We start from the raw sequence: 453,593 nt of genomic DNA on the forward strand, positions 1-453,593 counted from the left end.
CGTTACCCGACGCCCAGCCCGTCCAGGACGGTGGCGCCGGGAAGTTCGGCCAGGGCCTTGCCCGGCACGATGAGCTTGCCGCGGCGGCTGCCGCTGCCGATCAGCGCGTAGGGGATGTCGGCGACGGCGGCGTCCACCAGCACCGGCCAGGCGGCGGGCAGGCCGAGCGGGGTGATGCCGCCGTACTCCATCCCGCTGTCGCCGACCGCGGTGTCCATCGGCACGGGCATAACGCCAAGCTAACAGGCACGGACCGCCCGGCGACGGCCCGTCTCACCAGGCCGGCGCCCCTGGTTCGGGCCGGCGTCCCCGGTACGGGTCGGCGTCCCCGGTACGGGTCGGCGTCCCCGGTACGGGTCAGCGTCCGAGCGGGATGATCACCGACATGGTCATCTCGACCGGGTCCGCCCCGTCGTTGCGGTAGTCGTGCGCCACCTTGGCCTCGAAGGTCACCGAGGACCCCGCGGCCACCTTGTACTCCTCGCCGTCCACGACGAGCGTCAGCGTGCCGGCCCGGACATGCAGCAGCTCGACGGTGCCGGGCGGATGCGGATCCGAGGTGCTGCGGTCGCCGGGCATCAGCCGCCAGTCCCACATCTCGAAGGGGCCGGGCGCCTCGGTGCCCACCAGGAGCGTGGTGTGACTGCCGGCGTCGGTGGACCACATCCGGACGGCCTCGCCCGGCGCCACGATCCGCACCTGCGGGCCCTGTTCGTAATCCAGGAGCGTGGTGATGCTGACGCCCAGCGCGTCGGCGATCTTGACGGTGGTGCCCACGCTCGGGTTCGTACGGGCCTGCTCGATCTGGATGATCATGCCGCGGCTGACCCCGGCCCGCGCCGCCAACGCGTCGAGGGTGTAGCCGCGTTCGGTGCGCCAGTGCTTGAGGTTGCGGGCAAGCGACTGCGTGAGCTGGTCGAGGTCCGTCACGGTCCGTCCAAGTCGAGGGCGATCGAGGTCAAATATATTGAATTTCGCAGTCCAGTTTAATGAACTACTCTGTAGTGCACTTCAGCGTCCACGTCACTGTACTGCGAGGTTTTCCCATGACAGCGGTCTTCGCCCTGGCCACCAGCCTGCTCTTCGGGCTCGCCGACTTCGGCGGAGGACTGCTCACCCGACGTCTGCACCCGCTGACCGTGGTGGTCGTCTCCCAGACCCTGGCCTCGCTCGTACTGGGCGTCGTCGTGCTGGCCACCGGCGGCTGGCGGGAGGCCGGTCCGCAGCTGTGGTTCGCGGTCGCGGCCGGCCTCATCGGACCCGCCGCCATGCTCTGCTTCTACCGCGCCCTGGCCCTCGGCCCGATGGGCGTGGTCTCCCCGCTCGGCTCCCTCGGCACCGTCCTGGTCCCGCTGGGCGTCGGCATCGTCGCGGGCGAACGGCCGGGGCTCATCCAGGTCGCGGGCATGATCGTGGCCGTGATCGGTGTTCTGCTGGCCGGCGGACCGCGGCTCAGCGGGACATCGGTGGCGCGCCAGACCATTGTGCTCACCCTGCTCTCGGCGTTCGGCTTCGGCGCGTCGATGACACTGATCGCCCAGGCGTCCACGACCGTGACCGGCCTGTTCCTCGCCCTGTTCGTCCAGCGCGTGTGCAATGTCGCGGTGGGCGGCGCCGCGCTGTACGCCACGGCCGGGCGCGGCACCCCCGCGCTGCCCGAGGGCGGGTTCACGGCGCTGCGCGGCTCGCTTCCCGCGCTCGCCTTCATAGGCATCGCCGATGTCGCCGGCAACGGCACCTACGCGCTGGCCGCCCAGAGCGGCCCGGTCACCGTCGCGGCCGTACTCGCCTCGCTCTACCCCGTCGTCACCGCGCTCGCCGCGCTCGGCCTCCTCAAGGAGCGGATGCGCGCGATGCAGACGGCGGGCGCCTCGCTCGCCCTGGTCGGCACCGTCCTGCTCGCCTCGGGCGGCTGACGGCGGTGGGCCGACGGCGGTGGGTGACGGCGGTGGGTGACGCGGCCTCAGGAAGGCTCGTACGCCTCGTCGGCCTCAGGAAGGCTCGTACGCCTCGTCGGCCTCAGGAAGGCTCGTACGCCTCGTCGGCCGCCTCCGCCGCCGCGCTCTCCCACCCCTTCAGCGCGAGCAGCTGCTCCGGGGTGACGCCCTCGGGAATCGGCACCGGCGCGGGCGTACGCAGCGGCGGCTGCCAGCCCGCCTCGGGGTCCCAGCTGCGGACGACCTTGGCGGGCGCCCCCGCCACCACCGCATGGTCGGGCACCTCGCCGCGGACCACCGCACCGGCCGCCACCACTACGTTCCTGCCCAGCCGCGCGCCGGGCAGGATGACCGCCCCGGTGCCGATCCAGCTGCCGGAGCCGATGCTGACCGGGTCGGTGCGCGGCCACTGCTTCCCGACCGGCACCTCGGGGTCGTCGTAGCTGTGATTGGTGGTGGTGACGTAGACCCCGGGACCGAAGAAGCAGTCATCGCCGATCGTCAGCCGGACATCCGCGATCACGTGGCTGCCGCGGCCCAGTACGACGCCGTTGCCCAGGGTGAGGATGGGTTCCGGGCCGAGATCGAGGTCCGGCATCATGCCCGCCGTCAAGGTCACGTCCTGGGCGATGATGCAGTAGTCGCCGATCTCGATCCACGGGTCGCCGAAGACCGTGCCCTGTGGGAAGGCGAGCCGGGCGCCGGCGCCGATACGGCGGAAGCGGTATGGGCCGGGGCGCTCGGCCGTGACGGCCGCGGCCCGCCTCACCCAGCGCACGCCCCGGTGGACGGCGCGCGATACGGCCCGGCGCCGCCAGGCCGCGAGGGATGAGAACACGTTCTGGTTTGTCGGCACCCGCACACCGTACTCAGCCCGCCGGGCCGCCGACCGCGCACCGCGCTGTGATCTTCGCCCCACCGGCCCTCGCCCCCGCCCGCCGGTGCGCCCGTCGTCTACGGTGCTGTTGGCGCGGCACAGCACTGGCGAGGAGAGACGCAGATGGCAGGACGGGCAGTGATTTCAGGGGTGGCCGGCGAGGAGCCGACGATCGATCCGGCGGCGTTCACCGCTCCCACGTCCGTCGTGCTCGGCGATGTCACGATGGCGTCGGGCGCGAGCGTCTGGTACCACGCGGTGCTGCGCGCCGACTGCGGCCCGATCGTGCTCGGCACCGACAGCAACATCCAGGACAACTGCACGGTGCACGTGGACCCCGGCTTCCCGGTGACGATCGGCGAGCGGGTCTCCGTAGGCCACAACGCCGTCCTGCACGGCTGCACCGTCGAGGACGACGTCCTGGTCGGCATGGGCGCCACGGTCCTCAACGGCGCGCACATCGGCGCCGGCTCACTCGTCGCCGCGCAGGCGCTGGTCCCGCAGGGCATGCGGGTGCCGCCCGGTTCGCTGGTCGCCGGCGTCCCGGCCAAGGTCAAGCGGGAGCTGACCGACGAGGAGCGCGAGACGATAAAGCTGAACGCCGCGATGTACCTGGAACTGGCCGCCCGGCACCGGGAATCCGTCGCGGACGCCGAGGGCTGAGCGCACCGGGGCGCGCCCGTCACGTCAAATACCCCCGTCGCGTTTCCCCCGATAGATAAGGGTACTTGCCTGTTTACCGGGCGGTCGGTTCTGGCATCGTTGGTCGTCCATAGGACGGCGCGGGGCTGTGCCGTGGACGGGGATGACGGATGAGCGCGTGGGCCGATCACCGGCCACTGCCCGAGGTGGTGGGACGGGCCGTTGAGCACGAGCGGGTGTCCGGGCTGCTGGACGGCTCGCCACTGGTGACGCTCACCGGGGCCGCGGGGGTGGGCAAGAGCGTCCTGGCCCGCTCCGTGCTGGACGAGCACCTCGCACGGCACGGCGGCACGGTCATCCGGGTCGGCTGCTGGGACGGTCTGGCCGAGGGCGGTCTGACGGACGCTCTGTTCCGGGCCGCGGGCCTGACCGGCAGCGCACGCCACCGCGCCGCACAGGCCGTCGTCCGCGGCAGCGCGCCACCCCTCCCGCACGACGCGGTGCGCGACGCGGCCGAGCCGGCCGAGCTGACCGGCCGCTCGTGCCTCGCGGAGCTCGCGGAGCTCGCGGAGCACTGTGTCGACCACCGGGCAACGCTGCTGCTGGACGACTGCGACCCGGTGCTGGAGGAATGCGCGCAGCTGGTGCGGCGGCTGCTGCGGACCGAGCCGGAGCTGCGGATCATGACGACGTCCCGCCGCGTGCTGGGGCTGCCCGGAGAGCGGGTCGTCGAGGTCGGGCCGCTCCCGGTGACGTTGGGCGAGGGGATCGCGGGACCGGCCGTCGCATTGCTGACCGCGCGGGCCGAGGCGGCCGTGCCGGAGCTGCTCGTGGCCGTCTGCGAGGCGCTGGAGGGCTCACCGCTGGCGATCGAGCTGGCCGCCCGGCAGCTGGACCGGCTGACGCTGCCGCAGCTCGCGGCGCAGGTGGATGCGGACGGCCCGCTCTTCTACTCGGGCCCGGCGCCGACCGCGCGCCACACCTCGCTCTACGCGGCACACGCCGCCGGCTACGCGCTCTGCTCGCCCACCGACCGGCGGGTGTGGGCGCGGCTCTCGGTGCTTCCCGGGGACTTCGATCCCTGGCTCGCGGGGTGTGTCTGTGCCAGCAGTGACGTTCCTGCTCCGGAGATCGACGCGGCGCTGGAACGGCTGCGGCTGGCGTCCGTACTGGAGCGCGTACGAGAGGGGGGCGGCGCCCCGCCGGACACCGGGGCCGCGCTGCCGCCGCGTTACCGACTCCCGCGCGGCGCACGGGACTTCGGGCGGACCCAGCTGCGCGAGGCGGGCGAGGAATCAGCGGCGCTGCGCCGGTTCCGGCAGGCCTGCGCGGCGCTCGCGGCCGAGGCGCAGATCGCCTGGCAGGGACCCGACCAGCAGATCGCCGTCCGGCTGGTCGAGGACGAACAGCACCATCTCGACGCGGCGCTCACCCGCCCGCCGCAGGACGCGGACGACGCGCTCAGCGCCCTGGAGATCGCGGTCTCGCTGTGGTTCCAGTGGGCGGCCTGCGGCTTCCGCCGCGAAGGGCGGGCCCACCTGGACCGGCTGCTGCTGCTCTCCCGGGACGACACCCCGCTGCGCGCGCGGGCGCTGTGGCTGGCCGGCTGGCTCGCGGCGCAGGAGCACGCGCTCACCGCCGCGGAGGCGCTGCTGGACCAGGCGTGGACGTCGGCGGTGATGCACGCGGACTCCGACGGGCTGGCCCGTATCGCGCATGCACACGGCGTACTGGCGCTGTACCGGGAGGACACCGGGACGGCGGTGGCGTGCCTGGAGGAGGCGGCCCGGCACCGGTCCAAGGACCCGTGGTTCGGCCCCGGCCCCGCCCACAGCTGGGCGCTGCTCGCCATCGCGCTGTCGGCGCCGGACGCGGAGGGGGCGGAGGCGGCCGCCCACCGCGCCTGGGAATCGCGGCACTCCGACGGCGACTTCTGGCTGTACTCCACCGTCCTGTACGCCCGCGCCCTGACCGAACGGGCCCATGGACGGCCGGAGGCGGCGCTGCGCGCCTGCCGCAGGGCGCTGTCGGCAAAGAAGCTCGTCGGGGATCCGCTGTTCATCGCGGGAGCCCGCGCCATGCTGGCCGGTCTGCGCCGCGAGGTGCGCGAGGGGGCACCGGCGTCGCCGAACGCGGGCGAGGGTGCCCGGTGGTGGCAGCGCGGCGGCGGAGTACGGCCGGTGCCGTTCTTCTCCCGGCTGCGTACGGGCTCCTGAACGGGCCGGTTCCCGTACGGAGAGCGGCTTCACCTCCGGCCGCTCACCACGCAGCGTGACCGATCGGACGCGTTCGGGATGCGAAAGCGCCGGGTCGGCTCCATCCTGAAGGGCATGAAGCGTGCCCCCGTGATCGTGCATCCGCCCTGCACCGGCGGCCGCCGCGTCACGCTCTACGGACAGGACCTGGGCCGCGCGCTGCGCCCCGGCGATGTGGCCGCGTATCTGCGCCGGGCCGGCTTTTCGACGACGGAGTTCGCCTGGGACGACACCGGCCTCATCGAATGGCGCGACGGTGGCCCCGAGGTCTGGTCAACACCCTGAGAGATCACACGCACCGCGCACACCACCCCCACCCCTCAAACGCTCAAAACAATCAATCGAGTTGACCTCTTGAGCGTTTGACGGCCCGTGTGTACAAACCGTTCAACACCTTCGCTTCCAACCGAAGGGAACGGCAATGCGCAAGCGCACGGGTGTCCTGGGCGCCCTTCCCGTCATCGGCTCGGCGCTGACTCTCGTCCTGGCCTCCCCCGCCGGCGCCTCGGTCATCTGGAACGGTGACGCCGCCGACGGGACGGCGGTGTTCTCCTCGATCCTGTGTGACGCGCCCGGCAGCGTCACGGCCCAGGACAACCACGACGGCCGGGGCAAGGTCTTCAAGTTCAACAAGCCGCTGGGGCTCAAACGCTGCGAGGCGCACGGCCTCACGGTGGGCGGCTCGCGCTACACCTTCCGTAACGACCACACCTATTACCTGGGCTGGGACACCTCCACCAACACCCCCGACGCGGCGACCGTCTTCCAGTGGAAGTCGTACGGCACCGCCGATCAGCAGCACCAGAACTACCCGGTCCTGATGAAGGTCGAGGGTGGCGTCCTGAAGCTGTTCCATGTCGAGGCCGGGGAGAAGTGGACCCTGAAGTGGAGCACTCCGGTGGCGACCGGCACGTACAAGCGCATCGTGCTCGGGATCCATGCCTCCGACGACGCGGCCACCGGCTGGGTTCAGGCGTACTACAACGGCGCCGAGGTGGCGTCGTTCTCCGGGCGGACCTGGGACGACCTGGGCAATGACACCCGGTGGGGCACATACGGCACCGAGGTGACAAACAAGCGGGTCATCAACTGGATCGACGGGCTGAAGGTCGGCACGAGGTACGCGGATGTCGCGTAGGCGGGAGGCCGCACGGCACCGGCCCGGCAGCGCGTGTTCGCTGCCGGGCCGGTGACCATCAATGCCTGAGGGCCCGTCAGTCGACCGCCGCCGGAACCTGCGCCTGAGCCTTGGCTTCCCGCTCCGCCGCCGCCTTCTTCGCGCGGTTCTTCATGACCAGGAAGGAGCCGACGCCGAAGCACAGGGCGGCGACCAGGCCGAGCCACTGGAAACGCCGCAGCCAGGACTCGGCGACGATTCCGAGGCTGTAGATGAGCGCCGTGGTACCGCCGGCCCAGACGATGCCGCCCAGGACGTTGGCGATCAGGAACTTCCAGTACGGCATCTTCAGCACGCCGGCGAGCGGGCCCGCAAAGATCCGCAGCAGGGCGATGAAACGGCCGATGAAGACGGCCCACATGCCCCACTTCTCGAACTTCTCCTCGGCCATCGCGACATGGTCGGGCCCGAAGTGCTTGGGGAATTTCCGGCCGGCCCAGTTCAGCAGCGGCTGGCCCCCCTTGCGTCCGATCATGTACCCGATGGAGTCACCGATGATCGCGCCGCCGGACGCGCAGGCGCCCAGCACGAACGGGTTGATGTGGTCCTGGGTCGCGGCGAGGATCGCCGCACTGACGAGGACGATCTCACCGGGCAGCGGAATGCCCAGGCTCTCCACTCCGATGACCACCCCCACCAGGAGGTAGACGCTCACGGCCGGTACGGTCTCGAGCCACTCCTGGATGTGCAAAGCCACTTCCTCCACTTGATGTAGGGCCCCCGTGGGCCGCTGCCCGGCCGCCTGTGCCACCGGACCGGTCGATACCCGGGCGCGCCGTAACAGCGCGCCCGGGAAGCGTACTCGATCGCCCGGCCCGGACGCGGATCGACGACGGCCCGCCGTGCAGTGCACGACGGGCCGGGCAACGGTCTTTGCCTAGTGGCTCACTTGTTGGGACGCAGCGTCCACACAATGGTCATCTCGCCGGTGACCGCGCCGTCCTCGCGGGTGATCGTGACCTTCACCGGGAACTCCGGACGCTCACCGGCATCCAGGTCGGCGACCACCTCGGCCACCGAACGGCCGAGCTCGGCGGTCGCGGTGACCGGTCCCATGGCGAGCTTCTTGTAGCCGATCTCGGCGCGTACGGCCAGCGGCACCGCGCGGCCGAGCTGGTCGCCGAAGGCCGTCATCACGATCGCGCCGCTCGCGGACTCGGCGAGCGTGAACATCGCTCCGGCGTGCGGTCCGCCGACGTGGTTGTGGAAGTCGGACTGGTCCGGCATACGGACCACGGCGCGCTCGGCGGTGGTCTCGGTGAACTCGAGGTTCAGGGTGCGGACCATCGGCACGGATGCCGCCATCATTTCGCCGATCGACGGCAGGGTCTCGGAGGACATGGCGGCATGTTACCTGTCGGTAGCTTGGCTTGGGAAGAGCACGCGCCCGCCCCCGGACCACAGCCCCCCTCACAGCCCTCCCCCTCCCCCGTATCTCCCCCACACCCCCCACACCCCCCACACCCCCTGCGCTCCCCCTCAGCGCCCCGCACTCCCCCGCAGGCCCGAAACCGGCGTGCCCCCGCCATCCGGCCCCGCATATCGTTGACGCCCATGTGGCCAGGACGACATCGACATCGACATCGACGCAGCACGCATGAGCCGATTCCGGTACGACGCCGGCCGGTGCGGTCTTGGTGACAGCCCGCCCCGCATGGGCGGGGCGCAACTTCCTGCTGCTCACCGGCGCCACCGTGATAGCCAACCTCGGCAGCTCGGGCGCCCTGATCGCGTCCGCCTTCGCGGTGCTCGCAGCGGGCGGCTCGGCCACCGACGTCGGCCTGGTCGCGGCCGCCCGTACGATCCCGCTCGTCCTGTTCCTGCTGATCGGCGGCGCGCTCGCCGACCGACTCCCCCGCCATCGCGTCATGGTCGCCGCCAACGCCCTCAACTGCGTCTCCCAGGGCCTGTTCGCGCTGCTCGTACTGGCCGGGGAACCGCAGTTGTGGCAGATGGCGCTGCTGGCCGCGCTCGGCGGCACCGGGCTGGCGTTCTTCGCCCCGGCCTCCGAGGGCATGGTGCTCGCCAGCGTCTCCGGCGAGCATGCCGGACGCGCCTTCGCCGTGTTCCGGATGGGCATGAACGGCGCGAACATCGGCGGTGCGGCGCTCGGCGGAGCGCTGGTCGCCGCGGTCGGCCCCGGCTGGGTGCTGGCGATCGACTCCGCCTCCTTCGCCCTGGCCGGCGCGCTCCGCGCGTTCCTGAACGTCAAGGGGGTCGCCGAGCGCGCCCCCGGCGGCGGGATGCTGCACGACCTGCGGGACGGCTGGCGCGAGGTCGCCTCCCGGCCCTGGCTGTGGTCCGTGGTGCTGCAGTTCTCGATCGTCAACGCAGTGATCATGGCGGCCGAGGCCGTCTACGGACCGCTGGTAGCCGAGGAGCATCTGGGCGGCGCCGGACCGTGGGGGCTGGCGCTGGCGGCGTTCGGTGCAGGCACGGTGGGCGGCGCGCTGCTGATGACCCGCATCAAACCCCGCCGCATCCTGCTGACCGGCACGCTCTGCATCTTCCCGCTCGCACTGCCCTCCGCCGCGCTCGCCGTGCCACTGCCGGCCGCCGGACTGACCGTGATCATGTTCGGCACCGGTATCGCGGTCGAGGTCTTTTCGGTGACGTGGATGATGGCGCTCCACCAGGAGATTCCCGAGGAGAAATTTTCCCGGGTCTCCTCCTACGACTGGTTCGGCTCCCTGGCCGGCGTCCCCGTGGCCACCGCACTGGCCGGCCCCGTACAGGACCTCATCGGCCGGACGGCCGCACTGTGGAGCTGCTCCGCACTGATCGCCCTGCTGACGGCGGCGGTGCTGTGCGTACGCAACGTACGGGAACTCGTGCGACGCGACACGACGACCAGCAGCCCACCGACCACCACCCCATCCACCACCACGCCCGCCACCCCTTCCCCCCTCGCCACGCCCGCCCCGCTCACCGCCTCCACCACCGCTTCCGCCCCGCTCACCGATTCCGCCTCCTCCACCCCTCCCACCAATCACTCAACGTAATACAATGAGGGGAACTCGCCACTCTCTGTAGTCGTTGCCGGGATAGGGAAGGAGGCGCACAAGGCTCGCAGGGCTCACCGTCGCTCGCAGGGCTCACCGTCGCCCGTCGGCGGAGCCGCACAGGGCACACCTTCCGTGGCTCACGTCAGCTGATGCTGAAGGCCCCTTCCGGCGGCACCGGGGACGCCACCGCTTCCGTGTCCGCAACGGGGGCGGCGCCCGCGATCAGCCGTCGTAGCGCAGCGCCGTGCTCGACCCGCGCCGGGAACGCGTCGCCGGCCGCCCGCCGGGCCAGCGCGGCGAGCGGCAGTTCCGCCCGCGAGGCGAGCAGTATCGCGTTGCCGAAGCGGCGGCCGCGCAGCACCGACGGCTCGGCGATCAGCGCCAGGTGCTCGAAGACCGTGGCGAAATTGGCGAGTTGACCGCGCAGGAAGCCGAAGGGCGCGCTGTCGGCGAGGTTGGCGGCGTAGCAGCCGTGCGGTCGCAGTACCCGGGCGGCGGCCCGCGCGTACTCGACCGACGTGAGGTGGGCCGGCACCCGCGAGCCGCCGAAGACGTCCGCCACGATGACGTCGGCGCTGCGTTCCGGCGCCTCCTCCAGCGCCGTACGAGCATCCTGGGCGCGCACCTCGATGCCGGAGCCGGCGGCCAGCGGAAGGTGTTCGGCCACCATGGAGAGCAGGCCGCGGTCGGCGTCGATCACGTTCTGCCGGGAGCGCGGGCGGGTGGCGGCCAGGTAGCGGGGCAGGGTCAGCGCGCCGCCGCCCAGGTGGAGCGCGTCGAGCGGCTGCCCCGGGGGCGCGGTTTCGTCCAGGACGTGGGCCAGTCTGCGGACGTACTCGAATTCCAGGTGCGTGGGCGCGTCCAGGTCGACGTACGACTGCGGCGCACCGTCCACCGTCAGCAACCAGGCGCGGGGGCGGTCGACGTCCGGCATCAGCTTGGCGGTGCCGTAGTCCACGGTCTGGGTGACGGGTATGGGCTCAGGCGCGGGTATCGGGTCAGGCGCGGGGCTCGGCTCAGGCGGTTCATCCACCGTCCCATTGTGCCGGGGTCCACCGCCTCTTTGTGCTGGGCGGGACGGGACCCGGATGGGATGGGGGGGCAGGCCACGGTCAGCGCCGGGAGAGATGGGAGCCGGGTGGGAGCGGGGGCCAGGGCGGAGGCCGGGTCGGGTCGGGTCGGGTCGGCGGCCGGATCGGATCGGGTCGGGTCGGCGGTCGGATCGGGTCGGGTCGGCGGCCGGATCGGGTCGGCGGCCACGTAAGGGTGGGAGACCGGTTTGGGGTGGGTTGTGGTTAGTTTGGCCAGATCTGGCGGAGGTCCTCGGCGTGGGCGGCCGACTGGCGGCGGCCCTCGCGGGCTGCGTCCGCGCGCTTGGCGGGGTCCAGGACGTTGCGCCCGAACGCCGACCTGGCCGCGCGGTCGGGTGTGATGACGCGGACCCGGGCCCCCTGGCGGGTCAGCGTCTCGCCCTGGGTGCGCGGGGCGGCGATCGGCCCGCCGCTGACGGCCATCGGCGCGATGACCACGACGCGGCTGTATCCGGCGGCCAGATCGGCGTTGGCGCTGGAGTGCACTCCGCCGTCGATCCACCGCTTACCGTCGATGGTGACCGGCGGGAACACACCGGGTACGGCGCAGCTGGCGGTGACCGCGTCGACCAGTGACACGCCGCTGGTGTCGTCGAAAGCGGTCCGCTCCCCCGTCGCCGAGTCCACCGCCGTGATCACCAACCGCCGCGCGGGCCAGTCGTCGCAGCCCAGGGTCCGGGCGATCACCGCGCGCTGTTCCGCCTCCGGGACGGTACGGGCGGCCACCGCGAGCCGCCCCATCCGCGCGCCGAAGGACGCCGCGTCCCGCGAGCGCAGCGCGATGGCCGCGAAGCGTGCCATCGCCGCCGGGCCCATCCGTGCGCCCGACCGGCCTTCGGGGGCGCCCAGTTGGCGCTCGTACATCTCTTCCAGAGTGAGCCGCTCCGAGGTGATGTGGGCGCCGACGATCGATCCGGCGGAGGTCCCGATGACGACCTCGGCGCCGACGAGGTCGATGCCCGCTTCCGCGAGACCGGCCAGCATGCCGATCTCCCAGCCGATGCCGGTGAGCCCGCCGCCGCCCAGGACCAGTGCCGTTCCCGCCATGAGACGTCCCTCCCTGTCCCGTTCGCCCGTGCACGGTTCCGTCACCGGTGCACCGTTCATCCGGCGGGCGAGCGGTCTCGCTCTCCGGTTCGTCCGGGCGAGCAGTCTCGCACTCCGCCCGTGTATCGGGACAGCGGGCCACTGCGCCCCGCACCGGAAGAGGTGCGGGGCGCGGTGTCACGTCCGGTGGTGCCTCATTCCGTCACGGAGCGCACCGTGCCCGCTCCGACGGTCCGGCCGCCCTCGCGGATGGCGAAGCCGAGGCCTCGCTCCAGTGGCACCGCACGGCCCAGTTCGACCGATACCGTCACCGTCTCCCCGGGGCGGGCGATACCGCGCTCTCCGAGGTCGAGGTCGCCGACCACGTCCGCCGTACGGATGTAGAACTGCGGCCGGTAGCCCGTGGACAGCGGCGTACGGCGGCCGCCTTCCTCCGTCGACAGCACGTAGACCTCGGCGGTGAAGTGGCGTCGCGGAGTGACGCTGCCCGGTGCGGCGACGACATGTCCGCGGCGTACCTGGTCGCGGTGCAGGCCGCGGAGCAGCAGCGCGACGTTGTCCCCGGCCTCGGCCGAGTCCATGGGCTTGCCGAAGGTCTCCAGCCCGGTGACGACCGTCTCGGCCTCCGCGCCGAGCACCGCCACCCGGTCGCCGACCTTTACGGTGCCGCGCTCGACGGCTCCGGTGACGACCGTGCCGCGTCCCGTGATGGTCAGCACGTTCTCCACCGGCAACAGGAACGGCGCGTCGACATACCGCTCGGGCATCGGGACATAGGTGTCCACGGCGTCCAGCAGGGCGCCGATCGCCTCCGTCCAGCGTGGGTCGCCCTCCAGGGCGCGCAGTCCCGAGACCCGTACGACGGGTACGTGGTCCCCGTCGTAGCCGTGCGCGCCGAGCAGTTCGCGTGCCTCCAGCTCCACCAGGTCGGTCAGCTCGGGGTCACCGGCGTCGGCCTTGTTGAGGGCGACGACGATGTGCCGTACGCCGACTTGCTTGGCGAGCAGTACGTGTTCGGCGGTCTGCGGCATGATCCCGTCGAGCGCGGAGACGACGAGGATCGCGCCGTCCAGCTGCGCCGCGCCGGTGACCATGTTCTTGATGAAGTCGGCGTGGCCGGGCATGTCCACATGGGCGTAGTGCCGGGTGTCGGTCTCGTACTCGACGTGCGAGATGTTGATGGTGATGCCGCGGGCGGCCTCCTCCGGGGCCCGGTCGATCCGGTCGAACGGGACGAAGGTGCCACTGCCGCGGTCGCTGAGGACTTTGGTGATGGCCGCGGTCAGGGTGGTCTTGCCGTGGTCGACGTGGCCCATGGTGCCGATGTTCAGGTGCGGCTTGGTGCGCACGTATGCCGTCTTGGGCATGGTGTTCTTCCTCGCAACGATGCGGTGAGAACGGCGACTTGGCGCCGTGGGGACCCCTGAGCCACTCCGACCCTCCCCCTGTGGGGTCCGCCGGACGATCCGGAGAGGGTCAGCTTCGTGCGCCGCCGGTGACTGCGGCGGCCGCGGCCTGGAGAACGTCGACGGCAGCCTTCGGCGCGTCCGCGACTGCGGACGGCAGGAAGAGGAAGGCGTGCCGGAACATGCGTCATATGCTGCCGGGCGCCGGCCGCGGCGTCGAACGATTTACGGCGGGGGCTGGTGGCGTACGCGGCCGTCTTGAGGTGTGCGGTGCTCTCGAGGTGTGCGGTTGCCTTGAGGTGTGCGGCTGTGCGCTCGACCCGTACGGGATTCCCGGCCTGCGGAGAGGCGTTGATCAGCCGGGACAGGGTGGTGTCCGCCGGGGCGCACCGACGGACCGGAAGCCTGGTTCACGTCCATGCGGGCCGGGGCACGGGCCGGGCTGCGGGCCGGGTCACAGGCCGCGGCTCCGTGGTCGGTTACGCTCCCGGAATGCTTGAATCCGCCGCGACGCCCGACGGTCTCGCCGCGCGCTGTACGCGCGTGCTGTTCTCGCCTTGGGCCCGGTTGAGTCTGCTGCTCGTCCTGCTGGCGTGCGCCGCGGCCGCGATGCTGGTGTGGCGGCCGCAGCATCTCCTGGCGGACGGCTGGCCGGGGCAGTTGTCCGGCCCGTCGGCCGTGGCGGCCTTTGCCCTGGCGTACGGCGTGTGCACGACCGCGTTCGTCCCGCGCCCGCTTCTCAACGTCGCCGCGGGCGCCGTCTTCGGCAGTCAGGCCGGTCTCTTCTCCGCGCTCGCCGGTACGGTGCTGGGTGCGGGGCTGGCCTTCGGGCTCGGCCGGATGCTCGGTCAGGACGCGCTGCGCCCGTTGCTGCGCGCCCGCTGGCTGACCGCCGCCGACCGGCAGTTGAGCGAGCACGGGTTCCGTTCGATGCTGGCGATCCGGCTCTTCCCCGGGCTCCCGTTCTGCGCCATGAACTACTGCGCCGCGGTGTCCCGTATGGGCTGGTCCCCGTATCTCCTCGCGACCGCGCTCGGCAGCGTCCCGAACACCGCGGCGTACGTCATCGCGGGCGCGCGGGCCTCGGCGCCCACCTCTCCGGTGTTCCTCCTGGCCCTGGGGTTCATCGCGGTCAGCGGTCTCGGCGCGCTGGCGGTGGCCTGGTACAAGCGCAAGGCGCTGCGCGGCCGCTGAGCGGGCGTCGAGTTGGCGTTGAGTTGGCGTTGAGTTGGCGTTGAGCCGGCGTTGAGCGGACGTGTTTGGCCGGAGGCCGAGCGGCCGCTGCGTACGTCCCGATATGTCCGGGGCTGTTGGCAGCCCGGTCAGCTTCGGACGTTACGCTGCCACCGTCCCCCTTGTCCCCGCGCGCCTGGCAAGCGCTTGATCACCCCTGGATACGTCGTTCCCATGACTTGGTTTGAATCTTTCGTCCTCGGACTCGTCCAAGGGTTGACGGAGTTTCTGCCCATCTCTTCCAGCGCGCATCTCCGCCTGACCGCGGCGTTCGCCGGCTGGAACGACCCTGGTGCGGCCTTCACCGCGATCACCCAGATCGGTACCGAAGCCGCCGTCATCATCTATTTCCGCAAGGACATTGCGCGGATCATCTCGACCTGGGCACGTTCCCTCGTCAACCGGGAGCTGCGCCATGACCACGACGCCCAGATGGGCTGGCTAGTGATCGTCGGTTCCGTTCCGATCGGCGTGCTGGGCATCACGCTCAAGGACGCGATCGAGGGCCCGTTCCGCGATCTGCGGCTGATCGCCACGACGTTGATCGTGATGGGCGTCGTACTCGGCATCGCCGACCGGCTGGCCGCCCGCGACGAGGCCGGCGGTCGCCACCGCGCCGCCAAGCAGCGCAAGGACCTCGCCGACCTCTCCGTCAAGGACGGTCTGCTGTACGGCATCTGTCAGGCCATGGCGCTGATCCCCGGTGTCTCCCGTTCCGGCGCCACCATCTCCGGCGGCCTTCTGATGGGCTACACCCGCGAATCCGCCGCCCGCTATTCCTTCCTGCTGGCCATCCCGGCCGTACTGGCCTCCGGCGTCTTCGAGTTGAAGGACGCCGGCGAAGGTCATACGGCTTGGGGCCCCACCCTCTTCGCCACGGTCATCGCGTTCGTCGTCGGCTACGCAGTGATCGCGTGGTTCATGAAGTTCATCTCCAACAGGAGCTTCATGCCGTTCGTCGTCTACCGGATTCTGCTGGGGATTGCGCTGTTCGCCCTGGTCGCGGCCGACGTGCTGGCGCCGAGTGCGGGGCAGACGGCAGGCTGAGAGGGAGCACGGAGGCCTTCAAGAGGAGCGGAAGGCAGCCCGCAATGCCAGAGCCCAATGTCGGCCACCAAAGGCGATTCGCCAAGATCATCTCCCACTCCTCTCCCACTCCTCTCTGACCCCTCTCTCATTCGTCTCCCACTCGTCGACTCGGGGGACGGGTAGGTGCACACGCAAACCGGGTCCGGCGCCTCACAGGGAAATGCGGCGCCGGCCGGTGGGACGGTAGCTACGCAGGCGCGCAGAAGAAGGTGTACGACCGGGCCCAGAGCGGCTGATGCAGGCGGGTGCACGAGGCCGTGTTCGTCGTAGTGGCGCTGGAGTCGGAGCCGGTCGACCCCCGGCTGTGACGGGGGTGTTCACGGTCTGCGGGGAGTTCTGCGGGGAGTGCTGTCAGTGGCTCCTAGTAGGTTGTGATCGCCTGCTCGGGGAAGTGCGGGCACCGATGCACCACGGGGGTACACACGATGAGTTCGACCACTGCCTGGAGGGCTGCCGGGGACTATGAGCTGGCACTCGATCCCTGGGCCGTGCCGAAGCCGGTGCTCCGCTGCCGCACCGCGGCGGGGCGCGAGCTGAAGAAGGTGCCGCCCGCGCTCAAGGCCGAGCCGCTGGTGCGGGAGCTGACCGCGCTGGCTGAGTGGATCGGCGACCATGCCGCCCAGGCGCTGACGAGTGTCGAGCGGTGGATGACGCAATCCCTGCCGGTGCCCGCCGCGTTGATACGGCAGGTGTGGCCCGACCCGTACTGGCAGTGCGCTCTGCGGTACGCGGTGATCGCGCCGTGCGGCGGGGCGGGGGACGGGGCGGGCGGGCCGGACGTGCGGCGGGCCGGGGTGCTCACGGGCGTCGCGCCCCGCCCGGACGGTGCGCTGATGGTGACGGGACTCGACGGGGACCACGAGCTGGACGACGCCGTCGTAGTGATCCCGCATCCGGTGCTCCTCGACCCGCGCGGCACCGGACTGCTGGAGCGCTGGCGGAAGCTGCTGGATCCGCTGGGCGGGGAGCAGGGGATCGAGCAGCTGAACCGCGCGGTGTACGTACGGCCGGACTGCTCACCGGCGCCGGGGGCACGGAGCGCACGGGAGGGGATCACGGTCTTCCACGGCGCCACGTACGAGTCCGGTGCCCGCTTCGAGCACCTGGTGGCGCGGTTCGGCGGACGTATCGGCGGGGAGCGTGCCGGTTTCACCTTCGGGCACCAGGGGCGCGCGTACGGCATGGCGGCCGACCTGCGCTATCAGGGACCTGCGGCGCCGGTGAGCCTGCATGACTTCTGGTTCACCAACGTCCGGGGGCGGCAGGGGTCAGGGACGTACGACGCGGTGCCCCGGACCGTCTGGTCCGAGGGGATCAGAGCGATGGCAGCCCTCTACGACGAGCGGGAGGCCTCTGCGGGGCACTCGTTCGGGACCATGCCGGCCGACTCGGCCTCCGGGTATCAGTCCTTTCTCGTCGCGTGCGCGGAGTACGCCGCGGCGGGCGCACCGGAGGCCGGATCCCCGAAGCCGCGGCAGCCTGCCGACGCACGTCAGCTTCTCGACGCGGGCGCGGTGCTGGCGGGCGATCCTGCCGGTCCGGACGAGGAGCTGCTGACCGCGCGCCGCTACGGATCGCCGTTGCTGGAGGACGGCGGGTGTTTTGTACGGCTGGTCGTGGCGCGGGCGGTCGAGGCGCAGGACGCGGTGGCGCGGGCGCTGGGCCTGGAGCCGGACGCGGGCGAGGCCGCGCCGGTCGGCAGGGCGCCGGTACGGCCCCTGGACTTCCTGTCCCGGGTCTGCCGGGTGCACCCGGAGCTGGCACGGCAGGCGATGGGGCTGCTCGCTCCGTTGCGTACCTGCGCGAAGACGGCTGAGACCAAGCCGGGCCGGGCCGCGACCCAGCTCCAGGCGAGTCTGAAGAAGCTGACCGCACCTCACCCCGAGCTCCTGCCGTACGCCCTGGACGAGGGCGCGCGGATCGTGGCCGCGGCGGGCAGTGTCGCGATGGCCCGGCCGCTCTACACCGAGGCAAGGGCCGCCGAGATGCGGCTGGGCGGCATCGACGAGAGTGTTCTGCGGGAGCTCGTCTCGGAGTTCGGCGTGCTCGGCATCGTCGACGAGAAGTTGCTCAGGCAGTACCGGGACGCCATCGCCGCGCGCTCGTCGGCGAGCGAAGCGTACGAGAGCTACCGCCGGCTCGTGCTCGAGTGGTGCCGCAGGGAGAGCGAGACCCCCACGTCCATCGTCCGGGACGGGGTCACGCAGTACCGGCGGCGGGACATCCCCACGTCCTTCGCCGACGAGCTGGCGGAGGGAACCGGCGGCCCACCGGCCGCCGACGACACCAACACCGAGATCTTCCACCTTCTGCTGCGCAACGGCGGACTGGAGAAGGCGACGGCGCCCGTGTGGGAGGCATGGGCGGCGCCTCTGGAGCGGGACCTGGCGGAGCACCCCGACACGGCCGGACACCTGGGGACCCACTTGCCGGAGCCCCGAGGCTCCTCGGCCGCGGCGAAGACCAGGGCCGCCGAGACATGGCTCGCCCTGATGGCACGCGTCGGCCTGCTGGAACAGCTCACCGGGGAGGCGGAGCCCGCCTCCGCCGAGTCGGCGAAGGGCGCGAACGCCTGGCTGACGAAGTTCCTCCGCCGGTACGCGGGACTACGGCAGCCCGTCGCCGGCCTGGAGCCGGTGGTGGCGTCGATCGCGGCACGGATGCGCGAGGCGGGCGAGACCCGTGAGCCCCTGCTCGGGCTGCAGAGCAAAACGCTGGGGGGCGACTTCTGGGGCGTCGGTGTCGACCTCGGGCTGCTCGCCCTGATGACGCGGGTGGGAATGCCGCTCGGTGAGCCGGCGGACGAGCAGCGCGTCTTCGCCCTGCAGTGGATACAGCGGCGGGGCACCGATGGTGTCGAATCCGTACTGGCCGACTCCGCGTACCGGGAGCCGATCCGCACCGAACTGACCGACGCCGTGCGGGGGAGCCTGGGATACACCGTCACACGGCACTGCCTGACGCCGTTCCCGAAAGTCACGAAACGGGTGGCCGCGCTGGAACCACTGCGGGAGCTGATGGCCGGGATCCTCGACGAGCGTGCGCGGCGCGTGCGGGAGGGCGGCGCGGACGGGCTGTTCGCTCTCCAGGACTTGCTGCTCCATGTGGAGCCCTTCGTCGTTGCCGGGGCGGCGAAGCACTTCGATGAGTACGTACAGGAGGCACTGGCCGCCGAACCGGCCGCACTGCTGGCGGACACCCTGCGTGCCCGCTGCCTCGCCCACGGGCATGACGGCGACCGGACGGCCGCATGCGGACTGCGGGAGGTGACCGTTGACCACGCGCGGGAACTGCTGGAGTCGACGGACGCGGCCACACGGCACCGTCATGCGCAGATGTTCGCCGTGGAGCCGGCCACCCGCAGGAGCAGGTACCTCGACTTCCGTCCGGGGGCCGCGTTCGCGCAGGATCTGCTGCCCGTGATCGAAGAGGCGCTGCCGGCGATCACGGACGACTCCTGCCGGTCTCGGGCCCTGGGGGTTGTGCAGGGCGTGCTGTGGTGCGAGATGTGGCAGGCAACGCTTCGGCGGTTCGTGCGCTGACGCCGGTTTCGGCGGCCTTGGTGGCCTACCTGGTCGAGGAAGCGATCAGGTAGCCCGTCCGGTGACACTCCTCCGCGCACGCTCCTCAAGGCCGCAGAGGCCGCAGAGGCCGCAGAGGCCGCCAAGCGCTCAGTGGGCGGGGCGCTCCGTGGCGCCGCCCGTGCGCTGTGCCAGGTGCGGGGGCGGGGTGATGGCGGCGGCCAGGTGAGGGTCCGGCTGGAGGGCGCCCCATGTGGTGTGCAGCGGCAGGACCCCGGCCCATAGGCCCAGTTCGGCGTCCGGGGTGTCGCCGTCGTCGGGCGGTCCGGTACGGATCTTCAGCGACGCCTCGTCGAGGGAGAGTGCGAGCAGCGCGGTGGCGGCCAGTTCCTTGCGGCTGGGGCGGCGGGCGTAGTCCCACTGGCCCGGTGCGGACTGTTCCGTCAGACAGCGCAGGCCTGCGAGCTTCTCCTCCTCGTCGGTGACCAGGCGGGGCACTCCGTAGATCATCGCGCTGCGGTAGTTGACGCCGTGCTCGAACACGGAGCGGGCCAGGACGAGCCCGTCGACATGGGTGACCGTCACACACACCGCTGCTCCGGGTGACGCGACGAGGCTGCGGCCGGCCACCGAGCCGTGGAAGTAGAGCGTGCTGCCGTCCGCGCCGTAGACGGTGGGGACGACCATCACCGTGCCGTCCACGGTCACCCCGAGGTGACAGACAAATCCGGCCGCGAGTACGGCGTCCAGCTCGGCCCGGTCCAGGCTGCCCTGTTCCCGCAGGCGTCGGTGGCGAGTGCGTTCCGTCGGCGACAGTGGCCGGTCGGAGGACGGGGCGGTCATCGGGGTCCTTGGGTGTGGTGGCTGCTACGCGACGACGGTGGGACTGAGGCTGAGCCTCAGACCGAATCCTACTGATTCCACACCGCTTCGGCCATGCATTCCACTGAATTAGTCGTCGCCAGCCCTATCCGTAACTGATTTCGCACATTCCGTCGCTTCTCCCCTCGCTCTCGCCTCCTGCTCCCTTCGCCCTCGGCTCCCTCCCCTCCTGCTCCCTCCCCTCGCCCTTTCCTCCTCAGCGATATCCGCTGTCGCCGGCGGGAAGGCCGGCGTCCTGGACCTCCACGACATAGCGCCAGCAGTCCGGTTGGGTGCCGTCGGTGTCGGTGAAGCCGTAGAGAGGGGCCAGTTGTCCGCTGGAGACGACCTTGCCCGTCCAGCGGGCGACGTCCGGGTCGGCGGCGAGCGCGGTCACGGCGCGGGCGACGTACGTCGGGGACTCCGAGATGCAGAAGTGCGGCACGCGGGTCGTGGCGTCGCGCCAGTTCGCCTCGGCCACACAGAAGGCCTCCAGCATCTTCTCCGAGCGCAGCCAGCCGGGAGTCACGGCGACGGCCGCGCAGCGATACGGGGCGAGTTCATGGCTCTGGGCGAGGGTCATACGCTGGACGGCGGCTTTGACCAGGTCGTAGAAGAAGCCCTCGTGATGGCGGTAGGCCGCGTTGTATTCCGCGGTGCCGTCGGTCATCTCGATGACCAGCCCGCCAGGGCGCCGGATGAGCAGCGACAGCGCGTGATGGCTGGTGATCGCGTGGGTGTCGATGCCCATCCGCAGCATCCGCAGTCCATCGGCGAGGGTGTGCTCCCACAGGGTGGCGCCGAACTGGGCATAGGTGTCGCCGCCGAAGATGTCGTTGACCAGCACATCGAGTCGGCCCTGGTCGTGGTCGATGCGCTGGACGAGGTCGCGTACCTGATCGCCGTCGAGGTGATCCACCCGCAGGGCCGTGCCGGTGCCCCCGGCGGCGGCGATGAGCTCGCCGGTCTCTTCGATTGTCTCCGGCCGGTTGATCTCCGAGCGGCCACCCGTCCGGCTGCTGCGTCCAGTGGCATAGACGGTGGCGCCCGCACGGGCCAGTTCCACCGCGATCGCGCGCCCGGCGCCGCGAGTGGCGCCGGCCACCAGCGCCACCTTGCCTTCCAGCGGCCCCGCAGGGACTCCCCTGCCGGCCCTGTCAACCCCGTCAGCCGTGCCAGCCCTGTCAGCCATGGTTTTCCCTTCTTCCCTTCCTCCCCCTTCTGTCTTTCCTTCCGCCTTTCCTTCCGCCCCCTGTCCGCCTCCCCTCCCTCAGATCCCCCTCAGCCCGCCAATCGCTCCGACGATCGCCGCGCCTGCGGGCCCGACAAAGCCCCGCCGGTCGGTCACCGAGGCGGGGCGGGGGTACGTAGCAAGGCAGGGTGCGTCAGGAGCTGAGGTGGTACTGGGTCCAGGGCTGGTGGGACGGCTCTGGCTCCTCGTGCGACTGCGCGATGGTGCCCCACGGGGCGAGGGCGCTGTCCCAGTCCGGGGCGAGGGTGGCCATGTCCGCCACGGTCTCGGCCGATTGCGTCGTACCCGTGTGCCAGGCGGATCCCATGGCGTGCCCGGAAGGGGCGGCGTTCCAGGCAGCGGTCTGCTGTGCGGGAATGGTGCACTCGGCGTCGCGCAGATCGCCGGGGCCCCGGCGGTGGCGTCCCCCATAGGTCTCGCCGGTGTGACCGTGGCCATGCGGGAACCGGCCCTGGGACGCCAGCTGTTGGGCGCGGGCGAGCAGCCGGCTGAAGTCGAGTCCAAATTCGGTGGCCAGTTCGCGCAGGTCCACGCCGGTCTGCCAGCTGCCGACGAGCACCGCATCCAGCGCCGCCGACCAGGAAGGCTCCGGCGCGGCGCCTGGGCTCTCGCGATTCTCGCGAGGCGTGGCTGTCGACCGGGTACCTGAGGAAATCGATGACGAGCCGGAGTCGGAAGGGATTTCGGCAGAGGTATCGGCGACCGGTCCGGCGCTGTCCGGCTCCCGGGCCGGCGCGTTGGGAGCCGCGGAGAGCAGCTGCTCGGCAACCGCGCGGGCGTCGTCCTTGCCCACCGTGCGCCGGGCGATGCGCACTTCGCGCTCGTTCAGTCCGAACAGTCCCGCGACCGCGCCTGTGCTGCCCACGGTCACCGCAAACGCCGCCAGGACCCGCGACCGGTCGGCCTGTGCCTCATCCAGCCTCGCCTGCGCCTCGCGCACTCGCTCGTCCCCAAGACAAAACGCTTCTGCCAGTACGGCGTTGCGGTCCCACAACTCTCTAGGCTCCATACCCAGACAACGCCGCACCTCCGCAGGTGATCCGATCTTGTCTAACAAAGCACCCCAAAGCAGGCATCCACACACCAACTGAAAATATCCTTGCAACCGCCCGCCCCAGTTCTCCCCCGGGTGCGACGCGCGGGCATCGCAGGTCCTCTGAACTGCGGCTCCGCTCACTTGACCAGGAAGAAGCAGAACACGGGTTGTCAGTGCGGTGGGTTACTGTCTCCATCAGACATGCATTCGACTGTTCGCCGATCCGCGCTTCGTGTTCCCTTCAGCGTGATCCACGCTGCATGTTGCGCAGTTCCTGTCCGTACCCCATCCGTACCCCATCCACACTTGATCCGTACTCCATCCGCACTGCATCCGCACTTCATGGGGGGGCCATGACTCACCATCCTTCGCTTTCACCGTCGCTCTCGGTTTCCCGTTCTTCGGTCCGGGTCCTCGGTGCGCTGCTCGCCGGCGTGATGCTGTGCGGTACGGCGGCGTGTTCGTCTCCCGACGGCGCGCCGCGCGATCGGTCGGCCGCGTCGGAGAAGTTCCGGGCCGCGCCGGTCGCCGCGGTACGCAAGGCCGTCGACAAGGGCGCCAAGCTCAACTCGGTGTCGTACCGCATCAATGGCAAGATCGGCGGCCAAGGGGCCGTCGAGGGCAAGGTGTCCTTCAGCCTCCGTCCGCGGGTCATGGATATGCGGATGAAGGCGTCGGGCGGCCGGCAGGAGGGCGAATTCTCGGTCCGGCTCATCGACGGCGCGGTGTATATCGGTGGCGGCGAGCGCGCGGCCGCCGCCCTGCACGGCAAGCACTGGCTGAAGTTCCCGATGAAGGGCAAGGGCGTCGGCGGCGGGGGCGGCTTCGGGGGCATGGAGCAGCAGGCCGACCAGGACCCGGCGGCGCAGGCGTCGTTGCTGGCCCAGGCCGGTGACGTCAAGAAGGTCGGCGCGGAGACCGTCGACGGCGTGCGGACGACGCACTACGCCGGGACGGTCTCGGTGGACGAGCTGCTCAAGCGGCCGAACGCCAAGGACGCGCTGAGTGCCAAGCGCCGCGAGAAGGCGATCGAGCGGTACAAGCAGCTCGGGGTGGACGCGCTGAAGCTCGACCTGTGGGTCGGGCCCGACGACCGTACGGTGAAGTTCCGCGAGCGTGCGAAGACCGACCGCGGCCCGCTGGACCTCGCCGTCCACTTCTTCGACGTCAATAAGCCGGTCACCGTCCAGGCGCCGTCGGCGTCCGACACGGTTGATCTGGCGCAGAGGCTCAAGGGGCGCGAGGGCGCCCGTATATGAACCGGGTTCCGGCGGGCGGCGGGAGCGCCGAGGCCCGGGGCCTGGGGCCTGGGCCCGCTGGTGCTGGGACCCGCTAGTTCCGGGACCCGCTGGTTCCGGGACGGTTTCCGGCCCCGGCCTTGTGGGGGTGCGGCAGGCCGATCGGGTTGGGGAACGGCAGTACATCCGCGGCCAAGATGCGCCGTACGACGCCTTCCAGTCCCTCCAGGAGCCGGTCGGTCTCCGGTCCGGGGAACGGGCGGAGCAGGTGTGCCGCCAGGCGGTCGGTCGCCTCCTCGATGCGGGTCCGCTCCTGCCTGCCGCGCTCGGTTGCGTCACCCCGCTGGTCCACCAGCCCGCGGGAGCGCAACCGGTCGGCGGCCGCCGCCCATTCCTCCTCGCTCCAGCCGCGGTCCTGCCGCATGGTGTCCTTGGGGACGCGGCCCGAGGCGGCGGCGAGGACCAGGGCTTCGCAGCCGTCGAGTCCTTCGTCGGCGAGTACGGCAAGGTGCGCGTCGCCTCTGAACTCGCGTAGCGCGGTGCTCAGTTGCCACAGCCGTTCGACCGGGTCGGCGTGGTCGCAGAGCGCGCGGTTCGCGGCGAAGAGCGGCCGCGCGACGGCTGGTGCGGCCTCGACGATCGCCAGGAGGGGGTCCGACAGCTCGGCGGCCGTCCCGTCCAGGCCGGGGTGGATCCTGCGCAGGGCGTCGGCGGCGCGGCGGGCGCGCTCGTCGAGGACATGTGCCGGGCTGACGATCCCCCAAGCGGCGGGCAGCGCACGGGCGATCATGCCCGGCGCGAACACCCCGAGCACGGCGGTGGCGAGGGCGGGTTCCACGGCGCCCAGCGGTGCGGTGCGCGAGGCGAAGTAGCCCATCCAAAAGCCCTTGAGGCCAAGGGCTTTGCCCAGGTCGCGGCATTCCTCGTCGAAGTACGTGACGGCGTGCAGCGGTTCGGTCAACAGCCAAAGCGATCGCGCGCGCAGCTCCATGCCTTGCACGCTACCAGCCCTATGATCACCAGCTATGGCTACCAACGCGCACACAGTCGGCGGCGCCCTCGATCGCATCGTGGCCGGCTATGTCTTCCCTGACCGGGCCGCCGAGATCGACAAGGCGCTCCGGTTCCGCCTCGCCGCCGGGGAGTACGACGGGCTGAGTGGTCCCGGTTTCTGCGAGATGGTGACCGCGCATCTGCAAGAGGTCTGCCCGGACAAGCACCTTCGGTTGCTGTGGCGGGACGAGCCGCAGTCCACCGCACCGGCGGACGAGGACGAAGGCCGGGCGGCGTTCCTTGCGCTCCTGCGGGCCGAGAACCAGGGCATCCGCCGCGTCGAGCAGCTCGACGGCAATATCGGCTACGTCGACATCCGGCGGATCGCCGACGCCGGGGAAGGCGCCCGCGCGATCGGCGCGGCGATGGAACTGGTCGCCCACACCGGCGCGCTGATTCTCGATCTGCGGGAGTGTCCTGGCGGTGCGCCCACCGGCGCCGCCATGTGGTGCAGCTACTTCTTCCCCGACGATCAGGTGCACCTCAACGACATCTACGAGCGCTCCACGGACTCCACCCGGCAGTACTGGACCGCCGCACAGCTGCCCGCGCCGCGCTATCTCGACCGTCCGTTGTACGTGCTGACCAGCGCCATCACGTTCTCGGGCGGCGAGGACGTGGCGTACACCCTGCAGGCGCACGGGCGCGCGGTGATCGTCGGGGAGACGACCCTGGGCGGGGCGCATCCGACCGCCCGCCATCCGGTGACCGAGCACATCACCGTTACCGTGCCGACCGCCCGGACGATCAACACCGTCACCGGGACCAACTGGGAGGGTGTCGGTGTGGTGCCGGACCTCGCGGCGCCCGCCGGGCAAGCGCTCGAGGTTGCTCTGCAGGATGCGAAACGGCGCGCCGCGTAGCAGGCTCAGCGGGCGGTACGGCCGGCGTCGCCCGCCCCGAAGCCCGACTGCCAGGCCCACAGGTGGGTGCAGTTGGGGCACTGGAGGTGCAGCAGGCTGCCCTTGTTCGACAGAAGGTAGCGCCAGTGATCGGCGCAGGTCCGCCCGTCGAGGCAGGTGGCACAGTCCCGGCCGTCCTGGCATCCAGGACACGGGACCCAGGCCCGGCGGCCGATGTCGGCGGTGGGATCGAGCGGCAGCATGCTCACTCCCGCCCGGGGGCCGGCAGGACGTTCGCGGCGACCAGCATGTCGTAGGTGGCCTGCTGCTCGGCGTCCAGACCGGAGTAGAGGAGCCGCTGGGCTTCCGCCTCGGCCTCCATCACCTCGATGGGATTCCAGCTGTCACCCAGCGCCGCGAGGACTTCGGTACGGCGCCGCGTTTCGTGCTCGGCAAGGTCGAACTCGAATATGTGGTGGTCCGAGGTGTTGCGGTCGATCATGGTGCGCGTCCCATGCCACTTGGGGATGATTCGGACGTGTTTATCAAGTGGGGCGGCACTGAGGAAGCGTCAGGTGGGGGCGGAGGGGGTCGGCGGGAGGCCGTGCGCGGAGTAAGGAGGAGGGGTAAATGCCTTGGTGGCGCCCATTCCAGACATTCCACCCCAGTTTTTTGTAGCGATTTGCCCGTAATAAGCATCTGGAGTGGGCGTGACGCATTTCATCGGCTCCAACTGGAACGCAGCGGACGGCCAGGATGACCAGGACGGCCGGGCTCGTCGAGCGGGAGCCCGTAGTCCGCAACCCGCCGCCCGCATGCCGTCGCCCGTACGCCATCGCCCGTACGCCATCGCCAGCAACTCCCGCCCCCCGAGGCACAGTTGACGCTCCCGGCGCCGCCGGGCCACGCTCGAGCCCTTGCCCTTCCCGTCCAGGAGGTCTCCATGCTCCGACGTACGGCCGCGACCGGCTCCGGCATTGTCATGCTCGCGACGGCAGCTTTGGTGGGCGGCGCCGCCACCGCCTACGCCGCCACTCCGGTGCTGCTCGCCAAGCTCAGCCATGCGTAGGCCACCGGCAAGTTCCGCACGGCCGGTATCAGCTGGTCCTCCAGCGGCGGCTGCTCGGACCGGAACAACGCCACCTGCACCTCGTTCGACCAGATCGCCTCCATCGGCGGCTCCAAGTGGAAGTCCGGCAGCGGCAACATCTACTACAAGGAGGGCAACCACTGGGATGTGACGTACTACAACTGTGGTGGTTGCCTGGCGGCTCGGCGCCCCTAGGGTCCGGTACCTGACGGACGGCTGGGCAGGCGCCGTACCGCGACCGCCGCGGCGTCGTCGCCCAGCCGGCCGTCCGTATGCGTCAGCAGCTCTTCGCGCAGGCAGCGCAGCAGCAGCTGCGGACTGGTCGCGCTCCAGGCGGCGGCGCGCTCGGCGAGCGGATAGAAAGCACCTCTGCTGTCACGGGCCTCGATCACCCCGTCCGTGTACAGCAGCAACAGGTCTCCGGGCTCGAAGGGGAAGGTCTCGACCTCGTACTCGGGCGCCCCGGCCAGACCGCCGAGCCCGATCGGCAGGGCGGGCCGCTGGGCATGCAGGGTGATGGTCTCGCCACCGCGCAGCAGGAGGGCGGGCGGATGACCGCAGGTGATGGTGCGGAGCACGGGCCAGTGGTCGGGGATATCGAAGAGCGAGGCGGTCGCGAAGGCCTCGTCGGTGTCGATGGCGGTACTGGTGCCGGTGCCGGTGCCAGTTACGGCGTGGGTGCCGGTTGCGGCGTGGGTGTCGCTGTCGCCGTCGACTCCGTCCGCGGCCGCTTTCCCCTCGTCCGTGTCCCCCTCCCGCGCCGCGGCCGCACCCCCGGGGCCCGGAGCGGCGCGCCACTGGCCGCTGTCCCAGCGGACGGCGCCGTCGAGATGAATGGCGAGATTGACCAGCGTGGCCTGCCGGTGGGCAGCGGCCCGGAAAGCTCCGAGGATGAGCGCGGCTTGACCATAGGCGGGCAGCCCCTTGCCCCGCACATCGCCGATGATCAGCCGAGTGCTCAGCGCGGTGCGCGCCGCCGCGAAGAGGTCGCCCCCCATCTCCGCCTCCTCTTCCGCCGCCAGGTACAGCGAGGCGATCTCCAGCGTGCCGCTGTACCGGGGCAGCGGTCGCAGCAGGACCTGCTGGGCGACGCCGGCCACCGAACGGCTCTGGGTGAGCCGCCGCTCGTTGCGGTCCCGTACGGCGGTGAAGAGCACGACCAGTGCGGAGACGACCACCAGCGCGACGATCTGCGCCTGGATGTTCTCGGTGAGCAGGACGCCCCGTGTGATGCCGATGCACACCTGGGCGGCGACCGCCAGCACGCCGATCGCGGCGGTCCAGCGGGGGCCGGCGAATGCCGCCGTGATGGCGGGCGCGGCGACCAGCAGCGGCCCGAGATGGACGTTGGGCGGGGAGAGCACGTCGATCACCACGACCGCGACGATGAGACCGATCGGGATCAGGATCAGCCCAGGGCCCAGATCTGGCCGTCCGCGTCGTAGTCCAGGCATGTGCACCCGCCGTCGAAAGGGCATGCACCATGTTTGCACCCATTTGAGGGAAATGCCGGGATCGATAGCCAATCTGTCGGTTTCCCTGCCTGATCTGTCGCCCACCTGCCTGCCGCCCGCCCGCCTGCGGCTTCCGGGGCAGGCCGCCTCCCGGGCCACGGGCAGCCGGACAGGCGGCCAGACAGGCGGCCGGATGGGCAGCCGTACAGGCGGCCGGATGGGCAGCCGGACAGGCGCGTCGATTCCGGCGACGGCTACGCACTCCGGCCCACCGGTGCCCCCGCCGACAACCCCGCCGGCACCCCCGCCGACGCCGCCACAGCGAGGGAACCCAGCAACGGCGGCAGCGCCAACTCCCCCCACGATGAGATGAGTTGGCGCTAGCTGTCACCAGATGCGCGAAGCGCGGCGATCAGCAGATCAAGTGCCGCCTCGACCGCCGTGCCCGACATGAGGGGAAGGTGGTCCCGTACGCGGTGCACGCTCGGGTACTCGTCCGCGGGCAGGTTGCCGTACGCGGCCTGCCAGGCTTGTTCGTCGGCCGCGCGCTGGGCGGGGGCCAGCCGCAGAAAGCCGGCGTCGAGGGCCGCGTGGCCGAGGACCGTGTCGACGAGCACGTGATAGTGGCGCACGGCGGTGGCCTCGTCGAAGCCGGCCTCCAGGAGCAGGCTGAGGCCGGTGTCGACGGCGCGCTGTTCGTGCGGGCGGCCGGTGACGCGGACGGTGCTGAAAACGGCGATCTGCGGATGGCGCAGCGCCGAGCGGTAGGCGCGCAGGCCGAAGTCGCGCAGGTCAGCGGCCCAGTCGCCGGTGCGCTCGAACCCGTCCATGGACTCGCCGATCAGCCGGTCGGCCAGCGCCAGCAGCAGGTCCTCGGTGTTGCGGAAGTAGCGGTAGACGGCGGAGGGATCGGCGCCGAGGGCCGCGCCGAGTTTCCGTACGGTGAAGGCCTGTGCGCCCTGTGCGTCGATCAGCCGGCACGCCGCGTCGACGATGAGATCGGCGGTCAGCACCACACCGGAACTCGTCGGCCGGCGCCGCTTGCGCTCGGCCGGCACGCGTACGCGCTCGCTCTCCGCCACGCCCATCCCCTCCGCTCCGACCGCCCGCTTCAGGGCCGTCATCTCGACCGTTCCCCGGCCACCGGCCGCGCCACAAGCCACGCCACCCACCGGTCGCGCCACAAGCCATGCCGCCCACCGGTCGCGCACCACGCTATGCCACCGACCAGTCACGCATCACGCCATGCCAGCAGCCCGGCCAGTTAATCATCAGGTTACGTCAACACCGTTGACACAAGGGTTCAGGGACTGTTTCATCGGCGGACACCCGCCCGGCCGAGACCGGCCCCGCCCCGTCCAAGGAGTGCGTGCGATGCCCCCCTCCGTAGTGCAGCAGGACCCCGGACCAGCGAAAATGCGTCGCGCACTGGGGGTGAAGGACGGGGTGGCGATCGCCGCGTCGAGTACCGCCGCGACCACGAGCATCGGCATCGGGATGGGGACGCTGGCCGCGTATGCGGGCCGCCAGACCCCCGCCCTCCTCCTGCTCGCCTTCCTCCCGATCCTCGGCATCGCGCTCTCCTACGCCCGCCTCAACCGCACCGAGCCGAACTGCGGCAGCGGCTACACCTGGGTGGGCCGGTCCATCGGCCCCTGGCCCGGTTTTCTGACGGGGTGGGTGATACTCGTCGGCAACGTGATCTTCATGGCCTACACGGGCGCGGTCACCGGCTCCGTCGTGCTGCAGTTCCTGAACAAGCTCGGCATCCGCAGTCTGCTGGGGCTGCGACTGGATCCGACGTCGACGGGCATCAGCACCGCGGTCGGTCTGATAGCACTCGTCCTGGTCACGGTCACCGCCATCGCGGGTGTCCGTTCCGCGACCCGGATGCAACTGGGCCTGCTGATCTTCGAGTACGTGGTTCTCCTGGGCTTCTGCGGCTACGCCCTGGTTGTCGGCGACCAGCCCTTCTCGCTTTCGTGGCTCGACCCGTTCGAGATCGGCTCACCGCAGGCTCTCGCCCAGGGGATGGTGATCGCGGTGTTCATCTACTGGGGGTGGGACGCCGCGTTCAGCGTGAACGAGGAGACGCGCAGCGCGTCCGATGCCGCGCGCGGCGGCCTGATCGCGCTGGTCGCCATGCTCGGGCTGTTCCTCGTCGGTGCGCTCGCCTTCCAGCGGGTGATGAGCACCGGCGAACTCATCCACAACGGGCCGCAGGCACTCACCTTCCTCGGCAGCCGCCTGGCTCCGGAGCCCTGGGCCTCCCTGCCGCTGGCCGCCCTGATGTGCTCCGCGTTCGCCTCCCTCCAGTCCAGCGTCATCCCCACCGCCCGTGCCGCGCTGGCCATGGGCCGGGACCGGACTCTCGGCTCGGTGTGGCAGCGCGTGCATCCGCGGTACGGGTCCCCCGCCGTGGGCACGCTGCTGATCATGGCCATCGCCGCGCTGCTCTCCGTACTCGCCGTCGGCATCCCCAAGCTCAACGACATGATTCTCACCGCGGTCAACTCCATCGGCCTGACGGTGGCCCTCTATTACGGACTCACCGCGCTCGCCTGCGCGGTGCGCTTCCGGGCCGCTGTGCGCGAAGGCCTGGTCCGCGCGCTGCGGGATGTGGTCGTCCCGGCGGCGAGCGCGCTGGCGCTGTTCGGGCTCGGCGGATACCTGGTGTGGGACTACGCGACGATGAGCGACCACTTCGAGGCGCGGCCCGACAACGGCTGGTTCATGCTCCTGCTGCCCACGCTCTTCGTGCTGACGGGGCTCGCGGTCGCCGCGTGGGCCAAGTGGGTGCGCCGCGCCCCGTACTTCCGTACCGGCCGCGGGACGGATGCGGACGCGATCACCTTGCCGATGGACAGGGCGACGGACGAAGCGCATGACGAACCGATTGACGGGCTGATGGACGGCCCGGCCGACGGGCCGAAGAACGGGGAGGGCGGGCAACTGCCCAGCCCCTCCGGGGGGTGATCATCCCCGCCCGCCGGCCCCCGAGTCCCTCCTCCCCCTCACCTCACCTCACCTCCCCTCCCCTCACCTCCCCTCCGACTCCGTTCTCCCGTCACCGACCGACCCAACTCACCTGGAGCGACCGCCATATGGACACCAGCACCACCGCCGACCTCGTCTTCCTCTCCGGTCCCGTACACACCGTCGACCCCGCGCGGAGCCGGGCGAGCGCGGTGGCCGTACGCGGGGACCGCATCGTCGCCGTCGGGCACGACGGGGAGAAGGGCGCGACGGGGGGCATACACGACCTGATCGGGCCCGGTACGGAGGTCGTTGACCTGCGGGGCAAGCTGCTCATCCCGGGGTTCCAGGACGCCCATGTCCATCCGGTGGGAGGCGGGCTGGAGCTGGGGCAGTGCGACCTCAGCTCGGCGGTGACGGCCGAGGCGTACCGCGGGCTGATCGCCTCCTACGCGGCCGCGCATCCGGACGCGCCATGGATCACGGGTGGCGGCTGGTCGCTCGAAGCGTTCCCCGGTGGCATGCCGACACGGGAATTCCTCGACGGCATCGTTGCCGACCGCCCGGTGTTCCTGGTCAACCGCGATCACCACGGCGGCTGGGCCAACTCCCGTGCCCTGGAACTGGCCGGGCTCACCTCCCGCACGCCCGACCCGGCCGACGGCCGTATCGAGCGCGACGACGCCGGCGAACCGACCGGCATGCTGCAGGAAGGCGCGATGCGGCTGGTGGGCGACCTGATCCCGGAGCCGACCCTCGCCGAACAGACCGAAGGGCTGCTGCGGGCGCAGCGTCTCCTCCACGGCTACGGGGTGACCGCCTGGCAAGACGCCATGCTGGGCCGCGGCCCCGGCACGGCCGACTGCATCCCGGCCTATCTGGCGGCCCGCAGCGACGGGAAGCTGACCGCGCGGGTGACCGGGGCGCTGTGGTGGGACCGCTCCCGTGGTGCCGAGCAGATTCCCGAACTTCTCGCGCGCCGTGAGGAGTTGACCGGTGGGCTGCTGCGCGCGACCAGCGTGAAGATCATGCAGGACGGGATCGCCGAGAACCACACGGCGGCCATGCTCAGCCCGTACCTGACCGCGTGCGGCTGCGCGTCCGACAACAGCGGCATCTCGTTCATCGATCCCGGGGACCTGCGCAGGTATGTCACCGCACTGGACGCCGAGGGGTTCCAGGTCCACTTCCATGCCCTCGGTGACCGTGCCGTCCGGGAGGCGCTGAACGCCGTCGAGGCCGCCCGGAATGCCAACGGCCGGCGGGACACCCGGCCCCACCTCGCCCACCTTCAGGTCGTCCACCCCGATGACATCCCGCGCTTCCGCAAGCTCGGCGCGACGGCGAACATCCAGGCGCTGTGGGCCGCCCACGAGCCGCAGATGGACGAGCTGACCATTCCCTTCCTGGGATCCCAGCGGGCCTCCTGGCAGTACCCGTTCGGCGATCTGCTCCGGTCGGGTGCCACCCTCGCGGCGGGCAGTGACTGGCCGGTCAGCTCTCCCGACCCGATCGCCGCCTTGCATGTCGCGGTCAACCGCCGCACGCCGGAGGCCCCGCCGTCGGCCCCGGTCTTCCTGCCGGAGCAGCGCATCGACCTCGGCTCGGCGCTCGCCGCGTACACCGCGGGCAGCGCCTACGCCAACCACCTCGACGACGCGGGCACCATCCAGCCCGGGAAGCTGGCGGATCTGGTGGTTCTGGACCGCGATCCCTTCGACGGCCCGAGCGAGGCGATCGCGGAGACGCGGGTTCTGCAGACGTTTGTGGGCGGTCGGCGGGTGTATGCGGCCGATGATGCGTGAGGGTGGGAGGGGTAGGGGGAGGGAGCCAGGGCCGGGCTGCCGGGCGGCCGCTGCTGTTTCTGCACGGCTGGGGCACCCGGGTTTCGCCACCTACGACCCCCGGCCGATGCCGGCCGGGCTGCGGGTCCCGATCCACTACCTCCATGGCGCGCTCGACTCCGAGATACCGCTGGAGGTGGCGCGGACGTGCGCCGCGCTCACCCCGGGCGCCGGCGTGACCGTCATCGCGGACGCGGGCCATATGCCGCATCAGGAACAGCCGGCCGCCTTCAATGAGGCGCTGCGCGGGGTGCTCGGGAAGATGGCGGCGCCGGCCGGCTGACCGCCGGGCCGTCTCGGGGGGGGCGGACTGACCGTCGGGCAGTGTCGGGGCGCGGTGGCGGCCGGGCCGTCTGGTTGCACCCCGCCCCACAGGCCTCAGCGAACGTCCGCCCCTCGCCCCTCCAGTACCGCCCGCCACCCGGGCAGCGCCACCGGCTCCCGTGGCCCACCGCCCGTCCCGTCCCGCCGCCCGCCCTTGGCGAAGAAGTCCGCGAGGGGCAGCGTCGCCGCGCCGACCGTGACGGCGTCGGGGCCGAGCTTGCCGAGGTCGATGCTGACGCGGCCGGCGGGGTGGGCGAGGGAGTAGCCGGTGGCGTAGTCGCGTACGGCGGGCAGGATGTGCGGGCCGAGCTGGAGACCGGCCCAGCCGCCGATGAGGATGCGTTCGGGGCTGAAGAGGTTGATCAGGTCGGAGATGCCGGCGCCGAGGTATTCGGCGGTCTCGTCGAGGACGGCGAGCGCGACCGGGTCGGGGGCGGTGCCCTCGTCCTGGGGGTGGGCGGCGGCGACCAGGGCGGTGAGGGCCGTCTCCTCGTCGGCATCGGCGGGGAGTTGGCCGCCCGCTTCCCGCCAGCGCTCCAGCAGCGCCTCGGATCCGGTGTACGCCTCCAGGCAGCCCCGGGCGCCGCAGCGGCAGCGCCGGCCGCGCACGCTGACCGTCAGGTGGCCCCATTCCCCGGCGCTGTCGCGTGCGCCGCCATGGATGACGCCGTCGGTGACGATGCAGGCCCCGACGCCGGAGCCGAACAGCACGATGACCGCGTCCCGCGCGCCCCGCCCGCCGCCGAACCACATCTCGGCCTGGCCGAGCGCCTTGGCGCCATTGTCGAGGAAGAAGCGTACGTGGGGCGGGAGTTCGACGGCCTGGTGCAGCAGATCCTCCAGGGGTACGGCGTGCCAGCCGATGGTCTGGCCGTACACCACCGCGCCGCCGGGGCCGCTCCGGTCGAGGATTCCGGGGACGCCGACGCCGACGCCCAGCAGCCGGCCGGGGTCGAGACGGCTCTGTCGCAGGACTGTGGCGATGCCGTGCGCGATGTGCCGGACGATCACCTCGACGTCGTAAGCCTGGTGCGTCAACCGGAGTTCCACCCGGGCGAGTTCGGCGAAGGCCAGGTCGAACAGCTCGACCCGTACGCGGGTTTCGCCGACGTCCACGCCGATCAGTGCGCCGCTCGTCGGAGCGACCCGTAGCAGGGTGCGCGGGCGGCCGCCGTCGGATGCGACGACGCCGGCCTCCTCCAGCAGTCCGTCCGCGGCGAGTTCGGCGACGACGTTGCTGACGGAGCCCGAACTGAGGCCCGTTACGGGGCCGAGCTCCTGCCGGCTCATCGGGCCGTCGAAATAAAGCCGTTGCAGTACCGCGGCGCGGTTGGCGCGCCGCAGGTCACGCACGGTACGCCGGTGGTGTTCGGCCATCTGGATCCCTCCCCTGGCCACAAGATACCGCCGCGCGATCCCTTGACGCGCCCTTCTCTCGGGCTTTAACTCACGTCCTAAGTTAAGCCATGAGGCCGTTCAGGAAGTGAACTCGGCCGTTCCCCGGGCCCTCAACGAGAGGCGTATCCGTCATGCGCATACTCCGAGCCGCGACCGTCACCGCCGTTGTCACCGCGCTCGCCGCCACGGCGTCGGGATGCGGCGGCGGTACGAGCCCGAGCGGTGCGGGCAGCAACGACTCCCCCAGGACGCTGACGTATTGGGCCTCCAACCAGGGGCCGGACATCGAGGCGGACAAGAAGATCCTCGGGCCCGAGCTGCGGAAGTTCGAGAAACAGACCGGGATCAAGGTCAAGCTGGAGGTGATCCCGTGGTCCGATCTGCTCAACCGGATTCTTGCCGCGGCCACTTCGGGACAGGGGCCGGACGTCCTGAACATCGGCAACACCTGGTCCGCGTCGCTGCAGGCCACGGGCGCGCTACTGCCCTGGGACGAGAAGAACTTCGCCACGATCGGCGGCCGCGGCCGGTTCACGGCGCCCGCGCTCGGCGCCACCGGGGCGCCCGGCAAGGCTCCGGCCGCGGTGCCGCTGTACTCGCTCACCTACGCCCTCTACTACAACAAGCGGATGTTCCGGGATGCCGGGATCGGTCAACCACCCACAACCTGGGCTGAGTTGGTCGCGGACGGCAAGAAGATCTCGAAGGACGGAAAGTGGGGCCTGGGAGCCGAGGGCGGGAATCTGGTCAACAACATCCACCAGGCGTTCGCGCTCGGCAAGCAGCACGGTGCCGACTTCTTCGATGCGTCCGGCAAGCCCACCTTCACCTCGGCCGGGGCGGTGGCGGCGGTGAAGCAGTACGTCGGCTTCATGGCCAAGGACAAGATCATCGCGCCGGGCAACGCCGAGTACGGCCAGAACCAGTCACTGCAGGACTTCGCCAAGGGCCGGACCGCGATGGTCCTGTGGCAGGCCGCGGCCACCAGCTTCGCGGCGCACGGGATGAAGCCGAAGGACTGGGGCGTGGTGCCGGTGCCCGTACCGTCCGGCGCCCCGGGGACCGGCCGGCAGACCAATTCCATGATCGCGGGCATCAATATCGCGGTCTTCCGCAACACCCACAATCTCAAGGGGGCGCGGACGTTCGTGAAGTTCATGACGAGCGACGCCGAGCAGAAGCTGCTCAATGCGACGTACGGTGCGATCCCGCCCGTCAAGGCCGCCCAGCGGGACCGGGCGTTCGCCCGCCCGGACACCACCGTCCTGCGCCAGACCCTCACCACGAGCGCCGCGCCGCTTCCGCAGATCGCCGACGAGTCGCAGTTCGAGACGTCCGTCGGCACCGCCATCAAGGACCTGTTCGCGGATGCGGCGGCCGGGCATCCGGTGACCACCGCGTCGGTCAAGGCGCGGCTGGCCAAGGCCGAACAGCAGATGGCCGAGTGAGCGGCGCCCGCGATGGCCATTCCCGCCCGGCTGCGCCGCATCGGCCTGCCGTATCTGCTGCTGCTGCCCGCGCTGCTGGTGGAGCTGCTGGTCCATCTCGCGCCGATGGTGATCGGCATCGTGATGAGCTTCAAGGAGCTGACCCGGCTCTACATCGGCAACTGGAACGCCGCCCCGTGGCAGGCGCTGGACAACTACCGGATCAGCGTTGACCTCGACGCCCCGGTGGGCGCCGCGCTGCTGCACTCGTTCCTGGTCACCTGTGCGTTCAGCGTGCTGTCGGTCGCGCTGTGCTGGCTCCTCGGCACCGCCGCCGCGATCTTCCTCCAGGAGAACTTCCGGGGCCGCGGCCTGCTGCGGGCGCTCTTCCTCACCCCGTACGCGCTGCCGGTCTACGCCGCCGTGATCACCTGGGCGTTCATGTTCCAAAGGGACAACGGGCTGGTCAATCACGTCCTGCACGACCAGCTGCACCTCACCGACGGCCGCCCCTTCTGGCTGCTGGGCGACAACAGCTTTGCCGCGCTGGTCGTCGTCGCGGTCTGGAAGACCTGGCCGTTCGCCTTCCTGATCGTGATGGCCGCGCTGCAGAACATCCCCCGGGATCTCTACGAGGCCGCCGCCCTCGACGGCGCGGGCATCCGCCAGCAGATCCGGCGGATCACTCTGCCCGCGCTGCGGCCCGTCAACCAGGTCCTGGTGCTGGTGCTGTTCCTGTGGACGTTCAACGACTTCAACACGCCGTACGTGCTGTTCGCCAAGGCCGCCCCGGAGGCCGCCGACCTCATCTCGATCCACATCTACCAGTCCTCGTTCGTCACCTGGAACTTCGGCACCGGCTCGGCCATGTCCGTACTGCTGCTGCTCTTTCTGCTCGTGGTGACGGCCGGCTATCTGATCGCCACCGCACGCGGAAGGAAATCTGCCGATGGCTAGCGCCGCCTCCGCCGCCAGGACCGGCCGCCGACGCTCCCCCACCGCCCCGCCGCCCTCCTTCCTCTGGATCCGCCGGATCTTCCTCACCGCGCTGACCGGCTTCGTCCTGCTGCCGGTGTACGTCATGCTCAGCAGCTCCCTCAAACCGCTGGATGACGTCTCGGGCGCCTTCCACTGGCTGCCGAGCAAGCTGACGATCCGCCCGTACCTCGACATCTGGACCACCGTCCCGCTGGCCCACTACTTCACCAACTCGCTCATCGTGGCGGGCTCCGCCACCGTCTGCTCCGTGGTGATAGCGGTCTTCGCCGCATACGCCGTCAGCCGCTACCGCTTCCGCGGCAAACGGGTCTTCACGGTGACGGTCCTGTCCACCCAGATGTTCCCGGGCATCCTCTTCCTGCTGCCGCTCTTCCTGATCTTCGTCAACATCGGGAACTCCACCGGCCTCGCCCTCTACGGCTCCCGGGGCGGCCTCATCCTCACCTATCTGACGTTCTCCCTGCCCTTTTCCATCTGGATGCTCATCGGGTACTTCGAGTCGGTGCCGCGCGAGCTGGACGAGGCCGCGTACGTGGACGGCTGCGGGGCGCTCGGCGCGCTCTTTCGGATCGTGGTGCCGGCCGCGGTCCCCGGGATCGTGGCGGTCGCGGTGTACGCCTTCATGACCGCCTGGGGCGAGGTGCTGTTCGCCTCCGTGATGACCAACGACACCACCCGCACCCTGTCGGTCGGCCTGCAGGGGTACGCCACGCAGAACGACGTCTACTGGAACCAGGTCATGGCCGCATCCCTGGTCGTCAGCGTGCCGGTGGTCGCCGGGTTTCTGCTGCTGCAGCGCTATCTGGTCGCCGGGCTCACCGCTGGGGCCGTCAAATGATCCCCGCCGAAAGGCCTCCCGCAGAAAGGAACGCCGTGACCGACCGGATCGACTTCGCCGCCCTGCCGGACGACTTCACCTGGGGCGTGGCCACCTCCGCGTACCAGATCGAGGGAGCCGTCGCCGAGGACGGGCGCGCCCCCTCCATCTGGGACACCTTCGCGCACACCCCGGGCAAGACCGACAACGGCGACACTGGCGATACGGCCTGCGACCACTACCACCGCTGGCGCGAGGACATCGGCTTGATGCGCCGGCTGGGCGTCGGTGCCTACCGCTTCTCGCTCGCCTGGCCGCGGATCGTCCCGGGCGGCGAGGGCCCGGTCAACGCCAAGGGCCTGGCCTTCTACGACCGGCTGGTCGACGGCCTCCTGGAAGCGGGCATCACCCCGTCCGTCACCCTCTATCACTGGGATCTGCCGCAGGCCCTCCAGGACCGCGGCGGCTGGCCGCGGCGGGAGACCGCCGAGCATCTCGCGGCGTACGCCTCGATCGCGGCCGGCACGCTCGGCGACCGCGTCCACCACTGGGCAACCCTCAACGAACCCCTGTGCTCCGCCTGGATCGGCCACCTCGAAGGCCGGATGGCACCGGGGCTCACGGACCTCACGGCCGCCGTCCGCGCCTCGTACCATCTCCTGCTCGGCCACGGCCTGGCCGTTCAGGCGATCCGGGCCGCGGCCCCGCATGCCGAGGTCGGCATCGTCAACAACCTCAGCACCATCGCGCCCGCCACCGGCTCCGCGTCCGACGCCGCGGCGGCACGACGGATGGACGGACACACCAACCGCTGGTGGCTCGACCCCGTGCACGGCCGCGGCTTTCCCGCGGATATGCGGGAGGTGTACGGAGTGGATCTGCCCGAGCGCGACGGCGATCAGGCGATCATCGCGCAGCCGCTGGACTGGCTCGGCCTGAACTACTACTTCCCGTCCGTGGTCACCGCCGACCCGGCCGGACCACCGCCGTTCGCCCACCCGGTACGCCGGCTGCACGTGCCCCGGACGGGCATGGACTGGGAAATCGACCCGGCCGGCATCGAGACCCTGCTCCTGCGGCTGACCGACGAATACGCCCCGCGCAAGATCTACGTCACCGAGAACGGCTCCGCCTACCCCGACGTCGTCCGCCCCGAGGGCACCGTCGAGGACCCCGAGCGCACCGAGTACCTCCACCGTCATGTCGCCGCCTGCGCCCGCGCGGCCCGGAAGGGCGCCCCGCTGGCCGGATACTTCGCCTGGTCCCTGATGGACAACTTCGAGTGGGCGTACGGCTACGACAAGCGATTTGGCCTGTGCCATGTCGACTACGCGACCCAGCGGCGCACCCTCAAGGACAGCGGCCGGCACTACGCGGGGCTGATCCGCCGTGGCTCCAGGCCTGCCCGTCCTATTCGATGACGAGCTCGACGTCGATGTTGCCGCGGGTGGCCTTGGAGTACGGGCAGTACTGGTGGGTCGCCTCGACCAGCTGACGGCCGGTCTCACCCGCGAGGGTGTCCGGCAGCTCCACCCGCATGATCACGCCCAGCCCGAAGCCGGTGTCGTCCTTGCCGATGGAGACCTCGGCGGTCACCGAGACATCCTTGGTGTCGATCTTCATCTGACGCCCGACATTGCCCATCGCGCTGGCGAAGCAGGCCGCGTATCCGGCGGCGAAGAGCTGCTCGGGGTTGGTGCCCGCGCCGCTGCCCCCGAGCGCCGGCGGCATCGCGAGGGCGAGGTCGATCTGTCCGTCGGAGCTGACGGCCCGGCCCTCGCGGCCATTGGCGGTGGCGACAGCGGTGTACAGCGCGTCCATCGGAATCCCCTTTGTTCTGGTGAGTTCTCGTGTGTGGCGTGGCCTTCGTCGGCCCGGCGGCCGTTTCCCCGGCCGCCGACACCGCAACCATTGCACACATCTAAGTTGCATGCAACTAAGTTGCACACAACTGAATAGTCCGACGAGCTAACCTGGACCCATGACCACGCTCCCGGTGCCCGAATCCGAACTGCTCCGCCTCGACCACCAGGTCTGCTTCCAGCTGCACGCCGCATCGCGCGCCTTCGGCAGCGTCTACCGGGACGCCCTCAAGGATCTCGGCCTGACCTACCCCCAATACCTGGCCATGCTGGTCCTCTGGGAGCACGGCCCGCAGCCCGTCAAGGCCATCGGCGAGCAGCTGCGGCTGGACTCCGGCACCCTCTCCCCGCTCCTCAAACGGCTGGAGGCCGCCGGCCTGGTGCGCCGCGAGCGCAGCGCCGAGGACGAGCGGTCGGTCACCGTCCATCTGACGACGGCGGGCGAGGACCTGCGGACCCAGGCCCTGCCGGTCCCCCGCCGGATGCTGGCCGCGACCGGCCTGACCGTCGAGGAACTTCGTACGCTGCGGGGCCTGTTGGGACGGGTCACCGACGCCCTCGACGAGGCCTGACCGGGCGCTGCGGGCGGACCCGGGCGCAGCCGCGGCCGAGTCCGGCGGCGTTCGCCCCGTACCCTCCGTCGGCCCGTGCCGTTAGGAGAGACAGGTGCCATCCGGGGTGCGCGGCACCGGGCCGCACACTTCCTCGCATCACCTGGTTCGCTCATCACTCCATTGAGCTACCGAGGTTGGGGAGTTTTCCTGACAAAGGCGTATAAATGGTGGCCGAACCAGCCGGAGCCGCCGGCGAGCACCCGCCAGGACGCGGTTGGCAGCACGCCTACGAACAGCGGAGGAGCGCCACGTGAATGCGGCAGAAGTTGTCAAAGACCTGCTGGTCCAACGATTCGGTGTCGTCAAGGCCGACATCAGCCACGAGACCCCGCTGCGCACCCTGCGGATGGACTCCCTGGCGCTGGAGGAACTCCGCGTGCTCATCGAGGACCGGCTGGACATCGACCTCGACGAGGTGGCGCTGACCTCGCGGGACACGGTGGGTGCGCTGGTGGCGGCCGTCGACGGCAAAGTCGCCGCATGACGGCCCGGCAGCAGCCGTTCTCCGCGGCGGTGACGGGGCTGGGACTGGTGACCGCGGCGGGCGTCGGGGCGAAGGCCACCTGGCATTCCGTCACTCAGGACCGTGTGCCGAGCGGAGTGTCCCGGCAGGAGGAACTGACGGATCTGCCCTGCGACTTCATGTACACCGTCGCGGACCTGGATCCCGCCGCGGTGCTCGGCGTGGCCACCCAGCGGCTGATGGACCGCTTCTCGCAGCTCGCGGTGATCGCCGCCCGGGAAGCGATCGCGGATGCCGGGCTGGAGCCGGACACCTGGGACAGCAGCCGGGTCGCGGTGGTCATCGGCTCCGCACACGGCGGGCTGCCCTTCTACGACGAGCAGCACGTCGCCATGTCGCAGCGCGGCGCGCGGCGGGTCTCCCCCAAGCTCGCCCCGCTGACCGTCATCAACAGCGCGGCCAGCAGCGTCTGCACGGACCTCGGTGTGCACGGTCCCAGCTTCGGCGTGGCGACCGCCTGTTCCTCCGGCACGGTCGCCCTGGGCACGGCGCACCAGCTGCTGCGTGCCGGGGTCTGCGATATCGCCATCGCCGGCGGCGCGGAGTCGACCGTCTCCCGGCTGCTGATCGCCAGCGCATGCCAGATGAAGGCGGTCTCCACCCGGCGGGAGAACCCGGCCGCGGCCTGCCGGCCCTTCGACGCGGAGCGGGACGGCTTCGTGGTCGGCGAGGGCTCCGGTCTGCTCGTACTGGAGCGGCCCGAGCATGCCCGCGCCCGCGGGGCCACGGTCCGCGCCCGGATCGCCGGCTACGGCGCGTCCAGCGATGCGTACGGCGCGGTCGCTCCGGATCCTGACGGCAAGGGCGTCGAGCGGGCGCTGCGGACGGCGATGGCGGACGCGGATATCGCGGCGGGCGATGTCGGGTACGTCAATGCGCACGGCACCTCGACGGTCGTCAACGACCTGATCGAGGCCACGATGCTGGAGCGGGTGCTCGGCGGTCATCCCCTTGTCTCGTCCACCAAGGCCATGACCGGGCACACTCTGGGCGCCGCCGGCGGCATCGAGGCGGCCCTCACCGTGCTGGCCCTGGAGCATCAGCTGGTGCCGCCGACCGCCAATCTCGACGTACCGGATCCGCGGATCCCGATCGAGATCGTGCGCGAGGAGGCCCGGCCCGCGACGTTCGGCTGTGCGGTCAAGACGTCGCTCGGCTTCGGCGGGCACAATGCCGCGCTCGTGCTGACTCGCGCTTAGCCCATCCGCACCCCACCGACTGCGACCACCGGGAGCGGGCGTGCCACGTCGGCGCAGCCCGTTCCCGTCGGTCTTCCCGAGAAGGAATCCGCCATGCCCGAGGAATCGATCCGCTCTTTGTCGGTGAGCGGGGTGTCCTATTCGTACCGGGTGCTCCGACAGCCGGACCGGATCACCGAACCCGTCATGGTCCTGGGGGGTGCGCTGCAGGGGATGTTCGGCTGGCCGCAGATGGAGGACGAGGTGGGGCCGGTGGCGGACGTCGTGACCGCCGACCTGCCCGGGATGGGAAGCGCCGACCCGCTGCCCCCGGGGCCCAGCATCGGCATGGTGTGCGCGGCGATCGAGCGGGTCATCGACGACCTGGACGTCGCGCAGATCAACCTCTTCGGCTTCTCCTACGGCGCGGGCCTCGCCTACGAGTGCGCCCAGCGCTTCCCGCGCCGTATCGCGCGGCTGGTGCTCGGCGGGGTACCGGCACACATCACCACCGCCCAGCTCGATCACTGGAGGCGGGCGGCCGACCATCTCGCGCAGGGCGAATTGGAGTCCTTCGCCACACTGGTCACCGAGGGTCTGATGTGTCTTGACGAGCGCCGGCATGTCACCAAGCGGCGGCTGGCCTACCGCTATGTCCGGCGCTCGATGCTGCAAGCCGCCCGGCACTCGCCGCATGCCGTCGACTCGCTGCGCCGCGCGCTGATGGACCGCCCGGACTTCTCCTGCGGTCTGACCGGCGTACCGACGCTCGTTTTCAGTGGCGAGCACGACACGGTGACTCCGCCGGCCCTACAGCGGGACTTCGCGTCCACCATCCTCGGCAGCCGCTTTCTGACGATTCCCGACGCCGACCACTGGGTGGTGCTCGAGCGCCCGCAGGAGGTCGCGGACCTGGTCGCCCGGTTTTTCACCGACGCACCCCTGAGTTCGGCGACGTGTCTGATCCCGGCGGTGCGCGAGGAGCTGACACTGGTCGACCCGGCGTATGCATAGGGGCCGCCGATGGGCGGATCCTGTGCTCTGGACGGTCTGAGCTGCGAGAATTTACATTCCCTTGCGGTTATATAGCCGACTGGTGATACTTAGATGTATGCCCATACCGTTCGACGTACTCGCGGAACCGAGCCGGCGCAAGATCCTCGATCTGCTCCTGGAGCGGCCCCATCTGGTCGGTGAGCTCACGGAGCGGGTCGGGCTGAGCCAGCCCGGCACCTCCAAGCATCTGCGGGTGCTGCGCGAGGCCGGTCTCGTACAGGTCCGGCAGGACGCCCAGCGCCGCTGGTACGAACTGCGGCCCGAGCCGCTTGCGGAGCTCGACGCCTGGCTCGCGCACTACCGGCACCTGTGGACCGGCAGCCTCGACGCCCTCGAACGGCATCTCGACGCCATGGAGGACGACCCCCGATGAACAACCCCCACTCCGACTCCCTCACCACCGCCGATGGCCGCACCGCGCTGCGTATGGAACGCCGGCTGTCCCATCCGCCCGAGAAGGTCTGGGCCGCGATCACGGACCCGGCCCGGATCGGGCAGTGGTTCCCGTCCGAGGTCACGGTGGAGCTCCGGCCCGGCGGGGCGATGAGCTTCTCCATGCCCGGAGTGACCGGCATCGCCATGACCGGCACGGTCACCGATGCCGACGAGCCCCGCCTCTTCGCCTTCACCTGGGGCGAGGACCATCTGAGCTGGGAGATCACCCCCGACGGGGACGGCTCGCTGCTGACCTTGGTGCACACCTTCGGCGACCGTTTCGGCGCCGCGAGCTTCGCCTCCGGCTGGCATCTGTGCATCACCGCGCTGTCGCAGCTGCTCGACGGTGAATCGACGGCGGTGTATCCCGACTCGGGCGCGCTGCACGAGGCGTACCTCGAGCAATTCGATCTCGGCCACGGCACCGTCGAGGAGACCGCGGACGGCCCGCGGATCCGCTTCGAGCGGCAGCTCGTCCGGCCTGCCGACGCCGTCTGGGCCGCGCTGACCGCGGGCGATGAGCCGTCGCCGGGCGCGCCCGCCCCGGAGGGCTTCACGGCGGAGAAGGTCCCGGGCGGGCCCGTCACCGAGGTCCGGGCGCCCGAGGTCCTCGCGTACCGCTGGCATCCGGAGGGCACGGTCCGCTGGGAGCTGCGGCCGGGCACCGGCCACGGTCCCCGTCTCGTGCTCACCCAGACCGGGCCGCGGGGGTTCGATACGGCGGCGGCGCTGGCCGCATGGCACTCGCGTATCGAGCATCTGGCGGCTCGGCTGCTGGAGGACTGACCGGCGAGCGGCACCGGCTTGTGCGCCCCCTGCGTTGCGGCACGCAGGGGGCGCCGTCGCGTTTCGGGAGAAAGACGTCCGAAACGCCCATCGGCCGTGTGAGCCAGACAACTTTGAGGGCTTCCGGAAGCCAGGTTTTCGCGCCCGCCAAGTGATGCCGGGCACAGGGCGTACGTCACGTACGAGCTTCCCTAGTCGATGCCATTGCGGCGCAGGGCGCCAGACACGGGCTCCATACCGGACATTTCGCCGCATCTCACGAACATAGGTAGTACAAGGCACCATTGCCACCATCCAGGGCGCTGGCTAAACATATTTCCGGCAGCACCGAGAACGAGCCGGCGACTTCAGCCAGAACGGCGAGCGCGGCACAGACCCTCGGTTCTCACAAACGCCACCGAAGGCCACCCGCCACCCCCTGGAAGAGGTCACTCCGTATGCCCAGCATCACCATGCCCCGCACCGCCCGCATCGGCCGCACGCACAAGTTCTCCGCGGCGCTGGTGGCCACCGCGAGCTGCGCAGCGGCCGTTGCACTGGCGACGCCGAGCCAGGCCGCTACGCCGGCCGACCACGCGGTCACCGCGTCGGTCGCCGACCACATGACGGTCACCGCGGTCGCCAAGCAGGCGCACACCGCGAAGCAGACCGCGTCCAAGGCGGAGAGCAAGCAGAACGGGAACAACCTGGACGGCTGGATCCGCCAGTCCCTGGACATCATGAAGGCCAAGGGCATCCCCGGCTCCTACGAGGGTCTGAAGCGCAACATCATGCGTGAGTCCAGCGGCAACCCCAACGCCGTCAACGGCTATGACGTCAACGCCGTCAACGGCGTCCCGTCCAAGGGTCTGCTGCAGGTGATCCAGCCCACCTTCGACAGCTACCACGTCAAGGGCACCGCCAATAACCTCACCGACCCGGTCGCCAACATCACCGCCGCGGCCAACTACGCGGCCGACCGCTACGGCTCCATCGACAAGGTCAACTCCGCCTACTGAGCGGCGGAGCACCGCAACACCACAGCTGCACCACGGCAGCAGCAACGGCAGCAGCAACGGCAGCAGCAACGGCAGCAGCAACGGCAGTGGCAACGGCAGTGGCAACGGCAGTGGCCCTGCCCGCATCTCGCGGGCAGGGCCACTGCCGTTTTGCGTCACTGACCAGGCATCAGTACCTGCGGTCGCCCAGCAGTCCGCCGCCGAGCAGGGCGTGGAGCAGGCGGCCGACGAGGAACAGGCCTTCCCGGTCCCGCTCGTCGCGGTGGTTGCGGCGCTTCTTGCCGCTCTCGCGACGGGCGCCGTCGAGGCGGTCGTCGAAGCGGTTGTGGCGGTGGTCACCGTCGTAGCGCATGTGCTGACCCTGGCTGTGGTGCATGCGCTGGCCCTGGTCGGGGGCGGGCGCCGCAGCGGCGCCCCCGGTGGCGATGACGCCCGCCACAAGGGCCCCGGTGAGAACGGTGGATACACGACGAAGCATGAGCTCTTCCCTACGCTGAGTGAGTGGGGGACTACTGCTTGCAGTCTCACCATCAGGCACACGCGGGTCCGCGGCCACACGACAGCTCCGGATGGTGCTGCGAACGGCCCATCAGCACCGCCGTTTCGCCGTAGCGACGTTCCCTGACGGCCTAGTGCCGCGACGGCGACGGACGAGGGCGACGAACGAGGGTGACGTGGCGCACGCTTTCACCGCACCCGCGACGCGAATTCCCGTTCTGCAAAGGGCCGGGCGGAGTGCCCTGGGCCACAATTGCGGATTCCCGGACGGTCCTTTCGCGGATTACTCCTCATTCCCCTCCCCGCTTTCGGCGTGCGGGGCGGCCCGGGAAAGCCCAATTCGCATGTGAGCCAGGCAACTTTGGCAGGGTCCAGGAAAGCGGCTAAGGCCCCCGCGAGGTGATGCCGGGCACAGGGCGTACGTCACGTACGAGCTTCCCTAGTGGGCGAAATGCGGGGCCACCGGCGAGAAATGGACCCGGTTCCGGAGATCGCAGCGGTTCTCACGAAGGTGCCTAGTACAAGCCATCATTGCCAGCGGCTGGGGCGATCGCTAACTATGGATTTGCGCCGGGAACGAGCCAGCGAATTCCGCCCCCAAGGGCGAGCGCAGCGAATAACTCCCGGACGCCTTTCGCGCCAACGAAGGCCGACTCCCCGTCCCCAGCACCTGGAAGAGGTCACTCCGCATGCCTAGCTTCACCCTGCCCCGCACTGCCCGCATTACCCGCATTACCCGTACTCACAAGGTCGCCACCGCCGTCCTGGTCGCCGCCGGCGCCACCACGGCCCTCGCCGTCACCGCCGAGCCGAGCACCGCGCACGCCGAGGCCGCGCACGCCCCGGCCGCGGTCAAGCCGGTCAGCGTCAACGGCCTGCCGGCCGCCGTGAACGCCAAGGGCGACGCCCCGAAGGCCCAGCACCCGGCGATCGAGGCCGTCGCCGCCCAGGTCAAGGTCAAGGCCGCCCCCAAGGCCGCCCCCAAGGCCGTCAAGAAGGCCGAGCCGAAGCGCTACGCAGACAACCTGGACGGCTGGATCCGCCAGTCCCTGGACATCATGAAGAGCAAGGGCATCCCCGGTTCCTACGAGGGCCTGCACCGCAACATCATGCGTGAGTCCAGCGGCAACCCCAACGCCGTCAACGACTGGGACATCAACGCCATCAACGGCATCCCGTCCAAGGGTCTGCTGCAGGTGATCCAGCCCACCTTCGACACCTACCACGTCAAGGGCACCGCCGATAGGCTCACCGACCCGGTCGCCAACATCACCGCCGCGGCCAACTACGCGGCCGACCGCTACGGCTCCATCGACAACGTCAACTCCGCCTACTGAGCCACGGGAAACTGGCCGCGCATAACCGGCAGTGACCGGCAGTGCGTACGACGCGAGACATCGTGAATAAGCCGACCGGGTGGTCGGTGTAGGCAGTGCGAAGCGGCGGAATGGCGCGTTCGCCGCTGCGCAGCAAAGCGGGTCCTGGCAATTGCCGGGACCCGCTTCTCGTTGTGGCAGGGCGGCCAGTCGGGTGAGATGCCCCGGCCGGTCGGCGGACGGAGGGCCTGTTGGGCCTTAGCCGCAGTCAGTTCAGCGTATGAGTATTTTATCGGCAGGATTCTGCTCAATTTCCGCCGTACTGACCCAACCGAAGGACTTCGGAGGCACGCGATGCCCTTGCGCAGATCCGGTCCGGCCCCCCGCACACGCCATATCGCGGCCGGAACTCTCGTCTCTCTCTTCTCCGTGCTCGTGCTGCCCCTCACGCTGCCCGGTACCGCTGGGGCATCGGATGCGGGAAAGAGACCCGCCCACCCCGAGCAGGACTGGATGGGCTCCACCATCGCCGCCCACGAGGGGGGTAACCGGGCCGGGGGCTCCGAACCGCGGTCGACCAGGCCCACCGTGTCCGGCGTGGATGTCTCCAGTCACAACGGCAATGTCAAATGGTCGACGCTGCGCGAAAGCGGAGTGCGCTTCGCGTACGTCAAAGCCACGGAAGGCACCAACTACCGGAACCCCTACTTCCTGCAGCAGTACAAGGGCGCGTACGACGCCCGCATCATCCATGGCGCGTATCACTTCGCGCTGCCGGACCACTCCAGCGGTGTCGTGCAGGCGAATTACTTCGCAACCCACGGCGGCGCCTGGTCCAAGGACGGCAAGACGCTGCCGGGGGCGCTCGACATGGAGTACAACCCCTACGGTTCGACCTGCTACGGCAAGAGTCCCGCGGAGATGGTCGGCTGGATCGCGGAATTCGCCAAGACCTACCGGGCGAAGACCGGCCGCGATGCGGTGATCTACACCTCCACCAACTGGTGGAAGCGGTGCACCGGCAACTCCTCGCGGTTCGGCACCACCAACCCGCTGTGGATCCCGCGCTACGGCGGCTCCGTCGGCGCGCTGCCGGCCGGCTGGCGGTTCCACAGCATCTGGCAGCACACGTCCTCGGCCCCGAACATCGGCGACCGCAACCGCTTCAACGGCTCGGTCATCCGTCTCAAGGTTCTCGCAAACGGCGGCTGAACCAGCAGCTCCCGCGCAACAACGGCCGGTCCCCGACGCCCTCTTCGGCGCCGGGGACCGGCCGTTGTGCCCAACTTCATACGAACTTCGGAGAGTTATCGACGTACCGCACAACCATCCCGGTACGTCCGGTGTCCAACACTGCGAACTGACCACGCGACGCATACACCCGACGGGGGTATTCCCATGAAGCGTTCACGTGCCATCGCAGGATCAGCGGTGCTGGCCGTGGCAGGAATTGCCACGATGGCGACCGCCACCACCGCATCGGCCGCCACAACTGCCGCCTCCTACAACGGAGCCTGCGGGAGCGGCTACAGCGTAGTGAATTCCGTACCGGTCACCGGAAAGGGGACCGTGTACCTCACGTACAGCGCGAAGACCGGAAAGAACTGTGTCGTCACGGTGCGGAACAGTCCCGGTAAGCCCGTCTACATGTACACCTATCTCGCACCGAGCGACGGAAGTGCGGACACGGTTTACGACAGCGGCGAATACACCACCTACGCCGGCCCGGTGTATCTGCCGGCGAAGGGCCGGTGCGTCGACTGGGGCGGCACGATCGAGACCGTCAGCGTCAGTGTCGCCGGCTCCAACTGCGGCCGGATGGCGGCGGGAGTCGTCACACATCACTGAGTGAGTGCTTTTCGGGGAGCGGGCCACGGCGGCCCGCTCCCCTTCCCGTTACCTCAAGCCTTTACCGAACGGCTCACGATGCGAGGTTGCCGTACGGCTGGGTGATGATCTCCATGGCGTGGCCGGCGGGGTCCAGGAAGTACACGCCGCGTCCGCCGTGGTGGTGGTTGATCTCGCCCGGCTGCTTCTGGTGGGGATCGGCCCAATACGTGAGCCCGGCCTCCTGGATACGCGCGAACGCCGCGTCGAACTCTTCCTTCGATACGAGGAAGGCGTAGTGCTGCATCGTGATCAACTCAGGGTCCACGGTGGCGAAGTCCAGCGTGACTCCGTTGCTGGTGTCGACCGGAATGAACGGGCCCCATTCCGTTCCGACCTGCAGATCAAGGATGTGCGCCAGAAATTCGGCGGAAGCCCGGTTGTCCCGGGCGGAAATGATGGTGTGGTTCAACTCGACTGACACGGTGGAATGCCTCCAACGGGCATCTCCCGGGCACCTCCACGCCTCACCCGGCCGGTGACCGACGCGCGATGCCGTGCGGCAATCCTAAGCACGTTCGGGCGACGCTGTCACGGTGCTCCGGTGCTCTCCCGGGCTTCCAGGTGCGGCAGTTCGCCCTGCACGGTGCGCACCGGCCCGCCGTCGAGAACCGCCAGGAGTTCCTGGGCGGCCAGCCTGCCGAAGCCGGCGGTGTCGCGTACGAGCGCGGTCAGCCGGGGGTGGGTGACGCGGCACAGCGCGGAGTCGTCCCAGGCCACGATCGACAGCCCGCCCGGTACCGGAATCCCGCGTTCCGCGGCGACCGAGGCGCCGGCCACGGCCATCACATCGTTGTCGTAGATGATCGCCGTGGGCGGTTCGGCCGCGTCGAGGATGCGGCGGGTGGCCTCGGCCCCTTCGGCGTCGGAGTAGTCGGTGGTCACGGAGCGGACGTGCCGTTCGTCGAGGCCTCGCCGGTCCGCTTCGGTGCGCAGTGAGCGGATCCGGCGTTCGGTGTGCGCCAGGCCCGGCATGCCGGCCACATGCACGATGCGGCGGTGCCCGAGGCCGTGGAGGTGATCGAGGATCCGGGCCATGGCCTTGGAGTCGTCGGCCCAGACCGTGGGCAGCGGCGGGTGTGCGGCGGCCGGTTCCGTAGGGGCCGTTTCGGTACTGGCCGTTCCCTGAGTGGCCGGTTCCGTAGGGGCCGGTTGCGGGGTGGCGAGGCCGCCGACGACGACCGCGGGGAGGCCGAGCGAGGTCAGGAGCTGCGGCCGCGGGTCCTGGGTGCGCGGGTCGACGACCAGGACGCCATCCACGCGGCGCTCGGCCCACCAGCGGCGATAGAGCGCGCATTCGGTCTCCAGGTCCTCCACGACCTGGAAGAGCAGCGCGGTCCTGTGCGCGGAGAACACTTCCTGGATGCCGGAGACGAGCTGGAGGAAGAACGACTCCACGCCGAGGGTCCGGGCGGGGCGCGCGAGCACCAGGCCCACGCAGCCCGCGCGTTCGCCGGACAGCGCGCGGGCGGCGCTGTTGGCCTGCCAGCCCAGCTCCTCCGCCACCCGCCGGACCCGGGCGCGGGTGTCCTGGGAGACGCCCGGCCGGTCGTTGAGCGCGAAGGAGACGGCGCTCTCCGACACCCCCGCCCGACGGGCGATGTCCTTGATCGTCGGCCGGCGTGCGGGCTTACGGCGGGCGGCCTCACCGGGCGCTGTCATGGCGGGCTCTCCTTGTGACCTAAACCGCATTAGTGCGGCCAGTCTGATCAGCTCGGCGAGGTGTGTCAAACGAGCCTTCAGGCGTGGCAGGACGGACGTTCCGGTCGTGGGTATTGACACCTACTAAATCGCATTAGTACGGTCTGCCGCGTCGTTACCCGAGGGCGCCTCTCGCGCAGTATTTCGACTCGGTTCTGGTAAGGGAAAGTCAGAGCGAAGGGGTCAGTCCGTCATGCGTATTTCCCACCGAACGGCCGTCATCGGTGCGGCTGTGATCGCATCGGCACTGGCGCTGACCGCATGCGGGGCGTCGGGTGGATCCGATGGGTCCGGCAGCGCCTCGGGGAAGGTCGAGGGGCAGGTCACATTCCAGACCTGGAACCTCAAGGCAAATTTCAAGGATTACTTCGAGGGTATTGTCGCGGACTTCGAGAAGAAGTATCCGGACGCCAAGGTGAAGTGGATCGACCAGCCGGCCGAGGGATATCCGGAGAAGCTCAGCGCGGATGCGGCGGGCGGTACGCTGCCCGATGTCGTCAATGTATCGCCCGATCTCGCGTATCCGCTGGCCAAGGCCGGGCTGGCGCTCGATCTGGAGAAGGCTGCCGGGAAGTACCGCGGAGAGTATCTCGCCGGGGCGTGGAAGAGTCATGAGATGCCGGGGCAGCAGGGGGTCTACGCCTTCCCCTGGTACCTGAACACCGGGCCGATGTTCTACAACAAGGCGCTTTTCCGGCGGGCCGGTCTCGATCCGGACAAGCCGCCGACGACATACGACCAGCTCTTCAAGGACGCCCTTTCGATGGCGAAGAGGAGCGACCGGAAGATAGCGATGCTGGCGAGTACGCCGTCCATCGAGGATTTCGGGCGCTATGGCGTACGGCTGATGAATACACAGGGCACGGAGTTCACGTTCAACGAGCCCAAGGGCGTCGAGCTGCTGCAGCATTACAAGGAGCTGTATGCGGTCGGGGCGCTGGACTCGCAGGCGCTCACCGCGCAGGCCGAATCCTCGGGACGGAAGTTTCAGCAGCAGTCCGTGGCCATGAATCCGGGCAGCGCGCTTGACCTGCAGAATTTCAAGAAAGAGACGCCGAGTCTCTACCGGAACATCGGGATCACGGACACGGTCAACAACACCGGTAAGGCCAATATGTATGTCCAGGGCCTGATGGTGAACGCGCAGAGCAAGGTCAAACCGGCGGCCGTCGCGTTCGCGCACTTCGTCACGGACAAGAAGAACCAGATGGCCTTCGCGAGGAAGGTCACGATCTTCCCGAGCACCAAGGGATCGCTGGACGACCCGTACTTCACCAAGGAGGACGGCACCGACGCCACCCGGGTGCGGGTGGCATCCGCCAAGTCGCTGAGAACCGCGGTGAATTACACGCCGGTGCTGATCAGCGATCAGATGAAGACCGTGCTGCGCAATGCGGTCGCCAAGGCGGTGCAGGGCAAGCAGACCCCCAAGGCGGCGCTGGACGGCGCGGTCGCCGAGTGCAACCGACTGCTCAAGACGGGCTGAGGCCCGTGATGCACACCGCGCATACGGCGATGCCCGGCCGGGCCCGGCACGATCAGGGGACGCGGCGGGCCCGGCGCACCGGCCGGGCCCACGGAATCCGTACGCATCTGCCGTCCAGTCCCTGGCTGTTCCTGGCGCCCGGCCTGCTGATCGTCGCCGCGTTCAGCCTGTATCCGTTTCTGAGCACCGTGGCGAATTCCTTTACCGACGCTCGCACACTCACCGCGGGGCAGTACGTCGGCGGCGCCAATTATCGGGAGCTGATCCATGACGCGATGTTCTGGACGGGGCTGCGCAACAGTCTGCTGTACGTCATGGGGGTCGTACCGCTGCTGGTGATCCTGCCGCTGCTGCTGGCCCTGCTCGTACGGCGGCACCTCCCCGGGATCACCTTCTTCCGGGCCGCGTTCTACACCCCCGTAGTGGCCTCCGTCGTCGTGGTCGGGCTGATCTGGGTCTGGCTGCTGGACGACCGAGGGCTGATCAACGCGCTGCTGGAGAACGTCGGCTTCGGCCGGGTCGGCTTTCTCAGCGACCCCTGGCTGCTGCTGCTCAGCGCGATGGCGGTGACGGTGTGGAAGGGCCTCGGCTACTACATGATCATTTATCTGGCGGCGCTGGCCAACGTCCCCGAGGAGCTGCATGAGGCCTGCGCGGTCGACGGTGCGGGGGCGGTGCGCCGCTTCCTGACCGTGACCGTGCCCGCGGTGCGGTCGACGATGGTCCTGGTGGGTGCGCTGTCCGCGGTGGGCGCGTTCAAGGTGTTCTCCGAGGTCTATCTGATGGCCGGTCCGACCGGCGGCCCCGGCGGCGAGGACACCACCTTGGTGATGCTCGTCCAGCAGACCGGCACCGGCCTCAGCGGCCGGGTCGGCTATGCCTCGGCACTGTCCGTCGTCGTCTTCGTGATCACGCTCGGACTGATGCTGCTGGTGTTGCGTGCCAACCGGAAGGAAGACGCGGCATGAGCCGGGAACGGAGCCGGGAGCGCAGGGCGCGATCCGGCGCGCGGCGGATGCCCGGATGGCAGCTGACGCTGCGCTATGTGCTGCTGCTGGCCGTCCTGGCGCTGACGGTCGGGCCGTTTCTGTGGCAGCTGTCCACGTCCCTCAAGGGCCCCGGCGAGGACATCTACCGCTACCCGCCGAGCCTGATTCCGCGGGAGCCCACCCTCGGCAACTACGCCGGCGTCGCAAAGATCATTCCCGTCTGGGACTTCGCCCTGAACTCACTCAAGGTCGCCGCCGCGAATGTGCTCACCAACTGCGCGGGCGCGGCGCTGGCGGGCTACGCCCTGGCCCGGCTGCGCTTCCGGGGCCGTAGAACCGCACTGGTCGTCTTCATCATGGCGATGCTGGTGCCGGTCGAGAGCATCATGATCGCCCAGTTCGTGACGATGCGGGAGCTGCAGCTCAACAACACCTTGACCGGGGTGCTGCTGCCCGGCTGTATCGGGGCGATGAATGTGCTGCTGATGCGCAATGCCTTTGCGGGGCTGCCGTACGAGGTCGAGGAGGCGGCGTTCGTCGACGGCGCCAACGCCTGGCAGCGGTTCGTACGGATAGCGCTGCCGTCGGTCAAGGGCACCCTCGCCGTCGTCGCGGTCTTCGCCTTCATGGGTGCCTGGGACGACTTCCTGTGGCCGTTGATCGTGCTCAGCGACCAGTCGAAGTTCACCCTGACCATCGGCCTGAACTTTCTGCACGGCACCTTCGCGGACAATCAGCGGCTGGTCGCGGCGGGCACCGTCATTGCCGTTCTCCCGCTGATCGTGATGTTCGCCTGTCTGCAGCGTTATTTCTTCCGTGGTGTCGGCGAGGGGGCCGTCAAGGGCTGACGTCGTCCCCGCACTCCCTCGCCCCGCACTCCCGCACCGCGTCCTCCTGCACCGCGTACTCCCCCACTGCGTACTCCTAGGAGCCCCATGCGATTCGGCGCCAACTACACGCCCGCCCAAGGGTGGTTCCACCACTGGCTGGACTTCGATCCGGACGCCGTACGCGCCGACCTCGACTCCCTCGCCGGCCTCGGCCTGGACCACATCCGGGTCTTCCCGCTCTGGCCGCTCTTCCAGCCCAACCGCACCCTGATCCGCCCCCGCGCCGTGGAACAGCTCGTCCAGCTGACGGACGCCGCCGCCGAACGCGGCCTGGACGTGAACGTCGACGGCCTCCAGGGCCACCTCTCGAGCTTCGACTTCCTGCCCGCCTGGACGCAGACCTGGCACCGGCGCAATCTCTTCACCGACCCCGAGGTGCTGACCGGCCAGGAGGAGTATCTGCGCACGCTCGCCGCCGCGCTCGCCGACCGTCCCAATTTCCTCGGGATGACGCTCGGCAACGAGATCAACCAGTTCTCCGACGGCCCGCACCCGGACCCGGACCGCATCACCGGCGCACAGGCCACGGCCTGGCTGGAGCGGATGCTGGCGGCGTGCGAGCGGGGCGCCCCGGGGCGGATGCATCTGCATGCCGAGTACGACGCCGCCTGGTACCGCGACGGGCATCCCTTCACGCCCGCCCAGGCCGCCCGCCTCGGCGCCGCGACCGCCGTGCACTCCTGGGTGTTCAACGGCACCGCGCAGCGGCACGGCCCGACGGGCACCGCCACCGAACACCACGCCGCGTATCTGATCGAGCTGTCCAAGGCCTGGGCGGTGGATCCGCACCGCCCCGTATGGCTCCAGGAAGTCGGCGCCCCCGCCCCGCACATCCCCGGGGACCGGGCGGCGCGCTTCACGGAGGCCACCGTCGTCAATGCGCTGGACTGCCCGGATCTCTGGGGCGTCACCTGGTGGTGCTCGCACGACGTATCGCGGTCGCTGGCGGACTTTCCCGAGCTGGAGTACGGGCTGGGGCTGCTCGGCAACGACGGTGCGGTCAAGCCGGCGGGCAAGGCGATCGCCGCGCTGGTCGAGGAGTGGCGGGGCCGGGCGCACCGTCCCCCGGTGCGCCATACCGCGCTGGTCGTCGATGCCGGCGGGGCCGAGGCCGCGCCCCACCGTTCGGTGTGTGCCCCCGGCGGCGCCGTCTTCGAGGCCTGGGCGAAGCTCACCGCCCAAGGTGCCCGCCCCTGCCTGGTGTTGGCCGAACTCGCGTCGGATTCCGCGCACTTGATGTCCCGTCAGATCACCGAGGTCTGCACACCCGACGAGGTTGGCTGAGGCCGCAAGCCCACCGGAGGAGCACGCATGCCCCAGCACCCCGTCCCGCTGTCCCGCCGCCGCTTCCTCGGCAGGACCTGCGGCACGGCGTTCTCTGTGCCGGGCCTGCGCCATGAGCAGAACGAACCGGCGCTGCGGCTCGACGTACGCGCCGCATCCGAACTGTTCACCGGCTCGGATACGGCCGAGACCACGCACCCCTGGTAGCCCCCGTCCGCCTCCTCCCCGACTCTCTCCACTCTCTCTCCACGGAGCCGCCGCCATGCATGACGATCGTGCCCTGACCGAAGCCCGCCTCCAGCGCGTACTGAACGAGCGCATCCGGCCCGCGCTGTATCCGGAATCCGTCCCGTTGGATGTCGCGGCCTGGGTCGCGCCGGGCGTGGGGGTCTCCCCTGCTCGAGCGGAGTCGAGAGCTTGGGGAACGGTGCCCGTGGCCGAGGGCCTGGCCGCCCCGCACACACCGGTCGCGGTGGGTGATGCCTGGGGCGCGCCCTGGGGCACCACCTGGTTCAAGGTCAGCGGCGAGGTGCCTGTGGAGTGGGCAGGACGCACCGTCGAGGCGGTGCTTGACCTCGGCTTCGACGAGCGGATGCCGGGCTTCCAGTGCGAGGCGCTGGTGTATCTGCCCGACGGCACTCCGGTGAAGGCGATCAACCCGCGCAACCAGTGGGTGCGGGTGGGGGCACCGGTGCGCGGCGGCGAGCGCCTCGAGTGGCACCTGGAGGCCGCTTCCAACCCCGTCATCCTCGACGTCCATCCCTTCCTGCCCACCCCGCTGGGCGACCGCGAGACGGCGGGCAGCGAGCCGCAGTACCGGCTGGCACGGCTGGATCTGGCGGTGTTCGACACCGCGGTGTGGGAGCTGATCCAGGATCTCGAGGTGCTCGGCGAGCTGATGGCGGAGCTTGCGGTGGACGGTCACCGGCGCTGGGAGGTGCTGCGGGCGGTGGGCCGGGCGCTGGACGCCGTCGATCTGCAGGACGTGGGCGGGACGGCCCAGGCCGCCCGTGCGGAGCTGCGGGAGGTACTGGCGGCGCCCGCGGCGGCCTCCGCACACCGGATCAGCGCGGTGGGGCATGCGCATATCGACTCCGCCTGGCTGTGGCCGCTGCGGGAGACCGTCCGCAAGGTGGCCCGTACGACATCGAACATGACGGCGCTCCTGGAGGACGAGCCGGAGTTCATCTTCGCCATGTCGCAGGCGCAGCAGTACGCCTGGATCAAGGAGCACCGCCCGGAGGTGTACGCCAAGGTCAAGAAGGCGGTGACGGAAGGGCGGTTCGTACCGGCGGGCGGGATGTGGGTGGAGTCGGACACCAATATGCCGGGGTCGGAGGCGATGGCCCGTCAGTTCGTGCACGGCAAGCGGTTCTTCCTGGAGGAGTTCGGCGTCGAGAACGAGGAGGCGTGGCTGCCGGACACCTTCGGATTCGCCGCCGGGCTGCCGGGGATCATCAAGGCGGCGGGGTCGAAATGGCTGCTGACGCAGAAGATCTCCTGGAGCCGGGTCAACGCCTTCCCGCATCACACCTTCCGCTGGGAGGGCATCGACGGCACCCGGATCTTCACCCACTTCCCGCCGGTGGACACCTATAACTGCCAGATGGCGGGCAGCGAAATCGCCCATGCGGCGCGGAACTTCAAGGACAAGGGCGTGGCCCGGCACTCGCTCGCACCCACCGGCTGGGGCGACGGCGGTGGCGGCACCACCCGCGAGATGATCGCCAAGGCCCGCAGGCTGCGCGATCTGGACGGGTCGGCCGTGGTGGAGTGGGAGAAGCCCGCCGACTTCTTCACCAAGGCGGAGGCCGAGTATCCCCAAGCCCCGGTATGGGTGGGCGAGTTGTATCTGGAACTGCATCGCGCGACGCTCACCAGCCAGGCGCGGACGAAACGCGGCAACCGCCGCAGCGAACAGCTCCTGCGCGAGGCCGAACTCTGGGCGGCGACCGCGGCCGTCACGGTGGGGTATCCCTACCCTTACCAGGACCTGGACCGCATCTGGAAAACGGTCCTGCTGCACCAGTTCCATGACATCCTGCCGGGCTCGTCCATCGCCTGGGTGCATCGCGAGGCGGAGCAGACGTACGTGGCGGTCGCCGCCGAGCTCGAGGGGATCATCGGGGCTGCGCTCGCGGCACTGGCCGGCGCCGGCCGCGACGAGCTGGTGGTGAACGCGGCGCCGCACGGCCGCGGCGGGGTGGCGGCCGGGGCCATCGGCCGGGCGGTGAAGGAGGGGCCGGAGGTAGGCGCGACGGCCCGCCCGGCCGGCGGATTCCGCCTCGACAACGGTCTGTTGCGCATCGAGATCGACGACCGCGGCCTGGTCGTCTCCGCGTACGATCTCGCCGCCGACCGCGAGACCGTCGCGCCCGGCGGCGCCGCGAACCTGCTGCAGATCCACCCCGACTTCCCGAACATGTGGGACGCCTGGGACGTGGACTCCTTCTACCGCAATGTCGTCACCGACCTCACCGAGGCGGACGAGATGGCGCTGAGCGCGGTGTCGCGGGATGCCGCGACGGTACGCGTCACCCGCTCCTTCGGCGCTTCACGGGTGGTGCAGGAGCTGACCCTCGCCCGGGGTCAGCGGCGCCTGGACGTTGCCACCGAGGTCGACTGGCACGAGACGGAGAAGTTCCTCAAGGCTGCCTTCCCTCTGGATCTGCACGCCGAACGCTACGCCGCGGAAACCCAGTTCGGGCATCTGTACCGGCCCACCCACACCAACACCAGCTGGGAGGCCGCCAAGTTCGAGGCCTGCGCACACCGTTTCGTCCATGCCGAGGAGCCGGGCTGGGGCGTGGCGCTGGTCAACGACTGCCTCTACGGGCATGACGTCACCCGCACCGTCCGGGAGGACGGCGACCACGGCACGACCACGACCGTACGGCTCTCCCTCCTGCGCGCCCCACGCTTCCCCGACCCGGAGACCGACCAGGGCCTGCACCGCTTCCGCTATGCGCTCGCGCCCGGCGCCACCGTCGGCGACGCGGTGCGCGAGGGCCACCGCATCAATCTCCCCGAACGCCGGATCGCCGGCGCCGGCCCGGTATCGCCGCTGGTCGCGGTCGACAACGACGCCACGGTCGTCACGGCGGTCAAGCTCGCCGACGACACCGGCGGCGATGTGATCGTCCGCCTCCACGAGGCCCACGGCGGCCGGGCCAAGGCCACCCTGACCACCGTCTTCGCCCTGGCCGACGCTTACACCACCGACCTTCTGGAACGGCCGACGGACGACGGCCCGGCGGTGGAACGGGAGGGGAACACCGTTCGGATGGTGCTACGGCCGTTCCAGATCGTGACGTTGCGGTTGGTGCGGGAGGCCTAGAACGCATCCAGGTCGACGGCGACGGCCAGTGTCCGCGGCGGCGGGTCTGGGCGGGCCGGGGCGGCCGGTGGCGTTACCGGCGGGCCGGCCGCCCTTACCCGGGGTCGGCCGAGCGCGAGCGCGCGTCGGCGCAGGTATCGCGGCGGGTGCCGGGCCGCCGCTCGTGTCCGGTCCCGCGTTCGGTCCCGCGTTCGGCCGGTGGGCCGTGCTCCGCCCCCTGGCCATGGGCCGCGTCGTGGCATCGGTCGCCGGCCGGGTCCAGGCCCAGCATGTCCATCAGCAAGGCCAGATCGTCCGCGTCCCGCGCGCGGCCGGCCAGCGCCTTTCGGGCGAGCCGCCGTTGCTCGTGGGACGGCATGCGCCGCGGCGTGGTGCCGTCGGCAGTGCAGTGTTCATCGGTCACCGCTGCATTCTCGGCCGGGCTGCGGCGTCGTGCCCGTCGAGCGGGCCGTTGGGCTGTCGTAGGGAATTCCCGGGCCGGTCTGGCCCGTACGAGTGATCCCGGTGTGGCCCGCCCGGCTTCGGCGCGCGGATGCAGATCGCGGGCCAGGGGGTGATGCTGGAGTCGTGGGGGACCGTGGTGAGGAGGATGTCCCATGTCCATGATGGACAAGATCAAAAAGATGCTGAAGGGCCACGAATCGCAGGCCGACCAGGGCATCGACAAGGCCGGGGACTTCATCGACAGCAAGACCCAGGGCAAGTACCAGGGTCAGGTCGACACGGCCCAGGACAGGCTCAAGGAGCAGTACGGCAAGCCGGGGGACCAGGACCGGCCGCCGCAGTCCTGACCACGACGAGTCGCGCCGTCGCGCCGCGGCTCACCATGTCATCCGTCGCGGGCGTGCCTCGGGCACGCCCGCGTGTCGGCGTGCTCGTACGCTGAGCGGATGATCACCGCGTCCGTGCGCCTCACTCCCGATGTCGTCATGCGGCCCGCCACACCGGACGACGCCGCCGCCCTCTCCCGCGCGTACCGGCGCAGTCGCGACCATCTGCGGCCCTGGGAGCCGGACCGCGACGAGGCGTTCTTCACGCCGGCCGGGCAGGCGGAGCGGCTGCGCGGGATGCTGGCCGAGCGGGACGCCGGGCGTGGGATGCCCTGGGTACTGGTGGCGGACGACGCCGCCGCGGAGCCCGTCATCGTAGGTTCGATCTCGCTCTCCGGCATCGTGCTGGGCCCGCTGCGCAGCGCAAATGTCGGCTACTGGATCGGCGCGGACCAGGTGGGCCGCGGGCTGGCGTCCGCGGCACTGACCCGGGTCTGCGCGGCGGCCGATACGGAGCTGGGGCTGCACCGGCTGGCGGCCGGCACGCTGCTCGACAACGTCGCCTCGCAGCGGGTGCTGGCCAAGTGCGGCTTCACCCAGTACGGCATCGCAGAGAAGTACCTGCACATCAATGGCGCCTGGCGCGACCATCGTCTGTTCCAGAAGATCCTCAACGACCGGCGCCCCTGAGCAGCCGGCCCCCGCACGCCATGGCGCCCGCTCCCGGCACGGGAACGGGCGCCATGGCGATGAGCGGCGATCAGACCGGGCGGATCATTTCGGCCTGGGGGCCCTTCTGGCCCTGGGTGACCTCGAAGGTCACCTTCTGGCCTTCCTGGAGCTCACGAAAGCCCTGCGCGTCGATGTTCGAATAGTGCGCGAATACATCGGCGCCGCCGCCGTCCTGCGCGATGAACCCGAAACCCTTTTCCGAGTTGAACCACTTCACCGTGCCGCTGGCCATATTCCAGTCTCCTTCGTCAAAAACGGGCTCTGAATCGGCTTCCGCGACCTGCGGAACCCGGAGGTGATCGCCCTGGTCCGGAGACGCACTGCACAGCAAGAACGCCCGTGAATGCGACACGGGCGTCCGGCACTTCGGAACCACGACAGCTGATCAGGACGCTACACCGACCAACGCCCAGCCGTCACGATCACCGTGGCAGACGCGTCGTCCTTCACCGGGCAAGGGCAGTCCGCATCCTCCGGATCCACGAACAACCGGACGAATGTGCGATGAAATCCGGCCTGTCGTGCCCCGAATATCGGCCGGGAATGCCACCCTCGCGTTACGGGGCGGTGGCCCGCCGCTTACCGCGCCGCAACGCTCCGATGCCGACGGTACGCAGAGGGGCCGGGCCCGGCAGGGTCGCCGGGCCCGGCGGTGCGCCAGGTGCCGGTTACCAGATCTCGTTGACCCACTCCGGGTGGTCGATGAACGGGTTCCGGTTGTGCTGGTACTTGTCGAATATCACCTGGTTGCGGTGCTGTTCGAAGGTGTCCGGCGGGTCCTGCTCGCTCCACTGCTTCAGGACGGAGATCCGTCCGATGCTCGGCGCGGAGCCGTTGTCCACCTTGTCGTTGGGCTCCAGGTCGGGGAACCCGTCCCCGCCGTCGTACCGGACGGCCATGTAGAGGATCATCCGCGCCACATCGCCCTTGTCGGCCTTGCGGGGCTCGAAGGAATCGCCGTCGGTGTAATTGCCCGGCGCCTCGCCAACCTCCGTACCGCCGTTGTCGAAGTCCTTGTTGCCGCGCGTGCTGTTGACGGACACGTCCGCCGGGCGAAGGTGGTGAATATCGGTACCGGGGCCGGTGGCCGTACCGAAATCGCCATGGGACTTGGCCCAGACGTGCTCACGGTTCCAGTCGTCCGGATTGCTGCCGTTGGAGTTCTTGCTCTGAGAGCGCCCGGAATACAGCAGAATGACATTCGCGCTGTTGGCCGGGTCCTCGTCGGTGTCCTTGAGGGCGTCCCAGACCTGAGAATAGGTCAATTTCCCGGTCTGGGTGCTGCTGATGATCTGGTGCAGCGAATCCTTGAGGGCCTGGCCGGTCTTTCCTATCGCGTCCTTGTAGTACGTGTCGTCGTACTGTGTGATGTCGTGGCGCGTGGTGTCGTAGCGCGTCCGGTCGTGGTGCGGTGCGGCGTTCGCGGCTATGGATCTGCCGTGCGCCGCCTGGGCCGCCGTACCGGCCGTGGCGGTGGACGGGATCTGTACGGCCACCGCCACCAACGCGGTTCCGGCGGCCACGGTCAGCGCGGTTCGGCCGCGACGGGACAAGCGGGTGTGGTCCACGGATGGTGTCCTCTCCCCGAAATGTGGCACCGAGCCGTGAAATGTGGGGGCACGGCCGGCACCGGCCGTTGGGTATACGGCCGCAGGCAGCTTTCCATCGCCGTATTCACCACGGTGTGAACGGAGGGAGAGAGTTGTGTGATTACCCGGTGACGAACAGTCAACTACGGCTATGGGGAGGTAAAGACGGTAAGACGGTGAATTGCTGTTTCGTCGTCAGGAATGTGCCGCCGCCACCCGGCCCACCTCACCGCAGACCGGGCGGACTCCGCAACTCCCCGATCTTTTAGATGTTCTGGGCGTAGGAGTGGGCGGCGCATCCCCCACCGACGGTGGGGAGTTGCTGGTCCGCGACGTTGGCGAAGTGCGTGACGACAACCATCACGACGAGGTTGGCGAGCACGAACAGCAGGGCTCAGGACGAGGGTGACCAGCCGCTGTTCGACGGCCCGCCCGCCGTCCGCGTGCTCGGCCCGTGCCCGTACGAGCTGGGGCACCAGCACCGAGTTCAGGGCGCATGGTGATCAATCCATGCCGCGGCGCACGGTCACCCGGGCTCTTTGGGGAGCGGGCGGGACCGGTCCGGGTCGAGGAGCGGGGCGAGCAGATCGCCGTCGCGGGCGAGGCGGGGCGCGATGTCGCTGAAGAGGAAGGTGAGTTGGTCCGGGTCGGTACAGGTGGCGATCTCCTCCCAGGTGACGGGGGCCGAGACGGTGGGGGCCGCGCGGGCACGGAGGGTGTAGGCGACCGCGGTGGTCTTGGCGGCGGCATTCTGGGAGAAGTCGATGAAGACCTTGCCGGGACGCAGCGCCTTGGTCATTTTGTGGACGACGAGGTCCGGGAGGGCCGCCTGCGCTTCGACGGCGAGGGATCTGGCGTAGGCCGTGGCCCGTTCCGAGGGGGTCGGCTCGATGGGCACGATGAGGTGCAGTCCCTTGGAACCGCTGGTCTTGGCGTAGACGTTGAGGCCGTCGGCCGCCAGTCGGCCGCGCAGCCACCGGGCCGCGGTGCAGCATTCCACGATGGTGGCCGGGTCGCCGGGGTCGAGGTCGAGGACGAGGCGGTCGGCGGTGCCCGGTGCCTGGCTGGTCCATTGGGGTGCGTGCAGCTCGACGACCAGGTTGGCGGCCCAGACCAGCGAGGAGAGGTCCTGCAGCAGGACCTGACGGGTGGGCCCGGAGGTCGTGTGGGGCACCTCGCAGGTCTGCACCCAGGAGGGGGTGCCGGGCGGCACGTTCTTGGTGAAGAAGCGCTGGCCGTCGGGTCCGTCGGGGTAGCGCAGAAAGGAGAGCGGGCGGTCGCGGAGATGCGCGAGAAGCGGGTCCGCGGTGACGGTGCAGTAGTGCACCACCTCGCCCTTGGTCGTACCGGTCCCGGGATAGATGACCTTGTCCAGGTTGGTCAGCGAGAGGCGCCGCCCCTCCACGACGGTGATCGGCGACATACGATGAGAATCCCACAGATTCGCATATAAGGGATGAAGCATGCGTTCCATCTGGAATGGGTCCATCTCCTTCGGTCTGGTCACCATCCCCGTGAAGATGTACAGCGCGACCGACCGCACCCCGTCGGTCTCCTTCGTGCGCATTCACGAAAAGGACGGCGCGCAGATCCAGTACCGCAAGGTCTGCGAGCTGGACGGGGAAGAGGTGCCGAACGAAGAGGTCGGCAAGGGCTATCAGGCGCCGGACGAGGACGCGATCGTGCAGATCACCGACGAGGACCTGTCCCGGCTGCCGCTGCCGACGGCCAAGACGCTGGCGATCCTGGCGTTCGTCGACCCCGCCGAGATCGACCCGCTCCAGCTGGACAAGGCCTACTACCTGGGCCCGAACGGATCCTCCGCCACCAAGCCGTACGCGGTGCTGCGCGAGGCGCTGGAGCACCAGCGCAAGGTCGCGATCGGGAAGGTGGCGATCCGCGGGCGGGAGTCGCTGGCGATGCTGCGGGCGCACGACGGGGCGATCGTGATGCATTCGCTGCTGTGGCCCGACCAGGTACGGCCGGCGGCCGGGCTCGGCCCCGGAGCCGACATCAAGATCCGCGAGAACGAGCTGAAGCTGGCCGAGACGCTGATGGATGCCCTGGGCGAGCTCGACCCCGACGAACTCCACGACGACTACCGCGAGGCCCTCGAGCGGCTGGTCGCCCAGAAGCTGGAGGGCGGGGCACCGCTCGCCCCCGATACGTCCGGCGCCGGCGGCCAGGTGATCGATCTGATGGCTGCGCTGGAGAAGAGCGTCGCCGCGGCCCAGGGGGGCGGCGGGGCGGAGTCCGGGCGGTCGGCGTCCGTCACACCGATCCGGGGGCGGAAGGCGGCGAAGAAGGCCGAGCCGGCGCCGGCGGAGAAGAAGAGCGGCACGAAGAAGGCCGCGGCCAAGAAGACGGCCACGAAGAAGTCGGCGGCGAAGAAGACGGCGACGGCCGGGAAGAGCACCGCCAAGGCCGCCGCGAGCTCCTCGAAGAACACGAAGTCCGCGGCCGCCAAGAAGACCCCGGCGAAGAGGGCGAGCAAGAAGGCATCCGCTTAATCCGCGCCTGCCCGCCCCCGCTCGGCCTAGAGTCGTGTCATGGCTTCAGACGAGGGGACGACCACCCGCATCGACAGCTGGATCTGGTCGGTACGGCTGACGAAGACGCGTTCGCAGGCCACCGCCGCCTGCCGCGCGGGGCACGTCCGCGTCAACGGCGACCGGGTGAAGCCGGCCCATGCCGTGCGCAGCGGCGACGAGGTGCGGCTGCGGTTCGCCGGCCGGGACCGGATCGTGGTCGTCTCCAAGCTGGTACGCAAGCGGGTGGGCGCGCCGGTCGCCGCCGAGTGCTTCGTCGACAACAGCCCGGCGCCCGCGCCGCGCGAGGAGGTGCCCGTCGCCCCGACGCGTGACCGTGGAGCGGGTCGGCCCACCAAGCGTGACCGCCGCGAGATCGAGCAGCTGATGTTGCGCGGGCGGTAGGCCGGAGTCAGGCGGGCGGGTCAGGCGGGCGGTAGGGCGTCCAGGTAGACCCACAGGCCGTTCTCACGGACGAAGCGGCTGTTCTCGTACTGACTGTCGCTCTCGCCCTGCAGCGTGTAGTGCGCGCGGAATTCCACCGTGCCCTCGGTGTGGAAGGCGCTGCCCCCGGTGGTGCCGAGGATCTCCAGCCGGGTCCACCGCTGCCCCGAGACGAATTCCAGGCCGGCGGGCCGGGTCGTCGGGTGCCAGGTGCGCAGCAGATATCCGGCGTCACCGACGACGAAGGCGCTGTAGCGCGAGCGCATCAGCCGCTCCGCGGTGGGGGCGGCGGTGTGCCCGACGTGGCAGGCGCCGCAGCATGCGCGGTAGGTCTCCTCGCGTCCGCAGGGGCAGGGCGAGGCGGGGTCCATGGCGGCCGGGCGGCGCGGCTTCTTCTTCGACACCCCCCGATTGTGCCGGAGGTCCCGGGGGCGCCGGGTGGCGGGATCCGGGCGGGACACGCGAAGCACAGTTCCAGGCAACACGCTCTACGGACGAGGCCCGTTTGGGGGGTTTCAACGATAAATCACCCATTCGCAGCTTTTGATGGCTTGATACTTGCTGTGAGGCTGGAAGAACTCATGGTGATCGTCCCCACCACCCAGGAGAGAACCCCCATGATTCTGTCCATTTCCGGCGTCATTCTGCTCGGTGTCATCGTCTTCCTCTTCTTCCGCAAAGACGGCCTCAAGTTGTCCCACGCGCTGGTCTGTGCGCTCTTCGGGTTCTACCTCGCGGGCTCCGCCATCGCGCCCAGCATCAGGGCGGGCGGCGCGAGCCTCGCGAGCCTCCTGGGAGGACTCAAGATCTAGCCCCTGCCACCCGGCTCGCCTCCCACGTCGAGCCCGTCACGACCACCGCACGAACAACAGGAGACAGATGTGGCACGGCGCCCCCTGCCCCGCATCCTGACCGACAGCGCTTCCCTCGCGCGCAGCAGAGACATCGCGCGCACCGCCGCCGACAGCGCCACCGACGTGTTCCATCCGCTGATCACCATCAGCCGTGGACTGCGCCGGCTGGCCGCCACCGGCAGACAGCGCTGGGATGCGACGCCCAAGGATCGCCGTGGCTCGCTGTTCTTCTTCGTTGCCGCATGTGTGGTGGCCGTGGCACTGGTGCCGTACGGGCCGCTGCTCGCAGCCATCTCGGTGATGGGGGCGGCGGCCTGGGCGGGGCGGGACGGTACGCCCGCAGACTCCGGGCCCAGCGAGGCCGAGGCGGAGCGGCTGCAGGCGCTGTACGAAGCCCTGGTGCCGTACTTCTGCGCCGAAGGTGACCCCAGCCCCCTCTATGCCCACGGCGGCGACTGGGACCAGGCCTTCACGGAGTTCAGCTTCGACGAGAGCGGGCGGCTGGAGCGCCTGCAGCTGAAGTACCCGGCGTACTTCACCGATGGCGAGGACCTGTCCCGGGCCCGCATCGAGCAGGTGCTGCACGCCAAGTCCGGCCGCGGCCGGGAGTATCACTTCGCCTGGGACGAGGCGGCGAATCAGCTGGTGCTGAGCGTCCTTGGCGCCCTGCCCACGGACATCACGGCGCAGGAATTCATCGTCTCCCCCGGCGAGACGGTCCTCGGGTTCACCGACCCGGAGTCGGTCCACCGGACCCTGCCGGTCATCCAGGGTGACGAGACACAGGATGCGCCGCCGGTGGTCTGGCGTACCGGCCTGCGGTCCACCGAGCCGCATCTGCTCGTGGTGGGGGAACCGGGGACGGGCGGTACGACGCTGTTGCGGTCGATCGCACTGCAGGCGCTGGCCGACGGCGATGTGCTGGTCATCGACGGCAGCGGTACCGGAGAGTTCGCGTGCCTGGCCGGGCGCTGCGGTGTGCTGGGGGTGGAGAGCGGGCTCGCGGGGGCGCAGGCGACGCTGGAGTGGGCCGCGCACGAGACCGAGCGGCGGCTGATCTCGGCGAACCGGGCGCGGCAGGCGGGTATGTCCGCGCCGGAGGACACCCGGCGGCCGCTGTGGGTCATCGCGGACCGTCCGACGTCGCTGGCCCACCTCGCGGCCGCGGAGGGCCGGGACGATCCGCAGCGGCTGCTTCAGGTGCCGCTGCGGCACGGCGGGGCGGCCAATGTCACCGTCGTCGTGGCCGATCAGTTCGAGTGCGCCGAGCTGCTCAGCGACGCCGTGCGGGCGTACACGAGGGCGCGGGTCGTGCTCGGGCCGGCGTCGGCGGAGGCGGTGCGGTCGGTGCTCGGGGCGCCGCCGCACACCACGCCGACGGCCGATGTGCCGCCCGGCCGCGGCTATGTACGGCTGGGGAGCGGTCCGGTGCTGCGGCTCCAGGTGCCGGCCACCCCCGATCCGTTCGACGAGGCCACCAGCGAGGCGCAGCGGATGGCCATGATGGCGCTGCTGCCGGAGCGGACCGTTCCGATGGCCGCGTCGACGTCGTTCGCCAAGTCCGCGCCCGCCGCGGACGAGGCCGCCCCGCTGGGTGCGAGCGGGCGGATGCCGACCGTCAACGGCGGCGGGGCCATCGCGGTCAACGGGTCGGAGGCCGCGCACATCGAGGGCTGAGGCCCCCGATGTGCTGATGGATCGTCAGGCGACAAAGGCGTGGCGCGCTTCGGTCGCGATGGGGGCGCCGCTGGCAACCAGCCGCGCGGCGCCCGCGAGCCGTACGGCGGCCTCCTCGGCGACCGCGCCACTGACCGTGAACGGGAGCCGTACAAAGCCCTCGAAGGCGCCGTCGACCCCGAAGCGCGGGCCGGAGGGGACGCGCACCCCCAGCCGCTCCCCCGCCTCGGCGATACGGGACCCGGAGAGGCCACCCGTACGGGCCCAGAGGGTCAGGCCGCCGTGCGGGACGCTGAACTCCCAGTCGGGCAGGTGCTGGTGCACGGCGGCGACGATCGCGTCGCGGTTCTCGCGGGCCTGCTCCCGGCGGATCTCGATGGCGGATTCCCACCCGCCGGTCTCCAGGAGCGAGGCGATGGCGAGCTGCTCGAGGACGGGTGAGCCGAGGTCGGAGTAGGCGCGGGCGGCGACCAGGCTGCGGATGATGTCGGGCGCGGCGCGTACCCAGCCGATCCGCATACCGGCCCAGAACGCCTTGCTGGCCGAGCCGACCGTGATCACGGCGCTGCCCGCGGGGTCGAATGCGCAGACCGGGCGGGGCGGTTCGGCGTCCGCGTCCAGCTGGAGCTCGGCCATGGTCTCGTCGACGACGAGCAGCGTGCCGGCCGACCGCGCGGCATCGACGAGCCGGCGGCGCTGGTCGTCGGTGGCGAGGGTGCCGGTGGGGTTGTGGTAGTCGGCGACGACGTATGCCATACGGGGTGCCGCGTCGCGCATCACCTGGCGCCAGACGGGGATGTCCCAGCCGGCCAGCCGCTCCCCGAGCGCGACGGGGACGAGCCGGGCGCCGGCGTCGCGCATCAGCTGAAGGATGTTGGCGTACGACGGGGAGTCGACGGCCACCCGCTCGCCGGGGCTCGTACACAGGCGGCAGATTGCGGCGACGGCGCCCATTGCGCCCGTCGTCACCATGATCTGCTCGGGCATGGTGGGGATGCCGCGGGCGGTGTAGCGGTCGGCGAGGGCCTGGCGCAGGACGGGGAGGCCGGCTGGGTAGTCGCCGTGGGTGTGGGCGTAGAGCGGAAGGTCGGCCATGGCACCCTGGACGGCGCGGGTCAGCCATGGCTCGGGGGCCGGGAGGGCGGCGCAGCCGAGGTCGATCATCGAGCCGGCGGCCTCCGGCGGCAGCGGCTCCAGACCACGGGTGGGCAGCGGGTTGCCGGCCGGGACGGCGGTCCAACTGCCGGAGCCGCGGCGGGATTCCAGGAAGCCTTCGGCACGCAGCGCTTCGTAGGCGGCGGCGACGGTGGTGCGGCTGACGCCGAACGCGGCGGCCAGCTCCCGCTCGGCGGGCAGCCGGGCGGCAACCGGCACCCGGCCCTCCAGCACGAGGAGGCGTACGCCGTCGGCGAGGGTGCGATAGGCGGGCAACCGGCGCCCGGCGGCGGTCAGTTCGGCGTCGCGCGGGTCCTGCGACCGGAGCAGCCGGGCGAGTTGGGGCGCACCTACCGCCGAAGTCCACTGCGCCATGGAAATCAGTCCACCTTCCCGGAATTGGCTCTACTTCACGAGTCCGTACCCGCCACATCGTGGCATGCGTCAGTCCAATTCTGCCAGGAGGGGGAAGAGTCGTGTCCATCACCAGGGAATCCGGCATACCGAGGGCGCTGCTGCCGCGGCGGCTGGTGCAGCTCTACGTGGGGCTGGTGCTGTACGGCGTCAGCATGGGCCTGATGCTGCGCGCCGACCTCGGCCTGGAGCCGTGGAGCGTGCTCAACCAGGGCATATCCCGTCATACGGGGCTGACGATCGGCACCGTCACCATCGTCTCCGGTGCGCTGATCCTGCTGCTGTGGATCCCGCTGCGCCAGCGTCCCGGCCTGGGCACGGTGTCGAATGTGGTGATCCTCGGGGTGGTGATGGACGCGACGATGGCGCTGGTGCCCGAGCTCCACGCGTTCGCCGCCCGGATCCCGCTGCTGGCCTTTGCCGTGGTCCTCAACGGCGCCGCGACCGGCCTGTACATCTCCGCCCGCTTCGGCCCCGGCCCGCGCGACGGCCTGATGACCGGGCTGCAGCTGCGGACCGGCCGTCCGGTGCGGCTGGTGCGGACCGGCATCGAGGTGACCGTCCTGGTGGCGGGCTTCGCGCTCGGCGGGTCCATCGGGGCCGGCACGGTGGTCTACGCACTGGCCATCGGGCCGCTGGCCCAGTTCTTCCTCCGGCACTTCGCGATCAAGGGAATGCCGCAGCAGCAGTCGCAGGTGGTGGCCCGCGCAGAGGCTTCACCCGAGCGCGCAATACTGCGGAAGTGACCTCAGCGATACGCCTCCGCCACGCCTATCTCGACCACCCCGCCCCGCTCCCCTTCGCCCACCGGGGCGGGGCGGCGGACGGCCTGGAGAACACCGCCGTCGCCTTCCGGCGCGCGGTGGACCTCGGTTACCGCTATCTGGAGACCGACGTCCACGCCACCTCCGACGGACACCTCGTCGCCTTCCACGACGCGACCCTCGACCGCGTCACCGACATCGGCGGGAAGATCGAACGGCTCCCCTGGCGGGCGGTACGCCAGGCCCGGGTCGGCGGCCGGGAGCCGCTGCCGCTGTTCGAAGAGCTGCTGGAGGAGTTCCCCGAGGCCCGCTGGAACGTCGATCTCAAGGCGGAGGCCGCCCTGACGCCGCTCCTGGACCTGCTGCGCCGGACCCGCGCGTGGGACCGGGTGTGCGTGGGCTCGTTCTCCGAGGCCCGGGTCGCGCGGGCGCAGCGGCTGGCGGGTCCGCGGCTGGCGACCTCGCTCGGCACCCGTGGCGTGGCCGGGCTGCGGATGCGTTCGTACGGGCGGGGAGCGGTGCCGCTGGACCGGCTGCTGGGCGCGGCGGTGCGGCGTAGCGCGGTCTGCGTCCAGGTCCCCGAGCGGCAGTCCGGCATCCCCGTCGTCGATCCGCTGTTCCTGCGCGCGGCGCATGCGCTCGGTATGCAGGTCCATGTCTGGACGATCAATGACGCGAATCGGATGGCGGCGCTGTTGGACCTTGGCGTGGATGGCATCATGACCGACCACATCGACACACTGCGCACGGTGCTGACCGAGCGGGGCTCCTGGGTCTGACTGCCCGGTGCCGGTCCGCCACGGCGACTACGGGGACAGGAAGACGGGGGTGGGCGCGGTGAGCGCACAGGCCGTGATCGGGGGCGCCGAAGAAGAGTCGGCGGCCCGACGCCGGGAACAACGCGGCTGGTACTGGTACGACTGGGCAAACAGCGTCTACTCGACGAGCGTCCTGACGGTGTTCCTGGGGCCGTATCTGACGTCGGTGGCCAAGGCCGCGGCGGATGCGGACGGGTATGTCCATCCCCTGGGTCTTCCGGTGCGGGCGGGCTCCTTCTTCGCCTACTCCGTCTCGGCCTCGCTGCTGTTGTCGGTGCTGGCGATGCCGGTCGCCGGGGCGCTGGTCGACCGGACCGGCCGCAAGAAGCCGCTGCTGGGCGCCTGCGCTTACACGGGGGCGGCGGCGACGGCCGGGATGTTCTTCCTGGCCGGCGAGCGCTATCTGCTCGGCGGCGCGTTGCTGATCATCGCGAACGTCTCCTTCGTCGTGTCGATGATGCTCTACAACTCCTTCCTGCCGCAGATAGCCGAGCCCGATGAACGCGACGCGGTGTCCTCCCGGGGCTGGGCGTTCGGCTACGCGGCGGGCGCGCTGGTCCTGATCGCCGATCTGGTGCTGTACGCCGGGCACGCCTCCTTCGGCGTCTCGGAGGGCACCGCCGTACGCATCTGCCTAGCGTCGGCGGGACTGTGGTGGGGCGGGTTCGCGCTGATCCCGCTGCGCCGGCTGCGCGACCGGCGGGCCGCGCGGAACGCCGTACGGGAGGAGCCGGGCGGCCCGGCGCTCGGCCAGGGGTGGCGGCAGTTGCGCAGGACGCTGCGCGAGATGCGCCGCCATCCCCTCACCCTCGCCTTTCTCCTGGCCTATCTCGTCTACAACGACGGCGTGCAGACGGTGATCAGCCAGGCGTCGATCTACGGCTCCGAGGAGCTGCGGCTGGACCAGACGACGCTGATCATCGCGGTCCTGCTGGTGCAGGTGCTGGCCGCGGCGGGCGCGCTGGCGATGGGGCGGCTGGCGCGGCGGTACGGCGCCCAGCGCACGATCCTGGGGTCGCTGGTGGCGTGGACCCTGACGCTCGCGGTGGGGTTCTTCCTGCCGGCGCAGGCGCCTGTGTGGTTCTTCGCGCTGGCGTCGGCGATCGGTCTGGTCCTGGGCGGCAGTCAGGCGCTCTCGCGGTCGCTGTTCTCGCATCTGGTGCCGCGCGGCAAGGAGGCCGAGTATTTCTCCGCGTACGAGATGAGTGATCGGGGGGTGAGCTGGCTGGGCCCGCTGGTTTTCGGGGTGGCCTACCAGCTGACCGGGAGCTACCGGGACGCGATCGTGTCCCTGGTGGCGTTCTTCGCGGTCGGATTTGTCCTGCTGGCGAGGGTGCCGGTGCGGCGGGCGATCGCGGCGGCGGGCAACCCTGTCCCGGACCGGATTTAGGTTCGGAGGGTGCGGGCCGGTAGTGTACGCCTTTGGCTCACCAGGCGGACCGTTACTGCGCGCTCAACTATGTAAAGCGTTGGGTGACATCTGCTGCCAGATGTGACAAACCGGGCGCTGGTGGGTACAACAAGGGGCGGCACGAAGAGGAACCAAGCGGCGCGCAGCGCCTCCGTCAAGGGCGGTGGTGGGCGACGGGTGGGCGCAAGTCCCGGATTACGGGAATCTTCACCGCCGACCGGACGTTGACCGGATGACGACGACAGCGACACCTGTCCTGTGGGCGACAAGCCCGGGAGGCACGATTCATGAGTGAGCGAGCTCTCCGCGGCACGCGACTCGTGGTGACCAGCTACGAGACCGACCGCGGCATCGACCTGGCCCCGCGCCAGGCGGTGGAGTACGCATGCCAGAACGGCCATCGATTTGAGATGCCGTTCTCGGTTGAGGCCGAGATTCCGCCGGAGTGGGAGTGCAAGGTATGTGGTGCACCCTCTCTTCTGGTGGATGGAGATGGCCCCGAGGAGAAGAAGGGTAAGCCCGCGCGTACGCATTGGGACATGCTCATGGAGCGGCGCACCCGCGAGGAGCTCGAGGAGGTGCTGGCCGAGAGGCTGGCCGTCCTGCGCTCCGGCACCATGAACATTGCCGTGCATCCGCGCGACAGCAACCGCAAGTCCGCCTGACAACCGGACTGCGCCGGAGAAGTAAGCAGCACAAGGGCCGGGGCCACTGCATCGCGCAGTGGCCCCGGCCCTTGCTTGTCTCCGCCGTGCTCAGCCGGTCAACGGCGGGTCGTGACGGCGCGGGGCCGGCGGGTCCTCGTCACGGATGACCTCGCCCTGGACGACCTTGCCGTCCGGCTTGTGGATACGGACCTGCTGGAACGCGTCACCGAACGAACCCGGGGTGTAGGCCGCCCGCCGGTTCAGCAGCTTCTCGGCGCGGCGCTGGATCAGCTTCCCGGTCGGCGGGAAGAGGCACAGCAGCGCCACCGCATCGGACACCAGCCCCGGCACCATCAGCAGCAGGCCGCCGAGCATCGGCAGCGTATTGCCCTGGGCCGATGTGCCGTTGCCCGCGGGCGCCGCGGGGTCCTTGGGCGCCGAGGGATCGGCGGCCTGCAGGGATTCGGTGAGGTTCCGCCAGGCCCGGCGGCCCGCCCGCTTGACCACCAGCGAGCCGGCCAGCACGCCGGCGACCAGCAGCAGGAACACCGTCAGCCCGCTCGTGGCATCGGCGACAACGATCAGCAGCCAGATCTCCAGCACCACCCAGGCGGCGATTCCCAGGGGGAGAAACCGGCGGGTGCGCGAGCGCTGGGGCGGGCGGGGACTCGGCGGTGGCGTGGCGGCGAACGTCATGCCTCAAGTGTGCCTGGCCCCCGGCCGCGGGAAATCAGCGGCCGCGGATCTTGCTCACCCTGGTATCGACACCCCAGGCGGTGATCCGCCACAGCGCCTCGACCATGATGTCGCGGCTCATCTTGCTGTCCCCCAGCTCCCGGTCGACGAAGGTGATCGGGACCTCGACGACATGGAATCCGGACCGCACCGCGCGGCGGGCCAGGTCGACCTGGAAGCAGTAGCCCGCCGAGGCCACCTCCTCCAGCCCGAGCCCCTTGAGCGTGTCCACCCGGAAGGCCCGGAAGCCGCCGGTGACATCGCGGATCGGGACGTCCAGGAGGACGCGGGAGTACGCGCTGGCGCCGCGGGAGAGGAACTCGCGCCGCTTGGGCCAGTTCACCACCCGCCCGCCGGGCACCCAGCGCGAGCCGAGCACAAGATCGGCACCCTTGAGGGCGGTGAGCAGCCGCGGCAGCTCCTCGGGCCGGTGGGAGCCGTCGGCGTCCATCTCGACCAGCACGCCGTAGCCGTTGTCCATGCCCCACTGGAAGCCCGCGAGGTAGGCGGCGCCGAGTCCTTCCTTGCCCTTGCGGTGCAAGACGTGGACGTGTTCATCGTCGGCGGCGAGCTCATCGGCGAACTTGCCGGTGCCATCGGGACTGTTGTCGTCCGCGATCAGCACATGCGCCTCGGGGACGGCGGACCGCACCCGCGAAACGATCGGCTTGATGTTCTCCGCCTCGTTGTACGTCGGGATGATCACCAACGTGGTGCCGAGCGGACCGTACTGCCGCTGACCGCCGTCTGTCACTGCTGCCCCTTCTCGGTCTTCGAACGCCCGCGCCGGCCGAGGACACTCGCCGCGGCGCAGGACAGAAGGCCCACGATAGCGAGCGCCCACTCGGGTGCCGCACCAACGCGGTCGGCGAGCGTCGTTTCGTCGCGCAGCGGGATCCGCGCGGAGACGACGCCCTGAGTGAATTCGGGGATCTGGTGGGTGACCGTGCCGTCCGGGGCCACCACGGCGCTGATGCCGCTGGTGGCGGCGGTGACCACGGCCCGGCCGTGTTCGACGGCGCGCAGCTTGGACATGGCCAGCTGCTGCTCGGGCTGGCCGGTGCGGCCGTAGGTGGCGTTGTTGGTCTGGATGACCAGGGCACGGGCGCCGGCGTCGACGGTGTCGTGGACGATCTCGTCGTAGGCGACCTCGAAGCAGATGACGTCGCCGAGCTTGGCGGGACCGACCTTGAGCAGCCCGGTGTGGTCACCGGGGTAGAAGTCGCGGGGCACCCGCTGGAAGCGCGTAATGATCTTGCTGAGCTGCTCCCGGAACGGCACATACTCGCCGAACGGCACCGGGTGCTGCTTGGTGTACGAGGCGCCCGGCCCCTTCTTCGGGTCCCAGACGATGCCCTCGTTGAAGACATAGCCCTTCTTGGTGGGGTGGTCGACGAGGGCGCCGACCAGTACGGGCACGCCGATGGCCTTCACGGCCTCGTCGATCCGGTCGTAGGCCTGCGGGTACTGGAACGGGTCGAGGTCGGAGGAGTTCTCCGGCCAGATGACCAGGTCGGGCTTTTTGGCCTTGCCCGCCTTGATGTCGGCGGCGAGCTTCTCGGTGGCCGTGGCGTGGTTGTCGAGGATCTTCATGGGGCGGCCCAGGAAGTCCATGCCGGGCTTTTGGACGTTGCCCTGGACGACGGCGATGTTCACGCCGTCGTCGGCCTTCGTCGGTACGGGGACGGCCGCACCCGCGACCGTGACGGCGGCGGCGAGGCCGAAGGCCTCCAGGGCGGGGACCGCCTTGCGCAGCGAGCCGGAGGCGCGCAGGCCCCACAGGGTGGCGGCGCACGCGGCCAGCAGCGTGCCGGCCAGCGCCACGGCGAAGGTCACCAGCGGGGCGCCGCCGAGCGCGGCGAGCGGGGTGAACGGCGAACCGGTGTTGGCGAACGCCAGCCTCCCCCACGGGAAGCCGCCGAACGGCAGCCGGTCGCGGGCCCATTCCTCGGCGACCCACAGGCAGGCGGCCCACAGCGGCCAGGCCCGCAGCCGGGAGGTGCCGGCCAGTGCCGCGCCCAGGATCGCCAGGAACAGCGCCTCGGCGACGGACAGCCCGAACACCGCGTCCCAGCCGACCACATGCAGCCACTTGAGCAGGATCAGGAAGAACGGCAGCCCGAAGGCGAAACCCGTCCAGGCGCCCTGCCGTACGGTCCGGCCGCGGGTGAGCAGGGCGAAGGCGGCCACGCCCACCAAGGAGAGCGGCCACAGGCCGTACGGCGGGAAGGCGAGGCCGAGTGCGATGCCGGAGACGACCGCGAGGGCGCTGCGCAGGGCCTCGCGGCGGGCCATGGCAGCGAGGCGCCGGAGCCGGCCGGGGCGGCGGGGCACGTCGCTCACGCCCTTCTCGGCGGGCGGCATCGGGCCGTCGGGCGAGGCGCCGCCGGTGGCTTCTTCGGTGGTGTCGGAGACCGATGGCACGGTCGCGGCCTTCCTGCAAGGTCGGGTGGGGTCCCTCCCCGCTCCTGGAGAGCTTCGGGGAGTGAGCTGACCGTACATCGGGCGGGCGCCATCGCGGGGGCCAGGTGCGCCAGAGCAGGGCGCACAGGAGCTGAGTGGTGCGGATAGGGGCCCGGTGCCCTTCGGGCCGACCTGGGACCCGCTGGCTGCGGATCGACCGAAAGCCGTTGTCTACTGAGCGTCCGGGCCCCACCCGGGTCGCACCTCCCCCAAGCTCTCAACGAGCAGGAAGGGACCCCCAGACCGGCCGAGACGAACCGTCGCGCCGTGCCGCTGACGCTGGACCTGGCTCCCAGTGGCGGTGCGCCGGTGTGGCGCCCCGTCCCATGGCCCAGCTGCGTTCGACGACTGCGCGGAGGTCTCCCGATCGGACGTCCGGTGGTGGACTCGGCCGAACCTACCGGCCGTCGACCGCCTGCTGTCAACAGGTGCTCCGCCTGCGTCGTTTTCGCGTCGCCCCAGGTCACCGCCGAGGCGGCCCAGGTGAGGCAAGCGGCGGCAAGCGCGCCCCTCTGCGAGACCTGCCCGCCCGATGTCACTCGATCGGCCGCCCGTGGACGGTGCGTCCGCCGACGACCGTGGTCAGGCACACCGGAAGGTCGCTGCCGGGGGTCAGATCGGGCAGGCCGGGGGTGCCGGAGCGGGGGTCGGTGGACCAGCGCTCCACGCGCTCGTCGGGGGCCTGGACGAGCAGCTCGCCGGTGCGCCAGACCGCGTAGTCGGCGGGGGCGCCGGGGACCAGGACGCCCGCGTCGTCGCGGCCGATGGCGCGCCAGCCGCCGCGGGTGTGGGCGGTGAACGCGGCGCGGGCGGAGATGCCGTGGGCGCGGGTGCGGTGGAAGACGGCGGCGCGCAGGGTGCCCCAGGGGTCGAGCGGGGTGACCGGGCTGTCGGATCCGAGAGCGAGCGGGACACCGGCCTTGAGCAGGGCGGCGTACGGGTTGAGGGTGCGGGCGCGGTCGGCGCCGAGGCGGGCCGCGTACATGCCGTGCTCGCCGCCCCAGGCCGCGTCGAAGGCGGGCTGGACGGAGGCGGTCAGGGCGAGGTCGGCGAAGCCCGCGACGGTGTGGTCGGTGAGCATTTCGGCGTGTTCGACGCGGTGCCGGGCGGCGCGGATCCGATCCAGGCCGATCCGCTCGGCGGCGGCCCGTACACCGTCGACGACGCAGGTCAGGGCGGCGTCACCGATGGCGTGGAAACCGGCCTGGAGCCCGGCCTCGGTGCAGGCGGCGACATGGGCGGCCACGGCCTCGGTGTCGAGGTGGGCGGCGCCGGTGTGGTCGGCGTCCGCGTACGGGGCGTGCAGGTGGGCGGTGTGTGAGCCGAGCGAGCCGTCCACGAAGAGGTCACCGGCCGCGCCGATGGCCCCGAGCTCACGGATCCGCTCCGCATCCTTTGCGGATGCGATCAACTCGGCCCAGTAGCCGACCACCCGCGGACCGTTGCCTTCCGCCGCCAGGGCGAGCAGCGCGGTGAAGTCGTCCTCGCCGGAGATCTCCGGGCCCGCGCACTCATGGACGCTGCCGATGCCGAGGGAGGCAGCACGGGCGAGCGCCGCCACCTGGGCGTCGGCGCGCTGGGCGGGCGTGATCGTGGCGTACGCGGCCTGCCGTACGGCGTGGTGGGCGTCGCCGGTCAGTGGGGCGTCGGCATGGAAGCCGGTCCGCTCGCGGATCCCGGGGACGAGGTCCAGCAGGGCCGTCGTGACGACCGCGGAGTGCACATCGACTCGGGTGAGATAGAGGGGACGGCCGCCGGTCGCCGCGTCCAGTTCGCTGCGGGACGGCGGGCGGCCCTCGGGCCAGGCGCTGGCGTCCCAGCCGTGGCCGAGCAGGATCTTGTCGGCCGGGCGCGCGGCCGCGTGCGCGCGGATCCGCGTCAGCGCGTCGGGGAGCGTGGCGGCGCCGGACAGGTCCAGCCCCGTGAGCGCGAGGCCGGTCGCCGTGGTGTGCACATGTGCGTCCGTGAACGCCGGGGTGACCAGCGCACCGTCGAGCCGTACGACCTCATCGACACCGTCGGCGAACGAATCGGCCGCGCCCTCCTCCCCCACCCAGGCGATGCGGTCGCCCTCCACCACCATGGCGGTGGCGAAGGGGTCCGCGGGGCTGTGCACCTCACCGCCGCGCAACAGGACGGTGCGGGGCCGGGCCGGGTCGGGAAGGTGCTGCCCGGTGGGGGTGGGGATGCGCTCGCTCATACCGGACAGTTTGGCCCCTTCGCGCAGGTGGGCCGCGCTCGGGGGGCGATTGCTGGTCAGATGCGCGGCGGCCGGGCCTCGTACGGCGTGGAGAGCACGACCGTGGTGCGGGTCGAGACGCCGGCGAGCGAGCGGATGCGGCTGAGCAGGTGCTCGAGCTCCAGCGGGGTGGCGACCCGCACCTTGAGGATGTAGTTCTCGTCGCCCGCGACGCTGTGGCAGGCCTCCAGCTCGGGGACCTCCGCCAGCCGGTCGGCGATGTCGTCCGGGGCGCTGGGGTCGAAGGGTTTGACCGAGATGAAGGCGGTGAGCGGCAGGCCCACGGCTTCGGGGTCCACGATGGCGGCATAGCCCCGGATGACACCGCGCTGCTCGAGACGGCGCACGCGCTGGTGCACCGCCGAGGTGGACAGGCCGGTGGCCTTGCCCAGGTCGGTGTAGCTCATCCGCCCGTCCTTGACGAGCAGATCCACGATTTGTCGGTCCAACTCCTCCACCCGCTCAACCTACTGTGCCCGGCGGCGGATGCGCAGCGCGCGCCGGATCCTGGACACCCCCACGCCGGTTCGTGTGAGGAATGCCACACCCGTGAACCCGTGTACGTCGGGCGGCGGCGATTATGCGCGCGGCATGAAGGGAATTGCTGGTGGTGGCCGGGACCGCCCGTCACAGGAAGTCCGCGGTCCGAGTGGGCCCACCCGAGGGGGATGGACATCATGCGACGCCTCAAGCAGGAATCCGCCGCGCCGAGCGTCGGCGCCCAGGAGGGCGACAGTCTCGGTTTCTCCGGCGACGACGGCACGTACGACGCCTTCGAGACCTTTGACATCTACCGCGTGACCTGCCCGGACTGCGGGCAGCCGATTGCGCTGCTGGCGGACGAGGACGCACTGCCGGAGCATGCACTGTGCGCCTCGCCGTGGAACCCGTTCGGCCTGACGGTGTGCCAGGGCTCCGGCCGGCCGGCGACCGAGGCGCCGGAGACCGACGACACGACGGACGCCCAGGAGCAGGACGTGGCCGTGCTGTTGACCCTCCCGGAGAGCCTGGACTGGCGCCGCCAGCCGTTCTCGCACATCGGCGGCCCCGGCACCCCGCCGGCCCGCGTCCCGCAGATGCGCCGCGGGGCCTGAGCCGGACCGTCGACACGGCCTCCCCCAAGCTCTCAGCTCCGTTCGAGCGGGGAGGCACCCCCACACCAGTAGCGGCCGGCGATCATCGCTTCCAGGGTGTCTCGGTGCAGGATCAGCGCATCGGCGTCGTCCGGCACCGGCACCTCGCCGAAATGCACCTGGCGATACGCCACCCGCAGCATCACCACGGCGTGCCGCAGCGCCGCATAAAGGGTGTGGAATTCCATATCGCGGGGTGTGTGCCCGGTGAGCCGGGCATAGCGCCCCTCGATATTGTCGCGGCGCAGGAAGTCGGGAAGTCCGCGCTGTCCACCGCTCTCGGTGAGGTCCTGGAAAAAGCGGTGCAGATACACCATCCAGCCCAGGTCGAGTTCGCGTGGACCGAGGGCGGCCATTTCCCAGTCCAATACGCCGGACGGTTCAAATCCGTCGTCGTAGACGATATTGCCGATCCGGGCATCACCCCAGGTCAGGACCGTCTCACCCGGGTCCGATGGCCAGTGCTCGGCGAGCCAGGCGAAGCCGCGCTCGATGACCGGTGAATGCGGGCGGCCGTCCACGACCCAGTCGTAATAGTCACGCTGTGCCGCGACATGACGGTGCAGCGCCGTCCCTTTTGCTTTCCCGCTTTCCAGGACTCCCCCGCTGTCCAGGATTCCTTCACCGCCCAGGATTCCCTCGCTGTTCAGGAAATCGGCCGCACCCACCGGTACTTGGTCGTGCAGCCGGGCGAGAACCGAAACGCTGGCGGCCTCGAGGCGTTCCCGTTCAGCATCCGTGGCGGCGTGCAGCCAATTCCCTTCGTACGTATAGGGCATGACGTCCGGTGGGACGCGGCCGGCGGCGCGGGCCATGACGAAGAAGGGCGCGCCGAGGTGTGCCGGGTCCTCCTCGAGCCAGAGGGTGCGGGGTACGGGCAGGTCGGTGCGGTCGGCGACCAGGCGCATGGTGCGGTACTGCCGGGCCATGTCGTAGCGCGGGAAGATCGTGTACGCGGCGGGGTCGGCGGCGAGGCGCAGCGCGCAGGAGAGGGGGGTCTCTCCGTCCTCGTGGGGGTCCCCGCTGTTCGTGTCGATGTCGAAGAGCAGGGTCTCGCTGGACATGCCGTTGGAGGCCGGGACGGTGGCGTGGGTGGCGCGGGCCCCCGGGAGCCGGGTGGCGAGCCAGGCGGTGAGGCGGCGGGTGAGGTCTTCGGGGTCGCGGGTGGTGGTGCGGGGGCGCGGATCCGGGGTCACTGGCCCGCCTCCTGGGCCACCGAGTCGTAGCCGGTGAAGCCGCTCGGGTCGTGGCGGCCGAAGCTGCCGTGCTCGAAGATGCCGTGGCCGACCTGGCCGTCGAGGGTGAAGCGGGCGGCGTGGTCGGTGACGCCATAGGCGGCGAGGGGGTGTGCGGTGGGGTCGGAGAGGTCGTAGCTGCGGCGGTCGGTCCAGCCGCGGCCGCGCCAGGTGCCGTGCTGCCAGTCGTCGGCGGGAGGGTAGCCGGCGCCGATGGCCAGGGGTGAGGAGGCGAGGATCTCGGCGGTGAGCTCGAGGGGTTTGCGGGCCGGGTCGGTGAGGTGGAGGACGGCGCTTTCGGGGTGGCGGGTGCCGGGGCGGTAGGTGATGTCCGTGTGCGGCCAGCCGAGTTGGACATCGGGCAGGCCGTCGCGGACCAACCGGGCGTCGTTCAGGGTGCGATGGCCGTCGGCGTCCTCCTGGACGATGACCATGACGAAGCGGTCCTCGAAGCGCACCGGGCACCAGACCCAGTGGAAGCCCTCGGGCCGCATCTCCTCCCCGGCCCGCCCGGGGTCCTCGCCGGGGATCGGGCGGACGCCCCAGCTGCGGTCGCGGGTGCCGGTCCACTCCTCCGTCGTGACCGCGAGCTCCTCTCCCGCCACCGTGATGCGGCCGGTACACGTCCCCGCCTGCACAAACCGCCGTCCTTCCAGGATCAGCCGGTCGCCGCGGTACTGGGTGTGGTGTGGCTCCCAGGTGGCGGGGAACGCCGCGGTCCAGGTCAGGTCGTACGACAGACCCTCGGGGTCGTCGGGGTCGGCGGCACAGGTCAGGCGCAGGCGGGCGAGCGGCTCCTCGACGGTGATGGTCAGCGGCCCGACGGTGAGCGCGAGCCGGTCGTCGGTGAGGGCGTCGGAGGCCCGTACGGCGTGCAGCCGGTCGCCGAGGCGCAGGGTGGCGTAGGCGTCGATGACGCCGGTGTTGGGGTAGACGCCGAGTCCGGCGATGAGGAGGGCGCGGCCGGAGTGGTCCATGACGTGGAAGATGCACCGGTCGTAGGCGTTGCGATCGCTGGTGGCGACCTGCCGCATGGACAGCGGGGCCTGGTGGATCGGGTATTCGTCGAGCGCGATCGGGCGGTCGGACACGGTCTCCTCCTGGGCGCGGGGCGGCACACGGGGAGTTGACGGTACGTCAGCTCGGCAGCGGCTGCCATACCCCGTCGAAAACTACGGGCGGCATGGTGGAGACGCGGTTAGCTTGGCGGCCATGAAGTGGTCCGAGTGGAATCAGACGGAGTTCGAGAAGGTGGTGCGGCAGCTCTCCCGCACCGGTCCCGACGCCGAGCGGATCGATATCTACGCGGAGGGCCTCCGTGCGCTGCCCGACGAGCTGTGGCGGTTCGAGCGGCTGCGGGAGCTCAGCATCCACTCGGAGTATCTGGAGGAGATACCGGCGGGTATCGGGCGGCTCGCGCAGCTGCGGTCCCTGGAGGTGATCTGCGCCCCGATCGTTACCTTGCCGGCGGAGATCGGCCTGCTGGGCGAGCTTCGTGAACTGGACGTCAGCAATGGGACATTGACGCATCTGCCTGCCGGAATCGGCGGGCTGGGGCAGCTGCGCAAGATGTCGTTCTGCAGCAGCCCGTTGACTGAAATCCCGCCGGAGACAGGGCTGTTGGGCCGCCTGGAGGTGCTGGATCTGCCGGGCGCGGAACTCACCCGCATCCCGCCGGAGACGGGCCGGCTGCAGGCGCTGGCCGAACTGACCCTGGGGACCGAAGAGGGCGGGGACCTCACCGTCCCGAAGGAGCTCTGGGAGCTGAGCCGTCTGCGCACACTGCGGCTGCCCATCAGCTGCTCGGTCGAGGAACTGCCCGACGGCATCGGCAACCTCCGCTCGCTACGGGAACTCGACCTGTCGGGCGTGGTCCTCACGGGCGACAACTACCGGGCAGTGCCCCCCGCCGACCTGTGGGACCTCACCCAGCTCGAAGTGCTGCAGCTGCCGTGCAGCGGCCTCACCGCCCTCCCTCCCGCCATCGGGCGGATGACGCGCCTGCGCCATCTCCACCTGGGCGGTTGCGAGGTGCGCGAGCTGCCGCCGGAGATGGCCCGGCTCACCGGTCTGGAAAGGCTCGATCTGAGCGATTCCCTGGTCGCGGAGGTCGGCAAAGAGGTCCGCGATCTCCCGCGCCTGCGGCGGCTCACGACGAGCCGCCGCACAGCGTCCGAGACCGAGCGGGGCGCCTGATGGCCCTCGCCACGCGCGGCTCCCGCCTCCTCAGCGTCGACGGAATCCGCTATCGCTGGGCCGTCTCCCCCGACGCATCCGGCCTCGCGCTGGTCGTTGCCTGGGCCGACGGCGACGGCGCCCGCATGGTGACCTGGCTGGACCACGGCACGGTGATCGCGCCGGGCGTGGTGGCCGGGCTGATCCGTACGGCGCGGGAACACGGCTGGCGGCCGCGGCGACGCGGGCCCGAGAGCGTCTTCCGTAGTGACGGCGAGGGGTACCGGGCGCGGTGAAGCGCCCGGCCCGCCCGCCCCCGCGCGCTCAGTGCGATTCCGGCCCCGCCAGATGCCGGGCGATGACCATCCGCTGGATCTGGTTGGTGCCCTCGACGATCTGCAGGACCTTGGCCTCGCGCATATAGCGCTCGGCCGGGAAGTCGAGGGTGTAGCCGTAGCCGCCGAGGAGCTGTACGGCGTCGGTGGTCACCCGCATTCCGGTGTCCGTGCAGAAGAGCTTGGCCATCGCCGCCTCCTTGGAGAACGGCTGCCCGGCGTCGCGCAGCCGGGCGGCGGCGAGGTAGAGCGCCCGGCCGGCCTCCACCTGGGTGGCCATATCGGCCAGCATGAAGCGCAGGCCCTGGAAATCGCCGATCGGGCGGCCGAATTGCCGGCGTTCGGCGACATAGGCGAGCGCCTCGTCCAGCGCCGCCTGGGCGACGCCGATGGCGCAGGCCGCGATGCCGAGGCGGCCGGAGTCGAGGGCCGAGAGGGCGATGGCGAAGCCCTGGCCCTCCTCCCCCAGGCGCCGGGAATCGGGGATGCGGACGTCGTCGAAGTGCAGCTGAGCGGTGGGCGAGCCCTTCATGCCCATCTTCCGCTCGGGCGGCGCGGCGCTGAGGCCCTCGGCGTCCCCGGGGACCAGGAAGGCCGTGATGCCGCGGGCGCCGTTCTCGCCGGTGCGGGCGAGGACGGTGTAGAAGTCGGCCACGCCGCCGTGGGTGATCCAGGCCTTGGTGCCGCTGAGCGTCCACGTGTCGCCGCTGCGGGTGGCGCGGGTGGTCAGCGAGGCGGCGTCGGAGCCGGAGGCCGGTTCGGAGAGGCAGTACGCGCCGAGCAGTCCGCCGCCGAGCATGGCCGGGAGGTGTTCGGCGCGCTGTTCCTTGGTGCCGTATCCGGCGAGCGCGTGGCAGGCGAGGGTGTGCACGCTGACGCCGAGGCCGACGGTGAGCCGGGCGGCCGCGAGTTCTTCCAGGACCTGGAGGTAGACCTCGTAGGGCTGGTCGCCGCCGCCGAACTCCTCGGCGTACGGCAGCGAGAGCAGTCCGGCTTCGGAGAGCAGGGTGAACGTCTCGCGCGGGAAGCGGCCGGCGTCCTCTTCCTCGGCGGCGACCGGCTTGATCTCCCGCTCGATGAGTTCGCGTACGAGCGTCAGCAGGTCGCGGGCTTCTTCGGTGGGCAACTCGCGGTCCACCGGCCGGGGGCCGTACTCGGTCATGGCGGCGCTCTCCTCCCTGTCGGGCGCTGCGGCGACGTGCGCGCGGGGTGAGGCGGCGTCGCCGGATTTCCATAATGCCCAGCCGATGATCGCCGCCCGGGTCTCGGATGGCGATGACCTGCAGCTGTGGCGCTAGGAGTATGCCCGATCGGCGGCCCCACGTCACGGGTTGATCATCATCGGCCGCGGGCGGTCCGGACTCTGCTCATCGGCCACGAAATTGGTCCGAACCATTGACCCACTGGTCTAGTCCTTCTACCTTCTCCCCCAACGTTCCCTGCGTTCATGACCCTTCGCATGTCGGTCCGTGCGCATCCATGTCCCGGTGGAACGCAGGTCAGGCTCCACCTCGCCCCCCTCCGAGGAGAAACCATGCTCAGACCGCACCGGAAGCGATCGCCGCGCAGGCTGATCGCCGCCACCACCGCCCTGTGTACCGCGGCGCTGGCCGGCACGCTGTTCGCGGCCTCGGCCTCGGCCGGCCAGACCGTCACCGCCGCCCCCGCGGCCAAGGCGAAGCCCGCGGCCGCGGCCGGCAACAAGGTCGTCGGCTACTTCACCAACTGGGGTGTCTACGACCGCAATTACCACGTCAAGAACATCGAGACGTCGGGGTCGGCGGCCAAGCTGACCCACATCAACTACGCCTTCGGCAACGTCCAGGGCGGCAAGTGCGCGATCGGCGACTCCTACGCCGACTACGACAAGGCGTACACCGCCGACCAGAGCGTCGACGGCCAGGCCGACACCTGGGACGACGGGGCGCTGCGCGGCAACTTCAACCAGCTGCGCAAGCTCAAGAAGCTGCACCCGGGCCTCAAGGTGATCTGGTCGTTCGGCGGCTGGACCTGGTCCGGCGGCTTCGGTGAGGCCGCCAAGAACCCGGACGCCTTCGCGCAGTCCTGCTACGACCTGGTCGAGGACAAGCGCTGGGCGGATGTCTTCGACGGGATCGACATCGACTGGGAGTACCCCAACGCCTGCGGTCTGACCTGCGACACCAGCGGTAAGGACGCCTTCACCAAGGTCATGAAGGCACTGCGGTCGAAGTTCGGGCAGAACAATCTGGTGACCGCGGCGATCACCGCGGACGCCTCGGACGGCGGCAAGATGGACGCCGCCGACTACGCGGGCGCGGCCCAGTACGTCGACTGGTACAACCCGATGACGTACGACTACTTCGGCGCCTGGGACGCCAAGGGCCCGACGGCGCCGCACTCCCCGCTGACGTCGTACAACGGCATTCCCAAGGCCGGGTTCAACACCACCGACACCACCAAGAAGCTCATCGGTCTCGGTGTTCCGGCGAGCAAACTGCTGCTGGGCATCGGCTTCTACGGCCGCGGCTGGTCCGGTGTCACCCAGGACGCCCCGGGCGGTACGGCCACCGGCGCGGCCCCGGGCAAGTACGAGGCGGGCATCGACGACTACAAGGTGCTCAAGGACCGCTGCCCGGCCACCGGCAAGGTGGGCGGCACGGCCTACGCCAAGTGCGGTGACCAGTGGTGGAGTTACGACACCCCGGAGACCATCGGCGCGAAGATGGCCTTCAAGGATGCGCAGGGCATGGGCGGCACGTTCTTCTGGGAGCTGAGCGGCGACACCGCAAACGGTGAGCTGATCAAGGCGATCAAGTAGCGGTAGAAGTACGGGAGAGCCGGGCGGGAGGCTGTGGGGCCTCCCGCCCTTCCGCGTTCCGGCGAGGTCGAGGGACGCGGTTCAGACGGGCGGCCGGGGCGGCGCCGGGCAGGCCGGCTCGTACTCCTCGATCAGCCGGAGGGTGTCGCCCAGGCCCCGTACCAGCAGCGCGACCACCGTTTCGCGGGACAGCTCCCGCGCCGTGATCCAGTCGAGGGTGACGCCCTCGACGCTGCAGAGCCAGCCGGTCAGGGCCGTGCGGGCGAGCGGCGGGATGTCCTCCCGGCCCCAGGCGCCGAAGGCGATGGTGCCGAGCAGCCGGGCGCGTACGGTGTCGCGGATCGCCAGCACCTCGGCATCGAAGCCGACGCCGCCGGTGACGATGGCGCGATAGGCGGCCTGGTGGTGCTGGGCGTAGCGCAGATAGCCGTCGACGGTGCGCTGGACGCGTTCGACGGGCGGGAGGTCGTGGGTGCTGCCCGCGCGCTCGACCAGCTGGGCCACCGCGTCCTCGATGATGGCGAGGTAATAGCCGCGCTTGTTGGTGAAGTAGTAGTAGATCAGGCCCTTGGCCACCCCGGCCTCGCGGGCGATGTCGTCCATGGACAGGGCGTCGTAAGAGGTGTCGGCGAACAACTTCCGTCCGGTGGCTATGAGTTCGGCGCGCCGCGCCTGGGAGCGTACGGTGCCGCGGGCGGTCGGGGAGCCACCCCGTCCACGCTGTTGACTATTATTCAAAATCGGCCCTAGTCTCCAACTGCCAAGAGTTTTGCGCAGTATGACAGAACGTCACGTCCAAACGTCATGTCTCCACATGACGTCTTGCGGCCGCGCTCTTCCGGCGGCGCCTCAAGCACTTCCCTCGCGCATTCGACCGCTGCCCCGGGGAGGACGCAGTGAGCTCTACGATCCCTACATCGCCCGAGGGGCGAACCTCCTGGAAGAAGACCGCTGTGGTGGCGCTGCCCGCCGTGCTCGCCGTCGGCACACTGGCGACGGTGATGGCCCAGGGCGTGCTGGCCGCGTCGTTCGCCGTCTCCGGCACCAACTTCCAGGTGTCGTCAGGCAAGTTGACCAGTAGCGGCCTCTCCTCGTACGTGCACACCGACCGGGATACGGACGGCACCGGCCACCCCGTCGCACTGCTCGGCATCGGCAAGGCCACACTCGCCGACATCTGCCAGTCGGCGCAGGTCAAGACGCCGGTCGGCACGGTGGTGTTCAAGCTGACGGCGGGCGGCAAGGCCGGTGCGGTGTCCGCCGACAGCCTGATCATCGACGGCGAGGACCTGGTGGGCGACGCCCGCTTCGGTACGGCGCAGATCGGCCGCGATGCCGGCACGCTCGACGCCGTACCGGGGGTCAAGGGCCCGAAGGGGAAGTTCGGGCTGCAGGCCGGGAACATCGAGGTCGCCGGGGTCAAGTCGCACGCCTGGTCGGCGACCGGCGGGAACTTCCGCCTCAAAGGGCTGCGGGTGAGCGTGAGCCTGGACGGCCAGAAGTGTTTCTGAGCGCGCGCCGTGCCCGGTGGGACGCCCGGCTCGAGCGGACGCTGCCCTGGCCCGAGCGGCGGGCGGGGCTGCGTCGCTGGCGGCGGACCCGGCCGTTCTGGGCCGGGCTGCTGCTTCTGCTCGGCGGGGCCGAGCTGCTCCTGGTCCCGCTGTCGCCGCTGACCGTACTGGTGAGCCTGGGCCTCGGCGGGCTGGCCGCGCTCGGTATCGGGCTGGCGCTGATGGTGGCGGGCCTTTTCCTGTGGTGTGCACCAGCCACGCACCACTACGTGAGCATCAATGCGCTGATTCTTTCGGTGCTCTCCTTCGCCGCGACAAATCTCGGCGGCTTCCTGGTGGGCATGGGACTGGGGATCGCGGGCGGCGCCATGGGGTTCGGTTGGACGCCGGCGAGGGATGGGGGCACGGCCGAGCCCTCGGACCCCGCCCCCGCCCACACCGGCACCGGCACCGGCACCGGCACCGGCAGCAAGGTCCTCGCCGCCGGACTGCCCCTCGCGCTGCTCGCGGCCCTCGGGGGCCCCGCGCAGAGAGCCGACGCGGCCGGCGTCCCGGCGCCCCCGAACCCGCCGACCGTGCGGACGACGATGTTCGCGCCGCAGGGCTTCACCCTGGCCGGGGTCACCGAGGTGCCCACGGCCAACGGGCCGCTGAAAGCCATGGTCCTGAAGATGAGGGCGGCCTCGCTCACCGACTACCGCCTCACCACCCACGACGGCGGCCCGCCGCTCACCCTCAACGCCGACTCGCTGAACCTCAACGGCGCGGTGACCCTCTACCTCACCAGATTCAGCGGCTGCCTGGAGGGCGTGCTCTGCCTCACCTTCACCCCCGACACCCTGCCGGTGCCGCCGGTGGTGCCACCGTTCGTCTTCATGACCGATGTGGAGGCCGAGCAGGCGCTGGTCACCTCGGATCTGATCGTCGCGGACGGACTGCGGCTGCAGGCGGGCGGGCGCCGCGACACCGAGAGGTGACGCGGGGTTTACGGCTCCGCCCCGTACGAGCACCATCGGCGTGCGGGGACCGGATCCGTAATGAAGAGGTGACAGGTGGTCAACCCTTGGCTGGCGCTGGAGTCGGGCGCCGACCCGGTGGCGCACACCCGCACGGTGCGGCGAGCCCACGAGGCGTTCCTGACCGGCGGGACCGTGGCTCCGCCCGTGCGCGGCGTGGTCGCGGACTCCTGGCGCCGCTCGGCACGGGCGCGGGCCGCATCGGACGGCGCGGTGCCCATCGAGCTGGACGAGGCCGCGCTGCGGGCCTACCGGGACCGGCATCCGCTCGCCCGCGCGATGCCCGTCTTCCGGGAGCTGCTGGGCACCATCGCGCAGGACGGCGCGCATCTGCTGGCCGTGTGCGATCCGCAGGGGCGGATGCTGTGGGTCGAGGGCCACCCCGGAGTACGGCGCCAGGCCGAGCGAATGAATTTTGTCATCGGTGCCCGCTGGGACGAACAGCATGCGGGCACCAACGCTCCGGGCACCGCGCTCGCCGCCGATCACCCCGTACAGATCTTCGCCGCGGAGCACTACAACCGGCGGGTGCAGCCCTGGACCTGCGCCGCGGCGCCGCTGCACGATCCCCGGACCGGGCGGCTGCTGGGTGCCGTGGACATCACCGGAGGCGACCATCTGGCCAGCCCGCACAGCCTGGCCCTGGTGCAGGCCACCGCCCGCGCCGCCGAGGCCCATCTCGCCGCCGGAGAACCGGAGTTGGGGGTGTATCTGTCGGCGCTGGGTCGGGACGAGGCGCTCCTGGTCGTGGACGGCAGGCGGCTGCTGCTGGGCCGCCGCCACAGCGAGATCATGGTGCTGCTCACCCAGCACCCGGCCGGCCTGACGGGCGAGCAGCTGGCCGTGCTCCTCTACGGCGAACGTGAGATGCGCCCGGTCACGCTACGGGCCGAGCTGTCCCGGCTGCGGCAGCTGGTGGGCCCGCTGCTCGACTCGCGGCCGTACCGTCTGAGCCGCCGGGTGGAGACCGAACTCGCCACCATCGAGGCAGAGTTGGCCTCAGGGGGCATCACTGCCGCGCTGGACACCTACCGCGGTCCGCTGCTGCCGCTGTCGGAGGCGCCCGGCGTACGGCGGGTGCGCACCGCGCTGGAGGACCGGCTGCGACGCGCCCTGCTCGGTGCCCGTGACCCCGATCAGCTGCGCCAGTGGGCCCAGACCCCGTGGGGCGAACACGACCTGGAGGTCTGGGAAGCCCTGGTGAATGCCCTCCCGGAGCGCTCCCCGGCGCGCACCGCCCCGCTGGCCACGGCCGGACGGCTGCGGACGGCGTACGGACTGACCGACGGCTCGCCGCCCCGCTAGGGCCTGATCCTTTACCGAACGGTCGACCCGCGATCCCCGCAGGTCACCTAGCCTCGGGGACATCCCTGAACCCGCTGAAGGCGGCTGCCGGCTGCCTGCCGAGCCGTCTGGAGGAGCACGTCATGAGCCTGGTCGATCTGTCGGACACCGCTGCCGCTCTCCAGCAGGAGTGGCGTTCCCTGCCGCTCGGGCGGGTCGGCTCCGCCTGCGTGAAGGTGCTGAGAATGAACGAGCTGCCCGTTGCGGAGGAAAGCCACGAGGATGCCGAGATGCTGCTCGTCCTCGACGGGCGGCTCGAGCTCGCGGTCGACGGCGTACCCGTGCCGGTCGAGGCGGGCGAGCTCTATCTGGTTCCCGCCGGCACCTCGCACGCGGTTCGCCCGGGGAGCCACGGAACCCTCTTGATCGTGGAACGTCCCTGAGGGCTGTCCGCCGGATCTTGGGGGACACGCGCGGGGCCCGGCCGCCGCGCAACGTTCCGGCAACCTTCGCCGCCCTACTCTGCGCGCACCGCCCGTCGCACGGGAGCGGCGGGTACCGCGTCGAGAGCGATTGGGAGGCCGCCCCATGGCCCGTTACGCCAGCCCGGGTTCCGCCGATGCCGTGATGAACTACCGGACCCGCTACGACCACTGGATCGGCGGCGAGTTCGTGGCGCCCGCGCTGGGCCGGTACTTCGAGAACCCGACCCCGGTCAACGGGCAGCCGTTCACCGAGGTGGCGCGCGGCACCGCCGAGGATGTGGAGCGCGCCCTGGACGCGGCGCACGCGGCCGCGCCCGGCTGGGCCCGTACCCCCGCGGCCGAGCGCGCCGCCGTCCTCAACAAGATCGCCGACCGGATGGAACAGCATCTCGAGGAGCTGGCGGTCGCGGAGAGCTGGGAGAACGGCAAGCCCGTACGGGAGACCCTGGCGGCCGACATCCCGCTCGCCATCGATCACTTCCGCTACTTCGCGGGGGCCGTACGCGCTCAGGAGGGCACCCTCTCGGAGATCGACGAGGACACCGTCGCCTACCACTTCCACGAGCCGCTCGGGGTCGTCGCCCAGATCATCCCCTGGAACTTCCCCATCCTGATGGCGACCTGGAAGCTCGCCCCGGCCCTGGCCGCCGGTAACGCCGTGGTCCTGAAACCGGCCGAACAGACTCCCGCCTCGGTGCACTTCTTCATGAGCCTGATCGCCGATCTGCTGCCGCCGGGCGTGGTCAACATCGTCAACGGCTTCGGCGTGGAGGCGGGCAAGCCGCTGGCGTCCAGCCCGAGGGTGGCCAAGGTCGCGTTCACCGGTGAGACCACGACCGGGCGCCTGATCATGCAGTACGCGTCCGAGCATCTGCGGCCGGTGACCCTCGAACTCGGCGGCAAGAGCCCCAACATCTTCTTCGACGATGTCTCCGCCCTCATGGACGACTTCCAGGACAAGGCGCTGGAGGGCTTCACCATGTTCGCCCTCAACCAGGGCGAGGTCTGCACCTGCCCCTCCCGGGCCCTGATCCAGCGCGGCCACTACGCGGACTTCCTCGCCGCGGGCGTGGCCCGTACCGAGAAGATCGTCCAGGGACATCCGCTGGACACCGACACCATGATCGGCGCGCAGGCCTCCAACGACCAGCTCGAGAAGATCCTTTCCTACCTGGACATCGGCCAGAAGGAGGGTGCCCGCGTCCTGACCGGCGGGTCCCGGGCCGAGCTGGGCGGAGAGCTGGAGGGCGGCTACTACGTCCGCCCGACGATCTTCGAGGGCAACAACGACATGCGCGTCTTCCAGGAGGAAATCTTCGGCCCGGTGGTGGCCGTCGCGCCGTTCTCCGACTTCGACGACGCGATCGGCATCGCCAACGACACCCTGTACGGGCTGGGCGCGGGCGTCTGGACCCGGGACGGCTCCACCGCGTACCGCGCGGGGCGCGCCATCCAGGCCGGCCGGGTCTGGACCAACTGCTACCACGCGTATCCGGCACATGCGGCGTTCGGCGGCTACAAGCAGTCCGGCATCGGCCGGGAGAACCACAAGATGATGCTGGACCACTATCAGCAGACCAAGAACCTGCTGGTCAGCTACTCGGCGAAGAAGCTCGGGTTCTTCTGATGGAGAGGGCGTTCTGATGGAGCCGGAGGAGGAGCGGACGGCCGCGGCGGCCGAGGGGGCGGGGCGGATCGGGCTCACCGCGGCGGCCGTCGAGCTGCTGCGTCTGCTGCGCGGTCAGCATGGCCCGCTGATGTTCCACCAGTCCGGCGGCTGCTGCGACGGCAGCGCTCCCATGTGTTACCCGGCCGGGGAATTCCGTACGGGATCGTCGGATGTGCTGCTGGCGCGGCTGGCCGTGGAGGGTGTGCCGGAGGCGGTGGGGTTCTGGATGTCGGCGGACCAGTTCGCGCGCTGGCGGCATACGCATCTGACCGTGGACGTCGTGCCCGGCCGGGGCAGCGGATTCTCGCTGGAGGCGCCGGAGGGCGTCCGCTTTCTGATCCGGTCGCGGCTGTTCACCGATGAGGAGCGGGAGCAGCTCGGGGAGTGACGGCCGGCACGGTGAGACCCCGCGCACGGGGGAGAGCGCGGGGCCTCACTCTGTAGAACAGACAGATGGCGGCAGAAGTTCCCGGACCGGACGGATTCCTTACGGACTCGATACGGGATTGCGGACGGGCGGTCCCTGTGCGGGCTCCCTGAGGGCTCGCGGTACGGGATTCGCGTACAAGTTTCGCGTACGGGCCGATTTCGTACGGGCGCTGTACGGGCCGCGCAGCCGCTCAGGCCTCGTCCTGCACCAGCCGCTCCAGCATGTCCTGGAAGTCCACGTCCACGACCACCCGCAGCCCGTCGCCGTGCGGCTCGCTCAGCGGGGTCATCACGCCGCGTCGCCACCAGAACACCTTGGGGCTGATCGCGCCCGCCGCGTCCTCGTGCCCGGCCGCCGCGAACTGCGCCATGGCCTGGAGCGCCGGAATGACCTGGGCGTCCTGGATGCGGTGGAACGCCAGCTGATGGCGGAAGGGCAAGGCGACCAGCGCCCCGTCCGGGGTGAGCTCGGCACCCATGATCCGCTGGACCAGTTCGTCCAGGACCAGTACCCGGCTCGCGGTGAAGAAGGAGTCGCCGAGCAGCACCTCGAACGCGGAACCGTCGCCGCGGCGCACCGTCTCATGCCCCTCGACCGGCAGCGCACGCAGATTGTTCATCGCCCGGATCCGCAGCTCGGCCACATCCCCGATATCGCAGAGCGAGTCCTCGCTCAGCGTCTGTACCGCCTCGGGCAGATCGAGGGCGAGCACCTCGCGCAGCCCCGGCGCGTGCTCGCGGCCGTAGCGGAACGCGTCCGAGGCGGGCAGCGTCTCCTGGGCCACGATGCGGGGGTAGAGGCAGGCCCGGATCTCGTCCTCGGAGAGGATGTCCAGCGGCTGCGGGCCGTCCATGGTGCGCAGGACCTTGCCGACGTGGTCCCGGATCAGCGCGGGCCAGCTGCGCTCGCCCCGCCGGTCGCGGTGGCAGACTGCGGCGAGGTTCCCGAGGCCGAACTGGCGGCCCGCGGAATCGGTGACCACCCCTGCGTAGGCGGTGACTTCCAGGCCCTGTTCGGCGAACGCCTGCCGTACCTGCGACCTGAAGAAACCGCCCTCTCGCTCGGAGAAGAAGGTGAACTCGGCATCGCGTGCGAGGTCGCGGGAATCCCGCTTCGGTCCTCGGCGGAACAGTCCCATCGCTTCCTCCCGGCAACGGCCACGAACGACGGCCATGATGGGGCCGATCGTAACGGGTGCGTCTGCCGCACCGGACATGCTCCTCCTGCCCGGCGGCGGTACGGAAGGAGGCACGCGCCCGCGCACGCCCGCGGGAGAGTCGGGTCCGGGCCCCGCCGCCCCGGTGCCGTACGCGGGCCGGGACGGCGGGACTTCGGATCGGGGCGTCCAGGACCTGATCCGAACGACAGGCCCTAGCCGCCGATGGTGACGTCGATGCAGGCGTAGAAGGCGTTCGCGGTATCGGCGATGTTCCAGACCGCGAGGATCTTCTGTTTGCCGGTGATGCCGCCGAAGTTGACCGTGTGCGAGACGGTCTCCGGCGGCTGGGCGCCACCGTCGTTGAATTCGGCGACCTTCTTGCCGCCGACGAAGTACTGCCAGGTGCTGGTGGAATGACGTGCCGTCAGTTTCCAGTTGAAGGTCTGGGTGCTGCCGACGGGGGTGACCTGCCATCCCTTGGAGTCGTCGTCGAGATCGGCGAACTGACTGTTGCCGCCGCTGCAACTGGTCAGCCCCTTGGGCCCCTCGACGCTCTGCGGCTCCCATTTGATCGGGCCGCATTCGACGGTGCCGGCGGCGCACTGCGCCTGCCGGCTGGGCGGCGAGGACACATACCCGTGCGCGGCGGCCGGACTGGCCGGCATGGTGACGACGAGGAGCGGAGCGATTCCGGTGCCGATGGCGAGGGCCAGCCTTCTCTTTCTGTTCATGTCAACTGTCAACCCTTTCGCGCTCGTTGAATGGGGGGTGGATGACGCGAGGGTGTTCTCTTGGCCGACGATGGACCGATGCCAATTGGTCTAGACTTTACCTGTTGGCGGTGCGCGGTCAAGAGGTGCTGCACCCCCGGGTCCCGGGCCCGCACCACGATGCCCTCCCTCCCGAACTTCCGTGTGATGTACGGCAATTGACCCCAGCCAGGCAGCGCCCGACGCCGGGCCGCCGTACGCCCCTCTCCCGGCCTGGCCACCGCACTCGCGCGACTCCCGTCCGAGGGGACCTTCAGAGCCGGATCGCGGGCCACTGTGGGGGCGGCCGCTCATGTTGAAAGCCGATTTGGAAGGGAGGAGAATTCTGGCCGGATGTGCCTCTTGTTTCACGCGCCGCGTGTTGCGACGTAGCTCTTGCTGTGACGCCGCTTGCCAGCGAGCGGAGGAGACCATGACGTCGTCTGCTACCCCGCCGCCTTCGGGCCCCTCCGGCCCCCCTGGCAGCCCGGCCTCGGCCACCACGGACAAGGGCCTCAAGGGCGGCGCCCTGGGGCTGTTCGCCAGCACCGTGATCGGTCTGGCGTCCACCGCGCCCGCCTACAGCCTGGCCGCCACCCTCGGCGTCATCGTCGCCGTCGTCGGCATCCAGTCCCCGATCATCATCATCCTCGCGTTCGTCCCCATGTTCTTGATCGCCTACGGCTACAAGGAGCTCAACCAGGTCGACCCGGACTGCGGCACCACCTTCACCTGGGCCTCGCGGGCGTTCGGGCCGCACACCGGCTGGCTGGGCGGCTGGGGCATCATCGCCGCGGACATCATCGTCATGGCGAATCTGGCGCAGATCGCCGGCCAGTACGGGTTCGAGCTCGTCGGCGCTCAGGGGCTGGCACACAACGTCCTGTGGACCACGGTGGCAGGGGTGGTGTGGATCGCCCTGATGACCTGGATCTGCTACATCGGCATCGAGGTCTCGGCGAACCTGCAGAAGGTCCTGCTGACCATCGAGGTGGTGATGCTGCTGGTGCTCGCCGTCACCGCACTGGTGAAGGTCTACTCGGGCACGGCGCCCGGCTCATCCCTGCACCTCTCCTGGTCGTGGTTCGACCCCACCCGGATCGGCTCCCTCGACGCCTTCGCCACGGGCATCCTGACCACCGTGTTCATCTACTGGGGCTGGGACACCTGCGTATCGGTCAACGAGGAGACCGCGGACCGCAACCGGACACCGGGCCGCGCCGCGGTCACCGCCACCGTCGTGCTGCTCCTCGTCTATCTCCTGGTCACCACTGCCGCGCAGAGCTTCGCCGGCGTGGGCAGGACCGGCACCGGGCTGGCCAATCCGGAGAATTCCTCCGACGTGCTGTCCCACCTCGGCAACGAGGTCTTCGGCAGCGGTCCGGGCGGCCAGGCACTGACCAAGCTGCTGATCCTCATGGTGCTGACCTCCGCGGCGGCGTCCACCCAGACCACCATCCTGCCCACGGCCCGCACCACGCTCTCGATGGCCACGTTCAAGGCCCTGCCGACGAAGTTCGCCCGCATCCATCCCCGCTTCCTGACCCCGACGTGGTCCACCGTCGGCATGGGCCTGGCGTCCATCGTCTTCTACGTGCTGCTGTCCCGGGTGAGCGAGAACCTGCTGGCCGACTCCATCGGATCGGTCGGCCTGATGATTGCCTTCTACTACGGGCTCACCGGCTTCGCCTGCGTCTGGTACTTCCGCAAGGTGCTCCTGCTCAGCCCCCGTGCCCTGTGGACCAAGGGCATCATGCCTGGTGTGGGCGGCGTCATGCTGCTCTACTTCTTCGTCGATGCCTGCATCGTGTACGCCGCCCCCGACTACGGCAGCACCTCCTGGACCCTGCCCTTCCCGCCGCACTGGCACCTGGGCGGCGTCTTCGTCACCGGCCTCGGCTCGCTGATCCTGGGCGCCGTGCTGATGCTGGTGTACCGGGTGATCAGCCCCGCGTTCTTCCGTAAGGAGACCATCGCGGTCTCGGCCCACGAGAAGGATGCGGAACAGACCTGAATTCCCGCCAACTCGGCATCGGCCCCGGCACTTTCACCATGGCCGGATCTCGCCCCGCCTGCCTCCTGACCTTGGGCAATGCCCTCTCGGATGCTGACCCGTACACGACGTGTCAGTCTGGTGAGGAGGCCGCGTACCGGCTGGGCCGGGATCGCGGCGTCTCTCGCGAAAGGGGCCCGACATGGCCACTCAGCCCGGCGAAGCCCGCACGGGTAACACCCCCCGCACCAGCGAAGGCACCGCCACATCGGGGTGGACCGTCTTCGCGGCGGTCCTGATGATTTTCGGCGGAATCATGGCGATCTTCGAGGGCATCTCGGCCATCGCCGCGGACCACGTCTTCGTCACCACCCCGCACTACGTCTTCCAGTTCAGCCTCACCAGCTGGGGCTGGATCCACCTCATCTTCGGCATCGTCATCGCCCTCGCCGGCGCCGCGCTGTTCACCGGGGCCGTATGGGCCCGTATCGTCGGCGTCGTCGTGGCGGGCCTGAGCATGATCTTCAACTTCATGTGGCTGCCCTACTTCCCGCTGTGGGCCCTCGTCGTGATCGCGCTCGACGCCATCGTGATCTGGGCGCTGTGCACCTCGTCGGGGAGAGCCGTCGAAGAGTGAGGACACCCTGCCGCGACCGTGTACGGGTCGGGCTCTGACCCCCTACTCGCCAGGGGCCAGCCGCAGCGCATGCAACGCCACAGCGAGATCGGCAACCGCGCGGGGATCGCGCAGCGAGCGCCCGGTCAGGTCCTCCAGCCTGTTGAGCCGGTAACGGACGGTGTTGCGGTGGCAATACAGGAGCCGCGCCGCGTCGGCCGCCGAGCCGGCCGCCGCGAACCAGCACTCCAGCGTCTCCACCAGGCGGTCCCGTTCGCCGGCCGGCAGCCGCAGTACCCCTTCGAAGACCGTCCGGGCGATCCGCTCGGCCTCGTCCGGGGCCGCCGCCACCAGCAGGGCTGCCGGGCTGTCGTCGAAGCGTGCGATGCCCGTCGACCGGCCGCGTACCCCGGTGAGCGCCAGGCGGGCGAGCCGCAGGGCCCTGGGGGTCTCCCGTAGGGCTCGGTACGACGGGCTGAGGCCCACCCGGGCGGCGAGCGCGCGCTTCAGGACGCGCACCACCGCCTCCTCGGCCCCCGGACGCCGGACGGCGACCACGCCCACGTGCAGATCCGGCAACAGCCGCCAGGCCGAGCGCAGTTGCTCGGCCAACAGGCGCGCCTCGATGCCGGGCAGCGCCTCCCGGCCGGGGGCGGGCACCTCGGCGGCGACCACAACGTACGGTCCGCCGGTCGGCAGGCCGAGCACATCGGCGGCCTCCCACAGGGTCGTACGGTCGACGAGCAGGCCGGTGAACAGGGCCTCGACCATGGCCGACCGTTCCCGCTCACGCTGCAGCACCAGCTCGGAGGCCTCCTCGCGGTACGCGTCGCTGGCCGACGCCGCGAGACCTCCGTTCACCCACCACGCGGCGAGCGCCATGACCGTGTCGGCGGTGAGACCCTGCGCGGTACGGGCCTCGGCGGCGATTGCGGACCACAGGACCTCGGACCCCACGCGGTAGGCGTGCAGCAGCTCGGCCAGCGGGGCTCCCTGACGGGCCCGATCGCGGCCGGTCTCCTGCGCCGGTGCCATATCGCCGCTGTGTCCGCCGACGAGCTGCCGGAGCACCAGCTCACAGTTGCGTTGACACGAGGCGGCCAACTCCCCGAAGGACACAGGCTCTTCGTCTCGGTAGTACGTCACCTCGGCGCGTATACGGCGGGCCACCCGCGCGCCCAGCTCCTCGGCGCGGGTGAGCAACAAGGCCGCTATGGGGGCGATTTCGGCGGGGGCAACGGGCGTGCGGCTCATGAACCGCAGGTTACAAAGGGCCGCGTGCGGGAGGGGGTGGGTTGTGCCGTGGGACAACAGTGGCGGTGGTGGGCTGTGCGTCGGCACATGGCTCGTGCGACGTGCGGCCGCCACGATACGAGGACGTTACCGGCCGGTATCGAACCCCATTTCCGTCGTGCTGCCTCTTCAGGGGGAACCGTGCCCAGAGCCGCAACAACGCGCACCACAACCACCGCTCGCGCCACCGGCGCAGTGCGCGCCCCATGCGTCAGGAAGTCCGCGTCCGTACTGACCGGTGCGGCGCTCGTCGCCTCCGCCCTCGCCCTTGCCACCTCCCCCGCCTCGGCCCATACCCCGTCCCGGGCCACGGCCGGGACGGGAAAGTACGTGGCCCTCGGGGATTCCTATGCCGCCGGGGCAGGGGTCCCCGCGCAATCCGCGGGCCTGTGTCTGCGCTCCGACCACAACTACGGCCACGTCGTCGCCGCGGCCCTCGCCCCGTCGTCGTACGCGGACAAGACCTGCGCCGGCGCCAAGGTGAGCGCGCTCACCACGTCCCAGACCGACGCCGGGATCGTCGTCAACGGCCCTCAACTGGACGCCGTCACGCCCGACACCTCCCTGATCACCCTCACTCTCGGCGGCAACAACCTCGGCACGTCCGATGTCGGTTTCGTGGATGTCGTGGTCACCTGCTCCGCCCTGGCCGTGACCAGCCCCTTCGGGGCTCCCTGCCGGGACTTCTACGGCGACACGCTCAGCAGGCGGCTCGACTCGGCGGCCGCACAGCTGACCGACGGCCTCCGGAAGCTGTCCGCCAAGGCTCCCGGGGCCAAGGTGGTGGTCGTCGGATATCCCTCGGTGCTGCCCGGCGACCCGAAGAAGTGCCTCGGCAAGATGCCCGCCACGACCGGCGATCTCGATTTCCTGCACTCCGTCCTCGGCGAGCTCAACACGAAGGCGGCCAAGGCCGCCGGCGCGGTGGGCGCCACCTACGTCGACACCCTGGGTCCGACCAAGGGCCACGACAGCTGCTCTTCGTCCCCCTGGATCGAGGGCCTCCTCCCGGCCTCGCCGGCCGTGCCGCTGCACCCCAACGCCACCGGTGAACGCGTCATGGCCGAGGCGGTGTTGAGGGCGCTGGGCCGCTGAACCGTCCGGCGAGGTTGATGGCGGCACGCACCAGCTCTTGGGCGTCCAGGAGCTCCGTGATCAGGGGGATGAAGAGGGAGAGGGTGAGGTAGCCGTGCGCGATGGGGGCGCGGAACGGGCCCTGCTCGGCGCGCTCGGCGAACGAACTGCTGGACCCGCTCGAGCCGGCCGAGCGGGAGACCCTGCACGCGCTGCTGCTGCGGATCGCGGAGGCGGGGCTCACCTGACGGCCTGGACGCGGGCCCGGGAGCATCGCCCGGCGGAGGGTGGCCCTCGTACGTGGCGTAACCCGTGCCGCACCGCATGGCGGCCGTGCGATGCTGGTCCGGTGACGCTATCGGACCTGGTTCGGCTCCGCCGGGCCCGCGACCTGATGGACCGCGACTACGCGGAGCCGCTCGACGTCCCCGCGCTGGCACGCGCGGCCCACATGTCGCCCGGCCACTTCTCCCGCAGCTTCCGCGCCGCCTTCGGGGAGACGCCGTACAGCTACCTGATGACGCGCAGGATCGAGCGGGCCAAGGCCCTGCTGCGGCGCGGCGACCTGTCGGTGACGGAGGTCTGCTTCGCCGTCGGGAGCACGTCGCTGGGGTCGTTCAGCTCGCGGTTCACCGAGCTGGTGGGCGAGAGCCCGAGCGCGTACCGGGCACGCCGGCACGATCAGGGCGCGGCCATCCCGGCCTGCGTCGCCAAGATCTTCACGCGACCGGTCAGGAACGCGGACCCGGCCAGGAACCCAGAAGCGGTCAGGAACGCCGAACCGGTCAGGAATGGAGAAGCCAAGCACGCGCCTCACCCGTAGCGTGAGCCGCATGGACATCAAACTTTCGACATGCTTCATCGCCGTCGACGACCACGACAAGGCGCTCGCCTTCTACCGGGACGTGCTCGGACTCGAGGTGCGCAACGACGTCGCGTTCGAGGGGATGCGCTGGGTGACGGTCGGCTCGCCGTCGCAGCCCGACGTGGAGATCGTGCTGGAACCGCCCCTCGCGGACCCGAATGCCTCGCCGGCCGACAGGCAGGCCATGGCGGAGCTGCTGGCCAAGGGCCTGCTGCGCGCCGTGATCTTCTCGACCGACGACGTCGACGCCACATTCGAGCGCATCCAGGCCTCGGGCGCCGACGTGTTGCAGGAACCGGTCGACCAGCCGTACGGGGTCCGCGACTGCGCCTTCCGCGATCCCGCGGGCAACATGCTGCGCTTCAACCAGCCTCGCAAGTAGTAAGCCCGACGCCGACCGGTCACCGCACCAGGTGGGCGACCGCCTGCCGATCCGCGCTTGATCCGCCCGTTGCGGTGATCGGTTTTCTCCGGGGGCGGCGGTGGAGCCGGCGAAGGAGAACCAGACGTACTGCTCAAATCGACGCTGGTTGGATCGAGCCCGGCGACGCCGAAGGACCCCGCGAAGGCGGCCCGGCGTGGAAGACCCAGAAGATGGAGAAACGATGAGCATGGCCAGGAGGACGGGCACGCAGTCGCCTGCGCCGCACGTTGCCGACAGCCACGATGTGATCCGCGTGCACGGCGCGCGCGTGAACAACCTCAAGGACGTCAGCATCGAGATCCCGAAGCGCCGCCTGACGGTGTTCACCGGCGTCTCCGGCTCGGGCAAGAGCTCGCTGGTGTTCGACACGATCGCCGCGGAGTCGCAGCGGCTGATCAACGAGACCTACAGCGCCTTCGTGCAGGGCTTCATGCCGACGCTGGCGCGGCCCGAGGTCGACGTACTCGAAGGGCTGACGACCGCGATCATCGTCGACCAGCAGCGGATGGGCGGCGACGCCCGCTCCACGGTCGGCACCGCCACCGACGCCAACGCGATGCTGCGCATCCTCTTCAGCCGGCTCGGGAAGCCGCACATCGGCCCGCCCGGCGCGTACGCCTTCAATGTCCCCTCGGTCCGGGCGAGCGGCGCGATCACCGTCGAGCGCGGGGCCAAGAAGGCGGTGAAGGCGACCTTCTCCCGCACCGGCGGCATGTGTCCGCGCTGCGAAGGCCGAGGCACCGTCTCCGACATCGACCTCACCCAGCTCTACGACGACAGCAAGTCGCTCAACGAGGGCGCGCTCACGATCCCCGGCTACAGCATGGACGGCTGGTACGGCCGTATCTTCGGCGGCTGCGGCTTCTTCGACCCGGACAAGCCGATCCGCAAGTTCACCAAGAAGGAACTGCACGACCTCCTCCACAAGGAGCCGACCAAGATCAAGGTCGACGGCGTCAACCTGACGTACGAGGGTCTGATCCCGAAGATCCAGAAGTCGTTCCTGTCCAAGGACATCGACGCGCTGCAGCCACACATCCGCGCGTTCGTGGAACGGGCGATGACGTTCACCACCTGCCCCGAGTGCGACGGCACCCGGCTCAGCGAAGCTGCCCGGTCGTCGAAGATCAAGAAGATCAGCATCGCCGACGCCTGCGCGATGCAGATCAGCGACCTGGCCGAATGGGTCCGCGGCCTCGACGAGCCGTCGGTGGCACCGCTGCTCGCGGCGCTGCACCACACCCTCGACTCGTTCGTGGAGATCGGCCTCGGCTACCTCGCGCTCGACCGGCCGTCGGGCACGCTGTCGGGCGGCGAGGCGCAGCGCGTCAAGATGATCCGCCACCTCGGCTCCTCGCTCACCGACACCACCTACGTCTTCGACGAGCCCACCACGGGCCTGCACCCCCATGACATCCAGCGGATGAACGGCCTGCTGCTGCGGCTGCGGGACAAGGGCAACACGGTGCTCGTCGTGGAGCACAAGCCGGAGGTGATCGCGATCGCCGACCATGTCGTCGACCTCGGCCCCGGCGCGGGTACGGCGGGCGGCACCGTCTGCTTCGAGGGCACCGTCGAGCGGCTGCGGGCCGGCGGCACCATCACCGGCCGCCATTTCGACGACCGGGCCGCCGTCAAGGAGACCGTGCGGACGCCCACCGGCACGCTGGAGGTCCGTGGCGCCACCTCCCACAATCTCCAGGATGTCGACGTCGACATCCCGCTCGGAGTGCTCTGCGTCGTCACCGGCGTGGCGGGCTCCGGCAAGAGTTCCCTCGTCCACGGCTCACTGCCGCGACAGTCGGGGGCGGCCGGCGCGGGCGTGGTGTCGGTCGGCCAGGGAGCCATCAAGGGCTCCCGGCGCAGCAACCCGGCAACGTACACCGGACTGCTCGACCCGATCCGCAAGGCGTTCGCGAAGGCCAACGGCGTGAAGCCGGCGCTGTTCAGCGCCAACTCCGAGGGCGCCTGCCCCAACTGCAAGGGCGCCGGCGTCATCTACACCGACCTGGCGATGATGGCGGGCGTCGCCACCACCTGCGAGGAGTGCGAGGGGAAGCGGTTCGAGGCATCGGTGCTCGACCATCACCTCGGCGGCCGCGACATCAGCGAGGTGCTCGCGATGTCGGTGGCCGAGGCCGAGGAGTTCTTCGGCGTCGGCGAGGCGCGCACGCCGGCCGCACACAAGATCCTCGACCGGCTCGCCGACGTCGGGCTCGGCTACCTCACCCTCGGCCAGCCGCTCACCACGCTGTCCGGCGGCGAGCGGCAGCGGCTGAAGCTGGCCACCCACATGGCCGAGAAGGGCGGCGTCTACGTCCTCGATGAGCCGACCGCCGGCCTGCACCTCGCCGACGTCGAGCAGCTGCTCGGTCTGCTCGACCGGCTCGTCGACTCCGGCAAGTCGGTCATCGTCGTCGAGCACCACCAGGCGGTCATGGCGCACGCCGACTGGATCATCGACCTCGGCCCCGGAGCCGGCCACGACGGCGGCCGGATCGTCTTCGAGGGCACACCCACCGACCTCGTCGCCACCCGCTCCACCCTCACCGGCGAGCACCTCGCGGCCTATCTGGGGTGATCCTTCAGGCCTTCGTCAGCGTCCGAACACCCCCCGGCACAGCTGCAGCACATCCGAGCGGATCTTTCCTGATGCCATCCGGCACATGAATCGGGGATCCACTGTCGCCCGCGAGTGATGGACCGTCGGGCGATGAACCGTCGGGCGATTCCGGGGAGCGGCGGCCGCGTGATGCCGGGGCCGGACCTTCCGCTCGGCTGTCGAAGCCCGCAGCGGACGCGGCGGGGCCGGTGGCGGCATCGCGGCGCCACGGCCACTGGCGTGCGCCGGGTGCCGGCGGGGGGCCGACGGGTCCTCCTGGCGAGGTGCGTGCTTGCGCGCGTCGGTCGGCCGCCGGTGCTTCTTGGGAGTGGTGCGGGCCGGTACGGTCACCAGCTGTTCGCGGGGTTGTCGGTGGACCGGTGTCCCCGGGGGCAGGGAGCGCTCCGGCCGGGCGGTCTGTCCGGCGGACGGGAGGGCCGGGGCCGTCAGGGGCGGGCCGGCGGCAGGGACGGAGATGCATCCTGTGGTGGCCAGGAGCAGGATCGCCGCTGCGGTGAGCAGGTGTGGGAGGCGCACGCCGTAACCGTGCCGAATGACCGAAGACCGTACAACCGGCGCGCCGGACCGCCACGCGGACGAGGTATGCGCGCGTCACCTGACAAGCCGTCAGGAAGCTGGCGAAGAGTCGGCGGGAGTGCGATCAGAGACGGCCGCAGATGGTCGAACCTGCACCTTGGCGTGAGTCAGGGCCAGCCGCGTGACCTGGTACGACGCAGGTCACAAGACCAGCCCTGGACTCGCCCACGCCCGATTCGGGCGATCCCCCGCGTCGCCCGAATCAGGCAGCTTGACCGGATCTCCGCTCGGACCGGCGGATAACCGTCCCCCCGAGTATACTGGCTCTGAGCCAGTCAACGCAGGAGTACAGCATGTCCCCCCGGAGCGCATCGGTCAATGAAGCGTTGCGGCGGCGCTCCCGGGAGCGGCTGCTCCAAGCGACCGTCGAGCTGGTCGGCGAGCGCGGCTTCGAGGCGACGACGCTCGGCGACATCGCGCAGCGTGCGGGGGCGGCCCGCGGTCTGATCTCGTACTACTTCCCCGGCAAGCGCCAGCTGCTGCAGTCGGCCGTGCACCGGCTGATGCATCTGACGCTGCAGGCGACGCTGGAGCGGGAGCCCCGGCCGAGCGGGCCGGACGCGGGGCACGAGCTGATGGCGCGCGCCATCGACGCGATCCTGGGCCTGGCGCACGACCACCCGCTGCTGATGCGGACCCATATGGCCGGAATTCTGACGGCCGAGGGATTCATCCAGTGCCCGGAACAGCAGCGGCTGGCCCAGTTGCTGCGCGGGGTGGTCGTCGCGTACGGGTCTCCGGATCCCGACGCCGACTATCGGCTGCTGCGGGCGCAATTGATGGGTTCGGTGGTGCCGATGCTGCTGCCGGGGGCACCGGTCTCGCTGGCCCTGATGCGCGCCGAGCTGTTCCAGCGGTACGGGTTGCCATGGGAGCTGGGGGCGCCGCCGCAGGAGCGGCCGCCGGGCGAGGCGCGGGCCGGAGCGCCGCAGCCCCGAGTGGGCGGCGGCGTGACCTGAGGGGCGCCGTCAGCGCTTGTTGTGACGTGGCGTCAGAAGACCATCGTCGCGGGCACCGGCGATCAGGCGCAGCGCCCTGCGGCGGTTGCGGCCGGTGGCGTTCATGACGGCCAGCACCGGGTCCTGGCCGTTCCGCTGCGCCGCCCGGTAGACGTCCGCGGCAAACTTGCGGCGCTCCCCGGCGCGCGACCGGGTCAGGGTGGCGGGCTGAGCGGAAGCGACGGAGGCACCGGGCTCGGATTTCTTGGGCGCGCGGTCGTATACGGCGGCCGCGGGGACGGCGAGACGCACTGCCGTACGGGTGTCACCCCCGGAGCCCTCGGCGCCCCCGGAGCACCCGGGCCCCCCGGCGCCTCCGGGGCCTCCGGGGCCGCCCCCCAGGCCGCAGAGCATGCCGTGACCGTGGACGACGGCCTCCACCGGGACCGTCGTCGCCTCCTCCGCGGGCGGCACCGCGAGCGCCTCGACTCGGACCGCGTCCGCACCCGGCTCCGGGCACGTCTCCGGCCCCGACCCCGGCCGCCCCTTCCGCGGCCGTCCCGTAGCCAGCCGGCAGGCATCATCCAGGGGCCCGTCGATCCAGCGCGCCAGCGTGGCGAGCCCGTCGAGCGTCAAGGGCGGGTCGGCCCGCATGTCCTCGACGGTGAGGCCGTCGTCGGAGGCTGCCACGAGCACATCGATCCAGGCGCCGTCGGCGAAGGTGAGCCGGGCGCTGAACCAGGGCCGCAGCGGATCGAGCCGGGGCGGCAGGCTCTCGAGCCCGAGGACTCCGTCGGCCGCGACGGGCGCAGGTGCGGGCGCGGCCGTGCCGTATCCCTGAAGCTCCCAAGCGGGCCACTCCCCGGCCGCGTTCCGGGCTTTATATCGGCTATTAACGGTATAAAAGTCACTTTCCGACACAGGGGAAAACGTAGCTCCCTGTTCATCAGCCCCAGTGGCGCGGCACGCTCATCGCGGCGGGAGCAACCCCGATAGCTCATCTCCCGCCGCGGGCCCGCCGGTGCGATCCTGGGGGTACTCCGCGGAAGGGGCCACCCGTGCTTCGTGTCGCAGTCATCGGATCGGGACCGAGCGGTGTGTACACCGCGCAATGCCTGGTCGAACAGCAGGCCGTACCGGACATCGAGGTCCATGTCCTGGACCGGCTGCCATGCCCGTACGGTCTGGTCCGCTACGGCGTGGCACCGGACCACGAGAAGATCAAGTCACTGCAGGGCAATCTGCGTACGGTGCTGGAGCACCCCCGGGTGCATTTCCTGGGGAATGTGGAGGTGGGCGCCCCAGGGCTGGGCCTGCGGGAGCTGCACGAGATCTTCCACGCGGTGGTGTTCTGCGTGGGCGCCGCCACCGACCGCCACCTCGGCATCCCCGGTGAGGACCTCCCGGGCAGCCACTCGGCGACCGATTTCGTCGCCTGGTACAGCGCGCATCCGGACGCCGCGGCCGCCCGCTTCACCCTGGCGGCCCGCTCCGCGGTCGTGATCGGTGTGGGCAATGTGGCCGTCGATGTGGCCCGGATCCTGGCCCGCGGCGCCGCGGAGCTCGCCCCCACCGACATGCCCCAGGGCGCGCTCAGCGCGCTCACCGACAGCCACGTCGAGGATGTGTGGATGGTGGGCCGACGCGGCCCGTCGAAGGCCAAGTTCACCACCAAGGAGCTCCGGGAGCTGGGATCCCTGCCCGGTACGGAGGTGTGCGTACGGCCCGAGGAGCTGGCGCTGGATCCGGCATACCGGGATCCGGGCGAGCTGCCGGCCGTGGGGCGGCGCAATGTCGAGGTACTGCGCGGCTGGGCGGAGCGGCCGGTGGCCAAGGGGGCGGCGGGGTCGGGGCGGCCGCGCCGGATTCATCTGCGGTTCTTCCTGCGGCCGGTGGAGCTGGTCGGGGACGCCGCCACCGGCGTGCGGGCGGTCCGGTTCGAACGGACGGTGCCGGACGGGCGCGGCGGGGTCACCGGGACCGGTGAATACGAGGACATCGAGGCGCAGTTGGTACTGCGTTCGGTCGGCTACCGGGGGACGCCGCAGCCGGGGCTGCCGTTCGACGAGTCGCGCGGGACGGTGCCGCATGCGGCGGGCCGGGTGTTGCGGGACGGGGTGCCGTGTCCCGGTGTCTATGTGGCGGGCTGGATCAAGCGCGGCCCCACCGGAGTGATCGGCACCAACCGGCCGTGCGCGAAGGAGACCACGGCGTCGCTCCTGGAGGACGCCGCCGTACTGGCGCAGCGTCCCACGGCGGACGACCCGGTGGCGGCACTGCGGCGGGCGGGGCAGACGCCGGTCCCCTGGACGGGGTGGCTGGCCATCGAGGCCGCGGAGGCGGAGTGGGGCCACCGGCTGGGGCGCGGGACCGTCAAACTGCCGGACTGGGAAGGGCTGTTGGGCGCGGCGCGCTCAGCCGGCTGAGCCGCTTTCGCCGAGCCGGCCGGCCTGGAGTTCCGCCGCGCGCAGTACGGCGTCGATCAGGCCGGGGAAGAGTGCGTCCAGGTCGGCCCGGCGCAGCCCGTTCATCTTGGCGGTGCCCCGGTAGATCTGCTGGATGACGCCGTGCTCGCGCAGCACCCGGAAGTGGTGCGTACAGGTCGACTTGCTGACCGGCAGCTCGAAGTCGGCGCAGTTCAGCTCGCCCTCGGCGGCGGCCAGCGCGCACACGATCCGCAGCCGCATCGGGTCGGCGAGGGCGTGCAGGACATCGGCGACGCGGATGTCGGCGCGGTCCGGGTGCTCGAGCGACCGCGAGCCGGACGGGGCGGCCTTGGACGTCGTACCGGTCGTCATGACGGCTCCTGGAGTGCGGCTCGGTCGGCGGAACCTTCATTGTACGAGAATCATCGTAGTTTGACATGTGGCGTAGTACGACGACTATCGTACGAGTGCAAGCACGCCCAAGCACCTCGCGAACCCACCCCGGAGATTGCCGTGAGCACGCTGTTCCAGCCCATCACCCTGCGGTCCCTGACCATCGCCAACCGGCTCTGGATGGCACCGATGTGCCAGTACTCCGCGGCGGCCACCGGGCCCGACGAGGGCGTCGCGAACGACTGGCACTTCGCCCACTACGCCGCGCGTGCGGCCGGTGGCACCGGGCTGATCCTGACGGAGGCGACCGCCGTCAGCCCGGAGGGCCGGATCAGCCCGCACGATCTGGGGATCTGGAACGACCGCCAGGTGGCGGCGCTGCGCCGGATCACCACCTTCCTCAAGGAGCAGGGCACCGTCCCCGGCATCCAACTCGCCCACGCCGGCCGCAAGGCGTCCACCGACACCTGGCGCGGCGGCGGCCCCCTGGCGGCCGGTGCGGGCGGCTGGCCCACGGTCGCGCCGAGCGCGCTGCCGTTCGACGAGGGGCACCCGACCCCCGATGAGCTGAGCGTGGAGCGCATCCAGGAGATCGTGGGGCAGTTCGCGGACGCCGCGCGGCGGGCGCTGGAGGCCGGCTTCCAGGTCGCCGAGGTGCACGGTGCGCACGGCTACCTGATAGGGCAGTTCCTTTCTCCGCACACCAACCACCGCACCGACGGATACGGCGGCTCCTACGAGAACCGGACCCGCTTCGCCCTCGAGGTCGTGGACGCGGTGCGCGCCGTGTGGCCCGAGGAACTGCCCTTGCTGTTCCGTATTTCGGCGACCGACTGGCTGACCGAGAACGAGGACGACGAGCGCGAGGGCTGGACCGCCGACGACACGGTGCGCTTCGCCGCCGACCTGTCGGCGCACGGCGTGGATCTGCTGGATGTCTCCACGGGCGGCAATGCGCCGCGGGCCCGTATCACGACCGGGCCGGGATACCAGGTGCCGTTCGCGGAGCGGGTGAAGCGGGAGACCGCGCTGCCGGTCGGCGCCGTGGGGCTGATCACCGAGGCGCGGCAGGCCGAGAAGATCGTCGCGGACGGTCAGGCGGATGTGGTGCTGCTCGGCCGCGAGCTGCTGCGCAACCCGTCCTTCGTGCGCCACGCGGCCCGCGAGCTGGGCGGCGAGGTGACCGCGCCTCAGCAGTACCACCGGGCCGTGTGACCTGCACGGACACCGCTCCGGAACGCCGTTGTCAGTGGTCGGGTGCACACTGACCAGACCTGAGACAACGGCGTTTCGGAGGTGCTTGGCATGACTGACGTACTCCTCGCGGTGGGCACCCGCAAGGGCCTCTTCATCGGCCGACGGCGGCACGGCGAGTGGGAATGGAGCGGCCCGCATTTCGCCGCGCAGGCGGTGTATTCCCTCGGGATCGACACCCGCCGCACGCTCCCCAGACTGCTGGCCGGAGCCGACAGCGCGCACTGGGGCCCGTCGGTGTTCCACTCCGACGACCTCGGCGTCAGCTGGCACGAGCCCTCCCGGCCGGCGGTCAAGTACCCGCAGTACACCGGGACTTCGCTGGAGCGGGTGTGGCAGCTGCATCCGGCCGGCCCCGCCGACCCCGATGTCGTGTACGCGGGCACCGAGCCCGGCGGGCTGTTCCGGTCGGCGGACGGCGGCGAGACGTTCGAGCTGGTACGGCCGCTGTGGGACCACCCGAGCCGGGAGAGATGGGTGCCGGGCGGCGGCGGACTGGCGGTCCATACGGTGGTCACCGACCCGCGGGACGCCGCCGCGGTGACCGTCGCGGTCTCGGCGGCCGGGGTGTTCCGCACCCTCGATGGCGGCGCCAGCTGGGCGCCGTCGAACAACGGCGTCAAGGCGGTCTTCCTGCCGGACCAGCATCCCGAATTCGGCCAGTGCGTACACAAGATCGCGCAGGACCCGGCGGACCGCGACCGGCTGTATCTGCAGAACCACTGGGGCGTCTACCGCAGCGATGACGCGGGCGCCAAGTGGACGGACATCGGCAGCGACCTGCCCTCGGACTTCGGCTTCGCGGTCGCCGCGCATCCGCGCAGAGGCGATGTCGCCTATCTCTTCCCCATCACCGCCGATATCGACCGGGTGCCGGCCGACCACCGCTGCCGGGTCTACCGCACGGCCGACGCCGGCGGCAGCTGGGAGGCCCTGAGCGCGGGGCTGCCCGAGGAGGACCACTACGGCACGGTGCTCAGGGACGCGCTCTGCGTCGACGACACCGATCCCGCGGGCGTCTATTTCGGCAACCGCAACGGCGAGGTGTACGCCAGCGCGGACGACGGCGACAGCTGGCAGCAGCTCGCCTCCCATCTGCCGGATGTGCTGTGCGTACGGGCGGCGGCCGTGGGATGAGGCCAGGCCCCCGACCGAAACCCCGACCGGGACCGGAACGGAGACCGCGACCGCGACCGCGACCGCACAGCCAACGCCTGAGCCGTCGAACACCGACGCATCCACCCCTCGAGCACCGCCCGCTGGGCATCAGTTACCGACGACGGCCGAGCCTTCGGGCAGAGGTGCGTCACACACCGCCGGCGACGCACCTCTGGCTCAAGGCACCAGAGCTCAGCTCAGCGTCTTCAGCGCCGTCGCGTCGTACGGCTGCAGCTCCTCGAACCGGTTCCCCAGGACCTTCGCCGCCCACTCCGGGTCCTGGAGCAGGGCGCGGCCGATGGCGACCATGTCGAACTCGTCGCGCTCCAGGCGGTCGAGGAGGTTGTCGATGCCCTGGACCGGGGCGCCCTCGCCCATGAAGCCGCGGATGAAGTCGCCGTCGAGGCCGACCGAGCCAACGGTGATGGTGGGCCTGCCGGTGAGCTTCTTGGTCCAGCCCGCCAGGTTCAGGTCCGAGCCCTCGAACTCCGGGAGCCAGTAGCGGCGGGTGGAGGCGTGGAAGGCGTCAACGCCGGCCGCGGCGAGCGGGGCCAGTATCGCCTCCAGCTCCTCCGGGGTCTCGGCGAGCCTCGCGTCGTAAGCCTCCTGCTTCCACTGCGAGTAACGGAAGATCACCGGGAAGTCGGGCGAGACGGTCGCGCGGACCGCGGCCACGATCTCGGCCGCGAACTTCGTACGGGCCACGGGGTCGCCGCCGTAGGCGTCGGCACGGCGGTTCGTCCCCGCCCACAGGAACTGGTCGAGGAGGTAACCGTGGGCGCCGTGCAGTTCGACGCCGTCGAAGCCGATGCGCTCGGCGGCCGCGGCGGCCTCGACGAAGGCGCCGATGACGTCGTCCAGGTCGCCCCGGGTCATCGCCTTGCCGGCGTTCTCGGTGCCGTCGACGCGGATGCCGGAGGGGCCGACGGCGGGGGCGTCGGCGAAGGGCGGCTCGCCCTGCTTGCGCACCATGCCGATGTGCCACAACTGCGGCACGATCGTGCCGCCCGCCGCATGCACGGCCTCGGCGACCTTCGCCCACCCCGCCAGCTGCTCCTCACCGTGGAACCGCGGCACACGGTCACTCTGCCCGGCCGAGTCGTGGCCGACGTAGGTGCCCTCGGTGACGATCAGGCCCACACCCGCGGCGGCGCGGCGGGCGTAGTACGCCTGCACGTCCTCACCGGGGACGCCGCCCGGGGAGAACATGCGCGTCATCGGCGCCATCACGATGCGGTTCGGGACGGTCAGGCCGTTCAGCGCGACGGGCCGGGAGAGGATCTCGGCCGCGCGGGAGGCGGGGGACGCAGTGACGGTCACGGGGGTGCTCCTCGTAGGTACCAGACGGTATGTGCACATGCATTGAATGCGTGGGGGTCAACCGTCCCGGCGGTCGCGGCATTCCGCCCGTCCGGCGAACCGCACTGTGATCCCCGACACGCACCCGGAGCCAGGGCGGTCAGTGCACCCGCAGCCGGGCAGAGGGCAGAGGGCAGAGGGCAGAGGGCAGAGGGCAGAGGGCACCGAAGAGCATCGCGGGCGGTGCCGTTCAGGGCCGGCCCGAGTCCGCGCGGCGGTCGGCTCACCTTCGGCAGCCGTCATCAGGCGGAGGCGGCAGGAAGGACGTGGCTCAGCAGGCGCTGGAAGGAGTGCCGGTCCTCCTCCTCGAGGCTTTCCAGTCCCGTGAGGTTGGACATCAGCTCGGAGCGGATCCGCCGAACGGTCTCCTCGCCCTCCTCGGTCAGTACCACCATCTTGACCCGCCGGTCGGAAGGGTCGGCTTCGCGGCGCACCAGACCACGCGCCCCCAGGCGGTCGACGATGCCGGTGACGTTCGAGGCGTCGCAGGCCAGCAGGTCGGCGAGGGTCCTCATCGGCATCGGCCTCCGCAGCAGGCCGAGCATCTTGCCCTGCATCAGCGTGAGATCACGTTCCGCCGCCACGGCTGCGAAGTTCCGGTAGTAGAGGGCCGCGGCCTGCGCGAGCTGGTCCATCAGCTGCAGGGGCGTCGGCGCGGGCGCCGCCGGCGGTGAGACCGATGGCGGTGCGGGCGGCTTCGGGCGCGTCATGACTCCAGCCTAGGCGAGATTACTTGACTTGCTCAACCATTGAGGTTTACCTTCACTTCATTACTTGAGGGCTTCAATCATGTAAGGCATTAATCTCTCTGGAAGGTGAGCCGCCGCCTCATGCGTCACGTCCGCACCTGTGCCGCGGCAGGCAGCCCTCGTTCACTGAGCTCCGCCCTCACAGCCCGGACACTCCTCCTCGCCGGCACTGTTCGCGCCGAGGTCTGACCGCCCACCGGCCAACCCGCCCAAAGGAACGACACCATGACCACCCGGCAGCCCATCGACCACCGCGCGGCCGTGGCGGCCGAGACCGCCACATTCACCGCCGTACTCAACGGGGCCGACCTGGCAACCCCCGTGCCCACCTGCCCCGACTGGACACTGGCCGACCTGGTCAAGCACACCGGCAGCGTGCAGCGCTGGTTCTCTACGCTGCTGCACGCACGTATCCAGAGCCCCCCGCAAAGCCGCGACGTGGAACTTCGGCTCCCGACGAAGACGGACGACTACCCCGACTGGCTGGACGAGAGCGCGGCCGTGGCCGCCGACGCGTTCGCGGCCACCGACCCGAATCTGCCGATGTGGGCGTGGGGCGCCGACCAGCATGCCCGCTTCTGGGCGCGCCGGATGCTCTTCGAGACCCTGGTGCACCGGGCCGACGCCGAGCTGGCCCTCGGACTCCGGCCCGCGATCGACCACGCGCTCGCGGTCGACGGGATCGACGAGTTCCTCGTCAACCTGCCCTTCGCCACCTTCTTCGCGCCCAAGGTGGCCAACCTGCGCGGGACCGGCGAGACCATCCTCTTCCGCACCACCGACGGGAACGCCGACTGGCTCGTCCGCCTGCGCCCCGACGGCTTCGGGATCGACCCGGCCGGCGCAACGGCAGGCACCACCGCGAACGCGACCGTCCAGGCACCCGCGGCCGACCTCCTGCTGCACCTCTACGGCCGTCGGCACCACACCACCGAGGCCGTCGAGCACGAGGGCGACCAGGACCTGCTGTCGCGCTGGTTCGCCAACTCCGCCTTCTGACCGGCCATTTCAGGCCGCCACGGCAAGGGTCGCCATCGTGGTGGCAGTCCGACCGTCTGCTGCAACCGGGTCCACCAGCCCACGCGTTCACCATCCGGCGCCGGTGCCAACCGTGGGTCATCGACTCAGCCACCGTCGCCGCGATCGGGCGGTGGCTGAGCCGATGACCCGTGGGACGGAGTCAGCGCAGGGTGTAGCCACCGTCCGGGTACAGAGTCGAGCCGGTCGTAAAGCCGTTGGTGAAGAGGAACAGCACAGCGTGGGCGATCTCGTCCTCGGTGCCAAGCCGGTGCAGCAGCGTGTCCCTTCGGTACTGCGCGAACGCGCCCTCGCGGTCTTGGGCCGGACGCTGCGCCCAGAGGTTGCCGTCGATGGTGCCGGGCGAGACGACGTTGACGCGGACTGGTGCGAGTTCGAGGGCCAGCCCCCGCCCGAGCCCCTCGATCGCCGCGTTGCACGCGGCATAGGCGGGTGCGGGCACCGGGGGCCGCGCCCCCGCGGCACCGGCCATCAGCACCACGGATCCGTCCGCCGCCAGCTTGGATGCGGCAAGCCGCACCGCGTGGTACTGACCCCAGAACTTGGAGACGAACGGGCTCGCCGCCTCCTCGTCGCTCAACTCCAGCATGGGGCCCACCTGGTAGGAGGCGGCCGAAGTGAACAGGTGGTCGACGCGGTGGAGTTCAGCGAAGAAGTCAGCGAGCGAGGAACGGTCGGTGACGTCCACGGCCTGCCAGGTGGCCGCATCGCCCACCTGCTCCGCCGCGGCGGCCAGACGCTCCGGCGTACGGCCTCCCAGTACCACTCGGGCGCCGGCCGCGGCCGCGCGTTGCGCGACCCGCAGCCCGATGCCCGAGCCACCACCGATCAGGACAACCGTGCGCCCTTCGAGGCGCCGGTCGTCGTGGCTTGCAGTGTCAGGGGGCAGCGGGCTCATGGCAGTTCCTCATCGGAGCTTCGCGGACATGTGATCAACTTCCGACAACCCGCCGGCCGGTCGTCCTATTCCGCTTCGTCCGAGCGAACAGCCCTGGCTTACGGCAGCCGCCACTCCACCGGCTGCGCCCCCTGACGGACCAGGAGGTCGTTCACACGGCTGAAAGGCCGCGAACCGAAGAACCCGCGGTCCGCCGACATCGGTGAGGGATGGGCAGACTCGATCACCGGGAAGTCATCGAGCAGCGGCCGCAGGTTACGGGCGTCACGCCCCCACAGCACCGACACCAGCGGCTTGCCACGCGCCGCAAGAGCGCGGATGGCCTGCTCCGTCACTTCCTCCCACCCCTTGCCTCGGTGCGCGGCCGGCTTGCGGGGCTCCGTCGTCAGGGCCCTGTTCAGCAACAACACCCCTTGCTCCGTCCAGGGCGTCAGATCACCGTTCGACGGCCGGGGCAGGCCGAGGTCGGTCTGCAGCTCCCGGAAGATGTTCTCCAGACTGCCCGGCAGTCGACGCACGTCAGGAGCCACAGCGAAGCTGAGCCCGATAGCCATTCCTGGAGTCGGATACGGATCCTGCCCCACAACGAGGACACGTACCTCGTCGAAGGGCTGCTGGAAAGCCCGCAAGACGTTTGTCCCGGACGGCAGGTAGGTGCGGCCGGCCGCGACTTCCGCGCGCAGGAAGTCCCCCATCGCCGCGATGCGCCCGGCCACGGGCCGCAGTGCCTCCGCCCATCCGGGCTCCACAAGTTCATTCAACGGTAGTGCTGCCACAGCACGTCACTCTATCGGCGGCCGCAGAACGCAGTTGACACCGTTCGAAGACCCATGACGACCGGGCGAAGACCCCCCATGGCCGCCGACTCCCCCATGGCCGCCGACCGGGGCTTCTTCGGCCCCGGTCGTTCAGCCGGATGAACGGTCTGCCGGTGGGCCAGGGGGCGCAGCCCGTGGACCGGAGGCCGCCGTGATGCCGGGCGATAGTGTGCCCGCATGACGAACGCGAACATCCCTGCGGGTTGGTACGCCGACCCGCAGGGCACCCCCCAGCAACTGCGCTGGTGGGACGGTTCCCAGTGGACCGAACACACCCATCCCGGGCAGCAGGCACAGCAGCCCGTCCACGCACAGCCGCAGCCCCAGCCCCAGGCAGCACAACCGGCCCCACAGCAGCCCGCGCAACAGCAGCCCGCGCAACAGCAGGCCCAAGCCCCCCAGCAGGCCGCTCCGCAGCCGATGCCCCCGCAGTACGCGCCCCAGCAGCAGCCGGCCCAGGCCCCGTATCCGGGTCAGCCGCAGGGCGGAGCGCCGTATGACCGGCAGGGCTACGGCTACCCGCAGCAGCAGGTGCCGGGACAGCCGGGCCCCCATCCCGGCGTGGCGCACCAGGTGCAGCAGCAGGCCGGGGTGGCGCCCGCCGGGCCGGGCGGCGGCAGTCTGTTCACCGAGCCGGTCCTGGTGGTCAACCAGAAGGCCAAGCTGATCGAGGTCACCAACGAGTACGGCGTCTTCGACCAGCACGGCAACACCCTCGGCACGGTCGTCCAGGTCGGCCAGAGCACGGCCAAGAAGGTGCTGCGCGTCGTCTCCAGCCTGGATCAGTACATGACCCACAAGCTGGAGATCCGGGACGCGTACGGGCAGCCGCAGCTGGTGCTCACCCGGCCCGCGAAGATCATCAAGTCCAAGGTGCTGGTGGAGCGCCCGGACGGGCAGCCGGTCGGCGAGATCGTGCAGCAGAACGCCATCGGGAAGATCAACTTCTCGATGAACGCCAACGGCCAGCAGATCGGTGCGATCAAGGCGGAGAACTGGCGGGCCTGGAACTTCGCGATCGTCGACCACACCGACACCGAGATCGCCCGGATCACCAAGACCTGGGAGGGACTGGCCAAGACGATGTTCACCACCGCGGACAACTACGTGCTGCAGATCCACCGCCGGCTGCCCGACCCGCTGCTGAGCCTGGTCGTCGCCACGGCCCTGACCGTCGACACCGCCCTCAAGCAGGACGCCCGCGGCCTTGGCTGAGCCGGCCGGCCGCGGCCCGTTCGTCCTGGGTGCCGACTCGGGCGGCTCGGGGCTGCGAATCGCCCTCGCCCGCGCCGACGACGGCCCCGCTCCCCGGCCACGGGCCACCCACACCTGTGACGAACCGGTCCGCACCGGTCCCGCCGGTATCGACGCGGCCCATCTGCTCTCCCAACTGGTGCCCGCCGCCGAGGAGTTGCTGAGCGAGGCGGGCGCGGACGGGCTGACCGCCGTCTGTGTGGGCGCCGCCGGGATGGCCTCGCTGGGGGACGATCTGCGCGCCCGGCTGCCCGCCGCGCTGGCCGGCGCGTTCGGGGTGCGCCATCTCGCACTGGCGGCCGACGCGGTCACCGCGTACGCCGGGGCGCTGGGCCAGCGCCCGGGTGCCGTGGTCGCCGCGGGCACCGGAATGATCGCCATGGGGACGGACCTGACGGCGGCGGGCGGCTGGCGCCGCGCCGACGGCTGGGGCCATCTGCTGGGCGACTGCGGCGGCGGCGCCTGGATCGGCCGCGCCGGACTGGAGGCCGCGATGCGCGCACACGACGGCCGGCCGGGCGGATCGCGCGCTCTGCTGGCGTGCGCGGAGGCGGAGTTCGGGCCGGTCACCGGCCTGCCGGCGGCGCTCTATCCGCGGCCCGACCGGCCCGCTGTACTGGCCTCCTTCGCGCCGGAGGTGGCGCGCTGCGCCCCCGGCGACCCGGTGGCCGCGGGCATCCTCGAGGACGTCGCGCGCCATATCGCCGACGCCGTGGCCGCGGTCTGCCCACCCGGTGGCCACCCCGTGCTGGCGCTGACCGGCGGCCTGTTCCGGATGGGCGAGCCGCTGCTGGCCCCGCTGCGTACGGCGCTCGCCGAACGGCTCCCGTACGCCCGCCAGGAGACGGCCGCGGGCAGCCCTCTGGACGGGTCCCTGGCCATTGCCGCGGCGCTGGCCGAGGACCGCCTGCTCCTGCCCGCCGACGCGAAGTTGTTGCAGATCACACGCCCTGTGGGGTGATCATGCCACCGTGACGCGCGGGATAAATCGGGACGGATACCTCGAGGGCGAACCCTCCCTCCGCGCGGGAGGGGTCCAAGGCGTTAGCATGCGGCGCCATGAGTTCCCCCACTGGGCCCGCACCTGGCTCGCCCTATTTCGACGCCGATTCCCCGAGCCCGGGAGCCGCACCCGGCCTGCCTGTACGAATGCCGCGTGCGCGGCAGTCCGGCCGCCACCGCAGGCCGGAGCCGCTCGCCGCACCCGAGGGCGCACCCGCCCTGGTGCTGGCCGTGCCCGGCCCCCCCACCCCCGCCTCCCGCAGCCTGGCGGAAGAGGTCTCCAGCATCGCCCGCTCCGAGCTGCCCGGTCTCGACGCCCGGATCGGCTATGTCGACGGCCATGACAACGAGTTCCCGGCGCTGGAGGCCGTACTGGCCCAGGCCGGCGCCGAGCAGAAGGCCCGGATCGGCCACGACGGACCGGCCGACCAGCCCGCCGCGGTGGTCGTTCCGCTGCTGGCCGGGCCGGACAGTGCCCTGCTGCGCCGGATACGTCAGGCGATCATGAACAGCGGCTCGGGCGCCGACCTGACCGATGTTCTCGGTCCGCACCCGCTGCTCGCCGAGGCGCTGCACGTCCGGCTCTCCGAGGCCGGTCTGGCGCGCGCCGACCGGGCGCGGCTGTTCACCGTCGCCACCGCGGCGGACGGCATCATCCTGGCCACCGTGGGCGGCGAGGAGGCCGTGCAGGCCGCCGGGATCACCGGCATGCTGCTCTCGGCGCGGCTGGCCGTGCCCGTGCTGGCCGCCGGTCTGGACGAAGAGGGCGCCATCGCGCGGACGGCGGAGCAGCTGCGCGGCTCCGGTTCGCAGCAGCTGGCGCTGGCCCCGTACCTGATCGGCCCCGAACTCGCCGACGGCCTGCTGGGGGCGGCCGCGGCGGAGGCGGAGTGCGCGGCGGCGGAGGCGCTCGGCGCGTACGGCGCGGTGGGGCGGCTGGTGCTGTCGAACTACGCGGCGTCGGTGGGCATCACCCTGCAGCAGGGCGCACCGGTCCGCTAGGACGCGTCCACAGGGCAGACCGTGAAGGGCCGCTCCGCGCGCAGTGCGCGGGGCGGCCTTCGCCTTGTCCGGGTGCACGGCAGGGCGCCTGAACGGCGCAGATGCCTCTCAGGCCGCCTGCGATGACCTTGGCCGCGGTGTGGGAGGCCGGCTCGCCACGCGGCCGCGAGCGGCCCCCTCGCGGCCCTGCGCGCGGCGGTCCGGCAGCTACGGTGCGCGCAGCGTGCCACGGACTACGTTGGGACCCCGCGCCCGCACGGCACCCGGGCCCGCCCACCGAAGGAGCGCCATGTCGAACGCCGAAGTCGTCCGCGCCTGTTTCGCGAGCTACCTCGCCCAGGACCGCGAGGCCATGGACCGGCTGCTCGCCGAGGACTTCGTCTTCACCAGCCCGCTGGACGATCACATCGACAGGGCCGCGTTCTTCGAACGGTGCTTTCCCACGGCGCACCGGCTCCGCTCCCAGGAGATCCTCGAGACCGTGCCCGCCGAAGACGGCCAGGTCTTCGTCCGGTACGAGTACGTGCTCACGACCGGCGAACGCCATCGCAATGTCGAGGTGATGACGGTGCGGGACGGCCGGGTCACCGAGACCCAGGTGTATTTCGGCGGGCAGTTCCCGCGGGCCTGAATGCGGGTGCCGGAAGTCTGAAAGCGGGTCCTGCCGGCTCGCGCGCGGGTCCCACAGGGCCGAATGCCGCTCAGACGAAGACCACACAGGAGGCCGCCGGGGCGTCGACGGAGCCGGTCCTGGTGGGGATGCCCGTTTCCGGGTCGAGGGCGAACCAGGTGATGTCGCCGGAGCGTTCGTTGGCGGCGTAGAGGTGTCGCCCCTCGGGGTGCAGCGCCAGGTCGCGGGGCCAGTGCCCGCCGCAGGGGACGGTCGTCCGGAGCGTGGCGGTATCGCCCGACGGGGCGAGGGCCAGGACGGAGATGCTGTCGTGGCCCCGGTTGGCGGCCCAGGCGAACCGGCCGTCCAGGGAGACGACCAGTTCGGAGGGGAAGGTGCCGCCCGTGGTTTCCCCGTCCGGGAGCAGCCGGCTTTCACCGAGGGGCGTGAGGGTGCCCCGGTGGGCGTCCCATCGGCAGAGCGTGACCGTCGGGTCGAGTTCGTTGATGACGTAGGCGCGGTCGCCGCGTGGGTGGAAGGCGAGGTGGCGCGGTCCGCTGCCGGGCCGCAGCGCCACCTCGTCCCGTACGGTCAGCGCCCCGCCGCCACCGTCGAGGGCGCACACGCGGACCGAGTCCGTACCGAGGTCGACGCTGAGCAGCCAGCGGCCGGTGGGGTCGGGCAGCACGGCGTGCGCATGCGGGCCTTCCTGACGGTCGGTCTGGGGGCCGCTGCCCTGGTGAGGGAGCACGGTGGCGAGGTCGCCGAGGGTGCCGTCGGCCCGTACGGGGAGCGAACTGACGCTTCCGGAGCTGTAGTTGGCGGTGATCAGGTGGCCGGCGGCCAGGGTGAGGTGGGTGGGGTCGGCGCCGCCCACCGGGACGGCGGGCCCGAGCGGTGTGGGCCCCGCGGGGGTGAGGGCGAAGGCCGCCGCCGCACCGTCCGGGAGCTCGCTGACCGCGTAGAGGCAGCGTCCGTCGGGGCCAGGGGCCAGGTAGGAGGGGTTGGGGACGGCGTCGGTGGAGTGCCGCAGGCCGAGCGCGCCGGTCGCCGGGTCGACGGCCGCCGTGGTGATACCGAGGCCGCCCGCCGTCGTGAACGATCCGATGTATGCGCGCCGGCCGTTGCCCGTCGTCCCCATGGGTCCGCCCTTCGTCCGCCTGCCGCCAAGTGCCTGGCTGTGAGAGGTTCCCCGGCGACGCTAACAGCCCGGGACGCGGCACCTGTGCCGATGGCCGATACCCGCCGGTCAGGCCCCGGCCAGGGGTGAGGGCCGGGTGCTGCGCAGCGGCACGGCCAGTTCGGCCAGTGCCTTCTCCAGGCCGTGCAGATGGGCGAGGGCGGGTTCGGGCACCAGATACTCCGGTACCGCGGCGACCGCCCCCGCCGTTTCACGCCCCTTCCCCGGCGAGGTCAGTGCCTCCACAGCCTCCTCCACACGCCAGCAAGCGGCGGCGAGCCGGTCGTCGTGCGAGGCCTCCGGGTCCGCTGCGATGGAGGCCAGTCCCCGGGCCTCGCGGGCGCAGTCGTCGAGCAGCGCCAGGACCCGACGGGCCTTCGCCTTACGGCCGCGGAGGGGGCTCAGCGGATGCACCAGCGGGGCCAGCGAGAGCCGCACCCTGCCGAGCAGCAGTTCCAGTTCGGCGATGCGCGGCGCCGGGTCCGCGGTCCCCGAGCCGGCCAGGCGGGCGGCGGCCTCGGCGGCGCAGGCGTGTACGCAGCGCAGTGCGCGCTGAATCCAGGCATCGGTGGTGGCATGTGTGGTCACGGGCAGCACCACGAGAACGGCCAGCGCCGCCCCGATCGCCCCCACGCCGGTCTCGGCGACGCGGAGCACGAGCAGACTCGAGTCCAGGACGCCCAGCAGCCCGTAGAGCAGTCCGGCCATCACCGTCACCGCGAACATCATCCAGGTGTAGGAGACGGCGGCCGAGTAGAAGATCCCGAAGACGCATACCGCGACGAGAACCGCGGTGGGGACGGCGGCCCCGTGCAGCGGGAGGGCTACGCCCGCTCCGACGGCGATACCGATCACCGTGCCGAGGATCCGCCGGAAACCGCGGATCAGGGTTTCGCCACGGGAGGCGGTGTTCACGAAGATCCACCATGTGGCGCCCACGGCCCAGTACCAGCGCTGGTCGGACAGCAGTTGCCCGGCCATCAGGGCCACGGCGCCGCCGAGGGTCGCCTGGACGGCCTGGCGGGTGGTCGTACGGGCAAGGCCGGCGCCGGCCGGCGGAACGGGCGCGACGACGGGCGGCAGCCGCCGCTCGTAGCACCAGAGGCCGAAACGCACGGCCGAGGAGGACAGGAGAGCGAGGACGACGGCGGCATACAGCTCGGGCAGTTGGCCGGGCACCGCGTGCAGAAACTGCGTCGCGAAGAAGGTCATGAACGCGAACACCCCGAGGGCATGACCCCGCGGCCCCCAGCGCCTGGCGTAGACCCCCAGCCCCATGACGGCGAGGAAGGCCGCGTCCCGCGCCGGCGGGTGGTCGTGCAGCCCCGCCGCGAGGGCGAGCACCGGCAATCCGACCGCGGGCAGCAGGAGAGTGGTGACCGCCTGTTGGCGCACCGTGGCATCGGTGACCGTGAAGAGAGCGAGCAGGGCGGCGAGCCCGCCGGTGATGCACGCGACCAGCGAGTGGCCGACAAGGCCGCAGACGGCCACGGCCAGACTGATGCCGAGGACGGCCCGGGTAGCGCTGCGCAGCCGCAGCCGACCCGGGTCCGGAGCCACGAACACCTTCTTCAGCACAGCTTCCCGCCCCTTCTTCGGTCCGGTCTTCTTCCCGGTCGTGTTCCGGTCGTCGGTCCGGTCTTCGTTCCGGTCGTCGTTCCGGCATGAAAAAGGCGCCGCGGGATCCGCAGCGCCATCGACACCACCATGACAACATCACCACGGCTATTGGCTCAAGGGAGGCGAAAATTACTGGGCCATTGGCACAGTGCTGGCCGCTACGGTCGGGCCGACAGGGGACCAATGGCGGCGCCACCGGTCAGCCACCGCTTCGGCGACCCGTTCAGCGCCTGCGCCACTTGATTTGCCCCGGGCCAGGGACGGTGTGCCCCGGGCCAGGGACGGTGTGCACCATTGACCGTCCCGGTCGGCCGGGCGCGCCGTGTGCGCAGCCGCTGCCGGGATCCCCCAAATCAGACCGGTTGGTTCGGCCGTGCGCCCTGCGCGCGTCCGGGCCCTCGCCCTCCCGTTAGCCCGGCCCACTCCACCGGCCCCGGCTCCGCCGACGTCAGCCTGTGGGCCGGCATCCGCGACACGGACGGGCGGCTGGTGGCCTGCGGCGCCATGAGCAGCCTGCGGGACAGCGGCGCCCCGCTGATGGCCTCCGTCGCCACGGACGCCGGCCTGCGCGGCCAGGGCCTCGGCGCCGCACTGACCTCGTGGCTGACCCGGCACGCCGTACGCCACCATGGCTTCTGCACCCTGTGGCAGCTCGCCGACAACACCCCCGCCGAACGGCTCTACACCCGCCTCGGCTACCGCAACGAGGACCCTTGCGTGGCCGCGCGCCTCGCCATGTGCTAACCGGCGGCACACACATGTGCTGACCGGCGGCACCCCATCCGGCCCGCCCGCCGGCCGGCGGAGCGCCGCCGCTCGGCGGAGGACGGCTATCCGCAGTCGCAGCAGCTGCAGCAGTCACAGCAATCGCAAGAGCTGCAGTCACAGCAATCGCAGCAGTCGCAGTCCTGGCAGCACCCCTCGCGCCGCTTGCGCGACCACGGCCCCTCGTAATGGTCGGCGCAGCAGAGCTTGCAGGTGCAGCACAGGCCGACGAAGACCGCGCAGCCCGCGAGGAAGCCGCGGGGCTTCTTCGGCGGATGCGGGAACTGCGGCATCCCCCCGTCCCCGCCGCCCGGACCGCCACCGTGACCGCCGTGGCCGCCACCGGAACCCCCCGGCGGCACCGGGCCACCGCCGTACGGGGCCTGCGGGCCGTTCAGTGGCTGCTGCCCGTGGGCATACGGGCCGCCGGCCGGCGCCTGGCCGTACTGGGGCGGCTGCTGCCCGTACGGGGGCGGCTGCTGTCCGTACTGGGGCGGCGGGCCGTAACCCGGCGCCTCGTGCCCCTGGTGGGCGCAGGCGGCCGTACCGAAGGCGCGGTCCACCGACCGCCGCAGTTCGTGGACCAGCAGCACATGCACCAGGGCGGAGTCGGCGAATTCCACATCGCGCAGCGCGAGGCGGATGCCGTGCACGGCGTCGTCGCACAGCCGGCGGGCCTGGGCGGTGGTGGCGCCGGTGGCGGTGAGCGGGTTCCAGGCGCCTTCGGCGGCATCCGCCGCGCGGTCCTCCACCGCGTCGAGGAGGTGGGCCAGCCGCCCGAAGAGCCGGCCGGCCTCGGCCAGGGGCGCGGCATTGCCGGGCCGACCCGCCAGCACGGCGGTGTGCGCGAACGCCGCGGCGGTCGCCGTCTCGGTCGGTTCGGTGATGACGGTCAGCGGGGTGCCGGGGCCGGCCAGGTCCTCGATGCCCACCTGGCGGTCGACCGCGTCGACGAGTACGGCGGTGTCGAAGCCGAGCGTGGCGCCGGTACGCGCCCCGGCCCGGTCCCAGCCCGCGGCAACCTTGCGCGCGGCGGCGGCCACGGGCCGGCGGCGCAGCAGCCCGTTCCGGTCGGCGACGTGGTCGCGTATCTTCGCGGAGGCGAGGACGAGGGACACCGACGCGGCGAGCCGCGCGCCCTCGCCGTTCGCCACCGAAGCGGTCCGCATGCCCCGCAGCGGGCACGGCCCGGCGGTACGGCGCCCGGTGTCCGCGCGGCCGGTCTGCGCATCCGTCAGTACGGACACGATCAGCCCGTCATAGTTCGTGACCACCCGGGCGAACTGCCCGTGGTCCGCCCGCAACGCGAGGCAGAGACCGCACAGATGGGCCATCCACTCCGCCTTGAGTCCTTCGGTAAGGCGATGGGAGCAGGGCCTGACGATTCCGAACATATGGAAACCCCCGTAAGACGTCGTCGGCATCGGTCGGCGTAAGCCGGCAGCGGGACGGAAATCTACCGGGCGCGCCGCTGACCTGGACACACACCCCTCGCACGGATGCGGCCCGGCTGAAAAGTCGTCAGATAGTCGCCCGCCAGGCCATTGGTACAGTCCCGAGGACCGCCGCCGCCCGACCGTGAGGATCCCGTCCGACCATGCCCGTCGACGCCCTGGACGCCAAGATTCTTCGGCTGCTGCTGGAGCAGCCGCGCACCAGCGTGCGGGAGTACGCCCGGGTCCTGGGAGTGGCCCGCGGGACGGTGCAGGCGCGGCTGGACCGCTTGGAGCGGGACGGGGTGATCACGGCGTACAGCCCGCGGCTCTCGCCCGCCGCGCTGGGGCACCCCGTACTCGCCTTTGTGCACATCGAGGTGACGCAGGGGCATCTGGAGGAGGTGGCCACCGCGCTGGCGGAGGTGCCGCAGATCATCGAGGCCTTCTCGACGACCGGGGGCGGGGATCTGCTGACGCGGGTGGTGGCCAGGGACGCGGCGCACCTCGAGGACGTGATCCAGCGGCTGATCAGCCTGCCCGGCGTGGTCCGCACCCGCACGGAAATGGCGCTGCGCGAGCGGGTGCCGCACCGGATGCTGCCGCTGGTCGAGGCGGTGGGCGGCGCCGCGAAGCCGCGGTGAGCCGTGCGGTGGCCCGCTGCGGAGCCGGGCCGGGCGGGCGCTTGGCATGCTGGAGGGCATGAGCACCTCCCCCACCCCCCAGGGACCGCCCGTCACTCCCGTCCCGCGTACTCCGGTGATCTTCGATCTCGACGGCACGCTCGTGGACAGCGAGCCGAACTACTACGAGGCGAGCCGGCGGCTGCTGGCCGGTTACGGGGTGCGGGACTTCAGCTGGGAGCACCACACCCGGTTCATCGGTATCGGGACGCGCGAGACGCTGGAGATCCTCGGCCGGGAGTTCGGCATCGACGCGCCGGTCGACGAACTGCTGGCGGGCACGAACCGCGGCTATCTGGAGCTGGCGCGCACGCACACCCAAGTGTTCCCGGAAATGCGCACGTTCGTGGAGCGGCTGCATGCGGCCGGGCATCCGATGGCGGTGGCGTCCGGGTCGTCGCGGGCCGCGATCGAGGCGGTGCTCGCCGGCACGGGGCTCGATGCGCTGCTGGCCACGAGGGTGTCGGCGGAGGAAGTGGCGAGCGGCAAGCCGGAGCCCGATGTGTTCCTGGAGGCCGCGCGCCGGATGACTGTCGCGCCGCAGGCGTGTGTGGTGATGGAGGACGCGCCGCCCGGCGCGCTGGCGGCACACCGGGCGGGGATGCGCTGCATCGCGGTTCCCTATGTGGTGGACACGGCCGACGACCCGGCGTTCGCGCACGCCGGGCTGCTGTTCGCGGGCGGCCAGACGGAGTTCACGGCGCGGGCCGCGTACGACTGGCTCGTGCGGCCAGTTCGGCCCGGTCGACCAGTTCGGTAGCTCGCCATGGTGCCGTGCGCCCAGTCGCGGAGTGCGTCGGCGGTGAGGGCGCCGGCGGCGTCGCTGGACGGATACCCCGCAGGGCCGTTCGCCTCGCGGCACGGCGAGAGTCAGGTACCGGCCAGGGCGGGCACGAGCAGTTCGGCCGCGAAGTCCTCGGCCGAGCGGGGTGGGCGGCCGAGTACGCGCTGAACGCCGTCGCCGAGTCCGGCCACGCCCTCGTGGCGATAGTTCGCGTACAGGCCGTGCAAACCGTCGATGACCTGCGGCGCGACGCCGCGCTCCGCCAGCGAGGTCCGCCAGGCCTCGTCGAGCGGCACCTCGGCGTACTGGACCGGCCTGCCGAGAGCGGCGGCGAAGCGGTCGGCGAGCTCGGCCAGTGTCAGTGCCTGCGGGCCGCTGATCTCGATCTCACCGCCGACCGGATGCGCCGCCAGGAGTGCGGCGACCGCGACCGCCGCGATGTCCCGCGCGTCCACATAGCCCCGGGCGCCGGGTCCGGCGGGATCGGCCAGCGTGCCCTTGGCGATCGAGGCGGCTGCCGGGAGGAAGTTCTGCAGGAAGCGGTCGGGGCGCAGGACGGTCAGTTCCGGGACACCGGCACGCCGCAGTCGGCCGGTGATCGTGTCATGGGCGCCGGTGACCGCGTCCGGGACGGTCCCGGCGCCGGTGAAGGCCCGTGCGCCGAGCTTGACGATGCGGCGCGCACCGGCCTCGATGGCGGCGACACCGAGGCGCGTTTCGGCGGCAATCTGGTCTTCGGCGAAGGGATGCGCGAGGTAGAGCCGGTCGACGCCGGCGACCGCGCCCCGGACGTCCGACGCATCGGTGGCATCTCCGCGGAAGACCTCACCGCAGACGGCACCGAGCGCCTTGGCACTGGCCTCGGAGCGTACGAAGAAGCGCACATCGCTCCGGTCGCGCAGCGCTTCGGTGAGATAGCGCCCCACCGCACCGTTCGGCGTGGTGACCAAAATGGTCATCGAACCCCCTCCGTGCACATGATCAAGACTGTCGTGCACGCCAACAGCACCCGTGCCGGGCGCATTCCCGGATGAGACGCACGTCTCAGCAGGGGCGAAGCAACCCTCCGGCCTCCGATCGGGTCTCCTCACCCAGAGCTGGGAACACAGTTGGTCACCTTGCGGCTACCCAAGGCTGATCAATTGTCAAATTTCGATTTAACCCGGTAGAAAACCGATCTTTGGGCTTTACATGCCCATGCCAGACCACGCAGGGTTTGCCCGGGGTCTCCCGACCCCCGCGGTGCACAACAGCGCCGCGCGTACGGGCGGTTGGCTGCCGACCGCCCCAGGTGCACTAAGGACCCACATCAGTGCGTAGACCCCACATACGCAGCCTGGCGATCGCCGTCGCGGTGACGACGGCCGCGACCATCACGGCCGGGGTAGCGGGCACCGCCATCGCCACCCCCTCGGTCACTCAGGGCTCGGCTCCCGCCTCCTCCGCCGGCCACTCGGCGATCGTGGACGCGGCCCGCGCCGCCGCGTACGCCCACGCTTCCGCCACCGGCGTCGGCAAGAACGACAAACTCAAGGCCACCGACCTGCTGGTCGACCCGGACGGCAAGCAGCACGTCCGCTTCATACGGACCCACCGGGGCCTGCCGGTACTCGGCGGTGACCTCGTCATCCACCTGGACGCCAAGTCGGCCTACCAGGACGTGACCCGGGCCTCCCAGCGGCAGGTCGAGGTGGCATCCACCAGCCCGGACCTGTCGGCCGGGCAGGCCGAGGAGAAGGCCGCCACCGCCGCGAAGGGCCAGGCCGGTACGGCCGAACTGGTCGTGGACGCCCGCGCGGGCCGTACGGCGCTGGCCTATCAGGTGCAGGTGACCGACAGCCGCGCCGACGAGACCGGTGGCATCCGTACGGTCGTCGTCGACGCCGGCACCGGTTCGGTGCTCAGCAACATCCCGGCCAACGACTCCTTCCTGTCCCCCGCCGTGCAGGCCAAGCTGCGAAAGCTGGGCGAGAAGCTGCGCCCGGTGACCGGGCTGACCGGCGCCACGGCCCCGGCCACCACGGGCAAGGCCGCCAAGGGCTCCCCGGGCGCGGCCACCGGCACCGGATCGTCCCTCTTCGTCGGCAAGGTCCCCCTTTCCACCACCCGGACCGCGAAGAACTCCTTCACCCTGAAGGACTCCACCCGCGGCAACACCGAGACCCGCGACGCGGGCGGCAAGGAACTGGAGAAGTTCTCCGCCGGCAAGGCGTTCACCAGCACCAACAACCGCTGGGGCAACGGCACGACGAGCAACCGCGGCACCGCGGCCGTGGACGCCCAGTACGGCATCACGAGCACCCTCGACTTCTACAAGAAGACCTTCGGGCGCAAGGGCATCAAGAACGACGGCCGTGGCGCCCACGCCCTGGTGCACTTCGGCAAGAACATCGGCAATGCCTTCTGGTCCTCCGACTGCGGCTGCATGCTCTACGGCGACGGTGACGGCAAGACCTTCACCAAGCCGCTGGTCGTCCTGGACGTCACCGGCCACGAGCTCACCCACGGCGTCGTGGACGCGACCGCGGGCCTCCAGCCCACCCGCGTCGACGAGGAGGGCAACCAGTTCGGCGAACCGGGCGCCCTCAACGAGTCGCTGGCGGACATCTTCGGCAGCTCGGTCGAGTTCGCCGCCAACAACCCGAAGAACCCGCCGAATTACCTGATGGGCGAGAAGCTCGGCCTGCAGCAGAAGTTCCTGCGCCGGCTGGACAAGCCGTCCCTCGACAAGCTCGAGGGCACCGTCGACTACTGGTCGAAGGAGTCCTACGACACCGAGGTGCACGCCGGCTCCGGCGTGTCCTCGCACGCCTACTACCTCCTCGCCGAGGGCAGCGGGAAGAAGGTGATCGGCGGCGTCACATACGACTCCCCCACCTTCGACGGCTCCTCGGTGACCGGCATCGGCCGGAAGAAGGCAACGGCGATCTACTACCGGGCGCTGACCCGGTACATGGTCTCCACGACCGACTTCCACGGGGCCCGGACCGCGACCCTCAAGGCCGCCAAGGACCTCTACGGGGCCAACAGCACCGAGTACAAGACGGTGGCCAAGTCCTGGGCAGCTGTGAACGTCACAGCCGCCAACGCGCCCGCCGCCAAGCACTGAACCCAGCAGGCCGGTGCCCCCGTCGTCGGCGGGGGCACCGCGGGAGAATCACCCCATGAAACTCACCGTATGGATCGACAGTTGGCAGATGGAGTGCTGCGGTAAGCCGTTCCGTATCGGATCGCAGGTTTCCTGGGCGCTCCTGGACGCCGACAAGGACTGGCTCGCCGAAGTGATGGGCACCGAGGCCGCCAGCCTGATCGACGCCGCGGAGAACCACCACGGCGGGGGCCGGGACGACTCCACCGGGCGCTCCGCCGCGGCGGCAACCGTCGCCGGGATCACCGCCGTCCACTGCCGGTACGCGCCCCGGCCCGGCGGCCCCGAGCACACACACTCCCCCGTACCGGGCTCGGCCACGCTCACCCCGCTGACCGCAGTGCAGCGATGGACACCCGACCGCGGTGAGCTGCGGTTCGCCGGCTACATCGTCGCGCTCACCGACGTACAGCCGTGACCGCAGGTCTCACCGGCGCGCATCGCTGACATCGGCCGCGGCCCCGCTCCCCGGCCCGCTCACCACGTCCTGGGTCAGCGCGACGCGGGAGAGCCGCACGGCGCCCCAGAGCACCAGCGCGACGCCCAGCGCCTCCGGGAGCAGCCACCAGCCGGTCCGGACGCGTTCGTCGAACAACGTGACGCCCAGGGACAGGCTGACCAGGGCGTCACCGAGGGTGAGGACGGGCTGAGAGGCGGTCAGCGGGCCGGACTGCATGGCGTTCTCCATGAGGAACAGGGCCAGTACACCGACGGCGGCGAAGCCGTAGGTCTGCCAGGCCAGGAAGAACTCGCCGGGGCCCCCACGGACAGCGCCAGCGCCTGGAAGCCGGCGGCGGCGAGGACCGCGAGCATGCCGCCGAGCCACGCCGCGCGGTGCAGCAGATCGACGAGCAGGCCCAGCCGCAGCCCCGGCGCCAGCGGCACCGTACGGGCCGCGCGCCGCTGCAGCACCGTGCCCAGCGCGTTGCCGGCCGCCGCGAGCACCACGAACAGGACGGCCGGCCACATGGCGCCCGCCACCTCCTCATCGCCGGTCCCCCGTTCCGACGCTAACCGGACGGGGGGCGGGGCGCCCGGCGGGGGTGTCGCGGGGGCGGGCGGCCCTGGTGGCGCGGGTCAGTGCTCCTGAGCGGTCGGCCGCACCATGATCTCGTTGATCGCCACATGCGACGGCTGGGTGATCATGAAGCTGATGGAGCGGGCGATGTCCTCCGCCCGCAGCCAGCTCTCCTGCGGCATCCCGAACGCCGACTCGCCGCCGATGGTCATCTCCGTCGTGGTCATCCCCGGCTCGACCAGCCCGACCCGTACCCCTCGCCCGGTCACCTCCTGGCGCAGGGACTCGCTGAACGAGCACACCGCGTGCTTGGTGGCCGAGTAGACGGCGTTGTTCTTACGGGCCAGCCGCCCCGCGACCGAGCTGACGGTCACCAGGTCGGCGACGCCCCGGACGCCGTCCTCCGCCGCGCGCAGCAGATGCGGCAGCGCGGCGTGAGACAGCTGCAGCACCGCCTTGAGGTTGAGATCGACCATCCGCTCCCAGTCCTCGAGGTCGCTCTCCTCCACCGAGGCGCGCGCTCCGTACCCCGCGTTGTTCACCACCACGTCCAGCCGGCCGAAGTGGCGCACCGCGTCCTCGACCACCCGACGGGCCTGTCCCGGGATGCCGAGGTCCGCGGTGAGCGCGAGGGCCGAGACGCCCTGCGAGCTGAGCGCATCGGCGAGCTCCGTCAGCCGGTCGGTGCGGCGCGCGACCAGCGCGAGGGAACACCCCAGCCGGGCGAGCGACAGCGTCGCCGCCTCGCCGATCCCGCTGGAGGCGCCGGTCACCAGCGCGACGCTGCCCGCCAGGGGCTGGTCGGGGCCGGCCGGGGTGTGGTGCGACTCGTTGGCATTCATGGCGTACGTATACCTCCCGTGATCGGGCCGTACGCCCTGAATGCCGGTGCCGGCTCCGCCGGGTCAGTCCAGCCCGAGCGACTTGCAGGCCGAGGCGAGATCCTTGGTGCAAATCCAGTCGGTGGGGACGACACCATCGCGGATCACGGTGTCCTCCATGTTCTTCCTGGTGACGATCTGCGCGTTGAAAAGCTTGGCCGGGATCCCGGACTTGCTCTTGCTGTCGGTGGTCGTCGGGGTGAAGGACTTGATGCTCTTGCCCCGCAGAAGCCGGAAGGCGATCTCCGCCGCGGTTTCGGCCTCCGGCCTGACCTGCTTGTAAATAGTGAACGACTGAGTACCGCTCACCAGGCGGCGCAGGGCGGGGAGTTCGGCGTCCTGGCCACCGACGGGCACATTCTTCAGCCCGGCCGACTTCAGCGCCTCGGCGGCTCCGCCCGCCAACCCGTCATTGGCCGCGTAGACGGCGTCGAAACCCGTCGGCCCGAGGTCCTTGATGACCTCATTCATCTTCTTCCGGGCTTCCACCGCGGACCACTCGGGGATGTCCTGCTCGTAGACGACCTTATGGACCTTGCCGTCGAGGACTTCGTGGGCGCCCTTCTTGTAGGACGGGGCATTCGGGTCGGTCGGCGAACCATTCAGCATGACGACATCGGCGCTCGCCGCCTGAGAGCCGAGGGCCGCGAGGATGCCCTTGCCCTGCAGCTGGCCGATCTTTTCGTTGTCGTACGAGACGTAGGCGGCGACATCCCCCTCGGCGAGCCGGTCGTACGCGATGACCTTGACGCCCTTCTTGGCGGCGGCGTCCACCCAGCTCTTGGCGGCCCGCGCGTCGACCGGGTCCAGGATGATGACCTTGACGCCCTTCTTCACCAGGGCCTCGAACTGTCTCTTCTGGACGTCGACTTGCTCCTCGGCATTGCGGTAGTCCACCTTGCATTCGAGGCAGAGCGTCGATATCCGGCTCGCGATGATGCGGCGGTCGAATGCCTCGTAGCGGGCCGCTTTGTTCTCCGGCAGGAGCAGCCCTATGGACTCCTGTTCAGCACCTGTGTTGTCGTCGCTGTTTCCACAGGCCGCCAATGGCGCGGCAAGAGAGAGCGCCATTGCGCCGGTGATTATACGACGCAGTGCTGCATTCATTTAAGGTACCTCCGCAAGGGGCCGCCCTGACCGGCCCGGAACGGCTGAAAGTGAACGTCACTGCCACCCGCATCGTCAAGAATCGAAGTACGAACGATACGAAAGCGAGCCGTGCGTTGACAATCCGAAGGCGGACGCGCGGCCGGCCTCGGGCCGTCCCGGACGCATACCGCACCTCGCCGACACTCCCCACAAACCGCCCCATACTCACTATCGACGACTAATTTCTTTGGGTGAGGATAAATACCGCCATATTCCTTCACCGGTCGAGCATCGGGGACCGTACGGACAGTGTGCGAACGCGGTGAAGGCGGGGCGGGGTTGGGCCGGAGCAGGGCCAACACCGGGCGGCGGGTCCCGGCCGGTGAGGCACCCGCGTCCGGGCCGAGAAGATGCGATCTCCGCGCGCCGGGCGTGCGATGGAGAAGCAGGTGTGGTCGGCATGGCACGTCCCGTGTGGCGCGATGCCGTGACGTCCGGGCCGGCCGGCTTGCCGATGCCGATCGGGGCGGCCTCGACCTGGACGGTTTGACCAAGTCCGGACTCTGCGAGCACGCTGCCAAGGCAGACACAGCGAGGCACAGGACCGCGAAGGACAGGACATCCTCCCGCAACTCTGGAGGCGAAATTGCCCATGCAGCACGGTACGGACAAGACGGGCCCCGCCCGGGACGACATCATGAAGAAGGAGCTCCGCGCGGAACTGACCCGGGATCGTTCCCTGCGCACGGCTGAGGACCGAGAACTCCAGCCGTCGGGAGAGGACCAGCCCGTGGCATCTCAGGCGCCGGACACCGCCTTCCGCGGTGGCGCACCGCACGGGATGACCCAAGAGGACGTCGCACTACGCTCCGAGATCGCGCAGCACCTCGGCCGCAGCCTGTATCCGGCCGACCGGCCCGCCATCGTCGAACGGCTCGTACGCGACAACGCACCGGACCGGTTGATCGCCCTGGCCAAGGGACTCCCGGAAGGGGAGCGGTACGGCAACGTACAGAGCATCGCCCAGTCTCTCGGGCTCGGCACGGAAGACCTCCGCGACTGATACCCGGCCGCTGACGCTGAGGGCAGCCATGTCCGGCCGTGCCGCGGGCCGGTTCAGGGGTCGACCACGACCTTGAACTCCGCGGGGGCGGCGCCCTCGGCGGTGACGGTGAAGGTGGCGGTGCCGGCCGCATCGCCCGCCACCAGCGGCGGGGTCCGCGCGAATCCCTCGGCGTCGGTGCGTGCGGTGACGGCGATTGCGTCGCCTTCGAAGAGGGCCTGCTGAGTGGTGGAATCCCAGGCGAACGTCACCGTGGCGCCCGGCACGGGCCTGCCGGACCCGGTGTCGACAACGCGGGCCTTCAGCGGGTGAGAGAAGGTGCGATGGGGACGGGCATGCTCCCCCGTTCCCCCGGCCGGCTGGATGGCCCGCCCCGATTCCGTGCCCACATTCGCATGCATACAGCCTCCCTCAGTGGCCAGGGGCCTTGCGCGTTGCCGCTTGGTCATCGAAGAGCGGCCGTCGATCGGATGCCGCGGCGCCCAAGCGGCCGCCGAGCGCGGCGCACGGTGGTCGCCCGCCTTGCGTCGCGCCTGCCTCTTCCACCTACCACTTCAGCCCGGATGACCGCATCGCGCTACTCGGCGCGGCCCGGGGCGGCACACGCCACGGCCCGGTGCTCGCATGCCGCGGCCCGGCCGACGGCGTAACGTCAGCACTGTCCCGAATCGCCATGACGGTCACGGCGGGTCACAGTGATCTCGCTGTTCCCACGAAAGCTGTGAAGGTGTGAGATGAGCGGCCGGCCCGGTTCCGATCCCGTGGGCCGGGCGCTGCTGCGGGTGATGGCGGAGTCCGGGACCTCGGCGGGCGGGCTCTATGAGCTGATGGCCGATGAGCCCGTGCTGCGGCTGACCGTCGTGAGCGGCCTGCCGGCGCCGCTGCTGGAACCCTGGGGCCGTGTCGCGCTGGCGGCGCCGATTCCGGTTGCCGTTGCGGCGCGCCGGGAGCGCCTGGTGTGGGCGGGGGGCCATCAGCAGCTGGCCCGTGACTTCCCCCGTACGGCGGTGGCCGTACCGTACGACTTCGCGCTGGCCGCGGCGCCGGTCAGCGACGGGACGCGGTGCCGGGGCGCGCTGCTGCTGCTGTGGCCGGCCGGTCATGCGCCGCAGCTGTCGGCGGACGAACGCGAGGCGGTGGAGGCCGGCTGCAGGCGCCTGGCGGCGGCGCTGGACGAGGTGCCGCCGGCGGGCGGTTCCGCGCCGCCCGATGCGCCGCGCATCCTGGCGCAGCCCCCCGCACGGACCGTGAGCCCGGCGGAGGCGCAGGCGGCGGTCGACTACGTGGAACGTCTGCCGGGCGGCTGCTGTGCGCTGGATCTGGAAGGGCGCATCACCATGGCCACCAGCGGCGCGGCGGAGCTGCTCGGCGAGCCGGAGCCCCGGCTGGTCGGCTCGCGCCCCTGGGAGATCCTGCCGTGGCTGCGCGATCCGGAGTTCGAGGACCGTTACCGCGCCGCGGTGGTCAGCCGGCAGCCGATGTCGTTCACCGCATGCCGCCCCCCGAACCACTGGCTCATCTTCCGCCTGTTCCCCGACGGCCGGGGCCTGAGTGTGTGGATCAGCCCCTCGGACAGGGGAAACGGCCCCGTGGCTCCCTTCCCGGCGGAGGGAGAGGTGGTACCCGTGCGGGCGGGGCAGATCTACCACGTCCTGCATCTGGCGGCCGCGCTCACCGAGGCCGTGGGGGTTCAGGATGTCGTCGATCTCGTGGCCGACCAGATCGTGCCGGCCTTCGGCGCTCAGGGCATGCTCATGTACGTGGCGGAGGGCGGCCGGCTACGGACCGTCGGCCACCGGGGTTACTCCGCCGAGGTCATCGACGCCTTCGAGGGCGTCGCCCTCAGCGCCGCCAACAGCCCCGCCGTCCGCGCGCTCGCCACCGGGGAGTCCAGATTCTTCAGCTCCCCCGAGGAGATGGAGCGCTCCTACCCCGGGCTGCCGCATCTGACCGGCAAGGCGGCCCGAGCCGTACTGCCGCTGATCGTCTCCGGCCGCCCGGTCGGCTGCTGCATCCTCTCGTACACCCGTCCCCGCGTCTTCAGCCTGGAGGAGCGTCAGGTGCTGACCTCGCTGGCGGGTCTGATCGCCCAGGCGCTGGACCGCGCCCGGCTGTACGACACCAAGCAGCAGCTCGCCCATGACCTGCAGGCCGGCCTGCTGCCGCGCCGGCTGCCCGGGGTACCCGGGCTCGCCGTCGCCGCCCGCTACCTGCCGTCCACGCGCGGTATGGACATCGGTGGCGACTTCTACGATCTGATCCGCCTCGACGAGGGCAGTGTCGCCGCGGTCATCGGCGATGTGCAGGGTCACAACGCGGCGGCGGCCGCCCTCATGGGACAGGCCCGTACCGCCGTGCACGCCCACGCGGCCGCGGGCGCCTCCCCCGGTGAGGTGCTGGCCCGTACGAACCGGCTGCTGACCGATCTGGACCCGGACCTGTTCACCAGCTGCCTGTATGTGCACATCGACGTGCGGACGCAACGGGCCTGCGTCGCCAGCGCCGGCCATCCGCCCCCTCTGCTGCGCCACCCCGACGGGCACACCACCGTGGTGCACGTCCCCCCGGGGCTGCTTCTGGGCATCGAGCCCGATGCCCGGTACTCCGCCACGGAGATCGCCCTGCCCCCGGAATCCGTGCTGGCGCTCTACACCGACGGCCTCGTCGAAACACCGGGAGTCGACCCGGAGTGCTCCGTCGCCAACCTCGCCGGGCGCCTGGCCAACGCACCGCGGCTGGGGCTCGAGCACCTCGCCGACGTCCTTCTGGAGAACCGGCACGCGGACGCGGACCGGCAGGACGATGTGGCGCTCATGCTCGTTTCCACGGTGCGGACCGGGCCGGCCACGGCCGCTTGAGCCGAAGGCCGCTTGAGCCGACGCCCGCTTTGAGCCGAAGGCCGAGCCGGGTCATGCGGCGGTAGGGGCCCCGCCCGCCGCCCCGGCCGCACCGGCTCGCAGCCGGTCCGCGTCATCTCGTGGCCGGTCCGCGTCATGGTGAATCGGTGTCCGCGCGCCGGTCAGCGGAACGCCCGTGCCGCCCTGCCGTGCCGCGACGATCTCGGCCGCGATGGACAGGGCGGTCTCCTCCGGCGTACGGGCCCCGAGGTCGAGGCCGATCGGCGAGCGGAGCCGGGCCAGTTCGCTTTCGGTGAGGCCGGCCTCGCGGAGCCTGCGGTTGCGGTCCTCGTGGGTGCGGCGGGAGCCCATCGCGCCGACGAAGGCGACCGGCAGCCGCAGGGCCGCCTCGAGCAGGGGGATGTCGAACTTGGCGTCGTGGGTGAGCACGCACAGGACCGTGCGGCCGTCGGTTTCGGTGCGCTGGAGGTAGCGGTGCGGCCACTCGACCACGATGTCGTCGGCCTCGGGAAAGCGGGCCCGCGTGGCGAAGACGGGGCGGGCGTCGCAGACGGTCACGTGGTGGCCGAGGAACTTCCCCATCCGCACCAGCGCCGCGGCGAAATCGACCGCACCGAAGACGATCATGCGGGGCGGCGGCACGCTCGACTCGACGAACAGCGTCAGGGCCGCCCCGCAGCGCGACCCGCTCTCCGAGACGGCGAAGGGGCCGGTGCGACCCGCGGCCAGCATGGCGCGGGTCTCACCCACCGCCGTACGGTCCAGCTCCGGATGCCCGCCGAGACCGCCTTCGTACGAGCCGTCGGGGCGTACGACCAGCGCCCTGCCGAGCAGTTCGTCCGGGCCCCGCATCACCCGGGCGACCGCCGCCGCCTCTCCCCGGGTGGCGGCCGACAGCGCCGCCGCGAAGGCCTTCCTGCCCGGCGCGGCCGACGCCACCGGCGTGACCAGGACCTCGATGACCCCGCCGCAGGTCAGGCCCACCGCGAAGGCGTCCTCGTCGCTGTAGCCGAACCGTTCGAGCACCGTCGCACCGTCCTGGAGCGCCTGGGTGCACAGGTCGTACACCGCCGCTTCCACACAGCCACCGGAGACCGAGCCGATGGCCGTGCCCTGGCTGTCGACGGCGAGGGCGGCGCCGGGCCGCCGCGGCGCGCTGCCGCCGACGGCCACGACGGTGGCCACGGCGAAGTCCCGGCCCTGCTCGACCCAGCGGTTCAACTCGTCGGCGATGTCCAGCATCTCGCTCTCCTCGTGGTGCGTGGGCCGGCGGGTGGGGCGGGGCGGCGACGGCGCGGTCGGCTGTGCGGGTTCATCCGACGCCGCGGTCCCCTCCTCCTGCCAGTAGGACACGGTCGGGCCGGATCGGCAGGTCCCGGTGACGTACGCCGGTGGCGTGCCAGACCGCGTTGGCGATGGCCGCCGCGGCGCCCACGATCCCGATCTCGCCGATGCCCTTGATTCCGACCGGGTCATCCGGGTCCGGGTCGTCCACCCAGTCCGCCTCGATGAGCGGTACGTCGGCGTTCGCGGCGAAGTGATAGCCCGCGAGATCGGCGCCGACATGGCCGCCCGTCGCCTGGTCCCGGACCGCCTCCTCGTGCAGGGCCATGGACAGGCCCCAGGTCATACCGCCGATGAGCTGGCTGCGCGCGGTCAGGGGGTTGACGATCAGGCCCGCGGCGAAGATGCCGAGCATGCGCCGTACGCGGATCTCACCGGTGGTGACGTCGACGGCGACCTCGGCGAACTGCGCGCCGAAGGAGTGCCGTTCCGTCTCCGCGAGTGCGCCGACGGCCTCGGAGGTGTCCGACCGGGCGGTGATCCCGTCCGGCGGGATGTCGCCGCCCAGGGCGAGCTGTTCCCGCAGCTCGGCCGCCGCGGCCGTGACCGCCCAGGCCCAGGAGCGGGTGCCCATCGAGCCGCCGGCGATCATCGCGTGGCCGAAGTCGCTGTCCGCGATCCGTGTCCGGATGCGGCCGGGCTCGACCTGCAGCGCGTCCGCGGCGATCAGGGTCAGCGCGGTCCGCGCCCCGGTCCCGATGTCCGCGGCGTTGATCCGTACGGTGAAGGTGCCGTCCGCCTCCGCCGTCACGGCAGCGGTGGACGGCATGGCCCTCGCGGGGAACGCGGCCGCCGCCGTGCCGGTCCCGATCAGCCGGGGCCCCTCGCGGCGCACGCCGGGACGCGGGTCCCGGTCCGCCCAGCCGAACCTGCGGGCGCCCTCCTCGAAGCAGGCGAGCAGATTGCGGCTGCTGAACGGCAGCCCGGAGAGGGGTCCCACGTCCGGTTCGTTGCGTACGCGCAGCGCGATCGGGTCCAGGCCGCACTTCTCGGCGAGTTCGTCGAGCGCGCACTCCATGGCGAACGAGCCCGGCGCCTCGCCCGGCGCGCGCATGAACGTCGGGGTCGGCACATCGAGCGGCACGACGCGGTTGACGCTGTGGTGCGCGTCCGCGTCGTACATCACACGCCCCACGTTGGCGCTCGCCTCGACGAATTCATGCACGGTCGACGTCAGACTCTGCGCCTGGTGGTCGAACGCGCGCAGCCGCCCGTCCGCGTCGGCGCCGAGCCTGAGCCGCTGTGCGGTGGGGCTGCGGTAGCCGGTCAGCGAAAACATCTGACGGCGGGTCAGTACGACGCGGACCGGGCGCTGGAGGACGGTGGTGGCCATCACGGCGCACACCTGGTGCGCGCGGAGTCCCTTGGACCCGAAGCCGCCGCCGACGTGTTCGGACCGTACGCGTACCGAGGCCGGATCCAGGGAGAACAGCTTCGCGAGCTCCGCCGCCACCCAGATGGTGCCCTGATTGGAGTCGACGACCTCGAGCCGGCCGCCCTCCCAGAGAGCCGTCGCCGCGTGCGGCTCCAGCATGCCGTGGTGCTCTTCCGGTGTGGTGTACTCCGCGTCCACGACGACGGCGGACGCGGCGAGTTCGGCCTCGACGTCCCCCTTCTGCGCGGCGGAGTTCTCCGGTGTGTACGTCCCGGGTCGTCCGGCGGAGAACGCCACGTCGTGCGGCTCCTCGTCGTACCGGACCACCAGCGCCTCGGCGGCCTCCCTGGCCTGCTCGGACGTTTCGGCGACGATCAGCGCCACCGGCCAGCCCACATACGGCACACGGTCCTGCTGGAAAACCCCGAGGGCCGGGTCGGGCCGCCCCAGCAGGCCCACGTAGTCGAGGTCGAGACGTGGCGCGTTCTCGTGGTGCAGGACGGCGAGCACGCCGGGCATCGCCAGTACCGGATCCGCCTCGACGGAGCGGATGCGGCCGCGGGCGATGCTGGACAACGCCAGCCAGCCGTGGGCCAGTTCGGCGAAGGGGATCTCTCCCGCGTAGCGGGCCGCTCCGGTGACCTTGGCCCGGCCCTCCAAGCGGGTGTGGGCGGTGCCGACGGCTCCCGTCACCACGGTGGTTTCCGTCGTCGTGGTCATCGGGCGGCCTCCTCGGTGAGCTCGGTCAGCATGGCCACGACGAGGTTGCGCATCAGCATCACCTTGTATCCGTTGTGGGGCAGCGCCTCGGCGGCGGCCAGTTCGGCATCCGCGGCGGCGGCGAACGCCTCGGCGGTCGCCGGGCCACCGGTCAGCACCCGCTCGGCCTCCCGGGCCCGCCACGGCCGGGACGCGACCGCCCCGAAGGCGAGGCGCACCTCGCGTATGACGGTGTCCCGGACGTCGAGGGCGGCGGCGATCGAGCCGATCGCGAACGCGTAGGACGCGCGCTCGCGCACCTTGCGGTAGCGGGAGACGGCGGCGACCGGAGCCGGCGGCAGGGTGATGCCGGTGATCAGCGCGCCGGGTGGCAGCGCGGTCTCCAGATGCGGGGTGTCACCCACGGGCAGATAGAACTCCGCGAGCGGCAACTCGCCCGGTCCGTCCGCCGTTTCATAGGTGACGACGGCATCGAAGGCGGCGAGCGCCACCCCCATGTCCGAGGGGTGGATGGCCGCACAGTGCCGGGAGGCGCCGAGGATCGCGTGATTGTGGTGCTCACCCTCGATGGCGGGGCAACCGCTGCCGGGGGCGCGCTTGTTGCACGGCTTGGTCAGGTCGGCGAAATAGCCGCAGCGGGTGCGCTGGAGCAGATTCCCGCCGACCGTGGCCATGTTGCGCAGCTGACCCGAGGCGCCGGCGAGGACGGCCTGCGCCAACGCCGGGTAGCGGCGCCGCACTTCGGGATCGGCGGCGAGGTCGCTGTTGGTGACGGTCGCGCCGATGCGCAGACCGCCGTCCTGGGTGCCCTCGATCCGGTCGAGGGGGAGGTCCCGTACGTCGATGAGCAGCGCGGGCCGCTCCACCCCGGACTTCATCAGGTCGACGAGATTGGTGCCGCCGCCGAGATAGCGCGCCTCGGGATCCGTGCCGAGCAGAGCCACGGCGCCGGACACGTCGGACACCCGCTGATAGCCGAATTCCCTCATACCGCCACCTCCGCGTCCACCGAGACCCCGGCCCCGGCCTCGGCCGCCCGCGCGACCGCTTGAACGATCGACACATACGCGCCACAGCGGCACAGGTTGCCGCTCATCCGCTCCCGGATCTCCTCGGCGGTGAGCGGGGCGACTCCCGCTTCGGGTCGTACGTCGGCGGTCGCGGCACTCGGCCAGCCCGCCGCATGCTCCTCGATCACCGCGATGGCCGAACAGATCTGCCCCGGTGTGCAGTACCCGCACTGGTAGCCGTCGAGGTCGAGGAAGGCCTCCTGCACCGGATGCAGCCGCTCGCCGTCGGCCACGCCTTCGATGGTGGTGATCACGCGGCCCTCCGCGGCGACCGCGAGCTGCAGGCAGGAGACGGCCCGGCGCCCGTCGAGCAGCACCGTGCATGCGCCGCACTGGCCTTGGTCGCAGCCCTTTTTGGTACCTGTCAGATCGAGATGCTCGCGCAGCGCGTCGAGCAGGGTGGTGCGGTGGTCGACGGGCAGCGTGTGCTTCTCGCCGTTGATGTTCAGGGTGATGGCGCTGGACGTCGATGGGGCCATGATCAGCCTTCTTTCGCGTATGGGGTGCGCGGCGGGCGTCGGGCACGGGCCCCGATACCGGCGTGGTCGACGAGAAAGTCGAGCGGTCCCCGTCAGGCGGGAACGAGAGCGTCGAACGAGGCGATCCCTTCAGACGGTCGGGAGGAAAGGGCGCTGTGCGTAGCGGCGTCGGCTCGGGTGCGGCGGCGGGCGCGAGGCCGGTCGCCGGGGCCGCCGGTCGTCCCCACCGGCGGGATCTGCCGCTATGGTGAAAGGCAAGCGGACACCTGTCCGTTATTTTCGAATCTAGCGGACAGCTGTCCGGTTAGCAAGGTCGGTCCATCCGCGATTCCCGGAAGGAGGACGAGTGCACGAGAGGAAAGACGTGCCGCTGCGCTCGGACGCGCAACGGAATCGCGAGCGCATCCTGGAAGTGGCCCTGGCGGAGCTGACGCGGCAGGCCGACGCCCCGCTGAGCTCCATCGCCAAGAAGGCGGGCGTCGGACAGGGGACCTTCTACCGCAACTTCCCCAACCGCGAGGCACTCGTGCTGGAGGTCTACCGCCACGAAGTCCAGCAGGTCTCCGACGCCGCGACCCAGCTGCTCGAGACCCGCGCCCCCGACCAGGCCCTGCGGGAGTGGATGGACCGCCTCGCCCAGTACGCCATGGCCAAAGCGGGCCTGGCCGAGGCGATGCGCAAGGCCACCAGCGCGTGCGGCAGCCTGGCCGGACTGGGGCACGGCCCGGTGAGCTCGGCCGTGGCGCGCCTGCTGAAGGCGAACGAGGAGGCCGGCACGATCCGCCCCGGGGTGACGCCCGACGACTTCGTCCTCGCCATCGCCGGCCTCTGGCAGATCGACCCGCACGGCGACTGGCAGTCGCGCGCCGGACGCCTCCTGGACCTCGTCATGGACGGACTCCGCGCCGGCGCGCCCGCGGCATGAGCGTGCCGGCCCGTGCCGGGGCGCGGAGCGGCCGGCGGAGAGCTGCGACCGGCTGTCGTCCCGAAGTTGCCGCTCATGCGATGCTGGGCGGGTCCGGGGATCATGGCAGCGATCGGGAGAGTTCGACAGCGTGAGCGCAGTGATACGGCGGGTCGTGACCGGCACGTGGGATCGCTTCGCGGCGTCCGACCCGGGGCTGCTGCGGCTGATGGCGGGGCTGCGGACGGTTGCCGCGATCGCCCTCACCCTCGTCGTCCTCGCCCTGCTCCACACCGACGTCCGACTTCTGGTCGCGGGCGCCATGGCGGCGATGGTCTCCACCTTCGCGATCAAGGAGAAGCAGGTACGCGGGCAGGCGGTCACGCTCGCGCTCGGCCTGCCGGTCGCGCTGGCCGCGATGTCGCTGGGAGCGGTGCTGCACGCCCGGATCATCGCGGGTGACATGTTCTTCGTCGCTCTGATCTTCGGCGCCGTCTACAGCCGCCGGTTCGGCGACCGCGGTACCGCGCTGGGCCTGATCGGCTTTCAGATCTACTTCATTTCCCTGTTCGTGGGCGCCTCCGTGGCCTCCCTGCCGGTGCTGTTCCTGACCCTGGCCATCGCCTTCGCCTGCAGCGCGGTCGTACGGTTCGCCGTCATACCGGAGACCCCCCAGCGCATTCTGCGGCAGCTGCGCGACGCCTTCCGGGCGCGGCTCGCACAGCTCGTGGACACTCAGATCGCCCTGCTGGACGCCCGCCCCGACCAGCTGGACAAGGTCCTCGACGATCTGCGGCGGCGCACCGCCCGGCTGCACGAGGCGGCTCTGATGATCCAGAGCCGGCTGGAAGAGGGCACCCGCGACGCGGCCACGGCAGCGCTGCTGCAACGACGGGTCGCGGACGCCGAGATCGCCACGGAACGGCTGGGCGTGCTGCTGCTGAACGCCCGCAGTGCCGAGCGCGCGGACACCCTCACCCTTCATCTGCCGCAGGCGCCCGTACCGGCCACCGGAGACCTGATCTCGGCCGAGGACGACGTGACCCGCACGCTGCGCCGGGACCTCAAGGCACTGCATCTGCTGTTGGCGCGGCCGGCGTCCGACGACCGGGGCACGGCGCTGGCCCACGTACGCAACAGACTGCTCGGCTATCGCGACGAGGACAAACTGCCGCGTGGCTCGACCGCCGTCCAGGACGTCTTCCGCGGAATCGGTGAGGCCGCCCGCGCCTTCCTGGGCCTGCGGCTCGCGCTGGACGGACCCCAGGACGAATCCAATGACACGCCCACGACGGCCCTTTCGCGCGAGGAGTTCGACGCCGAGGACATCGCGCTCGCCGGTCCCGAGGAGCCAGAAGAGGAAGATCGCACGGGGCTGCAGCGCCCCACCACCAGGGCCGCGTTCCAGGTCTCGGTGGGCTCGGTCCTGGCCATCATCGGCGGTGAATTCCTCTCCAGCCAGCGGTGGTACTGGGCGGTGCTGACCTGCTGGGTGGTCTTCCTCAACACCGCGTCCACCGGCGAAATCCTGGTCAAGGGCTACCGGCGGCTCCTTGGCACGGTCGTCGGGGTGGTCGCCGGTGTGGCGCTGGCGGGGCTGGTCGGCAACCACACCTGGCTCGCGTTCGCCCTCGTCCTGGTCTTCATCTTCGCCATGTTCTTCACCGCTCCGCTGTCGTACGCGCTCATGTCCTTCTTCGTCACAGCGATGCTGGGACTGCTCTACACGCTGCTGAACACCTACAGCTTCTCCGTGCTGGTGCTGCGCATCGAGGAGACGGCGCTCGGCGCGGTCTGCGGGATCATCGCCGCCGTACTGGTGCTGCCGGTGCACACCGACCGCCGCACCGACGAGCTGTTGGGCACGGTCCTGGACCGGCTGGGCGATGTGGTGTCGGCGGCGGTGGAGCAGCTCAGCGGCGGGCCCGCGTCCGACCTGCTGGGCAAGGCGCGCGATCTGGACACGGCGCTGGACGATCTGCGCGCCTCCACAAAGCCGTTGACGCATCCGATCACCCCGCTGCGCGGCCGGCGGCAGACCGTCCGCTATCTGGTGGCGCTGCTGGAGACCGACGCCTACCACGCCCGTTCCCTGGCGGCGACCGCCGAGCTCGTGCCGCACAGCAAGACCGTCGCGGCCGACCCACGCCTGCACCGCGCCGGCCGGCGCATCGCCCACAACATCGAAGTGATCGCCGCACACGTCAAGGACGAGAAGGCCGAGGGCAAGGTCGAGTCCGGCGCCAGCATCGCTTCGATGCTCAAGCACGACGGATCCGGTGCGCTGTCCTCGGGCACGGTGGCCTTCCGCGTACTGCGCCATCTGCAACGCCTCGACGAAGGAGTGGTGGGCCTCGCCCGCCCCCTCGGCCTGCCGGTCACCGACCGCACCGACCGCACCGAGACCACGTCCGTACCGAGCTGACGGCCGGCGTCCGGGCGGCGCGGCTACGCGGGGACCGTCAGGTGGCGCTGTGCGGATGGCCGGCCGTCGCCGAGCGTGGCGGCCAGGCCTGGGGCGCGAGGATTCCCAGGACGTAGGCGCGGGCGACCAGGGCGCACCGGGTCGGGGCGTCCAGGAGGTCCCGCAGACGGCTGAGGTGGTAGTCGACGGTCTGGCGCGAAAGGCGCAGCGAGGTGGCGATCTCTCCGTTGCTGCGGCCGGCGGCCAGCAGGGAGAGGATCCGGACCTGACTTGCCGTCAGTGGCGGGTGGGCCTCATGGGCCAGGCTCTGGTGGGTGACCAGCGCCCAGACGCTGGTGGCGCGGGCCGAGTTCCGGCCCACCGTCGTCAGGTGCAGCCGGGCGCGGCGCTGCTGACCGCGGCCGTCGACGAGGACGGCGGAGGTCTGGATCCGTCGGCTGCGGCGGGCTATCAGCGCGTGCCAGCTCCGCTGGAGGCCCGGTAATTCCGGGGCGGGCGCCAGCAGGGTGTGCGCCCGGCGGCCGACGAGGTCCGACAGCCGGGTCTGCAGCAGTTCGGCGGCGGCCGCGCTCGCCTGCAGGATCCGTCCGCCCGCGGAGATCAGGGCGCACGGCAGTCCGCTGTGGTCGCGCAGCGCGCACAGACTCTCCTCGGCCTCCCGGCGCTGGCTTTGCGCGCGGGTGTGGTCGCTGATGTCGATATAGATACCGGCCACGCAGGTCTGGGGTCCTTCGCGTACGGGGAAGCGATGGCCGGCCGCGTGCCCGCTGGTGCCGTCCGCGCGGTGATAGGCGAGCGTGTGCCGCACCGGTTTGCCGCGGGCGAGCACATCCTGGTCCAGGGCGAGGACCTGCGCGGCGTCGGCGGGGGCGTCGACCTCGCGCACGTACTTGCCGATGACGTGCTCCGGCGTGGTGCCGTACAGGTGGGCGTAGGCGTGATTCGCCCAGAGGTAGCGGCCGTTCGCGTCCCGGATGAAGGCCGCGGCGGGGGCGAGGTCGGCGAAGGCGTCGTAGCGGCGGGTGGCGGCGGCCGGGCCGACCTCGACCGCCATCCCTCGGGTGCGGTCCTGCCGGGGCGGGGCGAGGGGCCAGTTCACATCGAAGACCCGGCCGTCGAACTGTGCCTGCCAATGGCTGATTTCGACCGTGGCGGAGGGCTTGGGCAGCTCCCGGCGCACGGTGTCGAGGAATCGCTGGGCCGTCCGCGCGTCGTCGAAGGCTCCCCCGCCGCTGTCGATCACCCGCAGCTCACGGTCGGCCTCCCACCAGGACACCGGAAGGTGTTGGAGCAGCGACTTCAGACCGGTCTCGTCCACGACGGCCTCTCTGTGGTGAAGGGTTCAACGGGTGCGCAGGGAACACGCGGGGGCGGCACGCAGGAGGCGCCCCCGCCATGCGTATCCCCGGTCGATACGGCGTATGCCCGGTTCTCGGCCGATCTGGACGGGCCGGGCGGGGCCAGGGGCGGACGAGGTGGAAGAGGCGGACGGGACTGGTCATGCCATCGTGACCGCCCCCTACGGCATCACAGGACCTTCACAGCGACCCCACGAACTCCCCAACTCTGGCATTTGCCTGAGCGGTTGCCGCCCGCTGCGGCGAACCGGGCGCCGCACGGCTGGTTCGCTGGAGGTACGGCGTCCGGACACCAGGTACGGGCGTCGCCGGCCGTCCCGACGGCCCCACCCGCCTGCAAAGGAGTCGGATTCCAGTGAGCACGGTGCTGTTTGTGCATGCCAAGGGCGGACCGCCCTTGGGGTATGCCCTCTCACGGGTCGCCGCGCGGTCGGCAGTGCACCTGCTGGCGCTCAGCACGCTTCCGCCCACCGTCGCCGCGTCCGCCGGGCGCCGGTGCGCGTCCGTGCTGACCGCCGCCGGTCCCGAGCGGGACGATCTGGTGTCCCTGATCGTCTCCCGGGCCCAGGCCGTGGGCGCGGACGCGGTCGTTACCTTCTCCGAGTACGCCGTCGTCGCGGTCGCGGAGGCCTGCGAGAAGCTCGGCCTCGCCGGCGCCGGGGGCTCCTGCGCGCTCGCCCGCGACAAGCGGCTGATGCGCCGTACCTGGATGCAACGGGGCATATCCCAGCCCCGGTTCCGCCCCGTCGCCACCGAGCGGGAGCTGCGCGACGCGGCCGGCTCGCTGCGCCTCCCGCTGCTGCTGAAGGCCGCCTGGAGCGCCGGCTCCACCGCGCACCGGATCATCCGCTCCGCCGACGAGGTACCGGCGGCCTGGCGGCGGGCACAGGAGGTGATGGCCGAATCCGCCGAGCTGGGCTATGCGGAGCTGCATGTGGCCGGGGCCGGGGGCGACTTCCTGGTCGAGGAGATCGTGCCGGGCACCGCGGACGGATGGTTCGACCGGCCGGGCTGGGCCGACTACGTCAGCGTCGAGGGCGTCGTCGTCGACGGCACCTTCCACCCGGTCTGTCTCAGTGGCCGGATGCCGACGGTGGAGCCGTTCACCGAACGCGCCGGCCTCACCCCGGCCGCGCTGCCGCACGACGCCCAGCGGCGCATCGTGGACCTGGCGCGCGACGCCGTCGACGCGCTGGGCCTGGAGAACTGCGGTACGCACACCGAGATCAAGCTCGGTGCCGACGGCCGGATGTGGGTGATCGAGACCGCTGCCCGGTTCGGCGGGGCGATGACCGTCCCGCAGATCGAGGAGGTCTTCGGCCTGGACCTCATCGGCATGCTCGTCGACCATCTGCTGGGGCGTGCGGTGACGTGGCCCGCCGAGGCCCGTACCCCGCTACAGGCGCGCGGCGCGGCCGGCTCACTCGTCGTCCTGGCCGTGGACGGTGCCGGTGATGCCTGGACGGACCGGCGGCTGTGGGACTTCCCGGCCGTACGCGACGGCGTGGCCCTCAGCGACGGCAGCCGGCTGTCCGTGGTGGCCGAGAACTCGCTCCCGGACGGGACCCCGGTGCCGGTGTACGACCCGGCCGCGGGCGCCAACACGATGGCGGCCCTGTGCCTGCTGTCCGCCGCCGACCCCAAGACCCTGCTCCACGACCTGAGCACCCTGGTGGACGCCCTCCCGCGGATCCTCCCGACGGCCGCCGAGGCCACGGAGGCGCGCTCATGACCACCCCCGTCCTGCCCTCCGGCGCACCGCGGCCCGCCGCCGACCGTACGACCGTCGGCGAGCACCTCTCCCTGCCGCTGTTCCGCGCCCTGTCGGGCACCCTGGCCGGCCACCCGTACCTCAAGGTCGTGGTGGACCGCACCGAGCACACCTGGCACCTCCTCGACACCGCCGCCCACCCCTTCCACGTCGACTACATCGCCACCCGCGTCCTGGGCATGGAACTGGCGGCGCTGGACTCCTGCCTGGACGCCTTCAACGCCTCGGTCTACATGGATCCCGGGCGCCGGTTCCTGCTCGGCGTGCTCTCCCTGCACACCGACGAGGACACCGACGGCCGGGAGCGCCCCTTCCTCGTCCTGGAGACGACCGAGGCGGACACCATGCACGGTCCGCTGCTCGAGGAGTTCTACACCTTCGTCCGGCACCGGCTCGACGGCCGGCTGCCGCTGCTGCTGAAACCCGCGAACCACGGGCAGGAGCACGAACTCGCCGCGATCAGCGACGTCCGGGTGCCGCGGATCCTCAGCCATGAACTCTTCGGCAACCGCACCCGGACCCCACTCAACCCCGGCGAGGCCACCGGCCGCCTCCGCCACTTCCGGACCGTCGAGGAGTACGCGGCGTACGCGGCCGAACCCGACGGCCTGGGCTGGTCCGACATCGTGGCCATGCCGTGTCTGCCCGACGACGTACCGCGCGTCGCGGGCTTCATCAACACCGCACCCACCACCCCGCTCTCGCACACCAACGTCCTCGCCACCGGCTGGGGCATCCCCAATGCGATCGTCCGTGACCTGGAACGACTCATCGAGGCCGACGGCCTGGACGGCGCATGGGTCCACTACGAGGTGACGGACGACGACATCACGCTCGTACGGCTCGCCCAGGCGCCGGCAGCGGCGGCACCGGCGTGGCACCAGCACCGGGTCCGGCTGGGCACCCCGCTGCTGACGGACGCGCCCCCGCTGCCCCTGCACCGGCTGCGCCGCACCGACCAGGACCGCTACGGGACCAAGGCGGCCCACCTCGGGGAGCTCCATCACGTCCTCGGCAGCCGCAGCGCCGACCTGACCGCGTTCTACGGACGGCCGAGGCCGCCCCGTGCCGACCTCTACGGCCATCTGGCGGCCCGTCTCAACATCAAGGCCACGGCGCCGGCCGCCGAAGTCCGGTCCGCGGCCGCCGCCTTCGCGGCCGCCACCGTCACCGCTCCCGACGGAATCGCCCTTCCCTTCGCCCTGCAGCACCGCTTTCTGACGTCGTCCCCGGCCGTGCAACAAGGCATCGGCAAACTGAAGATGGCCCTGGAACTCGATGCCGTCGACGCCGTGGACCCGCTCTGTCTGCAGCTGCAACACCTCATCCGGCACGCCCCGATGCCCGACGAGGTGGCCCACCGGATCACCCAGGCGCTGCCCACCGGGGCGGACGCCGGCAGCCGTCTCGTGGTGCGCTCCTCCTCCAACGCCGAGGACCTGCCCGGATTCTCCGCGGCCGGTGTCTACGATTCGGTCACCACGGTGCGTGGCGCGGACGAACTTCTCGACGCGGTACGCCAGGTGTGGGCCTCCCTGCTGTCGCCGCGCAGCGTCCGGTTACGCCATCAGGCAGGCATCTCCCTCGACGACACGTACATGGGCGTGATCATTCAGCGGTATGTGCCCGCGGACCTCGGTGGCGTTCTGGTCACCTGCAACCCGACCCGGCGCGCGGACTTCCGCAACGTCTACCTCAACTGCTCCCCCGGCTCGCCCGAGACCGTCGTCGACGGCACCACGCTGCCGCTGCAGTACCTGTACAACACGGTCGAAGGCGGCGGCCGCACCGTAGCGCTCGGCTCGTCCCGCGAGGACGTGCCGGCCGGCACCCGGGACCGGATGGCGCGGCTGGCCCTGACCGGACGCCTGCTCCAGTCCCACTTCAGCGACACCGACGTGGACCGTCCGCTCGACATCGAATGGCTGATGACCGATCAGGGAGACTTCCACCTGGTCCAGATCCGCCCCTACGCGCGGTGATCCGCCCTCTCACCGGCCGGCGGCGCCCCCGCGGCCCGAGGTCCACGGGCGCGCCGCTGACCCCGCGAGCCCGCCGGATCGTCCGCCTGAACAACGGCTTCCAGCTCCTGTTCAACCTCTTGTGGTGGATGCCGGTGTTCTACGCCTACCAGCGGCAGGCGGGGCTGTCCGACGGGCAGATCTTCGGGATTCAGAGCATCTACTACGTGGCGTTCTGTCTCTTCGAGATCCCGACCGGGCTGGTGGCCGACCGCATCGGTGCCCGCAACTGCCTGCGGGCCGGCGCCGTCGTGATGACCGCGGCGAACCTGGCCCCGGTCCTCACCCCCACCTACGCCGGCTTCCTCGTCCACTTCCTGCTCATCGCGGCGGGCCGCTCCCTGACCTCCGGCGCCGCCAGCGCCTACCTCTACGACGGCCTGCGGGCCGAGGGCGCGGACGGGCACTATCTGAGAGCCGAGGGGCAGGCCCGTGCCCTGGGCCTGGCCGCGAAGGTGGTCTGCTGGCCGCTGGTCGGGCCGCTGATGGCACTCGCGCACCCCGCGCCGTACGTGCTGAGCGCCGCGAGCGCCGGCGGCTCCCTCGTCTGCGCCATGATGCTCCCGCGCCAGGCCCCACCTCGCGCCGCCGCCCGGAGCCGCACGGCCGGGCCGGCTCCCCGCGGGCCGGCGTTCCTCCGCGACGCGGCGGCGGCGCTGCGCTCCGTCCGCGCCACCCCCTGGCTCGCCCTGGTCATGGTGCAGGGCGTCGCCGTCTTCACCCTCTCCCGCATCTGCCAGGTCAATCTCTTCCAGCCGGTGCTGCTGGACCATGGCATCGCCGAGAACTCGCACGGCGGTGTACTGGCCGCCATGACGGTCGCGGAGGCGGTGGCCTCGGCCCGTCCGCAGTGGCTCACCGCGCGGCTGTCGCCGGTGGTCCGGGTGTCGCTGCTCAGCCTCGCGATGGCGGGGGCCCTGGCGGGCATCACCCTCGGCGGCCCCTGGACCGCGATCGCCCTGCTGTGCCTGTTCGCCGCCGCCACCGGCTTCGCCTACCCGCTCCAGCGCAAGCTGGTGAACGACGCCATCCCGGCGGATGCGCCACGCGCCACCCTGCTGTCCGTCGAGAGCATCGTGGACCGTGCGGTGTGCGCGCTGGCGGCCGTGGCCGCGGGCGCCTATCTCTCGGCGGACCGGCTGGACGCGCTGCTGTGGCACAGCGCGCTGGTGACCGGCGTACTGATGACCGCGCTGCACCTGATCCTGCGCCGTCGCACCCCGGCGCGGAAGCGACCCCGACGACGGCCGACAGCGACAGCGCCGGCGCCGGCGCCCTGCCCCGAAGTCGTATCAGCCGGCCCATCGTCCTGACAGGAAGGTGACGGCGAAGACGGTCGTCAAGGGGGCCGTAAGGCAGAGGTAGGCGGTGGTGAAGCGGGGACTCCGCAGACTCCATGCGGCCAGGAGGATCCACAGTGGCCACCACAGGAGCGTGGCACGGGGAATGGAGGTGTACCAGTACGAGGTGCCCAGTGCCCACAGGCTGAGGCCGACGTAGACGGCTTCCGGCCAGCGGCGCTGCCGGGCCAGCACGCCGACGAGCAGAATGCCGACGATCATGGCGAGGAGTTCGGCCTGGGACATGAGGGCATACCCGGTGGGCAGCGACTCCCCGAAGGCGGCGTGCCAGGTGTTCCGCCAGGCTTCCCAGGGCGCGTGGAAGTCGCGGTACCAGCCGCGTTCTTCGGCGTGTTTCCAGGCCATCCAGTCACCGGTGTGCCCGCGGAGGTACCAGCTGTAGAGGACGGGCGGCAGTGCGGGCAGGGCCAGCCACGGCAGTGAGCGCCAGTGGTACCGGGTGCGGGCGGTGACCGCGAAGTGGACGGCGAGAGCGGCGGCGAGGAAGAGGCCGCTGATACGGACAGTGGTGGCCAGAGCGGCCAGACCGGCCGCGACCGGCCAGTTGCGCCGCTGGGCGGCGAGCCAGGCGGGCAGGGCGAGCGCGAGGAAGAGCGCCTCGGTATAGCCCGCGGCCAGGAATATCGCGCACGGCGACAGCAGGAAGAAGAGAACGGTACGCCGGCCGGCTCGCGTGTCGGGCAGGTGCAGCCGGGCGATCCGGGCGAGGGCCGACACGGCGACGGCGCCACAGACAAAGGAGATCAGCAGGCCGGCGACGGCCCAGTGCGGGACAACGGTATGGACGGCCCGCAGGAGGAGGGGGAAGCCGGGGAAGAAGGCTTCTCTGTTGTCCCAGCCGCTCAGCCACGGCCCCGCCTGACCGGGGAAGTAGCCGTCGCGGGCTATGTGCAGGAAGTGCCCCCAGTCCCACTGCTGCCACGGGGAAAGGGCTGCGGCGGCGCGATGGGTCCTGCCGTCGGCGGGGAACAGCCACCGGGTGCAGTAGGCGGTGGTCCAGATCCCGGCCCGGGTCAGCAGATACAGCCACAGCACCTCGCGGTCGGCGGGCCCGAGGAAGAAGCGCCGCCGGCTCGAGAAGGCCTGCCACCGGCGGGCCGGACGGGACGCTCGAGGCCTGTCCGCCGTGCGCACCGGCGCTGGGTGGCGCTCCGGTCCGGCCACGGGGCTCGTGGCGGCGGTCGGACGCTCCCGGCGCACATGGGGGGAGGAAACGGGCACAGCGGTATCTCCTGCTCGGGATCGGGGCGTGCGGGATCGCCCGGCGGCCGGCCCGCCGGGTCACGGTGCGCAGGGGTCAGCGCGGCGGGGAGGTGGACTCGTCGGAGGTGCCCTGCGTGGCGGTGGCGGACGCTCCCGAAGTGCCCTGGCCGGTGGCGGGCGGCGAGGTGGTGGGCGCGCCCGACGAAGTCCGGCCAGGGGTAGGCGACTCGGTCGGCGCAAAGCCGCTTCGGGAGGACGTCGGTGCGGGAGCCGGCGGGGAAGGCGAGGGGGTGGTGGCCGGGACGGTGGTGTCCGGGTTGCCGGGCAGGAGTACGGCCGCGGCCACGCCCGTACCGGTGAGGACCAGGCACGCGCCGACGGCGAGCGCGGCGAGGTGGCGCCGGCGCACCCGCTCTCCGCGCCGGGCGATGAGCGCGACCGGCGCGGAGCGCGCACGGGACTGCCCGGCGGAGGCGGCTTCCTTGAACAACGACCGCAGCGGGTCATGGGGTTCAGGCACCGGGAGCCTCCTCGATACGCGGATCCTGCAGACGATGGGAGAGTGCGGTCCGGCCCCGGACCAGATGTGTCTTGACGGTGCTGACGGACAGACCGGTCTCACCGGCGATCTGCTCGACGGTCAAGTCGCATACGTAGTGCAGCGTCATCGTGCGTCGTTGCCTGGCCGGCAGGTGCCGCAGCGCCTCCACCAATGCCACCGACTCCAGTCCGGGCGCCTCGACATGGGGCGGGGCGCCGCTGCGCTGCCAGGCATCCGCCGTACGGCGCCGCCCCCGCCAGCGGCTCACCGCAAGGCGCCAGGCGACCGTGCGGATCCACGCCTCGGGCCGGCCGTTCCGGTCGAGCTGCCGCCGCCGGCTCCAGCCCTTGATGAACGCCTCCTGCACCACATCCTGCGCCTCGTGCTGATCGCCGAGCATCACGTACAGCTGCCCGGTCAGCCGTGCGACCGTCTGCGCGTAAAACTCTTCGAACTCCTCGACGGTCAACAGCCACTCCCGGATCTTTTCGGTCTCACCAGGCATACGTCTGGCGCACCGCATCCGGTCGACACCGGGCGCAAAGAACCCGGCGTGACGGTCCTCACAGTGCGCGCCCCGGCCGACACGCGCCCTCGTCGCCGGGCCTCCCCCGCAAAACTAGTTCCCCTACAACTAGTATCTGTGCAACCATTCATTCCTTCACTCATATCAACATGGGCAACTTCCGGGAGGGACCATGAGCAAGGTCAGTACGGCGTTGGTGATCGGGGGCGGCGTCGCCGGGCCGGTGACGGCGCTGGCGCTCCGCACGGCGCAGATCGAGGCGACCGTCTTCGAGGCGCACCCCACCGCGGCCGACGGGGTCGGCGCGATGCTGGGTCTGGCCCCCAACGGCCTGGACGCGCTGCGGATTCTCGGGGCCGACAAGGCCGTGGAGGCCATCGGCCAGCCGGTCCCCGGCGTGGTGATGTGCGACGGCGGGGGAAACCAGCTGAGCGCATTCGACGGCTTCCCCGACCTGCCCGGCACGCGGGCCATGGCTCGCGCCGACCTGTTCCGGGCACTGGCCGACCACGCGATGGCGGGCGGCGTCCGGATCGAGTACGGCAAGCGCCTGGTCGCCGCCGACGAAACCCGTGACGGCGTCACGGCCACCTTCTCCGACGGCACCACCGCGACCGCGGACATACTGATCGGCGCCGACGGCATCCGTTCCACCGTCCGCACCCTGATCGATCCGCAGGCGCCCGGACCCGAATACGGCGGCGTGCTGAGCTTCGGCGGATTCGCCGCCGACAGCGGCGTGCACGCCGAGCCCGGCAAGATGTACTTCGCCTTCGGCCGCGCATTCATCGGGTACTGGAGCGCGCCGGACGGGCGCATCGTCTGGTTCGCCGGTCTGCCCAAGAGCGAGCCGCTGACCTCGGCCCAGGTCACCCGGGTACCGGCCGCCGACTGGCTGGCACAGCTACGCGAGCTCTATACCGGTCACACGCCCGGGAAGCAGCTCCTGGAGCACACCGATTCCCGGGACATGATGCTCGTGGGGCCGATGGAACGTATGCCGTCGGTACCGCGCTGGCACCGCGGCCGCATGGTGCTGGTGGGCGACTCGGTGCACGCCCCGTCCTCCAGCTCCGGCCAGGGTGCGTCGCTGGCCATCGAAAGCGCCATCGAGCTGGCCCGCTGCCTGCGTGATCTGCCCACCGCCGCCGCTGCGTTCGCCGCATACGAGGGCTTGCGCCGGCACCGGGTGGAGGTGATCGGCAACAACGCCGCCGCCGTGAACAAGGTCAAGGCCGGAAACGCCGACAGGCCTGCCTTCCCCACCCCCGAGGAGATGTTCGGCCCGGTCCACCGCCACCACATCGACTGGGACCGGACCGTCAGCGGCTGATCCCGAAGCCGTCAGTCGTCTTGGGGCGTCGCGGAGTCGGCGAGCGCGGTCAGCTCTTCCCAGGACCAGGTGAGCCGGCCGGCCCGCAGGTCCTCGACCACCGAGGTCAGCCACTGCAGCTGAGCTGCCGTCACGGCGCGCTGGTACTCGGTCTCCAGCATCACCACGCGGCCGAGGCCGTCGTCGCTCGCGGCGGCCAGTGCCCGGTCCAACTCGCCCAGCGTCTCGGTGACGGTGCTCACGCGCCGCTCCAGGACGGCCAGCGTCTCGTCCGGGGTGAGCATCAGCGCGAAGGACAGGGCGACGGGGAACTCGGGGAACTCCGGCTTGGGCGTACCCAGCATCTCCAGCAGCCAGGTGCGGGTGGCCTGGCGCCCGGAGTCGGTGACGGCGTAGAGGGTGCGTTCGGGGTACTGCTGGTCGCGCCCCGTACCGTGCACCTCGATCAGGTCCGCGGCCAGCAGGCGCTCGATGGTCCGGTAAATGCTCGCGCGCTGTTTGACGTTGACGACCTGGTCCTTGCCCCACTGCTTGATCAGCCGCTGGATGCCGTACGGATGCAGCGGCCGGTAGTGCAGCAGCGACAGGACGGTCAGGGCGAGCGGGGAGCTGCGCGGCGGTGCGGCGGTCATGCGCGGCATCCTACGGCGCACCGTCACTGGTTTAAATTTCACTAGTTGCGTGGCACCCCGGCCCGGGGAACCGGCCATGCCGCGGACCGCGTACCAGCAGATGCGCCGGTGCCATGGCACGGCGAAGCCTCCGCGCGCCCTGACTCGGGACGAGCGTCGCGGCTAGGGTGAGGCAGGGGTCGGGGGCTGCGGGCTCGGGACGGGCGCGTGGCGGCGCTGCTGAGGGAGGGCTGCTGTGGACGGCGGTACGGTCGGGCTGCGGATCGCATCGGCGGTGGTCGTGCCGGTGCTCAAGCGACTGCTGCTGCCGCCCGCGAGCGCGCCGGGGGCGGAGTTCGGCGACCGCCCGATTCCGGTCCGGCGGCTGGTCTCCTTCGCCCGGGAGCACCGCACCCTCACCGAGGACGATCTGCACAAGCTCGCCCGCGAGCTGGTGCGCCGCGCGGTGCGGGCCGCCGGGCCGCACGATCCGCCGGTCGGCGCCGACGAGCACGACGCCGTCGGGCAGGCCCTGACCCGTACGCTGCACGCGCTCGGCGATCTCGACATGGACGACGTCCATGCCTTCGCACTCGGCCCCGAGCGGCTGGCCGCGGAGCTGGCCAGAAGCGCGGGCCCCAACACCCGAAGGCTGCTCAGCGACGACGCCGCCCGCTTCCACGACCGGCTCCTGGAGACGGCCTGCATCCATCTGGTGCGCTTCTTCAGCCAGCGGCCGGGGTTCGCGGCCCGCGCCCAGATCGAGCAGAGCCGGGAAATCCGCGAGCAGAGCGAGAAGTTGGACAGGATCGTGCAGCGGCTGCCGGATATCTCCCTCCAGGACGCGCGGTTCGAGGAGGAGTACGCGCGCTACATCGTCGAATGCCATGGCCGGCTCACGATCTACGGCGTCGACCTGCGCGAACCGGACGGCCAGGACTGGCCGTTGGAGACCGCGTACCTGAGCCTGGAGGCCATGCCGTACCGCGGCGGAACCGATCCGGTCGTGATGGTGAACGGCGAGCCGGGCGCCGACCGGGATACGGAGACCGAGCGGGCCGCGGGGCCGGCCGAGGCGGTGTTCGCCGGCCATGAGCGGGTACTCCTGCACGGGGTCGCGGGCACCGGCAAGACGACCCTTGTGCAGTGGCTGGCCCTCACCACGGCGCAGCAGGAGCGGGTGCCCGGCGGCCTGTCGCAGCTGCTCGGCCGCGTGCCCTTCGTCCTGCCGTTGCGCACCCTGGCGCGCAAGGACGCCGAGCTGCCGCTGCCCGAGGACTTTCTGCGCCGGATCGGCTGCCCGCTGGTGGGCACGGAACCCGACGGATGGGCGGCGCGGGTGCTGCAGCACGGGCGCGGTGTGCTCCTGGTCGACGGGGCCGATGAGATCCCGAAGGACGACCGGACCCGCGTCCGGACCTGGCTCAAGAAGCTGCTCGCCGTCTTCCCCGGCAACCTGTGGCTGCTCACCTCCCGCCCCTCGGCCCTGGAGCGGGGCTGGCTGGGGCGCGAGGGCTTCCAGGAGTTCGCGCTCACCGCGATGCGGCCCGCCGACATGAAGCAGTTCATCCGGCGCTGGCACACGGCGGCCGGCGCCTCGCCGGAGCTCGGTGAGTCGCTCACGCTGTCGCTGCGCAGCAGCCCCGAGTTGAGCCGTCTGGCGACCAATCCGCTGATGTGCGGCCTGATCTGCGCCCTGCACCGGGAACGCCGCGGCTTCCTGCCCCAGGGCCGCGCCGCCCTCTACGAGGCGGCGCTCTCCATGCTCCTGGAACGCCGCGACCTGGAGCGCGAGGTGTACGGCCGCAGCCGTAAGCCGGAGCTGGACCAGAAGTCGGCGACGGAACCGCTCCAGAGGCTGGCGTACTGGCTGATCCGCAACGAGCGGACACAGCTGGACCGGCCGGACGCGGTGGACGTGGTGCGCCGGCTGCAGCCCTCCGTGCCCCGTCTCGCGGAGGTCGGTACGGCCGAAGAAGCCCTGCAGCTCCTTCTGGAGCGCTCCGGCCTGCTGCGCGAACCCGCCAAGGGCGCCGTGAACTTCATCCACCGGACCTTCCAGGACTTCCTGGGTGCCAGGGCCGTGCTGGAAGAGCGCGATATGGGTCTGCTGGTGAACAACGCGCACTTGGACCAGTGGGAGGACGTGGTGCAGATGGCCGTCGCACAGGCCCGTCACCAGGAGCGCGCCGACCTGCTGACACGCTTGCGGGAACGGGGTGACCGGGAGAAGGACGCGGCGGTACAGGCGCGGTTACGGCTCCTTGCGCTCGCCTCCCTCGAGCAGGCCACCCGCCTTGAGCCCGCGGTGCGCGAAGCCATCGAGGACCGGGCCGCGCGGATGCTCCCGCCGCGCAGTTTGCGGGAGGCCAGGTCACTGGCGCAGACGGGTCCGCTGCTCCTGGGTCTGCTGCCCAGGGCGAAGGATCTGGAGGGCGACGAAGAGCTGGCCACCGTCCACGCGATATGCCAGATCGGCGGGGACGCCGCCATCCCCAGGCTCCGCGAGTTCCTGCGGACCGGCCAGCCCGCGGTACGTGCACAACTCCTCGACCACTGGGACCGGTTCGATACGCAGGTGTACGCCGAGGAGATCGTGCGGCCGCTCCTGGAAACCGCTCCCGACGAAACCGTCACGGTGCGCTCACCCGCCGAGCTGGACGCCCTGCGCACCATGTCCGGGTACCACCGTGTGGGCATCCACGGCGACTTCAGCCCGGAGCAGATCCGCACCGCGCTCGACCCGCGCCGACTGCGCGAGCTGCGTCTGCGCAACACCCTGCAGCTGGAGGATCTCCAGCTGCTCGCCGCCTACCCCGAGCTCGAAACGCTCGTCCTGCAGGGGTGCCGGAACGTGAAGGACCCCACCCCGCTGACGCGGCTGCCGCGTCTGCAGCGGCTGGAGCTGCGGGATCTCCCCCGATTCGAGCCCCTGCTGAAGCTGGCGGACTGCCCGCGGCTCGAAGGGCTCCTCGTGGGGCCGGAAGTGCCCTGGCGCGGCCTGCCCGACCTCCCGCGCGCCGCCGAGCTGCGCCTGCTGTCACTGCCTCCGGCGGCGGCTCAGCTCGCCGGCATCGTGGCCTGCCGGGGGCTCGAGGAGCTGCGTCTGCAGGACGCGAGCGAACGCCTGACGCCGGACGAATGGGGCTCTCTCATCGGCACGTTGCCGAATCTGCGCAAGCTGGCCCTCTCCCCGCAGCAGCTGAGCATGCTGCTGTTCGCCCCGCGTACCGAGATCCCGCAGGTCACCCACCTGGAGGTACGGGCCAGGGCCGGTTCCGCGGTGCCGCTGCGGCGGATCTCCCGGCGCCTTCCGGGGCTTGAGGAGATCCATCTGTCGCAGGTCGCGGAGCTCGACCTCGCCCCCCTCGCCGGACTGCGCCGGCTGCGCCGGGTACGGCTCGTCCACCCCGGCGAGATCCGCGGTGCGGACTCGCTTCCCGAGAGCGTCGAACTCGACATCTATCCGCACCCCTGACGCCGGGCGCGCCACCGGCCCCCGCACCCTCGTACGCTGCCAGGTCCCGCCGGTCACAACCGGATGACACAGTCCCCCGTTTGCCTGGCGGGAGGTTTGCGGGGCCGGTAAGTTCTATGACTCCAGGTTGAGTTGGTACGGATGTCAGCGGCTGATGTCTCGGGGGAACGGTACCGCCCGCCTCCCAGGTTCCGGCTGCCGGGCACCAACGGACAACGGAGGCGGGACGCAGCCAGATGCCCTTATCGGAAGGGTCACCGCTCTATGGCCGGGACCCGCTGCTGCGCTCGCTCATCCCCCGGCTCACGGGCCTGGCCTATGACGAGAGGTCCCGTGCGCCCCGGGAGCACCAGCATGACCTGCCCGTGGTGCTGGTGACGGGGCACCACGGCATGGGGCGCAGCGCCGTCCTCAAGGAACTGGCGGCGCGCTACACGGGCCGCCTGCCGCTCGCCCACGTCAGGTCCGTGGCAGCCGAATCCGGCACCTTCCCGCCCGCCCCGGCCGACGGTACGGCTGCCGAAGCCTCGACCCTCGTCGAGGTCCTGGCGGAGCTGGTGTGCGGGCTCGCGCCCGAGCTGCGCCGGCGCTTCCCCGTCCTGGTGCCCGGCCTGTTCGCCGTCTCCGGCTGGCAGCACGGCAGCGCCGAGCAGCGGGATGCGGCGTGTCTGCGGTACGCCCGGCTGCTGCTCGCCTGCCGCCTCGAGGGCGGGGACGAGAACGCGCTGCGGCATGCCTGGGCCATCGCCGTCGAAGGCCGCCTGGAGGCCCTCGGCACGGCCCTCGACGCGGCACGGAGTCAAAGTGCGGTCACTGCCGCCGTGGTGGCGGAGTACGCCGAGCGGTATGAGCCGGCCGCGGCACAGGAGTGGTACCGGCGCCGCTTTCCGCAGGGCGCGAAGGGCCAGGATCCGCTGGTGCTGCTCGGGGAGTGGTTCCAGCAGGGCGGCGACTACCGGCACGCGGCCGAGCAGAGCCTGATGGCCGCCTTCCTCCACGATGTCGCCGCCTCTTACGGCAGGCTGCAGCGCTGGAACCGTGAACCCTGGCCGCTCATCCTGCTGGACGACACGCACTGCGCGGCGGGGCAGGACTTCCTCGAGCTGCTCCTTGAGCACCGCGCGATGCCCGAACGCCCCGACCGCGAGGAACTCGTCGTCGTGGCCACCCGGCTCGGCGACGTACCGGAGAATGCGCCCGCCGCGGTCCGCCGCGACCTCCCCGACCTCGTGAAATCCTCCGGCTGGGAGCGCAAGGGCCTCGCCCCGTCCGCCGGGCTGCTCGCAGTCCCCCTCACCCCGCTGAGCCGGGATGACATCCTGCCCCTTCTGGTGCCGGACCGGCCCGCCCGACCGCTCCACCCCTATCTGGCCTCCGCCGTGCACTCCCTGACCGGCGGGCATCCCGCGGCGACAACGGTGCTGTGCGCGGCGGTCCTGGACGCCACTGAGGACGGCGGCAGCGTGGGCCCGCGAGGCCTCCTCGAACTGACCACGAAGGACGGCCACCCCGTCACCGAAGCGCTCCTGGAACGGCTGCTTCCGGACCGGCGCCAGCGCGACCGGCTGACCCTGCTCTCGCTCGCTCGCGACAGCACGGCGGCGGAGGCGCTGGCCGGCCATCTGCGTCTCCAGGGGCCCGATCAGCTGCCCGCCAACTCCGCCACCGACTACCTCGAAGAGCAGCAGTGGCAGCAACTCACCCGTCCCGACCGGCCGTTGGTCACCGACGCGCTGCTGCAGACGCTGCTCGTCCACGAGGCGCGGCGCACCTCGCGCGGGCCCGATGACGGCCGGGGATGGCAGGAGATCCACCGCTTTCTGCGGATGCACCACGCCCAGCGCGGCGAGAGCGGGGAGGCGGACGTGCTGCGGCACACGCTCGCGGCCGGAAACGCCGAGACGGTGGTGGCCACGCTGGCGGAGGAGTTCCAGTCGGAGCAGGACGAACAGGCCGCCGCGCACTGGCTGCGGTGCCTGCACTACGCCGCCACCGCGCCCACGCCGCCCGCGCCCCCCGCCGGCGAGTGGAGCGACCAGCGGATGCAGATCGCACTCGGCGCGCACGACGGCCGGTACGCGGAGCTGCACGAGACCGAGCGCTGCGTCAACCGGCTGCTGCACGCCCTGTGGCAGGTGTCCGAGCCGCACGCCGATCCGGACCCCGATATGTGCAGGGCGGTCGGCGAGGAGCTGGCGTACCTCTCGCCGCGGCATCCGTCCTGGCACGCCGTCCTGGGCCAGGCCGCCCGCAGCTGGCCTGCGGCGGCACGGAAGAAGCGCCCCTTCCCCATCCCCGGTGAGTGAGGAAGCATGCTGGTCCGTCTGTTCCGTCGTCATCCGCGCGAGTGGGGGCCGGTCGAGTGGCTGGCCGTGCTCGGGCTCTGCGCGCTGACCGCGGCCGTGATCGCCGTCATCGTCAGCTTCGCGCGGGGCCCCGGCCGGTGCGGTGCCGATCTGCGGGACATCGGCGGGGACTGCGTCGGCGTCACCGCGGGCGCCTTCGAGGCGGACCCGGGCGTCGAGAGTCTCCTCGAGGCGGTGGCGGCCGAGAACGCCCGGGTGAAGCAGGACTGGGAATCCCCGTCGGGCGGTCCCAAGATCCCCTACGTCCGTATCGCGCTGATGATGCCCTTCACCGCGGACGAGCACAGCGCCATGACCACGGACATGATCCGCCGCGGACTTGCCGGCGCCCTGGCCGCCCAGCGGCAGGCCAACCGCTTCAGCGGACCGCACTACCAGCTGCTGCTCGCCCCCGACGGCCGCAACCTCGACGCGTGGCAGCCCGTCGTCGCGCGCCTTGCCGAGCTGGCCAAGGACACCCGGGCACCGCTGATCGGCGTGACCGGCATCCCGAGCAGTACACCGGAGACGCGGAAGACGATTGCCGCGCTCAGCAAGGACAGCATCCCCACCGTCGGCCCTGTCATCACCGCGGCCACGATGAACTCCCCGTACTTCTTCAAGACCTCGCCGAACAACGACCAGTTCGCCCGCGCCCTCACGCTCTACCTGGCCAAGCGGCCGCAGCAGCACAAGGGGTTCCTGGTCTGGGACAACCGCAGTGAGGACGTCTACTCGCAGAATCTGCGCGGCGTCTTCGAGAAGCACTTCGGTGACGCGTACGACCTGACGAACCACAACTCGAACTTCACCGGATCATCCGGAACAGACAAGGGCATCCCCCAGCGGTTCACCGACGCCGTGCAGAAGATCTGCACCGAGAAGTCCGACACCGTCTTCTTCGCCGGCCGCGACCAGGACCTGCCCGCCTTCATCGAGCGCCTGGCCCAGGAGGGCAACTGCGGGCGCACAACCAAGCTGCGCATCCTCAAAGTCGGCATCGGCCTGGAGCCCACCCTCACCGCCGACGCACCCACGCGCTGGCTGGACGAGGCGCAGGCCACGATCGTCGACGCGTCCTCCGTCGACCCCGCCTCGTGGGACGGCAAGAAGAAGCCCGAGAAGGCGCTCGGGCGTTTCCTCGACCGCTTCGAGGAGCTGAAGAAGCAGCACAAACTGGGCACCAAACCGCTCGATGACGGCTATGCGGTCATGTACCACGACGCCTTCACCCTGCTCGCCGACGCCGTGGACCGCACCTTCACCGAGATCAACGAGGACGGCAAGCAACCCCCGGGAACCCTCCGCCTCCCCACCAAGGACGACGTCTACAACACCCTCATCATTCCGACCATCGCCGGCAACGCCTGCAGCTCCTGCCTGGTCGGCGCCGGCGGAACCTACGGCTTCGAGGGCCCGCGCAAGAACGACCAGTGGGCCGTCTGCAAGCCCGTACCCGTCGTCGAGTACCCCACAGCCACCCGCCCCGCCGATCAGCCCCCGCTCCCCCTCTACCGCACCTACCGCAACGCCTCCAAGAACGCCTGCCCCTCCTGACGCCGAGGCGTGCGCACCGGCGGACGCGGGCACACCGGAGCGAGGCGGCCCGCGGCGCTCTTCGGGTCCCGCCGTTTTCGGCGGCCATACGCTCCTCCGCGGCGACCCGAATGCCCTGGCTCCGGACGCCCTCGCCGCCTCACGCCGTAGCGGGGCGTCGCGCCCCCACCGTCTTGCTCGGGTGAGCAAACCGCGCTAGCGTCTTGCTCATGCAAGCAAGTAATAGCTCGGGCAAGCAAACGGTGGGACGCAAGACCAGGTCCTCGTTCACGGAGACGGGCCGCCGCGCCCAGATCGTCGCCGCGGCGATCGACGTCATCGCCGACGTCGGCTACCACCGGGCCTCGTTCGCGAAGATCGCGGAGCGCGCCGGGCTGAGCAGCACGGGGATGATCTCCTACCACTTCGACGGGCGGGACGACCTGATGCGCGAGGTCGTCGCCGAGGTGATACGGCTCGCGGAGGGATACGTCCGTCCCCGCATCGAGGCCCACGAGAGCTACGCGGCCCGCCTGCGCGCCTCCATCGAGGGCAACCTCGACCTGTTCGCCGAGTATCCGAACCACCTCGCGGCGGTCGTCGAGATCCTCGCCAACCTCCGCGGCGGCGACCCCGGCATGGTCGCTTTCCTCGACACGACGGAGGCGAACCTCGCCGTCCAGGTGGAGCAGATCCGCAAGGCGCAACGCGCGGGCGAGTTCCGCGACTTCGACCCGTGGGTGATGATGCGGGCGATCCGCGCCGCCATCGACGACGTGGTGCGCCGCGCCACCCACGATCCCGATCTCGATGTGCGGGCCGCCGGCCGGGAGTTGGCGGACCTGTTCGACCGCGCCACCAGGAAGACGTCATGACCGCAGCGGATACGGGGGCACACACCATGGCAACGCGCCAGGCACCGCGGACCGACCCGGACGGGGCCGCCGTGGCGCCCGCCCGACGCCGCACGGCGGCACTGCGCCGGCGGCTCGCCGCGCAGCTGCTCTTCGAGCTCGTCCTCCCGCTCGGCTCCTACTACGGGCTGCGCGCGGCGGGCGCCGGCCAGTGGCTCTCGATGGTCGTCGGCGGCCTCCTGCTGCTGCCGTGGATCGGCTACGGCATCGTGCGGCAGCGGCGCGTCGAGGCGATGGCGGTGTTCACGCTGAGCCTGGTGGTGGTCGGAACGCTGCTGTCCCTGATCACCGGCAGCCCGCGGGTGCTGATGATCAGGGACAGCTGGCTGACCGCCGCGATCGGACTCTGGGTGCTCGGCACGCTGCTCACCCGGCGCCCGTTCATCATGACGGCCTCGCGCGGCATCGTCATCGCCAAGGTCGGCGAGGCCGGACTGGCCGCATGGGAGGCGCGGTGGGACGCGGAGCCGACGTTCCGTCACCACCTGCGGCTGGTCACGGCGGTGTGGGGCGCGGTCTTCCTGCTCGACGCGGTGCTCCGGGTGGTGCTGGCGTACACGATCCCGGTGGACTCCTTCCCGCTCACCAGCACCGTGCTCTGGCTGGTGATGCTCGGCGGGCTGCTCACGTGGCACAACTGGTACCTCACCCGGCACGGCATGAAGCTGTAGGGGGAGCCGTGGACACCGACATCGAGGTGCTGGACTGCCGGGGCCGGCTGGAGCCGGTCCTGGACCGGTCGCCGGCCCTCCTCCCCGCCGGCCACTTCGCCGGGCTGCCGCTCGACTACGGCGCGCTGGACACCGCGTTCCCGCACCAGGTCGGGTCTCGGTGCTGCGGCTCCGGACTCGACCCGGCGGTCTCCCCGGCGTACGCATACGAGCAGGTCAGACGTGTGGCGAAGGCCCGCCGCATCACCCCCGCCACGGTCGGGAAGCTGGTCGCCGACCACGTCCAGGGCCGCGTCCTGGGGTTCCTGGGTCAGGAAAACGTCAACATCGTCGAGCTCAACCACGATCTCGCCGGGCTGATGTGACCATGGATCACCACCTATGCCGCTCGGCCACCCGGGGTCCCCCCTCGCAGCACCAGGGCGACGTGGGACTGTGCAGGACCGGTGAGGGAGAAGCTTTTGGTGGCGCCGAGGGTGGTCGCGGCCGATACGTCAGGCGTAGGCGGCGTACGGCAAGGAAAGCTCAAGGTGTTTCTCGGGGCGGCGCCCGGGGTCGGCAAGACCTACCGGATGCTGGACGAGGGGCGTCGCCGGGCCCGGCGCGGCACCGATGTCGTGGTGGCGTACGCCGAGTGCCATGCCCGGCCGCACACCGAGGAGATGCTGGAAGGGCTGGAGGTGCTGCCCCGGACGCACCGCGCGTACCGGGGGGGCACCTTCAGCGAGCTGGATCTCGACCGTGTGCTCGAACGCCGCCCCGAGGTCGCACTGGTCGACGAGCTGCCGCACTCCAACATTCCCGGCGGCCGCCACACCAAGCGGTGGCAGGACATCGACGAGCTGCTCGCGGCGGGCATCGATGTCGTCACCACGGTCAACATCCAGCATCTGGAATCGCTCAACGATGTCGTGGAGAAGATCACCGGCGTCCCGCAGCGGGAGACCGTCCCCGACGAGGTGGTCCGCCGCGCCCACCAGATCGAGCTGGTCGACATGCCCGCCGAGGCGCTGCGCCGGCGCATGGCGCACGGCAACATCTACCGGCCGGAGAAGGTCGACGCGGCGCTCGCGCACTACTTCCGCGTCGGCAATCTGACGGCCCTGCGGGAGCTCGCGCTCCTGTGGGTGGCCGGGCGGGTGGACGAGACCCTGCAGAAGTACCGCTCCGAGCACGGCATCGGCACGGTGTGGGAGACCCGGGAACGCGTCGTGGTGGCGCTCACCGGCGGCCCGGAAGGCGAGACGCTGATCCGCCGGGCCGAACGCATCGCGGACCTCCCCCGAGCTCTCAACTCCGTTCGAGCAGGGGGGACCCCCATCTCTGGCGGCGACCTGCTGGCCGTACACGTCGCCCGCAGCGACGGCCTGGCGGATGCCTCCCCCGCCGCCCTCGCCAAACAACGCGAACTGGTCGAGAGCCTGGGCGGCAGCTACCACTCGGTCGTCGGGGACCATGTGCCCACCGCGCTGCTGGACTTCGCCCGTGCCGAGAACGCCACCCAGCTCGTCCTGGGCACCAGCCGCCGCAGCTGGCTGTCCCGCCTGGTGGCGCCGCGCGGGATCGGCGAGGACACGGTCGAGCTCTCCGGCGACATCGACGTCCACATGGTCACCCACGAACGAGCCGGCCGAGGACGCCGGTTGCCCGTACCCGGCCGGCAGCTGCCGCACTCGCGCCGCGTCGCGGGACCGGTGGCCGGCCTCGTCCTCCCCCTGCTGCTGACCGCCGTCCTCGCCAATGTCCGCGGCACGCTCAACCTGACCAGCGAGGCCCTGCTCTTTCTGGTCACCGTCATCGGCGTGGCCTGCCTCGGCGGTGTGGTCTCCGCGCTGCTCGCCTCGCTCACCGCGTCGCTGCTGCTCAACTACTACTTCATCCCGCCGAGCGGGCAATTCACCATCACCGAGCCCAACAACGCGCTCGCCCTTGCCGTGTTCGTGGTGGTCGCCGTCACGGTCGCCGCGCTCGTCGACCGCTCGTTGCGCCTGGCACGGCGCGCGGCGTCCGCCACCGCGGAGGCGGAGACCCTCTCGTCCATGGCCGGGAACATCCTCCGGGGTGACCAAGCGGTGTCGATGCTCCTGGAGCGCACCCGTGAGACCTTCGGCATGGAGTCGGCCGAACTCGTCCCGCGTGCGGATCAGGAGACCGAAGCGCTTGATGGTGGCGACGGCCTGGTGAAGGTGCCTGCCGGGCCGGACCGCGTGCTCGTCCTACGGGGCCGCACCCTTCCGGCCTCCGAGCACCGCGTCCTGACCGCCTTCGCCGCGCACCTCGCCGCCGCACTGGACCACGCCCGCCTCACGGAAGCCGCCGCCGAAGTCGAACCCGTCAAGGCGGCGGACCGGATGCGTACGGCGCTGCTCGCCGCGGTCAGCCACGACCTGCGGACGCCACTGGCCGGCGGACGGGCCGCCATCAGCTCGCTGCGCAGCACGGACGTGGACTTCACCGCGGCGGAACGGGACGAGCTGCTGGCGACGGCCGACGAGTCGCTCGTCAAGCTCAACCGCCTGGTGGACAACCTCCTCGACATGAGCCGCCTCCGGGCCGGCGCCCTGACGTTGCACCTTCAGCCCACGGCGTTCGCGGACGTCCTCCCCCTGGCACTCGACACCCTCTCCGCGGCGTCGGTGCCGATCGAGTCCCAGGGACTGGCCGAGATCTGCGACGTGCTCGCGGATCCGCCGCTACTGGAGCGCGTCATCGCCAACCTGGTGATCAACGCCGTACGCCACTCACCCGAACACCAGCGGGTGCTGATCAGCGCCAGCGCCCTCGGCCCGCGGGTCGAGCTGAGGGTCATCGACCGGGGGCCCGGCCTGCGTCCGGAAGACCGGGACCGGATCTTCGTGCCCTTCCAGCGTCTCGGCGACAACGACAACACCACCGGCCTGGGACTCGGGCTCGCGCTCTCCCGTGGTCTGGCCGAGGCGATGGGCGGCACCCTCACCCCCGAGGACACGCCCGGAGGCGGTCTGACCATGGTCCTCTCCTTGCGAGCCGCTGCCGCGGAGCAGCCCGCTGGGCTCCCGTAGCCCGGGTGGACTCAGCCATCCGTCGAGCCGCACACCGTCGTCATTCACGACCTGGAACGCCTGGGTCCGGACCGCGCGTTCCTCACCGGGGGCGTCTTGGTCATGCTGCTCTCACCGACGCTGCCAGTTGTCGCGGTGGCGGTGGCGGTGGCGGTCGCGGTGGCGGTGGCGAGCCGAAAACCACGGCTCATCAGGGGTGTGTCAAGAGCCGGGTGGTTCTCTTGAAGCCGGGTGCGGCACGGCATTTGATGGGTGATGTGAACAGCGCCTGGCTCCTCCTCGACCGCCCGCCTCATCCGGCGGATCCGTGTCGCGCGCCGCGCTGCCTGGAGACCTCCGCCTCCTGCTGAGACGTCTCCCGCATCCCTACGGGGCGCCGTGACCTGATCCGGCGCCCCTTTTTGTACCCGCACGCCCTCAGCCCTTGACGGGGCCGCTGGGTGTGCCATCCCTTTCGTCTCCCTTCCTGGAATGGATCATGTCCGCTTCCGACCTTTCCTCCCGTACCGTCCTGGTGACCGGCGCCACCTCCGGCATCGGCTACGAGACCGCCCGGCAGCTCGCCGGGCGCGGCGCCACCGTCCTGGTGCACGGCCGCACCGCCGAAGACGCGCAGGCCGCCACCGACAAACTCATTGCCGTCGCGGGCATCGACGCCACCCAACTCTGCGGATTCGCCGGGGACTTCACCCACCTGGAGGAGGTCGAAGCCATGGCGCGGCGGGTCCTCGCCGAGCACCCGCACCTGGACGTCCTGGTCAACAACGCCGCCACGGCCGCGCCCGAGCGCCACACCCTCACCGACGACGGCAACGAGATCGCCTTCCAGGTCAACTTCCTCGCCCACTACCTGCTCACCTGCCTCCTGGAGCCCGCCCTCACCAGCACCCCGGGCAGCCGTGTCGTCAACGTGTCCTCCTCACTGCACCGCACCGCCTCCATCCAGTGGAGCGACCCACACCGCGCCCGCCGCTACTCCCGGCTCGCGGCCTACGCCCAGTCACAGCTCGCGCTCACCGTCTTCGCCGCCGACCCGCGGGTGACGGCCGTCTCCGTTCACCCCGGCGTCTGCGAGACGGACCTGCTCCCCCTCTACGCAGTCAACGGTGGGACCGCGGCAGAGGGCGCCGCCCATGTCGTACGCCTCTGCGACCCGGCCACCGAGATCGTCAACGGCGCCTACTACGACCGCGACCAGCGCGTCGAGCCCGCCCAGGCCGCGACGGAGGACCGCACCATCAACCGCCTCAACAAACTCGCCGACCTGCTGGTCGGCCACCACGCCTGAAGGACACCACGCCTGAAGGACACCACCGCCTGAAGAGCCACCAGGCGACCTCCCTGGAACGAAGGATCCGTACACCCGTGTCCAAGCGCGCCCGCAAGAAGAGAAGCCGCCGCAAGAAGAAGGCCAACCACGGCAGCAAAGCCGGCCAGAGCTGACAGCCGAGCAGGGTGGCCCGTCCGGGCCACCCCGCGACCGTCACAAGGAGCCCCCGTGATCGAACTCTCCGCCAACCAACTTCCCCTTCTCTCCGACTGGTTCGTGTCCGGTCCCCCCGGGGCGGCAGCGCCGGCCGAGCATGCGCTGGTCCCGGGAGCCGGCCGCTGGTGGGCCGACCGCGCCGTCGATCCCCGTGCCATGGCCGTGACCTGCGCCGACCACCTGCTGCTCCGCGGCGACCCGACCGCCCTGGCTCCGATCGCGCTCGCCCCCTTCGCTGCGCACTATGTGCAGGCCCCGGCCCGCTTCCTGCCCCTGCTGGGCAGCGCCTTCGATCTGCTCGTGCCGTGGGAGCGCATGGCGTACGTCCACCGCGTCCCTGTATCGGCTCCGCGCCCGCCCCACGGTGTGACGGTACGTCGGCTGACGCCCATGGACGCGCCGGCGCTTGGCGCGCTGGATCCCGACACCGCGTGGATTCACGCCAGTTGGGGCAGCCCGGCCGGACTCGCCGCCTCCGGGCACGGCTGGGCTGCCTTCGAAAAGGACCGCGTGCTCGCCATAGCCTGCACGTACTTCCGCGGCAGCAGATACGAGGACATCGCCTGCGTGACCGTCCCCGAACACCGCCGCCAGCGCCTCGCCCTTGCCTGCGTCACCGCCCTGTGCCAGGACATCGCCGCCCGCGGCCACACCCCGAGCTGGACCTGCTCCCGCGACAACCGCCCCAGCCGGCTCCTCGCCTGGACCGCCGGCTTCCGCCTGGAGCACGAGTACGTCCACTACTTCACCGGACAACCTGCGCGCCGCGCCGCCGGGCTCACCGCCTGACACCACCCGCAAACGAGGAGCCGCCATGAAGCCGCACCGCACCCCCCTCGCCTCGGCGACCATCTTCGACGGCGCCCACGAACTGTCCGTCCGCGATCTCACACGGTGGGCCACCGCACAGCCCGCCCTGGCGGCGAAGGCATGTGAGATCCGTATCCGGCTCAGCTTCCTCCGCGACGGCGAGGAGCACCTCTGTCATCTGATGCTGTATACCTCGGCCACCAGACCCTGAGCCGGAGCCCGTCCACCGGGCCGGCCCACCCCGCCGTGCCGTATCCGCTCCGCCGTGCCCCTGGCGTACTGACCACCGTTCCGGGGACACGAGGCCGCCGCATTGACGAACACCGTGGCGAATACCTCGTGAATGCGTACCCTTACGTGGCCATCGCGTCGATGGCTGGATCTTTTCGCGGTACGACAGGAGCACACGATGACCGCCTCCGACCCTGCCGGTTCTTCGCCCGGGGCCGCCGTACGGCATCGCTTGCGGGCGTGGATGCTGGAAGGCCTGACCGACATGGCCAAGCACCACCCCGGGCCGCATGCCGGGCCGCAGAGCGCCCACAAGGGGCAGCGATGGTGGCGGGTCATGTGCCTGACCGGCGTCGACTACTTCTCCACCCTCGGATATCAGCCAGGCATCGCGGCCCTCGCCGCGGGGCTCCTGTCACCGATCGCCACCATCGTCCTCGTCATCGTCACCCTCGCCGGCGCGCTGCCGGTCTACCGGCGGGTGGCGGAGGAGAGTCCGCATGGCCAGGGCTCGATCGCGATGCTGGAGCGGCTGCTGTCCTTCTGGAAGGGCAAGCTGTTCGTGCTGGCCCTGCTGGGCTTCGCCGCGACCGACTTCCTGATCACCATCACCCTGTCGGCGGCCGACGCCTCCACCCACCTGGTGGAGAACCCGCACGTCAGCAACCTCCTGCACAACCAGCAGATGGTCATCACCCTGATCCTGGTCGCCCTGCTCGGCGCGGTCTTCCTCAAGGGCTTCCTGGAGGCGATCGGGGTGGCCGTCGTCCTCGTCGGCCTCTATCTCGGGCTCAACGTTGCCGTGGTCGTCGTCGGACTGTGGCATGTGGCCAGCGCGCCGCACGTCGTCACCGACTGGTCCAGCGCGCTGACCACCGAGCACGGCAACGTCCTGGCGATGGTCGGCGTGGCCCTCCTCGTCTTCCCGAAGCTGGCGCTGGGCCTGTCCGGCTTCGAGACCGGCGTGGCCGTCATGCCGCACGTCGAGGGCGACCCCGGAGACACCGAGGAGCGCCCGGTAGGACGGATCCGCGGTGCGAAAAAGTTGCTCACCACCTCCGCCGTGATCATGAGCGTCTTCCTGATCATCACCAGCTTCATCACGACCCTGCTCATCCCGGAAGACGCGTTCAAGCCCGGCGGGCCGGCCAACGGGCGCGCCCTGGCCTACCTGGCCCACGAGTACCTGGGCTCGGCCTTCGGCACCGTCTACGACGTCTCCACCATCGCCATCCTCTGGTTCGCCGGCGCCTCCGCCATGGCCGGGCTCCTCAACCTCATGCCCCAATACCTGCCGCGCTACGGCATGGCGCCCCACTGGGCGCGGGCGGTCCGCCCCATGGTGCTGGTCTTCACCCTGGTCGCCTTCCTGGTGACCTGGATCTTCAACGCGGACGTGGATGCCCAGGGCGGCGCCTACGCCACCGGCGTCCTGGTCCTGATCAGCTCCGCCGCCATCGCCGTGACCATCGCCGCCCGCCGCGCCCGCCAGCGCGGCTGGACCATCGGCTTCGCCGTGATCTCCCTGGTCTTCCTCTACACCACCGTCGTGAACGTCATCGAGCGCCCCGACGGCGTGAAGATCGGCGCCTGCTTCATCGCCGGCATCATCCTGGTCTCCTTCCTCTCCCGCGTCGCCCGCGCCTTCGAACTACGGGTGACCAACGTGGTGCTGGACGATATGGCGGAGCGATTCGTCCGCGACATCGCCCAACGCAAGGTCCGGTTCATCGCGAACGAGCCCGACCAGCGCGATCTGGCCGAATACCGCGACAAGGTCCGGCAGATCCGCACCGACAACGACATCCCGGCCGAGGACGACCTCATCTTCGTCGAGGTCACCGTCTCCGACCCCTCCGAATTCGAGAGCGAGCTGCGGGTCCGCGGCGAGGTCCTGCACGGCCGCTACCGCGTGCTCTGCCTGGAGAGCTCCACCATCTCCAACGCCCTCGCCGCGCTGCTGCTGCACGTACGCGACACCACGGGAGCCCGGCCGCACATCTACTTCGAATGGACCGAAGGCAACCCCTTCGCCCAGTTCCTCCGCTTCTTCCTCTTCGGCCAGGGCGAGGTCGCCCCCGTCACCCGAGAGGTCCTCCGCGAAGCCGAACCCGACCGCGCCCGCCGCCCCCGCGTCCACGTCGGCTGAACCCACACGGCGCCCGCTCACGGCGAGGATCCCCAGCAGTGGCGGGACCTCGTCGTGTCGGGCGCACGGCTCGGCTCTCTGGAGTTCGAACCGGAACTCGTCGCGGACCCGGAGCCGGGCGCGGCAGTCACGTCTCTCGCCATTCACACCCGGACAGCCGTCCTCGAGCAGCACCCGAGGCCGCGATGGCGACGCCGTCCAGGCCGAGTGCCTACGCAAGGCGTTAAGGCTGTGGAAGTAACCCGACAACACCCGGTAGGTTTCCTTGCGGAGTGCCGGGAAGTCTGGTCGGCGGCGGTTCAGCTATAGCCGAAGCCATCGAGAGACGAGTTCGTGACCGACCTTACTGCCCTCCTCCTTCTCGTCGTGTTCGCCACTTTGGTGGCCACGGGTGCCCGCCACTGGCGCATTCCCGCTCCCTCGCTGCTCGTCGTCGGCGGCCTGCTCATCGGGCTGCTGCCCTGGATTCCGGACGTCCAGGTCGCTCCCGAAGTGATCAGCGTGGTCGTGCTGCCGCCGCTGCTGTACGCGTCGGCCGAGGAGATCCCTTGGCGCGAACTGCGCGTGGTGTGGCGGCCGGTGACCGTTCTCGCCTTCGGCCTCGTGCTGGCCACCGCGGCGGCCGTGGGCGCCGTGGCCTCCGCGGTCACCCCGCTCAACTCCACCATGGCCTTCGTCCTGGGCGCCGTGCTGGCCAGCACAGACCCGGTGGCGGTGACGGCCCTTGGACGCAAGATCGCGCTACCGCCGCGCATCCAGGTGCTCGTCCAGTCCGAAAGCCTCTTCAACGATGCCACCAGCCTGGTCCTCTTCAAGGTCGCGGTGGGTACCGCGCTGGCCGCGCATGCGGTGACCCTGCCCGCGGCGGGCGGTCAGTTCCTGGTGCTGGGCGGCGGCGGGGCGCTGGTCGGCGGCGCCGTCGCGGGTGTGGTGGCGCTGATCCGTCGGCGAACCGAGGACCCGATACTGGAAACCGTGATCGCCCTGGTCACGCCGTACGCCGCCTACGTACTGGCCGAGGACCTGCACACCTCCGGCGTCACCGCGGTCGTGGTCGCGGGGGTGGTGCTCGGCAGCACCGGCCACAAGCTCACCAATGCCACCAACCGGCTCCAGGTGCACGCCGTCTACGGCACGGTGGTCTTCCTTCTCGAGAGCGTCGTCTTCGCCCTCATCGGCCTGGAACTACCGGCTCTGGTAAGGCAGTTGACCGCGGACGAGCACAGCTGGCCGCTCGGTGTGCTCGCGGTGGCCGCCACCGTGATCGCCGCACGGCTCCTCGGCGTCCTCCCCCTCTCCGCCGTCATGCAGCGCCGCCGCGGCAACGGCACGGTCACCTGGCGCATCCCCGCGGTGGTCTCCTGGGCCGGCACCCGGGGCGTGATGCCACTGGCCGCCGCCCTGTCCATCCCCCTGGCCACCGACGACGGCAGCCCGCTGCCGCACCGCTCGCTGGTCCTGGTCCTGACCACCGGCGTCGTCGTCTTCACCCTCGTCCTGCAGGGCTTCACCCTCGCCCCGGTCGTCCGCTGGTCCAAGATCGCGCTGGAGCCGGAGCACACCGCCCGCGAGGAAGCCCGCGCCCGAGCCGGGCTCGCCAAGGCCGGACTGGACTGCCTGGACGAACTTGAAGCCATCGAGGCCGCGCCCGTCACCCTCATTGATCAGCTGCGCCGCGGCCTCCTGGCCCGCCTCGACCAGGCCGACGCCGACCAGGACGACGACAACGCGCCCGCCCCATCCGCCTCCACCGCCGGCTACCGGGACCTCCGCCGCACCGTGATAGCCGCCGAGACCGCCACACTCCAACGCCTCTACGCGGACAACCACATCAGCGACCTCACCCGGCGTCGGCTGCAACGCAGGCTCGACCTCGAAGAGGCCGGGCTCGGCGACGCATGATTCCCGGCGTTCAGATCAGAGGTGCCGGGAGAGTGGAGGGCAGCCAACCTCAGAAGCGGTCCGGGAACTTGACGACGACCACAAGAAGCCCGACCAGCGATGCCGCCACCAGCAGCCCCACAACGCGCTCCGCGCTCACGACACCACCACCGCCATCATGTCTCGGCACGTCATCTCTCCGCACGCCATGTCTCCGCACGTCATGTCTCCGCGCATCAGGAACCTCCTCGCTTCTCTGCCCACCCCCGACCGGCTCCACCGTGTCGGCGGATGCGATGCGGTACGAACACCGCGGCCGGTTCCCTAACGGAATCCAAACGGCGATGGCACCCGGCTGGACGACGTGGTCGGACAGCTGTCGCCACTGCGGCCTCGGAGAGCCTCGATCCGCCGAGGCACTCGCCACCGGGCCACGCATGCGATTCAGGACGGTCGGCGCCACCCCTCCGCTCCATCTGGGACACATCAAGAACACCGGCGGCCACCACTGAAAACAAGCCAGACGGGGGAAGCTCGATTCAGCACTCAGCGTGCGGCCGGCCATGGGCACGACTCATGCGCGATGCGATGGCGCTGCGGGACCACCGGCGCTGAGGACGCCCGACCAGGCGTTATTCCGGGTGCTCGTCATCGAAGCCGAGGGAACGGGACAGCCCTCCGCGTCGCTCACAGCGGACTGACGCACACCGGAACCGGCGCGGCCGGCAGGGAGACGACCATCGTCAGGCCGCCTCCGGGGGTGTCCTCGGGCGTGAGGGTGCCGCCCATCGCCTCCGTGAGACCGCGGGAGAGCGCCAGGCCGAGGCCGAGGCCGGTGGTGTTGTCGGTGTCACCGAGTCGCTGGAAGGGCTCGAACGCCCGCTCCCAGTCGGGAAGTTGGATGCCGGGGCCACGGTCGATGACCCGCAGTTCCACGTGCCCGGCCAGCGCGCTGGCACCGATGGTGACCGGGCGACCGGCGGGCGAGTGACGTACCGCGTTGGAGACCAGATTGGCGAGGACGCGTTCCAGCAGCGGCGGATCCGCAAGCACATCGGGGGCGGTCTCCAGCCCCTGGGTCACTACGCGTACGAGCATCTGCGGGGGCGAGTCGGGCAGGGTGTCCAGCGCCGTAGGGAGCACTTCGGTGAGCGCGATGGTCTCCAGGTGCAGGGTCAGCGCACCTGCCTGCAGCCGGCTCATGTCGAGGAGGTTGTCGACCAGGCGGCTGAGTTTGGCAAGGGATTCCTCGGCGGTGGCGAGGAGTTCCTCGCGGTCCTCGGGTGAGAAGTCCACATCGCGGCTGCGCAGCGAGCTGACAGCGGCCCAGCAGCCGGCCAGGGGCGTACGCAGGTCGTGTCCGACCGCGGCGAGCAGTGCGGTGCGCATGCGGTTGGCGGCCTTGACCGGTTCGATCTCGGCGGCGGCCTCGGCGAGCCGGGCGCGTTCGACGGCGGCGGTCAGATGCGCGGCGAAGGCGGTGAGCACGCGGTGCTCGGAGGCGGGGAGGCTGCGCCCGCTGAGCACCAGGACACTGTCGTCCCCTATGGCGACCTTGGTTTCATGGTCGTGGTCGTGGTCGTGATCGTGGTCGTGATCGTGATCGTGGTCGGACGCCGGGCCGTTTACGGCGGCGGGCTCCGGCTCTCCCCCTCGGGGTCGTAGCGCGATGCTGTCCATGCCGAAGGTCTCGCGGGTGCGTTCCAGGAGGGCGGCCACCGCCCGGTCCCCGCGCAGGATGCCGCCCGCCAGCGAGGTCAGGGTCTCGGCTTCCGCGGTCGCCCGCGCGGCCCGTCGGCTCAGGCGCAGTGACCGGTCGACGATGGCGGCGACGGTGACGGCGACGATGGTGAAGGCGGCCTGGGCGACGACGATATTGGCTTCGGCGAAGGTGAAGTGGCCGATGGGCGGGATGAAGTAGTAGTTCAGCAGCAGGGATGTCGTGATCGAGGCGAGCAGCGCGGAGACCACGCCACCGATGCAGGCCACGCCCAGCACGGTCAGCAGGAAGAGCAGTGCCTCGCTGGTGAGGTTGAGCGCGAGTGGGCCGGAGACGCCGCGCAGGGCCAGGGTCAGCAGCACGGGCAGTACGAGGCCGGCCACCGGGCCGGCCACGCGGCGCGAGCGCGGCAGATCGCTGCCGGGGGTGGCCCATCGTCTCCCCTGACCGGCGTGTTCGTGGGTGACCGTGTGGACATCGATGTCGCCGGAGAGTTCGACGACGGTCTCGCCGACGCCGCGGGCCATCAGCACCCGCCGCAGCCGGCCCCGACGGCTGGCACCCACGACCAACTGCGTGGCGTTCTGGGCGCGGGCGAAGTCCAGCAGGGCGGCGGGGACGTCGCCGCCGACCACCGAGTGGTAGCTGCCGCCGAGGCTCTCCGTGAGCTGTCGCTGTTTTGCCAGTGCGGCGGGTGAGGAGCCGGACAGGCCGTCGCTGCGGGTGATGTGGACGGCCAGCAGGTCGCCACCGGAGGAGCGGGAGACGATCCGGGCGGCGCGGCGGATCAAGGTCGCGCCCTCCGGGCCGCCGGTGAGCGCGACCACCACGCGTTCGCGGGTCTCCCACACCCGGCCGATGCTGTGCTCGTACCGGTATTTGTGCAGCGCTTCGTCCACCCGGCCCGCCACCCACAGCAGCGCCAGCTCCCGCAGCGCGGTGAGGTTGCCGACCCGGAAGTAGTGCGACAGGGCCGCGTCGACCTTCTCGGGCGGGTAGATGTTGCCGTGCGCCATGCGGCGGCGCAGCCCCTCGGCCGGCAGGTCGACCAGCTCGATCTGGTCGGCGCGGCGGACGACTTCGTCGGGTACGGTCTCGTGCTGCGGCACACCGGTGATCTTCTCGACCACATCGCTGAGCGAGTCCAGGTGCTGGATGTTGAGCGTGGCCACGACATCGATGCCTGCGCCGAGGAGTTCGTCGATGTCCTGCCAGCGTTTGGCGTGACGGCCGCCCGGCACGTTGGTGTGCGCGAGTTCGTCGATGAGCACCACCTGCGGACGCAGGTCCAGCACCCGGTCCACGTCGAGCTCGGTGAAGTGCGCACCGCGATACCTGCGCGTCACGCGCGGCAGTACATCGAGCCCTTCGAGCATCGCCTCGGTGGACGAACGGCCATGGCACTCGGCAAAAGCCACCACCACGTTCTTGCCGCGCGCGGCCCGGCGCCGCCCCTCGTCCAGCATCCGATAGGTCTTGCCCACCCCGGGGGCGGCCCCGAGAAAGACCTTGAGCCTGCCGGGCCGCGGGCCCCGCGCGTCGGTCGTATCGCTGCCCCGCGCCATCACGTACTCCTCCACGGACTCCTCTTCGGAAAGAGGCACGCCGTGCGGCACCGCGGAGGGTGTCATACGGCAGGGCACCGGACGACGTGCGAGTTTCTCAGGAGCATCGTCACTTCACGTCGGCACATACCGCGAGGGCATCCGAAGACGTTGACGCATCTCTGACCCGCATCTCTGACTTCCATCTCTGACCCGCATCTCTGACCCCTCCGCCGGCATCAGGGAACCCGCGCCCCTGGTCGCTGCGCGGTACCCCGCCCCTGAGGGGGCTTCTCCACTTGCCCGCTGCTGCCCTGCCCCGTGTCGTCATGGAGCCGTCAGGGTCTCCCCTCCCTGCGTAAAGGGAACGCCAACGCATCGCGATCGCTCCACCGGCGGCATTTCGATGGAGGAGACAGGAACGCGACACAGGACGAGGAGCGTGGCCCCATGAGCGGAGCCGGCGGCCGGCGCGTCGTGGCCGGGGTGAGCGGTTCGCTGGGGAGCCTGACGGCTCTGCACCGGGCCGCGGCCGAGGCTCGCCTTACCGGTGCCGAGCTGTGGGCCGTACTGGCCTGGGAGCCGCCCGGAGGCGACTTCCCTCACCGCGGCGGGCCGTGCCCCGCGTCGCTGGCCGCATGGCGCCAGATGGCGAGTGCGCGGCTGCTGGAGGCCCTCGACGCGGCCTTCGGCGGCACCGGGCCCGGGGTACCGCTGGAGCCCCTGGTCGTACGCGGCAAGCCGGGAGAGGTCCTGGTGGCGGCCGCCGATCATGCCGCCGATCTCCTGGTGGTCGGGGCGGGCGCCCGCGGCAGGCTGCGCCGTGCGCTGTGGCCCTCCGTCACCCGGTACTGCGTCGCACGCGCCGGCTGCCCGGTGCTGGCCGTACCTCCCTCGCCCCTGCGCCACGCGCTCGACGCCGCACACCGCCGCAATTCCTGGAAACTCCCACTCGATACACGGGAGTTGGCGGACTGATCGCCCCGTCCTTCCTGCGCGACCGCATCGCGCCGGCTGCTGCGCCGGCCGGTCCTCTCGTCGTCGCTCGAATCTCCCTCCGCGCGGCGCAACCGGCCAAGAAGCGGAGGCGCCGCTCACGTACGCGGGTCTGTCGGGTGCGGTTGCACCCCCGTCATCAGGAAGTCCAGGCCGCGCCGGGTCGATGCCACCACGACCCGGTCATCCGCATTCAGGATCCGACCGTGTGCGGGGCGCCAGTCGAAACCCGGACGGTCAAGGCGGAGGCCGCCGCCGAGCGTGTCCGACGAGGCCGAGGACTGTGCTGGGGTCGCAGGGCCGATGGCCAGGACCCGCCATTCGTTCTCGCGGAAGGCCTGGTGGAGCGAGCGGCCCTCCAGTTCCGGGTGGCCGGCGACGTCCACGGTGGTGAAGAGGAGGGAGCCGCGTTCGACCGGCATGATGCCGAGGACGTGACGGCCCATCATGGCGGCGGCGAAGGACGGCGCGGCGAGGGCCGAGACGCTGCGGCTGCGGGTGGTGGCGTCGGGGTAGGAGGCGCGCATCGTACGGGAGACGGTGGCGGCGAAGTCGTCGTCGTAGAGCCGCATCACCACCCGTACCTGGGGGTTGGTCTCGCGGGCGGCCATCACGATGTCGAGGTTCTCCCCATCGTCGCGGGTGAGGACCAGCAGGGATTTGCTCTGCCGGATCCGGGCGCGGTCGAGGACACCGGGAGCGCCGGCGTCCTCCAGGAGCAGTGGTACGCCGAGTTCGCGGGCGAGGGTGACGCCACGGGCATGCGGATCGCGTTCTATGACGACCACCTGGTGTTCGGTGGTGCGCAGTTGGGCCAGTACCCGGGTGCCGATCTTGCCGAGGCCGACCAGCACGATGTGGTCGGTCAGGTCTTCGGCGGGCGGGTGGCCTACGGAGGCCTTCCTGAATGCGTCGGTGGCGTTCATCGTCGCCGCCACCACGAGGGGCAGTACGGCCAGGCCGACGAAGCCGGCGATGAGCTGGAGCACCCGGCGGGCCGGGGACTCGTCGGTCGCCGGGTCGCCCATGGTGAAGATGTCCAGCAGCGGAAGGTACAACGACTTCCACAGCGGACCGGGCTCGGCCAGGGCGGTGGCTGCCGCCAGCACCAGCACGATCGCCGCCAGCGCCCCGAAGACCGCGAGGACTTCGCGGGCGAGGAACACCGTCCACGGCAGATGCGCCAGCCGGTCCCGCAGCCAGGCGCCGTAGCTGCGGCGGTTGCGCGGCGGAGGCTCGGGCGGGTGGTGGTGGGTGACCTCCTCCAGCATCAGCCGTCCGTGGGTGAACTGCCGGTGGTAGGACGTGACCGTGTCGGGCAGCAGCTGGGTGCCCTCCTCCCCCGGCGTCTCGGCGCTGTCCTCGCTCGCCGGGTCGTCCTGATGGGCACCGGACAGTACGGCGAGGGTGGCCAGGTCTGCGGACTGGGGCGGGGTGCGGGCCGGGCGTACCACGCCGCGGAAGACCTGACCCTCCACCTGGAGCGTGTGCCCGTGGCCGACCGCGGCGGCGGCGACCAGCTCGGGAACCGCGGTGTCGGCGTCGGACAGGACGGTGGTGGACATGTCCAGCTGCACGTCGTTTCCGGTCCGGTCGAGCGCCAGCACCGCGCGGTCCAGGAGCCGTTCGAGGTGACGGCCGCGCTCACGGTTGTACATCCGGATGACCAGACGGATCGTCGGGTTGAGGGTGCGGGCCAGCAGGGCCGCGGTCACGTTGACCTGGTCGTCGCGGTAGGTGAGGGCGAGCGCGGCGGCCCGCTCCACCCCGGCGGCACGCAGCGTCTGTTCGTCCGGGCGGGCGGCGACCAGCAGCTCGACCGGTGACTGCGGATCACCATCCAGCACCGCGATCTCGGGCGCGTGCCCTTCGTGCCGCGAGGGCAGCACCACGGTGACCGCCTCACCGCAGACAGCATCCAGCGTCACCGCCAGACGGTGCGCGAGCCCATCGTCCCCGCAGATCACCATGTGCTGGGAACGCTGCCCGAATGGGTTACGCAGAGGGAGAGTTGACGTCACGTCGTCAAGATTGCCGGGTGGGGGTAGGCGGTTCCGGTACGCACAACAGTTCGGCGTCAAGGTTGCGTATGGGCTTGATGACCCGTCGCGACGTCCAGGCAGTCCGCAACGTTGTGACCCAGGCGGCCCATGGCCGCGGCGACGAGGCCGTCCGTAGGGCCCCATCGCGTAGCGGAGCCAGGGGCCGAGCTTGGGGCGGGGCCGCCGAAGGACGCGGCCACCCCCAGGACGATCTTGATCAGCCGGCCAGGAAGCTCAGTCGAACCTGCCGTTTCGGATTATCGACGTTCGTGTCCGCGAAATTCTGTAAAGGCAACTGTCAGGATAGCCCGCAGCCTGCTCGGCTCCGTAGGTCCAGCACACCGGCCTCCACGCGCGTGACGTACAAGGAGACGGGGCGGGCGGAGGGTGGCGCGGTTGGTGCAGGGGTAGCCATCGTCTTCGTCGAGTTATCCGCCATGAGCACTTTGGTCCCGGGAAGGAAGCATCGGAAACACCACGTCCTTCTCATGATCCGTGAGCCATGGCGACGTCTTCGATACCTCACCGAGCTTCTTGATGAGCTTGACCTTGCCGACGAAAAGGACGGAGATAGCGAACGCGGTGCATTTGCCGAAGGCCGAGTTCTTCGTGCCCTCCTTGAGATCGTTAAGACCTATGATCTCGCAGACCGCTGCGCTCAAGGTGGGCTCGATCCCGACAAGCGCGACTTCCCCGCCGGCGAGCCCGCCGGGGCTCACCCGTATCTCGGGAGAGTCGACGTGGACCTTGAACGGAGACACTTGCTGGTCGGCTCCGCCTTCTCCGTGGCGCCTCTCGCCCTGCCAAGCCAGTCATCGTGGTCGAAGATGACAGAGGCTCCCGAGGGCCGAGCTGTCCACCTCGGCACGAGATGCGTCGGCATGGGAGATGCAGAGCCGTTCGGGAGACCGGAGCGTTCTTCTCACGCCTGGATCAACGCCACGGAGGCGGTCATGGCCGCAAGTCGTTGGTCCAGTACCCCGTGACAGAGGTGGCCGACTATCTCGACGGGCGCTTACCTGGCGACCGCGTGCGACGGGAGATGTTCTCGGCCGCAAGTGAGCTTGCCTACCTGGCGGGCTGGACCGCTTTCGACAACGCCCAGCACTCCGTGGCACAGCCGCACTTCACCATCGCTGTGAAACTCGCCGCGCGAGCTGACGACCTCCGATGGCCGGCCATGTACTGCGCGCGATGGCTCATCAGGCTCTGGAACTCGGTCACCCGCAACAGGCTCTCGGCCTGGCCTCGGCTTCAGTGGAGGGTAAGCGCTACAGGTTTGCGAGCCCCAGGGAGAAGGCTTTTGGATGACATTGGCCAGCGCGATAGTCGGAGCGGTCATCGCGACCGCATCCGCCGCCCTGCTGGACCGCAGTCGCTGGCGCCGTGAGCAGCACGTGCGCACCATCGTTGTGGCGCCCCAGCTACAGCGGCGGGTGGTCCGGCACGGGGGAGGCAGCGACCGCGTCGTCGAGGATCTGCTCCCGCACAGCGGCGGTCATCGTGTTGATGGCGGCGGCCAGAGGGAGCAACTCACCGGCCGGCACCGGATTCGTGAGCAGGTCGCCGGATTCGCCGAGCGTGGTGATGGCCCTCCGGATCAGGCTCATCGCTTGGGGAGTCCTGGGGATCGCGTCGGCATTCAGGAGGTTCAGCATCGTCTCCAAGGCCTCGGCCAGCTCGCGGACCGCGTGGCGCAACTCGTCTGTATCAGGGAGTTCATCGTTCATGGCACAACGATCCCGCGCCGGCCGTGGATAGGCCAGTGCCCCGGATCCGCCCGGAGGCGGGCGCTTCACGTATGACTGCGTGCGCGGGATGAGCCTTGCCGGTGCCGGGTATCCCGGTCCCCCGGCTGCGAGGCCAGGACGGTGCGGGCATGCGAAAACTCGCGCCCTTGGCCTGGGGCATATACAGCGGTTCCTACAGGCGGCGGCGACCGGTGAAATCCAGGCACTGATGGACCTGCTGGCGCCCGAGGCCGTGCAGATCTCCGACGGTGGCAGGAAAGCGGTCGCCGCCCGCCGTCCGATCACCGGCCGCGCCGTAACCCGAGCGGCCAAGGGGCGAATGGGGCCCGGGGGGCCCGGCAGGGTCGGAGGTCGTGGTGGGACCGGAGGGCCCGGTGGGCGAGCTCGTGGCGGAAGCCGCCGGACGGGCGCCGCTGTCCTTGCCGCTGCCGCCGTCGGACAGCGACAGTCACAGCGCCCCGCCCGGAAGACCGGCACCGCCCAGCACGCAGATCGAGGCGGTCATACCGAGAACGGTCCGCGAGCGCACCGCTACCACGACCCGCCTCTCTTGTTGGCCCGCTCCTCAGCCTCTTCCCTGCTGCGTGCCACCGTCCGCCCCACCACGCAGGACACGAACACCGCACCACCGATGAACGCCATCAACTGGCCCACCGCGAAGCCCGTCTCCTCCGTCTCCATGATGTCCTCGTAGTCCAGGGTGCGGTGTGAATCCACGCGGGGCGTGCGTGGGTGACAGGCCCGAGCCGAGCGTGAAGAAGCTGCCCGAAAAGCGGAGCGACAGCGCAAGGAGAAGGCGGATCGCCGCAGCCTGAACGCCCCGGCGAACCTATGCGGTCACAGCACCTAATGGCCACCGATCAGGTACATCACGCCTACGAACAGGCCCAGCACGGTGGTCAGCCAGGCGAGGGCAACAAGGCATGCGAGGCAGCTGTCGCGCACGTTGGTGTTGGGTCGGGGGCTGCCGCTGCCGGCTTTGGGTGGAAGTGGGGCGTCGAGGCGTTCGCCGCCTTCGCCGTGGCCGTGCCCGTGGTGACTGCTGTGGTGCCCTGCATGGTGGCCTCCGGCGTGCCCTCCGTGCGCGCCACCATGCCCGCCGCCGTGCCCTCCGCCCCCATGGCCGCCTGCGTTCATCGCATCTCCCTTCGCTGGGCCCAGTCTGGCCGTGGTGGTCGGTATGCGGAAAGGCCGCCGATGGCCGGCGTCTGCGTCAGCGCGTATGACGGGAAGGTGCCTTCCGAGCCGTCCGTCGAGGTCTACATCGACCACAACGTGCCGCTCGCCAACGCCTGCCAATCCAGTGCCGACCTATGGGCCACAGCGCTGCGGCGGAAGTTCGCCAACGACCTCGTCAATCCGCTACTGATCGCGGTCTCGGCGTCGCCGAACCGTCAAAAGGGCGACCAGAGTCCCCACCAGCGGCCACCACCGCTGCGCATCCTGCGAGTGTGCACCTCCAGCCCCTCTCACGGAACAACGCCGGGGCCAAGACCCGGCGAACCTATGCGGTCACAGCACTAGGGGCTATCCGGTGGCTCATGTAACTGATATGCAGTCAGCGGGTGGTACGGAGTGACCCCGCCGGTTCAGGAGTAGGCCGCCGGAATCCGGGCAGGCGGCGGTGAAGAACGGACCACGAACAACGGAGTGAACACCATGCACGGCGGCGGAGGGTTCAGCGGGGGCGGCCACCACGGGGGTGGATTCAGCGGGCACCATCACAGCGGGGGGCTGGGCCACCACGGCAACCACCACCATCACACCGGGGACTCACAGGGCTTCGTCGGGATCCCCTTGTTCCGGCGTCGTGGGTCATCAGGCGATGCCACGGGAGTGGCTCCCCTGCGCGTGGTGCTGGGTCTGCTGCTGGCCGGGTTCATCATCGGGGCGCTGCTGGCGGCCCACTAAGGACTGTCCGGCGGGTCATGAGCAGAGCCAGAGGCGAATGGCAGCAACAGTCACGGTGCCGTAGAACACGTACCCCCTCTTGTCGAAGCGGGTGGCTACAGCACGGAAGCCCTTGAGCGCGTTGATCGTTCGCTCGACTTCATTGCGGCGCTTGTAGATCGTCTTGTCAGTGCCGGTGGGCCGACCGCCCGCGCTACCGCGGCGCCGGCGGTTGGCCCGCTGGTCCCTGCGCTCAGGAAGGGTGTGCTTGATCTGCCGACGCCGCAGATACCGGCGATTCCGGCGCGACGAGTACGCCTTGTCGCCACCCAGGTGATCGGGGCGCGTGCGCGATGACCGCCGGCTGGACGTGGGACACGGATGCGTTCGAGGACCGGGATCAGTTGCGGGGCATCGCCCCACTGGCCTGATGCAGGTCGCGGCCGTCGGGCGCACCACGCATGCTGCGCGGCGGGACGAGATATGGCACCCCTACGCCCAGGCCGATGACCGAGGGTTTCGCGCATCTTGTAGCTGGTGTTCAGGCAGTCCACGACATTGCGACCGAGGCGGTCTACCGCCGCGGCCACCAGGCCGTCGTAGGGACCCTTCTCGTCGCTCAGCCACGGGCCGAGCTTGGGCCGGGTCATCGGGTCCGTGGCTCCCGACACCTCCCAGTCGTCTGCCCAGCCGATGATGTGCCCGCCGACAGATGCGACGGCTGTCAGAACGTCCTCCCGTTGACGCTCCGGGGAGGATGTGGCCAGCTTCATGCGGGAAAGCCGCCGCACACCGAGCAGGCACTTTCCACATCCGTCATAGGGGCGTTCGATCATGTTCAGGTCCGCACCGCGCAAGGCTTCTCCGTTTCGGGCACGCAGGGTACGGAGATTTCGCGGCCACCCCCAGGACAATCTTGATCAGCCGGCCAGGAAGCTCAGTCGAACCTGACGGTGGGGATTGTCGACGTTCGTGTCGACCAGGCACACCGACTGCCAGGTGCCGAGCTCCAGCCGGCCCGCGAGCACGGGGAGGGTTGCGTGGGGTGGGACAAGGGCGGGGAGCACATGGTCGCGGCCGTGGCCGGGGCTGCCGTGGCGGTGGCGCCAGCGGTTGTCGGCCGGGAGGAGGTCGTGGAGGGCGGCCAGGAGGTCCTCGTCGCTGCCGGCGCCGGTTTCCAGTACGGCGATGCCGGCCGTGGCGTGCGGGACGAAGATGTTCAGCAGGCCGTCGCGTCCATCGGCCACCTCCCGGAGGAAGGCGGCGCAGTCGGCGGTGAGGTCGGCGACGGTCTCCGTGGAACCGGTGGTGAGGCTGAGGGTGCGGGTGGTGAATGCGGTGCTCATGGCTCCATTTTCGTACGAGGATCCGGCCGGTGCCCATGACCCGCCGAGCGGCCGGCGCAACGTCCGTGCAACAAAGGTCCACCAGCCGAGACGACGTTTGACCCCTCTCCGAGCGCACCGCTACGTTCGGCGACATGCCCAAGTCAGCCCAGCTCACCACGCGCGGTCATATCGACCTGTGTTGGGTGGCCTCCGCCGCGTGTCGCCGCGGCCGCTGACGCGCTCTCAGTTGTCTTAGCGCCTCGGGGCCGGCCCCTTGGGCAGCCCTCTTCGCCGGTTCCGCCGGATCCCCTTGTTCTTTCGTCGCCCGTGCGCTGCCGCCTTCCGGCCGGCCGCCTGGGCGTACTCCTCCCTGCCCATGGAGCTTCCATGACGCTCGACCAGGCCGTACGCGGCCATGCCCCACCCGACATCTCGAAGGATGCGACGAATGCGGTGAATGCGGTGAAAGCCGCGAAGACGGCGAAAGTTATAGAGGACAAGAGGGACGCGAAGGACACGCAGGACACGACGGTATCTGTCGTGGATGGTGGTGTGTCGTCGGGTGTGGCCGGGGCGCCCGAGCTCGCTCGTGTCACCCCCGTTTCCGGGCGTCGCCGGTCGGTGCCGCGCTGGCTGCGCCGCGCGTCGGGACCGGTGGGGCTGCTGGTGGTGTGGCAGGTGCTCAGCGCGAGTGGTGCGCTGCCGGCGGACATGCTGGCCTCGCCCGGGACCATTGCCGCCACCGCCGGTGATCTCGTCTCGGACGGGACGCTGCCTTCCGCGATGCTGGTGTCCCTCCAACGGGTCGCCGTCGGGCTGCTGTTGGGCGGGGTGGCCGGGATTGCGCTGGCGCTTGTCTCGGGGCTTTCGCGGCTCGGCGAGGATCTGGTCGATGCGACCGTGCAGATGCTGCGTTCCATCCCCTGGGTGGGTGTGATTCCGCTGTTCATCATCTGGCTGGGCATCGGAGAGGCGCCCAAGATCGCACTGATCTCGCTCGGGGTCGCCTTCCATCTCTATCTCAATGTGTATGCCGGGATCCGTGGTGTGGATGCCCAGTTGGTGGAGGCGGGGACTTCACTCGGGTTGAGCCGGTGGGGGCTGATCCGGCATGTGGTGCTGCCCGGTGCGCTGCCGGGGGCCATGACCGGGCTGCGGTACTCGCTGGCCACCGCATGGCTCGCCCTGGTCTTCGGCGAGCAGGTGAACGCCGATGACGGACTCGGCTTCCTGATGAACCAGGCCCGGGAGTTCTTCCGTACCGATGTGATCGTGGTGTGCCTGGTCGTCTACGCGATCCTCGGGCTCATCGCCGACTTCGTCGTCCGCACACTGGAAAGGCTGTTGCTGCAATGGCGACCGACGTTCACGGGGCAGTGAGCACCACGAGCCCCGGCACCGCCGTCGAGGTCGGCGGGCTGGTGCGCGCCTTTGACGGGCGGGCCGTCATCGACGGTCTTCAACTGACCATCAGGCCAGGCGAGTTCGTGGCATTGCTCGGGCGCAGCGGATGCGGCAAGTCGACGCTGTTGCGGGTGCTGGCCGGGCTCGACCGGGAGATCGAGGGCGAGGTGCTGGTGCCGCGCCGCAAGGCGGTGGCATTCCAGGCGCCGCGGCTGATGCCGTGGAAGCGGGTGTGGCGCAATGTGCTGCTCGGGCTGCCGGGCCGGCCCGAAAAGGCCGCTGCGGTAAGGGCGTTGGAGGAGGTCGGGCTCGGCCATCGGGCGGATGCCTGGCCGAAGACGCTCTCCGGCGGGGAGGCGCAGCGTGCGTCGCTTGCCCGTGCGCTGGTGCGGGAACCCGACCTGCTGTTGCTCGACGAGCCGTTCGGTGCGCTCGATGCGCTGACCCGGATCAAGGCTCAGCGCCTGGTGGCCGAGCTGTGGCGGGAGCGCGGCTGCGCGGTGCTGCTGGTCACTCATGACGTGGAAGAGGCGCTGTTGCTCGCCGACCGCGCGCTGGTCATGGAGGACGGCCGGATCGCGTACGAGACCGAGGTGGAGCTGCCTCGGCCGCGCGATATCTCCGATCCGCGATTCGCCGCGCTGCGGGCCTGCCTCCTCGACCGGTTGGGTGTCGAGGAGACGGACGAGACGGAGGAGAGGGAGGAGAGGGAGGAGAGGGAGGACGGGGAGGAGACGGAAGCTGGGTCGGGGGGCAGCGGTGTGGCCGAGTCGCCTACGGAGGGCGCGGGGGAGTTCGAGGGCGATGCGGAGTCCGATGCCGATGCGCCGTCCGATGCCGACGCGCCCCCTGTGCCCCCCGCTCCCCTGACCAAGTCAGCCGCCGCATCCCCCTCCACCCCCGCGGCCCCCGCAGCCTGACCCAGCCCCATGCCCCCTGCCCCGCCCCACCGCCCAGCCCCTCAGCACGGCCCCCAGCACAGACAGCACAGACAGCACAGAACGGATACCCCATGAGACCACGGCACCTCACCCCCGCCCTCCTGCTCCCGCTCACCCTGGTGCTGGCCGCGTGCGGTGGTTCGCCGCGGGCCGGCAGCGCTTCGGGAGGCACCGGGAGCGGGACCGACGGAAAGGGTTCGGTGACCCTCAACGTCGGTGACCAGAAGGGGGGTTCGGAGGCGTTGCTGCGAGCCGCCGGTGAGCTGGACCATCTCTCGTACAAGATCAAGTGGTCGACGTTCACCTCCGGTCCGCCGCTGCTGGAGGCGGTCAATGCCGGGGCCGTCGACGTCGGAGCGGTCGGTAACACGCCGCCCGTGTTCGCCGCGGCCGCGAACTCGAAGATCAAGGTGGTCGCGGGGTCGCACAGCAGGTCCGACGGGGAGGCGATCCTGGTGAAGAAGGGCTCGCCGCTCAAGCGGCCGGCCGATCTGAAGGGCAAGTCCATCGCGGTGGCCCAGGGCAGCTCGGCGAACTATCAGCTGGTCGCCTCGCTGAAGCAGGCCGGGCTGTCGCCCAAGGACGTCAAGCTCAGCTACCTTCAGCCGGCCGATGCGCTCGCCGCCTTCTCGCGGGGCAAGGTGGACGCCTGGGCGGTGTGGGACCCGTACACCTCGCAGGCGCTCGACCAGGCCGATGCCCGGGTGCTGACCACCGGACAGGGCCTGGTCAACGGGCTGAGCTTCCAGGTCACCGCGCCCGCCACGCTCGCCGACAAGAAGAAGTCCGCGGTACTCAAGGACTACGTCGACCGGCTGCGGCGGGCGCAGAACTGGGTCTTCAAGCACCCGGATGTCTGGGCGAAGGCATGGGCGAAGGAGACGGGGCTGCCGCAGAACGTGGCGCTGGACGCGGTCAAGCGGACCCGGGGCACCACGATTTCGGTCGCCCTGGACAAGGCCGCCATCGCCTCCGAACAGCAGATTGCCGACTCGTTCGCCAAGCTCAAGCTGATCCCCCGCACCTTCGACTTCGGGTCGTTCGTCGACCCCCGCTTCAACGGCGACCTGCCGCCTTCGAGCACGGCGCCGCGCACCTACGGAAAGGCCACCTGAGATGTCCGTACACCTGCATTGGTTTCTGCCGACCGGCGGCGACGGGCGGACCCTCGTCGACCGGCATGCCTACACGGACGGCGGTATCCGGCGGGACCGGATCACCCCGGTCAGTGGGGTGCGCGCCCCGGATATCGAGTATCTGGCCCAAATAGCCAAGGCTGCCGAGCAGTTGGGCTTCGAGGCGGTGCTCACGCCGACCGGTACGTGGTGCGAGGACGCGTGGCTGACGACGGTGGCGCTCACGCAGGTCACCGAGCGGCTGAAGTTTCTGGTCGCCTTCCGGCCCGGGGTGATCTCGCCGGTGCTGGCGGCGCAGATGGCGGCGACGTATCAGCGGATCTCGCGCGGACGGCTGCTGCTGAATGTGGTCACCGGTGGTGACTCGACCGAGCAGAAGCGGTTCGGGGATCATCTCGACCATGACCGGCGGTATGCGCGTACGGATGAGTTTCTGCAGGTCGTACGGGGTGTCTGGGGCGGCACACCGTTCGACTTCCAGGGCGAGCACTACCAGGTCGACGGCGGACTGACGGCACTGCCGCCGGATCCGCTGCCGCAGATTTTCTTCGGCGGCTCGTCGCCGGCCGCGGGACCGGTCGCAGCCCGGAATGCGGATGTGTATCTGACCTGGGGCGAGCCGCCGGAGCAGGTCAAGCAGAAGATCGACTGGATTCGGGGACTGGCGGAGAAGGAGGGGCGTACGGTCCGGTTCGGTATCCGGCTGCACACGATCTCGCGGGATTCGTCGAAGGAGGCGTGGGCAACCGCCGGGCGGCTGCTCGACGACCTCGATCCGGAGACGGTCGCGGCCGCGCAGCAGGCCCTGGGCAAGAGCGAGTCGGTGGGTCAGCAGCGGATGCTCGCGCTGCACGGCGGCTCGCGCGACAAGCTGGAGATCTCGCCCAATCTGTGGGCGGGAGTGGGTCTGGTACGGGGCGGGGCGGGCACCGCGCTGGTCGGCAGCCATGCCGAAGTGGCCGACCGGATCGAGGAGTACCACGCCCTGGGCATCGAGCACTTCGTCCTCTCCGGCTACCCGCATCTGGAGGAGGCGTACTGGTTCGGGGAGGGCGTGCGGCCGGAGCTTGCCGCCCGCGGGCTGCTGGATGCGGTCCCGTCGCCGCTGGAGGGCGTACCGGCCGCGAACGGCCGTCCGGCGTCGGCGCCGGGCGGGGCGCCCTTGCTGGTGGCGGGGGGACGCTGACGATCATCTCGGTCAGCGGATGCTTTGGGTGGGGCGGCGACCTCGCCACGGGTGCCGCGGCGGGCATCCCGGCCTGACTTTTCCCCGACGGGAAGACGCGGCCCCCTCCCCTAGTTAGTAGAAGCATGAACTACAGCGGTGGGCACGCAGTCGAGACCAAGGTCGAGGTCCTGGTGATCGGCGCCGGCCAGGCCGGCCTGGCCGCCGCCTTCCATCTGAGGCGGGCCGGCTACATACCGGACCGGGATTTCGTGGTACTCGACCACTCGCCGCGCCCCGGCGGCGCCTGGCAGTTCCGGTGGCCCACGCTGACGTACGACAAGGTCCACGGGATGCACGCGCTGCCGGGGATGGAGCTGACCGGCGCCGATCCGCACCGCCCGTCGTCCGAGGTCATCGGCGCGTACTTCGACAGCTACGAGCAGACCTTCGGGCTGCGGGTGCACCGGCCGGTAAGCGTGCTGGCGGTGCGCGAGGGCGCTGGGGGTCCCCCCTGGACGGAGCCCGTCGGAGCCCTTGGGCAAGGACGGCTGCTGGTCGAGACATCGCACGGGACGTATGCGACGCGGGCGCTGATCAATGCGACCGGGACCTGGGACCGGCCGTTCTGGCCGCGGTTTCCGGGGCAGGAGACGTTCGGCGGGCGGCAGGTGCACAGTGCGCAGTACGGCGGTCCGGAGGCGTTCCGCGATGCCCGGGTCGTGGTGATCGGCGGCGGCACCTCGGCCGTGCAGCAGCTGCTGGAGATCGCGCCGGTGGCGGCGGCCACGACCTGGGTGACGCGTCGGCCGCCCGTCTTTCGCGAGGGGCCGTTCGGCGAGGACGAAGGGCGGGCCGCCGTCGCGCTCGTCGAGGAGCGGGTCCGGCAGGGGCTGCCGCCGCGCAGCGTGGTGAGCGTGACCGGGCTGCCGATGACAGAGGCGATCCGGCGGGCCCGCGAGAGCGGCGTACTGGAGCGGCTGCCGCTCTTCGAACGGATCACGCCCACCGGAGTGAGCTGGCCGGACGGGCGCACGGTCGAGGCCGACGCCCTCCTCTACGGGACCGGATTCCGCGCCGCCATCGACCATCTCGCCCCGCTGAAGCTGCGCGAGCGGGGCGGCGGCATCCGGATGGCGGGCACCCGCACGCTGCGCGACGCACGGGTGCACCTGGTGGGATACGGGCCGTCGGCGAGCACCATCGGCGCCAACCGCGCGGGCCGGGCCGCGGTGCGGGAGATCCGGCAGCTGCTGGCGCGGGACCGGACAGCGGCCGCCGCGCGGTGATCCGGCGAGGCCGACCGGCCGGCTACGCGCCCCGCAGCCTCGCCTCGTACGACGACGCCGCGTGCTCGACCAGGCCGATCAGCACCTCCTTGCAGGACGCGCGGTCGCGGGCGTCGCACAGCAGGACGGGGGTGTCCGGGTCGAGGTCCAGCGCTCGGGCCACCTCGTCGGACCGGTGGGCGCGGGCGCCGTCGAAGCAGTTGACGGCGACGACGAAGGGGATGCCGCGGTGTTCGAAGTAGTCGATGGCCGAGAAGCTGTCGGCCAGCCGGCGGGTGTCGGCGAGTACCACCGCGCCGAGCGCGCCCTGCGCCAGCTCGTCCCACAGGAACCAGAAGCGGTCCTGGCCCGGGGTGCCGAACAGATACAGCGCCAGGTCGTCGTGGATGGTGATGCGTCCGAAGTCCATCGCGACGGTGGTGGTGGTCTTGTGCTGTACCCCGTCGAGACTGTCGACGGGACGTCCGGCCTCGGTCAGCCGCTCCTCGGTGCTGAGCGGGCGGATCTCGCTGACCGAGCCGACCAGGGTCGTCTTGCCGACGCCGAACCCTCCGGCCACCAGGATCTTGAGGGCCATGAAGGAGCCGGAGGAGTGGGAGCCCGACGAATCAGAGCGCGCGGAGTCCATCGATCACTTCCTTGAGAATGTGCGCATCGGGCAACTGGGCGGCCGGAACGGGGCGGTTGACATGGATCAGTTCCGCCGTCAGCAGATCGCTCAGCAGCACCCGGACCACCCCGAGCGGCAGCCCGGAGTCGGAGGCGATATCGGCCACCGCGCGGGGGCGTTCACCGCACAGCGCGAGAATGGTGCGCTGCTCGGGCGAGAGCGCGGGGACGTCGTCGTCGGGTGGGGGCTCGGCCTGTACGACGGCCATCAGCTCGAAGGCTTCGCTGCTGGGCCGGGCCCGCCCCGCCGTCATCGCGTAGAGCCGGACCATCGGCCCCGCTTCGTCGTCGTACCAGTGCGGGGTGGAGTCGGTCATGAGCGGCCGGTCACTCCACTCCGGCGCGCTCGGGCGTGCCGAGGTGTTCGCCGACCCGCTTGACCAGCCGGGCCATCTCGTAGGCGACCAGGCCGATATCGGCCTCGGCATCGCCGAACACGCCCAGGCACGACCCGTCCCCCGCCGCCACGACGAAGAGGAAGCCGCCCTCCAGCTCGACCATGGTCTGGATGACCTGGCCGGCCGCGAAGTGCCGGCCGGCGCCCTTGGCGAGGCTGTGGAAGCCGGAGGCGATGGCGGCGAACCGTTCACTGTCGTCGCGGCTCAGTCCGGTGGACGTACCGACGGCCAGCCCGTCGCCGGAGAGGACCACGGCGCAGCGGATCTCGAGTACACGGGACACCAAGTCGTCGAGAAGCCAGTTGAGTTCACCTGAGAGGTGCGCGTGGGGATGGGGGTGGGGATGCTGCTCAGTGGTCATCGGGGGTGTTCTCCTTGGGTGTCGTCCCCATGGGACGGATGCTCGTCGGCACCGTTGCGCTGCGGGTGAGTGGCGGCGTCGCGGCCGCGGGTCCAGCCGGCACGCAGGGACGCCATGGTGGCGCGGGCCTGCTCCGGGGAGCGGCGGGGTGCGGGAGTGCCCTCGGCACGGGGGACCCACTCGGGGTGTTGCTGCGGGTCCTTGCGCAGGGCGGCGGCGAGGTTGGCCTGGCGGACGCGGCGGGGCAACGGACCCTCGAGGTCGGCCCGGGTGGGTTCCGGGGTGACCGGGGGTGCCTCCGGGGCGGGCCCGGGTGCGGGTTCCGCCCGTACGGGCCGCTCCGGCGCCGGGGGGAGGGCGTTGCGCGGACGGTTCGCGGCACCGAGCGCCCGTGCCGTGGCGGGCCGCCGCCGGTGGTACAGCGAGGTCATCTCCTCCTCCGCCGCGCCGTCCCCCTCGGCCACCGCCTCGGCCAGCAGGGCGTCGGGCAGCAGCACCACGGCCGTGACGCCGCCGTACACCGAGGGCTGCAACGTCACCTGGACCTTCTGGCGATGGGCAAGGCGGTTGACCACGAAGAGGCCGAGCTGTTCGGTGTCCAGAAGGTCGATCTCGTCCGCGTCCGCGATACGGCGGTTGGCCTCGGCCAGCGCCTCCTTGCCCATGCCGAGCCCACGGTCCTGGATCTCCAGGACGATGCCCGTGCCCACCCGCTCGGCGCCGACCTTCACCTTGGTGTGCGGTGGCGAGAACATCACGGCGTTCTCGACGAGTTCGGCGAGCAGATGCGTGAGGTCGGCGACCGCGCCGCCGGTCAGTCGCGCATCGGTCACCGCCGACACCTCGACCCGAGCGAAGTCCTCGACCTCGGCGACCGCCGCCCGCACCACGTCCAGCAGCGGTACGGGATGCCGCCAGCCGCGGCCGGGCGCGGCGCCGGAGAGGATGATCAGGCTCTCGGCGTGCCGCCGCATGCGGGTGGTGAGGTGGTCGAGCCGGAAGAGGTCTTCCAGTTCCACCGGGTCTTCGGTACGGCGTTCCATGGTGTCCAGCAGGGCGAGCTGACGGTGCAGCAGCAGCTGGCTGCGCCGGGCGAGGCTGACATACACGCCGGAGATGCCGCTGAGCGCCGCGGCACGGTCGGCGGCCGCCTTGAGCGCGGTGCGGTGCACTGCCACCAGGGCCTCGCCCACCTGCCCCACTTCGTCGTGGCCAGTGCTGTGGTCGCCGCCGAGCGGGGCGACCGCATCGATGTCGACGGGCTTGCCGGCGTACAGCCGGCGCAGCGACTCGGGCAGCTCGCGGCCCGCGACGCGGAGAGCGGAGTTGCGTAGCTCCTCCAGCTCGATGACGAGCCGGCGGCCGATCTTCACGGAGATGAGGAGGGACAGCAGCACACCGGCCAGTCCCAGGATCACCGCGATGCCGGGGCCACCGAGGGTGTCGAGGGACAGCGGATCGGCGTCGTGGGCCGCGCCGGTGCTCGCCGACCGCTGTGCCGTGCGCAGTGCGCGCAGGACCGTGCCGTTCGTCTCGCTCCAGTGGGTGGCGGGGCCGGCGGTGGCGGCGGGTGTGCCCGCGCCGGCGTCCCGTACGGCGTCCTCGGCGGACCGGAGGTCGCGGTACGCCGCCCCGTTCAGGATCCGGTGATACGCGGCGGCGTCGGCGGGCCGCAGGTCGTCGACCGCGCCGGCGAACAGTTCGCGCTGGGTGTGCACGGCCCCGGTGAAGGAGTCGAACTGCGCGGCCGACATCCGTCCGGCCGCCTGGGCGGCGCCGAGCACCGCGTCCTCGCGGGCGATGGCCTCCCGGGCGCGGGCGAGCTCCAGGACGACGCGCAGCTCCGAGGAGCCGGCCGGGTTCTGCAGACCGGTCAGGGCGCCGACGGTGGCCAGACCGTGGTCGACGACGTCGGTATAGCCGCCGACCGTACGGTCCGGAGAGGTGCTGCCGGTGTCGTTCCGGGCGCGCAGCGTGGAGAGTGCGTCGGCGTCGCGCATCAGGCGGTCGATCCGGCCGGGCAGATCGGGGTCGATGCCCTCCGCGTCGGCGCTGCCCCCGTTGACGCCGTCCCGGAGCGCGGTCGCGGCGGCGTCGGTGGCCCGCTGCCGGTCGCGCAGCGCCTGCTGACGTCCGGCGCTCGGGGCGGCGACGGCGCGCGCCGCGGCGCTGCGCTCGTCCTGGACGGCGGCAACGAAGTCTCCGACCGGCGCCAGCAGCGTGGTGTTGATCTCCTTGAGCCGGTCGATGTCGGAGACATTCCGCGCGGAGGTGACCGTGGCGAAGGCCCACAGGGCGATCAGCGAGACGACGGGCACCATCAGCAGCGCGACGATCTTCGAACGTACGGATCGGGGCATCAAACGGGGCAGCGACCTGTGCCGACGACGGCGGTAATTCCCTCTTGATTCCCTGGACTTGGGACGGCCAGGCGGCGGCGTGCCCCCATCGGACCCGGATGGGCCCAGGTTCTCTCGCACGTGCATGAATTCCTCAAGAGGTCAGGAAGAAAGGGGGAGTTCGGTATCGCGCCACGATTGTGCGGAGGCGGAGGCGGAAGCGGAGGCGGCGCGCTCGCGAGCAGTCGGCGACAATGCGACAAAGGCCACCGTGAGGAAGAGAAATGACCCGAGTACGACGGTCAGGGGAAAGATGAATTCCATTGGTGTGGCACCGGCAAGCGGCGCGCGGGAAGGCGCCAGATCGATGCGTACGGCGGCCATTCCGGTGTAATGCATGCTGGTGACGGCGACGCCCATCACCAGGGAGGCGAGGGCCGCACCGGCCGCGCCGCGCACGCTGAGCGCGGCCCACAGCGCGGCCGTTGCGGCGGCGACGGCGATGCCGACGGAAAGCGCGACCAGGACGGGGTCGTAGCCGACGTGCCCGTGCAGGCGCATCGCGGCCATGCCCAGGTAGTGCATGGTGGCGACGCCAACGCCGGTGCCCAGGCCGCCGAGCAGCAGCGAGCGCAGCCGGGCGGAGCCGTAGCCGACCGTGAAGACGCCGGCGCCGACGACCGCCATGGCGACGAGCAGGCTGAGCACGGTCAGCGGGACGTCGTAGCGGATCGGGGTGCCGGTGACGCCGAATCCGAGCATCGCGATGAAATGCATGGTCCAGATGCCGGAGCCGATGGCGACGGAGGCGGTCAGCAGCCAATTACGGCGCGAGCGGCCTTCGGCGGCCAGCGCCCTTACGGTGCAGCGCAGTCCGAGAGCGGATCCTACGCACGCCATCGCATAGGCGAGGACGGGAGATACCCAGCCCGCGCTGAAGTGGTGCATGTGGCCCACGGAGTTTCCTTTCGCGTTTTTGGTTCGCGGCGACGGACGCTAACACGTGATCGTCTTGTGAAACTCGTGCGCATCCGGAGATCAATTCGCGCAGGAATACGGACCTTTTCACGCAGCGTTGCACTACCGGTGAGTTCCGTGCAGGCCACGCTGGGTAAATGTCCGCCATTGCCCGGCACCGGCACTCCTGATTGCGCGTCAATTTCGGGCCCTTGGCAGTCGGCCGCCCATTCGGCAACAAAGATCGGCAATGAGAAAGGTCACGGCAATCGCGACAGGCATGCCCGGATATGCCCAACCACCGGCCCACGAAGGGGAAGAGGTATGGCATACGGGACACTTCCCCCTGTAACCCCGGCGGGAACAAACGAACGCGGGATCGAATGTTCGCTAGAAAGTGTGATCGAACTCGGGAGGGGTTCCCGGGGTGCGTCGCGTCGGGTGATGCTTACGGGGCGCAAGCGACGGGCTGCAGACCGTTACGGCGCCTCCGGTCGACATCCCTTGCTGGGCCGGAGAGTTGGTCCCACAACACAAACTTGCTCAACTTGCTCAAGGAGAAGTAGCCAGATGAACATCGTCACCAACCTGCTCGCCGGCGTCGTCCACTTCCTGGGTTGGCTCGTCTGACAGACCTCGTAACACGGCGCCGCCCCTCCCTGTCCCGGGAGGGGCGGCGCTTTCCGTAGACGGTGCTGACGGGGCTGTCGTACGGCGGGCCTACTTGTCCAGCTTCTGCCGCGACGTCTCCGGCAGCGTCAGATAGACACCGAACGACACCAGGCACAGCACGGCCACATACCAGGGGAACAGCCCGGCGTGCCCGGCCTGCTTGAACCAGGTGCCGACGTACGGGGCGGTGCCGCCGAAGAGGGCCACGGTGAGGGAGTACGGGAAGCCGATTCCGGCCGCCCGCACCCTCGCGGGGAACAGCTCGGCGTTCACGGCCGCGGCGATCGCCGTATATCCCGTCAGCAGCACCATGCCCGCGCACTGCACCAGCAGGAGCGAGACCCATGCGTCGGAGACCAGGTGCAGCAGCGGGACCGCCAGAAGCGCGAAGCCCAGGGAGAAGCCGAGCAGCAGCGGTTTGCGGCCGATGCGGTCCGAGAGCAGCCCGCCCAGCGGCTGCAGCAGGGCGAAGAACGCCAGCGAGATGGTGCCGACGGTGAGCGAATCGCCCTTGTCGAAACCCGCGTTGACCTGCGCATAGGTGGGCAGGTAGGTGGTCCAGGTGTAGTAGGCGATGGTGCCGCCCACGGTGACGCCGCAGATCAGCAGGGACTGGCGGGGATAGCTGCGCAGCGCCTCGAAGAGGCCGGGCCGCTCGGCTTTCCGCTGCTCCGCGGTCGGGGTCTCCCCCGCTGAGTCAAGAGCTTGGGGAAGGGTCTCCTGGGCGCCCCGCCGGATCCACAGCCCGAGCAGGCTCAGCAGCGCGCCCCCCAGGAACGCCACCCGCCAGCCCCACTGCCCCATCTGCCCCTCGGTGAGCTGCCCGGCGAGCAGCGCCGCGGTCCCCGAGGCCAACAGCTGGCCGATGCTGGTCGAGACGTACTGGAAGCTGGAGAACAGCCCGCGCCTGCCGGGTCCGGCCGATTCGACGAGGAAGGTCGTGGAGGCCGCGAACTCGCCGCCCACCGACAGGCCCTGCACCAGGCGGGCGATCACCAGGACCACGGGGGCCAGCACGCCGGCGCTCGCGTAGGTAGGGGTGACCGCGACCAGCAGGCTGCCGCCGCCCATCATCAGGATCGTGAGGGTCAGCGCGGTCCGCCGGCCGCGGCGGTCGGCGACCGCGCCCATCAGCAGTCCGCCGACCGGCCGCATGAAGAAGCCGACCGCGAAGACGGCGAAGGAGGACAGCAGCGGCACCAGGGAGTTGCCGCTGGCCTTGGGGAAGACCTGCTCGGCGAAGTAGGCCGCCAGGAAGGAGTACGCGTACCAGTCGTACCACTCGACGGCATTGCCCACGGAGGCGGCGGCCAGCTGGCGTAGCCGCGACGGCGGGCGGGCTTCCTTGGGTGCCCGGTCCTCGGTTATGTCCTGTGCGCTCGGCATGGTCCTCCGCTCCCGGTCCTTCCCGGTCCTTCTCCTGCGCCTGCTGCTGGGGCAGGATGATCCGACAGGTGATCATGTACCGGCGAGGCGGGTGGCCGCCAGAGCACGCGGCGGCCGAAAGGAGATGGCAACGTGCGTGTCGCACTGTTCGTCACCTGTATCAATGACGCGCTCCATCCGCGGACAGGGCAGGCGGTGGTCACCCTCCTGGAACGGCTGGGGGTGAAGGTCGACTTTCCGGCCGAGCAGTCCTGCTGCGGCCAGCCCCAGTTCAACACCGGCTACCGGCACGCCACCGAGCCGCTGGTACGCCGCTTCGACCGGGCGTTCAAGGACTACGAGTACGTCGTCACCCCGTCCGGCTCGTGCGCGGCCATGGTGCGGGACAACTACCCGCGGATCGGGGCGAAGGCGGCCGCCGAGGGCCGTGGCCGGGAGCTCGCCGACGCGGCGGCGCTCGCGGTGCCCAAGACGTACGAGCTGACGGAGTTCCTGGTGGATGTGCTGAAGGTGGAGGACGTAGGCGCCTACTACCCGCATACCGTCACCTATCACCCCACCTGCCACGGGCTGCGGATGCTGGGCCTGGGCGACCGCCCCCGGCGGCTCCTTTCGCACGTCAAGGGGCTGGAGCTGCGCGAGCTGCCGGGCGCCGAGGAGTGCTGCGGGTTCGGCGGCACCTTCGCGGTGAAGAATCCGGCGGTCTCGGCGGCGATGGGCGCCGACAAGGTCCGCCATGTCCTCGAGACCGGCGCCGAGGCGGTCTGTACGGTCGACAACTCCTGTCTGCTGCACATCGGCGGCACCCTCGCCCGGCAGGGCGCCGCGGTCCGCCCGGTCCACATCGCCGAAATCCTGGCCGGCACCGAGGACAGTGCCGGGAACGGCACCGAGGACCGCGCCGGGCGCCGTACGCCTGCCGGTACGGAAGGGAGCGCGCGGTGAGCGGCACCTATCTGGGCATGCCCGCCTTCCCCAAGGCCGCGGCCGCCTCCACCCGTGACACGCAGCTGCGCGCCAATCTCACCCACGCCACCCACACCATCCGCGACAAGCGGGCCAAGGCCGTCGCCGAGCTGGACGACTGGGCGCAGCTGCGGGCCGCGGGCGCCGCCGTCAAGGACCGTACGCTGCGCCATCTCGATCACTATCTGGAGCAGCTGGAGACGGCGGTCACCGAAGCGGGCGGGCAGGTCCACTGGGCGGCGGACGCCGACGAGGCCAACCGGATCGTCACCCGGCTGGTGCGGGAGACCGGCGAGCGGGAGGTCGTCAAGGTCAAATCGATGGCGACGCAGGAGATCGGGCTGAACGAGGCGCTGGCCGAGGCCGGTATCCGCGCGTACGAGACGGATCTGGCGGAGCTGATCGTGCAGCTCGGCAATGATCTGCCGTCGCACATTCTGGTGCCGGCGATCCACCGCAACCGTTCCGAGATCCGGGACATCTTCCGCCGGGAGATGGGTAGTTGGGGCCGTCCGGCGCCCGAGGGGCTGACCGACACGCCCGCCGATCTGGCGGAGGCGGCGCGGCTGCATCTGCGGGAGAAATTCCTGTCGGCGAAGGTCGGGATCTCCGGCGCCAACTTCATGGTGGCCGAGACCGGCACGCTGGTGGTCGTCGAGTCCGAGGGCAACGGCCGGATGTGTCTGACCCTGCCCGAGACGCTGATCTCCGTCGTCGGCATCGAGAAGGTCGTGCCCACCTGGCAGGACCTGGAGATCTTCCTCCAGCTGCTGCCCCGCTCGTCCACCGCCGAGCGGATGAACCCGTACACCTCCACCTGGACGGGGACCACGGACGGCGACGGCCCGGAGACCTTCCATCTGGTCCTCCTCGACAACGGGCGCACCGACACCCTCGCCGACACCGTCGGACGGCAGGCGCTGCGCTGCATCCGCTGCTCGGCATGCCTGAACGTCTGCCCGGTGTACGAGCGAGCCGGCGGGCATGCGTACGGCTCGCCCTACCCCGGCCCGATCGGCGCCATCCTCACCCCTCAACTACGCGGTATGGCAGGCCCGTTGGAGGCCTCTTTGCCCTATGCCTCGTCGCTGTGCGGGGCCTGTTACGAGGTGTGCCCGGTGGCCATCGACATCCCCGAGGTGCTGGTGCATCTGCGGGAGCGGGTGGTGCAGGGCGGTCCGGTGGCCCGGGGCGGGGCCCGTACGGTCCTCAAACCGGCCAAGGGGCACGCCGCGGAGCGGGCCGCGATGCGCGCGGCGGGCTGGGTTTTCGACCGTCCGGGGGTGCTCCGCGCCGGGATGCGCCTGGCAGCCCGCACGAGGCGGCTCCACCCACGGCGGCTGCCGGGGCCGGGGCGGGCCTGGTCGGACACCCGTGATCTGCCGGCGGTGCCGGCCGAGTCGTTCCGCGACTGGTGGCAGCGCACCCGCGGCGAGACCGCACCGGAGCAGCAGGGAGGCGCCAAGTGAGCGGCCGGGACGTGGTGTTGGGGCGGGTGCGGCGGGCCTTGGCGGATGTGCCGGGCGGTGAGCGGCCGGGCGATCCGCCGGTGGCCCGCGACTACCGGCGGGTGCACGGCTCGCGGACGACCGCGGAGACGGTCGATCTGCTCGCCGAGAACCTCGCGGACTACCGGGCGATCGTGCATCGCTGTGGCGCGGAGGGGCCGGCGGCGCTGATCGGCCGGCTTCTGACGGAGCGCGGGGCCCGGACGGTGGTGGTGCCGCCGGGACTGGAGGCGACATGGCTGGCGGGCTCCGATGTCACCGCCGTCGAGGACCGTACGTCCACCACGCCCTATGAACTCGATGCCGTGGACAGTGTGGTGACGGGCTGCGCGGTGGCCATCGCCGAGACCGGCACCCTTGTGCTGGATGCGGGGCCCGACCAGGGCAGACGCCGGATCACGCTGGTGCCCGACCATCACATCTGTGTCGTACGCGTCCCGGATCAGGTCGTCGGCTCGGTGCCCGAGGCGCTGCCGCGGCTGTCGCCGGGCCGGCCGCTGACGTGGATCTCCGGCCCCTCCGCGACCAGCGATATCGAGCTCGACCGGGTCGAGGGGGTGCACGGGCCGCGGACGCTGGAGGTGATTTTGCTGGCGGCCGACGAGGGGGCGGGCTGAGTTCTCGGGACGGGCGCGGGGCGCGTCCGCGGGCTCCGACAGGTGTGCGACCCCGTTGTCAGTGGGGACTTTTAGACTGATCGGGATGCCATATCCGCGCATCAGGTGCGGGGTTGCGCCGTCCGGGGGGAGGGAGCAGAGGATGCTGCGGCAGCGCGTACGACCACAGGTGTCCCGCGCGGGCGGCGGGAGGCCCGCTCCGGGTCCCGGAGCGCCCTCGCGATCGCCGTCGGATGCGCCCGCCTCCGCTCCCTCCCGGGTGCTCACCTGGCTCGGGCGGCTGGGCGCGCCGGCCGCCGCGTTCGCGGTGTTCCAGGCGCTGTTGGGGGTCCTGCCGGAGAATCTGGCGGGCGAGGTGGCGCGGTATGGCGTGGCGGCGACGGCCGGCGTCGGGGCGGGCGTGGCGGTCTGGCTCGCGGCCGCCCTGGTGCAGGCCCGCGCCGCGGCCGGTGCGCGGCCGCCGGCGCCCGCTCTCACCCCGTCGCCGGCGGGTTCGCTGCCGGAGCTGATGGACGGCGCGTACGAGACGCTGCGGCGCGGCCTCTCGGTGATCGAGGTGCCCGGCCGGGGGCCGCTCAGCGGCTGGCCGCACTCCCTGGCGGAGAACGATCCGCCGGTGCATCCGACGGCGTTCGGTACGGCCTACGGCCTGCATCTCCTCCTGGACATCGCGCCGCTCGACGGCCGAATACGGGCCGGTGAGGTCGCCGAGACGCTGTGGCGGCTGCGGCTGCCCGGCGGCGGCTGGGCCGCGCGCTCGCAGGGCGGCGGGGCGCGCCCCGAGGTGACCGCGATCGTGCTGGGCGCACTGGCGCGGGCCGGGGCCGATCCCCGGCTGCTGGAGTCCGAAGTCCGCTCCTGTGAGGTGCTGTTGGACCCGGAGCATGACGCGCCGGGGCTGGCCAACACCTATGTGGTGACGAATGTGCTGCGTGGGCTGCTGCGGGCCGCGCCCGGTTCGGCCGCGCTGGGCGGGCTGCGCAATGTGCTGGTGAACGGCGCCACGAGCGATCCCGTACGCGGCAACCACCGCTGCTGGGGAGCGGCGCTGACCACGGGGCGCGGCAATCCCGCGCCGTCCGCGGCGCACACCGCGCGGGCTGTGGTGACGCTGGACCGGGCGGCGCGGGTGCTGGGTGAGGATGCGCGGCAGCATGCGGTGCGCGAGGAGGGGCTGCGCTGGCTGCTGGCGGGCGGCGCGGGCGATCTGGAGAGCTGTCAGGAGGAGGTACGGCGGCCGGGCCAGGAGGATCCGCTGCATCAAGAGCTGCTGTCGGTACGGCATTTCGCGGCCGCGTGGGTGGCCCGTGCGCTGATGACGGACGGGGCGCGGCGGATAGCGGCGGACGGCGTCGGGGTGGCCGTGTGGGAGGCGCAGCTGACCACTGCCGTGGCGCGGGTCCACGGCATGCAGCAAGGCGGGGTGTGGCGGTGGGACGACGGGCCCATGGGACACCCGGTGTGGATGACGTATCAGGGCCTGTCGGTGCTGCGCCGGCATGCGCTGATGGTCTACCGGCCGTAAAGGGCGGCCGGATTCGGGTGCACGCGGCCCGCCGGCGGTCGGCGGCGCGGGTGAACGGGAGGCAGGCATGCAGGTCGAGGAAGCCCGGCGGCTGCTGTCGGACCGGCTGGGCGGCGGGCCGCTGCCGCCGTCGCCCGAGGCGGCGCGGGAGGCGGTCTCCCGGCTGGCGCGCCCGGACACGCTCGGTCCGTTGGCGCGCCGATTATCCGCGGGCGATCAGGATCTGCCCGGCTGCACCCGGCTCTCGTACCGCCATGTGCTCGGGTTCGACAAGCTGTTGCTGCTCGGCGGCGCCCCGCGCTACATGCTGCGGGTCCATTTCTGGCACGGCGGGACCGGACCGGTTCCCGAGGACATCCACAACCACCGGTGCGCGATCGCCTCGGCGGTGGTGCGCGGCCGGGTCCGTATGGAGTGCTACGAGCCGCTTGCGTGCGCACCGCCGGCCGGCCCGGTCGCGGATGCCGCGTCACGGGACGGTGCGCCCGCGGAACGCACGCCGGCGGAGGGCATGCCGGCGATCGCCTACCGGGAGTCCATCGACGGTCCCGGCGGGGCGTGGCGACTCCGGCGGGTCGGGGACGCGCGGCTGCGGCTGGTGCGCGAGGAGCACTATGGCGCCGGGAGCAGCTACGGCCTCGAGGCCCAGGCGCTGCACCGAGTGGTGAGCGAGGAGCCGACCGTGACGCTGTTCCTGGAGACCGCGGCGCTGCGGTCCGTGACCGATGTCTACGTCAGGAGCGGCGCCGGCGGCGCGCGACCGGTTCCGCCGCCCAAGACTCCACTGGCGCCGGCCCTCTATCTCGCCGAACTCGACGCTCTGGCCACGTCTTTGGGCTACTGATCCCGGCCGGTGCGAAGCGCAGGGGACCGAGCGTCGTCGGGGTGCGGAAACCGGAGGCGTCCAGCCGCCCGCCGAGGGCCTGCCGGATGACATCGAGGTTGTAGGCGTCCACGCCGATCCCGGCCAGCTCGGCGGGCCGGGCCCAGAGGTAGGCCTGGTCCGCGCTGGGTAGCACGACGTCCAGGGTCAGCGGACGGACGGCGAAGTTCTCCTGGTGGTTGCGGACTCGACGACCCTGATAGTCACTCAGGAACATCGACGAGCCGGTGTGCGCGACGATGGTGCCAAGGATTCCGGCCTCCTCCTTGAGCTCCCGCAAGGCGCCGCTCTCGGCGGTCTCCCCACGGTCCAGCTTGCCGCACGGCACGCCCCACGCGCCGGGCAGAAAGCGTTCGCTGTAGCTACGGCGCACGATCAACACGCGCGCGTTGTGCACCACCACGGCCGCGGCCAGGTAGGTGTGGGCTGCGGGCTGATTCATCAGATATCTCGCGATCCGAGGGGACGGGCTCCTGGGCCCGAGCGGACGTCCACCGTACCGGCGATGCCCCTCAGACGGACCGGCCGCGGCACCCCGCGGGGGATGCAGTGGAGTGCGAGGGGCGGCAATGTGGCGTACGGGTGGCACGGCAGTGGCGTGCGGCGGTCTTGCCGTAGGCATGAGGGATGTTCGGCCCTGCTGATTCCTGTTGCCTTGCGTTCGGACGTACCACTACGGGTATCGGCACTCGCCCGCGTAGGGCGTGTCCGCAGCGGCATCCGTGCGGGCCGATGGGAGGGTGACCCTCCCGTTGGTAGGCACCCGCTGCGTACCAAGCCCAGAGGTCTGGGTAGCCCTCGCGCCCGTCGGCAGACTCTCTGTCATCGCCACCGAGCAGCAGCCGGACAGAGAGAGGCAACAGCCATCATGAACCGCAACAGCCACAGCAACTCCCCTGACTGGCAAGCGGGTTGGGCCGCGGCGGTACAGCTCCCCAGCATCGGATTCCACAAGAACTGGGCCGAGGAGGGCTTCGCGGACCAGACCGTACGGCAGATCGTGCGGGTCACCGGCTCCGGCACCTCGGCGCGGATCAAGCTCTCCAACCGCTACGGGGCCGCCCCGCTGGAGGTGGCCGGCGCCACGATCGCGCGTACGGACAAGGGTGCGGCCGTCGAGGCGGGGACGGTCCGTACGCTCACTTTCGAGGGCGCGCCGGCCGTGGTGATCCCGGCGGGCGGTGAGGTCTACAGCGACGCCGCGGGGGTGAGCGTGGCACCGTTCGAGTCGCTGACGGTGTCGCTGTACTTCGCCCGGCCGACCGGTCCCGCCTCCTTCCACGCCCAGGCCTACGCCACCACCTACCGGGCGGCCGGCGAGCAACTGGCGGACGCGGACCCGGCCGTGTTCGGCGAAACGACGGTGTCCTGGTACTTCCTCGCCGCCGTCGAGCTGGCGGACGGTGGGCCGGCGCGACGGGACACGGTGGTGCTCCTCGGCGACTCCATCACCGACGGGTTCGGCTCGACCATCGACGGCAACCGGCGCTACCCGGACGCGCTGGCCGAGCGCCTCGCCGCCGAGGGGACGCCGCGGCCCGTACTCAATCAGGGCATCGGCGGGAATCTGCTGCTCAACGACTCGGCGTGGTTCGGGGACCGGGCCGGTGACCGGTTCCGGCGCGATGTGCTGGACCAGCCGGGGGTGCGTTCCGTGGTCGTGCTGGTGGGGCTGAACGACCTCGGGTTCAGCGAGATCGACCACCCGATGTTCAAGCCCGATCCGGACAACTCCGTCGCCGAGGTGATCGCGGGTTACCGGGAGCTGATCGTCCAGGCGCGGGCGGCGGGAGTCAGGATCATCGGGGGCACGATCCTGCCGTTCAAGGGGGCCGAGTACCACACACCGGTCGCCGAGGCGAAGCGGCGGGAGATCAACGCCTGGATGCGGGAGTCGGGAGAGTTCGACGCGGTCGTCGACTTCGCCACGGCGCTCGCGGACCCGGCCGATACGGATGCGCTCGCGCCCGGGTACGACAGCGGCGACCACAAACACCCGAGCGACGAGGGGTACCGGGTGATGGCCGCGGCCGTGGACCTCGCCACTCTCTGACCACGCCGCCACATCCGGCCTCACACAGGGGACTTACGCCATCGGCCGGGCAGACGACCGGGGGGCGAAGTGGGCGGTGGATGGTGGCGCGGTCACGCCAGGAGGCTACGGGCGCCGGGGCTGCGGTGCGGGCCCGGCGTCGCGGGAAGCCGCCCGTGCCGTGTGCAGGGCCCAGCCGATGAGCGGCGCCTGGGCGGGGAGACGGCCGTAGGCCAGGGCTTTCAGCGGCGCGGGGCGGTGGCGCCAGTCGTGGGCCATCTTGATGTTGGCCGGGAAGACTGCGGCGAACAGGCCCGCGGCGGCCAGCGCTCCGGCCCGGCGGGTGCGGGGCAGGGCGATGGCGGCGGCCACGGCCAGTTCGACGGCACCGCTGGCGTAGGTCCAGGTGCGCGGGGTGCCGGGCAGCCGCCGGGGCACCATCGCGTCGAACGGCTTCGGGGCGACGAAATGGGCGGCGCCTGCGCCCGCGAGGAGCGTGGCCAGGAGGCGGGCCGAACGGTCGCTGGCTGCCACGGAGATCTCCCGGATCGACGAGTGGGTGCGGCGGCCGCCCCGACCACTGAACTGGCCGCCGCGAGAATGACCTTACCCGTGGGTTACTTAGCGGTCATCACCTGATCGTCGCCAGCGGTGAGGTGTGCGTCACGCCGGCCTGCAGGGGATTCGGCCGGGGCATCGGCCGGGGGCCGGTGGGTGTCGCGGCGCACCAGGGCCGCATAACGTCCGTCGGCGGCGAGGAGTTCGTCGTGGGTGCCGCGTTCGGCGATCCGGCCGGCGTCCAGGACGACGATCTGGTCGGCGTCGCGGACGGTGGAGAGGCGGTGCGCGATGGTGAGGGTGGTGCGGCCCTCGGACAGCGTGTCGATGGCCCGCTGGACGGCGTGTTCGGTGCGGGTGTCCAGGGCGCTGGTGGCCTCGTCCAGGACGAGGACGGGCGGGTCGCGCAGGATCGTACGGGCAATGGCCAGGCGCTGCTTCTCGCCTCCGGAGAAGCGGTAGCCGCGCTCGCCGACGAGGGTGTCGTACCCGTCGGGGAGGGACGCGATGTGGTCGTGGATCTGGGCGGCCTTGGCGGCGCGTTCGATCTCGTCGTCGGTGGCGTCCGGTTTGGCGAAGCGCAGGTTGTCGGCGACCGAGGCGTGGAAGAGGTAGGTCTCCTGGGAGACGACGCCCACCGAGCGCGCGAGGGAGTCGAAGGTGAGGTCGCGGACGTCCTCCCCGTCCAGGGTGACCCGGCCCGCGGTGACGTCGTAGAGCCGTGGCACCAGATAGCTCAGGGTGCTCTTGCCGCTGCCCGTCGGGCCGACGACGGCGAGGCTGCCGCCGGCGGGGAGGGTCAGGTCGATGCCGTCGAGGGTCGGTGCGGCCTCGGGGTCGTAGGCGAACGTCACGTTCTCGAAGCGGACCTCGCCGCGTGGCGAGGAGAGGCTGACCGGCTGGGCGGACTCGGTGATGGCGACCGGCAGATCGAGGTATTCGAAGATGCGCTGGAAGAGCGCGAGGGAGGTCTGCATCTGCACGCCGGTGGACAGCAGCGAGACGGTCGGGCGGAGCAGGCCCTGCTGGAGCGATACGAAGGCGACCAGGGTGCCTATCGAGAAGTTCGGGCCGCCGAGCTGGAGTACCAGGCCGGCCGCCCAGTAGATCAGCGCGGGCATGGCGGCCATGACGATGCCGATGGTGGCCATCCGCCAGCGGCCGGCCATGTTGGCGCGGACTTCGAGGCCGACCAGGCGCTCGGACTCGTCGGCGAAGCTCTTGGTGAGGGAGTCCGCGCGGCCCATCGTGCGGCCGAGCAGGATGCCGCTGACGGACAGCGATTCGGTGACCATCGCGGACATCGACGCCATCTGCTTCTGCCGCTGCGTGGTGATCTTCTTGCGTTCGTTGCCGACCCGGCGGCTGATCCAGACGAAGAGCGGGAGCAGGAGCAGGGAGACGACGGTCAGGCGCCAGTCGAGGGCGACCATGGCGACCATGGTGGCGACCACGGAGGTCAGGTTGGAGACCAGGGAGGTCGCGGTGGAGGTGACGGTCGCCTGCATGCCGCCGATGTCATTGGCGATCCGGGACTGGACCTCGCCGGTGCGGGTGCGGGTGAAGAAGGCCAGCGGCATCCGCTGGAGCTTGGCGTAGACGGCGGTGCGCAGGTCGTGCATGACGCGCTGGCCGACCGTGGTGGACACCAGGGTCTGCAGGACGCCGAAGACGCTGGTGGTGACGGCCGTGGCGATCATGCCGAGGGCGAGGAGGGTGAGCAGTCCGGTACGCCTGCCGGGGATCGCGACGTCCAGGATCTCGCGGAGGAGGAACGGCGAGGCCACGGAGACGAGGGAGGAGGCGCCGACGAGCAGGCCGACGAAGGCCAGCCGGGCGCGGTAGGGGCGGAAGAGCGTGAGGATCCGCCGCAGTGGGACCGGCGCTTCGGGGTCCTTGGGCGGCGGGGTCCAGTCGGGTTCGTCGCGGCGCATGGGCTCCTTCGGGAGAGGTGAGAGGGGACGGGCACGGGCAAGCATCGTGGAGCTTAGCTCATTGTTACCTAAGCTCACAATGAACAAGGTCCTGCTATCCGCTATCCTCGCGACATGCCCTCCCCCGAGCCGACGAGCAGCACCTCCAACGTCGCCGAACAGCTGATGCGGCTGACCCGGCGGATGCACCGCGCCCAGAAGCACCACCTGGAGGACCTGGACATCGCCTTCACCCCGGCGCAGTCCCGGCTGCTGCGGATCGTGGACCACTGCCGCGATACCCCGCCCCGGATGGCCGACCTCGCCGAGCGGCTGGAGGTCGTACCGCGGGCGGTGACGACGCTGGTCGACGCGCTGGAGGCGAACGGGGCGGTGCGGCGGGTGCCGGATCCGGCCAACCGCAGGGTGATTCGGATCGAGCTCACCGACACCGGCCGGTCCACGCTGCGCGCGTTGCGCAGCGCGCGGCGGGCCGCGGCAGAGGAGATCCTGGCTCCATTGACCGCCGAACAGTGCGAGGTGCTCGGGGGCCTGCTGTCCACCCTGGTGGACGGGCCGGGTAGGCAGCACTAGAGGGCGCCCGGCCGACCCGGAGGAGTGCCGTCATGCCCCTGCTGGAGCCGAAGCCCGGAGCCCTGCGGCCCACCGCCACCGCCGGCCCCGCCCACGACAGGGTGGCCGACGGGCGGGCATCCGGCACCCCCGAGCCGCTGCGCGGCGACCTCATCGCCCTGCTCGGCCCGGACAAGGTGCTCCACAAGATCTCCGATCTGGTCCGCTACGCCTCCGACGCCAGCCCGTACCGTTTCGTGCCGCAGGTCGTGGTGCTGGCCGAGGACGTCGACGACATCTCCGCGGTCTTCTCGTACGCGCACGGCAAGGGCCGCAATGTCGTCTTCCGGGCCGCCGGCACCTCGCTCAACGGGCAGGCGCAGGGCGAGGACATCCTGGTGGACGTACGCCGCCACTGGGCCGGGATCGAGGTGCTGGACGACGGCGCCCGCGCCCGGATCCGGCCGGGTACGACGGTCCTGCGGGCCAATACCGCCCTCGCCCGGCACGGCCGGCTGCTCGGCCCCGATCCGGCCAGCGCGATCGCCTGCACCCTGGGCGGGGTGGTCGCCAACAACGCCTCGGGGATGACGGCCGGCACCACCCGCAATTCCTACCGGACGATGTCCTCGGTCACCGTCGTCCTCCCCTCGGGCACGATCGTGGACACCGCGGAACCGGAAGCCGACGCGGAGCTGGCGCACGCCGAACCCGCCCTGTGCGCCGGGCTGCTGGGGCTGAAGGCGGAGATCGAGGCGGACCCGGCGCTGGTGGCCAGGATCCGCGCCAAGTACGCGATCAAGAACACCAACGGCTACCGGCTGGACGCCTTCCTCGACGGGGCGACGCCGGCGGAGATTCTGCGCGGACTCATGGTCGGCTCCGAGGGCACCCTCGGGTTCATCGCCGAGACCGTCTTCGACACGCTGCCGCTGGACCGGCACACCACCGGCGCGCTGCTGTTCTTCCCGACGCTGCACGCCGCGGCCGCGGCCGTACCGGGGTTCAACGAAGCGGGCGCGCGGGCAGTGGAATTGATGGACGGCAATACGCTACGGGCCTCCGTACGGGTGGCCGGGGTCCCGGCCGACTGGGCGGAGCTGCCGAAGGAGACCACCGCGCTGCTGGTGGAGTTCCGGGCGCCGGACGAGGCCGCTCAGCGGGCGTACGAGGAGGCCGCCGCGCGGGTGCTCGAGGGGCTGGAGCCGGTCGCGCCGGTGGCGTCCGTGACCAACGCCTTCACCCGGGACGCGGGCACCCTCAGCGGCTACTGGAAGGCCCGTAAGGCATTTGTGACGGCGGTGGGCGGCTCCCGGCCGGCCGGGACGACGCTGATCACCGAGGACTTCGCGGTGCCGCCGTCCCGGCTCGCGGACGCCTGTGCCTGTCTGCTGGAGCTGCAGGCCCGGCACGGCTTCGACGCGGCGGTCGCCGGGCACGCCGCGCACGGCAATCTGCACTTCCTGCTCGCCTTCGACGCCGCGCAGCCCGGGGATGTGGAGCGCTATGCCTCGTTCATGGACGAGTTCTGCCGGCTGACCGTCCAGCGGTTCGACGGTTCACTCAAGGCGGAGCATGCGACCGGGCGGAACATCGCTCCCTTCCTGGAGCTCGAATGGGGTGCGCGGGCAACGGAGTTGATGTGGCGGATCAAGGAGCTCGTCGATCCGCACGGCATTCTCGCGCCCCGCATCCTGCTCGACCGCGACCCGAAAGGGCATCTGCGCGGGCTGAAGACCATTCCCGAGGTCGAGGCGGTCGCCGACCCCTGCATCGAATGCGGCTTCTGCGAACCGACCTGTCCCAGCGAGGACTTGACCACCACGCCCCGCCAACGGATCGTGCTGCGCCGCGAGATGATGCGCCAGCCGCCCGGATCCCCGGTGACTGCCCAGTTGCTGGAGTCGTACGGCTATGACGCGGTGGACACCTGCGCCGGCGACTCGACCTGCAAACTGGCCTGCCCGGTGGGCATCGACACCGGCGCGCTGATGCGGGACTTCCGCCACCGGCGGCATTCGGCGCGCGAGGAGTGGACGGCCGCGCGGTTCGCCCGGCAGTTCAAGGCCGTGGAGCGGTCCGCGCGGCTGGCGGTGGCGGCCGCGGACCGGATCGGCGACCGGCTGCTCGCATCGGTGACCGGCGCCGCCCGCAGGGCCGTACGCCCGGATCTGCTGCCCGAGTGGCTGCCGCAGATCCCGGGCGCCGCCGGCCGTACGCTGCCCGTCACCCCGAAGGTGGGGGCGGCCGCCGTCTACTACCCCGCCTGCGTGAACCGCATCTTCGGCGAACCGGCCGGATATCGCGGCCCGTCGCTCCCCGAGGCGGTGGTGGCCGTGTCCCGGCGGGCGGGCCGCCCGGTATGGATTCCGTCGGATGTGACCGGTACGTGCTGCGCCACCATCTGGCACTCCAAGGGGTACGACGAGGGCAACCGGGTGATGGCCAACCGTATTGTGGAGGGGGCCTGGGGCTGGACGGCCGGCGGGCGGCTGCCGCTGGTAGTGGACGCGTCCTCCTGCACGCTCGGCCTCGCCCATGAGGTCGTGCCGTATCTGACGCCGGACAACCGCGCGCTGCACGCCGAGCTGAGCATCGTCGACTCCGTCGTCTGGGCCGCGGAGGAGTTGCTGCCGCATCTGGAGATCCTGCGCACGGTCGGTTCCGCCGTGCTCCATCCCACCTGCTCCATGCGGCATCTGGGGGACGAGGCGCAGCTGCGGGAGGTCGCGGAGGCGTGTGCGCGGGAGGTCGTGGTGCCGGACGACGCGGGCTGCTGTGCGTTCGCGGGCGACCGCGGGATGCTGCACAAGGAGCTGACGGAATCGGCCACCGCGAAGGAGGCCGCCGAGGTCACGGCGCGGCATTTCGATGCGCATCTGTCGGCGAACCGGATGTGCGAGGTGGGAATGGATCATGCGACCGGTGGGCGGGGGTACTACTCGGTGCTGATGGAGCTGGAGCGGGCCACTCGGCCGGATGTGGCCTCGGCGTGAGTGGCCCGCCGCGGGGAGGGCGGACCGGGGTCAGCTCTTGGCGCCGATGTGCAGGGCGACGGCGCTCTTGGCCGGGACGGTCAGCTGCGCCTTGCCGTCGTCGCCGACGGTGACGGTGTTGCCGTCGCAGCTGTCCGGCGCGGCCTTGGCGACATTGCAGTAGGTGCCGGCGGGCAGCGACGTGGCGAAGGTCTGGCGGAGTTCGCCGTCGCCGTTGTTGAGGGCCACGAATCCCTTGTTTCCCCGGCCGAAGGCGAGGGCGCTGCCGCCGTTGTCCCACCAGTCGGTCAGTTCGGCGGAGCCCACCGCGTTGCGGAATCCGACCAGGCCGGTGATCTCCCGCTTGGCGTGCTCGTCGGTCCAGCCGTCGGTGCCGCTGGGCGGGCCCGCGTCCTTGTCGGACCACTCGTAGCCGGAGTAGACGTTCGGGGAGCCGTAGGGCGAGGCGAGCATGAAGACATTGGCGAGGGTGTAGGACGCGCCGTCCTTGTAGGTGAGCGTCGAACCGTTGCGTTCGGTGTCCCAGTTGTCGACGAAGGTACGGGCCTTGTCGCCGCCGAGCTTGCCGTCCGCGACCGACTTGAGCTGGGCGAGGTTGCCGCCCTGGAAGGCGCTCTTGAGGTGGGCGCCGTAACGGAATTCATCGACGTCGCCGATGCCGGTGTACTCGTCGGGCTGGACCGCCTCGCCGGAGCCGTAGATGACCTCCTGCACCCAGTAACCGGGGTCGCTCATCTTTGCCTTGATGGCGGCGAGGTCGGTGGCGGAGATGTGCTTGGCGGCGTCCACCCGGAAGCCGTCGACGCCCAGTGACCGCAGATCGTCCAGGTACTTGGCGATGGTGGTACGGACGTAGTCGCTGCCGGTGTCGAGGTCGGCCAGGCCGACCAGTTCGCAGGTCTGGACGTCGTTGCGGTCACCGTAGTTGGAGATGTTCTTCCGGCAGCCGTGGAAGTCCTGGTCCTGGTAGTAGCCGGGGTAGTTGTACTTGGTGTACTGCGTGCCGCCGGTGCCCGTACCGGATCCGGCCGCCATGTGGTTGATGACGGCATCCGCAATAACTTTCACGCCCGCGCCATGACAGGTTTTCACCATCGCGGCGAAGGTGTCCCGGTCCCCCAGCCGCCCGGCGATCTTGTAGCTGACGGGCTGGTACGAGGTCCACCACTGGCCGCCCTGGATGTGCTCGGAGGCGGGTGAGACCTCGACATAGCCGTAACCGGCCGGGCCCAGCTGATCGGTGCAGGCCTTGGCCACGTCGGCGTACCGCCACTCGAACAGGGTGGCCGTGACGGTCTTTTCACCAGGTGGGGTGGCTTGCGAGGGCCATGGCGCGAGGGTGGCCAGGCCGGCCGCGGCCAGCACACCGGCCAACGCCCCGCCCAGCACACGGGAACGATGCTGCATCTTGCGGCTCCTTCGTCATCGGGCACGGCAGGGCACACCGCGCCCTCGAGAGCAGCCACGCGCCAGGCCGCCATGGGGGGATTCCGTAACGGAGCCTGCCGTTTCGTTCGTGGACACGTCAAGGTTCGAGCGCAAGGCATTTCAGCGCCTTGCGAAAGATGCCGCGTAAGGCGGTTGCGGCAACGCAACGAAAGAACGGAACAAAAGAGTCCAAGCACGCCGCCCCAAGAGTCCAACTTGCCCTCTTGTGCCTCAGGTGGCTCAACCGCCAAGGTCCTGACCGAGGTTCACGTATGCCCCGCGCGCCATCCGCTCCCTGGAGGACCGATGAACGAGGCACCACAGCAGAACCACGACCACGGCTATGGCCACGACGACGAGGCGGGGCCGAGCCGGCGCTCGGTCCTGTGGACCGCCGGCGCGGCGGGTGCCGGGCTGGGGCTCGGCGGGCTCACGGCGGGCAGCGCCGCGGCGGCCGCTCCTGGGGCCCCGGGGACCGGGACTGCCGCCGCCGCGGTCCCCGAGGCCAAGGGCAAGACCATGGTCGGGGTGCCGTTCGAGCGGCGCAGCACCGTACGCGTCGGCCTCATCGGCCTCGGCAACCGCGGCGGCAGCATGATCGACCTCTTTCTCGCGGTGCCCGGCGTGCGGGTGGTCGCGCTGTGCGACCCGGTCAAGGAGAAGGCCGCGAAGGCCGCCAAGAAGGTCACCGACGCCGGGCAGCCCGCGCCGGCCGTCTACACCAACGGCGACCACGACTTCGAAAATCTCTGCAAGCGCGGCGACATCGATTTCGTCTACGCGGCCACCCCCTGGGACTGGCACTTCGACATGGCGAAGACCGCCCTGCTCAACGGCAAGCATGTCGGGGTGGAATGCCCCCTCTCCCTGCGCCTGGACCAGCTGTGGGAGTTGGTGGATCTTTCCGAAAGAACCCGCAGACACTGCATGCAGCTGGAGAACTGCTGTTACGGCAGAAACGAGATGCGGGTCCTGCGGATGGCCCATGCGGGCCTGTTCGGCGACCTGCTGCACGGTGCGGGCGCCTACAACCACGATCTGCGCGGCCTGATGTTCGACCCCGCGTACTACGAGGGGCCGTGGCGCCGCCTCTGGCACACCCGGCTGCGCGGCGACCTCTACCCCAACCACGGCTTCGGCCCGGTCGCCAACTACATGGACATCAACCGCGGCGACCGGGCCGTACGCATCTCCAGCTTCGGCACCCCCGCGCTGGGACTGGCGGCGTACCGCAAGGAGCACATGCCGGCGAACGACCCGAGCTGGAAGGAGTCGTACATCGAGAGCGACCGGACGATCAGCCTTGTCCAGACCGCCCGGGGCCGGGTGATCCGACTGGAGCACGATGTCTCCACCCCGCACCCCTACAGCCGGATCAACAGTCTCGGCGGCACCAAGGGCGTCTTCGAGGACTACCCCGAGCGGATCTACATCGAGCCCGACCAGAGCAACGACGAGTGGGGCGACTTCGCGAAGTACGCGGAGTGGGACCACTGGCTCTGGAAGGAGCACGCCAACCCGCCCGGCGGACACGGCGGAATGGACTACATGCTGGTCTTCCGGCTGATGCAGTGCATCCGGCTGGGCCTCGTACCGGACTTCGACGTCTATGACGCGGCGACCTGGACCGCGCCGGTGCCGCTGAGCGATCTCTCGATCAAGGCGAAGGGCGCGCCCCAGGAGATTCCCGACTTCACCCGGGGGCTGTGGAAGAAGGCGCGGCCCGGGATGGATTCGCAGAAGCCGGAGGAGTAAGCCGGAAGAGTCAGCCGAAGGAGTAAGCCGAAGGAGCAGGCGGAGGAGCAGGGGAGGATCAGCCGGCGGCGCCACGAGGCAGCGGCTCGGCGGACGGTGTTGTCCGCCGGGCCGCGCGCGTCACTTTTCGCAGCCGGCGGAGGTGCCGGCCGGCTCGGCGGCCGTCCCCGCCGGCCCGTCCGCCTTCTCCGCCGGCCCGTCCGCAACCGGCTCGCCGTTCATGACCCGCTTCGCCGTCACCCGGTCCAGCGCCCCCTCCCAGCGGGACACCGCGAACACCGCGACACAGTTGCCGAGCAGATTGGTCGCCACCCGCATCGAGTCCATGATCCGGTCGACGCCGAGCAGCAGGGCGACCGCGGCGGCCGGGATGACGCCCAGCGCCGAGGCGGTCGCGGACAGCGCGAGGAACGCCGAACCCGGTACGCCCGCCATGCCCTTGCTGGTCAGCATCAGCACCAGGACGACGGTGATCTGCTGGCCGAGCGAGAGATCGACGCCGATGGCCTGCGCGATGAAGAGCGTGCCGATGGAGAGATAGATGGAGGCGCCGTCGAGGTTGAAGGAGTAGCCGGTCGGCAGCACCAGGCCCACCGCGTCGTCCCGGCAGCCCGCGGCCCGCAGCTTCTGCATCATCCGCGGCATCACCGTCTCGCTGGATCCGGTGCCGAGCGCGAGGAGCAGTTCCTCCCGGGTGTAACGGACGAACTTCCACAGGCTCAGCCCGGTGACGGCCTTGAGGGCGAGTCCGAGCAGGACGAGGAAGGCCAGCGCGACACCGTAGCAGACCGCGATCAGCTTGCCGTACGTCGACATCGCGCCCAGCCCGTACTCCCCGACGAGATGGGCGGTGGCACCGAAGACCGCGAGCGGGGCGAGCTTCATGATGTAGCCGACGATGGTGAACACCACGTCCTGGGCCTGCTCGATGAGCGGCAGGATCTGCGGCACCCGCTGCTGTCCGAGGTGCAGCAGCGCCGCGCCCACCAGACAGGCCAGCACCAGGACCTGGAGCAGCGAGTTCTCGGCGAAGGCGCCGACCGCGCTGTTGGGCAGCGATTCCAGGGCGAACTGGGCGGCGGAGGGGAGCTGCCCGCCGCCCGTCTTGGCGTCGACCGCGCCCTTGTCGAGGGACGCCGGGTCGATGTGCATCCCGGCGCCGGGGGCGAAGACATTGCCGGCCAGCAGGCCGATGACCAGCGCGATGCTGGTGGCGACCTCGAACCAGATCAGGGCCTTCACTCCGATCCGGCCGAAGGCCTTGAGGTCGCCGGCCTTGGTGATGCCGGCGACGACGACGCAGAAGACCAGCGGGGCGATCATCGCCTTGATCAGCCGGACGAAGCCGTCGCCGAGCGGCTGGAGCGATGAGCCCGCCCCGGGCCACAGGCGTCCGACGAGAACGCCGAGGACAAGGGCGATGAGGACCTGCGCGAACAGGCTGGTACGCAGCAGACGGCCTGCGCGGCGTATGAGAGTTCCGTTGGCGTGCGGCACGGGCACTCCTACATGGACGGATTCTGTAATGCGGAAGTGGACTTCCGCGGTCCGTCACTATTGCCGCTTGGCGTTCCGCACGAAAGAGATCCGTGTAACTTCCCGGGAAATCTTGGAGCTTGGTCCAAGCCGCATCGGCCCGGCTGTCCCGCTAGACCCCCTTCGCCCCGCCACCTGCACACTTAGGCCGAGAGATGCGCCTTGTCCCCCATCACCACAACGGGGTGCCGCGCCGGATCGAGGGTGCGCAGCAATGCCGCCATACCGGATTTGGGGACGCTGACGCAGCCGGACGTTCCGCTGCCGTGGTCCAGGTGCATCCAGATCCCGCCCCCCTTGGACTGCCCCTGGGGGCGCGTCGGGTCCAGCGGGGAGGTTCCCTTGACGCGGTTGTAGTTGATGGCCACGACATAGTCGAAGTCGTGCCGGGTACCCTTGTCCCAGTACGAGGGCGGCGTGAACTCCCGCGAATGCGTATACGGCAGATGGGCACCCGGATCCGCGAGGACGCCGCCCGCGTCGGTCAGCGAGAACACCCCGATGGGGCTGCGCTTGTCGCCCTCATGGTGGCTCTCCGTCCAGCCGTTGCGGCCGTTGTGCGCGGCCCAAGTCGCCTTGCGATCCCAGCCCTTGGGGCCCTTTTCGTAGAGCACGACGGTGGATTCGGCGGAGTCCATGCCCTCGCCGTAGACCGCCACGACCTGCCGGGAATCGGCCGGGATCCGCGACCGCAGAGCGCCTCCGACCTCGGGAATGTTCTTGAGATGCGTGCTCGCCGACGCGCCGCGCGCCGGGCCGAGGGGACGCTTGCTCTTCCCCGCGCCGTCGTCCTTGCCGTCGCCGCCGCTCGCGCCGCCCCCGCAGCCCGCCAGAAGAATCAGACCCGCTGCGGCCACCGCCGCCGTCCGCATCGCACTGCCCGCAATTCGCATGGACACATCGTCGCACCGGATGTCCGACGAACCTTCAGCACCCGCCCTGTGCGTACGCGTCCCACACGATTGGCCCGATATCGGCGCCGGCCGCGGAAAACCGTTTGAAATCGGCACGCCCGGCGCGCCAACCTTCCCTTCTCCCGCCCCGGCTCTCGCACCCCCACGCGTTCCCGCTCGCCGCACCACTCCCGTCGGCACGAACACCCACCCACGACATGCCTTGGACATCATGCACATTCGCGACCTTCCGCATCCCGACCCCGGCGATCCCGACGTTCGGACCGGCGGCAGCTTCCTCCTCTGGCTCTACAAACAGCAGCTCGGAGGGCAGATCAAGGCCTTCCTGTGGGGGCTGGTGCACACCGGCGCCGTGGCCTCCTTCCCGCTTCCGGTGGGCGTGGCCGTCCAGGCCGCGGTCGACCGCGACGGCGGCCAACTGGCCCTCTCCGGCGGCCTCATGGTGTTACTGGGGGTGCTGGTCTCCCTCGGCGACGTCATGCTGCACCGCTCGGCGGTCACCAACTGGATCACCGCCGTCGCCCGGGTGCAGCAACTGCTGGCCCGCAAGACCACCGAGCTCGGCTCGGGCATGACCCGGCGGGTGGCGGCCGGCGAGATCGTCGCCGTCAGCACCGGCGACCTGGAGAAGATCGGCGGGTTCGTCGAGCGGATCTCCCGGTTCGGGGCGGCGGCGCTGACCTCGGTCGGGGTCTGTGTGGCCCTGGTCCTCTACCAGCCCGCCCTCGGCATCGTGGTGGCCCTCGGCGTACCCGTCCTGGCGCTGGCCGTCCTGCCGCTGCTGCCGCATGCCACCCGGCGCGCCGACACCCAGCGCGAGAAGGCGGGCAAGGCCACCGAGCTGGCCTCCGACACCGTCGCGGGGCTGCGCGTGCTGCGCGGCATCGGCGGCGAGGAACTCTTCCTCAGCCGCTACCGCAGCGCCTCCCAGGAGGTACGCAAGGCCGCCGTCAGCAGCGCCCGGATGTGGTCCCTGATCTCCGCCGTACAGGTCGTACTGCCGGGCCTGCTGCTGATCGCGGTGGTCTGGTACGGCGTCCGGCTCGCCCTCGACGGCCGGATCGCGATCGGCGAACTCGTCACCATTTACAGCGCGGTCGCCTTTCTCCTCTACCCCCTCCGTCATTTCGAAGAGATCGCGATGGCGTACTCCTTCTCCAAGCCGTCGGCGAAGCGCGCGGCGCGGGTACTGGCGCTGACCCGCCCGGCGGAGGGCCGGATCGCCGGCGACGGGACGCCGGACGGTGAGCTGTGCGACCCGGCCAGCGGCCTGACCGTCGCGGCCGGCCGGCTGACCGCGGTGGTCTGCGGCGACCCCGACGCCGCGGGCCGGCTCGCCGAACGCCTCGGCGGGCATCCCCCTGATCCGGGCGAGGGTGCGGACCGGCTGCCGTCGGTCCTCCTCGGCGGCACCCCTCTGGACGACCTGCCGCGCGACACCGCCCGCAGGGCCGTACTCGTCCAGGACAAGGACCCCGTCCTGCTCTCCGGCACCCTCGGCGAACTCCTCGACGTACCGGCCTCCGGACGGGTGGGCATGGAACAGGCGCTGGCCGCGGCGCAGTGCGGCGATGTGCTGACCGCGCTGGCGCAGGCGTCCGTCGACGACTCCGGCGACCCGATGCGCACCCGGATCACCGAACGCGGCCGGTCGCTCTCCGGCGGCCAACGCCAGCGCCTCGCCCTGGCCCGGTCGCTGGTGACCGACCCCGGAGTTCTGGTGCTGGACGAGCCGACCAGCGCCGTCGACTCACACACCGAGGCCCGTATCGCCGACGGCCTCCGGGAGATCCGCACCGGCCGTACGACGGTGGTCCTCACCTCCAGCCCCCTTCTGCTGGACCGCGCCGACTACGTGGTCTTCCTCCCGTCCGGCAAGGTCGCCGCCGCGGCCACCCACCGCGAACTGCTGCGCACCCACCCCGACTACCGCGCCGTCGTCACCCGCGAAACCGACGGCACCCCGGCCGGCCCGGCACTCGCCCCACCTGGACAAGCCCCCGCGCAGCTCGAGGAGCCCGCATGATCGGCCTGGCGCCACCGGAGCACGATCCGGATACCCCGCAGACCACCACGACCCTGCCCGTCGGCTCCCCGGCCACCGTGCGCGCCTACGTCGCCGGTCTGATCCGCCGCCACCGGCGCGCCTTCGCCCTGCTGGTCGGCGTGAACGCCGCGGCGGTCATCGCCTCGATGGTCGGGCCCTATCTGCTCGGCGGACTGGTCGAGGACCTCTCCGCAGGCAGCCGGGATATCCAACTGGCCCGCACCATCACGCTGTTCGCCCTCGCGCTGACCGCGCAGACCCTGTTCGTACGGCTGGTACGGCTGCGCGGGGCGATGCTCGGCGAGCAGATGCTGGCCGATCTGCGCGAGGACTTTCTCGTACGGTCCGTGGCGCTGCCGCCGAGCGTCCTGGAGCGGGCCGGGACCGGCGATCTGCTGTCCCGTATCACCACCGACATCGACCGGCTCTCCGAGGCGATGCGTGAGGCCGTTCCGCAGCTGTCCATCGGCGTGGTGTGGATCGCGCTGCTGCTCGGCGGGCTCACCGTGACCGCGCCGCCGCTCGCACTGTCCGTCCTCATAGCGCTGCCCCTTCTGATCGCCGGCTGCCGCTGGTACTTCAAACGGGCGCCGGGCGCCTATCGTTCCGAGGCCGCCGGTTACGCCGCCGTCTCCGCCGCGCTCACCGAAAGCGTGGACGCGGGCCGCACCATCGAGGCGCACCGGCTGGGCGCCCGCCGTATCGCGCAGTCGGAGCGCCGGATCCGCGAGTGGACGCAGTGGGAGCGGTACACGTTGTTCCTGCGGTCGGTGCTCTTCCCCGTGATCAATGTGACGCATGTGCTGCTCCTCGGTGCGGTGCTGCTGATCGGCGGAGCGTTCGTCATGGAGGGATATCTGACGCCTGGTCAGCTGACGACGGGTGCGCTGCTGGCGCAGATGATGAGCGAGCCGATCGACACGATCCTGCGCTGGTACGACGAGCTGCAGGTGGCCCAGGTGTCCATCGCGCGGCTGGTCGGCGTCCGGGAGATCGAGCCGGAGGCCGCGGACGAGACGGTCTCGCCCGTCGGCCGGGACGTCCGCGCCGACAAGGTGCGCTTCGGCTACCGCGCGGGCGCCGACGTCCTGCACGAGGTCTCGCTGCGGGTCCGCCCCGGCAGCAGGCTGGCTCTGGTCGGCCCGTCCGGCGCCGGCAAGTCGACGCTGGGCCGGCTGCTCGCCGGTATCTACGGCCCGCGCAAGGGCACCGTCACCCTGGGCGGGGCCGAGCTGTCCGCGATGCCCGCCGAACGGATCCGCGCGCATGTGGCCCTGGTCAACCAGGAGCATCACGTCTTCGTGGGCTCGCTCCGCGACAATCTGCTGCTCGCCCGCACGAACGCGGCAGATACCGAGCTGTGGTCGGCGCTGAGCGCGGTGGACGCCGAGGACTGGGCACGGGCGCTGGACGAGGGCCTGGACACCGAGGTCGGCTCGGGCGGCCATACGCTCACCCCGGCGCAGGCCCAACAGATCGCGCTGGCACGGCTGGTGCTCGCCGACCCGCACACGCTGGTACTGGACGAGGCGACGTCGTTGCTGGATCCGCGGGCGGCCCGGCACCTGGAACGGTCACTGGGCAAAGTGCTGGACGGCCGTACGGTCGTGGCCATCGCGCACCGACTGCACACCGCGCATGACGCGGACCTGATCGCGGTGGTCGAGGAGGGCCGGATCAGCGAGCTGGGCAGCCATCATGAGCTGGTCGCCGCGGACGGTGCGTACGCGGCGCTGTGGCGGTCCTGGCACGGCTGAGGGGTGGGCGGGGGCCCGGCCGGCACCCCTCCGCGGAGGAGGCCGGTCGCCGAGGTCACCGGGGCGATGCCCCGGATTCCGGAGCGATCGGCTTCACCGGCCTTGGGGGTCCGGGAGGTTATCGGCGCCGTGCTGCCACCCATTCCGGCGGAGTAGGACGGACGCGTACGGGCGCCCCGGTCCCGCCCATCGGCCCAGGCATCCGCGAAGACGCGATGCCGCTGCCACTGGATGCCGCTACCACGCGGATGCCGCTACCACGTGGATCGCGCAGAGCGTCGGCGGCGCGGAGGACATCTGCGCCTCGGCCTCACCACGCCCCACTGAGCCTGGCCCCGAGGCGTCCCTCGCCGCCACACACCTCAAGCGCTCGGCGGGAACGTCACGCACCGAATCGTCCGGGTATCGGCTCGGCGACACGGCCGTCTTGGTCCCCGGCAGGGCTCGCCGGAAGGCCAAGGAAAAGGGCGCGGATTTCGTGTTCTTTCAGGGGCCATTGCTCCCGAGCCACTGGCCGCGAGCCGCTGCTCCCGGGCCACCGCTCCAAGATCCGCGGACCCTGCCGTGCACCGCGGCCGGCCGGCCGCGGTGCACGTCTGTCAGATGTATCCGAGGGCGCCCAGGCCGCCGAGTCCGCCCAGCACCATGAAGACCGGCATCAGCACCTTGAGCTCCACCCAGCTGCCCGCCTTGAAGCGCATGCCCTTGGGCGGGCCGAGCGGATACCAGCGCTTGCGGCCTATCGGGATGGGCCACAGAACCGGGCAGCCGGAGACGGTGAGCGCGTCACCGATGTCGTGGACCAGCGCACCGAGCACGATCGGCAGGCCCAACCAGAGGTACTGCTGGCCCGGTTCGGTGAACAGCCAGTGGGCGCCGTTGCCCGGCTGGTCGAGAATGCCACCCAGGATCCAGGCCGCGGCCGCGCCGAGCAGCCACACCAGCACATCGCTGGAGACCCGAGCCGCCCGCCATAGCAGGCCCTCGATGGCCAGGACCATATGGACGAAGAGAATGCCGAGGACCGCCCAGCGGCCGCCCTGCATCGCCAGCAGCGCCATCCCGCCGCCGACCAGCACGGCCCAGAGCCAGGTGTGGGTGAGCGTGCGGTGCCCGCCGTTGCGGTTCGAGTCGCCGCGCATCTTGGTCGCCTTGTAGACCGCGTGCGAGAGGGAGTCGACCACCTCGCACACGATCCGCGAAAGCGGCCCGAACGCCCGGGAGATGGTGGCCGACTTGTGGTCGAGGTCGGGTGCGAGCGCCGCCCCGGCACAGATCAGAGCTCCGCAGACCAGCACCGGCCAGGGCATCGGATGCCCGGCGGCATCGGCCGCCGCGCCCACCCCCAGCCAGGCCGCGGCCCCGGACAGCGAGTGCGCCGGTCCCATCATGGTCGTTCCCCCACCTTTGTCGTGTCGGCTGCCGTGCCGGCAGCTTGTCGGCTCTCACGCCTCTGAAGCCGCGCTTCTGACGCCTGGTCGGCCCGGCGACTCAGCGTAGCGTCAGATGATCTCCCCAGGTCGCGCGGGTGCGGCCTCACACCCCCAGCACATCATCGAGCCAGTCGAACACCCGCTGGTCGAAGCGGGAGCGGTTCCAGCTCTCGCAGTGCCCGGCCGATCCCTCATCAGCAGTGAAGCGGACCAGGCTCTTGGGGCAGTGCAGGGCCTCATAGAGCTGCTCCGCCTGCGCCGAGACCGGATCGTTCTCGGCGGCCGCGACGAGCGTGGGACAGGCGATCGATCCGGCCACCTCCGCGAGCCGGTAGCGGTTCATCTCCACCACGTACTCGCCGAGCGAGCTCAGCCCGTGCGCCCACAGGCCGCGCTGGACCAGTTTCCAGTTCAGGGTCGGATCGGCCGCGAGCCCGGCAAGATACGGATCCAGTTCCGCCGGGTCCACCTCGGGCAGCCGCTCCTTGAGATCCTCCGGCAACGGCAGCTGTCTGGCGAACGCCCCAGGGTCCCACTGTCCGGGGTCGGCGATCAGCGCCGCGACCCGCGGCTCGCCGCTGACCCCGCGCGGTGCCAGACAGCCGCCGAAGCTCCATCCCATGACGGCGATCCGCCCGGCGTCGATCTCCGGAAGCTTCAAGGCGTGATCGACGACGGGACGCAGCACCGTCTCCCAGTCCGGGCGCAGCGTCAGGCCGTCCTTGACCAGGGATCTGCCCTGGCCGGGGCCGTCGACGAGCAGACAGGCGTAGCCCCGGCGCAGCGCGGGAACGGCGTGCGACCAGTACATCTCGTGGATGTTGGAGTCATAGCCGTTGACGCCGATGAGCGCCGGCCGGCGGGTGCCCCCGTCCTCCGGCGCGCACAGGTATCCGGGCAGGCTGCCGCCCTCGAAGGGGATCTCCACGGGCCGCATCGGGTGCGCCGCGAGCTCGGCGAAGCGGTCGAAGCAACGGCCCTCGTGGTCGAACGCTTCGACCAGCCGGGGGTCGACGGGGGCGCCGAACAGAGGGAGGTAGGAGACGCGGTAGTAGGTGGCCGCGCGCAGATACGCCTCGCGAGCGCTGACCCGATGCCCCCGCTCATCGCTCTCCCGCGCCCAGGACTCGACCGTGGCGGCGGTGGCCGTCCACTCCCGGTACCACCCGGCGAAGTCTCCCGGGAGGATCCGCCCCAGCGTTTTCTCGCACTCGCCGTACTCCGACCCCCCGCGGGTGCTTACGGCAAGCGCCCGCTCGGCGAACGACTGGAACAGCGGATCGCTGCAGAGACGAGGCACGGGCGCGGGCTCCTTGGCGAGGACGGCAATGGTCGCCTCACCTTTACCCTCGCCGGGCGGCCGCGGGCGCACGCAGATCGGTATCCCCACCGAACGGTCGAGCACCGCGGCGCGTTACGCCCCCGCCGTCCCCGCCGCTTCGCTCGCCTCGGCAGCACGAGGCCCCACTATCAGCCGCAACGGCGTATACACGGCTACGGCGACCACGAAGGCGACGTAGTACGCGAGATCGGCGCCATGCAGCGCGGCCGCTATCGGGCCGACGAACAGCGTCGTGTCCATGAACGGCACGGCGGCGGCGAATGCGGCCACAAAAGCGACGATCGCGGGCCACCACGGCTGAGGGCGGGCGAACTCGGCCGCGACATCGATCGGCGCGCCCTTCCTGGCCTTGGCCCGCGCCCTCGCGTCGACGATCACCACGCCGATGAAGCCGGGTATCCAATAGCCCACGAACAGCAGCACATTCTGAAAGCGGGCCGTGGTGTCCGCGGAATGCATCCACAGCACCAGAAGAAAGCCGAGCACGGCGGCCGCACCGGCGGCGAGGGGCCTGGGTACCCGTACGCCGGCCGTCTGGAGAGCCAGGGAGCCGCTGTAGTCGTTCATGGCGTTGCTGCACACGGCGGCGGCCGCGATGGCCAGCAGGCCGAAGGCGCCGAGGGCACCGCCGCCCAGGAGGCCGTGGACTCCGGCAGCGGTCTGGTCGGTGAACAGCTTGGCGCCCCACAGGCCCAGCGCCTGTACCCAGACGAACGAGAGCACCATGCCGAGCACGGAGTACCAGAACATCCGGGGCCGGGCGGTCGTACGCGGCAGATAGCGGCTGAAGTCGGAGGCGTACGGCGCCCACGAGATCGCCAGGCTCAGAGCGATGGTGCTGGTCAGAACGAAGGCCCCGACGCGGTCGGCGCCCTGGGCGGAGCCCGATACGGGGAGCGGCACGCCGGACAGCAGCTTGACGCTGAGCAGCAGGAAGGCGGCGCCCAGCACAAAGGTCATCCAGGTCTGGAGCTGGTGCAGGGCCTCGTAGCCGAAGACGCCGACGGCCCCTTGGAGGAGCAGGACCACCAGCGCACCCAGCCAGAACGGCCATCCGAGCAACTGGGCGAGCGCCTCGCCGCCGAAGAGGCCGATGAGCGCGTCCCAGGCGATGGAGGAAAGCCACTGCATGATTCCGGGCAGCGCCACACCGCGGCCGAAGGCCAGCCGCGACAGCGGCAGCTGGCCGGTGCCGGTCTGGCTGCCCCAGGTGCAGAGGTAGGCGGCCGGCAGTGCGCCGACGACCGTGCCGAGCACCATGGCGATGAGCGCGGTCCAGAAGTCCAGCCCCAGGGAAATGCCCACGGTGCCGGTGAAAACACCGCTCATGGTGAGATTCGGCGCAAACCACACCGTAAAGAGCCGACGAGGCTTCCCATAGCGGTTACTTTCCGGCACCGGCTGGATACCGTGCCGTTCGACTCCCAGGTCGCCGGCTCTCGCGGGCATTCGCCCGCCGAAGGTGGACTGCTCGATGGTCATGACTCTCCCAGGCTTGCATTGCAGCGCCTTACGGTAAGCCGAGCAGTCGGCGGACCGGGAGAGGGGTCCCTGGACCGGCCGGCTGATCTTCACCGGATTGTGCGACCGGATAATTCCGTGCCACTCGACGCATATTCCACTGTTACACGTCCACGGATCCACGGGCAGGCTGCCCGAATTTCCGGTGTGACGCGCAATATTGATGCCCCGGAGAGGAATGCGGAAAATACGCCGGTTCTCCCGGTTCTCCCGGCTGCACGGCTGAATGTCCGAGCGATTCCAGAATTCCATTCAATATCGCGGGCGGACAGGGCGCCGCACGGGCACGCCCCGAGAAAATATCGCTCGCGCCCCGTCGACATCGCCGCAGCTCAGGCCTCGCCGGGCGGCCGTCGCCACCGGCCGGGACCCCGTCCGAAGGGTCACATGATCTTCATATCTCCGGCCGGTTCCCTGATCCGGGCCCGGGACAGGCAGTATGGGGGCGTGACCCTCATCGATCATCTGCCGAACGACGCCGACCCCGATGCCCTCTTCGAAGCCTTTTCGGGCTGGGCCGAGCAGCAGGGCATCACGCTCTACCCTGCCCAGGAGGAGGCGCTGATCGAGGTGGTCTCGGGTGCGAACGTCATCCTGTCCACCCCCACCGGCTCCGGGAAGAGCCTGGTGGCGGCCGGCGCGCACTTCACCGCTCTCGCCAATGACCAGGTCACCTTCTACACCGCGCCGATCAAGGCCCTGGTGTCGGAGAAGTTCTTCGATCTGTGCAAGCTGTTCGGCACCGAGAACGTCGGGATGCTGACCGGTGACGCGTCGGTCAACTCCGATGCGCCGGTTATCTGCTGCACCGCCGAGGTGCTCGCCTCCATCGCGCTGCGTGACGGCAAGCACGCCGACATCGGCCAGGTCGTGATGGACGAGTTCCACTTCTATGCCGAGGCGGACCGCGGCTGGGCCTGGCAGATTCCGCTGCTGGAACTGCCGCAGGCACAGTTCATCCTGATGTCGGCGACGCTCGGCGACATGTCGCGGTTCGAGGGGGACCTGACCCGGCGTACCGGCAAGCCGACGTCGATGGTCCGCTCCGCGACCCGGCCCGTGCCGCTGTCGTACGAATACCGCACGACTCCGATGACGGAGACCCTCACCGAGCTGCTGGAGACCCGGCAGTCCCCGGTCTATATCGTGCACTTCACGCAGGCCGCCGCCGTGGAGCGGGCGCAGGCGCTGATGAGCATCAATATGTGTACGCGCGCCGAGAAGGACGAGATCGCGCAGCTCATCGGGAATTTCCGGTTCACCACCAAATTCGGGCGGAATCTGTCGCGTTATGTGCGGCACGGTATCGGCGTGCATCACGCCGGCATGCTGCCGAAGTACCGCCGGCTCGTGGAGAAACTGGCCCAGGCCGGCTTGCTGAAGGTCATCTGCGGTACGGACACGCTGGGTGTCGGCGTGAATGTGCCGATTCGGACGGTGCTGTTCACCGCGCTGACGAAGTACGACGGGACCCGGGTGCGGACGCTGCGGGCGCGGGAGTTCCACCAGATCGCGGGCCGCGCGGGCCGGGCCGGCTTCGATACGGCGGGGTTTGTTGTCGCGCAGGCCCCCGAGCATGTGGTGGAGAACGAGAAGGCGCTGGCGAAGGCGGGCGATGACCCGAAGAAGCGCCGCAAGGTCGTGCGCAAGAAGGCGCCGGAGGGCTTCGTCAATTGGGGCGAGAACACCTTCGAGAAGCTCATCGCCTCCGATCCCGAGCCGCTGACCTCGCGCTTCCGCGTGACGCACGCGATGCTGCTGTCCGTGATCGCGCGGCCGGGCAATGCCTTCGATGCGATGCGCCGGCTGCTGGAGGACAACCACGAGCCGCGCCGGAACCAGCTGCGCCACATCCGTCGCGCCATCGCGATCTATCGGTCGCTGGTGGACGGCGGGATCGTGGAGCGGCTGGCGGAGCCGGACGCGGAGGGCCGGATCGTCCGGCTGACCGTCGATCTCCAGCAGGACTTCGCCCTCAATCAGCCGCTGTCCACCTTCGCGCTGGCCGCCTTCGATCTGCTCGACCCCGAGTCGCCTTCGTACGCGCTGGACATGGTCTCGGTGGTGGAGTCGACGCTGGATGATCCGCGGCAGATCCTGGCCGCGCAGCAGAACAAGGCCCGGGGCGAGGCGGTCGCCCAGATGAAGGCCGACGGCGTCGAGTACGAGGACCGCATGGAGCGGCTCATGGACGTCGAGTACCCCAAGCCGCTGGACGAGCTGCTCTCGCACGCCTATGGCCTGTACCGCAAGAGCCATCCTTGGGTCGGCGACCATCCGCTGTCCCCGAAGTCGGTCATCCGCGATATGTACGAACGCGCCATGACCTTCACGGAATTCACGTCGTTCTACGAGCTGGCGCGCACCGAGGGGATCGTGCTGCGCTACCTGGCGAGTGCGTTCAAGGCGCTGGATCACACCGTCCCGGACGATCTGAAGTCCGAGGACTTCCAGGACATCATCGCCTGGCTGGGCGAGATGGTGCGGCAGGTGGATTCCAGTCTGCTGGACGAGTGGGAGCAGCTCGCCAATCCCGAGGTGGAGACGGCGGAAGAGGCCGCGGAGCGGGCGGATCAGGTCCGGCCGGTCACGGCCAATGCCCGTGCCTTCCGGGTGCTGGTGCGTAATGCGATGTTCCGGCGGGTGGAGCTGGCGGCGCTGGACAAGGTCGAGGAGCTCGGCGAGATGGATGCCGACTCCGGCTGGGACGTGGACGCCTGGGGCGATGCGATGGACGCCTACTGGGACGAATACGACGAGCTGGGCACCGGACCGGATGCCCGCGGCCCGAAGCTGCTGCAGATTCAGGAGGATGCCGCGCACGGGCTGTGGAAGGTGCGGCAGACTTTCGCCGACCCGAACGGTGATCACGACTGGGGCATCTCCGCGGAGGTGGACCTGGCCGCCTCCGACGAGGAGGGGCGTGCGGTGGTGCGCGTCACCGATGTGGGTCAGCTGTGAGGCGACGGCTTCGACCGAGGCCGTCGAGGGTTGCGACGGAGGGCCACCGGTCATGACCAATCCCGCCGAGAAGCTGGTGGATCTGCTGGATCTCGAGCAGATCGAGGTGAACATCTTCCGGGGCCGAAGTCCGCAGGAGAGCATCCAGCGGGTCTTCGGCGGGCAGGTCGCCGGCCAGGCGCTGGTGGCGGCCGGGCGGACCACCGAAGGTGACCGCCCGGTCCACTCGTTGCACGCGTACTTCTTGCGGCCGGGCCGGCCCGGGGTGCCGATCGTGTACCAGGTCGAGCGGGTCCGCGACGGGCGGTCCTTCACCACCCGGCGGGTTGTCGCCGTCCAGCAGGGACGCACGATCTTCAATCTGACCGCCTCCTTTCACAAGCCGGAACCCGGCTTCGATCATCAATTGCCGACGCGCCGGGAGGTGCCCGGCCCGGAGGAGCTGCCCACGGTCGCGGACGAGGTCCGCGAACATCTGGGTGATCTGCCCGAGGCACTCGAGAGATTCGCCCGAAGGCAGCCGTTCGACATCCGGTATGTCGACCGGCTGCGCTGGACGCCGGACGAGATCGACGATGCGGAGCCTCGCAGCGCGGTGTGGATGCGCGCGGTGGGGCCGTTGGGTGATGATCCGCTGGTGCATACCTGCGCGCTGACCTACGCCAGCGATATGACCCTGCTGGACGCCGTCCGCATCCCGATCGAGCCGCTGTGGGGGCCTCGGGGCTTCGACATGGCCTCGCTCGACCATGCGATGTGGTTCCACCGCCCGTTCCGCGCGGACGAGTGGTTTCTCTACGACCAGGAGTCGCCGATCGCCACCGGCGGCCGGGGCCTGGCCCGCGGACGGATTTACGACCGGGAGGGCAGGCTGCTGGTCTCGGTCGTGCAGGAGGGGCTGTTCAGGAAGCTCGGCGGCTGATTCCGCAGGGCCGCCGACGAGCGCGCCGCTGGGCTGCGAAGCCTCCCCGGGTCTTCCTGGCGGGCGGCTTCGAGGGCCCGGGAGAGATTGACGCGGTACCACATCACCTCGTCGAACTCTTCCGCCGTCAGCACACGCTCGAGGGATTCCCGGGCGGCGACGGTCGCCGTGATCACCGATACGAAGACGGGCTTGAGCCTGCGCAGCAGGGATCGCTCCCTGGGGTCCTCGACGACCGAGGCCATCTCCTCCGGTGGCAGTACGGCAGCGAGCACCGCCGCCGACTCCCACGGGTCGTTGGTCTGTCCCATGAGCTGCGCCACCCGGCGGGCGCGCCACTGCCGTGGCCGCCAGTCCTGTCCGCCGTCGAGCATCACGCGCATCGCGGCGGGGGTGTTGCCCGCCAGCAATTCCGGCTCACGGTCGGCGAATTCGGCGATCTCGGCGGCGAGATAGAGCCAGACCACCGCGCCGTAGCGGTTCACATAGAACCTGACCGGACCGAAGCAGCCTGCGCGGGTCAGGCGCTGGAACCGCCCGGGTCCAATCCGCATCAGCTCGGCCGCTTCGTTCGTGCCGACCGTGCGGATACGCTCGCGGAGCGCTTCCGGGAATCCGGGTTCGGCTTGCAGCCGGGCGATCTCCTGCGCCGGCACCCGGCGCCGCCCCAGCGGCCCGGCGGCCCCCGGCCGGTCTTCCGCCCCGGCCGGGACCGTCCGTACTTCTCCGAGCTGGGTGGCGAGCTCGAACTCACCGCTCCTCAGCTCCAGTTCTTGGGCGGCTCGCCCCACGGCGAGTGTCTGCTGCCCGTCGCACATCACTGTCATGTCGAATCCCCCGCACTCAGTCGATCACTGAAGTCGATTACTGACAGTCACGACTGTAGCGGCAGGCTGTGACAGCGAGTCAATCCCCGCCTCAGCCCTGTGGATAACTCTCCGGCCGACGGGCGGCGACGGCCAGATGCTCGCCCACGCGGTTGACCAACAGCGTCATTTCGTAGGCGATCTGCCCCATATCGGCGTCGGCCCCGGCCAGTACGCACAGGCAGCTGCCGTCCCCCGCCGCCGTCACGAACAGCATTCCGTCGTCGAACTCGACCATGGTCTGGCGCACCCGCCCGGCCCGGAAGTGCAGCCCGGAGCCCTTCGCGAGGCTGTGCAGCCCCGACGCGACCGCCGCCAGATGTTCGGCGTCCGCCTTTTCCAGCGCCTGGCTCGAGCCGGTCACCAACCCGTCGTTGGAGAGCACCATTGCATGCCGTACCCTCTCCACCCGCTTGGTCAGGTCGTCCAGCAGCCAGTCGAGTCCGCTGCTCAGTGCCATGCCGCTTCCTCCCCGTATCCCCGTCCGCTTCCTTGACCGGACGGCAGTGCGCAGTCAGTGCGCGACTGCCGTGCCAGCCTGTCCCACCTCCGGCGTCTGGGCAAGCGGGTCTGCAGCCCGGCGTGCCACTCCGCGCGGTATCGCGGCGGGCGGGAGGATGTCGGCATGGCACACAAGATGACCAAGGACGAGTGGCGGAAGTTCCTTTCCGAGGGCACCCGCACCGGCAAGCTGTCAACCGTACGGGCCGACGGCAGCCCGCACATCGCGCCGGTGTGGTTCCTCATGGACGGCGATGAGCTGGTGTTCAACACCGGGAAGGAGACGGTCAAGGGCCGCAATCTCGCCCGTGACAACAGAGTTGCCCTGTGCGTGGACGACGACCGGCCGCCGTTCTCCTTCGCGGTGGTTCAGGGGGCGGCGGAGATCAGTGAGGATCTCACTGACGTGCGGCACTGGGCGACCCGGATCGCGGCCCGCTACATGGGCGAGGACCGTGCGGAGGAGTTCGGCGCCCGCAACGGCGTGCCGGGCGAACTGGTGGTGCGGGTGCGGATCAGCAAAGTCGTCGCCATCGCGGACCTCGCGGACTGACCGGCGCGACGGCCCTTGCTACCCCACCGAATCCAGATGCCGGGCGGTATGCCGCCGCCCGGCGTGTTCGACCAGGCGTATCAGCACCTCCTTGCCCGAATCACGGTCCCGTGCGTCACACAGCACCACCGGGGTCCCGCGGTCCAGGTCGAGGGCGCGGGCCACCTCGTTCGCGCCGTAGGACCGCGACTGGGCAAAGCAGTTGACGGCCACCAGGAACGGGATCGACTGGCGCTCGAAGTAGTCCACCGCCGGGAAGCAGTCCGCCAGCCGGCGGGTATCGGCCAGCACCACGGCGCCCAGCGCGCCTACCGACAGGTCGTCCCACAGAAACCAGAAGCGGTCCTGGCCCGGGGTACCGAAAAGGTAGAGGGACAGGCCCTGTCGGATGGTGATCCGGCCGAAGTCCATGGCCACCGTGGTGGTGCTCTTGTCGTCCACGCCTCCGGTGTCGTCCAGCGCCTCGCCCACTTCGCTGAGCCGTTCCTCGGTGCGCAGCGGACGGATCTCGCTGACCGACCCCACCAAGGTCGTCTTGCCGACTCCGAAACCGCCCGCGACTAAGACCTTCAGGCCCAACTCGGAGTCAGGGCCCAGGGTTGCGCCCTCCTGGGCCCCTTGTACAGCGTTCATCGGACGTCTCCTCCAGGATGCGGGTCGCGCACGTCACGGGGGTGTTCGGATGCAGGGCTCGGCAGTCGGAGCCCCCGGCGGCAGAGTGCCGTCCGGAAATCCATGGCGAGGACCGTACCTCTGCCTGATCGCGATTACCGTCATTTTCAACAAAGCCGCGAAGTTCTGATCGCCGCGTGTTCCTGCCCGGGTTCTGATCGCGAAACGTCCGGCGCCCGCGCCCGGTTCCCCGCCGTGGGGGATCATGAGCTCATGACGCAGCAGCAGGCCCCGGAGCAGATCGGCGTACGCGCCGGCGCGACCGCCTCGGCACGTGCCGTCGAGCGCAACGGCATCAACCCGGTACCCGAGTCCGAACGGCACGGCGCGCCCCGGTCCTTGTTCTGGCCCTGGGCCGCATCCGGGTTGTCCCTGCTGTGCATCGCCTACGGCAGCTACCTCATGGGCCTCGGGCTCAACGCGTGGCAGGCGATCGTCACCGGGGCCATCGGCTATGTGCTGTCGTTCGTCCTGGTCGGCCTGATCTCGATAGCCGGGGCGCGCACCGGCGCGCCCACCATGGCCATCGGCCGGGCCGCCTTCGGCAGGCAGGGCAACAAGCTGCCCACGCTGTTCAGTTACGTCTCCAACGTCGGCTGGGAGACGGTGCTGGTCGCGCTCTCCTCGCTGGGCGGAGCCGCCATTCTGGCGCGCGTCTCGCCCGGCGCCTTCGCGCGGGCCGACGGGACGACGCCGACCACGACGGCACAGGCGCTGTGCTTCGGGGTGACGGCGGTTTCGGTGGTGGTCGTGGGGATCTTCGGGCACGCGCTGATCATGAAGGTGCAGAAGTATCTGACCGCGGCGATCACGTTGATGACCGTGGTGTACATGGTGCTGATGGCCGACCGCGTCGATCCCGCCGCACTGGGCGGCGGAGCCTCGGGCGATCTCGGCACGTTCATCGGGGGCATTGTGTTCGCGATGACGCTGCTGGGCCTGGGCTGGGTCAACTGCGGCGCCGACTACAGCCGTTACCTTCCGCGTGCGAGCAGCGGGCGGGCCATCACCGGCTGGACGACGCTGGGCGGCGTGCTGGCCCCTCTGGTGCTGCTGGTCTTCGGGGTGCTGCTGAACGCCGGTGATCCCCGGCTCGCCGAGGCCGCGGCCGCCGACCCGGTGGGCGCGCTCGCCGCCGAGCTGCCGACCTGGTTCCTGGTGCCGTATCTGCTCACCGCCATCGGGGGCTTCGCCTCCGGGGCGATCATGGATATCTACAGCTCCGGTATGTCGATGCTGGCCCTGGGCATCCCGATCCGGCGGCACCTCGCGGTCCTGGTGGACGGTGTGCTGATGGCCCTCGGCGGCTGGTACGTGCTGTTCGTCTCGCCCAGTTTCTTCGCCACGTTCCAGGCGTTCCTGTCCATCATCGGGGTGGCGATGGCCGCCTGGACGGCGGTCTTCCTGGTGGAGCAGTGGCGCCGCCGCCGGTCGGGCTTCGGCCTGACGACCGTACGGGCCCTGGGCTGGCCCGCGGTGCTCTCGCTCGCCCTCGCCACCGCCCTCGGGCTGGGCCTGATCACCTCCGCCGATCCCCACATCGCCAAGGCTGTGGGCTTTCTGCTCAGTGACAGCGCCGCGCACGGCACCCTGGGGGCGATGAACCTCGGCGTCGTGGTGGCCTTGATCGTCGCGGCCGTCCTGTACGCCGCGACCGCCCCTCTGGCCGACCGTCCCGCCCCCCAAGGAGACCGATGACCGACCATCACGCCGACCAGCCGCACGACGTCCGCGCTTTCTTCGGGCCACGTGCCGCGGACTGGGACACCAAGTTCCCCGACGACGGCCCCGCCTACGCCGCGGGCGTCGCCGACCTGGGGCTCAAGGAGGGCGACCGGGTCCTGGACGCGGGCTGCGGTACGGGCCGCGCGCTGCCGGCGCTACGGGAGGCCGTGGGGCCGCGCGGGACGGTGCTGGGCGTGGATCTCACCCCGGAGATGCTGCAGGAGGCCGTACGGGCCGGACGCGACCGTTACGCGGAACTGCTGCTCGCCGACGTCACCCGGCTTCCGCTGCCCGACGCCGCGCTGGACTCCGTCTTCGCCGCCGGACTCGTCTCCCACCTGCCGGACTCCGCCGGCGGCCTCGCCGAACTGGCCAGGACCGTACGCCCCGGTGGCCGGCTGGCCCTCTTCCATCCCATCGGCCGGGCGGCGCTCGCCGCACGCAAGGGCCGCCCGCTCACCCCCGATGACCTGAGGGCGGAGCCGAATCTGCGGCCCCTCCTGGCGGGCAGCGGCTGGGAACTGGTCCGGTACGTGGACGAGGACGCCCGCTACCTGGCGCTGGCGGTCCGCCAGGGGTGACGGGCCCGCCTCTTACCGGGGCGGCCCGCCTCTCACTGGGGCGCCGGGTCCTCCGCGTGCGGGACGGGGCAGCCGCCGCCCCGGCGCGGGGCGGGGAAGGTGCCGAGATCGGCGACCCGGAAGCCGTCGGGATAGCCCTTGATCTCGGGGTTCTGGCGGGCGAAGTGCGGCTTGCGGCGGGGCGGGAGCAGCCGTACGGCCTTGGCGCGCAGCTTCAGGGCGCCGCGGACCGCCTTCTGGACGGCCGGTTTGGGCCGCTCGTAGCGGAAGGTGTCCAGCAGCGCGTCATCCAGGAGGGCCATGCTCGCGCCGCGTACCACCGGGGCGAGCGGGCCGTACCAGCCCGCCATCAGGTCCAACGTGGCGTCCGAGACCCGTCGGGCGCTCTCGTCCCAGCCGAAGTGGGCGTCCTCGTAGGCGTCCAGGCAGCGTTCGAAGTCCTGGAAGGTCTCAGGGAGTTCGGTGATGCCCATATGGCGCCCGAGAGTGCGGTAGTAGGCCGCTATGGCGCGCGTCTCGTGCTCGCTCAGCCGGCGCCAGCCGTACTGGTCGATCCAGCGCTTGGGCACCACCACGAAGGTGCACAGGACATAGCGCATGTCGTCGTTGCTGATGTCGTAGCTGCGGTGCATCTGGTTCATCCGGCGGATCGCCGTCCGGCCGTCCGTACCGTCGAAGCCGTGCTCGAGGACGGCGTCCAGGAGAAGGGCGGTGTCGTCGTAGCGCTTTTGCGTACGGTCCGTCAGCTCCGCGGTCTCGGCGAGCAGTCGGCCGATGCTGGGCACGGCATAGGTGCGGTAGAGCGCTAACTCCAGGGCCCTGGTGATGTCCCAGGGGAATTCATGGGTCGCGGTGATGCGGAAGATCCGCAGGAAATCGCGTTCCGGATCGAGCCGCCGGATCTCTTTCAGCCAGTCGTAGCGCCGCACCTGGTGTCCGTCCCTTCGTGTGCCCGAAGCTCCGACTTTATGCGCTTCGGGCACACTTCAACGAGGGTTGCGGGCGGCGCAGCGGGAGTGGGAATGCCCGGATTCCTACACGAGATCCCCCGGCCTGCCGGGTGGTGATGGCGCCGGCCCGGGAGCGTCAGCCGCCGCTGGTGGCCGCCCGCGAGCCGCTCGGCCCGCCGGTGGCGCCGTAGCAGTCCGTCGACGTGGGGTCCGGTACGGCCAGCGCCTGCTCGACGGGCAGACCCGTGCGCGCGGCGAGGGCCAGCCGCTCCCGGACCTCGCGCGGGGTGCGCGGGCGATAGCCGGGTCCCGTACCGCAGCAGCCGCCGTGGAAGGTCAGCCCGGAGCGCAGTACGGCCGTCAGCGCGCGCCAGCCCGCGGTGTCGCGCTTCTTGGGGACCTCCAGGTCGGCACCGGCGTTGATCAGCTCGCCGCGGCACTGCGGGCAGCTGCCCGGTCCCCGCGAGGTGGCCGGCCTCTTGAACGCGACCCGGCAGTCCAGGCACACGAAGTGCGTCCCACTGCTGTAGAAACACATGTGTGCAGCGTACGGCGGGTGACAAGGCCGTACCCAGCCAATTAAGGTGCGCCGACGTACTCCGGATGGATCGGATGGGGAGGCCCCGCGTGCCCACGACCGAGAGCACCGACAGCGACCAGTTGTTCGTGCTGACGGCGGTGCTGTTGACGCCCGCGCAGTTTCCGAGCGTGCTCGGCGACGACTATCCCGAGGTGTGCGCCGGCCTCGGCCTCGAACCGTACGTCGAGGGCTACGGGCTGGTCCTCGGGCAGGACGGCAGCGGTGCGCGCTGGACAGTGGCGACGGAGGATGTGTCGCTGGTGGCCTGCGCGATCGCGGCCTGGGACTGCGGCATGGAGTACGACCTCTCGCCCGGGGAGGACAGCATCATCGGGGCGCTGCCCGGCTGGCCGCTCGCCCTCGCCGTGTCGGCGCCCGGGGTGCCCGAGCCACATGACCCGGAGCTGCTGGACGACGATCCGGCGCCGCTCACCCCGCCGGACGCCGAGGGGTGGGGGCCCGCCCAACGGCGGCTCGGCGCGGACGAGATCGCGCTGCAGTGGGCGGCGTGGCGCGAGCAGGTGGATGACGGGGAGGCCTTCGCCGAGCCGGGTGAGGGGACGCACCAGGGCGTGCGGCGGGTACTGGAGGAGGCGCGCGGGTATGTGAGGCAACCGCCGCCGCCGGGCCGGGTGCGGTCGTCGTTCGCGGCGGGCGACGCGCGCACGCTGCGGGTCGACGGGCCGGGCTGGAGCATGGTGGCCCGCACCGACGACATCGCGTTCGTCCTGCTGGACGAGGAGCCCGGTGAGGTGCATCCGGTGGGCCGGGGGCCGGAACTACCGGGGCTGCTGGCGTCGTTGGACGAGCTGGCGGTGCGGCCTTCCTGAGGCCTGGGGCCGGGCCGCCCCGGAGCGATGACCGCCACCGGCGCGAGGCCTGACCGGCCTTGCGCGGGTCGCCGTCACTCCGGCCCCATCACTCAGCGCCCTATCTCCTTACGGGTGACCCGGCGCAGCCTGCGTCGCTGTGAAGGGTCGAGCGTCAGATACGCGATGGCCGGGACCCCGATCATCACCAAGAGGGCCGCCCAGAAAGGCAGCAGCCACAGCAGGATCACTCCCACCGCGATACCGCCGACCGCGACCTTCGCCTGTGTGGACATCCTTCACGCCCCTTCCGCGGCCCGTGCCGCGCTCTGTGTATTCCATTGAACGCCGTTTTCGCTTCACAGGTTCCCTCGAACGCCGCCGGGTCCTGTACCCTCGGGCGCTCCAGGCGCCAGTAGTCAAACTTGAGGAGTTCTCGGCCCAGTGGCTTTCCTCCCCGCGGTCCCGGCCGCACATTTCACCGAGCTCGCCCGCTGCGCAGCGGTATTCCTGCCGTCGGACCCGCCCCGCGCCGGACGGGTCGCGTTCTGGCGCCCCGATGGCGAGCCGATCGCGATCGCCGACGACGACGGTGAGCCGGCGGCGGACCGGCTCTCCCTGGTCCTGCCGGACGAGAACGGCGAGGTGTATGTGTCCGCCGTCCCCGCCGTGATCTGGCCGGTAGCCGCCGCGGTGCCCGTTCTCACCCGCGCCCGTGCCGCCCGGGGCGCGGATCCGGCCGCCGCCTTCTGGGGCGCCGCGACCGTGCTGGCGCTCCAGCTGGCCGCCCGTGGCCGGCTGCTGCCCGGTCTGAGCCCCGCCGATCACGACGCCTGGCGGCTGGGCCCGCTCGACCCGGCCGATGTCGAGCGGCTGCGCGACCTCGCCGCCGCCATGCCCCCGTACGCGCATGCCACGCCCCTCCCCGGCACCGACCCGCTCGAACTGCCCGATCCCGAACGCCACCTACGGGCCTTCCTGGACGCGGTCGCCGACGGCCTGCCACGCTCCCCCGCCGCCGCGTCGGCCGCCGGCGGTCCGGCCTTCGCGGCGCCCGCACCGCAGCACATCCCCGAGCAGCGCGCCTGGGCGGCGGATGTCGCGGCGGGGCATGACACGGGCGTACGGATCTCGCTGCGGGTGGAGGTCCACGGGATGGACACGGCGGACGGAGCGGCCTTCACCGCCGTTCTCCAGCTGCACAGCCTGACCGATCCGACGCTGGTCGCGGATGCCTCAGAGGTGTGGGCCGGGGTGTCACCGGCGGGGCAGGCCTTCGGGCCGCGGGCCCGGATGGACACCCTGCTCACGCTCCGCCGTGCCGCCGGCACCTGGCCGCCGCTCACCCCGCTGCTGTCCGCGGCGGTGCCGGACGCGCTGCCGCTCGCCGATGAGGAGATCGCCGAGCTGCTCGGCCCCGCCGGCCGTGCGCTGGCCGCCGCCGGGGTGCAGGTCCACTGGCCCAAGGAGCTGGCCCGCAAGCTGACCGGCCGCGCGGTGGTGGGAGCGCCCGACCCGCTGGACGCGACCGGGTCCGGGCTGCCCTCGCTGCTGTCTGCCGACGCGTTGCTCTCGTTCAGCTGGCGGTTCGCGGTGGGCGGACAGGACATCGACAAGGCGGACCTGGAGCGGCTCGCCGAGGCCGGCCGCCCCCTGGTGCGGCTGCGCGACCAATGGGTACTGATCGACCCGGAGGCGGTACGTGCGGCCCGCGACCGCCAGGACCGTAAGATCACGCCGCTGGATGCGCTCGGCGCCGCGCTCACCGGCACCATCGAGGACGACGACGGCCGCCAGGTGAGCGTGGCGGCATCCGGCTGGCCGGCCGAGGTGCGCGACCGGATCGCCGACCCGGAGCGTACGGATGCCGCGCCCGTCCAGCAGCCCGCCGCGCTTGCCGCGACGCTGCGCGACTACCAGCTGCGCGGGCTCGGCTGGCTGCACCGGATGACCTCGCTGGGGCTGGGCTGCACGCTCGCCGACGACATGGGGCTGGGCAAGACCATCACCCTCATCGCGCTCCATCTGCACCGGCAGACGCAGCCCGGCTCGGCAGGCCCCACGCTCGTCGTCTGCCCCACCTCCCTGATGGGCAACTGGCAGCGGGAGATCGAGAAGTTCGCGCCGGGGACGCCGGTGCGCCGCTTTCACGCCGGGCGGCGCAGCCTGGCGGACCTGGCCGACGGCGAGTTCGTGCTCACCACCTACGGGACGATGCGGCTCGATGCCGGGAAGCTGGCGGAGGTGGGCTGGGGGCTGGTAGTCGCCGACGAGGCGCAGCATGTCAAGAACCCCTTCTCCGCGACCGCCAGGGCACTGCGCACCCTCCCCGGCCAGGCCCGGGTGGCGCTGAGCGGCACGCCGGTGGAGAACAACCTGTCGGAGCTGTGGGCGATCCTGGACTGGACGACACCCGGCCTGCTGGGGCCGCTGGGCCGGTTCCGTAAGCGTTATGCGCAGGTCATCGAGGGGGGCGCGGCGACGTCACCCGAAGCGGGTGCGGCGGCCGAGCGGCTGGCCAGGCTGGTGCGGCCGTTCCTGCTGCGCCGCCGCAAGTCGGACCCGGGGATCGCGCCGGAGCTGCCGCCCAAGACGGAGACCGACCGTGCGGTGGCGCTGACCAAGGAGCAGGCGGGGCTGTATGAGGCCGTGGTGCGCGAGGGGCTCAGCGACATCGCCGAGGCGGACGGGTTCGCGCGGCGCGGGCTGGTGGTCAAACTGCTCACCTCTCTCAAGCAGATCTGCAACCACCCGGCGCAGTATCTGAAGGAGCAAGGAGCGGATCAGGGGCGGGTTCCGGAACGCGACGGGGGCGGGAACTCCCCGCGGATCGCCGGTCGTTCAGGGAAGGTGGAACTGCTGGACGAACTGCTGGACACCATCCTCGCGGAGGGCGCGAGTGTGCTGGTGTTCACTCAGTACGTGCAGATGGCCCGGCTGCTGGAGCGGCATCTGGCGGCGCGCGGGGTGCCCACCCAGTTCCTGCACGGCGGGACACCGGTCGCGCGGCGCGAGGAGATGGTGCGGCGGTTCCAGGAGGGTGCGGCGCCGGTGTTCCTGCTGTCGTTGAAGGCGGCCGGTACGGGCCTGAATCTCACCCGGGCGGCGCATGTGGTGCACTTCGACCGGTGGTGGAATCCGGCCGTCGAGGCCCAGGCCACCGATCGTGCGTACCGGATCGGGCAGACCCAGCCGGTGCAGGTCCACCGGATGATCACGGAGGGCACGATCGAGGACCGGATCGCCGAAATGCTCTCCCGTAAGCAGCAGTTGGCGGATGCGGTGCTGGGCTCGGGCGAGGCGGCGCTGACCGAGCTCAGCGACGCCGAGCTGGCAGACCTGGTCACCTTGCGAGGGAGCGAGCGATGAGAACACAGGGCGAGACATACGGACCCGAGCGGACCTTCGCCGCGCTGCCCACGCCACACGGCCAGGCGTTCGCGCGGAGTTGGTGGGGCCAGGCGTGGCTCAAGGCGCTGGAGGACACCGCACTGGACGGCGGGCAGCTGAAGCTGGGGCGGCAGCATGCGCGCGGCGGTGCGGTGGGCGCGGTGTCGGTACGGCCCGGCCGGATCACCGCCATCGTCCAGGACCGCGACCACACCCGCCACCGTGCCGATGTGCTGCTGCAGCAGCTGAGCCTGGCGGACTGGGACCGCTTCCTGGACATGGTCGCGGACCGCGCCGGGCATATCGCGGCCCTCCTGGACCGTGACATGCCGCCGGTCCTGGTCGAGGACGCTGCCGCAGCCGGCATGGAACTCCTGCCGGGAATAGGCGACCTGGAGTCGGAGTGCAGTTGCGGGGCATGGGATCACTGCGCCCATTCCGCCGCGCTCTGCTACCAGTTGGCGCGGTTGCTGGACCAGGATCCCTTTGTGCTGCTGCTGTTGCGCGGGCGGGGCGAGCAGGAGCTGCTGGACGAGCTGCAGGCGCGCAGCGCGTCGCGGGCCGAGGTGCCGGCGGGCGAGGGTACGCGGCCCGTGACGGGGGTGCCGGCCGCCGAGGCATACGCGGCGCGCGACATCCTGCCGCCACTGCCCGCACCGCCGCCGGCCGTCGAGGCCCCGGGTGCCGCTGCGGTGCTCGGCGGCGGCACCCCACCCGCGCCCGGCGTGGCGGTGGCCGCGCTGGAATTCCTGGCCGCGGACGCGGCGGCACGCGCCCAGCAGCTGCTGGCCGATGCGCTCGCCACCTGGCATCCGGACAATCCGCCGCCGCCCGCCCTGACTCCCGCCCAGGACGCGGTACGACTGGCGGCCGCCGGCCCGGGGGCGGCGATATCGGCCCGGCTGGCGGCCGGCTCCGGGCGCGATCCGCGGGGTCTGGCGCTGGCCGTACGGGCCTGGGAGCTGGGCGGTACGGCCGGGCTCGCGGTCCTGGAGGAGGACTGGACGCCGGAGCCGGAGACGCTGGCCCGCGCGCACGACCGGCTCGCGGCGGCCTGGCCGGAGGGCGAGACCCGGCCGCGGCTGCGGGCCACCCGCAACCGCTGGACGGTGGTCGGCGGCGACGCCCAGCTGCGCTACGGCCGGGACGGGCGCTGGTGGCCGTACCGCAGGGAACGCGGCCAGTGGGCCCCGGCGGGACCGGCCACGGACGATCCGGCGGGCGCGCTGGCCGGGGTGTCGGAAGACCGCCTGGAGGAGGACCGAATGGAGGGCTGACGGGCCGGACCTCCCGAATCCGGCTGCGCCGTGCGTCGCGTCGTGATTCGCTGAGCCGATCTCCGGACGCCAAGGCCGTCGCCCCGCAGCGAGGAGGACCAGTGACCGGCACTTCGCACCGCGCACCGCAGCACCTGCCGTACGAACGGCCGTGGCAGGACCCGGGCCCATCGCAGGACCCGGATCCGCTCCCGTACTACGAGGACCGCTCGCCGGGCGCCGGGAGCCTGCCGCCGCGCGCCTGGTTCGCGGCGTCGGACGCGCCCCGGATCTCGCTGCACGGCACCTGGCGGTTCCGGCTCGCTGCGACCGCCGCGGCGCACGACGCGTCGTTCGCCCGGCCGGACTTCGACGACGCCCAGTGGCAGGACCTGCGGGTGCCCGGCCACTGGGCGCTCAAGGGGCATGGTGCGCCCGCGTACACCAACACCGCCTACCCCTTCCCGGTCGACCCGCCCCGGGTGCCGGACGAGAACCCGACCGGCGACCACCGGCATGTCTTCGATCTGCCCGAGGGGTGGGGCGATGGGCCCGCGGTGCTGCACTTCGGCGGGGTCGAGTCCTGCGCCCGCGTCTGGCTCAACGGACAGGAGCTGGGGAACTTCAAGGGCAGCAGGCTGCCGCACGAGTTCGAGATCGGGCATCTGCTGCGGCCGCGCGGCAATGTGCTGGCGGTGCGCGTCCACCAGTGGTCCTCGGGCAGCTATCTGGAGGACCAGGACCAGTGGTGGCTGCCCGGTATTTTCCGGAATGTATCGGTGCACCGCCGCCCCCGGGGCTCGGTCGTCGATCACTTTGTGCACGCCGGGTTCGATCACGTAACGGGCGAGGGCACGCTGCGCGTGGAGTGTGAGCCGGCGGGCCGGGTGCGTGTCCCGGCGCTCGGGCTCGATCTGGCGACCGGACAGAGCGCGACGCTGCCGGTGCGCCCCTGGACGGCCGAGCGGCCGCACCTCTATGACGGGGAGCTGGTCACCCCGGGCGAGCGGATCCCGCTGCGGATCGGGTTCCGTACGGTCCGGGTCGAGGACGGTCTGCTCAAGGTCAACGGCCGCCGCATCCTGCTGCGCGGCGTCAACCGCCATGAATTCCATCCGCGCTACGGACGCACCATCGGCCCGGAGGCGATGCGCCGCGATCTCGTACTGATGAAGCGTCACAACATCAACGCGGTCCGCACCAGCCACTATCCCCCGCACCCCGCCTTCCTCGACCTCTGTGACGAGCTGGGCCTGTGGGTCATCGACGAATGCGATCTGGAGACGCACGGTTTCGCACAGCAGGGCTGGCGGGGCAATCCGGTCGACGACGAGCGCTGGGAGCCGGCGCTGCTGGACCGTGCCCGCCGGATGGTCGAACGGGACAAGAACCACCCCGGCATCGTGCTGTGGTCGCTCGGCAACGAGTGCGGTACGGGCCGCGGGCTGTCCGCCATGGCCGCCTGGATGCGCGAGCGCGATCCGTCCCGGCCGCTGCACTACGAGGGCGACCGCAGCTGTGCCGACACCGATGTGTACTCCCGGATGTACGCCGATCATGCCGAGGTGGAGCGCATCGGGCGGCGCACCGAGGAGCCGCTGCCCGATGCGGAGCTGGACGCCCGGCGCCGCCAACTGCCGTTCGTTCTCTGCGAGTACGCGCATGCGATGGGCAACGGTCCGGGCGGGCTGAGCGAGTATCAGCGGCTGTTCGAGAGATATGAGCGCTGTCAGGGCGGGTTCGTCTGGGAGTGGATCGACCACGGGCTGCGGCAGCTGACGCCCGACGGCGAGGTGTTCCATGCCTACGGCGGCGACTTCGGCGAGGAGCTGCACGACGGCAATTTCGTCTGCGACGGGCTGGTCTTTCCCGACCGGGTGCCCTCGCCCGGCCTGCTGGAGTTCAAGAAGGTCATCGAGCCGGTACGGATCGAGGGGGTGCCCGGCGAAGACGGCGCGGCGGGCGCGGTGCGGATCACCAACCTCCATGACTTCGCCGATCTGGGACATCTGGAGTTCCGCTGGCGGTACGAGGTGGCGGGCCAGGCACGCGGACACGGGTGGCTCGAGGTGCCGCCGCTGGCGCCCGGCGAGTCGGCCGAAGTGGAGCTGACGGCGCCACCGGTGGAGGAGGACGACACCGGGGAGGCCTGGTGGACGGTGCAGGCGGTGCTCGCCGAGGACACCCCGTGGGCGGACGCGGGCCACGAGGTCGGCTGGGGCCAGCTGCCGGCCCCTGCGCTCCCGGCTCCCGCTCCTGCGGACGGCGTGCGGGCGGCCCCGCGCCGCGGCGAGGGCAATGTGATCCTCCTCGGCCCGGGGGCCTTCGACGCCACCACGGGAGCGCTCCGCTATCTGGACGCCGTACAGCTCGTCGGTCCCCGCCTCGATGTGTGGCGGGCGCCGACCGATAACGACGAGGCCGCGCCCTGGCAGCCGGGGCCGCGTCCGGCCACCGAGTGGCGGCGGATCGGACTGCACCGGATGCGGCATCGCGTCGACGCCGTCGAGGCCGGGCCGGACGCCCTGGTGGTACGCACCCGGGTCGCCCCCGCAGGCACGGATCTCGCGCTGCGTACCGTCTACCGCTGGACGGCAGACGGCGATCTGCTGCGGCTGGAGGTGGCCGTCGATCCGGAGGGCGACTGGCCCGCTCCGCTGCCTCGGCTCGGGGTGCGGATGGCGGTGTGCGCGAGCCTGGGGCTGGCCGAGTGGTTCGGCGGCGGGCCCGGCGAGGGTTATCCGGACACCCGGGCCGCGGCGCGGGTGGGCCGCTGGTCGATGCCGGTGGACGCGCTGCAGACGCCGTACGTCCGGCCGCAGGAGAACGGCGCCCGGCCCGATGTGCGCTGGGCGCAGCTGACCCGCGGCAATGGCTCCGGCCTGCGGATCGCGGGTGACCCGAACTTCTCCTTCACCGCCCGGCGCTGGTCCGTGGCGGAGCTGGACGCGGCGCGGCACACCACCGATCTCATCCCGGGCGACCGGCTGTGGCTGTATCTCGACCACGCGCAGCACGGCATCGGCAGCGAGTCGTGCGGGCCGGGGGTGCTGCCGGAGCACCGGTTGGAGGTGGCGCCGGCGCGCTTCTCCTTCGTGTTCTCCTCGCTGGAATGACCTTCTCCGCCCGCCGGAATGGCCCGTGAACTGTCGGCGTTACGATCCGAAGAGCGGCCGCAATCCCCGCGCCCGGCAGCACGAGAGGCTACGCACCATGGTCAGCACGTCCCCGTCGTTCGTCGAAGCCCTCGCCGCGGGGCCGGTGGTGCTCGACGGCGGGCTGTCCAACCAGCTGGAGTCCGCCGGGCACGACCTCAGCGATGCGCTGTGGTCGGCCCGGCTGCTCGCCGAGGAGCCGGAGGCCGTCGTACGGGCGCATCTGGCGTACTACGAGGCGGGGGCGCAGGTCGCGATCACTGCCAGCTATCAGGCGACGTTCGAGGGGTTCGCGCGGCGCGGCATCGGCGCCACGGAAGCCGCCGGGCTGATCGGCCGGAGCGTGGAGCTGGCGCGCGAGGCGGCGGCGCGGGCGCAGGCGGGCGGTGTCACCGGTCCGCTGTATGTCGCCGCGTCGGCCGGGCCGTACGGGGCGATGCTGGCGGACGGCTCCGAATACCGCGGCCGCTACGGCCTGTCGGGGGATGCGCTCGAGCGTTTCCACCGCCCGCGGCTGGAGGTGCTGGCGGCGGCGCGGCCGGATGTGCTGGCGCTGGAGACGGTGCCGGACGCCGATGAGGCCCGTGCGCTGCTGCGGGCGGTGCGCGGGCTGGGGGTTCCGGCCTATCTGTCGTACAGCGTGGCGGGTGACCGCACCCGGGCCGGGCAGCCGCTGGCGGAGGCGTTCGCCCTGGCCGCGGAGGCGGACGAGGTGATCGCGGTCGGGGTGAACTGCTGCGCGCCGGATGACGCGGACCGTGCGGTGGAGCTCGCGGCGCGGATCACCGGTAAGCCGGTGGTGGTCTATCCCAACAGCGGGGAGCGCTGGGATGCCGAGGCGCGGGCGTGGTGCGGCAGCCCGGCGTTCCCCACCGACCGGGTCGCCGGATGGGCCGCGGCCGGGGCCCGGCTCATCGGGGGCTGCTGCCGGGTCGGCCCCGATGCCATCGCCGAGCTGGCGGCGGACCTGGGCCGCTGAGCGGGACGTTCACCGCGGCCGCCGAGCGGGCGGCGGGCGTACGGGCCCGGGGGCGCGGGTCGGCGGCGTTACCCAGCCGCAACACTGCAACGGCGACAAAAGTCCTGGCCAATGGCAGGATTCAGGCCAACTCGCAGCACGCACGGCTTGGTTGATTTCACCCGCGCCCTGGAGGACCCGTGTCCGCTCGCTCCGCGTTGCCCGTCATAGCCGTTGCCGCGGCCGTCGCCCTCGTGGCGGGGTGCACCAGCACCAAGTCCGACGGGAAGAAAGGTTCCGGGCCGGAGCTGGTCTCCGCCGGAAAACTGACGACCTGCACGCACCTTCCCTACGCCCCGTTCCAGGTGAACAAGGGCGGCACCATCGTCGGGTTCGATGTGGACCTGGTGGATCTGGTGGCCAAGGAAATGGGCGTCAAACAGGAGATCGTCAATACGCCCTTCGAAGGCATCGAGACCGGCCAGGACTTCACCATCCGCAAATGCGACCTGGCCGCCGCGGGCATGACGATCACCCCCGCCCGCGACAAGGTCATGGATTTCTCCGACCCCTACTTCAACGCCACCCAGGCGCTGCTCACCAAGCAGGGCAAGCCCTTCAAGAAGGTCGAGGACCTCAAGGGCAAGAAGCTCGGCTATCAGAAGGCGACGACCGGCGGAATCTACGCCAAGGAACACGGCAAGGGCGTCGAACTGGTGGAGTTCGAGGACCTGGGGCTGCTGCTGACCGCCGTGAAGTCCGGCCAGGTCGACGCCGGCATCAATGACAACGGCGTGCTCTTCGACTATGTGAAGAAGAATCCGGACACCGAGGTGACCGCGGAATTCAACACCGGCGAGCACTACGGCATCGGCGTCCGCACGGGCAACGACGCACTGCGCCAGAAGATCAACGCCGCCATCAAGAAAGCCCGGTCCGACGGAAGTTATGACCGGATCTACAAGAAATGGTTCGGCACCGCGCCGAAGAGCCAGGGAAGCCGGAAGAGCCGGCAGAGCTGAGGCCGGTACCGATGCCCCTGTCCAAGAGACGGCGCGCGCGGATCGTCCGTGGCGCGCAGTACGGCGTGCTGGCCGTCGCCGTAGTGGTCTTCGCGCTGGTCGCCGACTGGCACCAGCTGCGGGTGGCGTTTTTCGACATCGAGGTCGCCAAGGCCCTGTTCCCGGAGATCATCACCACCGCCCTGGTCAATACCGTCATCTACACCCTGCTGGGCTTCGGTTTCGGGCTCGGGCTGGGACTGGTACTGGCGCTGATGCGGCTGTCGTCGGTGCCGCCGTACCGCTGGATCGCCGTCGGCTATATCGAGTTCTTCCGCGGAATTCCGGCGCTGCTGGTGTTCATCGCGCTCGGATTCGGTGTGCCGCTGGCGTTCGAGGTGGCGATCGATATGCATGTCACGGTGATGCTGTCGCTCGGTCTGGTGGGTGCCGCATATATGGCGGAGACCATCCGGGCGGGCATTCAGTCGGTGCCCAAGGGCCAGACGGAGGCGGCTCGTTCGCTGGGGATGTCGCACGGGCGGGCCATGGTCTCCATCGTCATCCCGCAGGCGTTCCGGATCGTGCTTCCGCCGCTGACCAATGAGTTGATCCTGCTGACCAAGGATTCGTCGCTGGTGTATCTGCTGGGGCTCTCCCTCACCCAGTTCGAGCTGGCCAATTTCGGCCGGGATGCGCTCAATGAGCACAAGAGCCTGACCCCGATCCTGATTGCCGGGCTGCTCTATCTCGTGATCACCCTTCCGCTCGGCCAGTTGGTCCGGCGGCTGGAAGCCCGTACGGCGAAGGCCAGGTGACCCTGTGAGTACGGACGGTATGAGTACGGACCCCACCCCAGCGGCCGCCAAGGCCATCGACGTTCAGGGGCTGCACAAGTCGTTCGGTGAGCTGGAGGTGCTGTGCGGTATCGACTTCTCGGTGGCGCGCGGCGAGGTGGTGTGTGTCATCGGGCCCTCGGGGTCGGGCAAGTCGACGCTCCTGCGCTGTGTGAATCTGCTGGAGGAGCCGAGTGCGGGCCGGGTCACGGTGGCGGGTACCGAGGTCACCGATCCGGATGTGGACATCGATCTGGTCCGGCGCCGGATCGGGATGGTCTTCCAGGCCTTCCACCTCTTCCCGCATCTGACCGCGCTGGAGAATCTGATGATCGCCCAGCGGCGGGTGCTGCGGCGCGACCGGGCCGAGGCGGAGCGGATCGCCCGCGCCAACCTCGACCGGGTCGGGCTGAGCGACAAGGCGGCGGCCTACCCGGCGCAGCTGTCGGGCGGTCAGCAGCAGCGGGTGGCGATCGCCCGCGCGTTGTCCATGGACCCGGAGCTGATGCTCTTCGACGAGCCGACCTCGGCGCTGGATCCGGAGCTGGTCGGCGATGTGCTGGCGGTGATGCGGTCGCTGGCGCAGGACGGTATGACGATGTTGGTCGTCACCCATGAGATGAGTTTCGCGCGGGAGGTCGCCGACCGGGTGGTCTTCATGGACGGCGGGGTGATCGTCGAGGAGGGCACTCCGGAGCAGGTGGTGGGCGCGCCGCGGCACGAGCGGACCAGGACGTTTCTGGCACGGGTGCTGGATCCAGCGGCGGCGGAGGTGGGCGAGGTCGCGGATTCCGGGGCGACGGGCAAGCGCGTCGATCGCTGATTGACGGCAGTTCACCCGCCGTTGGGGTGCCGAGGGGACGCTGGAAGGGTCCCGATCATCCCGGCTCCTGGAGGTCCGATGTCCCTACGTCCGCTCGCGGTGGTACTGCCGGTTGCGGTGGTCGCCACGGCCGTGGTGCTCGGCGGGACCACGGCCCAGGCCGGTCCGCCGCCGGCCACCGTCACCGCGCGGGCGCAGCTGCCTGCCGTCCCGCTGGGTGCGTTCAGCAATGCGCTGCTGCCGGGCAGCGTCGACAACGACCGCGGGGTGAAGCTCGGCGGGATCGGCAGCGACATCTTCCCCGCCGGACGGGCGGGCGAATTCTGGACCGTCACCGACCGCGGGCCCAACGGCCAGATCAAGGTGGACGGCACCAAGCGGCGGACCTTCCCGGTGCCCGGCTTCGATCCCGCCATCGTCAAGATCAAGGTGCGCGGCGACCGGGTCACCGTCCTGAAGTCCCTGGCCCTGACCACCCGTTCCGGCAAGGCCGTCACCGGGCTGCCCAATCAGCGGTCCCGCGATGAGGCCCCGTACACGTATGACGCCGGCCGTCCCCTGGCGTACGACCCGAACGGTCTGGACACCGAGGGCATCGTGCGGGCCGCCGACGGCAGCTTCTGGCTGGCCGACGAGTACGGGCCGTCGCTGGTCCATGTGTCCGCGTCCGGCCGGGTGCTGGCCCGCCATGTCCCCAAGGGGCTGCGGCTGACGGGCACCGGCTATCCGGTGATCGAGTCGCTGCCGGGCGTGCTGCGCATGCGCAAGGTCAATCGCGGCTTCGAGGGGCTTGCCCTGCTGCCGGACGGCGATTTGGTGGCGGCCGTACAGAGCCCGCTGTCCAACCCGGACACGGCGGCCGGTGAAGCGTCCCGTACCGCCCGGCTGCTGCGCTTCTCGCCCGTCCGGGGCGCGGTGACCGCCGAGTACGCGTACCGCTTCGACCCGGTCGGCGACGTGGACCCGGGCGAGGACGACACCTCGGAGCTGAAGATCTCCTCGGTGGTGGCGGTGGGCCGCGACCGGCTGCTGGTGGAGGAGCGCACCGACAAGGCCGCGCGGCTGCAGCGGGTCGAGCTGACGAAGCGGTCGGACATCCTCGGCTCGCGCTGGGACGATCCGGCCACCAGCCCGTCGCTGGAGCAGTCCGGGAGCCACGCCCCGGTGCTGCCCAAGGAGCTGGTCGTCGACCTGCGCAAGGTCAAGGGCGTACCGGACAAGATCGAGGGCATCGCGGTCACCGGGCCGCGCACCCTCGCGCTCATCAACGACAACGACTTCGGCATGACGGACGGCCCTGACGCGTTCGACGATCAGGGCCGTCTCGTGGACAGCGGGGTGCCGACGACGGTGACGAGCGTCCGGCTCAGGACAGCGGCTTGGTGAGCTTCTTGGTGTTGGTGCGGTTCCCCATCAGACTGCAGCTGACGGCCTTGATGCCGATCTTGTAGCCGTTGATGTTGGGGAACTGGACGTACGTGCCCTCGGCGGTACCGGAGGGCTGCCGGGCCGCCTTGCTCTCCAGCTCGTTCTGGCACAGCGAGGCCGCCTTCGACTTGATGGCGGTGTCGGACGTGAGGCCGGAGCCCAGGCGGTGGGTGGTGACGACCTCGGCGTCGTGCGGGCCGTTGCAGGAGGCCGCCTCGTTGTTTCCGCCGCCGCCCGGCGGACGGTTGAAGCAGTCCCCCACCTTCAGCTGGAAGAAGGGGATGGTGCCGTCGGTAGGCGTCGGCATCATGCTCTCCAGGTCCGTACCGGTCGGCGTCGCGGACGGCGAGGCGTAATCCGAGGGCGAGGCGTCGTCGGAAGGCGTCGCGGAGGCGGAGTCGGACGGTGTGGCGCTGGAGCTGGAACTGGCGGGCTGCGCGCGGTGCTTGCTGTCGTCGCCGTCGCCGTTGAGCACCACGACGGTGATGACGGCGGCCACCACCAGGGCGCCGCCGGCGATGATCGCCGCGATCACCTTGCCGTTGCCGCCGCCACCGGGCGGCGGGCCGGACGGCTGCTGCCAGCCACCGGGTCCCGCGGGGCCATCGGGTCCGTAGCCGCCGCCCGCCGGCGGACCGTAGCCGGCGGGAGGCTGGTTACCGGCCGGCGGCCCGTAGCCGCCCTGGCCGTATCCGCCCTGGCCATGGCCACCGGCGGGTGGACCGAAGCCACCCGGGGCATCGTTCGGCGGCTGATTCGACGGAGGCGGAGGAAAGCTCATGGCAGAAATGATCGCTTCTTTACGGGGCTTCGGGAGACACGGTGACCAACCTGGAACATTGCATGGCTGAAACATCCCGGCGATGGGCACATGTCGCGACGTCCGGCAACATCACCCTATGGCCCGGAGGAGATCCGTGTTCACCGACCTACCCCTGGATGAGCTGAGCACCTACCGCCCGCCGCTGCCCGAGCCGCCCGGGTTCGACGCCTTCTGGCAGCGCACCCTCAAGGAAACTTGCCGCCACGACCTGGACGCACGCTTCACGGAGTTGGATACGGGCCTCGCGCTGCTGCGCACCTACGACGTGGAGTTCTCCGGCTTCGGCGGGCACCGTATCCGCGGCTGGTTCCTGACGCCGCGCGCGGCCGACGGCCCGTTGCCGTGCGTCGTGCAGTACATCGGTTACGGCGGCGGCCGGATGATGCCGCACGACTGGCTGCTGTGGCCGTCCGCCGGATACGCGACGCTGGTCATGGACTCCCGCGGGCAGAGCGGCCCCAACCGTCCCGGCGGCACGCCCGATCCGGTCGCCGCCACCAATCCGGGCGTACCAGGAAAAATGACCCAGGGGCTGCTCGACCCCGACGACTACTACTACCGGCGGCTGTTCACCGATGCGGTACGGGCCGTGGAGGCGGCGCGCGGACACGACGCGGTCGACGCCGACCGGATCGTGGTCGCCGGGGGCAGCCAGGGCGGCGGCGCCGCCCTGGCGGTGACCGGGCTGGTATCCGGTCTGGCGGGCGCGCTGATCCATGTGCCGTTCCTGACCCACATCCGGCGCGCGCTCGACATCACGGACGCGGACCCCTACGGCGAAATCACCCGCTACTTCGCGGGCGAGCGGGGGCACATCGACACCGCCCTGAACACCCTGGACCACTTCGACGGCCTGAACTTCGCGGTCCGCGCCACCGCCCCGGCGCTCTTCGGTACGGCGCTGCGCGACGAGGTCGTGCCGCCGTCCACGGGCTTCGCCGCGTACCACCACTACGCGGGCGAGAAGGAGCTCAAGGTGTGGCGGTTCAACGGACATGAGGGCGGCGGCGGGGAGCAGCGGGCCGCGGAGCTGGCGTTCGTCCGGGAGCTGTTCGGCTGAGCCGCCCGGCTGTGTGCGCTCAGGCGGCGCCCAGAAGGTGGTCGAGGGCCAGCTGGTCCAGATGCTCGAAGCCCATTCCGCGCGCGGCCGCCGCCTCGGCGTCGAAGGACTCGTAGGCGGTGCGGTCCGCCAGCAGCCCGGCCAGACCGTCCTGCGCGGTGGGCCGGGCCAGCTGGTCCAGGCGCGCGGCGTGCAGCGCGTCCCGTACGGCGGGGTCGGCGCGGAAGGCCGCCGCGCGCTCCTTGAGGATCAGGTAGTTGCGCATACAGCCCGCCGCCGAGGACCAGACGCCGTCCAGGTCCTCGGTGCGCGGCGGCTTGAAGTCGAAGTGCCGCGGCCCCTCGTAGCCGGCCGTCTCCAGCAGGTCGACCAGCCAGAACGCGGAGCGCAGATCCCCCGCGCCGAACCGCAGGTCCTGGTCGTACTTGATCCCGCTCTGGCCGTTGAGGTCGATGTGGAAGAGCTTGCCGGCCCACAGCGCCTGGGCGATGCCGTGCGGGAAGTTGAGCCCGGCCATCTGCTCGTGCCCGACCTCCGGGTTGACGCCGTAGAGCTCGGGACGCTCCAGCCGCTCGATGAAGGCCAGGGCGTGGCCCACGGTGGGCAGCAGGATGTCGCCGCGTGGCTCGTTGGGCTTGGGTTCGATGGCGAACCGCAGGTCGTAGCCCTGCTCGACGACGTACTGGCCAAGCAGGTCGAACGCTTCCTTCATCCGGTCCAGCGCGGCGCGTACGTCCTTGGCGGCGCCGGACTCCGCGCCCTCGCGCCCGCCCCACGCCACGTAGGTACGGGCGCCCAGCTCGGCGGCGAGGTCGAGGTTGCGGAGCGTCTTGCGCAGGGCGTAGCGGCGGACATCGCGGTCGTTGGCGGTGAAGGCGCCGTCCTTGAAGACGGGGTGGGTGAAGAGGTTGGTCGTGGCCATGGGGACGACCATGCCGGTGGCGTCCAGGGCCTGCCGGAAGCGTTTGACGGCCGCTTCCCGCGCGATGTCGCCGGAGCCGAACGGGATCAGGTCGTCGTCGTGGAAGGTGACGCCGTACGCGCCCAGCCCGGCGAGCCGGTGGACCGATTCGACGGGGTCCAGCGCGCGGCGGGTGGCGTCCCCGAAGGGGTCTCGGCCCTGCCAGCCGACCGTCCACAGGCCGAAACTGAACTTGTCCTCGGGCACGGCCTGATAGTTCATCGCGACTCCCTCGGTCATTTCGTCAACGGGCCTTACAAATTCTGCCGCGGCCAAACTAATATGCGGCAGCACGCCGGGGAACCCCCTGGCAGCCAGGCCGCACACCGAGCCGCTGAGGAGAATGCACGATGGGCGCACAGGCAGCCGGACCGCTCGTCGTCGGGGTGGACAGCTCCACCCAGTCCACCAAGACGCTGGTCGTGGACGCCGCGACCGGCGCGGTCGTCGCCCGGGGGCATGCGCCGCACACCGTCAGCGGCGGCGACGGCAAGGAGACCGACCCGCGGCAGTGGTGGCGGGCGCTGGGCGAGGCGCTGCGGCAGTGCGGCGACGCGGCGCGGCAGGCCTCCGCGGTGTCCGTCGGCGGCCAGCAGCACGGCCTGGTGGCGCTGGACGCGGCCGGAGAGCCCGTGCGCCCGGCGATGCTGTGGAACGACGTGCGGCCCGCGCACCAAAGCGAGCGGCTGATCGAGGAGTTGGGCGGCGCGAAGGCCTGGGCGGACCGGGTCGGGAGCGTGCCGGGGCCGGCGTTCACGGTCGCCAAATGGGCCTGGTTGCGGGCGAACGAGCCCGAGGCGGCGGCCGCCACGGCCGCGGTGCGGCTGCCGCACGACTACCTCAATCAGCGGCTGACCGGCCAGGGCGTCACCGACCGCGGTGACGCCTCGGGGACGGGCTGGTGGGCGGCGGCCACCGAGTCGTACGACGCGCAGATCCTGGACCATGTCGGCCTGCCCGTCGACGCACTGCCGCGGGTCGCCTCGCCGGGCGAAGCCGCCGGGACGGTCCACGCCGACGATCTGCCACTGCCGCACGGCGCGTTGGTGGCGGCCGGCACCGGGGACAACATGGCGGCGGCGCTCGGCCTGGGCCTGCGCCCCGGACAGCCGGTGCTGAGCCTGGGCACCTCCGGGACGGTCTACGCCGTCTCCACGCACCGGCCCGCCGACCCGAGCGGCACCGTCGCGGGCTTCGCCGACGCCCGCGGCGACTGGCTGCCGCTCGCCTGCACCCTGAACTGCACGCTCGCCGTGGACCGGATCGCGGCGCTGCTGGGCCGGGACCGCGAGGCCGTCGAGCCAGGTGGCAGCGCGGTGGTGCTGCCCTTCCTGGACGGCGAGCGGACCCCGAACCTGCCGGCCGCCTCGGGCCTGCTGCACGGGCTACGGCATGACACCACGGCGGGCCAGGTGCTCCAAGCGGCGTACGACGGCGCGGTGTTCACCCTGCTGCAGGCCCTGGACCAGGTGCTGGACGCGGATGCCGCGCCCGATACCCCCCTGCTGCTGATCGGCGGCGGCGCAAAGGGCCTGGCCTGGCGGGAGACCGTACGGCGCCTGTCCGGCCGCCCGGTGGTGGTACCCGAGGCCCAGGAACTCGTGGCCCTCGGCGCGGCGGCCCAGGCGGCCGGGCTCCTGCTGGGCGAGGACCCGGCGGCGGTGGCCCGGCGGTGGGGTACGGCCCGCGGCGCGTCGTACGAGGCGCGGGAACGGGACGAGGCGGCCCGGGAGCGGCTGGCGGCGACGCTGGCGGGCGGGCAGGCGCTGCTCCGCGGATAAGGCCGCAGGCCGCGGCGGCGGTCTCCGCTCCCCCACCCACACCATCCCAAGGACGCCCCATGCCCACCCCCGACACCCAGCAAGCGCTGCGCCGCCGCAACCTGTCCCGGGTGCTGCGGGCAGTGGCCGCCGCAGGGACGATGTCCCGGGCAGGGGTTGCGGCGCGGATCGGGCTGACGCGGGCGGGGGTTGCGCCGCTGGTGGAGGAGTTGTTGCGGGCCGGGCTGCTGGTCGAGGCCGGGCGGGCGGCGCCCAGCGGGCGGGGGCGGCCGGGGAGCGAGCTGGCGGTCAGCGACCGGGGCCCGGCGGGGATCGGGGCCGAGATAGGCATCGACCATCTGGCCGTATGCGCGGTGGATCTGCGCGGCCGGGTCCGGGCCCGGGTGGCGACGGACGCGGCGAACCGGCACAGCGCACCCGGGCCCGTGCTCCGGCGGCTGTCCGCGCTGCTGGCGGAGGTGGCGGCCCGGATCGCCGCCGAGGGGCTGCGGCCCGCCGGGCTGACGGTGGCGGTCCCCGGGCTGGTGGCCCGCGGCTCGACGACCGTGGTGCACGCCCCCAACCTCGGCTGGCGGGCGGCGGATCTCGCCCCGGGACTGGCCACCGCGCTCACCGTCGGCCCGGAGGACGCCACGGCCTGCGACGCCCCCCTTCCGCTCACCGTCGACAACGAGGCCAACCTCGGCGCGCTGGCCGAACTCCAACTGGGCGCCGGCGCCGACGGGATCGCGCCGCCGACGGACTTTGTCCATGTCTCGGCGGAGATCGGGATCGGCGCCGCGGTCGTCGTGGACGGTCAACTCCTTCGTGGCGCACGGGGTTTCGCGGGCGAGCTGGGACATGTCCCGGTGTATCCGGACGGGCATCCGTGCGACTGCGGGGGCCGGGGCTGCCTGGAGCAGTACGCGGGGGAACGGGCCGTACTGCGCGGGGGCGGGCTCACACCGGAACAGGCCGCCGCGCATCCGGGCCCCGGCGCCCGTATCGCACTGCTCGCGCGCCGGGCCGCCGACGGGGACGAGGCCACCACCAGAGCGCTGCACGAGGCGGGAACCGCGCTGGGCATCGCGCTCGCCGGGACGGTGAATCTGCTCGACCCCCGGGCGGTGATCCTCGGCGGCGCGCTGGCGCGGCTCGCGCCCTGGATCGTGCCCTCGCTGGAGCGGGAGTTGCGGCTGCGGACGGCCGTCGCCCCGGCCCCCGCGTGGCCCGACGGATGTCCGGTGACGGTGTCCCGGCTGGGTGCCGACGGTCCGCTGCTCGGGGCGGCGTATGACGCATTGCGGGCCGTCCTCGACGATCCGGTCCACACCGGTACCCCGGCACACTCTCCCCATTACTGAACCGGCTAAACCTTTCCATGGAAGAGGTTTTCCATGCCACCCATTCGAGCGATTGTGCTGATTTAATCAGCACCACTATCTTCGGTGCGGTGAGCCGCTGACGAGCCGAACTCCCCTGAATGGGGAGGGCGTTCCAGCTGTGTCGCACCCTTCAAGAGATAGGCGGAGTTGTGACGATTGCCGACGAGACGCTCATCGAAGGCACCGAGGATTCCTCGCATTCGAGTCTGAGTACCACCGCGGCCCGGAATTTGGCGACCACCACCAAAACCGCTCCGCAAATGCAGGGAATCACTTCCCGGTGGCTGCTGCGGCTGCTGCCCTGGGTGCAGGTCTCCGGTGGTACGTATCGCGTCAACCGCCGGCTGTCGCACACCGTCGGCGACGGGCGTATCGATTTCGACATTTCCGGCACCGATGTCGCGATCATTCCCGAGGAGCTGCGCGAGCTGCCCGCCCTGCGGGACTTCACCGACACCGAGGTGCTGGCCGCGCTGGGGGAACGATTCACCCAGCGGGAATACGCACCAGGGGAGCTGATCGCCGAGGCCGGCGGGCCCAGGGACCGGCTGGTGCTGATCGCACACGGCCGGGTGGACCGCATCGGCACCGGCAAGTACGGGGAGGCGACCGTGCTGGCCGCGCTGGCCGGCGGCGATCACCTCGGCGACGCACCGCTCACCACCGACGAGGCGGCCTGGGAGTTCAGCTATCGCGCGGTGACGCGCGTCACGGTCATGACGCTGCCCCGGCAGGCCGCGCTGGAGATCATCGACCGCTCACCCGAGCTGCGCGAGCATCTCGCGACGGCCGGGCAGGGGCCCGTACAGCCGACGAACTCCAGCGGGGAATCGGCGGTCTCCGTCGCCTCCGGTCACCACGGCGAACCGTCGCTGCCCAGCGCCTTCGTCGACTACGACCTGGCGCCGCGGGAGTACGAACTCAGCGTCGCGCAGACGGTGCTGCGCACCCACACCCGGGTCGGCGACCTCTACAACGACCCGATGAACCAGGTCGAGGAACAGCTCAAGCTGACCATCCAGGCGCTGCGTGAGCGTCAGGAAAACGAAATGATCAACAACCCCGCGTTCGGGCTGCTGCACAACGCCGACCTCAAGCAGCGCATCCGCACCCGCAGCGGCCCGCCCACCCCCGACGACCTCGATGAACTGCTCGCGACGGTCTGGAAGGACCCGGGCTTTCTGCTCGCGCACCCCAAGGCGATCGCCGCGATCGGCCGGGAGGCCAGCGCCCGTGGGCTGTATCCGACGGCGGTGGACTACATGGGGCATTCGCTGCCGTCGTGGCGCGGGGTGCCGATCTTCCCGTGCAACAAGATCCCGGTGACGAAGGAGGGAACGAGTTCGGTTCTGCTGCTGCGTACCGGCGAGGAACAGCAGGGCGTCGTCGGCCTGCATCGCAGTGGAATTCCCGACGAATACGAGCCGAGCCTCTCGGTGCGCTTCATGGGAATCGATGACCGGGCCGTCATCAACTATCTGGTCAGTGCCTACTATTCGGCGGCCATTCTCGTTCCGGACGCGCTGGGCGTCCTCGAGGACGTGGAAATCGGTCATTGAATGACCGGACGTTGAATGGCCAGAACTCCCCCTCAGCGCTTCGCAGTACCCACCGCACCGACAGAACAGGTGAGCTTTCTCCATGACCACATCCGTGGACCCGACCTCCGGCCCGCAGGCGTCCGGCAGCGAGCAGAACCGTTCCAGCCTGGACACCGCGGCCGCGCGCAAGCTGGCGACCACGACCAAGACCGTGCCGCAGATGCAGGGGATCTCCTCCCGCTGGCTGCTGCGCGTCCTGCCGTGGACGCAGGTCTCGGGCGGCACGTACCGCGTCAACCGCCGCCTTACCCACACGCTCGGCGACGGCCGGGTGGAGTTCATCACGACCGGCGCCGAAATCCGGGTGATTCCGGTCGAGTTGCGGGAGATGGCGCCGCTGCGCGGCTACACGGACACCGCGACGCTGGAGGCGCTCGCCGACCGGTTCGCCCAGCAGGAGTTCGCACCCGGCGATGTGCTTGCCCAGGAGGACCAGGCGGCGGACCGGATCATCCTGATCGCACACGGCAGGCTGGACCGCCTCGGCACCGGCAAGTACGGCGACGAAACGGTGCTGGGGACGCTGGCCGGCGGCGACCACCTGGGCGATGCGGCGCTGCTGGGATCGGACGCGACATGGCAGCACACCGTACGGGCGGTGACCCGGGTGACCGCCCTGACGCTGTCGCGCGCCGACTACGAGGAGGTGCTGGGACGGTCGGCGTCGCTGCGCGAGCATGTCGAGAACTTCCGGGCCGCGCTGGTGCCGGCGCAGAACAAGCACGGTGAGGCGGCCATCGAGGTTGCGGCGGGCCATGTCGGCGAGCCGTCCCTGCCCGGCACGTTCGCCGACTACGACCAGACGCCACGGGAGTACGAGCTCAGCGTCGCGCAGACCGTTCTGAAGATCCACTCACGGGTCGCGGACCTCTACAACGACCCGATGAACCAGCTGGACCAGCAGCTGCGGCTGACCGTGGAGGCGCTGCGCGAGCGCCAGGAACACGAAATGATCAACAACCGCGATTTCGGGCTGCTGCACAACGCCGATCTCAAGCAGCGCATTCACCCCCGCAACGGCCGGCCCACCCCCGACGATCTGGACGAGCTGATCTCGCGGCGCCGTAAGACCCAGTTCCTGCTGGCGCATCCGCGCACCATCGCAGCCATCGGGCGTGAGTGGAACGCGCGGGGGATCTATCCCACCGGGGCGGAGGTGGAGGGCACCGCGGTCCGTGCCTGGCGAGGCATTCCGCTGCTGCCGTGCAACAAGATTCCGGTGAACCCGGACCAGACCAGCTCGATTCTCGCGCTGCGGGTCGGCGAGGAGAACCAGGGCGTGGTCGGGCTGCACCAGACCGGCATTCCGGACGAGTACCAGCCGGGGCTGTCGGTGCGCTTCATGGGCATCAATGAGCAGGCGGTCATCAAGTACCTGGTCAGCGCGTACTACTCGGCGGCGGTGCTGGTGCCGGATGCGCTGGGCATCCTGGAGGACGTGGAGATCGGTCACTGAGCAAGGCGGCGGTCTCCGTCACCCGGGTAGTCGGCTGCCCTGTCGCTCCGCCAGGAGTGGGGGCGCGGCACCCGGGTGACGGCCGTTCAGATGATATTGAGCTAATCCTGACCCGCGGGGTTCCGTCACTGGTAAAGCCCATTGACGGAACGGCCATTCCCTTGGCAGGGCGTGAGCTGTTGCGCATCATGAGCACATCGCATGTGCATGACATGTCCGCGACCTCGGTCCTTGTCAGGAGTTCACATGGAGTCAGCCCCCCACTCCCCGGCCCGCAGGCGGCTGCTCACCGGTGCCGCCGCGATCGCCACGGCGGCAGCCCTCGGACCGCTGACCGCGGCCGCCGCACGCGCGACCCCGCTCCCCGACGGCCCGACCGACTCCGCTGAACCGGCCGGCCCCACCGGGACCGACGGCTATCCCCCCATCCACTGGATGCCGGCCGACGCCGCCAACTTCACCGCCGCCGACCGGCCGACCCAGTACGCGGTCGACCTGGTCGTCGTGCATGTGACGCAGGAGACGTTCGACGACACCATCGATCTCTTCCAGGACCCGGCCCACAAAGCGGCCGCGCACTATGTCGTCCGGTCCGCCGACGGCTATGTCGCCCAGTGCGTACTCGAGAAGGATGTCGCCTGGCACGCCGGGAACTGGGACTACAACACCCGCGCGATCGGCATCGAGCACGAGGGCTGGATCGACGACCCGAAGTGGTTCACGGACGCGCTGTACGCGCAGTCGGCCCTGCTGACCGCCGCGGTCTGCGACCGCTATCGGATCCCCAAGGACCGCGAACACATCATCGGCCATGTCGAGGTCCCCGGGACCGATCACACCGACCCGGGGCAGTACTGGGACTGGGCGCACTATATGCAGCTGGTCACCGAGGCGGGCCGCTGACCGGCGGCCTGGGGCGACATGACGGCCGTACAGCGGGTGTGCAGATTCCGGACATCTGCGGGCCACGGTGCGCGTCTTCGGCACCTGGGACAGTTGGCGCCACGTCAGGGGGGCTCGTGAAGCAGCGATTCGGTCGGATGCGCGTCGTACTGACGGTGCTGGTCGCCTGGGCCGCACTGGCCGGTGGAGGGGTGGCCGGCGGGGTGCGGGCGGCCGCCGCGGGCGATGCCCCGCGCCAGTCGGCCGTCGTGCCGGTGGCGCCCGGTGTGGAGTACGGAGAGTTCTGGACGCCGGTGCCGCGTGGCACCGCGCACGGCCATCTGCTGACGATCGATCTGGACGATCCGCGGGTGACGGTGGATCTGCTGTACCCGGGGGCGGTGGGGGCGCGGTCGCCGGTCTCCCAACTGGCCGCCGCTCGGGGCGCGGTGGGGGCCGTCAACGGCGATTTCTTCAATATCTCCGAGGGCCAGCACCCTGGCGTGGAGCCGACGGGATCCTCGGTCGGGCCGGCGATCTCGTCCGGGCGGCGGCTGAAGGCCGCGGTGCCGGACGGGCAGCGGTTCGGGCCGGTCATGTCGCCCGGCGCGACTACCGAGGACGTCATCGGCATCGGCTACGACCACCGGGCGCGGCTGGACCGGCTGACGCTGCGCGGCACGGTATGGACCGCCGACGGGCCGCTGCCGCTGCGCGGACTCAATCAGTACGCGCTCCCGGTGGACGGTATCGGCGCGTACACCGAGCTGTGGGGTCCGGTCTCCCGGGTGCGCGCCACCTGCGGTACGGACACCGAACGCGCCGCCCCGTGCAGTGCGGAGACCGCGGAGGTGACGGTCCGGCACGGCCGGGTGGCGGAGCTGGCCGAGCGGCCGGGCGCGGGCGGGGTCGCCGAGGGGGATGTGGTGCTGTTGGGACGGGAGGAAGGGGCGCGGCAGCTGCGCAAGCTGCATCTGGGCGATCCGGTGCAGATCAGCCACCGCCTGATCGGCCGGGGGCCCGTTCCGCTGCGGTTCGCGGTCGGCGGCTTCCCGATCGTGCGCGACGCGCAGCCGGTGGACGGTCTCGACTCCGGTGCGGCGACGGTGCGTACCGCGGCGGGAACCGGGGGCGGCGGCCGGGTGCTGTATCTGATGTCGCTGGACGGGACGCGCGGGGAGGCCGGCATGACGGTGCGGGAGCTGGGCGAGCTGATGAGCCGGCTGGGGTCGCAGGATGCGGTCAATCTCGACGGCGGCGGGTCCTCGACGCTGGTCACCCGCGATCCGTTCGGCCGGGATGTGACGGTACGGAATCATCCGTCGGGCGGGGCGGAGCGGCCGGTGCCGAATGCGATCGGGGTCTTTTCGTTCGGGTGACGGGCTTCGGGCGAGGGGCTTCGCTGAAGGGCTTCGGGTGAGCGGGCGGGTCAGGCCTCCTGGGCGCGGCCGGCGCCCGCGGTGCGCATCCGGCCGACGGCGTAGGCGCAGCCGGCCAGGGCCAGATCGGCGAGCAGCATGAAGCCGATGGAGTAGGAGCCCTTGCTGCGGTAGACCGCCCCCATGACGAGCGGGGGCACGAAGCCGCCGAGGCCGCCCACCGCGCCGACGACGCCGCTGACGCTGCCGACCCGGGCCTGCGGGGTGACCCGGGAGACCAGGGCGAAGACCGCACCGCCGACCGCGCCGAGGCCCGCCGCCATGATCAGGAAGACGAGGGTGCCGGCCGGGTCCAGCACCGGGTCGAAGGCCTGGACGATGGCGGACAGGGCGACCGCACCGAGCGCGGCGGCGGCGACGACGGCCGGGTGCACACGGTCCGAGCACCAGCCGCCGATGGGCCGGAAGACCACGCCGACCAGCACGAACCCGGCCGCCTTGGTGCCCGCGTCGGCGGCGTCGAGGTGGTACCAGGTCTGCAGATAGGTGGGCAGATAGACGCCGAGTGCGAGGATTCCGCCGAAGCCGATCGCGTACAGCGCGGCAAGCTCCCAGGTGACCCGGCGCCGGCCGGCCTTGCCCAGCCGGCTGGCGAGCGAGGTCTGCGGGACGGCCCGGTCCGGGTGGTCGGTGATCAGGAGTGCGGCGAGCAGGGCGAATCCCGCGAGCGCGATGGCGACGACGAGGTAGGGGAGGTTCTCGTCGTATGCGTGGATGCGCGGGGTGAGATAGTCCGAGAGCGCCACGCCGCCCATGCCCATGCCGAAGATGCCCAGGGCCAGCCCGCGTTGGGCGGGCGGGAACCAGCCGTTGACGAGGGGGATGCCGATGGCGAAGGTGGTGCCGCCCAGGCCGAGGAAGAAGCCGACGGCGAGCAGCGCGCCGTAGGAGGTCTTGACGGGGATGAGCAGCAGCACCGGCGCGATGGTGAGCGCGGAGACCAGGGGGAACATCACCCGGGCGCCATAGCGGTCGGTGAGCGCACCGACCGGCACCCGGCCCAGCGAGCCGACCAGTACCGGCACCGCCACCAGCACCGCGACCTCGAAGTCGGTCAGGTGGAGACTGACCTTGAAGGCGTGGCCGAGCGGGGAGATCAGGCTCCACGCCCAGAAGGTGATGGTGAAGCCGAGGGTGGCGAGGATGAGGTTCCGGTAGGCCGCTACTGTCACGGACGCACGCTGCTCACCACGTCGGCGGCGCCGGCGAGCCCTTGGTGGATGTCGGGTGCGAGGCTGCTGCTCGCCAGGTAGAAGCCGAGCAGTGCGCACACCAGGGCGTGCGAGAACTTGAGCTTTCCGCTGCGCAGAAAGATGACGGTCAAGATCACCAGCAGTAGCACGACCGAAATGGAAATTGCCATGGTGCACCTCCTCGACCGCCGCCCGAACGGACGGCAATGAGTGGCCAGTTTGGCGTATTTCGGGGTATGTCCGGTTCGCGGCCCGGTGCGCCAACCGGGTGATCACTGCACGTCACCGACCGGCCTCACCCTTCACCCCCCAGTGATGTGGCGCGCGTCACATCACTCCGCGCAACGGAGCATCGCGATCGAGCGTCTTAGCGGCCGACGTCCCCGTCGGACCCGCACCACCGAAGAAAGCCCGCTCATGAGCCATCCCCCCGCCCCCCGCCGCGCCCGGCCCCGCCGGTCGTCGCGCGGCGCGCTCGTACTGCTGTCGCTGATCGGTATCGGCGCGCTCAGCGGGTGCGGGGTAAGTACGGCGTCGGCGAGCGAGGGCGCTGCGGTGAAGGTGGGGCTGGGAGCGGCGAGCGGGTCACGGACGGTGCAGGCCGGAGACCAGCTCCGGGTGACCGCGAGCGGCGGTGTGCTGACCGAGGTGACGGTCACCGACCCCCGGGGCGAGCAGCTGGCCGGCGGGCTCGGGAGGGGCGACACGGTCTGGACCTCGCGTACGCGAACCGGCCCGGCCACCAAATACTCCGTCGTCGCCCGCACGAAGAACGTCCGAGGGGCGACCGGAGAGGTCAAGGAGTCGGTGACCACCGCCAAGACCGGCAGCCTCGGCATGCCGGAGGCGAGCCCCGGGCGGACAACTCCGGACGGGCCACCGGATCGTCCGTACGGGGGAAAGCCGACACGGCCGACGGACCGGAGACTGGATGGTCCCCCGGCCCCACAGCAGCAGACCCCTTTCCCAGCCTAATCTGACGGAATGAGCACCGTGCAGGACCAGGATCAACTTACGGCGTGGCGACGTTTTCGGCGCCGTGTGCCCAACGGCTTCGCCATCACCTTCAGCGTGCTGGGGCTCTTCTGCGCCCTGACAGCACTGATCGGGCCCTTGCGGCGCGGACTCCAGCCGGTGATCTACTGGCTGGACACGCTCACGATCCCGGTGACGCCGAACTTCGCCTATGCCGCGTTTCTTCTTCTGCTCGGCGCCGCGCTGGCCGCCCGTAAACGGGTGGCGCTGTGGTTCCTGGTCGCGTACATGGTGATGGTCACCCTGGGGGGTGCCCTGTTCGTCGCCGCGGGCTACTGGGAGTACGGCATCTCCGTCGTGCTGTGCGTCGGCGTGCTGGTGCTGCTGCTCGCCGCGCACCGCGAGTTCTACGCGATCACCCGGCGCGGGGCGTTCCTGCGGGCCATCGGCGTGCTGGCCGGCGGGCTGGTGGTGGCGGTGCTGATCGGGTGGGGCCTGGTCTCGCTGCTCCCCGGCACGCTGGCGTCCGGCGGCGGGAACCGGCTGCTGTGGACCGCCAACCGCGTCAGCGGCGAACTGGCATTCGGCCATCCCTTCACCGGACATCCGCCGCACTGGGTCGGCACGGTAGTGGGTCTGCTGGGCGCGCTGGCGCTGCTGAACGCCGCCGCCGCGCTGTTCCGTTCGCAGCGGATGGAGGCCGCGCTGCACGGCGACGAGGAGGCCCGTATCCGGGCGCTGCTCGCCCGCTACGGCAGCCAGGACTCGCTGGGCTACTTCGCCACCCGCCGCGACAAGGCCGTCGTCTTCTCCCCCAGCGGCAAGGCCGCCGTCACCTATCGCGTGGAGACCGGCGTCTGCCTGGCCAGTGGCGACCCGGTCGGCGACCGGGAAGCCTGGGGCCCGGCCATCGAGGCCTGGCTGGAGGTCGCCGGACGGTACGGCTGGCAGCCCGCCGTCATGGGCGCGAGCGAGGACGGCGCCAAGGCGTTCGCACGCGCCGGGCTGGGCGCGCTGCAGCTGGGCGACGAGGCGATCCTGCACGTCAAGGACTTCGACCTGGACGGCCGCGAGATGCGGGTGACCCGGCAGGCCGTCAACCGCGTCGAGCGCACCGGCGCCACCTTCCGGCTGCGCCGCCACTCCGCGCTCTCCGACGAGGAGATGCAGGAAGTCATCCACCGGGCGGACGCCTGGCGTGACACCGAGACCGAGCGCGGCTTCTCGATGGCGCTGGACCGGCTCGGCGACGGGGCGGACGGGGACTGTCTGCTGGCGGAGGCGTTCGACGGCGACGGCAAGATGATGGCGCTGCTGTCCTTCGTCCCCTGGGGCACGGACGGCATCTCGCTGGATGTGATGCGCCGCGACCGGGCCGCCCCCAACGGCGTCATGGAGTACATGGTCGCCCAGCTGTGCGCCCAGTCCGGGCAGCTCGGGGTGCGCCGGATCTCGCTGAACTTCGCGGTGTTCCGGTCGGCCTTCGAGGAGGGCGGCCGGATCGGCGCCGGGCCGGTGCTGAAGTTCTGGCGCAACCTGCTGCTGTTCTTCTCCAAGTGGTGGCAGCTGGAGGCCCTCTACCGTTCCAATGCCAAGTACAACCCCGAGTGGTACCCGCGGTTCCTGTGCTACGCCGATGCCGGTGCGCTGGCCCGGATCGGGCTCGCGTCCGGTATCGCCGAGGGCTTCGTGGCCGTACCGAGCCTGGGCAAGCTGTGGGGCAAGGGGCACAAGAAGCGGGTGCTGGCCCCGGCGAGCACCGCGGGTCTGCCGTCGCTGCACGAGCTCGGGCTGGTGCACACCCCGGCCACCGAGGAGGAGCAGCGCGAGCAGGAGCTGGCCGCGCTGCCCGAGCAGGTGCGGGTGCGCCACCGGAAGCTGGAGCGGCTGCGGGAGGCGGGCACGGATCCGTATCCGGTGGGGGTGCAGCGGACGCATACGCTCGGCGAGGTACGGGCCGAGCATCGCGACCTCGCACCGGGGAGCCGTACCGGCAAGTCGGTCAGCGTCGCCGGGCGGGTGCTGCTCACCCGTGACCACGGCGGGGTGCTCTTCGCGGTGCTGCGGGACTGGTCGGGCGATCTGCAGATCGCGCTGACCCGGGACGGCACCGGCGCGGAGCTGCTGGAGCGGTTCGGCGCGGACATCGACCTGGGTGACCATGTCGAGGCCGAGGGCGAGATCGGCGCGAGCGACCGCGGTGAGCTGACGGTGTTCGTGACGCAGTGGCGGCTGACCGCCAAGTGTCTGCGGCCGCTGCCCGACAAGCGGCGCGGGCTGTCCGACCCGGAGGCCAAGGTCCGTCAGCGGTATGTGGATCTGGTCGTCTCGCCGGATGCGCGGGAGACCGTACGGGCGCGCAGCACGGCCGTGCAGGCGCTGCGTCAGGGGCTGATCGACCGCGGCTATCTCGAGGTCGAGACGCCGATGCTGCAGCAGATCCACGGCGGCGCCAACGCCCGCCCGTTCCAGACCCACATCAACGCCTACGACCTGGACCTGTACCTGCGTATCGCGCCGGAGCTGTATCTCAAGCGGCTGTGCGTGGGCGGTATGGAGAAGGTCTTCGAGATGGGGCGGACGTTCCGTAACGAGGGCATCTCGTACAAGCACAACCCCGAGTTCACGATGCTGGAGGCGTACCAGGCGTTCGCCGACTACGACGTGATGCTCGACCTGACCCGGGAGCTGATCCAGGGCGCGGCGATCGCGGCGTTCGGCAGCGCCACCGCCCGTAAGGCGGATGCGAACGGCCGGCTGGTGGAGCACGACATCTCGGGGCTGTGGCCGGTCAAGACCGTCTACGGCGCGATCTCGGAGGCGCTCGGCGAGGAGGTCGACGCGGATACCGAGCCGGATGTGCTGCGGCGGCTGTGTCTGCGGGCCGCGGTGCCGGTGAAGCCGGAGATGGGGCGCGGTGACATCGTCCTGGAGATGTATGAGCGGCTGGTGGAGGAGAAGACCCAGCTCCCCACGTTCTACAAGGACTTCCCCACCGATGTCTCGCCGCTGACCCGTCAGCACCGCAAGGACCCGCGGCTCGCCGAGCGCTGGGACCTGGTCGCGTTCGGCACCGAACTGGGCACCGCCTACTCGGAGCTGACCGACCCGGTCGAGCAGCGGCGGCGGCTCACCGCCCAGTCGCTGCTGGCGGCCGGCGGTAACCCGGAGGCGATGGAGCTGGACGAGGACTTCCTGCAGGCCCTCGAGTACGCGATGCCGCCGACGGGCGGCCTGGGGATCGGCGTGGACCGGCTGGTGATGTTCCTGACCGGGCTGTCGATCCGCGAGACGCTGCCGTTCCCGCTGGTGCGGCGGCGCTGAGGCCGGCTCTCAGGGCCCGGTGACGGCGGGCGACACGGCGGAGGCCACCACCTTGCGGGGGTGGCCTTTGCCGTTGGCCGGCACCTCCCACAGGTCGGCGCCGTAGTCCCCGGGCAGGGCGTAGAGGAGGGTGCCGCGGTCCAGCCACAGGGCCTGGTCGTCGACGCTCGCCCGCTCGGCGAGCGGCGTCTCGCGCCCGCTGCGCAGATCCAGGACGTACAGCCGCCAGGGCGCGTCCGCCCCCTTGGGCCGTACCCGCTTCTTGAAGGCGATTCGGGTGCCGTCCGGGGAGAGGGAGGGGCACTCGACGTTCTCGTGGACGGCGGTCAGAGTGCGGCGGGTCAGATTGCCGCGGACCAGATAGGTGCGGCCCTGGGTGCCGAGGGTGGCGTAGAAGGTGGTGTCGTCGGCGGCGAAGGTCACGCCCCAGAAGTTGTGGTCGACGGCTTCGTGGCGGCGGCCGCCGACCAGGACGGTGAAGTCCTCCAGGTTGTCGTGGAGGGTGCCGGTGCGGGTGTCGTAGATCGCGGTACGGGTGGAGAAGGCACCGCCGGCGTACGAGTCGCCGCTGACGAAGACCGTCCAGGCGACGAGCCGGCCGCTGGGCGAGACCCTGGCGCGGGTGGGGATGCCGGGCGCCGGGAAGCGGCGTACGGGCTGCATGCGGGAGTTCAGGACCACGGCCTCGTGCTCGGGCACCACTCCCCCTTCGGACCGCAGGCAGATTCCGGTGCCGGCGGCGGCGTGGAAGCGCAGGCAGTCTCTGGGCGCGGCGGTACGGGCGGCGCCGGGGGCGGTCAGGGGGACGGCGGCGAGGTGGTCGCGCTGCGGCCCCCACGCCAGGTTGCGGAAGATCAGGCGGCCCGGCCGACGGAGGTCCAACTGTCCCTGTTTCACGCCGGGTTGGCCCGCCTGGCGGTGGTCGCGCTCGGCGGCCCGGCCGGCGGCGCGGCCGACGGCGACGACGGCGCCCACGACGAGCAGGACCGTGGCCACGAGGAGCACCAGGAGGCGGTGACGGGCGGGCGCCGGCGTCATGGCGTTGCCTTTCTGCGAGCGAGGATCGGGGCGCAGAGCGCGACGGCGGCGGCCAGGCAGCCGGCCGCCGCGGCCAGGGCGGTGGTGGGGCCGAGGGCGGTCCAGGCCGCGCCGAAGAGGACCGCGGCGGCGAAGCGGCCCACGGCCTGGCCGGTCTGCACCAGGGCGAGGCCGCTGGCCCGCAGGGCGGGTGGCAGCGGCGGAGCGGCGGCGGCCATCAGCACCCCGTCGGTGGCGGCGTAGAAGACTCCCAGGAGGACGAACAGGACGGCCATGGAAGGGAGTTGGGCGCCGGTCGGGGCGAGCAGCAGGAGGTAGGCGGCGAGCAGGGCCCCATGGCCGGCGAGGAAGACCCTCAGGCGTCCCACGCGGTCCGCGAGGCGGCCGATCGGGAGCGCCAGCAGCAGGAAGGCCGCCGCGGTGCCGACCGGCAGCAGCGGGAACCACCGGGCGTCGAGGTGGTGGCGCTGCTGGAGGACGAGGTAGAGGAAGGCGTCGCTGATGGTCGCGGCGCCCAGGAGGACGGCGGCGAGGGTCAGCCGGGGCACGCCGGGGGTACGGGCCAGGGTGCGCAGCGTTCGCGGTAGTCCCGGAAGGCGTGGCCTCGTACGGTGTTCGGCGGGGGCCAGGCGCGGTTCGCGGACGTAGAGGACGAGCAGCACAACCCCGAACGCCGCGGCGCAGAAGCTGACCTGGAAGACCGCGTCATAGCCGTCCTGGGCGACCCGGAGGACGCCGAAGGCGGCGAGCGGGCCGAGCAGGGCGCCGGCGGTGTCCAGGGTGCGGTGCACGCCGAAGGCGCGGCCCTGTTCCTCGGGGGTGGTGGACAGCGAGATCAGGGCGTCGCGCGGGGCGCTGCGCAGGCCCTTGCCGGTGCGGTCGGCGGCCAGGACGGCGCCGATCGCCCAGGGGGTGGTGACGGCGAGCAGGACGGGTTTGCAGACCGCGGAGAGGGCGTAGCCGGTGCCCGCGACGAGTTTGCGGCGCCGGGTGCGGTCCGCGGCGTACGAGCCGATGAGCCGGACCAGCGCGGTAACGCCCTGGTAGACGCCGTCGAGCAGGCCGTAGGCGAGCGGGGTCATGCCGAGGCCGGCGACCAGATACAGCGGCAGCACCGCGGAGACCATCTCCGAGGAGACATCCGTGACCATGCTGACCAGACCGAGGGCGACGACATTGCCGGCGACGGCGCGGCGGACGGAGGGCCGGTCGCGGGCGACGCCGGCCGAGGCGTCGGCGGCGCGGCTGGACGAGAGATACACGGACGTCTCCTCGGGCGAGGGGTCAGCGGCGGTTGGTGTCGAACACTCCGGTCACGGGGGTTGCCGTGGCGGCGTTGCCCGCGTGCCCGGTGCCGTACATGTCCTCGAAGGTCCGCAGCAGGCTGTAGTGGTTGTACGCGCCGGCGAGGTTGCCCTGTTTGACATGGGTGCCGTAGAAGACGGATGCGATCTGGTTGGAGCCGAGGTAGTTGTCCTCGTCCCACGTGAGCATCAGCAGGCTGTTGTTGGCCTTGGCCCACTGGGCGTAGGAGTCGAGGTTGTTCTTGATCCAGGTGTCGCCGCTGCCGACGGCGCAGTCGTGCATGTCGTTGCACAGGTCAGGGATGACGAACGACAGCGTCGGCAGCTTGCCGAAGTCGTCCTTGGGGAACTGCGCGAAGGTCTTGCCGGTGTTGACCGGGACGTTGTTGAAGGCGAACCAGGGGTTGTGCTTCTGCGCGTACTTGCCGCTGGAGCAGGCCGTGGAACCCTCGTTGGGCAGACCCTCGTTGTAGCTGCCGAAGGTCTTGCCGGCGGCGATCAGCTCCTGGCCGAGGTTGGGGGCGTTCATCGACTGGACGGCGTAGCAGCCGTCGCCGGTGATGCCCTGGGTGGCGCCGGAGAAGAGGTTGAAGTAGTTCGGCTGGCTGGGGTGGGTGAGCGCCTTCATGCCGGTCAGGCTTGCGCCGCCCTGGGCGAGTTGGTTGATGTAGGGCGCCTTGGAGCTGCCGATGATCTCGTTGTACTGCTTGTTCTCGAAGACGACGATGACGACGTGGTCATAGGCCGGCACCGCGGCCTTCGGGCCGTGCGGCCCGGTGCCCTGGACGTGGGTGCCGTGGGCCTGGGCGGTGGTGGCCGTGACGATCAGGCCGAGCGCGCCGAGGGTCGCGGCGAGCGCCCTGCGCAGTGGGATCGTTGCGGGTTTCATCGGTCCTCATTCCTTGTCGGTCCGGCGGGATGGTCCGGTCGGTCGGCGCGGTGGGCCGCGTCGGCGGCGGCGATCCGCAGCAGGCGGGGTACGGGCAGGTCGCGGTGGGCGAAGGCCTCGGCCACCGCGGTACGGATCGCCGCCCGCCGGTCCCGGGGCGCCAGCAGCAGCACGCTGCGGCCGGGGCGCCGGCCGGGCCACCAGGCGCACCAGGCGCCGGCGCGGCGGGCTTCGCGGATGGCGAGGGCGGTGGCGGTGGGTTCGTCGCTGCCGCGGACCGTGAGAAGCAGCAGGCACGGTGCGGGGGCGCCGTCGCGGGCGCGCAGCGGCCGGTGTGCGCTGCCGTCGGCCGCGAGCAGCTGCCCGGCGCGGGCGAACAGCACGGCTCGGCGCAGGGCGTCATCGCCGGGTACGGCGGCGCACAGGAGACGTGCCAGCTCTGCCCGGGTGGGCGGGTGGCCGCCCCGGTCGGCGTGGGTGTCCGCGACGGCCAGCGCGGCCGCGCACTCCAGGGGTTCGGCGACGGGCAGCCCCACGGCGTCGGGGAGCGCGGCGTTCAGCTGGAGATCGGCGCCGCCCCGGCCGATTCCGGCGGCGGCGAGGGCGCGCAGCGCGGCGTAGGGGCGGGCCGCCCAGCCGGGTGCGGGGGCGGCGGGTCCGGTGAGGGGGAGTTCGGCGCCGTCGGCCGGGTGGTTGAGGGAGCCGCAGCGCAGCATTCCGTCGGCGCGCGGGGCGACGGCCACGCCGACGTACCAGTTGGCCGCCGCGACCCGGTCGGTGCGTGGCGCGGTCCCCGGCGGGATGGCCCGCGCCGGGAGCGGGAAGGCGTACGGGGCGCGCCACACCGCCGCGGGGCGGCGGCCGTAGGTCGTCGCGAAGCCATGGGCGAGCAGCCGCAGCAGCGGGTCCGCCGTCGGGGTCTGGGCCAGGTCCACGGCGGTCACCCCGGATCCTTGCGGGCGAGCAGCCGGTAGGCGTTGCCGCCGCCGGTGGCGCGGGCCACCGCGGTGCGTACGGTGTCGAGGGCGATCGCGGCGCCGTAGCAGGGAAGTGCCAGGGCCTGTACGGCGCTTCGGGCGGCGCGGCGGGCCGGGGTGGCGGGGACGGTGGCCCAGGGCGCGGCCGGGTCGGGGGCGAGCCGGTTGGCGGTGAGGGCGACGGCACCGATGAAGTCGGCGTTGGTCTGGTGGGCCGCTCCGTGCTGTTCGACGAGGACGGTGAACCCCCGTTCGGCCAGGGCCTGTTTGAGGTTGCCGACGGGCATGAGGTGCTGGTGCTGGGGCTGGAACCAGGGCAGCCAGTGCGGGCCGAGCAGCCGGGCGATCCGGGCCTCGGGGTCGGGGAGTTCGATGAGCAGATGGCCGCCGGGGGCCAGGACCTTGCCGGCCGCGTCGAGCTCGGCGAACGGGTCCCGGGTGTGTTCGAGGTAGTGGTGCATGCTCACCGTGTCGTAGCGGCCGGCGAGCCGGTCGGCGAGGTCGGGGAACTGGCCCCGGTAGCCGGTGGCGATCCACCCCCGGCGCTCGGCCGCGTGCACGCTCTCGCCCATGTCCAGGCCGTCGAAGCGGGTGTCGGGCCATACGGTGCGCGCGGCGTTGCAGAAGTGTCCGCCGGCCGTACCGACGTCCAGCCAGGCCCTGGGGGTGGTGAAGGGCTTGAGCAGTTCGGCGCGGGCGCGGTAGGTGCCGTTCATCCGGCCCAGGACCAGGGCCGCGCCCTCGCCGCCGAGGCCGTCGTAGAAGTCGCGGTAGTAGAAGTCGAGTCCGTCCCGGGTGAGCCGGGGGTTCTGGAAGATGTGGCCGCAGTGGCGGCACTCTTCGAGGGTGAAGCGGCCGGGCTTGCCCTGGAGCAGGTCGGGCATGCGGACCCGGACGACGGGGTCGGGTGCCGCGCACCAGGGGCATTCCGGGCGGCGTGGTTCGAAGAAGTGGTCGGTGCCATGGGCGAGTTCGGCGGTGTATGCGGCCCGGCAGTCCGGTGCGTCGGCGGCGCCGGTCGGCTCGGCGGGCGGTGTGCGCAGGGTCCGTAGCGCGGCGGACAGGGAGCGCAGCGGGCGGGCCGCCGTGGCGCGGGAGAGGTCGGCGGGGTGCAGTCGGCGGGTGGTGGCGAGTACCGCGGCGGGCTGGAGCCAGTACAGGGCGGCCGCCGCTGCGCCCCAACGTGGCGCCGAAACAAGGCACTTGAGCAGCAGCGCGAGACCGGCGAGCTGGGCGGCGGACATCAGGCCCGGTGGCAGGCCGCGGGCGCTCAGCTCCTCGGCGCGCCGCGCGGCGTCGGGCGGCGGGGCCGTCAGGCCAGGGGCGATGGCCCAGCCGGTGGTGTCGGGGGCGTACTCCTTGAGGGTGGCGAGGAGGCGGAGGAGGCCGGCTACGGAACTCGGTGGCGGCGCGGCGTCGAGCCCGGCGCGCCGGTGGAGGTCGTCGGCGACCAGCAGGGCATGGCCCGCGCCGTGGCCCGGGGCGCAGCGGTCGGCGCCGTGGGCCGCGGGGTCGAGCAGCCGGAGCAGGCCGAGGGTGCTGTCGGTGTCGAGCCGCGGCGGGATGAGGTCGAGCAGGCACAGCCCTTCGCGCGCGGCGTGGGCGGCCGCGGCGCGCAGCGTCGCCTCGTCGACCGCGACGCCGGGCGCGGTGATCAGGTGCCAGCCGGTGAGCGGGGGTGGGGAGGCGGAGGTGTCGTTCGGTGCGGTGGGGTCGAGCACGGGCAGCGCGGCGAGCCTGCGGCGGGCGCGTACGGTGCCCGCGGCCAGGGCCGTCGCCGCGGCGGCGGCCGCCCATCGTGTCCGTGTTCCGGAGCGGTGCGCTCGTGTCATCTGCTTCACGATCCCTTCTCGGTGCGGGTGCCGGCCGTGGTGGGCAGCTTCTCCAGGCGGTCGGCCGCTGTGGTGGCACCGCCCGCCGCGGCGAAGGACGCCTGGATGCGGCGGGCCGCGCTGCGGTGGGCCGGGTCGTCCAGCACGGCGGTCAGGGCGTGGCGCAGCTCGTCGGTACGGGCCCGGCCGAAGCGGACCCGCACCCCCGCGCCGGCGTCGGCCACCTGGCGGGCCACGATCGGCTGATCGTCGCGGACCGGCGCCACGACCAGCGGCAGCCCGTGGGCGAGCGCCTCGCAGACGGTGTTGTGGCCGCCGTGGCACAGCACGGCGTCGAGGTGTGGCAGCAGCTGGAGCTGGGGGACGTACTCCTGGTGCAGCACATTGGGAGGGAGGGTGGCGGCGACGCCTTCGGGGGCGGCGAGGATCAGCTGTGCCCGGTCCGCGAGGGCCTCGGCGGCGCGGAGTACGGCGGGGTAGAAGCGGGCGCCCGCCTCGCGGTTGAGGGTGCCCAGGGAGACGAGTACCCGGGCGCGGGCGGGATCCAGGCGGCGCCAGGGGAAGTCGGCGGCGGGCGGGCGGTGGCCGAAGGCGGGCCCGACGAAGGCGTGGTGGGGCGGGTGGTCCGGTCCTCCACCCCCGATGAGTTCGGGGGTGGAGAAGACCAGCACCAGATGTGGGGAGAAGCGCGGGTCCCAGCCGCCGGGCGCACCGCAGTCGGCGAGCAGCGCCGCGATGCGCCCGGCCACCCACTCCCCCACCTTCGGGAAGCCCTCGAAGGGCCGGGTGAACTCCGCCGAGGTGGTCGCCGAGGTCACCCAGGGCAGGCCGAGCCGCCGCGCCACCAGGGGCCCGGCGAGGGCCTGTTGGTCGGCCACCAGCACATCGGGGCCGAAGGCCTCGACGGCGGTGTGCACGCCGGGCAGCATCGCGTGGGCGAGCGGGACGAGGGCCTCCGCCCACAGGAAGCGCAGGGCCGCGACACCGCGCAGGTCGCGCCACCGCTGGTGCAGGACGTCATGGCCGTCGGCCGCGCCCCGGTCTCCGGCCGGGTACAGCGGGGCGCCCGGGGGGAGCAGCGGCGCGAGGGCCGCGGCGGGGCCGGTCCAGGCGACATGGTGGCCGCGGGCGGTGAGTTCGGCGGCGACCGCGAGGGTGGGGTTGACGTGTCCGGCCAGCGGCGGGACGACGAACAGGACTCTCATCCGGTCACCGCCCCGGCCGGTGCGCCGAGCCGTGCCAGTACCGCGCCGCGGAGTCCTTCGGTGGCCTCCTTGAGCACGGTGTGTCCCACGCCGGGCAGTACACACAGTTCGCAGTCGGGTGCATTCGACGCCAACTCTCTTGCTCCTGGGAGGAGTTCGGAGTGTTCGCCGTAGACGGCGAGGACCGGGCGGCGGAGTCTGGTGAAGTCGCTGGCGGTGAAGGCGGTGGCCGCGGCGATGTCCTCGATGAGGGTGGTGCGGTTGAGCAGGGCGTCGGCGCCGGCGGTCAGCTTGGCCTCCTTGCGCCGGCCGAGCGCGGCGAGCTGCTCGGGCAGCCGGCTGTGTTCGAGGCCGAGGGCCGCCACGGTGAGGGTGTCGGTCATGTCCTCGACCCAGTCGCCGGTCAGATGGGCGTCGATCAGCACGAGCGAGGCGACCAGCTGGGGCCTGACCAGCGCGGTGTGCAGGGCGAGGGCGCCGCCGTAGCTGTTGCCGATCAGATGGACGGGGCCGCGGTCGAGTCCGAGGGAGGCGAGCAGGGCGGCGAGGTCGGTGGTCGCGGTGCCCATGTCGTAGCCGGTGGGCGGGCGGTCGCTGCGGCCGTGTCCGCGCTGGTCGTAGAGGAGCACATCGTGTCCGGCCTGGGCGAGGGGGCCCGCGAGGGTGCAGTAGAAGCTCGAGAGGTTGTCCATCACGAGCCCGTGGAGGAAGACGACGGTGGGGGTGTCGGGGCGGGGGCCGTCGGGCCGTCCCGGCAGCCGCTGGGTGTGCAGGCGCAGTCGGCCTGCGCGGGTGAGGGCCATGGTGCGCTCAGCCCGCGTGGGCCGGGTCGGCGACGGTGACCCGGTCGATACGGTCGGCGAGTTCGCCGACGGTCATGGCCAGGATCTGGTCGATGTCCTTCTCCGCGAGGAAGCCGAGGAGGTCCACGGCGGTGCCGTAGCGCTGCTGCAGCAGCTCGGCCAGGGCGACGAACTCGATGCTCTCCAGCGCCAGATCGTCGTTGAAGGTGGTGGCGGGGGTGATCTCGCCGACGACGAGGAGTTCCTCGCCGGCGACGTTCACCAGCATGTCGGTGATCTCGGCCAGGATCCGCCGGATGCGTTCGGGTCGGGGGTCAGCTGCCATGGGTGGCCTCCGTGAGGGTGGGGGTGTCCGTACGGTCCTGGGGCCGAGGGCCGGTCCAGGCGATGACGTGGCGCGTCAAGTGGTCGTCGACGGTGTCGAGGTGGACGCGGTGGGCCCGTCCGTCGGGGGCGGTCACGTGCAGCGCGCCGCCCGGTGCGGGCGTCACGGCCCAGCCGGCCGGGCCGCCGCCCGCCGCCTGGGCCGCGGCCTCCTTGGCGCACCGGAATGCGGTGCGCCAGTACGTACCGTCGGCGCCGTCGTGGTGTGCGCCGAGTGCGTCCGCCAGGCGGTGTTCGGCCGGGGTGAGGGCGAGCCGTTCCAGGGCCTGAGGATCGTCGGTGACGGTCTCGATGGCGATGCCGACGGGGCCCGCCCGGTGGGCGAGGGCGACGGCGATCCGGTCCCGGTGCGCGAGGGAGAGGTGGATGCCGTCGGCGAGCGGGCCCTCCGGACGGGGGCGGCCTTCGCGGTCGTCGCCGATGGTGACCTCCGCCGGGAAGACGGGTCCTGCGCCCGACTCCCACAGCAGTTCGCGCACCGCGTCCTTGGCCGCGATCCGGCCGAGCAGCCAGGCCGCGCGGGCGTGCGGCGCGCGGAGCTCATAAGCCTCGCGTTCGGCCGCGCCCAGATAGCGGCGCATGACCAGCTCCTGCGAGGCCGGGTCCGACCAGCGGCGCCGGGCCAGGCACCAGCCGCCCGGCCGGGGTTCGCCGATGCCGCACACCTCCGGGGTGAACTTCATCGGCCACACCCGCTCATCGGCCCCGAACCGCCGGTATGTCCAGCCCTCCAGCCGCGCCCGGACCCGGCCGTCGGCGCCGCGCAGCTCCACATCGCCGCGTACCGAACCGGGCCGTACCTCGCGGATCCGGGCGGTGGCCGTCAGCAGCGCGCCCGCGTGGGGCGGGGGCCCGTAGAGCCGTACCCGGTCCAGGGTCGCGGGGAAGACCAGTCGGTCGCCGGCGAGTTTCCGCTGCATCCAGTGGCCGAGGAGCTGCCCGGCGGCGTCCAGGAGGGCGCCGGGCGCGGGCAGGGCGCGCAGCGTGCCGCGGATGCCGTCGGCCGCGAGCGTGGTGACCTCGTGGACGCCGGCGAAGGCCGGGCCGTGGAACATCCACCGGTCCCGGTAGAGGGCCTCGGCGCTGACGGGCGCAGGGCCGCCGGACGTCAGCGCCGAGGCGTCGGGGGGCGGCGGGGCCGGATGACGGGCCGCGAGGTGGACGGTGACGACGGCGTAGTCGCCGAGGCTCACCCGTACGCGGCCGTCCTCGAAGGGGTCGGCGGTGATCGCTAGGTCCACGGGCGGGGCGACGGGCAGCCAGCGCAGCGCCCGTACGTCGGAATAGCCGGTGACGGTGTGGCCGGGCCGGGCCTCATGGGCCGCTTCGGCGGCGAGTTCCAGCAGGGTGGTCATGGGGACGACGGGGAACCGGTCGGCGGGCTCGGGCCAGTCGTCGGGCTGGAGGTAGACGCAGTGGTCGCGGACGTACGGGAGGGTGTCGAGGGAGAGGTGGCGGGTGGTGCGGCGGGGGCCGGGGTGCCGTACGGCCGGGGCGGCCGCGGCGGTGACCTGGCGTGTCGCGTCGGTGGTCGCGGCGAGGACCTCGTCCAGGGCTTGGCGGATCGGATCCGCGGCGGGCGGGTGGGGAGGGGGAAGCGGCCGTTCGGCGGTCGGGGGGAGCGAAAGGGACGGGGCGGTGTCGCCGAGGCGGACCAGTGGGGAGCCGAGGTCGAGGCGGACCATGGGCCGGCCGGTCGGGGCGGGTGGCAGGATCCGGTCCCAGCGGGGGTTCAGCCCCTCGGTCCACAACGCGGCGGCCAGGCGGCGCAGTTGGGCCATTCCCTGGCGGCGGGGGTCTGCCGCCGCGACGGCGAGGTGGTCCCGGCCGTGGAGGGTGTCGGCGACGAAGCCGGTGAGGCTGCCCCCGCCGACCTGGACGAAGCCGCGTACGCCCGTGTGGTACAGCCGCCCGGTCAGCTCCTGGAAGCGGACCGGTTCCAGGAGGTGTCGCAGCACCAACTGCCGCACGGAAGAAGCTTCTTGGGGGAAGGGGGTGGCCGTGGTGGCCGACCATACGGGGCGCTCCGGATCCCGTAGCGGGAGGGCGTCGAAGGCGGCGCCGACCTGGTCGAGGTAGGGCGCCCACATCGGGGTGTGGAAGCCGGAGCGGAAGGGCATCTCCTGGGCCCGCACTCCCTGGGCGGCGAGCCTGCGCACGGCCTCGGCCAGCTGCGGCGGTTCGCCGCAGATCACGGACTGGTGGGGGCAGTTGTCGTGGCTGACGGCGATCCGTTCCAGACCGTCGAGCGCCGCGGCCGCCTGTTCGGCGCCGCAGCCCAGGGCCGCGTAGACCAGGTCGGGTACGGCGAGGGAGCCGGGCCGCAGCGAGTCGAGGAAGGTGTCGACGGCCTGCGGCGGGTACATTCCGGCGACCACCATGGCGGTCCATTCGCCGAGGCTGTGGCCGGTCAACAGGTCCGGTTCAATGCCGAGTTCGGCCAGTGCGCGGGCGAGGAGCCGGCCGACGGCGAGGGTGTCGACGGCCCTTTCGACCAGGCCGCTGCCGCCGGTGACCCGTGGGCGGGGCAGGGCCAGGTGGTCGGCGATGTCGTCCACGCGGGGCGCCGCCTCCGCCTCCAGCCCCGGGAAGACGAAGGCCAGCCGCGCTCCGGGCTCCTTGGCGTGCGGCCCGAAGAGGGGGCTCGGGGTGAACCACACCTCGCCGCGACCGCGCCAGGGCAGTCCGCGGGCGAGGATCTTGGCTGCCAGGGCGCGGCGCCGCGGGGTGGGGTCAATGAGGGCGAGGCGGCAGGGGGCGTCGTCGGGCGCGGGCGCGTCCTCGGTCATATCGCGTAGGGCATCGGCCAGTTGGCCGGGGGTGGGCGCGGCCAGCAGTACGGTCCGCTCCGGCTCCGTCACCCGGGGCGGGGGCGGCGCCGCCGGGCCGCCCCGCCGACCCGGGGCCTCTTCCAGGATCGCGTGGGCGTTGATCCCGCCGAACCCGAACGCATTGACGCCCGCCCGCAGCGGCGCCCGCCCGCCGTCCCAGGGCTCGGCCTCGGTGACCGGTCGCATCCGGGTGTGCGCCAGGGCCTCGTGCGGCTCGTCCAGATGCAGGGTCGGCGGCAGGGTCCGGTGGTGCACGGCGAGGGCGGCCTTGATCAGCCCGGCGATGCCGGCGGCCTGCATGGTGTGGCCGAGTATCGACTTCACCGAGCCCAGGCCGATGGGTGTACGGTCCGCGCCCGCCGGCCCGAACACCCGGGCCAGCGTGGCAAGTTCGGCGGTATCGCCGACCGGGGTGCCGGTGCCGTGCGCTTCCAGCAGCCCGAGCGCGGAGGGGTGCGCGGGGTCGAGGCCGGCGCCCTGCCAGGCCCGTTCCAATGCCCGGACCTGGCCGTCCACCTGAGGGCTCATCAGGCTCGACGCGCGGCCGTCGCCGGCCACCCCCACCCCCCGCAGCACCGCATACACCCGGTCCCCGTCGCGCTCGGCGTCGGCCAGGCGCTTGAGGAGGACGACGCCGGTGCCTTCGGAGAGCAGGGTGCCGTCGGCACGGCGGTCGAAGGGGCGGATGTGCTGGGTGGGGCTGAGCGCACGCAGCTGGGTGAAGACGCTCCACAGGGTGGCGATATGGCAGTGGTGCACGGCACCGGCGGCGACGAGGTCGCAGCGGCCGGCGGTCAGCAGATCGACGGCCTGTTCCACGGCCAACAGCGAGGAGGCACAGGCGGCGTCGAGGGTGTAGGCGGGGCCGCGGAAGTCCAGCCGGTTGGCGGTTCTGGCGGCGGTGAAGCTGGGCACCAGGCCGATGGAGGCGTCCGGCCGTTCGGGGCCGAGGCTCGTCTGGAACGCCTCCCGAACGGCCGTGATTCTCGACTCGCCCAATTCAGGGGCGAGTTCGCGCAGGGTGACGGCGAGCTGATGGGCCGTCCGGACCCGCTGGTCGAGCCGGGCGGTGGCCACGCCCATGAAGCCGCCGCGGCCGAGGACGACGCCGATACGGGAGCGGTCGGCGGGCAGCCGGTCCTGGCCGCCCGCGTCGGCGATGGCGTCGGAGACGGCGCGCAGGGCGAGCAGCTGATCGGGCTCGGCTCCGGCGACGGCGGCGGGCATGATGCCGAAGCGGGTCGGGTCGAAGGCGGCCGGTTCGCTCAGGAAGCCGCCCCGTCGGCAGTAGAAGCGGTCGCTGCGGGCGGGCCCTACGGCGCCCTGGGGGTCGTAGTAGACGTCCGGGTCCCAGCGGCCGGGCGGCACGTCGGTGATGCAGTCCGTACCGGTCAGCAGGTTGTGCCAGTACGCGGCGAGGCCGTCGGCGCCGGGGAAGACCGCGCCCATGCCGACGATGGCGGCGTCCGTGGGCCGCGGGCCGGTCTCACTCATCGTCCGGTGCCCCCTCGGCCGCCATCAGCACGACCTGCGCCGCGGTGCCGCGGTCCAGCTCGTCCAGGAGGGCGGCGGTCGCAGCATCGGGGTCCAGGAGCGGGATACCCCGGCGTGCGTAGGCGCGTTCCAGTTCCGGGGTGACCATGCCGCCGCCGGTGGCCGCCCACGGCCCCCAGTCGACGGCGAGCACCCGGTGGCCGGTACGGGCCGACCAGGCGTGCGCGAGAGTGTCCAGGGCGTCGTTGGCGGCGGCGTAGTCGGCCTGGCCGCGGTTGCCGAAGACTCCGGCGACGCTGCCGAAGAGGACGACGAAGCCGGTGTCGTCGCCGGCCGCGGAGAGCAGATGGCGGGCGCCGTCGGCCTTGGCGGCGAAGACCCGGGCGAACGATTCCGGGTCCTTGTCCCGCAGCAGCTTGTCCTCCAGGGTGCCCGCGCCGTGCACGATCCCGTCGAGGCGGCCGTACCGGGCTCTGATGTCCGCCACGACGGCCCGTACGGCGGCCTCGTCGCTGACATCGGCCGCGTGGTAGCGCACCGAGGCGGCGAGCGGTTCCAGGGCGGCGAGCGTGCCGGCGATCTCGCGCCGGGCCAGGGTCCCGGTGGCCGCCGCCTCGATCTCGGCCGGTCTGCGCAGCCCTTGGGCGATCAGCGCGGCGCGCAGGGCGATGCGGTCCTGGGCGTGCGCGAGCTCCGGGTCCTCGGGGGTCTCGGTCAAGGAGGTGCGTCCGAGGAGTTCGATATGGCAGCCGTGCGTGCGGGCGAGGGCGAGGGCCGTGCGGGCGGTGATTCCGCGTGCGCCGCCGGTCAGCAGCACCACGGAGCCGGGGCCGAGTGGTGCGGTGGCGCTCCGGTCGGCGGTCAGTGGTGCGGGGACGGTGCGCAGGGTGGTGCGGGTGCCGTTGGTGCGGCCCACCACGACCGGCTCGCCGGGGGCGCACAGTTCCGCCAGGAGGTGGGCGGCGATGCGTTCGGGGCGGTCCTTGGGGTCGATGTCCACGGCGCGGATCAGCGCGTCGGGGTATTCGAGAGCGGCCGTACGGGCGAAGCCGCGCAGCCCGGCACCCGGACAGGGGTCTCCCCTGCGCATGGGGGTCCCCCCTGCTCGAGCGGAGTCGAGAACTTGGGGGAGGAGTTGAGAGCTTGGGGAAGGGTCCGGCGAGTCCTCGGTGGCGTCCCGCCCGAAGGCACCGCCGGCCGCGGTGGCCAGCAGCAGCCACCGGGCCCCGCCGGTCAGGGCGGTGCGCAGCCCCGCGTACTGTCCGGGCAGTACGGCACCGCGGCCCGCCCGTAGCGCGCTGAGGTCCACCACGCCCTGCGCGGTGGTCTCGGCCAGCCGCTCGGCGGGGACGGTCCGCACCCGCGCGCCATGGCTCTCCAGGAGCGCGGTGAGCGCGAGCGCCACGCCCTGCCCGTCCTCCACCACGGCGAAGTCGCTGTCCGCCACGACCTCGGCGGGCGGCCGGCTCGCGGGCGGGCCGAGGGGGGCGACCTCGACCAGATAGCGGGTGGGGGGCCGGCCGGGGGCGGAAGCGGCGGGCCGTACGGGAGTGGGCTCCGGGGCGGCGGGTTCATGGGTGACCGGCTCCGGCTCGGGCCGGGTGGCGGAGATCCACTCCACGATGCCGCTGATGGTCTTCACCCGGGAAAGCTGCTCCACCGCCGACTCCATGGCGCCGTCGGCGTCCTTCGGCAGTCCGATGCGGTCGGCCAGCGCTCCGATGATCTCCACGCGTTTGATGGAGTCCACCGAGAGATCGGCCTCCAGGTCGAGCCCGGCGTCCAGCATCTCGCGCGGATATCCGGTCCGGGTGTGGATGATCTCCCGTACGGCGTCGAGGAGTTGGCCGGCGTCGAGGCGCCCTTCCGCGGCGGACGGCTCGGCTCCGGATTCGGCCTCGGCCTCGGCCGTTTCCTGGTACGACGCGATGGACCGCTCCCATTCGGGCGCGGACGGCGACGCCGGAGTGCTCCCCAAGTACCGCAGTACGACGTCCCGTTGGGCCTCCACGAGCTCGCGCGCCCCACGCAGATACTCCAGGACCGCGTCATCGCGTCCGGAACCGGCGCCGCCCCCGGCCGGCGCCGCCACCCGTCGCGCGGGCCGCAGCCCGCCCGGCAGATAGGCGCCGTCGGCGGTACGCACCAGATGCCCGTCGACCAGCCATCCCGGCCGGCGCGGCGCGGCGGCGGGCAGCGGCCGCGTCCGCCCGTGGAACAGCGCCTCGGGCTCGATCGGGACGCCGGCCGCGGCCAGCCGGGCCAGTACGTGCGGCAGCCGGGCCAGCCCGTTCTCGCCCGGTACGTCCAACGCCACGACGGTGTGGGGGCGTTCGCCCAGGATGTGGCCGACCAGGCCGGTGAGCACGCGGCCGGGTCCGGCCTCAACGAACGTGCGCACCCCCGCGGCGTACATGTCCTCGATCTGGTCCACGAAGCGCACCGGCTCGGCGACCTGGGCCGCCAGGGTGTCCCGTATCGCGGACGCTTCGGGGTGGTACGGGCGGGCGGTGGCGCCGGACCAGACCGGCAGCGCGGGGGACGAGACCGGGACAGCGGCCAGCTCTTCCGCCAATTCCGCGCATGCGGTGGCCAGTTGGGGACTGTGGAAGGCGCAGGCGACCGGCAGGCGCCGCGCGTCGACACCGGCGGTACGCAATGCCTCGACGGCCGTTTCCACGGCGTCCGTGGGGCCGGAGAGCACGCTCTGTTCGGGCGCGTTGTGATTGGCGACGACGACCCCGGTGCCGTCGGTCAGCTCGCGTACGCGGTCCGGGGTGGCCACGGCGGCGGCCATCGCTCCGGGGTCGTCTCCGGCGGCCCCGAGGATCGCCTCGGCGCGGCGGGTGCTGAGCCTGAGCAGCGCCTCGGTGTCGTAGGCGCCGGCCGCCCACAGCGCGGTCAGCTCGCCGTAGGAGTGGCCCGCCGTGCAGTCGGGGCGCACGCCGAGCGTGGTGAGCAGCCGGTGGGCGGCGGCCGAGGCGAGGCCGAGGGCCGGCTGGGCGACGCGGGTGTCGGTCAGGGCGGTGTGCTGGGCGGCGCGCTGTTCGGGGGTGAAGGCGGTGGGCGGATACATCGCCGCGACCCGGTCCGGGTCGGCGTCGTCCAGGAGGCCGCGCAGCGCGGGGAAGGCGGAGAACAACTCGCCCAGCATTCCGGTGCGCTGGCTGCCCTGGCCGGGGAAGAGGAAGGCGATCAGGCCGGGGTCGGCGTCCTCCTCGGGTACGTACACACCGTCGGCGGCGGCGAACCGCCGGGCCGCGTCCAGCTTGGCGGCGAGGTCGTCGAGGTCCTCGGCGACGACACAGACCTGGACCGGCCCCTCGGCCGTGGACGCGGTCTCGGCGGCCAGATCGCGCAGCGGCCAGGGCCGTCCCGCCTCGTCGTTCTCCGCCAGCCGCGCGGCGAGCCGCTCCATGGCCCGTACGGCCGCGGGGCGGTCGGCCGCGCGGAAGCAGAAGAGTTCGGCGGGCCAGTCCTCCAGGGCGTGGGCGGGCTCCGGCGCGTCGGCGTAACCGGCAAGCACGGCATGGTAGTTGGTGCCGCCGAAGCCGAAGGCGCTCACCCCGGCGATGCGCCGCCCGGCGGGGACCGGCCAGGGCCGGGCGCCGTCGGCCTCGAAGCGGAACGGCCCGGAGTCCGCCGCCGGCCGGGTCAGATGCAGGGTCGGCGGCCGTATCCCGGTGTGCACGGCGCGCGCGGCCTTGATGAGTCCGGCCAGACCGGCCGCGCATTTGGTGTGGCCGATCCCGGATTTGACCGAGCCGAGCGTGCAGGTGCCGGGAGCGGCTCCGGCGTCCTCGAACAGGTCGGTGAGGACGGCGAGTTCGGTGGTGTCGCCGACGACCGTTCCGGTGCCGTGGGCTTCGAGGAGCCCCACCTCGGCGGGGCTGATCCCGGCGCGCCGGTAGGCGCGTTCCAGGGCGCGTCGCTGGCCCTCGGGGCGGGGCGCGGTCAGGCCGAGGGAGCGCCCGTCGCTGGAGGTGCCGACCGCTTTGACGACCGCGTAGATCCGGTCGCCGTCCCGCTCGGCGTCCGCGAGCCGCTTGAGGACCAGGCAGCCGACGCCCTCGCCGAGCGCGATGCCGTCGGCGGCCGCGTCGAAGGGGCGGCAGCGGCCGGTGGGCGACAGGGCCCGGACGGAGGCGAACATCAGGTAGTCGTTGATGCCGTTGTGGACATCGGCGCCGCCGCACAGGACCATGTCGCTGTCGTGGTCGCGTAATTGACGGCATGCCAGGTCGAGCGCGGCGAGCGAGGAGGCGCAGGCGGCGTCCACGGTGCAGTTGGCTCCGCCCAGGTCCAGGCGGCTCGCGATCCGTCCGGCGATGACGTTGGCGAGCACGCCGGGGAAGGAGTCCTCGGTCAGGCGGGGCAGTTCGGCGTCGAGGGCGGGCGGCAGGTCTCCCAGGTAGGCGGGGTGCAGTGCGCGCAGGCCGTAGGCGCCGGCCAGTTCGGTGCCGGCCTCGGCACCGAAGACGACGCTGGTGCGGGCGCGGTCGAAGTCGCGGTCGGCGTATCCGGCGTCGGCCAGGGCGCGGGCCGCCGTTTCGAGGGCGAGCAGCTGGACGGGTTCGATGCCGGTGAGGGAGGCCGGGGGGATGCCGTGGGCGAGGGCGTCGAAGGGGACGGTGGGCAGGAAGCCGCCCCAGCGTGACGGGGTGCGCTCGCCCGCCCGCGCGGGATCCGGGTCGTGGTACGTGCCGGCGTCCCAGCGTTCGGCGGGCACCTCGGTGACGGAGTCGACCCCGGCGACGACGTTGGACCAGAAGCGGGCGGTGTCCGGCGCGCCCGGATACACGCAGGCCATGCCGACGATGGCGATGTCCAGCGGGTCCGCGTCCTGGCGCCCGGTGCGCTCGCTGGGCGGACGGTAGCGCTCCGCGCGCGCGGCGAGCAGCGCGGTCGCCTCGTCGGTCACCGCGGTGTGCAGCGCCGCGACGGTGGTGGTGGCGCCGCGGACGGTGGCGGCCTGGCCCAGCATGTACAGGCCGTCGCGCAGCTGCTCCCGCTCCCCCACCGGCGCCGGTCCGTCGTCCGTGTGCCGCAGGCCCTTGCTGGCGATCCGCAGCCGTCCCAGGTTGCGCCGCTCCAGCTCCTCCCATCGGGCGCGCAGGTCGACGCCGTCCGCCACCAGGCGTCGCTCGGCGGCCGCGAACTCCTCGGCGTAGGCGGTCTCGGCGCAGCGGGTGGCATGGCCCGGCGCGGTGTGCAGCAGTACGGTCCGGTCGCAGGCCAGCGCCGTGTCCTGGAAGGCCGGGCGGACGGCGCCGGTGGCGACGGCCTCCTCGGTGAAGAGGTAGGCGGTGCCCATCAGGACGCCGATCCGGGCGCCGCGTTCGGCGAGCGGGGCGGCGGCGGCCGCGGCCATGGCGGCCGAGCGGGCGTCGTGGATGCCGCCCGCGAAGAGTACGTCCAGGTCCTCGGCGGTCCCGCGGTGCGCCCGGTCGTGGTCGAGCAGCCGCTCGATCTGTTCCTCCCACAGCGGGAAGCCGGCCCGGGGGCCGATATGGCCGCCGCACTCCTGCCCTTCGAAGACGAATCTGCGGGCGCCTTCGTCGAGGTAGCGCTCCAGCAGGCCGGGCGAGGGGACATGGAGGTAGGTGCGGGTTCCGGCCGCTTCGAGGGGCGCGGCCTGGGCGGGCCGGCCGCCGGCGATGATCGCGTATTCGGGAGCGAACTCGGCGACCGCGGCGAGCTGTTCGCGCCGCAGCTCGGGCGGCGCGAAGCCGAGCAGGCCGACGCCCCACGGCCGGTCGCCCAGCCGCGCGGCGGTCTCGGTCAGCAGGCGGCGCACCTGTTCGCCGTCCATGACGGCGAGGGCGAGAAAGGGCAGCCCGCCCTCGTCGGCCACCGCGGCGGCGAAGTCGGCGCCGTCGCTGACCCGGGTCATCGGCCCCTGGACGACGGGGAGATGGCGGGCCTCGGGGCGGGGCGCGAGGGGGCGGCTGCGGGCCGCCGCCGCGAGGTGATGGGGGATGGCGGCCCGTACGGCCTGGACGATGCCGCCGGTGGTGCGGTGGCGTGCGGCGAGCCGGGCAGCGAAGGCGCCGTCCTGGCCGATGGGGAGGGCGGGCACCTGCGGGCGGGTGAGGACCCGGCGGCCGTCGACGACCGTGGGTTCGCTGCCGTCCATCGTCCGGATCGCGGCGGCGACCGCCCGGGGCAGCCGGTCCTCGCCCTCGGTGGTGAGCACGAGCTGGGAGTCGAGCAGCACGCCGGCCGCGCCGCCGGCGACGGCCGCGGCGGCGGTGTGCGGGCCGATGCCCCCGGCGGCGAGGACGGGGACGGTGATGTTCGGGTCGGCCAGTACGCGCTGGAGCAGGACGCAGGTGGTGAGGTCGCCCACCCGGCCGCCGGATTCATGGCCGCGGACGACCAGCGCGGTGGCTCCGGCGGCGTTCGCGGCCGCGGCCTCCTCGGGGGTGGTGGCCTCGGCCCAGACGCGGCGCCGGCCGCCGTCGGCCCAGTCGGCCGGTGTGGCGAACGCTTCGGGGTCGGCGAGCAGCACGGTGTCGACGGCGTCGGGCAGGTCGGCGGGGGTGAGCGGGCAGCCCACCGGTATGCGCACGCCGTACGCCCGCCGAAGCCGCCGCCCGAGCCGGGCGAGCGCCGCGCGCGCCGGGCCGGCGGCCCGGCCGAGGTCCAGCAGGCCGAGCGCGTCGGCGCGTTCGGCCGCCGCGACGATCCGCTCGTTGGGCTCCTCCAACGGTGAGAGCGCCACGACGAGATCGCGCTCCACGACGGGAGGCGGACCGGGGCGGGGAGTTGGGGGGAGAGGGGGCCGGGGGACCACGGGCGCTCCTTCTGCTGCCTGGGGGCGGACACATGCACCACTGCCACCTGCGGTAACCAGCGGTAGCCCGCTGATGCCGCGTTGCATCGTGGGGCCGCCCCCGTGCACTGTCAACGCCGGTACGGGATAACGAAGTTGAGAACGCGACGGTTATAGGGCAAGGGGCCCGCCCGCCTCTCGGCCCGGCATCCCGTCCCCGACCTGCGCCGCTGTCCCCGTACGGGCCGTGTCCGGGTGCCGCCGCACCGGCCCGTACCGGCCGCGGGCCATGCCCTAACGGCATGGTTCGGTGCCGACCGGGTCTTGCCGCGACCAGCCGCGGACATCACACCGCCACCCCGCCGAAGCTCCGTTTGTCTTACGGGTTCACCCCGCTACGGCTACCGTCCGCCCATGGCCCTCACCCTGCAGCAACTGCGTTACCTCGTCGCGGTCGCGGACTGCCGGTCCATCACCGCCGCGGCCGCCGCCGTCTATGTCGCCCAGCCCGCGCTCTCCCGGGCCGTCCAGGCACTGGAACGCGACCTCGGCGTGGAGCTGGTGACCCGTAAGGGCCGGGGCGTGGAGCTGACGCCCGAGGGGGCCCGTGTGGTGCGCCTGGCCCGCACGGTCCTGGCCGCCGTGGACGCGATCGAGGACATCGGCGCGGCCCACTGCGGCCGGTCCCGCGAGACGCTGTGCGTCGTCGCCACCCCCACCCTCGCCATCGATCTCGCGGCGGATCTGCTGCCCGCCTTCACCGCGCGCCACCCCGAGGTCGATATCCAGCTGCTTCAGCACGACAGCCGTGAGGCGCTGGTGCAGTGTCTGGGCAACGGTTCGGCGGAGCTGGGCCTGGTGGACCTGCCGGTGGACCAGGAGCTGCCCTCGCACCACCTCCAGGAGCGCGAGGTGGTGCTGATCTCGCCGCCCGGTTCCGCGCTGCCCGACCCGCTGCCGTTCCGGCGGCTGAACGGTCTGCGGCTGGTGCTGCCGACCCGGGGCACCGGCCGGCGGACGGAGCTGGAGTCCATGTTCAGCCGGCTGGGCGTGCGCCCGGTGGCAGCGTTGGAGGTGGACGAGCGGCTGGCGTGGGTGGCGAGCGTGCTGGGCGGGCACGGTTCGCTGATCTGGTACCGCGATATGGCGTTACGGGCCTTCGGCTCGCGCGCCGAGGTCCGGTCCTTCACCCCCGCGCTGCTGCGCCCGGTGGGCATTGTGCATGCGCGCAACCCGCTGAGCCGCCCGGCCCGCGCGTTCCTCGCCCATGCCCAGCACAACGCGCCGGTTCGCGAGCCGTCGCGTTGACCGTCCGGGCTGCCGGCGGCGGCGTACCATACCGGCGCGTTATCGCTCCCATGCTCAACGGGTGACCGGCAACCGCTTGGCGCTTTGACCGTCCACCGTCACATTGGGCCCATGTCCTCACTCCCCGCCGTGTTCCTGGCCACCGCCGCGCTCGCCGTCCCCCTCGCCGCGGACCCCGCGTCCGCACCGTCCGCACCGCCGCCCCCGGCACACCGGGCGCACCACCGGGCCGCCGCTCCCGAGCGCGCCTGCACCCTGCCGGCCGGGCTCAAGGAGCTCAGCGGCCTGAGCGTGAGCACGAAGCACCCGGGCGTGATCTACGCGCTCAATGACAGCGGCAACACCAACCAGGTGTTCGCCGTCGACTGCTCCGGCGCCACCGGGCAGCTCAAGGCCACCTTCACGCTGAACGGTGCGACCAACACCGACTGGGAGGCGCTGGCCGTCGGCCCCGACGAGAGCGGGCGCCCCTCGATCCATGTCGGCGACATCGGCGACAACCTCGCGGGCCGCGCCGAGATCTCGGTGTACCGCTTCGCCGAGCCCGACACCCTGGCGGATGCGACGGTGTCACCGACCACCTTCCGCTTCACCTACGCCGACGGGAAGCATGACGCCGAATCCCTGCTGATCGACCCGACGACCCGTCAGCTGTACGTGGCCGGCAAGGTGCTGGGGGCCGCCGGCAAGCTCTACAAGGCGCCGCTGCCGCCACAGTCCGGCCAGGTCAACACCCTCACCCCGGTGCGCGACGCCCCGGTCTGGACGACCGACGGCGCCTGGTCCCCCAGCGGAACGTCGTATGTGCTGCGCAGCGGGGGCCCGTTCGGGCCGAACACCGGCTATGTCTACGACGCGGCCGGCACGAAGCTCGCCGAGGTCGCGCTGCCGGCCCAGCCGCAGGGCGAGGCGGTGACCTACGCCGACTGCAAGACCCTGCTGGTGGGCTCGGAGAACGACAGTCAAATCTGGCGGGTACCGCTCCCGCCCGAGGCCGCACCCGGCTGCTGATCCGTCAGCTCCCGCTCCCTTCCCGTCAACTCCCCTTCATCACCTCGGGGTTGGCGCAGTGGACCAGTGGCTCGCCGCGCAGATACCGGCCGACGTCCCCGGCGACGATCCCCGCGGCCTTGTGCGCGACCTGCCGGCTGCCGCCCGCGATATGCGGGGTGAGGACGGCACCGCGGGCGGTCAGCAGCCGCGATCCGGCGGGGAGGGGCTCTTCGGGGAAGACGTCGAAGCCCGCGCCGGAGAGGTGGCCGGAGTCCAGTGCGTCGCAGACCGCGTCGTAGTCGAGGAGCGCGCCGCGGGCGCAGTTGACCAGGACGGCACCGCGCGGCATGGCGGCGATCTGGTCGCGGCCGATCATGCCCTTGGTCTCCTCGGTGACCCGGGCATGCAGGGAGACGATGCGGGAGCGGGTCAACAGCTCGTCCAGGGAGACCTGTTCGGCGATGCCGGCCAGCGCCTCGGGAGGAACGTAGGGGTCGTGGACGAGGACCTGGGCACCCATGGCGGCGAGGACCTTGGCGACGCGGCTGCCGATGGCGCCGTAGCCGATCAGGCCGACGGTGGCGCCCTCGATCTCGATGCCGCAGGTGTCGTAGTCGTAGTAGTCGCCGCGCCAGACGCCGCGGCGCAGGTCGGTGTGGGTGTCGCCGACGCCGCGGGCGGCGGCGAGCAGCAGGGTGAGGGTGTGTTCCGCGGTGGCGGTGGCGTTCCGGCCGGGGGCGTAGCAGACCGCGACGCCGTGCCGGGTGGCGGCTTCAAGATTGGCGTTGACCGGCCCGCCCCGGCTGGTGCAGAAGAGCTTCAGATCGGGGCAGTGGGCGAGGATGCGCTCGGTGAGCGGGCCGTGTTCGGTGACACAGATCTCGACGTCCCGGAGCGCCTCGATCATCTCGTCCTCGGTGCCGGAGGCCTCGATGACCTCGGCGACCGGGCCGAAGGGGGTGTGCGGCCAGCCGAATTGAAGCTCGCGTATCTCCAGCGGCGTGTCCCCGGCCGCGGCGCGCACCGCCTCGGCGAACAGGCTCGGGCGGATGAAGTGGTTGCCGGCGGCGAGGACCGTGGTGGTCATGACGGGGCTTCTCCTGAAGGGTGGTGCGGGCTGGTGGCCGTGCGGTCAGCTGAGGGCGGGGGCCTGGGTCAGGGCCGGGGCGTTGAAGGCGAGCAGGGCGGTGTGGCCGTGCTCGATGCGGATCTCGGTGAGGGCGCCGTTGTGCAGCTGGGGGAAGACCCGGCGGTAGTCGGCGAGCGGGATGCCGAGGAGATGGCAGAGCAGCAGCCGGAGGAGGGTGGAGTGGGCGACGACGAGGATCCGGCCGTCGGGCTCTTTGCGGGCGAGGTCGGCCAGAGCGGCACCGGCGCGCTCGGCGGCCCGGCGCGGGTGTTCGCCGCCGGGCAGGTGGCTCTCGACCGGGTCGGCGAGGAACGCCGCCAGCTGCTGCGGGAAGAGCTGCCGCATCTCGTCCCGGGTCAGGCCCTCGCCCTGGCCGAAGTCGAGTTCGTAGAGCCGCTCGTCGATGGACGGGGTGAGGCCGCAGGCGTCGGCGGCGGGGGCGGCGGTGAGGCGGGCGCGGGCGAGCGGGGAACTCCAGACGGCGGTGAGTTGGGCGGTGGCGGCCCAGGTGGCGAGGGCCGCGGCCTGTTCGCGGCCGTGGTCGGTGAGGGGGACGTCGGTGCGGCCGGCGTAACGGTTCTCCGCATGCCAGACGGTCTCGCCGTGGCGTACGAGGATGAAGTCGGTCACGGGGCGGCCCTCCTGCGGGCGTGTTCGGCCACGGCGTGGTCGAGCCAGCCACGGCGGGTGAGTTCGTCGAGGAAGCGGAGGTAGACGGGGAGATAGCGGGCGGTGCGGGCGGGGGTCGGCTGGATTTCGGCGCCGACCCGGACCATGGCCGTGGCCGCTTCCTCGAGGCCGGCTCCGGAGGCGGTGGCGGCGAGGACGGCCATCCCGATGGCGCCCTCGGCCTGTTCGGGCAGGCTTACGGGGCGGCCGAGGACATCGGCGCGCAGCCCGCACCAGTAGCGGTTGCGGGTGGCGCCTCCGGTGAAGGTGAGCGGTCCGTCGACGGGGGCGCCGAGCCGGTCGAGGTAGTCGAAGCAGAGGCGTTCGAGACAGGCGACGCCGAGGAGGTAGGCGTGGAACTCGACCGCCCGGTTGGGGACTTCGCCGATGATGAAGGGTTCGGCGTCGGGGGCGCGGAAGGGGAAGCGCTCGCCGCCGGTGGAGACGAGGGGGTAGGCGACCGCGTCCGGATCGAGGGCGGCGGCCTGCGCGGTGAGCACGTCCAGGTTCCCGCTGTGGAAGTACTGGGAGATGACGCCCGCGCCGCTGCTGGAGGCGCCGCCCGGCAGCCAGTTCCCGCCCGGTCCGCGGTGGCAGTAGACGACGCCCGCCGGGTCCCTGACCAGGTGCGGGCTGCTGCCCTTGAGGACGAGGGTGGTGCCGAGCACCGAGTTCCAGGCGCCCGGCGCGAGGGCTCCGGCGCCGATCTGGGCGGCACAGCCGTCGGTCATTCCGGCGACGATGGCGGTGCCCTGGGGAATTCCGGTGGCGGCGGCGGCCTCGGCGCATACCGTGCCGAGCACGGTGCCGGGGCGTACGACGTCGGGCAACAGACCTCTGGGGACGCCGAGTTCGGCCATCACCCTCTCCGGCCACCGTTCCTCGATCAGGTGGTAGCCGGTCTTGAGGGCGTGGCTGGCGTCGGCGGCCACCTGGTGTCCGGCCAGCTTCCAGTTCACCAGGTCGACTTGATGCAGCAGCCGGGTTCCCTCGGCGGCCGCGGCCGGCAGGTGGTCCAGCAGCCAGCGGAGCTTGGGCAGCGCCCAGGACGGCTGCATGCTGCGGTAGCCCAGCTCCTGCCAGACCTCCGCGCCCGCCTCGTTGACGGCCGCGGCCTGGGTGTCGGCGCGCCCGTCGTCGTACATCAGGCCCGGGGTGAGCGGGGTGCCGTGGGCGTCGGCGAGCAGGATCGTGCCGGACGTGCCGTCGAGGGCGAGACCGCGGATGCGCCGCGGGTCGAGGGCGCTCAGGGCTTCCCGGCAGGCGTCGGCGAGAGCCGTCCACCATTCCTCCGGGTCCTGCTCATGGCATCTGCCCTCGCGTCGGCCGGCCAGCGGGCGGGCGGCGGTGGCGAGGACCTGGCCGGTGCCGTCGACGGCGACGCAGCGGGCGCTCTGAGTGCCGAGGTCGAGGCCGAGCCAGATGCCGTCGAGCGTGGGGGCGTGGGGATCAGACACGGGTGCCTCCGAGCGAGGGGGTGAGGGAGAGGACTCCGGTCCCCCGGGAGGCGCTCCCCCGCCACACCGCGCCGCTGCGCCAGCCGGCCTCCCGGGCGAGGCGGCGCCAGGTGAGGAAGTCCTCGTAGAGCGCGCTGTAGAACTCCGCACGTTCCGGATCGGGTTCCCAACTCCGGCTCATTCGGACGTACTTGGCGGCCGCGCGGTGCATGCTGCTCTCGGCCCCGGAGCGCACCAGTCCGGTCAGGAAGGCACCCTTGGCGCCGAGTTCGGTATCGCCGGAGCGGGCGGTCGGCACGCCCGTCGCATCGGCGATCAGCGCGCACCACGCGTCGCTGTTGGCGCCGCCGCCGCACAGCCGCAGCTCGCTGATGTCCGTACGGGCGGCGGCCAGTGAGTCGCGCAGGACCAGGGAGAGGCCGTCGAAGACGGCGCGGGCCAGGTCTGCGGGGGTGTGGTCGAGGGACATGCCCCAGAAGGAGCCGCGGGCGCGCGGGTCCAGGAAGGGGGCGCGCTCACCGGCCGGGGAGAGGTACGGCAGGAACGTCAGCCCGCGGGCGCCGGGCTCCGAGGCGAAGGCCAGCTGCGCCAGCTCCGGCGGGCCGGACAGTTGCAGCAGCCGCGCCGCCCAGCCGAGCACCTCGGCGCCGTTGAGGGTGGGGAAGGCGCGCAGCACCCGTTCGCGGCCACGGTAGGCGATGTTGATACCGGAGGGTTCGCCGCTGGTGTCGATGCCGGTGCGGACGATCTCGGTGCACAGGGTGGTGCCGAGGATGCTGCACGCCTGGCCGGGGTTGACCACGCCGACGCCGCGGGCGGTGGCGGCGATGTCGTAGGGGGACATCACGACGGGCAGCCCGGCGGGCAGGCCCAGCAGGTCCGCGGCTTCGGTGGTGAGCTCGGCGATGCGCTCCGACTCGCCCAGCACGGTGGGCAGCAGCCGTCGGCAGTCGCTCAGGCCGAACAGGTCGAGGATCTGCGGGTCGTAGTCGCCGGTGGTGTGGTCGAGGAACGGGGCCGAGGCGTCGGACTCGTCGCTGGCGCGGACGCCGGTGAGGCGCAGGAAGAGCCAGCCGGCGGCGGTGAGCGAGGTGGCGGAGCGGGCGAGGCGGTCCGGGTCGTGTGCGGCGAGCCAGCTGAAGAGGGCGTTGGGCATGCCGGTGCAGGTCAGCGAGCCGTTACGGCGGAAGGCCGCCTCCAGGACGCCGTCGCGCTGCCAGGCGGTGAGCAGGTCCCCGGCGCGCCCGTCGGACCACAGGATGGCGGGTCCGGTGGGGCGGCCGCGGTCGTCGACGAGCCAGGCGCCGTCGCCCTGGGCGGTGAAGGACACCAGCCAGACGGGGTCGGCCAGATCGTCGAGGACTTCGCGGACGGTGCGGACGACGGCGCTCCAGACGGCATCCATGTCCTGTTCGGCCCAGCCGGGGTGCGGGCGCAGGACCTCGGTGGCCTGGCGGGCGACGGCGATCTCGGTGCCCTGGTCGTCGAAGACGACGGACTTGATCACCGTGGTGCCGACGTCGATGGTCAGTACGGACATCAGTGGGGTCCTTTCACGCCGGGGCCGAGGCGGCGGCCGGGGCACCGGCCTGCGGTGCGCCGTCCGTGGTACCCGGCTCGTCCGGCAGCTTCAGGAAGAGGGCGAGCACGGTGCTCACCGCGTACATCCCCGCGAAGATCCAGACAACCCCTTCGACGCCGAGCGGTCCCACGAAGACCGCGACCACGGCGGGACCGACGAAGGTGCTGGCACCGGCGCCCAGGTTGAGCGCGGCCAGCGCCTGTCCCTTGTGCTGCGGTTCCATGGAGGGCACAAGCGCCGAAAGGGGTACATATCCCGCCAGCGTAGCGCCGTAGAAGGCGGCCACCACCAGGGCGAGCGGGAAGTTGGCACCCGCCGCGTTCGGTACGTAGAAGAGCAGCAGGGTGCTCACGGTGCAGCCGGCGCCGCCGAACCAGGCGATGGTGCGGCGCCAGCCGATGCGGTCGCCGAGCACGCCGAACAGCAGGTTGGCGAAGATATTGGTGGCGAACATCGCGCTGAGCAGATGCAGCCACTGGGTGAGGCTGAAGCCGACCGTCCTGGTGAAGTGGATCGGCATGATCACGAAGAAGCCGAACTGCGAGGCCGTGTTGATGACCCGCACCACCGAGCCCATGCCGACGCGGGGATTGCGCCACAGGATGGTGACGCTGCCGACGAGCGTGCCGAGCGGACTCTCGCTCCGGGGCCGCCTGCCGCCCCGGTCGTCCCGTACCAGCAGCAGGGCGATCAGCCCGCCGACGGCCACCAGGGCGAGCGCGGCCCACAGCGTGGCGTAGGCGCCGATGCCCGGGATGAGTCCGCTGGCGACCAGGGAGCCGAGCGTGGGCAGGCCGCCGGTGAAGGCGAACCAGAACCAGCCCATGGCCGTACCGAGCCGGGCGCGGGGCGCCACGGCGGCGATCCAGACCAGGAACCCGTAGGCGAAGAGCGGGTAGCCCAGGCCGCGCAGGCCGTAGGCGAGCAGCATCAGCGGATAGCTGGTCATCGGGATGGCCAGGGCGAGGAAGAGGAGCTGGAAGACGGCCCAGATGCCCAGGCCCATCCACATGACGCGGCGCGGGCCCCACAGGTCGGAGAGCACTCCGGAGAGCCAGGCGGCGAGGCCGGCGGCGATCCCGTAGACGGTGAAGAGCAGTGCGACGCGGGACTCGGAGAAGCCCTGGTCGGTCAGGTACGGCGAGAGGTAGCCGGACTCGACCCCGTCTCCGACCATGAAGAGGAGGAGCCCGAGGTATCCCCAGACGAGGGTCGGCGGGATGCCGAGGCGGGTGATCAGCGAACGCGGCGGAGAGTTCGTCATCGAATCTCCCTTTCTGCGGCGGCGGGGCGGGAGGGGTGAGCGCAGGGGGTGGACGGAGTGATGGAACCGCCGCGCGGAATCGGGCGTCAATGGCCGCCGGAATCTTCGCATCGGGGCCGCGACCAGCCGTGTTGCCTCGTAGCGGAACCGCATGTGGACACCGCTGCCGCCGGGCGTGCAGTGTTAATTCCGTGCGAACATAACGCGGCGAATTCACTCGACGGGGACGTAGGAGGGCCGATGGACCGGGTCGAGGCCCAGGAGGAGCGGCGGCGGCGGATGCGCGAGCGCGTCATCGCGGGCGGCTTCGTCCGCACCTCGGACCTCGCCGAGGAGTTCGACGTGAGCCTGATGACCGCGCACCGCGATCTGGACGCGCTGCAGGCGCAGGGCTGGCTGCGCAAGGTGCGCGGCGGGGCGACGGGGCTGCCGTCGGCGCAGTTCCACGGCAGCGTCGCGGAGCGGATGGCCACCATGGCGGCGACCAAGCAGCTGCTGGCGCGGGCCGCGGCGACACTGCTGGTCCCCGGGCAGACGGTGCTGCTGGACGACAGCACCACCTGTCTGCTGCTGGCACACCAGGCCGCCGAGCACACCCCGCTGACCGTGATCACCAATTCGCTCCCGGCGATCACCACCCTCGCCAAGGAGCCCGGCATCTCGCTGATCACGCTGGGCGGCGCCTACTTCCCGGCGTACGACGCCTTCATGGGGCTGCACACCGCGGACGCGGTCCGGGCCTTTCGCGCCGATGCGCTGTTCATGTCCACCACGGCCGTCACCAACGGCCGCTGCTATCACACCTCGCCGGAGACGGTGCAGGTCAAGCGGGCGATGATGGAGAGCGCGGCGCGGCGCGTGCTGGTCGCCGACCACACGAAGTTCACCAAGGACGGGCTGTACGCGCTCGCGCCGCTGACCGACTTCGAGCTGCTGATCGTGGACGACGGGCTGGCGGCGGAGCAGGTACGGGCGGTGCGGGCGGGCGGCACCGAGGTGATGGTGGTGCCGCAGCGGCCGTAGGCAGCGCGTGGTGAGCCACGGGAATGCCGGCCCGCTACGGGAACACCGCCCCGCACGGGAATGCCGCCCCACGGGAATGCCGCCCCGGCACCTGCGCGTTGTGGCCCCGAAGGGGGCGCTCGCATCCCCTACGGGATCTGTTCGCCCCCGCCCTAAGGGATTCAGCCCAGGCCCAGCACCGAGGGGTCGGCGGCCAGCTCGCGGAAGGCCTCTCGCGGGTCGGGGAGCAGCTTGCGCTTGTCGAGGTCGAGCAGACCGCATACGGCGCTCACCTCCGCGGCCACCGTCCCGTCGGTCTTGGTGACCCTCTGCTTGATGGTGAACGTCTTGCCCTCGCCCCAGACGAACGCACAGCTGACCTCGATCTCGTCACCGGCGCGCAGCTCGCGCCGGTAGCGGATGGTCGTCTCGACCGTCACCGGGCCGACGCGCCGGTCCACCATCGCGCTCTGCCGGATGCCGCTCGCCTGCAGCAGCGACCAGCGGGCGTGCTCGGCGTACTGGAGGTAGACGGCCTGGTTGAGATGGCCCTGGGTGTCCGTCTCATAGCCGCGGACGGTGATCCCTACGGTGAACGCCGTCGCGCCCTCTGCCGTTGCTGCCGTGCCCATTGCCTCTGTCACGTTCTCTCCCGCTCCCCGTTGGCGCCGACCCGTTGGGCGGACGCGGCGCGGACCTCAGTGGTCACGCGCGTCACATGGTAGGCGCCGGGGTCCGGCGGGCGGGAGCCGCCCGGGGCGGGCGCCCGTCAGGAACCGCCCGTCTTCAGCGTCAGATTCCACTTGGCCAGCGCCTCGTCGACCGGCTGGAAGATGGTGATGGTGTCGCCGCCGCCATCGCTGCAGGTGGCCGTACCGCCGCCGGAGTGCAGCCCGACCGCCTTCGGGGCGCCGGGCTGGGTGACATAGGAGCCGCCCGAATCCCCGGGCGCCGAGCAGGCGTTGGTGAACGACAGCCCGTCGACGATGGCGGTGCCGTAGTCCACCGTCTGGTCGGTCCGGGTGATCTCGCCGCAGTGCCAGCCGGTGGCCTCCCCGGAGTGGCAGATGGACATGCCCGCCACGCCCTCCTGCGAGCCGGTGACGGCGACCGGCTGGCCGCCCTGCCCGGCCACGTTCGGGGACAGCTTCCAGCCCGGCCCGTCCACGGTGACCAGGCCGAAGTCACCCTCGCGTCCGATCACGCTGTGGCCCCCGCCCTCGTTGGAGGTGCCCAGGAGGCTGCCGTCCTTGCCGTAGGCGGGCTGATCGGTGTTGTCGGTGCAGTGACCGGCCGTCAGAAAGCCCTGGAAGCCGGCCGCGCCGGTCACCGAGAAGCCGATGGAGCAGATGCCCTCCTGGCCGGGCATCCAGCGCTCGCCGCCGATGACCGTGCCGGCCTGCTGGCGCGGCGCCTGGGCGCTGCGCTCGATGGTCACCGGGATGCGCGAGGGGGCGGCGAGCGAGCGTACGGCGTTCTCGAAGGAGTTGGTCGCCGCGGTGCCGGCCCGGCGGTCGATGCGGACCACGACGCCGTTGGCGCGCTCGTCCACGCCCCAGCCGGTGACGCCGGGCACGCCGTTGCCGGCCCTGGTGGCGATCTGCCGGACCAGTTCGGTGAGCGCGGCGCGGCTGTGCGAGACGGTCTTGGGCAGCGCGCCGGCGGCCCGTACGCGCTCGGCGTCGGTGGCGACGGTGACCGCGACGATCAGCTTGCCGACCGCCTTGTCGAACCACATGCCGGCGGGCGGCGCGGTGAGCACCCGGCGCACCGCGGTGGCGGCCCGCTGCGCCTCGGCCTCCTGCGCGAGGCGGGTGCGGGCCTGATCGGGGGTCAGCCCGAGGTCGCGGCGCATCGCGTCGAGCATGCCGCGGGGTGAGGGCTGGGGCGTGGGGTCGGCGTGCGGCGCGGCGTGCGCCGGACTGAGCGGGCCTGCGGCTGCCATGACGGCGGCCATGGTCGCGCCCCATAGAGCGGCCTTGCGGAAGCGGCGGTGCATCGGGGATCTCCTCGCGGGTTCGCGTACACGTCGGTGCCGGTCTGCCGAGCCTTGTCGACCGCACGGCATACGGCATCGGGGAGATCCCTTGCATCATTGCCTGGTGACCTCACCTCCCGGCCCCCAAATCCCCGTCCCCTGCGGCCCGGACGCCCTGGCCCGCCTGCCGGAGGCCTTTCGCAACGTCAACTACTCGGGCGCCCGCCATCCGGGAGCGGGGACACCTGAATGCCCGTCATCCACCGGGGACGCGGCCCCCGCTCTCACCGGGGGCGCGAACTGCCAGCGCTACGCCTATGCCGTACTGCGCCATTTCGGCCTGCCGGTCCCGCCCCTGCGCTCGGCGGAGCTGTGGGCGGACGAGCTGGCGACCGTACGCGCCGAGCATCCGCGGCCGCTGGACCTGGTGCTCTTCGACGGCGGGCCGGTCGAGGGCCGGCCCGCCGGGTACGGCGCGCATGTGGGTGTCCATCTGGCGCCCGGTCAGGTCCTGCACCTGTGCAAGGAGGTGGGCCGGCCCGCCGTATGGACGTACGCGGACTTCGCGGCGCGGCCGCGCTATGCCCGGTTCCTGGGCGCCAAGCGGGCGGTCGCGGGGCCGGGCTCGGGGCCGGGGCCGGGCGCCTGTTGATCGGTGCGAAAGCGAGGCCGGTGCCCGTGCGTCACCGGCCAACTCCACTGGATTGGGTGCGGCGTTGAGGGATCGCGGGCGGGCCGGGGCATCGCCGCCGCGGGGCCGTGAGCGGGCCGGACGCTCACAGCCGGTCGTTCACAGCTGGGCGCTCACAGCCAGACGCTCACAGCCGGTCGGTGACAGCCAGGCGCTCAGAAGCCGCCGCCGTCGAATCCCCCGCCGCCGCCGTCACCGAAGCCGCCCCCGTCACCGAAGCCGCCGCCGAAGTCGTCCGCGTTGAAGTCGGATCCGGAGAAGTCGCCGCCCTCGGCGCCTGTCGGGCCGCCGAAGTCGGCGCCGTAGGCGTTCGACGACATCATCATGTTGCCGAGTACGGTGCCCACCAGGAGGCCGGGCAGCAGGCCACCGCCGAAGTAGCCGCCGGCCCAGGGGGCGTAGGCCGGGCCCGCGTCCCAGTAGGGGCGGTCGCCGTGCGCGGTGCGGACCGTACGGGACAGCGGTTCCCGGCCGTCGTCCAGGCGGGCCTTGTCCGCCGCGCAGACCGGTACGGTGCGCTGGGCGCCGTCGGCCGGCGCCCACTGGACGTCGACCACCGACGGGCCGTGCCGGGGGTCGAAGAAGCAGGGCACCCGGCGTTCGGGCAGCGGCTCGCCGGTGCGCCGGGCGGCGAGGGTGGCGAGCGAGAACCGGCCGTCCTCCAGGGCGGCGGTCACGGACTGGACGTCGCCGGGGTGCACGGCCCGTGCCATCGCCGACTTGGCGCTCTCGTACGCGTCCAGCGCATGGCTGTAGTCCGCGCGCATCGCGTCGTCGGCGCCGGGCTCACCGGGGCTGAAGTCGAGCCGGTCGAGCTCTTCGCCGAAGGCCGTGATGTCCTCGTCGACGACGACCCGCAGGTCCTCGAGCGCGGCCCGCTCCTCCTCGGCCCGCTTGCGGCGGTTGCGGCGGGCGATGGCGTACGCGCCACCGCCTCCGATGACCACCAGCGCGCCGAGCCCGATGGCCGTGCCGGTGCCGAGGCCGGAGTTGTCCGCGCCGCCCCAGGAGGCGGGGGCGTGGCCGTTGGCCTGCTGGTCGGCGATGTCCACGAAGCCGTTCAGACGCTGGGAGACCGTGGGGTAGTCGGAGCGTTTGACGGCGCCGACCAGGTTCTGGACCGAGCTGTGCGGCATCACCCGCGGGTCGGCGCCGGCGTTGAAGCGGTTCCCGAGCTCGACGGCGTAGACCCCGCTGATGCCGACCTTGGTCCGCAGGTCCTGGAGCAGTGTCTTGGCCGGGTATTCGGCGGCCTTCGGCAGGACCGCGACGAAGATCGGCTTGCCGGAGTTCTTGATCTTCTTGGCCAGCGCGTCCGCGTCCGCGGAGGAGAACTGGCCGGAGGCGCGGGGATCGACGTAGACGGGGCCCTGTTTGAGGGCTGCCGCGGCCGCGTCGAGTCCGCCGACGGCACGGGCACCGGGCGCCAGCGCCGTGACCACCGCCAGGAGGGCGGCCACCAGCAGGAGCACCGGGCCGAACAGCGCATGACGGGTTGCGGTCTTCATGCATATGACGCTACCCGAACAGCACTTTCAGGACATCACCGGCGACGGGTCCGGCGCAGGGCGGTCACGGGAGCCATTGGGGTGACCGGAAAACGCCCACCGCCGGTGAGTGTCCCGCGTCCGGCGGCGCCTGTCGCGCCGGGCATGTCCATCCAGGTGATCGCTCAGCGTGGCGTTTTTGATGATGAAATGACCGGGGATGTACCGGCTCGCCCCTCCCCCGAGGAAACGAGATCAGGATGCGCCGGGCCGCCTCGCTGCTCATCTCCGTGGCCGTTGCCGTCGCCGCCACCGCCGTGGCCTGTCTGCTGGTACTGACGCTGCTGCCGTCGCACGCCCGCCCCTGGCCGACGGAACCGATGACCACCAGTGCCCCCGCCGCCGCGCCCAGCCATGCGGGCGTCGCGGGCCACGGCGGCTCCGCGGCGCGCGCGGCCACCTCCGGCCTGAGCACGGCCGCCCGGCAGCCCCGGCGCGCACCGCGGACGGGGCGGATCGCGGTGACGGCGCTGCAGGCCGGTCTGAGCTTCCGGGTGAACGGCAGTTTCAGCGTGGCCTGGACGAACAACACCGGCCGCGAGGTGGACGTCTGGCTGAATGTGCGCACCCACGGCAAGAAGACGCAGCGGCTGGCGCTGGTGGCGCCGCGGGCGGGTGCCGGGCCGACCGGCGAGGCGCTGGTGACGCTCCCGCGGGTGGCGCCGGGCCGCGCGTACTCGCTGGAGGTGGCGGCCGGCGACGGCGCGGCCCGCGCCTTCAGCACGGGCTTCGCCGTCACCGGCTGACCGCCCCCTCCCTACGGCGCGCTCAGCCCCACCAGTGACGCCAGCGCGTCCCGGTGCCGCCCCGGTGCGCCCAGCGCGATTTCGTCGCTCTTGGCCCGCTTGAGATAGAGATGGGCCGGGTGTTCCCAGGTCATCCCGATGCCGCCGTGCAGCTGAACGCATTCCTCGGCGGCACGTACGGCCACCGGGGCGCAGTACGCCTGGGCGACGGCCACCGCCACCGGGGCGTCGGGGCTGCCGGTGGCCAGCGCGTCGGCGGCGTTGCGGGCGGCGGCGCGGGCCGAGGCGACCTCGAGCCACAGGGCGGCCATCCGGTGCTTGAGTGCCTGGAACGAGCCGACGGGGCGGCCGAACTGGGTGCGTTCCGCGGTGTAGCGGACGGTTTCGGCCAGGCACCATTCGGCGACACCGAGCTGTTCGGAGGCGAGCAGCCCGGCGCCGGTGAGCAGGGCGCGCTCGACGGCGGCGCGGGCACGGTCCCCGGTGGCCAGGAGGCGGCCCCGGGCGCCGTCGAAGGTGAGATGGCCGAGCGGCCGGGTGAGGTCGAGCGGGGTGACGGCTTCGGTGCGTACGCCGTCGGCCGCGGCGTCGACCGCGTAGAGGGCCGGGCCGTCCGGGCGCGCGGCCCACACCAGCAGCAGCCCGGCTGCCGGGGCGTCGGCGACCGAGGTCACCCGGCCGGTCAGCGCGCCGCCCGGGTCGGCCCGTACGACGGGTTCCGCCGCCCCGCCGGGCGCGGTCGGCAGCGGGAGCGCGAGCACGCCGACCGTCCGGCCGTCCGCGAGCGCGGCGAGCGGCCCGGCGACGTCCTCGTGGTCCGTATCGCAGCCGAGGAGCGCGGTCACCGCGATGACGGCGCTGGTCAGATAGGGCACGGGGGCGACGGAGCGGCCCAGCTCCTCCAGCACGACGGCGGCCTCGCGGGCGCTCGCGCCCTGTCCGCCGAGCTTCTCCGGGACCAGCAGTCCGGCGGTGCCGATCTCCGTGGCGAGCGACCGCCACAGTCCACCAGGGGTGGGGAGGTCCGATTCCAGGCCGGCCAGCACGGTGGCCGGATCGCTGCGGTCGGTGAGCAGGGACCGTACGGCGTCGCGCAGCGCCTCCTCGTCCTCGGAGTAGAGGAGGTCGGGGTCGGGGGCGCTCGGCAGAGGGGCGGTCATCGGGGGAGGTCCTTCCACGCGACGTCCTTGTCGGTGCGCGGCTCGGGCGGCAGCCCCAGCACGCGTTCGGCGACGATGTTGAGCAGCACTTCGGAGGTGCCTCCCTCGATGGAGTTCCCCTTGGCGCGCAGATAGCGGTAGCCGGCCTGGCGTCCGGTGAAGTCGACGCCTTCGGGGCGGCGCAGGGTCCAGTCGTCGTAGGTCAGTCCGTCCTCGGCGAGGAACTCCACCTCCCAGCCGCTGATTTCCTGGGCGAGCCGGGCGAAGGCCAGTTTCATGCCGCTGCCTTCGGGGCCGGGCTGGCCCTTGGTGAGCTGCTGGCGCAGCCGTTCGCCGGTCAGCCGGGCGACCTCGGCGTCCACCCACAGTTTCAGCAGCCGCTGGTGCAGGTCGTGGGTGCGCAGTTCGGGGCGCTCGCGCCAGTCGTCGGCGGCGACGCCGATCATGCCGCCTTCGCGGGGGATCCGGGCGCCGCCGATGGCGACCCGCTCGTTCATCAGCGTGGTCTGGGCGACCCGCCAGCCCTCGCCGACCTCGCCGAGGCGATGCGCGTCCGGGATCCGCACCCCGGTCAGGAACACCTCGTTGAACTCCGCCTCACCGGTGATCTGGCGCAGCGGCCGTACCTCGACACCGGGGTCGGTCATATCGCAGACGAAGTAGCTGATGCCGCGGTGTTTGGGCAGGTCGGGGTCGGTGCGCGCGATGAGGATCGCCCACCGGGCCTGGTGGGCGCCGGACGTCCAGACCTTCTGGCCGTCGACCACCCAGTCTCCCCCACCCTCCCGTACGGCGCGGGTCGCCAGCGCCGCCAGGTCGGAGCCCGCGCCGGGCTCGCTGAACAGCTGGCACCACACCTCCTCGCCGGTCCACAAGGGGCGCAGAAAGCGCTGCTTCTGCTCGTCAGTGCCGTAGCGGAGGAGGGTGGGCGCGGCCATCCCGAGGCCGATGCCGATCCGGCCCGGGTCGTTGCCGGGGGCGCCGGCGGCTTCCAGTTCGGCGTCCACCACCACTTGCAGGGCGCGCGGTGCGTCCAGCCCGCCGAGTCCCTGGGGGAAGTGGATCCAGGCGAGGCCGGCGTCGAACCGGGCGCGCAGGAAGTCCAGCCGCCCGGTGGTGGCGGGCGGGTGCGCGGCGAGCAGGTCGGCGGTGCGGCGGCGCAGGTCGGAGGCGTCGGTCATCGTGCCTCCTCCAGTCCGGGGATGACGACCAGGCGGCCGGTGGAGGTGCCGTCGGCGACCCGCTGTACGGCCTCGGCGGCGCCCGCCAGCGGGACCCGTCCGCCGATCAGGGGGTTGATGACGCCCTGTGCGGCGAGCTTGGTGAGTTCCTCGTGGCAGGCGTCGATGGCGCCCGGGTCCTTGGTGTTGTAGAGGCCCCAGTGCAGGCCCAGGACGGAGTAGTTCTTCACCAGGGCGTGGTTGAGGGCGGGCGTGGGAATGGCGCCACTGGCGAAACCGACGACGACGATCCGGCCCTCGAAGGCGATGCACTTGACGGACTTGGCGTACGCATCGCCGCCGACCGGGTCGTAGACCACATCGGCACCGCGGCCGCCGGTGGCCTTTTTGACCTCGGCGATGATGTCGTCCGCGCGCCGGTCGAGGACGAGGTCGCAGCCCAGTTCGCGGGCGATGCGGGCCTTGTCCTCGCCGCCCACCACACCGATGACCTGCGCGCCCGCGGCCTTGCCGAGCTGTACGGCGGCGCTGCCGACGCCACCGGCCGCGGCGTGCACCAGCAGGGTCTCCCCCGCCTGCAGCCGCGCCCGGCGGTGCAGCCCGAACCAGCCCGTCTGGTAGCCGATGTGCAGGGCCGCGGCCTCGGCGTCGTCCAGGGATTCGGGAGCCGGCCGTACGGTGGCGGCGTCGACGACCGCGAGCTCGGCGAACCCGCCGTCGGGCAGCGGCGGCTGGGCGAGCACCCGCTGTCCGATCTCACCGGCCGCGCCCTCCCCCACGGCCAGCACCTCGCCGCAGATCTCCACGCCCGGGGTGAACGGCAGCGGCGGCCGCACCTGGTACTGGCCGCGGCACAGCAGCGCATCCGGGAAGTTGATGTTGGCGGCCCGTACCCGCAGCAGCAGCTGCCCGGGACCTGCCTGCGGGTCCGGCACCTCTTCCAGCCGCATCACCTCGTGCGGCTCGCCGTTCGCGTGTACGCGCCATGCCTTCACCTGGTGCCTCCACAGACCTCGGATATGCGGGCGGAGGGACGGCGCACCGGCCCCCTTCCCCTCATCGTCGAACGACATACTAAGCGGTCGGTATCGCTGAGGGAACAGTCTCCTGGCACTGCCGAGCCTGGTACTGACAGGGTCAGGCTCGCCGCCGTCGGATGACCGAGACTGGCGGCATGGACTCACCAGGCATCGACACCCCCGCCGAGCTGGGGAACTTTCTGCGCACCCGCCGCGCCCGGCTGCAGCCGGAGGACGTCGGGCTGGTCTCCTACGGGGCACGCCGCCGCGTCCCCGGACTGCGCCGCGAGGAACTCGCCCAGCTGGCCGGGGTCAGCGTCGCGTATTACACCCGGCTCGAACAGGGGCAGAGCCACAACGCTTCGGAAGGGGTGCTGGACGCGCTGGCCCGCGCGCTGCGGCTGACCGCCGACGAGCGGGCGCATCTGCTCGATCTGGCGCGGCCCACGCAGACCCGCCGCCGGCCGGCGGTCCGCCATGACAAGGCCCGCCCCGGGGTGCTGCAGCTGTTCCGCGCCCTGGAGGGCGTACCGGCCGTCGCGCTCGGGCCGCGCTTCGAGGTGCTGGCGTGGAACCGGCTCGGGCACGCCCTGATAGCCGGGCATCTGGACTTCGACAGCCCCGGCCGCCCCCTGGACCGCCCCAACACCCAGCGCCTGCTCTTCCTCGACCCCCACACCCGCGAGCTCTACCCGGACCGCGACGCGGAGATCCGCCGCGCCGTCTCCGCGCTGCGGGTCGCCGCGGGACAGCGCCCGGACGACCCGCAACTCGCGGAACTGATCGGTGAGTTGTCGATGAAGAGCACCGAGTTCGCCGCCCTGTGGTCGCGGCACGGCGTGAGCAACTGCACCTTCGGCACCAAGCGCTTCCACCATCCGCTGGTGGGCGACCTGGAGCTGGAATTCGAGATGATGCAGACGCCGGACGGGTCCGGGCAGGGCGTGCTGATGTACACCGCGGCGGACGGTTCGCCCTCCGAGGCGGCGCTGCGGCTACTGACCGCGGAGCGCGGACCAGACGTCCGGGTCCTCGAACCCGAGCGCCCATAGGCCGGTGCCCCGCACGCCGTACTTCCGCAGCAGCGGCAGCTGCTCCGCGACGCCGCGTGCGTCCTGGTACCAGACCTCGTGCTCCGCGCCCTCGCTCTGGTAGCTGAAGTGCGGGGTGCCCGACCGGGCGTCGAAGTGGTAGCCGGCGCCCGTCTGCCGGCGCAGCGACTCGGCTTCCTTCCAGGTCAGATGACCGGCCCGGCCCTCGGTTCCCTTGGCCCAGTCCCAGCCGTAGCCGGGGAAGGCCATCTCGATCTTGTTCCGCGGGATGGTGCCGGTGGCGTAGCGCAGAATCTCCTCGTACCACTGCTTGGAGGACAGCGGGCCCGCCTGGCCGCCGGACCAGTGCAGGTCGTAGCCCATGATCCGGACCCGGTCGGCGACCTTGCCCAGGTGCTGGTAGTCGTATGCCTGGCCGGAGCCGCGGACCCGGGCCAGGACGGTGACCACGCACTGTTTGCCGCGTACGTGCAGCCGCGCGCACAGGTCGCGGGTGAGCAGGTTGAATCCGGTCCGGACGCGCTCACGGGCGGCGCGGTCACCGGTGACGGCCATCGTTTCGTAGTCCAGGTCGACCCCGTCGTACGAGCGGCTCTGCGCCATCTGCAGCAGGGCGTCGACATGCGCCGCCCGGCGCCTCGGATCGTTTATGAGATCGGCCATCTCGGCGGCGCCCGGGGTCTCGGTCACGGTGGGCACGACATTGATCCCGGCGCGGTGCAGCCCGTCGATGATGGTGACGTTCCCCGCTCCGTCCTGTCCCTTGATGCCGTCGGCCGAGGCCTCGTACCAGAAGGGGCTGACGGTGTGCAGCTGGTCGGCGTGTTCCAGTGCGTCCTGGTAGGCGGCCTCGGTGTCGCCCCAGTACGGCAGCCAGGCCGAGCCGGTGCGCCGGTCGGCGGCCAGCTCGACGGCGGCTTCGGTCCCCGGTGACGCCGCGGCCACGGCCGCCGGGGCGAGTGGTCCGGCGAGCGCCACCGCGGTCAGCAGAAGCGCGAGCCCGGGGCGGGCCCGGGTAGCTGATGCATGGTCCATTCCTCGAGCTTCACCCGGTGTTGCCGTCCGCGCTTTGTCAGTTCGGCCGAACGGAGGGCCGGCGGCGGTGCGCTCGTGCCGTACGGGTGAGCGCTCCTGACGGGGTATGAGAAAACGCCGCCCGTCGCAGCCGCCACTGCCCCGCCAATCTGCCGCAAGGATCTCGCGCGCCAATCCAGGCGCATGGCAGCATCTTCGGGGCGGCACGGTGAGGCGCCGACGGGCGCCACTGACGGTACGGGGGCGGAGCGGATTGCCGGAACGCACGGTGGGATTTCAGGGGATCGAGGCACTGTGTCACGAGTGCCGGGCGCGGGTGCAGGACGGCGCGGCCCCCGACGGGCCCGGCCTCCCGGTGATCGTCGCGCTGGGGCCACGGGGCAGCGGGAAGACGACCTTGCTGCGGCGGCTCGGCCGGCAGGCCGCCAACCGCCCGCACGCCTTCTACGGCTTCGGTTCCACGCCGCACCGCCCGCACGAGGTGGCCGGTCTCCTGGCGTACGGCCTCTCCCGGCGCATCCGGCATCAGCCCGCACTGCTGTTCCCCCGGCTGACCCTGGGCCTGTTCGTCGTCGATCCCGGGCTGTCCCTGGACGGGACGGACCGCAAGCGGGCCCGGCAGCAGCTGCGCCGGGCGCTGCGGGGGCCCGCGGAGCAGCCGCGCCCGATGGCCGATTTCGTCACCGGCGCCGCCGAGCTGCTCACCAACCTCAATGTGCCGATTCCGGGCATCGGCCTGCTGGCCGCCCTGATCCGGCAGCCGCCACGGCTGCCGGCCGGCCTCACCCGGCACACCGAGTTCGGCTGGTACGCGGACCAGGGGCGGTCGGCCCTGGAGGCGCTGATCGACCTGAACCGCCAGGCCAAGAGCCGGGACGGGGCGAGCCGGGACGCGGTGGACCGGCTGTTGTGCGAGGCGTTTCTGGCGGATCTGCGGGGCGCATACGCGCGCCGGCAGCATGACCGTAACTGCCTGGTGCTGCTGGACAACATCGATGCCGCGGGCGGCCGGGACTTCCTGGAACTCCTGGTGGAGCTGCGGCACGCGAGCGGCCGGCCCGATCCACTGCTGGTCGTCGCCACAGCGTCGGACGCCCGGGGCGTGCGCATCCGGCCGCCGGAGCTCGCCGGCCGTGCCGACTGGGAAGAGGGGATTCCCCGGCCATGGCACAACCAGCAGTGGCGCTGGTACCACGTACGGCTTCCTGACCTGACCGCGCCCGAAACTGCGCAACTCGGCGCCCACTTGGCGCCCTCGCTGCCCGAAGCACCGCCCCTAGTCCAGGATCTGACGCAGGGTCATCGAGGAAGCGTGACCACGCTGCTCAAGGCCGCCGCCGCGTCCCCCGACCACGACGGCTCCCTGTCCCGGCTGCGCGACATCCTGACCCGGCCGTCACGCCTGGACGCCGAGCTACTGCCGCAGCTGCTGGCCGGCCTGACCGAGAACCAGCTGAACGTGCTGACCACCTGCAGCGCCGCCCGGGAGTTCCACACGGCCTTCGACGCCCGTCTCGTCGACATGCGCGTCTACGACACACTGGCGGACAGCTTCGGCACCCGGTGGTGGCTGACCGAGCCGGTCCCGCAGGACGCGGCAGCCCGCGGCGGCCATGGCGCCGGCTACCTCGCGGGCCGCCATCCGCAGCCCCTCAGCTCCCGGCCGGTACTGCACCCCTGGCTGCGCCTGCTGCTGCTGCAGAAACTCGCCCACCGGCCGGAATATCCCTGGGACCAGGTGCACGGCCATCTCAAGAGCCGGCATCAGGGCGGCGGGCGCGACCCGCACCGGATCGACGAGCTCTATCACTCCCTCGCCCTCGGCGAACTGGACGCGGTCGTCGCCCACCTGGCCCGCCGGCTGACCCAACTCGAGGACACCGACGCCTGGTTGTACGAGCTGTACGCGATCACCGCCGCGCCGCTGCGCGAGCCGGTGGACACCGGCCTGCCCGCGTCGCGGCGGGCGGACAACCTCGCGGCGCGGCTGGGCCGGGACGCGTTCGGTACCCACCGGGCACTGACCGTGCTGGTGGTGGCGCTGTGGCTGGCCTCCGACCCCCGCAACCGGCTGCCCCGCGCGCAGCCCGAACTCCACTCGACCATCGGCTCGATGTTCCGCGAGCTGGCCATGCATACGGATCCGGCCAGGGTGGGCCTGCGCCACGAAGCGGCCAGATATGCGGAGCACGCCGCGGCCCGCCCCTACCGATAGGAGCCGGATCATGCTCGACCCCGATGGCCCCCTCGACCCGATAACCCCCTGGCACCGGACCCGGAAAGGAATGTCCCTCATCGTCGCGGCCGTGCTGCTGTGCGCCGCCGGAATCACGTATCTCGTCCGCCCTGCGCCGCCGGACAATTCCTGCGGAAATGGCGCGCCGGGCCTGCACTGGGCCGGTTCGGGAGCGGACCGGGAATGTGTGGGCCTGACGAACGAGACGGCCTACGCCGCCGATCCGCGACTGCGCGACATCACCGAGAAGATCGCCCGCGAGAACCGCCGGGTACGCGACCAGTGGGACCATCCGAGAAAGGGAAAGAGCCGGGTCGATTACGTCAGGGTCGGCCTGCTGACCCCGATGACCGAGAGCGACACCAGCGCGCTGCCCATCGGGGAGATCAGGAGCAGCCTGGAAGGCGCCTATATCGCCCAGTGCCGGGCGAATGCCTGCCCCGGACTGGCGCCGGACCAGGCGACCGGAATTCGCGGCACCACCACTCCGCAGATCCAGCTCGTCATCGCCGACGAAGGACGCGGCGAAGCCCACTGGAAACCGGCCGTCGACCAGCTGAAGGACCTGACCGGCGGCGCGCACCCGCTGGTCGCCGTCACCGGCATGGGCATCAGCATCGAGGAAACGCGGAAGGCCGCCGTCGAACTCTCCCGGCACCACATCCCGTCCATCGGCGCCGTTCTGACCGCGACCGATGTCCATGCCGACCGGCTGTTCAAGGTGTCTCCCTCCAATACCGAATACGCCAAGGCGCTCCGCCGGTACGTCGACCATTCGCCGCTCGCCCACAGCCGCGGTTATCTCGTCTTCGACAGCCGCCCGGACAACTACGTGCGCACCATGCGCCAGGCCTTCGACACGACGTTCCGGAGCTATCTCGGAAATCGCCGTACCTCATTCGTCGGTGCCACCGGAAACACCCCGGCCGGAACTCCCCGGCTCTTCACCAATGTTTTCAACAACATCTGCCAGACGAAGGCCGACATGGTGCTGTACGCCGGCCGCGACCGCGACCTCGGCCCGCTCATCACCGCCCTCGCCGACGGCCAGTGCGACCAGAAGAAACCGCTCACCATTCTGACCGGCGCGACCGGCGCCTTTCAGCAGGCCCAGGACCGCAGGGGCCTGCTCGTCAAACACCGGATCACCGTCCTGGACGTGTCCTCGTCGAACCCCACGCTCTGGCTCAAGGGACGGTACGCACCGCCCGGGTTCGCGCCGTTCCACGACAGCATGAAAGACCTGGGCTTTTCCGCATCCGTTCTCGACGACGGCTACGCGATCATGCATCACGACGCCGTACTGACCGCGGTGTGGGCCGCCCGCGGCGTCACCGGCCAGACCGGCAAGGCCACGCCGGACATCGAGGACGTCTACCACGAGATCACCAACCTCAACCACACCACCACCGTGCCGGCCGCCAGTGGCCGGCTCAGCTTCGACGATGCCTCCGACGGCTGGCCGCACAACAAGCCCGTCCCGCTGATCCGGATCCCGGACCCGCTGGATGACGCGACGCCGCCGTACCGGACGCCGTAGCCGGTCGGTGGCCCGCCGTCGGCCGTTCCCGTGCCGCCGCCCCTATCACAGCCGCCGCGGGGAAGGCGGGCCATCGGGTGATCCGGTCGGCCGCCCGGCAGTTGGGACTACGTTGGGTGAGCATGAGCGAGGCACACCTCGCCGCGGTACGGCTGCGGCTGCGACGGATCGACGAAACCGGCGACACGGCACCTGCGTTGGAGCCGGAGGCGCTGACGGAGGCCGAGCACGTCGGCCAACTCCTCGCCCAGGACGATGACATGGACGCGGACTTGAAGGCGCGGGAGTGCCTGGGCCGGCTGTACTGGATCAGGTCCGGGGCGCTGCCCGCGGCGGACGGGCGCCGGGAGCGGCAGCGGGCGGTGGAGCTGCTGCGTCCGTGCTTCCTGGCCGGTACGGCGGACCTGCCCGCGCCGTTGCTGCCGGAGCTCGCCGACGCGGCCGCCGCCGAGGCGGCCCGGGTGCTCCACGAAGCGACGGCCGCCGCCGATCCGGCGGCGCTGACCCGGGCCGTCGAGCTGTGGCGGCGGATCGGCGACGCTACCGCCGAGGCGCCGGGCGGCCATCCCGGGCGGGCGAGGCACCTGGGCGGTCTGGGCACCGCTCTGCTGGCCCGGTTCGAGCGGCTGGGTGACGCGGCGGATCTGGACGAGGCGGTCGCCGTCGGACGGGCCGCGGCCGACTCCACGGCGGCGGACGACCCACTGCGCTACACCTACCTCGGCCGGCTGTGCACGCTGCTCCGGATGAGGTTCGCGCACTTCCACGAGGTGACGGATCTGGACGCGGCGATCGCGGCGGGCTCGGAGGTCGTCGAGAAGGCCCCGACGGGCTTCGCGGAGCGGCCGGTGGCGGTGAGCAATGTTGCCATCGCACTGCAGAGCCGGGCCCAACGCACCGGCGAGGCGGCCGACCTGGACCAGGCCATCGAACTCCTGCAGTCCGCCGTGCACGGCTTCCCGGCGACCGACCCCAGCCGGCTCTCCGCGCTCGCCAACCTCGGCAGCGCACTGCGCACCCGCTATCAACAGACGGAACGGTCCGCCGACTTGGACGCGGCCGTCGCAGCGGGGCAGGAAGTGCTGGCCGCCACTCCGGCCCACCACCCGCAGCGCGCGGCACGGCTGTCGAACCTGGGCCTGGCCCTCCTGCTCCGCTTCGACCTCCGAGCCGGCGCCGCCGATCTCTACACCGCCATAGACCTGACCCGGTCCGCGCTGGCCGCCATGCCGGCCGGCCTGCCCATCCGTCCGGGCGTGCTCAACCACCTCGGGCTCGCGCTGTGGTCACGGTTCCTGCGTACCCGGGACACCACGGATCTGGCCGCCGCGGCCCGCGAGTTCCGGTCCGCGGCCGAGGCCACGGCCTCCGCCGACCCGGCGCGCACGCAGTATCTGGCCAACCTCGGCAACGCCCTGCGGCTGCGCTTCGCCACCACCGACGACCGGGCCGATCTCGACGAGTCGATCGCCGCCCTCCGCACCGCCGTCGCCGCCGCTCCGGCCGGGCTGCCCGGCACCGCGGCGTTCGCCGCGTCTCTCGGGGACGCGCTGGCCGACCGGTACCGCCGTACCCGGGATGCGGCGGACCGGGACGCGGCGGTGGCGGCGTACACCAAGGCGGCGGACGGCGCGGCGACGGCGCCCTCCGTACGGGCCGCCGCGGCGTGCTCCGCGGGCCGGCTGTCGGCCGCCGCCGCGCCCGGCCGGGCCGCGGATCTGCTGGAGATGGCCGTACGGGCGCTGCCCGAGATGGCGCCGCGGCGGCCGGCGCGTGGCGGCCGGCAGACGGTGCCGGACGCGTTCGCCGGACTGGCCGGGGACGCGGCCGCGCTGGCGCTCTCCGACCCGCGCGGTACGCCCGGCGAACGGGCGGCCCGCGCGCTGCGGCTGCTGGAGGCGGGCCGGGCCGTACTGCTCGGCCCGGCGCTGGACACCCGCGGTGATCTGACGGAGCTTCGGCTCGCGCACCCGGAGACAGCGGCGCGGTTCCACGCCCTCCGCGACCGGCTCGACCGGCCCGTGGACGACGGGCACGGTCGCGGGCTGCCGAGCGCGGAGCTGGAGCTGACGGCGGTGGACCGGCACCGTCTCGTGGCGCAACGACAGCATCTGACGGCCGAGTTCGCCGAGCTGCTGGCCACGATCCGGTCGCTCGAGGGGCTCGCGTCGTTCGGGCGGCCGCCCACCTCCGCCGAGCTGCTCACCGAGGCGGCGGACGGCCCGGTCGTGGTCTTCAACATCAGCCCCCATCGCAGCGATGCACTGCTGCTGACCCGGGACGGCATCCGTGCCGTCCCGCTGCCCGCGCTGCGGCACGACACCCTCACCCGGACGGTCACCGCCTTCCACCAGCAGCTGGCCGTCGCGGCCGGGCACCGGCACCGCAGGCGCCGCAGGGCCGCCCAGCCGGCGCTGAACTCCGTGCTCGGCTGGCTGTGGGACGTCGCGGCGGAGCCGGTGCTACGGGCGCTGGGGCATCACGGTGCGCCGCCGGCCGGGACGGCGTGGCCGCGGGTGTGGTGGGTGCCCGGCGGGCTGCTGGGGCTGCTGCCGCTGCACGCCGCGGGCCACCACGCCGATCCGGGCCCGGACCGGCGTACCGTCCTCGACCGCGTCGTCTCCTCCTACACCCCTACGGTGCGCGCCCTGCGTCACGCCCGGCAGCAGGCTCCGGCAGCGACCGCCGCCCCGCCCCGCGCGCTGGTCGTGGCGATGCCCACGACGCCCGGTCTGGCGGGCGGCGGGCGGCTGGACCATGCCGCCGCCGAGGCGGGCGCGCTCCACGACCGGCTGGACGAGGTGGTCCTGCTCCTGGGCGCCGATGACGCCAAGGGCCGCCGGAACACACCCGTTTCCCTCCCGCCCACCCGGGCGCAGGTCCTGGAACACCTGCCCGCCTGCCCCATCGCCCACTTCGCCTGCCACTGCGTCAGCCACCCCGACGACCCGTCGAAGAGCCGCCTTCTGCTGCACGACCACGACGCCGCGCCACTCACCGTCGCCGGCCTGGCCGCCGTACGGCCTGCGGGGGCGCAGCTCGCCTATCTCTCGGCGTGCCACACGACCGTCAGCGACGCCACCGGACCGGCCGCCGAGGCGATCCACTTGACCTCGGCATTCCAGCTGGCCGGCTACCCGAACGTCATCGGCACCCTGTGGGCGGTCGACGACAAGGTCTCCGTCACCGTCGCCGACACCTTCTACTCCCACCTGCGCACCGAGGGCCATCCCCTGGACACCCTCCGCTCGGCCCTGGCCCTCCACCACACCGTACGGACCCTGCGCGACCGCTTCCCCCGCACACCGTCCCTCTGGGCGGCGTACCTGCACGCGGGCGCGTAGCCGACCGCTACGCCTTCACTGATCGCCGACACCGATCACCGATCACCGATCACCGATCACCGATCACCGACACGATCGGCAACTACGTACGTCCGGCGCGCTCCTGAGCTTCCTTCAGGACGTCGGACGGATCGGCCCACCGTGCCCGGATGACCGGGAACCCCGCCTTCTCACAGGCATCGCACACCAGCCCATCGTCATCGACGACATACCGGACCTCCCGATCGCGGGCCATCCGGCGCAGGATCTCCAGCTTGGTCTGCCGGGCGGGGCGCCGGTCCGCATGGGAGGGCCACGCCCTCGGCGGCGTGGGGGTACCTCCCGTGCCCTTAAGGCATGGGGGAGGGTCCTCGGTTGCCGCCGCGAAGAAGGCCTTCCAGTCACGCGGGGTGCACTGCAGCAGATGCTGGCGATGACCGGAGTCGGCGAGCGTACCGTCCAGGTCGAAGACCGCCAGGGCTCGCATCGTCATGCCGTGGCCGTCCTCATGCCGTTGTCGTCCTCTTTCGTCGCGGCCGGTCGTCGGGCCCGTCGGGCAGTGTGACCGCGATCCGGCCGGATTCGATTCCCTGTGCGAGGGAGAGGCGATCGTACGCGATGTCGGCGCAGGTCGCGGTGTCCATCCGGAGCCGGAGGTCGGGGTGTTCGGCGGGGCCGTCGGCGTAGTGGGGGCCGTCCGGGTCGTCGAGGGTGACATGGAATTCCCCCTCGTCGAGGGCGATGTCCACCACCCCGGCGCCGTCCGCGAAGTGGCGGCCGAGCCGGGTGACGAGCGGGAGGGCGAACCAGTGGGCGCGCACCGCGTCCGTGGGGCGCTTTTCGTCCAGGGCGGGGGCGCCCCAGTCGGCGAGGGCGGTGAGCGCGGGCAGCAGGGCGCGGCCGCGGGCGGTGAGTTCGTAGACGAAGGCCGCACCGGGAGGGGCGAGCCGGCGGCGGGAGAGCAGACCGTCGCGCTCCATGTCCTTGAGGCGGGAGGCGAGCATGTCGGTGCTGACGCCGGGCAGGTCCGCGTGCAGATCGGTGTAGCGCCGGGCACCGCCGAGCAGTTCCCGGACGATCAGGAGCGTCCAGCGGTCGCCCACGGCGTCCAGGGCTCGGGCAAGGGCGCAGTACTGGTCATAGCTTCGGCGCGGCATGACACCAGCATAGACATACAGTTGGACTTTCCAAGTCGCCGCTTGGTAAAACCAAGTACGGATGTACGGTGTTGTCCGAGTGACAGTGCCGAGTGCTGCCGCACCGCGCGGTGAGCGAGGGACCGGGAGGCCGCCGCATGCAGTTCAAGCAGTCCAGCAAGATGGCCGACGTCTGCTACGAGATCCGCGGGCCGGTGATCGAGCACGCCAACACGCTGGAGGAGGCGGGGCACAGCGTGCTGCGGCTGAACACCGGCAATCCGGCGCTGTTCGGCTTCGAGTGCCCCGAAGAGATCCTCCAGGACGTGATCCGCAATCTCTCCCGCGCACACGGCTACACGGAATCCCGCGGCATCCTCTCCGCCCGCCGGGCGGTGGCCCAGCACTACCAGCAGGTCGGCCTGCCCGAGGTCGACGTCGACGACATCTACCTCGGCAACGGCGTCTCCGAGCTGGTCTCGATGTCGGTGCAGGCCCTCCTGGACGACGGCGACGAGGTCCTGATCCCCGCCCCGGACTTCCCGCTCTGGACGGCGGTCACCACGCTCGCCGGCGGCAAGGCCGTGCACTATCTGTGCGACGAGTCCGCGGACTGGCTGCCGGATCTCGACGACCTCGCCTCGAAGATCACCGACCGGACCCGGGCGATGGTCATCATCAACCCCAACAACCCCACCGGCGCGGTCTATCCGCGCGAGCTGCTCGAGGGCATGCTCGATCTCGCCCGCCGCCATCAGCTGATGGTCTTCGCCGACGAGATCTACGACCGGATCCTGTACGACGACGAGGTCCACCACCACGCCGCGGTGCTCGCCCCCGACCTGGTGTGCCTGACATTCAGCGGCCTGTCCAAGGCCTACCGCGTGGCCGGATTCCGCTCCGGCTGGGTGGTCGTCTCCGGCCCCAAGGAACACGCCGCCGACTATCTGGAGGGCCTGAACACCCTCGCCTCGATGCGGCTGTGCCCCAACGCCCCCGCGCAGTACGCCATCCAGGCCGCCCTCGGCGGACGCCAGAGCATCCAGGACCTCGTGCTGCCGGGCGGCCGGCTGCGCGAACAACGCGACACGGCCTGGCAGCGGCTGAACGAGATCCCCGGCGTCTCCTGCGTCAAACCCAAGGGCGCGCTGTACGCGTTCCCCCGCCTCGACCCCGCCGTACACAAGATCCACGACGACGAGAAGTTCGTGCTCGACCTCCTGCTCCGGGAAAAGATCCAGGTCGTCCAGGGCACCGGCTTCAACTGGCCCCGCCCGGACCACTTCCGCATCCTCACCCTCCCGCACGCCGACGATCTCGACGCGGCGATCAGCCGGATCGGCCGTTTCCTGGCGGGATACCGGCAGTGACACCGGCCCGGCGGTGACACCGGCGGTGACGGGCGGAAGCCGGGGGCCGCGCAGCCATGAGCCGCTCCGCGTCCGCCGCGCCGTCACCAGTACGCATCGTCGGTCCACGCCTCGAACCCCGCCGACTCGACCGGGTCGTCGTCCTCGTCCGGCCCGGCCAGGCCCTCGGTCGCGAAGGTGCCGCGCTGCCAGGCCAGAAGGCCGTCGATCAGGCCGTGGTCCCAGGGTTTTCCCTGGTCGGCGTGGCGGGGCCAGACGATCAAGAGCCAGGCGTCCGGGTCGTCGCCCTCGGTGAGCCAGCCGATCTGGTCGCCGTCGATGGAGTTGGCGAAGGGCAGGAAGCCGCCGTGCTCGGGCCACATGGTCAGCGGGTAGTACTCCGGGAAGTCCTCCTTGAGGCTCCGGTAGGCCCCCGTCGTCTCCGTCACGTGGTGCAGGAAGCGATGCTCTCCCGTACGCAGCGGGGTGAGGAAGCGCAGCCAACCGCTCCAGCAGCCGGCGCCGTACCGCTCCATGAGCCTCACGTACTCGCCCGGCAGCCGCGTGCCCAGCTCGGCGAAGAGGCCGTGCCAGGTGCCGTCTCCCAGGTACGGGGTCGCGGGCGGCGGGGACAGCACGCACAGCGCGTCCAGGCCGGTGCCGGTCTCCAGGGCGAATCGGCGCTCCGCCTCGGTCAGCCGCGGGACGGTGGGCTCGGGCGGGGTCCAGGGGCCGGCGGTCCCCAGGAAGGCGGTGCGGGCGACGCTGCCGGGGAGGGGGCCGAGCAAGGGGCCGGGCGGGGCGGGAAGTTCCCAACCGGTACGGACGGTATGGCGGAGGTAGGCGGTGAGAGTGAGGTCGTAGCGGTGCCAGCGCCGCAGTCCGCTGCCGGGGACGGCCTCTTGGTGGCGTACGACGACCGTCCACGCGTTGGGGTCCGCGGAGACCGAGGTGTCCCAGAACAGGACGTCGCCGCCGCGGGTGGTGCCCCAGGCGAGCAGTCCGCCAGGGTCGGGGTGAATGGCCGGCCGCCGGTCCTCCGGCAGCGCACGGGCCTCGATTCGGGCCGCACGGTGGGTGTCACGGAGCCATTCCCCGTAGTCGAAGCGCTGCTCCTGGGCACACGGGACGTGGATCCAGACATATGCGCCGAAGTCCAGCGGGCCGTGGGTGTCGGCCAGCCGCTTGTAGTCGTCCGGCAGCGCCGTCCCCAGCCACCTCTCGACCGCCGGCCAGTCGACGGGGACCGGCCTGGGCGGCCACTCCGTGTGCGGGGTGGTGAAGCCGACGATGTCCATGGCTCACCCTAACGGGCGCGCCGCTCACGAATTGTTGCCGCCCGCCTCCTTCCACGGCCCGCGACCGGCCCACACCGCCCGCCCGGCCCATGCGCCCTTGAGCGCAGGGCGTGGAGCCGCTTAGGTGGAGGGCGGTAATCCTGCCGCCCCGGAGGAGAAGGACGCGATGCCCGTACGACCAGCGGTAACGGAAGCGGATCTCGAGGCTCACCTGCGCGGAATATGTTTCAAGACGGGTCCGCCACGGCGCATCGGCGTCGAGATCGAGTTTCTGGTCCATGACGCACGCAATCCCCGATGTCCGGTCGAACCGTCCCGGCTGCACAGCGCGGCCACCACTCTGCGCGCGCTCCCCCTGCATTCCCTTCTGACCTTCGAACCCGGCGGCCAGCTGGAGCTCAGCTCGCTCCCCGCCACCTCCCTCAGCGCCTGCATCGAGGCCGTCTCGGCCGATCTGGCCCTGGTCCGTCCCGCGATGCGTGCCCTGGGTCTGGGCATGGCGGGACACGGCCACAACCCGTGGCACGCCCCGCACCGCGTGCTGACCGATCCCCGTTACAACGCGATGGAGGCCTATTTCGACCGCTGGGGCGGCGCCGGCCGGTCCATGATGTGCGGCACCGCGTCCGTACAGGTCTGTGTGGACGCCGGATACGAGGAGCCGGGGCCGCTCGGCTACGGCCGCCGCTGGCTGCTGGCGCATCTGCTGGGCGCGGTGCTGGCCGCGGCCTTCGCCAATTCGCCGACCAGCGAAGGCTGCCCCACGGGCTATCGCACCACTCGCCAGGTCATCTGGTCCCAGATGGATCCGGACCGTACCCTCGCCCCGCCCCAGGAGGCGGATCCGCGGGCCGCCTGGACGCGCTATGTCCTGGACGCCCCGGTGATGTGCGTACGGTCCGAGGACGGCCCCTGGGACGCGCCGCAGGGACTGACCTTCCGCGAATGGGTCCGTACGGGCGCGCCCAGGCCCCCGACACGGGAGGACCTCGACTATCACGTCACCACCCTCTTCCCGCCGGTCCGCCCGCGCGGCCACCTGGAACTGCGCATGATCGATGCGCAGGCGGGTGACGGCGGCTGGATCGTGCCGCTGGCCGTGACGGCCGCGCTGTTCGACGATCCGGAGGCGACCGAGACGGCTTATCGCATCGTCAAACCCCTTGCAGAGACGGCCGGTTCGCGTCCGGCGCCGCGCAATCCGCTGTGGCGGCACGCGGCCCGCGGCGCGCTGACCGACCCCGAGCTGCATGGCGCGGCGGTGGCCTGCTTCGCGGCCGCGCAGGACGCGCTGCCCCGGCTCGGCGCCTCCCCCGGTGTGCTCTCGGCCGTCGCGGAGTTCGCCGAACGCTATGTGGCCCGCGGCCGCTGCCCCGCCGACGACCATCTCGACGCGCTGTACGCCGAGGACGCAGACCGTGCGTACGCCTCCGACGCCGCGGACATCACCGAGCCCCCGGCCGGCGGCCTCACTCTTGGGAAGGACAGCCCGTGACCACCGATCCCGAGTCGCTTCGCGAGCGCGCGGCCTCGGCGCTGCTCGCCGCCCGCGACCGCACCCGCCTGCTGACCACCTGTGTGGAGGAACCCGATCTCATCGCCCAGCACTCCCCGCTCATGTCACCGCTGGTCTGGGACCTGGCGCACATAGGCAACCAGGAGGAGCAGTGGCTGCTGCGCACGGTCGGCGGCCGGGAGGCGCTGCGCCCGGACATCGACTCGGTCTACGACGCCTTCGAGCATCCGCGCGCCGCGCGTCCCTCGCTGCCGCTGCTGGCGCCCGCCGAGGCGCACGGCTATGCGGCCGAGGTGCGCGGCCGGGTGCTGGACATTTTGGAGACCAGCCCGCTGCGCGGCGGTCCGCTGCTCGACTCCGGCTTCGCCTTCGGCATGATCGCGCAGCATGAACAGCAGCACGACGAGACCATGCTGATCACCCATCAGCTGCGGCGCGGTCCCGCCGCACTCACCGCGCCCGCGCCTCCGGTCACCTCCGACGGCATCCTGCCGGCCGAAGTCCTCGTCCCCGGCGGGCCGTTCACCATGGGCACCTCCACCGAGCCCTGGGCGCTGGACAACGAACGCCCCGCGCACCGCCGGCTGCTGCCCTCCTTCCTGATCGACACCACACCGGTCAGCAACGCCGCGTATCAGCGCTTCATCGAGGACGGCGGCTATGACGATCCGCGCTGGTGGGCCGAGGAGGGCTGGGCGCAGGTGCGCAAGCACCGGCTGTGTGCGCCGCTGTTCTGGACGCGGGACGGCGGCCAGTGGCTGCGCCGCCGGTTCGGGGTGAGTGAGCCGGTGCCGCCGGACGAGCCGGTGCTGCATGTCAGCTGGTACGAGGCGGACGCCTACGCGCGCTGGGCGGGCCGGCGGCTGCCGTCGGAGGCCGAGTGGGAGAAGGCCGCCCGGCACGATCCGGCCGACGGCCGGGCGATGCGCTACCCCTGGGGCGACGAGGACCCGACCCCGGCACACGCCAACCTCGGCCAGCGCCATCTCCAGCCCGCCCCCGTCGGCAGCTACCCGGAGGGCCAGTCCCCCCTCGGCGTACGGCAGTTGATCGGCGACGTATGGGAGTGGACGGCGAGCGACTTCCTCCCGTATCCGGGCTTTGCCGCCTTCCCCTACCGGGAGTACTCGGAGGTGTTCTTCGGCGGCGCGCACAAGGTGCTGCGCGGTGGGTCCTTCGCGGTCGATCCGGTCGCCTGCCGGGGGACGTTCCGCAACTGGGACCTGCCGGTCCGGCGGCAGATCTTCTCCGGGTTCCGCACCGCCCGGGACGCCGACCCGGCGGCGGGCGAGTGAGGGCCGCGAACGGAACCACGGGAGACAGTGCGCCACGTCCAGGGGGAGGCATGAGCTGATGTGCCGTCATATCGCTTACCTCGGGCCGGAGATACCCTTCGGCCAGATGGTGCTGGCCCCGCCACAGGGGCTCTACCGGCAGTCGTGGGCGCCGCGCCGCCAGATGCACGGGACGGTCAACGCGGACGGGTTCGGGGTCGGCTGGTACGCGCCGGACGACCCGATACCCGCCCGGTACCGCCGGGCCGGGCCGATCTGGGCCGACGATCTGCTGCCCGATCTGGCGCGGGTGGTGCGCACCGGTGCGCTGCTCGCCGCCGTACGGGATGCCACCGAGGCGGGGGCCGATGCGGAGGCCGCGGCGGCGCCGTACGCGGCCGACCGGTATCTGTTCAGCCACAACGGCGCCGTGCTCGGCTGGCCCGGCTCGCTCGCCCCGCTGGCCGCCGCGCTGCCCCCGGAGGAACTGCTGCGGCTGCCTGCCCGCTGCGACGCGGCGTTCCTGTTCGCGCTGGTCCGGCACCGGCTGGCGGACGGGGACGAGCTGGGCGAGGCGCTGGCCGGCACCGTCACCGCCGTCGCCGAGGCCGCCCCCGGCTCCCGGCTCAATCTTCTGCTCACCGACGGCACCACCATCGCCGCCACGACCTGGGGCGACACCCTCTTTCACCTGACCCTCCCCGGAGGCGGCACCGTCGTAGCCTCCGAGCCCTACGACGACGCACCCCAGTGGACCGAGGTCCCGGACCGCACCCTGGTGCGCGCCACCCGTACCGACGTCCATCTCACCCCGCTCAAGGAGCCTGCCGCGTGAGCCCCCTCAGCATCACCCGCACCCTCCCTGCCGACGCCACCTCGGCCGCATTGCGCGCCGACGTCCTCCAGGGGCTGACCCGTACACCCAAACAGCTGCCGCCCAAGTGGTTCTATGACGCGCGGGGCAGCGAGTTGTTCGAGGAGATCACCAAACTGCCCGAGTACTACCCGACGCGCGCGGAGCGGGAGATCCTGCTCACCCGCGCCGCGCAGATCGCCGCGGTCACCGATGCCCGCACGCTGATCGAGCTGGGCTCCGGCTCGTCCGACAAGACGCGTCACCTCATCGGCGCACTCACCGGCCTGCACACCTACGTACCGGTCGACGTCAGCGAATCGGCCCTGGCCGCGGCGGGCAAGGCGCTGCTCACCGAGCACCCCGGCCTGACCGTGCACGCCCTGGTCGCCGACTTCCAGCAGGGACTCACCCTGCCCGAGGCGCCCGGCCCGCGACTGCTCGCCTTCCTCGGCGGCACCATCGGCAATCTGCTGCCCGAGGAACGGGCCGCCTTCCTCCACTCCGTCCACGATCTCCTCTCGCCGGGCGACGCCCTGCTCCTGGGCACCGACCTGGTCAAGGACGAGGCCACGCTGGTCGCCGCCTACGACGACGCCCAAGGTGTGACGGCCGCGTTCAACAAGAACGTGCTGCATGTCATCAACCGCGAGCTGGGCGGCGACTTCGACCCCGACGACTTCGAGCATGTCGCGCTGTGGAACGCCGAGCGCGAGTGGATCGAGATGCGGCTGCGGGCCCGCAAGGAGCTGACCGTCAAGATCCCCGCGGTGGACCTGGCGGTGTCCTTCGAGGAGGGGGAGGAGGTACGGACCGAGGTCTCCGCCAAATTCCGCGAGGACGCCGTACAGGATGAACTCGCCGCCGTCGGGCTGGAGTTGAATCAGTGGTGGACGGACAGCGCGGAACGCTTCGCGCTGTCGCTGTCGGTCCGCTTCTGAGGCGAGCCCCGTCCCGGTTCCGGGGCGGGGCCCACTCCCGGCCGGTGTGCCTGATGGCGCGCCGGCCGGGTGTCATGTCCGCGGCCGTTGTGGTTCGATGCCCCGATCGCATGTTCGCACGGGCAGGCGTGCGGCAGGCAGACTCCAACACAGGGGTGGCGGCATGGGGCTGGGACTGGACCGGCGGGGATTCCTCAGGGGCGCGGCCGGATTGTCGGCGGCGGGGCTGCTGGCGGGCGTCGGCGGCGCACAGTCCACGGCCGTGGCGACGGAGCGGCCCTCGGTGCTCTCCGCGGCCTCCGTCCAGGACTGGATGTCGGCCCTCGCCGACGGCACCCCCGTCCAGCGGCTGACGATCCCGGGCACCCATGACTCCGGCGCCCGCGTCGGCGGCCCCTGGGTCGCCTGCCAGAACACCGCCATCGACGCCCAACTGGCTTCCGGAATACGCTTCCTGGACGTCCGCTGCCGGGCCGTCGACAGCGCCTTCGCCATCCATCACGGCGCCTTCTACCAGGAGCTGATGTTCGGCGATGTGCTCAACGCCTGTCGGGCGTTCTTGCAGGCGCACCCCTCCGAGACGGTCCTGATGCGCGTCAAGCAGGAGTACTCGGAGGTCGCCGCCGAGGAGTTCCGCCGGATCTTCGACATCTACCTCGACGACAAGGGCTATCGCCCGCTGTTCCGCCTCGACGGCGCTCTGCCGTCGCTGGGCCAGGCCCGGGGCAAGGTCGTACTGCTCGCGGACTCCGACGGGATGCCGGGCGTACGGTACGCCGATCCCGCGCTCTTCGACATCCAGGACGACTACATGGCGGAGCCGTTCGGGAAATGGCCGAAGGTCGAGGCCCAGTTCCGCAAGGCGGCCACCGAGCCCGGCAAGCTGTACATCAATTACGTCAGCACCGCCGCCCTGCTGCCGCCCCGCTCCAACGCGGACCGCCTGAACCCGCAGGTCAAGAGCCTACTTACGGGCTCGGAGACGAGCGGGTGGACGGGACTGGGCATTGTGCCGGTGGACTTCCCGAACGAGTTCGGGCTGGCGGAGACGCTGATCGGGCACAATCCGGCGGCGTAGCCACCCAGCGGCGCCACCGGCACCGCCATCGAGGAGCCGCCCTCGCTCGTCCACCCCGGCAAGCGGGTCCGGATGGAGCAACGCCGCACAACCCGCATCCTGCGGGACCCTGCGGGACGGGCGACAGCCCCGGCCGTGGCGTCACTCTCCGTCGGGTGCCATGCCGCAGACTGAGCCAAATGTCTGGATGTCTGGTTCCGGCGCCGCGCTGTCCGTCCGACGGGGTGGCGCCGGCTGATGTGGCGAGGCGGCGGCTGGTGGAGACGGGCGAGTGCGGGCGGACGGCGACGGAGGAGCTGCCGCGCTCTGCGGGGGCGGCCGGGCGGGGCAGGGGCGGTGTGCCGCTGCGGCGGGTGGCGCTGGCGCTGTTGCTGACGACGCTGGTGGCGGGCGGTGTGGCGATGGTGGTGGCGCTGTCGTCCGGGCCGAACGATCCGTACCTGGCGGCCGGCGACCCCGCTACGGGCTCGTATCTCCCCGGGCGCCGCGCCGGGGACACGGCCGCCGCCGCGGTGCTCGCAGGACCGTACCGGGAGCGGCCGGGACCGCCGGTGCCGGTGCCGGCCGGCCGCACCGGCGCCCCGGCCCGGCCCGGCGCGTCCCGTCCACTGGTCGCCGCGCCGACGGCGCCCTCACCGCCGGTGGGTGCGCTCTTCTCGCCCGGCGACGACGGCGACCCGACACACCACTGCACCGCGAGCGTGGTGCACTCCCCCGCGGGCGACCTGATTGTCACCGCCGCGCACTGTGTCCACGACGGCGGCTTCCGCACCCGGCTGGTGTTCGTGCCCGGCCTGCACGACGGCATCGCGCCGTACGGGCTGTGGGTGCCCACCCGGATCGATGTCGACCCCCGCTGGATCAGCGACCGGGACCCGGACCGCGACGTGGCGTTCCTCCGGGTGCGCCGTGCCGGGCGGGCGCCCGACGACCGCACGATCGAGGAGGTCACCGGCGCCGAACGGCTCCGCTTCGACGCGCCCGCCGGCCGCCCCGCCCAGCTGACCGGCTACCCCGACGGCCAGGACACCCCGCTCGCCTGCCGCCATACGGCGGACGCCCAGAGCCCCTCCCAACTCCGCTTCGCCTGCCCGGGATTCCCGAACGGCACCAGCGGCGGCCCGATGCTCACCGATATCGACCCGGCCACCGGCACCGGCTCACTGATCGGCGTCATCGGCGGCATGGACGAGGGCGGCGACGACGCCACGTCCTACAGCAGCCGCTTCGGCGCGGATATGGCGCGGCTGTACCGGCGCGCCACGGCATAGGCGGGGCGCGGCCGGGGCTCACCGGCGGCGGCCTCAGGCCCCCCGCCGCACCACCGTCTTGAGCACCGACGGCAGCGGATACCAGTCCGCGGTCGCGAAACTCGCATGGGCGGCGGCGAGTTGGTTGACGCGAGCGAGCGCCTCGGCCTCGGTGGGGTGGGTACCGTCCATCTCCGGCGGGACCTTGTGGGCGTCGGTCATGACGAGGAGATAGTGGCGGGTGTCGTACCAGGCGGTGTCGATACTGCCGTTCAGATAGGTCGCGGCGTCGCCGTCGAAGACCACGAACCAGGGGCGCAGCGCCGGGTCGGCGTAGCGCTCGCGGGGGTCGCCGGCGGTCGCGCCGTGCACCGCGGGGAAGGCCGTCGACCGGTCCAGGTGACCCTGTGCGGCAAGGTCCTTGAGGTGGGTGGCGTACTCCACATCGGTCCACAGCTTGTCGAGCGGGTTGTTCTCCTCGACGGTGCCGGGTATCAGCTCGATCAGGAATTTGCCGGCCAGGGCGGAGCGGTCGGGCCAGCCGTTGGCCCGTACCGCCTCGTCCGCGGTGGCGTGTCCGGCCGTCAGGTCGCCGGGGCCGTAGACCGCGTCGCCCAGCTTCTGCCGGACCAGCGCGTCGAATTCGGCGGGCCCGCGGCCGCCCTTGGCGTTGAAGCCGTCCTTCATCTCGACCTTGACCAGGATCGGCCGGTGCCCGGGGTTGGCGTCGTGCCAGGCCTTCATATCGGCGAGGCAGGCGCCGAAGTCCTGGTCGCGGTCCTTGGTGCGCAGCTCCGCGGCGTTCGCGGCGCCCTCACAGTTGTTGTTGTTCCCCAGCGGGTTGCTGTGCGAGACCCGCCAGGACCTGCCCAGCCCGTTGGCCCAGACATCGAGCTCCACAAGAGCGGCCCCGGAGTCCAACGCATCGGCGAAGTACGGATACTTGTCTTTCTCGTAGGCGTTGTGGACGCCCACCGACGTGCTGGTGTCGTATGTCGTGGCGGCCGGTTCGGCACCCGCCGGCCCGGTTACCGCGATCACCGCTGCCGCCGCGACGGCGACCGTGCCCACGCACCGCTTCCCGTTCATACGCACCGCTTCCCCTAGATCCTCGCCCGGTCGGTCACCCGGTCGAACCGGCAGCAGCGTACGGGACTTGGGTACGGCGGGGACCAGGGGGACCAGGAGGCGGGCGGACGACAAGGAAACGAACGGAAAGGGAAGCCGACGGACAACGGACCGGACCGACCACCCGGCCAGTCAACGAACCGACCCATCAACAAACCGGCCGACCGGCCAACCAACCAGTGGAGGGCGCATGCCCAGGAAAACACCCACCGCGACGACGCAGACCGCGACGGCGCACACCGCGACGACACGTACGGGGCTGCCGCTCGCAGCGACCCTGCTCACCGGGACGGTCGCGCTCTACATCGCGCTCGTCGCGTTCGGCAATATCACCGACTTTGACACCAACAGGCAATTCGTCCGCCATGTCCTGGCCATGGACACCACGTTCAAGGACCACGAGCTGATGTGGCGGGCCATCACCTCACATACGCTGCAGGATGCCGCGTATCTGGCGATCATTGCCTGGGAGTCGGTCGCAGCGGTGGTGCTGGTCGCCGCGACGGTCCTGTGGGCCCTCGGCCTCCGGCGCGGCGACTTCGCCCGCGCCCGGCAAACGGCCACCGTCGGGCTGCTGATGCTGCTGCTGCTGTTCGGGGCGGGGTTCCTCGCCGTCGGTGGGGAGTGGTTCGCGATGTGGCAGTCGAAGGACTGGAACGGGCTGGAGGCGGCGACCCGTAACTTCATGGTTGCCGGGATTGTGCTGGTCATCCTGCACTTGCCGGGGGCGACGAAGGGCGGCGGGCACGGGGACAGAGACTGACCGGCCCCCGCCCCCGCACTCTCACCTCACACCGCGCGCCGCTCACCACTCGATGCGGTACCCCGTGAGCCAGTTGTCGGCGCCCGCACCCGGCCGCCCGCCGGCGGGCCCGTGTGCCGGGCGCCCCGACGCCCCCGAGCCGATGCGCCGGGCCATGCCCGCGCTCGTGGCGACGACCTTCTCCACCCGTTCCCGGCGCAGCCCGTCGTACGCGGCGAACGCGCTGCGCGCATCCGGCCGGTCGCGCAGGCAGGTGGCGAGGACGATGCCGTCCTCGATGGCCATCGAGGCGCCCTGGGCGGCGTTGGGTGCGGCGGCGTGGGCGGCATCGCCGATGACGACCATGGTGTCGGTGTGCCAGGTCGGGGTGGTGGCGATGTCGTAGGCGTTGGAGGCGATGATGCGGTCACCGGTGGCGGCGACGATGGCGGCGGCCGGGGTGTCGTCCGCGGCGAGGAGGGCGCAGAGTTGTTGGCGCCATGCGCCGGGGGTCACGGCCGTCGGACCGGTGCGGTCCAGCTCCGGGCCCGGCACGTTGGCGAACCACCAGACCTCGCCGTCGGGGGCGCGGGTGCAGCCGAAGAACGTGCGCTTGCCGTAGATCATGGTGTACGCGTCCGGCACGGGCGGGGTGGGGGCGTTGCGGGTGTAGCCGCATACGGTGTTCCGCCCGGTGTAGCGGGGGCGCGGCGCGGCCGGGTCGATGAGGGTGCGGGTGACGGAGTGCAGGCCGTCCGCGCCTATGAGGACGTCGCCTTCGGCGGTGCTGCCGTCGGCGAAGGCCGCCACGACCCGCTTGCCGGGTGCGCCGGCCACGGTCTCGGCGGCGACCAGCCGCTTTCCGTGCCGTATGCGGATGCCGCGGCGGGCCGCCTCGGCATGCAGTACCTGGTTGAGCGTGGCCCGGCGCAGGGTGCGCGGGCCGAGCTCCGTGCCCTGTCCGGTGCCCGCGAGGGGCCGCTCCCCCAGGTTTTCGCCGCCCTCGCCGAGGAACGCGACGCGTTGCGCGGGGAAGGAGTGCGCGACGACGGGGCCGTGCGCGTCGATCACCCGGAGCGCCTCGAGTCCGTTGGCGAAGACGATGAGAAAGGCGCCGGCATCGTCGGCGCCGGCCGGATAGGCCTCGAAGATCTCCGCGTCGATGCCCGCCTTCTGCAGGGCCATCGCGGTCACCGCTCCCGCGATGCCGCCGCCGATGATCAGGGCTCGGGTCAGGGATGTGGTCATGCCGTCGACCCCCCGGTCGGTCCGCCGTTCGGTCCGCCTGCCGCGCTGACCGGCGGGCGGGTGGTGCGGCTCCGTAAAGCCGCACCACCCCACCTTGAACCCGCCGCGCCCGGAGAGCCAGGCCCTTACGCGCAGGAGCTCACCCCGCCGCGTACACATCCTCGATGTAGCGCCCGGCGGCGGTCAGTTCGCGCAGCCAGGCCTCGGATTCCTGCGGCGAGGCGCCCACCGCGGCGCCGTGCAGGTCGCGGAAGGCGGCCCGGACGCCGGGCGCCATCCGGCTGCCGTCGCCGCAGACGTAGACCCGTGCGCCGGCCTGCAGCAGCTCCCACACCTCGGCGGCCTCGGCGGCGATCCGGTGCTGGACGAAGAGATGGCCGTTCTCGGGGCGGGCGCTGAAGACCGGGTGGAGGGAGAGGGCACCGGCTTCCTGCGCGGCGGTGAGCTCCGCGGCGTGCAGGAAATCGCCCGTGGGGTCGTCGCAGCCGAAGTAGAGCCGGGCGGGTGCGGCCTGACCGGCTGCCACCCGGTCGGCGACGGCGCCGCGGAAGGGCGCGAGGCCGGTGCCGGCCGCGATCATGATGACGGGGGTGGGATCGGCCGGGTCGAGGCGGAAGGCCTCACGGCAGGGCTGCACACGGGCCAGGACGGTGTCGCCGGGCCGCAGGGTGTGGAGATACGTCGAGCCGGTGCCGCCCGGCAGCAGCGAGACCATCAGATCGCCGTGGCGGGGGTCGGCGGCGGGCGAGGAGGAGAGGGAGTAGTGCCGCGGGCGCAGCGGCGGCAGCAGCTCCAGGATGACCGGCCAGGGCAGCGCGCCGCGCAGCGCCGGGTGGGCCGCGATCAGGTCGATCAGGGTACGCGGATCGTCCTCGGTGCGATCGTCGAGGGCGAGGGCTTCCAGCGCCGTCCGCTCGGGCGGGCAGGGGTTGTGGGCGGCGAGCAGGGCGGTCTGGGCGGAGGTCGGCCGTGCGCCCAACTCCAGGTGGTGGGTGAGGAGTTGGCGTACGGTCAGGGGGCGGTCGACGGGGAGGGCGTCGCGGGCGGGGCGGCCCGAGCGCAGGGCGAGGACGGCGTCCAGGTCGGCGCCCAGCGCGTGCGCGGCCCGTTCGACCGCGGCCGGGGTGTTGGCCGGGAGCACGGCGAGGTGGTCGGCGGTGCGGTAGCTGACGCCGTCGGGCAGCGCGATCCGCAGGAAGCGCTTGGGGCGCGGCCAGTCCTGGGCGGTGAGGTCGTAGGCCTCGGTGACGGTCATCGCGACGAGGTCGTGCCGGGCGGCGAGCGCGTCCAGCGGGCCGCCGGTGATCTCGGTGACGGCGTAGCCGGTGTCCTCGGCGGCCGGTGCGCCCGCGCCGATGCTCGCCGGGTCGCCGTACCGCGCGAGGAGCTGGGTGCGCAGCGCGCCGGCGAACTCCTTGACGGTGCCGCTGAGGTTGCCGGAGGCGTCGGCCTCGGCGCGGGGCAGGAGGCGGTGGGCGCCGAGTGCGTCGAGGCGGTCGTCGATGAGGGTCGGCACATGCTGGTAGGTGGCGGCCCAGTTGCGGTCGCCGACGCCCAGGACGGCGTACGGGATGCCCTCGGCGGCGCCCTCCGGGGCGGTGCGCAGCCAGTCCACGAAGGCGGCCGCGTCGTCGGTGGGCTGCCCGTTGTAGGAGGCGGCGACGATCGCTACGGGCCGGTCGGCGGGCAGCCCGCCGGCGTACGCGTCGAGCGGCGCCACGTCGGCGGCAAAGCCCAGGCCGGTGGCCTCCTCGGCGAGCCGCTCGGCGAACTCGCGGCAGGTGCCGTAGTTGGTGCCGTGCAGCAGGAGCAGGCCGGTGCCCTGGGGGACGCGGGTGGGCAGCGCGTCATCGGCCGAGGTGTCCTCCTCGGCGGCGGGCGTGCCTCCGGGGAGTACGGCGAGCGCGGCGCGGGTCGCGGCCCGGTCCGCGGGCGTACGGGCGGCGAGGGTGAGCGTGAACGCCTCGGGCTTGAGGGTCAGCGTCTCCTTGATGCGCAGCTGGTAGCCGGTGTGGTCGATCAGGCGGTAGCGGTGCACCAGGAGGGCGAGCAGCATGGTCGCCTCGTGCAGCGCGAACTGCCGCCCGATGCAGGCGCGTTCACCGGTTCCGAAGGGCTTGTACGCGTGCGGGGAGCGGGCCGCCTCGGCCTCCGGGCTGAAGCGGGACGGGTCGAAGAGATCGGGGTTGTCGCCCCAGGCCGGGTCGCGGTGCAGCATCGGCGTGAGCACCGTGACCAGGTCGCCCGCCTTGAGGGGGTAGCGGCCGCCGAGCAGTGTGTCGTCACTCGCCTGGCGGCTGAACGCGGCGGCGGTCGGCCACAGCCGGAGCGCCTCGTTGAGCACCTGCCGGGTGTACGGCAGCCGGCCGATGTCCTCGAAGGACGGGTCGGGGTCCGCCTCGTCGCCCCACAGCTCGTCCGCCTCGCGCTGGGCCAGGCGCAGCGCGACCGGGTCCTTGAGCAGGTGGTAGAGGGCGAAGGAGAGCGCGCCCGAGGTGGTTTCGTGGCCGGCGATCAGGAAGGTGATGACCTGGTTACGGATGTTGGCGAGGTCGAGGGTGGGCCCCTGCCGCTCGCCCGGCCCGTCCCCGGCGCCGAGCATCAGGCCCAGCAGATCGTCGTCACCGTTCTCGCCGCTCGCGGTCCGGGCGGCGATGACCTCGTCGACGACCGACGCCAGATAGTCGGCGTCGGCGCGGAAGGCCGCGTCCTCGGCGGCGTAGTCCACGCCTGCCTTGCGGCCGAGCTTGGCCCCGCTCCACTGCAGACAGCGCGCCATCGACTCCACGAACGGGTGCGGGGTGTTCCGGGCGAACGACTCGAAGTCGAAGCCGAAACCGGCGAGCCCGATGGTGTCCAGGGTCATCCGGGTCATGTCCTCGGCGACGTCGGTGGCCGTGCCGTCGGCCACCCGGCGGTCCCAGCTCGCCATCACCCGGCGGGCGACCTTGAGCATCGCCGGGTGGTAGGTACGCATCGAGCCGAGTGCGAAGGCCGGCATCAGCACCTCGTGCGCCTTGGCCCAGTTCGGTTCGTCGTTGTAGGCGGTGAACAGACCGTCACCGGCGAACTCTCTGACGTTCTCCAGGACCACCGACACACCCTTGGCGAAGCGGTTCTCGTCGGCGAGTTCGGTGACCAGGTCCAGCGAGGAGACGAACAGCGTCTCGCGGTCGCCCAGCCTGCGCCGGAAGACCGGGCCGTGGACCCGGGCCAGGTCCATGGCCTGCTGGAGCGGCGTCGAGGTGAGACCGGCCGCCGTGATGTCGGCAAGCGGAATGCCGTCGTCGGCGGCGCGTTCGTCGGTGTGCAGCGCGATGGTGTCGGTCATATCTCCAGCGTGACCGGCCCGGTGTACGGGGCGGTGCCGAGCAGCTGCATGATTGTGCAGTGGTTTTTCGCCACGAGGTCTTGCGGAGCGACCGAGAAGGGGCCATGGACAAAGGGACGGGCGACGACGGCGCCGATCGGTGCGCGTACGGCACGGCCAGGCCGCCCGACCCGGCAGGCCCGTACGCCGCCGGCCCCTGGCGCAACTACTTCCTCATCCTGCTCGACCGTATCCCCACCCCGATAGCGGTCTGCCACGCCGACGGCGAGGTGCTGATCGCCAATCCCGCAATGGCCACGCAGTGGGGCACGGCCCCCGGGCAGTTGCGCGGCCGCAATCTGCTCGACCTGTTCCAGCCGCGGGACACGGCGCAGCTCGTACGGATCGCGGAGGCGCTGCGGCTGGGCCGCCGGTCGCGCTATCCGGTGGCGGTCCAGTGGCGGATCGGCTCCGACGGCCCCGAGCTGGAGGGGGAGCTGACGGTCGATCCGGTCGGCGATCCCTCCGTACGGCCACCCGCGCTGCTGGCGCTGCTCCGGGTCCGCGACACCAGCCCCCCGCCGGTCCCCAGCGGTACGGCCAGCCCCGTCGAGGCCCGCATCCTGGCGCTGGCCGCCGGGGGCGCGACCACCGCGTCGATCGGCACCGCACTGGGGCTGACCGTCGACGGCGTCAACTACCACCTCACCCGGCTGGCCCGCCGCTGGCGGGTGCAGGGCCGTACCGCGCTGGTCGCCAAGGCATATGTGCTGGGCGTGCTGGCCGCGGACAGCTGGCCGCCGGCCCCCGCCTGACCGCCACGGGGCCGTACGGCGTCCGGCGGCGTGGCCCGGGGCCCTGGCAGCACGCATGTGCGGTTAACCTCCCTGCTGTGGACGAGAGCACTCCCGCGCCTTTCGAGCGCGGAACAGACGGCCCGAAGGTCATCGTCGTCGGCGTGGACGGCTCCGACTCGTCATGGCGCGCCGCCGCGTACGCGGCCGGTCTGGCCCGGCGCCAGGGGTCGAAACTCGTCCTGGTCTACGTCCAGCCGGTGCTGGCGGCCGGTGCGGCGATGGGTGCCCCGGTCGTGGACGCGACGAACGAGGTCGCCGAGGAGCTGATGGCCGAGATCCGCAAGGCGACGGAGCGGCAGTACGGCATCTACGACGTGCGCTGGGAGTTCCACACTCTGCGCGGGGACCCGTACAACGGCATGGTGCAGATGGCCGATGAGCTCAAGGCCGATGCGGTGGTGGTCGGCGCCTCGGAGTCGGCCGGGCACCGCATCATGGGTTCGGTCGCGGTCCGCCTGGTCAAGGCCGGGCGCTGGCCGGTCACGGTCGTCCCGTAGGGCCTGTCGCCGCTCCGCTGGTGGGGTGGGCCTGCCTGATGCACGGTGGACAGGGACGGGCGGAGTGCCGCCCCCGGCCGAGGGAGACCACCGTGACCGACCGCACCTACCGCGTGACCGAGATCGTGGGCACGTCCCAGCAGAGCGTGGACGCCGCGATCAAGAACGGCATCGAGCGCGCGTCGCAGACCCTGCGCAACCTCGACTGGTTCGAGATCAGCCAGGTCCGCGGGCATATCGTCGACGGTGCCATCGACCACTACCAGGTCGGGCTGAAGGTCGGATTCCGACTGGAGGAAGCCGAGTGACGCCGTAGGCACCGCCTGACCGCCCCTCGACGCCGTGTGACCACCCCATGGCACCGTTTGACGCCGATTGCCTCCGGTTGACGCCCCGCACGGGTACGTCTGCCCGGAAGTCCCCTCCGTACTAGGGAGTCGCCTTTCCTGGGCGCCGCCCACGGTCCATGATGAGCGGCCGTCGGACCACGACGGAGCGTACGGAGGGATCACGCATGGGCCTGCGCGCGGGACAGGGCGTATTGCGCCGCAAACCGATCGATCACATCGAGGAGCCGGAAGGCGCGGCGAGCCAGCAGCTCACCCGTGTGCTGGGCCTGTGGCAGCTGACCGCCATCGGCGTCGGGGGCATCATCGGCGCGGGCATCTTCACACTGGCCGGCACCGTCGCCAACGAGAAGGCCGGGCCCGCCGTCCTGATCTCCTTCCTCGTCGCGGGCATCGCCAGCGCCGCGGCGGCCTTCTCGTACGCCGAATTCGCCGGGCTGATCCCGAAGGCGGGTTCGGCCTACACCTACGGCTATGCGGTGCTCGGCGAGCTGGCGGGCTGGTTCATCGGCTGGGACCTGCTGCTGGAATACACCGCGATCGTGGCGGTGGTCGCGATCGGCATCTCGGGCTACTTCGGCTTTCTGCTCGGCGAGATGGGCCTCGACCTGCCCTCCTGGATGCTGGGCGCGCCGGGCACCGGACCGGGCCACCGGGTGGACCTCTTCGCCGCGGTTCTCTGTCTGCTGATCGCCTATCTGCTGACGCTGGGCATCAAGAACGCCGCGCGGTTCGAGACGATCGTGGTGGGCCTGAAGGTCCTGGTGGTCATCGTCGTGATCGCCGTCGGCTTCTTCCACATCAACACCGCGAACTACAACCCCTTCTTCCCCTTCGGGGTGAGCGGCGCGTTCACCGGCGCGGCCACCGTTTTCTTCGCGGTCTTCGGCTATGACGCGATGAGCACCGCGGCCGAGGAGTCCAAGGACGCGCAGCGCCATATGCCGAAGGCGATCATGTACTCGCTGGCGGTCTCGATGGTGCTGTATGTGCTGGCCTGCCTGGTGCTGACGGGTATGCAGAACTACAAGTCCATCGACCCGGAGAGCGGCTTCTCGTCGGCGTTCAAGTCGGTGGGCCTGAGCAGTCTGGCGGATGTGATCGCGGTGGGCGCGATCATCGGCATTCTGACGGTCATGTTCACCTTCATGCTCGGGGTGACCCGGGTGTGGTTCTCGATGAGCCGCGACGGTCTGCTGCCGAAGTGGTTCGCCAAGACCAGCCCCAAGCATCATGTGCCGACCCGGGTGACCTGGATCGTGGGCGTCGCCTCGGCACTCATCGCCGGCTTCCTGCCGATCGGCGAGGCCGCCGAGCTGACCAACATCGGCATTCTGCTGGCGTTCGTGGTGGTCTGCGTCGCGGTGGTCGTGCTCCGCTACAAGCGCCCCGAACTGCCCCGGACCTTCCGTACGCCGGGCATGCCGGTGGTTCCGGCGATCGGGGTCTGCTTCTCGATCTGGCTGATCACCTTCCTGGAGTGGCAGACCTGGGTGCGCTTCGTCGTGTGGTTCGCCGTCGGCATGGTCATCTACTTCTCGTACTCCCGCCACCGCTCGAACCTCGCACGGGCGGAGCGGGAGAGCGCCGGCGGCGAGAGCGGCGGGGCGCGGCCGTGAGCCGCGGTCGCTGACCGCGCGGCGGCGGACACCGGGGACCGGCGGACGACGCCCGCCGGTCCCCGCCTGCCCTCGGCGTCAGAAGACGAACGGTCCCGGGGACTGCGGCGAAGTGGCGTTGCAGGTGGCCGTGACGCCGAAGACCACGACCTTCAGGGACTTGGCCTCCAGGCTGTCGCCCGGGGCGACCGTGCCGCTGAGCGGACCGGTGGAGACCTCGCCGCCGGCCGGGATCGCCGGGTTGGAGCTGCCGGTGAACTCCGTGGTCCCGGAACCGTTCTTGGTGAGGGTGAGGGTGGAGGTGACCGAGTTCGCGCCGACGTCTATCGGTGCGGTGATCGCCGAGGTGGCGAGGCTGATGGTCGCGGCCGTGCCGTCCTGGGTCGCGGTGAGCGTCGCCGTGCCGGAACCGAAGCTGCCGCAGTCGAACGAGACGGTGGCGGTGTCCGGGGTCACCGCGGTGGCGGCCGGCGCCATCGCGAGCGTGCCTGCGGCGGCGACGGCTACGCCGAGCGCCGTACCGAATCCGAGCGTGCCTGATCTGAGGTGTCTCATGGGGGGTACCGCTTTCGTGAGGGGGGTGCAGGCCCATGGCACGGCGTCGAGGGGTGCGCGAGGGAACGACAGACGGCCACGCGGAGGCCCGCGGCCGGGCCCCCGGGCCGACCACCGCCCAGATCTGACGGTTGGTCAGCGACCTGAATCGCTGACCATTGAGACACGCGTCCCCGAAGAGAGCAAGGCAGCCACCTCATGATTTTCGACGTGGCCGCACCAAAGCGAGCCCACGCCCGGCGAAAGGCCCCGTGCCCCACGCTGCGCGCCGCGCCGCCACCAAGACCTCACCGGCATCGTGGATACCGACAGCCGCGAGGCCGGCGTCGCCTTGCAGCTAGCCGAACCACTTGCTCCACAGCAGCCACCGCAGTCGCCACCCCAGGCTCTTGGGGAACCGGGCCCGCCACAGCCACAGCGGCAGGCGCCGGTGCGGCACATAGCCCCACACGTCGTCATCGGCCTCGGTGCCGCGCGGGCACCGGCGCAGGAGTTCCAGGCAGCGGCGGTCGATGGTGCCGTGCAGCCGGGCGGTGTGGGCCAGGGCGACGGTGCCCTGGTGACGGAGTCCGTCGTTGGATGTCTCCAGCGCCGTTTCCAGGGCCCGCGCGACCCTGGGGAGGATCTCCGTGGCGTCGGGGTGGGTGAGGGCGAGTCCGATGACGGCGACGCCCACCAGCTCCTCGCCGCGGGCGAACGCGGCGTCCACCTCTTCCGGGCGGTCGGTGCCCAGCAGGGCGGAGCTGTACTGCCAGTTCATGCCACGGCCGGAGGCGGCGCGGTCGAGCAGGAACTCCTGGCGTCCGGCGGCCAGTTGGCGGGGGTCGGCTTCGCCTGAGGAGTGGTGGCCGAGGGCGAGGTGGTCCCAGATCCGGCGGGCCCGGTCCGCGCCGCCCCCGTCGTCCCCGTCGTCCCCGTCGTCCACGAGTTCCCGGCAGAGGGCTTCGAGCTCGGGTGCGTCCGGCCCCAGGGCATGGATCCAGGCGAAGTCCTCCGCGGGCGGGCCGAGATCGCAGCGGCGCAAAAACGCCAGGGCGGTGGCGTCCTCGGCGGTCAGCCGGCCGTGGAGGTAGCCCCAGGCGAGTTCGGAGACGTCCAGGGCCACCGCGTACCGGACGAACTCGGCCGGGATGCGGCGGGGCGGGGTCGGCGCGGCCTGGGTCGGCGGGCCTTGGGTGGGCGCGGCTCGGGGCTCGTCCGGTGACTGCACAAGGTGAGCGTAGTCGCCCGGTGCGCCCCCTTGACGTGCACCTGATCGACGCCAAGAATGAGCGCGCTCTGACAACGTTGTCGGAACCGGAGGTATGTGAATCCATGTCATGGCTCAGTCGTCACCGGCTGCGTACCGCTGGCGCGGTGCTGGCGGCCGCCCTCATCGGAGGCGCGCTCACCGTCCCCGCCGCTCAGGCCGAACCGCCCCGCGGCGGCCCGCTCACCGATCTGGTCAACCCGTTCATCGGCAGCCAGAACGACGGCAACACCTATCCCGGAGCCGCCGTCCCGTTCGGCATGGTGCAACTCTCCCCCGACACCGGCCACACCACCGGCTACGGCTACGACGACGACCACATCCGCGGCTTCAGCTCCGTCCATATCTCCGGGGTCGGCTGCGGGCTCGGCGGTGATCTGCCGGTGCTGCCGACCACGGGCGACATCACCGAGACCGACTATGCGAAGTACGCCGCCGCCTACCGCCATGACAACGAATCGGCCCGCCCCGGCTACTACCGCGTCGGCCTGACGTCGTACGGCGGGATCACGGCCGAGCTGACGGCGACCGCCCGTACCGGCAAGCAGCGGTACACCTTCCCGGCCACCGACAAGGCCAATGTGCTGCTCAATACGGGCCAGTCGCTGCACAAGAGCGTCTCCACCCGCGTCGAGGTCCTGGACTCCCGAACCATCCGCACCGCCCTCACCGGCCGCGGCTTCTGCCAGGACACCAAGCCGTACACCGTCTACACGATCACCCGTTTCGACCGGCCGTTCGCGTCGTACGGGACCTGGGACGGCGACAGGGTGACAGCCGGGTCGAAGGGCTCTACGTCCTCCGGGCGGCACGGCGCCTATGCCCGCTTCGACACCCGCAAGGACCGCACCGTCGAGGCGACCACCGCGATCAGTTATGTGGACGCGGCGGGCGCGGCCCGCAATCTGCGGGCCGAGGGCGGGCGTTCCTTCGACCGTACGAAGGCGGCGGCGAACGCCGCCTGGGAACGGCGGCTGGGGCTGGTGAAGGCCCAGGGCGGCGACAAGCCGCTGCGCCGCACCTTCTACTCCTCCCTCTACCGCTCCTTCCTCGCGCCCAACATCGGCAGTGATGTGGACGGCCGCTATACGGGATGGGACCAGAAGACCCACCGGGCGAGCGGCTTCACCTACTACCAGAACTGGTCCCTGTGGGACACCTACCGCACCCAGGCGCAGCTGCTCTCCCTGCTCGCGCCGCGCGAGTCCCGCGATATGGCGTTGTCGGTGCTGCGGATCGACAAGGAGAGTGGCTGGCTGCCCAAGTGGGGCTATGGAACGGTCGAAACGAACATCATGACGGGCGATCCGGTCACGCCGTTCCTCACCAACGCCTATCAGCAGGGGCTGCTGCGGGGGCATGAGGAAGAGGCGTACACGGCGCTGAAGAAGAATGCCGACGGGGTGCCGCCGGCCGATTCGCCGGCCGTCGGGCGGGAGGCCAACGCCCCGTATCTGAAGAACGGCTTCGCCCCGTACATCAAGGGGCGGCCGCACGCCAAGCCCGGCGACTCCGACTTCGACCACGGCGCGTCGGCGACCCTGGAATACGCCCTCTCGGATGCGATGCTGGCCCAGATGGCGCGCGATCTCGGGCACGGCAGGGACGCCGACCGGTATGCGGCCCGCGCCCGGAACTACCGCAAGATCTTTGACAGTTCGACGGGATTCTTCCGGGCACGGGACGAGAAGGGCGCGTTCACCGGGCCCGCCGATCCCGCCAAGAGCGAGGGCTTCCACGAGGGCACCTCCTGGCAGTACCAGTGGCTGGTGCCGCAGGATCTGCCGGGGATGATCAAGCTGATCGGCGGCAAGGACAAGGCGGATGAGCGTCTTGATTCGTTCTTCGCCTATCAGGAACTGCTGAAGGATCCGGAGAAAACGGCCCGCAAGGTGTGGGTCAACGGCCCGTACGACTACTACAACGCGGACAAGTACAACCCGCAGAACGAGCCCGACCTGATCGCGCCGTACACCTACCTCTCGACTGGTCACCCGGCCAAAACTACGGATGTGGTGCATGCGGCGCTGACGCTGTTCACCGATACCCCGAGCGGTATGACCGGGAACGACGACCTGGGGACGATGTCGGCGTGGATGGTGCTCTCGTCGATCGGGGTGTTCCCCGTGCAGCCGGGTACCGACAGCTGGGGGCTGAGCACGCCGGTCTTCGACCGCGTGGACCTGACGCTGGACCGGCGCTACTACCCGGCCGGGCACTTCACCATCAGGGCGCCCGGTACGTCGTCCGCCGACCGGTACACCCAGTCCGTCCGTCTGGACGGCGCCGAGCGCGGCCGTACCTACCTCACCACCGGCGATCTGCGCTCGGGCCGTGAACTGGCCTTCACGGTGGGGCCGAAGCCGTCCCGGTGGGGCACCGGCGACCGGGCCGCGCCGCCGCCGGTCGGCACCTCTGCCGGGCAGCAGCAGGCCGATCGTCAACGCTGAGATCACCACGGCGGAGACCAGCGCGGTCACCACCCACCCCCGTGGGCCGGTCAGCGTCCCGCCCGGTGCGGCTCCACTCGCGGCCAGGAGCAGCCGCCGGCCCCCGATCGTCCGCGGGCCGGCGGCGCTGCGCGCGGCCGCGGGCGAGGGAGCCTGACCGCCGGGCAGGGGGTGCGGCGGGCCGTCAGCCCTGGAGGGCCTGCCAGAACTCGTCGAAGGACATGGTGCCGTCGCGGTCGGTGTCCTTGGCCTTGATGACCGCCTCGGCGACCGGGCCGGTGACGTACGGGTCGCCCATCTCGGCCATCGCCCGCTTGAACTCGTCCGGCGTGACCTGGCCGTCGCCGTCCGCGTCGAACCGGGCGAACGCCGCCTTGGCCGTCTCGATGTCTGCCATCAGAGGTGCCCCCTTCGTGGTGCTGCGCAGTGCTGCGCGGTGTTGTTGCCTGGTGATCTGACCTGCGTACATTAGCGGACCGTCAAGATGCCTCCGGCCGCGCCCTCCGTCGGGCAAGATACGGCGCCGTACGGCTGCCCGCGGCGGCCGCCACCTCGGCCGGGGTGCCCGCGGCGACGATCCGGCCGCCGTCCGCGCCGCCGCCGGGCCCGAGGTCGATGACGTGGTCGGCGCCGGCGACCACCCCCATGTCGTGCTCGACGACCACCACGGTGTTGCCCGCTTCCACCAGGCCGTGCAGCTGGCGCAGCAGTACCTCGGTGTCGGCGGGGTGCAGTCCGGTGGTGGGCTCGTCGAGGAGGTAGAGGGTGTGGCCGCGGCGGGCCCGCTGGAGTTCGGTGGCGAGTTTGATGCGCTGGGCCTCGCCGCCGGACAGCTCGGTCGCGGGCTGGCCGAGCCGCAGATAGCCCAGGCCCACGTCCTGGAGGGTGCGCAGGCTGCGGGCGGCGGCCGGGATGTCGGCGAGGAACGCGGCGGCCGTGTCGACGGTCATCGCCAGGACGTCGGCGACCGTGCGGTCCCGGTAGGTGATCCGCAGCGTCTCGGGGTTGTAGCGGGCGCCGTGGCAGGCGGTGCAGGGCGCGTACGTGCCGGGCAGGAAGAGCAGTTCGACGGCGACGAAGCCCTCGCCCTGACAGGTCTCGCAGCGGCCGCCGGTCACATTGAAGGAGAACCGGCCCGCGGTGTAGCCACGGGCGCGGGCCTCGTCGGTGGCGGCGAAGACCTTGCGTACGGCGTCGAACAGTCCGGTGTAGGTGGCGAGGTTGGAGCGCGGCGTGCGCCCGATGGGTTTCTGGTCGACGCGGACCAGCCGGTCGATCGCCTCCAGGCCCGCGGCGCCGGTGAGCTGGGCGCGGGCCATGGGTCCGGTGTCCGTATCGGCTGTCTCGGACTGCTCGTCCCCCGCGCCCAGATGCTCCCGCACGGCCTCCGCGAGGACCCGGGTGACCAGCGTCGATTTACCGGATCCGGAGACACCGGTGACGGCGGTGAAGACGCCGAGCGGGAAGGCGGCGTCCAGTCCGCGCAGATTGTGCAGGGTGACGCCGTGCAGGGTCAGTGCGCCGGAGGGGGTGCGCGGGGTGCGTGCGGCGGGCGGTTCGGCGGCGAAGAGGAAGCGGCGGGTGGCGGATGCGGCGGCGTCCGCGAGACCGGCGACCGGGCCGCTGTGCAGCACCTGGCCGCCGTGTTCCCCGGCGCGCGGGCCGATGTCCACGATCCAGTCGGCGCGCCGCACTACGTCCATGTCGTGCTCGACGACGAACAGCGAGTTCCCGGCCTCCTTGAGCCGGCCCAGCACGGTGAGCAGGGACTCCGTATCGGCCGGGTGGAGTCCGGCGGACGGCTCGTCCAGGACGTAGACGACGCCGAAGAGGCCGGAGCGCAGCTGGGTGGCCAGGCGCAGGCGCTGGAGCTCGCCCGCGGAGAGGGTGGGCGCGGGGCGGTCCATGCTCAGGTAGCCCAGGCCGAGTTCGGTGAGCACCTGGATACGGGCCACCAGGTCGCGGGCGAGCGTGGGCGCGGCCTCGTCGTCCGGCCGCTGCGCTGTGGGGCGCAGCAGCTCGGCCAGGGCGCTCAGCGGCAGACCGGCGAGGGCGGCGATGTCGTGCCCCTCGAAGGTGACGGCGAGCGCCTCCGGGCGCAGCCGCCGCCCGGTGCACACCGGGCAGGGCTCGGCGACCATGAAGCCCTGGACGCGCTTGCGCAGCGTGTCGCTCTTGGAGTCGGCGAAGGTGTGCAGCACATAGCGTTTGGCGCTCATGTACTGGCCCTTGTAGGGGCGTTGGATACGGCCGGCGTCCCGTACCGGGTGGACGGTGACGACCGGCTGCTCCTCGGTGAACAGGATCCAGTCGCGTTCGGCCCGCGGCAGTTCGCGCCACGGCCGGTCGGTGTCGTGGCCGAGGGCGGCCAGGATGTCGCGGAGGTTCTTGCCCTGCCAGGCGCCGGGCCAGGCGGCGATGGCGCCCTCGCGGATCGACAGCGAGGGGTCGGGGACCAGGGAGTCCTCGGTGACGCGGTGGACCGTGCCCAGTCCATGGCATTCCGGGCAGGCACCGGCCGCCGTATTGGGCGAGAAGGCATCGGAGTCGAGCCGTTCCGTCACGCCCCGCGGGTAGTCGCCGGCCCGCGAGAAGAGCATGCGCAGGGTGTTGGAGAGGGTGGTGACGGTGCCGACGGAGGAGCGGGAGGTCGGCGCGGAGCGCCGCTGCTCGAGGGCGACGGCGGGCGGCAGGCCGGTGATGTCCTCCACCTTCGGCGCGCCGACCTGGTGGATCAGGCGGCGGGCGTAGGGGGCCACCGACTCGAAATAGCGACGCTGCGCCTCGGCGTAGAGGGTGCCGAAGGCAAGGGAGGACTTGCCCGATCCGGACACCCCGGTGAACGCGACCAGTGCGTCCCTCGGGATGTCCACATCGATGGTGCGGAGGTTGTGCTCACGGGCGCCGCGCACCCGGACGTACGAGTCGGCCATCCCTCCATGATCGGGCACGGGCGCCGTGATCCGGCACCGCTCAGCTTGTCGCCGTGGCGGTACGGATCCGCTCGCGCGCCTCCTCCCAGGGGACGGGCGTGGCGATCACCGCGCGCAGGGTCCGGACCTGGCGGGGCGGCAGGCCGGTGGCCAGGACGCCGACGGCGTTGCCGGCACGCCCGTAGAGGGCGACGGTACGGCGCTGGGCCCGGTCCAGGACGGTGGTCTCGACGCGGTCGGCGCCCGCGGTCAGCCCGTACGCCTGCAGCCTGATGGCGTACTGGTCGGACCAGAAGTACGGCACGGGGGCGAAGGGGCGGCGTTCCGGGGCCGCCGCGCCCTCGATGCCCGCGGCGCCTTCGACGCCCTCCTCGGTCAGTTCGGCGAGTAGGTTGCGGGCGGCCGCGATGCCCTGCTCGCCGGCGTTCGTCCGGTGCTCGAAGCGCAGCGGCCGGCCGTGCACCGGGTGGTCCCAGCGGGCCACGTCGCCCGCCGCGTAGATGCCGGGCGCCACGGCGCAGTAGGCGTCGCAGCGCAGTCCGTCGGTGGTGTCCAGGGCCGGGTCGTCGCCCAGCCATCCGACGGCGGGGGTGGAGCCGATGGCCAGCAGTACGGTGTCGGCGGGCAGCCGGGTGCCTCCCCCTCCCCCGGCGGCTACGCCCCCATTGCCGGGGGGACCTCCACTGGCTACGCCCCCATCGGTCAGCCGTACGCCGGTGACCCCTTGCGCGCCGCTGTCGAAGCCGTCCACCGTGCCCGTACGCAGGGTCACGCCACGCGCCCGGTGCTCCTCGGCGAGCAGTTCACCGACCTCGGGGCCGACGGCGGCGGCCATAGGTATCGCCGTGGCGCCGACGAGGGTGACGTCATGCCCCAGCTCCCGTGCCACGGCGGCCGCTTCGCAGCCCAGGACGCCGTTGCCGACAATCACCAGGCGGCGGCCGGCGCCGGTCAGCCGGGTGCGCAGCGCCAGCGCGTCGTCGAGAGTGCGCAGGGTGTGCACACCGGCGATGCGGTCGGCGCCGGGCAGGGTGCGGGCCGTCACGCCGGTCGCGACGATCACTCCGGCGCAGGCGAGCTGTTCTCCCCCGTCCAAGGTGAGGGTGCGGGTGGCGACGTCGAGGCCGGTGGCGCGGGTGCCGAGGCGCAGATCGAGTTCGAGCGGCGCGAGCTGGTCCTTGGTGCGCAGCAGCAGGCGGTCCGGCTCCCAGGCGCCGTGCAGCAGCTGTTTGGACAGCGGGGGCCGGTCGTAGGGCAGATGCGGTTCGTCGCCGATCAGGGTGAGCGGGCCGGTCCAGCCGGAGCGGCGCAGCGCCTCGGCGGCGGCGAGCCCGGCCGCCGAGGCGCCGACGATGGCGAGGGGCCGCGCGGTCATGCGTGGAGCTCGATGACGGCGGCCGGGCAGATGGCGGCCGCTTCACGCACCGCGTCGTGCCGGCCGGCGGGCGGCTCGGCATCCAGGAGGACGACGATGCCGTCCTCGTCGCGCTGGTCGAAGACCTCGGGGGCGATCAGCACGCACTGTCCGGCGGCGCAGCACTTGTCGGCGTCAAGGGTGATCTTCATGGCGGTAACTCCGTAGCGGGTCGTGGGATGTTGAGTGTGGCCGGTCACCAGGTGACGGGCAGCGCATGGCAGCCGTAGATCGCCATGTCGGTACGGAAGGGAATCTCCTCGACCGGCACCGCGGGCCGCATCGCGGGGAAGCGGCGCAGCAACGTGCCGATCACGACCTGGAGTTCGACCCGGGCCAGCGCCTGGCCGAGGCACTGGTGGATGCCGTAGCCGAAGGCGACGTGGTGCTGGGAGTTGGGGCGGCTGATGTCGAGGCGGTCGGCGCCGGGGAAGACGCTCTCGTCGCGGTTGGCTGACGGTACGGCCGCAACGACGCCCTCGCCGGCGCGGATGAGGTGTCCGTCGATCTCGATGTCGACGGTGGCGACCCGGCGCGGGCCGTTGCGGATGATGCTGTGGAAGCGCAGCAGCTCCTCGACGGCGCCGCGGATCAGGCCGGGGTCCTGGCGCAGCCGCTCGGCGGTCTCGGGGTCGCGCATCAGGGTGAGCGCGCTGAGGCCGATCATGTTGGCGGTGGTCTCGTGCCCGGCGATGAGCAGCAGGGCGGCGAAGGCGGCGACTTCGTCGTGGGTGATCTCGCCGGTCCGCTGCTGTTCGATGATCAGCCGGCCGAGGATGTCGTCGCCCGGGTCCGCCTCCTTGGCGGTGACCAACTGGTCGAGATAGTCGCGCAGTTCGACGCGGGCCACCTCCCGCTCCTCGTCCGGGACGGTACGGGAGAGCAGCGTGCCGGTGAGCCGCTGGAAGACGTCGTGGTCGCCGTACGGGACGCCGAGCAGCAGACTGATGACGAGTGAGGGGACGGGCAGGGCCAGCGCCTCGACGAGGTCCACCGGGCCCTCGGCGCGCTCCATCGCGTCGCACAGCTCGTCGGTGACGCGCTGGATCTCCGGGCGCAGCGCCTCGACCCGCTTGACCATGAATTCCCGGGTGACCATCCGGCGCAGCCGGGTGTGCTCGGGCGGGTCCATGCGGATGAAGCCGCGGTTCTGGGTGTTGCCGCCGCCGGTCATACCGCTGAGCGGGTAGCCGTGGAGGGTGGTGTCGGAGCTGAAGCGGGTGTCGCCGAGGATCGCCCGGATGTCGCTGTAGCGGGTGGCCAGCCAGGCCCAACTGCCGTCCGGGAGCGAGATCTTGGAGATCGGCTCCTGGGTGCGCAGGGTGCCGAATTCGGCGGGAGGATCGAAGGGGCAGCCGGCCGGGGGCTGAACGGGGAGCGGCGCGGGTGCGGTGGAAAGTGTCATCTCGCTCATCTCGCTTTGTGCGCGCACACCGGCAGCGGCGTGCGGCATGAGTCGAACGTTCGCCTAACAACCGTAAGCTTACATGTGTAATACACAGGTAAGTGTGTCCCGGGTGACGTCCCGGGGTGCGCCCGGCACGGGTGAGAGGGATAAGGGATAAGGGGTGAGGGATAAGGGGCGAGGGGTGAGGCGGTGGCTCAGCGCTCGAGGAGCAGCTGCAGCATCTCGTCCACGAACCGGTCCAGCCGGCTGGCGTCCTTGCGGCTCGGCATGACCTGCCAGAGCATGACCCGGCCGTGCACCGCCGACCACAGCACATACGGCGCCTCGGAGCGCGAACCGCGCACCCGCCAGCCGGCCTCCTCGCAGGCGGTCAGCGCGTCGTGGAAACCGCGCACCAGCGGCGCGGCCGGGTGCCCGGCCAACCGCTCGGGGCCGACCGGGGTCTGCCGGGTCTCGTAGAGCAGGCGGTAGGTGGCGGGGTGCCCGATGGCATAGCGGCAGTAGGCGCGCAGCTGGGCACGCAGCCGTGCGACGGGGTCGTCGTCCGCCTTCGCGGCGGCCTCGGCCATCGCGTGGCCGAGCCGCTCGTAGCTGACCTCCATGGTCGCCCAGACCAGCTCGGTCTTGTCGGCGAAGTGACGGTAGATGCTCGGGGCGGCGACGCCCGCCTCGCGGGCCACCGCGCGCAGCGACAGCGCGTCCTCGCTGCCGACCTCCTCCAGCAGACGTTCGGTGGCCCGCAGGAGTTCCTCCCGCAGACGCTCGCCCTGCCCGCGCGGATTACGGGGCCGGGCGGCCGCACTCTCGCTCACTACCCTGGCCCTCCTTGGACTCGCCGATGCCCCGCCGGGGCGCGATCTGGTACGTGACCAGGGTTTCATACCGCGGGGGCAGGCCGTACCGGAGTGCGGCGGGGCGGCCGGTCAGCTGCCCATCGTCAGCCCCTCGGCGCGGGCGCCCCGGCTGAGCACCGCCTTGCGGATCGCCTTGCGGACGTCCGTATACCCGGAGGTCCGGGCGAGATTGCGCACCCGCAGCGGTGGTCCCAGCACGGCGAGCTGCGGGATGTACTCGGCCTCGGTCACCTTCCAGCGCTGCCCGGCCCGGTCGGGCGGCGCGAACCGGAAGCGGGCGACGGTGCCCCAGTTGCCCTCCGGTTTCGTCATGGCGCCGGAGATCTGGTCACCGAGGCCGTAGGCGACCCAGGTGCCGTTGACCTTCTCGTACGGCTGGGGGGTGTGCGCGTGGGTACCGATGATCAGGTCGATATCGGGGCGGCCGTTGGTCTGCGAGGCGGTGAGCGTGCGGGCGAGTTGCAGTTGCTGCTCGGTCGGCGCGGTCCGGTATTCCGTGCCCCAGTGCGGGCTGACGACCACGACGTCCGCACCGGCCCGGCGGGCCGCCCGCGCATCGTCGGTGATCTTCTTCGCGGTGAGCAGGTTCACCGTCCAGGGCGCGGACGCCGGGCGGCGCTTCCGGTCGGTGCCGTAGGTGTACGCGAGCTGGGCCACCCGCGCACCGCCGTCGGCCTGCAGCAGCGCCGGACGCGCCCCCTCGGCGGCGTTGCGCCCGGAGCCGACATGCCGCAGCCCGACCGTGTCCATGGCCTCCAGGGTGCGGGCCACGCCCGGGACACCCCGGTCCAGCATGTGATTGGAGGCGGTGGAGCAGGAGTCGTAGCCGGTCGCCTTCAGGGCGGTGGCGAGCTGCGGCGGCGCCTGGTAGACGGGGTAGCCGGTGAAGGGACCGGTCAGCGGGCCGAGCGGCGCCCCCAGATGACACAGCGCCAGGTCGGCATCCGAGATGACCGGCTTCACGCCCGCCAGCATGGGCCGGTAGTCGTAGCCCGCGTCCGGTGCGTCGTCCTGCGCCGTGCCGAGCACATCCGGGGAGGACGGGATGATGTCCCCGGCGGCGACCAGGGTGAACGGGCGGGCGGCCGCCGCCATGGGGGCGCCCGCGTGGCCGCGCGGCTTGGCCTTGGCGAGAGGCGGCCGGGTGCCGTTCGGGGCTGGGTGCGGGATGCTGGGCGGGCGGCCGCAGCCCATGGCCAGCGCGGCGACCAGGGCGACGGCCGCATACCGTGTGTACGCGCTCATGCCGGACACAGATACCACCGGTTTCCGCCGCAATTCGGCCCTTCCACCGCAGCGCCCGGCGCTCTCCCCCGTACGGCCCCCCGGCCACGCCGCTCCGTCGTACGCTGCCCGGATGGCGCACACCTCGCGCGGCACCTCGTACAGCACGTCGCACGGCACCTCGTACGACGCCCGGCATGACGACGGCCGCTTCCCCGCCGGACTGCCCGTGGTCGCGCAGATGGGGCGGACCGCGTCCGGGCGGGCCTGGCTCGACCGGCTGCCGGGCATCGTCCGCGAGATAGAGGAGCGTTGGGAGCTACGGCTCGGCGCGCCTGTTCACGGCGGCAGTTGCTCCTGGGTGGCACCCGCCGAGCTGCCCGACGGCGGCACCGCGGTCCTCAAGGTGACCTGGCCGCACCGCGAGGCCGACGGCGAGGCACCGGGCCTGCACGCCTGGGACGGCCATGGCGCCGTACGGCTGCACCGCTGGGACCGCGAGCGCGGCGCCCTGCTGATCGAACGGTGCGACCCCGGCACCCCGCTCGCCGACGCCCCGCTGCCGCCCGCCGAGCGGCTCACCCTCGCGGCCGGACTGCTGCACGACCTGTGGGCGGCGCCCGCACCGCCCGACGGCCACCTGGAACGGGTCGACGCGGTCTGCGCCGAGTGGGCCGACGTACTGCAGGACCGGATGCTGCGGCTACGCCCCGGCTACGACCCCGGGCTGGTCGCGCTCGGCGCCGACCTGCTGCGGCGCCTCCCGGCGACGGCCGCCCGTGAGGTCGTCGTACACGGCGACTTCAACCCCGGCAATGTGCTGGCGGCGCGGCGTCGCCCGTGGCTGGCCATCGACCCCAAGCCGATGGTCGGCGACCCGGCATACGACCCATGGCCGCTGCTGCTGCAGACCGACGACCCCTTCGCGTACCCGGATCCGCGCCCGGTGCTCCGCGAGCGGTATGCGCTGGTCGCCGAGGCGCTGGGCGAGGACCCGGCACGGCTGCTCGCCTGGTCGGTGGCGCGCGGCGTGGAGAGCGCCCTGTGGAGCGCCGATCACGACGATGTCGCGGGCGGCGCCGAGGAGTTGACGCAGGCTCAGATCCTTGCGGAACTGGCCGGACTGTGAGGGTGAGGGGGCGCCGTACGGGTGGACGACGCCTCGGCTGAGGCCGCATGAGCCTTCAGCCCACGTCTGCCGATGCCCGAGCCGACCCCGCATCTGCTGCGCGCGGTCCGCTCCGCGATGCGCGAACGCCCCGTGTGGGACGCCCGGATCCCGCTCGGCCCACTGGCCGAGGCCCAGCTGCCCAAGGTCGTCGTCAACGGAACCCGGGAGACCGCGCACCCCGACTACCGCGCGTTCAGCGGCGAGGCGCCGGCGGCCTGCGGCAAGTACGTCGCCCACACGATCGGCGCCCGCCATGCTCTTTTCGCCGCTCATCGCGCCGTTCCTCGACATGGGTGCGGGCCACGCCACTCGCCACCCGCGCCACCGACGCCATGAGTCCACCAGGACACGGAAGGTCCGCCACGGCGAACACCGGAGGCTATGCGACGGCAGCCCGTCGCTCCGCCGCCGTCGCCGAGGGGTCGTAGTCGTCGGCGACACCGGGCACCAGAACGACATCACCCTCGATGTGCCGGGTGCGCAGCGGCAGGATTTCCTGATACGCGGGCGAGTCGTACCAGGCGCGGCCCCGGTCCATGTCCGGGAACTCGATGACGATGACAAAGCCCGGCCAGTTTCCTTCCCTCACCTCGACCGTGGCGTTGTGCACGCGGAAGCGGCCGCCGAACGGGTCCAGGGTGGCCTGGATTTTTTCGAGGTAGACGGCGATGTCGGGGTGTGGTGCGGTCGCCGGGCGGAGGTGGGCGATGCCGAATGCGGGCATGGCGGTTGCCTTTCTCGTGGTGCGGTGGGTGGGGTGAGCACGGTGGTGCGGTGGGTGCACCTGGGCGGTGCGCCGATGGCCACGTTTCCAGCCGCCGCCGGAGGGGTCGATTACCCGCGAGGTCATCGCGGGCAGGCAGGCCACCGGCGGATGGTGCCGCTGGAGGCCGTACGGCGTGCGGCGCGGTCAGCGCTCCCGGGGCCCGGGACGCGACATCGGTCAAGGCGGTGGTGCTGCCACAGCGGTGACCGTCCCCGCCGCGGAGCCCGGCGCTCAGCCCAGTGCCGCCAGTTCCGTCCCGGCGAGCAGGAAGCCCCCGACCCCGAAGTCCGCGGTGGAGTCATAGGTGACCGGCCGGCCCGATTCCGGCCGGTCGCCGACGCCCTGGACATAGCCGAGGAAACCGTCAGGGTGCACGGCGGTGCCGGCCATGGCGTTCCAGGCGCGGGCGACGACGGGGCGGAAGGCGCCGCGCGGCACGAGCCCGGCACGCAGCGCATACGCCATCGCGTAGGTGAAGAACGCGGAGCCGCTGGTCTCCGGGCCCGGCAGATGTCCGGGGTCGGCGAGGTTCATGTTCCAGAACCCGTCGGAGCGCTGGACGGCGCGCAGCGCGTGGAGTTGGCTGACGAGCGTGGCGCGGTAGGCACGGGCCGGCGCGAAGGAGTCCGGCAGGACGGCGAGCACCTTGGCGTGCGCGCCCGCCACCCATCCGTTGCCGCGCGACCACAGAACGGGTCTGCCGCTCGGCGACGCGATGCCACCGGGCAGGAACCGCTTGTCCCGGTACCACAGGCCGCGCTGCGGATCGCGCAGCCCCGGACCGCCCTCGGCGTTCTTGGTGTGGGTGTACAGCGCGTGCATCGCATCCCAGTAGCCCCGGTCGTCACGCAGCGCGCCGAGCCGGGCGAACGGCGGCATCGCCATGTGCAGCGCGTCGGCCCACCACCAGTCGTCGTGCTGCTCGGCGGAGGTGTCGACCATGCGCCGCAGGGAGCCCTCGATGGCGGCGATCTTGGCCGGGTCGGGCGAGGCGTCCAGCGCGTACAGGTCGAGGTAGACCTGCCCCGCACAGTGGTCGTCGGCGTGCCGGGTGGTGACGCCGCTGTGCAGCCCGTAGGCATGCCGCTGCGCCCAGCCGCTCGCATAGGCCAGATAGCGCGGCTCTCGGGTGAGGCGGTGCAGGGCCATCAGCCCGCTGAAGAACGTCGCGCGGGCCCACTGGTTGTCGCCGGGATCGGCGTGCGCGCCGATCCAGTGGTCGGCGACCCGGCGCAGTACGGCGACGATCTCGGCGCGGGCCGGCGGCCGGTCGGCCGGCCGCCGGGCGGGCAGCGTGGTACCTGCCGCGAATGCGGCGCCCGTGGCAAGGAATTGGCGGCGTTCCATGAACACACCTCTCGACAGCGCGACCAGATATGTGAACGACGTTCTGACGCCTGATTCGATCGGGCCCATGGTGGCAGCGAACCGGGTGCCGCGGAAGGGGGGTTGAGGAGCGGACGGGTGGGGAGGAGCGGACAGGCGCCGAGGAACGAGGAGACGCTGAGGAACGGGTCGGACCACGGCGGTCACACCCCTCGGCCTGTCGCCGCGTACGCGGCAGCGGCTCACCCGTGCCCCGCGGGCCGCACCTCAGACCGTGCCGCCACCCGCCAGAAACCGCTCGACCGGCAGCGTCGCCGCCCCCAGCGCCACCGCGTCCGGGCCCAGCCGGCACAGCTCGATGGTGCTGCGCTCGTACGGATGGCGCAGCGCCTGGGCCGCCACCGCCTCGCGGATCTGCGGGAGCAGCCGGGCGCCGAGCAGCAGCCCGGCCCAGCCGCCGAGGATGATGCGCCGCGGGTTGAAGAGATTGACCAGGTTGGCGATGCCGGCGCCGAGGCAGCCGGCGGTCTCCTCCAGGACGCGGCGGGCCGCTGCGGAGTTGTCCGCGCCGGCGATGAGGGCGGCCAGCGCGGATTCCTCGTCGGCGCCGGGCGCGGGGCGGCCGCGGCGGGCCTGGTGGTAGCGGTCCAGGATCGCCTCGGCGCCGACGTACGCCTCCAGACAGCCACGGCCGCCGCAGCGGCAGCGTCGTCCGCCGACCTGGATGACGGTGTGCCCCCACTCCCCCGCGCTGCTGGTGGCGCCGCGGTAGAAGCTGCCGTTGGCGACGACGGCGGCGCCGACGCCAGAGCCGATCAGCGCGATCACGGCGTGGTCGGCGCCGCGGCCCGCGCCGAACCACATCTCGGCCTGGCCCAGCGTCGTGGCGCCGTTCGCGATATGCAGCGGGAGGCCGGTGCCGGGGTGGGTCGCGGTGCCCTTCCGCAGCAGCCGGCCGAGCGGCACCGCGTCCCAGGCGAAGGTCTGGCCGTGCACCAGTGCGCCGCCCTCGCTCACCCCCGACCGCTCGACGATCCCGGAGACCGCCACGCCGACGCCGAGAATGTCGGCCGGGTCGACGGCGGCGGCCGCGATCACCTCGTCCAGTCCGGCCAGAATCCGCTCCACCACCGGTCCGGCATCGTGACGCCCGCTCTCGAGGGGATGGTCGGCCGTGGCCCGCTCGCGCATCGCCAGGTCGTACAGCTCGACCCGGACCCTGGTCTCACCCACCTCCACGCCGATGACGCAGCGCCGGCCGGCATCGACCCGCAGTAAAATCCGCGGCCGCCCGCCATCGGAGTCGACCGCCCCGGCCTCCACCACCACGCCCTCGCCCAGGAGTTCGCCGACGACGGTGGAGACGGTGGTGACGCTCAGCCCCGTACGGGCACTGAGGTCCTGCCTGCTCAGCGGCCCGTCGAAATAGAGGGACCACAGCAGCACCGAACGGTTCCCGCGGCGCAGGTCCCCGGTCGTGGCGCCTCGCCGGTCAGCCACCACGGGCATCTCCTGTCCCTCAGCTCCCCGGTGTCACATAATTCGAGAGGCGTCAAAAGGGTGTCAAGAGGTCTGCGGGAAGCCGGAACCCGACGGCCGCCCCGCTCAGATCGCGCCGCCCCTGCCCTCCCAGTACGGCTCCCGTAGCCGCCGCTTGAACAGCTTCCCCGACTCGTCCCGCGGCAGCCGCTCCTCGAACACCACCGCCCTGGGCACCTTGTACCCGGCCAGCCGCCCGGCGACATGGGCCCGTACCACCTCGGCGCCGAGCACCACACCCGGTTCGGTCTGCAGATGGGCGGCGAGCACCTCCCCGAACTCCTCGTCCGGGATGCCGAACACCGCCGCGTCCCGCACCCCGTCGAGGGAGAGCAGGCAACCCTCGATCTCCGCCGGGTAGATGTTGACCCCGCCGGAGATGACCATGTCGTTGCGGCGGTCGCTGAGGTAGAGAAAGCCGTCCGCGTCGAGGTGCCCGATGTCGCCGATGGTGACGTATCCGGGGAGGCCCGGCGCTTCCATCGCGGCGCGCTCGGCCGGGTCGCCGAGGTAGGTGAACTGTGGCCAGTTGTCCGAGGGTTTGAGGTAGATATCGCCGGTGGCACCCGTCGGCACCGGCTCTCCGTCGGGTCCGATGACCGCGACTCCGCAGGTCCCCTCGGCCCGGCCGACCGTGCCGGGGTGGGCCAGCCACTCCGCACTGTCGCACCACGTCACGGCGCCGGTCTCGCTGCCCCCGTAGTACTCCCGCAGCACCGGTCCCAGCCAGTCGATCATGGCGTGTTTGATATGCGGCGGGCAGGGCGCAGCGGCATGCACCACCGAGGTGAGCGAGCTCAGGTCGTAGCGCTCGCGCACCTCCTTGGGCAGCCGCAGCAGCCGTACGAACATGGTGGGAACCACCTGCACCTGCTCGATCCGGTGCCGCTCGACCAGCCGCAGGAACTCCTCGGCGTCAAAGCGCGGCATCAACGTGATGTCCAGGCCGGCGGCGAGCGCGAGCACCGCGTGCTGGCTGGGCGAGGCGTGATAGAGCGGGGCGGGGATGAGCGTACGGCCACCTGGCGCGACGGCGAAGTACGTCAGAAAGGACTGCACCGCCTCGGCGATCCGGTCCTGCGGGACGGGTGAGCGCAGAACTCCCTTGGGGCGTCCGGTGGTTCCGGAGCTGTAGATGACGGTGGGGGGACGTTCCGCGGCGGCCTGCGACAGGGGCTCGTAGCCGGCCAGCCAGGAGTCCAGGAGGGGGTGCGCGCCGGTGACGGCCGGCCCGCCGATGCCGCAGGCGGCCGCGACTCCGGCGGGAACCGGGGCCTCGATGACCCGTACCCCGGCGGGAAGCACCGCGGTCACCGCGTCCACCATGTCCGTGTGCGCGAACACGACCTTGCTGCCGCTGTCGGTGAGCACATGCCGTAGATCGTCGTGCTTGAAATGCCAGTTGACGGGCACCGCGGAGGCACCCAGCAGGGCGGCTGCGGCGGTGATCTCGAGATAGGCCGGTTCGTTGCGCATCACGACGGCGATCCGGTCGCCCGGCACAACTCCCATACCGCGTAAGCCTGTTGCGATGCGTCCGGCACGTTCGAGCAGCTCGGGATAGCCGCGTTCATGACCGGCGGTGCGGATGGCGGGCGCGGTGGCGGACGGGGCGACGGTGTCGTCCATGGTGCCTCCCATGCGTGTCGGCGGCGCCCATTGAACAGGCAGCTCCGACGGGATTCCATACCGCCGGCGTGATGTCAGCACGTACGGCATTCCCGCACCCGGCCTCCCTTCCCCCTCTTACATCCGAGGTCTCCCCACGTCATCCCCGCGAAAGACCCTCAACTACGTGCCTCTTCCGCTGACTTGTTTTCCCTTTCCTCCGATGTTTGTCGCATCCGAGGTCTTCCGATCCCGGTGCCCGGCGCTGCACCATGCGGGGTGGCACAGGAGGCACACCCGGCCGGGCCTGCCGGCCCCACCGACCGAGGGAGCGAGCCATGTACAGCCGCACAAGACGCGCCCGGCTACTGGGCGTTGTGGGAGCACTGAGCGCCTTGCTCCTGACCGTCGGCACCCCCGTAGCAGCCGCCCCGAAACCCCCGCCCCGCCCCGCCGCCACCGGTCCCGGCACCAATCACGCCACCGACGACCCCTTCACCTCCGCGCGCACCTCCTGGTGGCGCCAGGACCGCTTCGGGATGTTCATCCACTTCGGGGCGTACTCCCACCTGGAGGGCGAGTACACCCAGCCCGACGGCACGGTCTGCCGTAACGCCGAGTGGATCAAGCGCGAGTGCAAGATCCCGAACGATGTGTACGAGAAGCAGGCCGCCACCTTCGACCCGGCCGACTTCGACGCCCAGGCGATCGTCAGGGCCGCCAAGGACGCCGGCCAGCGCTATATCGTCATCACCGCCAAGCACCACGACGGCTATGCGATGTGGCCCACCGAACAGAACACCTGGAATCTGCGCGACCACTCCTCCTTCGACCCGCACCGCGACATCCTCGCCGAGCTGAAGAAGGCCGCCGACGCCGCCGGCATCAAGCTCGGCTTCTACTACTCCATCTGGGACTGGCACGACCCCGACTTCGCCGACCCGGCGACCTTCCCGCGCTACAAGAAGCGGATGTACGGCCAGCTCAAAGAACTGGTCGACAACTACGACCCGGCGCTGCTGTGGTTCGACGGCGAGTGGGACGCCGACAACCCCACCAATAACTGGTCCCGCCAGGACGGCGCCGATCTGCAGGCGTATCTGCACGGTCTCAACCCCCGCCTGATCCTCAACAACCGCGTCGGCAAGCGCGATGTGGTCGACGGCGACTTCGGCACGCCCGAGCAGGAGATCCCCGCCGAGCCGGTCGACGGGCAGCTGTGGGAGAGCTGTATGACGCTCAACGACCACTGGGGCTTCGCCAAGTACGACACCCACTGGAAGTCGTCGGCCACCGTCGTCCGCAACCTTCTGGCCGTCGCCGGCCGCGGCGGCAACTATCTGCTCAACGTCGGCCCGGACAAACGCGGCCGCATTCCACAGCCGTCCGTGGACCGGCTGCGCGAGGCCGGCCGGTGGCTGAGCTCACACGGCCAGGGCGGCGCGGTGTACGGGGCCGGGCACACCGGTCTGGTCGCGGAACCGTCATGGGGCACGGTCTCGCGGCGGGGCAATGAGCTGTACGCCTCCGTGACGTCCTGGCCCGAGGCAGGCCGGCCCCTGCACCTGACCGCGAAGGGCTCCTTCACCATCACCGCGGCGGAGGTACTGGGCAGCCCCCAGCAGGTCAAGGTCACCCCCGCCGGAGACGGCTACGACCTCACCCCGTCCGGCGCAGCCACCGGCCCCCTGGCAAGCGTCATCCGCCTCACCATCAAGCCCCCGCCGGCCGCACCCATCGGCACCGGCACCGGCCTGACGGCCCAGAGCTGGGCGAACGACTCCTTCACCGGTCCGCCCGCGGTGACGACCGTCGACCCGACCGTGAACAAGTCCTACCGCTTCGACGGTTCCCCGGACCCCAAGATCCCCGCCGACCACTTCAGCACCCGCTGGACCGGCACCATCCAGCCGCGCTTCGACGAGACGTACACCTTCACCACCGTCTCCGACGACACCGTACGGCTGTGGATCGACGGCAAGCCCGTGATCGACAGCACCACGCCGCACGGACCGAAGGTCGACAAGGGCACCGTCACCCTCAAGGCCGGCCACCGCCACAGCATCCGGATCGACTACACGGAGGGCACCGGCGAGGCCCATATGAAGCTGCTGTGGTCCAGCCCCAGCCGGCCTCAGCAGATCGTGCCGCAACGCCGGCTCTACGCCGACTGACCGCGGAGGATCCGCAACCTCCGGAAATAAATCTCGCCCATTGGCCCGATCGGGTCACCGGCGCACGGCGGGACGGGTCCACGCCCGCTCGCCGTGCGCCGTCACCCCGCACTGTCAGTGCCCCCTCCTATCCTCGGGGAGCATGAACCATGACGAGATCCTGCGTACGCATGGCCAGGCCATCGAGCTCTTCGGGAGCCGGGTCCATGCCGTCCGTGACGACCAGTGGGACGACCCCACACCGTGCACGGAATGGTCGGTGCGCGATCTGGTGAACCACCTCACGGCCGAGCAGCTGTGGGTGCCCCGCCTGGTGCGGGACGGCGCCACGATCGCGCAGGTGGGCACGGATTTCGACGGCGATCAGCTGGGCGTCGACCCCGCCTCGGTCTGGGACCGGGCGGCGGTGGCCGCGGTGGCGGCGTTCAGCGAACCGAGCGCGCTCAGCCGCACCGTCCATCTGTCCTACGGGTCCAGCCCGGCCGATGCCTACTGCGCCCAGATGATGGCCGACGCCGTGGTGCACGCCTGGGATCTCTCCCGCGCGATCGGCGCCGATGAGCAGCTGCCGGAGCATCTGGCGACGGCGGCCCTGCGCGAGGTCGAGCCGTACGCCCCGGGCCTCGGCGCCTCCGGGCTCTTCGCCCCCGCGATCGAGTCCCCGGCGGACGCCGACGACCTCACCCGGCTGCTGGGCCTGCTGGGCCGCCGGGCCTGACACCGTCGGTACGACGAGGAGCGGCTGCCTCCTGGCGCCGCTCCCGTCCGTCCGTTCGTGTCATCCGCCGTGACAATGCGGCCGGACGACGCCGCGCATCAGTCGATGCCGCGGAAGATGTACGGCTCGGCGGGGTCGTCGTCACAGCCGGCGAGGCGCACCGGGGCACAGCGGTCCCAGACCTCGAGGTTACGGACTTCCTTGATGCGGCCTGGCCGGTCACCTTGCTTCGACCGGGGCTGCCTGTACTGAGCCTTGTGCAGTGCCACCACTCACTCCTTCATTGAGGTAACGGTCCGACGCGGTGGCGCCTTGTTCACAAACCGGGAGGTCGGCCAGGGTTTGTGGCGGTCCCGCGACGGGCCAATGGTGTTGGCGTCTCCCAGAAGGGTCGTCCGTCAACCACCAGCGTATCGACGTCCCGCGCGGTGCGCTCGGCATTTTCCGGCGATCCGGGGACGTCGTCGGACGGCGCAAACGGCGCCCTCCGGTTGCCGAATATGTCCGGCTTCGTAGGCTTGGCGTCATCCGGTAGGTGAGCGAGTACCGGCAGCCGCGCGCCTTTCCCTCAGGTGCGCGGCTGCCGGTGCTACGCATGGCGGGTGGAATGGTTCGCGGATCCCGGGTACTGGCTCGGACGGCTTGTCTTTCAGCGGATGCTGGCGGTGCTGTATGTCGTCGCGTTTGTCGCAGCGGCTCGGCAGTTCCGGGCACTGATCGGGGCGCGGGGGATGCTGCCGGTGCCCGAGTTCGTGGCGCGGGTGCCGTTCCGGGCCTCGCCCTCGGTCTTTCAGCTCCACTACTCGGACCGGTTCTTCGCGCTGTGGGCATGGGGCGGGGCGCTGCTGGCGGCGGCCGTGGCGGCGGGGGCGGCGGATGCCGTGCCGTTGTGGGCGTCGATGGTGATGTGGCTGGTGCTGTGGGCGATGTATCTGTCCATCGTCAATGTGGGGCAGACCTGGTACAGCTTCGGCTGGGAGTCGCTGCTGCTGGAGACGGGCATGCTCGCCGTCTTTCTGGGCAACGCCGCTACCGCTCCCCCGGTCCCGGTCCTGTACCTGCTGCGCTGGGTGCTGTTCCGGGTGGAATTCGGGGCCGGGCTGATCAAGATCCGCGGCGACAGCTGCTGGCGCGACCTGACCTGCCTCTACTACCACCACGAGACCCAGCCGATGCCCGGTCCGCTGAGCTGGTTCTTCCACCATCTGCCCAAACCCCTGCACCGGGTGGAGGTCGCCGCGAACCATGTGGCGCAACTCGGGCTTCCGGTACTGCTGTTCACGCCTCAGCCGGTGGCGGGATGGGCCGCGTTCGCGATGGTCGTCACCCAGTTGTGGCTGGTGCTGTCGGGCAACTTCGCCTGGCTGAACTGGCTCACCATCACACTGGCCCTGTCGGCCGTCCCCCCCTCGTGGTGGCACCCGTCCTCGGCGCCCGCCGCGCCCCCGGTGTGGTTCGAGGCCCTCGTCATCGCGGCCACCGTGCTCGTCCTCCTGCTCAGCTACCGCCCGGCGCGCAATCTGCTGAGCCGGCAGCAGCGCATGAACACGTCGTACGAATCGCTGCATCTGGTCAATTCCTATGGCGCGTTCGGCAGTATCACGCGGGTGCGCCGGGAGATCGTGGTGGAGGGGACGGCCGATGCGGTGACCGGACCCGGGACGACCTGGCTCGCGTACGAGTTCCGCGGCAAGCCGGGTGATGTCCGGCGGCTGCCGCGCCCGTACGCGCCGTATCACCTGCGGCTGGACTGGCTGATGTGGTTCGCGGCGCTCTCCCCGGCCTATGCACGGGCGTGGTTTGTGCCGTTCGTGCAGCGGCTGCTGGAGAACGACCGCGACACGCTGCGTCTGCTGCGGACCAATCCGTTCCCCGACGTCCCGCCGGCGCGGGTGCGGGCCCGGATCTTCCGGTACCGCTTCACGACATGGCGGGAGTTGCGCGAGACCGGGGCCTGGTGGCACCGGAGTGAGGAGCGGGACTTCCTGCCGCCTATGGCGTTGTCGCCACTGCCGCCGACGCCTCCGCCGCCGTCATCTCGGCGCGGAAGGCGATGACCATGTCCCGGGCATGCCGTAGCCCGATGCGTCCGAAGTCCCTTTCCAGCTTGGCGAGTTCGGCGAGCGTCTCGACCCGGCCGCTTCCCAGGCGGGCGCGGGACTTGACCAGACCCAGGCGGGAGAGGGCGACGCCGCGTGGCTCGTGCATATCGCTGAATTCCGCCAGGGCGAGGGCGTAGGTGTCGCGCGCCGCCTCGTAATGTCCGGCGCGGTAGTGGACGTTGGCGCGCATCTTGTGGTTGTAGGCGAGCGCACTCGCCAGGTCCATGGTGCGGCAGATGGTCTCGGCCTCGGAGAGCAGGTCCAGCGCGCGGTCCGCGTCGCCCTGTACGGACAGGACGTCGGCCACGCCGCGCAGCGACCAGGCACGGCCCCGGGCGTCGTCGGCCTCGGTGGCTATCCGGACGGATTCCTCGAACAGCTCGAGGGCCTTGTCGTAGCCGCCGGTGTTGCGGTGCATCTGGGCGATGCCGGACATCGCCCAGACCATATGGCGGGGCTCGCCGTGCGCCCGGCCCTCTTCGAGGAGGCGTTCGTGGAGTTCGGCGACCGCGGCGTAGTCGCCCTGGATGCGGCCGGTCTCGGCGAGTCCGGCCAGGGAGTAGCCGTGGGCCAGGCGGTCGCCGCTGCCCGCGGCCAGCTCCACGGCATGGGTGAGCAGCCGGCGGGCGAGCGGAAGCGTGCCGCACTGGCGGGCGAGGGTGCCGCCGCTCCACAGGGCCCATGACATGGCGGCCGCGTCGCCCGCGTCGCGTGCGCTGCGGTAGCTGTCCCGCCAGGCGGTGCCGGCGTCGCTCACCCGGCCCAGCCGCCGGTTGGCCTCGGCGACCGCCAGCGCGGCGCGGGCCCGCTCCAGCGCCGTGGCCGCGCCGGCCTGTGCTCGTCTCGCCGTGGCCAGCACCTCCTCGTACGAGGAGTTCACACCCAGTGCCGAGCCCAGTTCGCCCTGATATTCCGGGGCGAATGCCTTGCCGTACATATATTCGTGGCCTCTCGCTCATCTCCGTGCATTGATCACGAAACTACGAGGAGTGCGGGGTCCGGCGAATCAACCCGTGTAGGGGTTTGTGCCGTACGACTGGAGTGCTACGCCAGGGGCGAGCGTCATCACCTGGGTGTACGGGGACGTCAGGGTTCGGCGACCGGCCACACTCCTCACGGCCGTTGCGCGCTATGCAATGCGAGTTGCAACTCTTGCCTTGACGAACGGCACGGGCCACCCTGGCTGCCACATCCGCGATCCGCGATCACCGAAGCCGAGGTGTGGCATGAGCGCAGGACGAGGCATATGGACCGGAAGAGGGGCAGGCGTCGGCCGTCGGCAATTCATGGGCATCGCCGCGGTCGGGGTGGCGGGGCTCGTGGTCAGGGACGCGGCCCCCGCCCCGGACCGGCGGCACCGCAGCGGACGCCACCCGCGTGCCGAGCGGCCGCTCTTCCTGGGGACGTACACCTCGAAGGAGGGCGGCGGCACCGGCGTCGGGCTGGCGTCGTACGACCCCACCAATGGCCTCATCACCGCGACCGGAGTGGTGGCGGGCATAGCCGATCCCTCCTATCTGACGCTCCCGCCGTCCCGCCGCACCGTCTATACGGTCGATGAGCAGGAGGCGGGCGGCGTCACCGCCCTCGCGCTGCCGCCCGGTGGTGCGCCGCCCAAGGTGCTGGGCACACAGTCGACCGGCGGCGCCGGGCCCTGTCATCTGTCGGTGCATCCCAGCGGGCGCTGGCTGCTCAGCGCCAACTACCTCTCCGGCAGCGTGGCCGTGCATCCGATCGCCCCGGAGAGCGGCGCTCTGGGGGCGCGAACGGACCTGGTCACCCACTCCAGTCCAGCGCCCGGACCGGGCCAGGACGGGCCGCATGCGCACCAGATCATCACCAGCCCCGACCGCCGCCATGTGCTCGCCGTCGACCTCGGCAACGACACGGTGTACACGTACCGGCTGGACGAGAGCGCCGGCCGGCTCACCCAGGTGGCGTATGCCGCGCTGCGGCCGGGCGCCGGTCCCCGGCACCTGACCTTCCACCCCTCCGGCGCGTTCGCCTATCTGGCGAACGAGGTCGACAACACCGTGGTGGTCTGCGGATACGAGCGGCGGAGCGGACGACTGACGCCCGGTGCACCGCAGTCGACCGGGACCGGCGCGGGCACCAGCTACCCGGCGCAGATTCTGGTCACCCGGAACGGCCGCTTCGCCTATCTCGCCAATCGCGGGCACAACAGCCTCACGCGCTACGCCGTGGAGGCGGCCGGAGCGCGGTTGCGGCTGCTGGACACGGTGCCGGTGGGCGGGGACTTTCCGCGTCAGATCGCGTTCTCGCCGGACGAGCGGCTGCTGTTCGCGGCGAACCAGAAGTCCGGGTCGGTGACGGTGTTCTCGGTGGACGGAGAGACGGGGGCACTGGGGAGGGTGGGCGAGCCGTTCGCCGCACCGATGGCGGTGTGTGTCCTGCCGTTGTGAGCCGCGGGCCCGCCGGAACGGAGGCGTCCGGCGAGCGGGTGAGGACGGCCGGCCGGCGGGGTGAAACACTACGGCCGCGGGTGAAACACTCCCGCAACAGCGCTGCACGGTTGGCGCGTTAGCGTCGGCCCCCATGAGCACGGTGAGCACGGGAACGGCGCAGGACGACGCCACATCCGCGGACGGGACAGCGGCGGCCCAGGACGGTCTGCGGCAGGGCCTCAAGCGCCGCCATATGCAGCTGATCGCGCTGGGCGGGGTCATCGGGGCCGGGCTGTTCGTCGGCAGCGGTGTGGTCGTACGCTCCACCGGGCCCGCCGCCGTGCTGTCCTTCCTGGCGGCCGGTGTCCTGACCGTACTGATCATGCGGATGCTGGCCGAGATGACCGTGGCCCGCCCGGCACTCGGCTCGTTCTACGCCCATGTCCGCGAGACCCTCGGGCTCCGGGCGGGGTTCACGGTCGGCTGGCTGTACTGGTACTTCTTTGTGATCGTGGTCGCCGTCGAGGCGGTGGCGGGCGGCCGGATCATTCAACTGTGGCTTCCCGGTGTCCCGTTGTGGGCGGTCAGCCTGGTTCTCATGACGCTGCTGACCGCGAGCAACATGGTCTCGGCGCGCTCCTACGGCGAGTTCGAGTACTGGTTCTCGTCGATCAAGGTCGTGGCGATCGTCGTGTTCCTCTTCCTCGGCGCGCTGTACGTACTGGGGCTGTGGCCGGACGCCCGTGGCGGGCTGGGCAATCTGACCGCGCACGGCGGTTTCGCGCCGGAGGGGGCGGGTGCGGTGCTGGCCGCCGTCGTGCCCTGCATCGGCTTCTTCACCGGCGCGGAGATCGTGACCATCGCGGCCGCCGAGTCGGTGGAGCCGGAACGGGCGGTGGCTGACGCGATCCGCTCCATCGTGCTGCGTGTGGTGGGTTTCTACGTGCTGTCCATCTTTCTGGTGGTTGCGGTGGTTCCCTGGACCTCGAAGGCGATCGAGGTGAGTCCCTACGCCGCGGTGCTGGACCGGCTGGCGGTGCCCGCGGCCGGAACGGTCATGAACGCCCTGGTGCTGATCGCCGTGCTGTCCTGCCTGAATTCCGCGCTGTACACCTCGTCCCGGATGCTGTTCGCGCTCACCCGTAACGGGGACGCGCCGCGCGGCTTCACCAAAGTGAGCGGGAGCGGAGTGCCGCGGCGGGCACTGCTCGCGGGGACAACGGTCGGTTATCTGTCGGTGATCGCGGCCTGGATTTCGCCCGATGTCGTCTTCTCCTTCCTCATCAACTCCTATGGCGCCATTGCCTTGTTCGTCTATCTGGCGATCGCCGTCGCCCAGGTGCGGCTGCGGCGCAAGCTGGAGCGGACCGAGCCGGAACGGCTGACGCTGCGGATGTGGCTGTTCCCCTGGCTCAGCTGGGTGACCATCGCGCTGATGGCCCTGGTGATCGGGGCGATGGCGTTTCTGCCGGACAGCCGCGCGCAGTTCTGGCTGAGCCTGCTGACGGTGGCCGTGGTGCTGGCCGCGTACGAAATACGGCGCCGACGGGCATAAAGGTCGCGGCGCCTGCACCTACGCCGGCGGACGTGTAATGCGGGCAGGCCGTCCGCGGCGCCACGGACGGCCTGCATTCCCCTCGGCCGCATTACCCCCGGCCGAATCCTCCGGTCCGAACCCGGAGTTCCCGGATTTCGGTCAGTTCCCGGAAGTCGGTCAGTTGACGCCGGAGCGCCGTACGGCAAGTCGCATACCCGGGTAAATGATATCCGGGTCCGCGCCGATCACCTGACGGTTCAGCCGGTAGAATTCTTGCCAGCGCCATCCGTGTACGGAGGCGATGCCGCTGACCGTGTCGCCCGGGTTCACGATGACGGAATCGCCGGTACTCCGATGGCGTGCCGCTTTCCACCGCTTCTCCGGGGACGGTGCGGCGTGCGGGGCCGTGGTGCGCGGAGTGGTCGTGCCCGGTGTCGTGGTCCGTGGGGTTGTCGTTCGTGGGGTCGTGGTCCGCGGCGTGGCCGACCCCCGCAGGCCCAGCGAGGCCGAGCAGGCGGGCCAGGCGCCCCACCCCTGCCGGGCCAGCACCCGTTCGGCCACCTGGATCTGCTGCAGCCGACTCGCCCGCGCCGCCCGTGCCGCGTAGCTGCCGCCGCCGAACGAGTGCCAGGTGCGGTGGGCGAACTGCAGTCCGCCGGAGAATCCGTTCCCGGTGTCGGCGTGCCAGTTGCCGCCGCTCTCGCACCCGGCCAGGCGGTCCCACGTCCCGTTGCTGACCGCGTCCGCCGACCCCTCGGCCGCCACGTTCAGCGCGCCGGCCGCCAGGAGGACCGCGGCCGCCGTGACACCCCGCATCCCACGGCCCCGGTATTCACCCCGGCCCGCGGATTCCGCTGCCTTTCCCGGTGCCTTTTCCGCTGCCTTTTTCGCTGCCGGTTCCGATACCTGAGTAAATTCCATTACTTGCTCCCGTCGCTCGCCGCGCAGTTACCTGGCGGCCATTCAGGAAACGTGGCACTCTGTCACGTATCGCCCTTGCGTTGCCTCGTACTGCCCTGTGCAGCGAATTCCGCGAGGTGCCATGAATTCGACGGGTCAGACACAACCACGCCCGGAGTTCGCATCGACAGAGCGCGCGGTAGCGCCTTCGCCGTCGGCCTTGCCCCCTTGCCGCCACATCGGGGACAGGAGCCGTCGCATGGCACACCCGTAGGGCGGGTAGGGGCGCACCCTTCATGCCGGAGGCACGTGAACCCCCGGTTTACCGACCGCCCGTTCCCCTCCGGGGTGTCCGCCGGGCGCACTCGTGGGACTCGGTGCACACGCGCGGCGCAGGTCCGCACGCACCGCGCACGGCCCCTTTCGGCCGTGCCGCGCTCACCCGGCGTCGCCCGGCATGACGTACTGCCGTAGCAGATCGCGCAGTTCCGCCTCGAACTCGTCGTAGCGGACGCGGAGTTCGGCACCCGGCCAATGACCTGGCAGCAGGGGGTCCGGGAGCAGTGGGTCGGTCAGGAGATGGCGCAGCATCGCCGCCGAGACCGTGAAGCGTTCCGCGGGAGTGGCGGCCCCGTCAAGAGCGGCCAGCAGGGCGCGCGCCCGCGCCGACCAGCCGGGCAGATCCCACAGCGTGCGCGCCAGCGCCGCCGGGTCGTCGTCCGGGGTGCCGGTCAGCAGGGTGCACTGCTCGGTGACGACGGCCGGGCGGGGCCGTTCGAGGTTGCCGGGCCGCAGCCAGGTGCCCTCCCGCAGCTCGGCCAGCCGCAGCGCCGCCATCGCCTGCCGCAGCGCGGTGCGCTCGGCGGCCGGCCGGCGGTCGACGCTGACCACGGCGATCTCCCAGTCACCGTTCCAGGGCCGGGTCCTGGGCGACCGGCTCTCGTCCTGCCGGGCCTGACGGGCCAGCAGCCGGTCGGTGAGCTCGTACGAACCGTCGCGCTGGCGCAGGTCGCCGGCGGCCACCATCCGCGAGAGCGCGACCCGGATGGTGCCCTCGGCGGTGCCGAAGAGTTCGCCGACCCGGACCAGGGCACGCGCGGGCATGCGGGGCGGGTGGTGCCCGAGGAGGGTGCTCAGCACGATGGAGCGGGCGGTGAGCGGCCGCAGCGCGAGGGAGTCGTCGTTCATATGTGCCCGGGATTCTAGCCACGGCACGGCGCCATCCCTTTGCTCCGGTCTTACACTCTTCCCGCGAGTGTTCTGAATCTGTAACGTCAAGGGTATGACCGTCACTCACGAAGTCCTGAATCAGGCCCCGCCGCTGACCGGGTTCAGCACGGCGGACGAACCGGCCCTGCTGGAGGCGCTGCGCCGGGAAGGCGCCGAGTGGGGCGAGCCGGAGGTGACCGCGCTGGGGGCGCTCGCCGGTACGCAGGCGGTACAGGACCAGGCGCGCTGGGCCGAGGAGCAGCCGCCGCGCCTGCACACCCACGACCGCTACGGGCACCGCGTCGACGAGGTCGAGTTCCATCCGGCCTGGCATCAGCTGATGACCGTGGCGGTGGAGCACGGTCTGCACGGCGCGCCCTGGACCGACGACCGCCCCGGGGCGCATCTGGTGCGCGCCGCGAAGTTCTACGTCTGGTCGCAGGCCGAGCCGGGGCACGGCTGCCCGATCTCGATGACCTACGCCGCCGTCCCCGCGCTGCGCGCCGCCCCGGACCTCGCCGGGCAGTACGAGCCGCTGCTCGCGGCCCGTACCTACGACTTCGGTCTCCGGCCGCCGCTGACCAAGTCCGGCCTGATCGCGGGCATGTCGATGACGGAGAAGCAGGGCGGCTCCGACGTGCGGGCCAACACCACGCGTGCGGTGCCCGCCGCCGACGGCACCTACCGCATCACCGGCCACAAGTGGTTCACCTCCGCGCCGATGAGCGATGTGTTCCTGGCGCTGGCGCAGACGGCGGAGGGGCTGACCTGCTTCCTGGTGCCGCGGGTGCTGCCGGACGGCACGCTCAACGGCATGCGGCTGATGCGGCTCAAGGACAAGCTGGGCAACCGCTCCAACGCCTCCTCCGAGATCGAGTACGACGAGGCGGTGGCGTGGCCGGTCGGTGAGCCGGGCCGTGGGGTGCGGACCATCGTCGAGATGGTGAACATGACCCGGCTGGACTGTGTGCTCGGTTCGGCGGCCGGGATGCGGGCGGGGCTGCGGCAGGCGCTGCATCACACCGCCCATCGGCGGGCGTTCGGGCGGGCGCTGGACCAGCAGCCGCTGATGCGTTCGGTGCTGGCCGATCTCGCGATCGAGTCGGAGGCGGCGACGCTGCTGGCGATGCGGCTGGCGGCGGCGGTGGACCGGGCGCAGGCCGGTGACGCCGGGGAGGCGGCGCTGCGCCGGCTGGCGCTGGCGGCGGGCAAGTACTGGGTGTGCAAGCGGGGCAGTACGCATGCGGCGGAGGCGCTGGAGTGCCTGGGCGGCAACGGCTATGTCGAGGAGTCCGGCATGCCGCGGCTGTACCGGGAGGCGCCGCTGCTGTCGATCTGGGAGGGCTCGGGGAACGTCGCGGCGCTCGACGTCCTGCGGGCGCTGGGCAAGGAGCCGGCCGCGCTGGACGCCTTCTTCGCCGAGGTGGACGCCGCCGCGGGCGCCGACCGGCGGCTGGACGCGGCGGTGGCCGGGATCCGCGGGATGCTCGGCGGACTGGCCGTTGCGGAGCGGGCCCAGCTGATGGCACGGACCCTGGCGGAGCGGATGGCGCTCGTACTCCAGGGATCGCTGCTGGTGCGCTACAGCCACCCCGCCGTGGCCGACGCGTTCTGTGCCTCGCGGCTCGGCGGGGAGTGGGGCCATGCCTTCGGCACGCTGCCCACCGGCGTCGATCTGGGGGCGGTGCTGGAGCGCGCCCAGCTCAAGGGCCCGGCTGCGGCGCGGGGCGCGGCCTGATGTCCGTACGGGTGGAGCGTACGGGGCCGGTCACGACGGTGGTGCTGTCGCGGCCGGCCGCTCGCAATGCCGTGGACGGCGCGACGGCTCGCCAACTTGCCGATGCCTTCCGGGAGTTCGAGGCGGATGACGGGGCGAGCGTCGCGGTGCTGTGGGGCGAGGGCGGCACGTTCTGCGCCGGCGCGGACCTCAAGGCGATCGGCACCGAAGGCGGCAACCGCGTCGCGCCGGACGGCGACGGCCCGATGGGGCCGACCCGGCTGCGGCTGAGCAAGCCCGTGATCGCGGCGGTCGCCGGCCATGCCGTGGCCGGCGGTCTGGAGCTGGCGCTCTGGTGCGATCTGCGGGTGGCGGAGGAGGATGCGGTCTTCGGGGTGTTCTGCCGACGCTGGGGGGTGCCGCTGATCGACGGCGGTACGGTGCGGCTGCCCCGGCTGATCGGGGCGAGCCGGGCGCTGGATCTGGTCCTGACGGGCCGCCCGGTCCCGGCCGGCGAGGCGCTGGCCATCGGCCTGGCGAACCGTGTGGTGCCGGCCGGCACGGCCCGCGTGGAGGCGGAGCTGCTGGCGGCGGAGATCGCCCGCTTCCCGCAGGCGTGCCTGCGCAGCGATCGCGCCTCCCTGCTGGATCAGGAGGGCAAGGACGAGGAATCGGCGATGGCCGGTGAACTCCGTTACGGACAAGAGGTGCTGTCGCAGGGGCTGGAGGGCGCGGCGCGGTTCGCGGCGGGCGCGGGGCGGCACGGGGAGCCGGACCGGCGCTGATCTGCTGCTCAGGAGGGCGCCGCGATGCCCGCCGTCCCCGCGCGCCACGGCCGGGCAGCCGCGACGCGGCCGGTGAACGGTGTGCCGGATCGGCCGGTGACCGCGGGCGTTCAGGACCGTGGGCGCCGGCCGCCGAATGCCGCCAGCGTCCGTTCGAGCATCGGCATCGCCCGGACCACCCGGCGGGAGCGGATCAGCGCGTCCCAGGCGGGCTCGCATTTCTTCCAGCCGCCGGCGTAGGCGAGGTGCCGTAGCCGTTCATGCGGCCCCGGCTGGGACGCCGCGCCGCGCCAGATGTTCGACCAGCGGTAGAAGTCCCGGTAGGCGCGCCAGTAGCCGTCCTCCAGTTGGCGCGCCGTCATCCCCTTGGGCCGGTAGACGACGTGGCGGGTGTCGTAGAGGTCCCAGTCGCGGTGGACGATCCGGTCCTCGGACTCCAGCTGCTTCCACAGGCCGGTCGTCGGGTACGGCGTCATGATGTGGAACGTCGCCGTCTCGATGCCTTGCCCGACGGCCCATTCCACCGTGCGGTCGAACACGTCCGGACCGTCCTGGTCCAGCCCGAAGACGAAGCTGGCATTCACCATGACGCCGGCGTCGTGCAGGCGCCGTACGACGGCCGCGTAGTCCCGGCCGATGTTCTGGTCCTTCCGCCGCTCGGCGAGATTCTCCCCGTTGACGGTCTCGAAGCCCACGAACAGGCTGCGCAGCCCCGCGTCCACGGCCCGCTCCAGCAGCTTCGGTTCCAGCACGGACTTCACCGTGCCGGCCGCCTGCCACAGCCGCCCCATCCCGGCCATCCCGTCGAACAGCGCCTCCGCGAAACGCCGGTTGCCCAGCAGATGGTCATCGAGAAAGTACAGATGCCGGCCGGGAAGCCGCTCGATCTCCGCCAGGGCGTCGTCGACAGCCTGGGTGTAGAAGGACTTGCCGCCCTCGAAGAAGGCGTCCTTGTAGCAGAAGTCGCAGTGGTGCGGGCAGCCGCGCGACACCACGATCGAGTTGGGCACGAGGTACAGCTGACGTTTGATCAGATCGCGCCGCACCGGAGGCAGTCCGGCCAGGGTCCGCAGCCGGGAATCGTAGCGACGGGCCGGTACACCGTCCCGGAAGTCCTTGAGGAACAGCGGCCAGGTGTCCTCCCCCGGCCCGGTGAAGAGGGTGTCGGCATGCGCCTCGGCCTCCTGCGGAAGTGAGGTCACATGCAGGCCCCCCATGGCCACATGGACGCCCCGTGCCCGGAAGTGGTCGGCTATCTCGTAGCTGCGCCGGGCCGAGGTGATGTACGGCTGGACCACCAGCAGGTCGGGGGTCTCCAATGCCTCGATGTCGACCCGCTCCACATGCTCGTCGTACAGCTTCACCTCGTCATCCGGATCCAGGTAACCGGCGAGGGTCGCGAGACCCAGAGGCGGAAAGAGCGAGTACTTGACGGGCCGGAACAGCGGGCTGGTCGCCTCGGTCAGGGCAGGCAGGATCATCGTTACGCGCATGACTGGCCAGACTTCGGCGCGGGCGGGCCGGTTCCGTTGCCGAGCGAACGATCGTTTTGCGCGTTTGGGTGAAACTCTTGAGCGTTTGCGGGTCCTCGTGCCCTCGCTCGGCTTCACCGGGGTCAACTTCTGGTTCGGCGGTACGGCCGGTCCGCTCACCGCCGACGCACCGGCGAGCGTGACGGTGCACGAGAGGTCCGATGGAACGGCCGTCATCGGCGTCAGCGACCCGATGCGCGCCCGGACCGCACTGAAGCTGACGTGGAACCGGCCGGTCGCGGCGGTCCTGTCCAGGCCGCCGACGGTCGCCTCCGCCACCACCGGAGCCTCCCTCGCCCTCACCTTCGGCGATCCCACGGCCACCGGAGGGGTCAGCCAGAACGTTACGGTGCGGCTGGGCCCGATCCCGTAGCCGGCGGGCTTGCCACGCTCCCGCCACAGGATGCCCGCACCCGCAACTCGGGCAGCAGATCGAGGTGTTGACGAGGCGCCATCGAGGGTGTCGCCTCGGTTCCGGGGTCCGCGGCCTCGGCGATACGGGTCAGCAGCAGCCGCGCCGCCATCGCCCCGACCGCCCGCTTGGGGGGTGTCACCGCCGTCAGCGGCACCTCCGCGAGCGAGGCCACCTCGTCGTCGTACGCGACCACCGCCAGGTCCTGCGGAACCCGGACCCCGCGCTCGCGCAGCCGCGCCACCAGCGCGAGGGCGTCCGCATCGCTGTGCACCAGCGCGGCGGTCACCCCGTCACCGGCGATCGCGGCGGCCAGCTGCTCCAGCGTCTGCTCCAGCCGCTCGGCGCCGCTCGCCGAGGGGCGGGTCACCAGCTCCGGGACGGGCTCCGCCGCCGGCCTCAACGACCGCACCGCCGCGTGGAAGCCGTCCCGGATCCGGCCCGCATGCACGCTGTCCTGCACCGCGAGGGCGATCCGCCGGTGCCCCAGACCGGTCAGGTGCCGGACCGCCATCGCCGCGCCGTGGGCCCGGTCCGTACCCACCCGGTCCAGCTCCGCCGCGGGGCTGCCCGGTGCCACCCATCGCTCCACGAGCACCACGGGCGCGGCGCCGGTCAGCAGCCGCTCCTGCCGTGCGGCGGAGGGCACCCCGTCCTGCCAACTGGGCGCCAGGAGCAGTCCGTTGGCCCCGGCACCGAGCAGTCGCTCGATCTGTGCGGCGTCTTCCGCCGGCCGGTAGCCTGTCAGGCCGAGCAGCAGTCGGCCGCCCCGCTCCTCCACCGTTTCGCGGGCGCCGCGGACCACGTCACCGAAAAAGCGGTCGACGGTCGGGACGACCATGCCCACCACCGGCGCCGCGGGTTGCGGCGCGGCCGACGGCGAGTCCGGCGCCGTCGCCCCTCCGGGCCACAGCACGGCGCCGTGCCGGCGCACCAACACCCCGCGCTCCGACAGCGTTTCCACGTCCCGTCGCACCGTGACGACGGACACCCCCAGCTCCGCCGCCAGGTCCGCCACCCGCAGGCTGCCGCGTTCCCGCACCAGCGCGACCACCCGTTCGTGACGCCGGTCGACATGCATCCGCATGGTGTCCCCGCCCCGGTTCTCTCCCGTTCCCGTCCTGGTCAGGGCAGTGTACGCAGCGCCCGTCGGGGGCTTTCTTGAACGTGTTCAATTCTGCGCGTACTGTCGGCCCCGGAACGTCCGGACCGTTGTGGAAGGGGGACGTGGTGACCGTATTGGTCCATCTCATCGTCATGCTCGGGATGTTCGTGGTGATCCCGCTGGGGCTCTCGCTGATCGACGGGCCCGGCCTGACCGGCATCCGGAGAATCTGGCCGCTCGCCGCCGTCGCGGGCTCGCTCGCACTGTGGCTGCCGCGCGGGACCCTCGCCGTCGTCTGCGCCGCCGGGTACGCGGCCGCCACGGTTGCGCTCGCCGTACAGGCACCGCGGCGGCTGGCCCGCAACCGCTCGCTCGCGCCGTCCGAGATCGCGATCCTCACCGCGCTGGCCACCCCGGCCGTCGCGGGACTGGCACTGGTCGCCGAACGCGCCGGGCACCGGCTGTTCGGCTTCGACCTCGGCATCCTGGCGCTGACCGTGCCGCACTTCCACTTCGCCGGGTTTGCCGCCGCCCTGATCGCGGGGCTTGTCTGCCGCGGCACCGGCGGCGGCCGGGCGGGCCGTCTCGCGGCGCTCAGCGTCCCGGTCGGCACCCTCCTCGTGCTCGCCGGCTACTTCATCGACGACTGGGCCGAGCTGGCCGGTGCGCTGGTCCTGACCTGCGGCATGTGGCTGGTGGGCCTGCTCACCTGGCGCGACCTCAAGGCCACCGGACCCGACCGGACCACCCGCGCGCTGCTCGGCTGCTCGGCGGTGATCCTGGTGGCCACCATGCTGCTCGCGCTGAGCTGGGCGCTCGGCGAGGCGACCGGCCTGCCGCATCCCTCCCTCGCCTGGATGGCCGCCACCCACGGCCTGGGAAACGCCCTCGGCTTCGCGCTGTGTGCCATCCTCGCGCAGCGCCGCCGGCACCCCGCGGCGCGGTGAGCCGGGGCAGGAGCCGACGCCACTACCCGCCCTACCACCCCCTGAAGGAGCGCCACGCATGAGCGACGTCAACTACCCCGAGGCAGGCGCCACCCGACGCACCCCGCTGCCCGCCGGCTACTCCCACCTCCATGTGAAGATGCCGATCGGAATGGGGCGCGACGCCCTGGTGGCGGCGGGCGAGGCGGTCACCACCTTCCGGATGCACCGCTCGGCGGGTGCCATCATCCAGGCCGACGCCACCCGGGCCGCACCGGGCGTGGCCGTCGAGGTGGGGCTGGGCATCGGTCCGCTGCAGCTGCGGGTGCCGTGCCGGGTGGTATGGACGGCGGCCGACGCGGACTGCATCGGCTTCGCGTACGGCACCCGGGAGGGGCACCCCGAATGCGGCGAGGAGGCATTCCTGGTCGAGCGGCAGGCGGACGACAGGGTGTGGTTCACCGTCACCGCGTTCAGCCGCCCCGCCGCTTGGTACACGCGGCTCGCGGGTCCGCTGGTCCCTGTGCTCCAGCGCTGCTACGCCCGGCACCTCGGCCGGACCCTCCGCCGGCTGGTGAAACGGGCCGCCGACCGCTCCTCGCTCACACCCTGATGACGTGCGGAAACGCGTAGTTACCGACAGGTAGTCCGCGCCACTGCTGATCGCCATACGTCCACCTCTGATTCATCATTCCGTCACCACCGCCCCTGCCGGCCGTGAGAGAAAACCAGGCATGTGTGAAGACGAACTGATCCCGCCGCAGGCGGACATGACCGAGCGGGAGTGGCTGCGGGCCGGCTCGGAGGCGACGGCCGGGCCCGAGATGCGCACCACGGGGAGGGTGCCGCAGTGGGTGAACCGGCGGACGCTGCTGGGCGGCGCGATGGCCGGTGCGGCGCTCACGGTGCTGGCGTCGGGAGCGCAGTCGGCCACCGCGTCCGCCGCGCCCCGCCTCGGGGCTCCGGGAGCCTTCCCGTTCCCCGAACACCCCAACGGGAAGGGTGAGTTCGCCGTCCTGGTCACCGGCGACGCGGGAACGGGTGATGAGGCGCAGTACGCGGTGGCGGCCGCCGCCCGGGATGTGTGCCGGACCGAGAAGATAGGGCTCGCGATCGGGCTCGGCGACAATATTTACGAGAACGGGCCGGAGTCGGCGCACGACTCGGAATTCCAGGACAAGTTCGAGAAGCCGAACAGCGGTATCGATGTGCCGTGGCTGATGGTTCTGGGCAATCACGACTGCTCAGGTCTGATCCCCGGCAGCGGCGGCGACCCGTCGCGCGGCGACCGTGAGGTCGCCTACGCCACGACGTCGAAGCGCTGGTACATGCCGAGCCGTTACTACAGCGTGCCGCTCCCGGCCGCCGACCCGCTGGTGGAGTTCTTCGCCATCGACACCATTCCCTGGTCGTCGTATGTCGCGCAGCTCGACCCGTACTTCCGCTGGGACGGCCCGTACATGCGCGAGCAGCGGAGCTGGCTGGACGGCGCGCTGCGCGCCTCGCGGGCCCGCTGGAAGGTGGTGCTGAGCCACCACCCGTACCTGAACAACGGCAAGCACGGCAGCGCCGGTTCGTACGACGGTTTCCAGATCGGGAACTACACCAGCGGCGTCCACCTCAAGGACATGTACGAAAAGGTGGTGTGCGGGCGCGCCGATCTGATTCTGTCCGGTCACGACCACACGCTGCAGGTGCTGGAGCCGACGGCGCGTACCGGCGGTACCCGGCAGGTGGTGTGCGGGGCATCGGCCAAGACGGAGGACGGCAAGGCGCACTTCACGAACCCGGCGGCCTGGCAGAACTTCTCCGACCACGGGTTCATGGTGCTGAAGGTGTCGGACGCGCGGCTGACCATCGATGCGTACACGGTCGATGTGGCGACGCGGACGGCCACCTTGGCGCACCGGACGCGGCAGACGGGGCCGGTTGCGGCGGCGCGGGCGCACGCCTGACGCGGCGCACGCCCGCCGATGTCGACCAAATGGCAGATTTTTACGGGTAGTTGACTACGGGTAGTTGACCAGGTTCGCGACATTGCTGTTCGCGTCCGAGGGGCCGCCGGCGCCATTGATGATGTGGTGGATGGTGCCGGTGCCGCCCAGTGAGACGGTCACCATGTCGTGGAAGCGCACCGTCGGGGGGTCGAAGATCTGGACGTTCGGGCCGAGGTCGGGATCGGCCGCGGCGGCGTCGGCCTGCGGGAGGGCGAGGGCCGCGGCGCACGCCGCGAGGAGGGCGGCGAGGACGGTGCGGGGTTTCATGGCGGTCTCCTACCAGGTGAAGGTGGCCGAGGCGCCGGCCGGCAGGTCGTAACCGACGTGTTGGCCCTGCCAGTTGATGACGGTGCGCTGGGTTGCTCCGGTGTCGTTGTAGGCGATCAGCGCCCTGGAGCCGTCGGGGTTTCGCCAGGCCACGTTGGGGACGGTGGCCGAGGCCGTCGACTCGATGCGCCGGGCGCCCGGACGGACAAATTTGGTGAGGTGGCCCATCGTGTAGTACTCGATGGTGTAGTCGACGGTGCCGTGTGCTCCGTCGCCGTTGTGGACGGTGACCAGGCCGGTGCAGGTGGCGCAGCCCCCGTAGTGCGGGCCGCCGTTCTGGTCGACGGCGAGGGACCATTTGATCCAGCTGCTGCCCCAGTTGCGGGTGTAGTCGATGAGGTTGTGCATGTCCTCCCGCTGCTGGTTGGTGATCCACTGGCCGCCGGAGTGCTCGGTGTCGTACGCGACGAGTGCGGGGTACCGGTCGTGCACCCGGGTCTGTTCGGCGACATCGCCGCCGTAGCCGTGCCAGGCCATACCGCCGAAGTTGGGGTGGCTGCGGATGGCCGGGTCCTCGACGGTGGGCGCGGCGAAGTCGGCGTACTTGTCCCAATTCCAGTCCAGAGCAAGGACTTTGGTGGACAGGCCGGCGTTCTGCAGCGCGGGCAGCAGGTTGTTCTTGGTGAAGTAGGCCAGGCCCGAGCCGTTCCACTGCATCGACGGGTAGCCGGCACAGCAGGTGGGTTCGTTCTGTACGGAGACATAGTCGACGGGCACGCCGTGGTCCTGGTAGGCCCGCAGGTACCTCACGAAGTACCGGGCGTAGGCGGCGTAGTACTTCGACTGGAGCCGGCCCTGGTCGAGCCGGTCGTTGTCCTTCATCCAGGCGGGCGCGCTCCAGGGCGAGGCCATGACCTTCAGGGCCGGGTTGAGGCTGCGGGCCTGGGCGGTGAGCGGCAGGACGTCGGCGAGGTCGTGCGCGAGGGTGAAGTGCTGGAGGTCCGGGTCGGCCTGGCCGGCCGGCATGTCGTCGTAGGTGTAGCCGAAGCGGGCCAGGTCGGAGGCGCCCATGGGGTTGCGGAGGAAGCCGAGGCCGATGCCGTCGGCGGGGTCGAAGAGCTTCTTCATCGTCGCGTCGCGGGTGGCGTCGCTCAGTGCGCCGCTGCTCTTCAGCAGCCACGCGGCGGTGTCGGTGAAGGAGGCGCCGCCGCCTTCGAACGTCTGGTACGCCTTCGACTCATCAATGGTGATATCGGCCGTGCCGGGGGCCCCGTCGCCGGGGGTGAAGGTGAGCGGATCCTGTTTCTCCAGCCCTTTGACGACCTGGCGGCCGCCGGGGTCGGAGGTGGTGGTGAGGTGGACCTGGACCTGTTCTTGGGCGGTGGGTCGGTGGGTGGCCGGTGTCCCGACGGCCGTGTACGCCAGTGCCAGGGCAGCGGTGACCGCCCCGGCCGCGCCGGTCAGGGCGCGGCGGAATCTTCGGGTTCTCACGATGCGGAGCGCCCTCCTGTGGAGGGCAGACCAGGCGCGCACGCCATGCGTCTGCCCGCGGACCGGTGCGGGCACGGCCCTGCTGTTGCTTCCGGCCGGTGTGGGCACGGCCGACGGCTCGGCTCAATGGTTCGGGAGTTGAAAGTGTGACGTCAAGAGTCATGCACGACCTGGGGGTTAGCGATGCCGGGTTAACGCGTGTCTTCACATACTGAAGACGGTCGTCGGGTCTTCCGGCCGTCCGGCCGTCCGGCCGCCGTTACGGAGGCCTCCCGTCACCCGTCCTCCGTAACGCCCGACGGCGGCCGCACCGCAGGAAATGCGGGGTATCCGGCCGCCACCTAAGGTGAGCGCACGGCCGCGTTCCGGTGGACATCGGCCGCGGAGGCGCAGCGCACCATGACCAGGCAGAGCGGACCGGCCCCCGACGGCTACGACCCCCGCGCCGACCGGGAGCCGCGGCGCGTCCCCGAGCACGCCTCCGGCGTCTCCCACCAGGAGCCGATCGGTCTGCGCCGGCGGCTGGCGCTCAACCGGATGGGCACCTTCGACTGGGACCTGGACCGCGGGTTCATGGATCTGGACCCCGGGGCGCTGGACGTCTTCGACCTGCGCCCGGACGAATACGACGGCGCGCCGCTGTCACTGGTCTCGCGGGTGCCGCCGGAGGAGGGCATACGGCTGGATGCGGCGCTCTCCCAGGCGCTGCGTGAGGGCACCTCGTCCTACGGCGCCTACTTCCGCGTCCGGTGCCGGGACGGGACGCCGCGCTGGACGCACTCCCAGGGCCGGATCCTGCACGACGAGGACGGGCTGCCGTACCGGATCATCGGCATCGTCCGGGAGGCGTCCGGGGAGCTGGCGGACTCCGCGCTGCTGCGTTCGCTCCGGAAGGAGCGGCAGCGGCAGACCGTGATGGTGCAGCAGGTCACCGCCGAGCTGTCCCGGGCACTGTCGGTCGCGGATGTGACCCGCGTGCTCACCGGCATCGGCGGCGCCCGGCGGTTCGGCGCGGACGGGCTGGTCCTGGGACTGGCCGCGAGCGACCGGTTCGAGGTCATCGCCGCCGCCGGACTCGATGGCGAGGTCCCCGACGGGATGATGAACTCCCGCCTGGACGACACCCTGCCGCTGTCCGACGCGGCGTTCTCGCGGCGGCCCCGTTTCCTGTGCACCCGGGGCGAGCTGGTCGCCCGCTATCCCCTGCTGCGCCCGTACAGCGAAGTCCTCCCGGCGGGCAGTTCGTCCTTCCTGCCGCTGATCGCGCAGGACACCGTCATCGGGGCGCTGGGACTGTTCAACACCGAGCCTGCGGTGCACTCCACGGAGGCCAGGAACCTGGCGCTGGCGCTGGCCGGTGTCGTCGCCCAGTCACTGCAGCGGGCGACGCTCTTCGACCAGGAGCGGGAGTTCGCCACCGGGCTGCAGGCGACGATGCTGCCGCGCCGGGTCCCGCCGATCTCCGGCGGTGAGGTCACCGTCCGCTACCACCCGGCGAGCGTCGGACGGGACGTCGGCGGCGACTGGTACGACGTGATCGCGCTGCCCCAGGGACGGACCGGCCTGGTGGTGGGTGATGTGCAGGGCCACGACACCCATGCGGCCGCCGTGATGGGCCAGTTGCGGATCGCGTTGCGCGCCTACGCCGCCGAGGGGCACTCGCCGGAGACCGTGCTGGTGCGGGCCTCCCGCTTTCTGGCCGAGCTGGAGACCGAGCGGTTCGCGACGTGTACGTACGTCCAGGCCGATCTGGAGTCCGGGACGCTGTATGTGGCCACGGCCGGTCACCTCGGGCCGCTGATCAGCGACAGTGCCCGGCACATCGACCGGCCGGAGGTCCGCGGCGGGCTGCCGCTGGGCCTGGCCACCGCCTTCGGGCACGACCACTTCCCCGAGACCCAGCTGTTCCTGGAACCGGGCTCCACGCTGCTGCTGTGCACCGACGGCCTGGTCGAACAGCGGGACCGAGACATCTCGGCGGGAATGGACGCGCTGTCCGCGGCATTCCGCGCCGGGCCCAGGGAGCTGGAGGCGCTCGCCGACCAGCTCTCGGCCCATCTGTGGGCCGAACCGGGCTCGGACGACGACATGGCCCTTCTGCTGCTGCGCCGGCTGCCGCACCCGGGGGCCGCCGCCACGCCGCGGCTGCGGCTGCATGTCCATCAGGCCGACCCGTCGGGCACCGCGGAGGTCCGCTCTGCGCTGCGGCGCACGCTGGGCCAGTGGCGGGCGGGCGAGGTCACCCACAACGTCGAGGTCGCCGCCTCGGAGCTGATCACCAATGCGCTGACGCACACCGAGAGCGGTGCGCTGGTCTCCGTGGAACTGGTGCCCGGTGCCCCGCGGCGGATCCGCCTGGAGGTCGAGGACCGCTCCAGTTCCTGGCCGCGCCGCCGCAGCCCCGGCGAGACCGCCACCTCCGGCCGCGGGCTGATGCTGGTCGAGGCCCTGGCGGACCGCTGGGGCGCGGAGCCGCGTGGCTCCGGTAAGGCACTGTGGTGCGAGTTCGTGGTGCCGGAGATGCCGGACGTGCCGGACGCGCCGATGGGGGTGCGGTGAATTCCCTTACGGGAGCGTGCAGCTGACGGGCATTCAGCTGCGGGGCGAGGGAGAATCGGAAGGTAGCCGAGCCGACCAACCTGGCCGTTGGCCAGCTCGACCTGACCGGCAACGTACACCCTGACGCCGACCTCGAAAACCGCTCCGGCGCACGCGCCCATCGGGGCGCGGCACAGGGCGTAAAAGAGCGATTCAGCGGCGCCGGTCCCGCACCCTCACCTTCGAACTCTTCGCAGCCCTCTGGGCGGCCTCCCGCTCACCCTTCCGGCCCGTACCACAACGTCGTCATATTGCAGAACTCCCGGATGCCGTGGCCGGAGAGCTCCCGGCCGTAGCCGGAGCGCTTGGCGCCGCCGAAGGGCAGGCCCGGGTGGGAGGCGGTCATGCCGTTGAAGAAGACGCCGCCGGCCTGCAAGTCCCTTGCCAGGCGCTCCTGCTCGTCCGGGTCGCGGGTCCAGGCGTTGGAACTGAGCCCGAACGGTGAGTCGTTGGCGACCGCCACCGCCTCGTCCAGGTCCGCGACGCGGTAGAGCGTGGCGACCGGGCCGAACGCCTCCTCGTGGTGGATGCGCATCTGTGGGGTGATGCCGGAGAGCACCGTCGGCTCGTAGAACCAGCCCGCGGGATGCTCGGGCGGGCGGCGGCCGCCGCACAGGGCGGTGGCGCCCTGGTGGACCGCGTCGTCGACCAGTTCCTCCACGTCGGAGCGGCCCTGCTCGCTGGCCAGCGGGCCGACGTCGGTGTTCTCGTCCATCGGGTCGCCGACGGTCAGGGCGGCCATCCGTTCGGTGAAGCGGGCGGCGAAGGCGTCGTAGACATCGGTATGGACGATGAACCGCTTGGCCGCGATACAGGACTGCCCGTTGTTCTGGACGCGTGCGGTGACGGCGGTGGCGGCGGCCTTCTCCAGGTCGGCCGAGGGCATGACGACGTAGGGGTCGCTGCCGCCCAGTTCCAGGACGGTCTTCTTGATCTCGTCGCCGGCGATGGCGGCGACCGAGCGGCCGGCGGGCTCGCTGCCGGTCAGCGTGGCGGCGGCGATCCGCGGGTCGCGCAGGATGTCCTCGACGGCGCCGGAGCCGATCAGCAGGGTCTGGAAGCAGCCTTCCGGGAAGCCCGCCCGGCGGAAGAGCTCCTCGATGTAGAGCGCGGTCTGCGGGACGTTCGAGGCGTGCTTGAGAAGGCCGGTGTTGCCCGCCATCAGGGCGGGGGCGGCGAACCGTACGACCTGCCAGAGCGGGAAGTTCCAGGGCATCACCGCGAGCACGGTGCCGATCGGGCGGTAGCGGACCACGGCGCGGGCCGCGCCGGAGTCGGCCACATCGGCGGGGTCGGGGTGCTCATCGGCGAGGAGATCCTCGGCGTGGTGGGCGTACCAGCGCATGGTCTTGGCGCATTTCGCGGCCTCGGCGCGCGCCTGGGCGAGCGGTTTGCCCATCTCGGTGGTCATGGTGCGGGCGATGGATTCCCGGTCGGCGTCGAGCATGTCGGCGGCCGCGAGCAGCAGCTCGCAGCGGTAGGCGAAGCTCGTGGTCCGGTGCCCCTGATAGGCCCGCTCGGCGCGGACCAGGCGGTCTTCGATCTCGCCCGGGTTGAGCGCGTCGAAGGTCTTGAGGGTTTCGCCGGTGGCCGGGTTGACCGTGGCGATGGCCATGATCAGCACCTCCCTTGAGAGAGCGGTGAGGGGGCGGGGGACGGCTCCGGGACCGGGTCGGGGTCCGGTCCGGGCGGACGCGGCACCGGCCCTGGGTCCGGCGGTACGGGGTCGGGCGGCGGGGGCGGCGCCGGCGGCCCGGGAAGCGGATCCGGGACGGGGCCGGGAGAGGGACCACCGGGGTCCGGGGGCGGCACGGGCTGGGGATCGCGGTCGAGCGTGCGGTCACTGCGCGTAAGCGGTTGCCGCTGCACTGGGGGCCTCCAGAATGAGACGTCTAGTGGCACATTGGCCCCCGTACCCGAGTTTCGCCCGTTCAAGGCCCCCGCGCACCATGGATTGCCGCCGGATGAGATCGCGGACGGAGCCGGATGGGCCCCCGGCCGGGCGGATGTGACCTGTTTGGGCGGCGCCCGGTCTCCGTGGCGCGTCCTACATTGCCGCCATGGCCATGACGACCCGTAGCCGTAGCCTGATCCGCAACCGCAACCGCAACCGCAACCGCAACCGCAACCGCAGCCGTGCCCGTACGCGCATCGCCCTGGCATCGGCGGTCTGCGCGACGCTGCTGCTCGCCCTCGCCGCCCCCGCCTCGGCCGCCCCCGCCCGCGAGGGCCGCATCCCCCTCCCCTACCTGATGGCCGACACCGGAGGCGGTGACCAGCTGATCACCGCCCGCGCGCCCACCGCGAGCGCCACAACCGGGACCGTGACGTGGTGGCAGCGGCACAACGGCCGCTGGCGGGAGATCGGTTCGGCGCCCGCCCGCTTCGGATCCGGCGGCCTGACCGAGGGCAGCACCCGCGAGCAGGGCACCTCGACCACCCCCACCGGGCTGTACGACCTGCCGTACGGCTTCGGGAACGACCCGGCCCCGCCCGGCACCGCGGCCCCCTACCGCCGGGTCACCCCGGACTCCTGGTGGTGCGAGGACAACGCCTCGGCCTCCTACAACCGCTGGGTGGAGCCGCTGCCCGGGGACTGCGCGGCCACCGAGTCGGAGCGGCTGGCGGACTATCCGGTCCAGTACAGCCGGGCGCTGGTCATCGGGTTCAACTACCGCCGCCCGGTGCACGGCCGCGGCGCCGGGATCTTCCTGCATGTCAACGGGAAGGGCGCGACGGCCGGTTGTGTGTCCGTACCGGCCGGGGCGATGGCGCGGATCCTGGCCTGGGTGCGGCCGTCCGAGGAGCCGCATATCGCCATCGGGACGGCGTACGGACCGACGGCGATCACCCGCTACTGACCGCCTCCGACGCCGGCGGGAAGTGGCAGGCCACCCGGTGGCCGGGCGTGTACGGCTCGGCCACTGGGGGCTCGGTGGTGGCGCACAGCCCGGTGGCGGCCGGGCAGCGGGTGCGGAAGCGGCAGCCGGAGGGCGGCGCGGCGGCCGACGGGGCCTCGCCGCCCACCGGGGTGCCGGCCGGGACGGCGTCCGGGTCCGGCGCGTTGACGGTGTCCAGCAGCCCTCGGGTGTAGGGGTGCAGCGGCCGGGTGAGGACGCGGTCGGCGGGGCCGGTCTCGACCAGCTTGCCGAGGTACATCACCCCGACCGTGTCCGCGAGGTGCCGTACCACCGCCAGGTCGTGCGAGATGAAGAGATAGGTGAGCCCCTTCTCCCGCTGCAGATCGCGCATGAGGTTGAGGATCTGGGCCTGTACGGACACGTCGAGGGCGGAGACCGGTTCGTCGGCGACGACGAGCGACGGCGCCAGGGCGAGGGCGCGGGCCAGGCCGAGGCGCTGGCGCTGGCCGCCGGAGAACTCGTGCGGATAGCGGTTCACCGCGCCCCGCGGCAGCCCGACGTCGTCCAGCAGCTCCGCGATCCGCCGCCGCTGTGCCGCTCTGTCGCCGATCCCCTGGATGACCAGGGGTTCCCGCAATACGGCACCGACCCGCATTCGGGGGTCCATGGCGGCGTACGAGTCCTGGAACATCAGCTGGACGTCGCGGCGGTGGGCGCGCAGCTCGCGCGGGGTCAGGGTGCTGATGTCGCGGCCGTCGAAGCGGACGGTGCCCTCGGTGGGCGCCTCGAGACCGACGGCCAGCCGGCCGAGGGTGGACTTGCCGGAGCCGGACTCCCCCACGACGCCGAAGGTCTCGCCGCGCCGTACGGTGAGCGAGATGCCGGCCACCGCGCTGATCTCGGCGGCGCGCCTGCGGCGGGCGAAGGGGCCGCCGTGCAGGGGGTAGGACTTGGCGATGCCGGAGAGACGCAGCAGGGGTTCTTCGGTACGGGCCGCGGATGCGGCGGGCGCGGCGGGGGTCCGCCCGGCCGGCGGCCGGGGGAGGTGCTCGGCGGCCGGGTCCGTACCGGCGGCGGCCGGGCCGGCGGGGTGGAAGCAGGCGAAGGCATGGTCGCCGTCCGGGAGAGCCGGCTCGGTGGTGCGGCAGACGTCGGTGGCGAAGCCGCAGCGCGGCGCGAAGCGGCAGCCGGCCGGGCGGGTGACCAGGGACGGCGGCAGGCCGGGGATGGTGGCGAGCGGCCGGTCGGCGTCGGCGCCGGCGGCCGCACGCGGCGGCAGCCGGGGGAATTCGGGGAGGGCGGCGAGCAGGGCCTGGGTGTAGCGGTGCCGCGGGGTGGCGAACAGGGCCCGTACGGGGGCGCGTTCGGCGATCCGGCCGCCGTACATCACCGCGACCCGGTCGACCCGGCGGGCGATCACGCCGAGGTCGTGGGTGACCAGGATCAGGGCCATGCCCAGGCGGGCGCGCAGCTCGTCGATGAGTTCCAGGATCTGGTGCTGGGTGGTGACGTCGAGGGCGGTGGTCGGCTCGTCGGCGATCAGCAGCCGGGGCTCGCAGATCAGCGCCATGGCGATCGCGACGCGCTGCCGCATCCCGCCGCTGAGCTGGTGCGGGTAGGTCCTCATCCGCTCGGCGGGGCGCGGCATACCGACCAGCCCCAGCATCTCCTCGGCCCTGGCCCAGGCCTCCGCCTTGGTCACGTCCCGGTGCAGCAGAAGGGGTTCGGCCACCTGGGTGCCGAGGGTGAGGGTGGGGTTGAGGGAGGTCAGCGGGTCCTGGAAGACCATGCCGATGGTGTTGCCGCGGATGTCGCGCAGTACGGGTTCCGGGGCGGCGGCCAGGTCCGTGAGCCCGGCCGCGACCCCGCGTGGGCCGTCGAGGAGGATCCGGCCGCCGGTGATCCGACCGCCGGGCGGGAGCAGGCCCAGGACGGACAGCGCGGTCATGGTCTTGCCGCAGCCGGATTCGCCGACGATGCCGAGCGCTTCGCCGGGTGCGAGGTCGAGGTCGATGCCGTCGAGGGCGTGGACGGTGCGGCCGCGGCCGGCGATCTCGACATGCAGGTCTTCGATCCGCAGGAGCGGGCCGGCCGCGGAGTGTGCGTCGGTCATCAGGAGCGAGTCGGTCATGGGGTCGGTCCTCGCGTCGGTTCGTGGAGTCGGTCCGTCAGTGCTTCTGGAGCCGTACGTCGAAGGCGTCCCGCAGTCCGTCCCCGATGAAGTTGAACGCGGCGACGACCAGCACGATCGCGAGGCCCGGCGGGAAGATCAGCCACCAGTAGCCGACCTGGGTGTAGGTGAGGCCGGCGGAGAGCATCGAGCCCCAGTCTGCGGCGGGCGGCGGGATCGACAGGCCGAGGAAGGACAGATAGGCGACGTAGAGGATGGCGTCGGCGATCTGGAAGGTGGCGTTGACGATGACGGTGCCGATGGCGTTGGGGACGATGTGCCGAAAGACCGCCCGGACCCCACCGCCGCCCATCAGCCGCATCGCATGGATGTAGTCCCGGCCGCGCAGTGCCAGCGCCTCGCCGCGGATGAGCCGGGCCGGGGAGAGCCAGGCGACGGAGGCGATGACGAGGATCAGGACGGGCTTGCTGGGCGTGATGATGGCGGCGACCACGACGAGCAGGAAGAGGGCCGGGATGGCGAGCGCGGCATCGGTCACCCGCATCATCGTGGCGTCCACCCAGCCGCCGAAGTAGCCGGCGACCGCCCCGTACACCGTCCCGAAGAGGGTGGCCAGCAGGCCTGCGGCCAGGCCGACTTCGAGGGAGGTGCGGCCGCCGTACATCAGCCGTCCCAGCAGGTCGTAGCCGAGGTCGGTGGTGCCGAGCGGGTGGCCGGCGCCGGGGGCGCGGTTGGCCTGGGAGAGGTCGGTGTGGATCTGGTCGGTGGGGTGGATCAGCGGCCCGAGGAAGCAGAGGACGAGCAGGGCGAGCAGCAGCAGGGCGCCGGTGAGGGCGAGCTTGTTGCGGGCGAAGACGGCGAGGGTACGGCGGGCCGGGCCCGGGGTGGCGAGGGCCGCCTCCGGCCGGTTGGCGTCGAGGGCGGTGGTCGTCACGTCACGCTCCTGATGCGCGGGTCGAGGACGGCGTAGGCGATATCGGTGATCAGGGAGCCGAGGACGGTGGCGGTGCCGACGACGAGGGTGACGCCGAGCAGGACGGGGAAGTCCGAGCCCTGGGCCGCGTTCCAGAACAGCAGCCCCATTCCTGGGTAGTTGAACATCGACTCGACGACGAGGGTGCCGCTGAAGAGGGTGGGCAGGTAGAGGCCGAGGAGGGTGGCCAGCGGGATGAGGGCGTTGCGCAGGACGTGCCGGGCCATGATGCGGGAGGGCGACTGGCCCTTGGCGCGTGCGGTGCGGACGTACTCCTCGCCGAGGTTGTCGAGGACGGCGGAGCGCATATAGCGGCTGAAGGCGGCGACGATTCCGAGCGCGGTGGTCACGACCGGGAGCACGAGTCCCGGCGGATCGGCGAGGATCCCGCCGACGGTGTCGGCCTGGGGCGCCTCGGCGGGGAAGAGCTGAAGCTGCTGGCTGAAGAGAAGGATGAGGACCAGGCCGAGAAAGAACACCGGGGTGGCGTAGGCGAGGAAGGCCGCGCCGGTCAGCAGGTAGTCGGCGGCCCGGCCCCGGCGTACGGCCTGCAGGATGCCCAGCGGGATGGCAAGGGCCGCGGCCAGGACGAGGGAGAGGCCCGCCAGCAGGGCGGTCCTGGGCAGCCGCTCGGCGAGCAGCGAGGCGACGGTCTGGTTGAGCTTGTACGACTCGCCGAGGTCCCCGGTGAGCAGCCGCCCGAGGTACATGACGTACTGCTGCGGCAGCGAACGGTCGTATCCCTGCTGGTGGTTGAAGTGCGCGATGGCCTGGGGAGTGGCCTGGACCCCGAGGATGGCGCGGGCCGGGCCGCCGGGGAGCAGATGCAGCAGGACGAAGACGATGACGGACACCAGCAGCAGCACGACGAGGGCCTGCGCGATGCGCTTGACCAGGAAGCGGATCATTTACCGGCGCCGCCCTTCGTCACGAGCCTGCTTCACGAAGTACCAGTCCTGCGGGGCGAGCGTGAGGGTCGGGTTCTGGTCGACGCCGCGCAGGTCGTTGCGGATGACGGAGACCTGGTAGGCGGGGTTGGGGGTCCACAGCACCGGGAGCCGGCGGGCGACCTCGCGGCCGTAGTCGCGCAGCGCGGCCGGGGTGTCGGAGTACTCGGTGGCCCGGATGAGCCGGTCGGTGCGCGGGTCCGACCAATTACCCATGTTGGAGGGTGCGTTGCTCGCGAAGATTTTCTCTCCGCTGGGGTCGGGCGGGAAGTACCAGCTGCCCTGGGTGCCGAAGAAGCCGAGCTGCCACTGTGCGCAGAGGGGTTCGGTGGTCTTGCAGGGAACGGTGGTCCCCAGGACGGTGTTCAGCGGCTGCTGCCGGATGTCGAGGGTGACGCCCGCCTTGCCGAACTCGGACTTGATGGCCTGCATGGTGTTGGAGGTCTCGGTCGAGCCGGACTGGGAGAGCAGCGAGAGCCGCAGTTCCTGGCCGTCCTTGACGCCCGCGCCGCACTGCCGCGCGCCCTCCCCCGGCCGTACGCAGCGCAGCGCCCCGCCCCGGCCGGCCCAGCCGTGCCCGGCGAGCAGCGCCCGCGCCTTGTCCGGGTCGTACGGATAGGGGTCGCCGCCCAGGAGGCTCGCGGGGACCGGGCCGAGGGTGGGGGCGGCGCTGCCGTGCCAGATCACCTGGGAAATCGTCTTCTGGTCGATCAGATGCTGGAGCGCCTGGCGCAGATAGGGCCGGCGCAGCAGCGGTCCGGCCGTGGGGTGGTGGTAGTTGAGGACGATGTAGGTGATCGCCCACCCTTCCCAAGGGTCGATGCGATATCCCATCTTTGTGAATTTCGCGGCCTGGGCCATGACGGAGGGCGGGATATAGCCGTAGTCGACGCCGCCGGCCCGCAGCACGTTGAATTCGGAGTCGGCGGTGGTGAAGGGCTTGAGGATCACACGGTCGAGATGGGGCCGGTCGGGGCCGCGGTATTTCTTGTTGGGGACCAGCGACACCTGTCCCGAGGTGGTCCATTTCTCCACCGTCCAGGGCCCGTTGACGGTTTTCCACAGCGGATCGGTCGCGAACCCCGAGAACCGCTTGGCGTGTCGCATCAGCCGGGCGAACGCCTTCTTCGGGTCCTCATGGTCCGGGTTCCAGGCGTGTACGGGCAGCGCGACGGCGTCCTGGAGTTCGTTGGCGGTGAACCACGCCGGGTTGTAGCCGCGGTCCAGCCGAAGCCGGAAAGTGCGGTCGTCGACGACCTCGAAGGCCTTGACGTCGTCCGGCATCAGCCCCGGCGAATAGCCCGCCCATTCCTGCTTGTTGTGCCGGATCAGGTCGAACCAGAACTTCACATCGCGGGTGGTGACGGGCTTTCCGTCGGACCAGACGCGGCCTTTCTTCAGGGTGATGGTGACGGTTTTGTTGCCGTCGCTGTAGCGGGGCGGTTCGGCGAGGCCGTGCGGGGAGTCCGTGGTCAGCGCGTCGCCCTTCGGTTCGGGCGTGAACAGCGGCACGTACAGCAGGTTCTGGATGGCGCTGTTGTAGCCGGCCAGATATCCGGGGGCGCCGATCGGGAAGATCCAGTTGGGTGCGGAGGCGGGCGGCAGGGCCATGGTGACGGTGCCGCCCTCGACGGGGGTACCGCCGGTGGGACCCACACGGGTGACAACGTTGCCACGCGGCCCGCAGCCGACCAGTGCGAGCGCGCCGGACAGGATCACGGCCGCCATGCGCCCCAGAGGCCCGCGTACTCGTCTGCTGCGCACGCCCATGCCGCCTCCGGGGATCGACCGGTCGAAGAATGCGAGCAAAGTACGGATGGCCACGAAAGGAAGTCAAGACCTTGGCGAAGCCGGGCGAACTGAGGTCTACTGTCGGCGAGTTGCCCGTAAGGCTTACTTCGCCTACCGAAGAAAGTTCCCCAGGTCCCGCACGAAAGGCGCCACGTCATGGCACCGGACGAGCATTCCGGCTCCGCCGCGCACGTCCTCGAACTCGTCGCCAACGGCTCCGCCTCCTCCCGCGCCGATCTCGTCCGGGAGTTGGGCCTCGCCGCCTCCACCGTCTCCACCCGCGTCCAGGAACTGGTCGACGCCGGTCTGCTGACCGAGTCCGGCGAAGGCGCCTCGCGCGGCGGCCGGCGCCCCCGGCTGCTGCGTGTCGCCGACCACGGGGCGGTGGCGCTCGCCGCAGACCTGGGCAGCCATCACATCCGCACCGGCGCGGTCGGACTGACCGGCACCGCCTGCGACATCGAGGAGTACGCCTTCGACCTGACCGCCGGGCCCGGCCCCGCCCTGGATGTCCTGGCCGAGCGGCTGACGGCGCTGGCCGAGCGGCAGCGCGCGGCCGGGCGGACGGTACGCGGTGCGGGCATCGGCTTCCCCGGCCCGGTGGACACCGTCAGCGGGCGGATCATCGCGCCCTCCCGGATGCCGGGCTGGCATCTCTTCGCCCTCCGCGACCGGCTCGCCGAACGGCTGGGCCTGCCGGTCCTGCTCGACAACGACGCCAATGTGCTGGCGCTGGGCGAGCACCGCGCCACGCACCCGGCGCTGCGCCATCTCGTCGTCGTCAAGGCGGGCCGCGGTATCGGCTCCGGCATCATCAGCGACGGCCGGCTCTACCGCGGGGCGCGCGGCTCGGCCGGTGACATCAGCCATGTACGGGTCGGCGCGGCCGCCGAACGGCCCTGCTCCTGCGGCAACATCGGCTGCCTGGAGACCGTGGCGAGCGGCGCCGCGATCGCCGCCGCGCTGCGCGAGCGGGGCCTGGCCGCCGACTCCACCACCGACATCCTGCACCTGGTCGAGAACGGCGAACCGCACGCCACCACCCTCGTCCGGCAAGCCGGCCGGGACATCGGCGCCGTACTGGCCGTCGTCGTGAACTTCTTCAACCCCGAGGCGGTGATCCTGGGCGGCGCGCTCTCCGGCGCCGAACCGCTCGTCGCCGCGGTCCGCGGGATGCTCTACGAACGCTGCCTGCCGATGGCGACCGGCGAACTCACCATCAAGGCCGCCGTCTGCGGCCCGGACGCGGGCCTGCTCGGCGCGGGCCACGCCGCACTGCGCGACCTCACCCTCGCCCCGTACGGAAAGTGAGTCCCCATGCCCACTCCCACCGGCCGTCGTCTGCGGATCGGCATCGGCGGTATGGCCATCGAGTCCAGCCAGTTCTGCCCGCACCGCTCGACGTACGACGACTTCCGCGTCACCCGCGGCGAGGCGCTGCTGGGCCGCTACACCTGGACCCGGCCGGACGCCGATCCGGCGGCACGCGTCGAGTGGGTGCCGCTGGTGCATGCCGTGTCGCTGCCCGGCGGCCCCGTCGAGCGCGGCACCTACGACCGCATCAAGGGTGAACTGACCGACCGCATAAGGGAATCGGGGCCGCTGGATGGCCTGGTCTACGACATTCACGGCGCGATGAGCGTGGTCGGACTCGAGGACGCGGAGGCCGATCTGACCGACGCGGTACGGGCCGCGACCGGACCGGACACGCTGATCTCGGCGGCCATGGACCTGCACGGCAATGTCTCGCGCCGCTTCGCCGAACGCCTCGATCTGCTCACCGCACACCGCCTGGCCCCGCACGAGGACGCCTGGCAGACGCGCGAGAGGGCCGCCCGCAAGCTCGTGGAACGGCTGGAGTCGGGGAGGGGGCGGCCGTATCGCGCGTGGGTGCAGATCCCGGTGCTGCTCCCGGGCGAGAAGACCAGTACCCGACTGGAGCCCGCCAAGTCCCTTTACGGACAGCTGAGTTCGGTGGAGGCGCGGGAGGGAATCGTCGACGCGTCGATCTGGGTGGGCTATGCCTGGGCCGATGAGGAGCGGTGCCGGGCCGCCGTCGTGATCACCGCCGACGATCCCGAACTCGCCCTCAGCCAGGCGCAGTTGCTGGCCCGTCAATACTGGGACGCACGCCGCGATTTCGTCTTCGTCGGGCCGACCGGCGACGCCGACGACTGCATCGCCCGCGCCGTCGCCTCTCCCGCCCGCCCCTTCCTGATCAGCGACTCCGGCGACAACCCGACCGCGGGCGGCGCCGGGGATCTGCCGTACATGCTCGGCCGTCTGCTGGCCCACGAGGACCTGGCCAACGGCCGGGTCACCGCCCTGCACCCCGGCATCACCGACCCGAAGGCCGTCGCCGCCTGCTTCGCCGCGGGGGTGGGCGCCGAGGTCACACTCCGTGTCGGCGGCGAGGTCAGCGCGGGAACCGGTCCGCACGCCCAGCCGTACGAACTGACCGGCACGGTCACCGCGCTGGAGGAGCCGCCCGCCCCCCACTCCGGTGCGCCGCGCGGCAATCCGGCCTATGACGGGGGCGGGCGGACCGCGGCCGTCACCCGCGGCGGGGTGACGGTGGTGCTCACCGAACGCCGCAAACCGTTCCACACCCGCGCGGACTTCGGCACACTGGACCCGCTCGCGTACGACCTGGTGGTCGTCAAGATCGGCTACCTGGAGCCCGAGCTGTACGCCATGGCCGCGGACTGGCTGCTCGCGCTCACCCCCGGCGGCGTGGACCAGGACCTGCTGCGACTGGGCCACCACAAGGTGCGGCGACCGCTCTACCCGTTCGACGACGAGGGGTTCGAGGACCCGGACCTTGCGGCGGTGCTGCTCCAGGGGGTGGGGGAACGGATCCCCTAGGGCCTGTCCGGAGGTTCAGGCCTCGGGGTGGACCAGGTGTCCGGTGGGACAGGTCCCGGTCGACGAGCCCCCGGTCGACCAGGCCCCACCGCACGGCTACGGCTGTGGGTCGCGGGCGTCGTAGCGGGCGAAGGCGCGGCGGCCGAGACCCAGGGCGGTGACCACCACGACGCAGGCGAGGCCGCCGCCGATCACCGCGAGGGCCGGTGAGGTCAGATCGGCCACCGAACCGGCGAGGAAGTCGCCGAGGCGCGGGCCGCCGGCGACCACCACGATGAAGACGCCCTGGAGGCGGCCGCGCATCGCGTCCGGTGTCGCGGCCTGGAGCATGGTGCTGCGGAACACCATCGAGATGGTGTCCGCGCAGCCCGCGACGGCCAGGAAGAACAGGCCGAGCCACAGGTGCCGGGAGAGCCCGAAGCAGGCGATCGCCGCGCCCCAGGCGGCGACCGCGACGAGGATGGCCAGGCCGTGGCGACGGATCCTGCCGAGCCAGCCGGAGAACAGTCCGCCCAGTACGGCGCCGACCGCGGGCGCGGCGACCAGCAGGCCGACGGTCTTGGCGTCCCCGGCGAACCAGAGCACCGCGATCGCGGGGAACAGGGCGCGCGGCTGGGCGAGCACCATCGCCGCCATATCGGAGAAGAACGTCATGCGGAGGTTGGGGCGGGTGGCGAGGAAGCGGAGGCCGTCGAGGACGGAGGCGCGGCGGCGGGGGCCGTCGCCCTGGTCGGGGCGCATGGCCGGCAGTCGCCACATCGCGTACAGGGAGCCGCTGAAGGCCGCCACGTCGATGAGGTACGCCGCCTGGTAGCCCCACAGGCCGACGATCACGCCGCCCAGCATCGGCCCGCCCATCAGACCGAGGTTGCTGGTCAGCGAGTTGAGGGCGTTGGCGGCAGGCAGCTGCTCGGTGGGCAGCAGCCGGGGGATCATCGAGGAGCGGGCCGGGGAGTTCATCGCGAAGCAGACGGCCTGGAGGGCGACGACGGTGTAGAGCAGCCAGACCCGGTGGTAGCCGGCCAGTGCCGCGGCGGCCAGCGCGATGGACATCACGGTCGCGCCGGTCGCGCTGAACAGGCCGAGTTTGCGGCGGTCGACGGTGTCGGCGATGGCGCCGCCGTAGAGCCCGAAGACGACCAGGGGTATCAGGGAGCACAGCCCCACCAGGCCGACCGAGAAGGTGGATTTGGTGATGGCGTAGACCTGGAGGGAGACCGCGAGGGCGGTCATCTGCTGGCCCATCCAGGAGACGGTGTTGCCACACCACAGGCGGCGGTAGTCCGGAGAGGTACGCAGGGGGGTCAGGTCGGCGAATATCCGGGAGCGCAGGGGTATTTCACCCTTTTCCGGGCTTGGACGGGACGTCTCGCCGGAGGTCGTTGTAGGGGCCACGCGGCGCAGTAAAGCACGCTGCGGGGGCGCGGCCGACGGCAGGGCGGGAAGAGGCGCTCGTGCGGTGCGCCCCTTACGCGGCCGGCCCTTCCGCGGTGAACCGGTTCGCCGGGAGGCCGTACACCCTGCGGGCGTTGTCCGCCGCGATCATCGCGCCCACCCGCCGGGCGTCGTCCGCCGACCAGGCCCCGGAGGAGGTCCAGTCGCCGAGTACGGACGCGAGCGCGGTGCGGAAGAGCGCGCTGCCGACCAGATAGAGCTCCGGGAGGCCGTAGGCGTCGGTGGAGAAGAGCAGCTTTCCGAAGGGGGCGAGCTCCAGGAATTCGGCGAGGACGGCGGGGACGCAGGGGCCGATGTGGGTCAGGGTGAGCCCGATGTCGGCGTAGACGTGCGGGAAGACGCTCGCCAGGTAGCCGGCCTGGCGGTGGTACGGGTAGCAGTGCAGCAGTACCAGGTCGGTGCCGGTGTCGGCGGTGGCCCGGACAAGGTCGGTGAGCAGTGCCGGATCGGACCGGTCGAGGCGCAGGTCGGGGTCGCCGAAGCCGGTGTGCAGCTGGAGGGGACGGCCGGTGGCGATGGCCTGCCAGACGAGATGGCGCAGCAGGACGGGGTCGCTGAGGCGGGGCAGTCCGGCGGCCAGCCAGCCGCGGACGGCGGCGTGCACCTCACCGGGGGCCGGCGGCAGCGGGTCGAGGGCGAGCCCGTGCCGGTAGGCGACGACGGATTTGAAGGCGACGGCGGTGCGGGCCGCGTCCCGGATCGCGGCGTCGAGGGTGTGGATGAACTCGTCGGCGTCCCGTACCCCGATCGCGGTGCGTTCGGCCAGCGCTTCCAGGCGGACGACCTCGTATCCGGTGCCGCGGCCGGCCGTTGCGGTCTCGGCGGGGCCGGTGAGGTCGCCGGGCAGCCCGGTGTCGAGGAGGTAGGCGCCGATGCCGGTGGCGCCCAGCAGCCGGCGGCGGGTCTCGTCCGGGCCGAGGTCGCGGCGGCGGGCCAGATAGTGGTCGGGCGGGCAGTGGGCCGGGAGGTCCAGCAGCGGCGCACACCAGCGGCGGACGGCGAATCCGGTCTGGGTGTCGAAGAAGGTGGTGCCTGCGGCGGGCGGGCGGTCCGATTCGGTGAGATGCGAGGCGAACGTCCCGGGGTCCGGTTCGTGCCGGAGCACTCCGTGGCAGTGGTGGTCCACCAGCGGCGGCAGGCCGTCGTCCGGGCCGGGGAGGGGCCCCGGGGCGTTCGCGGTCATCACCAGCGCCAGCGGGTCGCGGCGGCGAGCTCCTCGGCGTCGACCTCGGCGAACCGCGCCTCCTCGGCCCGCCGCACGGCGAGCACCGCGCCGTGCAGCACCGCGCCCATCGCCTCGGACAGCAGGGCCGACTTCTCGAACCGGTCGGCGGCCTCGGTGAGGGTGGCGGGCAGCCGGACGATGCCGCGCCGGGCCCGCTCACGGACGCCGAGGGTGCCGGGGTCGTCGGTCTCCGGCGCCGGGAGCTGCGCTCCGGTCTCGATGCCGTGCAGGCCGGCCGCGATGACGGAGCCGACGACGAGGTAGGGGTTGGCGGCGGCGTCGAAGGGTTTGATCTCGGCGCTGCCGCCGTCCGGGTCGTCGGGGGCGCCGGGGATCAGCCGCAGCGCCGCCTCCCGGTTCTCGACGCCCCAGCACTGGTAGACGCCGGCCCATTGGGAGGGCTGCAGCCGCAGATAGCTGGCGGGCGAGGGGCAGCCGACGGCCAGGAGGGCGGGCAGGGCGCCGAGGATGCCGCCGAGGAAGGCCACCGCTTCGGGGGCCAGGCCCCATTCGGCGTCCGGGGTGCGGTGCAGGCTCTTGCCGTCGCGGTTCAGGCTGAGGTGGAGGTGGCAGCCGTTGCCGACCTGTCCGGCGACGACGGTCGGGGCGAAGGAGGCGCGCAGGCCGTGCCGGGCGGAGACGGCGCGGACGGTCTCGCGGACCAGAACGACGTCGTCGGCGGCGCGGACGGGGTCGCCGGGGGCGCAGCTCACCTCGAACTGGCCGGGCGAGTACTCGGGGTGGATCTGGAAGACCTCGACGCCCTGGACGGTCAGCGCTTCGCTGACGTCGCGGAGGTAGTCGGACAGTTCGACGATGCGGGTCATGCCGTACGCGGGGCCGGAGCAGGGGTGGTCGAGCGGTGCGTACGCGTCGTCCCGGGCGGGGTCGTGGCCCGCCGGTGCGCGGGTGACCACCCATTCGGTTTCGAAGCCCATCCGCAGGTCGAGGCCGGCGGCCGTGGCGCGGTCGGCCATGGTGCGGGCGAACTGGCGCTGGCAGGCGGGGTGGGGCTGCCCCTGCTGGTCGTAGCGGTCCGCCGGGGCCCAGGCCCAGCCGGGCTGTGCGGCAAGGACGGTGACCCGGTCGAGGTCGGGGAAGAGCCGCAGGTCGCCGGTGGGGCCGCCGAGGTGTGCAGATTCAGTGATGGCGTCCTCGGAGGTGAAGACGTCGAAGACCGGCGCCATGCCGACGCCGCGCTGCGCGGCATGGGCCAACCGCGCGGCGGGAATGGCCTTGACGCGCGCGATGCCCGCATTGTCCACCCAGGTCACTGCGACATTCCGGACGCCTTCCGCGTCCAGCTGCGCCGTCAACTGACGGGCGTCCCCCCGGCCTTCCGCAGGCGATCCCATAAGCCGTCCTACCGTCCTCACTTGGCCGTGCCGATTCCCGGCACCTGGTACCGCCGGTGCCGGTCCGGCTCAGCGCCTTCCCGGTCAGGGGCAGTTGAACTCGCACCATACGCACTTTCCGGTGCCACGCGGTTCCACACCCCAGACATCTGCCAGCCGGTCCACCAACAGCAGGCCGCGCCCGGAGACGCCGGCCTCGCCCGGTTCGCGGCGCCGGGGCAGGCTACTGGAGTGGTCCTCGACCTCCAGCCGCAGCCGCCGCATGGCGCTGTGCGGCATCCGGATGTTGACGATCGCCTCGCCGTCGGTGTGCAGCAGGGCGTTGGTGATCAGCTCGTCGGCGACCAGTTCGATCTCCTCGGAGCGCTCGCGGGCGCCCCAGGCCCGTACGGCGGCGCGGATCATGTGCCGGGCGGCGGACAGCGCGTCGGGGTCGGCGGGCGCGATGTGCTGCCGGAACCGGCCGACGGTGTCGTGCTCGGGGGCACCGAGGCGGCGCAGCAGGAGCAGCGCCATATCGTCCTCGCCGGTCCCCCCGTCCACCGCCCGGCAGAGCCGGTCGGCGAGTTGCTGTACGTCCTGCGGGCCTTCCCGGACGTCTCTGGCCAAGTCCCGCATTCCGTCGTCGAGGTCGATGCCGGGCCGCTCCACGAGGCCGTCGGTGCACAGCACCAGGGTGTCGCCGGGGGCGAGATGGACGGTGGTGACGGGGTAGTCGAGCCGTATGAACTCGGAGGCGATGCCGAGCGGCAGCCCGCCGGCCACCGGCAGCCGGCGGCAGATCCCCTCGGCGTGCCGCAGCAGCGGATCGATATGTCCGGCCCGGACGAACCGGGCGGCCCCGGTGCTCAGGTCCGCGTCGACGTAGATGCAGGTGGCGAAGCGGTCGGTGTCGAGTTCGTTGAGGAAGGCGGAGGCGCGGGCCATGACGGTGGCGGGCGCGTGCCCTTCGGCGGCATACGCACGCAGGACGATGCGCAGCTGGCCCATGAGGGCCGCGGCCTGGGTGTCATGCCCCTGGACGTCACCGATGACGGCGGCGACCCGGCCGTTGGGCAGCGGAATCACGTCGTACCAGTCGCCGCCGATGTCGCGGCCCATCCGGGCGGAGCGGTAGCGGACCGCCACCTGGGCGCCGGGCACTCCGGGGATCCGGCGCGGCAGCATCGCCTGTTGGAGGCCCGCGGCGAGGTCGTGCTCCTGGTCGTAGAGCATGGCGCGGGCCAGGCTCTGCGCGATGCTGCTGCCGAGCGCGAGCAGGACGTTGCGCTCCTGGTCGCGGAAGTCGCTCTCCCGCTCGAAGAACAGCCCGATCACGCCGATGGGGCGGCCCTGGGCGATCAGCGGCAGATAGGCGGCGGAGTGGACGTTCAGCGGCTCGATGGCGGGCCACAGCCGGGGGTAGCCGTACTGGAATTCGGCGCGGCTGCACACATAACGCGGAGTGAGGGTGCGTACCACCTCGCTCATCGGGAATTCGTCGCCGATCCGCGTGAACTCGAGATCGGGCACAAAACTTCCCGCTTTGCCCTCCGACACCAGGCGGATACGGCCCGCCTCGACGAGCCCGAGGATGACGTTCTCCGCTCCCAGCCGGCTCAGCCCCTGCTCATCGGCCAGTACGGCGATGACCTCACCGACCGTTCTGGCGTGCGCCAGGGCCGCGGTGGTGCGCTCCACGACGCTGGTGTGCCGCCGCCGCTCCTCATCGACCGCGAGCCGCTCCGCCGCATGGGTGTACTCGTGGCTGGCGTCCCGGACCACCCCGATGATGCGGCGGGGCCTTCCGGTGGGGTCGCGGCGGATGCTGCCCTGGGCGTGCGTCCAGCGCATCTCGCCGTCCCGCAGCCGTACCCGGAAATAGGCGCCGTAGGAGTCACTGCCGTCCTTGAGGGCGCGGGCCACCAGGGCGTCCAGGCGGGCCGCCTCATGGGGCGGTACGCGGCTGCTGAGGCTCCCCGGCCGGTCGTCGTACTCCGCCGGAAGCATGTCGAAGACCTCAAGGGCGGGCGGATCCATGTGCATCAGCCCGCTGTCGAGGTCCCAGTCGAAGCCGCCCATGCCGTTGAGAGCCAGGGTCAGGTCCGGGTGGGCGGGCCAGTCGTCCGGCACCGACACGGTGGGGCGCTTTGCTCCCCGGTCAGCCATGTCGTCACTTTCCCACATTCCCGCCCTTTTCGGCTGCCCCAGATGATGCGGCCGCCACCTGCTCACCACCCCTGACTCACGCATCAGTCGCCCCACAACACCGCCCGCCCCTCCCCTTCCTAAGCGGCCTTCCCCCTTCTCCCGCCACCCCGACCGTTGCGATTACCTCAACGCACTGTTACGGTCCCCGACCATGAAGGAAGACGCCGGAGACCCCGGAACCCGGGTCGCCGATGACGACGGGGACGTCACGGACCGTGTCCGTCAGGTGATCGACCGCCTCGGCTGCAGCCACCGGGAATTCGCCCGCCGCATCGTGATGGACCCCTCGAAGCTCTCCAGGTCACTGGGCGGCACCCGGCGCCTGACGCTCGCCGAGATAGTGCGGATCGCCGATATCGGCGGGGTGGACACCGGCTGGCTGCTCGGCGCACCGGAGCGCCCGGCGCCGTCGCCCGGCCGCGAACCGGTGCCGGTCCCCGAGGGCGGCCGGCCGCTGCAGATCGTGCGGGAGACCGTGCGGCTGATCGCCGAGCACGGCTTCCACGGCGTACGGGTCGCCGATATCGCCGCCGCCTGCGGGACGAGCACCGCTGCCGTGCACTACCACTTCCCCGGCCGCGACGAGCTGCTCGAGGCGGCCGTGCGCTGGTGCATGGACGAGGACACCGACCGCCGCGCCGCGGGCCTGGCCGAGGCCGCCGACGCCCGCGCGGAGCTGCTGCATCTGATCGCGCTGCAGACCCCGCGCACCGAACAGCAGCGCCGGCAGTGGCTGGTCTGGCTCGACCTGTGGGCCCAGGCCGCCCGCTCCACCGCCGTCGGCCGGCTGCACGAGCACTACTACCGGCAGTGGCGCACCACCGTCGCCGACGTCCTGCGGCGGGGCATCGGCCAGGGCGTCTTCCGCACCGTCGATCCCGAATTCACCGCACTCCGCCTGACCGCGCTGATCGACGGCCTGGCCACCCAGGTACTGGCCACCGCGCCGGACAGCACCTCCCCCGACACCATGCAGGCCGCGCTCCTCGCGTTCGTGGAGAGCGAGCTCACGGCGGGCTGAGGCGACCGGCGCCACCGGCACGCCCGCCGCCGCACGCCCGCCGCCGGCCGCCCGCCTTCACCGATACACCCATCGGCTTCCCCACACGCCCATCGGCTTCACCAGTACGCCCACCGAAGGGAACCCCCGTGAACAACGAGGTCATCATCACCTGCGCGCTCACCGGCGCGGGAGACACCGTCCGCCGCTCCCCGCACGTCCCGGTGACGCCCGAGCAGATCGCCACGTCGGCCGTCGAGGCGGCGTCCGCGGGCGCCGCGGTGGTGCACATCCACGTACGCGACCCCGAAACCGGCGATCCGTCGCGCGACCCGCGCCTGTATGCCGAGGTCGTGGACCGCATCAGGCAGACCGGCACCGACGTCGTCATCAACCTGACCGCCGGCATGGGCGGCGATCTGGTCATCGATCCGGACGCGCCGCTCACGCAGCTGCCCGGCACCGACCTGGTCGGCGGCCTCGAACGCCTCCCCCACGTCGAGGAACTCCTCCCCGACATCTGCACCCTGGACTGCGGCTCGCTCAACTTCGGCGACGGATCCAACCTCTACGTCTCCACCCCCGACATGCTGCGGGCCGGCGCCAAGCGCATCCAGGAGCTGGGCGTACGCCCGGAGTTGGAGATCTTCGACACCGGCCAGCTGTGGTTCGCCAAGCAGCTGCTGACCGAGGGACTGCTGGACGACCCGACCATCTTCCAGCTGTGCATGGGCATCCCGTGGGGCGCACCGGCCGACCCCGGCGTACTGCAGTCGATGGTGAACATGCTGCCCGAGGGCGCCCAGTGGGCCAGCTTCGCGCTCGGCCGGATGCAGATGCCGTGGGTCGCCCAGTCGATCCTGCTCGGCGGCAATGTCCGGGTCGGCCTGGAGGACAACCTCTACCTCAGCAAGGGCGTCAAGGCCACCAACGGCCAGCTGGTCGAACGTGCCGTCCAGATCACCGAGTTGCTGGGCGCGTCGGTCGCGACGCCGGACCGGGCGCGGGCCCGACTGGGCCTGAAGCCGCGCGCGTAAGCCCCACCGCCGTCCCTTCCCCCACTCCCTCTTGGAGCCGCTCCCCCATGCCCGAAAACACCCCTGCAGCCATCCCTGCACCCACCCCCGACATCTCCCTGGCAGCCACCCCTGGCACCACTCCCGCCCCCTGCGCCCCCGAGGAGGTGCGCCGCGTCGCCTGCATAGGCGCCGGTGTGATCGGCGGCGGCTGGGTCGCCCATTTCCTGGCCCGCGGCTACGACGTCACCGCCTGGGACCCGGCCGACGACGCGGCGGACAAGCTCCGTCGCCTGGTCGCCGCCGCCTGGCCCGCCCTGGAGCAGATGGGCCTGGCCGAGGGCGCCTCCCGGGACCGCCTGACGGTCGCCCCCACCCTCGCGGAAGCGGTCGCCGAAGCCGACTTCGTCCAGGAGAGCGCCCCGGAGAAGCTGGAGCTGAAGCGCTCGCTGCTGGCCGAGCTGGCGGCGGCGGCCCGCCCCGGCGTGGTCATCGCCTCCTCCACCTCCGGCTACCCGATGACCGATATGCAGCCCGACGACGGGGCAGCCGCCGCCCCCGGACGCCTCGTCGTCGGCCACCCCTTCAACCCGCCGTACCTGATCCCGCTGGTCGAGGTCGTCGGCGGCAAGAGGACCGACGCGGACGCGGTGGAGTGGGCCTCCCGCTTCTACGACGTGGCCGGCAAGTCCGTCATCACCATGGACCGCGAACTCCCCGGCTTCATCGCCAACCGCCTCCAGGAGGCGCTGTGGCGCGAGGCGCTGCACATGGTCGCCAACGGTGAGGCCTCGGTCGAGGACATCGACGCCTCGATAACCGAGGGGCCGGGCCTGCGCTGGGCCTTCATGGGCCCCTGCCTGACCTTCGCGCTGGCCGGTGGCGAGGGCGGCATGGCCCATATGCTCGATCACTTCGGCCCGTCCCTGAAGTCCCCCTGGACCCGGCTGGAGGCGCCGGAGCTGGACCGTGAGCTGCGGGATGCGATGGTCGACGGCTGCGCGGAGGCCGCGGGCGGGCGTACGTACGCGGATCTGGTGGCCGAACGGGACCAGGGCGTGATCGATGTGCTGCGGGCGACCGGGCGGCTGGGGGACACGAAGCGATGAGCGCCGCTCTCCCGCTGTACCGGCAGGCCGTCCAGGACGACTGGATCGACTACAACGGCCACCTCAGCGAGGCCTATTACGTCCTGGTCTTCGGCTTCGCCACGGACGCGCTGATGGATGCGGTGGGCCTGGACGCCGGCTACCGCAAGCGGTCGGGCTGCTCCCTCTATACGGCCGAGGCGCACGTCCGCTACCTCCACGAGGTCGCGCGCGACAGCCAACTCGCCATCCGTACAACGGTGTTGGGGGCGGCAGCGAAGAAGGTCCGGTTCCTGCACGAGATGTACGTATGCGAGGCCTCGTCCGGCGAACCGATCGGGGATGCGGTGGCGACGGAGGAGCTGTTCACGCTGCACGTCGACCAGGAGGCGGGGCGGGCCACGGCGCTGCCGGATGCCACCCTCGCGTACCTGAGCGGCCTGGCCGGTGCGGCGCCGGAGTGGGCGGGCCGCGGAATCCGAGAGGTCTGAGGCCCGTCGCCCCGACCCTTGACACCCTCCGCGCCGCCCTCGCCCGCGTCCCGCTCCTCCATTCCGCGCCGGAGGGCCCGTAACCCCGCACAGTGCGACCCTTGGCAGGACAGCCCATCCGCTCACCGACGACGGGACGCCACCATGACCACCACCCGCGGCCACCACATCGAGGTCACCCAGGGCACCGACCATGTCCGCGTCGAAATCAACGGCCTGCTCCTGGCCGACACCCACCGCCCGCTCCTCCTGGCCGAAACCGGCTACCCGGTGCGCTACTACCTCCCGCCCGAGGACGTCCGCACCGACCTCCTCACCCCCTCCGACACCCACACCGTCTGCCCCTTCAAGGGCACCGCCTCCTACTGGTCACTTCCCGGTGGCCCGGAGGACATCGTGTGGGCCTACCCTGAGCCGCGCCCGGATGTGGCGCAGATCAAGGACCATCTCTGCTTCTACGAGGTCGAGTTGGGCTGACGCGCGAGGGATCCGAACACACAGTAGGAAAGTTTCCTAACAATTCTTCTCCGCCTCCTTGACGCGTACATGGCCGCCCGTCAGGATTCCTCGGGACGGCTCCCCCACGCCGACTCAGGAGACGGATATGACGTCGACCCCCCGCACCGAGAACCACTCGAGGAAGCACCCGCGGCTCATCGGCCCCCGCTGGGCCCTGCCCGCCGCGGGCGCGGCGCTCGCGCTCGCCGGCGGGGTGGTGCTGTGGTCGCCCGCCGGCCGCGCGGACGCCGCGCCGGACCGTGCGGCCGGCGCGCGGGCCGGTGGATTCACGGCCGTCGCGGCAGGCGATATCGCCGAGCGGTGCACCGCCGACGACAGCGGCTGTGAGCACCCCAAGACCGCGGCGCTGGTGAAGAAGATCAACCCGGCGTTTGTGATGACCATGGGCGACAACCAGTACGACGACGCCCGGCTGAAGGACTTCAAGAGCTACTACGACACGAGCTGGGGCGCCTTCAAGGACACCACACACCCGGTCGCCGGCAACCATGAGACCTACGACCCGGACGGCGAACTCGCGGGCTACAAGGCCTACTTCGGCGCCATCGCCTACCCCAAGGGCAAGAGCTACTACAGCTTCGACCACGACAACTGGCACTTCATCGCGCTGGACTCCAACAACCTGGACACCGCGCAGACCAACTGGCTCAAGGCCGACCTGGCCGCCAACGCCAAGAAGTGCGTGGCCGCTTACTGGCACCATCCGCTCTTCTCCTCCGGCGAGCACGGCAACGACCCGGTCAGCCGCCCGGTCTGGAAGCTGCTCTACGACGCCAAGGCCGAGCTGGTCCTCAATGGCCACGATCATCACTACGAGCGCTTCGCGCCGCAGGACCCCAACGGCAAGGCCGACAAGAACGGGATCGTCGAACTCCTCGGCGGGATGGGCGGGGCCAACCCGTACAAGATCGAGGAGGTGCAGCCGAACAGCGAGAAGCGGCTGACCGACACCTTCGGCGTGGTGAAGCTGAACTTCACCGACAGCGGGTTCTCCTGGGACCTGGTGGGCACGGACGGCAGCACGAAGGACAGCAGCCCGGCCTACTCATGCCACTGAGTCCCACGACCAACGGGTCCCGCAGGGCGAACGGGACCGGCAGGGCGAACGGGACCAACGGGAGCAACAGGCGGCCTGATTGATGTATCTCGCGACCACCGACGCGGCCGCGACGGCGACAAAGGTGACGCGGGGCCGCGTCGGGGGGCCGGTTCTGGCCCTCGGCGCGGTCAGCCTGGTCACGGACATCTCCTCCGAGATGGTCACCGCCGTACTGCCGCTCTACTTCGTTCTCCAACTGGGCCTCTCCCCGCTCCAGTTCGGGTTTCTCGACGGCCTCTACAACGGTGTCACAGCGCTGGTGCGGCTGCTGGGCGGGCATGCCGCGGACCGCGGCGGGCGGCACAAACTCGTCGCCGGCGCGGGCTACGCCCTCTCCGCGCTGTCCCGCCTCGGGCTGCTGCTGGCGGGCGGCGGCACGGCCGGCATCGGCGCGTCGCTCGCCGCGGACCGTATCGGCAAGGGGGTACGGACGGCGCCGCGCGATGCGCTGATCTCGCTCAGCGCCCCGCCGGACGCGCTCGGCCGCGCCTTCGGCGTGCACCGCGCGATGGACACCACCGGCGCCCTGCTGGGCCCGCTGGCCGCGTTCGCGCTGCTGTGGGCCACGGCGGACGCGTATGACGCGGTCTTCGTCGTCAGCTTCTGTGCCGGACTGCTGGGTGTGCTGCTGCTGGTCGCCTTCGTACCGGGGCGGGCCACGCTGCCCGCTCCCCCGCAGCCACCGGCCGACGAGCCGCGCCCGCGCGCCGGCGCAGGCGCAGGGCTCCTGGCGCCGCTCCGCGACCCCGCCTTCCGCCGGATCTTCGCGGCCGCTGCGCTGCTCGGCGCGGCCACCATCGGCGACTCGTTCCTCTATCTGCTTCTCCAGCGCCGGCTGGACTTCGCCGTCAGCTGGTTCCCGCTTCTGCCACTGGGCGCCGCCGCGGTCTACTTGCTGCTCGCGGTGCCTGCCGGGCGGCTGGGGGACCGTATCGGGCGCCGGGTTCCCTTCCTGTGCGGGCATGCGGCACTGCTCGGCGGCTATGTGCTGCTGGCATCGACGGACTCGGGCTCGGTGCTGCTGGTGGGTGTGCTGCTGTTGCTGGGGGTGTTCTACGCGGCGACGGACGGCGTCCTGATGGCGCTCGCCGGGCCCGTTCTGACGGCCGCGCGGCGGGCGAGCGGGATGGCGCTGCTGCAGACGGGGCAAGCGCTATGCCGTCTGCTGGCGGCCGCCGGATTCGGGGCCGCCTGGACGCTGTGGGGCACCGGGCCCGCGCTGATCGCTGCCGTCGCCGCACTGGCCGTGGCCCTCTCGGCGGCGACCGCGCTGCTTCCCGGCCGTAACCGCCCCGGCCGCCGTAACCGCCCTCACCGCCCGGAACACCGCCCGGAACAGCCTCCGGAACATCAGGAAAGGCGGCCGTCCCACCCGTGAACCCACCGAAGGAACCGGCGCCCGAACCGGCCGCAACGCCGCCGCCCGCGCCCTCCCCACCGCCCTCCCCCTCGCCCTCACCATCGGCGCCGCCATCGCTGTCGACGTCGCAGCGGAAAGGCGACCCCGTTCCGGCACACACCTCCCCGCTCGCCCCGTTCACCCCGTTCGCCTCACTCGCCTCGCTCTCCTCGCTCTCCTTCCGCGCCCGGATCGTCGCCGTGGCGACCGCCGCCGCGATCCTGGCCACCGTCGCCGTCGTCTACACCGTGAGCGCCGCCCGGCGCGCCGAACCGGCCGATGCCACCTCCGCCTTCGGCCTCGACCACGGCCGGCTGTACTTCCGCAGCACGGGCGCCGGGTCCGGCCGGGTGGCCCGCCTGTCCGCTCAGCCGGATGCCGTCCCACGGACACCGGCCCACGCTGCCCGGCCCGCCGACCACCGCACCACCGGCGGCCCCGCCTGCGAGCGTTTCTCCGCGGCCGCGGGCACCGCCCTGTGCCTGCAGCGCCGCCCCGGCATCCCGCCCCGGTCGTACGCCGTCGTGCTGGACCGGCGGCTGCGCGAGAAGCGGCGGATCGCGCTCACCGGAATCCCCAGCCGGGCCCGGGTCTCGGCGTCCGGCCGGATGCTGTCGTGGACGATGTTCGCCACCGGGGACTCGTACGCCGCCAGCACGTTCTCCACCCGCACCTCCCTCCTGGACACCCGCACCGGCTACCTCATCAAGAACATGGAGGAAATCCCGCTCACCCTCGACGGCCGCCGCTACCACTCCCCCGACGTCAACTACTGGGGCGTCACCTTCGCCCGCGACGACAACCGCTTCTATGCGACGGTCTCGACGAAGGGGAAGACTTACCTGGTCGAGGGCAATATGCGGAAGTGGGCCGCGCATACCCTTCGCGAGAACGTCGAATGTCCCTCGCTCTCCCCCGACAACACCCGGCTCGCCTTCAAGAAGCGAGTGCGCGAGGGAACCACCGGCCCCTGGCGGCTGTACGTCCTGGACCTGCGCACCCTGCACGAGCATCCAGTCGCCGAAACCCGCAGCGTGGACGACCAGGCCGCCTGGCTGGACGACGGCACCCTCGCCTACGCCCTCCCGGGCCGCGACGGCCGGCCCTTCGACATCTGGACCGTCCCAGCAGACGGCGGCGGCACCCCGTCTCTCCGCGTTCCGAACGCCTCGTCTCCGACGCTGATCCGCTAGGCAGTGTCTTGGGCAGCGCCTTTGGGTAGCTCGTTGCCGATCACGTGGCGAGCCCCGGGACACCGCCCCGGCCCACCACGTTTGATGCGTATCCGGCTCGTACCACTTCAACCCGTGGGTGGAGACGGCCATCAACCCGCCGCTCAACCCAGGGGCTGACGATTGGCGGACACGGTCGAAGCAGTCTTGGAGCCGTGAACATCATCGATTACCTCATCAACGGAATCCTCGTCCTGCTCGTCGTGCGCCAGGTTCGTGGCAGTCGCCTGGACCTGATCAACCTGGTGCTCCCTGTCGTACTGGTCAGCGCCACCGCTGCGTACTACCTGCGGTCGGTGCCTACGGACGGCAATGATCTGGGCCTTGAACTGGTGCTGGCCGGCTCGGGAGCGGCTCTCGGAGTGCTCTGCGGGATCACCACGCACCTTCGACACAAGGCCGACGGCGTCTACGCGAAGGCGGGCTTCACCGCCGCAGCTCTGTGGGTCTTCGGCATGGCGTTCCGGATGGGCTTCGCCTTCGCTCACGACCACGGCGCCGCTGACACCATCACCAACTTCAGCCGTACCCATCAGATCACTTCGGCCCAGGCGTGGGTGGCTGCGTTCGTCATGATGGCGCTGGCCCAGGCGGTGACCCGGCTGGTGGTGATCCGTTACCGCGCCTACCGGTTGACCTCCTCCGCGGCCAACGCCCGCCCGGCAACGGCGTGAACACCGTAGGGCAGCAGCCGGGCCCGGTTTCTCCGGGGCCGGCTGCTCCTATGCTGTCCGTCATGAGCTCAACGCCGCCCGGCGGTTGTCAGGGGGACAGTCCGAGGGTGGCGGAGGCCCGGTCGCGTGCGGCCGAGCGTGCCGCGCGTCAGGCTGCGCGGATGCACCTGGCGCTGTGGGTGGTCATGGTCTTGACCGCCGCCTCGGTCCTGCGGAGTCGGCCGTATCCGGGGGTGGTCGGCGAGCACCTCGTCATCAGCTTGGCGTTGGCCGGGTGTTTGCTGTCGCTGGCCCTCGCGGCCCTGGCCCGCGACAGGGGGAAGGCGGAGGCGGCCATCGCCGCGTTGCCGCTGGTCCTGGGCGCCAGCGGCAATGTGCTGGCGTTTCTCCAGCCGTCCTCGATGATGGTGGTCCCCGTCTCCACCGCCGTGGCGATGCTCTTCGCGCGCCTGCGGCCGCGGCCGGCAGTCGTGCTGGCGGCACCACTGACGGTGGCGATCGCGGTCATCACCGCGTACGTCAGCCCCTCTCGCAACGCGCTTCAGAGCGCGGTGGCCAGCGCGTTGCTGTGCGGGGTGCTCGGCGCCGCCTACGTCTTCGCCCGCCAGGCCCGGCTGCGACACGACCACACCGAACTGCTGCTCGCCGAGTTGGAGGACTCGCGTGAGGCGTGGGCACGTGCCGTCGCGGTAGCTGAACGCACCCGAATCGCCCGGGAACTGCACGACATCCTGGCGCAATCGCTGTCCGCGCTTTCCGTTCAGCTGGAGGGCGCCCGCAAGCTCGCCGAACGTGACCAAGTCGACCCAGCCCTGCACCAGTTGATCGTACGCAGCGGCGAACTGACACGGGAGGGCCTCTCCGACGCGCGGCGGGCCGTCGCCGCCCTGCGCGGCGACGACGTGCCCATGGTCGACCAACTCACCACGCTGGTCGGCCGGTGCCGCCGCGACCTCGCGCTGCCGATAACGCTGTCGGTGATCGGGCAGCCCCGGACGCTGGCGCCGGAGGCGCATCTCGCGCTGTACCGGGGAGCCCAGGAGGCGCTCACCAACGCCGCCCGATACGCCGCCGGCTCGCCCACTGCCGTGGTGCTGTGCTACACGCCCCAGGCCACCACACTGACCGTCTCGGACCAGGGCCGACCTGCCGGTGCGGGCGACGACGACGCCGGAACCAGCGTTCCCGCACCGCCCGTCGAAGCGTGGACGGGTGGTGGAAACGGACTGCGGGGCATGCGCGAGCGCATCGAGCGGGTCGGCGGCCGCAGCCATACCGGACCCGCCGGGCAGGGCTGGACCGTGGAGATGGAGATACCGGCATGAGCGATTCCGTGGCCCCTATCAAGGTGCTGGTCGCCGATGACCAGCGGGTGACCCGCGAGGGCCTGATGCTGTTGATCGGCCTGAACGCGGGCATGGAGGTCGTGGAGGGTGCGGCCGACGGCGCGGAGGCGGTGGCGCTGGCCCTCGAGCACGACCCGCATGTCGTGCTGATGGACCTGGCGATGCCAGGAACGGACGGCCTCGCCGCAACCCGGACGCTGCGTGCGGAAGCCCCGGGGATAGCTGTGCTGGTGCTGACGACGTACGCGGACGACGCGTCGGTCTTCCCCGCGCTGCAGGCGGGGGCGAAGGGATATCTCACCAAGGACGCAGGCGCGGACGAGATCGAACGGGCGATCCGGGCCGTGCACAGCGGCCGGGTCTGGCTGGATACGGTGGTGCAGGAACGTCTGGTCAAGGCCGTCACCTCCGGCCTGCCGCCACAGTCCGAGGCGGTTCCGGACGGCGACGCGTCGACATCCCCGATCACCGCACCCGAACCGGCTCAGCCGAGGTGGGACATCCCCGCTCCCCTGCCAGAGCAATTGACCGCCCGTGAGGCGGAGGTCCTGGCACTGATCGCGCAGGGGCTGTCCAACGCCGAAATCGGCGAACGCCTCTACCTCGGCCGCGCCACGGTCAAGACACACGTCAACCGCATCTTCGCGAAGACCGGCGTACGTGATCGCGCGCAGGCCGTCCGCTACGCCTATCGCACCGGACTGGCGGACTGAGCGCTGCCCGGGTGAGCCTGGTCGCGGCGGTCGCGTTGAACTTCCCCCGGACCGGGAACAACTGGCCATCACCGCTGGGTGGCCGAGAGGACGGTCTCGTGGCCGGCCGGCTGCCGCCGCCTGAGACCGGCGAAGTCCTCGACCACTACGAGCGCGTGGTCACGGCGGAGGGGGAGCTGGGCTGGGAGATCGTGTGAGGACCCGCGGCTTCCGCCCCGGGGCGACGCGGGCGGACCATACGGCGCACAATCGAAGGGTGAACGGCACGAAGGACACGGACGACGGATACGGCGAGCCCGATGAGCCCGGCGCGCCCGGTGAGCCCGGTGAGCCCAGCGCGGGCGGCACCGCCGGCACGGGCAGCGCGGGCGGCACCGGCAGCGCGGGCGGTATAGGTGGTGATCCGGCCTGCCTGCTGCACATGGTGTGCGACGCCTGCGGGCGGATCCGCGAGCACTTGGACAGCGACGTCTGCGAGCACTGCGGCGCCGCGACGGAAACCGCCCCCGAACCGCCCCCGGCCGCCCCGTCACCCCGCCCCGCCACCGCTCCTTCCACCTCCCCCTCTCCTTCCGCCTCCCGCTCCCCCGCCCGGGACCGCGATGACCAGGGCCGGGCCCGTAACGCCCGCCCCCGGGACGGGCTCGGACGCCCGCTGCCGTACGGCTCCCCCGGCGTGGCACGGCAGCCCGAAGGAGTGCCCCGTACGCCCGCGCAGGCGCTGGCCGAGGCGCAGCGGCTGCTCGACGAAGGGATGCCGTTCCATGCGCACGAGGTCCTGGAGGACGCCTGGAAGGCCGCGCCGGAGGAGGAACGCGGGCTGTGGCGCGGGCTGGCCCAGCTCGCCGTCGGCCTCACGCATGCGGCGCGCGGCAATGTCTCCGGCGCCGCGGCCCTGCTCGACCGGGGTGTGGTAGCCATCGCGCCGTACGCGGCAACCGCCCCGTACGGCATCGACATCACCGGACTGTCGGGCTGGGCACAGGAGTTGACGGCACGGCTGCCCGGTGTGACCAGCCCGGTGTCCGCGGCCGGGACGGCGCCCCGGCTGCGCAGCGCCGGATAGCGGCCGCCCGCCGTGACCCCGACGTTGCGCACCGAACGGCTGGTGTTGGAGCCGTACGTCCGCGCCGACGAAGAGGACTTCGTCGCGCTGTTCATGGACGCGCGGGTGTCCCGGTGGATGGGCGACGGCCCCTGGAGCGAGGCCGAGTACCGCACCGTGTTCGGCCGTATCTTCACTCATGTGTACGCCAGAGCCCGCTTCGACGTGTGGGCCGTGCGCCGGCGAGAGCGGCTGGTGGGGCACGCCGAGATCAAGCCCGCCAAGGTGGTCGACGGCCACGAAATCGTCTACGGGCTCGCCGTCGACGCATGGGGCCAAGGCCTGGGCACCGAACTGGCCGAGGCTCTCGTCGGGTACGGCCTCGGCCCGTTGGGTCTGTCAGAGGTGTACGCGACGGTGGCCGAGCGGAATACGGCTTCGCTGACCACGCTGGGCAAGGTCGGCTTTCGCCGCACCCGTGAGACCGCCGAGGACGACTCGGCGGACAACGGCGGTACGACCCACCTGCTCAGGTGCCACCACGGCACACGGCGGATCCGCGCGGTCGATCATGCGAATCCGCCGTGACCGGGGCTAGCGCCTGTCGTTTGGATCAGGCCCTAGCGCTCCTCCTCCGGCGGCCCGGCACGCCGCCGGCCGTGCCGGCGCCAGGCGAAGGCGCCGACCAGCACCAGCAGCACGGCACCGACGCCGCCTCCCCACCACCCGGTGACGGAGTTCCCGGACGAGACGTGTCCGGTCTTCGGCCTGAAGTTGTCGGTGGTCAGCGACCGTATATCGACATGGTGCCGGGTATCGGCGTGGCGCTGGGTATCGGCATGGTGCTCGGGGACGGCGCGTACCGTGCGCAGGGTGTCGATCGGGCGGGCCTTGCCGGCGCTGTCGAAGCCCCAGTCCAGCAGGGCACCGGCCTCCTTGTAGACGGCGTTGTTCTCTCCGGACTGCGGGTTCATGACGGTGACCAGGAGCGTGCGGCCGTCCCGGCGGGCGGCGGCGACAAGGGTGTTGCCGGCGTTGGTGGTGTAGCCGTTCTTGACTCCGATGATGCCGGGGTAGCGGGTCATCCCGTGTGAGCCGGAGAGCATCCGGTTGGTGTTCTCGATCTGGGTGGCGCCATCGCTGGTGGGGAACCGGGCATGGGCGGTGGCGCAGTAGCGTGCGAAGTCCGCGTTGGCGAGTCCGGCGCGGCCGAAGACGGTCAGGTCGTACGCCGAGGAGACCTGGCCGGGGGTGTCGTAGCCGTCCGGGGACTTCACGGTGGTGTCGCGGGCGCCCAGTTTGCCGGCGGTCTTCTGCATCTCCTGCGCGGTGGCGTCCCAGCCGCCGTTCATCGACGCCAGGACGTGTACGGCGTCGTTGCCGGAGCGGAGGAAGACCCCGCGCCACAGGTCGGCGACCCGGTACCGCCCGCCCTCCTCGATGCCGACGAGGCTGCTGCCGTTCCCGACACCTTCGAGGTCGTTGGCGTCGACCTCGCGGACGGTGTCGGCCGAGAACTTGGGCAGCACGGTGACCGCGAACAGGGTCTTGAGGGTGCTGGCCGGGGGGAGTCTGCGGTGTGGCGCCTTGGCGGCGAGGACTTCGCCGGTGTCGGCGTCGGACACCATCCACGAGCGGGCGGACAGCCCGTCCGGAAGCTCAGGCACACCGGGCGCCGCGGCGACCTGCACGCCCGCGCCGGACGAGGCGGGCTGACGGCTCCCCGGCCCCGCGGCTCTGGGGTGGGCCGCGGCCGATATGGAGGACAGGGAGAGTCCGGCGACAGCGAGTGCCGCCACCGCAGCGGCTCTTTTGGAATGCAGCGCGTCGGTTGCCATGCCCGTCACGCTAAGAACGGCCTTGGCGGCCCGCAGCGTGGATGCGCCAGACGGACCAAACAGGCCGCCGCCCGCCCGGCGTGTCACCTCATGGGACACCGCGCCACGGGACTTCGGAGGACGGGCCACCGGACGACAGACCCACCGGATCGCATCTGCAAACAACGACCCGCCCGGTGCGACGGGGGATGCACACCGGGCGGGTCTCAAGACCTTTCTACCGCATCGGGGAGCGGTTACGCCTCAAAAGCTTGTTCGTTTCTCGATTCCCAGGTCACGGGGAGCGAAATCAGGCCACGCGCGCGCAGCGAGCGCCGACGTCGCAGTTCGCCCTGTGGGACGCCCAGTCGCAGGCCGGGGAACCGGCTGATGAGCGCACCGAGCGCGATCTCGGTCTCCATACGGGCCAGCGGAGCACCGAGGCAGTAGTGGATTCCATGCCCCAGTGCGAGGTGCCCGGAGAGGTCCCGCCCGTGGTCGAAAGTGTCCGGATCGGGGAAGCGGGCGGGGTCGCGGTTCGCGGAAGCGATGGAGAGCAGCACGGTCTCCCCGGCCGGGATCCGTACGCCGCCGATCTCCAGGTCCTCCTTGGGAAAGCGGCGGATGGCCAGTGGAGCGGGACCGTCATGACGGAGGAACTCCTCGACGGCGGCCGGGAGTTCGGCCGGATTACGGCGCAACTGGTCGAACTGAACGGGGCGTTCGAGCAGGCCGAGCGTGGCGTTGCCGATGAGGTGGACGGCATTCTCGTAACCGCCGAAGAGGATCAGGAAGGCGAGCGAGGTCAGCTCGTCCTCGCTGAGCCGGTCGCCTTCCGTGCCGCCGGCGTCGTCGCGCGCCGCGATCAGGTCCGAGAGCAGATCGTCGCCGGGTTCCGCGCGCTTGGTGGCGATCAGGCCGGTGTAGAACTCCAGCATCGCCCCGATCGCCTGCTTCATCAGCTGCGGCTTGGTCGGATCGGGGGTGATCAGGGCGTCCGTCCAGGCCCGGAAGTCGCGCCGGTCGCGCTGCGGTACGCCGAGCAGATCGCAGATCACGATGATGGGCAGCTGCCCCGCATAGTCGGCGATCAGGTCCGCCCGGCCGCCGCGCTCCTCCATCGCGTCCAGCAGCTCCTCGGCGACCTGCCGCACGGGCTCCCGCAATGCGTCGACCCGCCCCGGGGTGAAGGCCTTCACCACCAGGCGGCGCACCCTGGTGTGGTCCGGCGGGTCCATGTTCAGCAGATTGGCGTCCAGCGCGGGCGGCAGCACGAAACCGCGGTAACCGCCGGGCGCGGCATGGCGCTTGTCGAGGGACAGCCGCGGATCGGCGAGCCCGCTGCGGACGTCGTCGTAACGTGTGACCAGCCAGGCGGGCTGCCCGTCGGGCCCGGTGATCCGGTGCACCGGACCCGCCTCGCGCAGCGCGGCACAGGCGGCGTAGGGATCGTCGAGGAGGGGCGTCACGTCGATGGGGGCGTCGGGGCCGGTCTCGGCGGTGTTCTGCATGGAGCACGACTCTAGACGGCCGGCTCACGTCATGTCGGGGGCGGAACGCGGACCGCAACGGCGGGGCGGCACCGGCGCCTGAAGCCCGGTGCCGCCCCGCTCGCGTGGGTGGCCCGGACCCCCGTACCGGGCCACCCCGTCTGTGTGCTCGCGCAGCTCCTAGCCGCGCAGTACGGAGCTGCGCTGCCGCAGCTCGGTGAGCACGGTGTCTATCAGCGGCGAGTGATAGACATCCGCGACCAGCGCCAAGTGCTCGTATTCCGAGGTGAGTTCGGCTCCTTCCGCGCCCGTGGCCGTACCCGTGGCGACCACCACGCTGTCGGCGCCGTGAGCGGGCACATGGCCCACCGCGCGGTTCTCCAGCCCGCGGCGGAGCGCGGCCGCCTCCGCGACGGCGGCCAGCTGGCGGTCGTCGAGCGAGACGGCGCGGGCCCGTTCGCGGGCGATGTCGACGGCGTCGTACTCGACATGGCGGCGGATTCCGCGCTGTACGTCCCGGATCTCCGCCATCTGCCGGTTGGCGCGCCATTCGAGGTCGGCGAACGGCCAGCGGACCACCCAGGCCGCCCGTTCCATGGTGACCTCGGGGGTCCCCGCGGTGACGGTCCGCCAGAGCGGGGAGAGACGGCGCAGCCGGCGCCAGGCGGCTGCGCGGGGGCCGGCGGCCGGCAGCGCGAAGCCGGTGAGTACGAGGATCGCCGCGACCGACGCGCTGAGCGGGGCCACGCCGTTGGAGAGCCAGAGCGCCGGGTGGCCCGCCCAGGACAGGACGAAGCCGATGACCTTGCAGGCGCAGTAGACCAGGCCCAGCCAGCAGCCCGCGGCCAGCACCCGTAGACCGCGCGCGAGCCAGGAGACGCCCAGCCGGGCGGCATAGCGCGGGCAGAGCGTTCCCAGGCCCGCGAGGCTCGATCCGAAGATGGCCAAATACAGCACCAGGAAGAGCATCACGCCGGGCGAGCCGGTATAGGCGGTGCTGAAGTCGCGGGGGTGCTCGACGGAATCGGGGCGGCCGACCGCGAAGCCGGCGATGGCCACCGCCCATAGCGCGGCCACTCCCCCGACGGCGGCGCGCGCCTTGGTCCGCGCGCGGGCGCGCCCGGCCTCCCCCTCGCCTGCCGTCCAGCGCAGCAGCAGCACCAGCGCGCCCGCGGCGAAGAGGACGACGGAGGAGTAGAGGAAGACCATGGCGAGGTTGGCGACGCCGACCAGCCGGTCGAACCAGCGGTAGAGGCTGGGCGCGGAGAACAGGAAGACCGTCGCCACGCCGCCCGTCATCACACAGGCGAGCCCCAGGTCGGCGTTGCCCCGGTCGCGGAACCAGGCCGCGGTTTTGTAGCCGACGATGGCCCAGGCGATCGCCGCGAAGGCGAGATAGATGACGTCAAACACGCTGCGGTCCCCCGTCTCCGGCCGCGTCCACGTCTGCGGCCGCGTCTCCGTCCCCGGCCGCGTCCGCGGCTGCGGCTGCGGCCGCAGCCCCCTCTTGGGCCGCAGCCGCGGCCTGCTGCCGCCGGATGTGCTGCAGCGCCGGCCCGAGCGCCGCCGCCAGTTCGGCCGCCTGCCCCTCCAGGGGCAGTTCGCGCTCGCCGGCCGACGGCGCGACCCGCTCCATCAGCAGCGTGCCCAGCACCTCGGTCTCCCGCTCGGCGAGGTTGTCGTAGGCGTGATGCCGGGCGAGGCCCGCGGTCAGGCCCATCCGGCGCATGGCGGTGGCCACATCGACGGACGGGGTCCACACCCGCAGCGCGTCCTCCGTAATGGCCGGATCCTGCGCATGCCCCAGCAGCAGATGGCTCAGCTCATGCAACACGATGTGTGCCTGGTGCCAGGGAGACGTCCTGAGCTCGAAGAAGATCCAGTAGCCGTCGTCCGTTGACGCCGTCATGCCCGAGACCACACCGCCGAGGCTCATCGGCACCATATGCACCGGCCGTGCCACACGCGTGGCGACGATGTCGCACATCCCCCGCAGATCCATGGAGGCGGGCAGCGCCAGCTCCTTGATCAGTTGCTTGCACCGCCTGCGTATCCGCCCGACTCGCATGTTCGTCCCGTCCTCGTGTCCGGCCCGCCGCCAGAAGGCAAAGATCTGGTCGCACTCAGCGGTCCGTAACGGATCACTCCGCACGCCGCTCACCACCCTGATCCGGCGGATCGGCCGGCAGATTCATCTGCTGCCGGAACTGGGAGATGATCGTCGTCAGGCTCTCCTGTACCTCCGGCGGCAGCCCGACGGAGCGCAGCGCGATGGCCCGCACCCGCTGATCGCGCATGGCCGCCAGGAAGCGGACCTCCTCCTCCACCCGCGCGGCCTGCGGCTGCGAGAGGTCGCCCAGCAGATATCCGACCGGCACGGCAAAGAACTTGGCCAGCGCGCGCAGCAGCTCCGGGCTCGGGTTGGTGCGCCTGCCGTTGCGCAGCATCGACAGATACTGCTCGGTGACCTTGACCCCGCCGTACTCCGCCGCCTCGCCGCTGATCTCGTCGGCCACATAGGCGTTGGTATACGGCGCCCCGGCCGGGTGCATGTTCGCGAAGAGATGGTTGAGCCGTTCCGCGAGCGTGCTGCTCGCCCCCTTGGACCGGCCTTCGCCCCCCACTGTCATGCCTTCGCCCCGCCCTTCGGACTCCTATGGGTCCCGCACGACGGCCCGGTGGGCCGAGCCCAACGAACAGTTAAGGACGCCGGAACCTCTCCTCTCATCCTTTCATGGGAGGAACACGCCGCACCAGTCCACTTACGGACAGTGAAGTTCACTGGACTTAACCAGCAGTTGAGTTCACCCTGCGCATCCGCGACGGGGGCGCCCACCCTCGCCGGCAACGGCCCGCCGCCGGGCGGCCGATGGCCTGGACTCCGCGCTCCGACCGTCCCATTCGCACCTCCCCGTCGAACCTCAACCTCGTTGGCACCGAGGCTGGTCGGGGGGTCTGACAATGCTCCGCGAAGGATCCACGAGGCCGGCACGGCGGGCACATCTGACGCCTCGCCAGGGAACGGGACGGAGGCCGGGGAGTGCGCCCCGGACACGGCCCCGAAGCGACAGCTCGAACGCGGCGGGCCCCAGCACGACCAAGGGCCGGTTTCCACTTCCGTGGAAACCGGCCCTGATCTGCGACGTTATACGTCGGGACGACAGGATTTGAACCTGCGACCCCTTGACCCCCAGTCAAGTGCGCTACCAAGCTGCGCCACGTCCCGTTTGCCCGTTCCGGCCGGGAGATGCCCCGGACTGACCGCGCACAAGAACAATACCCCATGTCAGAGGGTGGGCGTCGCCATATTCCGGCGCGGCGGACCGGCCGGCCGGGCGGCGCAGATGAGTACCCGTACTCATGCGCCTGTGTCACGGCGCCGCCACGCTACGCGCATGACTACTCCATCGATTCAGCGGCCGACGACCACGGCATTCTTCGTGCAGGCCGCGATCTCGTTCGGGCTGTCACTGGTGGCACTGGTGATCGGGATCATCAAACTGCCGGTCGGACCCTGGGAGCGCGGGTTTCTCGCACTCGGGCTGGTCTTCGTGGTGTCGTCGGCGTTCACACTGGCCAAGTGCGTGCGCGATCGCCAGGAGGTGGAGGAGGTGACGAACCGGGTGGACAAGGCCCGGATCGACAAGATCCTCATGGAACAGGACGTCTTCACCTCGGGTCAGGGCTGACTCCGACGCAGGCCTGATTCCGGCGGTCGGGGCGGGCCGGGGATCGCGGGGAACGGAATCCGCGACCCCCGGGCTTGACCTCAAGAACACTTGAGGTTGCAGGCTCGTCGTATGACGACCGCAACCGGCACCGCGCCCGGATTCGACCAACTACCGTCCCTGATGAGCCTGATGACGGGCGACGAGAAGCACGGTCCCGCCGCCACCTCCACCCTCGATGCCCTCTGGGTGCTCTACGACCGGGTGCTGCGGGTCTCCCCCGCCACCGCCGCGGACCCCGACCGGGACCGCTTTCTGCTCTCCAAGGGCCACGGCCCGATGGCCTACTACGCGGTGCTGGCCGCCAAGGGCTTCTTCCCCACCGACTGGCTGACCGGATTCGGCTCGTACGACTCGCCGCTCGGACACCACCCCGACCGTGCGCTCGTACCCGGCGCGGAAATCGGCAGCGGCTCACTCGGGCACGGGCTGCCGCTCGGTGTCGGCACCGCCCTCGGGCTGCGGGCACAGGGCCGGACCGAACCCGCCGTCTGGGTGCTGATCGGCGACGCCGAACTGGACGAGGGCAGCAACCACGAGGCACTGGCCTACGCGGGCGCCACCGGGCTGGACCGGCTGCACGCCCTCGTCATCGACAATTCCTCCGCCTCGCACGGCCGGCCCGGCGGCATCGCCGCCCGCTTCGGGGCCGCCGGCTGGTCCGTGGCCACTGTTGACGGCCGCGATCACGAGGCGCTGTACGAGGCCTTCAGCGCGCCGCACCCGGGCCGGCCGCATGCGGTGGTCGCCCGCGTCGAGCCCAAGACCGCCTGACCGGCCCCGCGCCCTTCTCCGCCGCCATCCCTTTCCCCGTCTCCCCCGCTGCCGCCTCGCCCCTCTTCTCCCCCTCAACTCTCCGAAAGGCTTTCCCTGATGGACACCATGCGTGAGCGCTTCGCCTCGGTCACCTCGCGGCTGCTCGACGAGGATCCGCGGCTCGCGGTCGTCCTCGCCGAGATCGGCAAGGACGGCTTCGCCGATGCGGCACAGCGGCATCCTGAGCGGGTGCTGAATGTGGGCATCAGGGAGCAGCTGCTGATCGGTGTGGGCGGCGGGCTGGCGCTCACCGGTCTCCGGCCGGTTCTGCACACGTTCGCCGGCTTCCTGGTGGAGCGCCCCTTCGAGCAGGTGAAGCTGGACTTCGGCCACCAGGGCGTGGGCGGGGTGCTGGTGAGCGCCGGCGGCTCGTACGACTGGCCCAGTGGCGGCTTCACGCACATGGCACCCGGTGATGTCGGACTGCTCGACACCCTGGACGGCTGGACCGTCCACGTACCCGGCCACCCGGACGAGGCGGAGACGCTGCTGCGGCACGCTGCGGCCGCCGGCGACGACAAGGTGTACGTACGACTGTCCGTGCAGGTCAACGAGGCGCCGCGGCCGGTGGACGGAGCCCGCTTCCAGACTTTGCGGGAGGGGCGCGGCGGGGTCGTGGTGGCGGTCGGGCCGATGCTGGACTCCGTTCTCGCCGCGACCGAGGGGCTGGAGGTGACCGTGCTGTACGCGACCACCGTGCGGCCCTTCGACGCACCGGCGCTGCGGGCCGCGACCGGGGCGGCCGACGCCGCGAAGGTGGCGATCGTGGAGCCGTATCTCGCGGGCACCTCGACGCGCTTCGCGAACGAGGCCCTGGAGGACCTGCCCCACCGGGTACTGGGGCTGGGCGTCGGGCGCCGGGAACTGCGCCGCTACGGCCGGATCGACGAGCACCTGGCGGGTCACGGGCTCGACCCGCGCAGCCTGCGGGAGCGGATCGCGGGGTTCCTGGAGAAGTAGGGCGAGGCGCCGGGGTGCCGCGAGCCGTGGGCCGGCCGCCGCGTCAGATGTGCTTGTCCAGCCAGGCCAGCAGATCGCCCTGGACCTCGTCCCGGTGGGTCTCGTTGAGGATTTCGTGGCGGGCGCTCGCGTACGCCTTCCAGGTGAGATCGCGGGTGCCCAGGTAGCGGAAGTCCTCCAGCAGTTCATGGACCAGCGTCATGTGCTGGTTGCAGGGGTCCTGGTCGCCGACGGCGATGTGGACGGGGAGGCCGCGGGGGATACGGGCGAGGTTGGCGGGGTCGTTGATCTTGCGGATGGCCTGCACCCAGTCGAGGGCGAGTCCCGCGCAGAAGGGGAAGCCGCAGTCGTCGTCGGATACGTAGCGGTCGACCTCGTCGGCGTCGCGGGAGAGCCATTCATAGCCGGTGCGGTGGGGGAAGGCGTCGTTGAAGGAGCTGAAGTTGCGCGGGATGAAGGGCGAGAGGTGGGCGCGGCCGTGGGCGGCGATCTCCTGGTCCAGCTCGCCGATCGCGCCGTCGATGTCGAGGCCGGGCAGGGTGCGGAAGGTGCCGGAGAGGATCAGTCCGGCGAGGTCGGCGCCGTACTCCTGGGCATAGTCGCGGGCCAGCATGGAGCCCATGCTGTGGCCGAGCAGGACCAGAGGGACGCCGGGGTGGGTGCCGGCCGCATGGTTGCCGATGCCCTTGAGATCGCTGACGATCGCCCGCCAGGCGTCCTCGTCGACCACGCCGCGGCCCCCGGTGGAGGGGGCGGTGGCGCCGTGGCCGCGATGGTCGGAGGCGATGACGGCGTAGCCGTGGCCGGTCAGGAAGCGGGCGAAGCGGTCGTAGCGCCTGCCGTGTTCCGCGGCACCGTGGGCGATCTGGACCAGGGCGCGGGGCCGGCCGGACTCCGGGAGCCAGGTGTATGTGGCGATGCGGGCGCCATCGGGGGCCTGGTGGAAGTCCTGCTGCATGGCATCGTCTCCTGACTACGGGGAGTGTCGCGCCCACTCTCTCCCCCCTGGCAGCGGTCCGCCAAGGGGCGCGCGGGCGCCGTTGGCCCCGTTCCGGCACGGCGTGACACGATCAGGCGGGCCGGCTCTGACACCGTGCGGCAACTCCCTTTTACAGGAGGATCGTTGGACACCACGGACCGTTTCGAGGACCTGCCCCCCGAAGGCCTTTCTCCCGAACCGCTGCCACTGTCCCGGCGCAGGTTCCTGCAGGGCACCGCGTCGGCGGCCGCCGTGGCGGGGCTGGCCGGGGTCGCCGCCCCCGCCGCGTCGGCACAGGATGCACGGGGCTCCGGCGCGGCCCTCTCCTTCACGGCCGCCACCAACGGCGCCGCCTCCCTCTCCCCGTCCGGCGACCGGCTGATCGCCGAGGTCCAGAACGTCCTGTGGTCGCTGCCGCGGGCGGGCGGCGGCGCGGTCGCCCTGACCCCGCCCGACCTGGAACCCACCCGTCCGGTGCATGCGCCCGACGGCAAGCGGATCGCGGTCTGCGCCTATCGGGGCGGCGGTTTCCACCTGTGGATGCTGCGCACCGACGGCACCGGCCTGACGCAGCTGACCGACGGCCCGTGGGACGACCGTGGCCCCGCCTGGTCGCCCGACGGGACCCGGATCGCATTCGCCTCGGAGCGCGGCGGGGATGCGGTGGCGGGCGGCCCGTACCGGATCTGGGTGCTGGAGGTGGAGACGAAGCGGCTGACGAGGGTGACCGGGCTGCCCGGCCAGGACGGGCCCCATCAGGATGGCGTCTGGGAGGACTTCGATCCCTGCTGGTCCGCGGACGGCTCCCGGATCACCTTCGTACGGGGCCGGGTCACGGGTGCCGTACTGGCCTCCCGCACGGTGGCTTCGGTGCCCGCTGACGGCGGCGGGGCGGTGCGCACCGAGCACACCGAGACGGCCACCGCGCAGGTGATGGTGCCCGCGCTGTCGCCCACCGGGCGGCTGGCGTATCTGCGGACCACCGACTATCCGGGGCCCACCTGCACCCTGGTGGTGGACGGGGCGCGGGTCGAGGTCGAGGGGGATGTGGAGCCGGTTCCGCCGCGCTGGGTCTCGGGGGACGCGCTGCTGCTGACGGTCGGCGGGCAGTTCCGGATCGTCCCCGTGGATGCGCCGCAGCGGGCCGAGACCATCCCCTTCCGGGCCGAACTGCCGCTGGACCGTAAGGAATACCGCGTCAAGGACTACGGGTTCGAGCGGGCGGGGGCGGTTCCGGTACGCGGGGTGCATCTGCCCGCACTGTCGCCCGATGGCCGCACGGTCGCCTTCGCCGCTCTCAACTCGCTGTGGACCGCGCCCACTTCGGGCACAGGAGCGCCGCGGCGGATCTTCCGGGCCGCGGCGACCCGCTATGTCCTGGCGCCGAGCTGGTCGCGCGACGGCCGTTCGCTGGTGTACGCGGACGACCGGGACGGGCTGTTCGCCGTGCGGCGTCGCGAGCTCGCCTCCGGCAAGGAAACGGTGCTGGCCAGTGGGGGCCGGGTGCAGCCGGCGCTGTCGCCGGACGGGGGGCGCCTGGCGGCGCTGGACATGTCGGGGAATCTCGTGGTGCGGACCCTGGCGGACGGCACGGAGAAGGTGCTGGCCGCGCCGATGGGCGGCGGCGGGCTGCCCGGCCGCCCCAGCTGGTCGCCGGACGGCCGGTATCTGGCGTACTGCGACCGCAATCGTCTCAACCACCGCTTCCGCGAGGGCTACAACGTCATCCGGGTCCTCGACACCGAGACCGGGAAGGACCGGCTGTACGCGCTCGCCGAGCATGTCTCGATCGCCGACCGGTACGACTCCGGGCCGGTCTGGTCCCCTGACGGCCGGTGGATGGCGGTGATCGCCGAGTCGGCGCTGTGGGTGCTGCCGGTACGGCCGGACGGCAGGCCGGACGGTGCGCCGCGGCAGCTGACCGAGGAGAGCGCCGACCATCCGTCGTGGTCCGGGGACTCCGGCACGCTCCTTTATCTCTCGGCGGGCAAGCTGCGGCTGGTCGGGGTGTCCGGCGGCGCGGCGCGGACCGTGCCGCTGTCCCTCGAACACCGCGGGGCGCGGGCCCGGGACACCGTCGTCCACGCGGGCAGGTTCTGGGACGGCACCGGGGAGGAGGTACGTGAGGACGTCGATGTGGTCGTACGGGACGGGCGGATCACGGCGGTGGAACCGCACCGGCCGTCCCGCGCCGGTGCGGCCCGCCGGGTGGACGCCTCCCGCCAGACGGTGCTGCCGGGCCTGTGGGACGCCCATACCCACCCGTGGCAGACGACGTACGGCGGGCGGCAGACGGCGCTGCAGCTGGCGTACGGGATCACCACCGCGGTGTCCTGCGGGGGCTTCTCGTACGAGCAGGCCCGCATCCGGGAGGCCATCGCGGCCGGTGTGCTGGCCGGGCCACGGCTGCTGACCTGCGGGGAGCTGCTGGACGGCGGCCGGGTCGCGTACAGCATGGGGCGGGCGCACCGCACCCGGGCCGGGCTGCGGCGTTCGCTGGAGCGGGGTGCGGCTCTGGACTGGGACTTCGTCAAGACGTATGTACGGGCGCCGGGCTGGGTGATGGCGGAGGCCGCGCGCTTTGCGCACCAGCGGCTCGGGGTCCGCGCGGGCAGCCATCTGCTGACCCCCGGCATACAGGTGGGACAGGATCTGACGACCCATCTGCAGGCCACTCAGCGGCTGGAGTTCGGTCATGCCGTCTCGAGTTCGGCGCATTCCTATCAGGACGTCGAGGAAATCTACACCGGCACCGGCTTCCATCTCGTGGCGACCCCGTTCTCGGCGGGTGCGCTGCTCGGTGAGGATCCTTCGCTGGCGGACGACGACCGGGTGGGCACCTTGATGCCTCCCTGGGACACGGCGTTCGTACGGGAGAACGCCGGGCACCGGCCGACGCCCGTGCAGCTGGCGGACATCGGGACCGAAGTCGCCATCTACCAGCGGGTGCTGAAGGGCGGCGGGGTGGTGGCGCTGGGGACCGATCAGCCGTTGTCGCCGGTCGGACTGTCCCTGCATCTGTGCCTGCGGGCGCTGCACCGGGGCGGGCTGAGCGTGACCCAGACCCTGCGGACCGCGACCGCGCTGCCCGCCAAGGTGTTCGGTGCGGAGCGGGACCTGGGGACGCTGGAGGTCGGCAAGCTCGGCGACATGACGCTGGTGGACGGCGATCCGTTCGCCGACTTCGCGTCGCTGGTGCGGATCTCCGCGGTGCTGCGGGGCGGGCGGCTCTTCGAGCGGCGGGAGCTGGTCGACTCCTTCCCGGCGCCCGCCGCGCACACCGACCGGGCGGCGCGGACGGCCGTCGACTGGCTGGAGGTGGGCCGGCAGCAGCGTCGCGAGTCCTGCTGCGACGCCGGGCACTGACGAGCCGGGGAGGCGTGGGGTGGCGCGGTTTCGGGGAGGCCCGGAGCCGCGCCACGGCCGTTCTCCGGAGGGGGGCTCGTGAGGGGGTGTGCGCAACTGCTTCGTGCTTCAACTCCTCATTCAATCGCCCCCGGTTGATGTTTCATGCGACCCGCAGTAGGTATGCCAACGGGTATTGCACGCGGTAAGCGAGGGATCACATTCCGGAACGACGAAAACCGACGGCATCACCGGTGCCGTCCCGAGGCGGGGTGCGATCAGCGAGGGAACGATCGCGGAGGAGGGCTCGTCTTGTATCGCTATTTCACCGACCAGCGACATGAAGCACTCCGGCAGCGGGTGCGCGACTTCGCCGAGTGCGAGGTCCGCCCCCGGATTGCCGAGATGGAGGCGAGCCGTTCCGTTTGCCACGACCTCTCGCGCCGGATCGCCCGTCAGGGATGGATCGGCGCGACCGTCCAGCGCGCCTACGGCGGGATGGGCGCCGGGCATGTCGCCAAAACCGTCATCATCGAGGAAATCTCGCGGGTGAGCGCCGCGATGGGCGCCATGGTGCAGGCGTCCCAGCTGGGCGTGGCGAAGATCGTCCACTTCGGCAGCGAGGAGCAGAAGAAGACCTGGCTCCCGGCCATCGCGTCGGGCGACTGTCTGCCGACCATAGCCGTGACCGAGCCGCAGTCCGGCGGCCATGTGCTGGGCATGGCGAGCACCGCGGTCCGGGACGGCGACGACTATCTCCTCAACGGCCGCAAGATCTATGTCGGCAACAGCCATGTCGGCGATCTGCACGGCGTGGTCGTCCGCACCGGCGAGGGCTCCAAGGGCCTGTCGGCGTTCCTCGTCGAGTCCGGCAGCCCCGGTTTCCGGGTCGGGGAGCAGCAGCCCGCGATGGGGCTGCACGGCTTCAGCTTCGGCGAGCTGTTCTTCGACAACTGCCGGGTCCCGGCGGCGAATCTGCTGGGCCGGGAGGGCGACGGACTGTCCGTGGCGTACTCCTCCAGCGTGCTGTACGGGCGGCCGAATCTGACCGCCGTATCGCTGGGCATCCACCAAGCGGTGCTGGACGAGACGACGCGGTTCTGTGCCGAGCGGCAGCGCTACGGCAAACCGCTCGCCGACCTGAGCAACATCAAGCTCAAGCTCGGGCGGATCCAGTCCCGGCTGCTGCTGGCCCGGTTGTCCGCATATCACGCGGTGCATCTGCTGGACCAGGGGCTGCCGTGCGATGCGGAGCTGATGAACGCCAAGCTGGTCAATGTGGAGTCGGCTCTGGAGTCGGCGCGCGATGCGATGGACATCCATGCCGGGTGCGGGCTGTTCACCGACCGTCCGGTGGAGCGGTTCCTGCGGGACGCGCACCACATCTTCGCGCCGGCCGGCACCTCCGACATCCAGCTGCTGCGGCTGGGCGAGCTGGCCATGGGCGAGATGAAGGGTGAGTGGTCGAGCCGGCTCGCGGAGCTGCTGCGGCTGGAGCCGGCCGAGCGGGCGGAGGAAGACGCACCGGCCAGGGTGCCGGGCCAGCGCACCGGGCCGGGGCAGGGGTACCCCTGGTGCGCGTCGCTGAAGTGAGGCAACGGCACGGGGCCGCGGCATCGGCCGGTACAGCCGAGCGCCGCGGCCCCGTCGCGCGGGCGCCCCTCAGGACGCGTCGGACTGCTGCTGCCGCTGCTCCATGTCATGGATCTGCGCCACGAGTTCCGCGGCCAGGGACTTGATGGTCGCCAGCCCCTCCCGCCCCCAGGGGCGCGGTTCGAGGTCCACCACGCAGACGGTGCCCAGCGTCATGCCCGTACGGTCGATCAGCGGGGCGCCCATGTAGGAGCGGATGCCGATCTCGTCGACGACGGGGTTGCCCGCGAACCGGGGATAGTCGCAGACGTCCTCCAGCACCAGGGCCTTGCGGCGGACCACGACATGCGGGCAGTAGCCGTGGTCGCGGGCCATCACCCGGCCCGGCCGGCCGCTGGGCGGCGCCGGTCCCAGCTCGACGGCCCTGTCGAGGTCGGGGGCGTAGAGCCCGGCGAAGTACTGCCGCCGCTCGTCGATGAAGTTGACCATGGCGTACGGCGTCCTGGTCGTACTGGCCAGTTTGCGGGCGAAGTCGTCGAACGCGGGCAGCGGGGAGCTGCCGATGCCCAGCTCGCGCAGCCGGGCGACGCGCGCCGGGGCCTCGTTGTCCTCGGGGGTGAGGAGCAGGCGGCGCGTCGGGTCGTAAGTGACGTACGGGGCACGAGGGACGGGATGCTTCATGGCAGCTCCGGAGTGGCGGCTAGGGCAGGGCTGAGCAGATGCTCGACGAGCGACACCAGGATGGTGGTGGCCGAACTGCACTGACGGGCGTCGCAGAGCACGACCGGGGTCTGTGCGGAGAGGTCTATGGCGGCGCGGACCTCGTCCGGTTCGTAGTGGTAGGAGCCGTCGAACTCGTTGACGGCGACGATGAATTGGATGCCGCGTCGCTCGAAGAAGTCGACGGCGGCGAAGCACTGGTCCAGGCGCCGGGTGTCGGCGAGGATCACCGCGCCGAGCGCGCCGTTGGACAGTTCGTCCCACATGAACCAGAAGCGCTGCTGGCCCGGCGTGCCGAAGAGGTAGAGGACATGCTCGGAGCTCAGCGTGATCCGGCCGAAGTCCATGGCGACGGTCGTGGTGTTCTTGTCCTCGATGCCCTCGAGATCGTCGGTGCCGATGCCGATCTGGGTGAGGAGTTCCTCCGTACTGAGCGGTTCGATCTCGCTCACCGCTCCGACGAAGGTCGTCTTGCCGACCCCGAAGCCGCCGGCGACCAGGATTTTGAGCGCGGTCGGGAAGAGGTCGGGCGAGGGGTCCCCCGGGGTTCGGGGGTCACAGTCGTTTGCGAAGTCCATTCAGCACCGCCTCCAGCAGGGCTCGGTCGGTACGGGACGCGGGGTCCGCCGAAACGGCCGCGGGGGCCCGCGCGGTGAGCGCCCCCCAGTCGACGAGGTCGGCGAGGAGCACCTTGGTGACCACGGCGGGCAGTCGTATGTGAGCGGCGATCTCGGCGACCGAGACCGGTCCGCCGCACATCCGCAACACCTGGGCGTAGTCCGGTGCTTGACAGGCCGCGGGCCGCCGTCCGGTGGCCATCACCATGGTCAGCAGGTCGAAGTGCGCGGTGGGGCGGGTCCGGCCGTTGCTGATGGTGTACGGCCGGACGAGCCGGCCCGCCGCGTCGTCGTACCACGCCGGGTCCTGGCCGCCTCGCCGCGGTCGGCGGCGCAGCGGCATGGTCAGCGACCGCCGGCCGGCTGCCGGCGGGCGGGCGTGGACAGATAGGGCCGGACGCTTTTGACCAGCATCCCCATCTCGTACGACAGCACCCCCACGTCGGCGTCCCTGCCGGCCAGGACGGCCAGGACGGCACCCGATCCGGCGGCCGAGACGAACAGGAAGCTGGACTCCAGCTCCACGGCGACCTGCAGGACCTTGTCGCCCGGTGCGAAGCGCGCCCCGGTGCTGCGAGCGAGGGAGTAGAGGCCGGAGGCCAGGGCCGCCATGTGGTCGGCACTGTCCGGGTCGAAGCCATGGGCGGCCTTCACCAGACCGTCGGAGGAGAGCAGGAGCGCGCTGCCGGCATGCGGGACGCGCTGCACGAGTCCGGTCAGCAGCCAGGACAGTTCGCCCTGCTGCTGCCCCTGCGACTGCGTGTACGGCTGCGTGTGCACATCACTCACCATGGTTGTGGTCGTCTCCTTGGGGGCGGGCCGTCGGGGCCTCGTGGTCACGGTCGTCTAGCAGCTCACTGCCGCCGGGGCTGCCGGTTTCGCCGCCCTGGTCTGCGGTATTGCGGTTGCGGTAGGCGGCCAGGCCGGCCGCGTAGGTGTCGTCGCCGAGACTGAAGCCGCGCTGGAAGGTGGCCATCAGGGTCGGGTCGTGGTCGCGTTCGGGGCCCGTGGTGGGGGTCGGGAGGATCGGGTCGCCGCGGAGTTCGGGGACCAGATGGGTCTGCTTGATCCGGCGCGGCAGCCGGGGGCGGGCGCCGTCGTCCGGATCCGCGGGCGGGGCCGGGGGCAGCTGGACGGGGCCGGGGGCGGCGGCGCGGCGGGAGTGCACGGGGCCGGTGGGGGGCATGGGGCCGGCGGGGGGCATGGCCGAGCGGTCGTCGGCACCCCGCTGCGGGGGGTCGAGCGCGAGGTCGGGGGCGGGAGCGGAGCCGAGGCTCCGGTGGCTTGGGGAGTGCCGGTCGTCGTCGTAGGCGTCGAGGTAGGAGTACCGGTCGTCGCGCTCCAGCGGCGGGACGGTCTCCGGGGCCCCGTTGGCCGCCGCGTCCTGCGCTGCCGGGTCGGCCGGTTCGTCGCCGAGCAGTTCCTGGGGCACGATCAGCACGGCCTGCACCCCGCCGTAGATGTTGCTCTGCAGCTGGACGACGATGCCGTGCCGCCGGGCGAGCGAGGCGACGACGAAGAGGCCGATCCGGCCGTCGCTCAACAGCTCGGGGACATCGACGTGTTCGGGGTCGGCGAGGAGCCCGTTCATCTGCGTCAGCTCCTCCTGGTCCATGCCCAGGCCGCGGTCCTCGACCTCGACCGCGAGACCGGCGGTGACCAGTTGCGCGCGCAGCAGGATCGGGGTCTGCGGGGCGGAGTAGATGGAGGCGTTCTCGACGAGTTCGGCCAGCAGGTGGACGACGTCGGCGACGGCGTGCCCCTGCAGATGGCCCTCGATCGGCGGGACGAGCTTGACCCGGGGATACTGCTCGACCTCGGCGATGGCGGACCGCAGTACCTCGACCATGGAGATCGGGCGGGTCCACTGGCGGCGCGAGACGGCCCCGCCGAGGACGGCGAGGTTCTCGGCGTGCCGCCGGGTGCGGGTGGCCAGGTGGTCGACGTGGAAGATCCCCTTCAGCAGGTCGGGGTCCTCGACCTGGTGCTCCAGCTCGTCCAGCAGCAGGATCTCGCGGTGTACGAGGGACTGCAGGCGCCGGGCGAGGTTCACGAACACCTCGACCTTCTGCTCGCTGCCGGTGGCGTTGCTGCGGGCGATGGCGACCGCGTCGATGACGGCGGCCTCGGCGGCCCGGCCGGCGGCGGTCACCTCGTGGGCGAGCAGGTCGAGGGTGTCGCCGGTGCGGACGGGGTCGGCCTCGGGGTCGCGGTGGTGGAGCCGTTCGCCGTGCCGTACGCGGTCCAGGAGGTCGTACAGGTCGGACTGGCTGCGGGCGCAGACCTCGCGGAGCCGGGCGTAGCGCATCACCACGGCACGGGCCTCGGAGTTGGCGGTGGCGCCCGCGGTGAGCACGATGACGCAGACCAGGCCGAGCCCGCCGGCCAGCACCGGCCACTCGCGGCCGGTGAGCTGGGCGCCGCCGGACTGGACGGCGAAGGCGGCGATGGCGGTACAGGTGACGGCCACCAGCAGGCAGGGGACGGCGGCGAGCCGGACCAGACGGGACCGTATCGCCGAGTCGGCGGCCGACTCGGGGAACGCGGCCCGGCCGTGCCGGCCGCCCTCTCGTTCTCGCCGCCGGGTGGGAAGGGGTACGGGGCCGCCCTCCGGGGAACGCTGGTCCCCAGAGGAACTCTGTGCCCCTGGGGACCTCTGCACCTCTGGTGACGTCTGGGTTCCCTGGGGGAATGCGGTAGGCATCGGCGCCCTCCGGATCGGCCGTTGGCAGTTCGCGGAGCACGCACGCTAGTTGTTGCCGGGGTGGGGTTCGGACCCACTTCGAGGTTTCGCTACCCCTCGCTACCTCCATAAGTGGGCGCGGTGCGCACGACAGTGCGATTGCATGCGAACTTGCGTTCAGGCAGAGGGAGTTGAAGGGCCACCGGCAGTGCTCGGCGGGGCCATCGGTGCGCGGCGGTCAGTCACCCGCCATCTCCGCCAGCCGGAACGGTCCCGCGGCGCCGACCCCGAACATCACCGGCAGGGTGCGGCCCACGGGCACCACGACGAGCGGCGCGTCGCGGTACTCCCGCAGAAAGTTCTCCAGTGGCTCCCAGATGAGGGCCCGGTACCCGGATTCGGTCCGTTGATGGTCGAAGGAGAGCGTCAGCGCGGAGTCCTCTACGGTGACGCTCACGGCGCCCACCTCGAGCCACTCTCCGCCGATCCATGCCTCAAGTCTTACGTGTGACATGACGCAAGAGTCTCCCGCACCGGACGCCGTCCGCAATCGGCGGCCCGGGATTCCGGAGCGGCCACCCGAGGACCCGCCCGGCGGAATCCATACGGCCACGGACTCCGCGTGCGCCGTCACCAGCGTCCACGGGTACCGAAGTGCCGAGGTCACGAGGAACCGCTACATCGCCGCCGCCTGCGAGGTGCAGTGCTCTTGTCACCACCTTGGCCAGGCCGTTCACCAGGCCTTTTCGGATGGCACCGGCTACGCCGCGGCCTCTCCGTCGGGCGTGCGCACGCCGATCCCGCCCATGACCGCGGAGACCGAAATCAACCCATACTTTCGATTACTTGTAAACAATGGGACACAAGAACACTCAAAATAGGTAAAGCACAGCAGTCGGGCGCACCGTGCTCTAGCGTTCACGTCCACACGGTGGCGGTCGTGTGCCGGGGGGCCGACCGCGCCGGACGTGAGGGGACGACCAAGTGGGGGGCCATGGGGTTGTTCGAAGCTGCCGGATCACGGGTGCTGTCATCACCCGCCGGGACAGCCAAGGTGGAGGGCACGTCGGAACGCGAGAACGAGGAGGGCAGGCACAGACCCACGGCACGGCGGCTCCTGCAGGTGGCGTTGGCCACGGATGCGCTGGGTACCTCGGTGCCGGTCGGTGCGCTCTGTGCCGCGACCGGGCAGCCTCGTCCGCTGCTCATGGCCGCACTGGCCGGTGCGTCATGGCTGGTCGTGGGGGCGGCAAAGAATCGTTACACCAGGGATGAGCTGACGGGCCGCGGCGCGGTACTGCCGGTTTTACGGGACTGGCTGACCATGCTGGGCGTGCTGGCGGTCACCTGTGTCGCGGCGCGGGTCGAGGTCTCCACCGCGGTCTGTGTGCTCGCGCTGGTGCCCTGCCTGGCGCTGACCGTGGTCCGGCGCAGGATCGTGTACCGCTATCTGCTGGCCGCTCGCCGGCGTGCGCAGGCGCTGCGCCGGGTGCTGATCGTCGGGGAGGCGGGCACCGTTGACGTGGTGCTCAGGGAGCTGGCGCACCGTACCGACCACGAATACGTCATCGTCGGCAGCTGCCTCGTCGGGGAGGAGGCCACCGACTCGGCGCTGCCCGTTCCCGCGCGGCTCGCCTCCGACGGTGACGCCCTGGAAGGGGCGCTGGACGGGGAGACCGTCCTGCGGTGTGCCGCCGAGCTCGACGCCGATGTGGTCTTCGTGGCGCCGGGCCGCCGGATGTCCGCCGCGCGGGTGCGCCGTCTGGCCTGGGCGCTGCACGACGGGGGCCGGGATCTGGCCATACTCCCCGGCCTGATCGATGTGTCGCAGCACCGCGTCCGGCTGGCGAAGGCGGCGGGCCTGACGGTGATGCACATAGATCCGGCGGCCCGGCGGGGGTTTCCGGTGCTGCTGAAGCAGGCGACGGACCGGGTGGGGGCGGCGGTCCTGCTGGTCCTGCTCGCTCCGGTGTTCGTGATGGTGGCCGCGGCGATACGGGCGTCGTCCACCGGTCCGGTCTTCTACTGGCAGATCCGGATCGGCCGGGACCTGATGCCGTTCCGTATGTGGAAATTCCGCACGATGGTGGTCACCGCCGACCGGATGCGGGCCGCGCTGGAAGCGGCGAACGAGCACGACGGGGCGATGTTCAAGATCCGGCAGGATCCGCGGGTGACCCGGGTGGGCCGTCTGCTGCGTCGCTTCTCTCTGGACGAACTGCCTCAGCTCTTCAACGTCCTGGCCGGCCATATGTCCCTGGTCGGTCCGCGGCCACCTCTTCCCGAGGAGGTCGAGCGGTACGACGGGACGGAGATCCGCCGGCTGTCCGTCAAGCCGGGACTGACCGGCCTGTGGCAGGTCAGCGGACGGTCCGATCTCTCCTGGGACGAGACCATCGCACTGGATCTGAGCTATGTGGACAACTGGTCCTATGCCCGCGACATCGATGTGCTGATGCGCACCCTGCGCGCCGTGGTGGACGGGCGCGGTGCGTACTGAGCGGGCGGGCGCCGGGTGTGCGGCCGGCGGCGCCTCGTCCAGGGGCGGACGGGGCCCGCACACCACGGGCCCGGCATTCTTACGTCCGCGCCGGCTCCGACCGCCAGGCGCGGTAGGTCTGGGCGATGCCGTCGGCGAGCGGGATGGCCGGCGACCAGCCCAGGGCACGCATCCTGCCGATGTCGAGGAGCTTGCGCGGGGTGCCGTCGGGGCGGGACGGGTCGAAGCCGATCCGTCCGTCGTAGCCCACCGCGGCGGCGACGCAGGAGGCGAGGTCGGCAATCGTCAGGTCCTCGCCGCAGCCCACATTGACTATGTCGTCGCCGTCGTAGCGGCGCAGCAGCACCTCGCACGCCGTGGCCAGGTCATCGACGTGCAGGAACTCGCGGCGCGGTGTTCCGGTGCCCCAGAGGGTGAGGTCCGTCAGGCCGTTCTCCTTCGCCTCGTGGAAGCGGCGGATGAGCGCCGGCAGGACGTGCGAGGTCTCCAGGTCGAAGTTGTCGCCGGGCCCGTAGAGGTTGGTCGGCATGGCGGAGATGAAGGAGGCACCGTACTGCCGGCGGTAGGACCGGATCTGGACCAGGCCGGCGATCTTGGCTATCGCGTACGCCTCGTTGGTGGGCTCCAACGGGCCGCTCAGCAGGGCGTCTTCGGTGATGGGCTGGGCGGCGTCCCTGGGGTAGATGCAGCTCGACCCGAGGAACAGCAGGCGGCGCACTCCGGCGTGATGTGCACCGGCGATGACGCTGAGCTGGATGCTCAGGTTGTCCTCGAGGAACTGCACGGGGTAGGTGCTGTTGGCCATGATCCCGCCGACCCTGGCGGCGGCCAGGACGAGGGCGTCGGGCCGTTCCGTACGCAGGAATGCCGCGGTGGCCTCGGCGTCCAGCAGGTCGAGTTCGGCCCGCGTCCGGGTCAGCACGTCGTAGCCCTGGGCGGTCAGCCGCCGGGCCACGGCGGATCCCACCAGACCTCGGTGGCCCGCGACGAAGACGCGAGCGGGTGTGGGCAGCAAGTCAGTCATGGGCCGGATTGTGTCAGTGAATCCGATACGCCCACCGCTTATTTCCGGAAATATCTGGCGCTCTTGATTCTCGACCGCGGGTCGCCGAGCGGGTAGCGTCCACGCCCCGCGACCCATCGGCGCGGGGGAGTTCACCGATCCATTCCGGTTCACCGATCCCTTTCGGATCGATCCCGATGCACATCAACTTCTCGTGGGGGGAAGCCATGCACAAAACCGCGGTCATCACCGGCATTACCGGCCAGGACGGTTCGTATCTCGCGGAATTGCTGCTGAACAAGGGCTATGAGGTGCACGGGCTCATCAGGCGCTCGTCGAGCTTCAACACCGAGCGCATCGACCACATCTACCAGGACCCGCACACACCGGACCGGCGGCTGGTGCTGCACCACGTCGACCTGTCCGACGGGGTCGCGCTGGTGAATCTGCTGCGCGATACGCAGCCCGACGAGGTCTACAACCTCGGTGCCCAGTCCCATGTCCGGGTCTCCTTCGACGCGCCGCTGTACACCGGTGACGTGACCGGGCTGGGGGCCATGCGGCTGCTGGAGGCCATTCGCGCCAGCGGGGTGCGGACCCGGCTCTACCAGGCCTCGTCGTCGGAGATGTTCGGCGCCACCCCGCCGCCGCAGAACGAGGCCACGCCCTTCCACCCGCGCAGCCCGTACGGCTGCGCCAAGGTGATGGCGTACTGGTCCACGGTCAACTACCGCGAGGCGTACGGCCTGTTCGGCGTGAACGGCATTCTCTTCAACCACGAGAGCCCGCGGCGCGGCGAGACCTTCGTGACCCGCAAGATCACCCGCGCGGTGGCCCGTATACAGGCGGGCCTGCAGAAGCATCTGTATCTGGGCAACCTCGACGCCGTCCGCGACTGGGGCTATGCGCCGGAGTATGTGGAGGCCATGTGGCTGATGCTCCAGCGCGATGAGCCGGACGACTATGTGGTGGCGACCGGTGTGGCCGCGACCGTACGGGATTTCCTGCAAGCCGCCTTCGACACGGTGGGGCTGGACTGGGAGCGCAGTGTGCGCTTCGACCCGAAGTACGAGCGCCCCAGTGAAGTGGATGCGCTGATAGGCGATCCGGCCAAGGCCAAGAGTCTGCTGGACTGGTCGGCGAAGGTGCAGTTCGAGGAGCTCGCGCGGATCATGGTCGAGTCGGACGTACGGCAGCTGGAGGACGAACTCTCCGGCCACCGGGTGCGGGTGGACCGATGAGCTCTCCCTCCGTCACGGCCCGGCGGCTGCGCGGCTTCACCGGGGCCGGCTACGACAAGGGCCGCGGACTGCTGACGCAGGCCGCCTGGTTCGCCGTACTCAACCTCTTCTTCATGAAGTGGTGGTTCCCGCCGCGGCTGCGGCCCGCGCTGCTGCGCGTCTTCGGCGCCCGCGTCGGTGACCGGGTGCTCATCCGGCACCGGGTGCGGGTGCAGTGGCCGTGGAAGCTGACGATCGGCGACGACGTGTGGGTGGGCGAGGACGCCTGGCTGATCAATCTGGAGCCGATCACCATCGCCGGTGATGTCTGTGTGTCCCAGGGCGCGGTGCTCTGCACCGGAAGCCATCAACGGCACTCGCCCACCTTCGAGTTCGACAACGCGCCGATCCGGCTGGAGGCCGGCGCGTGGGTGGCCGCCCGTGCCATGGTGCTGCGCGGCGTCACCGTCGGGGCGGGTGCGGTGGTCGGCGCCGGTGCGGTCGCCCATCGGGACGTTCCCCCGGGGGCCGTCCACACCACCGGGGGTGGCCGATGAGGATCACCCATGTCGTCACCCTGGTCAGCGACGACGGTGCGTACGGCGGTCCGGTGAGTGTGGCGACCGGGCAGCTGGGCGAACTGGCCGCGCGGGGCCACGACGTCGAGCTGGTCGCACTGTGGCGGGGGCGAAGCGCACCCCCGCGCACCGTGGACGGCGTTCCGCTCCGTGCCCACCGCGCCCGCACGCTGGTGCCGGGGCAGGGATTCCTCGGGCTGTTCCATCCGGGGCTGTTGCCGACGCTCTGGCGGCGGGCCGGCCGGACCGACGTCCTGCATCTGCACGCCGGGCGCGATCTGGTCTCGCTGGCCGCGCTCGCGGTGGCGGTGGTACGCCGCCGGCCGTTCCTGGTGCAGACGCACGGCATGGTCCAGCCGCGCCGTTCGGCCGTGGCCAGGGTCTTCGACCGGGCCTATGTCCCGCTGCTGCGCCGGGCGTCCGCGGCACTGGTGCTGACCGACCGGGAAGAGGCCGGGCTGCGGCGGGTGCTGGGGCCCCGCGGACCGCGTCTGGTCAGGCTCCCCAACGGGGTCCGCCCCCGGCCTGCCGACGCGGAGCGCGGTGCGGCGGATGTGCTCTTCCTCGCGCGGCTGCAGGAGCGCAAGCGCCCCGAGGCGTTTGTGCGGATGGCGGCGCTGGTGCACCGCAAACGGCCCGAGGTGACCTTCACCCTGCACGGTTCGGACGAGGGACGGCTCCCCGAGGTCCGGCGGCTGATCGCCGGCGAAGGGCTCGGCGAGGTGGTGACCTACGGCGGGGCGCTGGACCACGCTGCCGCGCTGCGGCGGACGGCCGAGGCCAGTGTCTATGTCCTGCCCAGCATCGACGAGCCGTTCCCGATGAGTGTGCTGGAGTCCTTGGCGGTGGGCACGCCGGTGGTCTGCACGGACAGCTGCGGTATCGCCGGCACGCTGCGGCGGCGCGAGGCCGCTCTGGTGACGGACGGTTCGCCGGAGCAGCTGGCCGACGCGGTGCTGCGGCTGCTGGAGGACCGGCCGTTGCACGAGCGCCTCAGCCGCGCGGGCCGCGCGGCCGTGGACGCGGAGTTCTCGCTCGCGGCCGTGGCCGACCGGCTGGAGGAGTGGTACGGGCGCCTCGTACGGGCCGGGACGGAGGCCGGGGCCGGGACGGAGGCCGGGGCCAGGTGAGCCGGCGCGGCGGGGGCCGGTCCCCGCCGCGCCGGTCCGCCGGTCACGCCGGTCCGCCGGTCACGCCGGTCCGCCGGTCACGCCGGTCCGCCGGTCACGCCATGCTTGCCGTCGCGCGGCGCAGCAGCGCGGTGATCCGCTCCAGGCCCGCCCGGCCGCTCAGCCGCTCCTCGACGTACCGCGGGCCGCGGGCGCCCAGCCGGGATGCCCGCTCGGGGTCGTCGGCGAGCGCCCGGACCTCGGCCAGCAGCGCCTTCGGATCCTCCGGTGTGATCACCCGCCCCGCCCCCGAGCGCAGGACCTCCTGGGCGGTGCCTCCTTCGGCGGCCACCGAGGCAATCACCGGCCGCCCGGTCATGAAGTACGACGTGAGCTTGGAGGGCAGGCTCATGTCCAGTACGGAGGCCTTCTGGGTCACCGCGAGCACATCGGCGGCCGCGAGCACCTCGGGGAACTCATCGGCGTCGGCGGGCGGCAGAAAGGACAGCGAGGAGACACCCGCGGCGAGACGTTGCAGGTGTGCGCGCTGATTGCCGTCGCCCATGAGCACGATCCGTACGGCGGCCGCTTCCTGATCGGCGAGTCTGGCGGCCTCGACCAGGACCTCCAGTCCCTGTTTGAGGCCCATGTTGCCGGCGTGCAGCACCACGGTCTCCCCGGCCGGCCAGCCCAGTCGCGCCCGGGTCCGCTCCCGGTCGCCGCTCGGGCCTTGCACATGCGTCCAGTTGGGCACCACATGCACCCGGGATCGGGGCACGCCCATCGCCGTCACCCGGTCCACGAACGACTCGTGCACCACTCCGACCACCGCGGCACCGCGCAGGGTCCTGGCCTCGACCGCCCCGGCCAGTGCGGCCGCCCTGCTCCCGCCCCGGATACCGCTCTGTTCCGCGGCCGCACCCATCAGGTCCTGGACGACCACCACATGCGGTACGCCCGCCCGCCTGGCCAGGCGCCCGCCCAGCACTCCCCCGGCGAGGCTGGGCATCTGGCTGAGCACCACATCCGGGCGGACGGGCGGCGGAGCCACGACGCCGTGCACCAGGATGCTCGCCTCGAACAGCGCGCGACGCAGGGCGGTCTGGCGTGGCGGTACGGTGTGCCGCCTCCGGTGCACCGTCACCCCGCCGCGGTGTTCGCGCATCCGCCAGCGGCCGCGATAGGCCTCCGCGACCCGCCAGGCCGGGTAGTGCGGCATCCCCGCGAGGACATGGGTGTCGGCGCCGGACGCGGCCAGATGCTCGGCTATCTGCGTCGAGTACGGCCCTATGCCGGTGTGTTCGGGTGCGTAGTTGGTCGAGACCACGAGCACGCACCGGCCCGCGAACGAGTTTTCCACGGCTGCCCCCTCAGGCTGTGCGGTCATCGTAGGAGCGGGTCCGGCGTCCGCGGAGGCGAATTACGTTGCGATTCCATCCCGAAGGCCACCTTCTTTCCTGATGTCCCTTAGATTGTGCTCTCTGGTGGGGAGTTGGGGGGAGGTGGGCCGATGGTGCGCGGAACTCGGCCGGGGGGCGCGGAGCCCGCGCGTGCCATCGCCGCCCTGTGCTGCTGGGCGCTGTTTTTGGTGGTGCTGCTGCCGCTGCTGATCCTGCAGTCGCGAGACGCCCGCTTCGGTGCCGCGCTCGCCGTCCAGGGCGTGGTGGTGGCACACACCGGTGTGGCCCTGGCCCGGGTGCTGACCGATGTCCGGGCCCGGGTGATCGCCTTCGGCTTCTGGCTCTTCTCGTATGTGTGGCTGGGGCTCGCGCCGTTGGCCATGCTCGCGACGGACGCGTATCCGCGCGGGTTCGTCGTCGACGCGGGGACCGCGCTGACGACAACGGTGCTGGTGGAGACGGGACTTGTGGCCTACAGCGCGGGGTCGGCCCTGGCGTCGTGGCGCTCGGCGCGCGCCTCCACGGTCCTCGAGCCGGTCCTCGCGCGGCGGCTGGCGCCGGGACGGGTGCTGCTGCTGTGCGCCGTGGCGCTGGTGCTGGCGGCTTTACTGATCCCCGGTCAGGGCGGGCTGTCGGCGTTCTTCCTCAGCCGGCAGGCCGCCAACGAAGCGGCGGCGCTGGCGGAGCCGTCCGGTTCGGCGGACCGGGCGATGGCGGCCTGGGCCCTGTCGGTGCCGGCGTTCTGGGCGCTGGTGGCGCTGGTGCATGTGCCGCGGTTCAGGGCGGGTGACCGGACCCTGCGGGGACTGCGCCGGCTGCTGCTGCCGCTGCTGGCCGCGGTGAATGTCGTGGTCAACAACCCCATCAGCCAGCCGCGGTTCTGGGCCGGCACGGTCGTGCTGGCGCTGGTCTTCAGCGCGTCCTGGCTGCGCGGGCCGCGGGCCTTCCGGATCGGCGCGGCGGGCGTGGCGGCCGTGGTGCTGGTGGTCTTCCCGTACAGCGACTACTTCCGCTACGACAAGCGGGAGGCGGTCCATGTCGTCTCGCTCGCCGAGCAGTTCACCTCCAATGGCGACTACGACGCGTTCCAGCAGATCGAGACGGGTGTGGACTACGTCCGTACGCACGGCTTCACGCCGACGGCCGCCCTGGGCCCGCCGCTGTTCTTCGTTCCGCGCCCCGTATGGCCCGGCAAGCCGGCGGATGCGGGGATCCTGCTGGCCCGGCACGCGGGGTACACCTTCGACAATCTCTCCGCGCCGCTGTGGATCGAGACGTATATGTGGGCGGGCTTCCCGTCGGTCATCGCCGTCTTCGGTCTGATCGGTGCCGTGGGACGGCGTATCGATGACCTCCGGCACCGGCTGCGGCGGCGCCGGGGCACCCTCGCGGCGCTGCTGGTGCCCGCGTTCGGCTTCTACCAGCTGGTGCTGTTGCGCGGCAGTCTCATGGCCCTCGTGGGACCGCTGGCGCTGCTTGTGTGCATCCCGCTGCTGATCACCCGCAAACCCGGCCGGCAAGCTCCGCCGCCGTCCGCGGCCGAGTCCGCGTACGCGCCGGCGCCCCCGGCGCACCGCGACGCCTTGCCGCTACCCACAGGAGGAGCCCGTACGTGAGCGTCTTCGACGAGCCCGCGGAGGAACCGGACCAGATCCGCGACCAGTTGCGCCGGCTCCTGCGGTATCGCGCCCTCATCGTGCTCGGTCTGCTGCTGGGTATGCTCGGCGGTGGCGCCGTGTTCCTGCTCGGTGGTCCGACCTATACGGCGACCGGCGAGGTGGTGGTGCATGCGATCAGCACCGCGCCGTTCGAGGCCGGCGGCGTCTCGGTGGACAAGCAGATCAGCATGGGCACCGAGCGGCAGATCGCGCAGAGCGCCTCGGTCGCGGCCGGCGCGGCCAAGGCCCTCGGCGAACGGACGGACCCGGCCACGCTCCAGCGCGATCTGCGGGTGAGCAACCCACCCGAGACACAAACGCTGATGTTCGAGTACAGCGCCAACTCCGCCGACCGGGCGGCCTCGCTCGTCAACGCCTTTGTGCACGCCTACCTCGGCTACCGGCAGGACGCCGCGTCCCAGCGCATCGATACGACCGTCAGCAAGCTCACCGCCGAGCTCAATCCCCTACAGGAGCAGCGCAAGGTACTGGACCGGCGGATCGCGGTCGCCGGTGCCGGGGCGGGACGGGCCACCGACGAGTCCGAACGCAGCACCCTGGTATCGGAGATCGCGGATCTGCAAGGGCGGATATCCAGCCTGAAGTCCCTCGACACCACCCCCGGCGACATCGTCCGCAAGGGCGATCCGCCGGCCTTCCCCTCCAGCCCCGGTCTCGCGATGCTGCTGCCGGCCGGTGCCGTGGTCGGTCTCGTCCTGGGGATCCTGGCCGCCTGGGTCCGCTCGGTGCTGGAACCGCGGGTGCGTTCGGTGGCGGATGTGCAGGACAACCTGCGCGCCCCGGTGCTGGGCATCCTGCCGCGCCGGCGGGGCGGTCAGCAGATGCTGGAGGTCGGTCGGTCCGGCCACGGCAACCGGGCGGAGGCGTACCGCACGATCGCCTTCCGGCTGGTGCACGACCGGCGCTTCGCGGGACGGGGCAGCCTGCTGATCGTCTCTCCCCGGGAGAACGCCGACGCGGTCTCGGTCGCGGTGAACCTCGCCGGTGCGTTCGCCGAGATCGGCAATGACATCCTGCTGGTCGAGGCCGATCTGCGTACCCCTGAGCTCGCTCAGCGGCTGCCGCTGCACCCCGGTCGCCGGCGGCCGGTGCCGGGCAGCTGGGCGGAGGGCGAACGGTTCGCGGTGGACGCGGGGGTCGACGGGCGCTTCGACCTGCTGCCCGGCCGGGAGGTCCCCAATCCCGCGCGTGCCCTGTCCGGACCGCAGTTCGCCCGGCTGCTCACTACGTCGACGGGTCCGAACGAGAACGTCGTGGTGGTCACCGGTCCGCTGCTCGCGCACGCGGACGGGCTGGCCGTCGCCAAGCAGGCGGCCGGCGTCGTGGTGGTCTGCGACCTCAACGAGGTGCGCCGGGACGACCTGGACCGGGTGTGGGAGCTGATCACCGGGGCGGGCGGGCACATCCTGGGGGCCGTCCTGGACAAGGGCGGCCGGCGTCCGTCGCTGCGGTGGCTGACGGACGGTGGTCCCACTCACCGCAAGCGCGGCCGCAGCCGCCCGGTAACCGGAGTGGTGGCGCCGCCCGCGCAGCCCGGTCCGCCGCCGCCCGACACCGGCCGGGGTCCGGTGGACGGAGCGTCCCTCGACACCGACACCACTTCCCTGCCCAGGTGACGGCCATCCGCCCGGCGGCCGCCGCCGGCCGGCGCGGCGTCGCCACGACCGCCCGTGGCAGTCTGTTCGCCCTGGCGGGCTCGGCCGCGAACGCGCTGTTCGGCTTCGCCCTCGTCGCCGTCGTCACCCATGGCCTCGGGGCCCGCGGGGCGGGCGCGCTCTTCACCGGTGTCGCGGCCTTCACCATCCTGAGCAACGCCCTGAAGCTGGGGGCCGACACCGCCCTGGTCCGCTTCGTCTCCCGGGAACTGGAACTCACCGGCGGCTCGGGGGTGCCTCGCCTGTTACGGATCTCGCTCTGGCCGGCGCTGCTGGCGAGCACCGCGGGGGCGGCGGTGCTGTTCTGCTCCCCTGGCCTTGCCGGCCGGCTGCTGCCCGGTCTGGAGGCGGGCCAAGCCGTCGCGGTGATGCGGCTGTTCGCGGTGTTTCTGCCGGTGACGACGGTGGCGCTGGTGCTGCTCGGCGCCACCCGGGGGTTCGGGTCGGTGGTGCCGTTCGTGGGTGTGGAGCAGATCGGCAAGCCGGCGTTACGGGTGCTGCTCGCGGTGCCGCTGGTGCTGCTCGCGCCGAGCGTGGCCGGGCTTTCCGCGGCGTGGCTCGCCCCGGGGGTGCTGGGCGCGGCGGCGGCGTATGTCTCGCTGCGCAGATCCCGCCGCGCGCACCCCGGAAACCGGCAGAGCAATCAACTCCCCTTATCCACAAGGGAATTCTGGAGCTTCGCCGGACCGCGGGCGGTCTCCTCGGTCTTCGACATCACCGCGGTGTGGATCGGGGTGATCCTGCTGTCGGTGCTGGGGACGAGCGGCGACGCCGGCGTCTACACGGCGATCGGGCGGCTGATCACCGCCGGCACGCTGCTCCAGCTGGCCGTCAGGCTGGCGGTCGCCCCGCAGATCAGCCGGCTGCTCGCGGGCGGCGACCGGGACGGGGCCGGAGCGCTGCACCGGTTGTCGACGCGCTGGATCGCGCTTTTCTCCTGGCCGGTGTTCGTGATCCTGGCGGCTTACCCCCGTACCGTGCTGTCGCTCTTCGGGCCCGGTTTCGCCGGTGGTGCGCCGGGCCTGGTGGTGCTGTCGGCGGCCTGTGTGGTCAATGTCGGTGTCGGTAACGCGCAGACCGCGATCCTGATGGCCGGACGCAGTGTCTGGAACCTCGTGGTCGCCGGTGCCGCGTTCCTGGTCCAACTGGGCAGCGGGATATGGCTGATTCCGCGGTACGGGGTGCTGGGCGCGGCGGTTTCCTGGGGGCTGGCGATCGTGGTGGACAACGGCGCCTCGGCGCTGCTGGCCCGCCGTCATCTGGGATTTCGTACCGTCGACCGCGGGTATCTCCTCGCCACGGTGATCGGCTTCGTGGTGGTGGCGCCCCTCGCGTTCGGCAGTCGAACGCTTTTCGGTGACAGCGTCCCCGGTGCTCTTTTAGGAATTGTTTTGGCCATTGGGGCTTTCGGCGTCCTCGTCTGGCGCTATCGTTTGCCGCTGGGGGTAGGGGAGTTCTTCGGTGCCGTGCGCAAGCGCAGTTCGGAAAACTCACGATGAACGCTGTGCCCTTTTCCCACAGAACTCATCTCGTTCGCGCTCCCTCTCCCGACAATTCCGATCGCGCCATGCTTCCAGGGGGGACCTGTGCGCCAAAAAAACAAAGCCGTCCATTTCTTGATCGCAGCCGCGGTACTGGGCACCGCAACGACGGCACTCGCCGCCGGCCCCGCCCAGGCCACGGGCGAAACCACCCTCACCGCCGATCCGCTGGGCACCTGGCAGACCGACGGGATCGTGTGGGCCCTGGCGTACGCCAAGGGCATCGTCTACGTGGGAGGCACCTTCACACACATCCGGCCGCCGGGCGCCGCCCCCGGCACCGGTGAGATCGCCCGCACGAACTTCGCGGCCTTCGACGCCAAGACCGGGCAGCCGCTGCCCTGCGCCCCCGCCTTCACCGGCGGTACGGGCACGATCCGGGCCATGAAGGCCTCGCCCGACGGCTCGCTGATCTATATCGGCGGCTCGTTCGGCAAGGCGGGTCCGGTCGGCCGCTCCAACACCGCCGCCCTCAACACCGCCGACTGCACGATCGGCGCGGCCTGGAAGCCGACCGTCAGCTCGACCGTGCGGGCGATCGACGTCACCGCCGACACCGTCTATCTCGGCGGTGGTTTCGACACGGTCCAGGGGCAGACCCGCGAGCGGATCGCCGCGCTGCGGCCCACGGGCGCGCTGCTGCCGTTCAAGGCGACGGTCCGCGGGTCGTCGATCTCCAACGACCCCACGCCGGGGGTCAACGCCATCACGGTCGCACCCAAGCTCAACAAGGTCATCATCGGTGGCCGGTTCACCTCGGTGAACGGAAGTCTGCTGGGGGTGCACGCGCTGGCCGGGCTGGACGCGACGACCGGAAAGACCGTCGACTCCTTCACCAGCTGGATCCCCCAGCGGTCGGCGGTCAAGACGCTGGTCAATGACGGCACGAACTTCTATCTGGGCGCCGAGGGCACCGGCGGCGGCGTCTTCGACGGCCGGATAGCCGGCCGGCTCTCGGACGGCAAGCAGATCTGGAAGGACACCTGCCTGGGCGCCACCCAGGCCGTGCTGCCGTACAAGGGCGTCCTGTACAGCGGCTCGCACGCGCACAACTGCTCCGACACCCCGGGCGGTTTCACGGACATCGGCAACCGCCAGCACTTCCTGGCGCAGTCCCTTTCCGACAAGACGATCCTGCCGTGGTTCCCGGACACCAACGACGGGATCGGCGAGCAGATCGGCCCGCGGGCGCTGACCATGGCGGACGGCATCCTGTGGGCGGGAGGCGAGTTCACCACCGTCAACGACAAGCCGCAGCAGGGCCTGACCCGGTTCGCGGCGGGCCCGGACACCGGAGCGCCGCAGGTGCCGCTGCTCAGCGGCGCGAGCCAGGCCAGGGGCAAGATCACGCTGAACTGGAAGGCGTCGTGGGACCGGGACAACGGCGTCCTGACCTACAAGCTCTACCGCGACGGCGCGTATCTGACCTCGCTCAGCAAGGACTCCCGCTATTGGAACCGGCCGGATATGAGTTTCACGGACACCGTGCAGCCCGGCTCGGAGCACCGTTACTCGCTCGAGGTCACCGACGGCACCAATGTCTCGGGCCGCAACGGCCCGGTCCGTGTGACCGCCAGAAACTGACCGCATACCGAGTGGGGGGAAAGTGACGCACCGCGTTGGTTATGCGCCTGGGGTCTACGACCTCTTCCACGTCGGGCACCTGAACATTCTCCGGCACGCCAGGAGTCAGTGCGACTATCTGGTGGCCGGGGTGGTCTCGGACGAAATGGCCGTGCAGGCAAAGGGAAAAGCACCGGTCATTCCGCTCACCGAACGGCTGGAGATCGTACGCAGCGTCCGGTTCGTGGACGCGGCGTTCGTCGAGACGGTGCCCGACAAGCTGGAGACCTGGCAGCAGGTGCGGTTCGACGTCCTTTTCAAGGGCGACGACTGGCGGGGCACCAGCAAGGGCGAAAAGCTCGAACGGGATTTCGCGACGGTCGGGGTCGAGGTGATCTATTTCCCCTACACCGTGCACACGTCGAGCACCCTGTTACGCAAGGCGCTCGACGGGCTCGCGAATTCGGCATGACCGGATGAGCCGGCCTGGCGAACTGTCCGTCCGGTGGCCTTCAGCGGCCCGGGACGGACAGTTCGCGGTACCACTTGACCAAAAACGCCACCAGAAAGAGGACGTGGGCGGCAAGGAGCAGGCAGTACAGCGCCACAAAGAGGTCGCGGCTGCCGAACAGCAGGAACATCGCGCAGAACACCCCGTAGTCGACGGGCAGCAGCGCGACGGAACGCAGCGTGGAGACGGAGGCCGCGGCCGCCGGACCGCCCTCGCCTCTTCTCAGCCGGTCCGCGCGTTTGAGCTGTTCGGTGAGGATGCCGCCGAAGAAGACCATCACCGCGGCGAATTGGAACGCGACGGGCACCAGCAGGTACACCGGGTCGGAGAAGCCGAAGTGGCGGTAGAACGCGATGAGCACGGCCATATGGACGGCCAGCATTTTCCCGCAGTCGACGACATGGTCCAGCCACTCCCCCGCCGCGCTTCCGGTGCCGGTCAGCCGGGCGAGCTGGCCGTCGGCCGAATCGAGGGCGAAGCCGACGACCAGCGCCGCGAAGACCGCGGCCGCGACGGCGGGCGAAGGACGGAGCGTGGCGATCATCACCACGCCGGCAAGGGTGAAGCCGCCACTTATCAGGGTTATGTGATTGGGCGTCAATTTTATTGCGTAGCCCGCGGCGGCCAGTACCCGGCCGGCCGGACGGTTCACATGGCGCGAGTACAGGGACACCCCCTTCGCGGATTTCTGGGCCGCGGACAGCTCTCTGATCGCGTATCGGAACCGGCTCATATCCCCCCACCTGATGAATGAACCCCCGAAGGCCCCCGGAGTACCCCCCGAAGGAGCAACATCATGGCAGTCGCGCCCTCTCCGTCAACCGGCGGTGCCGCCCGCAGGACCGTACTGGCGGGTGCGGCCGCCGCGTTGGCGGCCTCCCTCGCCGGGTGCGATTCCCCGGATTCCGCGCCGCCCTCCGACGACGCCAACGCCGCCGTGGTCACCGGCCGCAAGCCCAAGGGCAAGGACGTGGTGGATGTGGTGGCCGACTTCGGCGCCAAGGGCGACGGACGCACCGACGACAGCCGGGCCTTCGCCCGCGCCTACTCCTACGCGGCGGGCCGGGTGTGGGACCACATCGGCCGGACGGTGATCGACGTACCGGCCGGCACCTACCTCATCCGCACCCCGAACGCACTGCTCAACGCCCCGGGAGGCAAGCTCAAGGCCAACGGCTTACGGTTCCGCGGCGCCGGCAAACGCATGACACAGCTGCTCTTCGCCCCGCCCCGGGCCGAGAACTCCTACCTCTGCCGCAATGAAGACAGCTGGGCCAATGTGATGTTCGAACAGATCGGCTTCCGCTCCGGCACACCCGGCGCCTCGTTCTTCTACTCGTACTCCACCGGCCAGGCCCAGGACTACCGCTTCTCCGCCTGCGAATGGACCGGCGAGTGGACCTACGGGCTCGCTCTCGACGGCAGCAACACCAACTCGGAGATGCGCTGGGACGCCTGCCGCGTCGGCGGCGCCTACCGCAAGGCGTTCTTGTACTCCGGGCTGTCGCAGAAGTCACCGGACCGGCAGCAGCAGGATCAGTTCCTCAACTACTGGTTCACCGATATGAAGGTCGAATACTCCTGGGGGAACTTCCTGGAATTCCCCTACGGCGGTTCCGTCACCTGCCGCGGCGGTTCGTACATCATCACCGGCCGCCGCCCCCAGGAGTCCGCTGACTACGGGCGCACCAGCACCTTCTTCCGCTTCCCGCGCGGCCCGCACCACGACTCCGTACAGCGGTTCCATGCCGAGGACATCCGCTTCGAGGTCCGCGGCCCCGACACCCTCGTGATCGACTGCGCCTGGGACAGCGGGACGGTGCACTTCAACGACTGCGACGACACGGCGCAGGCCTTCAAACCGTTCGCGTCGACGAGCCGTCCGCACCACTACCGCACCGGAGCACGAGGCCCGCTGGTGCGCTACGACTCATGCCAGCTGTCCGGGCAGCACGTTTACGAGCAGGACGGCGAGGGCGGTGCGGCCGGCCCGCGCGTCCGCTACGACATGTGCCTGTTCCGCAATCACCCCGCACGGGACTTCATCAAGGGCGCGGGTGACCGGGTGAAATTCGTCGACTGCCTGGGGCCCTGACGGGGCGGGGGACAGCCTCGCCGCACCTCGCACCCCTCCTCACCGGTCGCTCACCGGTCGCTCACCGGTCCGCGGCGAGGTCCACCGTGTCGGGCGACACCACCGGCGGCCACGCGGGCCACCCCTGGACAGGCGGCACGGCGATCGCCCGCCACCACGGATAGACGGCCGGGAGGTCGGCGGGCTCGAACGGCTCGCCCGGCCGGGGGTGGGCGGTGGTGACCCCGGCCTTCTGGCCGGCGGTCAGAGTCCAGTCGGCGGGCTCCGCCCACGGGTGGGGTGCGAGCTTGAACGTGCCCCAGTGGATCGGCAGCATCACGCCACTGCGCTCTCCGCCCTGCAGGTCGAGGTGGGACTGAACGCCCTGATCAGGGTTCATGTGGATGTCCGGCCACATGCCGGGGTGCCGTTTGCCCGTGGTCTGGTTCTTGGGCCAGAAGTCCGAATACGCGCCGACCTGGATCATCGTCACATCGAACGGGCCGTGCGCCGCACCGATCTCGGCGAATCCGGAGAAGTAGCCCGTATCGCCGCTGTGGAAAATGCGGTGCTCGGGGCCCGCCACCACCCAGGAGGCCCACAGGGTGTGCTGGGGACCGCGCAGCCCTCGGCCGCAGAAGTGCTGCGCGGGGGTGGCGGTCAGGGTCAGCCCGCCGACCCGGGTGGACTCATTCCAGTCCAGTTCGGTGATCCGTTCCGCGGGCACGCCCCAGAGTTCCAGGTCGGCGCCGATGCCGAGCGGTACGACGAAGGCGGCGCCGGAGTCCTTCAGGCCCTGGATCGTGGGCATGTCGAGATGGTCGTAGTGGTCGTGCGAGATCACCACGACGTCGACCGGGGCGAGCTCGGCCGGCTCGACCGGCATCGGGTGCATGCGCTTGGGCCCGATCCAGGTGAAGGGCGAACAGCGCTCGCCCCACACCGGGTCGAAGAGCACCCGCTGCCCGTCGATCTCGGCGAGCACGCTGGAGTGACCCATCCAGGTGATCCGCAGCCCGGACTCGGGCGGCTTGCCCCGGTCCGCCGCGGTCGGGCGGTGCACCGGGATCCGGCCGACCGGCGCCCTGCGCAGCCGGCCTTCGTGGCTGAGCTGGGTGCGTGCCATCTCCAGCGCGGATCCCCGCTGAACCTGCTGGGTGGGCACCGGGTTACGGAACTGGCCGTCCACGAACTGCGGCGATCTGCGAATCCTGGCCAGCCGCTCGCCGGTGGGCTCGGCGCCGAAGCCGGCGGGGCGCAGCGCGCTGAGTGGCGTACGGCGGGGTCGGGAACCGGTCACGGCACCTCCATGGTCGGGGCGGTCGCGAGATGAACGGACCGCGCGAGCGGCAGGTTCCGGCACACCGGACCTCGTCGCGTCGCGCCCTCTCGCGTTGCGCCGCCACGACACCCGGATCTCCTCACCATCACCCTCAGACACCAACCACGCGATCGGCGGTGACATTCCCGGCCCCGGTCCGGCCGGACGGCATTCCGGCCGGTCGCCGCCGATCACGACCGCGGCTCGCGCGCCCCGGTGGACGGCGGTAGACGTGCGCCGCCGCCCCGCCGGTCGCAGGCTGGAGGTATGGCCGAACATCCGCCCGTCATCGTGCATCCGCCGTCCCCCGGCGGCGGCAGGCAGGTGACCATCGGGGAGGAGAACGTCGGCCGCGCCTACAGCAGCGTCGATGTTCTCGAATTCCTGCGCCGGGCCGGTCTGGACACGGACATGGTGTCGCTCGATGACCGTGCGGTGATCGAGTGGCAGGGCGGGGATCATGACGTCTGGTCGTGAGCCGCAGGTCCGCTGCCGTACCGGCAGGGGCGTTGGGCGGTAACAGCACGGCACACTCGGTCACGGAAAGCCACGGATGGGCGAACGGTTCACCGTTGGCTCCCACGCCCGTTGGATCACGGCCGCCAGGGGCCGTTGGGGTGATGAAGCGGGCCCGCGGCCCCCCGGCGGGTGTCGTTGGCCGCCCCCGCGCCGTTGGTGTTCCGTGACCGTCCCCCATACCCGGCTGTGGTTCCTGCCGACCAGCCTCACGGCGCTGATGGCAGAGGTGTTCCCGGATGGGCCGGCCGATCGCCCCTTCGCCGTTCCCCAGCCGTCCGATCCGCAGCCGTGTGCCGAGGCGGAGCAGGGTTCGCCGCCACCCGCGGACCGGGCCTGACGGCGCGTCGCGGACCGGGCCGACGGCGCGTCGGGAGCGGCGCGAACGCACCGACTGTAGCCATTGGGTTACCACGTGTGGCGAACGGCCGCGATCGCCCATAGCTTCGCCTCATGGCGATTCGACGGTTGAAGTACCTAGCGTGCCTGACGACGGCCACAGTCGGTGGACTCGGCGCGGCCCCACCGGCCGACGCCTCGGACCGGCACTTCGTCCACCAGGGCGAATCGATCCAGCGGGCGGTGGATGCGGCCAGACCCGGGGACACCGTCGTCATCGCGCCCGGCATGTACCGGGAGAGCGTCCTGATCAAGGAGTCGGGGGTGACGCTGCGCGGAGCGGGCCGCCGGACCGTGATCAGACCGCCGCTCGCACGGGCGGAGAACGCCTGCGGGAAGGACGGCAACGGCATCTGCGTGATCGGCACGCCGAAGCACCCTCTGCGGGGCGTCACCATCCGCTCTCTGACCGTCGCGGGCTTCAAGAAGAACGGCATCTGGGCCACCGGGACGACGCGGCTGGGGGTACGCGGGGTCGTCTCCCGGGACAACGGCCAGTGGGGCATCAGCCTGGAGAAATCCGCACGGAGCGTGATCCGGCGCAACGTCGCCCGCAACAACGGCGATGCGGGTCTCTTTCTCGCGAACACGGTCAAGGAAGAGGGCGGTGCCGTGGACACCCACAGCACCGCGGTCATCGGCAACCGCACCGTGGGGAACCGGATCGGCATCACCATCAGGCGGCTCAGAAATCTTCAGGTCAGCAACAACGACGTCACCGGCAACTGCGGTGGCATGTTCCTCGTGGGCGACGAGGGCAAGCCCCGGGCGGGGGACCTGACGGTGCGGGGCAACGACGTGATGGAGAACAACAAGCACTGCCCCGCCACCGCCCGTCTCCCGTTCCTCCAGGGCAGCGGCATCGTCCTCACGGGCGTCGAGGACAGCCGCGTACGGGCGAACCGGGTCGGACACAACGTCGGCAAGTCCCCGCTCTCCGGCGGCATCGTCCTCTTCCACAGCTTTGCGAAGGTCCTCAGCGAACGCAATGTCATCAGCGGCAACGAGGTGCTGCGCAACAAGCCCGCCGACCTCATCAACCAGGACCTGGCCGGTGCCGGGAACCGGTTCGTCCGCAATGTGTGCCGGACCTCGAAGCCGGCGGGCCTGTGCTGACGGGCGTGCGCAGTCCTACGGGCGTGTGCAGTCCCACGGGCGTGCGTAGTTCTCCAGGTGTGTGCAGTTCTTCAGGAGCATCGAGCAGCAGCGGAATCGAGGCGTAATGACCACCGTGAGCCCCACCCCCCAGCCGGCCATGCGGCTGCGGGAACTCGTCTTCGGAGCCGCCTGCGCGGCGTCCGTACGCGCGGCAGCGAGACTCGGCGTGGCGGATGCGCTTCAGGACGCGCCCACCTCCGCGGAGGAGCTGGCCGCCGCGCTGCACACCGAGGCGCGGCCGCTGCAGCGGCTGCTGCGCGCCCTGTCCTGCTACGGGGTCTTCGAGGAGACCGACGATGGGAAGTTCGTCCACACCGAGATGTCCCGGCTGCTGCGCGACGACGCCCCCAACAGCCTGCGGTACATCTCCCTGTGGTGCACCGAGCCGTGGACCTGGGAGGCCTGGCCGCGGCTCGATGAGGCGGTACGGTCGGGCCGGAGCGTCTTCGACGACCTGTACGGCAAGGGGTTCTTCGACTATCTGCACCAGGACGCCCAGGACTCGGCGCAGGTCTTCGACCGGGCCATGACCACTTCCAGCAAGCAGTCCGCGCAGGATGTCGCGGAGCTTCTCGATCTCACCGGGGTCTCCTCGGTGGTGGACATCGGGGGCGGTCAGGGGCATGTGCTGGCCAGTCTGCTGGAGAAGCATCCGGATCTCGAAGGGTCGCTGCTCGATCTGCCGAATGTGGTGGCGAATGCGGACCCACGGCTGCGGGACGGCGGCCCGCTCGCCTCCCGCGTGCAGATCGTGCCCGGCGACTGCCGTACCGCCATCCCGGTCCAGGCCGATCTCTACATCATCAAGAACATCCTGGAATGGGACGACGAGAGCACCCGGCGGACACTGGGCAATGTCCTGGAGGCCGCCCGGCCCGGTGCCCGGGTCGTGATCATCGAGAACCTCGTCGATGACAGTCCGTCGATGAAGTTCACCACCTCCATGGACCTGCTGCTGCTCCTCAATGTCGGCGGGGCCAAGCACACCAAGGAAAGTCTCATCAGCCGGATGTCCGAAGCCGGCCTGCTGGTCCACGACATCATGCCGGTCAACGCGTATCTGCACGCCTTCGAGTGCAGCGTGCCCGGCTGAGCCGTGCCCCGGATCCGCCCGCGACCGTGCCCGCGATCGTCGTCGATCGCGGGCACCTGGCGTCCGGCCCCCGTGAGGCCGTCAGCCCTGGTCAGCCGTTGCGCTGCCAGCTGTAGAACTGATGGGCCATCGCGTCCTTCGGGCTGCGCCAGGTCTCCGGGTCGTAGGCGCTGACGTAGGCGGACAGCTTGTCGCTGATGGAACGGAACTCGGGGTGCTCCGTCAGCTTGGCGATCTCGGGTCCCGGTGGCTGTTCGGACTCGATGAGGTGCAAGTACACGTCACCGAACTGGAACAGGCTCCGCCGGGAGACGCCGATCAGATGCGGCAGTTCCGTGCGGTCGGAGGCCTCGAAGACCTCGGCGATCCGCGGAGCCGACTCCGGTGCCATACGGGCGACGATCAGTGCGTGGTGCATCGGTCAGGTCCCTTCGTTGCCGCCTGGGGTGGCGGTCCGAACGCGGCCGGGCGGGGCGTCAGTTGACCGAGGCCTTGATTTCGCGGTCGCGCTGTTCGATCTTGTCCCGGATGAGCTCCAGCTGGATCTTGGAGTTGCGGTTGATGTGCTCGGTCATGCCCTTGTCGTCGACCGGGGCCTCGGGCTTCATCGCGAAGTCCTGCGCCCAGTACATCCCCGTACCGCCGGGCAGTTCGGCGTACGTCCAGTGGATGTCCATGTGCTGGAAGGGGCCGGTCTCCACGCGGCGGGCGCGGACGGTGAGCCCCTTGCGGTCGGTCACCCGCTCCGAGACCCAGCTCCAGACGGTGCCGTTGTCGTCGGGGTGCATGGTCAGCCGGAAGGTCGTCTTGTCGCCTTCCTTGGAGAGCACGTCGACGGCGGCGTACTCGCTGAAGAGCCGGGGCCAGTTCTCGAGGTCGTTGGTGATGTCCCAGACGAGGTCGAGGGGGGCCGCGATCTTGATCTCGTTCTCGGTGTGGCCGGGCATGTCAGGCTCCTGTCGTAGGCACGGTGTTGACGAGGTCGAGGAAGTCGTGGGGAGTTCTGCTGCGCTCGGCGTCGTTGGGCAGTGGCCGGCCCAGCTGGTTCTCCAGCTCGCCGACGATGCCGAGCAGGCCGAGCGAGTCCAGGCCGAAGTCGGCGAAGGTCGCGTCGGGCCGGCCCGCCAAGTCCTTCGGGTCGACGGTGAGGCCGGCGGCCGATTTCATCAGCGAGGCCAGCTCGTCGAAGGTCAGTTCAGCGATCATGACGGGTTTCTCCTTCTCACGAGGGGGACCCGGAGGGGCCGTGACGCAGCACCAGCGCCGCGTTCGAGCCCATGAGTCCCCGGCTCAGCACCAACGCCGTCCGCAGCTCGGCCGGGCGGGCCGAGCACGTGACCAGATCGAGGTCGTGACACACCTCGTAGACGTTGGGGGTAGGGGGCACGACGCCGTGCTCCATGGAAAGCACCGCGGCCGCCGCGTCCAGGACGGGGGCGCCGCAGTACGCCCGGCCGGTGCCGGTCTTGGGCGCGGTCACCGGTACGGCGGAGGCGTGCCGGCCCAGCGCGTCCGCGATGGCCAGGGCCTCGGCGCGGTCGGCCGCCGGCACGCCGAACGCGTCCGCGAACACCACGTCGACCTCTTCCGGGGCGCACCGCGCGTCCTCCAGCGCGCCGCGGATCGCCTGCGCCAGCCCCTCACGGGACTCCTCCCACCGGGCGGCTCCGGTGAAGGTCGCGGCGTGCCCGGCCACCACGGCGCGGACTTCCGCCCCGCGGTCGAGGGCCGCCGCCTCCTCCTCGACCACCAGCATGGCTCCGCCTTCGGCGGGGACGAAGCCGCAGGCGGCGTCGGTGAAGGGACGGTAGGCGCGGTAGGGGTCCTCGACCTTGCTGAGGTCGTCGTACCCGAGCTGGCAGACCACCGAGTACGGGGCGAGCGGCGCCTCGGCCGCGCCGACGACGACGGCGTCGGTGCCGCGCCGGATCGTACGGCCCGCGTGCGCCAGCGCGTCCAGCCCGCCGGCCTCGTCGCTGGCCACCACGCCGCAGGGCCCCTTGAAGCCGCCGCGGATGGAGATCTGGCCCGTACTGGCCGCGTAGAACCAGGCGATCGACTGGTAGGGGCCGACGTGCTTGGAGCCCTGGCCCCACAGGTGTTGCAGTTCCCGCTGGCCGAACTCACCGCCGCCGGAGCCGGCCGCGGTGACGACGCCCACCGCGAACGGTGAGTCGTTGTAGTCGGCGCGGCCCAGCCGGGCATCGTCCAGCGCGAGGTTGGCCGCGGCCATGGCGAAGTGCGTGAACCGGTCGGTCTGGACCAGGTAGCGCTCTTCGATGAGCACCGCCGGGTCGAAGTCGCGGACTTCGCCCGCGACCTTGAGCGGCAGGTTCTCGCACCCTTCCCGGGTGACCAGGTCGAGGACGCTCATGCCCTCGATGGTCGCCTTCCAGAAGGCCTCGGTGCTCACCCCGTTGGGGGCGATGACACCGATACCCGTGACGACGGAACGACGTTGTTGCAGAGAGCTCATCGTGCCCTCCCACCCTGTCTGGTCAGCACCACCGCGGACTGGAAACCGCCGAACCCGCTGCCGACCGAGAGCACGGACCGCAGCGGCAGTTCGCGCGCCGTCTTCGGTACGTAGTCGAGGTCACATTCGGGGTCGGGTGTCTCGTAGTTGGCCGTCGGCGGGACGACCTGGTGGGCCAGGGCCAGCACGCACGCGACGATCTCGATCGCCCCGATCGCGCCGAGCGAGTGGCCCACCATGGATTTGATGGAGCTCATGGGCACGTGGTAAGCGTGCTCACCCAGCGACTTCTTGACGGCGGCGGTCTCGTGCCGGTCGTTCTGCTGGGTGCCCGAGCCATGCGCGTTGACGTAGTCGATCTGTGAACTGTCGATCCTGGCGTGACCGAGTGCGCGATTGATCGCCTCGGCCATCTCCAGTCCCTCCTGGGTGAGCCCGGTCATGTGGTACGCGTTGCCGAATGTCGCGTAGCCACGGATCTCACAGTGCACGGTGGCACCGCGGGCACGGGCGTGTTCCAGCTCCTCCAGTACGAGGACGGCGCCGCCCTCCCCCATGACGAATCCGTCGCGGTTGGCATCGAACGGCCGGGAGGCGTGGACGGGGTCGTCGTTGTTCGCGGAGGTCGCCTTGATCGCGTCGAAGCAGGCCACCGTGATCGGGGAGATCGGCGAGTCCGAGGCGCCCGCGATGCAGACGTCGAGCCGGCCCTCCTCGATGGAGTGGAAGGCGTAGCCGATGGCGTCGAGGCCGGAGGTGCAGCCCGTGGAGACGGTCTGCACCGGGCCGTGGGCGCCGATCTGTTCCGCCACCGCGGAGGCGAGCGAGCTGGGGGAGAACGCCCGTTGGAGATGGCGGCCGGCCGGCCGGTGGTCCACATCCCAGCGCCGACCGGTGTCGCTCACGGCGACGTAGTCGTGCTCCAGGCGCGTGGTGCCACCGACCGCGGTGCCCAGCGAGACGCCGATGCGCCAGCGGTCCTCGATCCCGGTGTCCAGGCCCGCGTTCCGTACGGCCTCCGCGGCGGCGACCATCGCGAACTGGATGTACCGGTCCTGCTCGGCCACCTGTTCCGGGCCCAGGCCGTGGGCGGCGGGGTCGAAGTCGCACTCGGCGGCGATCCGGGAACGGAAGCCCTCCGGGTTGAAGAGGGTGATGCCGCGGGTCGCCGTGCGCCCCGAGGACAGGAGGTCCCAGAAGGCGGGCACTCCCACGCCGCCCGGCGCGACGACCCCGACGCCGGTCACCGCTACCCGGCGCGTCATGACACCGGCTCCGTACGTTCGGGTGGGCCCGTCGGCGCGCCGCCGTCCGTCTCCTCGGTGTCGACGTGGCCCAGGTCCGGGCGCGGGGCCAGCGGGCCGAGGTGGAAGACCATCCGGGCCTCCACGTCGCCGACATTGCGGAAGCGGTGCCGCAGATACGGGGGGATCAGCAGGCCCTGGTCCGGCCGCAGCGGGTGCGGCTCGCCGTCGAGGTCCACTTCGAGCGCGCCGCTCACGACGTAGACGAATTCCTCGGAGTACGGGTGGTAGTGCTCGCCGATGCGCTCCCCGGGCTGGACGAGTGCCATGCCCATGAAGCCGCTGGTGGCGCCCACCGCGGTGGGTGTCAGCATGGCGCGCAGGTCACCTCCGCGCCGGCGGTTGGGCTTGGTCTCGTTGAGGTCCACGATGCGTGGGCGGTGCGTGGTCATGGCTGATTCCTCCAGGTACGAGGGCCGACGGGTGGGGGGCCTGGGACGGCCGGATGCGCGATCAGGAGTCCTGTGCCCGGCGGTCGGTGATCAGGTCCATGTCGGAGCGCGCGAGGAAGTGCGCCAGCTCCCGGTCGGTCGTCAGACCGCCGGCCGCGTCGGTGTCCATCAGGCGCTTGAAGACGCCCCGCTTGCGGGGACCGCGCACGCCGATGATGAGGTCGGGCTCGCAGTCGTCGATGGCGGCCCGCAGCGCGATGAGCCGGACGACGACGTCGTCGCGCTGGAAGATGGTGCTGCCCTCGATCGGGCAGGCGGGGTCGTCCGCGGCCAGCTCGTCCTGCCGGGCCAGCATCCGGGCCAGGGCCATGCCACAGCCTTCCCTGGCCGGGTAGTACAGCGCGTGCCGCCGGGCGTCCGGGGGCTCCGGTCCGTCGTGCGCGATGTGGTGCACGGCGGGCAGCGCGGCCCGGGTGAAGAAGACGCGGGCGGAGTTGGCGTCGGTGAGGTCCCGGTCCTGTTCCAGGTAGGGGTTGATGGCCTCCTCGACGGCCCTGACCTCGGGCTGCTCCGACACATGGCGCAGCGCGGCGACGAGATCGCCCTGCACCTCGACCGCGCGCACGACGCGGTTGCCGTGCATGAACAGCGAGGTGCGCAGCAGCCTGGTGGTGTCGTCGACCTGCGCCTGCGGGGAGCTGTAGCCGGCCAGGATCTCGGCGACCATCGACTCGCTGCCCGGCTTCACGGTGAAGGTCAGGGCGTGCCGGACCACACCGTCGCCGAGCCGGGGTGAGGCCTGCAGCCTCCCCTTGGGCAGGTCGGGGGCGTGGGTGGCGAGGTTCGAGGTCTCCCGCAGCACGCTGAAGCGCAGGGAGCGGGTGTTGCGGACGCAGCCGTGCAGGGGCTGCACCATCTCGACGTGTTCCTCGCTGTTGACCCAGGCCAGGAACGGCGGTGCGCTCTCCCACTCGCTGGTGATCAGCCACTGCGAGGGGTTCTCGATGGACTGGCACAGCTGGTCGTTGATGTGACCGGGGACGGAGGCCACCTGGTTGCGCAGGTGCTCGTAGGCTTCGAGGAAGCGCTGCTGGGCGCCGTCGTGGAGGTCCAGCATCAGGACGACCCGGAGTCTCGAGCCGTCGAACGCGGACTGCGATATTCGTTCCGACACTGTAGTCATCGTCTACGCATCTCCCTCGGAGCGAGCTGGCTCCTGTGGTGCGTCGTCAGTTCCGGAGGTTTTCCGGGTACTGACCCGGCGTACGGGGACGACCGGCCCCGCTGATGGGGGTGGCCGTCCCGGAATCGATCGTGGCGGGGGTCCCCGGGGCGCGCGATATCTGTGAGCCATGCGGGTGAACTATGATCGAACGCTTCACCGACCGGGGAAACTCCAGCTCCATGGCGGCGCCGAGCTGGAGCAGGCAATGAACGCAACGGTCGAGGACAGGGTTCCGGTACTTGTGGTGGGCGGTTCCCTGGTGGGGCTGTCCGCCTCACTGTTCCTGGGGCGCCTGGGCGTGAGGCACATGCTGGTCGAGAAGCATTCCGATACGTCACGGCACCCACGCGGCCGGGGGAACAACGTCCGCACCATGGAGCTGTACCGGGTCGCCGGCGCCGAAGAGCGCATCCGTGAGGCCGCGTCCGTACTGGCGGACAATCACGGCATCCTGCAGGCACCGTCGCTGACCGGCGAGGAGCAGGAGTGGCTGTTCAAGGAGATCGACCCGGGTGGCGGGCTGGCCCGTTTCAGTCCTGCCGGATGGTGTCTGTGCAGCCAGAACGACCTGGAACCGGTCCTGGTGCGCTGTGCCCGCGAACACGGCGGCGATCTGCGTTTCCATACCGAGCTGCTCTCCTTCGACCAGGACCGCGAGGGCGTGACGGCGGTCGTCAAGAACCGCGACACCGGCGAGCACACCACCGTCCACGCGGACTACCTCATTGCGGCGGACGGTCCCCGCAGCCCCTCCCGGGAGCTGCTGGGCATCGGCCAGACGGGTCCGGGCGACCTGTTCCACAACGTGAGCATCACCTTCCGGGCGCCCGCGCTCGCGGCCGCGGTGGGCGACCGCCGGTTCATCGCCTGCTATCTGACCAACCCCGAGGCCGACGGCGCCCTGCTCCCGGTGGACAACGCGGCGGAGTGGGTCTTCCACGCTCCCTGGCACCCCGACCGGGGCGAAACCCTGGAGGACTTCACCGACGAGCGGTGCATCGACCACATCCGCCGGGCGACCGGCGTACGGGACATGGACATCGAGATCACCGGCAAAGCACCTTGGCACGCGGCGGAACGCGTCGCGGAGCGGTATGCGGCCGGCCGCGTCTTCCTCGCCGGCGACTCGGCCCACGAGATGTCCCCCACGGGCGCGTTCGGCTCCAACACCGGTATCCAGGACGCCCACAACCTGGCGTGGAAGCTCGCTGCCGTGGTCAACGGCTGGGCGGGTCCCGGCCTGCTGGACACCTATGAGTCGGAGCGCCAGCCGGTGGCCCGCGCGACCAGCGCCCGTGCCTCGGCCCGCTCCGCGGAACACAGCCACCCCGGCTATTCCGCGGCCCCCGGCGCGGGCGGCGGCCGGCAGAGCGGCGTCCTGACCGTCGCCCTCGGCTACAGCTATCCGCGCGGCGCGGTGGCCGGCGCCGACCCCGAACTCCCGGTCGTGCCCGCCCGTATGCAGCTGACCGGCGCCCCCGGCACCCGGGCCCCCCACATGTGGCTCCAGCGCGCCGGGGTACGGCTGTCGACCCTGGATCTGTACGAGCAGTCCCTGGTCCTGCTCACCGGCCCGGACGGCGAGGCCTGGCGCACCGCCGCCGCGAACGCCGCCGAGCGCTGGTCCCTCGACCTGCCCGCCTACAGCATCGGCACCCGTCCCGAGGACGATCTGGCACCCGAAAAGGGCGCCGACTGGGCCGAGATCCACGGCACGGCACCCGAGGGCGCGGTGCTGGTGCGCCCGGACGGGTTCGTGGCGTGGCGGTCGGCCGGCATGGTGGCCGCCCCGGAGGCGGAGCTCGATGCGGTGCTGGGGACGGTCCTCTGCCGGGGCTGACGGCCGCCGGGCTCAGTCCTTGCGGCCCACTCCGCCGTAGAAGACGTTGTTGTTGAGTTCTTCGGCGCTGGGCACCGTGCCGTCCGGCCGCCACAGCGGGACCCGTACGAGTCCCGGCTCGAGCAGGGTGAACGGCCCGAAGAACGAGGCGATTTCGGCCTTTGCACGCAGGTTGAGCGGGGCGGCGGACCCTTTGTACACCTCTTCCACCGCCGTGCGCTTCACCTCGTCCACCCGTCCGTCCTCGTACGCCTCGTAGGGTTCGTAGGTCGCGTGGGAGAGCACAAGGTGACTGCCGGCGGGCAGCGCCTCGGCGAGGGCGGCGACGAGGGCGGCCGGTTTGTCGGTGTCCTGGATGAAGGACAGGACGATGCTCGTCACCAGCGCCACCGGCCGGTCGAAGTCGATCAGCGCGCGGACGGCGGGGTGGTCGAGGATCGATGCGGGATCGCGGAGGTCGCCGAGCACGAATTCGGTGCGTTCGGTGTTGGTGAGCCGGGCCCAGGCATGAGTGGCGACGATCGGGTCGTTGTCGACGTAGACGACAACGGTGTCGGATGCGGCCTCGCGGGCCATTTCATGGGTGTTGGGCGAGGTCGGGATGCCGGTGCCGATGTCGATGATCTGGCGGATGCCGTCGCCGGCCAGTGCGCGGATGGCCCGTCCCAGGAACGCGCGGTTGGCGATGGCGCTGTCGCGGATCTGGGGGTGCATCTCCAGGACGCGGTCCCCGGCCTCCCGGTCGACCTCGTAGTTGTCCCAGCCGCCGAGGAAGTAGTCGTGCATCCGGGCCGGGTGCGGCCTGCTGGTGTCGATCTCCTCGGCCGCGAAGCCGGAGTGTTCCGGCCCCTGGACGTACGGTCCGATCTCCGGGACCTCGGCGCCGGCCGCCTCCTGGGGGAAGTCCTTCGCGTTCATGCCGTCCTCCGCTCCGCGCGCCGGCACGGTGCCGCGGTGAGCAGGAAGTCGGCGTGCCCGGCCTTCGCTCCCTCGATGAAGCTCACCATCTCGTGATGGGTGTAGATCAGCGCCGGGCCGTTCGGGTCGGTGGACTGGCGCAGGGCCACCCGGCCGTCCGTCAGCCGCATGGCCTCGACGCACTCGCCTCCGTTTCCGCCGCTCCACGGCTTGTGCCAGCCCTCGTTGCCCAGTTCATTGGCGGGCATGCCGTTGTAGATACGTATGCGATCCATGTGGGGTTAGATCTCCTTGCGAAAGCCACCCAGAATGGCCCTGGTGGTGTGTGCCGGCGCGGCCTGCGCACACATCCGGTCCAGGGCTTCCAGGAACTGCGAGACGTCGTTGCGCTGGTCGAAGTACACAGCTCCGACAAGGCTTTCCGTGTACGCGATGTCCGGAAGCTCCGGGATCGGGAAGCGGAAAATATGGAACGGCCCGTACATCGCGGGATGCGGGCCGGAGGCGAAGGGAATGACCTGCAGCCGGACGTTCGGCAGTGCGGTGGCCTCCATCAGCCGGGTGATCTGGTCGCGCATCACCTGGGAGCCGCCGATCGGCCGCCGCAGGACGGTCTCGTCCATCACCGCCCAGAGCATCGGCGCCCCTTCGCGGGTCAGCAGCGACTGCCGCTCCATGCGCAGCGCCACGATGCGGTCGATGTCCGCTGCGGGCGCGTGCGGCATACCGGCCCGCAGGACGGCGGCGGCGTAGTCCTCGGTCTGCAACAGGCCGGGGATGTAGTGCGGTTGGTAGGCCCGGATGAGATGGGCTTCGCTCTCCAGGCTGACGAACGCGCTGAACCATTCGGGAAGTACGTCACGGAACCGGTGCCACCAGCCGGGCTTGTTGGCCTCGCGGGCGAGCGAGAGAAAGCCGTCGATCTCCTCCTGGTCGATGACGCCGTAGGTCGCCAGCAGCTTCTCGACGTAGGGGATCTTGAGGCCGACCTCGGCCTTTTCCATCCGCCGTATCGTGGCGTGGGTGACATCGAGGGCCCGCGCGGCCTGTTCGAAGGACAGTCCCGCCTTCTCGCGCAGGTCCTGCAGCCGCTTTCCGAGCACCACCCGCAGGACGGTCGGCGCTCCGGCCGAACGTGGGTCCACCACGCCTGATCCCCTCCAACTGACTTATGTGGTCAGCAGTGTGTCATGCCGTCAGGTGGACGAACAGACTGCATATGCGATTCTGCAAATTACAGAATGATCCTTGCCATCGGTGACCAACATCGCACATAGTTACGTCGTGGCTTCCTCCAAAAACGCTCCTTCATTAGGGCGCCGATGCGGCTTTGCCGCCGAGCAGCCCCAGGACGCGTTCCATTTGCCGGCCCTGCGCACCTCGGTCCCCGAGGCGCGCAGACGGGTCATCGCGCTGCTGCGTGAATGGGGCGCGGACCAACAAGTCCGCGACGACGTGGAGTTGGTGGTCTCCGAGCTGTTCACCAATGCGGTACGGCACACCGACAGCGAGAAGGTCGGCTGCGAGGTCACCCTCCTGGGGTCCTACATCCGCATCGAGATCACGGACGAGGGCGGCGCCGGCACCTCCGCACCACAGGTCCAGCCCGGCAGCGTGGACAAGGAGTGCGGACGCGGGCTGTTCCTCGTCGGCGCACTGTCGGAGAGCTGGGGAACGCGGCACGACGACGACGGCCGGGGCCGGATCGTCTGGGCGGATCTGCCGTACACCACCGCGGCACACTGAGGCCCCGGTCCGCCGTCCGCGGAGACCGGGGCCTCAGTCATGCCGTACGGCAGTCGCGCCCGGCGGCCGCCCGGTCCGTTACAGCGGCAGCAGATCGGGCCGCTTGGGCTCGACATGGTCGCCGGATGACTCGCCACGCAGCCGGCGCCCGATCCACGGGACGAGGTGTTCACGCGCCCAGTGGATGTGGTCACGCCGGGCCTCGGCGGCCGACCGCTCCGCCTCCGGGGGCCACGGCTGGTCCGGGTCGGCCGGCACGGTGAGCCCGAGCACCTGTGCCGCGCGCAACGCCACCCGGGTGTGCCCGTCGGCGGACAGATGCAGCCGGTCATCGCTCCACGCCCGGCGATCCTGCACCGACTTGAGCGACCACAGATCCAGCACCGGGCAGTCGTGCCGGTCCGCGATGGC

General features: G+C 71.4%; 387 protein-coding genes, 1 tRNA gene and 6 pseudogenes (1 of these 394 running past the window's edge). 212 read left to right on the forward strand and 182 right to left on the reverse strand.

The annotated features are described in order from the left end of the window. Positions 1–2: 2 nt before the first annotated feature. Together ACZ4S3_RS00550 and ACZ4S3_RS00555 are read right to left on the reverse strand one after the other, a co-directional pair. Positions 3–221: pseudogene (locus ACZ4S3_RS00550) on the reverse strand (YbaK/EbsC family protein); the annotation flags it as partial. 136 nt (positions 222–357) lie between these two features. After that, positions 358–930, reverse strand: coding sequence for a helix-turn-helix domain-containing protein (locus ACZ4S3_RS00555; RefSeq protein ID WP_467924071.1), 573 nt, complete (start codon positions 928–930; stop codon positions 358–360). A 116-nt stretch (positions 931–1,046) separates the two neighbouring features. Here ACZ4S3_RS00555 and ACZ4S3_RS00560 point away from each other — a divergent pair, with 116 nt between their 5' ends. After that, complete coding sequence (locus ACZ4S3_RS00560) at positions 1,047–1,916, forward strand: EamA family transporter (RefSeq protein WP_467924073.1); 870 nt, start codon at positions 1,047–1,049, stop codon at positions 1,914–1,916. Positions 1,917–2,019: 103 nt separating this feature from the next. Here ACZ4S3_RS00560 and ACZ4S3_RS00565 read toward each other — a convergent pair whose 3' ends face one another. Further along, positions 2,020–2,775 (reverse strand): acyltransferase, encoded by a 756-nt coding sequence (locus ACZ4S3_RS00565; protein ID WP_467924075.1) that lies wholly within the window; start codon positions 2,773–2,775, stop codon positions 2,020–2,022. A gap of 162 nt (positions 2,776–2,937) precedes the next feature. Between ACZ4S3_RS00565 and ACZ4S3_RS00570 the strand changes: the two genes are divergently transcribed. From ACZ4S3_RS00570 to ACZ4S3_RS00585, 4 genes are all read left to right on the forward strand, one after another. Further along, a complete protein-coding gene (locus ACZ4S3_RS00570) occupies positions 2,938–3,477 on the forward strand; it encodes a gamma carbonic anhydrase family protein (protein WP_467924077.1) in 540 nt (179 codons plus the stop codon). Positions 3,478–3,626: 149 nt separating this feature from the next. Continuing rightward, positions 3,627–5,672: an ATP-binding protein gene (locus ACZ4S3_RS00575; protein ID WP_467924079.1), complete on the forward strand. Its 2,046-nt coding sequence runs from the start codon at positions 3,627–3,629 to the stop codon at positions 5,670–5,672. A 114-nt stretch (positions 5,673–5,786) separates the two neighbouring features. Continuing rightward, the gene (locus ACZ4S3_RS00580; protein ID WP_467924081.1) at positions 5,787–5,996 is read left to right on the forward strand and encodes a hypothetical protein; all 210 of its coding nucleotides are present in this window, start codon (positions 5,787–5,789) and stop codon (positions 5,994–5,996) included. A 136-nt stretch (positions 5,997–6,132) separates the two neighbouring features. Then, the gene (locus tag ACZ4S3_RS00585; RefSeq protein ID WP_467924083.1) at positions 6,133–6,849 is read left to right on the forward strand and encodes a heparin lyase I family protein; all 717 of its coding nucleotides are present in this window, start codon (positions 6,133–6,135) and stop codon (positions 6,847–6,849) included. Between the two features lie 76 nt (positions 6,850–6,925). Here ACZ4S3_RS00585 and ACZ4S3_RS00590 read toward each other — a convergent pair whose 3' ends face one another. Together ACZ4S3_RS00590 and ACZ4S3_RS00595 are read right to left on the reverse strand one after the other, a co-directional pair. After that, positions 6,926–7,579, reverse strand: a complete 654-nt coding sequence (locus ACZ4S3_RS00590) for a DedA family protein (protein WP_467925173.1) — start codon at positions 7,577–7,579, stop codon at positions 6,926–6,928. 194 nt (positions 7,580–7,773) lie between these two features. Next, positions 7,774–8,229, reverse strand: a complete 456-nt coding sequence (locus ACZ4S3_RS00595; RefSeq protein WP_467924085.1) for a DUF4442 domain-containing protein — start codon at positions 8,227–8,229, stop codon at positions 7,774–7,776. 296 nt (positions 8,230–8,525) lie between these two features. Between ACZ4S3_RS00595 and ACZ4S3_RS00600 the strand changes: the two genes are divergently transcribed. Next, entirely contained in the window at positions 8,526–9,890 is a 1,365-nt protein-coding gene (locus ACZ4S3_RS00600; RefSeq protein WP_467924087.1) for an MFS transporter, read from the forward strand. Positions 9,891–10,035: 145 nt separating this feature from the next. Here the strand turns inward: ACZ4S3_RS00600 and ACZ4S3_RS00605 are convergent, their stop codons facing one another. From ACZ4S3_RS00605 to tuf, 3 genes are all read right to left on the reverse strand, one after another. After that, positions 10,036–10,827, reverse strand: a complete 792-nt coding sequence (locus tag ACZ4S3_RS00605) for a spermidine synthase (RefSeq protein ID WP_467925175.1) — start codon at positions 10,825–10,827, stop codon at positions 10,036–10,038. Between the two features lie 361 nt (positions 10,828–11,188). Continuing rightward, positions 11,189–12,031 (reverse strand): patatin-like phospholipase family protein, encoded by an 843-nt coding sequence (locus ACZ4S3_RS00610; protein WP_467924089.1) that lies wholly within the window; start codon positions 12,029–12,031, stop codon positions 11,189–11,191. A gap of 194 nt (positions 12,032–12,225) precedes the next feature. Next, complete coding sequence (gene tuf / locus ACZ4S3_RS00615) at positions 12,226–13,398, reverse strand: elongation factor Tu (RefSeq protein WP_467924091.1); 1,173 nt, start codon at positions 13,396–13,398, stop codon at positions 12,226–12,228. Between the two features lie 531 nt (positions 13,399–13,929). Between tuf and ACZ4S3_RS00620 the strand changes: the two genes are divergently transcribed. The 3 genes from ACZ4S3_RS00620 to ACZ4S3_RS00630 all read left to right on the forward strand — a co-directional run bounded on the left by ACZ4S3_RS00620 (position 13,930) and on the right by ACZ4S3_RS00630 (position 19,301). After that, positions 13,930–14,631: a TVP38/TMEM64 family protein gene (locus ACZ4S3_RS00620; RefSeq protein WP_467924093.1), complete on the forward strand. Its 702-nt coding sequence runs from the start codon at positions 13,930–13,932 to the stop codon at positions 14,629–14,631. Between the two features lie 213 nt (positions 14,632–14,844). Next, the gene (locus ACZ4S3_RS00625) at positions 14,845–15,717 is read left to right on the forward strand and encodes an undecaprenyl-diphosphate phosphatase (RefSeq protein WP_467924095.1); all 873 of its coding nucleotides are present in this window, start codon (positions 14,845–14,847) and stop codon (positions 15,715–15,717) included. Between the two features lie 467 nt (positions 15,718–16,184). Next, on the forward strand, positions 16,185–19,301 hold the full coding sequence (locus ACZ4S3_RS00630) for a DUF4132 domain-containing protein (RefSeq protein ID WP_467924097.1): 3,117 nt from the start codon (positions 16,185–16,187) through the stop codon (positions 19,299–19,301). A 129-nt stretch (positions 19,302–19,430) separates the two neighbouring features. On the opposite strand, the gene ACZ4S3_RS00635 is transcribed toward ACZ4S3_RS00630, so the two are convergent. The 3 genes from ACZ4S3_RS00635 to ACZ4S3_RS00645 form a co-directional block, all read right to left on the reverse strand. Further along, positions 19,431–20,123 carry a pyridoxamine 5'-phosphate oxidase family protein gene (locus tag ACZ4S3_RS00635; protein WP_467924099.1) on the reverse strand — a complete coding sequence of 231 codons (693 nt, stop codon included), beginning with the start codon at positions 20,121–20,123 and terminating at the stop codon, positions 19,431–19,433. A 235-nt stretch (positions 20,124–20,358) separates the two neighbouring features. Continuing rightward, positions 20,359–21,333: an SDR family oxidoreductase gene (locus tag ACZ4S3_RS00640; RefSeq protein ID WP_467924101.1), complete on the reverse strand. Its 975-nt coding sequence runs from the start codon at positions 21,331–21,333 to the stop codon at positions 20,359–20,361. A 193-nt stretch (positions 21,334–21,526) separates the two neighbouring features. Then, positions 21,527–22,387 (reverse strand): hypothetical protein, encoded by an 861-nt coding sequence (locus ACZ4S3_RS00645; RefSeq protein WP_467924103.1) that lies wholly within the window; start codon positions 22,385–22,387, stop codon positions 21,527–21,529. Positions 22,388–22,782: 395 nt separating this feature from the next. Here ACZ4S3_RS00645 and ACZ4S3_RS00650 point away from each other — a divergent pair, with 395 nt between their 5' ends. After that, positions 22,783–23,688, forward strand: a complete 906-nt coding sequence (locus ACZ4S3_RS00650; RefSeq protein WP_467924105.1) for an SCO4651 family lipoprotein — start codon at positions 22,783–22,785, stop codon at positions 23,686–23,688. Between the two features lie 73 nt (positions 23,689–23,761). Here the strand turns inward: ACZ4S3_RS00650 and ACZ4S3_RS00655 are convergent, their stop codons facing one another. Continuing rightward, positions 23,762–24,658, reverse strand: a complete 897-nt coding sequence (locus ACZ4S3_RS00655) for an SCO6745 family protein (protein WP_467924107.1) — start codon at positions 24,656–24,658, stop codon at positions 23,762–23,764. A 34-nt stretch (positions 24,659–24,692) separates the two neighbouring features. On the opposite strand from ACZ4S3_RS00655, the gene ACZ4S3_RS00660 reads away from it, so the two are divergent. Next, positions 24,693–25,583: a S41 family peptidase gene (locus ACZ4S3_RS00660; RefSeq protein ID WP_467924109.1), complete on the forward strand. Its 891-nt coding sequence runs from the start codon at positions 24,693–24,695 to the stop codon at positions 25,581–25,583. Between the two features lie 5 nt (positions 25,584–25,588). Here the strand turns inward: ACZ4S3_RS00660 and ACZ4S3_RS00665 are convergent, their stop codons facing one another. Continuing rightward, entirely contained in the window at positions 25,589–25,825 is a 237-nt protein-coding gene (locus ACZ4S3_RS00665) for a hypothetical protein (RefSeq protein WP_467924111.1), read from the reverse strand. Between the two features lie 2 nt (positions 25,826–25,827). Then, positions 25,828–26,064 carry a DUF6400 family protein gene (locus tag ACZ4S3_RS00670; RefSeq protein ID WP_467924113.1) on the reverse strand — a complete coding sequence of 79 codons (237 nt, stop codon included), beginning with the start codon at positions 26,062–26,064 and terminating at the stop codon, positions 25,828–25,830. A 441-nt stretch (positions 26,065–26,505) separates the two neighbouring features. Between ACZ4S3_RS00670 and ACZ4S3_RS00675 the strand changes: the two genes are divergently transcribed. Further along, on the forward strand, positions 26,506–26,631 hold the full coding sequence (locus ACZ4S3_RS00675; protein ID WP_467924115.1) for a hypothetical protein: 126 nt from the start codon (positions 26,506–26,508) through the stop codon (positions 26,629–26,631). A gap of 212 nt (positions 26,632–26,843) precedes the next feature. On the opposite strand, the gene ACZ4S3_RS00680 is transcribed toward ACZ4S3_RS00675, so the two are convergent. Next, positions 26,844–28,106, reverse strand: a complete 1,263-nt coding sequence (locus ACZ4S3_RS00680) for a PP2C family protein-serine/threonine phosphatase (protein WP_467924116.1) — start codon at positions 28,104–28,106, stop codon at positions 26,844–26,846. A 380-nt stretch (positions 28,107–28,486) separates the two neighbouring features. After that, positions 28,487–29,230 carry a TetR/AcrR family transcriptional regulator gene (locus ACZ4S3_RS00685; RefSeq protein WP_467924118.1) on the reverse strand — a complete coding sequence of 248 codons (744 nt, stop codon included), beginning with the start codon at positions 29,228–29,230 and terminating at the stop codon, positions 28,487–28,489. A 250-nt stretch (positions 29,231–29,480) separates the two neighbouring features. On the opposite strand from ACZ4S3_RS00685, the gene ACZ4S3_RS00690 reads away from it, so the two are divergent. The 3 genes from ACZ4S3_RS00690 (at position 29,481) to ACZ4S3_RS00700 (ending at position 33,209) form a co-directional block, all read left to right on the forward strand. Beyond that, on the forward strand, positions 29,481–31,082 hold the full coding sequence (locus tag ACZ4S3_RS00690; RefSeq protein ID WP_467924120.1) for an APC family permease: 1,602 nt from the start codon (positions 29,481–29,483) through the stop codon (positions 31,080–31,082). Positions 31,083–31,210: 128 nt separating this feature from the next. Further along, the gene (locus tag ACZ4S3_RS00695; RefSeq protein WP_467924122.1) at positions 31,211–32,887 is read left to right on the forward strand and encodes an amidohydrolase; all 1,677 of its coding nucleotides are present in this window, start codon (positions 31,211–31,213) and stop codon (positions 32,885–32,887) included. Positions 32,888–32,993: 106 nt separating this feature from the next. Continuing rightward, positions 32,994–33,209, forward strand: a complete 216-nt coding sequence (locus tag ACZ4S3_RS00700; protein ID WP_467924124.1) for an alpha/beta fold hydrolase — start codon at positions 32,994–32,996, stop codon at positions 33,207–33,209. A 95-nt stretch (positions 33,210–33,304) separates the two neighbouring features. Here ACZ4S3_RS00700 and ACZ4S3_RS00705 read toward each other — a convergent pair whose 3' ends face one another. Next, a complete protein-coding gene (locus ACZ4S3_RS00705) occupies positions 33,305–34,627 on the reverse strand; it encodes an ROK family transcriptional regulator (RefSeq protein ID WP_467924126.1) in 1,323 nt (440 codons plus the stop codon). A gap of 152 nt (positions 34,628–34,779) precedes the next feature. Here ACZ4S3_RS00705 and ACZ4S3_RS00710 point away from each other — a divergent pair, with 152 nt between their 5' ends. The 4 genes from ACZ4S3_RS00710 to ACZ4S3_RS00725 are packed head-to-tail and all read left to right on the forward strand — an operon-like array spanning position 34,780 to position 39,312. Continuing rightward, positions 34,780–36,096, forward strand: coding sequence for an ABC transporter substrate-binding protein (locus ACZ4S3_RS00710; RefSeq protein WP_467924128.1), 1,317 nt, complete (start codon positions 34,780–34,782; stop codon positions 36,094–36,096). 12 nt (positions 36,097–36,108) lie between these two features. After that, on the forward strand, positions 36,109–37,032 hold the full coding sequence (locus ACZ4S3_RS00715) for a carbohydrate ABC transporter permease (protein WP_467924130.1): 924 nt from the start codon (positions 36,109–36,111) through the stop codon (positions 37,030–37,032). Next, the gene (locus ACZ4S3_RS00720; RefSeq protein WP_467924132.1) at positions 37,025–37,912 is read left to right on the forward strand and encodes a carbohydrate ABC transporter permease; all 888 of its coding nucleotides are present in this window, start codon (positions 37,025–37,027) and stop codon (positions 37,910–37,912) included. Before ACZ4S3_RS00715 ends, ACZ4S3_RS00720 begins: the two co-directional genes overlap by 8 nt. Next, positions 37,909–39,312, forward strand: coding sequence for a GH1 family beta-glucosidase (locus ACZ4S3_RS00725; RefSeq protein WP_467924134.1), 1,404 nt, complete (start codon positions 37,909–37,911; stop codon positions 39,310–39,312). The genes ACZ4S3_RS00720 and ACZ4S3_RS00725 overlap by 4 nt, the downstream gene beginning before the upstream one ends. Here ACZ4S3_RS00725 and ACZ4S3_RS00730 read toward each other — a convergent pair. Then, positions 39,302–39,712 (reverse strand): organic hydroperoxide resistance protein, encoded by a 411-nt coding sequence (locus ACZ4S3_RS00730; RefSeq protein ID WP_467924136.1) that lies wholly within the window; start codon positions 39,710–39,712, stop codon positions 39,302–39,304. The genes ACZ4S3_RS00725 and ACZ4S3_RS00730 overlap by 11 nt on opposite strands. A gap of 160 nt (positions 39,713–39,872) precedes the next feature. On the opposite strand from ACZ4S3_RS00730, the gene ACZ4S3_RS00735 reads away from it, so the two are divergent. From ACZ4S3_RS00735 to ACZ4S3_RS00765, 7 genes are all read left to right on the forward strand, one after another. Beyond that, the gene (locus ACZ4S3_RS00735; RefSeq protein WP_467924138.1) at positions 39,873–40,325 is read left to right on the forward strand and encodes a MarR family winged helix-turn-helix transcriptional regulator; all 453 of its coding nucleotides are present in this window, start codon (positions 39,873–39,875) and stop codon (positions 40,323–40,325) included. Between the two features lie 292 nt (positions 40,326–40,617). Next, positions 40,618–40,851 carry an acyl carrier protein gene (locus tag ACZ4S3_RS00740; RefSeq protein ID WP_467924140.1) on the forward strand — a complete coding sequence of 78 codons (234 nt, stop codon included), beginning with the start codon at positions 40,618–40,620 and terminating at the stop codon, positions 40,849–40,851. Then, a complete protein-coding gene (locus tag ACZ4S3_RS00745; protein WP_467924142.1) occupies positions 40,848–42,089 on the forward strand; it encodes a beta-ketoacyl-[acyl-carrier-protein] synthase family protein in 1,242 nt (413 codons plus the stop codon). Before ACZ4S3_RS00740 ends, ACZ4S3_RS00745 begins: the two co-directional genes overlap by 4 nt. A gap of 93 nt (positions 42,090–42,182) precedes the next feature. After that, the gene (locus ACZ4S3_RS00750; protein WP_467924144.1) at positions 42,183–43,082 is read left to right on the forward strand and encodes an alpha/beta fold hydrolase; all 900 of its coding nucleotides are present in this window, start codon (positions 42,183–42,185) and stop codon (positions 43,080–43,082) included. 97 nt (positions 43,083–43,179) lie between these two features. After that, positions 43,180–43,497 carry an ArsR/SmtB family transcription factor gene (locus ACZ4S3_RS00755; RefSeq protein WP_467924146.1) on the forward strand — a complete coding sequence of 106 codons (318 nt, stop codon included), beginning with the start codon at positions 43,180–43,182 and terminating at the stop codon, positions 43,495–43,497. Next, entirely contained in the window at positions 43,494–44,345 is an 852-nt protein-coding gene (locus ACZ4S3_RS00760; RefSeq protein WP_467924148.1) for an SRPBCC family protein, read from the forward strand. Before ACZ4S3_RS00755 ends, ACZ4S3_RS00760 begins: the two co-directional genes overlap by 4 nt. A 437-nt stretch (positions 44,346–44,782) precedes the next feature. Then, the gene (locus tag ACZ4S3_RS00765) at positions 44,783–45,343 is read left to right on the forward strand and encodes a transglycosylase SLT domain-containing protein (RefSeq protein ID WP_467924150.1); all 561 of its coding nucleotides are present in this window, start codon (positions 44,783–44,785) and stop codon (positions 45,341–45,343) included. A gap of 169 nt (positions 45,344–45,512) precedes the next feature. On the opposite strand, the gene ACZ4S3_RS00770 is transcribed toward ACZ4S3_RS00765, so the two are convergent. Continuing rightward, positions 45,513–45,821, reverse strand: coding sequence for a hypothetical protein (locus tag ACZ4S3_RS00770; protein ID WP_467924152.1), 309 nt, complete (start codon positions 45,819–45,821; stop codon positions 45,513–45,515). A gap of 709 nt (positions 45,822–46,530) precedes the next feature. Here ACZ4S3_RS00770 and ACZ4S3_RS00775 point away from each other — a divergent pair. The 3 genes from ACZ4S3_RS00775 to ACZ4S3_RS00785 all read left to right on the forward strand — a co-directional run bounded on the left by ACZ4S3_RS00775 (position 46,531) and on the right by ACZ4S3_RS00785 (position 49,005). After that, positions 46,531–47,178, forward strand: coding sequence for a transglycosylase SLT domain-containing protein (locus ACZ4S3_RS00775; RefSeq protein ID WP_467924154.1), 648 nt, complete (start codon positions 46,531–46,533; stop codon positions 47,176–47,178). Positions 47,179–47,511: 333 nt separating this feature from the next. After that, on the forward strand, positions 47,512–48,369 hold the full coding sequence (locus tag ACZ4S3_RS00780; protein ID WP_467924157.1) for a lysozyme: 858 nt from the start codon (positions 47,512–47,514) through the stop codon (positions 48,367–48,369). Between the two features lie 186 nt (positions 48,370–48,555). Further along, a complete protein-coding gene (locus ACZ4S3_RS00785; protein ID WP_467924159.1) occupies positions 48,556–49,005 on the forward strand; it encodes a spore-associated protein A in 450 nt (149 codons plus the stop codon). A 73-nt stretch (positions 49,006–49,078) separates the two neighbouring features. Here the strand turns inward: ACZ4S3_RS00785 and ACZ4S3_RS00790 are convergent, their stop codons facing one another. Further along, positions 49,079–49,468: a VOC family protein gene (locus ACZ4S3_RS00790; RefSeq protein WP_467924161.1), complete on the reverse strand. Its 390-nt coding sequence runs from the start codon at positions 49,466–49,468 to the stop codon at positions 49,079–49,081. A gap of 107 nt (positions 49,469–49,575) precedes the next feature. Beyond that, positions 49,576–50,706 (reverse strand): LacI family DNA-binding transcriptional regulator, encoded by a 1,131-nt coding sequence (locus tag ACZ4S3_RS00795; RefSeq protein ID WP_467924163.1) that lies wholly within the window; start codon positions 50,704–50,706, stop codon positions 49,576–49,578. A gap of 232 nt (positions 50,707–50,938) precedes the next feature. Between ACZ4S3_RS00795 and ACZ4S3_RS00800 the strand changes: the two genes are divergently transcribed. From ACZ4S3_RS00800 to ACZ4S3_RS00825, 6 genes are all read left to right on the forward strand, one after another. Then, positions 50,939–52,231, forward strand: a complete 1,293-nt coding sequence (locus ACZ4S3_RS00800; protein ID WP_467924165.1) for an ABC transporter substrate-binding protein — start codon at positions 50,939–50,941, stop codon at positions 52,229–52,231. An 8-nt stretch (positions 52,232–52,239) separates the two neighbouring features. Further along, positions 52,240–53,199, forward strand: a complete 960-nt coding sequence (locus tag ACZ4S3_RS00805) for a carbohydrate ABC transporter permease (protein WP_467924167.1) — start codon at positions 52,240–52,242, stop codon at positions 53,197–53,199. After that, entirely contained in the window at positions 53,196–54,068 is an 873-nt protein-coding gene (locus tag ACZ4S3_RS00810) for a carbohydrate ABC transporter permease (RefSeq protein WP_467924169.1), read from the forward strand. The genes ACZ4S3_RS00805 and ACZ4S3_RS00810 overlap by 4 nt, the downstream gene beginning before the upstream one ends. Positions 54,069–54,155: 87 nt before the next feature. Continuing rightward, the gene (locus ACZ4S3_RS00815; protein ID WP_467924171.1) at positions 54,156–55,394 is read left to right on the forward strand and encodes a glycoside hydrolase 5 family protein; all 1,239 of its coding nucleotides are present in this window, start codon (positions 54,156–54,158) and stop codon (positions 55,392–55,394) included. A gap of 27 nt (positions 55,395–55,421) precedes the next feature. Next, complete coding sequence (locus ACZ4S3_RS00820; RefSeq protein ID WP_467924173.1) at positions 55,422–55,601, forward strand: hypothetical protein; 180 nt, start codon at positions 55,422–55,424, stop codon at positions 55,599–55,601. A 55-nt stretch (positions 55,602–55,656) separates the two neighbouring features. Further along, on the forward strand, positions 55,657–58,731 hold the full coding sequence (locus tag ACZ4S3_RS00825; protein WP_467924175.1) for an alpha-mannosidase: 3,075 nt from the start codon (positions 55,657–55,659) through the stop codon (positions 58,729–58,731). 94 nt (positions 58,732–58,825) lie between these two features. Here the strand turns inward: ACZ4S3_RS00825 and ACZ4S3_RS00830 are convergent, their stop codons facing one another. Beyond that, entirely contained in the window at positions 58,826–59,134 is a 309-nt protein-coding gene (locus ACZ4S3_RS00830; RefSeq protein ID WP_467924177.1) for a hypothetical protein, read from the reverse strand. A gap of 193 nt (positions 59,135–59,327) precedes the next feature. On the opposite strand from ACZ4S3_RS00830, the gene ACZ4S3_RS00835 reads away from it, so the two are divergent. Beyond that, a complete protein-coding gene (locus ACZ4S3_RS00835) occupies positions 59,328–59,522 on the forward strand; it encodes an antitoxin (protein WP_467924179.1) in 195 nt (64 codons plus the stop codon). 99 nt (positions 59,523–59,621) lie between these two features. Next, the gene (locus tag ACZ4S3_RS00840; RefSeq protein WP_467924180.1) at positions 59,622–60,191 is read left to right on the forward strand and encodes a GNAT family N-acetyltransferase; all 570 of its coding nucleotides are present in this window, start codon (positions 59,622–59,624) and stop codon (positions 60,189–60,191) included. A gap of 70 nt (positions 60,192–60,261) precedes the next feature. Here the strand turns inward: ACZ4S3_RS00840 and ACZ4S3_RS00845 are convergent, their stop codons facing one another. The 3 genes from ACZ4S3_RS00845 to ligD all read right to left on the reverse strand — a co-directional run bounded on the left by ACZ4S3_RS00845 (position 60,262) and on the right by ligD (position 63,245). Beyond that, positions 60,262–60,465 (reverse strand): cold-shock protein, encoded by a 204-nt coding sequence (locus ACZ4S3_RS00845; RefSeq protein WP_466810315.1) that lies wholly within the window; start codon positions 60,463–60,465, stop codon positions 60,262–60,264. Positions 60,466–60,901: 436 nt separating this feature from the next. Next, positions 60,902–61,801: an endonuclease I family protein gene (locus ACZ4S3_RS00850; protein ID WP_467924182.1), complete on the reverse strand. Its 900-nt coding sequence runs from the start codon at positions 61,799–61,801 to the stop codon at positions 60,902–60,904. Between the two features lie 547 nt (positions 61,802–62,348). Beyond that, a complete protein-coding gene (ligD, locus tag ACZ4S3_RS00855; protein WP_467924185.1) occupies positions 62,349–63,245 on the reverse strand; it encodes a non-homologous end-joining DNA ligase in 897 nt (298 codons plus the stop codon). A gap of 40 nt (positions 63,246–63,285) precedes the next feature. Here ligD and ku point away from each other — a divergent pair, with 40 nt between their 5' ends. Further along, positions 63,286–64,332: a non-homologous end joining protein Ku gene (gene ku, locus ACZ4S3_RS00860; RefSeq protein ID WP_467924187.1), complete on the forward strand. Its 1,047-nt coding sequence runs from the start codon at positions 63,286–63,288 to the stop codon at positions 64,330–64,332. A 39-nt stretch (positions 64,333–64,371) separates the two neighbouring features. After that, a complete protein-coding gene (locus tag ACZ4S3_RS00865) occupies positions 64,372–64,755 on the forward strand; it encodes an RNA-binding S4 domain-containing protein (protein ID WP_467924189.1) in 384 nt (127 codons plus the stop codon). A gap of 20 nt (positions 64,756–64,775) precedes the next feature. Here the strand turns inward: ACZ4S3_RS00865 and ACZ4S3_RS00870 are convergent, their stop codons facing one another. Next, positions 64,776–65,165 carry a YchJ family protein gene (locus tag ACZ4S3_RS00870; RefSeq protein ID WP_467925177.1) on the reverse strand — a complete coding sequence of 130 codons (390 nt, stop codon included), beginning with the start codon at positions 65,163–65,165 and terminating at the stop codon, positions 64,776–64,778. A 246-nt stretch (positions 65,166–65,411) separates the two neighbouring features. On the opposite strand from ACZ4S3_RS00870, the gene ACZ4S3_RS00875 reads away from it, so the two are divergent. Beyond that, a complete protein-coding gene (locus tag ACZ4S3_RS00875; protein ID WP_046930414.1) occupies positions 65,412–65,606 on the forward strand; it encodes a hypothetical protein in 195 nt (64 codons plus the stop codon). 69 nt (positions 65,607–65,675) lie between these two features. Next, positions 65,676–67,325, forward strand: coding sequence for an ATP-binding protein (locus tag ACZ4S3_RS00880; RefSeq protein WP_467924191.1), 1,650 nt, complete (start codon positions 65,676–65,678; stop codon positions 67,323–67,325). Between the two features lie 24 nt (positions 67,326–67,349). Here the strand turns inward: ACZ4S3_RS00880 and ACZ4S3_RS00885 are convergent, their stop codons facing one another. Continuing rightward, positions 67,350–68,855 (reverse strand): SCO1417 family PLP biosynthesis transcription factor, encoded by a 1,506-nt coding sequence (locus ACZ4S3_RS00885; protein WP_467924193.1) that lies wholly within the window; start codon positions 68,853–68,855, stop codon positions 67,350–67,352. Between the two features lie 107 nt (positions 68,856–68,962). Between ACZ4S3_RS00885 and yczE the strand changes: the two genes are divergently transcribed. From yczE to ACZ4S3_RS00905, 4 genes are all read left to right on the forward strand, one after another. After that, positions 68,963–69,640, forward strand: a complete 678-nt coding sequence (yczE, locus tag ACZ4S3_RS00890; protein WP_467925179.1) for a membrane protein YczE — start codon at positions 68,963–68,965, stop codon at positions 69,638–69,640. Next, positions 69,637–70,437 (forward strand): glycerophosphodiester phosphodiesterase, encoded by an 801-nt coding sequence (locus tag ACZ4S3_RS00895; protein WP_467924195.1) that lies wholly within the window; start codon positions 69,637–69,639, stop codon positions 70,435–70,437. The genes yczE and ACZ4S3_RS00895 overlap by 4 nt, the downstream gene beginning before the upstream one ends. 58 nt (positions 70,438–70,495) lie before the next feature. Then, complete coding sequence (locus tag ACZ4S3_RS00900; protein ID WP_467924197.1) at positions 70,496–71,866, forward strand: MFS transporter; 1,371 nt, start codon at positions 70,496–70,498, stop codon at positions 71,864–71,866. 308 nt (positions 71,867–72,174) lie between these two features. Then, complete coding sequence (locus tag ACZ4S3_RS00905; RefSeq protein WP_026170122.1) at positions 72,175–72,552, forward strand: RNA polymerase-binding protein RbpA; 378 nt, start codon at positions 72,175–72,177, stop codon at positions 72,550–72,552. Positions 72,553–72,642: 90 nt separating this feature from the next. Here the strand turns inward: ACZ4S3_RS00905 and fxsA are convergent, their stop codons facing one another. From fxsA to ACZ4S3_RS00930, 5 genes are all read right to left on the reverse strand, one after another. After that, positions 72,643–73,230: an FxsA family membrane protein gene (gene fxsA / locus ACZ4S3_RS00910; RefSeq protein WP_467924199.1), complete on the reverse strand. Its 588-nt coding sequence runs from the start codon at positions 73,228–73,230 to the stop codon at positions 72,643–72,645. 34 nt (positions 73,231–73,264) lie between these two features. Further along, positions 73,265–74,023 carry a polyprenol monophosphomannose synthase gene (locus tag ACZ4S3_RS00915; RefSeq protein WP_467924201.1) on the reverse strand — a complete coding sequence of 253 codons (759 nt, stop codon included), beginning with the start codon at positions 74,021–74,023 and terminating at the stop codon, positions 73,265–73,267. Next, positions 74,020–75,693, reverse strand: a complete 1,674-nt coding sequence (gene lnt / locus ACZ4S3_RS00920; RefSeq protein ID WP_467924203.1) for an apolipoprotein N-acyltransferase — start codon at positions 75,691–75,693, stop codon at positions 74,020–74,022. The genes ACZ4S3_RS00915 and lnt overlap by 4 nt, the downstream gene beginning before the upstream one ends. Before the next feature lie 574 nt (positions 75,694–76,267). After that, positions 76,268–77,932, reverse strand: a complete 1,665-nt coding sequence (locus ACZ4S3_RS00925; RefSeq protein ID WP_467924205.1) for an amidohydrolase — start codon at positions 77,930–77,932, stop codon at positions 76,268–76,270. Between the two features lie 56 nt (positions 77,933–77,988). Continuing rightward, positions 77,989–78,429 (reverse strand): Lrp/AsnC family transcriptional regulator, encoded by a 441-nt coding sequence (locus tag ACZ4S3_RS00930; protein WP_242587056.1) that lies wholly within the window; start codon positions 78,427–78,429, stop codon positions 77,989–77,991. Positions 78,430–78,639: 210 nt separating this feature from the next. Between ACZ4S3_RS00930 and ACZ4S3_RS00935 the strand changes: the two genes are divergently transcribed. Next, a complete protein-coding gene (locus ACZ4S3_RS00935; protein WP_467924208.1) occupies positions 78,640–79,065 on the forward strand; it encodes a hypothetical protein in 426 nt (141 codons plus the stop codon). 32 nt (positions 79,066–79,097) lie between these two features. On the opposite strand, the gene ACZ4S3_RS00940 is transcribed toward ACZ4S3_RS00935, so the two are convergent. Beyond that, on the reverse strand, positions 79,098–80,300 hold the full coding sequence (locus ACZ4S3_RS00940) for a phosphotransferase family protein (RefSeq protein WP_467924210.1): 1,203 nt from the start codon (positions 80,298–80,300) through the stop codon (positions 79,098–79,100). Next, on the reverse strand, positions 80,297–81,430 hold the full coding sequence (locus tag ACZ4S3_RS00945; RefSeq protein WP_467924212.1) for an Rv3169 family protein: 1,134 nt from the start codon (positions 81,428–81,430) through the stop codon (positions 80,297–80,299). Before ACZ4S3_RS00945 ends, ACZ4S3_RS00940 begins: the two co-directional genes overlap by 4 nt. 121 nt (positions 81,431–81,551) lie before the next feature. On the opposite strand from ACZ4S3_RS00945, the gene ACZ4S3_RS00950 reads away from it, so the two are divergent. Then, positions 81,552–82,535: a leucine-rich repeat domain-containing protein gene (locus ACZ4S3_RS00950; protein ID WP_467924214.1), complete on the forward strand. Its 984-nt coding sequence runs from the start codon at positions 81,552–81,554 to the stop codon at positions 82,533–82,535. After that, positions 82,535–82,810 carry a hypothetical protein gene (locus ACZ4S3_RS00955; RefSeq protein WP_467924216.1) on the forward strand — a complete coding sequence of 92 codons (276 nt, stop codon included), beginning with the start codon at positions 82,535–82,537 and terminating at the stop codon, positions 82,808–82,810. The genes ACZ4S3_RS00950 and ACZ4S3_RS00955 overlap by 1 nt, the downstream gene beginning before the upstream one ends. Positions 82,811–82,838: 28 nt before the next feature. Here ACZ4S3_RS00955 and ACZ4S3_RS00960 read toward each other — a convergent pair whose 3' ends face one another. Next, positions 82,839–84,011 (reverse strand): acyl-CoA dehydrogenase, encoded by a 1,173-nt coding sequence (locus ACZ4S3_RS00960; protein WP_467924218.1) that lies wholly within the window; start codon positions 84,009–84,011, stop codon positions 82,839–82,841. Positions 84,012–84,383: 372 nt separating this feature from the next. On the opposite strand from ACZ4S3_RS00960, the gene ACZ4S3_RS00965 reads away from it, so the two are divergent. Continuing rightward, positions 84,384–85,649 (forward strand): glycoside hydrolase family 18 protein, encoded by a 1,266-nt coding sequence (locus tag ACZ4S3_RS00965; RefSeq protein ID WP_467924220.1) that lies wholly within the window; start codon positions 84,384–84,386, stop codon positions 85,647–85,649. Between the two features lie 81 nt (positions 85,650–85,730). Here ACZ4S3_RS00965 and ACZ4S3_RS00970 read toward each other — a convergent pair whose 3' ends face one another. Beyond that, positions 85,731–86,387, reverse strand: coding sequence for a TetR/AcrR family transcriptional regulator (locus tag ACZ4S3_RS00970; protein WP_467924222.1), 657 nt, complete (start codon positions 86,385–86,387; stop codon positions 85,731–85,733). A gap of 263 nt (positions 86,388–86,650) precedes the next feature. Between ACZ4S3_RS00970 and ACZ4S3_RS00975 the strand changes: the two genes are divergently transcribed. The 6 genes from ACZ4S3_RS00975 (at position 86,651) to ACZ4S3_RS01000 (ending at position 92,002) form a co-directional block, all read left to right on the forward strand. After that, positions 86,651–87,160: a DUF6230 family protein gene (locus ACZ4S3_RS00975; protein WP_467925181.1), complete on the forward strand. Its 510-nt coding sequence runs from the start codon at positions 86,651–86,653 to the stop codon at positions 87,158–87,160. Continuing rightward, the gene (locus ACZ4S3_RS00980) at positions 87,151–88,137 is read left to right on the forward strand and encodes a DUF6114 domain-containing protein (protein ID WP_467924224.1); all 987 of its coding nucleotides are present in this window, start codon (positions 87,151–87,153) and stop codon (positions 88,135–88,137) included. Before ACZ4S3_RS00975 ends, ACZ4S3_RS00980 begins: the two co-directional genes overlap by 10 nt. Positions 88,138–88,212: 75 nt before the next feature. Continuing rightward, positions 88,213–89,481 (forward strand): GAF domain-containing protein, encoded by a 1,269-nt coding sequence (locus tag ACZ4S3_RS00985; RefSeq protein ID WP_467924226.1) that lies wholly within the window; start codon positions 88,213–88,215, stop codon positions 89,479–89,481. A 122-nt stretch (positions 89,482–89,603) separates the two neighbouring features. After that, the gene (locus ACZ4S3_RS00990) at positions 89,604–89,903 is read left to right on the forward strand and encodes a cupin domain-containing protein (RefSeq protein WP_467924228.1); all 300 of its coding nucleotides are present in this window, start codon (positions 89,604–89,606) and stop codon (positions 89,901–89,903) included. Between the two features lie 145 nt (positions 89,904–90,048). Next, positions 90,049–91,572: an acetaldehyde dehydrogenase ExaC gene (exaC, locus tag ACZ4S3_RS00995; protein WP_467924230.1), complete on the forward strand. Its 1,524-nt coding sequence runs from the start codon at positions 90,049–90,051 to the stop codon at positions 91,570–91,572. A 16-nt stretch (positions 91,573–91,588) separates the two neighbouring features. Further along, the gene (locus ACZ4S3_RS01000; protein WP_467924232.1) at positions 91,589–92,002 is read left to right on the forward strand and encodes a DUF779 domain-containing protein; all 414 of its coding nucleotides are present in this window, start codon (positions 91,589–91,591) and stop codon (positions 92,000–92,002) included. A gap of 232 nt (positions 92,003–92,234) precedes the next feature. On the opposite strand, the gene ACZ4S3_RS01005 is transcribed toward ACZ4S3_RS01000, so the two are convergent. After that, positions 92,235–93,182, reverse strand: a complete 948-nt coding sequence (locus tag ACZ4S3_RS01005; protein ID WP_467925183.1) for a DUF1444 domain-containing protein — start codon at positions 93,180–93,182, stop codon at positions 92,235–92,237. A 233-nt stretch (positions 93,183–93,415) separates the two neighbouring features. Then, a complete protein-coding gene (locus ACZ4S3_RS01010) occupies positions 93,416–93,934 on the reverse strand; it encodes a lytic polysaccharide monooxygenase auxiliary activity family 9 protein (protein ID WP_467924234.1) in 519 nt (172 codons plus the stop codon). 451 nt (positions 93,935–94,385) lie between these two features. Between ACZ4S3_RS01010 and ACZ4S3_RS01015 the strand changes: the two genes are divergently transcribed. Together ACZ4S3_RS01015 and ACZ4S3_RS01020 are read left to right on the forward strand one after the other, a co-directional pair. Further along, positions 94,386–95,966, forward strand: a complete 1,581-nt coding sequence (locus ACZ4S3_RS01015; RefSeq protein ID WP_467924236.1) for an APC family permease — start codon at positions 94,386–94,388, stop codon at positions 95,964–95,966. A gap of 181 nt (positions 95,967–96,147) precedes the next feature. Continuing rightward, on the forward strand, positions 96,148–96,582 hold the full coding sequence (locus ACZ4S3_RS01020) for a DUF7144 family membrane protein (RefSeq protein ID WP_467924238.1): 435 nt from the start codon (positions 96,148–96,150) through the stop codon (positions 96,580–96,582). A 42-nt stretch (positions 96,583–96,624) separates the two neighbouring features. On the opposite strand, the gene ACZ4S3_RS01025 is transcribed toward ACZ4S3_RS01020, so the two are convergent. Further along, entirely contained in the window at positions 96,625–97,815 is a 1,191-nt protein-coding gene (locus ACZ4S3_RS01025; RefSeq protein ID WP_467924240.1) for a PucR family transcriptional regulator, read from the reverse strand. A 180-nt stretch (positions 97,816–97,995) separates the two neighbouring features. On the opposite strand from ACZ4S3_RS01025, the gene ACZ4S3_RS01030 reads away from it, so the two are divergent. After that, positions 97,996–98,949 carry an SGNH/GDSL hydrolase family protein gene (locus ACZ4S3_RS01030; RefSeq protein ID WP_467924242.1) on the forward strand — a complete coding sequence of 318 codons (954 nt, stop codon included), beginning with the start codon at positions 97,996–97,998 and terminating at the stop codon, positions 98,947–98,949. A gap of 37 nt (positions 98,950–98,986) precedes the next feature. Here the strand turns inward: ACZ4S3_RS01030 and ACZ4S3_RS01035 are convergent. Further along, positions 98,987–99,085 (reverse strand): annotated as a pseudogene (locus tag ACZ4S3_RS01035) (MaoC family dehydratase); the annotation flags it as partial. Between ACZ4S3_RS01035 and ACZ4S3_RS01040 the strand changes: the two are divergent. From ACZ4S3_RS01040 to ACZ4S3_RS01060, 5 genes are all read left to right on the forward strand, one after another. Then, positions 99,051–99,176, forward strand: a complete 126-nt coding sequence (locus ACZ4S3_RS01040) for a hypothetical protein (RefSeq protein WP_467925245.1) — start codon at positions 99,051–99,053, stop codon at positions 99,174–99,176. The pseudogene ACZ4S3_RS01035 and the gene ACZ4S3_RS01040 overlap by 35 nt on opposite strands. Before the next feature lie 146 nt (positions 99,177–99,322). Continuing rightward, the gene (locus tag ACZ4S3_RS01045; protein ID WP_467925185.1) at positions 99,323–99,751 is read left to right on the forward strand and encodes a helix-turn-helix transcriptional regulator; all 429 of its coding nucleotides are present in this window, start codon (positions 99,323–99,325) and stop codon (positions 99,749–99,751) included. 10 nt (positions 99,752–99,761) lie between these two features. Further along, positions 99,762–100,175, forward strand: a complete 414-nt coding sequence (locus tag ACZ4S3_RS01050) for a VOC family protein (protein WP_467924244.1) — start codon at positions 99,762–99,764, stop codon at positions 100,173–100,175. A 229-nt stretch (positions 100,176–100,404) separates the two neighbouring features. Next, positions 100,405–102,798, forward strand: a complete 2,394-nt coding sequence (locus tag ACZ4S3_RS01055) for an ATP-binding cassette domain-containing protein (RefSeq protein WP_467924246.1) — start codon at positions 100,405–100,407, stop codon at positions 102,796–102,798. 911 nt (positions 102,799–103,709) lie between these two features. Continuing rightward, entirely contained in the window at positions 103,710–104,375 is a 666-nt protein-coding gene (locus ACZ4S3_RS01060) for a TetR/AcrR family transcriptional regulator (RefSeq protein ID WP_467924248.1), read from the forward strand. Positions 104,376–104,384: 9 nt separating this feature from the next. Here the strand turns inward: ACZ4S3_RS01060 and ACZ4S3_RS01065 are convergent, their stop codons facing one another. Beyond that, on the reverse strand, positions 104,385–105,275 hold the full coding sequence (locus ACZ4S3_RS01065) for a DUF6214 family protein (RefSeq protein ID WP_467924250.1): 891 nt from the start codon (positions 105,273–105,275) through the stop codon (positions 104,385–104,387). 137 nt (positions 105,276–105,412) lie between these two features. On the opposite strand from ACZ4S3_RS01065, the gene ACZ4S3_RS01070 reads away from it, so the two are divergent. After that, complete coding sequence (locus tag ACZ4S3_RS01070) at positions 105,413–106,780, forward strand: FAD-dependent oxidoreductase (protein WP_467924252.1); 1,368 nt, start codon at positions 105,413–105,415, stop codon at positions 106,778–106,780. Here the strand turns inward: ACZ4S3_RS01070 and ACZ4S3_RS01075 are convergent. Beyond that, the gene (locus tag ACZ4S3_RS01075) at positions 106,769–107,152 is read right to left on the reverse strand and encodes an ArsR/SmtB family transcription factor (RefSeq protein WP_467924254.1); all 384 of its coding nucleotides are present in this window, start codon (positions 107,150–107,152) and stop codon (positions 106,769–106,771) included. The genes ACZ4S3_RS01070 and ACZ4S3_RS01075 overlap by 12 nt on opposite strands. Before the next feature lie 141 nt (positions 107,153–107,293). On the opposite strand from ACZ4S3_RS01075, the gene ACZ4S3_RS01080 reads away from it, so the two are divergent. Together ACZ4S3_RS01080 and ACZ4S3_RS01085 are read left to right on the forward strand one after the other, a co-directional pair. Next, positions 107,294–108,388 carry an NADH:flavin oxidoreductase/NADH oxidase gene (locus ACZ4S3_RS01080; protein WP_467924256.1) on the forward strand — a complete coding sequence of 365 codons (1,095 nt, stop codon included), beginning with the start codon at positions 107,294–107,296 and terminating at the stop codon, positions 108,386–108,388. Positions 108,389–108,478: 90 nt separating this feature from the next. Beyond that, positions 108,479–109,564 carry a WD40/YVTN/BNR-like repeat-containing protein gene (locus ACZ4S3_RS01085; protein ID WP_467924258.1) on the forward strand — a complete coding sequence of 362 codons (1,086 nt, stop codon included), beginning with the start codon at positions 108,479–108,481 and terminating at the stop codon, positions 109,562–109,564. Positions 109,565–109,777: 213 nt separating this feature from the next. Here the strand turns inward: ACZ4S3_RS01085 and ACZ4S3_RS01090 are convergent, their stop codons facing one another. Further along, positions 109,778–110,905, reverse strand: a complete 1,128-nt coding sequence (locus tag ACZ4S3_RS01090) for an NADH:flavin oxidoreductase (RefSeq protein ID WP_467924260.1) — start codon at positions 110,903–110,905, stop codon at positions 109,778–109,780. A 281-nt stretch (positions 110,906–111,186) separates the two neighbouring features. Then, positions 111,187–111,654, reverse strand: coding sequence for a MarR family winged helix-turn-helix transcriptional regulator (locus ACZ4S3_RS01095; protein WP_467924262.1), 468 nt, complete (start codon positions 111,652–111,654; stop codon positions 111,187–111,189). Between the two features lie 264 nt (positions 111,655–111,918). Between ACZ4S3_RS01095 and ACZ4S3_RS01100 the strand changes: the two genes are divergently transcribed. Beyond that, a complete protein-coding gene (locus ACZ4S3_RS01100) occupies positions 111,919–112,692 on the forward strand; it encodes a maleylpyruvate isomerase family mycothiol-dependent enzyme (RefSeq protein ID WP_467924264.1) in 774 nt (257 codons plus the stop codon). A 181-nt stretch (positions 112,693–112,873) separates the two neighbouring features. Here ACZ4S3_RS01100 and ACZ4S3_RS01105 read toward each other — a convergent pair whose 3' ends face one another. Further along, positions 112,874–113,629, reverse strand: a complete 756-nt coding sequence (locus ACZ4S3_RS01105) for an SDR family oxidoreductase (protein ID WP_467924266.1) — start codon at positions 113,627–113,629, stop codon at positions 112,874–112,876. A 98-nt stretch (positions 113,630–113,727) separates the two neighbouring features. Continuing rightward, complete coding sequence (locus ACZ4S3_RS01110; RefSeq protein ID WP_467924268.1) at positions 113,728–114,405, reverse strand: uracil-DNA glycosylase; 678 nt, start codon at positions 114,403–114,405, stop codon at positions 113,728–113,730. A gap of 219 nt (positions 114,406–114,624) precedes the next feature. Here ACZ4S3_RS01110 and ACZ4S3_RS01115 point away from each other — a divergent pair, with 219 nt between their 5' ends. The 4 genes from ACZ4S3_RS01115 (at position 114,625) to ACZ4S3_RS01130 (ending at position 118,336) form a co-directional block, all read left to right on the forward strand. Beyond that, positions 114,625–115,662, forward strand: a complete 1,038-nt coding sequence (locus ACZ4S3_RS01115) for an LURP-one-related family protein (protein WP_467924270.1) — start codon at positions 114,625–114,627, stop codon at positions 115,660–115,662. Continuing rightward, positions 115,655–116,662 carry an N-acetylglucosamine kinase gene (locus tag ACZ4S3_RS01120; protein WP_467924272.1) on the forward strand — a complete coding sequence of 336 codons (1,008 nt, stop codon included), beginning with the start codon at positions 115,655–115,657 and terminating at the stop codon, positions 116,660–116,662. Before ACZ4S3_RS01115 ends, ACZ4S3_RS01120 begins: the two co-directional genes overlap by 8 nt. A gap of 98 nt (positions 116,663–116,760) precedes the next feature. Beyond that, the gene (locus tag ACZ4S3_RS01125; RefSeq protein ID WP_467924274.1) at positions 116,761–117,705 is read left to right on the forward strand and encodes a sirohydrochlorin chelatase; all 945 of its coding nucleotides are present in this window, start codon (positions 116,761–116,763) and stop codon (positions 117,703–117,705) included. A gap of 289 nt (positions 117,706–117,994) precedes the next feature. Beyond that, positions 117,995–118,336, forward strand: coding sequence for a nuclear transport factor 2 family protein (locus ACZ4S3_RS01130; RefSeq protein ID WP_467924276.1), 342 nt, complete (start codon positions 117,995–117,997; stop codon positions 118,334–118,336). Between the two features lie 70 nt (positions 118,337–118,406). Here the strand turns inward: ACZ4S3_RS01130 and ACZ4S3_RS01135 are convergent, their stop codons facing one another. Both ACZ4S3_RS01135 and ACZ4S3_RS01140 read right to left on the reverse strand, forming a co-directional pair. Beyond that, the gene (locus ACZ4S3_RS01135; RefSeq protein WP_467924278.1) at positions 118,407–119,456 is read right to left on the reverse strand and encodes a lactonase family protein; all 1,050 of its coding nucleotides are present in this window, start codon (positions 119,454–119,456) and stop codon (positions 118,407–118,409) included. Positions 119,457–119,564: 108 nt separating this feature from the next. Beyond that, on the reverse strand, positions 119,565–121,073 hold the full coding sequence (locus ACZ4S3_RS01140) for an FUSC family protein (RefSeq protein WP_467924280.1): 1,509 nt from the start codon (positions 121,071–121,073) through the stop codon (positions 119,565–119,567). 453 nt (positions 121,074–121,526) lie between these two features. Here ACZ4S3_RS01140 and ACZ4S3_RS01145 point away from each other — a divergent pair. Beyond that, positions 121,527–121,859: pseudogene (locus tag ACZ4S3_RS01145) on the forward strand (GNAT family N-acetyltransferase); the annotation flags it as partial. Between the two features lie 86 nt (positions 121,860–121,945). Here the strand turns inward: ACZ4S3_RS01145 and ACZ4S3_RS01150 are convergent. Further along, positions 121,946–123,274 carry a DUF5685 family protein gene (locus ACZ4S3_RS01150; RefSeq protein ID WP_467924282.1) on the reverse strand — a complete coding sequence of 443 codons (1,329 nt, stop codon included), beginning with the start codon at positions 123,272–123,274 and terminating at the stop codon, positions 121,946–121,948. A 203-nt stretch (positions 123,275–123,477) separates the two neighbouring features. On the opposite strand from ACZ4S3_RS01150, the gene ACZ4S3_RS01155 reads away from it, so the two are divergent. Next, complete coding sequence (locus ACZ4S3_RS01155) at positions 123,478–123,957, forward strand: Lrp/AsnC family transcriptional regulator (protein WP_467924284.1); 480 nt, start codon at positions 123,478–123,480, stop codon at positions 123,955–123,957. Between the two features lie 58 nt (positions 123,958–124,015). After that, positions 124,016–124,756 (forward strand): HAD family hydrolase, encoded by a 741-nt coding sequence (locus tag ACZ4S3_RS01160; RefSeq protein ID WP_467924286.1) that lies wholly within the window; start codon positions 124,016–124,018, stop codon positions 124,754–124,756. A 110-nt stretch (positions 124,757–124,866) separates the two neighbouring features. Here the strand turns inward: ACZ4S3_RS01160 and ACZ4S3_RS01165 are convergent, their stop codons facing one another. After that, positions 124,867–125,739, reverse strand: a complete 873-nt coding sequence (locus ACZ4S3_RS01165; protein ID WP_467924289.1) for an NmrA family NAD(P)-binding protein — start codon at positions 125,737–125,739, stop codon at positions 124,867–124,869. 353 nt (positions 125,740–126,092) lie between these two features. Between ACZ4S3_RS01165 and ACZ4S3_RS01170 the strand changes: the two genes are divergently transcribed. Next, positions 126,093–127,889, forward strand: a complete 1,797-nt coding sequence (locus ACZ4S3_RS01170; protein WP_467924291.1) for a M4 family metallopeptidase — start codon at positions 126,093–126,095, stop codon at positions 127,887–127,889. A gap of 55 nt (positions 127,890–127,944) precedes the next feature. After that, positions 127,945–128,346, forward strand: coding sequence for a DUF6578 domain-containing protein (locus tag ACZ4S3_RS01175; RefSeq protein ID WP_467924293.1), 402 nt, complete (start codon positions 127,945–127,947; stop codon positions 128,344–128,346). Between the two features lie 9 nt (positions 128,347–128,355). Here ACZ4S3_RS01175 and ACZ4S3_RS01180 read toward each other — a convergent pair. The 3 genes and pseudogenes from ACZ4S3_RS01180 to ACZ4S3_RS01190 all read right to left on the reverse strand — a co-directional run bounded on the left by ACZ4S3_RS01180 (position 128,356) and on the right by ACZ4S3_RS01190 (position 130,934). Then, positions 128,356–128,897 (reverse strand): annotated as a pseudogene (locus ACZ4S3_RS01180) (hypothetical protein). 108 nt (positions 128,898–129,005) lie between these two features. Next, positions 129,006–129,788, reverse strand: coding sequence for an SDR family oxidoreductase (locus tag ACZ4S3_RS01185; RefSeq protein ID WP_467924295.1), 783 nt, complete (start codon positions 129,786–129,788; stop codon positions 129,006–129,008). A gap of 63 nt (positions 129,789–129,851) precedes the next feature. Further along, the gene (locus ACZ4S3_RS01190; protein WP_467924297.1) at positions 129,852–130,934 is read right to left on the reverse strand and encodes a sugar ABC transporter substrate-binding protein; all 1,083 of its coding nucleotides are present in this window, start codon (positions 130,932–130,934) and stop codon (positions 129,852–129,854) included. Positions 130,935–131,568: 634 nt separating this feature from the next. Between ACZ4S3_RS01190 and ACZ4S3_RS01195 the strand changes: the two genes are divergently transcribed. Continuing rightward, a complete protein-coding gene (locus tag ACZ4S3_RS01195; protein ID WP_467924299.1) occupies positions 131,569–131,979 on the forward strand; it encodes a DUF2795 domain-containing protein in 411 nt (136 codons plus the stop codon). Positions 131,980–132,032: 53 nt separating this feature from the next. Here the strand turns inward: ACZ4S3_RS01195 and ACZ4S3_RS01200 are convergent, their stop codons facing one another. Next, entirely contained in the window at positions 132,033–132,380 is a 348-nt protein-coding gene (locus ACZ4S3_RS01200) for a carboxypeptidase-like regulatory domain-containing protein (RefSeq protein WP_467924301.1), read from the reverse strand. 333 nt (positions 132,381–132,713) lie between these two features. Here ACZ4S3_RS01200 and ACZ4S3_RS01205 point away from each other — a divergent pair, with 333 nt between their 5' ends. Next, entirely contained in the window at positions 132,714–134,837 is a 2,124-nt protein-coding gene (locus ACZ4S3_RS01205) for a SpoIIE family protein phosphatase (protein WP_467924303.1), read from the forward strand. Positions 134,838–134,888: 51 nt separating this feature from the next. On the opposite strand, the gene ACZ4S3_RS01210 is transcribed toward ACZ4S3_RS01205, so the two are convergent. The 4 genes from ACZ4S3_RS01210 to ACZ4S3_RS01225 all read right to left on the reverse strand — a co-directional run bounded on the left by ACZ4S3_RS01210 (position 134,889) and on the right by ACZ4S3_RS01225 (position 139,825). Continuing rightward, positions 134,889–136,079, reverse strand: coding sequence for an XdhC family protein (locus ACZ4S3_RS01210; protein WP_467925187.1), 1,191 nt, complete (start codon positions 136,077–136,079; stop codon positions 134,889–134,891). Between the two features lie 70 nt (positions 136,080–136,149). Further along, complete coding sequence (locus ACZ4S3_RS01215) at positions 136,150–138,276, reverse strand: xanthine dehydrogenase family protein molybdopterin-binding subunit (protein WP_467924305.1); 2,127 nt, start codon at positions 138,274–138,276, stop codon at positions 136,150–136,152. Further along, positions 138,273–139,265: an FAD binding domain-containing protein gene (locus ACZ4S3_RS01220; RefSeq protein WP_467924307.1), complete on the reverse strand. Its 993-nt coding sequence runs from the start codon at positions 139,263–139,265 to the stop codon at positions 138,273–138,275. The genes ACZ4S3_RS01215 and ACZ4S3_RS01220 overlap by 4 nt, the downstream gene beginning before the upstream one ends. Further along, complete coding sequence (locus ACZ4S3_RS01225; protein ID WP_467924309.1) at positions 139,262–139,825, reverse strand: 2Fe-2S iron-sulfur cluster-binding protein; 564 nt, start codon at positions 139,823–139,825, stop codon at positions 139,262–139,264. Before ACZ4S3_RS01225 ends, ACZ4S3_RS01220 begins: the two co-directional genes overlap by 4 nt. 346 nt (positions 139,826–140,171) lie before the next feature. Between ACZ4S3_RS01225 and ACZ4S3_RS01230 the strand changes: the two genes are divergently transcribed. Both ACZ4S3_RS01230 and ACZ4S3_RS01235 read left to right on the forward strand, forming a co-directional pair. After that, positions 140,172–140,750, forward strand: a complete 579-nt coding sequence (locus tag ACZ4S3_RS01230; protein ID WP_467924311.1) for a TetR/AcrR family transcriptional regulator — start codon at positions 140,172–140,174, stop codon at positions 140,748–140,750. 208 nt (positions 140,751–140,958) lie between these two features. Continuing rightward, positions 140,959–143,154 (forward strand): FUSC family protein, encoded by a 2,196-nt coding sequence (locus tag ACZ4S3_RS01235; RefSeq protein WP_467925189.1) that lies wholly within the window; start codon positions 140,959–140,961, stop codon positions 143,152–143,154. 37 nt (positions 143,155–143,191) lie between these two features. Here ACZ4S3_RS01235 and ACZ4S3_RS01240 read toward each other — a convergent pair whose 3' ends face one another. Continuing rightward, complete coding sequence (locus ACZ4S3_RS01240; RefSeq protein ID WP_467924313.1) at positions 143,192–144,472, reverse strand: PAS domain S-box protein; 1,281 nt, start codon at positions 144,470–144,472, stop codon at positions 143,192–143,194. Positions 144,473–144,867: 395 nt separating this feature from the next. On the opposite strand from ACZ4S3_RS01240, the gene ACZ4S3_RS01245 reads away from it, so the two are divergent. From ACZ4S3_RS01245 to ACZ4S3_RS01255, 3 genes are read left to right on the forward strand one after another with little or no spacing between them, the layout of a single operon-like run. Next, entirely contained in the window at positions 144,868–146,244 is a 1,377-nt protein-coding gene (locus ACZ4S3_RS01245; protein ID WP_467924315.1) for an ATP-grasp domain-containing protein, read from the forward strand. After that, entirely contained in the window at positions 146,241–148,265 is a 2,025-nt protein-coding gene (locus tag ACZ4S3_RS01250) for a PEP/pyruvate-binding domain-containing protein (RefSeq protein WP_467924317.1), read from the forward strand. The genes ACZ4S3_RS01245 and ACZ4S3_RS01250 overlap by 4 nt, the downstream gene beginning before the upstream one ends. Further along, the gene (locus ACZ4S3_RS01255) at positions 148,262–149,617 is read left to right on the forward strand and encodes an MFS transporter (RefSeq protein ID WP_467924319.1); all 1,356 of its coding nucleotides are present in this window, start codon (positions 148,262–148,264) and stop codon (positions 149,615–149,617) included. The genes ACZ4S3_RS01250 and ACZ4S3_RS01255 overlap by 4 nt, the downstream gene beginning before the upstream one ends. Here ACZ4S3_RS01255 and ACZ4S3_RS01260 read toward each other — a convergent pair. The 3 genes from ACZ4S3_RS01260 to ACZ4S3_RS01270 form a co-directional block, all read right to left on the reverse strand. Then, positions 149,597–150,886 carry a mannosyltransferase family protein gene (locus ACZ4S3_RS01260; protein WP_467924321.1) on the reverse strand — a complete coding sequence of 430 codons (1,290 nt, stop codon included), beginning with the start codon at positions 150,884–150,886 and terminating at the stop codon, positions 149,597–149,599. The two genes, ACZ4S3_RS01255 and ACZ4S3_RS01260, sit on opposite strands and share 21 nt — an antisense overlap. A 76-nt stretch (positions 150,887–150,962) precedes the next feature. Next, positions 150,963–151,388, reverse strand: coding sequence for a hypothetical protein (locus tag ACZ4S3_RS01265; protein ID WP_467924323.1), 426 nt, complete (start codon positions 151,386–151,388; stop codon positions 150,963–150,965). Next, positions 151,381–151,878, reverse strand: coding sequence for a SigE family RNA polymerase sigma factor (locus ACZ4S3_RS01270; RefSeq protein WP_467925191.1), 498 nt, complete (start codon positions 151,876–151,878; stop codon positions 151,381–151,383). The genes ACZ4S3_RS01265 and ACZ4S3_RS01270 overlap by 8 nt, the downstream gene beginning before the upstream one ends. Before the next feature lie 229 nt (positions 151,879–152,107). Here ACZ4S3_RS01270 and ACZ4S3_RS01275 point away from each other — a divergent pair, with 229 nt between their 5' ends. Then, positions 152,108–153,268: an FAD-dependent monooxygenase gene (locus ACZ4S3_RS01275; protein WP_467924325.1), complete on the forward strand. Its 1,161-nt coding sequence runs from the start codon at positions 152,108–152,110 to the stop codon at positions 153,266–153,268. 11 nt (positions 153,269–153,279) lie between these two features. On the opposite strand, the gene ACZ4S3_RS01280 is transcribed toward ACZ4S3_RS01275, so the two are convergent. Continuing rightward, positions 153,280–153,900 carry a PadR family transcriptional regulator gene (locus ACZ4S3_RS01280; RefSeq protein ID WP_467924327.1) on the reverse strand — a complete coding sequence of 207 codons (621 nt, stop codon included), beginning with the start codon at positions 153,898–153,900 and terminating at the stop codon, positions 153,280–153,282. 235 nt (positions 153,901–154,135) lie between these two features. Here ACZ4S3_RS01280 and ACZ4S3_RS01285 point away from each other — a divergent pair, with 235 nt between their 5' ends. From ACZ4S3_RS01285 to ACZ4S3_RS01340, 12 genes are all read left to right on the forward strand, one after another. Continuing rightward, positions 154,136–157,357, forward strand: a complete 3,222-nt coding sequence (locus tag ACZ4S3_RS01285) for an NACHT domain-containing protein (RefSeq protein ID WP_467924329.1) — start codon at positions 154,136–154,138, stop codon at positions 157,355–157,357. Between the two features lie 236 nt (positions 157,358–157,593). Next, complete coding sequence (locus ACZ4S3_RS01290; RefSeq protein ID WP_467924331.1) at positions 157,594–159,663, forward strand: P-loop NTPase family protein; 2,070 nt, start codon at positions 157,594–157,596, stop codon at positions 159,661–159,663. 6 nt (positions 159,664–159,669) lie between these two features. Continuing rightward, positions 159,670–161,259, forward strand: coding sequence for a type 1 periplasmic-binding domain-containing protein (locus ACZ4S3_RS01295; RefSeq protein ID WP_467924333.1), 1,590 nt, complete (start codon positions 159,670–159,672; stop codon positions 161,257–161,259). 209 nt (positions 161,260–161,468) lie between these two features. Then, positions 161,469–162,113, forward strand: a complete 645-nt coding sequence (locus ACZ4S3_RS01300; RefSeq protein WP_467924335.1) for a TetR/AcrR family transcriptional regulator — start codon at positions 161,469–161,471, stop codon at positions 162,111–162,113. Further along, on the forward strand, positions 162,110–162,823 hold the full coding sequence (locus ACZ4S3_RS01305) for a VC0807 family protein (protein ID WP_467924336.1): 714 nt from the start codon (positions 162,110–162,112) through the stop codon (positions 162,821–162,823). The genes ACZ4S3_RS01300 and ACZ4S3_RS01305 overlap by 4 nt, the downstream gene beginning before the upstream one ends. Before the next feature lie 8 nt (positions 162,824–162,831). Beyond that, positions 162,832–163,188 carry a potassium-transporting ATPase subunit C gene (locus ACZ4S3_RS01310; RefSeq protein ID WP_467924338.1) on the forward strand — a complete coding sequence of 119 codons (357 nt, stop codon included), beginning with the start codon at positions 162,832–162,834 and terminating at the stop codon, positions 163,186–163,188. A 99-nt stretch (positions 163,189–163,287) separates the two neighbouring features. Next, a complete protein-coding gene (locus tag ACZ4S3_RS01315; protein ID WP_467925193.1) occupies positions 163,288–165,864 on the forward strand; it encodes a sensor histidine kinase in 2,577 nt (858 codons plus the stop codon). A gap of 478 nt (positions 165,865–166,342) precedes the next feature. Then, entirely contained in the window at positions 166,343–167,152 is an 810-nt protein-coding gene (locus ACZ4S3_RS01320) for an SDR family NAD(P)-dependent oxidoreductase (RefSeq protein ID WP_467924340.1), read from the forward strand. Between the two features lie 210 nt (positions 167,153–167,362). Continuing rightward, positions 167,363–168,139 carry a GNAT family N-acetyltransferase gene (locus ACZ4S3_RS01325; protein ID WP_467924342.1) on the forward strand — a complete coding sequence of 259 codons (777 nt, stop codon included), beginning with the start codon at positions 167,363–167,365 and terminating at the stop codon, positions 168,137–168,139. A 25-nt stretch (positions 168,140–168,164) separates the two neighbouring features. Continuing rightward, positions 168,165–168,371 carry a hypothetical protein gene (locus ACZ4S3_RS01330; protein WP_467924344.1) on the forward strand — a complete coding sequence of 69 codons (207 nt, stop codon included), beginning with the start codon at positions 168,165–168,167 and terminating at the stop codon, positions 168,369–168,371. Positions 168,372–168,569: 198 nt separating this feature from the next. Beyond that, complete coding sequence (locus ACZ4S3_RS01335) at positions 168,570–170,540, forward strand: APC family permease (protein WP_467924346.1); 1,971 nt, start codon at positions 168,570–168,572, stop codon at positions 170,538–170,540. 333 nt (positions 170,541–170,873) lie between these two features. After that, the gene (locus tag ACZ4S3_RS01340) at positions 170,874–172,442 is read left to right on the forward strand and encodes a Na+/H+ antiporter (protein WP_467924348.1); all 1,569 of its coding nucleotides are present in this window, start codon (positions 170,874–170,876) and stop codon (positions 172,440–172,442) included. Positions 172,443–173,108: 666 nt separating this feature from the next. On the opposite strand, the gene ACZ4S3_RS01345 is transcribed toward ACZ4S3_RS01340, so the two are convergent. Further along, positions 173,109–175,706 (reverse strand): sensor histidine kinase, encoded by a 2,598-nt coding sequence (locus ACZ4S3_RS01345; protein WP_467925195.1) that lies wholly within the window; start codon positions 175,704–175,706, stop codon positions 173,109–173,111. Positions 175,707–176,135: 429 nt separating this feature from the next. Here ACZ4S3_RS01345 and ACZ4S3_RS01350 point away from each other — a divergent pair, with 429 nt between their 5' ends. Then, positions 176,136–176,663, forward strand: a complete 528-nt coding sequence (locus ACZ4S3_RS01350; protein ID WP_467924350.1) for a universal stress protein — start codon at positions 176,136–176,138, stop codon at positions 176,661–176,663. A 116-nt stretch (positions 176,664–176,779) separates the two neighbouring features. On the opposite strand, the gene ACZ4S3_RS01355 is transcribed toward ACZ4S3_RS01350, so the two are convergent. The 4 genes from ACZ4S3_RS01355 to ACZ4S3_RS01370 all read right to left on the reverse strand — a co-directional run bounded on the left by ACZ4S3_RS01355 (position 176,780) and on the right by ACZ4S3_RS01370 (position 181,191). Then, a complete protein-coding gene (locus tag ACZ4S3_RS01355; protein WP_467924352.1) occupies positions 176,780–178,609 on the reverse strand; it encodes an NAD-binding protein in 1,830 nt (609 codons plus the stop codon). 542 nt (positions 178,610–179,151) lie between these two features. Then, positions 179,152–179,484, reverse strand: coding sequence for a hypothetical protein (locus ACZ4S3_RS01360; protein ID WP_467924354.1), 333 nt, complete (start codon positions 179,482–179,484; stop codon positions 179,152–179,154). A 663-nt stretch (positions 179,485–180,147) separates the two neighbouring features. Next, on the reverse strand, positions 180,148–180,453 hold the full coding sequence (locus tag ACZ4S3_RS01365) for a hypothetical protein (protein ID WP_467924356.1): 306 nt from the start codon (positions 180,451–180,453) through the stop codon (positions 180,148–180,150). 552 nt (positions 180,454–181,005) lie between these two features. After that, the gene (locus ACZ4S3_RS01370) at positions 181,006–181,191 is read right to left on the reverse strand and encodes a hypothetical protein (protein ID WP_467924358.1); all 186 of its coding nucleotides are present in this window, start codon (positions 181,189–181,191) and stop codon (positions 181,006–181,008) included. Between the two features lie 132 nt (positions 181,192–181,323). Here ACZ4S3_RS01370 and ACZ4S3_RS01375 point away from each other — a divergent pair, with 132 nt between their 5' ends. Beyond that, a complete protein-coding gene (locus ACZ4S3_RS01375) occupies positions 181,324–181,998 on the forward strand; it encodes a hypothetical protein (protein ID WP_467924360.1) in 675 nt (224 codons plus the stop codon). Between the two features lie 126 nt (positions 181,999–182,124). After that, the gene (locus ACZ4S3_RS01380; RefSeq protein ID WP_467924362.1) at positions 182,125–182,385 is read left to right on the forward strand and encodes a hypothetical protein; all 261 of its coding nucleotides are present in this window, start codon (positions 182,125–182,127) and stop codon (positions 182,383–182,385) included. Positions 182,386–182,400: 15 nt separating this feature from the next. Here ACZ4S3_RS01380 and ACZ4S3_RS01385 read toward each other — a convergent pair. The 3 genes and pseudogenes from ACZ4S3_RS01385 to ACZ4S3_RS01395 form a co-directional block, all read right to left on the reverse strand. Beyond that, positions 182,401–182,792 (reverse strand): annotated as a pseudogene (locus ACZ4S3_RS01385) (transposase); the annotation flags it as partial. Between the two features lie 105 nt (positions 182,793–182,897). Continuing rightward, positions 182,898–183,200 (reverse strand): annotated as a pseudogene (locus tag ACZ4S3_RS01390) (recombinase family protein); the annotation flags it as partial. Between the two features lie 84 nt (positions 183,201–183,284). Then, positions 183,285–183,710 (reverse strand): YjbQ family protein, encoded by a 426-nt coding sequence (locus ACZ4S3_RS01395; RefSeq protein ID WP_467924364.1) that lies wholly within the window; start codon positions 183,708–183,710, stop codon positions 183,285–183,287. Positions 183,711–184,244: 534 nt separating this feature from the next. Here ACZ4S3_RS01395 and ACZ4S3_RS01400 point away from each other — a divergent pair. From ACZ4S3_RS01400 to ACZ4S3_RS01420, 5 genes are all read left to right on the forward strand, one after another. Then, positions 184,245–185,072 (forward strand): ABC transporter permease, encoded by an 828-nt coding sequence (locus tag ACZ4S3_RS01400; RefSeq protein ID WP_467925197.1) that lies wholly within the window; start codon positions 184,245–184,247, stop codon positions 185,070–185,072. Next, positions 185,045–186,016, forward strand: coding sequence for an ABC transporter ATP-binding protein (locus ACZ4S3_RS01405; RefSeq protein ID WP_467924366.1), 972 nt, complete (start codon positions 185,045–185,047; stop codon positions 186,014–186,016). Before ACZ4S3_RS01400 ends, ACZ4S3_RS01405 begins: the two co-directional genes overlap by 28 nt. Before the next feature lie 92 nt (positions 186,017–186,108). Next, positions 186,109–187,152 carry an ABC transporter substrate-binding protein gene (locus ACZ4S3_RS01410; protein WP_467924368.1) on the forward strand — a complete coding sequence of 348 codons (1,044 nt, stop codon included), beginning with the start codon at positions 186,109–186,111 and terminating at the stop codon, positions 187,150–187,152. A 1-nt stretch (position 187,153) separates the two neighbouring features. Beyond that, complete coding sequence (locus ACZ4S3_RS01415) at positions 187,154–188,359, forward strand: LLM class flavin-dependent oxidoreductase (RefSeq protein WP_467924370.1); 1,206 nt, start codon at positions 187,154–187,156, stop codon at positions 188,357–188,359. A 125-nt stretch (positions 188,360–188,484) separates the two neighbouring features. Then, on the forward strand, positions 188,485–189,627 hold the full coding sequence (locus tag ACZ4S3_RS01420; RefSeq protein WP_467924372.1) for an NAD(P)-binding domain-containing protein: 1,143 nt from the start codon (positions 188,485–188,487) through the stop codon (positions 189,625–189,627). Positions 189,628–189,649: 22 nt separating this feature from the next. Here the strand turns inward: ACZ4S3_RS01420 and ACZ4S3_RS01425 are convergent, their stop codons facing one another. From ACZ4S3_RS01425 to ACZ4S3_RS01450, 6 genes are all read right to left on the reverse strand, one after another. Next, a complete protein-coding gene (locus ACZ4S3_RS01425; protein ID WP_467924374.1) occupies positions 189,650–190,255 on the reverse strand; it encodes a GTP-binding protein in 606 nt (201 codons plus the stop codon). After that, a complete protein-coding gene (locus tag ACZ4S3_RS01430; protein WP_467924376.1) occupies positions 190,236–190,613 on the reverse strand; it encodes a DUF742 domain-containing protein in 378 nt (125 codons plus the stop codon). The genes ACZ4S3_RS01425 and ACZ4S3_RS01430 overlap by 20 nt, the downstream gene beginning before the upstream one ends. Before the next feature lie 10 nt (positions 190,614–190,623). Beyond that, complete coding sequence (locus ACZ4S3_RS01435; RefSeq protein ID WP_467924378.1) at positions 190,624–191,055, reverse strand: roadblock/LC7 domain-containing protein; 432 nt, start codon at positions 191,053–191,055, stop codon at positions 190,624–190,626. Continuing rightward, entirely contained in the window at positions 191,052–193,415 is a 2,364-nt protein-coding gene (locus tag ACZ4S3_RS01440; protein ID WP_467924380.1) for a sensor histidine kinase, read from the reverse strand. Before ACZ4S3_RS01440 ends, ACZ4S3_RS01435 begins: the two co-directional genes overlap by 4 nt. Before the next feature lie 141 nt (positions 193,416–193,556). Beyond that, entirely contained in the window at positions 193,557–194,342 is a 786-nt protein-coding gene (locus tag ACZ4S3_RS01445; protein WP_467925199.1) for an MHYT domain-containing protein, read from the reverse strand. A 729-nt stretch (positions 194,343–195,071) separates the two neighbouring features. Next, complete coding sequence (locus ACZ4S3_RS01450) at positions 195,072–196,409, reverse strand: MFS transporter (RefSeq protein ID WP_467924382.1); 1,338 nt, start codon at positions 196,407–196,409, stop codon at positions 195,072–195,074. A gap of 132 nt (positions 196,410–196,541) precedes the next feature. Between ACZ4S3_RS01450 and ACZ4S3_RS01455 the strand changes: the two genes are divergently transcribed. From ACZ4S3_RS01455 to ACZ4S3_RS01475, 5 genes are all read left to right on the forward strand, one after another. Further along, complete coding sequence (locus tag ACZ4S3_RS01455; RefSeq protein WP_467924384.1) at positions 196,542–197,354, forward strand: (Fe-S)-binding protein; 813 nt, start codon at positions 196,542–196,544, stop codon at positions 197,352–197,354. Continuing rightward, positions 197,351–198,844 (forward strand): lactate utilization protein B, encoded by a 1,494-nt coding sequence (locus ACZ4S3_RS01460; protein ID WP_467924386.1) that lies wholly within the window; start codon positions 197,351–197,353, stop codon positions 198,842–198,844. Before ACZ4S3_RS01455 ends, ACZ4S3_RS01460 begins: the two co-directional genes overlap by 4 nt. Further along, complete coding sequence (locus ACZ4S3_RS01465; protein WP_467924388.1) at positions 198,841–199,500, forward strand: LutC/YkgG family protein; 660 nt, start codon at positions 198,841–198,843, stop codon at positions 199,498–199,500. The genes ACZ4S3_RS01460 and ACZ4S3_RS01465 overlap by 4 nt, the downstream gene beginning before the upstream one ends. A 259-nt stretch (positions 199,501–199,759) precedes the next feature. Beyond that, complete coding sequence (locus tag ACZ4S3_RS01470) at positions 199,760–201,025, forward strand: hypothetical protein (RefSeq protein WP_467924389.1); 1,266 nt, start codon at positions 199,760–199,762, stop codon at positions 201,023–201,025. A gap of 67 nt (positions 201,026–201,092) precedes the next feature. Next, the gene (locus ACZ4S3_RS01475; protein ID WP_467924391.1) at positions 201,093–201,869 is read left to right on the forward strand and encodes a hypothetical protein; all 777 of its coding nucleotides are present in this window, start codon (positions 201,093–201,095) and stop codon (positions 201,867–201,869) included. Here the strand turns inward: ACZ4S3_RS01475 and ACZ4S3_RS01480 are convergent. Further along, entirely contained in the window at positions 201,760–202,350 is a 591-nt protein-coding gene (locus ACZ4S3_RS01480) for an NUDIX hydrolase (RefSeq protein WP_467924393.1), read from the reverse strand. The genes ACZ4S3_RS01475 and ACZ4S3_RS01480 overlap by 110 nt on opposite strands. A 426-nt stretch (positions 202,351–202,776) precedes the next feature. Between ACZ4S3_RS01480 and ACZ4S3_RS01485 the strand changes: the two genes are divergently transcribed. After that, positions 202,777–203,961: an SGNH/GDSL hydrolase family protein gene (locus ACZ4S3_RS01485; RefSeq protein ID WP_467924395.1), complete on the forward strand. Its 1,185-nt coding sequence runs from the start codon at positions 202,777–202,779 to the stop codon at positions 203,959–203,961. Between the two features lie 105 nt (positions 203,962–204,066). On the opposite strand, the gene ACZ4S3_RS01490 is transcribed toward ACZ4S3_RS01485, so the two are convergent. Next, positions 204,067–204,474 carry a DoxX family protein gene (locus ACZ4S3_RS01490; protein ID WP_467924397.1) on the reverse strand — a complete coding sequence of 136 codons (408 nt, stop codon included), beginning with the start codon at positions 204,472–204,474 and terminating at the stop codon, positions 204,067–204,069. 83 nt (positions 204,475–204,557) lie between these two features. Next, complete coding sequence (locus tag ACZ4S3_RS01495; RefSeq protein WP_467924399.1) at positions 204,558–206,432, reverse strand: ABC transporter ATP-binding protein; 1,875 nt, start codon at positions 206,430–206,432, stop codon at positions 204,558–204,560. 114 nt (positions 206,433–206,546) lie between these two features. Here ACZ4S3_RS01495 and ACZ4S3_RS01500 point away from each other — a divergent pair, with 114 nt between their 5' ends. Together ACZ4S3_RS01500 and ACZ4S3_RS01505 are read left to right on the forward strand one after the other, a co-directional pair. Further along, positions 206,547–207,005 carry a MarR family winged helix-turn-helix transcriptional regulator gene (locus ACZ4S3_RS01500; RefSeq protein ID WP_467924401.1) on the forward strand — a complete coding sequence of 153 codons (459 nt, stop codon included), beginning with the start codon at positions 206,547–206,549 and terminating at the stop codon, positions 207,003–207,005. A gap of 32 nt (positions 207,006–207,037) precedes the next feature. Then, on the forward strand, positions 207,038–209,980 hold the full coding sequence (locus tag ACZ4S3_RS01505) for an FAD-binding and (Fe-S)-binding domain-containing protein (protein ID WP_467924403.1): 2,943 nt from the start codon (positions 207,038–207,040) through the stop codon (positions 209,978–209,980). A gap of 30 nt (positions 209,981–210,010) precedes the next feature. On the opposite strand, the gene ACZ4S3_RS01510 is transcribed toward ACZ4S3_RS01505, so the two are convergent. After that, positions 210,011–211,387 (reverse strand): alpha-amylase, encoded by a 1,377-nt coding sequence (locus tag ACZ4S3_RS01510; RefSeq protein ID WP_467924405.1) that lies wholly within the window; start codon positions 211,385–211,387, stop codon positions 210,011–210,013. Positions 211,388–211,714: 327 nt separating this feature from the next. Between ACZ4S3_RS01510 and ACZ4S3_RS01515 the strand changes: the two genes are divergently transcribed. Then, entirely contained in the window at positions 211,715–213,163 is a 1,449-nt protein-coding gene (locus ACZ4S3_RS01515; RefSeq protein ID WP_467924407.1) for a Gfo/Idh/MocA family protein, read from the forward strand. Between the two features lie 120 nt (positions 213,164–213,283). On the opposite strand, the gene ACZ4S3_RS01520 is transcribed toward ACZ4S3_RS01515, so the two are convergent. Both ACZ4S3_RS01520 and ACZ4S3_RS01525 read right to left on the reverse strand, forming a co-directional pair. Then, on the reverse strand, positions 213,284–214,660 hold the full coding sequence (locus ACZ4S3_RS01520; protein WP_467924409.1) for a cation:dicarboxylate symporter family transporter: 1,377 nt from the start codon (positions 214,658–214,660) through the stop codon (positions 213,284–213,286). Between the two features lie 182 nt (positions 214,661–214,842). Continuing rightward, positions 214,843–215,592, reverse strand: a complete 750-nt coding sequence (locus tag ACZ4S3_RS01525; RefSeq protein ID WP_467924411.1) for a L,D-transpeptidase family protein — start codon at positions 215,590–215,592, stop codon at positions 214,843–214,845. Between the two features lie 232 nt (positions 215,593–215,824). Here ACZ4S3_RS01525 and ACZ4S3_RS01530 point away from each other — a divergent pair, with 232 nt between their 5' ends. Together ACZ4S3_RS01530 and ACZ4S3_RS01535 are read left to right on the forward strand one after the other, a co-directional pair. Beyond that, positions 215,825–217,639, forward strand: coding sequence for an ABC transporter transmembrane domain-containing protein (locus ACZ4S3_RS01530; protein ID WP_467924413.1), 1,815 nt, complete (start codon positions 215,825–215,827; stop codon positions 217,637–217,639). Continuing rightward, on the forward strand, positions 217,636–219,417 hold the full coding sequence (locus tag ACZ4S3_RS01535) for an ABC transporter ATP-binding protein (RefSeq protein WP_467924415.1): 1,782 nt from the start codon (positions 217,636–217,638) through the stop codon (positions 219,415–219,417). The genes ACZ4S3_RS01530 and ACZ4S3_RS01535 overlap by 4 nt, the downstream gene beginning before the upstream one ends. Positions 219,418–220,016: 599 nt before the next feature. Here the strand turns inward: ACZ4S3_RS01535 and ACZ4S3_RS01540 are convergent. The 3 genes from ACZ4S3_RS01540 to ACZ4S3_RS01550 all read right to left on the reverse strand — a co-directional run bounded on the left by ACZ4S3_RS01540 (position 220,017) and on the right by ACZ4S3_RS01550 (position 223,674). Beyond that, complete coding sequence (locus ACZ4S3_RS01540) at positions 220,017–220,808, reverse strand: metal-dependent hydrolase (protein WP_467924417.1); 792 nt, start codon at positions 220,806–220,808, stop codon at positions 220,017–220,019. Between the two features lie 145 nt (positions 220,809–220,953). After that, entirely contained in the window at positions 220,954–222,150 is a 1,197-nt protein-coding gene (locus ACZ4S3_RS01545) for an alpha/beta hydrolase family protein (protein ID WP_467924419.1), read from the reverse strand. Between the two features lie 114 nt (positions 222,151–222,264). Then, on the reverse strand, positions 222,265–223,674 hold the full coding sequence (locus ACZ4S3_RS01550; RefSeq protein WP_467924421.1) for a purine-cytosine permease family protein: 1,410 nt from the start codon (positions 223,672–223,674) through the stop codon (positions 222,265–222,267). Between the two features lie 486 nt (positions 223,675–224,160). Between ACZ4S3_RS01550 and ACZ4S3_RS01555 the strand changes: the two genes are divergently transcribed. Together ACZ4S3_RS01555 and ACZ4S3_RS01560 are read left to right on the forward strand one after the other, a co-directional pair. Further along, a complete protein-coding gene (locus tag ACZ4S3_RS01555; RefSeq protein ID WP_467924423.1) occupies positions 224,161–226,674 on the forward strand; it encodes a DEAD/DEAH box helicase in 2,514 nt (837 codons plus the stop codon). Positions 226,675–226,726: 52 nt separating this feature from the next. Then, a complete protein-coding gene (locus tag ACZ4S3_RS01560; protein ID WP_467924425.1) occupies positions 226,727–227,596 on the forward strand; it encodes an acyl-CoA thioesterase in 870 nt (289 codons plus the stop codon). On the opposite strand, the gene ACZ4S3_RS01565 is transcribed toward ACZ4S3_RS01560, so the two are convergent. Together ACZ4S3_RS01565 and ACZ4S3_RS01570 are read right to left on the reverse strand one after the other, a co-directional pair. Further along, positions 227,527–228,423 (reverse strand): DUF6397 family protein, encoded by an 897-nt coding sequence (locus tag ACZ4S3_RS01565; RefSeq protein ID WP_467924427.1) that lies wholly within the window; start codon positions 228,421–228,423, stop codon positions 227,527–227,529. The genes ACZ4S3_RS01560 and ACZ4S3_RS01565 overlap by 70 nt on opposite strands. A 91-nt stretch (positions 228,424–228,514) precedes the next feature. Then, on the reverse strand, positions 228,515–228,922 hold the full coding sequence (locus tag ACZ4S3_RS01570; protein WP_467924429.1) for a roadblock/LC7 domain-containing protein: 408 nt from the start codon (positions 228,920–228,922) through the stop codon (positions 228,515–228,517). Between the two features lie 165 nt (positions 228,923–229,087). On the opposite strand from ACZ4S3_RS01570, the gene ACZ4S3_RS01575 reads away from it, so the two are divergent. Then, complete coding sequence (locus tag ACZ4S3_RS01575; protein ID WP_467924431.1) at positions 229,088–229,516, forward strand: PPOX class F420-dependent oxidoreductase; 429 nt, start codon at positions 229,088–229,090, stop codon at positions 229,514–229,516. 18 nt (positions 229,517–229,534) lie between these two features. Here ACZ4S3_RS01575 and ACZ4S3_RS01580 read toward each other — a convergent pair whose 3' ends face one another. Next, positions 229,535–230,149, reverse strand: a complete 615-nt coding sequence (locus ACZ4S3_RS01580; protein WP_467924432.1) for a GTP-binding protein — start codon at positions 230,147–230,149, stop codon at positions 229,535–229,537. 252 nt (positions 230,150–230,401) lie between these two features. Here ACZ4S3_RS01580 and ACZ4S3_RS01585 point away from each other — a divergent pair, with 252 nt between their 5' ends. Together ACZ4S3_RS01585 and ACZ4S3_RS01590 are read left to right on the forward strand one after the other, a co-directional pair. Next, positions 230,402–231,886: a purine-cytosine permease family protein gene (locus ACZ4S3_RS01585; RefSeq protein ID WP_467924434.1), complete on the forward strand. Its 1,485-nt coding sequence runs from the start codon at positions 230,402–230,404 to the stop codon at positions 231,884–231,886. Next, positions 231,883–232,494: a class I SAM-dependent methyltransferase gene (locus ACZ4S3_RS01590; RefSeq protein WP_467924436.1), complete on the forward strand. Its 612-nt coding sequence runs from the start codon at positions 231,883–231,885 to the stop codon at positions 232,492–232,494. The genes ACZ4S3_RS01585 and ACZ4S3_RS01590 overlap by 4 nt, the downstream gene beginning before the upstream one ends. A 32-nt stretch (positions 232,495–232,526) precedes the next feature. Here ACZ4S3_RS01590 and ACZ4S3_RS01595 read toward each other — a convergent pair whose 3' ends face one another. Then, positions 232,527–233,423 (reverse strand): oxygenase MpaB family protein, encoded by an 897-nt coding sequence (locus ACZ4S3_RS01595; protein ID WP_467924438.1) that lies wholly within the window; start codon positions 233,421–233,423, stop codon positions 232,527–232,529. A 157-nt stretch (positions 233,424–233,580) separates the two neighbouring features. Further along, positions 233,581–233,982, reverse strand: a complete 402-nt coding sequence (locus ACZ4S3_RS01600; RefSeq protein ID WP_467924440.1) for a hypothetical protein — start codon at positions 233,980–233,982, stop codon at positions 233,581–233,583. A gap of 89 nt (positions 233,983–234,071) precedes the next feature. Here ACZ4S3_RS01600 and ACZ4S3_RS01605 point away from each other — a divergent pair, with 89 nt between their 5' ends. Continuing rightward, positions 234,072–234,854, forward strand: coding sequence for a hypothetical protein (locus tag ACZ4S3_RS01605; protein WP_467924442.1), 783 nt, complete (start codon positions 234,072–234,074; stop codon positions 234,852–234,854). A 92-nt stretch (positions 234,855–234,946) separates the two neighbouring features. Here the strand turns inward: ACZ4S3_RS01605 and ACZ4S3_RS01610 are convergent, their stop codons facing one another. After that, positions 234,947–235,129 carry a hypothetical protein gene (locus ACZ4S3_RS01610; RefSeq protein ID WP_467924444.1) on the reverse strand — a complete coding sequence of 61 codons (183 nt, stop codon included), beginning with the start codon at positions 235,127–235,129 and terminating at the stop codon, positions 234,947–234,949. 148 nt (positions 235,130–235,277) lie between these two features. Between ACZ4S3_RS01610 and ACZ4S3_RS01615 the strand changes: the two genes are divergently transcribed. From ACZ4S3_RS01615 to ACZ4S3_RS01650, 8 genes are all read left to right on the forward strand, one after another. Then, positions 235,278–238,202 (forward strand): DEAD/DEAH box helicase, encoded by a 2,925-nt coding sequence (locus ACZ4S3_RS01615; protein WP_467924446.1) that lies wholly within the window; start codon positions 235,278–235,280, stop codon positions 238,200–238,202. After that, the gene (locus ACZ4S3_RS01620; RefSeq protein WP_467924448.1) at positions 238,199–239,500 is read left to right on the forward strand and encodes an SWIM zinc finger family protein; all 1,302 of its coding nucleotides are present in this window, start codon (positions 238,199–238,201) and stop codon (positions 239,498–239,500) included. Before ACZ4S3_RS01615 ends, ACZ4S3_RS01620 begins: the two co-directional genes overlap by 4 nt. A 134-nt stretch (positions 239,501–239,634) precedes the next feature. After that, complete coding sequence (locus ACZ4S3_RS01625; RefSeq protein WP_467925201.1) at positions 239,635–242,595, forward strand: glycoside hydrolase family 2 TIM barrel-domain containing protein; 2,961 nt, start codon at positions 239,635–239,637, stop codon at positions 242,593–242,595. A gap of 97 nt (positions 242,596–242,692) precedes the next feature. Beyond that, entirely contained in the window at positions 242,693–243,613 is a 921-nt protein-coding gene (gene mmuM, locus ACZ4S3_RS01630; RefSeq protein WP_467924450.1) for a homocysteine S-methyltransferase, read from the forward strand. A 179-nt stretch (positions 243,614–243,792) separates the two neighbouring features. Next, complete coding sequence (locus ACZ4S3_RS01635) at positions 243,793–244,614, forward strand: basic amino acid ABC transporter substrate-binding protein (protein ID WP_467924451.1); 822 nt, start codon at positions 243,793–243,795, stop codon at positions 244,612–244,614. 11 nt (positions 244,615–244,625) lie between these two features. Further along, a complete protein-coding gene (locus ACZ4S3_RS01640; RefSeq protein ID WP_467924453.1) occupies positions 244,626–245,411 on the forward strand; it encodes an amino acid ABC transporter permease in 786 nt (261 codons plus the stop codon). Positions 245,412–245,430: 19 nt separating this feature from the next. After that, the gene (locus ACZ4S3_RS01645; protein WP_467925203.1) at positions 245,431–246,252 is read left to right on the forward strand and encodes an amino acid ABC transporter ATP-binding protein; all 822 of its coding nucleotides are present in this window, start codon (positions 245,431–245,433) and stop codon (positions 246,250–246,252) included. A gap of 78 nt (positions 246,253–246,330) precedes the next feature. Continuing rightward, complete coding sequence (locus tag ACZ4S3_RS01650; RefSeq protein ID WP_467924454.1) at positions 246,331–247,638, forward strand: esterase-like activity of phytase family protein; 1,308 nt, start codon at positions 246,331–246,333, stop codon at positions 247,636–247,638. Here the strand turns inward: ACZ4S3_RS01650 and ACZ4S3_RS01655 are convergent. Beyond that, the gene (locus ACZ4S3_RS01655) at positions 247,619–248,461 is read right to left on the reverse strand and encodes a hypothetical protein (protein WP_467924456.1); all 843 of its coding nucleotides are present in this window, start codon (positions 248,459–248,461) and stop codon (positions 247,619–247,621) included. The genes ACZ4S3_RS01650 and ACZ4S3_RS01655 overlap by 20 nt on opposite strands. 136 nt (positions 248,462–248,597) lie before the next feature. Here ACZ4S3_RS01655 and ACZ4S3_RS01660 point away from each other — a divergent pair, with 136 nt between their 5' ends. Next, complete coding sequence (locus ACZ4S3_RS01660; RefSeq protein ID WP_467924457.1) at positions 248,598–249,563, forward strand: acetylxylan esterase; 966 nt, start codon at positions 248,598–248,600, stop codon at positions 249,561–249,563. A 19-nt stretch (positions 249,564–249,582) separates the two neighbouring features. On the opposite strand, the gene xylA is transcribed toward ACZ4S3_RS01660, so the two are convergent. Continuing rightward, positions 249,583–250,746, reverse strand: coding sequence for a xylose isomerase (xylA, locus tag ACZ4S3_RS01665; protein ID WP_467924459.1), 1,164 nt, complete (start codon positions 250,744–250,746; stop codon positions 249,583–249,585). A 128-nt stretch (positions 250,747–250,874) separates the two neighbouring features. On the opposite strand from xylA, the gene xylB reads away from it, so the two are divergent. The 6 genes from xylB to ACZ4S3_RS01695 all read left to right on the forward strand — a co-directional run bounded on the left by xylB (position 250,875) and on the right by ACZ4S3_RS01695 (position 258,987). After that, the gene (xylB, locus tag ACZ4S3_RS01670) at positions 250,875–252,305 is read left to right on the forward strand and encodes a xylulokinase (RefSeq protein ID WP_467924461.1); all 1,431 of its coding nucleotides are present in this window, start codon (positions 250,875–250,877) and stop codon (positions 252,303–252,305) included. A 59-nt stretch (positions 252,306–252,364) separates the two neighbouring features. After that, positions 252,365–253,648 carry an ROK family protein gene (locus ACZ4S3_RS01675; RefSeq protein WP_467924463.1) on the forward strand — a complete coding sequence of 428 codons (1,284 nt, stop codon included), beginning with the start codon at positions 252,365–252,367 and terminating at the stop codon, positions 253,646–253,648. Between the two features lie 119 nt (positions 253,649–253,767). After that, positions 253,768–255,228, forward strand: coding sequence for a family 2B encapsulin nanocompartment shell protein (locus tag ACZ4S3_RS01680; RefSeq protein WP_467924465.1), 1,461 nt, complete (start codon positions 253,768–253,770; stop codon positions 255,226–255,228). A gap of 82 nt (positions 255,229–255,310) precedes the next feature. Beyond that, complete coding sequence (locus ACZ4S3_RS01685; protein WP_467924467.1) at positions 255,311–256,726, forward strand: family 2B encapsulin nanocompartment shell protein; 1,416 nt, start codon at positions 255,311–255,313, stop codon at positions 256,724–256,726. Positions 256,727–256,972: 246 nt separating this feature from the next. After that, on the forward strand, positions 256,973–257,629 hold the full coding sequence (locus ACZ4S3_RS01690) for an N-acetylmuramoyl-L-alanine amidase (RefSeq protein WP_467924469.1): 657 nt from the start codon (positions 256,973–256,975) through the stop codon (positions 257,627–257,629). A gap of 137 nt (positions 257,630–257,766) precedes the next feature. Continuing rightward, complete coding sequence (locus ACZ4S3_RS01695; protein ID WP_467925205.1) at positions 257,767–258,987, forward strand: phosphodiester glycosidase family protein; 1,221 nt, start codon at positions 257,767–257,769, stop codon at positions 258,985–258,987. Positions 258,988–259,037: 50 nt separating this feature from the next. Here ACZ4S3_RS01695 and ACZ4S3_RS01700 read toward each other — a convergent pair whose 3' ends face one another. Next, on the reverse strand, positions 259,038–260,219 hold the full coding sequence (locus ACZ4S3_RS01700) for an MFS transporter (RefSeq protein WP_467924471.1): 1,182 nt from the start codon (positions 260,217–260,219) through the stop codon (positions 259,038–259,040). Continuing rightward, a complete protein-coding gene (locus tag ACZ4S3_RS01705) occupies positions 260,216–260,410 on the reverse strand; it encodes a hypothetical protein (protein WP_361321389.1) in 195 nt (64 codons plus the stop codon). Before ACZ4S3_RS01705 ends, ACZ4S3_RS01700 begins: the two co-directional genes overlap by 4 nt. A gap of 247 nt (positions 260,411–260,657) precedes the next feature. On the opposite strand from ACZ4S3_RS01705, the gene ACZ4S3_RS01710 reads away from it, so the two are divergent. Both ACZ4S3_RS01710 and lysX read left to right on the forward strand, forming a co-directional pair. Continuing rightward, positions 260,658–261,215 (forward strand): Ig-like domain-containing protein, encoded by a 558-nt coding sequence (locus ACZ4S3_RS01710; RefSeq protein WP_467924473.1) that lies wholly within the window; start codon positions 260,658–260,660, stop codon positions 261,213–261,215. Between the two features lie 9 nt (positions 261,216–261,224). Continuing rightward, positions 261,225–264,539, forward strand: a complete 3,315-nt coding sequence (gene lysX, locus ACZ4S3_RS01715; RefSeq protein WP_467924474.1) for a bifunctional lysylphosphatidylglycerol synthetase/lysine--tRNA ligase LysX — start codon at positions 261,225–261,227, stop codon at positions 264,537–264,539. A 9-nt stretch (positions 264,540–264,548) separates the two neighbouring features. On the opposite strand, the gene ACZ4S3_RS01720 is transcribed toward lysX, so the two are convergent. The 10 genes from ACZ4S3_RS01720 to ACZ4S3_RS01765 are packed head-to-tail and all read right to left on the reverse strand — an operon-like array spanning position 264,549 to position 284,038. Then, positions 264,549–265,577 carry a TolB-like translocation protein gene (locus ACZ4S3_RS01720; protein WP_467924475.1) on the reverse strand — a complete coding sequence of 343 codons (1,029 nt, stop codon included), beginning with the start codon at positions 265,575–265,577 and terminating at the stop codon, positions 264,549–264,551. Then, complete coding sequence (locus ACZ4S3_RS01725; RefSeq protein ID WP_467924476.1) at positions 265,574–266,839, reverse strand: MFS transporter; 1,266 nt, start codon at positions 266,837–266,839, stop codon at positions 265,574–265,576. Before ACZ4S3_RS01725 ends, ACZ4S3_RS01720 begins: the two co-directional genes overlap by 4 nt. Before the next feature lie 22 nt (positions 266,840–266,861). Further along, positions 266,862–267,770, reverse strand: a complete 909-nt coding sequence (locus tag ACZ4S3_RS01730; RefSeq protein WP_467924477.1) for an alkaline phosphatase family protein — start codon at positions 267,768–267,770, stop codon at positions 266,862–266,864. Beyond that, entirely contained in the window at positions 267,767–268,714 is a 948-nt protein-coding gene (locus ACZ4S3_RS01735; RefSeq protein WP_467924479.1) for a galactokinase, read from the reverse strand. Before ACZ4S3_RS01735 ends, ACZ4S3_RS01730 begins: the two co-directional genes overlap by 4 nt. Continuing rightward, positions 268,711–270,579, reverse strand: coding sequence for a class I SAM-dependent methyltransferase (locus ACZ4S3_RS01740; RefSeq protein WP_467924480.1), 1,869 nt, complete (start codon positions 270,577–270,579; stop codon positions 268,711–268,713). The genes ACZ4S3_RS01735 and ACZ4S3_RS01740 overlap by 4 nt, the downstream gene beginning before the upstream one ends. A gap of 5 nt (positions 270,580–270,584) precedes the next feature. Further along, the gene (locus tag ACZ4S3_RS01745; RefSeq protein WP_467924482.1) at positions 270,585–271,784 is read right to left on the reverse strand and encodes a glycosyltransferase; all 1,200 of its coding nucleotides are present in this window, start codon (positions 271,782–271,784) and stop codon (positions 270,585–270,587) included. Next, positions 271,781–272,587, reverse strand: coding sequence for an alpha/beta fold hydrolase (locus ACZ4S3_RS01750; protein WP_467924484.1), 807 nt, complete (start codon positions 272,585–272,587; stop codon positions 271,781–271,783). Before ACZ4S3_RS01750 ends, ACZ4S3_RS01745 begins: the two co-directional genes overlap by 4 nt. Positions 272,588–272,594: 7 nt before the next feature. After that, entirely contained in the window at positions 272,595–272,912 is a 318-nt protein-coding gene (locus ACZ4S3_RS01755) for a phosphopantetheine-binding protein (protein ID WP_467924486.1), read from the reverse strand. Next, positions 272,902–277,296, reverse strand: a complete 4,395-nt coding sequence (locus tag ACZ4S3_RS01760; RefSeq protein ID WP_467924488.1) for a beta-ketoacyl synthase N-terminal-like domain-containing protein — start codon at positions 277,294–277,296, stop codon at positions 272,902–272,904. Before ACZ4S3_RS01760 ends, ACZ4S3_RS01755 begins: the two co-directional genes overlap by 11 nt. Next, positions 277,289–284,038 carry an SDR family NAD(P)-dependent oxidoreductase gene (locus ACZ4S3_RS01765; RefSeq protein WP_467924490.1) on the reverse strand — a complete coding sequence of 2,250 codons (6,750 nt, stop codon included), beginning with the start codon at positions 284,036–284,038 and terminating at the stop codon, positions 277,289–277,291. The genes ACZ4S3_RS01760 and ACZ4S3_RS01765 overlap by 8 nt, the downstream gene beginning before the upstream one ends. A 447-nt stretch (positions 284,039–284,485) precedes the next feature. On the opposite strand from ACZ4S3_RS01765, the gene ACZ4S3_RS01770 reads away from it, so the two are divergent. Both ACZ4S3_RS01770 and ACZ4S3_RS01775 read left to right on the forward strand, forming a co-directional pair. Further along, complete coding sequence (locus ACZ4S3_RS01770; RefSeq protein ID WP_467924492.1) at positions 284,486–285,379, forward strand: LysR family transcriptional regulator; 894 nt, start codon at positions 284,486–284,488, stop codon at positions 285,377–285,379. 111 nt (positions 285,380–285,490) lie between these two features. Further along, positions 285,491–286,390 carry a hypothetical protein gene (locus tag ACZ4S3_RS01775; protein WP_467924494.1) on the forward strand — a complete coding sequence of 300 codons (900 nt, stop codon included), beginning with the start codon at positions 285,491–285,493 and terminating at the stop codon, positions 286,388–286,390. A gap of 25 nt (positions 286,391–286,415) precedes the next feature. Here ACZ4S3_RS01775 and ACZ4S3_RS01780 read toward each other — a convergent pair whose 3' ends face one another. Genes ACZ4S3_RS01780 through ACZ4S3_RS01800 form a run of 5 tightly spaced genes read right to left on the reverse strand, consistent with a single transcriptional unit; the run spans position 286,416 to position 292,473 of the window. Then, entirely contained in the window at positions 286,416–287,459 is a 1,044-nt protein-coding gene (locus tag ACZ4S3_RS01780) for a 2-hydroxyacid dehydrogenase (protein WP_467924496.1), read from the reverse strand. A 45-nt stretch (positions 287,460–287,504) separates the two neighbouring features. After that, entirely contained in the window at positions 287,505–288,131 is a 627-nt protein-coding gene (locus tag ACZ4S3_RS01785) for a histidine phosphatase family protein (protein WP_467924498.1), read from the reverse strand. Beyond that, on the reverse strand, positions 288,128–289,627 hold the full coding sequence (locus ACZ4S3_RS01790; RefSeq protein ID WP_467924500.1) for an FGGY-family carbohydrate kinase: 1,500 nt from the start codon (positions 289,625–289,627) through the stop codon (positions 288,128–288,130). The genes ACZ4S3_RS01785 and ACZ4S3_RS01790 overlap by 4 nt, the downstream gene beginning before the upstream one ends. After that, positions 289,620–291,167 (reverse strand): FGGY family carbohydrate kinase, encoded by a 1,548-nt coding sequence (locus ACZ4S3_RS01795; protein ID WP_467924502.1) that lies wholly within the window; start codon positions 291,165–291,167, stop codon positions 289,620–289,622. Before ACZ4S3_RS01795 ends, ACZ4S3_RS01790 begins: the two co-directional genes overlap by 8 nt. A gap of 13 nt (positions 291,168–291,180) precedes the next feature. Next, entirely contained in the window at positions 291,181–292,473 is a 1,293-nt protein-coding gene (locus ACZ4S3_RS01800) for an MFS transporter (protein ID WP_467924504.1), read from the reverse strand. Between the two features lie 240 nt (positions 292,474–292,713). On the opposite strand from ACZ4S3_RS01800, the gene ACZ4S3_RS01805 reads away from it, so the two are divergent. Beyond that, entirely contained in the window at positions 292,714–293,496 is a 783-nt protein-coding gene (locus ACZ4S3_RS01805) for a DeoR/GlpR family DNA-binding transcription regulator (RefSeq protein ID WP_467924506.1), read from the forward strand. Positions 293,497–293,657: 161 nt separating this feature from the next. Here ACZ4S3_RS01805 and ACZ4S3_RS01810 read toward each other — a convergent pair whose 3' ends face one another. Further along, a complete protein-coding gene (locus ACZ4S3_RS01810; protein WP_467925207.1) occupies positions 293,658–294,107 on the reverse strand; it encodes an acyl-CoA thioesterase in 450 nt (149 codons plus the stop codon). 137 nt (positions 294,108–294,244) lie between these two features. After that, entirely contained in the window at positions 294,245–295,474 is a 1,230-nt protein-coding gene (locus ACZ4S3_RS01815; RefSeq protein WP_467924508.1) for a S1 family peptidase, read from the reverse strand. 103 nt (positions 295,475–295,577) lie between these two features. Here ACZ4S3_RS01815 and ACZ4S3_RS01820 point away from each other — a divergent pair, with 103 nt between their 5' ends. Beyond that, positions 295,578–296,105 (forward strand): cell wall hydrolase, encoded by a 528-nt coding sequence (locus ACZ4S3_RS01820; protein WP_467924510.1) that lies wholly within the window; start codon positions 295,578–295,580, stop codon positions 296,103–296,105. A 194-nt stretch (positions 296,106–296,299) separates the two neighbouring features. Here ACZ4S3_RS01820 and ACZ4S3_RS01825 read toward each other — a convergent pair whose 3' ends face one another. Then, positions 296,300–297,652 (reverse strand): hypothetical protein, encoded by a 1,353-nt coding sequence (locus ACZ4S3_RS01825; protein ID WP_467924512.1) that lies wholly within the window; start codon positions 297,650–297,652, stop codon positions 296,300–296,302. A gap of 239 nt (positions 297,653–297,891) precedes the next feature. Between ACZ4S3_RS01825 and ACZ4S3_RS01830 the strand changes: the two genes are divergently transcribed. After that, entirely contained in the window at positions 297,892–298,437 is a 546-nt protein-coding gene (locus tag ACZ4S3_RS01830) for a hypothetical protein (protein ID WP_467924515.1), read from the forward strand. An 11-nt stretch (positions 298,438–298,448) separates the two neighbouring features. On the opposite strand, the gene ACZ4S3_RS01835 is transcribed toward ACZ4S3_RS01830, so the two are convergent. Genes ACZ4S3_RS01835 through ACZ4S3_RS01845 form a run of 3 tightly spaced genes read right to left on the reverse strand, consistent with a single transcriptional unit; the run spans position 298,449 to position 301,773 of the window. Beyond that, on the reverse strand, positions 298,449–299,597 hold the full coding sequence (locus tag ACZ4S3_RS01835) for an acyl-CoA dehydrogenase family protein (RefSeq protein WP_467924517.1): 1,149 nt from the start codon (positions 299,595–299,597) through the stop codon (positions 298,449–298,451). Further along, positions 299,594–300,778 carry an acyl-CoA dehydrogenase family protein gene (locus ACZ4S3_RS01840; RefSeq protein WP_467924519.1) on the reverse strand — a complete coding sequence of 395 codons (1,185 nt, stop codon included), beginning with the start codon at positions 300,776–300,778 and terminating at the stop codon, positions 299,594–299,596. Before ACZ4S3_RS01840 ends, ACZ4S3_RS01835 begins: the two co-directional genes overlap by 4 nt. Beyond that, a complete protein-coding gene (locus ACZ4S3_RS01845) occupies positions 300,775–301,773 on the reverse strand; it encodes an NADPH:quinone oxidoreductase family protein (RefSeq protein WP_467924521.1) in 999 nt (332 codons plus the stop codon). Before ACZ4S3_RS01845 ends, ACZ4S3_RS01840 begins: the two co-directional genes overlap by 4 nt. A 179-nt stretch (positions 301,774–301,952) precedes the next feature. On the opposite strand from ACZ4S3_RS01845, the gene ACZ4S3_RS01850 reads away from it, so the two are divergent. Next, a complete protein-coding gene (locus ACZ4S3_RS01850) occupies positions 301,953–302,849 on the forward strand; it encodes a helix-turn-helix transcriptional regulator (RefSeq protein WP_467924523.1) in 897 nt (298 codons plus the stop codon). Here the strand turns inward: ACZ4S3_RS01850 and ACZ4S3_RS01855 are convergent. Then, positions 302,793–303,884 (reverse strand): glycosyl hydrolase family 18 protein, encoded by a 1,092-nt coding sequence (locus ACZ4S3_RS01855; protein ID WP_467924525.1) that lies wholly within the window; start codon positions 303,882–303,884, stop codon positions 302,793–302,795. The genes ACZ4S3_RS01850 and ACZ4S3_RS01855 overlap by 57 nt on opposite strands. Positions 303,885–304,152: 268 nt before the next feature. On the opposite strand from ACZ4S3_RS01855, the gene ACZ4S3_RS01860 reads away from it, so the two are divergent. The 3 genes from ACZ4S3_RS01860 (at position 304,153) to ACZ4S3_RS01870 (ending at position 311,004) form a co-directional block, all read left to right on the forward strand. After that, complete coding sequence (locus tag ACZ4S3_RS01860) at positions 304,153–306,099, forward strand: P-loop NTPase family protein (RefSeq protein ID WP_467924527.1); 1,947 nt, start codon at positions 304,153–304,155, stop codon at positions 306,097–306,099. Positions 306,100–306,109: 10 nt separating this feature from the next. Then, positions 306,110–307,660 carry an ABC transporter substrate-binding protein gene (locus tag ACZ4S3_RS01865; RefSeq protein WP_467924529.1) on the forward strand — a complete coding sequence of 517 codons (1,551 nt, stop codon included), beginning with the start codon at positions 306,110–306,112 and terminating at the stop codon, positions 307,658–307,660. 122 nt (positions 307,661–307,782) lie between these two features. Beyond that, on the forward strand, positions 307,783–311,004 hold the full coding sequence (locus ACZ4S3_RS01870; RefSeq protein WP_467924531.1) for a CHAT domain-containing protein: 3,222 nt from the start codon (positions 307,783–307,785) through the stop codon (positions 311,002–311,004). 82 nt (positions 311,005–311,086) lie between these two features. On the opposite strand, the gene ACZ4S3_RS01875 is transcribed toward ACZ4S3_RS01870, so the two are convergent. Both ACZ4S3_RS01875 and ACZ4S3_RS01880 read right to left on the reverse strand, forming a co-directional pair. Continuing rightward, the gene (locus ACZ4S3_RS01875; protein WP_467924533.1) at positions 311,087–311,476 is read right to left on the reverse strand and encodes an HAD family hydrolase; all 390 of its coding nucleotides are present in this window, start codon (positions 311,474–311,476) and stop codon (positions 311,087–311,089) included. Positions 311,477–311,489: 13 nt separating this feature from the next. After that, positions 311,490–312,140: a winged helix-turn-helix transcriptional regulator gene (locus tag ACZ4S3_RS01880; protein WP_467924535.1), complete on the reverse strand. Its 651-nt coding sequence runs from the start codon at positions 312,138–312,140 to the stop codon at positions 311,490–311,492. Between the two features lie 137 nt (positions 312,141–312,277). Here ACZ4S3_RS01880 and ACZ4S3_RS01885 point away from each other — a divergent pair, with 137 nt between their 5' ends. Continuing rightward, positions 312,278–313,489: a pyridoxal phosphate-dependent aminotransferase gene (locus ACZ4S3_RS01885; protein ID WP_467924537.1), complete on the forward strand. Its 1,212-nt coding sequence runs from the start codon at positions 312,278–312,280 to the stop codon at positions 313,487–313,489. Between the two features lie 83 nt (positions 313,490–313,572). On the opposite strand, the gene ACZ4S3_RS01890 is transcribed toward ACZ4S3_RS01885, so the two are convergent. After that, on the reverse strand, positions 313,573–314,766 hold the full coding sequence (locus ACZ4S3_RS01890; RefSeq protein ID WP_467924539.1) for an SMI1/KNR4 family protein: 1,194 nt from the start codon (positions 314,764–314,766) through the stop codon (positions 313,573–313,575). A gap of 166 nt (positions 314,767–314,932) precedes the next feature. Between ACZ4S3_RS01890 and egtA the strand changes: the two genes are divergently transcribed. The 6 genes from egtA to ACZ4S3_RS01920 all read left to right on the forward strand — a co-directional run bounded on the left by egtA (position 314,933) and on the right by ACZ4S3_RS01920 (position 321,699). Next, positions 314,933–316,261: an ergothioneine biosynthesis glutamate--cysteine ligase EgtA gene (egtA, locus tag ACZ4S3_RS01895; protein ID WP_467924541.1), complete on the forward strand. Its 1,329-nt coding sequence runs from the start codon at positions 314,933–314,935 to the stop codon at positions 316,259–316,261. Next, positions 316,258–317,577 carry an ergothioneine biosynthesis protein EgtB gene (gene egtB / locus ACZ4S3_RS01900; RefSeq protein WP_467924543.1) on the forward strand — a complete coding sequence of 440 codons (1,320 nt, stop codon included), beginning with the start codon at positions 316,258–316,260 and terminating at the stop codon, positions 317,575–317,577. The genes egtA and egtB overlap by 4 nt, the downstream gene beginning before the upstream one ends. A 58-nt stretch (positions 317,578–317,635) precedes the next feature. After that, positions 317,636–318,391 carry an ergothioneine biosynthesis protein EgtC gene (gene egtC / locus ACZ4S3_RS01905; protein WP_467924545.1) on the forward strand — a complete coding sequence of 252 codons (756 nt, stop codon included), beginning with the start codon at positions 317,636–317,638 and terminating at the stop codon, positions 318,389–318,391. Beyond that, positions 318,388–319,350, forward strand: a complete 963-nt coding sequence (gene egtD, locus ACZ4S3_RS01910) for an L-histidine N(alpha)-methyltransferase (RefSeq protein WP_467924547.1) — start codon at positions 318,388–318,390, stop codon at positions 319,348–319,350. Before egtC ends, egtD begins: the two co-directional genes overlap by 4 nt. Before the next feature lie 163 nt (positions 319,351–319,513). After that, on the forward strand, positions 319,514–320,428 hold the full coding sequence (locus ACZ4S3_RS01915) for a phosphatidylinositol-specific phospholipase C (protein WP_467924549.1): 915 nt from the start codon (positions 319,514–319,516) through the stop codon (positions 320,426–320,428). Between the two features lie 179 nt (positions 320,429–320,607). Further along, positions 320,608–321,699 (forward strand): trypsin-like serine peptidase, encoded by a 1,092-nt coding sequence (locus tag ACZ4S3_RS01920; protein ID WP_467924551.1) that lies wholly within the window; start codon positions 320,608–320,610, stop codon positions 321,697–321,699. 33 nt (positions 321,700–321,732) lie between these two features. Here the strand turns inward: ACZ4S3_RS01920 and ACZ4S3_RS01925 are convergent, their stop codons facing one another. Next, positions 321,733–322,767 (reverse strand): phosphatidylinositol-specific phospholipase C domain-containing protein, encoded by a 1,035-nt coding sequence (locus tag ACZ4S3_RS01925; protein WP_467924553.1) that lies wholly within the window; start codon positions 322,765–322,767, stop codon positions 321,733–321,735. A 229-nt stretch (positions 322,768–322,996) separates the two neighbouring features. Here ACZ4S3_RS01925 and ACZ4S3_RS01930 point away from each other — a divergent pair, with 229 nt between their 5' ends. After that, positions 322,997–323,569, forward strand: a complete 573-nt coding sequence (locus tag ACZ4S3_RS01930) for a DUF2165 domain-containing protein (RefSeq protein ID WP_467924555.1) — start codon at positions 322,997–322,999, stop codon at positions 323,567–323,569. 42 nt (positions 323,570–323,611) lie between these two features. On the opposite strand, the gene ACZ4S3_RS01935 is transcribed toward ACZ4S3_RS01930, so the two are convergent. Together ACZ4S3_RS01935 and ACZ4S3_RS01940 are read right to left on the reverse strand one after the other, a co-directional pair. Further along, a complete protein-coding gene (locus tag ACZ4S3_RS01935; protein WP_467925209.1) occupies positions 323,612–324,784 on the reverse strand; it encodes an FAD-dependent monooxygenase in 1,173 nt (390 codons plus the stop codon). Between the two features lie 151 nt (positions 324,785–324,935). Further along, positions 324,936–328,127: a bifunctional cytochrome P450/NADPH--P450 reductase gene (locus ACZ4S3_RS01940; protein WP_467924558.1), complete on the reverse strand. Its 3,192-nt coding sequence runs from the start codon at positions 328,125–328,127 to the stop codon at positions 324,936–324,938. Positions 328,128–328,231: 104 nt separating this feature from the next. Here ACZ4S3_RS01940 and ACZ4S3_RS01945 point away from each other — a divergent pair, with 104 nt between their 5' ends. The 4 genes from ACZ4S3_RS01945 to ACZ4S3_RS01960 all read left to right on the forward strand — a co-directional run bounded on the left by ACZ4S3_RS01945 (position 328,232) and on the right by ACZ4S3_RS01960 (position 331,426). Then, entirely contained in the window at positions 328,232–328,921 is a 690-nt protein-coding gene (locus tag ACZ4S3_RS01945; RefSeq protein WP_467924560.1) for a PAS domain-containing protein, read from the forward strand. Positions 328,922–328,998: 77 nt separating this feature from the next. Continuing rightward, positions 328,999–329,460 (forward strand): universal stress protein, encoded by a 462-nt coding sequence (locus tag ACZ4S3_RS01950; protein WP_467924562.1) that lies wholly within the window; start codon positions 328,999–329,001, stop codon positions 329,458–329,460. Between the two features lie 92 nt (positions 329,461–329,552). Then, positions 329,553–329,768 carry a dodecin gene (locus ACZ4S3_RS01955; RefSeq protein WP_467924564.1) on the forward strand — a complete coding sequence of 72 codons (216 nt, stop codon included), beginning with the start codon at positions 329,553–329,555 and terminating at the stop codon, positions 329,766–329,768. A 206-nt stretch (positions 329,769–329,974) separates the two neighbouring features. Continuing rightward, positions 329,975–331,426 (forward strand): amino acid permease, encoded by a 1,452-nt coding sequence (locus ACZ4S3_RS01960; protein ID WP_467924566.1) that lies wholly within the window; start codon positions 329,975–329,977, stop codon positions 331,424–331,426. A gap of 78 nt (positions 331,427–331,504) precedes the next feature. On the opposite strand, the gene ACZ4S3_RS01965 is transcribed toward ACZ4S3_RS01960, so the two are convergent. Together ACZ4S3_RS01965 and ACZ4S3_RS01970 are read right to left on the reverse strand one after the other, a co-directional pair. Next, positions 331,505–331,981 (reverse strand): hypothetical protein, encoded by a 477-nt coding sequence (locus ACZ4S3_RS01965; protein ID WP_467924568.1) that lies wholly within the window; start codon positions 331,979–331,981, stop codon positions 331,505–331,507. Positions 331,982–332,318: 337 nt separating this feature from the next. Then, on the reverse strand, positions 332,319–333,191 hold the full coding sequence (locus tag ACZ4S3_RS01970; RefSeq protein WP_467924570.1) for a hypothetical protein: 873 nt from the start codon (positions 333,189–333,191) through the stop codon (positions 332,319–332,321). 104 nt (positions 333,192–333,295) lie between these two features. Between ACZ4S3_RS01970 and ACZ4S3_RS01975 the strand changes: the two genes are divergently transcribed. Next, positions 333,296–335,680: a GH92 family glycosyl hydrolase gene (locus ACZ4S3_RS01975; protein ID WP_467924572.1), complete on the forward strand. Its 2,385-nt coding sequence runs from the start codon at positions 333,296–333,298 to the stop codon at positions 335,678–335,680. Positions 335,681–335,864: 184 nt separating this feature from the next. On the opposite strand, the gene ACZ4S3_RS01980 is transcribed toward ACZ4S3_RS01975, so the two are convergent. The 7 genes from ACZ4S3_RS01980 to ACZ4S3_RS02010 all read right to left on the reverse strand — a co-directional run bounded on the left by ACZ4S3_RS01980 (position 335,865) and on the right by ACZ4S3_RS02010 (position 343,534). After that, positions 335,865–336,077 (reverse strand): EF-hand domain-containing protein, encoded by a 213-nt coding sequence (locus ACZ4S3_RS01980; protein WP_467924574.1) that lies wholly within the window; start codon positions 336,075–336,077, stop codon positions 335,865–335,867. Between the two features lie 82 nt (positions 336,078–336,159). Next, on the reverse strand, positions 336,160–338,613 hold the full coding sequence (uvrA, locus tag ACZ4S3_RS01985; RefSeq protein WP_467924576.1) for an excinuclease ABC subunit UvrA: 2,454 nt from the start codon (positions 338,611–338,613) through the stop codon (positions 336,160–336,162). A gap of 40 nt (positions 338,614–338,653) precedes the next feature. Further along, positions 338,654–339,988: an NAD(P)/FAD-dependent oxidoreductase gene (locus tag ACZ4S3_RS01990; RefSeq protein ID WP_467924580.1), complete on the reverse strand. Its 1,335-nt coding sequence runs from the start codon at positions 339,986–339,988 to the stop codon at positions 338,654–338,656. Continuing rightward, positions 339,985–340,179 carry a ferredoxin gene (locus ACZ4S3_RS01995; RefSeq protein ID WP_467924582.1) on the reverse strand — a complete coding sequence of 65 codons (195 nt, stop codon included), beginning with the start codon at positions 340,177–340,179 and terminating at the stop codon, positions 339,985–339,987. Before ACZ4S3_RS01995 ends, ACZ4S3_RS01990 begins: the two co-directional genes overlap by 4 nt. A 44-nt stretch (positions 340,180–340,223) precedes the next feature. Continuing rightward, a complete protein-coding gene (locus ACZ4S3_RS02000; protein WP_467925211.1) occupies positions 340,224–341,432 on the reverse strand; it encodes a cytochrome P450 in 1,209 nt (402 codons plus the stop codon). A 197-nt stretch (positions 341,433–341,629) separates the two neighbouring features. After that, entirely contained in the window at positions 341,630–342,247 is a 618-nt protein-coding gene (locus ACZ4S3_RS02005) for a TetR/AcrR family transcriptional regulator (RefSeq protein WP_467924584.1), read from the reverse strand. A gap of 111 nt (positions 342,248–342,358) precedes the next feature. Beyond that, the gene (locus ACZ4S3_RS02010; protein WP_467924586.1) at positions 342,359–343,534 is read right to left on the reverse strand and encodes a CapA family protein; all 1,176 of its coding nucleotides are present in this window, start codon (positions 343,532–343,534) and stop codon (positions 342,359–342,361) included. Between the two features lie 112 nt (positions 343,535–343,646). On the opposite strand from ACZ4S3_RS02010, the gene ACZ4S3_RS02015 reads away from it, so the two are divergent. After that, positions 343,647–344,642 (forward strand): aminoglycoside phosphotransferase family protein, encoded by a 996-nt coding sequence (locus ACZ4S3_RS02015; protein ID WP_467924588.1) that lies wholly within the window; start codon positions 343,647–343,649, stop codon positions 344,640–344,642. Positions 344,643–344,714: 72 nt separating this feature from the next. Further along, entirely contained in the window at positions 344,715–345,020 is a 306-nt protein-coding gene (locus tag ACZ4S3_RS02020; protein WP_467924590.1) for a hypothetical protein, read from the forward strand. Between the two features lie 43 nt (positions 345,021–345,063). On the opposite strand, the gene ACZ4S3_RS02025 is transcribed toward ACZ4S3_RS02020, so the two are convergent. From ACZ4S3_RS02025 to ACZ4S3_RS02040, 4 genes are all read right to left on the reverse strand, one after another. Beyond that, positions 345,064–345,408: a DUF1330 domain-containing protein gene (locus ACZ4S3_RS02025; RefSeq protein WP_467924592.1), complete on the reverse strand. Its 345-nt coding sequence runs from the start codon at positions 345,406–345,408 to the stop codon at positions 345,064–345,066. Positions 345,409–345,681: 273 nt separating this feature from the next. Beyond that, entirely contained in the window at positions 345,682–346,797 is a 1,116-nt protein-coding gene (locus ACZ4S3_RS02030; RefSeq protein ID WP_467924594.1) for a glycoside hydrolase family 88 protein, read from the reverse strand. Between the two features lie 246 nt (positions 346,798–347,043). Continuing rightward, positions 347,044–348,276 carry an ROK family transcriptional regulator gene (locus ACZ4S3_RS02035; protein ID WP_467924596.1) on the reverse strand — a complete coding sequence of 411 codons (1,233 nt, stop codon included), beginning with the start codon at positions 348,274–348,276 and terminating at the stop codon, positions 347,044–347,046. A gap of 105 nt (positions 348,277–348,381) precedes the next feature. After that, complete coding sequence (locus ACZ4S3_RS02040; protein ID WP_467924598.1) at positions 348,382–349,944, reverse strand: AMP-binding protein; 1,563 nt, start codon at positions 349,942–349,944, stop codon at positions 348,382–348,384. A 317-nt stretch (positions 349,945–350,261) separates the two neighbouring features. On the opposite strand from ACZ4S3_RS02040, the gene ACZ4S3_RS02045 reads away from it, so the two are divergent. Further along, positions 350,262–352,097: an alpha-L-fucosidase gene (locus ACZ4S3_RS02045; RefSeq protein ID WP_467924600.1), complete on the forward strand. Its 1,836-nt coding sequence runs from the start codon at positions 350,262–350,264 to the stop codon at positions 352,095–352,097. 142 nt (positions 352,098–352,239) lie between these two features. Continuing rightward, positions 352,240–352,815 (forward strand): TIGR03086 family metal-binding protein, encoded by a 576-nt coding sequence (locus ACZ4S3_RS02050; RefSeq protein WP_467924602.1) that lies wholly within the window; start codon positions 352,240–352,242, stop codon positions 352,813–352,815. 98 nt (positions 352,816–352,913) lie between these two features. Here the strand turns inward: ACZ4S3_RS02050 and ACZ4S3_RS02055 are convergent, their stop codons facing one another. Beyond that, a complete protein-coding gene (locus ACZ4S3_RS02055; RefSeq protein ID WP_467924604.1) occupies positions 352,914–353,084 on the reverse strand; it encodes a hypothetical protein in 171 nt (56 codons plus the stop codon). Positions 353,085–353,417: 333 nt separating this feature from the next. On the opposite strand from ACZ4S3_RS02055, the gene ACZ4S3_RS02060 reads away from it, so the two are divergent. Then, complete coding sequence (locus ACZ4S3_RS02060; protein ID WP_467924606.1) at positions 353,418–354,872, forward strand: lipase maturation factor family protein; 1,455 nt, start codon at positions 353,418–353,420, stop codon at positions 354,870–354,872. On the opposite strand, the gene ACZ4S3_RS02065 is transcribed toward ACZ4S3_RS02060, so the two are convergent. After that, entirely contained in the window at positions 354,808–355,854 is a 1,047-nt protein-coding gene (locus ACZ4S3_RS02065) for a tetratricopeptide repeat protein (RefSeq protein WP_467924608.1), read from the reverse strand. The two genes, ACZ4S3_RS02060 and ACZ4S3_RS02065, sit on opposite strands and share 65 nt — an antisense overlap. A gap of 289 nt (positions 355,855–356,143) precedes the next feature. On the opposite strand from ACZ4S3_RS02065, the gene ACZ4S3_RS02070 reads away from it, so the two are divergent. Together ACZ4S3_RS02070 and ACZ4S3_RS02075 are read left to right on the forward strand one after the other, a co-directional pair. Continuing rightward, on the forward strand, positions 356,144–357,340 hold the full coding sequence (locus tag ACZ4S3_RS02070) for a lactonase family protein (RefSeq protein ID WP_467924610.1): 1,197 nt from the start codon (positions 356,144–356,146) through the stop codon (positions 357,338–357,340). A 133-nt stretch (positions 357,341–357,473) separates the two neighbouring features. Next, entirely contained in the window at positions 357,474–358,877 is a 1,404-nt protein-coding gene (locus tag ACZ4S3_RS02075) for an amino acid permease (RefSeq protein ID WP_467924612.1), read from the forward strand. 159 nt (positions 358,878–359,036) lie between these two features. On the opposite strand, the gene ACZ4S3_RS02080 is transcribed toward ACZ4S3_RS02075, so the two are convergent. Then, positions 359,037–359,675, reverse strand: a complete 639-nt coding sequence (locus ACZ4S3_RS02080; RefSeq protein WP_467924614.1) for a transglycosylase family protein — start codon at positions 359,673–359,675, stop codon at positions 359,037–359,039. Positions 359,676–360,197: 522 nt separating this feature from the next. Next, positions 360,198–360,947 (reverse strand): PaaX family transcriptional regulator C-terminal domain-containing protein, encoded by a 750-nt coding sequence (locus tag ACZ4S3_RS02085; RefSeq protein WP_467924616.1) that lies wholly within the window; start codon positions 360,945–360,947, stop codon positions 360,198–360,200. A gap of 94 nt (positions 360,948–361,041) precedes the next feature. Between ACZ4S3_RS02085 and ACZ4S3_RS02090 the strand changes: the two genes are divergently transcribed. Both ACZ4S3_RS02090 and ACZ4S3_RS02095 read left to right on the forward strand, forming a co-directional pair. Next, a complete protein-coding gene (locus ACZ4S3_RS02090) occupies positions 361,042–362,706 on the forward strand; it encodes an acyl-CoA dehydrogenase family protein (protein WP_467924618.1) in 1,665 nt (554 codons plus the stop codon). Next, positions 362,706–363,470, forward strand: coding sequence for a crotonase/enoyl-CoA hydratase family protein (locus ACZ4S3_RS02095; protein ID WP_467924620.1), 765 nt, complete (start codon positions 362,706–362,708; stop codon positions 363,468–363,470). Before ACZ4S3_RS02090 ends, ACZ4S3_RS02095 begins: the two co-directional genes overlap by 1 nt. Positions 363,471–363,580: 110 nt before the next feature. Here ACZ4S3_RS02095 and ACZ4S3_RS02100 read toward each other — a convergent pair whose 3' ends face one another. Beyond that, on the reverse strand, positions 363,581–364,963 hold the full coding sequence (locus ACZ4S3_RS02100; RefSeq protein WP_467924622.1) for a B12-binding domain-containing radical SAM protein: 1,383 nt from the start codon (positions 364,961–364,963) through the stop codon (positions 363,581–363,583). 85 nt (positions 364,964–365,048) lie between these two features. On the opposite strand from ACZ4S3_RS02100, the gene ACZ4S3_RS02105 reads away from it, so the two are divergent. Further along, positions 365,049–365,375, forward strand: a complete 327-nt coding sequence (locus tag ACZ4S3_RS02105; RefSeq protein WP_467924624.1) for a polysaccharide lyase beta-sandwich domain-containing protein — start codon at positions 365,049–365,051, stop codon at positions 365,373–365,375. On the opposite strand, the gene ACZ4S3_RS02110 is transcribed toward ACZ4S3_RS02105, so the two are convergent. Further along, the gene (locus ACZ4S3_RS02110; RefSeq protein ID WP_467924626.1) at positions 365,347–366,501 is read right to left on the reverse strand and encodes a LacI family DNA-binding transcriptional regulator; all 1,155 of its coding nucleotides are present in this window, start codon (positions 366,499–366,501) and stop codon (positions 365,347–365,349) included. The genes ACZ4S3_RS02105 and ACZ4S3_RS02110 overlap by 29 nt on opposite strands. A 143-nt stretch (positions 366,502–366,644) precedes the next feature. On the opposite strand from ACZ4S3_RS02110, the gene ACZ4S3_RS02115 reads away from it, so the two are divergent. The 3 genes from ACZ4S3_RS02115 to ACZ4S3_RS02125 all read left to right on the forward strand — a co-directional run bounded on the left by ACZ4S3_RS02115 (position 366,645) and on the right by ACZ4S3_RS02125 (position 369,400). Beyond that, the gene (locus ACZ4S3_RS02115) at positions 366,645–367,466 is read left to right on the forward strand and encodes a YndJ family protein (RefSeq protein ID WP_467924628.1); all 822 of its coding nucleotides are present in this window, start codon (positions 366,645–366,647) and stop codon (positions 367,464–367,466) included. A 58-nt stretch (positions 367,467–367,524) separates the two neighbouring features. Then, positions 367,525–368,058 (forward strand): DUF1990 family protein, encoded by a 534-nt coding sequence (locus ACZ4S3_RS02120; RefSeq protein WP_467924630.1) that lies wholly within the window; start codon positions 367,525–367,527, stop codon positions 368,056–368,058. A 121-nt stretch (positions 368,059–368,179) separates the two neighbouring features. Further along, positions 368,180–369,400 carry a metallophosphoesterase gene (locus ACZ4S3_RS02125; RefSeq protein WP_467924632.1) on the forward strand — a complete coding sequence of 407 codons (1,221 nt, stop codon included), beginning with the start codon at positions 368,180–368,182 and terminating at the stop codon, positions 369,398–369,400. Positions 369,401–369,454: 54 nt separating this feature from the next. Here ACZ4S3_RS02125 and ACZ4S3_RS02130 read toward each other — a convergent pair whose 3' ends face one another. Continuing rightward, positions 369,455–369,709 carry a hypothetical protein gene (locus ACZ4S3_RS02130; protein ID WP_467925247.1) on the reverse strand — a complete coding sequence of 85 codons (255 nt, stop codon included), beginning with the start codon at positions 369,707–369,709 and terminating at the stop codon, positions 369,455–369,457. A gap of 9 nt (positions 369,710–369,718) precedes the next feature. Next, positions 369,719–371,203: a glycoside hydrolase family 30 protein gene (locus ACZ4S3_RS02135; protein WP_467925213.1), complete on the reverse strand. Its 1,485-nt coding sequence runs from the start codon at positions 371,201–371,203 to the stop codon at positions 369,719–369,721. A 396-nt stretch (positions 371,204–371,599) separates the two neighbouring features. On the opposite strand from ACZ4S3_RS02135, the gene ACZ4S3_RS02140 reads away from it, so the two are divergent. Further along, the gene (locus ACZ4S3_RS02140; RefSeq protein WP_467924634.1) at positions 371,600–373,759 is read left to right on the forward strand and encodes a SpoIIE family protein phosphatase; all 2,160 of its coding nucleotides are present in this window, start codon (positions 371,600–371,602) and stop codon (positions 373,757–373,759) included. A 256-nt stretch (positions 373,760–374,015) separates the two neighbouring features. Here the strand turns inward: ACZ4S3_RS02140 and ACZ4S3_RS02145 are convergent, their stop codons facing one another. Then, on the reverse strand, positions 374,016–375,413 hold the full coding sequence (locus ACZ4S3_RS02145) for an NADP-dependent succinic semialdehyde dehydrogenase (protein ID WP_467924636.1): 1,398 nt from the start codon (positions 375,411–375,413) through the stop codon (positions 374,016–374,018). A 445-nt stretch (positions 375,414–375,858) separates the two neighbouring features. Between ACZ4S3_RS02145 and ACZ4S3_RS02150 the strand changes: the two genes are divergently transcribed. Beyond that, the gene (locus ACZ4S3_RS02150) at positions 375,859–376,659 is read left to right on the forward strand and encodes a L,D-transpeptidase family protein (RefSeq protein ID WP_467924638.1); all 801 of its coding nucleotides are present in this window, start codon (positions 375,859–375,861) and stop codon (positions 376,657–376,659) included. Here ACZ4S3_RS02150 and ACZ4S3_RS02155 read toward each other — a convergent pair. Genes ACZ4S3_RS02155 through ACZ4S3_RS02170 form a run of 4 tightly spaced genes read right to left on the reverse strand, consistent with a single transcriptional unit; the run spans position 376,646 to position 382,438 of the window. Further along, entirely contained in the window at positions 376,646–378,790 is a 2,145-nt protein-coding gene (locus ACZ4S3_RS02155; protein ID WP_467924640.1) for a dipeptide ABC transporter ATP-binding protein, read from the reverse strand. The genes ACZ4S3_RS02150 and ACZ4S3_RS02155 overlap by 14 nt on opposite strands. 37 nt (positions 378,791–378,827) lie before the next feature. Then, complete coding sequence (locus ACZ4S3_RS02160) at positions 378,828–379,724, reverse strand: ABC transporter permease (RefSeq protein ID WP_467924642.1); 897 nt, start codon at positions 379,722–379,724, stop codon at positions 378,828–378,830. Beyond that, positions 379,721–380,671: an ABC transporter permease gene (locus ACZ4S3_RS02165; protein WP_467924644.1), complete on the reverse strand. Its 951-nt coding sequence runs from the start codon at positions 380,669–380,671 to the stop codon at positions 379,721–379,723. Before ACZ4S3_RS02165 ends, ACZ4S3_RS02160 begins: the two co-directional genes overlap by 4 nt. Beyond that, positions 380,672–382,438 carry a peptide ABC transporter substrate-binding protein gene (locus ACZ4S3_RS02170; RefSeq protein ID WP_467924646.1) on the reverse strand — a complete coding sequence of 589 codons (1,767 nt, stop codon included), beginning with the start codon at positions 382,436–382,438 and terminating at the stop codon, positions 380,672–380,674. It lies immediately after the preceding gene. Between the two features lie 219 nt (positions 382,439–382,657). Here ACZ4S3_RS02170 and ACZ4S3_RS02175 point away from each other — a divergent pair, with 219 nt between their 5' ends. Together ACZ4S3_RS02175 and ACZ4S3_RS02180 are read left to right on the forward strand one after the other, a co-directional pair. After that, positions 382,658–383,812, forward strand: coding sequence for an ROK family protein (locus tag ACZ4S3_RS02175; protein ID WP_467924648.1), 1,155 nt, complete (start codon positions 382,658–382,660; stop codon positions 383,810–383,812). A gap of 6 nt (positions 383,813–383,818) precedes the next feature. After that, positions 383,819–385,366, forward strand: a complete 1,548-nt coding sequence (locus ACZ4S3_RS02180) for a M81 family metallopeptidase (RefSeq protein WP_467924650.1) — start codon at positions 383,819–383,821, stop codon at positions 385,364–385,366. Positions 385,367–385,462: 96 nt separating this feature from the next. Here ACZ4S3_RS02180 and ACZ4S3_RS02185 read toward each other — a convergent pair whose 3' ends face one another. From ACZ4S3_RS02185 to ACZ4S3_RS02200, 4 genes are all read right to left on the reverse strand, one after another. Further along, positions 385,463–386,761, reverse strand: a complete 1,299-nt coding sequence (locus ACZ4S3_RS02185) for an MFS transporter (protein ID WP_467924652.1) — start codon at positions 386,759–386,761, stop codon at positions 385,463–385,465. A gap of 73 nt (positions 386,762–386,834) precedes the next feature. After that, entirely contained in the window at positions 386,835–388,004 is a 1,170-nt protein-coding gene (locus ACZ4S3_RS02190; RefSeq protein WP_467924654.1) for an amidohydrolase family protein, read from the reverse strand. Beyond that, positions 388,004–389,401, reverse strand: a complete 1,398-nt coding sequence (locus ACZ4S3_RS02195) for a glutamine synthetase family protein (RefSeq protein ID WP_467924656.1) — start codon at positions 389,399–389,401, stop codon at positions 388,004–388,006. Before ACZ4S3_RS02195 ends, ACZ4S3_RS02190 begins: the two co-directional genes overlap by 1 nt. 84 nt (positions 389,402–389,485) lie before the next feature. After that, positions 389,486–391,549 carry a SpoIIE family protein phosphatase gene (locus ACZ4S3_RS02200; protein ID WP_467924658.1) on the reverse strand — a complete coding sequence of 688 codons (2,064 nt, stop codon included), beginning with the start codon at positions 391,547–391,549 and terminating at the stop codon, positions 389,486–389,488. Between the two features lie 193 nt (positions 391,550–391,742). Here ACZ4S3_RS02200 and ACZ4S3_RS02205 point away from each other — a divergent pair, with 193 nt between their 5' ends. The 14 genes from ACZ4S3_RS02205 (at position 391,743) to ACZ4S3_RS02270 (ending at position 403,801) form a co-directional block, all read left to right on the forward strand. After that, positions 391,743–392,612, forward strand: coding sequence for a TetR/AcrR family transcriptional regulator (locus ACZ4S3_RS02205; protein WP_467924660.1), 870 nt, complete (start codon positions 391,743–391,745; stop codon positions 392,610–392,612). A 128-nt stretch (positions 392,613–392,740) separates the two neighbouring features. After that, a complete protein-coding gene (locus ACZ4S3_RS02210; RefSeq protein WP_467924662.1) occupies positions 392,741–393,628 on the forward strand; it encodes a beta-keto acid cleavage family enzyme in 888 nt (295 codons plus the stop codon). A 47-nt stretch (positions 393,629–393,675) separates the two neighbouring features. Then, a complete protein-coding gene (locus ACZ4S3_RS02215; RefSeq protein WP_467924664.1) occupies positions 393,676–394,716 on the forward strand; it encodes a 3-hydroxyacyl-CoA dehydrogenase NAD-binding domain-containing protein in 1,041 nt (346 codons plus the stop codon). Further along, complete coding sequence (locus ACZ4S3_RS02220; protein WP_467924666.1) at positions 394,713–395,186, forward strand: thioesterase family protein; 474 nt, start codon at positions 394,713–394,715, stop codon at positions 395,184–395,186. The genes ACZ4S3_RS02215 and ACZ4S3_RS02220 overlap by 4 nt, the downstream gene beginning before the upstream one ends. A 144-nt stretch (positions 395,187–395,330) precedes the next feature. Further along, positions 395,331–395,663, forward strand: coding sequence for a DUF427 domain-containing protein (locus tag ACZ4S3_RS02225; protein WP_467924669.1), 333 nt, complete (start codon positions 395,331–395,333; stop codon positions 395,661–395,663). 127 nt (positions 395,664–395,790) lie between these two features. Further along, a complete protein-coding gene (locus ACZ4S3_RS02230) occupies positions 395,791–396,762 on the forward strand; it encodes a metallophosphoesterase family protein (protein WP_467924670.1) in 972 nt (323 codons plus the stop codon). Between the two features lie 82 nt (positions 396,763–396,844). Then, positions 396,845–398,182 (forward strand): MFS transporter, encoded by a 1,338-nt coding sequence (locus tag ACZ4S3_RS02235; protein WP_467924672.1) that lies wholly within the window; start codon positions 396,845–396,847, stop codon positions 398,180–398,182. A 212-nt stretch (positions 398,183–398,394) separates the two neighbouring features. Further along, the gene (locus tag ACZ4S3_RS02240; RefSeq protein ID WP_467925215.1) at positions 398,395–399,396 is read left to right on the forward strand and encodes a TolB family protein; all 1,002 of its coding nucleotides are present in this window, start codon (positions 398,395–398,397) and stop codon (positions 399,394–399,396) included. Between the two features lie 194 nt (positions 399,397–399,590). Further along, the gene (locus tag ACZ4S3_RS02245; protein ID WP_467924674.1) at positions 399,591–400,109 is read left to right on the forward strand and encodes a hypothetical protein; all 519 of its coding nucleotides are present in this window, start codon (positions 399,591–399,593) and stop codon (positions 400,107–400,109) included. A gap of 161 nt (positions 400,110–400,270) precedes the next feature. Beyond that, positions 400,271–401,434, forward strand: a complete 1,164-nt coding sequence (locus ACZ4S3_RS02250; RefSeq protein WP_467924676.1) for a sensor histidine kinase — start codon at positions 400,271–400,273, stop codon at positions 401,432–401,434. Then, complete coding sequence (locus ACZ4S3_RS02255; protein WP_467924678.1) at positions 401,431–402,168, forward strand: response regulator; 738 nt, start codon at positions 401,431–401,433, stop codon at positions 402,166–402,168. The genes ACZ4S3_RS02250 and ACZ4S3_RS02255 overlap by 4 nt, the downstream gene beginning before the upstream one ends. 11 nt (positions 402,169–402,179) lie before the next feature. After that, complete coding sequence (locus tag ACZ4S3_RS02260) at positions 402,180–402,365, forward strand: hypothetical protein (RefSeq protein WP_467924680.1); 186 nt, start codon at positions 402,180–402,182, stop codon at positions 402,363–402,365. Between the two features lie 59 nt (positions 402,366–402,424). Further along, positions 402,425–403,234 (forward strand): DUF309 domain-containing protein, encoded by an 810-nt coding sequence (locus ACZ4S3_RS02265; RefSeq protein ID WP_467924682.1) that lies wholly within the window; start codon positions 402,425–402,427, stop codon positions 403,232–403,234. 12 nt (positions 403,235–403,246) lie between these two features. Next, positions 403,247–403,801, forward strand: coding sequence for a GNAT family N-acetyltransferase (locus ACZ4S3_RS02270; RefSeq protein ID WP_467924684.1), 555 nt, complete (start codon positions 403,247–403,249; stop codon positions 403,799–403,801). Between the two features lie 32 nt (positions 403,802–403,833). On the opposite strand, the gene ACZ4S3_RS02275 is transcribed toward ACZ4S3_RS02270, so the two are convergent. The 6 genes from ACZ4S3_RS02275 to ACZ4S3_RS02300 all read right to left on the reverse strand — a co-directional run bounded on the left by ACZ4S3_RS02275 (position 403,834) and on the right by ACZ4S3_RS02300 (position 409,746). Beyond that, entirely contained in the window at positions 403,834–405,051 is a 1,218-nt protein-coding gene (locus tag ACZ4S3_RS02275) for a D-alanyl-D-alanine carboxypeptidase family protein (protein WP_467924686.1), read from the reverse strand. Positions 405,052–405,287: 236 nt separating this feature from the next. Next, complete coding sequence (locus tag ACZ4S3_RS02280) at positions 405,288–406,541, reverse strand: cytochrome P450 family protein (protein WP_467924688.1); 1,254 nt, start codon at positions 406,539–406,541, stop codon at positions 405,288–405,290. Between the two features lie 159 nt (positions 406,542–406,700). Next, a complete protein-coding gene (locus ACZ4S3_RS02285) occupies positions 406,701–407,933 on the reverse strand; it encodes an MAB_1171c family putative transporter (protein ID WP_467924690.1) in 1,233 nt (410 codons plus the stop codon). Continuing rightward, entirely contained in the window at positions 407,926–408,588 is a 663-nt protein-coding gene (locus ACZ4S3_RS02290) for a hypothetical protein (protein ID WP_467924692.1), read from the reverse strand. Before ACZ4S3_RS02290 ends, ACZ4S3_RS02285 begins: the two co-directional genes overlap by 8 nt. Before the next feature lie 73 nt (positions 408,589–408,661). Beyond that, positions 408,662–409,150: a helix-turn-helix domain-containing protein gene (locus ACZ4S3_RS02295; protein ID WP_467924694.1), complete on the reverse strand. Its 489-nt coding sequence runs from the start codon at positions 409,148–409,150 to the stop codon at positions 408,662–408,664. Positions 409,151–409,672: 522 nt separating this feature from the next. Next, a tRNA-Pro gene (locus tag ACZ4S3_RS02300) sits at positions 409,673–409,746 on the reverse strand. A gap of 169 nt (positions 409,747–409,915) precedes the next feature. Here ACZ4S3_RS02300 and ACZ4S3_RS02305 point away from each other — a divergent pair. From ACZ4S3_RS02305 to ACZ4S3_RS02315, 3 genes are all read left to right on the forward strand, one after another. After that, positions 409,916–410,209, forward strand: coding sequence for a YiaA/YiaB family inner membrane protein (locus tag ACZ4S3_RS02305; RefSeq protein ID WP_467924696.1), 294 nt, complete (start codon positions 409,916–409,918; stop codon positions 410,207–410,209). A gap of 111 nt (positions 410,210–410,320) precedes the next feature. Next, entirely contained in the window at positions 410,321–411,022 is a 702-nt protein-coding gene (locus tag ACZ4S3_RS02310; protein ID WP_467924698.1) for a transketolase, read from the forward strand. 99 nt (positions 411,023–411,121) lie between these two features. After that, positions 411,122–412,024: a transketolase family protein gene (locus ACZ4S3_RS02315; RefSeq protein WP_467924700.1), complete on the forward strand. Its 903-nt coding sequence runs from the start codon at positions 411,122–411,124 to the stop codon at positions 412,022–412,024. Positions 412,025–412,067: 43 nt separating this feature from the next. Here the strand turns inward: ACZ4S3_RS02315 and ACZ4S3_RS02320 are convergent, their stop codons facing one another. Then, positions 412,068–412,982, reverse strand: a complete 915-nt coding sequence (locus ACZ4S3_RS02320; protein WP_467924702.1) for an alpha/beta fold hydrolase — start codon at positions 412,980–412,982, stop codon at positions 412,068–412,070. A gap of 165 nt (positions 412,983–413,147) precedes the next feature. On the opposite strand from ACZ4S3_RS02320, the gene ACZ4S3_RS02325 reads away from it, so the two are divergent. Beyond that, on the forward strand, positions 413,148–416,369 hold the full coding sequence (locus tag ACZ4S3_RS02325) for an amidohydrolase family protein (RefSeq protein WP_467924704.1): 3,222 nt from the start codon (positions 413,148–413,150) through the stop codon (positions 416,367–416,369). A gap of 291 nt (positions 416,370–416,660) precedes the next feature. Then, complete coding sequence (locus tag ACZ4S3_RS02330; RefSeq protein ID WP_467924706.1) at positions 416,661–417,941, forward strand: acyl-CoA dehydrogenase family protein; 1,281 nt, start codon at positions 416,661–416,663, stop codon at positions 417,939–417,941. Between the two features lie 69 nt (positions 417,942–418,010). Here the strand turns inward: ACZ4S3_RS02330 and ACZ4S3_RS02335 are convergent, their stop codons facing one another. The 6 genes from ACZ4S3_RS02335 to ACZ4S3_RS02360 all read right to left on the reverse strand — a co-directional run bounded on the left by ACZ4S3_RS02335 (position 418,011) and on the right by ACZ4S3_RS02360 (position 422,418). Next, a complete protein-coding gene (locus tag ACZ4S3_RS02335) occupies positions 418,011–418,622 on the reverse strand; it encodes a GAF domain-containing protein (RefSeq protein ID WP_467924708.1) in 612 nt (203 codons plus the stop codon). Continuing rightward, positions 418,619–419,239, reverse strand: coding sequence for a GTP-binding protein (locus ACZ4S3_RS02340; RefSeq protein WP_467924710.1), 621 nt, complete (start codon positions 419,237–419,239; stop codon positions 418,619–418,621). The genes ACZ4S3_RS02335 and ACZ4S3_RS02340 overlap by 4 nt, the downstream gene beginning before the upstream one ends. Continuing rightward, complete coding sequence (locus tag ACZ4S3_RS02345) at positions 419,217–419,621, reverse strand: DUF742 domain-containing protein (RefSeq protein ID WP_467924712.1); 405 nt, start codon at positions 419,619–419,621, stop codon at positions 419,217–419,219. The genes ACZ4S3_RS02340 and ACZ4S3_RS02345 overlap by 23 nt, the downstream gene beginning before the upstream one ends. 2 nt (positions 419,622–419,623) lie before the next feature. Beyond that, entirely contained in the window at positions 419,624–420,070 is a 447-nt protein-coding gene (locus ACZ4S3_RS02350; RefSeq protein ID WP_467924714.1) for a roadblock/LC7 domain-containing protein, read from the reverse strand. Next, positions 420,060–421,982 carry a sensor histidine kinase gene (locus ACZ4S3_RS02355; protein ID WP_467924716.1) on the reverse strand — a complete coding sequence of 641 codons (1,923 nt, stop codon included), beginning with the start codon at positions 421,980–421,982 and terminating at the stop codon, positions 420,060–420,062. The genes ACZ4S3_RS02350 and ACZ4S3_RS02355 overlap by 11 nt, the downstream gene beginning before the upstream one ends. Positions 421,983–422,199: 217 nt before the next feature. Next, complete coding sequence (locus tag ACZ4S3_RS02360) at positions 422,200–422,418, reverse strand: hypothetical protein (RefSeq protein WP_467924718.1); 219 nt, start codon at positions 422,416–422,418, stop codon at positions 422,200–422,202. A 750-nt stretch (positions 422,419–423,168) separates the two neighbouring features. Between ACZ4S3_RS02360 and ACZ4S3_RS02365 the strand changes: the two genes are divergently transcribed. Continuing rightward, entirely contained in the window at positions 423,169–424,461 is a 1,293-nt protein-coding gene (locus ACZ4S3_RS02365; protein ID WP_467925217.1) for a sugar transferase, read from the forward strand. Between the two features lie 79 nt (positions 424,462–424,540). On the opposite strand, the gene ACZ4S3_RS02370 is transcribed toward ACZ4S3_RS02365, so the two are convergent. Next, positions 424,541–425,485, reverse strand: coding sequence for a GDP-L-fucose synthase family protein (locus ACZ4S3_RS02370; RefSeq protein ID WP_467924720.1), 945 nt, complete (start codon positions 425,483–425,485; stop codon positions 424,541–424,543). A 206-nt stretch (positions 425,486–425,691) separates the two neighbouring features. On the opposite strand from ACZ4S3_RS02370, the gene gmd reads away from it, so the two are divergent. Genes gmd through ACZ4S3_RS02385 form a run of 3 tightly spaced genes read left to right on the forward strand, consistent with a single transcriptional unit; the run spans position 425,692 to position 428,392 of the window. Then, on the forward strand, positions 425,692–426,705 hold the full coding sequence (gene gmd, locus ACZ4S3_RS02375) for a GDP-mannose 4,6-dehydratase (protein WP_467924722.1): 1,014 nt from the start codon (positions 425,692–425,694) through the stop codon (positions 426,703–426,705). Next, positions 426,702–427,241 carry an LbetaH domain-containing protein gene (locus tag ACZ4S3_RS02380; RefSeq protein ID WP_467924724.1) on the forward strand — a complete coding sequence of 180 codons (540 nt, stop codon included), beginning with the start codon at positions 426,702–426,704 and terminating at the stop codon, positions 427,239–427,241. The genes gmd and ACZ4S3_RS02380 overlap by 4 nt, the downstream gene beginning before the upstream one ends. After that, on the forward strand, positions 427,238–428,392 hold the full coding sequence (locus ACZ4S3_RS02385; protein WP_467924726.1) for a glycosyltransferase: 1,155 nt from the start codon (positions 427,238–427,240) through the stop codon (positions 428,390–428,392). Before ACZ4S3_RS02380 ends, ACZ4S3_RS02385 begins: the two co-directional genes overlap by 4 nt. Before the next feature lie 94 nt (positions 428,393–428,486). On the opposite strand, the gene ACZ4S3_RS02390 is transcribed toward ACZ4S3_RS02385, so the two are convergent. Continuing rightward, positions 428,487–429,758, reverse strand: coding sequence for a glycosyltransferase (locus ACZ4S3_RS02390; RefSeq protein ID WP_467924728.1), 1,272 nt, complete (start codon positions 429,756–429,758; stop codon positions 428,487–428,489). Positions 429,759–429,881: 123 nt separating this feature from the next. Between ACZ4S3_RS02390 and ACZ4S3_RS02395 the strand changes: the two genes are divergently transcribed. From ACZ4S3_RS02395 to ACZ4S3_RS02415, 5 genes are all read left to right on the forward strand, one after another. Continuing rightward, entirely contained in the window at positions 429,882–431,387 is a 1,506-nt protein-coding gene (locus ACZ4S3_RS02395; RefSeq protein WP_467924730.1) for a hypothetical protein, read from the forward strand. Then, positions 431,384–433,066 carry a polysaccharide biosynthesis tyrosine autokinase gene (locus tag ACZ4S3_RS02400; protein ID WP_467924732.1) on the forward strand — a complete coding sequence of 561 codons (1,683 nt, stop codon included), beginning with the start codon at positions 431,384–431,386 and terminating at the stop codon, positions 433,064–433,066. The genes ACZ4S3_RS02395 and ACZ4S3_RS02400 overlap by 4 nt, the downstream gene beginning before the upstream one ends. Continuing rightward, on the forward strand, positions 433,063–434,604 hold the full coding sequence (locus tag ACZ4S3_RS02405) for an oligosaccharide flippase family protein (protein WP_467924734.1): 1,542 nt from the start codon (positions 433,063–433,065) through the stop codon (positions 434,602–434,604). Before ACZ4S3_RS02400 ends, ACZ4S3_RS02405 begins: the two co-directional genes overlap by 4 nt. 117 nt (positions 434,605–434,721) lie before the next feature. Next, positions 434,722–436,230, forward strand: a complete 1,509-nt coding sequence (locus ACZ4S3_RS02410; protein WP_467924736.1) for a PQQ-binding-like beta-propeller repeat protein — start codon at positions 434,722–434,724, stop codon at positions 436,228–436,230. A gap of 22 nt (positions 436,231–436,252) precedes the next feature. Beyond that, positions 436,253–436,681, forward strand: a complete 429-nt coding sequence (locus ACZ4S3_RS02415; protein ID WP_467924738.1) for an FAD synthase family protein — start codon at positions 436,253–436,255, stop codon at positions 436,679–436,681. A 40-nt stretch (positions 436,682–436,721) separates the two neighbouring features. Here the strand turns inward: ACZ4S3_RS02415 and ACZ4S3_RS02420 are convergent, their stop codons facing one another. After that, positions 436,722–437,453, reverse strand: a complete 732-nt coding sequence (locus ACZ4S3_RS02420) for a CDP-alcohol phosphatidyltransferase family protein (protein ID WP_467924740.1) — start codon at positions 437,451–437,453, stop codon at positions 436,722–436,724. 63 nt (positions 437,454–437,516) lie between these two features. Here ACZ4S3_RS02420 and ACZ4S3_RS02425 point away from each other — a divergent pair, with 63 nt between their 5' ends. Next, positions 437,517–438,815 (forward strand): glycosyl hydrolase family 28-related protein, encoded by a 1,299-nt coding sequence (locus ACZ4S3_RS02425; protein WP_467924742.1) that lies wholly within the window; start codon positions 437,517–437,519, stop codon positions 438,813–438,815. A gap of 61 nt (positions 438,816–438,876) precedes the next feature. On the opposite strand, the gene ACZ4S3_RS02430 is transcribed toward ACZ4S3_RS02425, so the two are convergent. After that, on the reverse strand, positions 438,877–440,094 hold the full coding sequence (locus ACZ4S3_RS02430; protein WP_467924744.1) for an MBL fold metallo-hydrolase: 1,218 nt from the start codon (positions 440,092–440,094) through the stop codon (positions 438,877–438,879). Positions 440,095–440,382: 288 nt separating this feature from the next. Between ACZ4S3_RS02430 and ACZ4S3_RS02435 the strand changes: the two genes are divergently transcribed. From ACZ4S3_RS02435 to ACZ4S3_RS02450, 4 genes are all read left to right on the forward strand, one after another. Further along, positions 440,383–440,592 carry a hypothetical protein gene (locus ACZ4S3_RS02435; RefSeq protein ID WP_467924746.1) on the forward strand — a complete coding sequence of 70 codons (210 nt, stop codon included), beginning with the start codon at positions 440,383–440,385 and terminating at the stop codon, positions 440,590–440,592. Positions 440,593–440,797: 205 nt separating this feature from the next. Beyond that, positions 440,798–440,971 carry a hypothetical protein gene (locus ACZ4S3_RS02440; RefSeq protein ID WP_467924748.1) on the forward strand — a complete coding sequence of 58 codons (174 nt, stop codon included), beginning with the start codon at positions 440,798–440,800 and terminating at the stop codon, positions 440,969–440,971. Positions 440,972–441,084: 113 nt separating this feature from the next. Then, complete coding sequence (locus ACZ4S3_RS02445; RefSeq protein ID WP_467924750.1) at positions 441,085–442,146, forward strand: right-handed parallel beta-helix repeat-containing protein; 1,062 nt, start codon at positions 441,085–441,087, stop codon at positions 442,144–442,146. A 106-nt stretch (positions 442,147–442,252) separates the two neighbouring features. After that, on the forward strand, positions 442,253–443,281 hold the full coding sequence (locus ACZ4S3_RS02450) for a methyltransferase (protein WP_467924752.1): 1,029 nt from the start codon (positions 442,253–442,255) through the stop codon (positions 443,279–443,281). A 91-nt stretch (positions 443,282–443,372) separates the two neighbouring features. On the opposite strand, the gene ACZ4S3_RS02455 is transcribed toward ACZ4S3_RS02450, so the two are convergent. From ACZ4S3_RS02455 to ACZ4S3_RS02485, 7 genes are all read right to left on the reverse strand, one after another. Next, the gene (locus tag ACZ4S3_RS02455) at positions 443,373–443,699 is read right to left on the reverse strand and encodes a TcmI family type II polyketide cyclase (RefSeq protein WP_467924755.1); all 327 of its coding nucleotides are present in this window, start codon (positions 443,697–443,699) and stop codon (positions 443,373–443,375) included. 58 nt (positions 443,700–443,757) lie between these two features. Next, entirely contained in the window at positions 443,758–444,228 is a 471-nt protein-coding gene (locus ACZ4S3_RS02460; protein ID WP_467924758.1) for an SRPBCC family protein, read from the reverse strand. A gap of 1 nt (position 444,229) precedes the next feature. Beyond that, positions 444,230–444,487, reverse strand: coding sequence for an acyl carrier protein (locus ACZ4S3_RS02465; protein ID WP_467924760.1), 258 nt, complete (start codon positions 444,485–444,487; stop codon positions 444,230–444,232). Between the two features lie 16 nt (positions 444,488–444,503). Beyond that, positions 444,504–445,757 (reverse strand): ketosynthase chain-length factor, encoded by a 1,254-nt coding sequence (locus ACZ4S3_RS02470; protein ID WP_467924762.1) that lies wholly within the window; start codon positions 445,755–445,757, stop codon positions 444,504–444,506. Continuing rightward, on the reverse strand, positions 445,754–447,022 hold the full coding sequence (locus ACZ4S3_RS02475) for a beta-ketoacyl-[acyl-carrier-protein] synthase family protein (protein ID WP_467924764.1): 1,269 nt from the start codon (positions 447,020–447,022) through the stop codon (positions 445,754–445,756). The genes ACZ4S3_RS02470 and ACZ4S3_RS02475 overlap by 4 nt, the downstream gene beginning before the upstream one ends. Beyond that, positions 447,019–447,453 carry a cupin domain-containing protein gene (locus ACZ4S3_RS02480; RefSeq protein ID WP_467924766.1) on the reverse strand — a complete coding sequence of 145 codons (435 nt, stop codon included), beginning with the start codon at positions 447,451–447,453 and terminating at the stop codon, positions 447,019–447,021. The genes ACZ4S3_RS02475 and ACZ4S3_RS02480 overlap by 4 nt, the downstream gene beginning before the upstream one ends. A 61-nt stretch (positions 447,454–447,514) precedes the next feature. Continuing rightward, the gene (locus tag ACZ4S3_RS02485; protein WP_467924768.1) at positions 447,515–448,636 is read right to left on the reverse strand and encodes a SchA/CurD-like domain-containing protein; all 1,122 of its coding nucleotides are present in this window, start codon (positions 448,634–448,636) and stop codon (positions 447,515–447,517) included. A gap of 247 nt (positions 448,637–448,883) precedes the next feature. Here ACZ4S3_RS02485 and ACZ4S3_RS02490 point away from each other — a divergent pair, with 247 nt between their 5' ends. Then, complete coding sequence (locus ACZ4S3_RS02490; protein ID WP_467924770.1) at positions 448,884–450,518, forward strand: FAD-dependent oxidoreductase; 1,635 nt, start codon at positions 448,884–448,886, stop codon at positions 450,516–450,518. A gap of 12 nt (positions 450,519–450,530) precedes the next feature. Here ACZ4S3_RS02490 and ACZ4S3_RS02495 read toward each other — a convergent pair whose 3' ends face one another. Genes ACZ4S3_RS02495 through ACZ4S3_RS02505 form a run of 3 tightly spaced genes read right to left on the reverse strand, consistent with a single transcriptional unit; the run spans position 450,531 to position 452,584 of the window. Then, entirely contained in the window at positions 450,531–451,436 is a 906-nt protein-coding gene (locus ACZ4S3_RS02495; protein WP_467924772.1) for an SAM-dependent methyltransferase, read from the reverse strand. Next, a complete protein-coding gene (locus ACZ4S3_RS02500) occupies positions 451,433–451,711 on the reverse strand; it encodes a DUF397 domain-containing protein (protein WP_467924774.1) in 279 nt (92 codons plus the stop codon). Before ACZ4S3_RS02500 ends, ACZ4S3_RS02495 begins: the two co-directional genes overlap by 4 nt. Before the next feature lie 6 nt (positions 451,712–451,717). Beyond that, positions 451,718–452,584, reverse strand: coding sequence for a helix-turn-helix domain-containing protein (locus tag ACZ4S3_RS02505; RefSeq protein ID WP_467924776.1), 867 nt, complete (start codon positions 452,582–452,584; stop codon positions 451,718–451,720). A 136-nt stretch (positions 452,585–452,720) separates the two neighbouring features. Here ACZ4S3_RS02505 and ACZ4S3_RS02510 point away from each other — a divergent pair, with 136 nt between their 5' ends. Beyond that, the gene (locus tag ACZ4S3_RS02510) at positions 452,721–453,182 is read left to right on the forward strand and encodes an ATP-binding protein (protein ID WP_467924778.1); all 462 of its coding nucleotides are present in this window, start codon (positions 452,721–452,723) and stop codon (positions 453,180–453,182) included. Positions 453,183–453,260: 78 nt separating this feature from the next. Here ACZ4S3_RS02510 and ACZ4S3_RS02515 read toward each other — a convergent pair whose 3' ends face one another. After that, on the reverse strand, positions 453,261–453,593 hold the end of the coding sequence (locus ACZ4S3_RS02515; RefSeq protein WP_467924780.1) for an SGNH/GDSL hydrolase family protein. It continues 468 nt past the right edge of the window; only the last 333 of its 801 coding nucleotides appear in the window; its start codon lies off the right edge, out of view; it ends in the stop codon at positions 453,261–453,263.

The organism is Streptomyces sp. NPDC028368 (assembly GCF_055565615.1).

Excerpts from the sequence above, each read along its gene's own strand:
- ACZ4S3_RS00560 (WP_467924073.1), top strand. The coding sequence starts at position 1,047 with ATGACAGCGGTCTTCGCCCTGGCCACCAGCCTGCTCTTCGGGCTCGCC.
- ACZ4S3_RS00570 (WP_467924077.1), top strand. The coding sequence starts at position 2,938 with ATGGCAGGACGGGCAGTGATTTCAGGGGTGGCCGGCGAGGAGCCGACG.
- ACZ4S3_RS00575 (WP_467924079.1), top strand. The coding sequence starts at position 3,627 with ATGAGCGCGTGGGCCGATCACCGGCCACTGCCCGAGGTGGTGGGACGG.
- ACZ4S3_RS00580 (WP_467924081.1), top strand. The coding sequence starts at position 5,787 with ATGAAGCGTGCCCCCGTGATCGTGCATCCGCCCTGCACCGGCGGCCGC.
- ACZ4S3_RS00585 (WP_467924083.1), top strand. The coding sequence starts at position 6,133 with ATGCGCAAGCGCACGGGTGTCCTGGGCGCCCTTCCCGTCATCGGCTCG.
- ACZ4S3_RS00595 (WP_467924085.1), bottom strand. The coding sequence starts at position 8,229 with ATGTCCTCCGAGACCCTGCCGTCGATCGGCGAAATGATGGCGGCATCC.
- ACZ4S3_RS00605 (WP_467925175.1), bottom strand. The coding sequence starts at position 10,827 with ATGCCGGACGTCGACCGCCCCCGCGCCTGGTTGCTGACGGTGGACGGT.
- ACZ4S3_RS00610 (WP_467924089.1), bottom strand. The coding sequence starts at position 12,031 with ATGGCGGGAACGGCACTGGTCCTGGGCGGCGGCGGGCTCACCGGCATC.
- tuf (WP_467924091.1), bottom strand. The coding sequence starts at position 13,398 with ATGCCCAAGACGGCATACGTGCGCACCAAGCCGCACCTGAACATCGGC.
- ACZ4S3_RS00620 (WP_467924093.1), top strand. The coding sequence starts at position 13,930 with ATGCTTGAATCCGCCGCGACGCCCGACGGTCTCGCCGCGCGCTGTACG.
- ACZ4S3_RS00625 (WP_467924095.1), top strand. The coding sequence starts at position 14,845 with ATGACTTGGTTTGAATCTTTCGTCCTCGGACTCGTCCAAGGGTTGACG.
- ACZ4S3_RS00630 (WP_467924097.1), top strand. The coding sequence starts at position 16,185 with ATGAGTTCGACCACTGCCTGGAGGGCTGCCGGGGACTATGAGCTGGCA.
- ACZ4S3_RS00635 (WP_467924099.1), bottom strand. The coding sequence starts at position 20,123 with ATGACCGCCCCGTCCTCCGACCGGCCACTGTCGCCGACGGAACGCACT.
- ACZ4S3_RS00640 (WP_467924101.1), bottom strand. The coding sequence starts at position 21,333 with ATGGCTGACAGGGCTGGCACGGCTGACGGGGTTGACAGGGCCGGCAGG.
- ACZ4S3_RS00650 (WP_467924105.1), top strand. The coding sequence starts at position 22,783 with ATGACTCACCATCCTTCGCTTTCACCGTCGCTCTCGGTTTCCCGTTCT.
- ACZ4S3_RS00655 (WP_467924107.1), bottom strand. The coding sequence starts at position 24,658 with ATGGAGCTGCGCGCGCGATCGCTTTGGCTGTTGACCGAACCGCTGCAC.
- ACZ4S3_RS00660 (WP_467924109.1), top strand. The coding sequence starts at position 24,693 with ATGGCTACCAACGCGCACACAGTCGGCGGCGCCCTCGATCGCATCGTG.
- ACZ4S3_RS00665 (WP_467924111.1), bottom strand. The coding sequence starts at position 25,825 with ATGCTGCCGCTCGATCCCACCGCCGACATCGGCCGCCGGGCCTGGGTC.
- ACZ4S3_RS00670 (WP_467924113.1), bottom strand. The coding sequence starts at position 26,064 with ATGATCGACCGCAACACCTCGGACCACCACATATTCGAGTTCGACCTT.
- ACZ4S3_RS00675 (WP_467924115.1), top strand. The coding sequence starts at position 26,506 with ATGCTCCGACGTACGGCCGCGACCGGCTCCGGCATTGTCATGCTCGCG.
- ACZ4S3_RS00680 (WP_467924116.1), bottom strand. The coding sequence starts at position 28,106 with ATGCCTGGACTACGACGCGGACGGCCAGATCTGGGCCCTGGGCTGATC.
- ACZ4S3_RS00685 (WP_467924118.1), bottom strand. The coding sequence starts at position 29,230 with ATGACGGCCCTGAAGCGGGCGGTCGGAGCGGAGGGGATGGGCGTGGCG.
- ACZ4S3_RS00690 (WP_467924120.1), top strand. The coding sequence starts at position 29,481 with ATGCCCCCCTCCGTAGTGCAGCAGGACCCCGGACCAGCGAAAATGCGT.
- ACZ4S3_RS00695 (WP_467924122.1), top strand. The coding sequence starts at position 31,211 with ATGGACACCAGCACCACCGCCGACCTCGTCTTCCTCTCCGGTCCCGTA.
- ACZ4S3_RS00700 (WP_467924124.1), top strand. The coding sequence starts at position 32,994 with ATGCCGGCCGGGCTGCGGGTCCCGATCCACTACCTCCATGGCGCGCTC.
- ACZ4S3_RS00705 (WP_467924126.1), bottom strand. The coding sequence starts at position 34,627 with ATGGCCGAACACCACCGGCGTACCGTGCGTGACCTGCGGCGCGCCAAC.
- ACZ4S3_RS00710 (WP_467924128.1), top strand. The coding sequence starts at position 34,780 with ATGCGCATACTCCGAGCCGCGACCGTCACCGCCGTTGTCACCGCGCTC.
- ACZ4S3_RS00715 (WP_467924130.1), top strand. The coding sequence starts at position 36,109 with ATGGCCATTCCCGCCCGGCTGCGCCGCATCGGCCTGCCGTATCTGCTG.
- ACZ4S3_RS00720 (WP_467924132.1), top strand. The coding sequence starts at position 37,025 with ATGGCTAGCGCCGCCTCCGCCGCCAGGACCGGCCGCCGACGCTCCCCC.
- ACZ4S3_RS00725 (WP_467924134.1), top strand. The coding sequence starts at position 37,909 with ATGATCCCCGCCGAAAGGCCTCCCGCAGAAAGGAACGCCGTGACCGAC.
- ACZ4S3_RS00730 (WP_467924136.1), bottom strand. The coding sequence starts at position 39,712 with ATGGACGCGCTGTACACCGCTGTCGCCACCGCCAATGGCCGCGAGGGC.
- ACZ4S3_RS00735 (WP_467924138.1), top strand. The coding sequence starts at position 39,873 with ATGACCACGCTCCCGGTGCCCGAATCCGAACTGCTCCGCCTCGACCAC.
- ACZ4S3_RS00745 (WP_467924142.1), top strand. The coding sequence starts at position 40,848 with ATGACGGCCCGGCAGCAGCCGTTCTCCGCGGCGGTGACGGGGCTGGGA.
- ACZ4S3_RS00750 (WP_467924144.1), top strand. The coding sequence starts at position 42,183 with ATGCCCGAGGAATCGATCCGCTCTTTGTCGGTGAGCGGGGTGTCCTAT.
- ACZ4S3_RS00755 (WP_467924146.1), top strand. The coding sequence starts at position 43,180 with ATGCCCATACCGTTCGACGTACTCGCGGAACCGAGCCGGCGCAAGATC.
- ACZ4S3_RS00760 (WP_467924148.1), top strand. The coding sequence starts at position 43,494 with ATGAACAACCCCCACTCCGACTCCCTCACCACCGCCGATGGCCGCACC.
- ACZ4S3_RS00765 (WP_467924150.1), top strand. The coding sequence starts at position 44,783 with ATGCCCAGCATCACCATGCCCCGCACCGCCCGCATCGGCCGCACGCAC.
- ACZ4S3_RS00770 (WP_467924152.1), bottom strand. The coding sequence starts at position 45,821 with ATGCTTCGTCGTGTATCCACCGTTCTCACCGGGGCCCTTGTGGCGGGC.
- ACZ4S3_RS00775 (WP_467924154.1), top strand. The coding sequence starts at position 46,531 with ATGCCTAGCTTCACCCTGCCCCGCACTGCCCGCATTACCCGCATTACC.
- ACZ4S3_RS00780 (WP_467924157.1), top strand. The coding sequence starts at position 47,512 with ATGCCCTTGCGCAGATCCGGTCCGGCCCCCCGCACACGCCATATCGCG.
- ACZ4S3_RS00785 (WP_467924159.1), top strand. The coding sequence starts at position 48,556 with ATGAAGCGTTCACGTGCCATCGCAGGATCAGCGGTGCTGGCCGTGGCA.
- ACZ4S3_RS00795 (WP_467924163.1), bottom strand. The coding sequence starts at position 50,706 with ATGACAGCGCCCGGTGAGGCCGCCCGCCGTAAGCCCGCACGCCGGCCG.
- ACZ4S3_RS00800 (WP_467924165.1), top strand. The coding sequence starts at position 50,939 with ATGCGTATTTCCCACCGAACGGCCGTCATCGGTGCGGCTGTGATCGCA.
- ACZ4S3_RS00805 (WP_467924167.1), top strand. The coding sequence starts at position 52,240 with ATGCACACCGCGCATACGGCGATGCCCGGCCGGGCCCGGCACGATCAG.
- ACZ4S3_RS00810 (WP_467924169.1), top strand. The coding sequence starts at position 53,196 with ATGAGCCGGGAACGGAGCCGGGAGCGCAGGGCGCGATCCGGCGCGCGG.
- ACZ4S3_RS00815 (WP_467924171.1), top strand. The coding sequence starts at position 54,156 with ATGCGATTCGGCGCCAACTACACGCCCGCCCAAGGGTGGTTCCACCAC.
- ACZ4S3_RS00820 (WP_467924173.1), top strand. The coding sequence starts at position 55,422 with ATGCCCCAGCACCCCGTCCCGCTGTCCCGCCGCCGCTTCCTCGGCAGG.
- ACZ4S3_RS00825 (WP_467924175.1), top strand. The coding sequence starts at position 55,657 with ATGCATGACGATCGTGCCCTGACCGAAGCCCGCCTCCAGCGCGTACTG.
- ACZ4S3_RS00835 (WP_467924179.1), top strand. The coding sequence starts at position 59,328 with ATGTCCATGATGGACAAGATCAAAAAGATGCTGAAGGGCCACGAATCG.
- ACZ4S3_RS00840 (WP_467924180.1), top strand. The coding sequence starts at position 59,622 with ATGATCACCGCGTCCGTGCGCCTCACTCCCGATGTCGTCATGCGGCCC.
- ACZ4S3_RS00845 (WP_466810315.1), bottom strand. The coding sequence starts at position 60,465 with ATGGCCAGCGGCACGGTGAAGTGGTTCAACTCGGAAAAGGGTTTCGGG.
- ligD (WP_467924185.1), bottom strand. The coding sequence starts at position 63,245 with ATGTCGCCGATCACCGTCGTGGAGGGGCGGCGCCTCTCGCTGACCAAC.
- ku (WP_467924187.1), top strand. The coding sequence starts at position 63,286 with ATGCGTTCCATCTGGAATGGGTCCATCTCCTTCGGTCTGGTCACCATC.
- ACZ4S3_RS00865 (WP_467924189.1), top strand. The coding sequence starts at position 64,372 with ATGGCTTCAGACGAGGGGACGACCACCCGCATCGACAGCTGGATCTGG.
- ACZ4S3_RS00870 (WP_467925177.1), bottom strand. The coding sequence starts at position 65,165 with ATGGACCCCGCCTCGCCCTGCCCCTGCGGACGCGAGGAGACCTACCGC.
- ACZ4S3_RS00875 (WP_046930414.1), top strand. The coding sequence starts at position 65,412 with ATGATTCTGTCCATTTCCGGCGTCATTCTGCTCGGTGTCATCGTCTTC.
- ACZ4S3_RS00885 (WP_467924193.1), bottom strand. The coding sequence starts at position 68,855 with ATGGCGCAGTGGACTTCGGCGGTAGGTGCGCCCCAACTCGCCCGGCTG.
- ACZ4S3_RS00905 (WP_026170122.1), top strand. The coding sequence starts at position 72,175 with ATGAGTGAGCGAGCTCTCCGCGGCACGCGACTCGTGGTGACCAGCTAC.
- fxsA (WP_467924199.1), bottom strand. The coding sequence starts at position 73,230 with ATGACGTTCGCCGCCACGCCACCGCCGAGTCCCCGCCCGCCCCAGCGC.
- ACZ4S3_RS00925 (WP_467924205.1), bottom strand. The coding sequence starts at position 77,932 with ATGAGCGAGCGCATCCCCACCCCCACCGGGCAGCACCTTCCCGACCCG.
- ACZ4S3_RS00935 (WP_467924208.1), top strand. The coding sequence starts at position 78,640 with ATGGACATCATGCGACGCCTCAAGCAGGAATCCGCCGCGCCGAGCGTC.
- ACZ4S3_RS00950 (WP_467924214.1), top strand. The coding sequence starts at position 81,552 with ATGAAGTGGTCCGAGTGGAATCAGACGGAGTTCGAGAAGGTGGTGCGG.
- ACZ4S3_RS00955 (WP_467924216.1), top strand. The coding sequence starts at position 82,535 with ATGGCCCTCGCCACGCGCGGCTCCCGCCTCCTCAGCGTCGACGGAATC.
- ACZ4S3_RS00960 (WP_467924218.1), bottom strand. The coding sequence starts at position 84,011 with ATGACCGAGTACGGCCCCCGGCCGGTGGACCGCGAGTTGCCCACCGAA.
- ACZ4S3_RS00965 (WP_467924220.1), top strand. The coding sequence starts at position 84,384 with ATGCTCAGACCGCACCGGAAGCGATCGCCGCGCAGGCTGATCGCCGCC.
- ACZ4S3_RS00975 (WP_467925181.1), top strand. The coding sequence starts at position 86,651 with ATGGCCCAGGGCGTGCTGGCCGCGTCGTTCGCCGTCTCCGGCACCAAC.
- ACZ4S3_RS00990 (WP_467924228.1), top strand. The coding sequence starts at position 89,604 with ATGAGCCTGGTCGATCTGTCGGACACCGCTGCCGCTCTCCAGCAGGAG.
- exaC (WP_467924230.1), top strand. The coding sequence starts at position 90,049 with ATGGCCCGTTACGCCAGCCCGGGTTCCGCCGATGCCGTGATGAACTAC.
- ACZ4S3_RS01000 (WP_467924232.1), top strand. The coding sequence starts at position 91,589 with ATGGAGCCGGAGGAGGAGCGGACGGCCGCGGCGGCCGAGGGGGCGGGG.
- ACZ4S3_RS01005 (WP_467925183.1), bottom strand. The coding sequence starts at position 93,182 with ATGGGACTGTTCCGCCGAGGACCGAAGCGGGATTCCCGCGACCTCGCA.
- ACZ4S3_RS01010 (WP_467924234.1), bottom strand. The coding sequence starts at position 93,934 with ATGAACAGAAAGAGAAGGCTGGCCCTCGCCATCGGCACCGGAATCGCT.
- ACZ4S3_RS01015 (WP_467924236.1), top strand. The coding sequence starts at position 94,386 with ATGACGTCGTCTGCTACCCCGCCGCCTTCGGGCCCCTCCGGCCCCCCT.
- ACZ4S3_RS01020 (WP_467924238.1), top strand. The coding sequence starts at position 96,148 with ATGGCCACTCAGCCCGGCGAAGCCCGCACGGGTAACACCCCCCGCACC.
- ACZ4S3_RS01025 (WP_467924240.1), bottom strand. The coding sequence starts at position 97,815 with ATGAGCCGCACGCCCGTTGCCCCCGCCGAAATCGCCCCCATAGCGGCC.
- ACZ4S3_RS01040 (WP_467925245.1), top strand. The coding sequence starts at position 99,051 with ATGGGGGCGCGGAACGGGCCCTGCTCGGCGCGCTCGGCGAACGAACTG.
- ACZ4S3_RS01045 (WP_467925185.1), top strand. The coding sequence starts at position 99,323 with ATGGACCGCGACTACGCGGAGCCGCTCGACGTCCCCGCGCTGGCACGC.
- ACZ4S3_RS01050 (WP_467924244.1), top strand. The coding sequence starts at position 99,762 with ATGGACATCAAACTTTCGACATGCTTCATCGCCGTCGACGACCACGAC.
- ACZ4S3_RS01055 (WP_467924246.1), top strand. The coding sequence starts at position 100,405 with ATGGCCAGGAGGACGGGCACGCAGTCGCCTGCGCCGCACGTTGCCGAC.
- ACZ4S3_RS01060 (WP_467924248.1), top strand. The coding sequence starts at position 103,710 with ATGTCCCCCCGGAGCGCATCGGTCAATGAAGCGTTGCGGCGGCGCTCC.
- ACZ4S3_RS01075 (WP_467924254.1), bottom strand. The coding sequence starts at position 107,152 with ATGACGACCGGTACGACGTCCAAGGCCGCCCCGTCCGGCTCGCGGTCG.
- ACZ4S3_RS01085 (WP_467924258.1), top strand. The coding sequence starts at position 108,479 with ATGACTGACGTACTCCTCGCGGTGGGCACCCGCAAGGGCCTCTTCATC.
- ACZ4S3_RS01095 (WP_467924262.1), bottom strand. The coding sequence starts at position 111,654 with ATGACGCGCCCGAAGCCGCCCGCACCGCCATCGGTCTCACCGCCGGCG.
- ACZ4S3_RS01100 (WP_467924264.1), top strand. The coding sequence starts at position 111,919 with ATGACCACCCGGCAGCCCATCGACCACCGCGCGGCCGTGGCGGCCGAG.
- ACZ4S3_RS01105 (WP_467924266.1), bottom strand. The coding sequence starts at position 113,629 with ATGAGCCCGCTGCCCCCTGACACTGCAAGCCACGACGACCGGCGCCTC.
- ACZ4S3_RS01115 (WP_467924270.1), top strand. The coding sequence starts at position 114,625 with ATGACGAACGCGAACATCCCTGCGGGTTGGTACGCCGACCCGCAGGGC.
- ACZ4S3_RS01125 (WP_467924274.1), top strand. The coding sequence starts at position 116,761 with ATGAGTTCCCCCACTGGGCCCGCACCTGGCTCGCCCTATTTCGACGCC.
- ACZ4S3_RS01130 (WP_467924276.1), top strand. The coding sequence starts at position 117,995 with ATGTCGAACGCCGAAGTCGTCCGCGCCTGTTTCGCGAGCTACCTCGCC.
- ACZ4S3_RS01135 (WP_467924278.1), bottom strand. The coding sequence starts at position 119,456 with ATGGGGACGACGGGCAACGGCCGGCGCGCATACATCGGATCGTTCACG.
- ACZ4S3_RS01150 (WP_467924282.1), bottom strand. The coding sequence starts at position 123,274 with ATGTTCGGAATCGTCAGGCCCTGCTCCCATCGCCTTACCGAAGGACTC.
- ACZ4S3_RS01155 (WP_467924284.1), top strand. The coding sequence starts at position 123,478 with ATGCCCGTCGACGCCCTGGACGCCAAGATTCTTCGGCTGCTGCTGGAG.
- ACZ4S3_RS01160 (WP_467924286.1), top strand. The coding sequence starts at position 124,016 with ATGAGCACCTCCCCCACCCCCCAGGGACCGCCCGTCACTCCCGTCCCG.
- ACZ4S3_RS01165 (WP_467924289.1), bottom strand. The coding sequence starts at position 125,739 with ATGACCATTTTGGTCACCACGCCGAACGGTGCGGTGGGGCGCTATCTC.
- ACZ4S3_RS01175 (WP_467924293.1), top strand. The coding sequence starts at position 127,945 with ATGAAACTCACCGTATGGATCGACAGTTGGCAGATGGAGTGCTGCGGT.
- ACZ4S3_RS01185 (WP_467924295.1), bottom strand. The coding sequence starts at position 129,788 with ATGAATGCCAACGAGTCGCACCACACCCCGGCCGGCCCCGACCAGCCC.
- ACZ4S3_RS01190 (WP_467924297.1), bottom strand. The coding sequence starts at position 130,934 with ATGAATGCAGCACTGCGTCGTATAATCACCGGCGCAATGGCGCTCTCT.
- ACZ4S3_RS01195 (WP_467924299.1), top strand. The coding sequence starts at position 131,569 with ATGCAGCACGGTACGGACAAGACGGGCCCCGCCCGGGACGACATCATG.
- ACZ4S3_RS01200 (WP_467924301.1), bottom strand. The coding sequence starts at position 132,380 with ATGCATGCGAATGTGGGCACGGAATCGGGGCGGGCCATCCAGCCGGCC.
- ACZ4S3_RS01205 (WP_467924303.1), top strand. The coding sequence starts at position 132,714 with ATGAGCGGCCGGCCCGGTTCCGATCCCGTGGGCCGGGCGCTGCTGCGG.
- ACZ4S3_RS01210 (WP_467925187.1), bottom strand. The coding sequence starts at position 136,079 with ATGCTGGACATCGCCGACGAGTTGAACCGCTGGGTCGAGCAGGGCCGG.
- ACZ4S3_RS01215 (WP_467924305.1), bottom strand. The coding sequence starts at position 138,276 with ATGACCACGACGACGGAAACCACCGTGGTGACGGGAGCCGTCGGCACC.
- ACZ4S3_RS01220 (WP_467924307.1), bottom strand. The coding sequence starts at position 139,265 with ATGAGGGAATTCGGCTATCAGCGGGTGTCCGACGTGTCCGGCGCCGTG.
- ACZ4S3_RS01225 (WP_467924309.1), bottom strand. The coding sequence starts at position 139,825 with ATGGCCCCATCGACGTCCAGCGCCATCACCCTGAACATCAACGGCGAG.
- ACZ4S3_RS01235 (WP_467925189.1), top strand. The coding sequence starts at position 140,959 with ATGGCGGGGCTGCGGACGGTTGCCGCGATCGCCCTCACCCTCGTCGTC.
- ACZ4S3_RS01250 (WP_467924317.1), top strand. The coding sequence starts at position 146,241 with ATGACCACCCCCGTCCTGCCCTCCGGCGCACCGCGGCCCGCCGCCGAC.
- ACZ4S3_RS01275 (WP_467924325.1), top strand. The coding sequence starts at position 152,108 with ATGAGCAAGGTCAGTACGGCGTTGGTGATCGGGGGCGGCGTCGCCGGG.
- ACZ4S3_RS01280 (WP_467924327.1), bottom strand. The coding sequence starts at position 153,900 with ATGACCGCCGCACCGCCGCGCAGCTCCCCGCTCGCCCTGACCGTCCTG.
- ACZ4S3_RS01290 (WP_467924331.1), top strand. The coding sequence starts at position 157,594 with ATGCCCTTATCGGAAGGGTCACCGCTCTATGGCCGGGACCCGCTGCTG.
- ACZ4S3_RS01295 (WP_467924333.1), top strand. The coding sequence starts at position 159,670 with ATGCTGGTCCGTCTGTTCCGTCGTCATCCGCGCGAGTGGGGGCCGGTC.
- ACZ4S3_RS01300 (WP_467924335.1), top strand. The coding sequence starts at position 161,469 with ATGCAAGCAAGTAATAGCTCGGGCAAGCAAACGGTGGGACGCAAGACC.
- ACZ4S3_RS01305 (WP_467924336.1), top strand. The coding sequence starts at position 162,110 with ATGACCGCAGCGGATACGGGGGCACACACCATGGCAACGCGCCAGGCA.
- ACZ4S3_RS01320 (WP_467924340.1), top strand. The coding sequence starts at position 166,343 with ATGTCCGCTTCCGACCTTTCCTCCCGTACCGTCCTGGTGACCGGCGCC.
- ACZ4S3_RS01330 (WP_467924344.1), top strand. The coding sequence starts at position 168,165 with ATGAAGCCGCACCGCACCCCCCTCGCCTCGGCGACCATCTTCGACGGC.
- ACZ4S3_RS01335 (WP_467924346.1), top strand. The coding sequence starts at position 168,570 with ATGACCGCCTCCGACCCTGCCGGTTCTTCGCCCGGGGCCGCCGTACGG.
- ACZ4S3_RS01345 (WP_467925195.1), bottom strand. The coding sequence starts at position 175,706 with ATGGCGCGGGGCAGCGATACGACCGACGCGCGGGGCCCGCGGCCCGGC.
- ACZ4S3_RS01350 (WP_467924350.1), top strand. The coding sequence starts at position 176,136 with ATGAGCGGAGCCGGCGGCCGGCGCGTCGTGGCCGGGGTGAGCGGTTCG.
- ACZ4S3_RS01365 (WP_467924356.1), bottom strand. The coding sequence starts at position 180,453 with ATGAACGATGAACTCCCTGATACAGACGAGTTGCGCCACGCGGTCCGC.
- ACZ4S3_RS01375 (WP_467924360.1), top strand. The coding sequence starts at position 181,324 with ATGGCCACCGATCAGGTACATCACGCCTACGAACAGGCCCAGCACGGT.
- ACZ4S3_RS01395 (WP_467924364.1), bottom strand. The coding sequence starts at position 183,710 with ATGAGCACCGCATTCACCACCCGCACCCTCAGCCTCACCACCGGTTCC.
- ACZ4S3_RS01405 (WP_467924366.1), top strand. The coding sequence starts at position 185,045 with ATGGCGACCGACGTTCACGGGGCAGTGAGCACCACGAGCCCCGGCACC.
- ACZ4S3_RS01410 (WP_467924368.1), top strand. The coding sequence starts at position 186,109 with ATGAGACCACGGCACCTCACCCCCGCCCTCCTGCTCCCGCTCACCCTG.
- ACZ4S3_RS01415 (WP_467924370.1), top strand. The coding sequence starts at position 187,154 with ATGTCCGTACACCTGCATTGGTTTCTGCCGACCGGCGGCGACGGGCGG.
- ACZ4S3_RS01420 (WP_467924372.1), top strand. The coding sequence starts at position 188,485 with ATGAACTACAGCGGTGGGCACGCAGTCGAGACCAAGGTCGAGGTCCTG.
- ACZ4S3_RS01425 (WP_467924374.1), bottom strand. The coding sequence starts at position 190,255 with ATGGACTCCGCGCGCTCTGATTCGTCGGGCTCCCACTCCTCCGGCTCC.
- ACZ4S3_RS01430 (WP_467924376.1), bottom strand. The coding sequence starts at position 190,613 with ATGACCGACTCCACCCCGCACTGGTACGACGACGAAGCGGGGCCGATG.
- ACZ4S3_RS01435 (WP_467924378.1), bottom strand. The coding sequence starts at position 191,055 with ATGACCACTGAGCAGCATCCCCACCCCCATCCCCACGCGCACCTCTCA.
- ACZ4S3_RS01440 (WP_467924380.1), bottom strand. The coding sequence starts at position 193,415 with ATGCCCCGATCCGTACGTTCGAAGATCGTCGCGCTGCTGATGGTGCCC.
- ACZ4S3_RS01445 (WP_467925199.1), bottom strand. The coding sequence starts at position 194,342 with ATGCACCACTTCAGCGCGGGCTGGGTATCTCCCGTCCTCGCCTATGCG.
- ACZ4S3_RS01450 (WP_467924382.1), bottom strand. The coding sequence starts at position 196,409 with ATGCCGAGCGCACAGGACATAACCGAGGACCGGGCACCCAAGGAAGCC.
- ACZ4S3_RS01475 (WP_467924391.1), top strand. The coding sequence starts at position 201,093 with ATGCAGGTCGAGGAAGCCCGGCGGCTGCTGTCGGACCGGCTGGGCGGC.
- ACZ4S3_RS01480 (WP_467924393.1), bottom strand. The coding sequence starts at position 202,350 with ATGAATCAGCCCGCAGCCCACACCTACCTGGCCGCGGCCGTGGTGGTG.
- ACZ4S3_RS01485 (WP_467924395.1), top strand. The coding sequence starts at position 202,777 with ATGAACCGCAACAGCCACAGCAACTCCCCTGACTGGCAAGCGGGTTGG.
- ACZ4S3_RS01495 (WP_467924399.1), bottom strand. The coding sequence starts at position 206,432 with ATGCGCCGCGACGAACCCGACTGGACCCCGCCGCCCAAGGACCCCGAA.
- ACZ4S3_RS01500 (WP_467924401.1), top strand. The coding sequence starts at position 206,547 with ATGCCCTCCCCCGAGCCGACGAGCAGCACCTCCAACGTCGCCGAACAG.
- ACZ4S3_RS01505 (WP_467924403.1), top strand. The coding sequence starts at position 207,038 with ATGCCCCTGCTGGAGCCGAAGCCCGGAGCCCTGCGGCCCACCGCCACC.
- ACZ4S3_RS01510 (WP_467924405.1), bottom strand. The coding sequence starts at position 211,387 with ATGCAGCATCGTTCCCGTGTGCTGGGCGGGGCGTTGGCCGGTGTGCTG.
- ACZ4S3_RS01515 (WP_467924407.1), top strand. The coding sequence starts at position 211,715 with ATGAACGAGGCACCACAGCAGAACCACGACCACGGCTATGGCCACGAC.
- ACZ4S3_RS01525 (WP_467924411.1), bottom strand. The coding sequence starts at position 215,592 with ATGCGAATTGCGGGCAGTGCGATGCGGACGGCGGCGGTGGCCGCAGCG.
- ACZ4S3_RS01530 (WP_467924413.1), top strand. The coding sequence starts at position 215,825 with ATGCACATTCGCGACCTTCCGCATCCCGACCCCGGCGATCCCGACGTT.
- ACZ4S3_RS01535 (WP_467924415.1), top strand. The coding sequence starts at position 217,636 with ATGATCGGCCTGGCGCCACCGGAGCACGATCCGGATACCCCGCAGACC.
- ACZ4S3_RS01540 (WP_467924417.1), bottom strand. The coding sequence starts at position 220,808 with ATGATGGGACCGGCGCACTCGCTGTCCGGGGCCGCGGCCTGGCTGGGG.
- ACZ4S3_RS01550 (WP_467924421.1), bottom strand. The coding sequence starts at position 223,674 with ATGACCATCGAGCAGTCCACCTTCGGCGGGCGAATGCCCGCGAGAGCC.
- ACZ4S3_RS01560 (WP_467924425.1), top strand. The coding sequence starts at position 226,727 with ATGACCAATCCCGCCGAGAAGCTGGTGGATCTGCTGGATCTCGAGCAG.
- ACZ4S3_RS01565 (WP_467924427.1), bottom strand. The coding sequence starts at position 228,423 with ATGACAGTGATGTGCGACGGGCAGCAGACACTCGCCGTGGGGCGAGCC.
- ACZ4S3_RS01570 (WP_467924429.1), bottom strand. The coding sequence starts at position 228,922 with ATGGCACTGAGCAGCGGACTCGACTGGCTGCTGGACGACCTGACCAAG.
- ACZ4S3_RS01575 (WP_467924431.1), top strand. The coding sequence starts at position 229,088 with ATGGCACACAAGATGACCAAGGACGAGTGGCGGAAGTTCCTTTCCGAG.
- ACZ4S3_RS01580 (WP_467924432.1), bottom strand. The coding sequence starts at position 230,149 with ATGAACGCTGTACAAGGGGCCCAGGAGGGCGCAACCCTGGGCCCTGAC.
- ACZ4S3_RS01585 (WP_467924434.1), top strand. The coding sequence starts at position 230,402 with ATGACGCAGCAGCAGGCCCCGGAGCAGATCGGCGTACGCGCCGGCGCG.
- ACZ4S3_RS01590 (WP_467924436.1), top strand. The coding sequence starts at position 231,883 with ATGACCGACCATCACGCCGACCAGCCGCACGACGTCCGCGCTTTCTTC.
- ACZ4S3_RS01600 (WP_467924440.1), bottom strand. The coding sequence starts at position 233,982 with ATGTGTTTCTACAGCAGTGGGACGCACTTCGTGTGCCTGGACTGCCGG.
- ACZ4S3_RS01610 (WP_467924444.1), bottom strand. The coding sequence starts at position 235,129 with ATGTCCACACAGGCGAAGGTCGCGGTCGGCGGTATCGCGGTGGGAGTG.
- ACZ4S3_RS01620 (WP_467924448.1), top strand. The coding sequence starts at position 238,199 with ATGAGAACACAGGGCGAGACATACGGACCCGAGCGGACCTTCGCCGCG.
- mmuM (WP_467924450.1), top strand. The coding sequence starts at position 242,693 with ATGGTCAGCACGTCCCCGTCGTTCGTCGAAGCCCTCGCCGCGGGGCCG.
- ACZ4S3_RS01640 (WP_467924453.1), top strand. The coding sequence starts at position 244,626 with ATGCCCCTGTCCAAGAGACGGCGCGCGCGGATCGTCCGTGGCGCGCAG.
- ACZ4S3_RS01645 (WP_467925203.1), top strand. The coding sequence starts at position 245,431 with ATGAGTACGGACCCCACCCCAGCGGCCGCCAAGGCCATCGACGTTCAG.
- ACZ4S3_RS01650 (WP_467924454.1), top strand. The coding sequence starts at position 246,331 with ATGTCCCTACGTCCGCTCGCGGTGGTACTGCCGGTTGCGGTGGTCGCC.
- ACZ4S3_RS01655 (WP_467924456.1), bottom strand. The coding sequence starts at position 248,461 with ATGAGCTTTCCTCCGCCTCCGTCGAATCAGCCGCCGAACGATGCCCCG.
- xylA (WP_467924459.1), bottom strand. The coding sequence starts at position 250,746 with ATGAACTATCAGGCCGTGCCCGAGGACAAGTTCAGTTTCGGCCTGTGG.
- xylB (WP_467924461.1), top strand. The coding sequence starts at position 250,875 with ATGGGCGCACAGGCAGCCGGACCGCTCGTCGTCGGGGTGGACAGCTCC.
- ACZ4S3_RS01675 (WP_467924463.1), top strand. The coding sequence starts at position 252,365 with ATGCCCACCCCCGACACCCAGCAAGCGCTGCGCCGCCGCAACCTGTCC.
- ACZ4S3_RS01680 (WP_467924465.1), top strand. The coding sequence starts at position 253,768 with ATGGGGAGGGCGTTCCAGCTGTGTCGCACCCTTCAAGAGATAGGCGGA.
- ACZ4S3_RS01685 (WP_467924467.1), top strand. The coding sequence starts at position 255,311 with ATGACCACATCCGTGGACCCGACCTCCGGCCCGCAGGCGTCCGGCAGC.
- ACZ4S3_RS01690 (WP_467924469.1), top strand. The coding sequence starts at position 256,973 with ATGGAGTCAGCCCCCCACTCCCCGGCCCGCAGGCGGCTGCTCACCGGT.
- ACZ4S3_RS01695 (WP_467925205.1), top strand. The coding sequence starts at position 257,767 with ATGCGCGTCGTACTGACGGTGCTGGTCGCCTGGGCCGCACTGGCCGGT.
- ACZ4S3_RS01705 (WP_361321389.1), bottom strand. The coding sequence starts at position 260,410 with ATGGCAATTTCCATTTCGGTCGTGCTACTGCTGGTGATCTTGACCGTC.
- ACZ4S3_RS01710 (WP_467924473.1), top strand. The coding sequence starts at position 260,658 with ATGAGCCATCCCCCCGCCCCCCGCCGCGCCCGGCCCCGCCGGTCGTCG.
- lysX (WP_467924474.1), top strand. The coding sequence starts at position 261,225 with ATGAGCACCGTGCAGGACCAGGATCAACTTACGGCGTGGCGACGTTTT.
- ACZ4S3_RS01720 (WP_467924475.1), bottom strand. The coding sequence starts at position 265,577 with ATGACGCCGGCGCCCGCCCGTCACCGCCTCCTGGTGCTCCTCGTGGCC.
- ACZ4S3_RS01730 (WP_467924477.1), bottom strand. The coding sequence starts at position 267,770 with ATGAAACCCGCAACGATCCCACTGCGCAGGGCGCTCGCCGCGACCCTC.
- ACZ4S3_RS01740 (WP_467924480.1), bottom strand. The coding sequence starts at position 270,579 with ATGACACGAGCGCACCGCTCCGGAACACGGACACGATGGGCGGCCGCC.
- ACZ4S3_RS01745 (WP_467924482.1), bottom strand. The coding sequence starts at position 271,784 with ATGAGAGTCCTGTTCGTCGTCCCGCCGCTGGCCGGACACGTCAACCCC.
- ACZ4S3_RS01750 (WP_467924484.1), bottom strand. The coding sequence starts at position 272,587 with ATGGCCCTCACCCGCGCAGGCCGACTGCGCCTGCACACCCAGCGGCTG.
- ACZ4S3_RS01755 (WP_467924486.1), bottom strand. The coding sequence starts at position 272,912 with ATGGCAGCTGACCCCCGACCCGAACGCATCCGGCGGATCCTGGCCGAG.
- ACZ4S3_RS01760 (WP_467924488.1), bottom strand. The coding sequence starts at position 277,296 with ATGAGTGAGACCGGCCCGCGGCCCACGGACGCCGCCATCGTCGGCATG.
- ACZ4S3_RS01770 (WP_467924492.1), top strand. The coding sequence starts at position 284,486 with ATGGCCCTCACCCTGCAGCAACTGCGTTACCTCGTCGCGGTCGCGGAC.
- ACZ4S3_RS01775 (WP_467924494.1), top strand. The coding sequence starts at position 285,491 with ATGTCCTCACTCCCCGCCGTGTTCCTGGCCACCGCCGCGCTCGCCGTC.
- ACZ4S3_RS01780 (WP_467924496.1), bottom strand. The coding sequence starts at position 287,459 with ATGACCACCACGGTCCTCGCCGCCGGCAACCACTTCATCCGCCCGAGC.
- ACZ4S3_RS01795 (WP_467924502.1), bottom strand. The coding sequence starts at position 291,167 with ATGTCCGTACTGACCATCGACGTCGGCACCACGGTGATCAAGTCCGTC.
- ACZ4S3_RS01800 (WP_467924504.1), bottom strand. The coding sequence starts at position 292,473 with ATGACGAACTCTCCGCCGCGTTCGCTGATCACCCGCCTCGGCATCCCG.
- ACZ4S3_RS01805 (WP_467924506.1), top strand. The coding sequence starts at position 292,714 with ATGGACCGGGTCGAGGCCCAGGAGGAGCGGCGGCGGCGGATGCGCGAG.
- ACZ4S3_RS01810 (WP_467925207.1), bottom strand. The coding sequence starts at position 294,107 with ATGGGCACGGCAGCAACGGCAGAGGGCGCGACGGCGTTCACCGTAGGG.
- ACZ4S3_RS01815 (WP_467924508.1), bottom strand. The coding sequence starts at position 295,474 with ATGCACCGCCGCTTCCGCAAGGCCGCTCTATGGGGCGCGACCATGGCC.
- ACZ4S3_RS01825 (WP_467924512.1), bottom strand. The coding sequence starts at position 297,652 with ATGAAGACCGCAACCCGTCATGCGCTGTTCGGCCCGGTGCTCCTGCTG.
- ACZ4S3_RS01830 (WP_467924515.1), top strand. The coding sequence starts at position 297,892 with ATGCGCCGGGCCGCCTCGCTGCTCATCTCCGTGGCCGTTGCCGTCGCC.
- ACZ4S3_RS01835 (WP_467924517.1), bottom strand. The coding sequence starts at position 299,597 with ATGACCGCCCCTCTGCCGAGCGCCCCCGACCCCGACCTCCTCTACTCC.
- ACZ4S3_RS01840 (WP_467924519.1), bottom strand. The coding sequence starts at position 300,778 with ATGACCGACGCCTCCGACCTGCGCCGCCGCACCGCCGACCTGCTCGCC.
- ACZ4S3_RS01850 (WP_467924523.1), top strand. The coding sequence starts at position 301,953 with ATGGACTCACCAGGCATCGACACCCCCGCCGAGCTGGGGAACTTTCTG.
- ACZ4S3_RS01855 (WP_467924525.1), bottom strand. The coding sequence starts at position 303,884 with ATGGACCATGCATCAGCTACCCGGGCCCGCCCCGGGCTCGCGCTTCTG.
- ACZ4S3_RS01865 (WP_467924529.1), top strand. The coding sequence starts at position 306,110 with ATGCTCGACCCCGATGGCCCCCTCGACCCGATAACCCCCTGGCACCGG.
- ACZ4S3_RS01870 (WP_467924531.1), top strand. The coding sequence starts at position 307,783 with ATGAGCGAGGCACACCTCGCCGCGGTACGGCTGCGGCTGCGACGGATC.
- ACZ4S3_RS01875 (WP_467924533.1), bottom strand. The coding sequence starts at position 311,476 with ATGACGATGCGAGCCCTGGCGGTCTTCGACCTGGACGGTACGCTCGCC.
- ACZ4S3_RS01880 (WP_467924535.1), bottom strand. The coding sequence starts at position 312,140 with ATGCCGCGCCGAAGCTATGACCAGTACTGCGCCCTTGCCCGAGCCCTG.
- ACZ4S3_RS01885 (WP_467924537.1), top strand. The coding sequence starts at position 312,278 with ATGCAGTTCAAGCAGTCCAGCAAGATGGCCGACGTCTGCTACGAGATC.
- ACZ4S3_RS01890 (WP_467924539.1), bottom strand. The coding sequence starts at position 314,766 with ATGGACATCGTCGGCTTCACCACCCCGCACACGGAGTGGCCGCCCAGG.
- egtA (WP_467924541.1), top strand. The coding sequence starts at position 314,933 with ATGCCCGTACGACCAGCGGTAACGGAAGCGGATCTCGAGGCTCACCTG.
- egtC (WP_467924545.1), top strand. The coding sequence starts at position 317,636 with ATGTGCCGTCATATCGCTTACCTCGGGCCGGAGATACCCTTCGGCCAG.
- ACZ4S3_RS01915 (WP_467924549.1), top strand. The coding sequence starts at position 319,514 with ATGGGGCTGGGACTGGACCGGCGGGGATTCCTCAGGGGCGCGGCCGGA.
- ACZ4S3_RS01920 (WP_467924551.1), top strand. The coding sequence starts at position 320,608 with ATGTCTGGATGTCTGGTTCCGGCGCCGCGCTGTCCGTCCGACGGGGTG.
- ACZ4S3_RS01925 (WP_467924553.1), bottom strand. The coding sequence starts at position 322,767 with ATGAACGGGAAGCGGTGCGTGGGCACGGTCGCCGTCGCGGCGGCAGCG.
- ACZ4S3_RS01930 (WP_467924555.1), top strand. The coding sequence starts at position 322,997 with ATGCCCAGGAAAACACCCACCGCGACGACGCAGACCGCGACGGCGCAC.
- ACZ4S3_RS01940 (WP_467924558.1), bottom strand. The coding sequence starts at position 328,127 with ATGACCGACACCATCGCGCTGCACACCGACGAACGCGCCGCCGACGAC.
- ACZ4S3_RS01945 (WP_467924560.1), top strand. The coding sequence starts at position 328,232 with ATGGACAAAGGGACGGGCGACGACGGCGCCGATCGGTGCGCGTACGGC.
- ACZ4S3_RS01960 (WP_467924566.1), top strand. The coding sequence starts at position 329,975 with ATGGGCCTGCGCGCGGGACAGGGCGTATTGCGCCGCAAACCGATCGAT.
- ACZ4S3_RS01965 (WP_467924568.1), bottom strand. The coding sequence starts at position 331,981 with ATGAGACACCTCAGATCAGGCACGCTCGGATTCGGTACGGCGCTCGGC.
- ACZ4S3_RS01975 (WP_467924572.1), top strand. The coding sequence starts at position 333,296 with ATGTCATGGCTCAGTCGTCACCGGCTGCGTACCGCTGGCGCGGTGCTG.
- ACZ4S3_RS01980 (WP_467924574.1), bottom strand. The coding sequence starts at position 336,077 with ATGGCAGACATCGAGACGGCCAAGGCGGCGTTCGCCCGGTTCGACGCG.
- uvrA (WP_467924576.1), bottom strand. The coding sequence starts at position 338,613 with ATGGCCGACTCGTACGTCCGGGTGCGCGGCGCCCGTGAGCACAACCTC.
- ACZ4S3_RS01990 (WP_467924580.1), bottom strand. The coding sequence starts at position 339,988 with ATGACCGCGCGGCCCCTCGCCATCGTCGGCGCCTCGGCGGCCGGGCTC.
- ACZ4S3_RS01995 (WP_467924582.1), bottom strand. The coding sequence starts at position 340,179 with ATGAAGATCACCCTTGACGCCGACAAGTGCTGCGCCGCCGGACAGTGC.
- ACZ4S3_RS02000 (WP_467925211.1), bottom strand. The coding sequence starts at position 341,432 with ATGACACTTTCCACCGCACCCGCGCCGCTCCCCGTTCAGCCCCCGGCC.
- ACZ4S3_RS02010 (WP_467924586.1), bottom strand. The coding sequence starts at position 343,534 with ATGAGCGCGTACACACGGTATGCGGCCGTCGCCCTGGTCGCCGCGCTG.
- ACZ4S3_RS02015 (WP_467924588.1), top strand. The coding sequence starts at position 343,647 with ATGGCGCACACCTCGCGCGGCACCTCGTACAGCACGTCGCACGGCACC.
- ACZ4S3_RS02020 (WP_467924590.1), top strand. The coding sequence starts at position 344,715 with ATGCCCGAGCCGACCCCGCATCTGCTGCGCGCGGTCCGCTCCGCGATG.
- ACZ4S3_RS02025 (WP_467924592.1), bottom strand. The coding sequence starts at position 345,408 with ATGCCCGCATTCGGCATCGCCCACCTCCGCCCGGCGACCGCACCACAC.
- ACZ4S3_RS02030 (WP_467924594.1), bottom strand. The coding sequence starts at position 346,797 with ATGGAACGCCGCCAATTCCTTGCCACGGGCGCCGCATTCGCGGCAGGT.
- ACZ4S3_RS02040 (WP_467924598.1), bottom strand. The coding sequence starts at position 349,944 with ATGGACGACACCGTCGCCCCGTCCGCCACCGCGCCCGCCATCCGCACC.
- ACZ4S3_RS02045 (WP_467924600.1), top strand. The coding sequence starts at position 350,262 with ATGTACAGCCGCACAAGACGCGCCCGGCTACTGGGCGTTGTGGGAGCA.
- ACZ4S3_RS02050 (WP_467924602.1), top strand. The coding sequence starts at position 352,240 with ATGAACCATGACGAGATCCTGCGTACGCATGGCCAGGCCATCGAGCTC.
- ACZ4S3_RS02065 (WP_467924608.1), bottom strand. The coding sequence starts at position 355,854 with ATGTACGGCAAGGCATTCGCCCCGGAATATCAGGGCGAACTGGGCTCG.
- ACZ4S3_RS02070 (WP_467924610.1), top strand. The coding sequence starts at position 356,144 with ATGAGCGCAGGACGAGGCATATGGACCGGAAGAGGGGCAGGCGTCGGC.
- ACZ4S3_RS02075 (WP_467924612.1), top strand. The coding sequence starts at position 357,474 with ATGAGCACGGTGAGCACGGGAACGGCGCAGGACGACGCCACATCCGCG.
- ACZ4S3_RS02080 (WP_467924614.1), bottom strand. The coding sequence starts at position 359,675 with ATGCGGGGTGTCACGGCGGCCGCGGTCCTCCTGGCGGCCGGCGCGCTG.
- ACZ4S3_RS02085 (WP_467924616.1), bottom strand. The coding sequence starts at position 360,947 with ATGAACGACGACTCCCTCGCGCTGCGGCCGCTCACCGCCCGCTCCATC.
- ACZ4S3_RS02090 (WP_467924618.1), top strand. The coding sequence starts at position 361,042 with ATGACCGTCACTCACGAAGTCCTGAATCAGGCCCCGCCGCTGACCGGG.
- ACZ4S3_RS02095 (WP_467924620.1), top strand. The coding sequence starts at position 362,706 with ATGTCCGTACGGGTGGAGCGTACGGGGCCGGTCACGACGGTGGTGCTG.
- ACZ4S3_RS02100 (WP_467924622.1), bottom strand. The coding sequence starts at position 364,963 with ATGCGCGTAACGATGATCCTGCCTGCCCTGACCGAGGCGACCAGCCCG.
- ACZ4S3_RS02110 (WP_467924626.1), bottom strand. The coding sequence starts at position 366,501 with ATGCGGATGCATGTCGACCGGCGTCACGAACGGGTGGTCGCGCTGGTG.
- ACZ4S3_RS02120 (WP_467924630.1), top strand. The coding sequence starts at position 367,525 with ATGAGCGACGTCAACTACCCCGAGGCAGGCGCCACCCGACGCACCCCG.
- ACZ4S3_RS02125 (WP_467924632.1), top strand. The coding sequence starts at position 368,180 with ATGTGTGAAGACGAACTGATCCCGCCGCAGGCGGACATGACCGAGCGG.
- ACZ4S3_RS02130 (WP_467925247.1), bottom strand. The coding sequence starts at position 369,709 with ATGAAACCCCGCACCGTCCTCGCCGCCCTCCTCGCGGCGTGCGCCGCG.
- ACZ4S3_RS02140 (WP_467924634.1), top strand. The coding sequence starts at position 371,600 with ATGACCAGGCAGAGCGGACCGGCCCCCGACGGCTACGACCCCCGCGCC.
- ACZ4S3_RS02145 (WP_467924636.1), bottom strand. The coding sequence starts at position 375,413 with ATGGCCATCGCCACGGTCAACCCGGCCACCGGCGAAACCCTCAAGACC.
- ACZ4S3_RS02150 (WP_467924638.1), top strand. The coding sequence starts at position 375,859 with ATGGCCATGACGACCCGTAGCCGTAGCCTGATCCGCAACCGCAACCGC.
- ACZ4S3_RS02155 (WP_467924640.1), bottom strand. The coding sequence starts at position 378,790 with ATGACCGACTCGCTCCTGATGACCGACGCACACTCCGCGGCCGGCCCG.
- ACZ4S3_RS02165 (WP_467924644.1), bottom strand. The coding sequence starts at position 380,671 with ATGATCCGCTTCCTGGTCAAGCGCATCGCGCAGGCCCTCGTCGTGCTG.
- ACZ4S3_RS02170 (WP_467924646.1), bottom strand. The coding sequence starts at position 382,438 with ATGGCGGCCGTGATCCTGTCCGGCGCGCTCGCACTGGTCGGCTGCGGG.
- ACZ4S3_RS02175 (WP_467924648.1), top strand. The coding sequence starts at position 382,658 with ATGGCACCGGACGAGCATTCCGGCTCCGCCGCGCACGTCCTCGAACTC.
- ACZ4S3_RS02180 (WP_467924650.1), top strand. The coding sequence starts at position 383,819 with ATGCCCACTCCCACCGGCCGTCGTCTGCGGATCGGCATCGGCGGTATG.
- ACZ4S3_RS02190 (WP_467924654.1), bottom strand. The coding sequence starts at position 388,004 with ATGACCGCGAACGCCCCGGGGCCCCTCCCCGGCCCGGACGACGGCCTG.
- ACZ4S3_RS02195 (WP_467924656.1), bottom strand. The coding sequence starts at position 389,401 with ATGGGATCGCCTGCGGAAGGCCGGGGGGACGCCCGTCAGTTGACGGCG.
- ACZ4S3_RS02200 (WP_467924658.1), bottom strand. The coding sequence starts at position 391,549 with ATGGCTGACCGGGGAGCAAAGCGCCCCACCGTGTCGGTGCCGGACGAC.
- ACZ4S3_RS02205 (WP_467924660.1), top strand. The coding sequence starts at position 391,743 with ATGAAGGAAGACGCCGGAGACCCCGGAACCCGGGTCGCCGATGACGAC.
- ACZ4S3_RS02215 (WP_467924664.1), top strand. The coding sequence starts at position 393,676 with ATGCCCGAAAACACCCCTGCAGCCATCCCTGCACCCACCCCCGACATC.
- ACZ4S3_RS02220 (WP_467924666.1), top strand. The coding sequence starts at position 394,713 with ATGAGCGCCGCTCTCCCGCTGTACCGGCAGGCCGTCCAGGACGACTGG.
- ACZ4S3_RS02225 (WP_467924669.1), top strand. The coding sequence starts at position 395,331 with ATGACCACCACCCGCGGCCACCACATCGAGGTCACCCAGGGCACCGAC.
- ACZ4S3_RS02230 (WP_467924670.1), top strand. The coding sequence starts at position 395,791 with ATGACGTCGACCCCCCGCACCGAGAACCACTCGAGGAAGCACCCGCGG.
- ACZ4S3_RS02235 (WP_467924672.1), top strand. The coding sequence starts at position 396,845 with ATGTATCTCGCGACCACCGACGCGGCCGCGACGGCGACAAAGGTGACG.
- ACZ4S3_RS02250 (WP_467924676.1), top strand. The coding sequence starts at position 400,271 with ATGCACCTGGCGCTGTGGGTGGTCATGGTCTTGACCGCCGCCTCGGTC.
- ACZ4S3_RS02255 (WP_467924678.1), top strand. The coding sequence starts at position 401,431 with ATGAGCGATTCCGTGGCCCCTATCAAGGTGCTGGTCGCCGATGACCAG.
- ACZ4S3_RS02275 (WP_467924686.1), bottom strand. The coding sequence starts at position 405,051 with ATGGCAACCGACGCGCTGCATTCCAAAAGAGCCGCTGCGGTGGCGGCA.
- ACZ4S3_RS02280 (WP_467924688.1), bottom strand. The coding sequence starts at position 406,541 with ATGCAGAACACCGCCGAGACCGGCCCCGACGCCCCCATCGACGTGACG.
- ACZ4S3_RS02290 (WP_467924692.1), bottom strand. The coding sequence starts at position 408,588 with ATGCGAGTCGGGCGGATACGCAGGCGGTGCAAGCAACTGATCAAGGAG.
- ACZ4S3_RS02295 (WP_467924694.1), bottom strand. The coding sequence starts at position 409,150 with ATGACAGTGGGGGGCGAAGGCCGGTCCAAGGGGGCGAGCAGCACGCTC.
- ACZ4S3_RS02305 (WP_467924696.1), top strand. The coding sequence starts at position 409,916 with ATGACTACTCCATCGATTCAGCGGCCGACGACCACGGCATTCTTCGTG.
- ACZ4S3_RS02310 (WP_467924698.1), top strand. The coding sequence starts at position 410,321 with ATGACGACCGCAACCGGCACCGCGCCCGGATTCGACCAACTACCGTCC.
- ACZ4S3_RS02315 (WP_467924700.1), top strand. The coding sequence starts at position 411,122 with ATGGACACCATGCGTGAGCGCTTCGCCTCGGTCACCTCGCGGCTGCTC.
- ACZ4S3_RS02320 (WP_467924702.1), bottom strand. The coding sequence starts at position 412,982 with ATGCAGCAGGACTTCCACCAGGCCCCCGATGGCGCCCGCATCGCCACA.
- ACZ4S3_RS02335 (WP_467924708.1), bottom strand. The coding sequence starts at position 418,622 with ATGAAGCATCCCGTCCCTCGTGCCCCGTACGTCACTTACGACCCGACG.
- ACZ4S3_RS02340 (WP_467924710.1), bottom strand. The coding sequence starts at position 419,239 with ATGGACTTCGCAAACGACTGTGACCCCCGAACCCCGGGGGACCCCTCG.
- ACZ4S3_RS02345 (WP_467924712.1), bottom strand. The coding sequence starts at position 419,621 with ATGCCGCTGCGCCGCCGACCGCGGCGAGGCGGCCAGGACCCGGCGTGG.
- ACZ4S3_RS02350 (WP_467924714.1), bottom strand. The coding sequence starts at position 420,070 with ATGGTGAGTGATGTGCACACGCAGCCGTACACGCAGTCGCAGGGGCAG.
- ACZ4S3_RS02355 (WP_467924716.1), bottom strand. The coding sequence starts at position 421,982 with ATGCCTACCGCATTCCCCCAGGGAACCCAGACGTCACCAGAGGTGCAG.
- ACZ4S3_RS02365 (WP_467925217.1), top strand. The coding sequence starts at position 423,169 with ATGGCCGCACTGGCCGGTGCGTCATGGCTGGTCGTGGGGGCGGCAAAG.
- ACZ4S3_RS02370 (WP_467924720.1), bottom strand. The coding sequence starts at position 425,485 with ATGACTGACTTGCTGCCCACACCCGCTCGCGTCTTCGTCGCGGGCCAC.
- gmd (WP_467924722.1), top strand. The coding sequence starts at position 425,692 with ATGCACAAAACCGCGGTCATCACCGGCATTACCGGCCAGGACGGTTCG.
- ACZ4S3_RS02380 (WP_467924724.1), top strand. The coding sequence starts at position 426,702 with ATGAGCTCTCCCTCCGTCACGGCCCGGCGGCTGCGCGGCTTCACCGGG.
- ACZ4S3_RS02385 (WP_467924726.1), top strand. The coding sequence starts at position 427,238 with ATGAGGATCACCCATGTCGTCACCCTGGTCAGCGACGACGGTGCGTAC.
- ACZ4S3_RS02390 (WP_467924728.1), bottom strand. The coding sequence starts at position 429,758 with ATGACCGCACAGCCTGAGGGGGCAGCCGTGGAAAACTCGTTCGCGGGC.
- ACZ4S3_RS02395 (WP_467924730.1), top strand. The coding sequence starts at position 429,882 with ATGGTGCGCGGAACTCGGCCGGGGGGCGCGGAGCCCGCGCGTGCCATC.
- ACZ4S3_RS02420 (WP_467924740.1), bottom strand. The coding sequence starts at position 437,453 with ATGAGCCGGTTCCGATACGCGATCAGAGAGCTGTCCGCGGCCCAGAAA.
- ACZ4S3_RS02425 (WP_467924742.1), top strand. The coding sequence starts at position 437,517 with ATGGCAGTCGCGCCCTCTCCGTCAACCGGCGGTGCCGCCCGCAGGACC.
- ACZ4S3_RS02435 (WP_467924746.1), top strand. The coding sequence starts at position 440,383 with ATGGCCGAACATCCGCCCGTCATCGTGCATCCGCCGTCCCCCGGCGGC.
- ACZ4S3_RS02445 (WP_467924750.1), top strand. The coding sequence starts at position 441,085 with ATGGCGATTCGACGGTTGAAGTACCTAGCGTGCCTGACGACGGCCACA.
- ACZ4S3_RS02450 (WP_467924752.1), top strand. The coding sequence starts at position 442,253 with ATGACCACCGTGAGCCCCACCCCCCAGCCGGCCATGCGGCTGCGGGAA.
- ACZ4S3_RS02455 (WP_467924755.1), bottom strand. The coding sequence starts at position 443,699 with ATGCACCACGCACTGATCGTCGCCCGTATGGCACCGGAGTCGGCTCCG.
- ACZ4S3_RS02460 (WP_467924758.1), bottom strand. The coding sequence starts at position 444,228 with ATGCCCGGCCACACCGAGAACGAGATCAAGATCGCGGCCCCCCTCGAC.
- ACZ4S3_RS02465 (WP_467924760.1), bottom strand. The coding sequence starts at position 444,487 with ATGATCGCTGAACTGACCTTCGACGAGCTGGCCTCGCTGATGAAATCG.
- ACZ4S3_RS02470 (WP_467924762.1), bottom strand. The coding sequence starts at position 445,757 with ATGAGCTCTCTGCAACAACGTCGTTCCGTCGTCACGGGTATCGGTGTC.
- ACZ4S3_RS02475 (WP_467924764.1), bottom strand. The coding sequence starts at position 447,022 with ATGACGCGCCGGGTAGCGGTGACCGGCGTCGGGGTCGTCGCGCCGGGC.
- ACZ4S3_RS02480 (WP_467924766.1), bottom strand. The coding sequence starts at position 447,453 with ATGACCACGCACCGCCCACGCATCGTGGACCTCAACGAGACCAAGCCC.
- ACZ4S3_RS02485 (WP_467924768.1), bottom strand. The coding sequence starts at position 448,636 with ATGACTACAGTGTCGGAACGAATATCGCAGTCCGCGTTCGACGGCTCG.
- ACZ4S3_RS02490 (WP_467924770.1), top strand. The coding sequence starts at position 448,884 with ATGAACGCAACGGTCGAGGACAGGGTTCCGGTACTTGTGGTGGGCGGT.
- ACZ4S3_RS02495 (WP_467924772.1), bottom strand. The coding sequence starts at position 451,436 with ATGAACGCGAAGGACTTCCCCCAGGAGGCGGCCGGCGCCGAGGTCCCG.
- ACZ4S3_RS02500 (WP_467924774.1), bottom strand. The coding sequence starts at position 451,711 with ATGGATCGCATACGTATCTACAACGGCATGCCCGCCAATGAACTGGGC.